The following is a 449,847-nucleotide window of genomic DNA, read 5'->3' as shown; positions in this document are numbered from 1 at the left end:
GAGGAGCGACTGCGTGAGCAGGTCGCCGTCCGTCTCGGGGACGGTCCTGCCGACGGACTCCGCTTCGCCGACGGCCTCGAGGAGGTGGCCGCCCATGCCGACCTGGTGCTCGAGAGCGGACCCGAGCGTCTCGACGTCAAGCGTGAGATCTTCGCGGCGCTCGATGCAGCGGCCCCGCCTGACGTACTTCTGACCAGCAGCTCCTCCGGCCTGATGCCGAGCACCTTCCAGGACGCGTGCACCCGCCATCCCGAGCGGGTGCTCGTGGCGCACCCGTTCAACCCGCCGCACCTGGTGCCGCTGGTCGAGGTCGTCGGCGGGTCGGCGACGTCGCCGGAGGCCGTCGATGCGGCCCTGGAGACCCTGCATCACCTGGGCAAACGTCCCATCCACATCCGCCGCGAGGTGCCCGGGCACGTGGCCAACCGGCTCCAGGCGGCGCTGTGGCGGGAGGCGTACCACCTCGTCGACCAGGGCATCGTCTCCGTCGCCGACATCGACACCGCGATCGCCGACGGGCCGGGGCTGCGCTGGTCGCTGCTCGGGCCGTTCGCGACCCAGCACCTCTCCGGAGGCCCCGGCGGGCTGGGCCACGTGCTCGAGCACCTCGGCCCGCCCATGGTCGACTGGTGGGACGACCTGGGTCACCCCGAGCTCACGGGCGACCTGATCGAGAAGCTGGTCGACGGCGTCGACGAGGAGCTCGACGGGACCTCGGCCGAGGACCTGGTCGCGCGCCGCGACCAGGCGCTGCGGCGACTGCTGGAGATCAAGACCGACCTCGGGCTCGGCTGAGCCCCACGCACCCGAAGACGACGAACGAGGATCGACATGTTGGACAGCGGCATCGGATCGTGGCCCGCCCGCCGGGCCCGGATGACTCCTGGCGCACGGGCGTTCGTGCAGGACGACGCGGTGATGACGTACGCCGAGGTGGACCGTCTCGTCGAGGCGCTCGCCCTCGGGCTGCGCGCCCGCGGTGTCGCGGCCGGCGACCGGGTCGCCTTCCTCGGCCTGAACTCGATCGAGCTCGCGCTGACGCTCTTCGCCACCGCCCGGCTGGGGGCGGTCTTCCTGCCGCTCAACACCCGGCTCGCGCCGCCCGAGCTGGCCTGGATCCTCACCGATGCCGAGCCCGCGCTGCTGATCCACGCCGACGACTTCGACGAGGCGGTCTCCGCGGATCCGGTCGCGGCCCTCGGGCTGCCGAGCCACCGGTTCACCGCCACCGGCGGGCACGGGCTCGACGGCCTCACCGCCCCCGGAGCGGAGCGGATCGACGTCGAGGTCGGCCTCGACGACGTCTTCATGATCCAGTACACCTCCGGCACCAGCGGCCGTCCGAAGGGCGTGATGCTGACCCACGGCAACATCGTCTGGAACGCCTTCAACCTGCTCGTCGACGTCGACGTCCGCTCCGACGAGATCGCCCTGGTCACCGCCCCGCTGTTCCACACCGCCGCGCTCAACCAGGTGCTGCTGCCGACCTTCCTCAAGGGCGGCACCTCGCTGATCGCAGCGCGCTTCGACCCGGCCAAGGCGATCGCCACCATCGAGCGCGAGCGGGTCACGCTCCTCTTCGGGGTCACCTCGATGTACCAGGCCCTCGCCCAGGAGCCGACCTGGGCGACCGCCGACCTCTCCACCCTCCGCTCGGCGCTGAGCGGTGGCGCGCCGATCCCGCGCACCCTCCTCGACGCCTGGCAGTCCCGCGGCCTGCACATCATCCAGGGGTACGGCCTGACCGAGGCCTCGCCCGGGACGACCATGCTGCGCGCCGGCGACGGCCTGGACAAGCTCGGTTCGGCGGGCACGCCGTGCTTCTTCACCGACGTCCGCGTCGTCTCCCCGGGCGGCGTCGACACGGCGCCGGGGGAGGCCGGTGAGGTGCACGTCAGCGGCCCCAACGTGACCCCGGGCTACTGGCACAACGCGGCGGCGACGGAGGCTGCCTTCGACGGTCCGTGGCTGCGTACGGGCGATGTCGCGGTGGTCGACGACGACGGTTTCCTCTACGTGGTCGACCGGGTCAAGGACATGTTCATCAGCGGCGGGGAGAACGTCTATCCCGCCGAGGTTGAGTCGGCGCTCTACACCCATCCCGCGGTCGCCGAGGCCGCGGTCATCGGCGTCCCCGACGAGCGCTGGGGAGAGGTGGGAAGGGCCGTCGTCGTACGCCGCTCCGGATCCGACCTGACCCAGGACGAGCTGCTGGGACACCTCGACGGCCGCCTCGCCCGCTACAAGATCCCCAAGACCGTCGTCTTCGTCGACGACATCCCCCACAACGCCTCCGGGAAGCTGCTGAAGTCCCGGGTGCGCGAGCTGTACGGCGCCCCGGAAGGAGCCACCCGATGACCACCCGCTACGAGCCGCGGATCGACACCGACGCGATCCGTGCCCTCGACATGCACACCCACGTCGAGGCCGACCACCACGGTCACCTCTCGCTCGACCAGGAGCTGATGGACGCCTCGGCGGCCTACTTCCGGGGCAACCACCCGCGCACCCCGACCGTCGACGACCTCGCCGCCTACTACCGCGAGCGGAGCATGGCCGCGGTGATCTTCACCGTCGACGCCTCGACCGGCCTCGACCACCCGCCGCTGTCGAGCGAGGAGATCGCCGAGCGTGCGTCCGAGCACGCCGACGTGCTCATCCCGTTCGGCTCGGTCGACCCCCGCAAGGGCGAGACGGCGGTCAAGCAGGCCCGGAAGCTGGTCGAGGACCACGGCGTACGCGGCTTCAAGTTCCATCCCGGCCTGCAGGCCTTCTCGCCGGCCGACCCCGAGCTCCGTCCGCTCTGGGCGACCCTGGAGGAGCTCGGCGTGATCGCGCTCTTCCACACCGGTCAGACCGGCATCGGGGCCGGCCTCCCCGGCGGACGCGGGATCAAGCTGCGCTACTCCGACCCGCTCCTCCTCGACGACATCGCCGCCGACTTCCCGACGCTGCAGATCGTGATGGCCCACCCGGCCGTCCCTTGGGTCGACGTGCAGATCTCGATCGCCACCCACAAGGCCAACGTGCACATCGACCTGTCCGGCTGGTCGCCGAAGTACTTCCCGCCGCAACTGGTCAAGCAGCTCAACGGCCCGCTGCGCCACAAGGTGCTCTTCGGCTCCGACTTCCCCGTGATCACGCCGGACCGCTGGTTCGCCGACCTCGAGATGCTCGAGATCAAGGACGAGGTCCGCCCGCTGCTCGTCAAGGACAACGCCCTGCGCCTGCTCGGGTTGGCCTGAGCAGGCGCAGGGCTGGGCTCAGGACCAGTCGGGGGAGTAGGGCCGGTTGAACGTGTCGGGCCGGAACGGGATGAACCGAGCCGGTCCGAGATCGTAGGACTCGGCGACCCGGTTCATCCGGGCCGGAGTCTCTCGGCCGTGCCATTCACCCGTGTCGAGCCGGTGCAGCAACAGGTTGGCTGCCGCGACGCGCTCGGCATCGGAGAACCCGCAGTGCTTCGGCGTCTCGACGTAGGTCTGACGCAGCAGGTGCGCGTTGCCCGCCCGCGTGACCTCGTCCTCGTACTCGCTCTGCTGGGCGACCGTCGAGATCTGGTCGCCGATGTTGCTCATCGTCACGACCGGCACGCTGATCCGGCCGTCGAACTCGGTCCCGAGAGCGAAGCGCTTCACCGCTGCCGGGTCAGCGCTGATCCTCTCCGCGTCGTTGACCTTCGAGACGTCGGCCTCGAGCGAGAGCCCGGCCTGCCGGTAGAGCCTGGAGACCACCCGGCGCGTCTCGGGCGAGGCGTTGCCGAGCTGCTCGGCGTAGTCCACGCCGGTGTTCCACGACGGGTTGCCGCCGACCAGGGCCTCGAAGGACCGCCGGCTGCTCATCGCCTGGCCGATGTAGGGAAGCGAGTCGGCGGCCAGGGCGCCGTACCAGCCCCGCTGGTAGGCATCGGTGTCCCGAGGTTCCGGCCGGGACGACGACTCGGACCATGCGGGCAGCTGGCCGATCGTGGCGGCCAGCGCGATCCGGGCGCGCCCGGCGGGTGTCTGCTGAGCCTCGGCGAGGCGCTCCTGCCAGGCCGCGATCGAACCCTGGACGTCCTCGGGGATCCCGACGACCGGCAGCGTCCCGGCGGGATCGAGCAGCGTGGAGAGGACGAAGACGGTGTCGAGCTTCTGGTTCCACTGTGAGACGGTGCCGGACAGCCCGCCGCACATCGACACGACGCCGTCGACCGCGTCCGGGTAGTGCTGGGCGACGCCGGCGGCGACGAAGCCACCCATCGAGCTACCCATCGTGATCCGCCGGTCGGCCTCGCCGGCGGCGTCCTCGAACCGGTCCAGCGCCTCCACCTGGTTGGCCAGGGCTCCGGGGATGTTCCATCCCGTCACCGTCCGGGTCGTGCCCCCGTATGCCGCACCCTGCTCCACGAGACGCTCGGCCGCCGGAGAGGGGGTGGCTGAGCCGGCGAAGTCGAGGTCGACGAAGACGGTGCCGTTCCAGTCGTCCGGGACCAGGAAGCGGTAGGGCGTCGAGTCGGCGAGGTGTCCGCTGATCACGGTGGTCTCCTTCGCTGCCAGGGCGGGGGTGCCGACGGCCAGCAGCGCCGACGCCGCCATCGCCCCGGCGACCGCCCCGGCGATCGTGGTTCTCCGTCTTGCGTTGAGGTCCATCACAGCTCACTTTCATGGTCGGTTCGTGCATCGAGGCGGTTCTCGCCACGTCGAAGGGTGTGGAGGGCGACGGCGAACGCGCAGGTCAGCGCCACGGCAGCGCCCAGCAGCAGGGATGTCCGTCCGGAGGTGCGATCGATGACCCAGCCGCTGATCAGGCCGCCGAACGGAGCCATCCCGACGTTGCCCAGCATCATCAGGGCCATCACGCGGCCGACCGCCTGCGCCGGTGCTGCTGCCTGAGCGACCGCGTTGACGACCGCCATGTAGAAGCCGAAGCCGAGACCGAGCACCGGGGCGACCGCCAGGAAGGCCGCGAGCGTGTCGGGCACAGTGCTCGCGAACAGCGTTGCTCCGAGCAGGGCGCAGCCTGCCGCGAGAGCTCCCGTCGACACCTTGGGCAGTGCGGTCGCGACCAGCCCTCCGGCCACGGCGCCCACCGCGTTGAGGGCGTGGTTGAGCCCGACGCTCGTCGCCGATCCCTCGAAGGTCAGCGCCACCATGGACGTGAGGACGATGTTCAGGTTGAGCGCCAGGAGGGCGATCACCGCGTTGACGACCAGGAGGAGTCGCAACGATCGGTCCTGCAGCAGGCTGCCGAGCTCACCCGACCCCGGATCGACACGCCGCGCCAGGCGCTCCTCGCGCGGATGCACGAAGAGCATCAGGACGAACACGAGCACGAACGAGACGGCGTTGGCGAGCAGGCACACCACCGGGCCGGCCGCCTGGAACAGCAGACCGGCCAGGCCGGGCCCGACAGAGCGGCCGGCCGCGACCGTGATCGTGCTCAGCGACACCGCCCGCCCGAGCCGGTCCACGCTGACCAGCGACCGGATGATCGCCTGGGCGGCGATCCGCTCGAACGCGTTCACCGCTCCGAGGCAGGCGATCAGTCCATAGATCACGAGCAGGCTCGGGGCCTCCGCCGAGACCACGAGCGCGAGCGACGAGACCACCACGGCCGACAGCGCTGCGCCGATCATCAGGACGGTCCGCGGGCTGACCCGGTCCACGACCCGGCCGGCGTGGATGCTGAGCAGCAGGATCGGCAGGAACTGCGCGAACGTCACCCCGCCGAGGGCTTGGGCACTACCGGTCGCATCGAGCACCACCAGTGACAGCGCGAGATTCTGAAACCAGGTGCCGACGTTGGTGATCACCTGCCCGACGAAGTAGCGGCGGAAGCCGGGCTGGGCAAGCGGTGACAGGATCCCGTCGGAGGGCATCAGGTCAGTCCTCGGCCGGCACCCGCGTACGCAGGAAGTCGGCGATCCGCTCGGGAATGCGCGCTGCGCTGCTCGAGCGTGAGTCGGCATTGTTGGCGCGGATCTCCAGGACGGGGATGCCCTCGGCCTCCAGTGCCTCGGAGATGAACCGGCCGCCGGGGGTGTCGTCGGCGACCAGATGCACGACGCCGTCGACGCCGTGGGCCAACGCCTCCTTGACGTACCAGTCCGCCGACCACGGCGGTACGTAGAGAAGGTCGGTCAGGCCGACGAACCGGGCCGCGAGCGCACGGAGCGGATCGGGACCGTAGCGGGCGTAGCCGTCGGCCGCGATCGCCAGGTACATCGACCAGACGAAGACGGCACCGAAGTCCTCCTGGAACCGCTGGTAGAGATCGAGGTCCGACCACAGTCCGCGACCGATCCACATCAGCCGCCGCCGCTCGCCCGGGCAGACGACGACGCCGTCGTCGATGCGCTGAGCCACCTCGTCGTGCAGTCGGCGAGCGGCGTCGACCGCCCACTGGGTGCCGCGGTGCCACTGGGGGACCATCACCGCCGGCATCGTGTCGTTGACCAGGACCGGTGCCGGCCGGGCCGCGGCGAGGAGGTCGCGGGTGCGCCGGTTCCACTCGGCCTGCTCGTTGGCCAGCCGCATGATCTCCGCGAAGCGGTCCTCGTCGAATGCGCGTCCGGTCCGTTCCTCCAGCCACCCGATCAGGTCGCCGATCTCGCCCAGCAGGAGATCGAGTCGATCGGTACCGAACGCCGTCTCCCACTCGTGAGGCACCAGCTCCCACCAGCGAGGCGGCACCGGGTCGGCCGCAGTGCGCGAGAGCAGGTAGGTCTCGGTCCCGGGCCGGCGGCCCCACTGCTCGAAGATCTTGTGGGTCACGTCGCCATGGCTGTCCGCGATCGCGAACGCCGGGTCCGGCAGACCACCCCACGGTCGCTGATCGAGCGGCAGCGCCTGCGCGCCGAGCGGCATCGTGTCGTACTGCTGGCTGTGGTCCGGCAGGCCGGTGTTGGCGAGCATGCGCATGCTCGCCGGCCCGAGGCGCTTGGCGGAGATGATCGAGGCCCACCACTGGTTGACGACGTACGGCACGTCGAACGCGCGCAACACCTCGTGCGGCGCATCAGCGTTGACGAGCGCGATCGGGTCGCCGCCGCGGGCGCGCCGCGCCGTCTCGGCGAACCACTGCTTCTGGTGCTGCGTCGCGGCACGTGCTGCTTCGAGCCGGCTCATGAGATGCCTCCTGCGGTGGATGCGAGCTCGATCCGGATCTCGGCCACGGCCTCCTGAGCCGCGGCAACAGGGTCGTCGGCGGGCCGGATGCGGGTGCGCACCACGAGTGGAACCCCACGGCGGCGAAGCTCCAGCCGCTGGTCAGGCAGGTCCCAGGCCGGGGCGTCGTCGTGCTCGCGCACCAGCGCCAACGCCGCTCGGGCGTGGGTCTGCTCGGCGCACGTGGCGATGTACGCCGCCCGCTCTGCGGCCAGGCCACCCGTGGCCACGGCGGGGCGGGCGAGGTGTGCGGCCGCCAACCCGTCGATCACCTCCTCGAGGGCGGCCGCCTCGACGGCGACCCCGAGCCAGGCCAGATCGCCGGTGTCGTGGTCCTCGCCGACCACGAGGACCTCTCCGGTCCTCTCCAAGGCGTCGTAGACGCCGGGATCGGGGTGGTTGCTCCCGGTCACGACGACGGGCGTCGCGCCCAGTGCGGCCGGAGCCTGGGCCGCTGCGACCGTGGCGACCGCGTCCTCGGGCGGCATCGTCGCGGCGGCATGGTAGGCCCGGAGTGCTGCCGCCCCCGCACACCCATCGGTCCGGCGACGCTCGCGCATCGCCTCGAGGGCACGCCCCAGGGCCAGCTCCCGTTCGGCCGCGAGATGGAGCGATCCGAGGTCGGCGCGCCGGTCCGTGACCTGCTCGCAGAACTCGAGCAGACGGGAGAACTGCCTCCCGACGAATCGGCGGGCGGCCGCGCTGTTCAGGCGTGGGGCGTCGACGAGATGGACGGGGAAGGGCAGGCGTCCGCGTTGGGCGAGGATGCGCAGGACGTAGAAGATGCGGAGGTCGGCCTGCGAGTCGTGGCAGACCACCAGGCCGGCGAGGTCGTCGTGCCGGCCGGACAGCAGTCCGTCCAGGATCCGCGCCGCACCTGCGTCGACGGCACCCAGCAGCTCGGCGGCCTCAGCGGAGACAGGATCGTGCCAGGATCCGAGCAGGCGTTGTGGGACGGCGCCCGTGGCGAGCACGAGCTGGCGGGGGACGTCGTCGCCGACGATGCCGATCCGAGGCGCGGTCTCGGCGCCGGTCACAGGACCCCCGCTTCCCGCAGCTTCTCGACCCGGTCGGCGTCGTACCCGAGCAGCTCCCCGAGCACGCTCTCGGTGTGCTCGCCCAGCGCTGGAGCCGGAGCGGTGATGTCGACCTGGCTGCGTGAGAAGACCATCGGGATCCCGCTGCCGTAGAGGCCGTCGTGGTGCCCGAACTTCGGGTGCACCAGCGGCGTGACCTCGCCGCGCCCCGTCACGAGCTCGTCGCGGACCGCCTGCGCCGTGTCGCGCACCGGAGCCACGGGCACCGAGGCGGCCTCGAGTGCGGCGAGGGCCGACTCCAGGGTCCGCCCGGCCGCCCAGTCGCCGATCAGCCGATGCAGGGTGTCGGCGTTGGCGACGCGGGCGTCCCGGGTGCCGAACAGGTCCGAGTCGACCAGGTCCCCGCGGTCGATCGCAGCCAGGACGCCGCTCGCGAAGGCATCGGTCGGAGCACAGATGGCGAACCAGCCGTCCTGCGCCCGGAAGGTGCCGAAGGGAGCGAGCCGAGGCACCAGCGAACCCGTACGCAACGGGAAGCCGACCGATTCCAGGGCATCGAACGGCTCGCAGGCGACCAGCGAGGTGAGACTGCCCAGCATCGACACGTCGACGTGCTGCCCCTCGCCCGTGCGCTCGGCGTGGAGGACGGCGGAGAGGGTGCCGATGACCGCGAACAGCGGCGCGACCAGGTCACCGATCGGCAGCCCGAACCGCACCGGCGGGTCACCGGGCTCGCCGGCGGTCATCATCACGCCGCTGAGCGCCTGGATGATCGTGTCCATCGCCTTGCCGTCGCCCGCCACGCCCTGAGCGCCGAAGCCGCTGATGGAGGTGTAGACGACGCGGTCGTTGACCGCCTGGACGGCCGCGTAGTCGATGCCGAGCCGTTCGGTGACGCCCGCGCTGTAGTTCTCGACGACGATGTCGGCGTTGCGGACGAGATCGAAGAAGACCTGCCTGCTCTCCGGCTGCTTCAGGTTGAGCGTGATGCTCTCCTTGCCGCGGCCGCGCGACAGCATCGACACCGACATGTCGTCCGGCGAGGAGCGGCGCAACCGCAGCCCGTCGGCGGTCAGGTACGGCGAGTTGTTGCGGGACGAGTCACCTCCCCGCGTCGGGTTCTCCACCTTGATCACCCGCGCGCCGAGGCCCGCGAGCAGCAGCGTGGCGTAGGGGCCGGCGAGTGCTGTCGTCAGATCGATGACGGTCTTTCCGGCCAGGGGTCCCGAACTCATGTCACACCTCGGCTTCTCGTGGGTCAGCTGCATTAGATATCAAGCAACTTGATATCACGAGGTTTCTCAGCTCCACAAGGCTGACGTCGCCGAGAGGCGTTATCGGTGATTGCCGGGCGTCTCCGACAAATTTTCAGCGAAGTATTGACAGGATCCCTGAGTGATGCTGATATCAAGTCACATGAGAAGTGCTGTACGTCACACGACCTGCGGCATGACTGGATCACGACCGAACTGGAGTGCACCATGCAGGTAAGGACGACTGCCTCACTTGTCTCGATCGCCCTCGCCGCAGTCCTTCTCGCGGGCTGCGGCGACGGCGCGGCCGAGGAGTCGGGCGCGGCGTCGGGGAAGGTGGACACCGACGCTCCGCTCTACGAGGCGCTCCCCGAGAACGTCAAGGAAGCTGGAGAGCTGGTGGTCGTGGGCGATGCGCACCCGCCCTATCGCACCGTCGAGAAGGACGGCGAGATCACCGGCATCGACCCCGACATGTGGAAGGTGCTCGGCGAGCAGCTCGGCGTACCCGTTCGGATGGAGGTTGCCCAGTCCATGCCCAGCATCCTCACCGGGATGCAGTCCGGTCGGTGGGAGGCCTGGAACGGGCCGGTGCAGGCGAACCCGGAGCGCGAGCGCGCTTTCGACGCGATCACCTGGCTGCAGACCCGGACGACGTACGTCTTTCCGAAGGCGAACGCCGATGGGCTCGCCGGCGACGACGCCCCGTGCGGCCAGACCATCGCCATCGTGGGCGGCAGCATCACGGAGAGCGAGGTCGAGAAGCTCAACACCTGGTGTGCCGAGCAGGGGGAGCCGGCCAACAAGCGTGCCGACTACGCGGACACCAACGCCACGCTCCTGGCGGTGAAGAGCGGCCGAGCGGACTTCGCCGGGATGACCGAGACCGCCGCGCTCGACGTGACGGCAGCGGACGAGACGTACGACTACGTCACCCAGACCGACGAGCAGGGCTCGGGCGTGAGCCTGCTGGCCCTGCTCACGCCCAAGGACAGCGGTCTGGGAACGACGCTGTACGAGGCGTTCCAGAACATCTTCGAGAACGGCGACTACCAGCAGGTCCTGGACAAGTGGGGTCTCGAGCCTGTCGCCGTCGAGGAGCCGCAGATCAACCCGACCACGAAGCGTGAGCCCTCATGACAGCGACGGACACGCTCCCCACGCGGCCGGACTCGGTACGCCCCGACGCGGCGGCCGCTCGGCCGAGATTCCGCCCGGGGCGGCTCGCGTCCGTGGTCGCCCTGGCGGTCGTTGCCGTGCTGGTCCTGCTCTGGGCGGCGACCAACCCGCGGTTCGAGTGGCCCGTCGTCGCCGATCTGATGTTCGACCCGTCGGTGATGTCCGGGTTGGCGATGACCCTCTTCCTCACCGTCGTCTGCATGGCGCTCGGCACCGCCATCGGCACCGCGGCGGCGGCGGGCCAGCTGAGTGACTTCGGTCCGGTCCGATGGACCTGCCAGCTCTACGTCGGCCTGCTGCGCGGCGTACCGCCGCTCGTGCAGCTGATCTTCTGGTTCAACCTCGCCTACCTCGTGCCGCGTCTCTCGGTCGGGTTCGCGTCCTGGTCCGTCAACGACCTGATCACGCCGCTGACCGCTGCGATCATCGGCCTCAGCCTGCACGAGAGCGCCTACATGGCGGAGATCATCCGGGCGGGGATCATGTCGGTCGACAGCGGACAGCGCGACGCAGCCCGGGCGATGGGCTACTCGGGGCGTCAGACGTTCTGGAAGGTGGTCTTCCCGCAGGCCCTGCGGGTGATCGTGCCGCCGTCGGGCAGCCAGTTCATCGCGCTGCTCAAGGGCACGTCCCTGGTGAGCGTGATCACCCTGACCGACCTCCTCTACTCCGTGCAGATCATCTACGGCCGGACCTACCAGGTCGTGCCGCTGCTCCTCGTGGCCGTGATCTGGTACCTCATCGTCGTCACGCTGCTGACCCTCGTGCAGCGCCGTATCGAGCGGCGGCTCAGCCGCGGCTATGACCGGTCCACGTCGACCCGAGCCCGCTCCCTGGAAGGGGAACCCGCATGACACAGGCCATGACACAGGCCACGGCACAGGCAGCGACCGAACCCGTCATCCGGGTCCACGGCCTCCGCAAGCAGTACGGCGACAAGGTCGCGCTCGACGGTGTCGACCTCGAGGTGAACGAGCAGGAGGTCGTCGCCGTCCTGGGGCCGTCCGGCTCGGGCAAGTCGACGCTGGTGCGATGCATCCACCAGCTCGAGACCATCGACGGCGGCGCCATGTTCCTGGACGGCGAGCTGCTCGGCTACGAGGCACATCGTGGCGGCTTCCGCACCCTGAGCGAGAGCCGGGTGTGCGTGCAGCGCCGACGGATGGGCATGGTCTTCCAGCAGTTCAACCTGTTCCCGCACTGGACCGTGCTCAAGAACATCACCGAGGCGGCGGTCTCTGTCCATGGTCAGACGCGTCGGCAGGCGGATGAGCGCGCCCGGCACCTCCTCGACCGGGTCGGTCTGTCGGACAAGGCCGATGCCCACCCGCGTCATCTCTCCGGTGGCCAGCAGCAACGCGTGGCCATCGCTCGAGCGGTCGCCACCCGGCCTCGGGTCGTGCTGTTCGACGAGCCGACCAGCGCGCTCGACCCGGAGCTGGTCGGGGAGGTCCTCCAGGTCATGAAGGACCTCGCCGAGACCGGGATGACGATGGTCGTGGTCACCCACGAGATGGAGTTCGCCCGCGACGTCGCCGACCGCTGTGTCTTCATGGCCGACGGCAAGGTCGTCGAGGAGGGCCCCTCGGACCGGTTCTTCTCCGATCCCCGGAGCGAGCGGCTCCGCGCGTTCCTGTCCCGCTACTCCGGCGAGCGCCGCTCGCCGGTGGGTCTCCAGGAGGTGTCGTCATGACCGTACGCATCGCCGCGGTCGGCGACATCGTGCTGCAGCAGCCCGAGACCGAGAAGCTCTTCGAGCCCAGCTCGGCGATCCTACGTGCGGCCGACGTCGCCATCGGCCAGATCGAGGTGCCGCACACAACCTCGACCGAGACGACCGGTATCACCGTCCCGTCCCCGCCGGCCGAGCCGGAGGCGCTCCGCGCGATGGCGCAGGCCGGCTTCAACGTCGGCACGACCGCGGGCAACCACGCGTTCGACCTCGGCACGAAGGGGGTCGTCGACACGATCGAGTCGGCCGCCGCCTACGGGATCGCGACGACGGGCACCGGTGCGAACCTCGCCGCCGCGGCCGCCCCGGTGGTGACGTCCGTCCGGGGCCGCACGGTCGGCGTGCTCAGCTACAACTGCGTAGGCCCCCGGGAGTCCTGGGCGACGAGCCTCAAGGCCGGTGCGGCGTACGTCAAGGTGATCACCCACTACGAGCTCGACGACGCCAACCCGGGCAACCCGCCGACCGTCTACACGTTCTGCGACAAGACGTCGCTGCGCGCGATGACCGACCAGATCGCCGCGCTGGCCGAGCGTGCCGACGTCGTGGTCGTGGCACTGCACAAGGGGATCGGCCATACGCCGGCGGTGATCGCCGACTACGAGTTCGAGGTCGCCAGGGCAGCCGTCGATGCCGGCGCCGGCATGGTGGTCGGCCACCACGCGCACATCATGCGCGGCATCGAGGTCTACCGAGGTGCTCCGATCTTCCACGGGCTCGGCAACTTCGTCACGGTCACCGATGCGCTGACCCCGGACGCCGACAACGACTCGGAGGAGCTGCGAGCGTGGGCGAAGCGGCGGCGGGAGCTCTACGGCTTCGAACCCGACCCCACCATGCCGGCCTACCCGTTCCATCCGGAGAGCCGCAACACGGCCATCGCGGTGATCGACGTCGACGAGGAGAACCGCGTACGTCCCGCCTTCATCCCGTGCTGGATCGACGAGCAGGCACGGCCGACGCCACTGACGCGGGGTGAGGGCGACTCCGTGGTCGCCTACATCGAGGGCATCTCCCGGGCGGCGGGGCTGATGACGAGCTTCAGCTGGGCCGAGGACGGGAAGGCGGTGGTCGTGTCCTGACCTCCGCCGTTCGGAAATCGCCTCGTGGGAGACTCGGATCCCGATCGCGCTCCCGTCCTCGCCCTGATGTGAAAGTGGTTCACCCGATGTCTGAAGAGCCAGCGGCCATGCCGCGTCCGGCGGCACCCGTCGGACCGGAGCGGCTCCCCACGGCGGCGTTCTCGAGGATCGAGTACGTCTCCCAGCGGCTCGCGCGCGCACTCCAGCGGGCGACCGAGCTGATCGCGGCCAGACAGTCGATCTCGGTCTCGGAATACCGGATGCTCCTGATCCTCAGCGACCACGTGCCGAGGTCGAACGCCGATCTCGCGCGGCTGATGTTCGTCTCCTCCCAGGCCGCTCATCTCGTCCTGTCCGACCTGGTCTCGCGCGGGCTGGTCGAGCGGACCCCGCACCCCGACAACCGGCGGATCAGGCTGGCGCGCCTCACCGAGGAGGGACTCGCGAAGCTCAACGCCTGCCTGGCCGAGATGATCGCCGTCGAGGACCGCATCTACGCGGGGATGCCGGCTGCCGAGCGGGGGCTGCTGCTCTCCTCGCTCCACCATGCGGCCGAGGTGTTGGCCGGTGGCTACTTCGGAGACGAGGACACCGAGCGGGAAGCGGTTCGGCTGCGCGCCGGGCAGCGCGCGGGGAGCGCTGAGGGCGCCTAGCTCCGCGGGTCCTCCTCGATCTGACTCCGTCGTGGGTTGACGGGCGTGATCCGCGTCACTCACAATTGCCAGGAATCCTGATAAACAGGAATCCTGAATGGAGACCCCACATGACTCTCACCTCCGGCGGTAGCACGACCGGCCCCCAGACGAAGATGGGCCGCATCGTGGCCAGCAGCTTCACGGGCAGCCTGATCGAGTACTACGACTTCCTGCTCTACTCCACCGCCTCGGCCGTGGTCTTCAACGAGGTCTTCTTCTCCAACCTCGACCCCGTGACCGGCACGATCGCCTCCTTCGGCACCTTCGCAGCGGGCTATCTGGCCCGACCGCTGGGCGGGGTCGTCTTCGGCCACTTCGGCGACCGGCTGGGCCGCAAGAAGATGCTGGTCCTGACCATGCTGATCATGGGTGTGGTCAGCTTCCTGATCGGCTGCCTGCCGACGTACGGACAGATCGGTGCGGCCGCGCCCGTCCTCCTCATCGTGCTCCGGGTCATCCAGGGCATCGCGGTCGGCGGCGAGTGGGGAGGCGCGGTGCTGATCACCGCCGAGCACGCCACCTCCCGGCGCGGTCTGTGGGCCTCGTTCACCAACGCGGGCGCCCCGGCCGGCATGGTGCTCTCGACCGCGGTGATGGCGGTGATGGCCTCGGTCACGACCCCTGAGCAGTTCACCGCGTGGGGCTGGCGGGTGCCGTTCCTGCTCAGCATCGTGCTGCTCGCCGTCGGCCTGTGGATCCGCCTCAGCGTGACCGAGTCGCCTGCCTTCGAGGCGATGAAGGACCGCAAGGCCGAGGCGAAGACGCCGCTGCTCGACGTCCTCCGCAACCACCCGCGTACGCTCCTGCTCGCCGTCGGCGTCGGCCTCGGTGCCTTCGTGGTGCAGGGCACCCTGACCACCTTCCTGATCTCGTACGCCCTCGGCGCCGGCTTCGAGCGGCCGACGGTGCTCAACGCGCTGACACTCTCCTCGGCAGGTGCCGTCGCCGGCATCCTCGGCTGGTCCGCACTCTCTGACCGGGTCGGCCGTCGCCCCGTGGTCCTCACCGCCGCGGTCGCGACCGCGGTCTTCGCCTACCTGCTCTTCCCGATGCTCGACAGCGGATCCGTCGCGCTCCTCGTGCTCGCCGTGGTCCTGGGCCAGTCGGTCATCCACGCCGCCTTCTACGGTCCGCTCGCGGCGCTGATGAGCGAGGTCTTCAAGACCTCCTCGCGCTACACCGGCGCCTCCCTGGGCTACCAGCTCGCCGGGATGGGTGCCGGGCTCTCGCCGCTCCTGTTCGCCTCGCTCCAGAAGGCCGGCGCCGGCACGATGTTGCTCTCCACGGTCATCGCGGCGTTCTGCCTGCTGAGCGTGTTCTCCCTGGTCCGCCTGGGGGAGACGAGCGACCGAGAGCTTGTCGACGCGGCCTGACCCACGGCCCGGCCGACCCCCACCACAGTGCCCGCTGCGCGCGTCGCGGCGGGCACTGCTGGGTGCGCAGGGCGGGCGCAGTCGCGGTGCCCACAAGTGTGCATGCGCACTTGTGACCACCGCGAAACCATGGTCAGCGGTCCGTCGAGGGCGTTGCATATGGGGTGCTCGACATCCACTCACATGAGTGCCATCGGAGGGATCCCCCATGCAGAGTTCATCCAGACCCGCTCGGAAGGGCGTGAAGCAGCGCGGCAGCGCCGTCGGCAAGGGCGCCGCCGCACTGGTCGTCGCCACCGGTCTCATCGGCACCGCCGCCGCGACCGCCAACGCGGCGCCGCTCCCCGAGACCTCGGCGCCCGGCGCAGTGGTCGCCGAGTCGGAGACCGACACCCCCGACCTCGTCACCGGGCTGAACGAGCGCGCCTCGGGTGCGAGTGCGGCGGCCGCTGCCCGCGGTCACCTCGCCTCGAAGCCGGGTCGCTACCACATCGACAACCCGGGCACGAACCTCGAGGCGGTCGGCACGGAGTCGGCCGGCTCGAAGGAGACGGTGCGCCTCCAGCAGAAGTACCAGGGCGTCCCGGTCCTCGGTGGGCTCTACCTGGTCCGCATGGAGAAGAAGGGCGGCGAGCGCGTCGTCACCGGCACCTCCGGGAAGTACTTCACCGAGCTGAACCTCGACTCGGTCACCCCGACCGTCTCCGAGAAGGTCGCGATCGAGCGGGCCATCGCCGCGGTGGCGCAGCCCGGCGGGCTGCTCCGCAAGGACTCGGCCGAGGCCCTCAAGTCCTTCACCGGTGAGGCGAACGGTCTGAGCATCCTTCCCGAGGGCAAGGGCCTGCTGACCCGGCACATCACCGTGACCGGCGTCGGCGCCGACGGGATGCCGGTCAAGCAGGAGGTGTACGTCGACGCCAACGCCGGCTTCCCGGTGCTGCAGTACAGCTCGATCAAGACCACCGTCGCCCCCGGCGCCTCGATCGGCACCACCGGTGAGACGGCCGAGACCGGCGAGACCCCGGACATGTCGACCACCGCCACGCCGGGTTCGGTCGTGGGCTCCGGCGTGCGCTACAACGGCGAGACCGTCGAGCTCAACCTCTACAAGACCAGCACCGGTCCGTACCAGATGATCGACTACAGCAAGCGCGCTGAGAACTCGCCGTTCCAGGGCCAGATGATCAAGACGTACGACGCCAACGGGGCGGACGCCTCCTACGCGTCGGGTCGCTGGCCGAGCCAGGCCACGATCGGCTCCTCGCTGACGGCCGAGTTCGGCCAGGCGTTCACCGACAAGGGCATGATCGACGCGCACTGGGCGGCCGGAGAGGTCTACGACTACTTCAAGTCCAACTTCAACCGTGCCGGGCTGGACGGTACCGATGAGTTCATCACCTCCGTCGTGGGCGTCACCGCGAACGGTGGCCCGTTCCCCAACGCCTTCTGGGACGGCCAGAAGATGGTGTACGGCCAGGGCGGCGGCGACTACCGCACGTTCTCGGCCGACGCGGACGTCGTCGGCCATGAGATGAGCCACGGCGTCATCGAGCACACCGCCAACCTGGTCTACGTCGGTCAGTCCGGCGCCATGAACGAGGCCATCGCCGACTACTTCGGGAACGCCATCGACGTCGGGACCAGCGGCATGTCCATGGACGACCCGGACGCCGGGCTGCTGGGTGAGGACCTGTGCGTCACCGCGGCTCCCCGCGACTGTGCCCTGCGTGACCTGAACGACGGTGCCACCACGTACGACGACTTCGTCGGGGTCACCTACCGCGGCGACTACGGCGGCGTCCACCTCAACTCCACGATCTTCTCCGGCGCCCTGTGGGATCTCCGCGAGCAGCTCGGCAGCGAGCTCGCCGACCAGATCGTCTACCGCGCCCTGTCGGCGTACATGACCCCGCTCGACGACTTCATGGCCGGCCGGGCGGCCGTGGTCGCCGCCGCCGCGGAGCTGGGCGCCACCAAGTCGCAGCTGGCGGTCGTCGAAGCCGCCTTCGACGCCCACGGGATCGAGACGGGCTGGGAGAACCAGCTCGGCGTCGACAGCGACACCCTGATCGCCGACAACAACATCGCCGACACCGGCGTCGGTGCCGGTGGTGGCAAGTACGCCGTCTCCCGCACCAACCACGACGGCACCGAGCCCTACTCGGTGTGGCTGGGCAACACCTCCGGCAAGGGCCAGCCCGAGCTGGTGACCGGCAACAACGGCAGCTACAACGTCTACGCCGACACCGACGGCCAGACCGTCGCCTGGGCCGAGTACACCGGCAGCCAGATCCTGATGCGGGCGCGCCCGGTCGCGGGTGGTCTCACGAAGACCGTCAACTTCAGCCACGCCGGCCCGGTCTCGTCCCTGAACGTCGACGGCGACCTGATGGTGCGGACCGTGACCGACTACACCACCGGCGCCAAGCACGTCGCCTGGGCCAACATGAAGACGGGCACGTCCGGGCTGGTCGACGTCGGTACCATCCGCGAGATCACCGCGCTGCCGTCGGTCAAGGACGGCAAGATCGCCTACGCCAAGCTGCTGCAGACCGAGAACGGCGCCCGCCTCGGTGTCGAGGTCTTCGACACGGTCGCCGGCACCAAGACCCAGATGCCGGTGGACGCGAGCGTGGTCGGCATCGGCCAGACCGCGATCACCGACGACGGGGTTGTCTGGATCGAGGACAACGACGCCACCGACAGCGGCCAGGCCGCGGTCCGCAAGGCTGCCTTCGACGGCACCAACCCGGTCACGCTGGTCCCGGAGACGGCCGACAGCTCCATCTTCCCGTTCTCGGTGACCGCCTCCGACGATGCGGTCACGCTCACCTCGGTGCCGTTCGCCACGTCGTGGGCCAACGAGACGCTGCCGAAGCTCTTCCAGGTGCCCGCCACCGGCCGGAGCGGCGCGGTGCGGATGTCCTGCAGCCGCGGCGAGCAGATCTACGCCGCAGCCGACGAGGGCAAGCGGGTGCTGTGGTTCGACGGCACCACCAGCCACACCAACCTGGTGAAGCGGGACCGTCCGGCCGGGCGCTGCTGATCGCCTGTAGCTGACCCCGGTGGCCGGGCTCCTGAGCGGAGCCCGGCCACCGTTGTCATTCCAGTGTCATTCCAACCAGCCGCGTCGCCCCGCCTGCACGCCGGCCTGGAACCGGGTCGATGCGCCGAGCTTGGCGAGCAGAGCGCTGATCCGACGGCGTGCGGTGTGCACGTGGACGTCGAGCTGCCGAGCGATCACCTCGTCCTTGAGCCCGCTGGCGAGCAGGGTCAGCAGGGCACGCTCCTCGGCGCTGGGAGGATCCACCGGGTCGGTGGATCCGTCCGGGTTTCCCCGTACGGCCGCCAGCGGCAGCGCGGTCTCCCAGGTCGCCTCGAACAGCGGGACCAGCGCGTTCGCCAGCAGGCCGTCGTGGATGATGAGCGCCGACTCCAGCGGATCGGCGACCGCCGACGGCGGCAGCATGGCCGTGGCCCGATCGGCGATCATCAGCTTGGTCGGCACGTCGGCCCGGACCCGGACGCCCATCCCGAGATCTGCCAGCTCGCTCACCGACGCCATCCGACCGGGCAGGTCCAGCCCCTCGGGCGCCATCACGTTGCGTACCTGAACTCCGCGCAGGACCGCCAGGCCGGTCTCGGACTCGGCTGCCGGCGGCCCCTTGGGTGTCTCGTCGTAGGGCGGGAGCGCATTCTGTGCGTACGGCGGCGCGTTCAGCACCATCAGCTCGGTCCGCGCCGAGGAGATCAGCGCGCTGGCGCGCCGGCCCACCTCCTCGACCCCGCGGACGAGCTCGATGCCGTGGGCCGCAAGCACCTCCGGCGCGGCGGTCACGAACCCGGAGGCGAGGTCGTCGAGGACGCCCGCCGCCGTCTCGAGCTCGGCCAGCTCCGTCTGGCGCTCGGCGACCCGTCGATGGTGGAGCGCCCGCAGCGCCGTGGAGGGTGCCAGAACCCCGTACGACGTCAGGAACCCCAGCTCGCGGAGCCGCTCGACGGCGGCTCTGGCCGCGTCCTCGGAGACTCCGCCGGCGGATGCCAGGGCAGCGACCTCGAGCGGCCCCCGCACCGTGAGCGCCACCTGGTAGAGCCGCTCGGTCTCCTCGTCGATCCCGATCCACGCCTGCGTCGAGAGCTCACCCGTCATGGCTGCGAGCCGATCGTGCGCCCACAAGTCTGCATGCCCACAACTGTGCACCACCCCGCTCGCGCCCGCCCCACCGCATCCCGCCGAACAGTCAGTTCCTGACGCCGAGGAGTCAGTTCCTGACGCCGAGGAGTCAGTTCCTGACGCCGAGGAGTCGGTTTCTGACGTCGAGGAGTCGGTTTCTGACATCGAGGGGTCAGTTTCTGATTGGACGCCGAGAACTGACGTGTCGCGGTCGAAAATCGACCTTTCGACGCCAAGAACTGACCTCTCGCGGTCAGGAATCGACGCTTCGGCGGGGGCGTCGGGCGGCCAGGTAGTCCGCGGGCATGCCGGGGCCGGGGCGGACCATCACGTCCTCCGGGGGGACTCGGCCGTGCTGCTCGCAGTGCGTCTCGATGTGGACGGGTTCGCCGCAGTCGGCGTGCAGGTAGTCGATCGGGCGGCCGTCGGGGGCGAACCATGCGTCACCCCACTCGGTGAGTGCGATCAGCGTGGGTCGCAGGCCTTGGGCCATGGCGGTCGGCCGGTAGTCGCCGGCGTCGTCGCGCGTCATCAGGCCGGCCTCGACGAGCGAGGCGAGGCGCGTCTTGAGGATGTTCGTCGAGATGCCGAGGTTGTGCTGGAAGTCGCCGTATCGCGTGACGCCGGCGAAGATCGCGTCCCGCAGGATCAGCAGGGTCCAGCGCTCTCCCACGATCTCCAGAGATCGGGCGATGGAGCAGATCTGGCCGTCGTACGTCTTTCCGAGCACGACGACGACCCTAGCAAATCGCTTGCATGATGAAAGTTCGTGCGCCTACGGTGGTGCTTGCATGATGCAAGTCACATCGAGGCCGAGAGGACAGCCATGAGCGACCTGACCGCAACCTTCACCGTCGACGCCACCCCTGCGGAGGCGTTCGAGGCCATCAACGACGTACGTTCCTGGTGGGGGCACCACATCGCCGGGCCCACCGACCAGGTCGGTGCCGAGTGGTACTACCTGGTGCCGGACATCCACTACTCCAAGCAGCTCGTCAAGGAGCTGGTCCCGGGGGAGCGCGTCGTGTGGGAGTTCACCGACGGTTACCTCGACTTCATCGAGGACAAGAAGGAGTGGATCGGCACCACCGGACGGTTCGACATCGCCGTCGAGGGCGATCAGACCCGCGTGACCTTCACCCACGAGGGCCTCGGGCGCGGCGACGAGTGCTTCGACGTCTGCTACGACGCCTGGACCCACTACATCACCGTCAGCCTCAAGGGCCGGATCGAGTCCGGTCAGGGCACCATCCGCACGCAGGACGAGGACAAGGCCGCCGTGGGGCGATAGCGCTCACCTGGCCGAAGGCGCACCGTTGCCCTGGTATTACTGAAACATGCTGAAGACCTGGCCCGGCCGCGGTCGTCTGGCGCTGTACGTCGCCGCGATCGTGCTCGGGATCGTGGAGGCGGCGGTCCTGACCACCGATCCCTACGAGGTCACGGGCGGGGTCGCGCTGCTGCTCGGGTTCACGCATGCCGCCGCGATCCCGTTGGCACTCCGGCGCCCGGTGGAGGCCGCAGGGCTCTCCCTGGTCGCGGTCACGGTGGCCGCGCTGGCGATCGCGAGGGTCGGTGAGGGTGGATGGCCGTGGATGGTGCCGCCGCCGACGTTGACTCAGCTGCTGGTGCTGGTCGTGCTGACCCTGGTCGCCGGGTGGCGGCTGGCCGCGATCACCCTGGGCATCCAGGTCGCCGCCGGTGTGGTGCTGGCGGTGGTCGGGATGGCCTGGAACGACCTCGTCGACTCGCTGGTGGCGGTGGCCAACTTCGCCTCGCTCGCGCTGCTGATCGGTGCGCTGGCCACCGTCGCCCGCCGGCTCTCCGAGAGCCGCAGCGCGCTGCGCGAGGAGCACGAGCGCCGCTCGGTCGTCGAGGAGAAGGCGCGCATCGCCCGTGAGCTGCACGACGTGATCGCCCACAACATGTCGCTGATCACGGTGCAGGCCAGATCGGCGCCGCATCGGGTCGACGACGTCAGTCCGGCGGCGGAGGCGGAGTTCGCCGAGATCGCTGACCTGGCTGCCTCGGCGCTGCGGCAGATGCGTGGGGTGCTCGACGTGCTGCGTACGGAGGAGGGGCAGTCGGGCCGGGTCCCGGTGCCGGGGATCGACGGACTGGCCGAGCTCTTCGAGTCCGCCCGCGGGACCGGGCAGCGGGTCGAGGTGCGCGGTGACCTTCCCGAGCCCACCGACGTGGCGCCCGAGGTCGGCACCGCCGCCTACCGGATCGTGCAGGAGGCGCTCAGCAACGCCCGCCGTCACGCCCCGAGCGAGGCGGTCGGCGTCGACCTGACGATGGGGGATGAGGATCTCGAGATCCGGGTCGCCAACCCGCTCGCCGGCGCCACCTCCGCCACCGAGGCCACCGGCGGTGGTCATGGGCTGATCGGGATGCGCGAGCGCGCGAGTGCCGTGGGCGGCAGCCTCACCGCAGGAGCGGTCGATGGCGAGTTCGTGGTCGAGGCAAGGCTCCCGGCCCGAACCGCCGTGCGCACCCCGGCCAAACGCGGTAGGAAGACCTCGTGAGCGAGCGCCAGCGAGTGAACCATGAGTCCGTGACGGTGAAGATCGTGGTCGTCGACGACCAGGCGATGGTGCGCTCCGGATTCGTGGCGCTGCTGAGCAGCCAGCCTGACATCGAGGTCGTCGGCACCGCCTCCGACGGCTCGGAGGCGCTCGAGACGGTGCGACGTACCCATCCCGACGTGGTGCTGATGGACGTCCGGATGCCGGTGATGGACGGGATCGAGGCGCTTCGCCAGCTCTCCGGCAACCCCGCCACCGCGGGGGTCAAGGTGATCATGCTGACCACGTTCGACGCCGACGAGTACGTCCACGAGTCGCTGCGCCTCGGCGCCAGCGGGTTCCTGCTCAAGGACGCCTCGCCCGACGAGCTCGCCTCCGCGATCCGGGTGGTCCATGCCGGCGAGGCGCTGCTCTCGCCGTCGGTGACCCGGCAGGTGATCGCCCAGTTCGCCCGCGCGCCGCGCCGTCGGAAGGCCGACCCGCGTCTCAAGCAGCTCACCGAGCGTGAGCGCGAGGTGCTCGAGAACATCGCCCGTGGCAGGTCCAACAGCGAGATCGCCGCCGAGCTCTTCCTCGCCGAGCAGACCGTGAAGACCCACGTCAGCCGCATCCTCGGCAAGCTCGGGCTCCGCGATCGCGCCCAGGCCGTCGTCTTCGCCTACGAGAGCGGTCTGGTCGCTCCTCACGTCTAGCCGTTCGAGCCCTCAGGGTCATCCCGCACTACCCCGGTAGGGGGTCGAATGGCTCCCCAGAGTGACGTGCGGCGGGAAACCTGAAACCTACCGTCACGGCCATGACAGTTGTGACGCCGCTCAGGTACGGCCTCAACGAGGCCGATGCAAGCATCGGACCCACCCTCCTCGCCTGCGACCCTCCCGGAGGGGCGCGGGTCGTGGAGGCCTTCGGAGATGTCGCGACCGCCGACCACATCGCGGTCGTGATCCCCGGCAACGGACACCACCTCGGCAACTACTTCACCAGCACCGAAGCGCACAGTCCGCGCTCCCGGGGGCAGCTGCTGCTGCGTACGATGCAGGCGCTTGCGCCCGAGAGCCGGTCGGCCGTCGTGGTCTGGCTGGGCTACCACTCGCCGCCGGAGTGGTACAACGCGATCACCAACGTCCCCGCCTACGCCGGGGCGCAGGACCTGGCGAACCTCACCCACTATCTGCCGCGCGCCGCTCATCTCACGTTGATCGGCCACAGCTACGGCTCGACGGTCGCCGGCCTGGCTCTCGCCAGCGCCCGCGCCGAGGACTACGTGGCGCTGGGCAGCGCAGGGATGGGTGCGGTGCGGCGCTCTGAGCTGGGCACCGGCACCCGGCTCTGGGCCGCGTACGGCGATACCGACCGGATCCGGCTCGTCCCGCGGGTGCGGGTCGGGCGTCTCGGTCTCGGTCGCGGCCCGCTCGAGCTCGGAGCGACCCGTTTCGGGACGGGCGACATCCCCGGCCACTGCGGCTACTACACCGAGGGCAGCGAGTCACTGCTCAACATCGCCCGGATCGCGCTGGGCCGCTACGACGAGGTGACCCCGGCCGGCGCCACCACCGCCCCGTCCCGATCCACCCGATCCACACACCCCATCGCAGCCATGGAGGCAGCAGCATGATCACCGACGAACCCGCCATCTGGACCCAGGGGCTCCGCAAGAGCTACCCCGGCCGCGGCGCCGCCCTGGACGGCATCGACCTCGCCGTCCCCGCCGGCACCGTCCACGGGCTGCTGGGCCCCAACGGCGCCGGCAAGACCACGACCGTACGCATCCTGGCCACGCTCGCGAGCTTCGACTCCGGCCAGGCCTGGGTCGCCGGCCGCAACGTCGCCCGTGACCGGGCCGGCGTCCGAGCACGCATCGGCATCGCCGGCCAGTACGCCGCGGTCGACGGCGTCCTGACCGGCCGTCAGAACCTGGAGATGTTCGCCCGGCTCCACCGGATGCGGGCCCGGGAGGCACGGGCGCGCGCCGACGAGCTGCTCGAGCGCTTCGATCTCGTCGAGGCCGCCGGCCGTCCGGTGCGGGGCTACTCCGGCGGCATGCGGCGGCGGCTCGATCTGGCCGTCAGCCTGATCCGCAGCCCGCGAGTCCTCTTCCTCGACGAGCCCACCACCGGCCTCGACCCGCGCAGCCGGATCGAGGTCTGGGACGCGGTCCGTGAGCTGGCCGACTCCGGCACGACCGTGCTCCTCACGACTCAATACCTGGAGGAGGCCGACCGGCTGTGTTCACGCATCACGATGGTCGACCGCGGCCGGGTCGTCGCCGAGGGCACGCCCGCCGAGCTCAAGTCGAGCGTCGGCGGCCGCGACCTCGACGAGGCGTTCCTGCTGATCACCGAGGGGGCTTGAGATGACTGTGTTCACCGATGTCCCCGATCGACCCATCGAGGCTGGCAACGCTCACGGATCACGCATCACGTGGGCGACGGTCGACACCTGGGTGGTGGCCAAGCGCCACCTCCTCCATCTCGTACGCCGCCCCGACGAGCTCCTCGGCACCCTGATGATCCCGGTGATGGCGGTGGCCATGTTCGGCTTCGTCTTCGGTGAGGCCTTCGGGGTCGCGATGAACGTGCCGGGGGAGGAGTACCGCGAGTTCCTGCTTCCCGGACTCTTCGCGCTCACCATGGCGTTCGGCATCGGCAACACCACGATCTCGGTCGCCGAAGACGTACGCGGCGGGGTGCTGGACCGGATGAGATCTCTCCCGATGTCGCCGGTCGCGGTGCTCGCCGGGCGGGCCCTGGCGGACGTGATCCTGGCGGTCGTCGAGCTCAGCATCCTGCTGGCGCTCGGGACGCTGTTCGGCTGGCAGGCCCACCTCGGGATCGGCGGGGTGATCGCCGCGCTCGGGCTGCTGGTGCTGCTCAGGATGGCCTTCTCCTGGGTCGGCATCCTGCTCGGCCTGCTGGTGAGCGGCCCGGAGGCGGCGATGAAGTACTTCGCGCTCGTCTTCCCGCTCGCCATGGTCGCCGACACGATCGTGCCGACCGACCTGATGCCGGACTGGTTGGCCCTCCCCGCCGCGTGGAACCCGCTCTCCTCCACCGTCATCGCCACCCGCGAGCTCTTCGGCAACACCGCCGTTCCGGCCACCACCTGGGTCGGCGAGCACGCGTTGACCATGGCCGTCCTCTGGCCGGTCGCGATCATCGCGATCTGCCTGCCCCTGGCCATGGCGCGCCTGCGCCGCCTGGGGCGGTGACCGCGATGACCACGCTCCCGAGCCAGGCGCACCGCCAGGTCAACGCCTACACCGAGCTGATGAGCCGCGTCAGAGAGGAGGGTCTGCTGGCTCGGTCGCCGAGGGTTTATGCCAGGCGCGTCGTCCTCCTCGGCACAGGCTTCGCGCTCGCGCTGATCGCCCTGGTCACCCTCGGACAGACCTGGTGGCAGCTGCTGGTCGCGGCCGCCTTCGGGGTCCTGTTCACCCAGACCGCGTTCCTCGCTCATGACGGTGCCCACCGCCAGATCTTCGCCTCGGGCCCGAAGAACGAATGGGCCTCCCGCATCCTCGGCAACCTGGTCGTCGGGCTGAGCTACGGCTGGTGGATGCGCAAGCACACCCGCCACCACGCCAACCCCAACAAGGTCGACGCCGACGAGGACATCCGCCCCTCGGTCCTGCTGTTCACCCCCGAGGACGTGGAGCGGCGTACAGGCTTCAAGCGGTGGCTCACCGCCCGCCAGGGATGGCTGTTCTTCCCGCTGCTGACCCTCGAGGGCCTCAACCTCCACGTCGGTGCGGTCCGCACCGTGGTCAGCGACCGAGACCTCAAGCATCGGCGTACGGAGGCAGCGCTGCTGGCGCTGCGGCTCATCGGTTGGCCGGTGCTGGTCTGCTCGGTCCTGGGCCTCGGTCTCGGCGCCGCGTTCCTGGGCGTGCAGCTGGCCGTCTTCGGTGTCTACATGGGCGCCAGCTTCGCCCCCAACCACAAGGGCATGCCGCTGGTCCCGCGCGACACCCGGATCGACTTCCTCTCCCGCCAGGTCCTGACCTCGCGCAACATCCGCGGCGGGCGCTGGGTCGACTGGCTCATGGGTGGCCTGAACCTGCAGATCGAGCACCACCTCTTCCCCAGCATGCCGAGCAGCAGGCTGCGTCGCGCCCAGCCGCTGGTCCGCGCCTACTGCGCCGAGCAGGGCGTCCCCTACACCGAGGCCGGCCTCCTGGAGTCGTACGCCATCGTCGTCCGCCACCTCAACCGCGTCGGCCTCGGTGACCGCGACCCCTTCGCCTGCCCGTTCGTGGTGGTCAACAGGACGGGTTGACCGGGTTCACGGGGTCGGATCGGCGAGCACCGCCGCCCGGACCCGCCCGTGGTCGGAGTAGTCCGGGTCGATCTCCACGGTGCCCGCGCCGCCGAGCTCGTTCTCCCAGTCCGCGGCGAGGTCCGCGGCCTCGCCCGCCTCCCGGGCGCGGCGGTCGAAGGTCACGCGGGTGACGTACCCGTCGTCGGACCAGACCAGCACCCCGTCGACGTCGGCCTCGAAGCGTTCGCCGTCGGGAAGCACGAGTTCGATGTGATCGCTGTCGTAGTCGCGCATCCCGACGAAGCTCTCACCGTCCTCGGGCAGGCTCGAGATCGCGACGGGCTCGCGCAGGTCGAGCGAGATCGTGTCCGGGTCCCCGGTGAGCTGGGCATACGTCACGAGCACGGCCACGAACAGCACCGGGACGGCGAGCACGCCGACCCCGGACCAGAACAGCGGCTTCGGGTTCCTGCCCGAGAGACGTACGGCCCCGGCGGCGACGAGCAGGATGATTCCGGCCGCGACCACGGCCAGCAGGATCACCCCGACGACGAGAATCAGAACCGCGCCGCCAGCACCCATGGCTCCAGTATCGCGGCCCCGGCAGGAGCGGCACCTAGGAAACGGTGTCGACGATGCAGATCGCCAGCGTGGAGAAGTAGACGACCCCGGCGAAGAGGGCGTGGAACCCGACCCGGAACGGGAGCCGTCGGTCGAAGATGGAGCGGACGGCGAGCTTGTAGGTGTTGGCCGTCGAGAGGTGGCTGCCACCCATGCGCCGAGTACGCCGCAGCAGCATGTTGTCGCCGAAGCCGTTGCCGATCGTGATCATCACGAGGGCGGCCCAGGCGTAGAGGACCTGGTCGGAGAGGACGTACGCGACCCACGACCCGGCCCCGGCGACGGAGAGGACGACGTGGGCGATCACCACGCGCGGGTGAGCGCGGCCGTGCCGGAACCAGCCCGTCAGCAGCAGGACTCCGACTGCTGCCTGGACGAGCCAGGCCACGAGGACGACGTACGTCATGCTGTGACGGTACGAGCCCTCGGGTCGCTCCGGGCGGGCCGAGTCGGCGATCCCCGATAGAGGGGAAGCCGCGACATGTTCCGGCTGATGACCAAAACAACCCTCCGGGGGCAGCGGAGGTTTCGTGGATGTCGCTAGCCTCGTTGCTTGTGAAAGTTGTCGTGCTCACCGGAGCCGGGATCTCCGCCGAGAGCGGTCTTGCGACCTTCCGGGATGCCGATGGTCTCTGGCAAGGGCACCACGTCGACGACGTGGCCACGCCCGAGGCGTTCCGTCGCGATCCTGCGAGGGTCCACCGGTTCTACGACGATCGCCGTCGGGAGCTGCGGGCGGTGGTGCCCAACCCGGCCCATCTGGCACTGGCGAGGCTCGAGCAGGTCCTCGGCGACGACCTGCTGGTGGTCACGCAGAACGTCGACGATCTCCACGAGCGCGCCGGGTCGCGCCGGATCGTGCACATGCACGGGGAGCTGCTCTCGGCCCTCTGCGACTCCTGCCAGGGGCGGTTCGCCTGGGACGACGATCTCGCCGACGAACCCGCCTGCCCGGGCTGCGGCAACGACACCTTGCGGCCCGACGTGGTGTGGTTCGGAGAGATGCCCTACGACCTCGACCTGATCGAGCGGGCGCTCCTCGAGGCAGATCTCTTCGTCGCCGTCGGCACCAGTGGCGCGGTCTACCCGGCCGCCGGTTTCGTACGCATGGCCGCTCTCGCCGGGGCCAAGACCCTCGAGCTCAACCTGGACGCTTCCGAGAACTCGCACCTCTTCGACGACAGCCGCCACGGTCCGGCCGGCAAGCTGGTGCCGGAGTGGGTCGCCGACGTACAGGCGGCTTCGCGTTGACCCCTTCGTAATTTCTGTCACGATAGGCCGCGTGCTTCGCCATGCCGTGCCCACGACCGTCCTCATCGTCGCGCTGACCAGCGCTCTCGCCGGTTGTGGCGGGGAGGAGGAGGGGAGCCTGTCCCAGGCACGTGACTACGCGAAGGAGTCCGGGAACCAGATCGCCGAGGACGCCCGGACCGCGATGCATGCCATCGACACCGTCCACGTGGAAGGCGACGTGCTCGACTCGGAGGGCACCAAGATCACCGTCGACCTCGACGTCTCCGCCGACGACACCTGCGCGGGCAAGGTCGGCATCGGCGATGGTGAGATCTCGCTGCGCTCCATCGACGGAGTGGCCTGGTATCAGGGCGACAAGGAGTTCTGGAGGTCGGTCGCGCCGGCCAAGGGTGCGGGCGACCGCATCGCCAAGCGGGTCGGCGAGAAATGGGTGAAGCTCGAGGGCGAGCTGGCCAGCTTGCGTGCCTTCTGCAGCATCGACAGCCTCACCGCTCAGATGGTCCCGCCCGAGGCGGAGGCCGAGGCGGTCGGGCCGACGATGTCGGCCGACGGCCCCGCGGTCCGCCTCGACGTCACCCACGGCGAGACCGAGAGCCGGACGTTCGTCCTCGCCGCGGAACCCCACCGGATCGTCAAGTGGACCCAGGACGGCTCCGGCGAGCTGGTCTTCTCCGACTTCGACAAGGAGTTCGAGGTCGTGGAGCCGGCCGCCGACGAGGTCTTCGACCTCGCCGAGCTGGAGAAGTGAGAAAAGATCGGTCGCTATTCTCACTTTTCATGGAAATGTGAGAATAGCGCGTACGCTCTTCTCATGATCGACAACGGTGCTGCGTTGATTCCAGCGGCGGAGCGTGTCGTCGTGCCGTGGCGCCAGAGAATCAAGGGCGGCACCATCGATGACCGTCGGCTGGCGGAGGTGACAGTCAGCATCCCGGCGCGCATCTCCGACGTCCGCCTGAGCGTTCCGCCCGGCGTGGCCGCCGAGTGCGATGAGGCGGTTCGAGCGATCGCGTCGCTGGACGCCACCCATGGCCCCCAGCTTCGTCCGCTGGCGACGATGCTCTTGCGTGCTGAGTCGATCGCGTCGTCGAAGATTGAGCACGAGATCGCCTCGGTCGAGGACTATGTCCGCGCCCTGCATGGCGCCAAGTCGAACTCATCTGCGCTCTCGATGGTTCGCGCCACCGGGGCTCTGGATCGGCTCGTCGCCGGTCCACTCGATCTCGCGACGCTTCTGGACGCGCATAGACGACTCATGCGTGAAGACCCCATCGATGGGCCGTACGCCGGGCGCTGGCGTGACATGCAGAACTGGATCGGGGGTAGTGGCCATTCGCCGCGGGGTGCGGTCTACGTGCCTCCTCCGCCGGACCGTGTCCCTGATCTGATGGATGATCTGGTCGACTTCGCGACCCGCGACGACATCGCAGTGATTCCGCAGGCCGCGATCGCGCACGCGCAGATGGAGGCGATTCATCCGTTCACCGACGGCAACGGCCGTATCGGCCGGGCGCTTGCCGCGGCGGTCGTGCGCCGTCGCGGCATCGCGCGTGTGGTGACGGTCCCGATGGCTTCCGCGTTGGCGACCCGTCGAGATGCCTACTTCCAGGCGCTGAACCGCTTTCATGCGGGCGACGCCGAGCCCATCATCAGCATCATCGCGACCGCCTCGACCATCGCGGCTGAGGAGTCGAAGGTGACGGCATCCCGACTCGGTGAACTTCCTGACGACTGGCAGGAGCGGGTGCGGCCGAGCAAGGCCAGTGCGGCTGAATCTCTCCTGGCCAAGTTGGCAATCGAGCCTGTCATCACCACAGCGGACGTCGAGGACGATCTCGGTCTCTCGGTTGCGACGACACATCGGGTCATCGACCGTCTTCGCGACGCCGGCGTCATCCGTCCACTGACCAACAGGACCCGCAATCAGGTCTGGGGTGCGGGCGACATTCTCGATGAGCTCGCCGACCTGGATGTACGCATAGCGGCCCGTGCGCGAGCGGACTGAATCCAGTGGAATGAACAGGCTGTCGTGAGGCTTACTCAGTGATGTGCCCACCTCGACGACCAGACCAACGCGCAGCTCGGTAGGCCTTCGGAGCGAGCGCGGGCCGATCCTGCTCGCCGTGATGGTGTCGCTGAGCCTGGTGGCGATCGACCTGACGATCCTGGCGACGGCGGTGCCGAGCGTGGTCAAGGACCTCGGCGGGTTCGAGCAGTTCCCGTGGCTCTTCTCGATCTATGTGCTGGCCACTGCGGTGACCACGCCGCTCTACGCCAAGGTCGCCGACCGGCTCGGCCGCAAGCCGGTGATGATCGCCGGGATCGTGGCGTTCCTGGTCGGGTCGTTGCTGTGCGGGCTGGCCTGGTCGCTGACCGCGCTGATCGTCTTCCGGGCGATCCAGGGCATCGGCGCCGGGGCGATCCAGCCGATGGCGATGACGATCGTCTCCGACATCTACACGCTGGAGGAGCGGGCGGTCGCGACCTCGTACGTCGCCTCGGTCTGGGCCACCGCCGCCATCGTCGGGCCGACGCTGGGCGGCGTCTTCGCCGACTACCTCGACTGGCGGCTGATCTTCCTGATCAACCTGCCGATCGGCGCGCTCGCGCTGTGGCTGCTGCGCCACTTCCATGAGAACCGCCAGCCTTCACCGACGGCCGCCATCGACTGGGCCGGGGCCGGACTGCTGACCGTCGGCGGCATCGCGCTGCTGCTCGGGCTGCTCGAGGGTGGGCACGCCTGGGCATGGGCCTCCTGGCCCTCCTACCTGATCTTCGCGGTCGGCATCGTCGCCCTGGTCGCGTTCGGCTTCGTCGAACGGCGTGCCGCCGACCCCGTGCTGCCGCCCTGGGTCCTCACGCACCGAGTCCTCGCGCCGGCCAACGCGGCCAGCCTGATCGTCGGTGTGGTGATGCTCGGGCTGACGACGTACGTCCCGCTCTACGCCCAGAGCGTCCTCGGCCACTCGGCGGTCGTCGCCGGGTTCGCGCTCGCCGGGATGAGCATCGGCTGGCCGATCGCGGCGGCGACGGCCGGCCGGATCTATCTCTCGAAGGGGTTCCGGGTCGCGGTCGGGCTCGGCGCGATGCTGGTCATCGCCGGTGGGCTGGTGCTGGTCACGGTCGGCGAGTCCTCCTCGTTCTGGCACCTGGCGATCCCGTGCTTCGTGCTCGGCCTCGGCTTCGGCTGGTCGGTCAACCCGGGTGTCGTCGCCGCGGGGTCGGCAGTCGCCTGGGAGGTGCGCGGAGTGGCGACCGGGTCCAACATGTTCGCCCGCTCGGTCGGCTCGGCGCTGGGGGTCGCGCTCTTCGGCGCGGTCGCGAACGGACTGGTCAGGCGTGAGTACGCCGGGGGAGAGGTGCCTCCGCTCGAGGCGCTGCCCGCCGACGTCCTCGCGCCGGCCCTGCACGTCGTCTTCGTCGTCGGGCTGGTCGTCTCGCTCCCGCTGCTGATCGTGGCGTGGCGTACGCCGGTCCGGATCGACCACTGACCGGGGTTTCGCGCCGGGGGTTACCAACCAGTAACTCGACGTCGTAGACTCCAGGGCATGCTGAAGCGCGACCATTACGAGGAAGACCACGAGGACTTCCGAGCCTCCGTCCAGCAGTGGCTGGAGCGTTCGGTCAAGCCCCACACCGACAAGCACATCGCCGACAAGGCGCTGCCCCGCGAGTTCTGGTTGGAGGCTGGCGAGAACGGCTTCCTCGGTCTCGCGATCCCGGAGGAGTACGGCGGCGCCGGCGCCGAGGACTTCCGCTTCAACGCGGTTCTCGCCGAGGAGCTCGCCAAGATCGGCGCGGCCTACCCGACCTGCGTCGGCATCCACTCCGACATCACCGCTCCCTACCTGGTCCGCCTCGGCACCGAGGAGCAGAAGCAGCGCTGGCTGCCGGGCGTCGCCTCCGGTGAGATCCTGCTCGCCATCGGCATGACCGAGCCGTCGGGCGGGTCGGACCTCGCTGCGCTGAAGACCACCGCGGTCCGCGACGGCGACGAGTGGGTCATCAACGGCTCCAAGACCTTCATCACCAACGGCTACTCCTGCGACCTGGTCATCACCGCGGTCCGCACCGACCCGGAGAAGGGCGCCAAGGGCATCACCCTCTTCGCGATCGAGGCGACCAAGGAGGGCTTCTCGCGCGGCCGCAAGCTCGACAAGGTCGGCATGGAGGAGTCCGACACCGCCGAGCTGTTCTTCGAGAACGTCCGCGTCACCGACGCCGAGATGATCGGCGAGCTCAACCGCGGCTTCATCCACATGATGGAGGAGCTCCCGCAGGAGCGCGTCTCCTGCGCGGTCGCCAACATCGCGCAGGCCAAGCAGATCCTGATGGAGACCGTCCAGTACGCCAAGGACCGCAAAGCCTTCGGCCAGTCCATCGGTGCCTTCCAGCACAACAAGTTCCTGCTCGCCGAGCTGGTCACCCAGATCGAGGTCGCCGAGGCCTACGTCGACAAGTGCGTCGCCGCCCATGCCCGTGGTGAGCTCTCCCCGGTCGAGGCCTCCAAGGCCAAGTGGTGGTCCTCGCAGGCGCAGTCCGAGGTGCTCGACCACTGCGTCCAGATCCACGGCGGCTACGGCTTCATGAACGAATACCGGGTCGCTCGCGCGTGGCGCGACGCCCGCGTCACCAAGATCTGGGCTGGTTCCAACGAGATCATGAAGGAGCTCATCGGCCGCGACCTCGGCTTCTGAGCCTCTCCTCGTACGTCCTCGACGGGCGTCCGCCTTCGGGTGGGCGCCCGTCGGCGCATTTTCCGGTGCGCTTCGGGGCGCTACGACCGCCCGGAAGCGCCGACAGAAATAGGTCTGTAATAGATCGTCTATTGTGAAACTATCTGCTACGGTCTCTTTTGTCTCCCAGACGAATGAGGAGAGTCGCCGGGTCGCTCCGGCTCACCCTGCGCAACCGCCAGCGGCCCGACCGGCCGCCTCACCCCAAGGACTGATCCACATGACCAAGCCCGCCGAGCCCCGCATCCTCGCCGACCAGGAACTCAGCGACCTGCTGGCTGGTCAGCAGTTCGGTGTGCTGGCCACGGTCAAGCGCAGTGGCCACCCCCACCTGTCGACCGTGATGTACGGCTGGGACCCGATCGAGCGAATCATCCGAGTTTCCACCACCGCGGAACGGCTCAAGGCCCGCCAGGTGCGCAACAACCCGCACGTCTCCCTGCATGTGAACGGGCCCGACATCTGGTCTTTCGCCGTGGCCGAAGGGGAGGCGGAGGTGTCGGAGGTGACCACCGAGCCGGGTGACGCCACCGGCAGGGAACTGCTGGCCCTCGTCCCGAGATTCCAGGACCCGGCAGAGGAAGCCGCCTTCCTGCGGCAGCTGGTCGCGGAGGGAAGGGTGGTGATCAGGCTGCATGTCAAGCGCCTGTACGGCACAGCCCTGGACGTCGTGGGGGCATAGGCGTCCGGCTGCTCGGGCGCACGGACCGGAACCCGGCATGATGGGAGGCATGACCCAGCGCTCCTCTGTCGCCATCACCCATGCGTACGTCGTCCCGATCTCGGGAGAGCCGATCGAGAACGGGACGGTCGTGATCGAGGACGGGGTGATCACGGCGGTCGGAGCCGACGTCGCCGTCCCCGACGGCATCGACACCATCGACGCCGAGGGCAGGTGGCTGCTCCCGGGGTTCGTCGAGGGTCACGGCCACATCGGCACCCACGAGCAGGGCGAGGGCTGGGCCGGCGACGACACCAACGAGATGACCGACCCGGACGGCGCGGCGCTGCGGGCGATCGATGCGATCAACATCGAGGACGAGGGCTTCCGTGACGCCCTCGCCGGCGGGGTGACCACCGCGGTGATCAAGCCCGGGTCCGGCAACCCGATCGGCGGCCAGACGGTCGCGATCAAGACCTGGGGCGGCCGGACCATCGACGAGCAGGTCATCTCCGACGCGGTCTCGGTCAAGAGCGCCCTCGGCGAGAACCCCAAGCGCGTCTACGGCGACCAGAAGAAGACCCCGTCGACCCGTCTCGGCGTCGCCCACATCATCCGGAAGGCCTTCGTCGAGGCCCAGAACTACGCCGCGAAGAAGGCGGCCGCCGAGGAGAAGGGCGAGCCGTTCGACCGCGATCTCGGCAAGGAGACCCTCGCCCGGGTCCTCTCCGGCGAGCTCGCCTGGGACCAGCACACTCACCGCGCCGACGACATCGCCACCGCCATCCGCCTCGCCGAGGAGTTCGGCTACCGCCTCGTGGTCAACCACGGGACCGAAGGTCACCTCCTCGCCGACGTGCTCGCCGAGAAGGACATCCCGGTCATCTACGGCCCGATGTTCGTGAGCCGCTCGAAGGTGGAGGTGCGCAACCGGGCGAACCGCAACATCGCCGCCATGGCCGCCGCGGGCGTGCGGGTCGCGATCACCACCGACCACCCGGTCATCCCGATCAACTTCCTGGTCCACCAGGCCTCCTTCGCCGTACGCGACGGCCTCCCGCGCGACACCGCTCTGGCCGCGATCACGACGAACCCGGCGAGCTTCCTCGGTCTCGACGACCGTGTCGGTGCGATCGCGCCCGGTCTCGACGGCGACGTGGTCCTCTGGTCCGGCGACCCGCTCGACACCGATCACCGTGCCGAGCGCGTCTTCATCACCGGGACCGAGGTCTACAGCTGGGACAGCGCGGCCGACGCCGGCCGTGGCGGCGGGATCACGCGCGAGCGTGTGGAGCGGTTCGGGATCTGATCATGCGCAACGAACGCCGGACGGAGGACGTACCCGAGATCATGACCCCCGCAGACATGACCGAGCGCCATCGCCGCCCCGCCGCGCACCTCCTGGCCGTCCTGGCGCTGCCGCTGACGCTGGTGCTGGGCCCGTTGCTCGCCGGATGTGGCTCCGAGGCGGAGGACCCAGGCGCTAACGTGTCAGACGTGCCGACATCGACCAGCCCGACGCCCGCCGAGGATCCGACGGTCGCCGCCGCGATCGCCGACCTGGCCAAGCGTCAGGGAGTGAAGGCCGAGGAGATCACCGTCGTCTCCCACGACAAGGTGACCTGGCGCGACAGCAGCCTGGGCTGCCCCGAGCCCGGGAAGATGTACGCGATGGTCCTGACCGACGGCGTACGCGTCGTGCTCGAGGCCGGCGGGCAGACCTACGAGTACCACGGCGGCGCGAGCGGTCCGGTCACCTTCTGCGAGAACCCGCAGGATCCCGCACCCGACAAGGGGAGCAGTGACGCACCCCAGTGAGAGCGCCCACGCCGGCCACGATGACGCCGAGGAGCGGGCCGACGGCCTGAACAACCGGCTCAACTGGCTGCGCGCCGGCGTCCTCGGGGCCAACGACGGCATCGTCTCCACCGCCGGTGTGGTGATGGGTGTGGCCGGCGCGACCACCGACGACGGCGCGATCCTCATCGCCGGCGTCGCGGCTCTGGTGGCCGGAGCGATCAGCATGGCGGCAGGGGAGTACGTCTCCGTCTCGACCCAGCGCGACACCGAGGAGTCGCTGATCGCCAAGGAGCGCCGCGAGCTGCTGGAGATGCCCGAGGAGGAGCTCCGCGAGCTGGAGGGCTTCCTGCGCGACCGCGGGCTCGAGCCCAGCACGGCCGCCGACGTCGCCCAGCAGCTCACCGAGCGCGACGCGCTGCGGGCTCACGCCGCCCTGGAGCTCGGGATCGACGTCGACGACCTCACCTCGCCCTGGGCTGCGGCCGGCGCCTCGATGGTCTCCTTCACGATCGGGGCCCTGCTGCCGCTCCTGGCGATCACGCTCTTCCCCGACAGCGTCCGGATCTGGGCGACGGTCCTGGCGGTCGCCGCCGCACTCGCGGTCACCGGCTGGACCAGTGCTCGCCTCGGCTACGCACCACCGGTGCGGGCAGCGCTGCGCAACGTCACCGGCGGCCTGCTGGCCATGGTCGTGACCTACGTCGTGGGCGACCTCCTCGGCACACAACTCGGGTGATTCTGCCCGTCCTGCCGGGCACAATGGGCATCGATGAATCGAATGTTCGTGGCGGTGATCCCGCCGGAGTCGGTGATCGAAGACATCGACGAGTTCTTGTCCGTACGCCGCGACGCGGCCGCCTTCCGCTGGTCGGCGCCCGAGCAGCTCCACCTGACGCTCGCCTTCGCGGAGCACGTCCCCGACCGGTCCCTCGACGATGCGATCGAGCGGCTGGAGACGGCGGCTGGGCGGCGTACGCCGTTCGAGCTGACCATCACGGGCGGCGGTGCCTTTCCCAACGTCGCCGAGGGCAAGGTCCTCTACGCCGGGGTCGAGACCGAGGCCTCCGAGGAGCTCGACCGGATGGCTGCCGGTGCCCGGAACGCGCTGGTCAAGGCCGGGGTAGAGGTCGATGGCGGCCGGTTCCGACCCCACCTGACGATCGCCCGGACCGGCACGCCGGTCGAGCTCAGCAACTGGGTGCGGCTGCTCGATGCGTACCGTGGCCCGGCCTGGACCGTCTCGTCCTTCGTGCTGGTCCGCTCGCTGCTCGGCGAAGGGCCGCGGAAGCGTCCGGTCCACGAGGTCGTCGCGGAGTTCCCGCTCGGGTGACGCACACCCACGCACACCCCGGGTGGTAACGGTGGGGAGCCGAGGTCGCTACCGTGTGCGGCTGTTCTGACCTGACCCAGAGGAGAACCGGACATGAGTCGTCGAGTGGGGCGCAACGCCTACACCGGACTGTTCAACGACGTCGTACTACTTGCCGCCCGGGTGGTGATCGGGGGGATCTTCGTCGCGCACGGCTGGCAGAAGTACGACCAGGGCTTCGCCGGAACCGAGCAGTTCCTGGGCGGTCTGGGGGTCCCCGAGCCCGCGATCGCCGCTCAGGTGGCGACGTACGTCGAGCTCGTCGGTGGTGCGCTGCTGATCCTGGGCCTGTTCGCGCCGGTCGTCGGCGTGGTGCTCGCCGCCCAGATGGCCGGAGCGATCTGGTACGCCCACCGCACCACCGAGGTGTTCGTCGACCAGGGCGGCTGGGAGCTCGCAGCCGCGCTCGGCACCGCCGCGCTCGTGCTCGGCCTGGTCGCCCCCGGCCGGTTCACCCTCGACCAGCTCCTGACCTGGCCCTTCAAGGCCCGCGCCGCGAAGCGCAAGGCCAAGAACGCCGAAGCGGCCGAGACCGAGGCCGCCGAGCTCCCGCCGGTCGAGGAAAAGGTCACGATCAAGGCCTGATCCTCCTGGGCTGCTCTCCCGCGAGCTGTAACACGTCGTTCGTAGTACTACTCGCCCTCAATGAACGACCGGATAGTGCTACGAACGACGTGTTACACGTGATCGAGGCCCGCGAACACCGCGCCGCCCGGGCTGCCGGGTCGGCCTGGCTGCCTCAGCCGGCGACGCCGTAGAGACGGTCTCCGGCGTCGCCGAGGCCCGGGACGATGTAGCCCTTCTCGTTGAGCTTCTCGTCGACGGCGGCGGTGACGAGCCGGACCGGGGCGGTGATGCCGTCGAGGGCGTTCTCGAGCGCCTCGATGCCCTCGGGGGCGGCCAGGAGCGTGACCGCGGTGATGTCGTCGGCGCCGCGGGCGACCAGGAAGTCGATCGCAGCGGCCAGCGTGCCGCCGGTGGCCAGCATCGGGTCGACCACGTAGCACTGGCGGCCGGAGAGGTCCGCGGGGAGCCGCTCCGCGTACGTCGTCGCCTCCAGCGTCTCCTCGTTGCGGACCATGCCGAGGAAGCCGACCTCGGCGGTCGGCAGCAGCCGGATCATCCCGTCGAGCATGCCGAGACCGGCCCGCAGGATGGGGACGATCAGCGGCTGTGGGTCGGTGAGGCGTACGCCCTGCGTCGGTGCGACCGGAGTGACGATGTCGACCGGGGCGACCCGCACACCGCGGGTCGCCTCATAGGTGAGCAACGTGACGAGCTCGTCCGCAAGCCGACGGAAAGTCGAGGAATCGGTCTCTTTGTTACGCAGCGTGGTGAGCTTGTGGGCGACGAGCGGGTGGTCCACAACGAGGGTCTCCATGGGTTGAACCCTACGATCGGTTCGTCCCGAGGTCACCAATCCCCCTAGACCCGCGGCGGTTTCGGTGTCACTCTGGTCGTGTGTCTGATCAGCTGGAGCAGATCGAGGGTGTTGACTTCGCCGTCGCGATGTATCGCGAGAACGGCGCCTGGGTTGTGCGCGAGCTCGCTCACGACCTGCTGACCGATGTCGAGACTCTGACGCACGCGCTCCACCGCTTTCCAGGCGATGGCGGCGCGATCGCGATGGCAGCGATCGACGAGGACTTCTTCGTGATCGTCCGCGTCACCGGCGCCGCGACCAGGGTGCTGCTCTCCGACGTGACCGCGGCCGACGAGTGGGAGCTGGCCGCCTCGGCGCTCGACGTGCTCGGGCTCCCGCTGCCCGAGGAGATCGAGGAAGAGGAAGAGGCCGACCCTGCCGGTGACCTCAGCATCCTCGCCGACTTCGGGATGAGCGCGGTCGACATGGGCATGCTCATCGACGACATGTTCGAGGACGACCTCTACCCCGACGAGACGCTCTCCGAGATCGCCCGGGCGATCGGTTGCGGCGAGGCCTTCGACGACGCCGTCGGCCTCCAGCCGGCGTGACCCCTGCCCACCGGTGGGAGGCCCCGATGCGGGCCGCCCTCGACGAGGGTCGTGCTGCGCTGGCGACCGGGGACGTGCCGATCGGTGCGGTGGTGGTGGACGCGGCCGGTGCTGTGATCGGCCGCGGCAGAAACGTACGCGAGGCCGATGCCGACCCCACCGGTCATGCCGAGGTGGTGGCGCTGCGCGAGGCGGCCAAGGCGCGGGGCGAGTGGCGGCTGGAGGGCTGCACGCTCGTGGTGACCCTGGAGCCGTGCACCATGTGCGCCGGTGCCGCGGTCCTGGCCCGCGTGGAGCGGATCGTCTTCGGCGCCTTCGACGACAAGGCCGGTGCGGTGGGTTCGCTGTGGGACGTCGTACGCGACCGCCGGCTCAACCACCGGCCCGAGGTCGTCTCGGGGCTGATGGCGGAGGAGCAGCGCGCCTTGCTGGAGTCCTTCTTCGGCGCGCACCGGGGTGCCCCCGATTTCGGCGAAGGCACCCCGAGGTTGTAACTTATTCGGCGGTGACGTGTCCGAGCGGCCGATGGTGCAACACTCGAAATGTTGTGTAGGGAGACCTACCGTGGGTTCAAATCCCACCGTCACCGCCACACGGAAAACCCCTGGGCAACCAGGGGTTTTCTGCTTGTCAGAGGTAGCGGGCGGCCGCAGCGGCGGCGCGGGAGCCGTAGCTGCCACCGAACATCGCCGCATGCACGAGCAGCGGGAAGAGCTGGTGGAGTGGCTGGCGGTCCTCCCAGCCTTCTGCGAGCGGGGTCGCGTCCTCGTAGGCGGCCATCACCCGCTCCAGGTGCGGGAGGCCGAAGAGCGCGAGCATGGCGAGGTCGACCTCACGGTGACCGGCGTACGCGGCGGGGTCGATGAGCCACGCCTCGCTGCTCCGGTCCCAGAGCACGTTGCCGTTCCAGAGGTCGCCGTGGAGCAGGGCCGGCGACTCCTCGGGGATCAGCGAGGTCAGCTTGCCGACGACCTGCTCGATGCTCTGGGCGCCGACGGCGTCGATGGCGCCACGGTCCCGGGCGGCCTTGAGGTAGGGGAGCAGGCGGCGTACGGCATAGAACTCGGCCCAGGTGTCGGCCGGCTTGTTGGGCATCGGCAGTCGCCCGATGAACCCGTCCTTGTCGGCACCGAACCCCGCGACCGGAGTGCTGTGCAGGCCTGCGAGCGCACGGCCGAGCTCCTCGGCGCTCTCGGCGTTGGGCCGGCCGGGGTCGATCCAGCGCAGCACCAGGCAGTCGGGCTCGGCGGCGAGGACCTCGGGGACCTTCACGGCTCCCGACCCCTCCAGCCAGCGCAGCCCTCGGGCCTCGGCGGCGACGAAGTCGTCACGGACGGGGGAGAGCGCCTTCATCAGCACCAGCGAGCCGTCGCTGAGCCGGATCTTGGTAGCGGTCGAGATGTCACCGCCGGCGACCGGAGACGTGCTCACCACCGCCGCGCCGAGCAGCTGTTCGGCACGACGGGCGACCGCTGGCTGACGGGTCACGATCCGGGCCCCGACGCGGCCGGGTTGACCAGTGGGGACGCGACGATCGCATCACTCGTACGCTCCACCATCGCCAGCACCTCCCGGAATCCCTCAGCACCACCGTAATAGGGATCCGGCACGTCCCCGGGGCCTTCGGGATCGAAATCACGAAACATCCGCAGCCGACTCTCCGGCGCCTGACCAGCCAGATCGGCCAGGTTGTCGGCATCCATGGCGAGCACGAGATCGTACGTCTCGGGGTCGCCGACCGGCCACTGCCGGGCACGGTGTCGCTCGGGGTCGTAGCTCGCCTCGCGCAACGTCGCGGCCGCGCGCCGGTCCATCTTCTCACCGGCGTGCCAACCACCGGTGCCGGCCGAGACCAGCTCCACGTCGTCGAGCCCGGCACTGTCGAGACGGTCGCGTAGCACCACCTCCGCCATCGGGGAACGGCAGATGTTGCCCAGGCAGACGACCGCGATCTTCATGGACCGAGTTTTACATTTCGGCCAAGAATGCGGGCGGGATGCCGCTTGTTCGGGTCAGTCCCGGGCGTCGGGCCAGGCCAGATCGAGGAACCAGTTCATGATCGAGATGACGATGCCGCCGAGCACGGCAGCCCAGAAACCGTCGACGTGGAAGCCGACGTCATCGGGGAGGATCCAGGCGGTCAGGCCGAGCATCGCCGCGTTGATCACCAGCAGAAGCAGGCCCAGGGTGAGCAGGATGAACGGGAGCGTCAGGATCGTCAGGATCGGCTTGACGAAGAACGAGACGATGCCGAGCACGAAGGCGACGAGCAGCAGCGGGAGGATCTTCTCCTTGATCTCGGCCACGCCGCTGGTGGCACCGTCGAAGTAGATCCCGTCGACGAGCCAGGTTGCCACGGCCAGAGCGATGGCGTTGGTGAGGAGCCAGGTCACGATGCGCATGTCGATGAGTGTCGCAGGCTCAGCCCCTCAGCGTAAGGAGGTCGGGTGACCGGTGTGGCGGGGTCACTTCTCCAGACGCAACGCGATGCAGATGGAGTGGGCCGCGTCGGAGAGATGGTTCTGCAGGAACCGCTCGGCATCGTCGATGCGGTCGGCGTCCAGGAGGCGGACCAGGGCGGCATGGTCCTCGGCCTGGTCGTGAGCGTTGCGCCGGATGCGGTCGACCTGGGCGAGGGCGAGCTTGAGCTCGAGGACCAGCTGCTCCTGCATCGCGACCAGGCGTGGTGATCCGGTGAGGGCGACGAGGGAGAGATGGAAGGCGAGGTGGCGCTCGTTGAGCTCTCGGTAGGTCGAGCGCTCCGAGTGCACCGCCGAGATGTAGGCATCGAGGGACTCGTGCACGTCTCGGCGGGCCTCGTCCGAGGCCTCCTGCCAGTTGCGCACCCCGGCGCCCTCGAGCACCCAGCGGGCGGCGCAGACGTCGCGGACCGAGGCGGCCTCGGGGGTGGCGACGGCGACCCCTTTGTTGGGGGCGCGGGTCGCCAGGCCCTCGGCGACCAGGATGGTCAGCGCCTCGCGGACCGTGGAGCGGCCGACGCCCAGCGACTCGGCGAGGCCGTGCTCGCGCAGCGGGGTGCCGGACTCCAGCTCGCCCTCGAACACCGCCCGCCGGAGCTCGTCGGCGACACGGTCGACCGTCGATGCGGGTTCGTCCAGGGTGAGCGACTCGAACATGGACCCATTGTCCTATCTCCGTCGGCTTCCGGTGATGACCGTTCGTGCTCTAACCTAACGGCACAGGATTGTCTGACAATCAGTCAATCAGGCAATCGGACGATCTGAATCGATCAGACTTGAGAGGGGTACGAGTGAGCACTTCGCTGGCCTGGGGCCGTCACTACCTGATGACCGAGCCGACGCACTACCGCATCGACTACGCCATCAACCCGTTCATGGACACCGAGATCCAGCCGGATCCGGTCCGTGCTCGCGCGCAGTGGGACACCCTCAAGGCGACCATCGAGGAGCTCGGCGGCCGCGTCGACGTCATCGCGCCGCGCGAGGACAGCCCCGACATGGTCTACGCGATGAACCTCGGCTTCGCGGCCACGCTGGCCGACGGCCGGCATCACGTGCTCCTCTCCCATATGCGCTTCCCCGAGCGCCGCAACGAGACCCGCTCCGCGGTCGAGTGGTTCGCCGCGAACGGCTGGAGCACGGCGTACGTCGGCAAGGACGGTGTCGGGCCGACCTTCGAGGCGGGCGACGTCTTCCCGTTCGCCGGCTATCTGATCGCCGGCACCGGCCCGCGCACGGACGAGATGGCGCTCAAGACCCTGGCGACGGAGATGGGGGTGCGGGTGATGGGCGTGCGGACAACCCACTCCGGGATGTACCACCTCGACCTCGCCTTCTGCCCGCTCGACGAGCGCCGCGCGATCGTCTGCCCGGACGCGCTCGCGCCGGAGTCGGCGCAGGCCCTTCTCGACCTGGTCCCCGAGCCGCTGGTGATCACCGAGGAGGAGGCGCTCAGCACCTTCGCCGCCAACTCGATCGTGATCGGCCGCACCATCGTGATGCCGTCCTGCCCGGACCGCATCCGGCCGATCCTGGAGGGCTGGGGCTTCACCGTCCGGATCGTCGACATGAGCGAGCTCCACCTCGGCGGCGGGTCCGTCCGGTGCGTCACCAACCCGCTCGACATCGTGGTCGGCCGCGACGTCCCCGTGGTTTACGGCGGCGAGGTCATCCCCACGTAGGGCACGGCCTAGGATCTCACGATATGAGCACCCCACAGCCCCGTCCCAGTGTCGCCGCCATGCCTGCGTACGTCGCGGGCAAGCCGCCGGTAGAGCGGCCCGGCCTGGTCACCTACAAGCTCTCCTCCAACGAGAACCCCTACCCGCCGCTCGACGGGGTCGTGGAGATCGCGGCCGAGGCGGCCGGGCGGGTCAACCGTTACCCCGACGCGGGCAGCACCGAGCTCTACGACGCGCTCGCGAAGGCCTACGGGGTGCCGGCGGAGGAGCTCGCGCTCTCGACGGGTGCTGTGGCGCTCATCTTCCAGCTGGTCTCGGCCTACTGCGGGCCCGAGGACGAGGTCGTCTTCGCCTGGCGCAGCTTCGAGGCCTACCCGATCGCGGTGCTCGCAGCCGGTGCGACCGCGGTCAAGGTGCCCGTCACGGCGGGTGGCGCCCATGACCTCGACGCGATGGCCGCGGCCATCACGGAGCGTACGAAGGTCGTCTTCGTCTGCACCCCCAACAACCCCACCGGCACCTCGGTCACCCAGGCCGAGCTCGACGCCTTCCTCGCGAAGGTGCCCGAGCACGTGCTGGTCGTGGTCGACGAGGCCTACGCCGAGTTCGTACGCATGGACGACGCCGTCGACGGCGTCGCCACCTACCGGGCTCGGCACAACGTGGTCGTGCTGCGCACCTTCTCCAAGGCCTACGGCCTGGCCGGCTTCCGGGTCGGCTACGCCTTCGCGCCCGCGCCGATCGCCGCCACCCTGCGGGCGATGGCGCTGCCGTTCGGCGTCAACGTGGTCGCTCAGGCGGCGGGCGTCGCCTCGCTCGAGCGGCAGGCCGAGCTGCTGGCGCGCGTCGACGACCTGGTGGCCGAGCGCACCCGGGTGGTCGAGGGCATCCGCGCCGCGGGCTGGGACATCCCCGACGCCCAGGGCAACTTCGTCTGGTTCGCCTTCGAGTCGGCGGAGCGCTGTGCCGAGTTCGCGGCGGCGGCCGACGAGGTCGGCCTGATGGTCCGCCCCTACCCGCCCGAGGGCGTACGCGTCTCGATCGGCGAGGCCGAGGCCAACACCCGCCTCATCGAGCTGGCCGGAACCTACGCGGCCGCGCAGGGCCAGAAGGCCTGAGGTCGCCCGGTTTCCGAGCGCACGGGCCCGCGGCCCGCTATGTTTCCGGCTTGACGGTCTCGGCCGATGTGACCCCTGATCAGCAGGAGTGAAGTTACGGTGTTGCTCGTGCCTGTACTTGATCCAGGGGGCCATCCGCAGCGGGCCAGCATCGTGACCCGCGGCAGCCGCTGGCGTCGCGGGGTACGCATCTCCGGAGTGCTGGTGGTGGTCGCGGGTCTCGTCGGGCTGTCGCTGTGGCTGTTGGCGCGCGGCTCGGGACCGGCCGAGGTCAGCCGTGAGTTCATGGAGACCACCTCGGTCGCGACCCTCTACGAGCTCGCCTCGGACGAGGGTGACGAGCTGCTCGACGGCGGTGGCGCCCGCGCGATGAGAGACGCAGCCGAGGGGAAACGGACCTACGCCGACCCCAACCCGCGGGCGGTGAACCGGACCATGATCTTCGGCGAGCCCGAGGTGGACGGTGATGCCGCCCGCGTCACCGTCGCCGTCTCCTACACCGCCGAGGACGGCCCGGTCCCGGACGAGTCGATGGTCGTCGTCCTCGTCCGCGAGGACGGCGAGTGGCGCGTCGGGAGCTGGGGGATGGCCGGAGACGGCTGAGGATCGACCTCGCCCCGTATGGTGGACGCATGGGGGAGAAGGCGACCTACGTCCAGCCCGGCAACGAGTTCAGCCGGGACATGAACTACATCCCGGACCGGATCACCCGGGACGCGCGGACGCCGGAGTTCGGTCCGGTCGACGTGCCCCTGTGGCCGGTCGAGCCGGGCCGCTACCGGCTGGTCGCGGCCGCCGCCTGCCCGTGGGCCAACCGCGCGATCATCGTGCGCAACCTGCTCGGGCTCCAGAACGTCATCTCCCTCGGTCTCGCCGGTCCGACCCATGACGCCCGGTCGTGGACCTTCGACCTCGACCCCGGTGGCGTCGACCCGGTGCTCGGGATCGAGCGCCTGCAGCAGGCCTACTTCAAGCGCTACCCGGACTATCCGCGCGGCATCACGGTGCCGGCGATCGTCGAGGAGTCCTCCGGCAAGGTCGTCACCAACGACTTCCCGTGGATCACCCACGACTTCTTCCACGAGTGGAGCGACTTCTTCGCCGACGATGCCCCCGACCTGTGGCCGCGTGAGCTCCGCGAGGAGATGGACGAGGTCAACAAGCGGGTCTTCACCGAGGTCAACAACGGCGTCTACCGGTGCGGCTTCGCCGGCTCCCAGGAGGCGTACGACGAGGCGTACTCACGTCTTTTCACCGCGCTGGACTGGCTCGAGGAGCGGCTCTCCGGGCAGCGCTATCTGGTCGGCGACCAGCTCACCGAGTCCGACATCCGGCTCTTCACGACACTGGCCCGCTTCGACGCGGTCTACCACGGGCACTTCAAGTGCAACCGGCAGAAGCTCGTCGAGCTGCCCGCGCTGTGGGCCTACGCGCGTGACCTCTACCAGACCCCGGGGATCGGCGAGACGCTCGACTTCGACCAGATCAAGCAGCACTACTACATCGTCCACACCGACCTGAATCCCACGCAGATCGTGCCCGCCGGCCCCGACCTCTCCGGCTGGGACGAGCCGCACGGGCGTGAGTCGCTCGGCTGAAAGAAAATTCTCTTTCAGCCGGCGTAGTAGCTGGTGTGCTGGGCCTGCCGCTGACGCTGTCTCTCGGCGCCGACCGCGCTGAAGTACGCCGACGAAGGCCGCACCCACAGCAGCACCAGGATCGCGATCACCAGCAGCGGGTCCACGATCGCGAGCGCCGTGCTGGCGGCCGACGTCGGCATGCTGGCGCCGCCGAGAGCGGCGTTGCCGGCGATGTTGGTCAGGCTCGACATGCTCCCGGCGAGGGAGAGCCCGCCGAAGACGGTGCCGGTGACGCGCGCCCAGTTGCGACCCTTCCCGTTCATGACCGCCATCCAGATCCACAGCCCGAGGGTGATCAGCCCGAAGAGGGCACCGCCGACCTGGATGATCGGGACGAGCACGTCCGCTACCTCCTGGGCGTCGAGGACGGCCGGGTCGTACGTCGGCTGCTTCTCCATCTCTGACACCATCAGCGCCCGCATCTCGGTCGTGTCCGTGGTGAAGAGGAAGACCGACGAGAGGACCGTGAGCAGCCCTCCGATCCACATCCCGTAGACCGCGTACGTCACCGTCTTCGGCCGTTCGATCGGCGCCGCCGCGGGGGCGGTGGGCGAGGGGTGGGGCTGGTGGTAGCCGTAAGGGTCGGACATCGTTCGCCTCTGCTCGTCGGGGCCGCGACTCTAGCGGTGCCTGGGGAGGCCCCACCACCGAATTGAGGGGCCCGATGTGGCGATCACTCGGCGTTGGGGCTGAAGATGTGACCGGCTGCGGGGTCGGTCGATCCGTCGTGGAAGCCGGCGATGACGGTGGCCGCGTCCTCGAGGCCGGTGTGCTCGATCAGCTCGATGGCCGGCCGCTCCGGGCGTCCGACGTGCTCCAGGAAGTCACGCTCGGCGCGCTGATAGCGCTGCATGAACGTACGTGACTGGCCCTCGGCCTTGTAGGCATCGAGCTGGAGGGCCGCGAAGAAGAAGACCGGAGCCGGCCCGACGAGGCTGGCATCCTCCTCGGGGAACCCGTCGGCCTGGGTCGACCCCACGAGGCAGTCGAAGGCGAGCCGGTCGCCGAAGTGCTCGTGGACCCGGCGGCGTAGAGCGGGGTCTCCGGACAGGTCGACGTAGACCGTCCGCTTGGTCGCGTCGAGGGAGGTCAGATCGGTGTATTCGTGGGCGGTGGCGTAGTGGCCGAGGCCGTTCACGAAGTCGATGTTGCGCGCCGAGGTGAGCGCGATCTTCGGCGCCTGTGAGTCGGCGAGGCAGTAGGCCGTGCCGTACGCCGTCTTGCTCGACGCGCTCGAGATCACGAACTGCTCGGCGTCGAAGAAGTCGCGGTCGCGCAGGTAGTCGGCGGCGGTGTAGGAGGTGATGAACAGGGGACGGTAGATCGCGATGAGGCTGTCGTGCCGGGGGTCGGCTTCCTGCGGTTGGAGCTCGTAGAGGTTGTAGACCTCGGGTGTCCCGGTGCGATGTCCGGCGCCGTCGACGAAGCTGCGGGAGGTGACCTTGGTGGGCCGCATCTTCAGGTGGGTCGCGATGGGGAAGTAGCCGAAGACCCGCGTCCCGACCGGGACGTCGGAGGCCTTCGAGTCGATGATCTCGGCATACCCCCACGCCGGCATGCAGCCGTACCCGGTCCGCGTGGCCGGGAACAGATTCCAGTAGCCCAGGGCGTCGCCGTAGACCGCGTAGGTCATGTTGTTCGTCGTCAGGGCGAAGCGTTCGATCCGGGCCAGCACCTCACCGTCGTCGAGCTGTGGTGTCGGGATGCCGACCAGCTCGGCCACTCCGAGGTCGCTCTTGAGCGACTCCACCAGGAAACATCGGGTCATGGGTTCCTCATCTCCTCGAGCCCGGGCGATCGGCTTCCAGAGAACTTACTAAGCGCTTGCTTAGTTGTCTACCGTTGCGAGCAAAGAGTCTTCGCCTTCGCTCCGGCCCCATCCTTCACACGGGGCGAGTACCGTGTGGCTATGCCGATGTGCCACGGATCACAAGTCTGTGATCGGCGTAGCCAGCGGTGGCAACCCCACCCCGTGTGAAGGAAGTGTGATGACTGAGTTTCTGGATCCGAGTCCCAGCCACACCGACATGGTGCAGCTGCTGAACCCCGAGGGAGAACGGGTCTCGCACCCGGACTTCGAGTTCTCACCCGACCGACCCGAGGACGAGGCCGTGCGCGGCTTCTATCGCGACATGGTGCTGACGAGACGGCTCGACGTCGAGGCGACCGCGCTGCAGCGCCACGGCGAGCTGGGCCTGTGGGCGCAGCTGTTGGGGCAGGAGGCGGCGCAGATCGGCGCGGCCCGCGCGCTGGCGCCCCAGGACTTCGTCTTCCCGACCTACCGCGAGCACGGCGTGGCCTGGTGCCGTGACGTCGACCCGATGCAGCTGCTCGGGCTCTTCCGGGGCACCGACCAGGGTGGCTGGGACCCCGACGAGCACAACTTCGGGCTCTACACGATCGTCATCGGCGCCCAGACGCTGCACGCGACCGGCTACGCGATGGGCGTCCAGATGGACGGCCTCGTCGGCACCGGCGACCCGACCCGCGACACCGCCGTCGTGGCCCACTTCGGCGACGGGGCGTCCTCGCAGGGCGACGTCAACGAGGCGATGGTCTTCGCCGCTTCCTACAACGCTCCGGTCGTCTTCTTCTGCCAGAACAACCAGTGGGCGATCTCTGAGCCGGTCGAGCAGATGGTCAAGGTGCCGCTCTACAAGCGCGCCCAGGGCTTCGGCTTCCCCGGCATCCGCGTGGACGGCAACGACGTGCTGGCGACGTACGAGGTGATGAAGTCGGCGCTCAAACGGGCCCGTGAGGGTGGCGGGCCGACGATGATCGAGGCCTACACCTACCGGATGGGTGCCCACACGACCACCGACGACCCGACTCGCTACCGGCTCTCCGACGAGGTCCAGGCCTGGAAGCTCAAGGACCCGATCGCCCGGGTGGAGGCCTATCTGCGCCGCGGTGGTGGCGCCTCGACCTCCTTCTTCAGCAAGGTCGAGGCGGAGGCCGACGAGCTCGGCGAACGCTTGCGTGCCGGGATCCACGACCTGCCCGAGCCTGATCCCGTACGCCTCTTCGACAACGTCTACACCGAGCTGCCGCCGGAGCTGGCCGAGCAGCGTGACGGCTACGCGGCCTACCTCGCCTCCTTCGACCTCGAGGGGGCCTCGCGATGAAGATGACGCTGGCGAAGGCGCTCAACGCGGGGTTGCGGCGGGCGATGGAGGACGACGACAAGGTCGTCCTGATGGGCGAGGACATCGGCCGGCTCGGTGGTGTCTTCCGGATCACCGACGGGCTGCAGAAGGACTTCGGCGAGGCCCGCGTCGTCGACACGCCCTTGGCGGAGTCGGGCATCGTCGGCACGGCGGTCGGTCTCGCGCTGCGGGGCTATCGGCCGGTGGTGGAGATCCAGTTCGACGGGTTCGTCTATCCGGCCTACGACCAGATCGTGTCGCAGGTGGCCAAGCTCCACTATCGAAGCGGTGGACGGGTGGCGATGCCGATGGTCATCCGGATCCCGTTCGGTGGAGGTATCGGCGCCGTCGAGCACCACAGCGAGTCGCCGGAGGCGCAGTTCGCGCACACGCCCGGGCTCAAGGTGGTGGCCTGCTCGGACCCGGTCGACGCCTACTGGATGATCCAGCAGGCGATCGCCCACCCGGACCCGGTCATCTTCTTGGAACCCAAGCGGCTCTACCACTCGACCAAGGCCGAGATCGACCTCGAGGCGACCCCTGGCCCGCTGTTCGCCTCGCGGGTGACGCGGACGGGTTCCGACGTCACCGTGCTGGCCTACGGGCCGACCGTGAAGACCGCCCTGACCGCCGCGGAGGCGGCTGCGGGGGAGGGCAAGTCGGTCGAGGTGATCGACCTGCGCACGCTCTCGCCGCTGGACATGGCTCCGGTGTTCGAGTCGGTGCGGCGTACGGGCCGTGCCGTCGTCGTCCACGAGGCGCACGTCAACCTCGGCCTCGGCGCCGAGCTGGCCGCTCGCATCACCGAGACCTGCTTCCACTCGCTCGAGGCGCCGGTGCTCCGGGTGGGCGGGTTCGACACGCCCTATCCGCCGGCCCGGGCGGAAGAGTATTTCCTTCCCGACCTCGACCGGATCCTCGATGCCGTCGACAGGAGCCTCGCATGGTGAACGAGTTCAAGCTGCCCGATGTCGGCGAGGGCCTCACCGAGGCCGAGATCGTCGAGTGGCACGTCGCCGTCGGCGACGTCATCAAGGTCAACGACCCCGTCTGCGACATCGAGACCGCCAAGTCCGTCGTCGAGCTCCCCTCGCCCTACGCCGGGGTGGTCCAGGAGCTCCTCGTCGAGGTCGGCACCGAGGTCCAGGTCGGCACCCCCATCATCCGCATCGGTGACCCCGTCGAGGCGTCAGCCCCGTCGCCCGAGGCGTCAGCTCCGCCGGCCGAGACGTCAGCCCCAGAGCAGGAGGCCGAGCAACCGCTCACGCTGGTCGGCTACGGCTCCAAGGAAGACGCAGTCGTACGCCGCAACCGCACCGTCGCCGCGCCAGCCGCCGCCGCGGGCACGGGCGTGCTCGCCAAGCCGACCGCCCGCAAGCTCGCGCGGGACCTGGGCGTCGACCTGGCGACCGTGACCCCGGAGCGCGACGACGGCGTGATCACCACGGCTGACCTGGAGGCCCTGACGAACGCTCCGGCGTCGTCGCCAGCCCCAGCCGCGTCGATCGGCGGCGAGCGGCGCGAGCCGATCAAGGGCCTGCGCAAGCAGATGGGCCAGGCGATGGTCGACTCGGCGTTCACGCTGCCCCACGTGACCATCTGGACGTCGGTCGACGTGACCCGCACGTCCGAGCTGGTCGCCACCCTCAAGGCCGACCGCGACTTCGCCGGGGTCCGGGTCAGCCCGCTGCTGATCGTGGCCAAGGCGACGCTGCTGGCGATGCGGCGTACCCCGATCATCAACTCCTGGTGGGACGAGGCCGCCCAGGAGATCGTGTTCAAGGAGTACGTCAACCTCGGCATCGCCGCGGCCACCCCCAGGGGCCTGCAGGTGCCGAACGTGAAGGGTGCCGACCGGATGTCCCTGGTCGAGCTCGGGTCCGCGATCAGCGAGCTGACCGATGTCGCCCGCACCGGGAAGACCCCGCCGGCCGACCAGACCGGCGGGACGTTCACGATCACCAACATCGGCCCGTTCGGCATCGACGGCGGCGCCCCGATCATCAACCCGGGCGAGTCCGCGATCCTCTCCGTCGGCGCGATCAAGCGTCAGCCGTGGATCGTCGGCACCGATGACGACGAGCGCATCGAGCCCCGCGACGTCGCCACCCTGGCGCTCAGCTTCGACCACCGCCACATCGACGGCGAGGCGGGCTCCCGCTTCCTCGCCGATGTGGCCCGGATCGTCGGTGACCCGAGCACGGCACTGTTGTTCTGACCCGATCGACAATCGCCCCACAGAACGCCAATTCGCTACCGCGACGGGTATCGGATCTGGAACGATCCTCAGGCCCGCGCTGACGCGGGCCTGAGATCTTCTGGAGGCAGGGAATGGTGCTCCTGACGGGGCGCACGCTGCTCGCCGGGATCGTCGCGACGGCCGCCTCGGCGACCGTACTCGTGGCGAGTCCCGCGGGCGCGGCGACAACATCCACCGGCGTACGCTGCACGATCGTCGGTACGTCCGGCGGCGATGTCCTGCGCGGCACGTCGCGCCGCGACGTCATCTGCGGTCGCGGTGGCGGCGACATCATCTACGCCAAGGGCGGCGACGACCTGATCGATGCCGGGTCGGGCGGAGATCACGTCTACGCCAGCTACGGCGCCGACCGGGTGCTCGGCGGGAGCGGCGAGGACTGGATCCACGGTGGCGGCGGCGCGGACAGCCTCAACGGAGGCACCGGCCAGGACAACATCTGGGGCGAGGACGGCAGTGACGTCATCTCCGGTGGCGACCATTTCGACGTGATCTCCGGCGGCGCAGGGGCGGACCGGATCTACGGGGGCGCCGCCGGCGACAGCATCAGCGGTGGAACGAGCGGAGACACCATCTCCGGAGGCACCGGAAGCGACTCCCTCAACGGAGGCGATGGCAACGACTCGATCTCCGGCGGAGACGGCAACGACCGGCTCTCCGGTAGCAATGGCGACGACCAGCTCCATGGCAACAACCACCTGGACACCGTCAACGGTGGTCCCGGCCACGACCGGCTCTGGGGCGAGAGCGGTGCCGACACCCTCAACGGTGGCGACGGCAACGACAAGCTGTCCGGTGGGACCGGGTTGGACGATGTCCACGGCAACGCCGGCACCAACACCTGCTACTACGACGTCTACGACATCCTGAGCGGGTGTGGCTACGACAAGGCCCCGCCGAGCATCATGTCCGTCTCGGCCACCCCGTCGACCGTGGACAGCACCGCCTCGGACGCGAAGGTCAGGGTGCGGGTGCATGCGACGGACGACCTCAGCGGCGTCAAACGTATCCAGGGCCATTTCGTGGCCTCGTCCGTCAACGGCTCCATCTACATGCCGACGATGTCGCTAGTGTCCGGCGGCACCCGAGACGGATGGTGGGAGTACATCCTCACCGTTCCTCGGTGGACGCCGGCCGGGCCCATGGAACTGCAGCTCTGGGTCACCGATCGTCACGGGCGCGAGGTCGGGCTCACTCGCGACATCGTGACCGTCACGAACACCGATCCTGACTCCGATGCACCTACCGTGAGCATCTCAGCGCTCACGCCGACGAGCCTGGATGTCAGGACGGCGTCGAAGACGGTCAAGGTGTCAGCTCGGGTCCGTGATGCGAAGTCAGGAGTTGAGAGTGTCGGCATCTGCCTTACGCGGGCCGGTACGACGCCGTCCGAGCCGTTCTTCGTCGGCGTGGCCTGTGAAGAGTTGGTGACGCGTACGTCAGGGACAATTCGAGATGGAGTCTGGTCCACCTATCTCACGATTCCGAAGGGTTCGGTCGGCGGTGTCTACAACGTCAACGTCTACGTCGAGGACCGCATCGGCAACGTCGCGGATTGGATGGGCCCGGAGGAGTACACACAGTTCATGAACAGCGGAGCGAGCTGGCCCGTCGAGGTGTACGAGCTCGATGCTGCGTTGAGCCGGCTCCAGGTGCTGGGCGCCGCGAGCTAGGTCCGACCTGCCGACACTTCAGCAACGCCGGTCGAGTGGGCACCTCGGTGCCCACTCGACCGGCGTACGTGACTTCTCGGCCGGTTGGGGTCAGGCTGGGATGTTCCGGCGCCGGAAGCCGACGAAGGCGGCCAGCAGGAGCACGAGCGCCACGGCGCTGAGGCCGAGCATGTGCGAGGCCTCGATGGCCTCCTGCGGGTAGCGGCCGACCCACCAGAAGGGTGAGATGCCGGCCACCGCGTCCGGGAGGTCGAAGAGCGGCCCGAACATCCCGGTGATGCACGTGAACGCGAACAGTGCCCAGATGACCGGGGTGAGCTTGGGGAGCCAGGCGTAGAGGGCCGCGGTGAGCGTCATGAAGACGGCGACAGCAGGCAGGAAAGCGGCACCGCCCTTCAGGAACGTCTCCAGCTCGACCTCGCCGTTGACCAGCGCTCCGGCCCAGAGCGCGAGGGCGCCGGAGACCATGGTCAGGACGAACGCCCCTGCTGCCACGACCACGAGGTGCGAGCCGAACCAGCGACTGCGGGAGACCGGCTTGGCCAGCGTGATCTCGAGTCGTCCTTCCGACTCCTCCGACTTGGCGCGCAACGTCGTGGCGATCGCATAGCCTGCGGCGGCCAGCGCGGCGTACAGGATCATGATCGCCAGGAACCCGGTGAGCGGGTCGTCCCCGAACATCGCGGCCGCCTCGGGGTTGGACGCGGTCATGTCGCTGACCATGTCCTCGACTCCCTCGCCGAGGTAGGTTCCGGTCGCCCCGAACATCACGAAGGTGCCGAGGAACCACCAGAAGAGAGCCGTACGCTGCTGGCGCCACGCCATGGCCATGGGCGAGGAGAGCATCCCGGTCGCCTCGGACCTGCCGGAGCGACCCGCGAGCAGCGCCCCGTCGAAGTCGCGCTTCGACGCCAGGAACGCCCCGATGGCGAGCAGGACGAGGACCGCCACGAGGCTCAGGGCCAGCGGCCACCAGCGCAGGTCGACGTACGCTCGCATCTGCTGCGTCCAGGCGATCGGCGAGAGCCACGAGAGCCAGGTCCCGTGCTCGCCCGGATCTGCCCGCAGGTCGCCGATGCCGCGAACCAGCACCGCGACACCCAGGACGGCGAGCGCGAGACCGGTGGCCCCGCGACCGTGCGTGGTGAGCTGTGAGGTGACCAGAGCGACCGCAGCGAAGACCAGGCCGCTGACGGCGATCGCCGTCGACAGCGCGAAGGTGTCCTCGACAGGGAGGTCGCCCGCAGAGATGAGCAGCGCGCTGCCGAGGACGGCGAAGACGACGTTGGCGATCACCACCGTCAGCAGCGAGGCGGCGACCGCTGCGTGCCGCCCGACCACCCGGGACCGGACCAGCTCCGCCCGCCCGCTCTCCTCCTCGGCGCGGGTGTTGCGGACGACCTCGAACATGTTCATGACCCCGAGCAGCCCGATCATCCAGAGCGTCATCTCGTTGGCGAACATGGCGCCGATCGTGTAGTCGTCGAGCCCATAGTTCGGCCCGCCGAGGAAGATCGACGCCGGTTGCTGCATCAGGTCGGCCCGTCCCTGGCGGTCTTCGGCCGTGGGGTAGACGGCGCTCAGCGCGGTGACGAAGTAGGCGTAGAGGGCCAGCAGCGAGACCGTCCACACCGTCAGCCTGACCCGGTCGCGACGCAGCATGAACCGGGTCATCTGCCAGGTGCCGGTGAAGCTCGCCAGCGCGGAACGCCGCGGCATGGCCGGGGCGAGTGCGCTCATCACGCTTCCTCCGTCTCGATGACGTCGCCGTAGTGACGCATGAAGAGCTCCTCGAGGGAGGGCGGGGTGACGGTCAGCCCGCGTACGTCCAGGGTGGTCAGGGTCTTCATGACCTCGCCGACCGCGTGGTTGTCCACGTCGAAAGCGACCCGGGTGCCGGCGCCGTTCTGGCTGGTCACCAAGTCGTTGACCGCCGGCAGACTGCGCAGCGAGGCGGGGTCGCCGCCGACGGTGGCGACGACGGCGGAGCGGGTCAGGTGGCGCAGCTCCTCGAGCGTGCCGGACTCGACGGCGACACCGGCCCGGATGATCGTGACGGTGTCGCAGACCTTCTCGACCTCGCTGAGGATGTGGCTGGAGAGCAGCACCGAGGAGCCGGCCTCCTTGGCCTCCCGGGCGTACTCGGTGAAGACGGCCTCCATCAGCGGGTCGAGCCCGGAGGTGGGCTCGTCGAAGATGTAGAGGTCGGACTCGTCGAGGAAGGCCGCGACCAGAGCGACCTTCTGCCGATTGCCCTTGGAGTAGGTGCGCGCCTTCTTGGTCGGGTCGAGCTGGAACCGCTCGAGCAGTTCGGCCTTCCGTGCCTTGCGGCGCGCCTTGTCGCCGCCAGGCTTGAGACGCGTGAGGTAGTCGATGCACTCGCCGCCGGTGAGGTTGGGCCACAGCGACACGTCGCCGGGGACGTACGAGATCCGCTTGTGCAGCTCGACGGCGTCACGCCAGGCGTCACCGCCGAACAGGCGGGCGGCGCCGGCGTCGGCGCGCAGCAGCCCGAGCAGGACCTTGATGGTGGTGGACTTGCCGGCGCCGTTGGGGCCGAGGAAGCCGGCCACCTGGCCGTGCTGGACGGTCAGGTCGAGGCCGTCGAGGGCCTTGAAGGAGCCGAAGGACTTGTGCAGGCCCGCGATCTCGACCGCGGGGATGTTGTCGGACATGGGAACTCGCTTCCGCGTTGGGAGGACAGGAGGACGTACGCCGACGGGCCAGGCGTCACGCAGACGGGGGCTCGGCGGCGGGGTCCTGCGGCGGGTCGGGGACGTAGAGGAGGTATTCGTCCAGCATCCGGCGGGTGGTGAAGACGCCCTGGGTGTAGAGCTCGATCATCGGCAGGTAGCTCGTGGCCAAGAAGTCGCGCACCATGCCGCCGATGTCGCTGGGGTCCTCGGGAGGGTTGAGGGTGAGCTCGATCATGAGGGTGCCGAGGGCGGAGAGGACGAGGTAGCGGGCCCTGGCCGCCTCGTCGCGGCTCGGCTTGATCAGCCCGGCCTCGATGCCGTGCTTGGTGTAGCCGACGGCGTCCTCGATCATCTGCTCGATGAAGGTGCGGCCGACCGGCCCGCCGTCCTGCACCGAGCGGAGGACATAGCCGAGCATCGGTGCGTACTCGTCCGCGGCGGCGAACCGGTGCAGGATGCCCTGTCCCGAGGCCAGCTCGTCGATCGTCTCGTTCTTCGCTGCCCGGATCTCGGCGAGCACCCGCTCGTCGCACTCGGCGTGGAGCTCGTCCTTGGAGCCGAAGTGGTGGATCACCAGGGCCGGGCTGACCCCGGCGTCGGTCGCGATCGAGCGGACGGAGGCGCCGAAACCGTCACGCGCGAATCGCAGCACGGCCGCGTCGCGGATTCGTTCGCGGGTCGTCGGATCGGCTGAGGCTGAACGCATGTTCAATGCTAAACACGTGTTCAGCCCCAGCGCAAGTGGGTTGGCAGTGTGGAGTCGGTCAGTCGGTCGTCCAGCTGAAGTCGACGGCGATGGGGAAGTGGTCGGAGAGCATCAGGCCGGAGCCGACCTCGCGGAAGTCGGCGTCCAGGTTGCGGTAGGACGTTGCGGTCAGGTCCACCCCGCCGCCGTCCCGGTAGAGCACCTTGTCGACGACCTCGCACGCCACGCCGGGGTTCACCTCCGGGCACCCGAGGGCGGGGCTGCCGCGGTCGGGCTCGTCGCCGCTGCGTACGAGCTCCACCCAGGCATCGGTGAGACCGTTGGCGGCAGCGAACTCGGAGATGCGGTCGCCCTCGCGGGTGTAGCGGGTGTTGGTGTCGCCCATGACGAGGACGGCGCGGTCGGCCGAGTGCGCGGAGATGTAGGCCGTGAGCTGCTCGAGGTTGTTGCGGCGAGCAGCCTCGTCCAGGCTGCCGTCGCCGGCGTCGGCATGCAGGTTGTAGACGTCGATCCAGGTGCCCGGCGCGATCTGGGCGCGGTGGAAGGTGAACCCCTTCGGGGTCAGGCAGTCGGCCGATCCGATCCAGCAGCGGTTCCAGGTGACGCGGTCGAGGGCCTCGTACGGTTGGTGGTGAAGGCTGTTCAGCCCGCTCCCGAACGGCACGCCGCCCGAGGTCGGCGTGCGGTAGGCGTGCACGTCGGTCTCGTAGAGGTAGGCGTGGTAGTTGAAGTCCTCCTGCACGTTGACGATGTCGAACTCGGAGATCCGGCGGCCGATCTCGTTGGTCGCGCTCTTGCGTGGTGTCGGGGCGCTGGAGATGGCCTCGGGCAGGCCGGCGATGTTGTACGTCAGCGCGCTGAAGCTGCCTTCGGCCGCCTGCGCCGGCGCGGCGCCGAGGAGGGGGAGGGCGGCAGCGAGCGAGGCCGTCGTGGCGAGGGTGAGGAGACGCTTGATCTGAGGCACGAGAAACTCCGATCGAGTGTGGGTGGTGGGCTCGCGATGAGCCCACCCATCGTGGCGGAGTTCGTGGTGCGTGTCCGCAGATCTCCTGCGTACGTCCTCAGCCCGCGTAGCGGGCGGCCCGAGCCGTCGGTTCGCCCGGGCCGGAGGCGAGCAGGGCGAGCAGCTCGCCCTCGAGGACGGTGCCGACCCGGCGGCAGAACGCCTCGGGCTCGTCGGCGGCGTCGGGGGACTCGGCGACGATCCGGTCGACCACGCCGATCTGCCGGAGGTCGACGGCGAGCACTCGCTGGGCCTCGGCCATCTCGGCGGCGTGCTCGGAGTCACCGTGCACGATCGCGCTGGCACCTTCCGGTGGGAGCGGGGAGAGCCAGGCGTGCTGGGCCGCGACCACCCGGTCGGCGGGGAGGAACGCGAGTGCGCCACCGCCGTTGCCCTCGCCCAGCATCAGGCTGAGCGTCGGGGTCTCGACGTTGACGAGCGCTCCCAACGTACGCGCGATCTCGCCGGCGATGCCGCCGTTCTCCGCCTCCGGAGACAGGGCGGCACCGGGGGTGTCGATGACCGTCACGACGGGGAGCCCGAGGCCCGCGGCGAGCTTCATCCCGCGCTGCGCCTCGCGCAGACCTTCCGGGCCGAGCGGCTGATGAGCCTGCTCGCGACGGTCCTGGGCCAGCACCAGGCACGGCGCCTTCCCGAACCGCGCCAGCGCGATGATCAGGCCCGGGTCGCGCTCGCCCTGCCCGGTGCCGTTGAGGGGTACGACGTCGGAGGCTGCGATCCGGAGCAGCGCCCGCGCGCCCGGCCGGTCCGCACGGCGGGACCTGGTGATCGCGTCCCAGGTCTCGACCGCCGAGAAGTCGCCCGCGTCGGCCGAGGCGTCGCTCCCGTCGCTCGAGGCGTCATCCGCTGACCTTTCGGCCGGCGTACGTGACGCCTCGGCCTGCGCGCCTGACTTCTCGGGACGCAGGGCCAGGATCCCCAGGACCCGGTCGACGAGACCGGCGAGCTCCTCGGGGGGTGCGACGCCGTCGACGAGGCCGTGCGCGAACAGGTTCTCCGCGACCTGGACCCCGGCCGGGAAGGGGCGGCCGTTCAGCACCTCGTAGACCTTCGGCCCCAGGAACCCCAGGAGCGCTGCGGGCTCGGCGACGGTGACGTGCCCGAGCGATCCCCAGGAGGCCATCACGCCGCCGGTGGTCGGGTGGCGCAGGTAGACGAGGTAGGGGAGCCCGGCGGCCTTGTGGCGGGTGACGGCCTCGGCGATACGCACCATCTGCACGAAGGCGGGCGTGCCCTCCTGCATCCGGGTCCCGCCCGAGGCCGGCCCGGCCAGCAGCGGCAGCCCTTCGCGCGTCGCTCGCTCCACCGCGGCGATCAGCCGGTCGGCGGACGCGCGTCCGATCGACCCGGCCAGGAAGCGGAACTCCGAGAGCACCACGGCCACGCGTCGCCCGGCGATCCGGGCCTCGCCGGTGACCACCGACTCGTCCGTGCCGGCTCGCTCTCGGGCCTTCGCCAGGTCTGCGGCGTACGCCTCGGGGATCTCGGCGTAGGACGGCGGTGTGTCCCACGAGGTCCAGGTCCCGTCGTCGAGGACGAGGTCGATCAGCTCAGCGGAGGTCAGGCCCATGGTGCGAACCATACTCTCAATTGGCTCATTGGCTGAGCCTCTGTCCACCGTGGATACGACCACCTATAGTGCATAAAGACAATTAACATTCATGAGTAAATCTCATGAAGGAGTCCGGAATGACCGTCCCTCACGCCCCCGAGTTCCTCTGGTATCTGCCCAACTTCGTCGAGACCGGCCACCGCGGTGACACCGCCTCGGTCGAGGAGGGCTACGGCACCCTCGACCATCAGGTCGGCCTGGCCGAGGCGGTCGAGGCCGCAGGCTGGACCGGTGCGCTGCTCGGCACCAGCTGGGGGAGACCCGACACCTTCACGGTCGCCACCGCCCTGGCTGCACGCACCACGACCTTCGAGCCGCTCATCGCGATCCGCCCGGGCTACTGGCGCCCCGCGAACTTCGCCACCTCGGCTGCCACCCTCGACCAGCTCAGCCGCGGCCGGGTGCGGGTCAACATCGTCTCCGGACAGGACGGTCTGGCCGCCTACGGTGACCGCGAGGACTCGCGCGCTGCCCGCTATGCACGGACCAAGGAGTTCATGCGGCTGGTGCGGCGGCTGTGGACCGAGGAGCGGGTCACCTTCGGCGGCGACCACTTCCAGGTCGCCGACTCCACCGTCACCCCACGTCCGTACGCCACCGAGACCCGCCCGCACCCCCGGCTCTACTTCGGTGGCGCCTCCCCGGAGGCTGAAGCGGTGGCCGCGACCGAGGCCGACGTACAGCTCTTCTGGGGCGAACCGCTGGACGGCATCGCCGAGCGGATCGAGCGCCTGCGCGGGCTCGAGCACTCGCTGGGCCGCGACCTCGCGCCGCTCGAGTTCGGACTGAGGATCACCACGCTGGTCCGAGACACCCGCGAGGAGGCCTGGCATGACGCCGAGGAGAAGGTGCGCCGGATGGCCGAGAACGTCGGTGACCGCGAGTTCCGCCGCGCGGGCCGGTCGGCGGTCGGGCAGAGCCGACTCCTCGACCTCGCCGACCGCGGTGACGTGCTCGACGACTGCCTCTACACCGCCCCGGGGCGCTACGGCGGCGGTGGCGCCGGCACCACCTGGCTGGTCGGCTCCGCGGACGACGTCGCCGCCGCGCTCGCCCGCTACCAGGAGCTCGGCGTGAGCCATTTCGTCCTCTCGGACACGCCCTACCGGACCGAGGCCGCCCGCGTCGGTGAGGCGTTGATCCCGAGGCTCCGCGGTGCGGGCGCCGTCGCGCTAACGGGCACAAACGGCGTACGTCGGGCGTAGTTAACCGGAAAGACACGCTCCTGACCTGGGAAAACCGTTGGTAGGAGGAGGGTGTTCGCTCTATTCTGGTACTACCCGGTCTTACGGCCGGGTCAAATCGACCTGACCAATTGAAGGGCCCACGCATGAGCACGCAGCACTCGACCACCGCCCCGGCGGCCTGGTCGCTGACCGCTGCGCACGAGCGCGACCCTCATGCCCGCGGGAGCCGACAGTGACCTGGGTGCATAGTTGCACCGGATCACTCCGGGCCGCTCCTGCGAGACATCTCTGTCTCGTCGGGGCGGCCTTTTTGTTTCGGCCCAGCGTTTCCACCCGATCTGCAAGCGATCCCTATCCGACTCTCCTGGGAGGTAACCGAGTATGACCACGACCATGGGCGCCGTGACCCTGTATAACGCCTCCTTCGAGCCGCTCGGGAGGGTCTCTTTCAAGCACGCCGTGCGGATGCTGTTCCGTGAGGTGGCGGTGGTTCACGAGCAACAGGGCGACAAGATGATCGGGCCACATCCATGGCCCAAGGCGGTGCGGCTGGTCCGCTACATCGCCATGCACTGGATGTACCGCCCGGCCGGCTACTCCCGCGAGGGAGTCCTCAAGCGCGACCAGCATCGGTGCGCCTATTGTGGCGGCCATGCCCGCACCATCGACCACCTGCTGCCACAGTCACGCGGTGGCAGATGGACATGGATGAACACGGTGGCGGCGTGCGGGAAGTGCAACGGCCGCAAAGGCAATCGGACTCCGGAGGAGGCCCACATGACCCTCCGGATCACCCCGTACGTCCCGACGCGGGCCCAGCTCGCCGCTATCGTCTGACCGCCCGATGCATGGTGACCCGCGAGAGGTCGATTCTTGGACGCGAGAGGTCAGTTTGTGGAGCGCTCGGTGTCAGAATCTGACGCCTGGGTGCCAGAAACTGACCTCTCGGCGCCAGATTGTGACCTCTCGGCGGGAAAAGGGTGCGCAGACTTGACGTGGCATTAATAAGTACGATGGACTAACAAACATGTCCAAGGCTAGACGGCGCACGTTGCGGCCGATCGGGAAATTGCTGCAGGAGGATGCGCGGCGTCATCACCGCTCTCTGGTGCTCCAGCACCTCTTCGCGGTCGGTCCGGCGAGCCGTGCCGACCTCGCCCGGGCCTCCGGGCTGACCCGGGCGACGGTCTCCGATCTGGTCGGCAGCCTGCTCGAGGACGGGCTCGTCGAGGAGCTCGGAGCGCCGGTCGAGAGCCGGGTCGGGAAACCGCCGATGCTGATCGGGCTCGCCGCCGACGCCACCCACATCGTGGCCGTCGACGTCTCCGGGGACGACCAGGTCGCCGGCGCCGTGCTCAACCTGACCGGCGACGTCGTCCACCGCACCACGAAGTGCCGGGAGGGACGCACCGGGAGCGAGGCCGTACGCCTCGTGACCGGGCTCGTGACCGAGCTGATCGCGACCTCCGACCGGCCGATCCTCGGCATCGGGATCGGCAGCCCCGGTGTCGTCTCCGCCGACGGCACCGTGGTCGACGCGCCCAACCTGGGCTGGGCCGACGTCGCCCTGGCCGAGCACGTGCGCCGCGAGACCGGCCGACCGACGTACGTCGCCAACGACGCCAACACAGCGGTGCTGGGGGAATACACGTTCGGCCAGTCCGGCGACGGCGGCCTCATGCTCGTGCGGGTCGGCACCGGTGTCGGTGCGGGGCTCGTGCTCGAGGGCGCGCTGCTCCACGGTTTCGTGGACGCGGCCGGTGAGGTCGGGCACGTGACCGTCGACCCGGACGGCCCGCGGTGTGCCTGCGGCCGTACGGGTTGTCTGGAGACCTTCCTCGCGGTCCCGCGCCTGCGGGAACGCCTCGAGCAAGCCCACGACGATGCGCTCGTGGAAGCCGGCGAACACCTTGGAAAGGCATTGGCCCCTGTGGTCGGAACCCTCAACCTTCACGAGCTGGTCCTCTCCGGACCGGCCGATCTCCTCGACGGGCCGCTGCGCGAGACCGCCGACCGCATCATCCGCGAGCGGACGATGCCGGTCAGCGGCGAGCCGCTGGAGTTCCGTACGTCCACGCTCGGTGAGGACGTCGTCATCGTCGGTGCCGCGGTGCTCGTCCTCGCCGGTGAGCTGGGAGTGTCGTGATGCCTCCCTCGTCTGCCGTCGAGACCCTGGCGCTGCGCGTCCAGGTGTCCGCCTTCGCCGGCGCCACGCTGCCGGCCGACTACGCCGAGCTCCTGCGCGAGGGACTGGGCGGGATCTGCCTGTTCGGCTCCAACACCGAGCCCGGTGAGGAGTCCGTACGCAGCCTCTCGGCCGAGATCCGGGAGGCCGGCGCCGCGGGTGGTCGGACGCCGGTGATCACGATCGACGAGGAGGGCGGGGACGTCACCCGGCTGGAGGCGCTCTCCGGCTCCTCGGTGCTCGGTGCTGCTGCGCTCGGCGCGGCGGACGACCTGGCGCTGACCGAGGAGACCGGCCGAGCGATCGGGCTGCGCCTGGCACGGGCCGGGATCAACCTCGACCTGGCACCCGTCGCGGACGTGAACTCCAACCCCGACAACCCGGTCATCGCGACCCGATCCTTCTCCCACGACGCCGGCGTCGCCGCGAAGCATGTCACCGCCTGGGTGCGGGGCCTGGAGTCGACCGGTGTCGCCGGCTGCGTCAAGCACTTCCCCGGCCACGGCGACACCGGCCAGGACAGTCACGTCGCTCTCCCCGTCCTCGATGCCGACCTGGCGACGCTGCGCGAGCGTGAGCTGGTCCCGTTCCTGGCAGCCGCGGAGGCCGGAGCCGCTGCGGTGATGACCTCCCACATCGTCGTTCCGGCGCTGGACCCCGAGCTGCCCGGGACGCTCTCGGCGCCGGTGCTGGGGCTGCTGCGCGAGCTGGGCTTCGACGGGCTGATCGTCACCGACGCCCTCGACATGGCCGGTGCCTCGGCCGAGCGCGGCATCCCGGCCGCGGCGGTGCTCTCGCTCGCCGCCGGTGCCGACCTGCTCGTCCTCGGCCCCGACAAGCCCGCCTCGCTGGTCCGCGACACGGCCGCGGCGATCGTGGCTGCGGTCGAGTCCGGTGAGCTCCCGCTGGAGAGGCTCCAGGACGCTGCCGCACGGATCGACCGGCTGCTCGCCGGCACGCAACCGCGACCGGACGCCGCGCTCGACCCGCGGTTCGAGCAACGCTCGCTCGACGGCGCCCGCCGGGCGCTCGCCGCGGCCAGCGATCTCACCGACCTCCCGAGCCTCGCCGGCGCCCTGGTGGTGAGCATCGTGACCGAGGCCAACATCGCCGTCGGCGACGTGCCCTGGGGCCTGCCTGCGGACGTCGTCGTCCGCCCGGGCGAAGCGGTCCCGGATCTCCCCGACGTACCCCTCATCGTGCAGGTGCGTGACGCTCACCGGCGCCCCGACGTCGGCCGGACCGTCGCCGGGCTCGGGCGCGCCGCGGTGCTGGTGGAGTGGGGGTGGCCCGCGACGTACGACGGACCGGGGTTGCCACGACTGTGCCCGCAGGGCTTCTCCCTGCCGGGCGTGACCGCTGTGACCGAGGTGCTGAGAAGATCGGGCTGGGAACGATGAACGGCGCACGGGTCGGCCTCGACATCGGCGGGACCAAGATCCACGGCATCGCGATCGGTCCGGACGGGGCGGTGCTCGCCGAGGAACGGGCTGCCACGACCCTCGGTGCCGAGGGAGTCGTGAAGAGTGCGGCCGCCGTGGTCGCGAGCCTGCGGGACGCGCTCGACGACGGTGCGATCAGCTCGATCGGGGTCGGCATCCCCGGCATCGTCGACACGCGTGCAGGCACCGTGAAGCACGCTGTCAACCTGGGTCTGGACGGCGACGCCTTCCCGCTCGCGGAGCTTCTCGGCGCGCGGGCCGGAGCGGTCGTCACGCTCGAGAACGACACCAACGCGGCGACCCTCGGGGCGCACGCGGTCGAGGACGTCGACGACCTGGTCTACCTCTCGCTCGGCACGGGTCTGGCCGCCGGTCTCTACCTCGGCGGGGCGCTCCGCCGAGGCTTCCACGGCGCCGCCGGTGAGGTCGGGCACCTTCCCGTCGACCCGGAGGGCCCGGTGTGCGGGTGCGGGCAGCGCGGCTGTCTCGAGCTGGTCGCCTCCGGCGCCGCGCTCGCGGCCGCCTGGCCGAGCGCCACCGGCCATCCCGCTGCCGCACTCTTCGAGGCGGCCGCCACGGGCGACCCGGCCGCCGTCGCGGTGCGTGACCGTTTCGCCGACGGTGTCGCCGCCGCCGTACGCGCGCTCGCGCTGGCCGTCGACCCCGAACGCGTCGTCATCGGCGGCGGTGTGGCAGCGCTCGGCGAGCCGCTGCGCGAGGCCATCGCGGCCGCGCTCACCAGGCAGACCCAGGCCTCACCGTTCCTGGCCTCCCTCGAGCTCGCCTCGCGCCTGAGGGTGGTCTCGGCCGCTCCGGTCGCCGCCATCGGCGCTGCCCTGATCACCCCGATCATTCCGACTGCTCCGACTACTCCGACGAAGGACTGACATGGAAGTCGTTGTCCTCGACACCCCAGCCCAGGTGGCATCCCTCGCCGCCGACACCATCGAAGATGTCGTACGCCGCGGAGCGGCCGCCGGCAGCCCCGCGGTGCTCGGGCTGGCCACCGGCTCGACCCCGTTGGCGACGTACGAGGAGCTCATCCGGCGCGCCCGTGACGGCCGCGGGCCGTCCTACGACGGCGTGGAGACGTTCAACCTGGACGAGTACGTCGGCCTGCCGGACGGCCACGAGCAGTCCTATCTGGCGACGATCAGGCGGGAGTTCACCGACGTGATCGGCATCCCGCCCGAGCGGGTCCACGGACCCGACCCGACCGAGGAGACGCTGCCGACCGCCGGGGAACGCTATGAGGCGGCGATCGTCGCGGCAGGCGGGATCGAGGTGCAGATCCTCGGCATCGGCTCCGACGGCCACCTGGCGTTCAACGAGCCCGGCTCGTCGCTGGCCTCGTTGACCCGGATCAAGACGCTCACCGCCAGGACGCGGAAGGACAACGCGCGCTTCTTCGGCTCACCCGAGGCGGTGCCGCGCCACGTGCTCACCCAGGGCCTCGGCACCATCACCCGAGCCGGTCACCTGCTGCTCCTCGCCACCGGCGAGGGCAAGGCCGAGGCGGTCGCCGCCGCCGTCGAGGGCCCGGTCTCGGCCACCTGCCCGGCCTCGGTTCTCCAGCTCCACGGCCATGTCTCGGTCCTCCTCGACGAAGCCGCGGCCTCCCGGCTCGTACGCCGCGACTACTACCGCGAGGTCTTTGCCGGGAAACCGGACTGGCAGGGGTTGTAGATCCGCCGCGGATTGCAACACTACATAGATGTAGGTAGTCTTGCAGATGTGAAGGAGATCCGTGTTCCGATGACAGCGGCATCCCGGATGGGAGTGTCCGCGCTGGCGGCGAAGAGTGCGGAAGGCCGTGTGGTGCTTACGAGCCACGGTCGTGCGGTGGCTGTGATCGGATCGGCGGAACACCTCGACGAGGATCTCCGTGCGCTACGGGAGGCGACAGCTCGTGTGCTCGACGCTGTAGCCGACATCGTGTCCGCACGAGGACGTCTGCTCTCGCTCGAGGAAACCTGCGAGAGGCTGGGAGTCGACGTCGAGCGGGTGCGCTCCAGGGTCGCCGAGAACCGCGACGTGGCCTGAGTCAGGTGCGGGCGGGTGAGCAGTTCCCTGACGACCAGGCGTACATCGAGTTCAACGACGCCTTCGTGGAGTCGCTCGAACGACTGACGATCGCGCAGCGGGAGTCGGTGATCGCCGAGGTCGTCGCGTTGTGCCGCAATCCGGCGGGCACGCATCCGCTCAGCAACCGTGGCGGACAGAAGCTGGCCGGCTGGAACACCCTCGACGTACTCCAGAAGGAATACCGGGTCGTCTTCGCGAGCCGTGTCGATGTCGTCGACGGAGTGCCGGTCGGAATGATCGAGGTGCTCGTCGCAGGTCCACGCAAGGCTGAAGCCGCCTATGACATGGCAACCGCTCTCGTACGCAGCGGCCGCATCGATCCGGACCTGATGACCGAGGTTTGGGAGGTACTCAGCATGGTGGAGTTGGTTGCCGAGAAGGTCGGGCTCGACGGCTGGGACTACCGCCCGGAACCAGCTCCTACAGGGATGGTCCGGGCCGCCGTGGCCGCCGGCGTCCTGGACGAGCGAACCGCTACGGCCCTGTCGAAGGACGAGCTGGAAGCGGCCCTGGCTGCCGGTTGGGACTCAGCTGGAAATCCTGATCCGGTGGCTGCCCTCGGTGCCGCGATGTGGCGCGCCCGCGCGGGTGTCCAACCCCTCGACCTGACGCGGATCATGGCTGGACGTACTGCGCCCCGGTGCGGTGCCATCCTCACGCGCGTTCAGCGGCCGTGCATTCGACGCCAGGGTCATCCCGGACCGCACCGGTCCAGTTGACCGGCCATGCTGTCGAACGAGGTCAGTCCCACCAGAATGCCCAGACGTTGAGTCCGACAAGCGTGGTGGCGTACTCATCGATGCCGTTGTAGCGGCCCTGCCAGATGTTGTCAGGGCAGAAGGCGAGATGCTCGGCGGCGACTGCGCGAGCATGGAGGATGTCGCGCGGAGGATGGGCGACGGAGAGCCAGAGCATCGCGCTGGAGACGCCCGAGGCAGCGCCAACGGCGGGGCGCTGCGGTTGCAACCCGGAGCCGATGTCGTTGACGATCAACCCGCCGGCTGGCAGGTCTGAGGGCAGGTCAAGAAAATTCGGGCGCCTCATGGGTGCGCACCGTAGCGCCGGCGAGAAGACAACCCGTGGCGTGTCTCGCGCTCGCCGACTCCGATGAGATCGGCTTAGAGATCGCGCGATCTCTTACTTGCTGACGCAGGCCTGGGCGGCGCCTTGGGAGACGTTGCCGTTCTCGCCGAGGGAGCGGACCTGGATGCAGACCTTGGTGGCCCCGTCGAGGCGTACGACCGCCTTGGGGCGGTCCACCGTGCCGCTGGTCGAGTTGTCGCCGACCCACTTGTAGCCGGTCGCTCCGGGGACGCCGGACCACGTGAAGACGGCGCGGTTGCCGTTGAGCGTGCCCGTGACCTTGCCCGGGGCGGCTGGGCCGGTGACGCCGGGGAGGTCGGTCTCGACGGGCGGGGGTGGGACCTCGTCGGGCTTGTCGTCCTCGCCGCCACGGGCGAGCATGATGCCGACGACGGCGGCGATGAGGAAGAGGACGACGACGCCGATGATGGCGGGGGTCTTGCTGCGCGTCTCCGGTGGCCGCGGGCCGGTGACGACCGACGGGCCCTCCTCCGTACGCGGATAGCTGAACCGGGTGCGCTCGGCCGAGGCCGATCCCGCGTCGGGGAACGGGGCCGCCTGGACGGGTGGCGGAGGCTGGGCGATGACCTGCGAGGGCGGCTTGACCTCGGTGACGAGCTCGGCTTCCGGGTCTGTCGGCGTCGCGGGGAGGCTCATGCGTCCCGACCCGGTGGCCGGGCCGTCGCCGGGCATCGCCGGCACCGCGGGAACCACGGGGATCGACCCGGTGCCGCCGGCGTCGCGGTCGAGGACCTGCACCTCGGTGCGCCCCAGCCGCAGCTCCTGCTCGATCCGCTGGAAGTGCCGCGCCAGGTCGAGGACCGTCCTCGGCCGGTAGGCAGGGTCCTTCGCCATCGCCTGCTGCAGGACGCGGTCCAACGACGGAGGTACGTCGGGCCGGCCCGTAGCCGGGGGAGGGGTGTGCAGGATGCGGGAGAAGACGGCGCGGTCGGAGTTGTTGCCCCGCTCCGCGAACGGCGAGCGGCCGACGAGCAGGTGCCAGACGGTGGCGGCCAGCGAGTAGACGTCGGAGGCAACCGAGCCGTTGGACGCCGAGGTCAGGACCTCGGGCGGCGACCACGGCAGCGAGACCCCGATGTCGCCCTCGTCGTCGCGGGGGCGGCCGGCGATGCCGAAGTCGGCCAGACCGGGCACGTCGTAGCGCGACAGCAGGATGTTGGACGGCTTGATGTCGCGGTGGATGATCCCGGCGCGGTGGGCGGTCTCGACGGCGGAGGCCATCTGGATCCCGAACCGCAGCGCGTCCTGCACCTTCATCGGGTTGTTGCGGACCCGGGCGCCCAGGTCGGCGTTGGGGTAGTAACCCATCACCAGGTAGGGGCGGCCGTCCGGCGTCTCGCCGGCGCTGTGCACCGGCACGATGAACGGATGCTCGGCCAGCTCGGCCATCACCGCCGCCTCCGCGGCGAACTGCGCCCGCTGCGCCTCGGCGAGGTCGGAGGATCGCATCAGCTTCACCGCGACCCGGACCTTCGGGTGATGACGCTCGTAGAGGTAGACGTCGGCGAAGCCGCCCGAGCCGAGCCGGCCCAGGCAGGTCATCCCCGGCAGCTCGGGACCGAGCTCGGGGTGTGGTGTCGCGTTCACCCGAGAACCTCGTAGGTCAGGTTGATCGAGCCGGCGAGGCTCACCACGGCGCCGGGCTCCAGCGCGTACTCCTCCATCGGCCGCATCTGCTGCGGACGCCCGCCGGGCAGGGTCAGGTAGGACCCGTTGGCGGAGCCGAGGTCGCGGACGAGGACCTGCCACTCCTCCAGGCGCACCTCGGTGTGCAACCGGCTGATGTCGGGCAGCATCACCTTGACCAGATGCGGAGGTACGCCGCCGGCCCCGGTGTTGCCGCTCGCATCCGCGCGCGGCGACCGCCCGAAGACCGCACCGCGATCCAGGATGACGACCCGGCCGTCGCCGAGCTTGAGCTGGCCCAGTGCCGGGCGCGGGACCGAGACCGGCTGCTGGTGCGGCGGCAATGCCATCCGGCAGATGCGACAGGTCGGGGAGTAGGGCGGCGAGGCGTGGCCCTGGGGGCAGTAGACCGCCCATACCGACGGCCCGCCCGCGGGCGGCACCGGGGTCGGTGTCGGGGTGTTGCGGACCCGGGTCGCCATGTCGGTGGGCGGGGTGGGCTGGGGCGCCGGCGGCACCGGTGCGGGCATCGGGGCCGGCATCGGCGCAGGCATCGGGGGCGGCGGCACGGCGGGCGGCGGCCCGGGCGGAGTGGGCGGAGGCGACTGCTGCCGGTCCGGCGGACCCCACGCGTTCGGGTCAGGCTTCTTGGCCGCCTTCTTGCGCCACGGAAGCCCGTCGATCAGGCCCTTCTTCGCCTCCGGCGCGGGTTGCGCCGGAGGCACCGACGGCGGCGGCACCGGAGGAGTCTGGAACGAGGAGACGTTCGGCATCGCCGGTGGAGGCGCGGCCGGCATCCCCGGCGGCGGTGAGGCCGCCAGGTCGGAGCGCCGGATGGTGTGGTCCAGCGGCGGCGCCGAGGACGGGTCGACCTGTTGCCCGACCTGGACGTAGAAGTCGGGGTCGAAGACGACGTCGAGCGAGCGGGCGTGAGCGGTGTCGACCAGAGGCTGGTCCTCCTCCATCCCGCCCCAGGCGCCGTTGGCCAGCTCGGCGCGCTCGGGGACGGCGGCGAAGTGGCCGTCGGCCCATCTGCCGGAGACGTCGATGCCATCGATGAAGACAGGCACCTCGTTGACGACCGCGGTGACCTTGGCGGGCGAGCGCACGGCGTACCTCACCCGGGGTCCTTCACGCCCGACGATCGCGAAGCCCGGGGCGCGTGGGCCGTCCGCGGAGAGCAGACCGGCGATCGCGTCGACCGGGTGGGGATCGGCCAGGGCGGCCTGGACGCCCGCTACCCGCGGATCACCGGGACCGAGCTGAACGAGCGCCCAGCACCGGTCGCCCTTCAACGCGAGCCAGTGCCCCACACAGTAAGTAGCGGTATCACTCATGGGTCGAGGAGACGTCCCGGGTAGATCGGGCAGAGTCCGTCGGAGCGGAGAAGAGCGAGGGCGGAGGAGTCACGAGTACCACAGTGACATTGTCGCGCCCACCCGCGGCAACCGCAGCGTCCACCAGTCTTTGGGCCAGATTGTCGATGCTCCCGCCCACCCCGAGCGTGGCGGTCACGATCTCGTGGATCTCGTGGTCCTCGAGCTCGCCGGTGAGGCCGTCGGAGCAGAGCAGGAAGAGGTCGTCGGGGGAGACGGCCATCAGCCAGGTGTCGGGCTCAGGAGACGGGTAGGTGCCGAGCGACCGGGTGATGACGTTGCGCAGCGGATGGACGCGGGCCTCCGCAGCGGTGATCATCCCGGCCTCGACCATGACGGCGACCTCGGAATGGTCGACGCTCACCTGCGTCACGCCCGACGGCGTGAGCCGATAGACACGCGAGTCGCCGACGTTGAACACCAGCCAGTGCGGGGCACCCTCCGACTCCACGAGAGCGACCCCGGTCAGGGTGGTGCCCATGCCCTGCTTCTCGGAGCTGCGCGCCGCCTCCGCGGTGATCGCGGAGTTGGCGGCGTGGACGGCATCGCGGATGTCCTCGGGGACCGGCCAGATGGTGGCGAAGCGGCTCTGGAAGGTCTCCACCGCGAGCGCGCTGGCGACGTCGCCGCTGGCATGACCGCCCATCCCGTCGGCGACCACGGCCACCGCCGGAAGCATGACGAACGAGTCTTCGTTGACCTCGCGGACCCGGCCGACATCAGTCGCCCCCGCGGCACGCAGGGCTGGGTATCCGGTCATGCTTTTCCTTTGCGGTGCCAATTACCGGGGACATCCCGGTCAGGATGCGAAATGGTGGTGCTGGAAGCGGACACTTTAGAACATCCCGTACGGTGTCGGTGAGCCAGTTCACTGAGCCGTGTGCCACGTTTGGCTCATTCGTGTGGCTTCAACCCCGATGCGTGTTTAGAGTAAGCCCGGTTTTTGCGTCGGCTGGCCGTTTGCATGGAAGGACTTGGGGAGAGTCTTGGTGGCACGTTTCGGGATGGCACCCGGCTGGATTCGGCGTCATCGGACCTCGATCGCTTCCTGGGCAGCGCTCGCCGTGGTCGCGAGCGGTCTGACCGTCTACGCGATCCAGTCGACGGGCTACCCCGTGCACAAGGCCGACCTCGACGACGGTGGCATCTGGGTGACCAACCAGTCCTGGGGCACCCTGGGCCGGCAGAACCGCCCGGTGGCTCAGCTCGACGGTGTCGTCTGGGCGGGCAACGAGACCGGCTCCAGGTCCGAGCGCGCCGGGCTCGACGTGGTGCAGAACGGCATCGCCGTGGCCTCCGTCGACCGCGACGCCCGCACGGTCACGCCGGTCAACACCAAGCTCGCCGAAGGTCTCGACGACGATGCGGTGACGGTCAAGGACAGCCGGGTGGTGATGGGCGGCACCACGATCGGCGTCGCCGAGCAGAAGACCGGGAAGGTCTGGCTGACCTCGGTCGACCCGACCACCGGTGTCGGTGACCTCTCCGACCTCTCCGGCTCGACGAAGCCCACCGAGACGGTCGGCGCGGACGCAGTGCTCACCATCGGCACCGACGGGACCGCGTACGCCGTCTCGGCCGCCAAACGGACGCTGACCGCCTTCGCGCCGGAGGGCGACGGGTTCGCGGACCCGGAGGAGACCAAGCTCCCGAAGGCCCCCGAATACGCGGAGACCCCCACCTCGGCGACCGCCGTCGGCGACGAGGTCATCACCCTCGACGAGACCGGCTGGCTGCTCGGCGCCTCCCGGGGGTCCGATGTGGCCGTGGACTTCGGTGACACCGCGGAGAGTGCCGTCCTCCAGCAGCCCTCCGTCAAGGCGAAAGAGGTGCTCGTCGGCGACGCGACCGGCCTCAAGTCGGTCAGGTTGAGCAACGGCGAGATCCGCCACGTCGCCGAGTCGGCCGGCGACCCGGCGGCCCCGGTCCGGCTCGGCGACTGCATCTTCGGCGCCTGGGCCAACGGCTCGACCGGCTCGGTGGTGACCCAGTGCGGGGAAGGCGAACCCGTCCTGGGCGAGATCCCGACGCTCGGTCCCGCCGCCGAGCTGGAGTTCCGGATCAACCGTGGCCAGCTGGTCCTCAACGACCTGCGCAACGGTGACGTCTGGGAGATCGACGGCGCCGACATCAAGAAGATCTCCAACTGGGAAGCCTTCCAGCCGCAGACCCAGAAGCAGAACCAGAAGAAGGACAAGCAGCAACAGCAGACCAAGGCCGCCCAGGCACCGAAGGCCGAGGACGACCAGCTCGGGGCCCGGGCCGGGCGCACCACGGTGCTGCACGTCCTGGACAACGACTCCTCCGCGAAGGAGTCGATCCTGAGCGTGGTCTCGGTCGGCAAGGCCTCCGTCAAGGGCGTCGAGGCCACCATCGCCCCCGACCGGCAGTCGATCCTGGTCACCACACCGGAGGCGGCCGCGGGCAAGAAGACGAGCTTCAAATACACCGTCGACGACGGGCTGAAGGGCAAGGCCGGCCAGGACGACGCCAGCGTCGAGCTCAAGATCCAGGGTTCGGAGGGCACCGGCAAGCCGACCCTGCGTGAGCACTACACGCCGACCGACTACACCGTCGCGGCCGGCGGCACGGTGGAGATCCCGGTGGTCGGCGACTGGCGCGACGAGCGCTACGGCGACCCGATCACCGCGCAGTCGCCGTCCGCGTCCAAGGGCAAGGCGAGCGTGACCCCGGACGGGCTGCTGCGCTACACCGCCGCCCCGGACGCATCGGGCAACGAGAGCCTCGGCTACCAGGTCAGCACCGGCGGCAAGACGTCGAAGGACAAGGTACGCATCAACATCGTCGCCGGCGCCAACACCGCGTCCCCGGAGCCGAAGGACGACGTCGCCGAAGGCACCCAGGGTTCGTGGGTGACGATCCGTCCGCTCGACAACGACATCCCCGGGGCCGACCCGTCCAACCTCGACGCGGCTCTCACCCTCGCCGGCGACGTACCGCCCAAGGGCGGCCTCGAGGTGAGCACCGACCGCGAGACCGGGGTGGTGCGGGCGAGGGGAAGCTCCCCGGGCACCTACCAGCTCAGCTACAGCGCCGGGTTCGGTGCGGCGAAGCCGGCCTCGGCGAAGATCCGGGTCGACGTCAAACCGGCCTCCCAGGCGGCGGACGAGCCGATCGCGACCCCGGACACGACCGCCGTGCTCGGCACCTCCACCCGCACCCTCGACGTACTCGCCAACGACTACGACTCCCAGGGCCGGCTCCTCGCCGTGACCCATGCCGAGCCGGTCGGCGACAGCGACCTGACGGTCGCGGTGCTCGACGGACGCTGGCTGCGGATCCAGGCGGCCAAACCCGACATCGCCCCGTCCACCCAGGCGATCCGCTACACGATCAGCAACGGTGCCGCCGAGGCCGAGGGGTCGGTGACGGTGAGCCAGCGCCCGGCGCTGCGCGGTGCCGAGAACGCCCCCGAGGCGGTCGACGACGAGGCGACGGTGCGCGCCGCCGACTCCGTCTCCATCCCGGTGCTCGACAACGACTCGACCCCATCGGGTGACCCGGTCGGTCTGGTCGTCGACCAGACCATCGAGACCAAGGGCCAGCTGCAGGTGCTGGGTCAGCCGACCGTCGGCGAGGCCTACATCGACGGCAACCGGGTCCGCTACGTCGCCCCCGACGAGGTGAAGGGGCCGGTCGACGTCGACATCCGCTACGTCGTGCAGAACACCGGTGACCCCTCCGCGGAGCACTCCTCGGGCAACATCCGCGTCCACGTCAAGCCGCTGCCGAAGAAGAAGGCCGACAACTCCGCCCCCGCACCGAAGGCGCTGGAGTCGCGCGTGGTCCAGGGCGACGAGGTCACGCTGCGCCTGCCCACGGTCGGCACCGACCCCGACGGCGACTCGGTCTCGGTGACCCGGATCAACAGTGCGCCCTCCTACGGCCGGGTGCTGGCCCACGGCGCCAACACGATCACCTATCAGGCCTTCCCCAACGCCGCCGGCACCGACGAGTTCACCTACGAGGTCAGCGACCCGTTCGGGGCGGTCGCGACCGGCACCGTACGCATCGCCGTGGTCGCGCCGGGGGCTCCTCAGCGCCCGGTCGCCGTCGACGACCTGGTCACGCTCGACCCCTCCAAGAAGCTGACCTACGACGTGCTCGCCAACGACCTGCGTACGCCGGGCACGGAGCTGCACCTCGCGGCGACCGACGCGACCGAGGGGACCAACGTCAAGCAGCGTTCCGACGGGATCGTCACGGTCCAGGGTGGCTCCGACGAGCCGTTCCAGCACGTGCCCTACCGCGCCACCACCGGTCTGCACGAGGACACCGGTGAGCTCGCGATCCGCTATCAGGAGGGCTACGACAACCCGCCGATGGCCGGCATCGTGGTCGCCAACCCGGAGGGGGACTCGTCGACCACGACGGTCGACGTGATGACCAAGGTGAGCGACATCGACGACTCCCTCGAGGACATCACTGTCGACGCGGTGAAGGGCCCTTCGGTCGGCGAGGACGAGGCGAAGCCGAAGATCGAGGACGGCAAGGTGACCCTGCCGGTCGGCGACACCACCCGGGTGTGGACCTACCGGGTCACCGACCCCGACGGTGCCCAGGCGGTCGGTTCGATCTACGTCCCGGCACGACCGAAGGACGCCCCCTATCTGAAGCCGGGCTCCGAGCTCCAGCTGAACCCGGGCGAGACCAAGAACGTCGACATCACCGACTACGTCGAGGACCCCGAGGGCGACCCGGTCGTGCTGACCACGACCGACAAGATCGTGGCCGCCCCCGAGGGCATGCTCAACACCGGCGACACCACCGCGACGACCGTGCAGGTCACCGCCGGTGAGACCAAGGGCCCCGCGACGCTGACCTTCGAGGTCGCCGACCGCGAGAAGATCACCTCCGCGGACGCGCATCTCTCGGTGATCTCCCTGCCGGTCCAGGTCGGCAAGGAAGAGCCCGAGATCAACTGTCCGAGCACCCCGGTCGAGGTTCCCGAGAGCGGCGACGGCGCGCTGGTCGACATCGCCGCCATCTGCCACGTGTGGACCGCCGACCCGGGCGACGCCGACGACCTCGACTTCACCGCCGAGATCGGCGACGGGCTCGACGGGGTCGAGGCCAAGCCGGAGGCCGGCGGGCTGAGGCTCACCGCGGAGCACGCCGACGCCGGCGCCCAGGGCGCCCTCGAGATCGGCATCAAGGGCACCGACGCGACCGGCCAGCTCCTGGTCAGCGTCATCGCTCTGCCGCCGCCCTCGCTCTCCCCGATCAAGCCGTTGCAGACCGAGGCCGGGAAGACGGTGTCGATCGACATCGCCGACTACCTGCAGACCCCGGTGCCGTCGGGATCGCAGGAGATCGTGGTCACCAAGCTCAACCCGATCGACGGTGACTCGCCCGACATGGGCAAGGTCAGCGGGTCGAAGATCACCTTCAACACCCCCGAAGAGGGCCACGGTCACTACCGCTACCCGATCGAGGTCAGCGACTCCGGCAAGGACTCCAAGCGGGTCAAGGCCACCGGCGTGATCGAGGTGGACGTCATCGACGTCCCCGGCGCGCCGACGGGGCTGCGTACGACCTCCGACTTCCTCTCCAACGTGGTCGCGCTGTCGTGGAACGCACCGAAGGACAACGGTGACGACCCGATCCAGCGCTACGAGGTGGAGGCCAACGGCGATCACGTCCAGGACTGTCCGTCGACCTCGTGCCGGATCACCGGGCTGAAGAACGGCGTCGTCTACGACTTCCGGGTCCGGGCCGTGAACTCTGTCGGACCGAGCCGGGAGTGGAGCAACTCCGCCGAGGGCGAGCCCGACGCCTACACCGGTCCGGTGCAGAACCTGCGGGTCACCCGCCAGCGCGACCACCGCGTCGAGCTGAGCTGGGCGCCGCCGGCCGAGTGCGACTGCTCGGCCGTGCAGAAATACCGGATCAGCTGGCCGGGCGGCGGCATCAAGGACATCTCCGCAGGTCAGACGACCTATCCGGCGGCGGTCAGCTCCAACGGTGACCCGGTGCAGTTCACCGTCGTGCCGCTCAACGACAAGGGTGTCAAGACCAACAAGGGCCCGTCCGCGACGGTTGAGGGGATGGGTGCCGGCAAGCCGGACACCCCGGCGACGCCGACCTTCGAGTTCGCCAACACAGCCAACAACTCAGGCAAGACGGTGAACGTCTCGTGGAGCCCGGTCGCGCCCAACGGTCCCGCCCCGGTCACCTACGAGGTGCGCCGCACGGGTGGCTCCGGCGAGAAGATCGTCTGCTCCTGGGTGCCCGAGACGAGCTGCCGTGACGACGTCCCCAACGACGGCACGATCTACACCTACTCCGTCCGGGCTCGCAACGCGGAGGCGACCTCGCCGCGCGAGACGGGATCGGGCGGCTCGCCGGACACGCACGTCTCCGGCTACTCCGCCGGCGGCAAGGTCGAGGCGGCAGCGACGCCGGACGCGGTCTCCTTCGCCAGCGCGACCCCGACCGGGGCCAACGGCCAGGCGAAGATCGTCTTCACTCCCCGCGCCTCGCACGGCAAGACCAACCGTGTCGAGTGCACGCGCGCCGGATCCTCCTGCGGGTCGTGGACCTACCCGCCCGAGGGCGCCGGTGAGCAGACCAAGACGATCTCGGGATTCACCAACGGCAGCTCGACCCAGGTGCAGCTGCGCGCCTGCAACGACTCCTCCGGTGGCGCCGGTGCCGGGGAATCGTGCGGTCCGTGGTCGTCGAAGAACGTGACCACCTACGGCCCGCTCGGCACGCCGACCATCTCGGCGTCCGCGGTCGATGGCACCAGGAAGGTCAACTGGAGCATCAGCTACGACCCCAACGGCAACGCCGCCCGGGTCGTGGTCAAGCGTGGTGGCTCGGTGCTGGCTGACTTCGACACCAGCACAGGCAAGGGCACCCGCTCGGGCACCGATACCGCGCCCGATTGGAACACGTCGTACACCTACACGGTTGAGATCAGCGACAGCTCCCCGTCGCGGGCGCGCAAGTCGGACAGCGTCAGCGTCCGCACATCCAACCCACCGCCTCCGAAGATCACCGACGTCACCAAGGGCACCTCCTGCTCAGGCGCCAGCTGCCCCGATCCCACTCAGGCCTGCGTCGGCACCTGCTGGCATCCGCGGGTCCACATCACTGACGCTCGGGAGCGCACTTGGGAGTGCAACGGGAGCGGCACCACCTCGCGCTGGAATGTATCCACCAACGGCGGCTCCGGCTCGGGCGAGGGCGGATCGTGGTATGGCACCAACACGGAGTTCACGATCACCTGCACCACAGATGAGGCGCCCCGAGATTCCATCCGATACACCCAAGAGTGGCGCAACTAGAGATGAGAAATCGATGACTGTCACCACTGAGCAGGCCCGTTGGTTCCACGACACCTTCGAGAAGTTGTGCGACAACGTCGAGAAGGCTGTGCTGGGCAAGCGCAACGTGATCCGCCTGGTGCTGACCGCGCTGCTCTCCGAGGGCCACCTGCTGCTCGAGGACTACCCCGGGACCGGCAAGACCCAGCTGGCTCGCGCGCTGGCCAACACGGTCCAGGGCTCGCACGCCCGCATCCAGTTCACGCCCGACCTCCTCCCGAGCGACGTCACCGGTGTCACGGTCTACGACCAGGGCAAGGGCACGTTCGAGTTCCACCCGGGGCCGATCTTCCACTCGATCGTGCTGGCTGACGAGATCAACCGGGCCTCCCCGAAGACGCAGTCGGCGCTCCTCGAGGTCATGGAGGAAGGTCGCGTGACCGTCGACGGCGCCACCCGCGAGGTCGGCCGCCCGTTCATGGTGATCGCGACCCAGAACCCGATCGAGCAGGCCGGCACCTACCGGCTGCCCGAGGCGCAGCTGGACCGCTTCCTGATGAAGACGTCGGTCGGCTACCCGGACCGCAACGCCACCGTCGAGCTGCTGATGAACTCCTCGGTCCGCGACCGGGCCACGCTGGTCACGCCGATCATCACCGCGCCGACGGTCACCCAGATGGCCGAGATGGCCGATCAGGTCTACATCGACCAGGCGATCGTCGCCTACGTCTCCGCGCTGGTCGACGAGTCGCGCCGCCACAAGCACGTACGCCTCGGCGCCTCCATGCGTGGCTGCCTCGCCCTGGTGCGCACCGCCAAGGTGTGGGCGCTCTCGGAGGGTCGCTCGCAGGTGCTTCCCGATGACATCAAGGCGCTCGCCGAGCCGGTGCTCTGCCACCGCCTGATCCTCGACCCGGAGGCGATGTTCAACGGCGTCACCGTCGAGGACGTCATCGGCGACCTGCTCACCTCGGTCCCTGCTCCCACCGAGCGTGTCGCCTGAGATGAGCAGGATCAGTGTCCGCAACCTCGTTGCTGACCTGCGGAATCGGCTCGCCCCGGTAGCCTCCGGGGCGGGCTCGGCCTACTCGTTCGTCGCCGACCGGGTCCGTCCGTGGTTCGGCACCGTGACCTCGATCGGCTGGGGAGTGCTCCTCCTCGGCGCGCTGGCCTGGGTCGCCGCGACGGCGCTCGGCTGGATCGAGGCGGCCGTGGTGGCGATGGCGGCGTTCTTCCTGGTGATCGGCGCCGCCTTCTTCATGATTGGGCGCACCCGGCTCGCGGTGGCGACGGTGGTCGAGCCGCCGCGTGTCGCCGTCGGCCAGGCGCTGACCGGCGAGCTGCGGGCCCGCAACGAGGCGCGCGGTCCGCTGGTCTCGACGAGCCTGGAGTTCCCGATCGGAGCGGGCGGGGTGACGTACGACCTGCCGATGCTGCTTCCCGGCGCCGAGCACACCGAGCTCTTCGTGGTGCCGACGCAGCGCCGCGGCGTGATCGACGTCGGGCCGGTCCGGACCGTACGCGGCGACCCGCTCGGCCTCTTCCGGCGCGTGCAGGAGTGGACGGACCGGACCGAGGTCTTCGTCCATCCGCGCACCACCCATCTGGAGCCGTTCGGGGTCGGCCTGGTCCGTGATCTCGAGGGCTCGACCGCCCAGAACACCTCGATGAGCGACCTGGCCTTTCACGCGCTGCGTGAGTACGTCCCCGGCGACGATCTGCGCCACATCCACTGGCGTTCCTCGGCCCGCCACGGGCAGCTGCTGGTGCGGCAGTTCCTCGACACCCGCCGCTCCCACATCGTCGTCATCGTGGACTCCTCGCCCTCCTCCTACGACTCCGAGGATGAATACGAGACCGCGATGTCGATCGCGGGCTCCCTGCTGCGTCGCGGGATCCTCGACGAGTTCGACGTCTCCTTCGCGACCGGCGACGTGCTGATGGTGCGGGCCACCGCGGCGAACGGCGGCGGCCGGTCCGCCCTTGACGCCTGCTCGCGGGCAACGCCGCAGCAGAGCAACCTGATCGAGATCACCGCCGAGGCCGCTCGGCAGGCGCCGGACGCGTCGCTGGTGATGCTGGTGACGGGGCGCTACCCCGAGTTCGTGACGCTGCAGCGCGCTGCCGGCCAGTTCTCGGTCGACGCGACCACGGTCGCCGTACGAGTCGACTCGTCGCAGCGCGCAGGGTTCAAGGCCATCGCCGACCTGCCGATGCTCACCCTGCCCGATCTGGACCAGCTCCCGATCGTGCTGTCGAAGGGGCTGTCCGGATGAAGATGACGAAGCACCACGCCGTCGACGCCCTCCTGCTCTTCCTGCTCGGCACCATCGCTTTTCTCGGCTTCGACGACACCTACGCCGGCTGGACCTACCTGCTCGCCGGAGTCGCCGGGCTGCTGCTCGGGATCCTCATCGCCTTCGTGGGCCGCGGCCAGCCGGTGGTCGTGCTGGCTGTCGGGCTCCTGGCCGCCTTCTTCGTGCTCGGCGGCGCGGTCGCGCTGCACGGGATCGGTGACCTCTCGTTCCTCCCGGTCCCCGACACCCTCGGCACCCTCGCCGACAACTCCGTGCACGGCTGGAAGCGGCTGCTGACCACGCTGCCGCCGGTCGACGGCGGTGCGCTGCTGACGATCCCCTACATCCTCGGCCTGGTCGCCGGCTGTCTCGGCTTCGCGCTGGCGGTGCGGATGAAGGCGGCGCTGCCGCCGGTGCTCGTCGCGCTCGCGCTGATGGCCGGGGTGATCCTGCTCGGGGTTCAGGACCCGTCCAAGACCGCCCTGCTCGGAGCGCTCTTCGGGGCCGTCGCGATCACCTGGCTCTGCATCCGCGGGCTGCGGGCCCGAGCCCTCGCCGCCGGTGGCCGTCGGCTCTCCCGGACCGCCATCGGGGCCGGGCTGTGCCTCGGCGCGGCCGGTATGGCCTTCCTCCTCGGGCCGCTCCTGCCGGGCCTCGCGCCCGAGCGGACGGTGCTGCGCGGCGAGATCGAGCCACCCTTCAACGTCGGGAAGTACCCCTCCCCGCTCGCCGGTTTCCGGGTCTACACCAAGGGTTACCAGACACCTGAGGACGACCGTCGGCTCTACGAGAAGGCCCTGTTCACGGTCTCGGGCCTGCCCGAGGGGACCCGGGTCCGGGTCGCCGCCATGGATTCGTACGACGGCACCGTCTGGCGTGCGGCCAACGACTCCGGCGAGACCGAAGGTCCCGACGACACGTTCCAGAAGATCAGCTCGACCCTGCGCAACCCGCTGGCCGACGGCAAGCAGGTGCGCGGGACGATCACGATCGGTGAGGACTTCGGCGGCGTCTGGGTGCCGCTGCCGACCGCGCTCACCCACATCACGTTCGACGGTCCCGACGCCGACTCGTTCCGCTACAACCTGGCGACGTCCACGGGTGTCCTCCCGTCGGCGCTGAAGCCCGGCGACTCCTACTCCTTCACCGCCTCGGTCACCGACGACAAGGTGACCGAGAAGAGCGAGGTGTGGTCCGGCGGTTCGCCGATCGGCGACGAGGCCGCGCAGTTCCAGGCGCTCGCCGCCGAGTACGCCGGCGGCGGTGACTCGCCGATCACCAACGCGCTGGCGGTGGCCTCGAAGCTGAAGGAGGAGGGCACCTACACCGACGGGGAGCCGCCCAACCAGCAATACCCGGCCGGCCACTCGCTCCGCCGCCTCGCCGACTTCACCGCCAAGGGTGGCCAGCTCGCCGGCAACGACGAGCAGTACGCCGCTCTGATGGCGATCCTCGCCAACCAGGTCGGCGTCCCGGCCCGGGTGGTTCTGGGGGCTGTCGTCGGCTCCGACGGTGTCGTCCAGGGCAAGGACATGCACGCCTGGGTCGAGCTGCGGATGTCGGACGGCTCCTGGGCGACGTTGGACTGGAACGAGTTCATGAACACCGAGAAGCCGCCCGAGCAGAACGCGCCGCAGCCCGAAGAGCTCGTCACCGGCAAGGTCGTCCCGCCGCCGGCACCGGTCCGCCCGCCCGCGACCTCCGGCGACCCGTTGGACGAGTCGGTGAACCAGAAGGCCAACGCGCGTCCCGACGGGTTCACCCTGCCCGGCTGGCTCGTCGCGGTCCTGACGTACGTCGGCATCCCGCTGCTGCTCATCGCGGCCGTGTGCGGCGCGATCATCGGCGCCAAGGTCTGGCGCCGACGGCGCCGACGGACCCGCGGCACACCCGTCGCCCGGCTGTCCGGTGGCTGGCGCGAGACCCTCGACTCCGCACGCGACTTCGGGGTCGGTGTTCCGGTCGGGGCCACCCGCCGGGAGCAGGCCTCAGTCCTCTCCGCGTCTCCGGGCATGGACGGTGCGCCGGGTCTGGCGCTGCTCACCGACACCACCATGTTCGGCGAGACCGGACCCGACGATGCCGAGGTCGCCGCGTTCTGGGAGCAGGTCGGCACGCTGCGCACCTCGCTCGCCGACTCGCGCACCAGGTGGCAGCGCATCCGGGCCGCCGTCAACCCGCTCTCGCTGGTGCCGCCGCGGCTGTTCCGGAAGCGCTGAGTCAGTCACCGAGTCCGTAGTCTCTGATCGAGTCCGCCGTGATCCGCAGGACCTCCCGCGAGGTCCCCGGCATCGGCGGGTCCACGTCCGTGAGCGCCTCGGCGGTGCCGCGGATCTCGATCATTCGTGGCTTCCACGGGTTGGTGGACTCGAGGTCGTCGACCACGAAGGCCACCTGGGCGTGCTTCTGGGCGTTCCGGAACTTCCGTGACCTGCCCATCTGATGACCGCCGATGACGATCCGGTGCTCGTCGTCGATGGTGAACCCCACGGGGTTGTTCTGCAGGCCGCCGTCAGGGGCGAGGGTCGCAAGCCTGCCCAGCGGTTGGGTGCGGAGATAGCGGAGCTGGGTGTCGGTGAACTTCATGGCACCAGCGTCGATGCTCATGTCGGCTTGAGGTCAAGCCGGATCCGGATCGTCGGCGTGGGGCCGTGTGAGCGGTCGGACGGCGGGCCCGTCCAGGACGGAGCCGTCCGGAGCGAACCGGGAGCCGTGGCAGGTGCAGTCCCAGCTGGTCTCGGCCTGGTTCCAGTGCAACGGACAGCCGAGATGGCTGCATCTGGCGTTGACGGTGTGCAGGGCGCCTGCCGGGTCGCGGTAGCCGCCGACGGTGTCTCCGTCGACGTCGACGAGGCCACCTTCGCCCGGCCGCAGCTCGGAGGCGGGACGGGCGTCGGGGTCGTGGCGGCGGCCCGCGACGAGCTCCTCGCCGACGTGCAGGTTGTCCTTGACGAGGCGGGCGACGGTCCGGGCGCCGCCGATGCGGGTGGCATCGAACAGCGACAACCAGGGGTTGTCGGTCCCGGCGAGAAGATCGGCCAGCATCATCGCGGCCGCCGTCCCGCTGTTCAGGCCCCACTTCTGGAAGCCGGTTGCCACCAGGACCAGCTTGCTCATCGGCGAGTGGCCGACGTAGGGCACCCGGTCGGGCGTGAGGTAGTCCTGGGCCGACCATCGGTAGTCGACCGCCTCGACGTCGAAGGTGGCGCGTACCCAGCTCTCGAGGTCGGCGTACATCGCCTCCGTCTCGGGTTCAGCACCGGTCTCGTGGCCGTTGCCGACCACGATCAGGCCGTTCGGCCCGGGGTCCAGCCACGGCCGGGTCGAGCGGCTGGGCGTGTCGATGCTGATCGCCATGCTGGCCGGCGCCTCGTCGTGCAGGCGGACCGCCAGCCCGTAGGCGCGGGACGGGCGGGCGCGTGCGAAGAACCCGCCGAGCAGGCCGGGCGGAAGCAGCGAGGCGACGACCACCTGGTGGGCGATCACGGTCGCGGTCGGCGTGGTGAGCTCGACGGTCCGGTCGCGCTGCTCGTCGATCGCGGTGACTCGGGACCCCTCGAAGATCCGACCGCCGGCCGCGGTGAACGCCTCGGCGAGACCGGCCACGTATCGGCCCGGGTGGAGGTGGATCTGGTCGTCGAACACGACCGCGGCCTCGATCTCGAAAGGTAGGTCGGTACGTTCGGCGAGCCGTGCCGGGAGCCCGAGCCGAGCAGCGGCCTCGACCTCGTCCTCGATCCGGGACCGTTGCTCGGGCAGCCGGGTGTAGGCCACCGCCGGGGCCCGGGTCAGGCCACACTCGATCCCCAGCTCGGAGGCGAGATCGGCGACCTGCTCGATCCCGGCTCTCATCGCGTCGGCGTAGCGGCGAGCGTCGTCGTCCCCGTGCCGCTTGACCAGGTCGGCGTAGATCAGTCCGTGCTGGGCGGTCACCTTGCCGGTCGTGTACCCGGTGGTGCCTCCGCCCACCGTGCGCGCCTCCAGCACGGCGACCCGCAGTCCACGTCGTTGCGCGAGGAGCGCGGTCGTCAGGCCGACGATGCCACCACCCACCACGGCGACATCGACGACGAGGTCCGTGTCCAAGGTGGCGTACGTCGGCCTCTCGACTGTGGCCAGCCACACGCTGTTTCGCTCCATCGGCCCGCCGGTACCCGTCTGCGGGGATCGCCATGCCGATGACTCGGCCAACCGGAAGGATGACGTCCGGAACCCGGCCTAGTGTCGAGCGCATGACGACCATCGACACCACCCAGCCGATCGAGATGAGCCCGGTCATGGACGAGACCGGGACGCTGCTGAGCACGCTCGACCGCATCCGGCGTACGTTCGCCTGGAAGTGTGGCGGGCTGACCGACGAGCAGCTGCGCCAGCGGCTCGAACCGTCCCGGATCACGCTCGGCTGGCTCCTCAAGCACCTCGCGTTCTGCGAGGACCATTACTTCACCGCGGTCCTCGCCGCGAGCGACTACCCGGACGTCTGGGCAGACTACGGGCCGGGTGAGGAGGGCTGGGACTGGAAGACCGAGCCCGAGGACACGGCCGAGGGTCTGATGGCGCTCTGGGAGGGTGCGGTCGCCCGGTCACGCCGATCGATCGCGGACGCTCTCGCCAAGGACGGGATGGACACGCTCGCGACCAACGCCGAGTGGGGTGTCGAGTCCAACCTGCGCCGCTACGTCGCCGACATGATCGAGGAGTACGCCCGCCACACCGGCCACGCCGACCTCATCCGCGAGTCCATCGACGGTCTGGTCGGCGAGGACCCGCGGGACGGCGAGTGACATGGCGGGGATCCGCGGTGTCACCGGATGGATCGGCGTCAACCTCGCGTGCACCGATCCGCCCGCTCTCGCCAGGTTCTACGCAGACCTGTTCGGCTGGGAGGTCACCAGCTCCGAGCCGACGTACGCCACGGTCCTGATCCGTGACCCCGCCGGCAACGGCACGCACAGCAACCTCGCCTTCGAGCTCGACCGCCGCTACCGGCGACCGGTCTGGCCGAGCGAGCCGGATGCTCAGCAGCAGATGGTCCATCTGGACATCGGTGTGACCGACCTGGCTGCGGCCGTCGAGGACGCCGTCGGTCTCGGTGCGATGCTCGCAGACTTCCAGCCCCAGGACGACGTAAGGGTCATGCTCGACCTCGACGGCCACCCTTTCTGCCTCTATCTCGATACGGCTTGAACGCCAGCGGGTCACAGCCCCCGATCGACCTCATAGAAAAGTTCTACGATCAAGGTTATTCTGAGTGCATGAGTGAAGTTCGCGTAGGTGAGTTGAACCAGCAAACCGGGCGGGTGCTGAGGCGAGTCCAAAATGGCGAGTCTCTGATCGTCACCGACCATGGCCGTCCGGTGGCGATGCTGGTTCCCGCGCCGACCAGCAAGTTCGATCGAATGGTCGCTCTGGGGCAGATTCGGCTGCCGAGGAAGAACGACTGGGGCCTGTTGGATATCGAGCCGGTCACTCGGTCGGAGGACTTGGACGAGGTTCTGGCTGAGCTTCGGGCGGACACGATCTGATGCTCGCGTACCTCGACACGTCGGCGGCGGCGAAGCTTCTTCTCGACGAGCCGGAGCGTTTGTCTCTGCATGACCACCTGCACGAGATGAGGGATCGTGGTGACCGACTGATCTCGTCAGATCTTCTTGATGTGGAGTTGGCGCGCGTCTGCGTTCGGCTGGGCATCGACCAGGCGTTGGCGGACCAGATTGTGGCGAGCGTGTCTCGAGTGGGGATTCTGCCGGAAGTGATCGAGGAAGCGAAGGAGATCAAGCAGGCGGTCACGTCGCTCGATGCCATCCACCTCGGCACCGCCCTGCTCCTCTCCGAGGAGGCCGAGGGAGATGAAGCGGTCGAGCAGGTCATCACGTACGACGACCAGATGGCGCGGGTCGCCGAAGAGCTCGGCTTCGAGGTGGTCAGCCCAGGGCGACCGTGAGGGCGAGCAGCATCGCGGGATCGTCGAGCCGATCGCCATACACGTCGCGCAGCTGCCCCATCCGGTAGCGGACCGTCTGCGGGTGGATGAAGAGCTCGGCGGCAACGTCCTCGCGCCGGCCTTGGTGGAGCAGCCATGAACGGAGCGTCTCGGTGAGCTTCTCGGCGGTGGCGGGGCGCAGGTCGGCCAGCGGAGCGAGGACCTGGGCGCGCAGGTCCTCGCGGGCGTCGGTGTCCGCCGACAGCACCAGCTCGACCAGGTGCTGCTCGGTGTCGGAGCCCAGGCCCGCGAGATGGACTCGTCGGGCGCGCTCGTAGGAGACCCGCGCCTCACGCCAGGGCTTGGCCGGCCCGGCGACGGCCCGGCGACCCTCGAGCGCCTTCATCAGCGCCCGCCGTCGACGACCGTGCGCGTCAGGGACCAGCAGCAGGGTGTGGTCGTCGAGATCGCGCAGGTCGTCGTGCTCGAGCGTGCCCTGGTTGACCTTGGCGAGGATGGTGCCGACCTGGGAGTTGGGCACGAGCACGGCGGTGAGCGTGCTCGGTGGGGTCCACTCGGCCCGCACTGCGGCGTCGTCGAGCTCTTCCGGGGTCGCCTCGGCGAGCAGCTTGCGGGCCAGCCGCTCGCGCAGCTGTCGCTGCACGCGTCCGGTGGTGGCGCGCTCGTCGGCGTGCCCGGCCGCCGAGGCCTCCGAGATCTCGTCGATCCAGGCGAAGACCAGCGCTGAGAACTCCACCAGCATCTCCGGGGCCATGCCGCCCTCGACCGCCTTGCTGGCGAGCTCCCGCCAGGCGACCCGCGCGCCGATGCGATAGGCGGCGAGCAGCGCCTCCATGGTCCGGCCGCTCCTGGCCTCTCCGCGCCCGAGGTCGTACGCGCCCTGGAGCGCCGGCGGTGTCGCGGCCGACACGTCGGCAGGCAGCCCGTCCCCGGAGGCGAGCGACAGGAAGCCGCCCAGCGCGATCCCCACGGCGGTCCGGATCGTCTCGCCCATGTGGCCCGAGAGCGCGTCCTGGTAGGGCGGCACCTCCGCGATGATCGCCGCGACCACGTCGTCGCCGACCTGGGGGAGCACCGCACGGATCGAGTCGACCACCTCGGGCGTCAGGTGGACGTCATAGGAAGAAAGTGAGGGGATCTCTCGGGAACTTTTGTTCGTCACGTATAAATCCGCCTATCAGATTCACGTCGCTGACACAGGAGTTTACCTCGTTTAAGTAGCACTATGGATGCATGGCAGAGATCTCTACGTCCCCCGCCCTGTTCGCCCCGGGCGAGGCCAGGCGACCCGCGCTGCGCGAGCGGTTCTCGCGCAAGGCGTGGGAGATCGCCGAGACGATCGCCACGCCGCTGGCACCGGCTGACTACCTGGACATGTTCATCCCGCTCCGACCCGGCGCTGACCTGCGCGGACGCGTCGTCAAGGTCACCCCGGAGACGGCCGACGCGGCCACCATCGAGATCAAGCCGGGTGCCGACTGGAAGGGCCACACCCCGGGGCAGTACGTCCGCGTGGGCGTCGACGTCGACGGCGTACGCCACTGGCGGGCCTACTCGCTGACCCACGGCCCCCGCAAGGACGGCCTCATCTCGATCACCGTCAAGGCCGTGCCCGACGGCAAGGTCTCCAGCCACCTGGTGCGCCGGCTGCGTCCCGGCAAGATCGTCCACCTCGAGCAGGCGGCCGGCGACTTCGTGCTCCCCAGCGACCTGCGCGGCCACAAGTTCCTGATGGTCACCGCCGGCTCCGGCGTGACCCCGGTCATCGGGATGCTGCGCAACCTCTTCCCGGTCACCGACGAGGGCGTCGTCGAGCACCAGCGCCTCGACGTGACGGTCGTCCACGTCGCCCCGAGCCGCCCCGACTCGATCTTCATCCGCAACCTCGAGACCCTCGCCGAGGCCGGCGCGATCCGCCTCGTCACCCGCTACACCGGGTCCGAGGGCCGCCTCGACGTCGACGCCCTCGCCGAGCTCGTCCCCGACCTGAAGGAGCGCACGGCGTACGCCTGTGGTCCCGCGGGTCTCCTCGACAACCTCCAGGCCTGGTACGACGCCGAGGACCTGCCGCTCCAGACCGAACAGTTCCGCCTGGCGACCGTCGTCACCAGCGAGGGTGGCACCGTCGCCTTCAAGGGCAAGACCGTCGACGCCGCCGGTGACAAGCCGATCCTCGACGTCGCCGAAGAGGCCGGCGTCCTGATGCCGAGCGGGTGCCGCATGGGCATCTGCTTCGGCTGCGTGCTCCCGATGAAGGAGGGCGCCGTCCGCGACCTCCGCAACGGCGAGCTCACCGTCGCCCGGCCGGGTGAGACCGGCCCCGAGGGCGTGCCCATCCAGACCTGCATCTCCGCCGCCGCCGGCGAGTGCGTCATCGACCACTGACCACCCCCCACAGAAGCGAGACAGACATGACCATCGCACCTGAAGCCCCGGCCTACACCGGTCCGATCGCCCACCTCAGTCGCGAGGACGTCGAGCAGCTCGGCCGCGAGCTCGACGCCATCCGCCAGGAGGTCATCGACACTCGCGGCGAGCGTGACGCGGCCTACATCCACAAGGTCATCAAGGTCCAGCGGTCCCTGGAGCTCGGCTCCCGTGCCGTCCTGCTGGCGAGCATCTTCCCGCCGGCGTTCGTCGTCGGCACCGTCGGTCTCTCCATCGCCAAGATCCTGGACAACATGGAGATCGGCCACAACATCATGCACGGCCAGTGGGACTGGATGCGTGACCCGAAGATCCACTCCACGGTGTGGGAGTGGGACAACGCTTCCACCGCGGAGGGGTGGAAGCACTCCCACAACGAGCTGCACCACACCTACACCAACATCGTCGGCAAGGACAACGACCTCGGCTGGGGCATCATGCGCGTCGACGAGGAGCAGCGCTGGACGCCGGCTTCGCTCGCGCAGCCGCTGATGAACTTCCTCAACATGTGCATCTTCGAATACGGGATCGCGGCCTACGACCTCGAGCTCGGCAAGATGCGCCGCCTCAAGAAGAGCGGTCGTGACATGCCCGAGGGCTGGCACGAGATGGCGCAGAACACGGTCAGGAAGATCCGCCGCCAGGCGCTCAAGGACTACGTCGCGCACCCGCTGCTGTCGATGGTCACGCTCTCCGGCCCGACCACGCTGCTGGCGAACCTGACCGCCAACTTCGTCCGCAACGTCTGGACCCACTCGGTGATCATGTGCGGTCACTTCCCCGAGGGCGTGGAGACCTTCGAGCTCAAGGACATCCCCGAGAACGAGACCCGCGGCGAGTGGTACGTCCGTCAGATGCTCGGCTCGGCCAACATCTCCGGCTCGAAGTTCCTGCACATCATGTCGGGCAACCTGTCGCACCAGATCGAGCACCACATCTTCCCGGACCTGCCCTCGAACCGCTACGCCGAGATCGCGCCGAAGGTGCGGGCGCTGTTCGACAAGTACGGCCTGAACTACCACACCGCCCCGATGCCGCAGCAGGTCGCGTCCGCCTGGCACAAGGTCGTGCGCCTCTCGTTCCCCAACGGCTTCCTCGAGTCCACCAACGTTCGCAACGCTCCCAAGCAGTTCGGCAAGCTCGTCAAGGCCGTACGCGGCGACACCCGCACCCGCCGCCGCATCCTGAAGGAGTTCGAGGCCGCCGGCGCAGCCTCGGTCGGCAAGGCCGTCTGACGCACGACGACGCGGTGTTCTGAGCTTTCGAAGCTCAGGACACCGCGTCGTATCTGTCTTTCAGGCGTCGTACGCGCCGGCGGCGATGTCCTCCATCAGGGTGGGGCCGGTCGGCTCCCACCCCAGGGTCTTCCGGGTGATCTCGGACGAGGTCGCGCCGTCCAGGCTGAACATCATCGCCATCCAGCCGAAGTGGGCCGGGGCGTCGTCGGGGCTGATCGATCGCACCGGCAGGTCCAGGCGCTTGCCGAGGGCTTCGGCGATCTGCCGGGTCGGGATGCCCTCCTCGGCGACCGCATGGACACGGAAGCCGGCCGGCGCCTACTCCAGTGCGATGCGTACGGCGCGGGTGGCGTCGCGGCGGTCGACACTGGCCCAGCGGCTGCTGCCGTCGCCGATGTAGCCCGACACGCCGTGCTTCCTGGCCAGCTGGGCCAGGTAGGCGACGAAGCCGGGGTCGCCGTCTCGACCGTGCACGATCGGGAAGCGGAGCGCGACGGGGCGTACGCCCTTGTCGGCATGGCTCAGCGCCAGGTTCTCGCTGCCGCCCCGCATGGAGTCGGGCCCGTGGAAGGGGCTGGGGTCGTCCTCCGTCGCGGCTCGCCCGGTAGCAGCCCCCGCGGCGCCGCTGGCGAAGAGGAACGGCTTGCCGCTGCCCTCGAGGGCTTCGAGCATGGCGCTCACCACGGTGCGCTCGGTCCGGCCGGCGGTGTCGTAGTGGTCGAAGTCGTGGTTGAAGGCCAGGTGGATGACGGCGTCTGCCGCCTCGGCCCCTGCGGCGAGCGAGGCGGGGTCGTCGAGCGATCCGCGGTGAGCGGCCGCACCTCTGGCCTCCAGGGCGGCGGCGCTGGTGTCGGAGCGGGCCAGGCCCGTGACGGCGTAGCCGTTCGCGAGCAGCTCGTCGGTGACCGCTGAGCCGATCCAGCCGGAGGCTCCGGTGACGAAGATGTTCATCGTTCTTCCTCTCTTCATGTCAGTGACTGACATCGACAGTAGCAGGTGATGTCAGAAACTGTCATCACGGTAGGATGGCGTCATGTCGAGATGGGAGCCGGATGCGCGCGGCCGGATGGTGGCCGCTGCCCTCGAGCTCTTCGCCGTGCAGGGCTACGACAGGACGACCGCGGGCGACATCGCGGCCCGAGCGGGCGTCACCGAGCGCACGTTCTTCCGACACTTCGCCGACAAGCGCGAGGTGCTCTTCAGCGGCCCGGGCTCCCTGGACGAGATGGTCACCCAGGGGATCGCCGCAGCCGACGAGGATGCGGGCCCGCTGCAGATGGTCATCGCCGGCGTACGCCAGGCGGCCGTCGAGCTCGTCGAGGTACGCACCCGCGAGCAGGCCGCGGAACGTGCCCGGATCGTCGAGGCGACCCCCGCTCTCCGGGAGCGCGAGCTGCTCAAGATGGCGACGATGACGGCCGCTGCGCAGGCGGCGCTCATGGAGCGGGGAGTGGCGGAGCTGAGCGCCGGGCTGGCTGCCCACAGCGGGGCCGCGGTGTTCCAGACGGCATTCTCCCGGTGGGTATCGGGAGAGACCGACCTCGACCTTCCGGAGAGCGTCGACGAGGCGGCCGCCGCCCTGCGTGATCTCTGCTGAGTCACGGTGACGAATCTCGTATGGACATCGTCGTCGGCGACCGGTAGACAACTAGCCACTATGGAGAACGAGTTGATTCCCGGCACCGGGTCGCAGACCGCAGTACGCAGCTATGTGACCGCCAACCAGCCGAACGCGTCGGCGCTCGCCGACGGTCTGTGGGTGCTGCCACCCGACGTGCTCTCCAGCGGCGACCGCGCGGTGCTCTTCGACCAATACAAGCTCTACGTCGCCGAGGCGGAGCGGCTCAGCGTGCGACGTACGCTGACCAGCGCGTTCCTGCTGATCCTCAACGTCGGGCTGCTGGTCGCCGGAACAGCCCTCCTGGTGAGCGCTCCGGAGAAGCCGTGGCTCTTCTCGATCGCTTTGATCGCCGCCCTCGGCACCTGCCTCGGCTGGTTCTGGATCATCCGCTCCTACCGGCAGATGGCGAGCGGGAAGTACGCCGTCATCTCCCACCTCGAGAAGCAGCTCCCCGCGGCGCCGGGTGTCGCGGAGTGGTCGGCGGTCGGCCTCGGCCGCGACAGCTCGCGCTACCTGCCGATGAGCAACGTCGAGGTGTGGGCGCCCGCGCTCTTCGGCTTCTGTCACCTCGCCACCTACGGCCTGCTCTACCTGCCCTAGTCGAGAACCCGCACCTCGAGCGGGCTCTCCCCGTCCGGCCCGACGGCGTAGGCGACTCCGTCGGGCCGCTCGCTGATCACCTCGACGAGCTCGCCGTCGCGCCACAGCAGCGCGACGCCGTCGTCAGCGGCGTAGCCGGCGGGCAACGCTCCGGAGCCGACGAAGCCGACGTACGTCTCGCGCCGGTCCTCCTCGCCGAGGTAGTGCGGGCAGAACGAGCCGGGGAGGAAGCCGAGGCCGTCGGGAAGCGGCGCGGTGGGGCCGAAGGAGTCGGTGGAGGAGGCCTCGTACCAGCAGTTCGCGCCGGCGGAGATCCCGGCCAGGATCGTCCCGCCGGCGGCTGCCTTCTCCAGGAGAGCCGGCAGTCCGTGCAGACGCCAGACCGCCAGCAGGTTGGCGGTGGAGCCGCCGCCGACGTAGACGATGTCCTGGTCGAGCAGCTGCTCGAGCCTGTTGATCGGGAGCTCGTGTCCTTCCGGCGCCTTGTTGAACAGCGACAGCACCGTCGCCTCGGCACGATCGGCGTACGCAGCGAGGAACTTGTCGTGATAGCTGTCGGCGTCCCCGCTCGCGGTCGCGATGAAGCAGACCTTGGGCTTCGCCTGCCCGCTCAGGCGGGTCAGCTCCGCATCGAGGGGCGAGAAGTCCCGCCCGTGCACCTCGGGCATCGAGAAGCCGCCACCGCCCATGGTCAGGATCGTTCCGCGCATGGGGGTGAGTGTAGGGACACAGAGAGCCCCGCCGAACTGGATTGTCCGGCGGGGCTCTGCGAGGTGTGAGGGTTACTTGACCCTGACGGTCACCGTCTCGGTGATCGCCTCGTTCTTCCGGTCACCCGAGTAGGCCACCTCATAGGTGTGCGTACCCCGGCTCGCCCCGAAGGTCGCCGTCTCGTTCTTCTTCAGACCGAACCGACCGACCCGCTTGCCGTTCTCGGTGACGACGATCTCGCCGCTGGCGCGCTCGCCGTCGACGGTGATCTCGACCTTGCCCTTCTTGGGCGAGGACGCCGAGATCTCCGGGACCGCCTTCTCGGTGCAGTAGCTCACCGAGACGTTGTCGACGGCCCAGCCCTCGACACCGTTGCAGCCGTCTCGACCCAGGTCGAAGCGGAACTTCACGGTGTCACCGGCGTCGGCGATCGCGTCCAGGTCGACGATCGTGGTGCCCCACTGGCCGGTGAACTGGCCACCGTCGGTGCCGGTCCAGGCCGGCTGGCCCTCGAGATACCCGCTGCCGGCGGCCATCGTGCCAGCAGGAGCGTTGAAGAGGTACGCAGCCTTGTCGACCAGCGTGAACTCGCCGCCGTTGACCGACACCTTGACGTTGCCGCCGTCCCAGGTCGACTCGGTGCGCACCGAGTGATCGAATGTCAGGCGAGGCGTCTTTCCGGCGGGCACGGTGATCTCCGGGGAGATCAGCCCGTTGCGGCTGGTGATGTCACCAGGTCCGCCGCACTCGCCCTCGACGGGGTCGGGGCCCCAGGCTGCCGTGGTCTCGTTGCCCTCGACGCCGCTCTTGGTCTCCCAGGGGTAGTCGTTGCCGGGGACCAGGGACTCGGCGTCCTGGGTCCAGCCGGTCAGGCCGTCCTCGAAGTCCTCGGAGTACGTCGTGACCTCGTTGGTGCCCTCGCCACACAGGGCGGGGGTGTTCGGGTCGAGCATCGGGCCGAAGTTGCACTGGACCGGCTCCTTGGTGAGCTCGGTGGCGGTGTTGGCCGCCGCGACCGCTGCGCAGTCAGTCGCCGTGATCGGTTCCAGAGCCGGAGCGGTGGCCTCGCCGCCCGGAGTCTCGCCGCCGCCGGTCTGCGACGTCGAGGTGCCCAGGGTGGGCTTCTTGAGCGTCGTGAGGCCGGTGAGATCAGCGCAGGACGAGACCATCGCCTGGGCGTACTCGGGGAAGCCCGAGGTCGGCGTCAGGTAGTTGGTCTGGGCGTGCCAGATCAGGTTGGCCGCCTTGTCCAGGCCGATGCCGGGCACGGTGGTGCCGTTGTAGTCACCGCCGTCCACGAGCAGGGCGTAGTGGTGGTTGATGACACCGGAGTTGGTGTGCACACCGCCGGAGTCGGTGGTGTCGCAGTGGTATTCCTGGTCGGAGACCTTGCCCGGGTCGCCGTAGCAGGTCGGGTTCCACATGTCGCGGATCGCGCCACCGAAGGCGGAGGAGTCCTCGCCCATCAGCCAGCGAGTGGACTCGTCGGTGTTGGTGGTCTGCGAGATGGTCGCAGTCGCCGATCCAGCCGTACGCACCTTCGCGCCGTGCGCCATGTCGATCATGACGCCGGGGATCGTCGAGGTGCCGCTCATCGTGCTGGGCGCGGCTGCCGAGTTGTTGCCGACCACGAGGCCCGCCGCACCAGCAGCGACGGCGTTGTTCGCCTTGATCTGGAAGGAGCAGGTGCCGCGGTCGACGTAGGCCCACTTGCCGGCCACGTCGGCAGCGTTGGCGAAGGCCGTGCAGCCGTCGGTCTCGGACGGACCCTCGGTGTTGGCGGCGTCGCGAGCGACGACGATGTTCGCGGTCACCGGCGAGGCGAACGCGTCGGCAGCGGTCCACGAGGCCGAGGCCACCTGGCACAGGCCGGCGGCGTCTGCCGGTGCGGTGATCTCGAACTTCACCCGAGCGGGCGACGAGGTCGAGCAGGCACCGTCGGCGGAACGCTTGACCTCTTCGGAGCTGTCGTTCTCACGGGAGTTGATCAGGTCGACGGTGCTGCCCCACATGTCGGAGTAGGCCTCGTTGAGCGCACCCGGCTGCCACTGGTAGATCAGGCCCGAGGTGTATTCGGTGTAGGCGTGGCCCCACTCGTGGGCAACGACGTCGTCGGAGGTGACGCCGGAGCAGTAGTTGGTGGTTGCGCCGTTCCAGTTGGCGTTGGGGCACGAGATCCGCGGGTCGTTGTTGACGGTGACCATCTTCGCGCCGGCGCCGTCGTAGGAGTCGCGGCCGAAGGTGTTCTTGTAGAGCCAGTAGGACTCACCGGTGGTGGCGACCTCGTTCTGCTGGTCCTGGTCGAGCGCACCCGGGAAGGCGTCGTTCTCGGACCAGACCGGGGTGTCCAGGCCGCCGATCGTGTCGTCGCTGGGGTCGTTCGGAGTGCCACCGTCGTCCGCGACGTACGCCTCGTAGAGCTCGCGGTCGTGGGCCGCGTGGATCATCGAGTAGCGGTTGACCGGCTTGCCGGTGGTCGCGTCGATCACGACGGTCTCGCGCACGGTCGACTGGTTGGAGACCTCGATGACCCAGGCGAGCAGGCTCTTGCCGCTCACGCCCTGGGCGGCGCCCATGCGGTAGACGTTGAGGTCGGCCTTGACGACCTCGACACCGGTGGTGTCGACCTTGGCATCTGCCTGGGCGTCGGCGGGCTTGGCCTTGACCAGCTCCAACGCCTTGGCGGCGGCCTTGTCCTTGGACCACTTCGGGGTGGTGCTGAGGTCGAGGTCGGGGGCGGCGAAGCCGTTGACCGAGGTCAGGTCGCCTGCCTTGTCGACGTGGGCTTTCAGGACGCCGGCGAAGACCGGTACGTCTTTGTAGACCTGCTCGAACTCGACCGTCCAACCAGCTGGGGTGGTGCTGACCTTGGCTTGGTCGAGCTGGTCCGCCTCGGCACCGAAGACCGGGGCGTATTTGTCGAGATACTTGCGGGCCTTCTCGGCCGCCTTCGACTTGCTGTCGGCTGCGACCTCGGGCATCAGGTCACCCTTGGTGGACACGAAGCCGATCTGGCCGGTGGCCCCCTCCTTCTTGAGGGTGACCGTCTGGTCGGCATCGGCCTTGAGCTGGTCGAGGCCGGTGGGATCCGGCTCCGCGGCGACAGCTGCGATCGGTGTGATCACCATGCCCGCCGCGACGAGTGCAAGGCTGATTCCTTGCTTTCCGAGCTTCACGGGTTGCTCCTCTCGGGGATTGCGCCGCGTCGAGTCGCGGCGCTTCCGCATCGTAGAGAGATTTGCGTCACAGAGAGGGGCAAACGGGAATCACGACTCCGAAACGATTCGATTCCGGGCTGTTCGTGCTGGCACCGAGGTCCTTCAGGGGCGATCTAAGGTAGTTTCCCGATGCGCCGGCCTACCTCAGGCGCAGATTCTCGGGGTGTGCCCTTGGAGATCATCCCGCCTTTGTACGCCGCCGGCCTGCCGTGCCACGGAGACGACTCTGCGTTGTGGTTCTCAGAGTCCCCTGCCGCCCTCGAGGTGGCCAAAGACCGTTGCCTCGACTGCCCGGTGATGCGTGAGTGCCTCTCGGGGGCGCTGGCCCGATCGGAGCCGTGGGGCGTCTGGGGCGGCGAGATCGTCGAGCGCGGCCGAGTGGTCACCCACAAGCGCGGCCGCGGTCGACCCCGCCGTCAGGCCGCCTAGGCGATACCAGAGAGCCCCGCCGGACTGGGTCCGGCGGGGCTCCCGAGGGTGGGGCGACTGGCGACTAGCCCTTCGGGCCCTTGTTCTTCGCCTTGACGTCGACCGTCACCGTCTCGGTGACCGACTCGTTGTTCCGGTCGCCGGAGTAGGTCACCTCGTAGGTGTGCGCACCCGGAAGCGCGCGGAAGGTCGCGGTCTCGTCCTTCTTCAGCGTGAACCGGCCGACGCGGACACCGTTCTCGGTGACGACGATCTCGCCGGTGGCGCGCTCGCCGTCGACGGTGATCTCGACCTTGCCTTTCTTGGGCGAGGACGCCGAGATCTCGGGGACCGCCTTCTCGGTGCAGTAGCTCACCGAGACGTTGTCGACGGCCCAGCCCCTGGCCCCGCCACAGCCATCACGACCGAAGTCGAAGCGGAACTCGACGGTGTCACCGGCGGCGGCGATCGCGTCGAGCTTCACGATGGTGGTGCCCCACTGACCGGCGAACTCGTTACCGTCCGTGCCGGTCCAGGCAGGCTGCCCGTCCATGTAACCGCTCCCGGCGCTCATGGTGCCGCCGGGCGCGTTGAAGGCGTACGCGGCCTGGTCGACGACCTTGAACTCGCCGCCGTTGACCGAGGCCTTGATGTTGCCGCCGTCGTAGCCCCATTCGGTGAGGACCGAGTGGTCGAAGCTCAGCCGCGGCGACAGGCCGTCCGGCACGGTGAGCTCCGGGCTGATGAGCCCGTTCCGGCTGGTGATGTCACCGGTCGTGGACCCGCAGGCGCCCTCGTTCGGGTCCGGTGCGAACGCCAGGCCGCTGGTGTTGCCCTCGATGCCCGATCCCGCTTCCCAGGGGTAGTCGTTCCCGGGGACAAGTGCTTCGGCGTCCTGGGTCCAGCCGGTCAACCCGTCCTCGAAGTCCTCGGTGTAGGTGGTGACCTCGTTGGTGCCCTCGCCACACAAGGCGGGGGTGTTCGGGTCGAGCATCGGGCCGAAGTTGCACTGGACCGGTTCCTTGGTGAGCTCGGTGGCGGTGTTGGCCGCCGCGACCGCCGCACAGTCGTCAGCGGTGATCGGTTCCAGGGCCGGAGCCGTCGCCTCGCCGCCCGGAGTCTCGCCGCCGCCGGTCTGCGCCGTCGAGGTGCCCAGGGTGAGCTTCTTGAGCGTCGTCGCACCCATCAGGTCGGCGCAGGAGGAGACCATGGCCTGGGCGTACTCCGGGAAGCCCGAGGTCGGTGTCAGGTAGTTGGTCTGGGCGTGCCAGATCAGGTTGGCAGCCTTGTCCAGGCCGATGCTGGCGACGTTGACGTCGTTGTAGGAGCCGCCGTCGACGAGCAGGGCGTAATGGTGGTTGACGATCCCGGAGTTGACGTGGACGCCGCCGGAGTCGGTGGCGCCGTCGCAGTGGTATTCCTCGTCGGAGACCTTGCCGGGGTCGCCGTAGCAGTTCGGGTTCCACATGTCGCGGATCGCGCCGCCGAAGGCGGGCGAGTCCTCACCCATCAGCCAGCGCACGGACTCGTCCTTGGACTCGGTCGAGGCGTCCTTGATGGTGATGTTGACCGTGCCGGTGGCGTTCTTGATCTTCTGGCCGGTGGCGTAGTCGGTGGTCGCACCGTAGATGCCGGAGGTGCTGGAGATGCTGCCGATCGACTGGCCTTCCAAGAAGGCGATCACGACACCGGTCGCACCGGCGTTCTCCGCGTTGGCGACCTTCTGGGTGAACGGGCAGGTGCCGCGGTCGACGAGCACGAACTTCCCGTCGACCGCCGACGCGTTCTCCAGCGGCGAGCAGCCGTCGGTGGTCGACGGCCCGGCGCTGTTGGCTGCGTCGACGCCGACCACGATGTCGCTGGTGACACCCGACTGCGGGTAGACCGGACCGAAGTTGGCGGCCGCCGCCGGACAGTCTCCGGCGACTTCGGCCGGTGTGTTGATGGTCAGGGTGATCGCGCTGCGTGTGGACGTCGAGCACTTCCCGGCCGTGCGGGCCACGTCGTCGGTGGTGTTCTCGCGGGTGTTGATGAAGTCGAGGGTGTTGCCCCACATGTCCGAGTAGGCCTCGTTGAGCGCACCCGGCTGCCACTGGTAGATCAGGCCCGAGGTGTATTCGGTGTAGGCGTGGCCCCACTCGTGCGCGACCACGTCGTCGGAGGTGACCCCCGAGCAGTAGTTGGTGGTCTCGCCGTTCCAGTTGGCGTTGGGGCAGGAGATGGCCGGGTCGTTGTTGACGGTGACCATCTTCGCGCCGGCGCCGTCGTAGGAGTCGCGGCCGAAGGTGTTCTTGTAGAGCCAGTAGGACTCACCGGTGGTGGCGACCTCGTTCTGCTGGTCCTGGTCGAGCGTGCCGGGGAAGGCGTCGTTCTCGCGCCAGACGGTCGCATCGTCCGTGGTCTCGGGGGTGTTGTGCTTCTCGATCAGCTCGCGGTCGTGAGCCGCGTGGATCATCGAGTAGCGGTTGACCGGCTTGCCGCTGGTCGCGTCGATCACGACGGTCTCGCGCACGGTCGACTGGTTGGAGACCTCGATGACCCAGGCGAGCAGGCTCTTGCCGCTCACGCCCTGGGCGGCGCCCATGCGGTAGACGTTGAGGTCGGCCTTGACGACCTCGACACCGGTGGTGTCGACCTTGGCGTCGGGGTGGGCTTCGGCCGGCTTGGCCTTGACCAGCTCCAGGGCCCTGGTGCTGGCCTTCTCCTTCGACCACTTCGGGGTGGTGCTGAGGTCGAGGTCGGGGGCGGCGAAGCCGTTGACCGAGGTCAGGTCACCTTTCTTGTCGACGTGGGCCTTGAGTACGCCACCGAAGACCGGTACGTCCTTGTAGACCTGCTCGAACTCGACCGTCCAACCAGCTGGGGTGGTGCTGACCCTGGTCTGGTCGAGCTGGTCGGCCTCGGCACCGAAGACCGAGGCGTACTTGTCCAGGTATTTGCTGGCCTTCGAAGCCGCTTCCGACTTGCTGTCGGCCGCGACGCTGGGCATCAGATCGCCCGTGGTGGCCGCGAAGCCGATCTGGTCGGTAGCGCCCTCCTTCTTCAGCACGACGGTCTTGTCGGCGTCCGCCTTCAGCTGGTCGATGCCGCTGACATCCGGTTCTGCGGCGATCGCGGCGACCGGAGTGATCACCAGACCCGCCGCGACGAGCGCAAGGCTGACTCCTTGCTTTCCGAGCTTCACGGGATGCTCCTCTCGGGATTGTGCCGCGCCAAGTCACGGCCCGTTCGCATCGTAAGGAGATCTGCGTCACTAAAAGTTCTAAACGCTCGTAACAAGACGTAAACGATCAATCTCGGTGGACCTAGCTGTGGGCTGACTCCATCCCCATGCTCGCGGCGAGCTTCGCGACCTGGGCTGGAGCGGCATACGCCTCGATCTCGGTGATCCGTCCGTCGACCACCGTGAAAGCCATGACGCTGAACAGCCTGTCGTGGAGGGTGACCGCGACGCCCGCTCGCCCGTTGACCAGCGCAGGGTGGGTGACGCGGTCGGCGTGGGCGTACATGACCGCGTTGCCGGCCACCTTCGCCGCGCCACGATAGGTGGTGATCCCGGCGCCCAAGTCGGCCCGCAGCACGACCTCCGGATGGAGGGCGCCGATGAGGCGGTCCAGGTCACCGTCCTGGGCGGCGGCGAAGAAGGCGTCGACGACCTCCCGCTGCGCGGCCACGGTGCGGTCCTGGCTCGCGGATCCAGCACTGCGACCCCGGACTCGTCGTCGCGCTCGGCTGGCGAGCTGTCGGGTCGAGTCCGAGGAGCGGTCGAGCATCGTCGCGATCTCGTCGAAGGGCACAGCGAACAGATCGTGGAGCACGAAGGCGAGCCGCTCGTCGGGGGAGAGCTGGTCGAGCACGACCAGGAGCGCGATGCTGACCGAGTCCGCGAGCATCGCGCGTTCGGCCGGGTCCTGGGTGCTGCCGTCGTCGAGGACGACGGTGGGCTCGGGCAGCCGATCCTCGAGCCCGACCTCACCGCGGGTGTTGCGCGAGCGCAGCATGTTGAGGCAGACCCGTGCGACGACGGTCGTCAGCCAGCCGCCGATGTTGTCGATCTCCTCGGCGTCGCTCCGGCTCAACCGTAGCCAGGTGTCCTGGACGGCGTCCTCGGCCTCGGAGGCCGATCCGAGCATCCGGTACGCCACCCCGAACAGGTGCCGCCGCTCCTCCTCGAAACGCTCCGCCAGCCACTCCTGCTGCATCGTCTGTCCTCTCGGTCGAAGGTCTCCACAGACCCGACCCGTGAAGCAGAGCAGATGTGACCGATCCGGTGAAAGAAGTTTTTCTTTCGCGGAGCTGTCACATCCATCTGCCCCGACGGGTCAGGGATGGCATGAGCAACCGAATGAAGAACCCAGCAGAAGTACTTCCGCAGGCATTCAAGGGCATCGGCAACCTCCTGGCCGCTGTGTCCCAAGGTGGTCTCCCGGAGACCACGACCGAGCTCGTCGCGATGCGGGTGAGCCAGCTCAACGGCTGCGCCGCCTGCCTCCAGGGTCACGCCGAACGTATCGACGACGTCGGTCTGTCGATCGAGAAGGTCGTCGGTCTCGCCGGTTACCGCGAGTCGCCCTTCTTCGACGAGGCCGAGAAGGCGGCGCTGGCACTGGCCGACGCCATGACCCGCCTGGCCGACGCCGAGGACGCCGTGCCGGACGAGCTCTGGCGCGAGGTCACCAAGCACTACGACGAGCAGCAGACCGCCGCCCTGGTCGTCTGCATCGCCACCCACAACCTCTTCAACCGCATCAACGTGACGGTCAGAGAAGACGCAGCGAACCCGTTCTGGGCCCGCTGACCCCCTCCCCGCCGAGACGTCAGCTTTTGACCGCGAGAGGTCGATTCCTGACGCCGAGTGGTCCATTCGGCGCCAGAATCGACTCTTCGGCGCCAGAAACTGACTTCTCGGCGGGTCAGGAGAGGGCGGCTGCTACTACGGCCTTTGCCTCTTCTTGGACCTTTGCCAGGTGGGCCTCGCCTTGGAAGGACTCGGCGTAGATCTTGTAGACGTCTTCCGTCCCGCTCGGTCGGGCGGCGAACCAGGCCGACTCGGTGGTCACCTTCAAGCCACCGATGGCTGCGCCGTTGCCGGGGGCCTCGGTGAGCTTGGCGGTGATCTCCTCGCCGGCCAGCGTCGTCGCGGTCACGGCCTCGGGGGAGAGGGCGGCGAGCTTCGCCTTCTCGTCGCGCGAGGCGGGGGCGTCGATGCGGGCGTACGCGGGCGCTCCGTGCGCCGCGACCAGCTCGGCGTAGCGCTCCGACGGCGACTTCCCGGTGCGAGCCAGGATCTCGGAGGCGAGCAGGGCGAGGATGATGCCGTCCTTGTCGGTGGTCCACACGGTGCCGTCGAAACGCAGGAACGAGGCGCCCGCGGACTCCTCGCCGCCGAAGCCGAACGAGCCGTCGATCAGCCCCGGCACGAACCACTTGAACCCCACCGGGACCTCGACCAGCGGCTTGTCCAGGGACGTGGCGACCCGGTCGATCATCGATGACGAGACCAGCGTCTTGCCGATCCGTGCCGTCGCCGGCCAGTCCGGACGGGCACCGCCGAAGAGGTGGTCGATCGCGACCGCGAGGAAGTGGTTGGGGTTCATCAGCCCGGCGTCGCGGGTGACGATCCCGTGCCGGTCGGAGTCGGCGTCGTTGCCGGTGGCGATGTCGAACTCCGGGGTGCTCTCCAGGAAGCGCACCAGCTCGGCCATCGCGCTGGGGGAGGAGCAGTCCATCCGGATCTTGCCGTCCCAGTCCAGCGGCATGAACCGCCAGGTCGGGTCGACCAGCTCGTTGACCACGTTGAGATCGATCTTGTGGCGCTCGGCGATCGCGCCCCAGTAGGCCACCGACGCGCCACCGAGCGGGTCGGCCGCGATCTTCACCCCGGCATCGCGGATGGCGGCCAGATCGACCACGTGGGGCAGGTCGTCGACGTAGGAGCCCAGGAAGTCGTACGCCTCGGCCTTCCGCCTCGCGGCAGCGAACGGCACCCGCTTGACGCCGGTGAGCCCGGCCCGGATCAGCTCGTTGGCCCGGGCGGCGATGACCTTGGTGGCGTCGGAGTCCGCCGGCCCGCCGTGAGGTGGGTTGTACTTGAAACCGCCGTCGGAGGGCGGGTTGTGGGACGGGGTCACGACGATCCCGTCGGCCAGGCCGGAGCCCGACAGGCGGCCGGCGTTGGCACGGAGGATGGCGTGCGAGACCGCCGGGGTCGGCGTGTAGCCGTCGCGGTCGTCCACCAGGACGCGTACGTCATTGGCGACCAGCACCTCCAGCGCGCTCGCCCACGCGGGCTCGGAGAGGCCGTGGGTGTCACGCCCGATGAACAGCGGCCCGTCGATCCCCTGCGAGGTCCGGTAGTCGACGATGGCCTGGGTCGTGGCCAGGATGTGCGTCTCGTTGAAGGCCGACTTCAGCGAGGACCCGCGGTGCCCGGAGGTGCCGAAGACGACCTGCTGGGCCGGATCCTCCGGGTCGGGCTGCAGGTTGTAGTAGGACGCGACCAGGTGAGGTACGTCGACCAGGTCGGCGGGCGTAGCGAGCGTTCCAGCGCGTGGGTCAGCCATGTGTCCCATCATGCCTACTGCCCCGTAGTGTTCTCCTCATGCCCCTCGTCACCACCGAAATCAACGACGGCATCGCCCAGGTGCGTCTCAACCGCCCTGACAAGCTCAACGCGCTGACGCTCGAGCTGCTCCGGGAGCTGGTGGACACGGCCAGGGCGCTCGGCAAGAACCACGATCTGCGCGCGGTCGTCATCGCCGGCGAGGGGGATGCGTTCACCGCCGGTCTCGACTTCGCCTCGGTGCTGCGCGACCCGAAGAAGATCGTCGGTGCGTTCATCCCCGTGCCCTTCCGTGGCACCAACCTCTTCCAGGAGTCGGTCTGGGCCTGGCGCCGGCTGCCGGTCCCGGTGATCGCGGCGGTGCACGGCCACTGTCTCGGTGGCGGCGTACAGATCGCCCTCGGGGCCGACTTCCGTATCGCCGAGCCCGACTCGCAGTGGTCGGTGCTCGAGGGCAAGTGGGGCATCATCCCCGACATGACCGGCATCCGGTCGCTGTCGGAGGTCGTCGGCATCGACACCGCCAAGAAGCTCACCATGACCGCCGAGCAGTTCTCCGGCGAGCGTGCCTACGAGCTGGGCCTGGTCACCGAGCTCTCCGCCGACCCGATCGCCACCGCCACCGCCTTCGCCCGGCGCCTCTCCGAGCGCTCGCCGGACCAGCTCGCCGCCGCCAAGCGCCTCTTCAACGACACCTGGTACGGCCCCATCAAGCGCACCTTCTCCCGCGAGCGCATCGAGCAGCTCCGCCTCCTCTTCGGCGAGAACACCAAGATCGCCCGCGAGGCCGCCTTCAAGCGCGAGAAGCCGACCTACAAGCCCCGCCGCTGACCCGATTCAGCCGAGGCGTCACCCACGTCGGCCGAGGCGTCACTCGCGTCGCCCGAGTCGTCATCCGCTGCCTTCTCGGCCGACGGGAGCGACCTTTCGGCCGACGTACCTGACGCTTCGGCGTGCTTGCGGCGGCGCTTGATCTCGCCCTGAGCGAGGACGAAGGCGAGGACGACGGGCCAGATGTACTTGAGGTGGTTGGCGATCCACGCGACCCAACCGGGGACCTGTACGTTCGGCAGGTCCGGCCAGGGGATCGACGGCCACGGGATGCTGGGAAGGTCGGGGAGCGGCAGGTCGGGCAGATCCGGAAGATCCGGAAGGTTCGGGAGCGGGAGGTCGATGTCCGGCAGCGAGATCCGGGCGACGATCCACGCGACGACCATCGCGCCGACGATGCCCGCGACGACGCCCGCGGCCCCGCCCAGGGTCTCGATGAGGGCGTAGCGCTTGGGGTGCTCGAGCACCCGACGTTCGTACGCTGCCGCCCGCGACCCCGGTTCCGGCGTGAGGTCGATGCCGCCGATGCCGGCCATCCCGGCAAGATCCTCGCCGGGCGCGAAGTAGGTCGCGCGCCGCGGCGTACCGAGGCCGGAGTGGATCACGAGCAGGCTGCCGTGCTCTTTGGTCTCGAGTCGTGCCCGGTCGTCGGCGGTCTTCCGGGTGAGGACCTCCTCGCCGTCGATGGTCCACACGAACGTACGGATGATCTCCCCGGTCACCTCGAGATGGTGGGTGTGCTCGGAGATCGTCCGCGACCAGATCTGGACCTTCTTGCTCACCCTGCTGAATCTAGGAGCCGGGGCGTCGCCGGGGCATCGGCCGGAGGTAGCAGGCCGGGTCAGACTTTGGTCAGGGGTCGGCCCGTCAGGGGTAGGAGACGCCGGTGGTCTGCTCGGAGAGCTCCCACAGCGCCCGCGCCGCCTCCGGGTCGCGGGCCAGGCGCGAGGCGGAGACCGGTTTCGGTGCGCCACGGCCTTCGAAGGCGTCGCTCGGCCCGACGTACGTCCCGGGCTTCAGCCCCGGGTCGGTCGCCGCCATCAGTGCGGGCCAGGCGCCGGCCTCGGGAGTCTGTGCCATCGCGCGGACGGCTGCCTCACTGATGCTCGCGATCGGCGCGATCATCGTCCGCGATGCTCCGTTCGACATGAGCCGGGTGGAGGCGAGACCCGGATGGGCGGCGTAGGCCGCGACCGGGAGTCCCGCCTTCTCCAGGCGCCGCTGGAGCTCGAAGGTGAAGAGCAGGTTGGCGAGCTTGGACTGGGCGTAGACGCCCCACGGCGAGTAGCGCCCGACCTGCACGGTCGGGAAGCCGAGGGGTGCCTTGCGGGCGACCTTGTGTGCCATGCTCGCCATGGTGACGATCCGCCCCTCACCGCTCTCGGCCAGCGGTTCGAGCAGCAGCCCGGTCAGCAGGAAGGGCCCGAAGTGGTTGGTGGCCATCTGCAGGTCGAGGTCGTCGACCGTGCGCGACTGCGGCGTCGCCATCACGCCGGCGTTGTTGACCAGCAGGTGCAGCGGTCCGCCGCCTTCGAAGGTCGCTGCGGCGATCGCCTCGGCTCCGGCACGCACCGCCTGGAGCGAGGAGAGATCGAGCGCGACCCGATCGAGACGTGCGCCCGGGACCTCCTCGGCGATCCCCGCAGCAGCCGCGTCGAGCTTCTCCCACGAGCGCCCCGCCAGGATCACCCGTGCTCCGGCCGCGGCCAGCCCGCGCGCGACGAAATACCCGATGCCGCCCGGTGTCGGTCCGGTCACCACAGCGTTCTTGCCGGTCAGGTCGGGAATGTCGGAGGTCGTCCACGCCATGCGGCCACACTAGGCGGCAGGTCCACACATCCGACGCATTTGACGTTCTCGCCCGTCTTGTCAGCCCAGACCGCCCAGCGCGAGACCGCCGGCGATCGCGATCATCGTGCACCCGATGAGGGTGTCCAGCACCTGCCACGCCCGCCGGCTGGCGAGGAGGGGGCCGAGGAGCCGGGCACCGTACCCGAGGCCGGCGAACCAGACGATGCTGGCCACGCATCCACCGATCGCGAACCCCCAGCGAGCCGAGCCGTAGGTCGCCGCGATCGACCCGTGGAGCACAAGGGTGTCGATGTAGACATGCGGGTTGAGCCAGGTGAAGGCGGCAGCCTTGGCAGCCACCCGGGGGAGCGTCTCCCGGGGCGCGTCGGCAGCGTCCATGCCCACCGGCCGAAGCGCCCGCCGGAACGACCCGATGCCGTACCACCCGAGGAACGCGACGCCGAACCAGCGCAGCACCTCCAGCGCCCACCCGGCGTGCGACACGACCGCGCCCATCCCACCGACGCCGGCACAGATGAGGATGAGATCGGAGACGGCGCACACGCTCACCACGACGAGCACGTGCGAGCGCAGGATGCCCTGCCGCAGGACGTACGCGTTCTGCGACCCGATGGCGACGATGAGGCTGAGCCCGGTCAGGAGTCCGGCGAGGCTGGCGTTGATCACACCGGCGACGGTAGGCCGCCGCGTATCTGCAGACCAGCGAAAGAATCTTACCGAAGACAAGTCATGCTTAAGGCATGCGCGCACTCGACCCGACCCAGCTCGAGACCCTCGTCGTCATCACCGAAGAAGGTACTTTCGACGCCGCGGCGCGACGCCTCAACATCACTCCGAGCGCTGTCAGCCAACGGATCAGGGCGCTCGAGCGCGCGGCCGGTCGGGTGTTGGTGCGGCGTACCACTCCCTGCACGCCCACCGAAGCCGGTGAGCCCCTGATCAGGCACGGACGCCAGCTCAGGCTGCTGCTCGCCGAGGCCACCGCGAGCCTGAACACCGGCGACACCGACGATGACGGCAGCAGCGACGGCGCCGTCGTCGACCTCTCGGTCGTGGTCAACGCGGACACCCTCGCGACCTGGTTCCGTCCGGTGCTCGAGGAGGTCGCGACCTGGGACCGGACGGCGCTGCGGATCACTGTGGAGGACCAGGGCTACTCGGCCGACGCGCTCAGACGGGGCGAGGTCCTGGCGGCCGTCACCAGCGAGCCCAAGCCGGTCCAGGGGTGCACGGTCGAGCCGCTGGGCAGGCTTCGCTACACCCCCGGCGCGGCCCCGGCGCTCGTCGAGCGCCATCGCAAGGGCCGAGGCGTCGACTGGGGTGCGATGCCGATGATCGTCTTCAACGAGAAGGACCACCTCCAGGACGAGGTCCTCGCGGCCCACGGTGCGACCCGGCCGCCCGTCGTCCACCGGGTCCCGAGCAGCCACGACTTCCACGAGGCCATCCGACGGGGCCTCGGCTGGGGCATGCTCCTCGACGCTCAGGCCGAGGCAGACCTCGCGTCAGGGGCGACGATGCCGCTCCCCGGCGCGAGGCCGATCGACGTCCAGCTCTACTGGCAGCGCTGGCGACTCGACTCGATCACCGTCGACGACCTGAGCGAGGCCGTACGCCGCGCCGCCCGCGCGCAGCTACGCCCGGCGCGTCAGCCCCGGTCGCCCGGGTAGCCGCCGCCGTACTGCTGCGGCGGGACGTTGCCCTGCACGGGGTGGCCGGCCGGCGGATAGTGGCCCTGAGGAGGCGCGGGCGGACCAGGAGGGTAGGGGCCCTGAGGTCCGCCCCCGTAGGGGCCGACGTCGTACTGACGGTGCTCCACCGCGGTGGTGTGCTGGGACCGGTTCACCGACAGGAGTACGCCGATCGCGATCGCCAGACCGCCGGCGATCACCAGGATCCAGCCGAGCGGTTCGCTGGCGATCGCGTTGGCGACGTCGTCGGGCAGGTCTACTGCGCCGGTGAGCAGGATGAGTCCGAGGACCAGGAGGATGATCCCGAGGCCGATGGTCATGGAAGAGCTCCAGAGGTTGGGGGTGGCGCGCCACGCTACCCAGCCGTTTCAGGCCCTCATACCGTCCCCCGCATCACAGCGCCAGCCGTTCAGGTCGTACGCCGCGACCCCGACACCCCGCGCGCCGCGACCCCGAGCAGCACCAGCAGCAGCGCACCGAAGGCGAGCATCGCCGGCTCGGTCGCGACGTACTGCACCAGGATCCCGAGCAGCACGACCGGCACCGTGATCCCGAGATAGGCCATCAGGAACAGCCCGGCCAGGGCCTCGCCACGACTCTCGGCCGGTGCCACCGAGATCACGGTCGCGACCGCCGCCTTGAACGACGTCCCCGACCCGGCCCCGGTGACGACGGCCCCGACGACCAGCGCCCAGAACGTGCCGGACAGCAGGGCCCCCACCACGAGGAGCAGGCCGGCGGTCAGGGCGACCAGCCCGATGACGTACAGCTGGCGGCGCGGACGACGCCCGGCCACCACCTGGGAGAGCGCCGCAGCCCCGAAGATGGAGAACCCGACCAGGCCCGCGACGAGGTGCGAGTGCATGTCCAGGTCACCGGCGAGGAACGAGGGCACCAGCGAGGTGAAGAAGCCGAACATCGCGAACGCCACGAAGCTCGCCATCCCGGCGGCGAAGTAGGCGCCGCGCGCGTCGGCCGGAACCCGCACCCGCTGCGGCCGGTAGGTCCACCCCGGCTGGTCGGTGTCCACGGTCTCCGGCGCCGCGACCACCGCGAGCATCCCGACCACCATGAGGAACGCGAAGACCGCGTACGGCGTGTAGAGCGGTCGCGGCGCCCACTCGGCCAGTGCACCGGCGACCAGCGGGCCTAGCCCCAGACCACCGATGTTGGCCGCGGTCGCGACCACCTCGGCCCGGGTCGCCGGCGCCCCCGGCCGCGCGGTCCGGTGCAGCTCGGCGAGGTGAGCCGTCGCCGTCGCGGTCAGCATCCCGACACCCAGCCCGGACAGCAGCCGCGCCAGCAGCAGCCAGCCCAGCTCGTGGGTCGAGAGGAAGATCAACGCGGAGAGCACGTTGAGCAGCACCGCCGGTGCCACCACCCGCCGTCGCCCGAACCGGTCCGAGAGGTGGCCGGCGAGGAACAGCGAGACCGCCACCCCCGCGCCGTACGTCGCGAACACCAGGGTGATCACGAACGAGCTCCATCCCTGCTCGTCGACGTAGAAGACGTAGAGGGGTGCCGGCGCGGCCGCGAAGGCCATGGTCACCGTGAAGAGGAACGCCACCGACCAGAACCCGCGGACGTGGTGGCGCCGCTCCGTGAGGTGCACCGCCTGGATCGTTGTCATGCGTCCATGCTCGCCGATCCACACGATCATCTCCAACGAATCTTCTCGAAGGTAAGCATCACGATCTGCGATAGTGGTGCGCATGCAGCCGCACCAGCTGGAGTACTTCGTCGCCGTCGCCGAGACCGGCAGCTTCACCGCCGGCGCCGACCGGGTCGGTGTCGTGCAGTCGGCGGTCTCCGCAGCCGTCAAGCAGCTCGAGCGCGGCCTGGGAGCGCCGCTGATCGAGCGCGGCTACCACCGTCTCGCGCTCACCGCCGAGGGTGAGGCGCTCCTCCCGCGTGCCCGTGAGGTGCTCGCCGGCATCGAAGCCGCTCGCGAGGCGGTCGCGGGCGCCCGCGGCCAGGTGGTCGGCACCGTCCTCTTCGGCACGCTCTCCTACACCGGCCGCTGGAACATCGCCGAGGTCCTGCAGGGCTTCGCCGCCCGTCACCCCGGCATCACCGTGCGGATGCGTCAGACCATCTCCGGCAGCGCCACCAGCGAGGCAGACGTACGCTCCGGGGCCCTCGATCTCGCTCTGGTCTCCACGCCCGCGGCCTCGCTGCCCGGGCTGAGCCTGACCCGCATCCACGGCGACGAGCTGGTCTTCATCTGCGCGCCCGATCACCGCCTGGCGCGGGCCGGCTCGGTCACCGCCGCCGACCTCGCCGAGGAGACCTGGGTCGACTTCCCGGCGGGGTGGGGCAACCGTACGGTCGTGGACACCGCGTTCGCCGCCGCCGGCGTCTCGCGCACGGTGCGCACCGAGGTCACCAGCTTCGAGCTGGCGCGCAACCTCGTCTGCCGCGGTCTGGGCGTCTCGGTGGTGCCGCGTTCCTCGGTCGCGGGCGACCCCGGGGTCGTCGCCGTCCCGATCGGCCTGGAGTGGTCCTTCCAGCTCGCCGTCGCCACCAACCGGCGGATCTCCGCCGCTGCCGCCCGGCTCGCCGAAGCGGTGACGGTCTCCGCGATGTGAGCGGCAGACGACGGAGCGGCCCGCCCGGAGAACCGGGCGGGCCGCTGCGTACGTGTCGTCAGAACCTGAGGGTCAGAAAGCCGACTCGGGCAGGTCCATGATCGAGTTGTCGATCGCCTCGGCGATCGCCCGCTCGGCGGTCAGCTTGGGCAGGTTGTAGGACGCGAAGAACTTCGCGGCGGCGACCTTGCCGGTGTAGAAGTCCTTGTCCTTGCCGGGGTCACCCGCCAGGGCGGCGAGGGCGATCTCGGCCTGGCGCAGCAGCAGCCACGAGACCACCACGTCGCCGACGGCGAGCAGCAGGCGCGAGGTGTTCTGGGCGACCTTGTAGATGTTGGTGATCTCCTCCTGGGAGGCCATCAGGTCGTTGAACATGTGGCCGACGATCGCGTTGACGTCCTCGAGCGCGGTCGCGAGCAGGGCGCGCGACTCCTTGAGCTCGGCGGAGCCCTCGTTGTCGAGGAACGCCTGGATCTCGCCGGCGATCTGGCCGAGCGCAGCGCCCTGGTTCTTCACGATCTTGCGGAAGAAGAAGTCCTGGCCCTGGATCGCGGTCGTGCCCTCGTAGATCGAGTCGATCTTGGCGTCGCGGACGTACTGCTCGATCGGGTACTCCTGCAGGAAGCCCGACCCGCCGAAGGTCTGCAGCGACTCGGTGCCGAGCAGCACCCAGGCGCGCTCGGAGCCGTAGCCCTTGACGATCGGCAGCAGCAGGTCGTTGACCGCGGCGGCCAGCTTGTTCTCGTCGGAGCCGTCCTCGGTGAGGACGACCTTCTCCTGCCACGAGGTCGTGTAGTAGACCAGCGCGCGCATGCCCTCGGCGAACGACTTCTGCACCATCAGCGAGCGACGTACGTCGGGGTGGTGGGTGATCGTGACGCGCGGGTCGGTCTTGGCGGCGGCCACCAGGTCGGCGCCCTGGACGCGGGTCTTGGCGTACTCCAGCGCGTTCAGGTAGCCCGTCGACAGGGTCGCGATCGCCTTCGTGCCGACCATCATCCGAGCGTTCTCGATGACGTCGAACATCTGGCGGATGCCGTCGTGCACCTCGCCGAGCAGCCAGCCCTTCGCGGCCTCGCCGCCGCCGACCTGCGGGTCGCCGAAGGTGAGCTCGCAGGTGTTGGAGACCTTGATGCCCATCTTGTGCTCGACGTTGGTGACGTACACGCCGTTCCGCTCGCCGGTGAGCTCACCGCTCTCGTGGTCGAAGTGGTACTTCGGCACGAGGAAGAGGGAGAGGCCCTTGGTGCCCGGGCCGCCGATGCCCTCGACGCCCTTCGGGCGCGCGAGGACGAGGTGCATGATGTTCTCCTGCAGGTCCGACTCGGCGCTGGTGATGAAGCGCTTGACGCCCGTGATGTTCCAGGAGCCGTCCTCGTTGGGGGTGGCGATGCTCTTGCCGGCGCCGACGTCCGAGCCCGCGTCGGGCTCGGTCAGCACCATCGTGGAGCCCCACTGCCGCTCGACCATGATCTCGGCGATGCGCTTGTCGCGGTCGTTGCCGTTCTCGTAGACGACCTTCGAGAAGAACGGGCCGGCGCCGTACATCCAGATCGCCGGGTTCGCACCGAGCAGCATCTCGGCCGTCGCCCAGATCAGCGAGTTCGGCGCCTTCTGGCCACCGATCTCCTCGGGGGTCTGCAGGCTCCAGAAGCCCGACTCCATCCACGCGTCGTACGACTTCTTGAACGCGGCCGGGACCGGCGCGGTGTTGGTCGCGGGGTCGAAGACCGGCGGGTTGCGGTCTGCCTCGACGAACGACTCGGCGAGATCCTCCCGCGAGAGACGCTCGACCTCGGCGAGGATCTCCTTCGCGGTGTCGACGTCCAGGTCCGCGAACGGACCGGTGCCGAGAACCTTGTCGGTGCCGAAGACCTCGAACAGGTTGAACTCGATGTCGCGGAGATTGCTCTTGTAGTGGCTCACTGATCCACCTTCATAACCTTTGTCGGATTTACCAGTTGCGGGAGCGCCGATCGGGCCGGACTACTGGCGGGTAACATTAAGAATAGGCATGCTCTCCAGGGGTGGCAAGCCCGGGCCTACTCACAGGTAGGGTTCTTTGTCACAGTGGGACGCCAGGGAAGCAGCCCAGAGGAGAGCAGGAGTACGCCGCCGGCCACCGCGATCGCTGTCCGCGGGCTCGTCGCGGCTGCCAGCGCTCCGGCCGCCAGGATGCCGACCGGCTGGGCGACCTTCACGGGGTCGGCCATGCTGCCTGCCAACAGGGGGTGGCGGGCCGAATAGGCAGAACAGGTTTCAGTTTCGGCGTACGATCTGCCGCATGATCACCTCCGACGCCATCACCTGGAACGCCCCGAACGACGAGCACCCCGCGCGTACGGCCGGGCAGCGCTCCTACTCCGCCGTCGCCAAGGGCGACCTCGACGAGTGGTTGACGATCTACGCCGAGGACTGCGTGCTCGAGGACCCCGTCGGGCCGTCGATGTTCGACCCCGAGGGCAAGGGCCATCACGGCCACGAGGGCCTCAAGGCGTTCTGGGAGAAGGCGATCGCGTCCGTCCACAAGTTCGAGTTCGAGATCAACGACTCCTTCGCCAACCCCGGCGGCAACACCTGCGCCAACATCGGCAGGATCAAGACCAGCTTTCCCGACGGTAGCTACACCACCACCGACCTGATCATGGTCTACACGGTCAACGACGAGGGCCGCATCGCCTCGATGAAGGCCTTCTGGGAGCCCGAGCGCACGATGGCGAGCTTCACCTCCGCCTGAGAGGGTCCTCGGTCCGCGACGTCACGGTGTCCAGTACGTGGCGCTGCTGTTCGGGAACGGCCGGAGGTCGCCGACCTGGTTGCAGGAGTATGTCGCCCCGGCGCCGGGCTCAGGTGCGCAGGCGTCTCTGCCCGCCTGGCCTTTGACGACATCGGCACTCGCGCCGCCGGCCAGTCGGTCGTTGTCATCGCCGCCGAGGATTCGGTCCTTGTCGTCTCCGCCCCCGATTCCATCGTTGCCGTCGCCTCCCGACAAGTAGTCGGCACCGCTGTGCCCCAGGATCCAATCGGCTCCGGTACCGCCGTAGAGACTGTCGTCGCCGGCCTGTCCGTGGAGGCTGTCGGGACCGGTTCCGCCGCTCGCTTGGTCCGCGCCGCTGCCTCCTGAGATGCCGTCGCCTCCGGTCCCGCCGTAGAGCCGATCGGCGCCGCCGTTCCCGCGGACGTGGTCGTTGCCCGATCCGCCGGAAATGGTGTCGTTCCCGGTCCCGCCGTAGAGGCTGTCGCTGCCGGCATCGCCGTAGGCCCGGTCGTTTCCGCCCTGCCCTTCGACGAGGTCATCCCCGTCGCCGCCGTAGAGGATGTCGCCGCTGTCGGTCCCACTGCTCTCGACACGGTCGCCGGGGTTGTAGTGACCGTAGATGGCGTCGTTGCCGCCCATGCCCCAGATGACGTCGGAGCCGGCGCCACCGCGAAGGCGGTCGCGGCCGGAGGTTCCGTGAATCCGGTCGTTGCCGGAGCCGCCGAAGGCGTACGTCGACCAGATCTCGTCGTTCCCGCCCTGTCCGAAGACGATGTCGGTGGCGTGGATCTTGTCATCGCCGTCGCCGCCGCACACGACGTCGTTCGAGTCGGCATAGATGGTGTCGGCACCGGGCGTGCCGAGGATGAAGTCCTGGTCGGAGGACGTCCTCGGCGTCTGCCCCCGATTCATGTCGACAGTGACCGCTGCTCCTCCGCAGGTAGCGGCCGCGTTCGCGGTGCTGGCGGTCAGCGTGATTCCGGGGATGAGCAGAAGCGAAGCGGCTCCTGAGATGAGGACAGTCATACGCACAGCGGCACACCCTAATGGGTATCGCGCCGCCGCGTCTCGGCGATCACGCCACCGCGTGCTCGGCGATCCACTCGACCAGGGGACGTACGGCCCGCCAGTCCTTCTTCACCTCACCGACGAGGTCGGGGGTGTGGATGATCGGCTCGAAGCCGATGGTGCGGCCGAGGTGGATCGACTTGTAGCGGAGCAGCTCGATCTTGGGGTGGTTCTTGTCGATGCCACGCGGTGCGGTCTTGAGGCGGTCGCCGGTGACCTCGTAGCCCTTCTTCTCCGCGACCGCGAGGCGCTTCTCCAGGTCGGCGCCGTAGTGGTCGTGGACGATGGCATCGCGGAAGGCGGCCAGCCGGGGCGGCTCGAACCAGTAGCAGCCACCGCCGGTGCGGATGCCGCGGGGCGAGACCTCGACGTAGTAGCCGGTCTGCGGCGCCACCGCCACGAAGGCTCCCTGGTGGGTCTTGTAGGGGAGCTTGTCCTTCGAGAAACGTACGTCGCGATAGGGCCGGAAGATCTTGGCGGTGCCGAACTCCTCGGCGAGCTCGTCGGTGAGCGCCTTCATCGGCGCGTGGACCGACTCCTTGTAGATGTGCTTGTGGGCTTCCCAGAACGACTTGGTGTTGTCGACCTCGAGGTCGTCGTAGAAGTCGAGCGCTGCGACGGGGAAACCTTCGAAAGTCACGCGCCCCATCGTACGAGGCGCGCGAGCTCTGGCTAAACGCTCGGGATCTGGATCGTGTCCGCGACCCGGCGGGCGTGCTCGGCCATGGCACGCGCGATGTTGGCGGACTCGCCGAGGTGGCGGCAGGGATCGAGCAGGTCGGAGATCTCGTCGCGGCTGAAGTGGGCCGAGACCTCGGGGGAGGCGGCCAGGAGCGAGGCGAAGTCGAGCTCCTCGACGGCGGAGCGTTGGGCCAGCTCGAAGACGATGTCATGGGCGACCTGGCGGCCGATGCGCTCGCCGAGCTCGAGCATCAGCGACTCGGAGCCGATGAGGCCTCCGGAGAGGGCCAGGTTGGCGCGCATCCGGTCCTCGTCGAAGGTCAGGCCGGTGAAGATGACCACCAGGCGAGCCAGTACGTCGCCCGCCAAGCGAGACGCCTGCGCGACCGCGTCCTCGAGGATGCCGGTCATGGCGCCGTTGGCCTCGTGGTCGTGGAGCATCGACTCCATCGCGGGGGCGACCAGCCCGCGCAGCTGGGTGGCGGCGGTGATCACGTCGAGGGTCAGCTGCGGGTTGCGCTTGTGGGGCATCGTCGAGGAGCCGATGGTGCCCTCGGGGATCGGCTCGAAGGCCTCGCCGAACTCAGGCTGCATCATCGAGTAGACGTCCTTGCCGATCTTGCCGGCGGTGCCGCCGAGGAGGCCGAGGATCGAGACCCACTCGACCATGCCGTCGTTGATCGCGCGCGAAGGGACCGGCATCGAGCCCATGTCGAGCCGGGACGCCGTCTCGGTCTCGATGGCGCGGGCGTGGGAGCCGAAGGAGGCCATGGTGCCGGCCGCGCCACCCATCAGCAGACGGAAGACGCGGTCCTCGACCGAGCGGAGCCGGTCGACGTGGGCGGCGATCTCGTCGATCCAGATGGCGACCTTGAACCCGAAGGTGATCGGGACGGCGTGCTGGGAGTGCGTACGTCCCGGCATCGGCACCTCGGCGCCGGCCTCGGCGACCTTCGACAGCGAGCGGAGCAGGTCGCCGAGGAGGTCGAGGATCTTGTCGTGCGCCTGGCGCATCAGGATCAGGTCGGCGGTCTGGGTGATGTTCTGCGTGGTGGCACCCCAGTGGACCCAGCCGCCGTGCTTCGTGCCGACGACGCGGGAGAGCTCCTCGACCAGCGGCGTCAACGGGTGGCTGTGCTCGGCGGTGGCTTTCTCGATGCGGTCCAGGTCGAGCTTGTCCAGGTCAGCGGCCTCGGCGATCGCCTCGCCGGCCTCCGCGGGGATCACCTGCACGGCCGCCTCGGCCTCGGCCAGGGCTGCCTCGACATCGAGTCGCGCCTGGAGGCGCGCCTCGTAGGTGAAGAGGTCTCCGATGCCGTGGTCGGGGACTCGTCCGTCGGTGAATCGGCTGCTCGAGCCCGCGGGCATGTCGAGTGATCCTTTACGCGTCGTTCACACAGAGATGGGAAAACAGAAACCCAATGTTAATGGACGCAAAGCCCAAACGCCCGTGATCGTGTGCTGCGTCACTTGGATCGTGCAAGTGAACCGAAACAGGCCGTGCCGAACGGCACGACCTGGATCTGTGGAGCGTGCGACGAGATTCGAACTCGCGACATCAACCTCGGGATTCAGATTACCCCACCTCGCACCCGCTTACGGCGGTCTCTGCCCTCATCATCGGCCCGATCTCTGATCCCCAGACGGGCAGCGCTGAAGCGATCGGGGTCACATGCATGGGTCGGCGGGTGAGTGGTTACCGGGTGTGCACCAACGGAGCGTGCCAAGGGGTGCCTTCACCCATGTGGCGAGTGACACCACGCAGTGCGCCGTTGGTGCCGCGGTCTCGGGTAGCGACTCGGGATCGCGGTCTAGTTGGCGGGAGCTGTGGCCCGCTGGCGAAGGACCGGCGACAGGCACGGTGCGACGGCTCCCCCCGACGTTGTGATCGTGCCGAAGAGCTGGCGTGGCTCGTGAGTGAGGATCAGCATCCTCCATGAGACATTGCGGTTCAGCTGCTGGCCCTGGAGAGTGAGCGCTCGGTCTACGGACTGGGCGCTCTTCTTCATGTGCGCCGAGGATGGCGGCTGGTATCTCGGGGGCATCCTGGAGGCATCTGAGGGCAAAAGAGAAACCCGCACTGCCGACGATGACGCCGAAAGTGCGGGCTGACCTGCTGTGTTATGTGGAGCGGACGACGAGATTCGAACTCGCGACATCAACCTTGGGAAGGTTGCGCTCTACCAACTGAGCTACGTCCGCAGGTGCGACCAGGATGTTACCCCACACTCCAGGCCAGGTGTGAACCGGTTCAGGAAAGTCGGGTCAACCGGGGATAGCGGGCCGAGAGTCTGTCGCCCGCGGGGCCGCGGAGCATGCGGCGTACGGCCCAGGGGAGTGCGCGCGTCGCCAGCCGCCGGACCTGGCGGACCGGGCCGGCCAGTCCGGTCGGGCCGGGTTCCTCGATGACGGCCAGCGGCTGCGGGGTGGGCAGATGGTGACGTACGCCGAGCGTGTCGAGGACCTTGATCGCCATCAGCTGGTGGCCGGGGGTGCCGAGGAAGCCGTGGCCGTCCCAGTAGCCCGGGTCGTCGTACTCCGTCATCCGCCAGAAGTCGACCAACGTCGCGCCGCGGCGCTGAGCGATCTCGCGGACGGCCTCGTTGTAGACCGCGAAGCGCCCGCGCATCAGCCGGCCGACGGTCGACGCCCGTGCGCCGTACGCGGTGAAGACCAGCACCTTCGCGCCGGTCCCGACCAGGTCGCCGATCGCCGACTCGTAGGTCGCGAGCAGGTCGTCGATGTTCACATGTGGCCACATCAGGTCGACCGACCCGCCGTAGATCGTCACGACGTCCGGCTCGAGCGCGATCGCAGGCGCCACCTGCTCCTTGACGATCCGGTCGATCCCGCGGCCGCGGACGGCGAGGTTGGCGTAGCCGAACTCCGGGGTCCGCTCGCCCATCACCTCGGCGACCCGATCGGCCCAGCCGCGTACGCCGTTCGGGCGGCGCGGGTCGGTGTCGCCGACGCCCTCGGTGAAGGAGTCGCCCAGCGCGACGTACCGGCGATAGCCGCCGGGGATCAGCGCATCCAGTGCCATGCCACAGATTCAACCGCACGCAGCCGCGCCGGCGTCAGGTCCAGCCTGGGCTAGATTGGGCCCGTGCTGCTGAGCGACAAGGACATCCTGACCGAGATCAACGACGGCCGGATCGTCATCGACCCCTGGGACGAGTCGATGCTGCAGCCGTCGTCCGTCGACGTACGTCTGGACCGGTTCTTCCGCGTCTTCGACAACCACAAGTACGCCACGATCGACCCGGCGGTGGACCAGTCCGAGCTCACTCGGCAGATCGAGACCGAGGGCGACGAGCCGTTCATCCTGCACCCGGGCGAGTTCGTGCTCGGGTCGACCTACGAGACCCTCACGCTGCCCGACGACATCGCGGCGCGTGTGGAGGGCAAGAGCTCGCTCGGGCGCCTCGGGCTGCTCACCCACGCCACCGCCGGGTTCGTCGACCCGGGCTTCTCCGGCCACGTGACGCTCGAGCTGGCCAACGTCGCGACCCTGCCGATCAAGCTCTACCCGGGCATGAAGATCGGGCAATACTGCTTCTTCAAGCTCACCTCGCCCGCGCAGAACCCCTACGGCTCGGAGAAGTACGGCAGCCGCTACCAGGGCCAGCGCGGCCCGACCGCCTCGCGCAGCTTCCAGAGCTTCCACCGCACCAAGATCTGAGCAGGTGCCTGTCGGTGGTCGCCGCTAGGGTCGGCTGGATGAGTGAGACACCGTTCCTGGCCCCGGACGGCCAGACGCGATGCGCGTGGGCCGGAGGGGCGCCCGAGTTCCTGGACTACCACGACACCGAGTGGGGATTTCCGACCGGCGGTGACGTACGGCTCTTCGAGAAGATCTGCCTGGAAGGGTTCCAGAGCGGGCTGTCGTGGCGCACGATCCTCAACAAGCGCCCCGCGTTCCGCGAGGTCTTCGAGGGGTTCGACTTCCACCGGGTCGCCGAGTTCGACGAGAGCGACGTCGAGCGTCTCCTGCAGGACGCGCGGATCATCCGCCACCGTGGAAAGATCGAGGCAGCGATCAACAACGCCCGCCGCGCGGTCGAGCTCGTCGAGGAGCGCGGGTCGCTGGCGGCGTACGTCTGGGGTTTCGAGCCCGAGCCGTTGACGGTCCCGGAGGTGGTGGCGACCTCGCCCGCCTCGGTCAGCATGTCCAAGGACCTCAAGAAACGCGGCTGGAAGTTCGTCGGTCCGACGACGATGTACGCGTTCATGCAGTCGATGGGGATCATCAACGACCACTCGCTGGACTGTGTGATCCGGGAGCGGGTCGAGGCGGAACGGGCGGCCTTCGTCAGGCCCTGACCTGTCCATCGTGCGGGGGCCGATCTCCCCTGGGGGCGCAGATGTGTTTAGGCTGTCCTAACTAAGCATTGCCTAACCCCGAGGTGGTTCCCCCGTGATCCGTCGTTCTGTACTCATCGCAGCGAGTCTCGTGCTCGCTGTCACCGGCCTGGCTGCGTGCAGCACAGGCGCGACCGACTCCGCGGACGGCTCCGCCGACTCCGCCTCGAAGGCCGACTCGGGCGCCTTCCCCGTCACCGTCGAGCACGCCTACGGCAGCACCGAGATCCCCAAGGAGCCGACCAGGGTCGCCACCATCGGCTGGTCCGACCACGACGTCGCCCTCTCGCTCGGTGTCGTCCCGGTCGCTGCCCAGGCGATCACCTGGGGCGGCAACGACCAGCAGTCGACCGACTGGTTCGACGCCGAGCTGAAGGAGGTCGGCGGCAAGCAGCCGGTGCGTTACAACGCCGACACCAGCATCCCCTTCACCGAGATCAGCAAGGCGACCCCCGACCTGATCCTGGCCACCAACTCGGGCATCACCGAGGCCGACTACAAGAAGCTCAGCGAGATCGCCCCGACCGTCGCCTTCCCCGGCGACCCGTGGCTGACCTCCTGGCAGGACTCGCTGGAGATGATCGGCAAGGCCACGGGCCGGGTCACCCTGTCCGAGGACGTCGAGAAGGAGACCGAGGACGCGATCGCGCAGGCCCAGAAGGACCACCCGCAGATCGTCGGCGCCGAATACCTGGTCACCGGTGTCCAGGACAACTCCAAGCTCGGCACCATCGGCCTGTACGGTGCCGGCGACGCCCGCCCGCAGATGCTGACCCAGCTCGGCATGAAGCTCGCGCCGATCGCCGACGAGCTGGTCCCCGCCGGCCAGTTCTACACCGACGTCTCCGCCGAGAAGGCGCCCGAGCTGGAGTCGGAGGTGCTGATCAACCTCGGCTACACCGAGGGCAGCTTCGAGGCCCTGCAGCAGGACAAGCTGCTCAGCCAGATCCCGGCGATCAAGAGCGGCCACTACCTCGACATCACCGACCAGCCGCTGTCGCTGACCTTCTCCGCCGCGAGCACTCTGTCGATCCCGTACTTCATCGACGAGCTCGTTCCCTCGATCGCCGAGGCGGTCGACGGCGGAAAGGTCAACGTCACCGCGACGAAGTGACGAAGTGACGTCTTGACCACCCCCACACCACTGGCCTCGGAGGCCCCGGCAGCACCATCCGCCGGGGTCGTCCGGGGTCGGACCCTTCCCGGGATCGGGCTGATCCTGGTGATGTTGATCGTCGCCGCGGTCGTCTCGATCCTGCTCGGCTCCGAGTGGGTCTCTCCCACCGCGCTGTTCGACCAGGGCAGCTTCGGGCACGCGATCCTGGAGAACCGCATCGCCCGGACGGAGACCGCCTTCGCCGTCGGTGGCGCGCTCGCGCTCGGCGGTGCCTGCCTGCAGGGACTGACCCGCAACCCGCTGGCCGACCCGGGACTGCTCGGCCTCAACGCCGGTGCCGCCTTCGCGGTCGTGGTGGCGCTCGTGTACGTCGGGGCCACCGGCCTCGACTCGCTGCTGTGGGCCGCCTTCATCGGCTCCGGCCTCGCCGCGATCGTCGTGCACGGCATCGCCGCGATCGGGCGTGACGGCGCCACCCCCGCCAAGCTGGTGCTGGCCGGCGCCGCGCTCACTGCCGCACTGACCAGCTGGACCAGCGGCATCCTGCTGGTCGACCACCAGGGTCTCGAGGTCTTCCGACAGTGGCAGGTCGGCACCATCGGCAGCGACTGGGGTGACCTCGCGGTCTGCGCCCCGTTCTTCGTCGTGGGCGCCGTGTTGGCGCTGTCGAGCGCCCGCGTCCTGGACGCGCTCGCGCTCGGCGACGACCTCGCCAAGGGCCTCGGCCGTCGCACCGGCCTGGACCGCGTGGTCGTCGGCATCGCGGTGGTCCTGCTCAGCGGCACCGCCACCGCGCTGGTCGGCCCGGTCGCGTTCGTGGGCCTGGTCGTCCCTCATGCGGTGCGCGCCCTGGTCGGCCCGAGCTACACCCTGGTCCTCCCGCTCTCGATCGCCGGCGGCGCCGCGCTCACCGCCATCGCCGACGCGCTGGGACGAGTGGTGCTGCCGCCCACCGAGGTGCAGGTCGGCATCATGACGGCCGTTGTCGGCGTACCGGTGTTCGTCTGGTTCCTGCGACGCGGACGGATGGCAGGCCTATGAGCAACGTGCTGGATCCGGCGCGCCCCGTCGAGGTCGTACGCCGGGCCCGACGCGGCCCGCGCCGGCATCACGCCTTCGTGATCGCCGGCCTGGCGGCCGTCCTGTTCGGGGCCGTCGTCGCCCGGGTGCTGCTCGGCAACTACATCATCACCGTGCCCGACTTCTTCCGGATCCTCGGTGGCGCCGAGATCCCAGGCGCGACCTTCCTGCTGATGTCGGAGAAGCTGCCGCGCGCCATCCTCGGCGTGCTGGTCGGGGTCGCGTTCGGGATGGCCGGTGCGGTCTTCCAGAGCACCCTGCGCAACCCGCTGGCCAGCCCCGACATCGTCGGCGTCTCGCTCGGCGCGAGCGCGTCGGCGGTCTTCGCGATCGTGGTGCTCGACCTGCAGGGTCTGGCGCTGAGCATCGCCGCGATCGTGGGTGCGATCGCGATCGCGGTGGCGGTCCGGCTCGTCGCCGGTTCCGACGGCAGCTACCGGCTCGTCCTCGTCGGCGTCACCGCCGCGGCGGCGATGACCGCGGTCGTCCACTACCTCTTCACCCGCGCCAACGAGTTCGACGCGCTGCTCGTGCTGCGCTGGCTCACCGGCGCGCTCAACGGAGTCACCTGGCCCACGATCTGGATCCTGCTCGGCTTCCTCGCCGTGCTCGTCCCGGCGCTGATCTGGACCGCCCGGTCCGCCCAGGCGCTCCAGCTCGGCCCCGACGTGGCCACCAGCCTGGGCGTCAGCCGCCGGCGTACGGACCTGCTGCTCCTGCTCGCCGTCCTACTCACCGCTCTCGGGGTCGCCGCGGCCGGGCCAGTCGCCTTCGTCGCGTTCGTGGCCGGACCGATCTCGCGGGCGCTCAACGGCGGGCGTACGACCCTGGTCGGCGCTGCGCTCGTCGGTGCCATCGTGATGGTGGCCGGCGACTACATCGCCGACTATGCGATCCCCGGCGTCTCCTTCCCGGTAGGCGTCGTCACCGGTGCGTTCGGGGCGCCGTTCCTGTTGTGGTTGCTCGCCGCTGGGCGGGCTGGAAGGCGATGACATGAAAGAGGCCCAGACAAGGCTCGCTGCGGAGAGCGTGAGCCTCGGCTACGGCGCGAACCCCGTGGTCGACGGGGTGTCGCTGGAGATCCCCGACGGCCTCACCACCGTGATCGTCGGCGCCAACGGCTGCGGGAAGTCGACCCTGCTGCGTGGGATGGCGCGGCTGCTGACGCCCATCTCCGGGCAGGTCGTGCTCGACGGCAAGGCCGTCCACAAGCAGCCCACGCGGGCGGTGGCCAAGACGCTCGGCCTGATGCCGCAGTCGCCGATCGCCCCCGAGGGGATCACCGTCGTCGACCTGGTCGGCCGCGGCCGGCAACCCCACCGTGGCGCGCTGCAGCGTTGGTCCCACGAGGACGACGCGGCGGTCGCGGAGGCGCTGGAGCTGACCGACACGCTCGATCTCGCCGACCGGGTCGTCGACGAGCTCTCCGGCGGCCAGCGGCAGCGGGTCTGGGTGGCGATGGCGCTGGCCCAGCAGACCGACCTGCTGCTCCTCGACGAGCCGACCACCTTCCTCGACGTCGCCCACCAGATCGACCTGCTCGACCTGCTTCACGGTCTGCGCGAGACCCGAGGGACCACCGTCGTGATGGTGCTCCACGACCTCAACCTGGCCGCGCGCTACGCCGACCACCTGATCGCGATGAGCGGCGGCAAGGTCGCCGCCTCGGGCCGCCCGGCGGACGTGGTGACCGCCGCCCGCGTCGAAGAGGTCTTCGGTCTCGAGGCGCAGATCATCCACGACCCCGTCTCGGGCACACCGCTGGTCGTCCCCATCGGCCGCCACCACCGGCCTGCCGCTCACCCCCACGCACAAGGAGCCTGACATGCCCATCCTCGCCCGCGTCTCGGTGCGCTCCATCGAGCGCCTCTCCCCGTCGTTCGCCCGGATCGAGCTGGTCGGCGACGACCTCGCCGACTTCGGCACAGACGGGCCGACGCTCGACCAGCGCATCAAGCTCCTCTTCCCGGCCGCGTCGGGCGAGCTCCCCGAGCTCTCGGCCGACGACTGGTACACCGAATGGCTCGCCCTCGCCGACGACGAGCGCCCGCGGATGCGCACCTACACGATCCGCTCCATCGAAGGTGAGGGCATCGAGAAGCGGCTGTACGTCGACTTCGTGCTGCACCCGGGCGCGCACGGTCCCGGCTCCGACTGGGCCGGCGCGGCCCGGCCGGGCGACGAGATCATGGTCGTCGGGCCCAAGCTCGGCGAGGAGTACGGCGGGATCGAGTGGTTCCCCGGCGATGCGACCCGGCTGCTCCTGGTCGGCGACGAGACCGCCGTCCCGGCGGTCGTCTCGATCCTCGAGTCCCTGCCGGCGGACGCCACCGGATCGGCCATCTTGGAGGTGCCGGTCGCTGGTGACGTACAGGAGGTGTCGGCCCCGGAGGGGCTGAAGGTCACCTGGCTGCCGCGCGAGGGTGCGCCGGTGGGTGGCCCGGCCCTGGCGGCCGTCGGTGGGCTGCTCGGGTTCGAGGCGAAGCCCGAGGACGTGACCTCGGTCGAGGTCGAGGACCCGGACCTGTGGGAGACCCCGATCTACTCGTCCTCCGGTGAGGAGGTCACAGCCCCCGAGAACGGCTCCGCGAGCGCCGCCGCGAACGGCGACGACGGCCGCTACGCGTGGATCGCGGGGGAGTCCCGGATGGTCACCGCGCTGCGCCGCCACCTGGTCAACGAGCTCGAGATGCCGCGCAAGCAGGTCGCTTTCATGGGCTATTGGCGCGAAGGCGTGTCGATGAAGGGGTGACCCAGCGCGGGTTTCGCCTGTTTGACGTGATTAGGTTGACGTACTCAATCAACCTAGAAGGGTCGTGGAATGCAAGGAAGCATCCTGGCCGCGGACACCCTGATCCAGGCCAACGCAGTTGACTACCTTCTGATCGCGATCTACTTCGCGTTCGTCCTCGGGATCGGCTTCCTGGCCAGCCATGGGATGTCGAACTCGGTGGACTTCTTCCTCTCGGGCAGGTCCCTGCCCGCCTGGGTCACCGGTCTCGCCTTCATCTCGGCGAACCTCGGCGCGGTCGAGATCATGGGTATGTCGGCAACCGGTGCGGAAGTCGGGCTGCCGACCGTCCATTACTTCTGGATCGGCGCCGTTCCGGCGATGCTGTTCCTCGGTGTCGTGATGATGCCGTTCTACTACGGCTCGAAGGTGCGCTCGGTCCCCGAGTTCATGAAGCGCCGTTTCGGCACCGGGGCCCACCTGGTCAACGCGATCTCGTTCGCGGTGGCGCAGCTGCTCATCGCCGGTATCAACCTCTACCTGCTCGGCTCGATCGTGCACGCGCTGCTCGGCTGGCCGCTGTGGGTGGCGCTGATCGTGGCCGCGGTGATCGTCCTCTCCTACATCACCCTCGGTGGGCTGAAGGCCGCGATCTACAACGAGGTGCTGCAGTTCTTCGTGATCGTGGCCGCCCTGCTCCCGCTGACGCTGCTGGGCCTCTACCAGGTCGGCGGCTGGGACGGGCTGACCTCGAAGATCGAGGCGGCGGCCGCCGCCAACCCCGACACCGTCGCTCCTGCCGCCGACCAGCTCAACTCCTGGCCGGGGTCCGCGCTGACCGGGTTCTCCTCCGACTTCCTCTCGGTCATCGGCATCGTCTTCGGTCTCGGGTTCGTGCTCTCCTTCGGCTACTGGACGACCAACTTCGTCGAGGTCCAGCGGGCGATGGCGGCGGACTCGATCAGCGCAGCCCGCAAGACGCCGATCATCGGGTCCTTCCCGAAGATGTTCGTCCCGTTCATCACGATCCTTCCCGGCATGATCGCGGCCGTCCTGGTCTCCGATCTGGCGGCGTTCAAAGCCTCCGGGGGAGAGGCGCAGATCCCGGGCGGTGCGGGCGGCAACGTGACGTACAACGACTCGCTGCTCCTCCTGATGCGGGATCTGCTGCCCAACGGCCTCCTCGGCCTGGCGCTCGCCGGTCTGCTCGCGGCGTTCATGGCCGGGATGGCGGCCAACGTGTCGGCGTTCAACACGGTGGTGTCCTTCGACATCGTCCAGGAATACATCATCAAGGACCGGCCCGACGAGTTCTACGTCAAGCTGGGCCGCTGGGCGACCGTCGCCGCGACCGCCATCGCGATCTTCACCGCGGCCCTGGCGTCCAACTTCGCCAACATCATGGACTACCTGCAGACCCTGTTCGGGTTCTTCAACGCGCCGCTGTTCGCGACGTTCATCCTGGGTATGTTCTGGAAGCGGATGACCGCGACCGCCGGTTGGACCGGTCTGGTCTCCGGCACCCTGGCGGCGATCCTCGTCGGTGTCCTCTCCGAGGGCACGCTCGGCGGGCTGTCCGTCGGTGTCCTGCCGTTGTCCGGCCAAGGTGCGTCGTTCGTGGCTGCCGGCGCGGCCTTCGTCGTCGACATCGTCGTCAGCGTGCTCGTCTCGCTGGTGACCGCACCGAAGCCGGCAGGCTCCCTGAAGGGTCTGGTCTATTCCGAGACCCCGAAGGAGGACCTGGTCGACGCCGAGGACGCCAACCGTCCGTGGTGGCAGCGGCCGGTGCCGCTGGCGGGCCTCTCGCTGGGCCTGGTCGTCATCCTGAACGTGATCTTCTGAGGAGGTTGAGATGCCTAGCGATTCCAACCAGGCCGGATCGACCACGAGCGGCGGGTTCCTCGGCACCCTGCTCTCGCTGTTCGACATCCGCAACGTGATCGGGGCCCTGCTCGCGGTCTACGGCGTGATCCTGCTGCTCATGGGCCTGTTCGGCGACCCGGAGCTCGACAAGACCGGCGGGCCCAACGCCAACCTCTGGGCGGGCGTCGTCCTGCTCGTCGTCGGCGCGATCTTCCTCGCCTGGGGGCTGCTCCGGCCGGTGGTGCCGGACGCTCCCGGCGGCTCCGAGGAGAAGAAGCAGCCCTGAGGCTCAGAGCCCGACGAGAGTGATGTCACCGCTGACCGTGGTGGTGCGCAGCTCGACGTAGGGCTCACCCGCGGCCGGTGCGCCAGCGCTCTCGACAGTGCTGGTCCACCGGCCGGTCACGGTGTTGATGTCGGTCCACACCGGGGTGCCGTTCGGGATCCCGATGCGTACGTCGGACGACGCGCCCTTCACCGAGATGCGGCCGGCGCTGACCGAGTGGATCGCGAAGTCGCCGGCACCGGTCGAGTGGCTCACCTCGCCCTCGACCTCGTCGATCTCCACGCTGCCGGAGCCGGTCTTGGTGCGCAGGTCGTGGGCCGTACCGATCCGGATGTCACCGGAGCCTGACTTGATCGACGCGTGCCCATCGAGGGTGTCGGCCTGGATGTCCCCGGAGCCCGTCTCGACGTCGAACTGCTCGGTGACCCGGTCGACGCGTACGTCGCCCGACCCGGTCTGGATCCACGCGGCCCGGAGGACGCCCTGGGTGGCGATGTCGGCGCTCCCCGTGCGGGTCCGCAGCTGGCTGTGGGACGGGGCCGTGATGGTGATGTCGTAGCGCCGGGAGCGGCTGAACGGGCCCTTGTGAGGGTCGATGACGTTGATCGTGTCGCCGCTCTGCTCGACGACCAGACTCTCGGCGTCATCGCCGTCGATCTCGACGATCGTCTCGTCGGTCTCGGTCGTCTGGACCTCGAGGTTTCCCTTGCCGAACTCGACGAAGAGCTTGGCCGGGGCGGTGGACATGAAGGTGTAGGTGCTCATGGTGCTTCTCCTCAGGGTGTGCTGATCTACCGGACCGGCCGGGCGGCCGTCCGTTGTCGTGCTCTGCTGTGCGTCTAGGTCAGAGCCAGCCGGTCATCCGGCGGTCGGACCGGCCGCGGTTGTTGCCGCGGAACGGGTCGAGACTGCTCATCGCCTCGTTGACGATGTGGGGGATCGCGGACAGGTCGACGTCGACGTTGACCGCGTTGTCCCGGGTCGCCGCGCGCACCGCGCCGACGAGCCAGGTGTTGAGCGACTGGCCGGCGTCGGCCGCAGCCTCCTCGGCCTTCGCCTTGAGCGACTCCGGGATCCGGAGGGTCACCCGGGCGAGGCTGTCGTCGCCCTCCGGCTCGGGTGGGGCCGGTGGAGCCGGGGGAGTGGGTGGTGTCGGCGGCGTCGGGGGAACCGGCGTGGCGACCTCGGGAAGCGTGACCCCGAACTCCAGGTCGCGCCCCCGCAGACGTACGTCCACGTTGCCCGTCGGCAGCTCCGCGGTGATCTCCGCGGCCGCCTGGCTCACCGCCTCCATCACCGCAAGCCGCGCGGCCGGGTCGAGCGCGTAGGTGAGTCGCTCCGCGGTCTCCCGCGCCTCCGGCCCGGAGGCCTCGGCCGCGGCCAGCAGGTCCCGTCGCAGGCTGTCGATATACGGCGTGATGTCCATGTGCACCACTGTGACATCACGATGACGTCATTTCAACCCCAAAGTGATGTCAGCTGACGTCAGGCCCCTGCCGAGGCGTCACCCAGGTCGGCCGAGGCGTCACTCCGGTCGTTCGAGAGGGCAGGCTGATGCCAACTCGGCCGACGGGAGTGACGCCTCGCGCTTCGCTCGGTCTCGGCCTGAAATGACGATGACACCCTGCGCGGAGGCGCAGGGTGTCATCGTCTGGTGCAGCGGACTGCGGCGGGTCAGAGGTCGAAGAGCGACCCCGCCTCGTGGATGTCGACGTCGGTACGCGGCGTGTGAGCCTCTCCGCTCACGGCCGGGGCCGGCTTCGACTCCGGTGCGGGAGCAGCCGTGGCCTCGGGCTCCGGCTCGGCCGGGGCCTCCACCTCGACGGCAGCGTCCTCGGCCGGCTTCTCCTCGGCCGGCTTCTCGTCGACCGGCGCGTCCTCGACGGGCGCGTCCTCGACCACGGTCTCCGCGGACTCGGCCTCAGGTGCGGCCTCGGCGACCGGAGCCGGAGCGGCCGGAGCGGCCGGAGTTGCGGCGGCGACGGTGCCCTCCGGAGCCTCGATGTCGAAGAGCGAGCCGAGGCTGTCGAAGTCGACGTCGGTCTTCGGCTCCGAGGTCACACCCGAACCCGCGACAGGCGCCACCGGCGCGGCCGGGGTTTCCGTCGTGGTCTCGGCCGGAGTCGCGTCCTCGACGGGAGCAGCCTCGACCGGAGCAGCCTCGACCGGAGCAGCCTCGACCGGAGCCGCGGCCTCGGGAGTCTTCGCCGAAGCGGGCTCGGGCTCGCTCGCCGGGATGTCGAAGAGCGAGCCACCCGCGCTGAGGTCGATGCTCGGCTCCTCGGCCGGTGCGGCAGCCGGGGCAGGGGCAGGCGCCTCGGGCTCGGCAGCAGGCGCGGACTTCGCCGCGGGGGCCGGCGCGGCCTCCTCGGCAGGTGCGGCCGGGATGTCGAACAGCGAACCGCCGCCACCGAGGTCGACGGCAGGCTCCTCGGACGCCGGCGCCGGGGCAGCGGGCTCGGCCTTCGCCTCGGGCGCGGCCGGCTCCGTCTCCTGGGCGGGTACGTCGAAGAGCGACCCGCCGGCACCGAGATCGGTAGCAGGCTCCTCGGCCGGCTCCTCGGCCAGCTTGTCGGCGGGCTTGTCGGCGGGCACGTCGAACAGCGACCCGCCCGACGTCGCGGGCTTCTCCTCGGCAGGCGCAGGAGTGTCGAAGAGCGACGAGCTGTCGTCGAACAGCGAGCCACCGGAGGCGGGCTTCTCCGGCTCGGCGGCCGGAGCGGGGGTGTCGAAGAGCGACCCGCCACCCGACGCACCGCCCGAGGCGGGCTCGGCCGGCGCAGGGGTGTCGAAGAGCGAGGACGCGTCGGCCGGAGCCTTCGGGCTCTCGGTGGTCTCGGCAGGAGAGTCGAAGAGCGACGAGCCGGCGGCAGCAGCACCTGCGGCAGCACCGGCAGCCGGAGCGGCCTCCTCGACCGCCGGCGCGGCCTTGGCGGTGGCACCGACCTTCGCGCCCTCGCCCGGCGCCAGCTTGGTCGCCTGCTCGCCCTTCACGGACGCGAGCAGCATCTGCGCGACGTCGAGAACCTCGACCTCTTCACGGGCGGCCCCGTTGGCCTGGGCCTTCGTGAGGCCGTCGGAGAGCATGACGCGGCAGAACGGGCAGCCGACCGCGATCTGGTCGGCGCCGGTGGCGACGGCCTCGTTGGTGCGGTTCTCGTTGATCCGCGACCCGATCTTCTCCTCCATCCACATCCGGGCGCCGCCTGCGCCACAGCAGAAGGAGCGCTCGGAGTTGCGGGGCATCTCCTTGTATTCGGCACCCGGCATGATCTGCAGCAGCTCGCGCGGCGGCTCGTAGACGCCGTTGTGGCGACCGATGTAGCACGGGTCGTGGTAGGTGATCGAGCGCTTGTGGGCGCCGGCGCCGTCCGCGACCGGCGTCAGCTTGCCCTCGCGTACGAGACGGTTGAGCAGCTGGGTGTGGTGGACGACCTCGAGCTCGATGCCGAATTCCTTGTACTCGTTCTTCAGCGTGTTGAAGCAGTGGGCACAGGTGGTGACGGCCTTCTTGACCTTGAACTCCTTGAACGTCTCGACGTTCTGCTGGGCCAGGCCCTGGAAGACGAACTCGTTGCCCGCGCGACGGGCGGAGTCGCCGGTGCAGGTCTCGCCGTTGCCGAGCACGCCGAAGGAGACCCCGGCCATGTCGAGCAGCTCGGCCACGGCGCGGGTGGTCTTCTTGGCGCGGTCCTCGTAGGCGCCGGCGCAGCCGACCCAGAACAGCCAGTCGACCTCCTCCAGCGACTCGATGTCCTTGCCGACCTCCTTGACGTCGAAGGGCAGGTCCTTGGCCCAGTCCATGCGCGCGTTGGCGTTCATGTTCCAGGGGTTGCCCTTGCCCTCGAGGCCCTTGAAGAGACCGTTGAGCTCGGAGGGGAAGTTGGACTCGACGAGCACCTGGTAGCGGCGCATGTCCATGATGTGGTCGACGTGCTCGATGTCGACGGGGCACTGCTGGACGCAGGCACCACAGGAGGTGCAGGACCAGAGCACGTCCTCGTCGATGACGAAGCCGCCGTCCTCGGGGTTGTAGAACCAGTCCAGGACCTCCGCGTTGCCCTCGGCACCTTCCGGCGCGCCGTCAGCCTTGCCGATGAGCGGCTTCTCCTTGAGGTCGCCGTCGGCGGCCGCGGCGTACGCGTGCTCGCGCAGGCCCATCATCAGCAGCTTGGGCGAGAGCGGCTTCTCGGTGTTCCAGGCAGGGCACTGCGACTGGCAGCGGCCGCACTCGGTGCATGTGGTGAAGTCGAGGATGCCCTTCCAGGAGAAGTCCTGGATCGAGCCGACGCCGAGGATCGCGTCCTCGGGGATGCGGTCCTCCTCGACGTCCTCGAGGGTGACCGGCTTGCCGTCGATGAGCATGGGCTTGATCGCGCCGAGCGCGGTGCCGAGCGGACGGGCGCCGTCGGTGTCGGACGTACGCGAACCCGGCTCACGCTTGAACCAGATGTTGAACCAGGCGGTGAAGCGGTGCCAGGCGACACCCATCGTCAGGTGGGTGGAGACGACGGCGAGCCAGATCAGCGCGGTGATGATCTTGAACGCGGCGATCGCGTAGATGATGTTCTCGAGGGTGGGGATCGCGTCGGCGCCGGTGGGGTAGAGGGCGCCGAAGAACTGCGAGATCGGGAAGTGGAACGCAGTGGCGTGCTCGGCGACCTCGCCGCCGTGAGCCTTGGCCAGGTTGTATTCCGCGCCGCGGATGAACAGGATCGCCGCGCTCTCCACGAGCACCATCGCCTCGACGAAGAACGCCTGCCACTGGGTGGAGCCGTAGAACCGGGTCTTGCGCCCCATCGTCGCGGGCTGGTGGGTCAGCCGGTAGATGATCAGCGGGATGATGCCCAGGGCGCCCAGCAGGCCGAGGACCTCGGCGATCCACTCGTACGCGAAGAGCTTGCCGACCACCGGCAGCGTCCACTCCGGGTCGAAGAGCTGGAAGTAGGCCGCGCCGACCGCGGTGGACAGGACGATGAACGCCGCGAAGGCGAACCAGTGCAGGATCCCGACCCAGGTCCACTGCAGCATGCGCGTGTGGAGGACGGTCTCCTTCAACATCGTCAGGGTGCGGGCCAGCGGCTGGTCGACGCGGCTGATCGGCGTACCGATCTTGATGACCGCGAGCATCGACCGGACCGCCTTGATCACCAGATAGGCGGTGGCCACCGTGGCCGCGAGACACACGACGATGGCGATGATCTGCAACATGCCTAGGCGCTCCTCATCAGGGGGCAGGACGAACCGGTTTACCCCGAGCCTAGTGCTTGTGCTCGGTTCGGCTCGGTCAGGGTGCGTTGATACTACCCGTCGGTAACTTACATGTGAAGAAACGGCCCACGACCTGGTCGGGTCGCGGGCCGTTTCTCAGGACAGCCTCAGTGGGTCAAGGCTTCACTTGTTGGCGTTCACCTTGAACTTCGCGTGACCGATGTTGACGATCGACTTGGTGCCGTCGGTCGCGTCGAGGAGCGTCAGCCGCAGGGCGACGACCTCGATCAGGTTCTTGCTCCGCTCGACGATGACGTTGGTCTCGATCTTGGCCAGGCCGGGGATGTTGACGCGGGAGAGCGCCGACCCGAGCTGGGCGAGGGAGACCTTCTCCTTGCCGATGTAGATGTCACCGAACTTGGTGCCCGCGGAGGACGACGTCGAGCCCTTGCCCTTGACGTACTTCACGTTCGCCTGGGCGCGGATGGCCTCGATGCGGATCGCGCCGTCGCCGATGTTGACGCTGGCGACCTCACCGAAGGTGTAGCCCTCGGCGGTGGTCTTGGTCTGGTTCGAGCGCTGACCGCTGGTCAGGCCCTTGACGTCCAGGACCTTGCCCGCCTCGCCCAACGGCACGCCGGCAATGGACTTGGTCTTCAGCTTGCCCTTGGTGCCGGCGCAGCCGGCGTTGGTCAGCGGGTTCTTGCCGACCTTGACGACACCGCCGAGCGCGGTGGCGTCGACCGAGTTGGAGAAGCCGTTGAACACCGCGGTGAAGGCCTGGCCGTTGATCTCGGCGCGCGAGCGACCGACGATGACCTCGGAGTCGGTGCCGTGGAGCTTGATCCAGATGCCGTTGGCGTAGGACAGCGCGCCGTCGGCGTTGGCCTGCTCGACGACGTTGCCGATGCCGATCGTGGCGATGCCGGGAATGACCAGCGGCTTGTCACGGCCGGGGATCGGAAGGTCGAGCTTGCGGCCCGGGCCGGCCGGGTCGAGAACGATGTGGGCGATCTTGGCGTTCGAGTCGGCCTTGTAGCCCTTGCCGTCCCACCATGCCTGGGAGACCGAGCTGAGACCCTCGATGGTGACCTTGCCCAGCGGGCTCTTGTCGAGCACCACGTCGGCGATCTTGTGCTCCGAGATGGACTTGACCGTCGAGCCGGACTTGACGGTCCGCTGCTTGGTCGTGGTCGCGCCGATCGTGCCGACACCGGGCACCTTGGCGCCGGCGGTGTTGTTGTTGACGTCGTAGCCAGCCTTACGGGTGCACCCGATGGTCTGGTATCCGAGGTCTCCAGAGTTGGCCGGGATGCTTCCACCGGTCACGCGGGTGCCGAAGCCGCTGGCGAACATCCCGAAGGACGTCTCCGTGAGTGCGGCCTGTGATGGCGCCGGCACAACCAGGACTGCGCCGACGACGGCGGCAGCGGCTGCGGACAGCGCGAGCGTACGAATGCTTCGCATTGTTGGTTGGACTCCGATTCTGCGGTGGGGATCCCCCAAGATCCCCGCTACGGGGCCGTGCCACCTGCCAGATCCGGGGGAACCTGGCGCACTCCCGAGTTATGGGGTGGCACAACGCTCAAACGAGAGAAAACCACGGAAGTTATCGGGACCGAGGTCCTTTTTCGGAATGGCCCGTCCTGACTAGGGCCACACCATCCAGGCGTACGCAAACGGGCCGCGACCTCGGCTGAGGTCGCGGCCCGTCACGGGAACCCGGGTCTACGGGGTCAGATCGATCTTGATGCCGGTGAGGGTGCCGACGACGCCGGTCGCGGTGTCGAGCAAGGGACCGATCACAGTGTCGGAAAGTGCCGGCGGTGCTGGTGCTGGTGCTGGTGCGGGGGCGGGCGCCGGCTCGGGGGCGGGTTCCGGCTCGGGTTCGGGCTGCGGCGCCGGTTCAGGGGCTGGAGCGGGCTTCGGCGCCGGACCCTTGTCCGCCAGGGTGTTACCGGTCTGCGGGGTGGAGAAGTCCCTGGTGGCGGAGTGGGCGCCGCCGTAGGTGTCGGCGGCCGACGGTGCGTCGTAGTTGCCGTTGGAGTGCTTGGCGACATTCGTGGGGCGCGCGGGCCCGGAGAAGGGCGAGATCTGCTCCGGGGCGATCACCCCAGGAGCGTCGATCACCTGCTGCTCGCTGCTCCTGTCCGCCACGGGCACCGCGGCGTACGTGTCCGCGCCCGCCGTGAACTGCTGCGCCTCGGCACCGGGGTCGACGTTGGCCTGGGCGTAGGCGCCGATCCCGGCCGAGGCGATCGCCATCGCGGCGAGCGGCAGCAGCACCGCCTTCCGGTTGCGCCGGGCCCTCGGCATCGGCCGCGGGGCGGCCGAGGAGCCGTCCCGGGTTGGCACCTGCATCGCGGCGTACGGCGGCATCGCGGGGTTGGCGAAGATCATCGGCCCTGCGGGGTGCAGCTGCTGGGCCGCATAGGGGCTGGGGTGGTAGGCGTACTGCGGCAGCCGGGAGGGCGGCGGCAGCGGCCGCTGGTAGTCGAGCCGTGTCGGCCGGAAGGGCGCGGCATCGGGGCGTCGGCGGACGACGCTGGTCGGGTTCGTCCGGGGATTGGTGAACCATGACTCGTCCGACGGTGTCATCCCCTGAAGAGCCCGGTGGGCGATCTCGAGGGGGTCGGGCGCGGTCCCGTTCGTGGGGAGCATCGGTGGTGCGGGGTGTCGAGCCGGCGTGGGCGGGACGTTCGAGCGGTCCCCCGTCGCGGGCCGACGGTTCGCTTCAGTCATCTGACGCTGTCTCCTGAGCGCGTAGCGAGTGTCGGTTGTGTCGCGCAGCACGTAACGGAACCAGAATCGCGACTGTTTGTCACCTTCTTCTCGGAAAAAAGTTACCGATCCGCCCAAATGGGGGAGCGGGTAACTAACCAGATACATCCTGGGGTATGTGGGACTCGTGGGGCAACAACCCTGAGTCGGATTGGGAATCGGTCAGCGCCGAGTCGGCTGCCTGGCCACACTGTGTGCCCATGTCTCCCACGATCACCCGTTCCCGCATCGCTCTTCCCGAGATCAGCTCCCGTGCATGGGAGCATCCGGCGGACAGAGGTGCACTGGTCGCTCTGCGTAAGCTGCGAGGCTTCGACACCGTGCTCAAGGCTGTCAACGGCCTGATCAGCGAACGGGTGACCCGGTTGTCACTGCTGGGCGATGCTGTCCGGGTCGACGAGCGGCAGTTCCCGCGTATCCACTATCTGCTGATGGATGCCGGACGAGTTCTCGATGCCAAGGAGCTGCCCGAGCTGTACGTCACCACCGATCCGACGGTGAACGCGATGACCATCGGTATGGACCGGCCGATGATCCTGCTCAACTCGGCCCTCGTGGAGCTGCTCGACGACGACGAGCTGCGGTTCGCGATCGCACACGAGCTGGGACATGCGCTGTCCGGACACGCCGTCTACCGCACGCTGCTGTTGCGACTGATGCAGTTCAGCGGACTGTGGAGTGCGGTTCCGCTGGGCGCGCTGGGCATCCGGGTGATCATCGCGGCACTCATGGAGTGGTCGCGCAAGGCCGAGCTGTCGGCCGACCGTGCCGGCCTGCTGGTGTGTCAGGATCCTGCCGCAGTGCTGCGCACCCACATGAAGCTGGCAGGTGGTGTCCAGCTCGACGAGCTCGACCCGGCGTCGTTCCTGGCCCAGGGCTCGGAGTACTCCGAGGCGGGCGACGTACGTGACTCGATCCTCAAGCTCCTGCTGCTCGAGCAGCGGAGCCATCCGATGGGGGTCGTTCGTGCGACCGAGGCGCGTCGCTGGATCGACTCCGGGGCGTACGCGAAGATCCTCACCGGCGACTATCCGCGGCGGTCCGGAGACGCGGACGCGAAGATCTCCGACGCGGCGCGCGAAGCCGCGGACCACTACTCGCAGAGCTTCGCCCGTGCCGGAGACGCGTTGTCGAAGCTCGTGAAAGACATCGGTGGCACCGTCGGCGGCGCGCTGAACTGGCTCGGTGACAAGCTGCAGGGCAACGCGAGGGACGGGGCCTGAGGTGGGTCCGGCCTGGCGGCGAACGGCCGCCAGGCCGGCGCTGTCACAGCGCGGCGATGGCCTCTGCGATGCTCAGCGTGCGCCGTGCGGACTCGACGTGGAGGTTCTCCACCATCTTGCCGTTGTAGGTCACGACGCCGCCGTCGCTGGCCTCCCAGGTCTCGATGAGGCCCTGGGCGTCGGCCACGGCCTGCTCGCTCGGGGCGAAGCCGGCGTTGGCGGCCTCGACCTGGGAGGGGTGGACCAGGGTCTTGCCGTCGAACCCGTAGATCCGGCCCTGCTCGACCTCCGCCGCGTAGCCCTCGGCGTCCTTCACGTTGTTGTAGACACCGTCGAGGATGACCTTGCCGCTCGCGCGCGCGGCGAGCACCGCGAGCTGGAGCGAGGTCACCAGGTTCGTGCGGCCCGGGACGTGGTCGACGTACAGCTCCTTGACCAGGTCGTTCGTGCCCAGGACGAGCACGGTCAGCCGCTCGGAGGCCGAGGCGATCTCCTCGGTGTGGAGGATGGCGTACGGGCTCTCGATCATCGCCCAGAGCTTGGTCTCCTCCGGGACGCCGGCCTTCTCGAAGGCCGCGACGAGGTCCTTGACCTGCTGGGCGGAGTTGACCTTGGGGACCACGATCGCGTCGGGTCCGGCCTTGGCGGCGGCGGCCAGGTCGTCGGCGTGCCACTCGGTGTCGGCGCCGTTGATCCGGATGGTGAGGTACTTGTTGCCGTAGTCACCCGAGCTCACGGCCGCGGCCGCGTTCTCGCGCGCCTCCGCCTTCGCGTCGGGGGCGACGGCGTCCTCGAGGTCGAGGATCAGCGCGTCGGCGGCGATCGTCTTGGCCTTCTCGAGGGCACGGGTGTTGGAGCTCGGCATGTAGAGGACCGAGCGGAGGGGACGGAAGGTCTCGGTCATGATCAGTCCTCGATCTCGATGGTGTCGTAGAGCTCCTTGAGCTTCGGGTCGATGGCGGCCAGCTCCTCGGCGAGGTCGACGAGGACGAGGCACTGCTTGAGCGAGGCGTCGTCCTCCATCTTGCCGTCGAGCATGACCGCACCGGTGCCGTCGCCCATCGCCTTGACGACGCGGCGGGCGTGCTTGATGTCCTCGACGCTGGGGGAGAAGACGCGGTTGGCGATCTCGATCTGCTTCGGGTGGAGGCTCCAGGTGCCGACGCAGCCGAGCAGGAACGCGTTGCGGAACTGGTCCTCGGCCGCGACCACGTCGGTGATGTCGCCGAAGGGGCCGTAGTAGGGGTAGATCCCGGCCTCGGCGCAGGCGTCGACCATCTTCGCGATGGTGTAGTGCCACAGGTCCTGCTGGAAGACCGTGCGGTTGCCGTGGATGTCGCCGTCGACCGGGTCCTGCCGGACCAGGTAGCCCGGGTGGCCGCCGCCGACGCGGGTGGTCTTCATCTTGCGGTCGGCTGCTAGGTCCGCGGGGCCCAGGGAGATGCCCTGCATCCGCGGCGAGGCGAGCGCGATCTCCTCGACGTTGGCCACGCCGCGCGCGGTCTCGAGGATGGCGTGGATGAGGATCGGCCGCTGTACGCCGCCCTTGGCCTCGAGCTGGGCGAGGATCCGGTCCACGTAGTGGATGTCCTCGGGGCCCTGCACCTTCGGCACCATCACGACGTCGAGCTTGTCGCCGATCTCGGTGACCAGGGTGATGAGGTCGTCGAGCACCCACGGGGAGTCGAGGCTGTTGATCCGGGTCCAGAGCTGGGTCTTGCCGAAGTCGGTCGCCTTGGCGATCTCGACCAGGCCCTCGCGCGCGGCGACCTTGTTGTCCGCCTTGACGGCGTCCTCCAGGTTGCCGAGGAGGACGTCGACGGTGCCGACCATGGCCGGCACCTTGGCCGCCATCTTCGGGTTCGACGGGTCGAAGAAGTGGATCGCGCGGCTCGGCCGTGCCGGGATCTCCCGCAGCGGTGCGGGGGCGCCCACCGCCAACGGCGCGAAGAAGTCCTTAGGGCTCTTGTGACTCATGCCGGTCACCCTAACGGCCGGGGGTTACCGGCCGGTAGGCGTCTCGGCTTGTAACGATCACGGTCGACGTCGGGCGGGGTGGTCCTTCGGTACGCGGGCGCCGTGCCGGATCCGGGCGCCGGCGTCGAGGCCGGCGAGGACGGAGCGCACCGTGGTGCGGAGCTTGCTGGGGTTCTTCCGGTAGCTGGTCATGACTCCATCGTGCTCGCGTTGGGCCGGTTCGAGGAGTGGCAGAATTGACTATGAATGATAGATTCTTGCCATGTCAGTGAAGCCGTCTGTCGCCATCCCGATCGTCGACGGGATGACCCTGTTCGAGATCGGGATGCCGCTCGAGGCGCTCGGCTACGACTGGGACCACGACGCCAGCCCGCTCTACGACGTGGTGCTGTGCGGCGACCTGCGTGGCGTACGTGTCCATGGTGGGCCGCGGCTGACCCCGCACCGGCCGATGACCGCACTGACCGCGGCCGACACGGTGCTCGTCCCCGCGATCCGGCCGGGCGATCCGGTCAGCCCGACCCTGGTCCGGGAGCTCCGCCGGGCCGCCGAGGCCGGAGCCCGGATGGTCTCGCTGTGCACCGGCGCCTTCGCCCTCGCCGAGGCCGGGCTGCTCGACGGTCGCCGGGCCACGACCCACTGGCGCTGGGCGGACCTGTTCCGGCGTACGTATCCAGGGGTCGAGCTCGACCCGCGGGCGATCTACGTCGACGACGGCGTGCTGACCAGCGCGGGCTCGGCCGCGGGCCTGGACCTGTGCCTCCACCTGATCCGAACCGACCACGGCCAGCACGCCGCCAACACCATCGCCCGCAACCTGGTCATCGCCTCGCACCGCGACGGCGACCAGGCCCAGTACGTCGCGGCCGACCCGCTCACCGAGCAGGCCCGTTGGCTCGACGAGCTGCGCACCTGGCTCCGTGCCCACCTGCACGAGGACGTCGCCCTCGAGCGCCTGGCGGCCGCCGCCGCGGTCTCGCCGCGCACCCTCGCCCGGCGCTTCGAGCGCGATCTGGCCACCACCCCGATGCGCTGGGTGACCGCCGAGCGGATCGCGGTCGCCAAGACCCTCCTGGAGACCACAGACCTCCCGATCGACCGGGTCAGCCACGAGGCGGGCTACTACTCGCCGGTGACTTTCAGGGCCGGGTTCATCTCGGAGGTCGGGGTGACTCCTGGGCGCTATCGGACGCGGTTCTCGCGGCGTGAGGTCGGGTAGCGTCCGGGTGATGCGTTGAACGCCCACCGAGGTAACTCGGTCCGGTCTCGCCTGCTTCGCGGAGTTCCATGAAGACAGTGGCGTTCCACCGAGCTACCTCGGTGAACATTCACCGCCGCCGCTGCCACCAGCGACGCTTCCGTGCGTCCTCCTGGCGGCGTACGTTCTTGGCGGCCTCGACCCGCGCGGCGCGGCGCTCGCGCCACTCGTCGAGGGTGGCCTCGACGTCGCGGGGCATGGTGATGAGAGGCGGGCCCTCGGGGGCGCCGTAGCGAGCGGCGATGACACGCTCGTTGAACTCCTCGATGATCCTGCGGGCGCCGTCCTCGGTGGTCTCGCGATCGAGGAGGCCGTCGAGCTCGGCGTCGTCCTTGCGGAGCTGGACGGACCGGGGGAGCACGACGATCTGCTCGCGCTCGATGAGCTGCTTGACCCACCAGTCGGGGTCGTGGTCGCGGTCGAGGTTCTTGATCGGCTTGCCGGCGCCGGGCAGGTTGTCGAACTCGCCGCGCTGGATCGACTGCTGCACCTGGAGATCTACCCACTTGACCTGGTCCTGCATGCGGGCGGCGGCCGCTGACCTGCTCGCAGCATCGTCGAGGCGGGGCGTCGGCGTCTCCGGGCGCTCGTCGGGACGGTCTTCGCTCGTGGTCATGTGGTCACCTCCAGCGTCGGAAAGTTTACCCAGTGCTGGAAGCGCGGCGGGGCAGCAGAAGCAGCAGCCCGGCCACGAGAGCGGTGACGCCGCAGACCGCCCACACCGTCAGGTAGCCCGACAGCGGCGCGTGCGCCTCACCGCTGATCGAGCCGTCCGCGGCGAGCGCGATCGCGAAGACCGCGGAGGCGATCGCGCCGCCAACGGTCTTGGTGGCGTTGGTCATGCCGGTCGCGAACGCGGTGCGGGACGACGGTGCGGCGGCGGCGGCCGCCGCCGGGAGCGAGGCCACCAGTGCGCCCGAGCCGAGCCCGACGACGGCCATGTTGAGGAGTCCTTGAGCGGTGGTGTCGTGGAACGGGAGCCACATCAGATAGCCCGCGGCCACCAGGAAGCAGGCGACCGCCTGCGCCCGCACCGGTCCGAGGAACCGTGCCCACAGCGGCAGGGTGAAGGCGGAGACGGCCATCGCGATGACGTACTCGGCGATCAGCAACGACACGAACGACGCGCCCGCTCCCAGCCCGAAGCCGGCCTCTGCGGGGTCGGTGCGTGCGAACGTCGACAGCGGGATCTGCGCTCCCAGCACCGACATCCCGAAGAGGAACGCGGTCAGCTGGATCGGCCACTGCCCGCGCGAGACGAGCAGACGTACGTCGATGAGAGGCTCGCGCTGCCCCGCGTCGTCCAGCGCGGTCTCGATGTGCCAGAACGGGATCAGTGCGAGCAGACCCAGGAGCACGAGCGCCCAGGCGAGCATCGACCCCGCTCCGAGGACACGTACGCCGACCAGGCCCGCCATGACCAGGCCGAGCACGACGGTCAGCACCGCCAGCCCGAGCCAGTCGAAGGCGCCGCCGCTGGTGCCGGAGTCCGGCTCGATGCCGACGGCGATCACGACGAAGACCGCGGTCACGGCCACGGCCGGGAAGGACAGGATGACCCACATCGGGAGCACGCCGACGAGAGCGCCGGCGGCGACCGCGCCGATGATCACCGAAAGCTGCAGCGCACCGACCAGGACCCCCGCGGCCCGCCGGGTGAGCGCGGTGTCACCCCCGGTGCGCTTGTGGACGATGGCGACCTCGAGCGGCAGCCAGATGACGTAGGCGCCCTGGATCGACCAGGCGACCAGGAACGAGCCGAAGTCGGGAGCGACCACGGTCCACCAGGTGGCGGCCGCGGTGACGCCCGTCGCCAGCAGGAGCACCTTCTTGTGGCCGATCAGGTCGCCGAGCCGGGCGAGCGGCGGCACGCACAGCGCGGAGACGATCAGCTGTCCGGCCTCGAGCCAGTTGAGGTCGGCGTCGGAGACGCCGAGATGGTCGGCGAGGTCGGAGAAGATCGGGGTGTAGTAACCCTGCAGGATGCCGCTGGCGAACTCGACGGCCACCAGGAAGCCGACGATCACCCAGATTCCGTGGGCGGCCTTCTGGACGCCGGTGCGCTGACTTTCGGTGGTCACAGCGACTCGATCAACCTTCGGTAGAAACGGATTCCGTCGAGGTAGTCATCGACCCTGATGTTCTCGTCGGCGGCGTGGATGGTGGCCCGCTGGGCAGCGGTCATCCGGAACGGCGCGAACCGGTAGACCCGGTCGCTGATCTCGTAGAAGAAGCGTGAGTCGGTCGCGGCCATGACCGTGTAGGGCGCCGGGACCGCCTCCGGGAAGACCTCCGCGATGGCGTCGGTGATCGTCGTGAAGGCCTCGTCACGAGGGGAGACTGGCGACGGCTCGCCCGCGCGGACGACCTCGATCTGGACCTGCTTGTCGCCGATCGCTGCGCGCAGCCGCTCGACGACCTCGGCGACCGTCTCGCCGATCATGATCCGCAGGTTGACCCCGGCCGAGGCCGCTGAGGCGATGACGTTGGCCGCGGGGCTGCCCTCGAGCGTCGTGATCGCGACGGTGGTGCGGACCAGTGCGGCGGGTTCCGGGCCGAGCCGGGGCAGCAGCCGGGCCAGTGCCGGCGCGAGCCGGCCGGCGTTGGCCAGCACCGGGCGCAGGGGCTTGGCGGCGTACGGCGCGATCTGCTCGAACATCTCGACCGTCGGCGCCGGCAGCTGCACCGGCATCGACATCCGGTCGAGCCGGGTGATCGCCCGGGCCAGCCGGGCGGTCGGCCCGTTCTGCCGCGGGGTGGAGGAGTGGCCGCCGTCGCCGGTCACCAGGAGGCGTACGTCGGTGGTGCCCTTCTCAGCGACGCCGACGACCCCGATCGGCGCGGCGACACCCGGGAAGGCGTCGAACGCGACCGCGCCGCCCTCGTCGAGCACGAACCACGGCTCGACCCCTCGGGAGCGCAGCTCCTCGACGGCCGCCCGCGCCGCCTCGCCGGTCGTCTCCTCGTCGGAGCCGAACGACAGCCAGACGTCGTACGCAGGCACGAACCCCGTCGCGAGGAGCTCCTCGACCGCGGCGCAGATCGCCACGAGCTGGCCCTTGTCGTCGAGCGTGCCGCGCCCGTGGATCACGCCGTCGACGATCTCACCGCCGAACGGATCGTGCGTCCATTCCCCGGCGATCGGTACGACGTCCTGATGGGCCATCAGGACGACCGGCTTCTCGGTCGAGGCGCCGGGCCAGCGGAAGAGGAGCCCGTGGCTGCCGACCGGGGTGAGGTCGAGCGTCGAGTGCAGCAGCGGGAAGTGGTGGCGCAGCGCCTCGTGGAGCTGCTCGAACGCCGCCGCCTCCGCCCCCGAGCCGTCGTTGACGGTCGGGGCTCGAAGGGCGGCCTGAAGAGCGGCGACGGCGTCGAGTGTCATGGCCGAAACCTAGCTCCACCACCGTGGTGCGGGTCACCCCGGTGGTGGGTCCGTCACCAGTTTGTGGCGTTCCCGGGCAGCTTCACCTGATGCGGGTGGATGACGTAGGTGATCCCGTCGGTCGAGGTCTGCCAGACCCGTTCGAAGTTCTCCCGGGTGTAGACGTTGCGGACCTGGTCGTTGGAGGGGTAGTTGGGGTCGTAGATGATCGGGTCGCCCTCGGCGGTGAAGCCGCCGATGACCAGCAGGTGGCCGTCGGTGCCGTAGCCGGACTCGGGCATCTCCTCGAGGTCCCAGTTGGCCGAGACGACCAGCGGGATGCCGGCCTTCACGAACCGCTCCGCCTCGGCGAGGGAACGCAGCCGGGTCACGAACCCGTCGAGTCCCCAGCGGGTGGCGTAGGCGGTGTTGAACGGCCAGTTGCCGGCGCCCTCGTAGGCGTAGTCCCAGGTGTTGATCGCGGCGTAGTCGACCTGCGGGTCGCCGTTGGGCGCCACGATCCCCTCGAGCTCGCTCGCGGGCACCTCCCGGCCCCAGTGGTACTGGACCATCGTCGTCGAGGTCGGCGAGCACCAGACCTGTCCGCCGCCGCCGAACTCCGGGTATTCGCCGCGGTGCTTGTTCTGGCTGAACGGCGGCACCCCGAGGTCGATCTCCCGGTCGAGGGTCGGCGTGCTCGTGCCGGGGTAGGCCGAGCTGGGGATGTATTCGTTCGTCAGCGTCGAGAGCGACCGCAGGCTCGGGGACGCCGTCGAGCCCTCCGGGCGCAGCAGGGTGACGCTGGTCTGGAACGCCTCGGGCTCCTTGCCGGTCCGAGCGACGTACGTGTCGGTGTAGAGCGCCGCGTCGGTGTCGTTCTGTCCGTTGACCGAGGTGCGGTGGATGTCGCCGGCTGCGAAGTCGTCGCCGGCGGTCCATCGACCCATCACGAACCACTTCGTCCAGGTGCCGTCCGCCTTGCGGCCGCGGAACCGGATCTCGGCCCAGGTGCCGGTCGGGGTGGCGACGTCCCAGGAGGTGACCGACTCGTCGATCGCGTAGCCGGTCTCGACCACCGGTGAGGTCCAGGTGCCGGTCTCGTAGGTCTTCGCCGTGCCGTCCCCGAACGGGTCGGTGTAGGTGGTCGTGCCGGTGCTGCCCGCGATCCGCAGGGCGCCGTGCTTCCCCGGCAGCAGGCCGCTCGAGCTGCCCTTCGCGAAGTCTCCGGCGTTGTCCCAGCGGGTGAGAGTGATATCGGTGGTGGGGGTCTCAGGCTCGGCCGCGTGGACCGGAGTCGTGGGTGCTACCAGAACGGTTGCGGCGGCGAGTGCAGCAACGTACGCAAGGCGGGACCGTGGGCTCATGCCCGGCAGGCTATTCCTCCTCCGAGGCGCGGGCAGGGCAATTCGCCAACTCGGCTCCCTCGCTCTGCAGTTTCCGAGAAACGTCGGCACCGGGTGGCATCCTTGGTCACCGTGAACAACTTCGCTTCCGACGGCTGGTTCAAGGACGAGTTCCACAAGAGGTATGCCGAGTCGGCCAAGGAGATCGGCCGGTTCAATCTGGCGGTGTTCGGTAAGACCGGAGTCGGGAAGTCCACGCTGGTCAACGCCGTCTTCGGGGCGGAGGTGGCGAAAACCGGGATCGGTGAGCCGGTGACGAAGGAGTCGACGCTCTACCTGCACACCAGCGGGTTCTTCGGGCTGCTCGACACCCAGGGCCTGGAGATCGGTGTCGAGGGCGACCGGGTGATCAAGGACCTCGCCAAGCTGATCCAGGATCGGCGCCGCAAGCCGCAGTCGGAGCAGATCCACGTGGCCTGGTATGCCGTACGTTTCGCCGACCGCCGCTTCGAGGAGACCGAGGCGGCGTTCATCCGCAAGCTCGCTGACCTGGGGCTGCCGGTCGTGCTGGTGATGACCCAGGTGCCGACCTCGCCGACCGGCGCCTACCACCCGGACGCGGTGGAGTTCGCCCAGCAGATCGACGCCCGGGGCCTGCCCGTGCACGGTGCCCGGGTCTATCTGACGAACGCCAAGGCCGATGACTTCTCGGGCCAGCAGGTCCACGGACTGCAGGAACTTGTTGATGCCACCTTTCGATGCGCGCCTGCAGGCGTCGAGGACGCCCTCATCGCCGCGCAGAAGGTGGATCTCAAGCGCAAGCAGGAGCAGGCGAAAACCGTGATCGCGGGCGCCGCGACCGCCGCCGGGGCGGCCGGGGCGACCCCGATCCCGTTCTCCGACGCGGTCGTCCTGGTGCCGATCCAGCTCGGGATGATGGCGCGCATCTCGGCGATCTACGGCATCGAGGTCGACAAGGCCGCGATGGCCTCGATCGCGGCCACCGCGGCCGCCACCCAGGCCGGCCGCACCGTGGCCGGCAACCTGCTCAAGATGATCCCCGGGTTCGGCACCGTCGGCGGCGGCGCGATCAACGCCACCGTCGCGGCGGGTTTCACCGGTGCCATCGGCGCCGCCTGGTCGACCGTGTGCGTCAAGCTCGCCGAGGGCAAGCTGCGCGGGGTCAACGGCGCACTCGACACCGAGAGCGTCCGGTCGCTCTTCCTCGACGAGCTGAAGACCCAGGTCGCGCGGCTGAAGATCAACGCCAAGGAGAAGTGAGGTCTGCCGGGGGGATGTGGGTCTAGGTATGTAGCCGAGCATTCGCTTCCCCGGTGGAGTTCCACGTGGGAAGCGACAGCTCGGCTGCATACCTAGACCAACATGCGCCCCCGGGATCAGCCGCCCATCGCCGCCTCGTACGCAGCGGCGAGCTGCTCGCTCGCACGCGGTGCGTCCGGGTCGGGCCGGGGTGTGCCCAGGTGGAGCTCGCGCAGCTCGTCCATGAACGACTCGACCATCTCGGGCCCGGCATCGCGCAGCAGCTCGGCGCGTACGCGGAGCTGCCGGGTGCCGTCACGATGGGCGAGCCCCCAGTTGCCGAGCGCGACCATGATCGGGAGGGTCTGGATGCCTGCCTCGGTCAGCGCGTAGGCCGCCTTCTGGCCACGGCCGGCCTGCTCCTTGGTCAGCAGGCCGCCCTCGACGAGCTTCTTCAGTCGGCTGCTGAGGATGTTGGAGGCGATGCCTTCCTCGGAGCTGGTGAGCAGCTCGCGGAAGTGTCGCCGGTTTCCGAACATCACGTCGCGCAGCACGATCACCGACCAGGGGTCGCCGAAGACCTCCACGGCTGCGTTGATCGGGCATCCCGACCTGGGTTCGCTCACCCGTCTGCTCCTGCATCAAATAGTGGTTGCACTCTGCAATCGGAAAGTCTACTCTCGGAGCCAGTGATTGCAAAGTGCAATCACTCTGGATCGAGGGAGATCGCAATGTCACGCGTACGTGCTCACACCATCGGCATCTCGCTGGACGGCTTCGCCACCGGCGAAGGCCAGAGCCTGGAGGCGCCGTTCGGTCACGCCGGCCATCGGCTGATGGACTGGTTCTTCCCGACCAGGAACGATGCCGACGACGTCTTCGTGGACCGTGCCTGGGACGGCATCGGCGCGGAGATCATGGGAGCCGGCAAGTTCGGGCCTCCGGGATGGCAGGACGACCCCGACTGGAAGGGGTGGTGGGGCGAGGAGCCGCCGTTCCACACGCCCACGTTCGTGCTGACCCACCAGCCCCGGGAGTCGATCGAGATGAAGGGCGGCACCACCTTCCACTTCCGCAACGCCCCGATCGAGGACGTGCTGGCCGAAGCCAGGGAGGCGGCCGCCGGCCAGGACGTACGCATCGGCGGCGGCCCCTCCTCGCTCCGGGAGTTCCTCGCGGCCGGGCTCGTCGACCACCTGCAGGTCACCGTGACGCCGATCATCCTGGGCCGCGGCGTACGGCTCTGGGACGGGTTGGAGGCCTTCGAGGACGGTTACGACGTCCAGTCGGTCACGACCCCGAGCGGCGTCACTCACATCACCTTCGACCGGAAGCAGGTGGCCTGATGAGCACGGTGCTCTGGCACTTCTCGATGTCGCTCGACGGCTTCGTCGACGGTCTCGAGCCGGGGATGGCGTGGTTGGGCGATGTCACCGGCCAGCCCGGGGTCGAGGAGGCGTACTCCTCTCAGCTCGGCGCTGTCCTGGGTGGGCGCAAGGGCCACGATGCCTACCCGGACATGATGCCCTACGGCGACTGGGAGGGCCCGGTCTTCATCCTCACCCACCATCCCGAGGGCGCCCGGCCGCAGGAGCACGTCACCTTCCTCAGCTGTGACGTCGAGGAGGCGCTGCAGATCGCGATCGACGCGGCCGGCGGGAAGAACGTCGAGGTGCACTCGGCCGACATCGGCCGCCAGCTCCTCGAGCGCGGCCTCATCGACCGGATCGATCTCCACATCGCACCGGTCCTGCTGGGCGACGGCGTCCGCCTCTACGACAACCCGGGCGGCGCGCCGATCAGGTTGAACAACCTGATCGGCGACGACCCGCACCGGGAGGTCGACCTCCGCTACGCGCCTGTCCGTCCGTGAGGAACCGGGGCCTCAGACCCGGCAACCGGCCGCGCGGGCGACGGTGAAGGGGTAGGACTGCGCCGGGCCGGTGCCGTAGTAGTAGGGCGAGCACAGGTAGGCCCAGGTCCGCGGGCCGACGATGCCGTCCACCACGACCGAGGAGTCCCAGTAGCGCCACGACGTCTGACGGTTGATCACGGCCTGCCGCGTGAGGTTGCCGTACTGGCCGTCCACGACCAGGTCGATGCCCGGCTGCCAGTTGAGCAGCGTCTGGATGTAGCGGACGCACGTGCCGTTGCCGCCGTAGGAGTAGTTGTACGAGGTGCAGGTCGCGGCCTGCGCCGGGCTCGGGGCGGCCAGGCCGGTGACGGCCGCACCGGTGATCGCGATGAGGGTCGCGGAGACGATCCCGGCGATCCGCCGCTTCCACGTGCGCGGGACGGTGGTGGTGGCTGACATGTTCTCTCCTGAGGGTCGTGCGACGGTTGCGACGTCGAGCCCGAGTCTCGACGCGTCACGCTAGATGTCGCCCACCCGTGTCGGCACCCAACGAATCCGCGGAAACGATCCGAGCCAGGATCGAGGCGATGACCACTAGGGTGCGAACCGTGGTCAGCCTCATCTCGCTCCCGCTCCTGCAGACGCCGCGCGCCCGGGTGGCGCGCATGATCCGGGCCGTGACCGGTGGTCCCAGCCCGCTGGCCGGGCGCACCGTGCTGATCACCGGAGCCAGCTCGGGGATCGGGGAGGCGACGTCGTACGCCGCGGCCCGACGTGGCGCGCACGTCCTCCTCGCCGCCCGTCGCGCGGAAGAGCTCGAGCGGGTGCGGACGACCATCGCGGAGGGCGGTGGCCGAGCCTCGACGTACGTCGTCGACATGACCGACGGCGACTCGATCGACGCACTGGTGGAGCGGCTGCTGGCCGAGTACGGCGCGGTCGACTACCTGGTCAACAACGCGGGCCGGTCGATCCGGCGGTCGCTGGAGCTGACCCACGACCGCTTCCACGACTTCGAGCGGATGATGGCCGTCAACTACTTCGGCGCGGTCCGGCTCACGATGGGCCTGCTGCCGGCGATGCGGGCCCAGCGGTTCGGGCACGTGGTCAACATCGTCACCTGGGGCAACCAGATCAAGGCGCCCAAGTTCGCCGCCTACATCGCCGCGAAGTCGGCGCTCGACGTGTTCGGGCGGATCCTGAGCCGTGAGGCCTACTTCGACAACGTGACCTGCACCAACATGCGGGTGGCGATCGTCCGCACGGCGATGATCGCGCCGACCGCGGAGTATGCAGGCCGCGGCGAGAGCCCCGAGGAGTGTGCCGACCGCGTCGTCCGCGCCCTCGAGGACCGGCCGGTGACGGTCGACGGCGCCTTCGGATCGGCCTTCGAGGTCCTCAACATCGCGGCGCCCCGGCTGGCCGATCTCGCGATGGCGATCTCCCACGTGCGTACGCCGGACTCTGCTGCGGCCCGTGGAGGGGATGTTCATCAAGGTATGCAGCGGAGCATTCGCTTCCCCAGCGGAGTTCCACGAGGGGAGTGAGGGTTCGGCTGCATACCTCGACGAACATCCACCCACGGTCACCCTGCCCGACGCATCGCCCGAAAGAGCCGCTCGATCGACTCGGCGGGGCGGTCGTAGTCGGACCAGATGAATCGGATCATCATCGACCTGGTCAGCTCACGCAGCTCGTCCTCGCGGCGCTTCTCCTCGAACACCACATCCCCGGGTTCCTGGCCCGGTTTGAGCAGCCTGCCGTACTTGACCCTCCCGTCGAACTCGCCGAGCAGCCCGAACTGAGGCCATGCCCAGTCGGTGATCCCCGCGAGCGTGCCGTCGGGACGCCGCACCTCGTACTGCAGGATGGGCCGGGGGACGCCGTAGCGTTTGAACATCGCGGCGCCTCGCGACTCGCCGATCGATCCTGACCGCCCGTCGGCGAAGGGCAGCACCGTCCCCACGCGGCGCATGAAGGGCCAGTGCTCCATGATCGAGTACGCCGCGTCGAGCTGCTCCCGGTCGAACCTCGTGCTCCGCAGGCCTGAGTCGAGCAGGCACCAGGCCGCCTCGGTGTCGATGCGTGATGCGGTCTCGAGTACGCACCGTTCCGGGCGCACCACCCGTTGACCGTTCACCTCGACGATGTCGTCGTGGCCGACGAACCCTTCATGGTGCACCACGTCACCCTCGATCCGGCCCGGACCTCCGTCGAGCCGGGTGACGTGCACGCGGTCGAGCGGAACCCGCCAGAGGTCGATGTCGTGGCGTACGACTCCTGACGCATGACTCAATGCCACCCTCGGCCCGAGCGCGTGGAGCACGGCACTGGAGCGCACCCGGTGACGGCCGACGTCGTCGAGCTCCGCCCACATGGCCGCCGGGGCGTAGGCGCCCCTTCTCACCCGATGCCACTCCTTGCGTCGAACCATCGTGGTGATCTCGCGGTCGGCGTAGCCCGCCGCCTTGGCGTGTTGTCGCGTGAAGAAGCCGTCTCGTACGACGGCAAGATCCAGCTCATCCATGGCACGACCGTCGCCTGGAAGCGCAGGCGATTCCAGCCCGATGTGGGCGCATGTGGATAACCCGTGCGCGAGACACCCCTGTGGATGGCTGTCGGCCCGGCGGATGTTGGTCTAGGTACGCAGCCGAACCGTCACTCCCCACGTGGAACTCCGCGAGGGAAGTGGATGCTCGTCTGCATACCTAGACGAACATCCACCCCCTCACCACCGCCCGCGGTGGACGACCTCCTCGAGCGGGGTGCGCTTGCGGCGGGTGGGCGAGCCCTTGGCGCCGCCGGTGGCGGGATGGCCGATGGTGACGGCGCCGATGGGGTCGAAGGTGTCGGGGATGTCGAAGGCCTTGCGGACCGCGGCGTCGGACTCCGGCGGGATGCCGAAGTAGAGCGCCCCGAGGCCCTCGTCGACCACCGTTTGCAGGATCAGCATGGTCGCCATCGCGGTGTCCATGTGCCAGAACGGCATCGGCCAGTGGGCCTCGTCGCGGTCGGTCCACCCCTTGTCCGGCTGCGCGTAACGGTCGAGGTAGGCCGCCTTGGAGGAGCACGGGATCACGATCACCGGCGCCTGCATCATCCCGGCCAGCCACTCGTCGGGGTGGTCGACATCGGCGGTCGCCTCCCAGTAGCGGCGTACGTCCTCGGGGGTGTCGAGCACGAGGAAGGCCCATCCCTGGGAGAAACCAGCCGACGGCGCCCTGGTGGCGTTGTGCAGGATCTTGTCGATCACCGCCGGATCCACGGGATCGCTGGTGTAGTTGCGGACCATCTTGCGGCGGCGTACGACCTCGGAGAACTCCATAGGTGAAGTGTCCCGTCTAAGGCATCGAGCCCGTGACCTAGGTCGGCACGTAAGGCACCGAGACCGGAAAGTAGGGCGGGCGACCGATCCGGCTCCCTACCTCAGCGGAGGAATCTTCTCGGTGTCAGCAGGACACACCGAACCAGGAGAACCGAGATGTTCAGCACCGCAGGTTACGAAGCCGAGGTCAAGTACCGCCGCCAGCAGATCCAGAAGGACCTGGTCAAGCGCCAGCGGGCCAACCTGGCCCGTCAGGCACGGCGCGACCGCACCCGCTGAGATGCGGCCGCACGACGGCAGTCACGAACGGGAACGACGCCGAGCAGGAGAGATCCGGCTCGGCGTCGTTCCACGTCCGGAGCACGGTGGTGTCGACCGTTTGACCAACCCGCTGGAGGCGTAGGCGCGATGATGGCCCCTATGGCGCAAAGCACCGAGAGGCTCGTCGGACGTGACGCCGACCTGGAGACCCTGGCAGGAATGGCCGGTATCGCCGGGGCGAACCCCGCGAGCAGGCACGTGCTCCTCGCCGGTGACGCCGGCGTCGGGAAGACCCGGATCCTGCGCGAGCTGCGTGGCCGAGCCGTGGCGGACGGCCGACAGGCGTTCGTCGGGCACTGCCTCGACTTCGGCGACAGCGCCGAGGCGTACCTTCCCTTCACCGAGATCCTCGACAACATCACGACCGCGCTGCCCGAGGCGGTGGCGCAGGTCGCCGACGTGCATCCGGCGCTCCTGCGGATGGCGCCGGTGGCGCGTGTGCTCGGCGGGGCTGACACCGCCGACCAGGAGGCACTCGACCGAGGCAACCTCTTCGCCGCTATCCATGCGTTGCTGGAACGCGCGGCCGAGAAGGCGCCGGTGCTGGTCGTCGTGGAGGACACCCACTGGGCCGACCAGTCGACCCGTGACCTGCTCACCTTCCTCTTCACCAGGCCGTTCACCGGCCCGGTCACCCTCGTCGCCTCCTACCGTGCCGACGATCTCCACCGCCGCCACCCGTTGCGCCGCCAGCTGGCCGAGTGGGCCCGGCTGCCGTCGGTCGAGCGGTTCCACCTCGGGCGGCTCTCGGACGATGACGTACGTCTCCTGGTCGCTGAGCTGGCCGATGCGCCGGCCGGCGATCCGGGGATCGACGTGGAGAGCGTCGTACGTCGTGCCGAGGGCAACGCCTTCTTCGTCGAAGAGCTGGTGCAGGCATCGGGTGCCGACGAGCTGCCCTGGGATCTCGCGGACCTGCTGCTGATCAGGCTGGATCAGCTCGACGCGACCGCGCGCGAGGTGGTCGACACCGCCAGCGCGGCCGGCCGCGACGTCAGCGACGAGCTCCTCGAAGCCGTCGCCGGCCTCGACCGCGCCACCCTCGACGCCGGACTGAGGCAGGCGATCGAGCGCGCGATCCTGGTGCCGCGCGAGGACGGCTACTACGTCTTCCGGCACGCTCTGCTCGGGGAGGCGGTCTACGACGACCTGCTCCCGGGCGAGCGGGTCCGGCTCCATCAGCGGTACGTCGAGGCGCTGAGCGGCGACCTGTCGACCGGCAGCTCGGCCGTCCTGGCGCGCCATGCTCGCCTCGCCGGGGATCACGAGACCGCGCTCAGCGCCGGGATCGCGGCCGGCGACGAGGCCGCAGCCACCGGTGGTCCCGACGAGGCCTCCCAGCACTATCAGCAGGCGATCGCCCTGCTGGCCGGCCGCGCCGGCTCCGATCACGACATCCAGCGGCTCGTCGACCTGGTGGTCAAGGCCAGCGACGCGATGGTGGCCGCCGGCCATGCCGACCGGGCCGGGAAGCTGGCTCGTGAGCAGCGGGAGTCGCTCCCGGCTGATGCGCCCGGACTGTGGCGGGCGCAGCTGATGACGGTCGAGATCGAGACCAGCTTCGCCTACGTCAACGAGGTCGCGGTGGAGGCGCTCGCCGAGGAGGCGATGGCCGAGCTCCCCGAGGATGCCCCGCCGATGGTGCGCGCGCGGCTGCTCGCTGCGTACGCCCGGGTGCTGATGATCTACCGCCGTCACGACGACGCCGAGCGGGCCGGTCAGGAGGCGCTGGCGCTGGCCGACGAGCTCGGCCGGACCGGTCTCGCCGCGGACGTGGCAGCGACGCTGGCCGGGACCTGGGGGCGCCCGCCCCGGACCCGGATCGAGCCTCTCCGAGCGGCCGTGGACAGAGCGGCCAAGGCCGGTGCGCTGCACCCGGAGCTGAGAGCGCGGATCCAGCTCGCTTTCGCCCTGGATGCCGCCGACCGTCTCGACGAGGCCGGGGAGAGCTACCGCAACGCCTATCTGCTCGGCATCGAGCGTGGTGTGCCCTGGGCGCCGTACGCGTTCGATGCCCGGGTCGCCTGGCTCGGCCACCTCTACAAGGCCGGCCGGTGGGATGAGGCGCTCGCGCTCACCGAGGTGTACGGGATCCCGCCGGCGCTCTCGCCGTGGCTGGAGGCCAACCGGTTGATGATCGAGCAGGACCGGGGCGTCGACCGGGGCGAGCAGGCCCGCCGCCTGCGACCGACGTGGAAGCAGGAGATCGCGACCGCTAGCGAGTCGGTGTCGGTGGAGATCAAGGCGGCCGGGGCGCGTGGGGACATCGATGCGGTCATCGAGGCCTACGACGCGGGCGTCGAGGCCCTCGGCCGCACCTGGGGCAAGATGTTCGGCGGCAACGCGCGGCTCGCCGCCGTCGCTGTCAGCGCACTCGGTGCGGCCGTTCCGGGCCTGCCGGCTGGTGATCGCCGGCCGGTCGTGGAGCAGGTGGACCGGATCGTCGCGAAGGGCATCCGGCCCGCCACGGCGAAGCCGACGTGGGGGCTGGAAGGACAGGCGTGGACGGCACGGCTGCAGGCGGAGGCGCTCCGCGTCCACTGGCTCGCCGGCATCGACCCGCCAGCTCAGGAGAGCCTCGTCGACGCCTGGCGGAAGACGGTGGCGGCCTTCGAGGCCTTCACGCAGGTCCACGAGCTCGCCTGGTCGCGAGCCCGCCTGGCCGAGGTGCTCCGTGCGGGTGGTGACACCGCCGGTGCCCGGCAGCTCGCCGACCAGGCCCGGGAGACCGCGAAGCAGCTCGGTGCCGAGCCGCTGCTCGAGCACCTGCGTACGCTCGGCACGACGCCGCAGCGGTCGGCGACCGTTCCCTCCGGACAGCTCACCGGCCGAGAGAGCGAGATCCTGGCCCTCGTCGCAGCCGGGCGGAGCAACGGTGAGATCGGCAACCAGCTGTTCATCTCCACCAAGACCGTCTCGGTCCACGTCTCCAACATCCTGGCCAAGCTCGGCGCCTCCGGGCGCACCGAGGCCGCCGCCATCGGTCGGCGTCGGGGACTGGTGGAGTGATCCGGATCACGGCCGAATGAGGCACCCGTGACGTACGCCTAAGGCAGCCGCCTCATGCGTGGGACTACCTCAGGAGACGAACCTGGATACATGACCTACACCAACCAGATCAGCTACGACGCCGAGCTGACGTACCGCCGCCAGAGCATCCGCAGCGCGACCGCGGCCGACCGGCTCGCCCGCCAGGTGAAGCGGCGCCGTCCGCGCCGGATGGACTCGATACACAACTGAGTCCTCGGAGGACGGTAATGCGGGAGAATCCCGGGCCCGGAGGCGCGATGATAGAGCCCATGGCGCAAAGTGCTCGGTCATTCGTAGGTCGCGACGTGGAGTTGCAGACCCTTACCGGGTTGCTCGGGGTCGGCTCGACCGGCCCGGCAGACGCCACCGCCGCGGCAACCGATGGCAGGCGCCAGCACGTCCTCCTCGCCGGTGACGCCGGTGTCGGCAAGACCCGGCTGCTCACCGCGCTGCGCGACCGCGCGGTGACCGACGGCTGGCAGGTGCACGCGGGACACTGCGTCGACTTCGGTGAGAGCGCGGTGGCCTACATGCCGTTCTCGGAGATCCTCGACCGGATCGTCGCCGACCTGCCCGAGGTGGTCGAGCGGGTGGCGGCGGACTATCCGGCGCTGGCCAGGCTGAGGCCCGTACGCCGGGTGATGGGCGCCAACCAGGGATCCGCGGCGACCGGCACCGACCGGGGACAGCTCTTCGACGCCGTCCACACCCTCTTCGAGGCCGCCGCGGAGAAGGCGCCGCTGCTGGTCGTGGTCGAGGACACCCACTGGGCCGACCAGTCCACCCGGGACCTGCTGACCTACCTCTTCACCCGGCCCTACGTCGGTCCGGTCGCGATGGTCGCGTCCTATCGTGCCGACGACATCCACCGCCGCCACCCGCTGCGCCGCCAGGTGGGGGAGTGGGGTCGGCTGCCGGACGTCGAGCGCATCGTGCTCGAGCCGCTCTCCGACGACTCGGTCCGCGAGCTGGTCCGCGAGCTGGCTCCGCCCCACGGGTCCAAGATCGACACCGAGAGAGTCGTACGTCGCGCCGAGGGCAACGCGTTCTTCGTCGAGGAGCTGGTGCAGGCCTGCTGCGACGACGACCTCCCGGTCGACCTCGCCGACCTGCTGCTGGTGCGCCTGGACCGTCTCGACGGGGCGGCCCGCAGCGTCGTGCGCACCGCCTCGATCGCCGGGCGCCGCGTCACCCACGAGCTGCTCGCCGCGGTGACCGAGATGAAGACCGACGAGCTCGACGACGCGTTGCGCACCGCGGTCGAGCAGAAGGTGCTGGAGCCGACGGGATCGCGCTACACGTTCCGCCACGCGCTGCTCGCCGAGGCGGTCTACGACGACCTGCTCCCGGGTGAGCGGGTGCGCCTGCACGCCCGGTTCGCCGAGGTGCTGAAGGAGACGCCAGGGCTGGGCGCGGCCGCCGAGCTCGCGCTGCACGCCAAGCACGCCGGTGACCTCGCGACCGCGCTGCGGGCCCGCATCGCCGCGGCAGAGGAGGCCCGCAACGTCAGTGGTGTCGGCGAGGCGGCCCACCACTACGAGAAGGCGCTCGGTCTGGCCGCCGACCCGAAGGTCGCCGAAGCGGCCGGAGTCGACCTGGACCGGGTCTACGAGCGGGCGGCCGACACGCTCATCATGGCCGGGCTGCCCTCGCGCGCCGACGCGATCCTGGGGGAGCGGCTCGACGCCATCCCGGCGACGCCGTCGGTGGGGCGGGCCCTGCTGCTGGCCACCCGGGCCGAGGCCGCGCTCGGTATGGAGAACGGCGATCCGCTGCGCTACTCCAGCGAGGCCATGACCGCCCTGCCCGACGATGCCGAGCCCAAGGCGCGGTGTGCCGTGCTCGCGGTGCGCACCCGGATGCTGGTGGCGTTCCGCCGCAGCGACGAAGCCGAGGCGGTGGGCCTGGAGGGCATCGAGATCGCCGAGCGGCACAGCCTCTCCAAGCTGGCCTCCGACATGGCCACCAGCCTGTCGATGCTGAAGGTACGCACCGGCCGCGGTGGCGGCGACAAGGTCGAAGGCTTCCGCCAGGTGCTGCGCGAGACCATCGACCAGGCGCGCCGGGTCGGGTCGACGTACGCCGTGAGCCGGGGGCTGTTCACGCTCGGGCGCTCCTACGACGAGGCCGGGGACCACCGGGAGGCGCTGAGGTGGTTCCGGGCGGTGATCGACGAGGTGGGCGGAGAGTCGCTGCAGTGGTCGCTCTACGCCGCCGGGGCCCGTGCCGACATCGTCCGGATCCAGATGGTCCTGGGGGAGTGGGACGAGGCGCTGGCGCTGACCGGCGGCAACCTCCCCGACGCGCCGCCGATCCCGGTCGCGGTCCTCGACGTCCTCCGGATGATGATGGAGCAGGCGCAGGGGGCATCGGTCGGCGCCGCCGCAGCCGCGCTGCGCCCCTTCTGGACCGAGGAGGGTCTGGTGGCGCTCTACGGTTCCACCGTGGAGATGATCGCGGCGGGCCGCGCCGGAGACCACGCGGCCGTCCTCTCGGTCTACGCCGACACGGTCGAGACGCTCTCCCAGTTCTGGACCGAGTGGTTCGGTGGCCGGGTGCGGCTGGCGGTCGTGGCGGCGTCCGCGATCGCGCAGATGCTGCCCTCTCTGCCGGCCGCGCAGTGGCCAGCTCTGGTGGAGGCCGTCGACGGGCTGCGCAACGACGGCGAGCAGGTGGTTGCTCAGTACGAGCCGGGTGAATGGGGGCCGGAGGGCCGCGCCTGGGCCGCGAGGCTGGAGGCGGAAGTGCTCCGCGTCCACTGGCTGGCCGGCATCGATGCCCCGCCGCAGGAGTCGCTGCTCGCGGCCTGGGCGCGCGCTGAGCAGCAGGTCGAGGCCTACGGCGACGTCCCTGGGCTGGCCGCCGTCCGGACCACGTACGCAGCCATCCAGCGCGCCACGGGCGACGTCGCCGGCTCGCGGGTGACCGCCGGCAAGGCGCGGGAGACCGCGAAGCGGCTCGGGCTGCAGCCGCTGCTCGACGAGCTGAAGGCGCTCGGCGCGACGGCCGTCAGACAGCCGCAGGCGACGCCGACGGCGCTGACCCCGCGGGAGAGCGAGATCCTGACGCTGGTCGCGGCGGGACGCAGCAACGGCGAGATCGGCAAGCAGCTGTTCATCTCCACGAAGACGGTCTCGGTGCACGTCTCCAACATCCTCGGGAAGCTGGGGGCGGGGAGCCGTACGGAGGCGGCGGCCATCGCGCGCCGCCAGGAGCTGATCAGCTGATTTCCTGGTGCTCGCTGGCAACGTGTGGCTGAATTGTCACCAGCACCAGGCGTCGGTGGGGACGGTTGTGGCGGCACGCTGAGGAGCAGATGTGAAGCAGGGAGCGAAGCATCCGATCGCGGCGGGGGTCACGGCGCTCGCGGCGGTCGCGGTCGGAGTGGGGCTGATCGTAGGGCTTGCGATGTTTGTCGGTGTCAACATCATGGGTCTCGGCGGTGGCTCCAGCGACCAGGCCACCGATCCGGACGCAGGTGCCTCGCTCTACGCCCCGTCGCCGAAGCGGACCGAGGCGGCCGGCGCTCCGGCAGTCACGCTCCACGCCTCGCCCACGAGCGCTCCCGAGAAGAAGACCGGATCGGCCTCCGCGAGCCCGTCCCCGTCGAAGACGGTGGAGGAGAAACCGGCGAAGAAGGAGATCACCCTCCAGGCCGGCATCGTCGTGGCCAAGCCGATGGAGCGGATCGACCTCACCGGGATCTACCCCGGTGGCGAGGGCGCCATCCTCCGGCTGGAGCGGGACGAGGGGCAGGGCTGGGAGGAGTTCGGGATCCCCGACGTGTCGGTCACCGGCGAGCAGTTCTCCACCGCGATCCAGACCGGCCGGGTCGGGAAGCACCGGTTCCGGATGAAGGACGTCGACGCCGGCACCTACTCCAACGTGGTGAGCGTGACGATCGGCTGAGGCTGGAACCGAGGCTGGCGCCGAGGCTGGAATAGGTCTGGATCCGCTTGGTTGTATGTGGACATGACGGTTCCCACGATCAAGCTCAACGACGGCACTTCGATCCCGCAGTTCGGTCTCGGCGTCTGGCAGGTTCCCCAGGACGAGACGGAGCAGGTGGTGAGCCAGGCCCTCGAGGTCGGCTACCGCCACATCGACACCGCGCAGATGTATCAGAACGAGGCCGGCGTCGGCGCCGCGCTGAAGAGCGCCGGCCTCGCCCGCGAGGACGTCTACGTCACCACCAAGCTCAACAACTCCCAGCACGACCCGGCCAAGGCGAAGGCATCGCTCGAGAGGTCCCTGGAGCTCCTCGGCCTGGACCGTGTCGACCTGTTCCTGATCCACTGGCCGCTGCCGACGCAGTACGACGGGACGTACGCGAAGACGTGGGAGGCCCTCGTCGGCCTCCGCGAGGCCGGCCTCACCACCTCCATCGGCGTCTCCAACTTCCAGCCCGACCACCTCGACACGATCGTCGCCGAGACCGGCGTGGTCCCGGCGGTCAACCAGATCGAGGTCCACCCCTACTTCGCCAACGAGGCCGCCCGCGAGGCCACCCTGCGCCACGGCGCGAAGGTCGAGTCGTGGTCGCCGCTCGGTCAGGGCGGCGGTGAGCTCACCGACCCGGTGGTCGCCGAGATCGCCTCGGCGCACGGCAGGTCGCCGGCCCAGGTCCTGCTCCGCTGGCAGATCGACCGCGGCGACATCGTCTTCCCCAAGTCCGTACGCCGCGAGCGGCTCGAGGAGAACCTGGCGATCTTCGACTTCGAGCTGAGCGCCGAGCAGGTCGCCGCCCTCGCGGCCCTCGACAAGGGCGAGTCCGGCCGCTCCGGCCCCAACCCCGACACCTTCGACTGGATCCCGTCCTTCTGATCCCCGCCTTCCGCCGAGTCGGCCCGTCATGACGGGCCGACTCGACTTGGTTTTCGGTCAAGACGGGCCGACTCGGCATGAATCTGGGCGGGGCTGGAATAGGGGGCGTAGGGTCTTCGTTGTGGACAGTGAACGAAGTTGAGTTGAATCGGCTCAACTTGTTTGCGAGACTCAGCGTCAGCCGCTGGGCGGCGCCCACATACACACAGCTTCAACAAGCGGAGGTAGCAAAGATGGCACGTGCCGTCGGTATCGACCTCGGGACCACCAACTCGGTCGTCTCGGTTCTGGAGGGTGGCGAGGCCACCGTCATCGCGAATGCCGAAGGCGCCCGTACGACGCCTTCCGTGGTCGCGTTCAGCAAGTCCGGTGAGGTGCTCGTCGGTGAGGTGGCCAAGCGTCAGGCCGTCACCAACGTGGACCGCACCATCAAGTCCGTCAAGCGTCACATGGGCACCGACTGGAAGGTGAACATCGACGACAAGGACTTCACGCCGCAGCAGATCAGCGCGTTCGTCCTGCAGAAGCTCAAGCGCGACGCCGAGGCCTACCTCGGCGAGACGGTGACCGACGCGGTCATCACCGTCCCGGCCTACTTCTCCGACGCGCAGCGCCAGGCCACCAAGGAGGCCGGTGAGATCGCGGGCCTCAACGTCTCCCGCATCGTCAACGAGCCGACCGCCGCGGCGCTGGCCTACGGCCTCGACAAGGGCGACGACCAGACCATCCTCGTCTTCGACCTCGGTGGCGGCACGTTCGACGTCTCCCTGCTCGAGATCGGTGAGGGCGTCGTCGAGGTGAAGGCGACCTCCGGTGACAACCACCTCGGTGGTGACGACTGGGACAACGCGATCGTCAAGTGGATGGTCGAGAAGTTCAAGGCGGCCAACGGCGTCGACCTGGCCGCCGACAAGATCGCCGCGCAGCGCCTCCAGGAGGCCGCCGAGAAGGCGAAGATCGAGCTCTCCTCGAGCCAGAACGCCTCGATCCACCTGCCCTACATCACCCACGGTGAGTCCGGCCCCCTCCACTTCGAGGAGACCCTGACCCGGGCGGAGTTCCAGAAGATCACCGCTGACCTGCTCGACCGCACCAAGAAGCCGTTCGAGTCGGTCCTCAAGGACGCCGGTGTCGCCCTCAAGGACATCGACCACGTCGTCCTGGTCGGTGGTTCGACCCGGATGCCCGCCGTCACCGACCTGGTCAAGAGCCTGCTCGGTGGCAAGGAGCCCAACAAGGGCGTCAACCCCGACGAGGTCGTCGCCGTGGGTGCCGCGCTGCAGGCCGGCGTGCTGAAGGGCGAGGTCAAGGACGTCCTGCTCCTCGACGTCACCCCGCTGAGCCTCGGCATCGAGACCAAGGGCGGTGTCTTCACCACCCTGATCGAGCGCAACACCACGATCCCGACCAAGCGCTCCGAGATCTTCACGACGGCTGACGACAACCAGCCCAGCGTCGAGATCAAGGTGGCTCAGGGCGAGCGCCCGATGTGGTCGGAGAACCAGCCGCTGGGCAACTTCGAGCTCACCGGTCTCCCGCCGGCGCCGCGTGGCGTACCGAAGATCGAGGTCGCCTTCGACATCGACGCCAACGGCATCGTGCACGTCTCCGCCAAGGACCAGGCCTCGGGCCGCGAGCAGTCCATGACGATCTCCGGCGGCTCCGCGCTGTCGAAGGACGACATCGACCGCATGGTCAAGGAGGCGGAGCAGTACGCCGAGGAGGACGCCAAGCGTCGCGAGTCCATCGAGATCCGCAACCAGGGTGACAGCCTCGTCTACACCACCGAGAAGTTCATCACCGACTCCGGCGACAAGGTCCCGGACGACGTGAAGACCGAGGTGCAGGCCGACCTGGACGCGCTCAAGAAGGTCCTCGAGGACACCGAGGCCGACAAGGACGCCATCCAGACCGCGATCACCAAGCTCGGTGAGTCCTCGCAGAAGATGGGTGCGGCCATGTACGCCGCGGCCGAGGCCGAGCAGTCCGCTGCCGGCGGCGCCACCGGTGCGACCGGCGAGGCGGACGACGACGTCGTCGACGCCGAGATCGTCGACGAGCCCGTCGAGGGCGAAGAGGGCGACAAGAAGTGACGAAGCGCCGCCCCGGCGGGGCGGAGGAGGCCGTCGAGGAGACGACCGCCGAGGCCCCGCCCGAGACCGATCCTGAGACGAAGGCTGGCGAGGAGTCGGACGAGAAGTCGGCCGAGGTGGACGCCCCTGAGGGCGACGCCTCGGACTCCGACGACGCTGCCGAGGCCACATCCGACGAGGATGGCTCCGCCGAGGCGGCCGAGGACGAGGCCGACGTGGTTGCCGAGGACAGCGAGGTGGACTTCATGGGCGACGCCGCCGACGAGGTCGACAAGCGGGTCGCGGAGCTGACCACCGACCTGCAGCGTCTCCAGGCCGAATACGTCAACTACAAGAAGCGGGTCGACCGTGACCGCGAGCTGGTCTCGCAGAACGCGACCTACAAGGTCCTGGCTCCGATCGTGGAGGTGCTGGACACCATCGACCGTGCCCGCGAGCACGGCGAGGTCGAAGGCGGCTTCAAGGCGGTGGCCGACCAGCTCGAGAAGATCGTGACCAACCTGGGCCTGAAGAAGTTCGGTGAGCCGGGCGACGTCTTCGATCCGAACCTTCACGAGGCGCTCAGCCACATGGGCACCGACCCGGAGGTCGAGGAGACGTCGGTCAAGCTGGTCGCCAAGGCCGGCTACACGATCGGCGACCGGGTGGTCAGGGCCGCGCAGGTCCTGGTCGTCGACCCGGAGTGACAACCATGGGTGGTCGAGCCTGCCGAGCCTGTCCGGGCATCGGCGGGCTCGGCCACCGAGAAGAAGGGAGGAGGGGCTAGGTGGCTGATAACGACGGGATCCGGCCGGACTGGATCAACAAGGACTATTACGCCGAGCTGGGTGTCAAGAAGGACGCCTCCAGCGACGAGATCAAGAAGGCCTATCGCAAGCTCGCGCGGGCCAACCACCCCGACTCCAACCCCGGCGACGACGCCAAGCACGAGAAGTTCAAGAAGGTCGCGGAGGCCTACGACGTCATCGGTGACGCCGAGAAGCGCAAGAAGTACGACGAGGTGCGCACCCTGGGTGCCTCCGGCGGCTTCCCCGGCGGCTTCGGCACGGGTGGCGGCCGCGGCTACAACTTCGACGACCTCTTCGGCGCCGGTGGTGCCCAGGGCGGTGGTCTCGGTGACATGTTCGGCGACCTCTTCGGTGGCGCCGGCGGTGCCGGTGGCTTCGGCGGGCGGCGTACGGCCCCGAGGGCTCGTCCGATCAAGGGCGCCGACGTCGAGACGAGCGCCACGATCGGGTTCACCGACGCGCTCGAGGGCGTCACCATCTCGCTGCGGCTGACCTCGGACGCCGCCTGTCCTGACTGCAACGGCACCGGCGGCAAGCCCGGCACCAAGCCGCGGGTCTGCCCGGAGTGCGAGGGCGCCGGCTATGTCGTCAACTCGGTCGGTGGTGCGTTCTCGATGAACGAGACCTGCCCGCGCTGCGGTGGCCGTCAGCTGATCTACGACGAGGCCTGCCCGACCTGCCGCGGCTCCGGCCGTGGCACCTCCGCGCGCACCATCCAGGCGCGCATCCCGGCGGGCGTCAAGGACCGGCAGCGGATCCGGCTCAAGGGCAAGGGCGCTGCGGGCGAGAACGGCGGCCCGGCCGGTGACCTCTACGTCACCGTCCACGTCACGCCCCACCGGGTCTTCGGCCGCAAGGACGACAACCTCACCATCGACGTACCGGTCGGCTTCGACGAGCTGGCGCTCGGCGCCGAGGCGAAGCTGCCGACGCTGTCCGGTTCGCCGGTGACGCTGCGGATCCCTGCCGGCACCCCCAACGGGCGCACCTTCCGGGTCCGCGGCAAGGGTTTCCGGCGTGCCGACGGCACCGTGGGCGACCTGCTCGCGACCGTCGAGGTGCAGATCCCGGCGGTGCTCGACGCCGACGCCAAGGCCGCTGTCGAGGCCTATCGCGCTGCCATGGCGGGTAAGCCACTGCGTACGTCTCTTCTCGAGGAGTCATGATGAGCGACGGATTCGGCAGCCCGGCTCCGGATGCCGCGGTCTACGTGATCAGCGTGGCCGCGGAGCTGACCGGGCTGCACCCGCAGACGCTGCGCACCTATGAGCGGCTCGGCCTGATCACCCCCGGGCGCACCGGGGGCGGCGGGCGACGCTACTCCTTCCACGACATCGAGCGGCTGCGCTCGATCGCGGACCTGACCTCGGCCGGCATCGGCATCGAGGGGGTGCGCCGCATCCTGGCGCTCGAGCAGCACGTCGACGCCCTGCGTCACCGCAACGAGGAGCTGCTGCACGAGCTCGCCGCGACCCGCGAGGCGCTCGCCCAGGCGCAAGCTGCCGCGCCGAAACCGGAGGGCTCGACCAGCAGGCTTCCTGCGGTTCGCCAGGACCCGCCCGCGGCGGCCGTCGTGGTCTGGAGACGCCAGCGTCACTAGCACAAATCCAACTGATCGCTTGACAGATTTGTTGGCGAGTTGTGGATTTTGGGTGCCACCGATGTTGGTGCTGTGCCCGCATACTGATGAACGAGCCGCGAGTGTCGGACCAACCCCCATATGGTCGGGGCACGCGCGGCGGACCCGGTGGAGCCGACCCGAGACGGACCCGCCGGGTCCTTCCACTTTTATCGCCTGTCAGGCAGGATCGGACCAGCGCCTGACGTCGCAAGCGCTCTCTCGGAAATATGGGGTTTCTTCAGCATGCTCTCTGCATGGGAGATCGACTGGTTCGCGTTCTGGTCGATACCTGTCTTCACCGCCGTGATCGGCTGGCTCATCAACTGGTCGGGGCTGTGGATGCTGTTCTCCCCGATCCGTTTCCACGGGGTCACCGTGCCGGGGCTCCGGCAGATCGCCGGGTCGCTGCCACGCAAGATCCAGGAGATCCCGGGCATCCTGAGCGGTGGCATCGGCTGGCAGGGGATCGTGCCCGCGCGGGCCGCGAAGATGGGCTCGATCGCCGTCGATCGGGCGCTGTCGCAGATGGCGACCGCCCGCGACTTCTACGAGCGGCTCGAGCCGGACAAGATCGCCGCCCACATCGTCGACGTCTTCCGGCCCGAGATCCCGTTCCTGGTCGACGAGATCATGTGGCGTGAGCACCCGCGATTCTGGCGCGACCTGCCGCGGCCGTTGCGGGCGACGGTGATCGAGCGGGTCCAGGACCGGCTCCCCGAGGTCGTCGGTGGCGTGACCGTCGAGATCGGCAACCACATCGACCAGCTCTTCGACCCGAAGATCATGGTGATCGAGAACTTCGAGAAGGACCCGTCGATCATCGTGCGCATCTTCAAGGACTTCGGCGCCCGCGAGCTGCGGATGATGGTCGTCTTCGGAGCGGTGTTCGGGTTCCTGCTCGGCATCCCGGTCGCCGTCGTCGACCAGGCCTTCCACATCTGGTGGCTGCTGCCGATCCTCGGCGTGCTGGTCGGCTGGACGACCAACGTGCTCGGCATGCTGCTCATCTTCGAGCCCGCCGACCCGATCCGGATCGGCCCGTTCAAGATCCAGGCGCTCTTCGCCCGGCGGCAGTGGCAGGCCTCCGACGTCTACGGCAAGCACATCGCCCAGGACGTCATCACGCTCGAGCGCATCGGCGACCACCTCCTCAACGGGCCCTCCGGCGACCGCACCCGGCAGATGCTGGCCGCGGCGCTCGAACCAGCGGTGAACGCCGCGATCGGGCCGGCCCATGCCGCGGTCCGGGTCGCCGTGGGGGCCAGGAGGTTCGACGCGATCCGGTCCTCGGTCGCCGAGCACGCGGTCGACTACACCCTCACTCCGATGCGCGACGCCGCCTTCAGTCAGCAGCAGTCGTGCAACATCCGCCGCCTGATCGCCGAGCGGTGCAGGTCCCTCCCGCCGAGGACCTTCGTTGAGATGATGAGGGCAGCGATCAAGGAGGACGAGTGGCTGCTCTACGCCCACGGGGCGATCATGGGTCTGGCGGGCGGGTTCCTGCACGTCGCCGTCTTCGAATGGTGGAACGTGCTGTGAGCGCGCTCCACATCAACACCGAGCCCACCGCCCGGCGGCCGGAGACCTACGCCGCCCCCTCGATCGAGCCGCAGGAGCAGCTCGTGGAGGGCCGAGAGGGGATGCACCGCCTGCCCACCCCGGCTCCGAGCGGCGGTCTCATCGACGAGACGCTGGACGTGCTGCCGGGCCTGCTCAGGATCTCAGCGGTCACGGTGGCCCATACCGCGGGCTGGGGCCTGAAGACGTACGTCCGGGGGGTCGGTCGCGTGGCGAAGGCGGTCGTCGACCCCAACGAGGCGGTGCGGCTCACCGAGGACGTGGCGGCCAGTGCGCGCGAGGTGACCGGTGTGGCGAAGCGGGTCGCGAGGGGCAACCCGATCACCGGCCTGCTGGAGCGCTATGCCCTGCCGGCGACCGAGAACGCGAAGGCGGCGATGGAGGGACGTGCCGCGCGGGTCAACGGAGTGGCGCCCGGCGCCGGTCCGGACCGGCTGCGGCGGAGCGGCGAAGAGCTGCTGCGCCGCTCGCGCGACGTCTGGGACGAGAACGAGCGCCACCCGGCTTTCGTCAGCATCCTCGACGAGCTCGCCCCCGACGAGGCCCGCATCCTGGTGCTGATGCTCAAGGACGGCCCGCAGCCGGCCGTCGACGTGGTCGAGGGAGGTCTGATCGGCCATCTGCGCGGGTCGCGGATGATCGCCCGGGGGCTGACGATGATCGGCGCGCAGGCCAGCGTTCGCTACCCGTCGCTGGTTCCGCAATACCTCAACAACCTGACCCGGCTCGGCCTGGTCTGGCAGTCCGAGGAGCCGGTCACCGACCTGATCCGCTATCAGGTGGTCGAGGCGCAGCCCGACGTACTCGAGGCTCGTCATGCCAAGAGCGGCGCCCGGATCAAGCGGCGCTCGATCCACCTGACCCCGTTCGGACAGGACTTCGCCCGCGCCTGCTTCGCCGATGCGGAGGACCTCCCCCGGCTGCCGAGCCATGAGATCCCGCCCAGCGCGGCGACGGAATCACCCACCGAATAGCAGACGCTTCGGGGTGAGTGCGTTCGCCTGTGGGTAGGGTACGCATACTGACGGTTTGGAACTCTGGCGGAAGGAGCTCGGATGTCGCCGGAGTGGCAGGACTCGCTGGTCGGCTGGTTCGACGACTGGGCTGCCCACGTCCACTGGCTCTCGCTGATCACCATCCCGATCTTCACCGGAGTGATCGGCTGGCTGATCAACTGGTCCGGCCTCTACATGCTCTTCGCCCCGCTCACCTTCAAGGGGTTCCAGGTGCCCGGGCTGCGGGAGCTGACCAGGGTGCTGCCGCACAAGCTGCAGGAGGTCCCGGGCTTCGCCCAGGGCGGCCTCGGCTGGCAGGGCATCATCCCCGCGCGCGCCGCGAAGATGGGCTCGATCGCCGTCGACAAGGCGATCGCCAAGCTCGGCACCCCCAGCGACTTCTACCAGCAGCTCGGCCCCTCGGAGATCGCCACGCACATCGTCGAGACGTTCCGTCCCGAGGTGCCCGAGCTGGTCGACCAGATCATGATGCGTGAGCATCCGCGGCTCTGGCGCGACCTGCCACAAGCGGTCAAGGACGCGATCGTGACCAGGGTCCAGGCGCAGCTCCCGACCATCGTGCACAAGGTCACCGACGACATCGGGGTGCACATCGACCAGCTGCTCGACCCGAAGCTGATGGTCATCGACCACTTCCGCAAGAACCCCGCCCTGGTGGTCCGGATCTTCCGTGACTTCGGCCAGCGCGAGCTCAATCTGATGGTTGCCTTCGGGTTCATCTTCGGGTTCCTGCTGGGCATCCCGGTGGCGCTGATCGACCAGACCTTCCACGTGTGGTGGCTGCTTCCCGTGCTCGGCGTGGTCGTCGGCTGGGTGACCAACCTGCTCGGCATGTGGCTGATCTTCGAGCCCGCCGAGCCGCGTCGGGTCCTCGGGATCAAGGTGCAGGGCCTCTTCCCGCGCCGCCAGGAGCAGGCGGCCGAGGTCTACGCCGACATCATCGCCACCGACGTGATCACGCTCGAGCGGATCGGTGACTTCCTGCTCGACGGTCCGCGCGGCGATGCCACCCGCAAGCTGCTGATCAACGCCCTGATGCCCGCGGTCGACCGCGCGGCCGGGCCCTACCGGGGCGCCGTACGGATAGCGCTCGGGTCGGAGCGGTTCGACCGGATCAGCACCTCGGTCGCCAACGAGGCGGCGGACCGTACGCTGGTGCCGTTCCGTGACCCCGGGTTCAGTCGCCACCAGGCGGACAAGATCCGCGACCTGGTCGCGCGGCGCACCAAGGAGCTTCCACCGGGCGATTTCGTGGACATGATGAGGTCAGCGATCAAGGAGGACGAATGGATGCTCTACGCCCATGGCGCGATCATGGGGCTCGCGGGCGGCTTCCTGCACCTTCTCATCTTTCCGACATGAGCGAGGCGTCATGAGTCTTCTGCGAAAGGTCGTCCCGACCGCCTCCGCCGTGGCCGACACCGCTCCCGGCCTGGCGAGGGTGGCGGCAGGCGCTGCCTGGCACACCGCCGGGTGGGGGCTGCGCACCTCCAGCCGGGCCGGCCTCAGGGTCGCCCGGGCGATGGTCGACCAGGACGTACGCCAGGGGTTGGTGCGGGAGGCCGCCGAGGCCGTGGGGATCGTCGCCGGCACCGCCGCCCAGATCATCATGCCCGGCCCGAAGCCGGCGTTGGAGCTCTCCTCGTCCGACTACGAGGACGCCGGCCACGACGTCGTGCTCGCCCGTACGCGCGAGACCGAGGCGTCCCCGGACTCCCTGCCGGTCCTGCGCCGTCGCGGCGCGGAGCTGCTCGACCGGTCCCGTGACGTCTGGGCCGATGAGCAGGGGCACCCTGCGTACGGACGGATCCTCGACGAGCTCGCGCCCGACGAGGCGCGGATGCTGCTCTACCTGCTCCAGGCGGGACCTCAACCGTCGGTCGACGTGCGCACCGGGGGACCGGCCGGTCTCGTCGGCAGCACCATGATCGCGCCCGGTCTCACCATGATCGCCGGGCGCAGCGGCGTGCGCTATCCGGAGCGGGTGCCGGCCTACCTCAACAACCTGTTCCGGCTGGGGCTGGTGTGGTTCTCCAAGGAGCCGCTGCCCGACCCGCTGGAGTATCAGGTCCTCGAGGCGCAGCCCGACGTGCTGGAGGCGCTGCACTCGGTGAAGTTCGCCAAGATCGTACGCCGCTCGGTGCACCTGACGCCGTTCGGTGAGGCCTTCGGGCGCACCACCCTGGTGGACGAGGGTTCGGCCGAGTCCGCCTACCCGGAGCACCAGGCGCCGGTGACCGGCGGGGCGGACCTGCCCAAGGCCTGACCGAGTGCGGGGAAGGTCGGGGATGTGGGCCCGTCCGGTATTCTGGGCCTGTTCCCCGATCGTTCAGCAACCCTCGCCGGACCTGGCTCGAGGCCTGGGTAGGAGCCCCCTCACTTGGCGCGCAAAGTCGTTCGTCCCATGCCCTTCCACCGTGTCGTGACCCGGTTCGCGGCCCTCATCGGGGTGGCCGCGGTGACAGGGCTGGTCGCCTCCGGACTGGCGATCCCGTTCATCCATCTGACGGGGGTCGCGGCCAAGTCAGGGGCCGAGGCGATGGACGAGCTGCCGCTCGACATCGACATGGGTGAGCTGTCGCAGACCACGCGCATCCTGGACGCGCACGGCAAGGTGATCACCACCCTGTTCGACCAGAACCGCTCCTACAAGTCGCTCGACGAGATCTCGCCGCACATGCCGACGGCACTGCTCGCGATCGAGGACAGCCGCTTCTACGAGCACGGCGCGATGGATCTCAAGGGCACGCTGCGGGCGCTGCTGCGCAACTCGGCTTCCGAGTCCGGCTCGGTGCAGGGTGGCTCCTCGATCACTCAGCAGCTGGTCAAGACCACGCTCGTCTACGGCGCCGACACCGACGAGGAGCGGGCCGCGGCGATCGAGAAGTCCACGGCGCGCAAGATTCGCGAGCTCCGCTACGCGATCTGGCTCGAGGAGCATCACGACAAGGACTGGATCCTCGAGCGCTACCTCAACGCGGCCTACTTCGGTGACTCCGCCTACGGGGTGCAGGCGGCCGCGAAGCACTACTTCGGCGTCGACGCCGCCGACCTGACCTGGGGCCAGGCCTCGATGCTCGCGGGGATGGTGAAGAACCCGACCGGCTACGACCCGACCGACTACCCCGACGCCACGCTGGCCCGGCGCAACTTGGTCCTCGAGCGGCTGGCCCAGGTCGGCGAGCTGCCGCGGGCCGAGGCCGAGTCGCTCAAGGAGAGCGAGCTCGGGCTCAACGTCCAGGACAGCCGCAACGGGTGCTTCGGGTCGTCGGCGGAGTTCTTCTGCGACTACGCGCTGCAGTGGCTGCTCGCCGACGAGTCGCTGGGTGCGACCGAGGCCGAGCGCTGGCGGCTGCTGCAGACCGGCGGCCTGACCATCAAGACGACCCTCGACGCGAGCTTCCAGAAGGCCGCGCAGCGGTCGGTGAGCAACCGCGTCTCGCCGACCGACAACGCCGTCGGCGCGCTGGCGATGGTCGAGCCCGGCACCGGCCAGGTCAAGGCGCTCGCGCAGTCGAGGCCGATGGGCGAGAACCGTCGCAAGGGCGAGTCCTACCTCAACTACCTGGTGCCGAAGGAATACGGCGACGCCAACGGATTCCAGGCGGGGTCGACGTTCAAGGTGTTCGTCGGCGCTGCGGCGATCGAGAAGGGCTTCCCGCTCAAGCAGTCGATCCCCTCGCCGCCTCGCAAGACGTTCAACCAGGCCTCCTTCGCCAACTGCCCCGGCGAGGGCAACTTCAGTCCCAACCCCTACCCGGTCGGCAACTCGACCACCTCGGGCAACAAGAACCTCTACACCGGCACCCGCGAGTCGGTGAACACCTTCTATGTCCGGCTCGAGCAGTTCACCGGCGTCTGCGCCCCCTACACGCTCGCCAAGAAGATGGGTGTCAGCCTGACCGACCCCGCCCACGAGCGGGTGCCGTCCTTCACCCTCGGCCCGGTCGACGTGTCCCCGTTGGAGATGGCCGAGGCGTACGCCACGTTCGGCGCCCGCGGCAAGCACTGCGACTCGCGGCCGGTGACCGCGATCATCGGCCCCGACGGGAGCACGATGAAGGAGTACGCGGCCTCGTGCGAGCAGGTGATGCGCGCCGGCACGGCCGACGCCATGAACGACATCCTCCGCGGCGTACTGCAGCCCGGTGGCTTCGGGCAGCGCCTCGCGCTGAGCGTGCCGTCGGCCGGCAAGACCGGCACCACGAACAGCAACCGCGCGGTCTGGTTCAACGGCTACACCCCGAAGCTCGCGACCGCCTCGATGATCGCCGGCGCCGACTACGAGGGCAACTGGGTCACCCTCAACGGGCAGCGCCTGCGCGGCGGCTACGTCGCCTCGGCGTCAGGATCCACCGTTGCCGGTCCGATGTGGTCCGACGCGATGCGGGCGATCGACGGCAAGCTCGGCTCCGCGAACTTCGTACGCCCCGGCGCCGCGGTCGTCAACGGCAAGGGCGTCAAGATCCCGAAGGTCGAGGGGCTCTCGGTCGCCAAGGCCACCGCCCGGCTCAAGGCGGCCGGGTTCAAGCCGGTCGTCGGCAAGCGGGTCCGGTCGCACTGGAAGAAGGGCACCGTGGTCGGCACCGCTCCCGCCAGCCGGGCGCTCAAGGGCGCGACCGTCGAGATGCTCGTGTCGAAGTGGCGCGGGTAGGCGCGCGGTGGCGGTTCGTCTAGGTATGCAGGGCAACCGCCACTTCCCTGGTGGAGTTCCGCGTGGGATGTGACCGTTCGGCTGCATACCTAGATGAGCGTACGCTGCGCTGCGCCGCGCCCGCCGGGGCCGTACGTTTCGACGAGCGGCCCCGGTGAGCAAGCAGGCGCCGCGGCGGCCGTTCGTCTAGGTATGCAGGTCAGCCGTCACTTCCCTGGTGGAGTTCCGCGTGGGGAGTGCGGGTTCGGCTGCATACCTAGATGAACGTACGCTCCGCTGCGCCGCGCCCGCCGGGGCCGTACGTTTCGACGAGCGGCCCCGGTGAGCACGCAGGCGGGGCGGCGGCCGTTCGTCTAGGTATGCAGGTCAACCGCCACTTCCCTGGCGGAGTTCCGCGTGGGATGTGACAGTTCGGCTGCATACCTAGACGAACATACCCCCCGCGCGCCGCGCCGCAGCCGCCTCGACGGCCTCCCGGAAGGCGCGGGTGACGTAGTCGGGGACTGGGAGGCCGCGGTCGCGGGCCCAGAGGAGCTCCTGCTCGACCCGGGCCACGTCGGCGGCGAGGTCGCGGCCTTCGTGATCGACCCCCAGGGTCTCCATGACGTTGCCGAAGTCGGCCAACTGGGTGACGTTGTTGACCCCGACGGGCGCGAAGGAGATCCGGCGCATGCGCCTGACCAGCCATTTCTGCCAGGCGGCGAGGGTCGCCCAGTGGGCGCGGGCGGAGAGCTGGTAGAAGGCGTAGTGGCCGGGCTCCTGGCGTTTGATCGGCGCGATGACGGTCTCGGCGACGGCGTGCTCGCCGGTCTCGATGACTCCGTCGTGGAGCAGGTTGTAGGCGATCACGGCGGACCGCTCGGTGGCCATCCCGGTCAGGTAGTAGAGCATCCGGCAGACGTCCTGGAACGGCTCCAGGTGGGCCAGCAGGCCGAGCACCCTCAGCTTGAACCCGACGTGCTCGAGGTCGGTCGTGGCCGGCGGGCGGCCGAGGATCTGCTGGAGCCGGTCGAGGATCAACCCGTGCTGGATCTCCTGAGGCTGCCACACCTCGGCGTAGAACCGCTTGTCCACCTCGGGCGGGTTGGGAAGCATGGTCGAGATCTCGAGTACGTTGCGGTCGACCTCGAGCTCGACGCGCGCCATGTAGTCGAGCACATGGCCGAATCGGGCGCCGAACCCGGCCGGGTCGTTCACGGTGAAGTCGACCGAGTCCATCGGGATCGGCGGGTGCTCCTCGCCGAGGCGCGCGACATGAGCGACGAGACGGTCGTTTTCGGTCTGCATGGAGGCGGCTCCTGGTGGTGGGTCAGGCAGCGCCTCCAGTGTGCCCGTCGCACCCGGGGTTGTAATGCGATTTAGGAGTGTTGGCCTCGACACACACCGTGAGGGAGGCTCCCGAGGCCCGACCATAGGAGAGGGATGGTCAGGCGGAGCGCGAGCGGGCGTGCCGAGGCCAACACGTTCAGAGGCCGAGTCTCAGGGCGTCCCGGCGGCGCCGTCCGCCCCGCCCGACTCGCCCGCCCCCTCGGTGGCGGACTCGGTGGCGGACGGCGTCTCGGTCGGGGTCTCGGAAGGAGTCTCGGAAGGAGTCTCCGTGGGTGTCGGATCCACGGTGGGTGTCTCGGTGGGGGTCTCTGTGGGAGTGGGATCGTCGGTCGGAGCGGGGGAGCCGGTCGGGTCCGGGTCGGAGGTCGGCGAGGGGACGACGGACCCGCCACCACCGGGGGAGGGTGAGGCCGATGGTGACGGGACCGAAGGCGTGGTGGACCCACCACTGGGCGTACCGGTGGCTCCGCCCGCGGTGGACCCGCCGGGGGAGCGCCGGGGAGGCTGCGCGCTGGGCGTGGCTCCCGAGAGCGGCTCGAGGTCGGAGGAGGACGTGACCGGGATCTGCGCAGCGGGCAGGACGACGCCGGTGGGTGCCTCGAACGTGCCCAGGCGATAGCCGGACGCGATCTGCAGGACGGCGGAGACGTACGCCTGGCTGTGGTTGTAGCGCAGCACCGCCGAGCGCTGCCCGGCCTCGGTGGACAGGTCGGCGGAGCCGGAGCAGAGGTAGACGGCCGCGGCGAGCGCGGCATCGTCGACGTCCTGCGGGTCTCGGCGACCGTCACCGTCGGCGTCGACACCGACCTCGGACCACGTCGAGGGGATGAACTGCATCGGGCCGACGGCACGGTCGTAGGTGAGGTCACGGTCGTAGGACCCGCCGTCGGTGTCCGTGATCCGCGCGGTCGCGCCGGCCCCGGTGAGGGGTACGCCGTAGATGCCCGGGGTGGCGACGCCGGTGGCGGACAGCGTGTTGCCGCCGGCGCGCCCGTGGTCGGACTCGACCCGGCCGATGGCCGCGATCAGCGACCAGTCGAGCCCGCAGCGCGGGTCGGCGTCGGCGAGCACGGAGGCCGCCCGCTGGTAGGCCGCGAGCGCTACCTCGGGGATCATGCCCGAAGCTGCGTTCGCAGCGAATCCGGCCGGCTTGGCCGCGAGCGTGGGGGTCGCCTTCGGGAGGGGCTTGACCGCCGAGACGCTCACCGGCGGCCGCAGCTCCTGCTCCGGTACGTCGATCGGCACCCGGCTCACCTCGGCCGAGGCGTCGAGCGGCCGGGCTTCCTGGATCGCGTGGATCGTCCAGGCGGCGGTGGCAGCGGCGACGGGGATCGCGGCTGCCTTGATCAGCAGACCGGGTCGTGGGGTCATCCTCGGTCACATCCTCAGGTGGGCGACGGCGGTCGGTGACCCGATCAAGCCATCCAGTGAGCCCCGTCACAACCGCCAGCGGAAGATTCGCGCGAAGAAAGCCCGAAATTACTCACGTACGTGACAAGTTTTCGGATCTCAGCACCGGGACGGCTCCCACCACCGCCGCCGTCGCCACACAGATCAGCGCGACGCCGGCCGCGATCGCGACCGACCCGACGCCCAGTGCCGTCGCCACCGCGCCGGCCACGGCCGGGACCAGCGAGACGGGCCCGGCCCATCGGGATCCGGAGACGACCCCGCGCGCGGTCGACAGCAGGTTGGCGACGTGCCGGGCGTCGAGGTCCTCCAGGTGTACGTCGCGACCTCCGCCCACGGCCAGGTCAGCCGCGGCCAGCGCCTCGGCGTCGTCGGGGCGCGAGCTGACGAAGGCCACCACCCGGCCCTGCTCCTGCAGCTCGGCGACGACCCGCGTCCGCTTCTCCGCGGCGATCTCGGGCTGCCACCGCTCGATGCCGCAGGCCGCGGCCAGGTGCTCGGTCTCCCGGGCGGCGTCGTCGGAGACCAGGACGGGGGTCACGCCCGCGGCGACCAGCCGCGCCACCGACGCGTCGGCGTCGGCTCGCAGCTCGTCGCCGACGACGAGATAGCCCAGCGGCCGGTCGTCGAGCTCGACGCCGAGCACCGTGCCCAGGTCGGGGCGGTCGGCCATGCCGACCCACGACGGCCGCCCGACGCGTACGGGATGCTTGTCCACCGATCCCTGCACCCCGCAGCCGGGGACGGCTGCGAAACGGGTCACCTTGCCGCGCGGCGCGAGCCGGGCGACGGCGCGGGCGAGCGGGCCCTCGGCCTCGTGCTCGAGCGCTCCCGCGAACCAGCGCAGGCTGCGTACGTCGTCGGGGTCCAGGGGGTCGACGGTGGTCACCTTGAGGCGCCCGGTGGTCACCGTGCCCCAGCGGTCGAGCACGACCGCATCGACCCGGGCCGCCACCGCCCACGCCGGCCCGGGCACCGACTCGATCCCGTGTCGTGGCCCGGACCAGCCGGCGACGACGCGGGGGAACAACAGCCCCAGGACGTACGCCATCGCCGCACCAGCCACGAGAACGACCATCTCCGTCACCATGTTCACGCCCGGGTCAGCCGGTCTGCTGCTGATAGCGGTCGAAGTCGCTCTGGTCGCCGGCGACCCACAGTGGCACGCTCGCCTTGAGCAGCAGCAGGAGCTGGGTGACGAAGTCGGGGTCGCGCAGCGACTCCCCGAAGAGCTCGTTGATCTTCTTCCAGCGGTAGCGGATCGTCTGCGGGTGCACCCCGAGCACGGCCGCGATCGCGGGCGCGCTCTCCCGGGTCTCGAGCCAGACGAGCAGGGTCTCGGTGAGGATCTCGCGGGAGTTCTCCGACTCCGCGAGGAGCGGTTCGAGCAGCTCCTGGGCGAGCTGGCGGCGCATCACCGGCTCGGCGTGCAGCCAGATCTCGGTGCGGTAGGCGAGGCAGTCGATGACCGGCTTGGCCGGGATGACGCGCGCGTTGACCAGCGCCAGGGCGCGGTTCGCCCAGCGCCAGGCGGCGGGTACGTCCTCGGGTGGCACCGGCCAGCAGACGGCGACCCGGGACTTCGGCCCGGCCGCTGCCCGGACCTCCTTGGTCACCACCGCGGCGTCCGGAGAAGGGCAGATCACCACCTGGGTGGGCTCGCGCCGGCGGGTGAGGGCGGTGGACGACAGGGCGTCGGCGGTGATCCGGCTGCCGTCGCGCAGCTCGACCGCCATCACGGTCACCTTCTCGGGCAGCTCCCAGTCGCCCAGCGCCGCCTGCACCTCCATCTCGGCGGCGGAGGCGCCCGACAGCATCCGGTCGATCAGCCGCGCCCGGGCGACGTCGTTGTCCTGGTCACGCGCCTCCGTGCCGGCCTCGAACCCCGCGGTGACCTGCCCGGACAGGTGCTCGACGTAGGTCGTCATCATCTCGTTGAGCGCGTTCAGCGCGGCTGCGGAGAGCTCGTTCTCGACCGCCCTGCGGCGCAGCTCGTCCCAGAGCTCGGTGGTGGCCATGTCGATGGCCCGGTCGACGATGGCCCGTTCCTGGCCCAGCGCGGCGACCTTGAAACCGACCTTGCGGAAGTGGTCGTCGATGGCGACGTAGGGGGCTGACCGACCGAGGCCGAGGTCGATGAAGTGGGACATCGCGCCGTGCACGGCGGTGAAGATGAGCTCGTCGAAGCCGTCGGTCTCGGCGGGCAGGACCTCGCGCAGGTGACGGGTGATCTGGAGAGCGATCGGCCGCACTTCGCTCTCCAGGCTCTTCAACATCCATACGGCGGACCCGGGCAGGCCGGAGGACCGCTGCATCTGCGTCATCTCGTGCTCCGTTGCACGTCAGGCTCCTTCGTCCGACAAGCCCGAGAAGGTATCGACCACCATGGCACGGCTTTACCGAATCCGCCCCCTAAATCTGGTACCTCCGTGCCGCTGCGCGGGCTGGCGACTCGAGACCTGGAGACGCCCGGGCGTCGTCGACCGGGGGCAAATTTGTCATGCGCATGACAAATCCCGGCCCTGATTTGCCGAGGGAATAGATTTCCTCTCCCCTGTGACTGGCGCCACACGTACTGTCCCGGTCCAAGACGAACCCCACTTCGGCAGATCAGGGAGGTCCGCGATGGGCGGCACCGTGGAGGTCACCGGGCTCACCAAGAGCTTCGGGTCCCAGAACATCTGGAGCGACGTGACCCTCACGCTGCCCCCAGGCGAGATCACCGCGCTGCTGGGCCCCTCGGGCACCGGCAAGTCGGTGTTCCTCAAGTCGCTGATGGGGCTGTTGCGGCCCGAGGCCGGGAGATGCCTGGTCGACGGCGTCGACATGGTCAAGGCCCGGGAGTCGCAGCGGCAGGAGCTGCGCAAGCGGTTCGGGGTGCTCTTCCAGGACGGCGCGCTCTTCGGCTCGATGAGCGTCTTCGACAACGTCGCCTTCCCGCTGCGTGCCCACACTCGGAAGCGCGAGTCGGAGATCAAGCAGATCACCAACGAGAAGCTCGAGCTCGTCGGGTTGATGGGTCAGGAGCACAAGCTGCCCGGCGAGATCTCCGGTGGGATGCGCAAGCGCGCCGGCCTGGCCCGCTCGCTGGTCACCGAGCCCTCGATCATCCTGTGCGACGAGCCCGACTCGGGGCTCGACCCGGTGCGCACCGCCAACCTCGCCCAGCTCCTCGTCGACGTCAACGCGGCCACCGACGCCACGATGCTGGTGGTCACCCACAACATCGAGCTGGCCCGTACGCTCCCGGACAACCTCGGGATGCTCTACCGCCGGCGGCTGGTGATGTACGGCCCGCGCGAGGAGTTCCTGCTCACCGACCACCCGGTCGTCTCCCAGTTCATGAGCGGCGACCCGATCGGGCCGATCGGGATGAGCGAGGAGACCGACCACGGCGTCAACGACGACTACGTCGAGGGTGAGGCCTACTACCCTTCGGGGGGACTCGCGACCGTACGCGCCGGCGCTCGCGCCATCGAGGTGCTGCCGCGACAGCTCGCTCCCGCCAGCGGTGCGCCCCGCGAGGGTGCCGCGCGGCACGCGGAACGGGTCGCCAGCGGCGCCGCAGCGCTCTACACCGCCGACGACGACGAGGTTGACCGAGCCCCGGTAGCGGTACGCACCAAGGACCCGTTCAGCCGAGGGTTCGACCAGGTCGGGGCGCTCTTCGCCCTCGGCCTGGACACCTTCCGAGCCGCCTTCCGACGGCCGTTCGCGGCCCGCGAGCTGCTCGACCAGTTCTGGTTCGTCACCTCCGTCTCCTGGATCCCGGCGATGCTGGTCGCGATCCCGTTCGGCGCGGTGATCGCGCTGCAGCTCGGCACGCTCACCGTGCAGATCGGGGCGCAGTCCTTCACCGGCGCCGCCTCCGTCCTCGCCGTCGTACAGCAGGCCGCGCCGATCGTGACCTCGCTGGTCATCGCGGGAGCCGGAGGAGCGGCGATCTGCGCCGACCTGGGATCACGGACGATCCGCGACGAGATCGACGCGATGCGGGTGATCGCGGTCGATCCGATCCAGGCGCTCGTGGTGCCACGTGTGCTGGCGTGTGTGCTCGCCGCGGTGCTGCTCAACGGCCTGGTCAGCGTCGTCGGCGTCCTCGGCGGCTACTTCTTCAACGTCATCATCCAGGGCGGGACGCCCGGGGCGTACCTCTCTTCCTTCACCGCCCTCGCCCAGCTCTCCGACCTGTGGGTGGGCGAGATCAAGGCAGTCCTCTTCGGGCTCATCGCCGGCCTCGTCGCCGCCTTCCGCGGCCTCAACACCAAGCCCGGGCCCAAGGGAGTGGGGGAGGCGGTCAACCAGTCGGTCGTCATCACCTTCATGTTGCTCTTCTTCGTCAACTTCGTGATCACGACGCTCTATCTCGAGCTCGTTCCTGGGAAGGGTGCCTGATGGCGACCGTAGACGTGGTGAAGAAGCGGTCGCGGCTCGACCGCTCGTTGGACGGGCTGGTGCAGACCGGGAAGGACATCCGGTTCTACGGCAAGGTGCTGGCGGGCATCCCCTCAGCGATCAAGAACTATCCGCGGGAGATCCTCCGGATCCTCTCCGAGGTCTCCTTCGGCACCGGCGCGCTCGCGGTCATCGGCGGCACGATCGGGGTGATGACGGGGATGAGCATCTTCGTCGGCACGGTCGTCGGCATGCAGGGGTACGCCGCGCTCGACCAGATCGGCACCTCGACGCTCAACGGGTTCATCTCCGCCTACTTCAACACCCGCGAGATCGCCCCGCTGGTCGCCGCGCTCGCCATGAGCGCGACCGTCGGCGCCGGGTTCACCGCGCAGCTCGGCGCGATGCGGATCAACGAGGAGATCGACGCGGTCAAGGTGATGGGGCTGGGCACGATCCCCTACCTGGTCTCGACCCGCGTGGTCGCCGGCTTCGTGGCGATCATCCCGCTCTACGTGGTCGGGCTCCTGACGTCCTATTGGGGCTCGCGGATCGTGACCGTCCAGTTCCACGGGCAGTCGGCCGGGACGTACGACCACTACTTCCAGCTCTTCCTGCCGCCCATCGACATCCTGCTGAGCTTCGGGAAGGTGCTGATCTTCTCGATCCTGATCATCCTGATCCACTGCCGGCTGGGCTTCTACGCCAGCGGCGGGCCGTCCGGGGTGGGGATCGCGGTCGGACGCTCGGTGCGGCGGACCATCGTGGTCGTCGCGCTGCTCGACCTCGCGCTCTCGATGGCGATGTGGGGCGCGACGACGACAGTGAGGATCGCGGGATGAGTCTCTCGAGAGCTCGTGATGCCTTCCTCGGCCTCTGCTACCTGGCCGTGGTCGCCGCGGTGGCGCTCGGCGCCTGGCTCGCCTACGACCAGACCTTCGTCGACCGCTCCGAGGTCACGCTGACCACGGGCACCCTGGGCAACGCCCTCCAGGAGGGCTCCGACGTCAAGCTGCGCGGGGTGCCGGTCGGCACCGTCCGCACCGTCTCGGCCCGCGAGGGTGGCGCCGAGCTGACCCTGGCGTTGGAACCGGACGTACTCTCCGACCTCTCGTCCGACACCACCGCGCGGCTGCTGCCCAAGACCCTGTTCGGCGAGCGCTACGTGGCCCTGCAGCCGACGGCCGGCGGGCCGGAGCTCGAGGCCGGCGACGTCATCGAGCAGGACCGCTCCGACGAGGCGGTCGAGCTGGAGCAGGTGCTCGACGAGCTGCTTCCGGTGCTCAAGGCGATCCAGCCGCACAAGCTCAACGCGACGTTGAGCGAGCTGGCCACGATGCTGCGCGACAACGGCAACGACATCGGCGAGGTGTTCACGGCGTGGGCCGCCTATCTGGAGAAGCTCAACCCGCTGGTGCCGCAGATGACCGACGACCTCGCCGCGCTGGGACGGGTCGCGGGCCACTTCGAGGAGGCCGCGCCGGACCTGCTGGACGCGCTGGACACCATGACGCTGACCGCTGACACCCTCGTCGACCAGCAGAAACAGCTCGCCGAGACGTTCCGGTCGGTGACCACGACGGCTCGGGACAGCGACCGGTGGCTTGAGCGCAACCGGGAGACGATCGTGGTGCTCTCCGACACCTCGCGCGACGCGCTGCGCGCGGTCAGCCCGTACGCCTCGTCCTTCCCGTGCCTGTTCAGCGCGCTGCGCGACTACGCGCCGAAGATGGCCGAGAACCTCGGCAAGGACACCGACGAACCCGGGATCCATGCTCTGGTCAGCGTCACCGACATCCGCCAGCCCTACCGGCCCGGCTATGTGCCAGAGCTGCGCACCGGCGGTCCGCGATGTCCGTACGTCACCGGCCAGACCGGCAGCCAGCCGGCGGTCACCGGGACGGCCGACACCGTCGAGCAGATCGAGGCACCGCCGACGGACCGGGTGCGCACCTTCGGTGCGACGAGGGGCCTGGGCGAGCAGAACTCGAAGGGCGAGAACCAGCTGATCGCCGAGGTGATGGCACCTGCGGAAGGCATGACACCTGATGAGTACCCGACCTGGTCGAGCCTGCTGCTCGGCCCCACTCTGCGAGGCACGGAGGTGATCGTGCGATGAGCGAGCGTCAGCGAGCGACCAATCGACGTCACATCGGGCCGCGTCCGTATCCTTGCGCCTGCGCCACGGAGGTGGCCCGATGAAGATGAACAGTGGCGCTTCGGCCGCGGTGACGCTCACCAAGTCGGTGGTCTTCGCGCTGGTCACGGTCCTGGCGATGGCCGCGCTGGCGACGACGATCTCCAACGGGTCGAGCTCGTCGGGGCGTACGTTCACGGCGCTGTTCACCGACGTGACCAGCCTGAACAAGGGCGACGACGTGCGGATGGCCGGGGTGAAGATCGGCACCGTCCAGTCCATCGGGCTGCGCCACAACGACACCGCCGAGGTCGTCTTCACCGCCGCCGAGTCGGCGCCGATGGTCGAAGGCACCCGGGCCGAGCTGCGCTTCCGCAACCTGATCGGGCAGCGGTACATCGCCCTCGAACCAGGCGCTCCGGGTGGCGACCCGCTCAGGTCCGGTTACACGTTCTCGCTCGACGAGACCCGGCCGGCGCTGGACCTGACGATGCTCTTCAACGGCTTCCAGCCGCTGTTCAAGTTCCTGAACCCCGAGGACGTCAACAACCTCAGCGCGCAGATCATCGCGGTCTTCCAGGGGGAGGGGGCGACGGTGGAGTCGCTGCTCTCCTCGACCGCTTCGCTGACCTCGACGCTCGCCGACAGGGACCAGGTGATCGGCGACCTGATCACCAACCTCAACTCGGTGCTCGAGGTGGTCAGCGAGCGCACCGGGATGCTCGACACCACGCTGGTGACGCTGCAGCGCCTGGTCACCGGCCTGGCCGCCGACCGCAAGACCCTCGGCTCGACCATCAAGGGGATGGGATCGCTCTCGCAGAGCATCACCGGTCTCCTGGAGGAGGGCCGCCAGCCGCTGCGCGACTCCATCGACTCCCTCGGCGACGTGTCGGAGAACCTCGCCGAGAACGACGAGGCGCTGACGAAGTTCCTCACCACCATGCCGCAGAAGACCGACGCGATCGGCCGGATGGCCTCCTACGGCGGCTGGCTCAACTTCTACATCTGCTCCATCGACGGGCGGATCCCGAAACCCGAGGGCTACTACGGCGACCTCGGTGTGGACTCGCCGGCAGGAAGGTGCCAATGATGGCCCGCTATCCGAAGTCGTTCGCCGAACGCAACAAGATCGTCATCGCGGTGGTCGGGATCCTCGCCATGGCCGGCGTCTTCATCGCCACGTTCAACGCCGAGGACCTTCCCGTCATCGGGGGTGGGAAGACCTACGAGGCCTACTTCGCCGAGGCCGCCGGGATCCGGCCCGGCGACGAGGCCCGGGTCGCCGGGGTCAAGGTCGGCGAGGTCTCCTCGCTCGAGCTCGAAGGTGACAAGGTGCTGATCAGGTTCCGCGCCGAGGACGTCACGCTCGGCTCGCAGACGACCGCGTCGATCAAGGTGAAGACACTGCTCGGGCGCAAGTTCCTCGCCCTGGACCCGGGCGGCTCGGGAGAGCTGCGCGACCCGATCCCCGTGTCTCGGACCACGACGCCCTACGACGTCAACGCCGCCTTCTCCGACCTCTCCACCACCGTCGAGAAGATCGATATGGCCCAGGTCGAGGAGTCGATGGACGCATTGTCGGAGGTCTTCGAGGACACTCCCGAGGACGTACGCGGCATGGTCTCCGGCCTCACCCGGCTCTCCCGCACGATCTCCTCACGGGACCAGGAGCTGGCCGAGCTGATGAGGACCACGACCACCGTCACCGGTGCCCTCACCGAGCGGAACCAGGAGATCGGGCTCCTGATCGAGGACGGCGACAAGCTCCTCGAGGAGCTCGCAGCGCGCCGGCAGGCGATCCACCAGATGCTCACCTACACCGACGACCTCGCCACGCAGGTCACCGGACTGGTCAAGGACAACCAGAAGCGGCTGCAGCCGGCGCTCGACAAGCTCGACCAGGTCGCCGTCATCCTGCAGCGCAACCAGGACCACCTCGACAAGGCGCTCTCCCAGATCGGCGCTTACTACCGCGTCGTCGGTGCCTCGATGAGCAACGGTCCCTGGATCGACGTCTACGGCTGCGGTCTCTTCGACGAGAACAACGCGCCGGTGCTCGACAACGACGTCACCCGCGACTGCAAGCCGGGAGGGACGAGATGAGACGGGTCATCGCTGGGTTGCTCGTGATCGCGGTCGTCGGTGCGATCGGGTGGGGTGCTGCGTACGGGATCCGAAAGGGAGATCGTGGGACCACCTTCTCCGCGCTCTTCGAAGCCTCCGTCGGCCTCTACCCCGGCTCTGACGTGCAGATTCTCGGTGTGCCTGTCGGGAAGGTGGACTCGGTGACCCCTGCAGGGGAACACGTGAAGGTCACCATGACCCTCGACCCCGGCCAGACCGCGGCCGCGGACACCGAAGCCGTGATCGTGGCCCCGACACTGGTCTCGGACCGCTTCGTGCAGCTCACCGAGCCGTACGTCGACGGGCCCGAGCTCCGCGACGGCACCGTCATCGAGGAGACGGCCGTGCCGGTCGAGATCGACGATCTCTACGCCTCGCTGACCGAGACCGGCAAGCAGCTTGGTCCCGACGGTGCCAACCGGAACGGTGCGCTGTCGCGGTTCCTCGAGGTGATCGCGGCCAACCTCGACGGGCAGGGCTCCGACATCAACCAGGTGATCCGGGAAGGTGCCGACGCGTCGGCGACCCTGGCCGACGTCGACCAGGACTTCTTCGCGACCGTCGAGAACCTCGACTCCTTCAACAAGACGCTGCTGGAGCACGACGACGGTGTCCGTGATGCCAACCGCCGGTTCGCGAAGGTCACCGACTATCTGGCCGAGGACCGCGACGATCTCGCCTCCGCGGTCAGCAACCTCGGCGAGGCGCTGGCGCTGCTGGAGACGTTCATCGAGGACAACCGCAGCCAGATGCGCACCAGCGTCGAGGACCTGCAGGGGCCGACCCAGGTCCTCGTCGACCAGAACGAGTCGCTCGAGGAGGCGGTCGCCACGATCCCGTTGGTGCTGCAGAAGTTCGTCAACGCCTACGACCCGGGCTCCAACACCCTGGTCGGTCGCACCAACCTGAACGAGCTGAGCGTCTGGTCCGGCGACGGCCTGACCGGGCAGACCTCGGAGGACGCACCGCCGGTCCTGCTGCCCGGTGTCGGCTCCGGAACGGGAGAGGAGCAGTGATGACCATGATCCGGTGGCCGAGCCTGTCGAGAGCCGCGGTCGTCCTTGCCGCTGCCGCACTGACTCTTTCCGGCTGCGGTCTCGGTGCCGTCAGCGGAGGTGTCTACGAGGCGCCGCTGCCCGGCGGTGCCGACGTCGGGGAGGACCCGATCACGCTGAGCGCGGAGTTCGGCGACGTCCTCGACCTCGTCCCTCAGTCCAGCGTCAAGGTCGACAACGTCGCGGTCGGCCGGGTCTCCAAGATCCGCCTCGCCGAGGACGGCCGCAGCGCGCGGGTGTCGCTGGTGGTCAGGGAGGACGTCGAGCTCCCTGCCGGCACCACGGCGCGGCTGCAGCAGACCTCGCTGCTCGGAGAGAAGTACGTCGCGCTGATCCGCCCCGCCACGCCGGTGGCCGGCTCGCCCCTGGGCGACGGTGCGGTCCTCGGGCGCGGCGACACCGACGCGGCCGCTCAGGTCGAGGAGGTGCTCGGGGCGCTGTCGATGGTGCTGAACAGCGGCGGGATCGCGCAGTTCCAGGAGATCTCCCGCGAGATGCAGAAGATCTCCGACGGTCGGCCCGAGGAGATCAAGGCCTTCCTGGCCGAGATGGACCGGTTCGTCTCCGTCCTCGACTCTCGATCGGCCTCGATCACCTCCGCCATCGAGTCGCTCAACCAGCTCGCGGTCACGCTGGAGAAGGACAAGACGAAGATCGCCAGCGCCCTGGAAGGCCTCTCGCCCGGCATGCAGGTGCTCGTCGACCAGCGGCCGCAGCTGGTCGCGATGCTGAAGGCTCTCGACAAGCTGTCCAAGGTCACGATCAGCACCCTCGACCAGGCGCAGGACGACATCGTCGCCGACCTGAAGCTGCTCGACCCGATCCTCGACCAGCTCGCCAAGGCCGGCTCCGACCTGCCCTATGCGCTGGAGATCCTCTTCACCTACCCGTTCCCCGACGAGGTGCTCAACGCGATCCGCGGTGACTACATGAACCTGTTCATGATCACGAACTTCCGCACTCCTGAAGGCTGCCAGGCCAAGGGCTGCGAATGGTTGCAGCCGGTGGACGACGGCGAGTTCGGCGGAGCAGGCGCCTCGCGGTCCGGGACCTCGGGTGCGCCGCCTGGACTGCTGCCGTCGACCAGCTCGCCGGTGCCGGGGTCGTCCTCGCCCGCGATCCCGGGGGAGTCGATCCTGCCTTCTGACGGGGGCTCGTCGTCCTCGTCCTCGGACCCCTCGCAGTCCGGGTCGTCCTCACCGTCGTCCTCGTCCGACCCGTCGGAGTCCCCCTCCGATACCCCCGGGTCGCCGTCCGGCTCGCCGGCCGGGTCGGAGCCGGCGACCTCCGATTCCTCGCCGGAAGGCGCTGCCCCTGACGCCGGCTCCGTGGAAGGGAGCGAGTGATGCAACGACTCACCCGACGCGTACACGTCAAGCTCAGCGCCTTCGTCGCCCTGGCCCTCCTGGGCACGAGCTACGTCGGCGCCCGCTACGTCGGCCTCGACCTGTTCGAGGAGCCCTATCGCGTCGACGTCTCGCTGCCCGAGGGCGGCGGACTCTTCGTCAACTCGGAAGTGACCTACCGCGGAGTGCCCGTGGGCGAGGTGACGTCCCTGGAGGCAGGTTCGGACGGCGTCCGGGCGGTCCTGGAGATCGAGGGCGACGCCCCGGCCATCCCGTCCGACGTGACCGTGAAGGTCGCCAACCGGTCGGCCATCGGCGAGCAGTATCTGGACCTCCGTGGCGGCGCGGTCGGGACGTCGCGGCTCTCGGACGGCGACCGGCTCTCGGCGGGGGAGGAGGCGTTGCCGTACGACGCCTCCCAGGTCATCGAGACCGGCCGCGACTTCGTCGCCTCGGTGCCTGAGGAGGCGCTGGTGACGACGATCGACGAGTCCTACCTGCTGTCCCAGGGCGCCGGCTTCGACCTGCGGAAGCTGATCGACACGTCGCTGTCGTTCCAGCAGGAGGCCGACCGCAACTTTCTGGTCTCGGCGAGCCTGATCCGCAACTCCGACCAGGTGCTCGCGACCCAGGAGGAGTCGGCGACCAGCATCAAGGCGTGGAGCAACGACCTCGCGCTCTTCTCCTCGACGCTGGCCGATTCCGACAAGGACCTGCGCGAGCTGATCGGCGCCGCCCCTGGCGCGGCTGCCGAGATCTCGCTGCTCGTCAAGGAGGTCGGGCAGCCGCTCGGCATCCTGATGAGCAACCTGGTCACGCCCGCCACCCTCTTCGGGACCAACGCCGCCGCGCTCGAGTCGACGTTCGTGACGGTGCCGGAGGCGGTCAGCATCGGCTGGGCGATCAACACCTCGCAAGGACCACGGCTGAGCCTGATGCCGTCGTTCTTCAACCCACCGCCGTGCGTCTCCGGGTATGAGGGGACCGAGCTGCGGGCCGGCACGGATGTCAGCAAGGGCAAACCGTTCAACGAGGCGGCGGGCTGCCAGGACGTACCGAAAACCACGAAGACCGAGACAGCCGAGCCGGGGACCGTTAGCGTCCCCACCACGCTCGCCGGACTGATGGGGGAGCGATGAGCACATCAACGCAGAGTCGAACGGAGACCTCGGTGGCCGAGCAGAAGTCACCAGGGTCTGAACGACGTGGCCCCACGCTTGTCGAGACCACCGAAGAGCCGAGGTCGACCCGCGAGCGGGTGCTCACCTGGGCGCTCCCGGTGGTCGCCGTGTGCGTGCTGGCCGCCGGCCTGTTCTCCTGGTGGCGGGCGAGCGGTCACGACCAGGAGATGGTCGACGAGGCCGCGCGGCGTGACCGGGTGCTGATCGTCGCCACCAGCCACATCGAGACCCTCAACTCGCTCGATCACCGCAAGATCGACGAGGGTCTGAAGGGCTGGGCCGCGGTCACCACCGGCACCCTGCACGACCAGCTCACCAGCGTCTCCGAGGAGGACCGCAAGGTCCTCGCCGAGCAGAAGAAGATCTCGACCGGGTCGGTGATGGACGCCGCCGTCACCGAGCTCGACGACGACAGCGCGACCGTGATCGCCGCGGTCGAGATCACGGTCCGTGACGGCTCTGCTTCCGGTGAGGACGCCGAGCCGACCGTCAAACGGAACCGGTTTGCGGCCGACCTGGTCAAGGTCGGTGACGACTGGCTCCTGGAGAGCCTCGAGCAGGTAGCGGTGAATATGTCATGACCCTTCTCCCCACCTCCGTACGCCGCTGGGCGCCGTTCCTCGCCGCGCTCGCCCTGATCCTCGGGCTGGGTGCGTTCTGGCAGGCCGACCGCGAACGCAAGACCGACCACGTCGGCAACCGCGCCGTCGTCGACACCGAGGCCACCACCGAGGTGCAGTCGGCCATCTCCACCGGTCTGCTCCAGGTCTTCTCCTACGACTTCTCCGACCCCGCTCCGACCGCTGCCGCGGCGGACGAGTTCCTCGCCGGCGACGCCCGCAAGGAGTACGACCTGCTCTTCAAGCAGCTCCAGGACAAGGCTCCCGGCCAGAAGCTCGTGCTCAGCGCCCAGGTGCAGGTCGCCGCGGTCAAGTCCCTCGACGCCGACTCCGCCGAGCTGCTCGTCTTCCTCGACCAGGCCTCCCAGCGCTCCACCGACAAGGAGTCCTCCATCTCCGCCGCCCAGATCGCCGTCGAAGCCGCCAAGGTGGACGGTGCCTGGAAGGTGACCGCCCTGGACCTCTTCTGACCCGACGTCGAGTCGGCCCGTCTTGACCGAAACCGACGCCGAGTCGGCCCGTCTTGACGGGCCGACTCGGCGTCTTGTGGTGTCAAGACGGGCCGACTTGGTGAAAGTTGAGTGGAATAGACTCAACTTTGATGTGTTGAGATAGATGCGGGTGGTCGGCATCCGCGGCAGACTCAGGTGCATCCCCAGGAGGAGAGCAGACACAGATGAGCCAGTTTTCGGCAGACAAGTTCACCACCAAGGCTCGCGAGGCGATCGAGGCCGCGCAGCTTTCCGCCACGACGGCGGGCAACACCACGACCGAGCCCATCCATCTGCTCGTCGCGCTGCTGCAGCAGGACGAGGGCACCGCGACGTCGATGGTCACCAAGTCCGGTGTGGACGCCGAGGAGCTGTCCCGGGCTGCGGCCACCGAGCTCGCCGCGCTCCCGCGCGCCAGCGGGTCCACGGTGCAGCAGCCCGCCGCCTCGGGTTCGCTGACCCGTGTCCTCGCCGGGGCGATCACGCTGGCCACCTCGTTGAAGGACGACTACGCGGCCACCGAGCACCTGCTGATCTCGCTGGCCACCGTCGAGTCGTCGGCGCAGAAGGTGCTCAAGAGTGCCGGGCTCACCGAGAAGGGTCTGCGCGAGTCGCTGAAGGCGGTGCGTGGCAACCGTCGGGTCACCAGCCAGGACGCCGAGGACTCCTACGAGGCGCTGGAGAAGTACTCCCAGGACCTCACCGAGGCCGCCGAGAAGGGCAAGCTCGACCCGGTCATCGGCCGTGACGCCGAGATCCGCCGGGTGATCCAGGTGCTCTCGCGGCGTACGAAGAACAACCCGGTCCTCATCGGCGAGCCGGGCGTCGGCAAGACGGCCGTCGTCGAGGGGCTCGCCCAGCGGATCATCGCCGGTGACGTACCCGACTCTCTCAAGGGTCGCCGCGTGCTGAGCCTCGACCTGGCGGCGATGGTCGCCGGTGCGCAGTACCGCGGCCAGTTCGAGGAGCGGCTCAAGGCCGTCCTGGAGGAGATCAAGGCCGCCGAGGGCCAGGTGATCACCTTCATCGACGAGCTCCACACCGTCGTCGGCGCGGGCGCCGGGGGCGACTCCGCGATGGACGCCGGCAACATGCTCAAGCCGATGCTCGCGCGCGGCGAGCTGCACATGATCGGTGCGACCACGCTCGACGAATACCGCGAGCGGATCGAGAAGGACCCGGCCCTGGAGCGCCGCTTCCAGCAGGTCTTCGTCGGCGAGCCGTCGGTCGAGGACACCGTGCAGATCCTGCGCGGCATCCAGGAGAAGTACGAGGCCCACCACGGTGTCCGCATCACCGACGCCGCGCTGGTGGCCGCCGCGTCCCTCTCCGACCGCTACATCACCGGCCGTCAGCTGCCCGACAAGGCGATCGACCTCATCGACGAGGCCGCCTCCCGGCTGCGGATGGAGATCGAGTCGTCCCCTGAGGAGATCGACCAGCTCCGCCGCTCCGTCGACCGGCTGAAGATGGAGGAGTTCGCGCTCTCCAAGGAGTCCGACGACGCCTCGCTGGAGCGCCATGCGGCGCTGCGCAAGGAGCTCGCAGACAAGGAGGAGGAGCTGCGCGGCCTGGAGGCTCGCTGGGAGCGCGAGAAGGCTTCGCTCGAAGGCGAAGGCGCCCTGCGCAAGCAGCTCGACGCCATGCGCAGCGAGGCCGAGCGGCTTCAGCGTGAGGGTTCGCTGGGGGAGGCCTCGGAGATCCTCTACGGCAAGATCCCTGCGCTGGAGCGGCAGATCGCCGAGGCCGCCGAGGCCGAGGACGAGGTCACCGACCGACTGGTCGGTGAGGAGGTCGCCGCCCAGCAGATCGCCGAGGTCGTCGAGGCCTGGACCGGCATCCCGACCGGCAAGATGCTCCAGGGAGAGCAGGCCAAGCTGCTCGAGATGGAGTCCGTCGTCGGGCAGCGGCTGATCGGGCAGAAGTCCGCGGTCACGGCGGTCGCCGATGCCGTACGCCGCTCGCGCGCCGGGATCGCCGACCCGAACCGTCCGACCGGTTCGTTCCTGTTCCTCGGCCCGACCGGCACCGGTAAGACCGAGCTCGCCAAGTCGCTGGCCGACTTTCTCTTCGACGACGAGCGCGCGATCGTACGCATCGACATGTCCGAGTACTCCGAGAAGCACTCGGTCGCCCGGCTGGTCGGAGCGCCTCCGGGCTACGTCGGCTACGACGAGGGCGGTCAGCTGACCGAGGCGGTGCGCCGTCGGCCCTACTCGGTGGTGCTGCTCGACGAGGTCGAGAAGGCTCACCCCGAGGTCTTCGACATCCTGCTGCAGGTGCTCGACGACGGTCGCCTGACCGACGGTCAGGGCCGCACGGTCGACTTCCGCAACACGCTCCTCATCCTCACCTCCAACCTCGGCTCGAACTTCCTGGTCGACCCGGTGCTGGAAGAGCACGAGAAGCGCGAGTCGGTCATGGCGGTGGTCCGCGGTGCGTTCAAGCCCGAGTTCCTCAACCGTCTCGACGAGGTCGTCATGTTCGACGCCCTCTCCCTCGCCGACCTCACCAAGATCGTCGACATCCAGCTCGGACAGCTGGAGAAGCGCCTGGCCGTACGCCGCATCTCGATCTCCGTCACCCCCGAGGCTCGGGAGTGGCTCGCCGAGACCGGCTACGACCCGGCGTACGGCGCCCGTCCCCTCCGCCGCCTCATCCAGTCCGCCATCGGCGACCCGCTGGCCCGGATGCTCATCGGCGGCGAGGTCTCCGACGGTGGCCAGGTCACCGTCGACCGCGACGGGGATGGTCTGACCCTGAAGGTCTGACCGGCCACCGCCGAGGCGTCACCCCGGTCGGGGGGGGGGGGGGGGCGGCCCCCCCCCCCCCCCCCCCCCGCCCCCCACGCGCCCGCGGGGGGTTGGGGCTCCCCGTGCTGGTCTCCCGCCCCCCCGCCGCGGCCCCCCCCGGGGCGGCGGTGGGGCCCCACAGCGCCCCACGCGCCCGACGTACGTGACGCCTCGGGCGCGTGGGCGGTGACTGCGGAGGAATCGGATCCGCATGGTGGGCTAAGGTCTCGCGCCATGTCACATCCGTACGGCTCCCTCGATGACGCCCCGGGCGTAGCGGCTCCTATCGCGGGATGGTCCCTGTCCGATGGTCAGCGATCCTCTCGGTCTCAGGGGCGACCGAACGGGGTGACTGTTGCGGGCTGGACGACGATCATCATGTCGGGACTGACGCTGGCGTTGACGGGGTTGGCGGCGGTGGGCTTCGCCCTCGCCTACGTTGACCCGGCCGCCCTCGGGGACGCTGGCGTGCCCACGGACGATCGAGGAATGATGCTTGCGCTGGGCATCTACTCGGCCATATGCGCAGTCCTGAGCTCGATCGCGATCCCGCTTGGTGTCTTGGTCCTCGGCGGGGCGAAGGTGGCGAGGGCGCTGCTGACGGTGGTCGCCGTCCTCGCGTTCTTGGCATCGGTTCCAGCGGCCGCGGGGATCCTCGGGGTCGTACCGTTGGCACTCATCGTCGGTTCTCTGATCATGCTGCACCGACGCGACGCGAACCAGTGGTTCGGAAGTCGGGTTGCGCTGTAGCCTCCGCGCATGCGCAACGGTCGGATCATCCTGCTCAACGGAGCGTCGAGCTCGGGGAAGAGCAGCATCGGGCGGGAGTTGCTGCCGTTGCTCGAGGACCCGTGGTTTCTGGTACCTGTCGACGGGATCAGCGGGATGCGGTCGACGGTGCACACCCGCGAGCTCGACGAGGCGGAGATCGGGGAGATGCTGTGGCGCACCCGGCTCGGCTACCACCGCACCGTCGCAGCGCTGGCCTCGGTCGGTAACGACGTGATCATGGACTACCCGCTCAGCGAGACTTGGCGGCTCGACGACCTGCTCGAGGTGCTCGACGGCTACGACGTCACCCTCGTCGAGGTCTGGTGCTCGCCCGAGGAGCTCGAGCGCCGTGAGGCCGCTCGCGGTGACCGCCCCGCCGGCCTCGCCCGATCGCAGACCCTGGTCTACTCACATCCGTACGACATCCGCGTCGACTCCACCACCGCCACCCCCGCCGCGTGCGCCAAGGAGATCGCCGAAGCCCTCCCCGCTCTCACCGCGCCCAAGGTCTTCACCCGCCTCCGCGCCGAGTAGTCACGTACGTCGGCCGAGACGTCACTCCGGTCGGCCGAGGCGTCAGGCAGGTCGGCCGAGGCGTCACGTACGTCGGCCGAGACGTCGCTTGCGTCGAGCGAGGCGTCACCCCCTGCCCACTCGGCCAGCGGGAGCGACGCTTCGGCCGACGCGGGCGACCTTTCGGCCGACGCGGGCGACGTCTCGGCGGGATCTCGACGGGCGGGGTGGATGGAGGTTGGCGGGGATGAGAAAATGGTTCCCAACATGTCTGAAACGAAGCTTCCCCGCCCCGGTCAGGCCACCCTCGCCGGGTGGCTCATCGTGCTCGGCTCGCTGCTCACCGTGGTGACTGCCTGGGACCAGATCGCCGGGCTGAACAGCCTGGACACCCGGGAGCGGGTGGAGAAGGTGCTGGCGGAGCCGCCGCTGGCGGGCTCGGGGATCGGGCTCGACAACATCCTCGACCTCATGCACGTGATGGCGCTGGTCACCGGCGCGATGGCGGCGGCTGCGGTGATCCTCGGCTGGCACGTGCTGCAGCGCAACAAGCAGGCGCGGCTGGCCCTCACGGTCATGGCGGCGCCGCTCTTCTTCGCCGGGATGTTCGGGGGAGGGTTCTGGTCGACGCTGGCGGCTGTCGCCGTCGTACTCCTGTGGATGTCGCCCACACGCGACTGGTTCGACGGCGTCTCGCCGACCAAGCGAGAGGCGCTCGGCAGCGGTGACCCCGATCAGGAGTCGTACGTGGCACCGGCTCCTCCGGAGACCACGACCGGCGCCACCGGCGCAACGCCACCGTCGGGCCAGCCGGACCAGGCGTCCGGCGCGGTGCGGCTCTCCGCGCAGCAGCCGCCGCCGTGGACCGGAACGGTCGCACAGGCCACCAAGCCGGCACCCACGCGCCGCCCGGGAGCCATGACCGCGGCGGCGGTGCTCACCTGGATCGGGTCCGGGTTCACCGCGCTGATGATGCTCGCCTCGGCGGTGACGGCGACGGCCAACCCCGAGCTGATCCTCGAGCAGCTGCGCAAGCAGGCGGAGAGCGATCCGGCGATGCGGGAGATGGCGAGTCTCTACACGACCGACGTCATCGTCGCCTCGGCCTGGTTCGGGGCGGTCCTGGTCGCGCTCGTCTGCGTCGCCGCGGCCGTGTTCGCCGCCTTCGCGTTCCGTCGCCAGCCCTGGGCTCGGGTCGCGCTGATGATCTCCGCAGGCGTCTCCGCGCTCTCGCTGCTGGTCTTCGCCCTCGCGTTCCCGCCGGCCGTGGTCCTATTCGGTGCTGCGGTCGCGACCTTCTCGTTCCTGCTGCGCCCCGAGGTCGCCGCCTGGTTCCGCAGCCGAGGCGAGAGCCCGAGGCGATAAAGCAGGGCAGGTGAGATGGTCGGCCGGATAGGCTCCGGGCATGTCCGATCAGTACGGCTCCTTCGACAACCCCTACGGCGGCAAGCCGCCGTTCGAGGGCCAGGGGCCGCCGCCGACGCCGTACGCCACCCCGCAACCGCAGGGATGGGGGCAGCCGCCTCCGGCCTATGGGCAGTACGCCATGGGGCAGCAGCCCCCGGCCTACCTGCGTCCGCAGTACCCGCCGCCCGACCCCGACAGTCGGCCCGGAACGGTGGTCGGGGCGTCGGTCATGACGATCGTCGGGTCGGTGATCGCGCTGCTGATCTCGGTGTTCATGGTGCCGGCGGGGATCGCGGACTACAACGATCCGACGTCTTCCGACAAGGGGCTCACGCTGGCGATGATCATCTGGTTCGCCGCTTGCGGTCTCCTGAGCCTGGCCGCGATCCCGCTCGGGATCATGATCCTGTTCCGTTCCAACCTGGCCAGGATCCTGCTCACCGTCATCGGCTCGATCGCGGCGGTGCTCTCCGTCTTCGTGGTGCTCTACCCGGCGCTGATCATCGCCGCGCTGGTGATGCTGTACGCAGGCAGAGCAGGCAACTGGTTCGCCCGCCGCTCACCCCGCGACCCCTGGCAGCCGCCGGTGGTTCCAGGGCCGACCCCGCCGGGACCGACCCCGCCGACCCACCAGCAGTTCTAGGTGTGATGCCCAGGCACGTTGGTCGAGATCGTGTGACGACACGGTCTGATCTGTAGATGAACGAAGGCCTCCCGGGTGTGGAGTGGAGCTGTCTAAGGAACCAGTTCCGCCACCAAGGAGGCCTTCGTGTCCCACGCTACCCATGCCAACGCTGCTTTGGCCCCTCGCGCCCGACTTCGGTTGGCGCGATTGATCGTTGATCAGGGTTGGTCTCCTGCTCGCGCTGCTGAGCGTTATGACGTCTCGTGGCGCACCGCGAAGAAGTGGGTCGAGCGTTACCGGGAGGAGGGGCCGGCGGGGATGGTGGATCGTTCCTCGGCGCCCCACCGTCAGCCGAGCCGGACGCCGGCGCCGGTGGTGCGCTAGATCGTGCATCTGCGTTGGAAGCAGCGCCTGGGGCCGGTCGAGATCGGCGACCGGCTCGGTATGCCTGCCTCGACCGTCCATGCCGTGCTGGTGCGGTGCCGGCTCAACAGGCTCTCCTTCATCGATCGAGCCACTGGTGAGCCGATCCGGCGCTACGAGCACGAGAAACCGGGTGATCTCCTGCATGTCGATGTGAAGAAGCTCGGCCGTGTTCCCGATGGGGGCGGATGGCGGTATCTGGGGCGTCAGCAGGGAAAACGAAACCGGCAGGTCACCGCGGTCAAGACCGGTGGACCGCGCAGCAAGTGGGGTCAGCCCCTGATGGGCACCTGCTACCTGCACACCGTGCTCGACGACCACTCGCGCGTGGCGTATGTCGAGGCCCGTGAGGACGAAACCAAGCAGACAGCGGTCGAGGTCTTGCGCAACGCAGTCGCCTGGTTCGCCGAACGCGGGGTCGTAGTGAGCCGGGTCCTGAGCGACAACGGCGGTGCCTATCGGTCCTACCTGTGGCGTGACACCTGTGCCGAGCTCGGCATCACTCCCAAGCGAACCCGGCCCTACCGGCCACAGACCAACGGGAAGATCGAGCGTTTCCACCGCACCCTGGCAGAGGGCTGGGCATTCAAGAAGTTCTACAACTCCGAATCCGCCCGACTGGCCGCCCTGCCAGGATGGGTCCACGAGTACAACCACCACCGACCCCACTCAGCAATCGGGAAAGCCGCACCCATCACCAGGTTGAACAACCTGGCTGGACATCACATCTAGGAGCGCAAGAACCTACGGGACGAGCGAGTCGTCCTTGGCGCCGTTCTCGGAGCCACGGACCATCTTGTAGAGGCGCAGGCCGACCCAGGCGACGACGGCGACCGCCACCACCAGGATGACGATGTTCTGGAAGCGCCCGACGATCGGCTCGACCTTCTCCCAGTTGTCACCGAGCTGGTAGCCAGCGACGACGAAGATCGTGTTCCAGATCGCGGAGCCGACGGTGGTGAGGAGCAGGAACTTCCAGATCGGCATCCGGGTGACCCCGGCGGGCACCGAGATCAGCGACCGGAAGATCGGGATGAAGCGGCCGAAGAAGACGGTCAGCGCGCCGTACTTCTCGAAGAACGCTTCGGTCTTCTCCAGGTCGGAGGTCTTCACGAGCGGCAGCTTCTCGCCGACCCAGTAGACCCGCTCGCGGCCGATCAGCGCACCCACCAGGTAGAGCGCGAGCGCCCCGACGACCGAACCGAGCGTGGTCCAGATCAGCGCCTCGGCGATCGTGAAGCGGCCCTGCGCGGCGGTGAACCCGGCCAGCGGCAGGATGATCTCGGAGGGCAGCGGCGGGAAGAGGTTCTCCAGCGCGATGCCGATCCCCGCGCCCACCGGGCCGAGCTTGTCCATCAGGTCGACCGCCCAGCCGGCGACGCCGGTGAGCTCCTCGGGCTGGCTGGAGGTCAGGATCATGAGGCTCTCTTCGAAGTATGTGGGTGGGCCGGCGCGGCCGAAGCCTAGGACCCCGAGTTGACCGCGTCCAGATCTGCCCGGGTCAGCACCGAGCGGATCTCCAGCGAGACATCGCGCAGGGACTCGCCGGGCTCGGGCGACCGGTCGATCGCACACACCACAGTGTCCACGACCGCACCAAGCGGACGGAGCGCGTTGACGGCGTCGCGCACAGCACCGCCCGAGGTGATCACGTCCTCGATCAGCGTGACCCGCTTGCCGGAGAACGAAGGGCCTTCGGCGAGCTTGGCGGTGCCGTATTCCTTCGCCTTCTTCCGGATGAAGATCGCCGGGATGCCGGTCTTGGCCGACACCATGGTCACGATCGGGATGCCGCCGAGCTCGAGACCGCCGAGCAGCTCGGTGCCCTCCGGCAGCAGCTCGACCATCCGCGCCGCGACCCGGTCCAGAAGCTCCGGCGACGCCTCGAAGAGGTACTTGTCGAAGTAGGTGTCACTGACCTGCCCCGAGCGGAGCGTGAACTCCCCGTGCAGGCGGCAGGTGGCGTCGATGTCGGCAGCGAGGGCAGCGTCGGTTGTCACGGCCCCTAGCCTAAGTCGTATGAGTGAGCGCCAGCGAACGACCATGACTGCGCGACGACTTCACGGCATCCCGCCGACGATCTTCTCCGAGATGTCGGCGCTGGCCGCGTCCACCGGCGCGGTCAACCTCGGCCAGGGATTCCCCGACGTGGACGGCCCCGAAGAGATCATCAAGGAGGCCGTCTCCGCGCTGGAGAGCGGGCGGAACCAGTACGCCCCCGGCCCCGGCATCCCCGCGCTGCGAGAGGCCGTCGCGGCTCACCAGCAGCGTCACTACGGCCTGACCTTCGACCCGGCCCGCGAGGTCGCGGTCACCACCGGCGCCACCGAGGGGATCGCGGCCTCCATCCTCGCCCTGGTCGACCCGGGCGACGAGGTGATCCTCGTGGAGCCCTACTACGACAGCTACCCGGCCATGGTGCAGATCGCAGGCGGCGTACGTCGTCCGGTCACGCTCAGCCTGGACGCCTCGGCGCCGGGTGGGAGGCTGCCCCGCGAGGCCCTGGAGGCAGCCGCGTCCGGCACGACCAAGGTCCTTCTGCTCAACTCCCCGCACAACCCGACCGGCACCGTGCTCACCCGCGAGGAGCTGGAAACGGTCGCGGCCTTCGCGCGGGACCACGACCTGACGGTGATCTCCGACGAGGTCTACGAGCACCTCACCTTCGACGGCGTCGAGCACGTCCCGATCGCCACGCTCCCCGGGATGCGCGAGCGCACCCTGACCCTGTCGAGCATCGGCAAGTCCTTCTCGTTCACCGGCTGGAAGGTCGGCTGGGCGACGGGCCCCGAGCACCTGGTCCAGGCGCTGTTGGGAGCCAAGCAGTGGCTGACGTTCACCTCCGGCGCCCCGCTGCAGCCGGCCGCCGCCTACGCGCTCGAGCACCTCGACCGCTGGCCCCACGAGCTCGCCCTCGACCTGCAGGGCAGGCGCGACCTGCTCTGCGACGGGCTGAAGCAGATCGGCCTGGACGTGACGGTTCCGGAAGGCACTTACTTCGCCGTCTCCGACATCGAGGACCTCGGCTGGCGCGACGGCCTCGAGTTCTGCCGGGCCCTGCCCGAGCGGGCCGGGGTCGTGGCGATCCCGTTGCAGGGGTTTTACGACACCGATGCCGGCAAGCACCTGGTCAGGTGGACCTTCACCAAGCAGCGGGATGTGATCGAGGAGGCCCTGGCACGTCTCGGCAAGGGGCGCCTGGCGAAGTAGCCGAGACCGGCCGTCAGTGGTCGGCCCGCTTGTCGGCGTCGGCCGGGGTGCGTGGCCGGACGGTCATCCCGAGGATGTCGCGGTCGGGGTGACCGTCGTGGCGGTGTCCTGAGCTTGTCGAAGGGTCGAGGTCCGAAGCCAACCGGGAGGCCGTACGTCGCCGACGCCACCACTCCACCATCGCGGGTGCCAGCGCGAGCGCGAAGAGCAGCAGGATCAGGTAGTCGATGTTGTCGGCGAGCCAGGGCCAGCGGGCTCCGACGAAGTAGCCGAACAGCGTCACCGCGAGCACCCACAGCACGCCACCGACGAGGCTCCAGAAGTAGAACCGCCGCCGGTCCATGTGGGTGACCCCGGCGATGACGGTGACGTAGGTGCGCACGAACGCGATGAACCGCCCGATCACCAGCGCCTTGTTGCCGTGCTTGTCGAAGAACTCCCGGGTCTGGTCGATGTGCCGTCGCTTGATGAAGCGGTTGTTGCTCTCGTAGAGCCGTGGCCCGATCCGGCGACCGATCTCGTAGCCGGTGACGTTGCCGGCGAACGCCGCCCCGACGAAGAAGAGCATGGCGATCACGATCTCGACGCCGGGAGGTCCCGGAAAGATGTCGATCTTGCCGGTCGCGATGAAGATCCCGAGCGCGATCAGCAGGCTGTCGCCGGGCAGGAACGGGAAGAAGAGACCGCACTCGATGAAGATGATGATGAGGCTGATCCAGAAGAGCGGCTCGCCGAAAGTGGCCAGCAGGAAGTCCGGGCTCATCCACTCCAGACCGGCCATCAGCGGCGCAAAAGATCCCGCACCCGTCACGGGCCCTACGGTACCCATAGGTAACAACTATTGTTGTCGAATACTCTTATCAGCCGATGAACGAGACACGACCGTCCGAGGATGATTCCCGAGCGCCGTACGACCCGATGCCCCACGGGCAGCCGGAGGTAGGTCTGGGGCCGTGGCAGGGGGAGTGGCCCATCGGAGACCACTGGGACCCGGAGCTGCTCGCCAACGGCGACCGCCGCAACGTGGTCGACCGCTACCGCTACTGGACCCTCGAGGCGATCGTCGCCGACCTCGACCGGCGTCGCCACGGCTTCCATGTCGCGATCGAGAACTGGCAGCACGACTTCAACATCGGCACCATCGTCCGCACCGCCAACGCCTTCCTCGCCGCCGAGGTCCACATCGTCGGCAACCGCCGCTGGAACCGTCGCGGTGCGATGGTCACCGACCGCTACCAGCACGTCCATCACCACCCCGACGTGCCGGCCCTCGCGGCGTACCTCCATGACCGAGACGTACGCCTCCTCGGCATCGACAACCTTCCCGGGTCGCTCCACCTGGAGACGATGGCACTCCCCGAGAAGGTCTGCTTCCTGTTCGGACAGGAGGGGCCGGGTCTCTCCGAGCAGGCCCGCGACAGCGTCGACGGCACCTTCTCGATCGCCCAGTTCGGCTCGACGCGTTCGATCAACGCCTCCGCCGCTGCGGCGATCGCGATGCACTCCTGGATCGTCCAGCACGCCGATCTGACCTCCGAAGAAGCCTGGCGCGGCTGACGCACCCGAGCGCCGGAGCCGGGGCGGTGGTCGTTCTCGGTTGTTGAAATTCGGTTACGCCCCCGGTGACCTCACCGAAAACCTGATCCGCTAAAGTTAACTCCTGGGTCGCCCGGATTGTGCCCCTGCAAAGGGTGCGTGGCCTCGGGGCCGGGCGGCAGCGGGGACCCTAGGATCGTTCGATCCGATAGCGGATCTTCACCTGTTCGCCGCTCTGCACGACGTCGATGACGCTCATCCGCTTGCTGGTGATGCGGCGGGGGAACAGCGGTGCCCCGGCACCGAGGGTGACCGGGCAGATCCCGGCCACGACCTCGTCGAGCAGACCGGCGTCGTCGAACTGGCCGACCAGATCGCCACCGCCCACCAGCCAGATCCCGCCGTCGACGGTGGCCGCGATCTCGTCGTAGACGGGCTTCACATCACCCTGCACGAAGTGGACCTGGGTGCCCTGGACAGCCGGCAGATCGGTCGCGTGGGTGAACACCCACACCGGCCGGTCGTCGTAGTACTCCCGCCACTTCTCCGGCCCGGTCAGCATCTTTGGGTCGTGGTCGATCATCCAGCGGTACGTCGTGCCCCCCCATCACCAGCGCCGCCGACTCCGCCATCAGCCGGTCCCAGGAGGTCTCCTCGTCGCCGTGCGGCGTCTCGAAGAGCCAGTCCAGCGAGTTGTTCTCGTCGGCGATGTAGCCGTCCAGCGATGTCGCGGTGAAGTAGGTGACCTTGGGCATGCCTCGGACGCTACGCCCGTCGGAGGCATGCCGGCCCGACCGTTCTTGCTCGGAACGTGCCCGCTCGCCTATGCCCGTGAGACGTTCCCCGACTCCAGACGGGTGCGCAGCGCGGTCAGCCCGCGCGAGGAGTGGCTCTTGACCGTCCCCTCGCTGATCCGCAGCTCCCGCGCGGTCTCGGCGACCGACAACTGCAGCCAGTGACGCAGCACGACCACCTTGCGCTGCATCTCCGGCAGCGTCTGCAACGCTCCGAAGAGGTCGGACCGCTCATCGAACTGAGCGGCCGGGACGGGCCGGTCGGGCAGGTCGCCCGAGCGCTCCCGCTTCCACCACGAGCGCCGCGTCTGGTCGATGTGAGCACGGACGAGGATCGTCCGGACGTACGCCTCCTCCGACCCGCGCTCGACCCGGCGCCATGCGGCGTACAGCTTCAGCAGTGCGGTCTGGACGAGATCGTCTGCCCGGTGCCAGTCACCGCACAACGCGTAGGCGACCCGCAGCAGGTGGGATCGCCGGGCGGCGACGTAGGCGGTGAAGGCGTCGTCGTGATCGTTCACTGCCACATCCCGTCGGACGGCACGCTGTCGATGATGTCCAGATACTCGTCGATGGAGATCGGGACGCGGTCCTCGGCCCACGGTGACTGACCCACCTCGTAGCTGTAGGCCTGGGTGTCGCCGTCCACCTCGCGGACGAGCACGAACCGCTCCGCGCCGTCGACGGTGATCTTCGCGGCGGCGGACCGCGAGGCGCCGGCCGAGAAGCCGTCCACGTCGGGCTCGGTGCGCTGCTCGACGACCTCGACCCCGTCCTTCGCGGGAACGATCTCGGACCCGGACCCGAACGTGACCACCCGCGTGGTGCCCATGCCGACGCCGAAGTCGCCGACGCCCTTGCCCTCGAACTCCTTGCGGAACTCCTTGCTGCGGCCTGCCAGCCACTCGTCGATGGTCTGCCCGGGGATGGCATAGGTGCCGTCCCGTCCCGTCGACTCGCGGCCGCTGTCGCTGCGGTCTCCGTTGTACAGGACCCACCGCTCCAGGCCCTCGCGTTCCACGACCGCGGCCATCGAGTCCCACGGGGCGGCGACGCCGAGGGGGTTGGGGATCTCACGCACGATCTTCCAGCCGCCCCTAGCGCGCAGCTCTCCGCGTGGCCTCCAGTTGATCGCCAGGTCGTGGGACTTCACGTCGTCGAGCCAGGCCTCGAGGCTGGTGGCGCTCGTACGGGACGCGTCGACGTAGGAGATCTCGGTGGGGTTCATGAAGTGCACGTAGAGGGTCTTCGCGCCGTCGGTCGCCTCGACTGCGACGGAGTCGGCGACGCCGTTCGGTCCGATCCGGTCGACCACCTTCCACCCCGGGTAGAGCCCGACCTCGTCGGTGCGGTGGTCGTAGGTGACCGGGGCGTCCTCGGTCGGCGGCGACGGGTCCGGGGCCGGCGGTTCGTCACTCTCCGCGGACTGCGTCGCGACCGGTGGGGTCGCACGGTCGGCACCGGAGGGCACGACGATCGAGCCGATCCCGAGCACGGCCCCCACCGCGAGGGCGGTGCCGGCGACAGCGGCGACCCGTCGGCGGCGTACGAGCTTCTTGCCGTCCGCCACCAGCGCAGCCGGGTTGTGGTGGGTGGGTGGTGCTTGTGGGATCGCCCGTTCGAGGGCGTCGTGCCAGTCCATGTCGGCCTCCAGGATCAGTGTCACCCGTGGATACGGATCGCGTGGCGGATCGGTTGTCCTGGTTGATCGATCCAACTGCGAGCGTTGGGCGGGGTGGCCAGGGGTCCCATTACGCTGGCCACCAGCGCACCGGTCGACAACGGATCTTCAAGGAGACCCCCAGATGCCCATCGCCACCCCCGAGAAGTACGCCGAGATGCTCGCGACCGCGAAGGAGAAGGGGTTCGCCTTCCCCGCGATCAACGTCTCCTCGTCGCAGACGCTCAACGCGGCACTGGCCGGCTTCGCCGAGGCCGGCTCGGACGGCATCATCCAGATCTCCACCGGCGGCGCGGAATACCTCTCGGGCCCCACGGTCAAGAACATGGTGACCGGCTCGGTGGCCTTCGCCGCGTACGCGACCGAGGTCGCCAAGTCCTACGACGTCAACATCGCGCTGCACACCGACCACTGCCCGAAGGACAAGCTCGACGGCTTCGTACGTCCGCTGCTGGAGCTCTCCGCCGAGCGCGTCCAGCGTGGCGAGGCGCCGCTGTTCCAGTCACACATGTGGGACGGCTCCGCGGTGCCGCTCGAGGAGAACCTGCAGATCGCCTCGGAGCTGCTCGCGGTGGCCAAGGCCGCTCACATCGTGCTCGAGATCGAGGTCGGCGTGGTCGGTGGCGAGGAGGACGGCATCGTCGGCGCGATCGACGACAAGCTCTACTCGACCCCCGAGGACGCGATCGCGACCGCCGACGCGCTGGGTGTCGAGGGCTACCTGACCGCGCTCACCTTCGGCAACGTGCACGGCGTCTACAAGCCCGGCAACGTCAAGCTCCGTCCCTCGATCCTGCGCGACGCCCAGGACGCGGTCGTGGCCAAGCTCGGCCTGCCCGCCGGTTCGAAGCCGTTCGACCTCGTCTTCCACGGTGGCTCGGGCTCTTCGGCCGAGGAGATCGCGGAAGCGGTGTCCTACGGCGTGGTCAAGATGAACATCGACACCGACACCCAGTACGCCTACACCCGCGCCGTCGCCGGCCACATGCTCGCCAACTACGACGGCGTTCTGAAGGTCGACGGCGAGGTCGGGAACAAGAAGCAGTACGATCCTCGCGCGTGGGGCAAGCTCGCGGAGGCCAGCATGGCTACTCGGGTCGTCGAGGGTGCCCAGCACCTCGGTTCTGCGGGCAACTCCATCGGCTGATCGACACGCCGAGGAAGGCCAATGGTCCCGATTCGGAAAACGTTGTGGCACACGGCATAGCAAACTCGGGCTTATGTCGTTGTGCCGGTCATTGGTAAAGCGATTCAATGCCCTAGCTGGACGGCGACCCTCGGGTAATCAGGTCGAACCGTCCCTTCGGCGTTGATCTTGGGAGGGACATCCTCGGTATGGAAACCACTGCGCGAAACCGCACAATCGGCGGGATCGTCATAGGCGCGATCATCTTGATCCTGCTGCTCGTCTTGTTCTCTTGCACCGTCAACGGCGACCCGGAGAGCTCGCCGACGAAGGAGCCGACCACCGGGGAGTCCTCGACTCTCCCTGACGACGAGGACACGCTCGAACCCGACGAGGACCCGTCGGAGTCGGAGTCGGAGGAGCCGGAGGAGATCGATGACGACGACATCGTCCCCGCCGCCAACACCGGCGTGACCTTCATCCCCGCGGGCAACATCCCCTCGGGCAGCACCCCGACCTGTGATCTCGACCCGAGCGCCTGTGAGCCCGTACGCCCGCCGGGTGCGGGTGTCGACATCTGCGAGATCCGTCCGGATCTGACCCAGTGCCAGCCCGAGCCGACGCCGACCCTTCCGCCGGACGACGGCGAGACGACGCCGCCCGACGACGGTGAGGACGACTGCTTCCTCGGCATTGGCATTCTCTGCCCGCCTGGCGACGGAGACGGCGACGGCGACGGCGACGGCGACGGCGGCAACACAACTCCGCGACCCGTCATGGGCGACGTGAAGTGCGAGGTCGTAAGCACCACTGAGCTGAGCCTGTCTTGGCCCAAGGCCAAGGACGATAAGGACCAGGTCTCCTACTACACGATCGATGGCCGGCCGGGCATCGATCGACAGGAGACCATGACGCTCGGGGGCACGTTCAAGGGGCTGCGGCCTGGCACGGACTATCAGTTCGAGGTAAGGGCGACCGACGCCGACGGAAACAACTCTCAGTGGTCCGAGGTGCAGTGCTCCACGAAGCCTGACACCGAGGATCCGACTCCGCCGAAGGACCTGAAGGTCGTCCACATCACAAGCACCACGGCTGACTTGGCGTGGGAGGCGTCGACCGATGACTCTCGCGTCGACCACTACGAGGTCAGCTGGACTCCTGCGAGCGGCGAGCCGACTCGAACGGCCGAGACCGATGGCACCAGCTTCTACATCACCGATCTTGACCCCGAGACGAACTACACCTTCACCGTGATCGCGGTTGACATCGTGGAGAGGTCGTCGGATCCCGCCTCGGTAGACGGGACCACTCTGGTCGAGGACACCGAGGCACCCGACGTGCCGTCAAACGTCGAGATCGTGAAGGTCGGCGATAACACGCTTCGTGTCACGTGGAAGGCCAGCGGCGACAATCAGTCGCGGGGATCTGCCATCGAGTACGACATCAGGATCACTGGGGTGGCCTTTGCAAGCGGTTCGGTGACCGGAGAAACGAGCTACACGACCGACTACCTCGACCTAATCCCGGGAACGATCACGGCTGAGGTGACTGCAACCGACGAGGCAGGCAACACGTCGGAGGCAGGGTCCGGCGAACTGACGGTGGAAGAGCAGCGAGAGATGCAGCGCCAACTGCAGCGTCAGGCTCCGGAGGTCCGCTCGCAGACTCAGGACCCGTCGAAGTCCGGCGCCCCGTCTGGTGATGTCCCCGCTGACGCGCCGACCGAGAAGTCGCCGCAGTTGCCGGGCCTGAACGACATCCTCCCGGGTGGTGACGACACCGAGGCGCCAGCGGAGGAGCCTGCGGCCCCCGAGGCGACGCCGGAGGCCCCGGCTGAGCGGCCGACGACCGAGGAGCCGGTCGAGGAGCCGACTGAGAAGGCTGCCGAGGAGGCGCCCGCTGAGGAAGCCCCCGCCGAGGAGGAGAAGGACGGTCTGCTGGAGAACATCGGTGACGCGCTGACCAGCGCCGTAGCCGCGGTGTTCTAGCCGACACACGCCGAGAAACAGGGCGGGGAGAGCGGAGAGGCTCTCCCCGCCCTGTCGCATGTGGTGCCGACACGTAGGCGGTGTCGCCGTCCACCGGGGTACCTCCGTCGGCCTCTGCGGCGGTGGCGGCGGGCGACGCGAGCTCCGCCCGCCCGCTCGCCGAGTTACCTCGGTGGGCGCGTACTCACTTCGTGGAGTTCGCCGAAGACAGTGACAGCCGAGTGAGGTAACTCGGTCAGCATCCGAGCCGCAGCGCCCCCGCCGAACGACCCGAGCGACGCGAGCCCAGCCCGGCCACTCTCACCGAGGTACCGCGGTGCGCACACACTCACGTCGTGGAGTTCGCCGAGGCCAGTGACCGCTCACCGAGGTACCTCGGTGAGCATCCGCACCAGCACCCCGACCCAGACGCCGAGACTCCCCAAAACCAAGGAGTCGGATGCCCAGCGCCCCCCACAAGCCCTGGACATCCGACGATCTTGGGTGACCGACACCAGTCTGCGTCAGCCGTGCGCACAGGTTAGGCATAGAAACGCCCATTGATCCAGATGGTTAAGGCGAATTTCATGAAGTTTCCGTGCGGATTCGAACAGATTCGAACAGATCTGAGGCTCAAATCATCTGGATCCATACATTAGGATTTCGCTGTGCGTGTGATGACCTCCCGAGCTCGCGCCGCCATCTTCGCCCCGATCGGCGACGAGGGCCGAGCTGCGCGCGTCGAGAACCGGCTCGCGGAGGCGATCCGATCCGGCGTGCTCGCCCATGGGGAGCGGCTGCCGAGCGAGCCCGAGCTCGCCCAGATGCTGGGGGTCGCGACGGTCACCGCACGAGAGGCACTGGTCGCACTGCGCGCCAAGGGTCTGGTGGTGACGACCAGGGGGCGCGGCGGCGGTTCGTTCGTGCGCGCACCGGAGAGCGTCGATCTCGTCGAGCACCGGCTGGCCGCGATGTCGCGGATCGAGCTGCGCGACCGGGCCACCGTCTACCTGGTGGTGCTCACCGGGTGTGCGGAGATCGCGGCGGAGCGTACGGACCCGGACGAGGTCGAGGACCTGCGCGACCTGCTGATCCCGCTCAACGTCAGTGACGTGGCTCGCTGGCGCAGCGCGGACAGCGAGCTCTACCTGTCGGTGGCGGCGCTGACCCAGTCGGCGCGGATGACCCGCGAGGTGGTGCGCCAAGAGGCCGACTTCGGTGCGCTGCTCCGGATCCCGCTCAGCGAGCCGGGCTTCCGGGAGGCGACCGCGACCCGCCATCAGGAGCTTGTCGAAGCCCTCGCGTCGGGAGATGCTGTCAGGGCCCGGGAGAGCGTACGCGAGCATGTGACCCACTCCCTTGAACGCTTGGCCGAGATCCATGAGGCGGTGCGGCGATGACGAAGACCATGACTCCTCTCGACTGTGTGACTCAGGTCGAAGAGCATTTCGGGCCGATCGTGTCCGAGCTGGAACGCGTACGCAGTGAGGTGACCGCTCTCGTCGAGGCCGGCCCGGTCACCTCCGGGGCCTTACGGGAGCGCCTCGAGCCCGGGGCCCTGGAGTTCCTGCGCAACCCGAACCTCATCGGCGGAGGCTTCGTCGTCGCGCCCGACGTGCTCAGCGACCGCCGGCTCTACCTCGTCTGGTGGCAGGGCGAGGAGCGGGACTTCCTGGGCGACGCCGATGCGCCGGCCACGGGCGAGGCGATCGACTACACCCGCCAGCCCTGGTACCGCACCCCGGAGCGCACCGGGGAGCTGACGCTCGTCGGGCCGTACGTCGACTTCGTCTGCACCGACGAATACGTCATGACCACGACGATGCCGGTCTACGCCGGCGGCCGGATGGTCGGCGTCGCGGGAGCGGACACCCTGGTCGAGACGCTGGAGACGATGCTCCTGCCCGGGCTACGCGAGGCCGGCGCCACGCTGGTCAACGGTCATGGCAAGTCGATCGTCTCGGCCGACCCGCAGCTGGCCACCGGCGACCCGCTCACCACCGCCCGCGACATGATCCCGTGCCGGGGTCTGCCGCTCTCCGTCGCGCTCTCCTAGAGCGTGTCCTGAGCGGACGACTTCACCAGGTGCCTCGGCGTGGTGAAGAAGAGGACCGCCACGAACCCGATCGCCAGCACGGCCGCCGGCAGCAGCATGACCTCGGACATCGCATCGGCGAACTGTGACGCGACGGCGGGCGGGACCGAGGAGCCGGCGGCGGTCTCGTGGTTGCCCGACAGCGATCCGCCGAGCCCATGGGCGTTGAGGCGAAGGTCGATGAGCACGGCGACCGCGGCGGAGCCGACCACCGACCCGACCAGCCGGGTGGCGTTGTAGACCCCGGCGCCGGCCCCGGCCAGTCGCATCGACACGTTGCGGGTGGCGGTCGCGGCCAGGGGTGACCAGACGGCGGCCGAACCGAGGCCGAAGACGGCCATCGGCACGAGCAGCTGCCACAGCGGGGAGTCGACGGTCATCGGCACCGAGACCCAGAAGAGCGAGACCGCACAGAGCAGGAACGCCACCCCGGTCAGCAGCCGGGGGTGCATCCGGTCGGTCAGCCGGCCGACCAGCGGTGCGGCGACGAACGACACCAGCGCCATCGGCACCAGCAGCATCGAGGCCTCGAGCGCGGTGTAGCCGCGGACGAGCTGGGCGTACAGCATCAGCGGGAAGCCCATGGCCACCGCCGCGAACCCCATGCACGAGATCGCCAGCGCGGACACGGAGAAGTTGCGGTCGGTGAAGATGCTCAGCGGCACCAGTGGCTCCTTGCGGTTGACCGCCTGCCACCAGACGAAGAGCCCCATGATGGCGATCCCGCCGATCACCAGCGCCCAGGTGAGGGCGTCCCAGCCGCGCTGCTCGCCGTTCTGCAGGCCGAAGACGACGCAGAACATCGCGACCCCGCTCAGCGCGACACCGAGCCAGTCGAAGGCGTGCGAGTGGGTCTCCAGGGTCGGCACCAGCCACCAGTTGAGCACGATCGCGACGATGCCGATCGGTACGTTGACGAAGAAGATCCACTCCCAACCGCCGATCGCGACCAGCGCTCCGCCGGCCAGCGGGCCGACGAGCGTCGCCATCCCCGCGGTCGCGCCCCACAGCGCCATCGCCGCGCCCCGCCGTTCGGAGGGGAAGATCCGGGTGATCGTCGCCATCGTCTGCGGCGTCATCATCGCCGCACCGAGGCCCTGCACCGCCCGCGCGGCCACCAGCGACTCGATGCTCCCGGCGAGCCCGCACCACAGCGATGACGCGGTGAAGACGGCCAGCCCCGCGAGGTAGACCCACTTGGGACCGAAGCGGTCGCCGAGCCGACCCATGATCAGGACGGGCACGGCGTACGTCAGCAGATAGGCGCTGGTCACCCACAGCACCGCGTTGGCGCTGGCGTCGAGCTCGATCATGATGTCCGGCGTCGCGACGGTCACGATCGTCATGTCGACCAGCAACATGAAGAAGCCGATGCACAGTGCGAACAGCGCCCGCCAGGGATGCTCCGTCGTCGGTGCGGCGGTCGTCTGCGTCATCGGCTCGGTCATGGCCCCAGTCAACACCAGCGCCGGAGGAAGACGAGGGTCAAGCGGAGGCGCTCGCGAATTGCGGAGCAATCGCAAATAGGATGGTGTCTATGACGCACCAGGATCTGATGGCCGGACCCCCGCCGACCCACCTTCCCGCCGACCCTGCGGCCGACGAGCTGGCCGCCGGCACCGAGCCCGCCGAGGTCGTACGCCGCCACCCCGCCTCGCCTGCTGCCTGGGCCGCGCTCGCCACGGCCGCCAAGGAGTCCGGCGCCGAGGACGTGACCATCTACGCCTACGCCCGCGTCGGCTACCACCGCTCGCTCGACATGCTGCGCCGCAACGGCTGGAAGGGCCACGGCCCGGTGCCGTGGGAGCACGAGCCCAACCGTGGCTTCCTGACCTCGCTCGCGCTCCTGGCCGAGCAGGCCAAGGCGATCGGTGAGACCGAGGAGTGGGAGCGCTGCTCGGAGTTCCTGCGCGACAGCAGCCCGACGGCGTACGACACCCTTCTCGGCTGAATTACCGAATCGCGTCGGACCAGCGATTTCGCCTAGCCTTGCCCTGTGACTGAGCAGCCCTCCAACGCACCCGACGCCCCCGAGGTTCAGCAGAGCCTCAACGAGCAGATGCTGGTCCGGCGCGAGAAGCGCGAGCGACTGCTGGCCGAGGGGAAGAAGGCGTACGCCATCGGTGTCGGCCGCACGCACACGCTCGCCGAGGTGCGCGAGGCCTACGAGGACAAGCTCGAGGCCGGCGAGGAGACCCAGGACGTGGTCACCGTCGCCGGTCGGGTCATGTTCGTCCGCAACACCGGCAAGCTGGCCTTCGCGACCCTGCAGGAGGGCGTCGGCACCCGGCTCCAGGTGATGCTCTCGCTCGCCGAGGTGGGCGAGGAGTCGCTGGCTGAGTGGAAGGCGCTCGTCGACCTCGGTGACCACGTCGCCGTCACCGGCCGGGTGATCTCCTCGCGCCGCGGTGAGCTCTCCGTGATGGCCTCGAGCTGGGAGATGGCGTCCAAGGCGCTGCGGCCGCTGCCGGTGCTCCACAAGGACCTCTCCGAGGAGGCGCGCGTCCGGCAGCGCTACGCCGACCTGATCGTGCGTCAGGAGGCGCGCGACATGGTGCGTACGCGCGCGAAGATCACCCAGGCGATCCGCCGCTGCCTGGAGGACGACGGCTACCTCGAGGTCGAGACGCCGGTCCTGCAGCTCATCCACGGTGGCGCGCACGCGCGGCCGTTCAACACTCACATGAACGCCTTCGACCAGCCGATGACGCTGCGGATCGCGCTCGAGCTGAACCTCAAGAAGGCCATCGTCGGCGGCGTCGACAAGGTCTACGAGATCGGCCGGATCTTCCGCAACGAGGGCGTCGACTCCACGCACAGCCCCGAGTTCACGATGATCGAGGCCTACCAGGCCTACGGCGACCAGTTCACCATCGCCGAGCAGATCCGGAAGATGTACCTCGCCGCCGCCGACGCGGTCGGCTCCCGCCAGATCGCGGTGTCCAACTCCGAGGGCGAGGCCGACGTCATCGACCTCGACGGCGAGTGGAAGTGGCTGCCGGTCTACGAGGGCGTCTCCGAGGCCGTCGGTGTCGAGGTCACCCCCGACACCGACATCGACACGCTCAAGGCGCTCGCCGACAAGCACGACGTCGACCTCGACCCGGCCTGGGGCGCGGACAAGATCGTCATGGAGCTGTGCGGCGAGCTGGTGGAGCCCCACCTGATCCAGCCCACCTTCCTGTGCGACTTCCCGGCGATCGCCCAGCCGCTGGCCCGGATCAACGACGAGGAGCCCAGCAAGGTCCTCGCCTGGGACCTGATCATCGGCGGTGTGGAGCGCGGCACCGGTTTCACCGAGCTGATCGACCCGGTGGTGCAGCGCGACGTGCTCACCCAGCAGTCGCTCCTGGCCGCCGGCGGCGACCCCGAGGCGATGCAGCTCGACGAGGACTTCCTGCGTGCGCTGGAGTACGGCGCCCCGCCGATGGGTGGCCTCGGTCTCGGTCTCGACCGGGCGATCATGCTCTTCACCGGTGCCGGGATCCGCGAGACGATCCTCTTCCCGCTGCTCAAGCCGGAGGCCTGAGCGCCGGTCCGTTCGTCTAGGTATGCAGCCGAACCGTCACATCCCTCGCGGAGCTCCGCACGGGATGTGACGGTTTCCCTGCATACCTAGACGAACAGACACGCGACTAAGGTGCCACTATGGAGATCGGCCGGTCGCAGACGCTGATGACCGCGCTCGGGTTCGAGCCGGGCGCGGCGCAGCTCTACAGCCGTCTCCTCCCGCTCAACGGCTGGCCGCTGGTGGTCGTGGCGGCGACGCTGTCGACCTCCGAGGATGAGCTGAAGCAGGAGGCCGCGCCGCTGATCGAGAGCGGTGTCATCTGCGTCAGCGAGACCCTGACCGTGCTCAGCCCGACCGCCGTGGTCGCGCACATGCTGGAGCGGGCCGCGACCAGGGCGCAGGACGCCCACGACCACCTCCTCAAGATCTCCCAGTCGGTCCCGTACGTCGCAGGCACCGCCGCGCGGCTGCCGGCGACGATCGGCGAGGAGCACCCCATCGACGGCGAGGTGGTCGCGACCGAGTTCACGCCGGAGACGTTCGAGCGGCTCATCTCGGCCACCTCGGGCGAGATGATGTGGCTGCGCCCCGTGGTGACCGTGCATCCCTCGGAGATGCGGTTCATCTCGGCCATCGAGGCCGCGGTCAGGTCGGGTCGCCGGTGCCGTGGCATCTACCCGGTAGCGGCCCTGAAGCACTCGCCCGATGTGCTGCGGATGCGGATCGAGACCGGTGAGGAGATCCGGATCCTGCCGCGCATCGCCACCCACCTGATGGTGGTGGGCAGCACCCACGCGATGTTCCCGGACCCGCTCGGTCCGGTCGAGCAGCCGATGGTCAACGTCCGTCAGCGGGGCATCGTCGAGGTGGTCACCAGCTACTTCGAGGAGCTGTGGCGCCGCGCCCTGCCCGCGGCCGAGCTCGAGGACCTGCCGAGCGCCGAGCGCCGGCTGCTGCTTGCCGAGCTCGCCAGCGGCGCCCAGGACGAGCAGATCGCCCGGAGGCTGGGGGTCTCGCTGCGTACGGTCCGGCGACGGGTCGCCGAGCTGCTCGAGGAGCTCGGTGCGACCTCACGTTTCGAGGCGGGTGTCGAGGCGGCGCGGCGCGGCTGGCTGTGACGTACGGCCTCGAATTTGCTAGCGTGTGGTCGCAAGAGCCCTGGTCTTGCCAGGGTTTTTCGCATTCTCAGACGGGTCCAGCGATGGATCGTCACCCACTAGATATTGATGCGTTGAGCAGCCGCCGTAGGGCGGAGGGACTCCGTCCGGAGCGAAGGAGCAACACATGCCCGCGATCACGATCATCGGCGCCCAGTGGGGCGACGAAGGCAAGGGCAAAGCGACCGACCTGCTCGGTGAGCACGTCGACTACGTCGTGAAGTTCAACGGCGGCAACAACGCCGGCCACACCGTGGTGATCGGCAAGGAGAAGTACGCACTTCACCTGCTGCCCAGCGGCATCCTGACCGGAGGCGTGACGCCGGTGATCGGCAACGGCGTCGTCGTCGACCTCGCCGTCCTCTTCGAGGAGCTGACCGGTCTGGAGGAGCGCGGTGTCGACATCTCGAAGCTGAAGCTGTCGGCCAGCGCCCACGTCATCGCCGACTACAACCGCCAGCTCGACAAGGTCACCGAGCGCTTCCTCGGCTCGCGCAAGATCGGTACCACCGGCCGCGGGATCGGGCCGACCTACGCCGACAAGGTCAACCGGATCGGCATCCGCGTCCAGGACCTCTTCGACGAGTCGATCCTGCGCGGCAAGGTCGAGGGTGCGCTGGAGCTGAAGAACCAGCTGCTCTCGAAGGTCTACAACCGTCGCGGCTTCACCGTCGACGCGGTCGTCGAGGACCTGCTCTCCTACGCGGACCGGATCGCGCCGATGGTCTGCGACACCGGCCTGCTGCTCAACCAGGCGCTCGACCGCGGCGAGACCGTGCTGCTCGAGGGCGGCCAGGCGACTCTGCTCGACGTCGACCACGGCACCTACCCGTTCGTGACCTCCTCCAACGCCACCTCGGGCGGCGCCTGCACCGGTTCCGGGATCCCGCCGACGCGGATCGACCGGGTCGTGGCCATCGTGAAGGCTTACACCACCCGCGTGGGGGAGGGGCCGTTCCCGACCGAGCTCTTCGACGAGTCGGGCGACTACCTGCGCGACAACGGCCACGAGTTCGGCACCACCACCGGGCGGCCGCGCCGCTGCGGCTGGTATGACGCGGTCATCGCCCGCTACGCCGCCCGGGTCAACGGCGTCACCGACTTCGTCCTCACCAAGCTCGACGTGCTCAGTGGTCTCGACGAGATCCCGGTGTGCGTGGCCTACGACGTCGACGGTGTCCGTCACGACGAGATGCCCGTCAACCAGTCCGACTTCCACCACGCCAAGCCCATCTTCGAGATGCTGCCCGGCTGGAAGGAAGACATCTCGGGCGCGAGGTCCTTCGCCGACCTGCCCGCCAACGCGCAGTCCTACGTGAAGTACGTCGAAGAGATCTCCGGCGCTCCGATGTCCGTCATCGGCGTCGGCCCGGCACGGGACGAGACGGTCATCATCAACCCGCTCGCCTGAGGTTGTGAAGCTGAGAGTGGCCCATGGGTCACTCTCAGCTTCACAACTCGCCGTTATCCACAACCTCCAGCTATTGCCGTTGCTGTCCTCAATGGCGTGGGGTGCCATGGACGGCATGAGGAGCGGAGCTGGGGACTGGCGAGGGATCGCCGCTGCGCAGGGTGGCCTGATCACGCGGGCGCAGCTGGCCGAGGCCGGGATGGCGCGGTGGGGTGTTGCCCATCGGATCGCCTCGGAGCGGTGGCAGCTGCTGTCGCCGACCGTGATCGCGACGACCACGGGCGAGCTCAGCGATGTCCAGCGGATCTGGCATGCGGTCCTGCATGCCGGCGAGGGCGCGATGGCCGGTGGCCTGACCGCGGCGGAGCTCGCCGGGCTGAAGAACTGGCGCCGCGAGGAGACCACCGTCCTGGTGCCTTATCGACGTGGCCGGCCCCGGGCGCTTCCGGGCGTTCGCTTCGTCCGCGTCCGGCGGTCACTGACCGCGGTGGGCTCTCCGCCGCGATGCCGCATCGAGCCGGCGGTCCTTCTCTTCGCGGCCGCGGACAGGTCGGAGCGAACGGCACAGGGTGTGCTGGCGGCCGTTGTCCAGCAGCAGCTGACCAGTCCCGAGAGTCTCCTCGAGTGGCTCGATCGGCTGGCCCCGCTCCGACGGGCAGCCGTGCTCCGACGGGCGATCGAGGACATCGAAGGAGGTGCCCAGTCCTTGGCGGAGATGGACGTCAGGCGGATGTGCCGCACCTTCGGTCTGGCGGAGCCCCTCCGTCAGGTGAAGCGCCGCGATGCCGACGGCCGCATCCGATTCACCGACTGCGAGTGGCGACTTGCAGACGGACGCACCCTGGTCCTGGAGGTCGACGGTGGCTTCCACATGGAGGTCGAGCACTGGGAGAACGATCTGGCGAGGCAACGCGCCTTGGCGGGGACCGATCGCGTGATCGTCCGACGCACCGCTCGCGAGCTTCGCGACGAGCCGGAGCGGGTGGCCCGAGACTTGCTGATGCTGGGAGCTCCCGTCGCGGCGTGAGGCGTCAGGTCGCCGAACGACGGATGGTGACCCGTCCGGTCGTCAGGTCCACCCCGTAGGGCGGTTCGTCGCCGTCGGGCGACGGGACGACGTGGCCGACGTTGTCCTGCTCCTTGAGGTCGCGCGCTGCGCGCGCGTTGCCCGGGTCGAAGACGTCGATGAAGTTGCCGAGTCCGTCGCCGAGGCCGGTGGAGACCCCGCCGCGCGAGGAGCGCAGCGCCTTGTTGCAGGCCGCGATCAGCAGGCCGAGCACGACAACGACGGCGACGCCGAACACGACCCAGGTCATGCCTGGCAGGGTACGCCGATGCTCAAAGCAGCGAGGCGCCCTCGACGACTCCGAGCGGCTCGGCCGCGATGTCGGAGCGCCGCTGGAGGCCGTCGAAGGTGATCAGGTCGGCGGCGGCGTAGGCCCGTGACCGGGCGTCGTCGATGTCGTAGCCCTTTGCGCGGACCGCCAGGACGCGGCCGCCGGCGGTGACGAGGTGGCGGTGGTCGGGTTCCTCGGGAGTGGAGGCGTCCACGATCGCCGTGCCGGCGTGGATCACGTCCACGTCGTTGATCGAGTTGGCGTTGCCGGCGCCGGTGATGACGTCGCCCTTCGAGGACGTCTCGGGGTAGCCCGCCGAAGCCAGCACCACCGTCACCGAGGCGCCGTCGGAGAAGGTCGGCGCCTCGACCGTGTCCAGAGCGCCCGTGGCCGCCGCGAGGAGCAGGTCGCCGAGGGAGGACTCCAGCAGGGCCAGGACCGGCTGGACGTCGGGGTCACCGAAGCGGCAGTTGAACTCGATCACCTTCGGACCCTTGGCGGTCAGCGAGAGCCCGACGTAGAGGCAGCCGACGAACGGCGCTCCGCGCTTCTCCATCTCGGCGAGCGTCGGCTCGACGACGGTCTCCAGCACGACCTCGGCCAGGTCCGGCTGTGCCCACGGCAGCGGCGAGTAGGCGCCCATCCCGCCGGTGTTGCCGCCCTTGCCGCCGTCGAAGATCCGCTTGAAGTCCTGTGCCGGCTGCAGCGCGTAGGCGCGCGTGCCGTCGCAGATCGCGAACAGCGAGACCTCGGGGCCGTCGAGGAACTCCTCGATGACGACCCGCTCGCAGGCTGCGGCGTGCGCCAGCGCCGCCTCGCGGTCACGGGTCACGACCACCCCCTTGCCGGCGGCAAGAGCGTCGTCCTTGACCACGTAGGGAGCGCCGAACTCGTCCAGCGCGGCGGCCGCCTCCTCGGGCGTGGTCGCCACCCGGGATCCTGCGGTCGGCACGCCGGCCGCCGACATCACGTCCTTGGAGAACGCCTTCGACCCCTCCAGCTGCGCAGCCGCACCCGATGGCCCGAAGACCGCGATCCCGCTCTCACGCACGGCGTCGGCGACCCCTGCCACCAGCGGGGCCTCGGGCCCGACGACGACCAGGTCGACGCCGAGCTCGCTCGCCAGCGCGGCGACCGCCGGACCGGACATGATGTCCACATCCCGAAGCGCGGCGAACTCCGCGATCCCGGGGTTTCCGGGCGCGGCGTACACCTCGTTCCCTTCCTGGGAGAGCTTCAGAGCGAGCGCGTGCTCACGACCACCGGTGCCGACGACGAGGATCTTCACGGGCCCACCTTATGCCGCGACCGGGTTGTGAACCTGAGCGTGGTCCATAGGTCACTCTCGGCTTCACAACCTCGCTCAGTCCGGCGTCGGCGGCGTGACTGCCTCGTCGGGACGGTGTTGGAGGACGTCGGTGTAGTAGGACTCGGCGGCGTCGATGAGCTTGACCCACTCGCCGGCGAACTGGGAGAGCACCCAGCGGTGCTCGAGGATCTCGTGGAACATCTGCGCCGGGGTGAGCTTGGCGGCGGCTCCGGGCGGACGCATCGCGACGATGGGCTCATAGATCTCGCGCAGCCAGCGGCCGGCGGCCACCTCGATCGGCAGGTGGCCGAGGTCGCGGGTGGCGCGGAACGCGGAGATGTCGTTGAGGATCCGTCGTGCCTGGGCGTCCTGGACGTCCAGCCCGGTCAGCGTACGCAGCTCGCGACGGTGGTGACCGAGCTCGACCACCCGCGGGCGCAACGCGACCGTGTCGCCGTCCTCGCTCGTGGTGATGTCGAGCTCCTCGACGTCGAAGCCGAGGTCGTGGAGGCGCTCGATGCGCTGCTCGATGTGCCACATCTCCTCGGCCGAGAAGACCTGCTCCTCGGTGAGCTCGCGCCACAGCGCGTCGTATCGGCTCTGCAGCCGCTCGACGATCGCGTCGATCGGGAAGGCCTCCGGGAGCGACTCGCTCGCCTGCAGGTCGAGCAGCTCGCCGAAGATGTTCTGGCAGGCGACCTCGAGGTCGTATTCGCGCAGCCGGTCGGAGAGCTCGGCCTTCAGCTCCCCGGTCTCGGCGTCGACGAGGTAGGCGGCGAACCCGGCTGCGTCGCGGACGAAGAGCACGTTCGACAAGGACACGTCGCCCCAGTAGAAGCCGGCCAGGTGGAGGCGGACCAGCAGGACCACCAGGGCGTCGATCAGGCTGGGCAGCCGGTCCGCGGCCAGGCCCCGCTCGAACAGCGCCCGGTAGGGGAGCGAGTAGGTGAGGTGATCGGTCATCAGTGCGGCGTTCAGGTCGTTGCCGTCGTGGTCCTTGCGGCCGGTGACGACACACTTGGCGACCACCGTCGGCAGGCCGAGACGCTGCAGCTCGCGCAGCATGTCGTATTCGCGCCGGGCGATGTCGGCCTGGGTCTCCTTGACCGCGTAGACGTTGCCACGCACCCGCACGATGCGGACGACGTGCCTGCTGAGGCCGCGGGTCAGTGGCACCACGACGTCGTCCGGCCACTCCTCCAGGGGGAGGGACCAGGGCAGGGTGTAGATCGCCGGATCGGGCCGGCTGGCGAGGATCCGCAAGGCCATGGCTCCACGTTAGTGGCGTACGCGTCGAGCATGGGAGAATGTCGACCGTGACTGTGGTGCCCAACGTTCTCGCCAACCGCTATGCGGCCGCCGACCTCGCCGGGATCTGGAGCCCCGAGCACAAGATCGTGCTGGAGCGCCAGCTCTGGATCGCGGTGCTCAAGGCCCAGAAGGATCTCGGCATCGACGTCCCCGACGGGGTGATCGAGGCGTACGAGAAGGTCGTCGAGGAGGTCGACCTCGACTCGATCGCGGCCCGTGAGCGGGTGACCCGCCACGACGTGAAGGCGCGGATCGAGGAGTTCGCCGCGCTGGCCGGTCACGAGCACATCCACAAGGGCATGACCTCGCGCGACCTCACCGAGAACGTCGAGCAGCTCCAGGTGCTGTCCTCCCTGAAGCTGATCCGCGACCGTGCCGTCGCCACGCTGGCCCGCTTGGTGCGACTGGCCACCGAGCACGAGACCACCGTCATGGCCGGCCGCAGCCACAACGTCGCTGCGCAGGCGACCACCCTCGGCAAGCGGTTCGCGACCGTCGCCGACGAGATGCTGGTCGGCCTCCAGCGGGTCGAGGAGCTCATCGCCCGCTACCCGCTGCGCGGGATCAAGGGCCCGATGGGCACCGCGCAGGACATGCTCGACCTGCTCGACGGCGACGCGAGCAAGCTCGCCGCGCTCGAGGAGCGGGTCGCGGCCCACCTCGGCTTCGAGAACGTCTTCACCAGCGTCGGCCAGGTCTACCCGCGCTCGCTCGACTTCGACGCCGTCTCGGCGCTGGTCCAGCTGGTCTCCGGTCCGTCCAACCTGTCGACCACGATCCGGCTGATGGCCGGCAACGAGCTGGTCACCGAGGGCTTCAAGGAGGGCCAGGTCGGCTCGAGCGCGATGCCGCACAAGATGAACTCGCGCTCCACCGAGCGGGTCAACGGTCTCGCCGTGGTGCTGCGCGGCTACCTCTCGATGATCTCGGAGCTGGCCGGTGACCAGTGGAACGAGGGTGACGTCTCCGACTCGGTCGTCCGCCGCGTCGCGCTCCCCGACGCCTTCTTCGCCGCCGACGGGCTCTTCCAGACCTTCCTCACCGTGCTCGACGAGTTCGGCGCCTTCCCTGCGGTGATCCAGCGCGAGCTCGACCGCTACCTGCCGTTCCTGGCCACCACCAAGGTCCTGATGGCGGCCGTCCGCAACGGTGTCGGTCGCGAGGAGGCGCACGAGGCGATCAAGGAGGCCGCCGTCGGCACCGCGCTGTCGATGCGCAAGGGCCAGGCCGAGAACGACGTGTTCGCCAAGCTCGGCGCCGACTCCCGTCTCGGCCTGACCGAGGAGCAGATCCAGTCGCTCGTCGCCGAGCCGATCGAGTTCACCGGTGCCGCCGTCGCCCAGGTCCAGGAGGTCGTACGCCGCGTGGAGGCCGTCACCGCCGCGCACCCGGAGGCCGCTGCCTACGCGCCGGGGGAGATCCTCTGAACTCGGTGACAGGCCCCGTGATCACCGTCGCGGCGGTCGTCTTCCGTGACGGCGAGGGGCGGATGCTGGCGGTCCGCAAGAACGGCACCACGAGCTTCATGCTCCCCGGCGGCAAGCTGGAGCCTGGGGAGTCGGCCGCGCAGGCGGCCGTGCGCGAGGTGGCCGAGGAGCTCGGCGTACGTCTTCAGGTCGAGGACCTCACCCTGCTCGGCGAGTTCGAGGCGGACGCCGCCAACGAGCCGGGGCACCTGGTGCGCTCGACGGTGTTCACCTGGGCAGGCGAGGTGACGCCGGACGCGGCCGCCGAGATCGCGGAGCTGCGCTGGGCGACGCTCGCCGAGATCATCGACGGTGCCGAGTTCGCTCCGCTGACCAGGGAGCACGTCGTCCCGGCTCTCCAGCCTGCCTGAACCCCGAGCACGCCGTCGCGCGCGGTGGCAGACTGGTGGTATGTCCGGGTACTTCGCTGCTGACTCGATGGTCGTCCGCGCGATGCGCCAGCGCGTCGTCGGGCTGACCTGGGGCCAGCGGGCGCTGGTGATCGGCGGGCTGCACCCGCGGCTGTTCGTCGGCACCGCCCAGCACACGGTGCACCGGGCGACGCCCTACACGCGGCTCGCGCTGACCGCCCGGCTGATGGAGACGGTCTTCCTCGGCTCCCGGGAGGAGGCCGACCGGGCGCTCGCGTTCACCGCGCGCCGCCATGTGCCCGTCGACGGGACGATGGAGGTCTCCGGCGGCCCCGCGCATCCCGCCGGCGCACACTACTCGGCCACCGATCCCGGGCTGATGTGGTGGACGGCGGCATTCGCGCTGGACTCGGTCGAGTTCATGTACGACGCCCTGGTCCGCCCGCTGCGCCCGCACGAGCGCGAGGAGCTCTTCGACGGGTTCGTGACCTGGGCGGGTCTGTTCGGCATGCCGGCTGAAGCCGCGCCGGACTCCTATCCCGACTTCCGCCGCCGCTTCGACGCCTGGCTCGCCTCGGACGAGCCCTACCTCGTCGACGAGGCGCGGCTGGTCGGCCGCCACATCGCCGGCACCGCCGGCTACCACCTCCCGGGTGGGCCGCCGACCTCCGAGACGCTCCGCACCGTCGTCCAGGGCAGCCTCCCGCCGCTCGTCCGTGAGCACTACGGCATCCCGTGGTCGGCCGCCGCCGAGACGAGGTGGCGGGCCGTACGCACCGCCAGCCGTCTCGCCCACGGCCGGCTCTCCCTCCTCGGGACGACGCCGCTGCTGCGCGGGAAGAGCGAGCGCTTCTACCAGGTCGTCCAGCGGGGCGAGCAGGCCCTGGTGCGCCGAGGTGGCGTCAGCATCCCGGGCGTCTCCGACGTCCCGGCCTGACCCTGCCGGAGTTTGATCTTCGCCACAGACAGGCCGTAAACCCAAGCGACGGATCGGAAAGTGGTGTATCTGCCTGCGACGATGGGCCACATGTCCGATCCGGTAACCGTCACCATCGCCCGTCGAGTCTCCGTGGAGCGCCGCGACGAGATGGTCGCCTGGATGCAGGCAGGGATCCGGCTGGCCAGCGAGTTCCCCGGATTCCTCGGGGCGGGCTGGGTGCGGCCGGCGCCCGACTCCGACCAGTGGCACCTCCTCTACCGCTTCGACTCCCACGAGACCCTCGGCAGCTGGGACAACAGCCGCCAGCGGGGCTGGTGGCTCGGCGCGGGCGAGCCGTTCGTGGAGGAGACCCGGATCGAGCGGCGTACGGGCATCGAGGGCTGGTTCGACCCGCCGAGCACCTACGACGTCGAGCAGGTCTCCGGGGTCGCCACGGCTCCGCCGCGATGGAAGCAGACGATCACGATCTTCATGATCTTCTACCCGGTCAGCCTGCTCGCCAACTGGCTCGTCGGGCCGCACGTGGCCGGCTGGGACCTGCCGTGGAAGGTGCTCAGCGTGATGGTCGTGACGCTGCCGTTCATGACCTACTTCGGGCTGCCGTGGATCACCCGCAACATGGAGTGGTTCCTGCACGGCCGCCCGGCTCCCTGGCGTCGTCGCTAGGGCTTCGGCTGGCCGTCCTCGGCGGAGAGCACCGCGTCGAGGAGGCCCGGGAACCGCGCGTCGAGATCCTCGCGCCGCAGCGAGAGCCGCCGGGCGCGGCCATTGGCCTCGTTGCGGACCACGCCGGCCGTACGCAGCACCTTCATCAGGTGCGACTTGGTCGACTTCGGCACGTTCGGGTTGCTGAGGTGGCACTCCGCCATGTCGAGGGGCCCGTCGACCAGCTGGCGGGCGATCGCCAGGCGCTCGGGGTCGCTGAGCGCGAAGAGCACCGTCGTCAACGAGAGCTCCGACCGCTCAGGATGCGGGAGGTCCGGGGAAGAACTCATGGTTCGATAATAGTTGCACAGTTGCGTGAAGGCACGTACGCTCCCAGAAGGTTCGAAATAATTCGAACCATGAAGGAGCGGTGATGTCGACAGAAGCAGTGAGCGGTGCGGCGACGAACGTTCTCGCCGGGCGGCGGATCGGTGCCGGAATGGCCCTCGGGGCGGTCGTGCTGATGATGGCCGGGGCCAGTGCCCCGTCGCCTTTCTATCCCGATCTCCAGACGAGCCTCGGGCTCCAGCCCTGGGTGATGACGGCGGTCTTCGCGGTCTACGCGGTCGCGCTGCTGGCCACCCTGCTCGTGCTCGGCGCGGTCTCCGACCACGTCGGCCGACGGCCCGTGGTGACGGCCGGCTTCCTCCTCCTGGCCGCCAGCTTCGCGCTCTTCCAAGGTGCCGACACCGCAGCCGCCCTCTTCGAGGCGAGGATCCTGCAAGGAGTCGCGAGCGGACTGCTCCTCTCGACCCTGTCGGCCGCCCTGGCCGACTTCGAGCGGCCATCGCGGCCGGGGTCCGCGGCGGTGGTCAACGCCGTCGCGCCGATGGTCGGTCTGGCGGTGGGAGCCGTCGCCGCCGGCGTGGCCATGCAGGTGACCGTCGACGCCCGGCTCGTCGTCTTCGATGCCCTCGTCGTGCTGTCCCTGCTGCTCGCGGCGGGCGTCTGGCTCGCCCCGGAGACCGCGCCCCGTCACGAGGGACTGATCGCCTCGCTACGTCCGCGGGTAGCGGTGCCGCCGGCGGTCCGGGGCATGCTCGCCCGCAGTGCCCCGGCGATCTTTGCGGGCTGGGCCACCGGTGGCCTGTTTCTCTCCCTCGGCGCCGCGATCGTCCGCACCGAGCTGGGCGCCACCAGCCACGTCCTCCAGGGGCTGGCGATCGGTGCTCTCGCCGGATCCGGTGCGGTCGCCTCGTACGCGTTCCGGAACCGCTCGGCCCGAGCGACGACGCTCTACGGGACGGCCGCGCTGGCCGTCGGCACCGTCCTCAGCCTGCTCGCTCTCGCGACCGGGTCAGTGGCTGCGTACCTGGTTGCGGTGGTCGTCGCGGGCACCGGCTTCGGCACCGCCTTCTTCGGCATCCTGCGCTCGATCATGCCGATCCTCCCGGCCCACGAGCGGGCGGAGGTGTTCGCGGTGATCTTCATCGTGTCCTACCTGGCCTTCGGCATCCCCGCCGTCGTCGCCGGGTTGCTGACGCCGGAGATCGGTCTCACGGCCACGACCTACGCCTACGGGGTCGTCGTGACGGTGCTCTCGGCGACCGCCGGGCTGCTGCGTTGGCGAAGCAGCCACTGACCCCTGCTGCGTCGGCTGTCAGGGGTGGGCGATCGCCCCGCCGCCCTTCCGGTCCTGGTACGCCGCCGAGAGCTCGTCGTAGGTCCGGCTGATCCGGACGAGCTGCTCGGGGTCGGCGAGCGGGGCGAGGGCGGTGCTGGTGAAGTAGGCGTTGGTGCGGTTGTAGAGGTCGCGCCCGGGATCGACCTCGTCGCGGTCAGGATCCGGGACGGCGTAGACGCCACGCAGGATCGCCAGGTCGTAGGGGATCGCGAAGGAGTCGGCCGAGTCCTGGTGGCTGAAGAGGTAGGCGAACTCGGGGATCCCGGACCACGCCACCCCCGACAGGCACAGCGAGCACGGTTCGTGGGTCGCCAGCAGCAACGAGTCGGCGGGGGTTGGCCGGGCGTCGGTCGGCAGCTCGAAGAAGCGCTTGATGGCATGGATCTCCCCGTGCCACAGCGGGTTCTCGATCTCGTTGTTGGTCTCGGCGACCACCACGGACAGATCCGCGCGTCGCAGGATCGCAGCGCCGAAGATCTTGTTGCCCGCGGCGACGCCGGCACCGGTCAGCGGGACGATCTCCTGCTCGATGACGTCCAGCAGGCGGCGTACGTCCTCCGCGTCGAACCGCACCTCCGGTGCCATCAGATCAGGGCCTCGCCGCCGTGGGTGGCGAGCTTGCGGGCGACCTCGGCGAGGTCGGTTCGCCAGGCGTCCTCGGGGCCGGGCGGGAGGATGTCGTCCCAGTCGGGCGAGAAGCTGCCGCGTATCGAAAGCAGGTCCTTCGGGCGGGCCAGGAACCACATGTGGAGATGCTCGGCGCCGTCACCGATCCGCATCGCGTGGCAGCGCGCGATGTTGGGCAGGCTCTCGACGATCCGGACGAGCCGCACGGTGAGAACTCCGAACTCGGCTGCCTGGTGCTCGTCGAGGTCGGGCAGGTCGTAGTGCTCGAGCGGCTCGAGGACCAGCACCAGCGGCAGGCCGGACTGCTTCAGGTGCTTCACCCGCCAGTTCTCGTCTTGCCAGATCATGCCGGGCAGGTCGGGGCCGCACAGGGTGCAGTCCTCGCCGCCCTCGCCGCTCCGGGGCTCCTCGGGGGCCGGGGGAGCAAGCGGCTTGGGCGCGATCTCTCCGTCGCGTACGACCCACGGGAAGACATCCCACTCCGTCACGCTCGGCGCAGGCAGGTCACCGCCGGCCTGGACGCGGGCGTAGATCTGTTCAGCTGTCTCGGCCATGGCTGGAACGATGCCACAGCGGGCGGGCGTGTAACACGCTGTTCGTCGTACTACTCGCCCTATTCAAACGACCGGATAGTGCTACGAACGACGTGTTACACGGTCTCGCGGCGCGGATTCATAGTCGATTGAGTAACTTGACTAAGGTGTATCCATGACCACCGGTTTGCTTGCGTCCCTCCCGTCGTACGACGGTGCCGAGCTTGTCATCCCGGCCCCCGGGGAGGGTCCGGGGAACTGGGCGGGCGCGGCCAGCGCGGTCTTGGTCGACGGGGTGTTCTGGCTGACCTGGCGCAACCGCCGGCCGCTGTCCGACGGGCGCGGGGTGACGGTCAGCGTGGCCCGCTCGGTCGACGGGGTGCGGTTCGAGACGGTGACCGAGGTCCACCGCGACCAGTTCGGCTGCGAGTCGCTGGAGCGGCCGGTGCTGGTGCCGCTGCCCGAGGGCGGCTGGCGGCTCTACCTCTCGTGCGCCACCTGGGACTCCAAGCACTGGTGGGTCGACAGTCTCACCGCCGACACCGTCGAGGGCCTCCCCGGCGGCGACCGCCGGGTCGTGCACCCTGGCAGCGACACGGTCGCGGTCAAGGACCCGGTGATCGCGATCGACCCGCTGACCCGGGCCTGGCAGATGTGGCTGTGCTGCCACCCGCTCACCGAACCGGGCCACGAGGACCGGATGACGACCCGCTATCTGACCAGCACCGACGGCCTGGAGTGGCACGACGGCGGCGAGGTCCTCGCCGGCCGGCCGGGCCGGTGGGATGCCCGCGGCGCCCGGGTCACCACGGTCGTCTCCCGGGATCCGCTCGTCGTCCTCTACGACGGGCGTGCCGACGCCGAGTCCAACTGGTACGAGACGACCGGCGTCGCCCGGTGGGACGGCACCCGTCTGGTCGCCGACCCCCAGGCGGCCCCCATCACCAGCCCGCACTCCGACGGTGCGTTCCGCTACGCCAGCGCCGTGCCGCTGCCCGACGGCCGGATCCGCTACTACGTGGAGGCCGCCCGCGAGGACGGCGCCCACGACCTGATCACGCTGATCTGCTGAGGTTCTCGGCGGCCCTCGCGGCGCGCTCCTGGAACGATCCCCGGCTCGTGGTGGAGAGCCAGTCGGAGAAATCCTGACCGCTCACCTCGCTGAGCAGCTCGATGTCCTCGGCGAAGGCGGGCAGGAGCTGCTCGCGCTGATCCGAGGTCAGTCGGGGCCGGTGATGCTCGCCCGGCCCGGCGAGCCGGCGCAGCAGCGGCGGGTAGGTCCGGCGCCACACCTCCGGAGGCGCGAACTGGGCGAGCCAGGCACCGCCCCTGACCACCGGACCGAGCACCTTGGGGCGCCAGCCGGGTTCGACGTACGTCCTGCTGTTGTCCTTCGGGATGTGGTCGACGTGGCCCTGCTCGATGCCGAGGAAGCGGCAGGCGCGATCGACGGTCGCGGCGGGTTCGTCGACGATGTCGCGGTAGCGGACCACCAGCACCCGGTCCTGGCCGACCAGTCCGTAGAGGTGGTCGAGCTGCCGGCCGTACAACCCGAGCTCGCGGTAGCGCCAGAACGGGGCCCAGCCCTCGTGGGCACGCCGGTCCTGGAGTCGAAACGCTGTGGGGAAGTCGGCGACGGGCTCGAGACCGTCGCACCACAGGTGCATCCAGTTGGAGTACGCGCGGTCGATCGGGTCGCGGACGACCGCGATCAGCTTCACCTCGGGGAGGTGCTCGGCGATCCGTCGCTGGGCGCTGGTCGACCAGAAGTAGAACGGCGTGCTCTCGCCCCGCACCGCATGCCCGGGTGCGGCGGCGAAGAGGCGGTCGTAGTCGTGGCGCCGCCAGACCCACTCCTGCTGGGAGTGCTTGTCGCCCGGACCGCGCCAGTGGGGCGGGGGAGCGTCGTCGCAGAGCCAGTACTTCGGCTCCTTCGGTGTCGTGGCGAACACCTGCGGGTGCGTCGCGAGCGCCGAGTGCAGTGCCGTGGTCCCGGCCTTCGGCGCTCCGATGATCAAGAAGTCCGGCTGAGGTCGTCGATCCATGAGGGGCCCTCTCGCTTAAGTCACTTGAAACAGTCTACTTAAGCGAGAAACGGAATCGGACCCTCATCTCTTAGGCTGAGTACGTGGCTGAACTCAACATCCCGCCGGCGCCGGCGATCCCGGGCGCGAAGCACCTCCACTCCGGCAAGGTGCGTGACCTCTACGAGCTGGAGGAAGGGCCGTACGCCGGCCAGCTCCTGATGGTCGCCAGCGACCGCATCTCGGCCTTCGACCACGTCTTCGACACGGTCATCCCGGACAAAGGGGAGATCCTCACCAAGCTGTCGCTGTGGTGGTTCGAGCAGTTCGAGGACCTGGTGCCGACCCATGTCCTCTCGACCGACGTCCCCGCGGAGGTCGAAGGCCGTGCGGTGGTCGCCCAGAAGCTCCACATGCTGCCCGTCGAGTGCGTCGCGCGCGGCTACCTGACCGGCTCCGGCCTGCGTGAGTACGACGAGACCGGCGAGGTCTGCGGCATCCGCCTCCCGTCGGGCCTGGTCGACGGGTCGAGGCTGACCCCGCCGATCTTCACCCCGGCCACGAAGGCCGAGCTCGGCGACCACGACGAGAACGTCACCTACGAGCACGTCTCGAAGCTGATCGGCGAGGACGACGCCGCCGCGGTGCGCCGGCTGACCCTGGCGATCTACCAGCGCGCCGACGAGATCGCCCGCGGCAGCGGCCTGATCCTCGCTGACACGAAGTTCGAGTTCGGCGTACGCCAGGACGACCTGGGCATCCGCACGATCGTCCTCGCCGACGAGGTGCTCACCCCCGACTCCTCCCGCTACTGGGACGCGGCGCAGTGGCATCCCGGGAGCGCGATCCCCAGCTTCGACAAGGACGTGATCCGGCGCTGGCTGCTCTCGCCCGAGGCCGGCTGGGACCGCGCCGCCGGCGACCCGCCGCCCGACCTTCCCGAGGAGATCGTCGAGCGCACGCGGGCGAAGTACGTCGAGGCGTACGAGAAGCTCACCGGCCACCGATTCTGAGCAATGTTCTCCAGCACATGACGTATTGGGCGGAGACCCATTCACGTCCATACCTACGCGCGGGTAAGTTGTGACGCGTAACACGCATACCACTGGAGGCCAAGTGTCCACGTACAACCTTGCTTCGCTGCTGGAAGACTCCACGGCGAACTATCCCGAGCGCACCGCGATCGTCATGGGTGACGTCCGTCTGAGCTACGCCCAGGTCAACGGTGCCGCCAACCAGGTCGCGAACCTGCTGGCGAGCAAGGGCATCGGCGCAGGCGACCGGGTTGCCCTGATGAGCCCGAACCTGCCCTACTTCACGATGGTCTACTTCGGCATCCTCAAGGCCGGTGCCACCGTCGTTCCGCTCAACGTGCTCCTCAAGGGTCGCGAGGTGGCCTACCACCTCCAGGACTCCGACGCGAAGGCCCTCTTCGCGTTCCAGGGCACGCCGGAGCTCCCCATCGGGGCCGAGGCGCACGCCGGCGCGCAGGAGGCCGGTGTCGAGGACTTCTTCCTGATCACCGCCGATCCGGCCGCCCCGTCGCCGATCGAGGGCGTCACCACGCTGGGCCAGGGCATCGCGACCCAGCCGCCCACCTTCGACACGGTCGCCACCGACGAGGACGACACCGCGGTCATCCTCTACACCTCCGGCACCACCGGGCGTCCCAAGGGTGCCGAGCTGCGCCACCGCAACATGCGTGACAACGCTCTGGCCGGGGCGGATCTCTTCGACGCCTCCGCCGAGCGCCCCGACACCTTCCTCGCCGTGCTGCCGCTGTTCCACGCGTTCGGCCAGTCCGTCGTGCAGAACGGCGCGTTCGCCTTCGCTGGCACCGTCGTGCTGCTGCCGCGCTTCGACGCCGCGGCCGCGCTGGCGACGATGCTCAAGGAGAAGGTCACCTTCTTCGCGGGCGTCCCGACGATGTACTGGGGGCTTCTCGGTGCCCTCTCCGACGACATCGACGTCGCCACCCTGGCGAAGAACCTGCGCATCGCCGTCGCCGGCGGTTCTGCGCTTCCGGTCGAGATCCACAAGGAGTTCGAGAAGCGCTTCGGCGTCACCATCCTCGAGGGCTACGGCCTCTCCGAGACCTCGCCGGTCGCGTCCTTCTCCCTCTACGGCAAGCCGGTGCGCCCTGGCTCGATCGGTGTCCCGATCCCGGGTGTCGAGATGAAGCTCATCGAGGCCGGTTCCTGGGACGAGATCGACTGGACCCCCGACACCATCGGGGAGATCGCGATCAAGGGTCACGCCATCTTCAAGGGCTACTACAACCGCCCCGAGGCGACCGCCGAGGTGCTCACCGAGGACGGCTGGTTCCGCTCCGGTGACCTCGCCAAGCGCGACGAGGACGGCTGGTACTACATCGTCGACCGGGCCAAGGAGATGATCATCCGCGGCGGCTTCAACGTCTACCCGCGCGAGATCGAAGAGGTCCTGCTCACCCACCCGGCGGTCTCGCTGGCCGCCGTCATCGGTGTCCCGCACGACTCCCACGGTGAGGAGATCAAGGCCGTCCTCGTGCTCAAGCCCGGCGCCTCCGCGACCCCCGAGGAGATCATCGCCTGGGCCAAGGAGCAGATGGCGGCCTACAAGTACCCGCGCATCGTCGAGATCGTCGACGCCCTCCCCATGACCGCCACCGGCAAGATCCTCAAGCGCGAGCTCAAGTAGGAACTCCCGTACGCCGGCAGCAGCCGTAGCTCGAAGGTCGCAGTCACTCGGTGGCTGCGACCTTCGGCATGGATCACCGATGAGCCTCGGGGAGATCGTCGGCCGCCCCGACGGCACGCTGCGGGCCACGGGCAAGAACGAAGACGAACAGGATGGCCATCACCGCGGCACCGGCCCACATCGCGTCCTGCCACCCTGCGACGAACGACTCCTGTGCTGCGCGGACCACGGCAGGGGCCTGGTCGCCGGCGCCACCGGCGGCGGCGATGGCGTTCGCAACGCCCTCGCGGGCGGTGTCCGCGACGTCGTTCGGGACGTCATCAAGGTGATCGTCGATCGCGCCCCGGTAACCGGCGGACAGGACGGCTCCGAGGAGAGCGATGCCCAGTGCGGTGCCGAGCTCGCGCGTGACGTCGTTGAGGGCGGACGCGACGCCTTGACGTTCGCGAGGCAGTGAACCGGTGATCGCCTCGGTGGATGGCGTCATGGACAGGCCCATCCCGAGGCCCATGGCGAGCATGCCGGGCAGGACCGCGAGGTAGCCGTCCTCGACGGAGACCAGGCCGGCCATGAGGGCGAGCCCGGTGCCGACCAGGAGGACGCCGGTGGCCATGGTGGCCCGCGCTCCGATGCGGGCTGCGACCCGCGGGGCGAGGCCGGAGGCGAGCATCATCAGCAGCGCCATCGGCATCATCGCCAACGTGGCGCGCAGTGCTGACCACCCGAGCACTGCCTGGAGGAACGGGAAGAGCACGACGAAGATCCCGGCCTGCACGCCGAAGACCACCAGCAGCGCGACCGATCCGCTGGCCAGACTCCGCTCGCCGAAGAGCCGGACGTCGAGCAGGGGTGTCGTCTGGCGCAGCTCCCACACGACGAACGCGACGGCGGCGATGATGCCACCGACCAGCCCGATCATGGTCGCCGGTTCCGTCCAGCCGTGGACCGGGCCCTCGTGAAGGGCGAAGATCAGCCCGAGCATGGCGAGGACGGAGGTGGCCGACCCGACGGTGTCGAACCCGTGCTCGGTGTGCTCGCGCGTGTTGGGCACCGAGCGCACGATCATGACGACAGCAACCAGAACGAGCGCGATCGGCAGGGCGAAGAGCCAGCGCCAGGTGGCGACGTCGACCAGCAGCGCGGACAGATACATGCCCAGGATTCCGCCACCGCCGGCGACGCCGGTCCAGACGCCGATTCCCTTCGCGCGTTCCTCCTCGGGGAAGGTCGAGGTGATCACCGCGAGGGTGACCGGCATGATCATGGCCGCGCCCACGCCGGAGAGGAATCGCGAAGCGAGCATCACCTCCGAGGAGGTGGCCAGCCCGGCTGCCAGGTTTGCGGTGCCGAAGACGATGAGGCCGACGAGCAGCACCGGTTTGCGGCCGATCCGGTCGCCGAGGGCGCCCAGCGGCAGCAGCAGCGCCGCGAGGCTGATCGTGTAGAGGTTGATGAACCACAGCACCGTGCTCTGTGAAGCGTCGAACTCGACGGCCAGATCAGGCTGTGCCACGTTGAGGCCGGTGACCGAGGCGATGACTGCCATCAGCGCGATGCAGACCGCGATCAGGATCGCGCGGCGCTGACGTGCGTCATGAACGGTCGGATCACCTTCTTCGACCGGGTCGTCCGGACCGGTGCTGATGATCGATGGGTTGGTGCTCAATGGACTTCCTTTCAGACCTGCTTGCCAGTTGGTTCGATGGTCCGGAGTCCTGTGCCGATTCGCAAAGGTTGTTGCTGAATGGCAATCTTTGAGCATGGACGACTCGACCGATCGCACTCTCGACGCGGTGGGGCCGCGACTGAAGCAGCTGCGCCAACGTCGCGACATCACGCTCAGCCGCCTGGCTGAAGAGACCGGAATCTCGACCAGCACGCTGTCCCGGCTCGAGGCCGGCCTACGCCGCCCCACCCTGGAACAGCTGCTGCCTCTGGCGCGGGCCCACGGCGTCACCCTCGACGACCTCGTCGATGCGCCTCCGACCGGCAACCCCCGCATCAATCTGCGGCCCATCCCCTGCGCGGACGGCTCCATGATCCTGCCCCTGACCCGGAGGCCGGGAGGCATCCAGGCCTACAAGTTCGTCCTGCCCACCGGCCGCGACGATGCCCACCCCGACCTACGCACCCACGAGGGATACGACTGGGTGTACGTCCTCAACGGCAGGCTCCGCCTTGTCCTGGGCGAGCACGACCTGATCCTCGAGCCCGGTGAGGCAGCGGAGTTCGACACCCGCACGCCACACTGGTTCGCAGCCACCAGCTCGGGGCCGGTGGAATACCTCAGCTTGATCGGCAAACAAGGGGAACGCGCTCACGTCCGAGCCGCCCCCAAAGCCCGGAGCGCGCGTCGAGACTCGGCGGGATGAACAACCGACAACGACGGCATGTCTTGGGTCGAAGATCGCAGTCACTGGGTGGCTGCGATCTTCGAGTTTATAGGGGTCTGATCTGGGGTAGAACGATTCCGTGGAGCACTCGGGGGACGCGAAACAGCTGTTCGACCATGTCGGCATGGTGCGACTGCGGGATGAGATCCAGGGCGGCGTGATCTCGCGGCGACAGCTGCGCGACCTGCACGCCCAGGACCACGACATCCGTCGCCTCGTACGCAACCGCGAGCTCGCGGTGCTCCACCCGGGGGTCTACGTCAACCACACCGGCAACCCGACCTGGGGCCAGCGTGCCTGGGCGGCGGTGCTGGCGTGCTGGCCGGCGGCTCTCGCGGGACGCTCGGCCCTGCCGAAGCCGCCCGAGCGCGCGCCGATCGAGGTGATGATCCCGATGGGTCGCACCGTGATCGCCCCTGCCGGCGTGATCGTCCGGCGCCGTGCTCGTTTCGACGGCTTCGTCGACTGGGCCGCCTATCCACCTCGCCAGCTCATCGCGGAGGCGGCGATCGACGCCGTGGTCGAGGCCGGCGGTGCCGCAGGGGCGTTCACCACGCTCGCCGATCTGGTCCAGACGAAGGTGGTCAGGCCGGGAGCGCTCATCGAGGCCGTGGGCCACCGGCGACGGGTGCCCGATCGACAGCTGATCCTCGGGCTGCTCGAGGACCTGAAGGCAGGCGCGTGCTCGGTCCTCGAACGCGAGTACCTCCGCCGCGTCGAGCGAGGCCATGGCCTGCCGGCGGGGGAGCGGCAGGTCGGCGACTCGATCGCAGGCGTCTCGGTGGAGCGTGATGTCGTCTACTCGGCTTACGGCTTGGTCGTCGAGCTCGACGGCCGCGCCTTCCACGGCAGCGCTGCCGCGCGGGATGCCGACCACGCCCGTGATCTGGATGCGGCCGTCGCTCGCAACCTTCGCACTGTTCGGCTCACCTACGGTCAGGTGCTCGGCGACCCCTGCCGGACAGCCGCCCGGGTCGGTGAGCTGCTCGGTCGCGGTGGTTGGCCGGGCGAGGTGACGCCATGCGCGGACTGCTCGCTTGCCGCTGGTTAGTGGCCGTGTAGCGCCGCTGCTCAGGTGCTTTCAGCCAGCCGTGCGTCGCGTGGTTTGAGTCCATCGAAGAGAAGGTCGAAGATCGCAGTCACCGGATGGCTGCGAACTTCGAGCTAAGCGGTTTTGTTCGTACGAAACTCGAGCATCGGCCGGGAGGTGGCGCCGACGGCGGCCAGCGCGAGCAGGCAGGTGATGCCCCCGCTGACCAGGGCGAACGGGCCCGAGGTGAGCTCGGCGACGGCGCCGCCGCGGAGGTTGCCGACCTCGGGGCCGCCGGCGCCGACGATCATCTCGACCGCGGCGGTGCGGCCGCGCAGGTCGTCGGGCACGGCGAGCTGGATCAGCGTCCCGCGGGTGACGACGCTGACCGAGTCGGCGGCACCGGCCACGGCGAGCAGAGCGAGACAGAGCCAGGGGGAGGTGGCCAGCCCGACGGCGGCGAGGCTGAGCCCCCACACGGCGGCGGCGCCGATCGTGATCACGCCCGGCCGCGTGCGTCGCGTGAAGGATCCCGAGAACAGCGAGGCCGCGACACCGCCGACCGCGATCGCGGTGAGGAACAGCCCGAGCGTACGCGGGTCGCCACCGAACCGTTCCTCGTTGATCAGCGGGAACAGGCTCACCGGCATGGCCAGGACGGTGGCCGCGAGATCGACGAGGAGCACGCCGCGTACGACGGGTTGGGTGGCGGCGAAGCGCAGCCCTTCGAGGATGCCGCCGCCGTTCGTCTTGGTCACGGGCGCGAGGCGCGGCAGGCCGGCGACGCCGAGGAACCCGGCGACGAAGGTGAGTGCGTCGACGGCGTACGCGATCTCGAGCCCGGCGAAGCCGATGATCAGTCCGCCGAGCGCCGGGCCGATGAGCATCGACCCCTGGAAGCTCAGCCGGTTGAGCGCGAGTCCCGCGGCGACCTGATCGGTGGGGAGCAGGCGCGGGATCACACCCATGCCTGCAGGTGCGGCGACCGAACCGGCGGCGGCCATGAGGGCTACCAGAACGAGGACGGGGACGAGTGATGACGCCGACGTTCCCAACCAGAGCGCCTGCGCCATCAGCAGCAGCGCCAGCACGAGCTGTGCGAGGTTGGTGACCATCAGGATCGAGCGGCGGTCCATGCGGTCCGCCACCGCCCCGCCCCAGAGCCCGGCGACGAGCAACGGGACGAGCCGGGCGAAGGCGACGCTGCCGGACCAGAACGGGCTGTGGGTCGACTCCCAGACCTGGAACATCACCGCGACGATCGTGATCTGTCCACCGAGTCCCGAGACCGCCCGTCCGAGGAAGAACCGGCGGAAAGCTCGAGACGTACGCAGCGGAGCGATGTCGATCAGCAGATGGCGCACGAGGACCGACGGTAAAGCCCGAGGTGATCGATAGCCAACGGTTTAGGTGAGCGGCCCATGGCCCACCTAGACTGCAGCCATGCCTCGCGTTGTCGTCGACGTCATGCCCAAGCCCGAGATTCTCGACCCGCAGGGGAAGGCCGTTCTCGGCGCCCTGCCGCGGCTCGGGTTCACCGGGGTCACCGAGGTCCGTCAGGGCAAGCGGTTCGAGCTGGAGATCCCCGAGGTCACCGACGACGCGCTCGCCCAGATCGAGAAGCTGGCCGAGACCTTCCTGGCCAACACGGTGATCGAGAACTACGTCGTCCGCGTGGAAGAGACCGCCAAGTGAAGATCGGCGTCATCACCTTCCCGGGCACCCTCGACGACGTCGACGCGCAGCGCGCCGTCCGGGTCGGGGGCAACGAGGCGGTCGCGCTGTGGCACGGCGACCATGACCTGCAGGGCGTCGACGCGGTGATCCTGCCGGGCGGCTTCTCCTACGGTGACTACCTGCGCTGCGGCGCCATCTCGCGCTTCGCCCCGATCATGACCGAGGTCATCGAGGGCGCGCAGAAGGGCCTGCCGGTCCTCGGCATCTGCAACGGCTTCCAGATGCTGGTCGAGTCCCACCTGCTCCCCGGCGGCCTGCTGCGCAACGACCACCTCAAGTTCATCTGCCGCGACCAGAAGCTGCGCATCGAGAACAACTCGACCGCCTGGACCTCTGCCTTCGCCAAGGACCAGGAGATCGTGGTCCCGCTGAAGAACGGCGAGGGACAGTACGTCGCCGACGCCGACACCATCAAGCGCCTCGAGGACGAGGGCCGCGTCGTCGCGCGCTACCTCGACGTGAACCCCAACGGCTCGGTCAACGACATCGCGGGCATCACCAACGAGGCCGGCAACGTCGTCGGCCTGATGCCGCACCCGGAGCACGCGGTGGAGACCCTCACCGGGTCCGGCACCGACGGCCTCGGGTTCTTCACTCTGCCGTTGGCGATTGCTTCGCAATTCGCGAGCGCTTCCGCTTGACCCTCGTCTTCCTCCGCTGCGCTCGTCGCTCCGCTCCTCGCTCCGCTGCGTCCAGACGAGGGGCGCTCCAGCGCTAGGCTGGCCGAGAAGGTCCTGGCCCGCTGACCGACCACGGGTGACCGGGCTGGACCGAGGCGATCAGCTCGTCCCAGGCTCTGCTCGCAGCGAGAGTGAGCGCGCCGGTCAGGACGGCACGGTCGGCCGGGACCAGCAGCGCGAGCTCCGGCGGGACCAGCGTGAACCGCGGCAGGTGCAGGCGTAGCTGGTCGACCAAGAACTCGCCGGCATTGGCGATGCCACCGGTGAGGACCACGACGTCCGGGTCGATCGCCAGGAAGACCGGGGCCAGCCGCTCCACCATCTTCGTGGCCACCGCCGACACCGCTGCGACGGCTGCCGGGTCACCCTCTGCGGCTGCGGCGAAGACCTGCTGGGCCGTGAGGGAACGGTCGGCAGGCAGCGCCCCGCCAGGGTGCTTGGCGGCCTCCACCCTGGCCAGCTCGGCGATCCCCGCGCCGCCCAGGGCGTGCTCCAGCGGACCTCGCCCGTGCTCGTCGAACTGCACGCCATCGGCCGAGACCGGGATCAGACCGACCTCGCCGGCCGCTCGGTGCGCCCCGCGATGGAGGGAGCCGTCGATCACCACTCCGGCCCCCAGCCGCTCACCCCAGTGGATGACGACCAACGTACGGCCCGGATGCTCGGCGCTGGCCGCGATGGCGGCCAGGTTGGCGTCGTTCTCCACCAGCAGCCGTGACGGGAACCGACGGGCGAGGTCGGCGAACAGGCCGGCCTCGGTGTTGCCGGGGGCGGACGGAGCCATCGTCACCCGGCTCAGCTCCGGCCCGACGACACCGGGCGAGCCGGCGACCACCGCCCCGATCCGATCGGGTGGCAGGCTGGCGGTCCGGAGGGCGCCGTCGACCAGCGAGCTGACCTGACGTCGGACGGCGGCCGGGTCGGAGCCGGATGGCACCTCGATCGCCTCGTCCGCGAGCGTCTCGCCCTGGACGTTGGCGATGGATGCCGCGACCCGGTGGGGTCCGATGTCCAGTCCGAGCACCGGCAGCAGGCCTTTGCGCAGAACGTACCGGGTGGCGGGACGGCCGGCCCCGGACGGCTCCGCGGGTGCCAGCGGCTCGACGACGGCGGCGGAGGCCAGCTCGTCGATCGCCTGGGAGACGGTCGGTCGGGTCAACCGGGTGTCGGTCGCCAGCTCGGTGATGCGTGCGCCTGCCGCCCCGGCAGCGCGGACGCCTTCCAGGACCGCGGTGGTGTTGAGCCGCCGCAGCACGCGGTTTCCGCTCGACTCTCCCGTCACAGCCTGCCCCGGATCCCGTCCATGGCGACCAAGTTACCGGCTCGCCCGTCCCTGCCTGCATCTCCCAAAACCCTTGACCGGCGCGGCGTCCGGGAGGACCATGAGGCCACATTACGAAAATGTTCTTCATAACTGGGGAGGCGCGATGCCGAAACGCCAGCGACACAGTCAACTGGCTCACCTGATCGTGGCGATGCTGCTCGGGCTGATCGCCGCCACCATGCCGACCATCGCCGCGTCGGCCGACCCGACGGAGCCTGTGTCCGAGGAGCCGTCGGAGGCCTCGTCGGGCCCGGCTGCCACGCGCCCGGCCCGCGAGGCTCTCGTCAGGATGCTCGGCCACCGGCACGCGGCCCGATTCGATCTGTCGGTGAACCCGGGTGGCAGCGACCGCTATCGGGTCAGCGCCCGCGGGAGCCGGATCGTGGTGGAGGGGACGAACGTCCCGGCAGTCCTGATGGGCGTCAACGCCTACCTGAAGAAGGTCGCCAAGGCGGACGTCTCCTGGACCGGGACCCAGGTGCAGGTCAAAGGCTCCCTGCCGGTGCCTTCGGAGCCGATCGAAGCCACCTCCCTGGTGGCGCACCGGTTCTCCGGCAACGACACCGAGGACGGCTACTCCGGCCCGTTCCGCACCTTCGAGGACTGGCGTGACCTCGTCGACATCAACGCCATGCACGGCGTCAACGAGATGTTCCTCCCGGTCGGCTCCGAGATGGTCTACTACCGGCTGCTGCAGGACTACGGCTACTCCGAGGCCGAGGCGCGTGCCTGGATCCCGTCGCCGGTCTATCAGCAGTGGTGGCTGATGCAGAACATGTGGAACTTCACCGAGCCGGTCACCCCCGAGCTCCTCCAGAAGCGTGCCGACCTCGGCCGGCGTATCGCCGACTACATGCGTTCGATGGGCATCACGCCGGTGCTCCCAGGCTACTTCGGCACCGTCCCGACCGACTTCGAGGTCCGCAACCCCGGAGCCGTCACCGTCCCGCAGGGCACCTGGTCCGGCCTGCGACGGCCGGACTGGCTGGCCCCCACCCACGAGCTCTTCGGCCAGGTCGCCGACCGTTTCTACGAGATCCAGGACGACGTCCTCGGAGCGTCGACGATGTACAAGATGGACCTGCTGCACGAGGGTGGGACCCCCGGGTCCATCCCGGTCGGCAAGGCCTCCGCGGCCGTCCAGGACGCCCTGGACGCGGCGCACCCGGGCGCCACCTGGGTCGCGCTCGGCTGGCAGAGCAACCCGCGGCCGGAGACCCTCGACGCGATCGACCGCGGCCGGATGCTCATCGTGGACGGGCTGGCGGACCGCAACCTCGACCCACAGCGTGAGACCCAGTGGAAGGGCACGCCGTATGCCTTCGGCTCGATCTGGAACTTCGGTGGCAACTCGACCGTCGGCGCCCCGATCAAGGCGTGGAACGAACGGTTCTGGGACTTCCGGTCCCGACCGAACAGCGCGCTGAACGGCATCGCCATCCTCCCGGAGGCCAGCTACAACAATGCCGTCGCGATGGAGTTTCTCGCCGAGCTGCCCTGGCAGACCGGCCCGGTCGACCTGGACGCCTGGTTCGCCGAGTACGCCGACGCTCGCTACGGTGCGACCGACCCGGCGGCTCGCGCGGCCTGGAAGACCCTGCAGAACACGGCCTACTCGATCCCGCCGAACAACAACCGTTCGGCAGGCACCAGCGGCCTCTTCGCGGCCGTACCGGCGCTGACGGCCACCAGGGCCAGCAACTACACCGCCCCCGGGAATCGCTACGACCCGACGGACTTCGCGGCAGCGCTCCCGTCGCTCCTGAAGGTGAGGTCGTCGCTGCGCGCCAGCGACACCTATCGCCACGACCTCGCCGAGATCGCCCGGCAGGTGGTCACCGAATACACCCACCCCTTGCTGGTCCAGATCCGACAGGCGTACGCCGAGCGTGACATCGCCGAGTTCGACCGGCTCACCGACGCGTGGATCGAGGCGATCGACACCGCCGACCGGATCAGTGCCACCCGTGCCGATCAGATGGTCGGCCCCTGGCTGGCGAAGGCTCGCGCCTTCGCCTCCTCACCTGAGGAGGCCACCGCACTCGAGCACGATGCCCGCCGCGTCCTCACCTCGTGGACCCTGACGCTCTCGCTGACCGACTACGCCTACCGCGACTGGTCCGGCCTGCTCGACAGCTATTACGCACCCCGCTGGGAGCGCTACTTCGACTCGCTGCGCGACTCCCTGCGCACGGGCGAGGAGCCGGCGGCGATCGACTGGCTGAAGGTCGCCGACGAATGGTCACGGGCGACGGATTCCTACCCGACCGAGCCGGAGGGCGACACGTACGCCGAAGCCGCTCGGGCCCTGGAGCAGCTGTCGGCCGCGGACTTCGGCGCGGCGGTGTCGCTCCGTCCGACCGGGACGATCGGCGAGGACCCCGGCACGGTCGCCCTGACCGTGGTCAACAACAACCCGTTCGCCGCGCTGGAGAACCTGTCCGCCCAGGTCACCGCGCCAGACGGCATCACAGCCTCTGCCGCCGGTGAGCTGCCGTCCCGGATCGAGCCCGGTGGCTCGGCGACGGTGAGCTGGACGGTGGCGGCCGACGCCGACCTGCCGTCGGAGGCCACCGAGGCCGCGATCGGTGTCGAGGTGACGTACGACCAGCAGGCCGGGACGAAGCAGAAGACGGCCCGTGCGGTGCTGCCGGTCGACAGACCCGGCCGGATCCAGCTCAGCGACGTACCGTTCTCCTCCTCACGCAACCACGACGGGGAGCACCCGGTCGCCCGCGACACGGTGACCCCGGCGACCCCGTCGGGCAACGGCGCGCCGATCATGCTGGACGGCACCGCTTATTCGAAGGGTCTCGGCACCAACGCCGCGGGCGAGGTCCGGTTCGAGCTGGGGCAGGGGTGTCAGCGGTTCACCACCCTCGTCGGCATCGACGACGCGATGAACCATGCCGCCGACGGTGACGTGGTCGTCGAGGTGTGGGGCGACGGCCGCCGGATCCGCACCACGCCGGTGCTGCGCAGCGGGCTGGCCACCACCGGCACCGAGGCGATCCGCCTCGACGTCGACATCACCGGGGTACGTCAGCTGCGGATCGTGATCGATCGGGCCGACGGCAACCGGTCCTTCGACGCGGCCTCGTTCGGGCTACCGACCCTGACCTGCTCCGGCACGATCCCGACGCCGCTCAGCGAGGGCAAGCTGGCCACCGCATCCAGCAGCGAAGGTGCTGCGGCGCCGGCCCGGGCGGTCGACGCCAAGCTGCACACCAACTGGCTGTGCAACCCGGCACAGTGCGCCGGCAAGCCGGCGTGGTTGCAGGTCGATCTCGGTGCCGAACGTGAGATCTCCGGGATCAGGGTGACGCCCTACTACGCGGACCGGCGGTCCTACCGCTACACCGTGGAAGGCAGCGTCGACGGCATCACCTTCACGCCGATCGCCGCCAAGAACGTCGACTCTCCGCAGACGGACGTGGGGGACTGGTATCCGGTGAGCGGCAGCTTCCGCTACGTCCGGGTGACCGGCACCGGTAACACCAGCAACGCCTACACCCTGCACCTGCAGGAGCTGGCGGTCTACGGCAGCTGACCCGCACACGGAACGGCCCCGGCTCGCGACCGCGAGCCGGGGCAGTTCCGTTGCGACACGCTCGAAATCGTTGATCCCGACCACCCGATCGAATACACCGGAAACGGCCTGCGAGAGGAGCTGGGATGGGACGAGCGCGAGCACTGTCGCGGGTGCTGGGCGCGGCGGTCCTGGTCGCGGCCGGAGCGGCCCTGGCGGGGTGCTCCGACCTGGCGTCCGACGAACGGCCCACCGGTGAGGCACCTGCCCCTGACGCCGAGTTCGAGGTCTCGGTCGAACCGACCGCATCCCAGGTGACGGTGCACTACACGCTGACCAACAGGACCGACGGGCCCCTGCGGGTGATCGACAAGCCCGCGGTGGCCGCCGGAGCCGGGGTGCGCTATCGAAACGACGTCGCCTACGCACCGGCGACGGTGAGGGCGGTGTGATGCTCTCTCAGGCGCTGTTCGGCATGCCCGACGTCGGACGAGGCCGGGGTCACGACGGTCACCCACGCAAGCGCGGACCAGCACCTGTTCTGCTCCGACCCGGCCACGCTGTGAGGGCTGTGAGGCCGTGTCGGAGCAGAATCGGCTGCGTGGTCAGTCGATCTCGACCGCTGCCCGGCCGGTGACGTACGCGCGGCCTCGGGAGGGGCGTCGGAGCACCACGCTCAGCGAGGCGATGATCCCGATCGCGCCGAGGGCGGCCGCGGCGTAGAACGCCTCGCGCATCCCGGGGACGACCTCTCCGGGCGCCCCGTTGGCGACGTAGACCGAGGCGATCACGGCCAGGCCGATGGCGCCGCCGAGCTGCTGCATCGTCTGCACTAGGCCGGAGGCCGAGCCGGCATGGGCGGCGTCGACCCCCTCCAGCCCGAGGGCGGTGGTGGAGGTGAAGACGAGCGAGGCGAAGGCGCCGTTGAGGAGGAACGGGGCCAGGACGGCACCGGCGTACGTGCTCGTCTCGGACAGCGTGCTCAGCCAGAGGAACGACACGGTGAGACCGGTGGCGCCCAGGACCAGCACCCGGGGCATCCCGATCCGCGCCGCGATGCGCGGAGCCACTCGGGACATCGCGAAGATCATCAGGGTGAGCGGCAGGAACGCCAGCCCGGAGGCGAGCGGACCCATGCCGAGCACGCCCTGCAGGTAGATGACGGTCAGGTAGAAGGTCGCGAACTGGGCGCCGACCAGCCCGACCGCGGCGATGAACGCGGCGACGCGGCGGTGGCTGTCGAAGAGCTGGAGCTGCAGCAGCGGGTGGGCGACCCGGCGCTCGGTGAGCACCAGGGCGACCAGCAGGAGCAGGCCGACGGCGATGCCGCCGAGCGTGCGCGCCGAGGTCCAACCGTGCTCCGGGGCGCCGATCAGCGACCAGACGATCGCGGCCGCGCCGCCCGTGGCGGTCACCGCACCGACGACGTCGAAGCGTCCCGGCCGTGGGGCGGTCTCGGCGACGAGACGGCCGACGAGGGCGAGCACGACGAGCCCGATCGGTACGTTGATGAACAGCGTCCAGCGCCAGGATGCGATGTCGGTCAGGATGCCGCCGAGGATCAGCCCGATCGAGGCGCCGCTGGAGGAGACCGCGGAGAAGAGCGCGATCGCCCGGGCCCGGCCGCCCTCGTCCTTTGCGGACGTGGTCAGCAGGGCGAGCACCTGGGGCGCGGCGATCGCGGCGCCGAAGCCCTGCAGTGCGCGGGCGATCACCAGCAGGTCGTCGGTCGGCGCGAGTCCGCCGGCCAGTGAGAAGAGGGTGAAGACGGAGAGGCCAGCCACGAACATGCGCCGCCTGCCGAAGACGTCGCCGAGGCGGCCGCCGAGCAGCAGCAGGCCGCCGAAGGCGAGGGTGTAGCCGTTGAGCACCCAGGTGAGTGCCGCAGGCGTGAACTTCAGGTCGTCGGCGATCTGGGGGAGTGCGACGTTCACGACCGCCGAGTCGAGGACGATCATCAGCTGAGCGACCAGGACGAGCGCGATCCCGGCGCCGGCGGCCTTGGTGGCTGCGGGTGGCTGGGGTGGTGCCACGGTGGATGTCATGCGAGAGCTCCTGGTGGAGACGGAAGAGGAGTACAGTGAAGCGGAGGAAGCCTCCGCTTGATCACGACACTACCGGAGAGTGTCTCCGGTTAGCAACGCGTTTAAGAGCCCGGGCGGTGGCTGCTGTTAACGTGAGGCGCCCGCACCGCCGCGGGAGCCACCGAGGAGGTCCTGATGAGAGCCGACGCGCAGCGCAACCGCGAACGGCTGATCGAGGTCGCCCATGCCGTCTTCAAGGAGCGTGGCCTCGACGCGCCGCTCGACGAGGTCGCCCGGCGCGCAGGTGTCGGTCCCGGCACCCTCTACCGCCACTTCCCGACCCGCGAGGCGCTCCACGAGGCGATCATGGCGACCTGGATCGAGGAGGTCGCCGGCCATGTCGAGAAGGCCATGGCCACCGAGGGCGGATGCCGGGACAAGCTGCTCGCCTGGTTCGAGGAGTACGTCTCCCTGCTGACCCGCCACCAGGGCGCCGCTGCCAAGATCACGGCCTCGCTGGGCTGCCAGGACTCACCGCTGCGCACCAAGTGCCAGACCTACGCCGACGCCAACGCGAGCGTCCTGGCGGAGATGTCCGACCACGGCGCACTGCGCGAGGGTGTCGACAATCTCGACGTCTGCCGCCTCCTCGGCGGTGTCGCGACCATGGCCGACCAGTCCTCGCTCTCCGCTGAGGACGTTCGTCCCATGCTCGACGTCATCGCGAACGGCATCCTCAAGAACTGACGGAGTCTGGGGCACACTGGGGCGTATGTCCTTCACCTCGCCGGTCGGCGGCCCGCAGAGCCCGCTGAAGCTGGAGTTTCCCCAGTCCCTCGCGACCTATGACGACTACGCGGCCGCGCAGAAGACGGTCGACTTCCTTGCCGACAAGGAGTTCCCGGTCGAGAACTGCATGATCGTCGGCACCGAGCTGAAGCAGATCGAGCGCATCACCGGGCGGCTCACCTGGAGCAAGGTCGCCCTCGCCGGTGTCCTCTCCGGCGCCTGGCTCGGTGTCTTCGTCGGCCTGATCATGTCGCTCTTCGGCGACGACAACTTCCTGTTCATCCTGCTCTCGACGATGCTCCTCGGCGTCGTCTTCGGCCTCGTCTGGTCGCTGATCGGCTACGCCGCCACCCGCGGCGCCCGCGACTTCTCGAGCGTCAAGGTCATCGTGCCGACGAAATACGAGGTCCTGGTCGAGCACAAGGTCGCCGCCCGCGCCCGCGAGCTCCTCGCCGACCTCCCGGGTGCGCTCCCCAACCCCTTCTCCTGAGCGCTCACCGCCGCGCCTCATCTCGGATGATGAGATAGGCGCGGCGTTCGTGTGTAGCCACGCGTGTTCCGGGGAAGAACTCCGTTGGAGAGGGAGGCCCCGATGCCATCTCAGATCAACGTACGTCCCGACGATCTCGTCAGGCTCGCCGACGGCTGCATCGACTGGGCGATGGACCTGACCGCTGCGACCACGGACAACGCCGGGGCCCTCGAGGTCGCCGCCCGGGACGCCGGAAACACCCAGGGTGGCTACGACACCATGGCTGCTCACGGCCCGCTCGTCGAGGCCGCTTCCAGCGCGCTCGAGTCGTTCGCGGCGGTCTTCGAGGCGGACGCCGATGCCCTCATGCTGTGTGCCTTCGACATCTCCGCAACCGACGAGGAGATCGCCCGGGCCGCCCAGTCCAGCAACTCGCTGCCCCCGGGACCGACGCCGCGGCCTCCGGAGCCGACGCCGGGTCCGCCGCCGCCCTCGCCCACGCCGAGCCCGTCCCCGGGTCCCACACCGACCCCGCGTTGAGGAGCACGAGATGTCCGAAGGCACCTGGAAACTGTGGGACGACGCGGCCTCGATCGACGATGCGTCGCGAGGCTGGACATCGATCGCGAAGGCGCTCGACCGCGTCACCGAGTCGTTCATCAGCGGATCCAAGAACGTGGTCGCCGACTGGGAGGGCCAGACCGCCGAGTCCTATGAGGGGCACCGCAAGACGCTCCTGGCCGACCTCGACAAGGCGCGCGAGCTCGCCGACAAGGCCTCCTCGGCGACGGCTCGGATCGCCGGCACGGTGCGCATCGCCCAAGGCCACCTCGACCAGTCCTGGGCCACCGTGGCCCACATCCCGCACCAGGGCAGCCCCTCGGGCGACATCCGGTTCGAGCCCGAGACCCCCGAGGACGGCAAGCTCGTCACCGACGCCATCACCCGCGCCTCCGAGATCCGATCAGGCCTCGACCGCGACCTCGACGCCGACCGGCAGGTGCTGGTCGACACCACCGCGGCCTGGCAGGGGCTGTCGACGAGCATGGCTGCGATCGCCGAGTCGGGGCAGGACCCGTTCCACGTCCCCGCCGACGTCGACTCGGTCGGCATGATCAACGTCGACGGAAAGACCTACATCAACACGGGCAGCGGCGACGACGTGGTCACGGTCGGGATCAACCCGCTGACCGGGAAGCAGGTCGTCACCGTCAACGGCCAGATGTACGACGTGCCACCCGGCAACGAGATCGTCATTCGCGCCGGCGAGGGCAACGACCAGGTCAACGTCCCGCAGGGCACCAACGTCAATCTCTCCCTGCTCGGCGGCAGAGGCCAGGACAAGCTCCACGGTGGGGCAGGGGAAGACCGCATCCTGGGTGGTCAGGATGGGGACAAGATCTTTGCGGGCGAAGGCAACGATCGTGTCTCCGGTGGTGTCGGCCGGGATTACATCGACGGTCAAGGCGGTCATGACCTGGCCACGGGTGCGGGCGGGGACGACACGGTCTACGGCCTGGCCGGCAACGATCGACTAGCAGGTGGCAGCGGACGCGACTATCTGGAGGGTGCTGACGGCGATGACGTCCTTGTTGGCGGTGACGACGCCGACATCCTCTCGGGTGGTGACGACAACGACCGGATTCACGGGGGCGCAGGTGGGGACGTGACGTACGCCGGCCGTGGCAGCGACACCACCTACGGTGGTTCTGGCGACGACACGTCCAACGACGAGTCCGGTGACACGAACGATTCGGAGCACCACGTCACGGTCGAGATCAAAGACGTCCCGGACTGGATCAAGATCGAGGGCTCGCCCGAGTTCGTCGCTCGCACGCGTGCAGATCTCGAGATGCTGGCCGCGTCGCCGACCGGGCAGCAGATGCTCGCCAACTTCCAGAAGAACCACGACGACTCCGGATTCCTCGGCATGGGCAAGGAAGGCCTCACCATCACAGAGTTTGTCGGCGACAACAACAAGGCCTTCGACGGTCCATTAGGCGGGAACAGGATCGAGTACAACCCCAGCCGCGATGTCTCCACCGGCGACCGGCCTCCGGTTGTCGGGCTGTACCACGAGATGGCGCATGTCTACGACTACATGAACGGCACCTTCGAGGACGATGTCTACGACGGTGATGACGGGGTCGACCGGAACAACACCGGTGATCCTGAGAACGACATCAAGGTGGGCGAGCGCCAGGCGGTCGGACTGCCGATCGATCACGACGACGACCCGAGCACTCCCGAGATAGTCGATCCTGATCACCCAAGTGCCTACACAGAGAACGGCTTACGCGAGGAGTTCCACTGGGATCCGCGCGAGCACTACAGGGGTTGAGGATGACTCGTTTCGGCGTTTTGACTCTGACATCGTTGTTATTGCTCGCTGGGTGTGCTGACGCGGGAGCGGATTCGCCCTACGGCGAGTTCGGTCCTTCTGGCTCCGCGCCGGCCCCGGAGGCGACGTTCGGCGCCGAGGTGTCGGTCGGCGACACCGAGGTCCGGGTGAGCTACCGGTTCGCCAATGACGGTGACGAGCCGGTGCTGCTCATCAACCGCCCGGCGGTGGCAGCTGGGGCCGGCGTCCGCTATCGGGAGGACGCGGCGTACGTCACCGAGGATGCCGGCGGCGGTGCGCTGTTGTCACAGGCGCTGTTCGGGATCCCCGACACCGACCAGACCTGGGAGTCGATCCCGCGGGTCGGGGTCACCGAGGTTGCGCCGGGGGAGACTGTCGAGGTCGATGTGAGCTCGGCCGTGCCACTGACCTGGTTCCATCCGTTCGGAAGCGACTTCGGATCCGGGGCGATGTCTATCCCGGACGATGTTGACAAGATCCGGTTCTGCCTCGGCGTGGTCTCCTCGCCCTTCCCCGAATCGATGACGCCGCAGACCGAGGAGGACGGGACGCGAACCGTTGGGCACGCGAGCGCCGAGCAGCACCTGTTCTGCTCCGAGCCGGTAGCGATCAGTTAGGCGGGCTGCGTGACATCGGCGCACGTACTCCTCCGCGATTGGTCCAGGACGATGGCAGCAACGGTAGGGCTCGTCGCTCTGATGAGTGGCTGCGCGACGGTCCCCGAGGGGGATCAGGAGATCATTGGAGTCTGGTTCGATTCCGAGATCACCGTGGCCGGAGACGAGCTCGAGGTCAGCTATCGGGTGGTCAATGACGCGGACGCCGACGTCTACGTGATCGACTCGGTGCCGACGTACGCCAACGGGGCGCTGCAGCCGGCATCGGCCGACACCGTCTACGTCCTGGGCAGCGGCGGGAGCCGGGCCGAGGTCGGCAAGCGGGTCTTCGCGCTGCCGGAGGACAAGTCGTTCGCGCAGATGCCGGCGGTCGGTTGGGTCAAGCTGGCGGCGGGCGACGAGATGAAGCGGGACGTGCGCGTGCCGTTGCCGCTCGAGGAATACCGACCATTCGACGACGACTCCGTCCCGGAGCTTCCGGACCCGGTCGAGGAGGTCATCTTCTGCGTCGGTGTCCTCGACCTCCGCGACCTCTACCCCCAGGGCGTCCCGGCCGACGTGACCGGTCTCGCCCACTCAGACTCGGCTGCCGAGGCGCAGCAGATCTTCTGCTCCGATGCTGCATTGCTGGACTGACGGCTCCTCGAACCGGAGCCCGGTGAGTTGTGAAGCTGAGCGCGGTCCATAGGCCGCGCTCAGCTTCACAACTCGGGCTCAGCGGCCGTGGGCCAGGTCGTACCAGGTCACCTCGGTGGCCATCCCGGTCTGGGTGCGGCCGAGGCGCTTCTGGTAGGCGACGAGGGCGACATGGGTGTTCCAGTCGAGGACCCCGGTGATCTTCGGGCGCTCGGGGGCGGAGGTGGCGCTGAGCGCGCGCTGCAGGTCGCGGACGGACTCTCCGGCCGACCCACGCTTGAGCAGCGGGCGGCTGTTGGCGGCCCACAGCGTCTTCCAGGCGCCCTGGGTCCAGGTCTTGCGCACCGCCAGACCATGCGAGCGCTGCCAGGCGTTGACAGCCCTGACCAGGCCCGCGTCGTACGTCCCGTCGATCGCGCCGGTGAAGCCACCGCGCTCGCGGAGCATGCACTCCAGCGCCTTCGTGTAGATCGGCGACGGGGTGTAGGAGCTGCTGCGCGGCTTCAGGGCGGGGTAGTAGGTGAAGCTGACCGGCACGCCGCCACAGTGGGTCGTCGGCCGGGCGAAGGAGCCGCGGCCGAGGTCGACGTAGTTGGAGTCGATCTCGATGGTGGTGCCGCCGTGAGTCTCCTTGTGGGGTCCGCGGTACTGCTTGACGCGGCGGTGCGGGTTCCAGGGAGTGTCGGGGATGTAGCGCGTCGAGGTGCCGGCGCGGCCGTCCCAGTCGGCGATCCACAGGTCCGCGGGGTAGACGAAGCCGCGCGGCTGGGCGCGCCAGACGGCGTGCATCGCCTTGATCCCGGAGGCCGCGCTCGAATACATCCCCGGTCGGTAGCCGAGCTTCTTGATCCGGTGGCTCCAGGCCGAGACGAACCACATCGCCGACTCGCGGCAGCGCTTGTTGCCGATGTCGAAGCCCTCGAGGTCGTAGAACATCGTGCTTCCGGCACGGATGCCGTAGCGCTTGGCGGCGTCGACGGTCGCATTGGCCTGGCTGACACCTTGGCGCTTGGCTGCGGCGTACTGATTGGTCGAGCTGGCGCTGATCCGCGGATCGTCGCGGTAGCGCGGGAAGTGCGGGTTGCAGGACGCCTGCGGCCCGAGCGTGATCGGCAGCAGGCGCCATCCGCGGGCCTGCTGGTTGCGCACCCAGGTGGCGCTGAGGTTGGCCTGCTTGCGGCAGCCGCGCGAGTTGCCGGCGATGTAGATGCCGACCGCGCCGAAGTTGGAGTGCTTCCACCAGCGGTCCATCGCGGTCTGCGACGGTGCCGCGCACTGGTCGAAGCCGAAACCGGTGAAGTTGCCCGGCGTGACGGGATTCGCGGCGGCCGCGGGACTGGGCGCTGCCAGCCCCGCGACCCCGACGACGCCGCAGAGCAAGCCGGCGCCGAGTGCCCGTCTGACGTTCGTGAACCTGGTGTTTGCCCCCATAGTTTCGTCACGGTAGTCACAACGGTCACTCTGTTACCAGTGGACTCGCGCAGAGGGCGGTGTTTGGTTGACCTGACATCCGAGCTTCGCTCGGTTACTCCCTCGCTCGGCTCCGGTCGCCTCGGGACGGCGGACGGTGCGTCAGGAGTACGCCAGCAGGGTCTTGTCGACTTTCTCCCAGGCCGCACGCAGCTCCGCCAGCTCCTCGGGTCGCCTCCGTGCCAGGTCGGCCTGTTCGCGTACGTCCTCGCTCAGGTCGTAGAGATGGTCGGTGCCGTCGAGCCGCAGATACTTGAGCGGGCCACGACGCAGCGCCCGCTGGCCCCGCATACGCCAGAAGAGGTCCTGGGTCTCGCGCGGCCGACCGCCGAAGAGGAACGGGACCAGGCTGGTGCCGTCGAGCGGGTGGTCCGCCGCCGGCGTCGCACCGGCGAGCTCCAGGAAGGTCGCGGTCCAGTCGGTCGTGACCACCGGCTCGTCGCTGACCTGGCGACCGGGGAGCGTGCCGGGCCAGCTCAGGATCGTGGGCACCCGGATGCCGCCCTCGTTGAGGCTCGACTTCGCGCCGGTGAACGGCCAGACGTTGGAGAACCGCTCGCCGCCGTTGTCGCTGGCGAAGAAGACGACCGTGTCGCGGAGCTGACCGGTGCGCTCGAGGGCCTTGATGACCTGGCCGATCGACTGGTCCAGGTCCTCGACCATCGTCTTGTACGTTGCCAGCGAGCCGCCGTCGTTGTGGAAGAGCACGCCCTTCTCGCCGCCCTCGATCCGGGCGGTCAGCTCGTCGCTCACGGCCTTGTCGTCGGGTCCCTCCCAGGGCCAGTGCGGGGTGGTGAAGTTGAGGTTCAGGAGCCACGGGGCGTCGTGGTCGCGCTCGATGAAGCCGACGGCCTTCTCGGTGACGATCTCGGTGTAGTAGCGCAGGTCCTCGACCTCCACCTCGTCCTCGTAGAGGTCGTGGTCGCCGTTGTGGTTGATCTTCGAGAAGTAGTCGAGACCGCCGGAGAAGTTGCCGAAGAACTCGTCCCAGCCGACCCTGGTCGGGCTGTACCAGGGCAGAAAGCCGCAGTGCCACTTGCCGAACAGGGCCGTCGCGTAGCCCTGCTCCTTGAGCAGCGAGGCCAGCGTCGGGTGGTCCAGCGGGATGCCGTGCAGCTCGTTGGGCGAGCTGATCGGCTCCGGCAGCCCGCCCGGCAGGCGACCGGGGTAGCGGCCGGTGTAGAGGCCGAACCGAGTGGGGGAGCAGACCGAAGAGGCGGAGTAGGCATCGGTGAACCGCACGCCGGAGGCCGCGAGCCGGTCCAGGTGCGGGGTCTTGATGTCCGGGGCGCCGTAGGCGGACAGGTCGGCCCAGCCGAGGTCGTCGCCCAGGATGACCAGAAGGTTGGGCCTGCGCTGGGGCCGGGTGACCTTGCGCGCCGTGAACGGCTTCTCGACGGCCGCGTTGGCGGGGGTGGCGAGGCCGGTGGCGGCGATCGCGCCGGCACCGGTGGCCAAGAGGCTGCGTCGGCTGAGCGTGCTGGGGGAGGGCACCGTATTGCCTTTCTTTAGTGAATAACTACAGATTGAAGACTAGACGGGAGTCCGGGACCCCGGCGGGGGTCTCGGTCGGCGGACATGCTGGGACGTTGGTCCCGTGGTTGATGGGCCCTAACCAAAGCCGCGCTGCGGCGTTACCTTGGTAAAGGAAGGGAACGCTGAGGGGGGTGGGGGCCTGTGCAGAAGCGCCGCGACCGGGTCACGCCGGCCCTCTTCGTGATCACCGTGCTGCTCGCGCTGGCGGTCGCCGGGATCATCCATCTCGCCCACGGCGGCGAGGTGATCGGGCCGTTCGCGGTCGCCGACCAGGTCAGCTCGACCACGAAGCGCGCCAACACGCCCTACGTCTGCTGGGACGGGAACGGTTCCGGCTCTCTGACCCGCTGCCCGGACCCCCGCGGCGAGGACGGCATGAGGTGGGTCCTTCCCGGATACGACGAGGCCGCTCGGCGCGGTGAGTGCGCCCGCGACGACACCGGCGCCGGCGACCAGTTCGTGGAGTGCTCGATGTCCTGGCGCGGCTCTCGGGTCTACCTCCACTACGCCTACTGGAGCGAGTGGCAGACCGGTCAGAAGAAGTATGCTGCCATCGGCTCGACCCCCAGTGTCGCGCAGCGCCCTGACGGGGGGATGTCGCTCTCCTGGCGCCCGCGCCGGCTGCCCACGCCGCACGGCGAGGCGACCTGGGTCACCGCGGAGATGGTCGAGGGCCACGGCTGGAGCGTCGCGGCGTACGCCGGCGATGGTGAGGTCGCCCGAGAGGCTCTCGAGGAGTTCGGCGAGATCCGCGACCTGCGGGAGTGGCGCGGGCTGCCCAGATGATCGATGCCTGGCGACGACTCGGGGGATTGGGCACCTCTGACGTAGATTTCTGCCCGTGACCGAGACTTCGTCCGCTGCCGTTGCGTCCGATCTTCCGCTCCTGGACACCGTGCACCACGCTGCCGGTGACCCTGACCGCGAGCAGCCCTGGGCCGAGCTCGGCCTCAAGGAGGACGAGTACGCCGAGATCCGCCGCATCCTCGGCCGCCGGCCGACCGGCGCGGAGCTGGCGATGTACTCGGTGATGTGGTCCGAGCACTGCTCCTACAAGTCCTCCAAGGTCCACCTCAAGCAGTTCGGCGAGATCCCGCAGGAGACCCCGGCCGGCAAGATGCTCGCCGGCATCGGCGAGAACGCGGGCGTGCTCGACGTCGGGCAGGGCTATGCGGTGACCTTCAAGGTCGAGTCGCACAACCACCCGTCCTACGTGGAGCCCCACCAGGGCGCCGCGACCGGCGTCGGTGGCATCGTCCGCGACATCCTCGCGATGGGCGCGCGCCCGGTCGCCGTCATGGACCCGCTCCGGTTCGGCCCGCTGGCCGAGGAGGACACCCACCGGGTGCTGCCCGGAATCGTGTCCGGCATCGGTCACTACGGCAACTGCCTGGGTCTGCCCAACATCGGCGGTGAGGCGGTCTTCGACGCCTCCTACCTCGGCAACCCGCTGGTCAACGCCCTCTGCGTCGGCGTGCTGCGCCACGAGGACCTCCACCTCGCCAAGGCGTCCGGCGCCGGCAACCTGGTGATCATGTACGGCGCGCGCACCGGCGGCGACGGCATCGGCGGCGCCTCCATCCTGGCGTCGGTCGAGTTCGACGAGGACGGCCCGGCGAAGCGGCCGAGCGTCCAGGTCGGCGACCCGTTCATGGAGAAGCTGCTGATCGAGTGCACCCTGGAGCTCTTCGCCGCCGGCATCGTCCGCGGCATCCAGGACTTCGGTGCGGCAGGCATCTCGTGTGCCACCTCCGAGCTCGCGGCCGCCGGTGACGGCGGCATGCACGTTCACCTCGAGCGGGTGCCGCTGCGTGACTCGACGCTCGCTCCGGAGGAGATCCTGATGAGCGAGTCCCAGGAGCGGATGATGGCGGTCATCGCGCCCGAGGACGAGGCGACCTTCATGGACATCTGCGCCAAGTGGGACGTCGAGGCGGCTGTCATCGGCACCGTGACCGGCGAGGGCCGGCTGCGCGTCGACTGGCACGGCGAGACCATCGTCGACGTCGACCCGACGACCGTCGCCCACGACGGCCCGGTCTACGAGCGCCCCTACGCCCGCCCGTCGTGGCAGGACGCGCTGCAGGCCGACGTGGCCGAGAAGCTCCCGCGCGCGGCCTCCGCCGACGAGCTCCGCGAGACCATCCTGAAGCTGGTCGCCTCGGAGAACCTGTGCGACAAGTCCTGGATCACCGAGCAGTACGACCGCTACGTGCGCGGCAACACCGTCCTCTCCCAGCCCGCCGACGGCGGCATGATCCGCGTCGACGAGTCGACCAACCTCGGGGTCGCGCTCGCGACCGACGCCAACGGTCGCTTCGCCAAGCTGGACCCCTATGCGGGCGCCCAGCTCGCGCTGTCCGAGTCCTACCGCAACGTGGCCTCCGTCGGTGCCAAGCCGCTGGCCATCTCCGACTGCCTCAACTTCGGGTCGCCGGAGGACCCCGACGTGATGTGGCAGTTCGCCGAGGCGACCCGCGGCCTGAAGGACGCCTGCCTCGAGCTCGGCATCCCGGTCACCGGCGGCAACGTCTCCCTCTACAACCAGACCGGCGAGACCGCCATCCACCCCACGCCGGTGGTCGCGACGCTCGGTGTGATCGACGACGTCACCACGCGTACGCCTTCGGACTTCCAGGCCGCCGACGAGGTCGTCGTGCTGCTGGGGGAGACCCACGAGGAGCTCTCCGGCTCGGAGTGGGCCCACGTCGTGCACGGTCACCTCGGCGGGCTGCCGCCCAAGGTGAACCTGGCGGCCGAGAAGGCGCTGGCCGAGCTGCTGCTCGAGGCGCGCTTCGTGACCTCCGCCCACGACCTCTCCGACGGTGGCCTGATGCAGGCGCTGGCCGAGCCGGCGATGTCCTCGGGCATCGGTGTCTCCGTCACGCTCGCCGGCGACCCGTTCGTGGCGCTCTTCTCGGAGTCGGTCGCCCGCGCGGTCGTCACCGTCAAGGCCGACGACGTCGAGCGGCTCACCTCGCTGGCCGAGCGACACGGAGTCGCGGCGACCAAGCTCGGGGTGACCGGCGGGTCGACCTACGAGGTCGCCTTCGACGGCGGCACCGTCGAGATCCCGCTCGAGGAGCTCACCGGCGTCTGGCGCTCGACCCTGCGGGACGCGCTGGCCTGATCGGTCCGTCGTCGCCGCGGCGTGCGGTGGATGATCCACTCGGCGATCAGCAGGTTCACGACCCAGCTGACCCAGGCCGATGCCGCGGCGGCGCTGGCGAGGGTGGGGTCCTCGGTGCCGATGTCGGCTCCGGTGAGGACCTCGGGCACGAAGAGGATGATCATCACCGCGCCCCAGAATCGGTTGGCGATGATCGAGAACGCCAGCGCGTAGCTGCGGTACATCCACTCGCGGTGGTCCGCGAAGCGCCGCTGCCGGACGGCGCGGAAGCCGAGCAGGGTGAACACCAGGAACAGCCCGGCGAGGAAGGTGTTGCCGACCTGCTGGGACGGTCCGGCGGCGGGGAACTGGCTGGTGACCAGGGCCGCCACGCCTGTCGGGATCGCGGTGGCGACATAGGTGCGCCCGGTCCAGCGGTGCATCCTCGGATGGTTGGCGCGCAGCCAGGGCCACAGCTGGAGCACGCCGCAGCTGAGCATCACCGACCCGAAGAAGATGTGCGTCACCAATGCCGGGTAGAAGGCCGGCCCGCGGTCGGCGGGGGAGAGTGACTGCGACGGGTCCAGGCCGACATACCGCGGCAGCGCTGTCACCAGGAAGATCACCGTCGCGGCGGCCAGCGGGAAGACCCACCATTGGCGCGCCAGAGGACTGTTCGTGGGGCTCATGATCTGTCCGATCTAATAGCGTATGGCATTAACTGTTTAGAGAATACGCAGATTAATGGCGCGGTCAACCGGTTTCGAGGAGAAGCAGGGCATGATGGACGCGATGAGTTCCGATCTGATCCCTCGGCTGTGGGGCAAGCCCCCGGCCGGCCGTCGCGGCCCCAAGCCGGCGCTGAGCGTCGCCAAGATCGTCGAGGCCGCCTACGTCCTTGCTGATGAGCATGGACTTGCCGCCGTCTCGATGGCCCGCGTGGCCGACGAGGTCGGGTGCTCCCCGATGGCGCTCTACCGGCACGTGAAGAACAAGGAGGAGCTGCTCGTCCTCCTCTCCGACCGGCTCTGCGCGGAGCTGCCGACGCTGGCGCCCGAGCTGGGGTGGCGCGAAGGGCTGGCGGCATGGATGCGCGCGCAGGTCGATCTCGCGCGCAGGAAGCCGTGGTTCCTCGAGCTGCCGATCGCTGCTGCGCTGCCGGGGCCGAACCGGCTGGCCTGGATCGACCTGGCGTTCTACTACCTGCGCGATGTGGCGCTGCCGGCCGAGGAGAAGCTGGCGATCGTCGGCATCCTCTCGCAATACACGCTGGGCGAGGCGAAGATCGAGATCGAGGCCGCGCTCTCCGAGGAGAACAACCCGTTCGCGTCCTTCGAGCAGATGCTCGTGACGTACGCGGATCCGGAGCGGTTCCCCAGTCTGATGGCGTCGATGGCGACCTGGCGTCCGGCGGTGCCCGGAGAACGGTCGGAGTCGGATGATCCCTCGGCCTTCGGGCAGAGCCTGCTGCTCGCCGGGATCGAGGCCCACATCGAGCGCCATCTCGAGCACGGCGGCCCCGAGTAAAGGTCGATACCCTGGCGGGGATGTTCCCCCACCTGCATCGCCTCGTGCCCTGTCTCCTCGCTCTGCTGCTCGCGGCAGCTGCGCTGCTCGTCGGCGCCGGCCCGGCCTCCGCGGGGGAGGGCGGCTCGATCAAGAGACTGGCGAACGCTGCGCGGTCCGAAGCCGGTCTCGACCCGCTCACGCGCGACTCCGCTCTCGACGGGCTGGCGCGGAGGTGGGCGTACAAGATCGCTGCCGACGGATCGCTCTCGCACAACCCGGATCTGGCCGAGCAGGTACCGCAGGGGTGGCAGGGCGTCGGCGAGAACGTGGCCATGGGCTATCCGACCGGCGCGGAGATGCACCGGGGCTGGATGAACTCCGAGGGGCATCGGGCCAACATCCTCGGCGACTACACCCATATCGGGATCGCGTTCGTCGTGGTCGACGGCACCAGCTGGGGCGTCCAGGTCTTCGCCAAGTACCCGCCGGGCGCGCGACCGACCGAGAAGCCGAAGGCGACACCGGCGCCGGCCCCGCCGGCCTCGACCAAGGCACCGACTCCTCGGCAGACCGCGAAGCCCACGAAGCCCGCGACAACCGAGACCGCATCGCCAACCCCGTCGCGTACGTCATCGGCACTACCGTCGGTGTCGCCCTCGGGGTCCGCATCCGCATCCGAGTCGACCTCGTCCTTGGCTGGGGGCGACTCGGAGACGGCGGGCCCGGTGACGTTCACCGATGCGTCGGATGGTCCGACTCCGGCTTCGAGCGGGCTGTTCGGCATCGGTGTCGCAGAGGTAGCCGTCGGGATGCTCGGGCTGTCGGCGCTCGGGTTGCTCGCCGGGCTGTTCCTGGGGCGACACCGCCGTGACCGGCGGCGCCGGGAAACGGTGACCGAGCAGGCTCGGCCCGGAGGAACCCATCCCGCACGAACTCACCCCGCGCCAAATAGTCCACTGTCAAACTATCCCGCCCGGACCTATCCCGCCCGGACCTTTCCGGCTCAGGCCTATCCCGCCCAGAGCCGCCCCGTCCGCCCAAGTCCTCCACCTCGCCGCGAGTGGTGACAGTCCCGACGCCGAGTCGGCCCGTCTTGACGGGCCGACTCGACCGGGGATCTCGTCAACATGCGCCGACTCGACCGGGGATCTCGTCAGGATGCGCCGACTCGACCGGAGATCTCGTCAAGATGCGCCGACTCGGCGGGAGTGGGGGCCGGCCGAGCCGAGGGCGTACGCCGGAAGGCGATGAACGCGACCACGGCCGAGATGGCCATCATCGTCACCGGGAGCCAGAACGCGACCTGCAGGGCGTCGGCGGCCAGCGGTGCGACCGCGTCGAGCTCGGCGGGTGACAGTGCGCTGAGCGCTCCGACGCCGTCGCTGCCCAGCCCGGGCAGGCGGGCGGCGAGGGCGGTGGCCAGGAGCACCGAGACACCGGCGGTGCACAGCGCGGTGGCGACCTGGTTCATCACGTTGATCAGCGTCGAGCCGGCCGGGATGGCGCTGTCCTCGAGGTAGCGGGTGGCGATCGTCATCGTCGGCAGGAGGACGAACCCGGCACCCGCCGTCGCGATCGAGTGGGTCGTGACCAGAGCCGCCACCGGGGCGTCGGCGCTCAGCTGGAGCGCCAGGGCGGCGAAACCCAGGGTGGAGACCACGATGCCCGAGCCGATCACCGGTAGCGGCGGGAACCGGTCGATGAGGCGGCCGGAGATCTGGATCATGACCCCGGCGGCGATGCCGGCCGGCGCCATCAGCAGTCCCGCGGTGGTGGCGGACTCGCCGCGTACGACCTGCCAGTAGAGCGGCACCAGGATCATCGAGCCGAAGTAGCCGCCGGCGAAGCAGACCAGCAGTGCGGCACTGCCGCCGGTCAGGCGCCGGCTGAGGAGCCGGACGTCCAGGAGCGGCGCCGCCGTCCGGAGAGCGTGCCGGACGAAGAGCGCCACCAGGACCACTCCGGCGCCGATCGGGACGAGCACGTCAGCTGCGAGCAGGGTGCCTTCGGCGAACGAGGTGCCCAGCACGAGGAGCGCCATCGCGGGCGGAAGGAGCAGCAGGCCGCGTACGTCCAGGCGGGCGCTCGGACCACGCTCCAGCCGCGGCAGGTTGCGCATCCCGAGGATGAGGCCGAGCAGGCCGATCGGCAGGTTGATGAGGAACATCCACCGCCACGACATCGTGTCGAGCAGCCAGCCGCCGAGCACCGGCCCGAAGACCGGACCGACCAGCACCGGCAGGCCCATCAGGGCCATCAGTCGGCCTCGCTCCTCCGGTGGCGCCGAGCGCAGGGTCAGGGTCATCGCCGCCGGCATCACGAAGCCGCCGCCGAGACCCTGCAGCACCCGGAACGCGATCAGCGACTCCACGTTCCAGGATGCCGCGACCAGGCCGGAGCCGACGGTGAAGACGGCGATGGCGGTCAGGAAGACCTGGCGTGCGCCGAACCGGCTGATCGCCCACGCGGCGGCCGGGATGACCGTCGCCAGGGCGAGCGTGTAACCGGTGGCGACCCATTGGATCACGGGTAGCGAAGCGCCCGTCTCCTGGGAGAGACGGGCGATCGCTACCGCGACGATCGTGATGTCGATCGGGATCATCACCGTGCCGGCGATGACGGTGAGCACGATCGTTGTCGGGCTCGGGGCTGTGCGTGGTCGGGGCGTCATGCCTTCAGTCTGGAAGTTGAAGTGAGCTTGAGGTCAAGGGATTTCTACTCCGAGATGTTCAGCTCGACCTCTCCATGGTCCGTACGCCGACCAGGACGCCGAGCACGGCGACGGCCGTCGCTGCGACGAAGCCGCTGATGACGACATCGGCCGGGAACTCGCCGGCGAAGAGTGCGCGCTCCGCCTCCACGACGTACGTCATCGGGTTGATGTCGCTGAGGAACCGCAGCCAGCCAGGGGCGCCGTCGAGGGGGAGGAGCACGCCGGAGAGAAGGAGCAGTGGGAAGATCAGCATCTGCTGGACGGTCCAGAAGACCCAGTCCTGCTCTTTCGCGGCGGTCGCCAGCGCGAAGCTGAGCGCGCCCAGCCCGATCGCGAAGAGCGAGACGATGACGGCTCCGACCAGCACCCCGCCGAGGTGGAGGTCGAAGCTGAACGGGGTCACCACGGCGAGGATGACGGCCGTCTGGAACAGCACCGGCACGACTTCCTTCAGGGCGCGTCCGACGAGCAGCGACGGCCGGGACAGGGGCGAGACCAGCAGCCGCTCGTGGGAGCCGGAGCGGATCTCCGCGGTCAGGTCCGCGCCGGTCATCGAGGCGCCCATCAGTGCGGTCATGACGACGATCCCGGGCACGAACCACTGCAGCGCGCTGCCGCTCTCGACGGCGGGCAGCAGCGGTGCGAAGAGGCCCAGGAAGACCAGCGGCTGCACCATCGCGAAGAGCATGGAGGCGGGCTGGCGCAGCTTGGGGGTGAGCTCGCGGACCAGGACGGTCCAGGTGTCGGTGAGGAAGCCGGTCGGCCGGCTCAGCGGCCGGGTCGTGCGCCGGACCTGGGTGGCCGGGATGGTGAGGGTGGTCATGCTGCTGCTCCTTCGGTCTGGGTGGTGGAGTCGGCCGACTCGCGCAGGCTGCGGCCGGTGAGGTCGAGGAAGACGTCGTCGAGGGTGGGGGCGTGGACCTCCATCCGGATCGCGGGCGTGCCGTGCGCGGCCAGGTCGATGGCCAGTGCCGGGGCGCTGTCGGCGCCGCGCGGGGTGCGGATCGAGACCTGGGTGCCGGCTCTCTCGATGAGGGTGGACCCGGACAGCGCCGACTCGGCGCGGGAGGCCGCGGTCGCGGCGTCCGACTCGGTGCCGAAGCCGAGGAGCACCAGGTCACCGAGCCTCTCCTTGAGGCGGGAGGCGGTGTCGTCGGCGATCACCACGCCGTGGTCGATGACGATCACTCGCCCGGCGAGCGCGTCCGCCTCCTCCAGGTAGTGGGTGGTGAGCACGATCGTGGTGCCGTCCTCGTGGAGTCGACGGATCTGCTCCTGGAGGTTGGCGCGGTTCTGCGGGTCGAGGCCGGTCGACGGCTCGTCGAGGAACAGCACCTCGGGGTGGTTGAACAGCCCGATCGCGATGTCGAGACGTCGCCGCTGGCCGCCGCTGAGCGTCTGGACCGGGCGGTCCGCGTACTCCTGCAGGTCGAAGGCGGCGAGCAGCTCCTCGATCCGCGCCTTCGCGGCAGCACGCGGGATGCCGTGGGCGCGGGCCTGGGACATCAGCTCGTCGCGACCGCGCTGGACGTACGCGGCGGCGTTGCCCTGACCGACGTAGCCGATCGAGCGTCGAACGGCCGAACGTGCGCGGACGACGTCGTGGCCGGCGACCTCGGCGGTGCCGGAGGTGGGCGGGATGAGGGTGGTCAGCATCCGCAGGGTGGTCGACTTGCCGGCTCCGTTCGGGCCGAGGAAGGCGACGAGCTCACCTCGGTTGATCTCGAGGTCGAGCCCGCGTACGGCCTCGACGGTCTTCTTGCTTCGGGTGAAATGCCTGGTCAGTGCCTGAGTGCGGATCACCGACCGCTGGTTGGTGTGGTTCGTCATGTCTCCAGCCTCGGAGGTAATCCGGTCAGTTCCTGGCCGCTTTCGAATTTCTGCAGCAATCTGGTTTAGAAATCCGACCCGCGGGTAAGAGACAGGTGGCGCCGCGGCGGGCGGCTCGAGGAGGGGGCGAGCCGCCCGTCGCGCGGGCTGACCCGAACTCCGGGCAATCAGGTCACAAGATGACCGCAATGATGCTTAGAGTCGACAGCATGAGCGAGCACCAGCGAGCGACGCAATGAGTACGAGCGCCCGGATGCTGCAGCTGCTGTCGCTGCTGCAGACCCACCGTTTCTGGCCCGGCACGGAGCTGTCCGAGCGCCTCGAGGTCAGCGAACGTACGCTGCGCCGAGACATCGAGCGGCTCCGAGATCTCGGCTACGACGTGGACGCCAGCCGCGGCGTGGCGGGCGGCTACCAGCTCCGCGCCGGCAACGCGCTGCCGCCGCTGCTGCTCGACGACGAGGAGGCGGTCGCGATCGCGGTCGGGCTGCGCACCGCCGCCGCCGGACTGGTGGCCGGGATGGGGGACACCTCCGCCCAGGCGCTGGGAAAGGTCATCGCGCTGATGCCGCCGCGGCTACGGCGTCGGATGGACGCGGTCACGTCTCAGACCGACTCGCTCCCCTGGGGCGGCCGGGTGCCGCTGGACGCCGGCGTGCTCGGGATCCTGGCGCAGGCCTGCCGCGACGACGAGGCGCTGACCTTCACCTACCAGGCGCCCGAGGCCGAGCCGACCCTGCGTCGCGTCGAGCCGCACCGGCTGGTGACGCTCGGCAACCGCTGGTACCTCCTCGCCTATGACCGGCTCCGTCAGGACTGGCGCTCCTTCCGGGTCGACCGGATCAGCGACCCGGCGACCACCGGCCAGCGGTTCCGTCCGCGGGAGATCCCCGGCGGAGACGCCGCGACGTACGTCCAGGCGGGGATCCGCTCCCGGCCGGCTGCCCACGACGTCTGTGTCCTGATCCGAGCCGAGGCCGACGTGGTCGCGCGGCGGGTGGGACGTTGGGGCCAGGTCGAGGCGGCCGAGGGTGGCTGCCGACTGCGGATGCAGGTCGACGACCTGGGCTGGCCGATGATGATCCTCGCCGGCGTCGAGGCCGACTTCACCGTCGAGCAGCCCGCCGAGCTGGCCGAGCTGGTCACGCAGGTGGGGGAGCGGTTCGTCCGTTCAGGCTCCTGAACCGGCCGAGCGAGCCTGCCACTCCTCGCGCAGGAGCCCGTAGACCACCAGGTCCCGGCGCCCGCCCGGATAGGCCTGTGCGCCGCGCAGGGTGCCCTCGTGGGTGAACCCGAGGCGTTCGGCGACAGCACGGCTGCGCTTGTTCATGACAGAGGTGTCGATGATCGCCCGGGCGATGTCGTACTCCCCGAAGAGCATGTCCAGCAGCGCCGAGACGGCCCGGGTGATCAGGCCGCGGCCCTCGTAGGCCTCGCCCAGCCAGTAGCCGATCGTGGCCGACTTCTCATAGAGGTTGATCCTCGCGGTCGTGGCGCCGGCGACCTCGCCGTCCTGGCGGATGATGCACGGGATCGCCTCGCCCTTGACCCACTGGTTCAGCAGGTAGGTGCCGAACCCGGAGACGCTCAGCATGGTCTGCTGCCCGTGCGCCCACGGCTCCCACTCGCGAAGGTGGTCGAGGTTGGCGTTGATGAGCTTGTGGACGGCGAAATCCGTCGATCGGTCGCGCAGGACGATCTCCGCGCCGTGCCCGAGGTCGATGTTGAACAACTGGTCTCCTACCGTGCCGGACCGGGACCTGGATCGTACGCTTCCAGCCCTGATCCGCCGTCGCGCAACGCGTCGAGGAGCAGCGTGCCGTACTCTCGCATCCGCCTCAGCACCGGGACCACCTCACCCTCGAAACGACAGATGACCGCGTACGCAGCCCGCCGGCCATCGACCTCGAGCAGCCCGACCTCGGCGCGGACGCCGTCGTCGGTGCCGGTCTTGCTCCACACCTGCAGGGCATCCGCCGGACCGGCAGGGACCGGCTCGGCGTGTGCCAGCGGGTCCAGGCCGAAAGCGGAAGAGACCATCGACAGGTCCGTGGACGGGGCCAGCCAGGACAGGACGGTCGGGTGCGGCGTACGGAAGTAGTGGACCCAGTCGGCGGCACAGCCGATGGAGAGCATCGGCGGGTCCTCGGGCGCTCGTACGTCCCGGACGACGTCGTTCAGCATCGACCCGCCCGGCGCCGACCGTGCCGCAACCGCCTGGACCGGAGCGAGACCGACGTGGTCGAGGAGCACGTTGGTGGCCAGGTTGTCCGAGACCGCACCGACCAGCCGGGCGCAGTCGGCCACGGTCAGCGCGGGAGCGTCGAGGTGCTGCCACAGCCCGCTGTCGGCCACCGGGGCAACGCTGTCCTTGCGCAGCATCCGCCGCGCCAGCGACGGATCGTCGTCGAGCAGCTCAGCGAGATGGTGCAGCAGGAACAGCTTCCCGACGCTGGCCGTCGGCAGCAGCAGGTCCGGCGCGGTCTCGAGGAGCACCTCGCCGGAGCCGATCTCGACCGCGAGGACGGACCATTCCGTCGACGAGCTCATCGCGGCCGGCCTAGACCGGGGCCGAGGACTGGTCCTCGCGCAGCTCGCCGACGACCTGGATCTTCTGCCAGATCTTGCGCGAGAGGTCGACGGTGAGACTCTCGACGGTGCTGACCGTGGCGAGCACGACGTTGTCCTGGGACTCCTCGGCGCAGAGCGCGGCAGTCTTCCCGACCAGGCTGAGCAGCTCGGAGCAGTAGTCCAGGTAGTGGATCAGCTGGTCGGCGTCGAGGGTGAGCCGGACGCTGGCCGAGGTCGGCGTGAACCCCGTGCGCAACCGCTCGGGATCCTTGGTCAGCTGGTGCATGTCGATGATGTGGGCGAGCGAGCGCAGCCGGTGCAGCAGCCTCAGTGCCCGCGACCGCAGCAGCCGCTCCGGGATCGTGTAGAGGAAGAAGATCGCGACCGCGGCGAAGATGAGGTCGTTGACCGTGCTCTCCATCAGCGGCAGCCACTGGACGCCGGTGAGCGTCTTGTCGCCGAAGGCCGTCGCGAGGGCCCAGATGATGGCGCCCAGCGCGAGCGCGAGGACGACCAGGATCAGCACGCGTGAGACCGCGCGCGTCCACAGCAGCCGCTTGCGGAGCCGGTCACCGGCGCCGGAGGACTCCCTGATCAGGTCGATCAGCTCCTCGGCGACCTTCACCAGGCCGCGGTCGGGGAAGCGCGCCGCGATCCGTCCGTGCAGCGTCTCGGCGGTGTCCAGCACCATCGCCGACTCGAGTCTCTCCAGTCTCACGTCACCGGAGCGTAGTGGTCGCGCGCGGTCACCGTGGCCGACTGCCGCAGATAGGCTGACGACGTGCCAGCCCGACTCAAGCCCGCGGCCGCCGCCGACGTGGCCGCCGCCCTGGATCGCGTACGTTCCGAACCCCCGGCCAAGGCCGACCTGCGGCTTCTCACGAAGCACTTCCTCGCCGTGCTCGAGGAGCGTGCGCCGGGCAAGAGCGTCGAGGTGCGTGTCCCCCCGTACGCCGCGGTGCAGTGCATCGAAGGCGTCCGGCACACCCGGGGCACCCCGCCGGCGGTGATCGAGACCGACGCGGCCACCTGGATCGCTCTCGCCACCGGGGCGATGACCTGGGCCGATGCCGTCGACGGGGCCCGAGTCAGGGCCTCGGGAGAACGCACCGACCTGTCGGCGTACCTGCCCCTGGACGGGTAGTGCCGGGGTAGTCCGGGAGCGAACTGCCTATATACCGGCCAGTAATAGGCAGTTCGCTCCCGGACTACCCCGGTGACCGGTGGGTTATCCACAGGTCACCGGAATCGGAATGCGGTCGGTCCCGGTGTGGGCGCACGCTGGTGGCATGGCGAAACGTAGACCGCACTTCGAGCCGAATCCGTGGTCGGAGGACCGGCCGCAGGTGGTGATGCCGGTGGCCCTCGACCCCACGGGGAGGACTGGGCCCACGACCAGGCAGAGCCGCGGCCGCAGATGGAGGCGGGTGTGGCGTGGACTGTACGTCCCCACGACCGTCAACTCGTCCGACGCACAGCAGCGGGTGATAGAAGCTGCGGTCCTTCTGCCCAACACGGGCGCTGTGACCGGATGGGCGGCATACGCCTGGGCCGGTGCCACGTGGTTCGCGGAGATGGGCGAGTCCAGGCCGGTGACCTTGGCGACGTACGGTCACAAGATTCTCGCCCAACCTGGTCTGGCGATCTCCGCAGAGCGGATGCCGCCGCAGGAGCGTTGCTGGATCGACGGGATCCCGGTCACGAGTCCCGCCAGATCGATCGTGTTCGAGATGCGGCACTCGCCGGACGTGCGTGAGTCGGTGCGGTGGCTCGACCTGGCGATGGCTAGCGATCAGGTCAGTCTGATCGAAGCGGCGGCGTACATCTCGACGCTGAACGGCTGGACCGGGGTCGGGATGGCTCGGGAAGCGCTCGTTCTTGCCGACGAGAACGTCTGGTCGCCGCGGGAGGTCGACCTACGACTCCTGTGGCGGATCGACCTCGGGCTCACCGAACTGGTGTGCAACCGCCCGGTCTTCGACCTAGACGGTCGGCACATCGGGACTCCCGACGTACTCGATCTCGAAGCCGGCGTCGTGGGCGAGTACGACGGAAAGCTCCATCTGGAAGGCAAGCGCCGGGCTGCCGACATCAGTCGCGAGGGCCTGTTCCGGGCGGCTGGCCTCGAGTACGTCACGATGGTGTCGCGCGACATCGGCGACCCGAGCGGTTTCCTCCGCCGCACCCTGGAGGCCAGATCTCGTGCCCGCCGGATCCCCGCACCCGACCGCCGCTGGACGATCGAGCCTCCTCGCTGGTGGACCCCCACCCACACCGTCGAACAGCGTCGTGCCCTGAACGACGTACAGCGGGACCGCTTCCTGGGGAAGCGGGCGGGATGATGGGCGCCGTCGGGGTAGTCCGGGAGCGAACTGCCTAGATACCGGCCAGTAATAGGCAGTTCGCTCCCGGACTACCCCGGCGCTGAGGCCCCCGGATAATCTCACCCTATGAGCCACTCCACCGAAGACATCAAGACCCGGGTAGACGACCTCTTCCCCCAGATCCGCAAGGACCTGGAGGACCTGGTGCGGATCGAGTCCGTGAGCGCGGACCCGGAGCGCCTGAGCGAGGTCGAGAAGAGCGCGGAGAAGACCCGCGACCTCTTCGCCGCCGAGGGGTTCGACGTGGAGATCGTGCGGGCCTTCGACGGCGCCCCGCCGGCAGTCGTCGGCGAGCGGAAGGGCCCCGAGGGTGCCCCGACGGTGCTGCTCTACGCCCACCACGACGTCCAGCCGGAGAACGACCACGCCGACTGGGACACCCCGCCGTTCGAGCCGACCGAGGTCGGCGACCGTCTCTACGGACGCGGCGCGGCCGACGACAAGGCCGGGATCGCGGCCCACCTCGGCGCGGTCCGCGCGCTGGCCGGCCTCGACGAGAACGGCGAGCTCCCGGTCACGGTGCGCCTCTTCATCGAGGGCGAGGAGGAGGTGGCCTCCGCGACCCTGCCCGAGCTGCTCGGTAAATACCAGGACAAGCTGCGGGCCGACGTCATCGTCATCGCCGACTCCGGCAACTGGGACATCGGCGTCCCGGCACTGACCACGTCGCTGCGCGGTCTCATCCGGGTCGACGTCGAGCTCCGCACCCTCGGCCACGCGGTCCACTCCGGCATGTGGGGCGGCCTCGCCCCCGACGCGATCATGGCGCTCGTTCGCCTCCTCAACACCCTCTGGGACGAGGACGGCGCTCCGGCCGTCGAGGGCCTCGTCTCCGGCCCGGCGGCCGACGTCGACTACCCCGAGGAGCGGCTCCGTGCCGAGTCCGGGGCGATCGCCGGCCTCGAGTGGGTCGGCAAGGGCAGCGCCGTCGAGCGGATGTGGACCCAGCCGGCGATCACGATCACCGGTCTCGACGCCCCCAAGGTCGATGGTGCCTCGAACACGCTGGCACCGAGCGCGCGCGCCAAGGTCACCATCCGGATCGCGCCCGGCGACTCCGGTGAGAACGCCGTCGCCGCCCTGCAGAAGCACCTGGAGAAGAACGTCCCGTGGGGAGCCGAGCTGACCACCAAGGTCGTCGACACCGGTGAGCCGATCGCCCTGGACGCGACCGGCCCCGCCTACGACGCCGCCCGCGCGGCGTTCACCGAGGCCTGGGACGGCACCGCCCCGATCGACATGGGCGTGGGCGGCTCGATCCCGTTCATCGCGGAGTTCCTCGACGCCTTCCCGCACGCCAGTGTCCTGGTCACGGGCGTCGAGGACCCCGACACCCGCGCCCACGGCGCCAACGAGGGTCTCCACCTGGCTGAGTTCCGCCGGGTCGTCGTCGCTGAGGCTCTGCTGCTGCAGAAGCTGGGCAACCGCTGACCGTTCACCGAGTTACCCTTCGACAAGCTCAGGACATCGCCTCGGTCGAGTAGCACTGCCTTCGTGGAGCTCCGCGAAGGCAGTGCGCGCTCACCGAGTTACCTCGGTGAACATCCACCCCCTAGACCCCAGGCAGCGTCAGCGCCACCCGGGTGCCCTCGCCGGGGCGGGAGTCGAGCTCGACCAGCCCATGGTGGCGCGTGGTGATGATCTGGTCGACCAGCGTCAGGCCGAGCCCGGCTCCGCGTGAACCACCGAGCGCGGAGTTGGAGCCTCGGAAGAACGGCGCGTAGATCTGCTGCTGCTCCTCGTAGTCGATGCCGACACCGGCGTCGGCGACGATGATCGTGACCTCGCTGCCGGCGCTGTAGAGCATCACCTGCACCCGGGAGCCCCGGTAGCTGTAGGTCAACGCGTTCTTCACCACGTGCAGGAAGGCAGCGCGCAGCTCGCGGGGGTCACCGACGACGTACGCAGGTCCGGTCGGTGTCGTCAGGACGCACTCGATGTCCTTGTGGGTGGCGTCGGGATCGAGCTCGTCGAGCACGTCGTCGAGCATCTCGGAGACCTCGATCGTGGTCTCTCCCGGGGCGTTGGCTGGGTCGCGGATCCGGGAGAGGAGCAGCAGGTCGCTGACGATCCCCTCGATCTGGGCGCTGCGTACGGTGAGCGTCTCGACCTGGACGATCCACGGCAGGGTGTTGGGCTGCTCGGCGCTCAACGCGTTCAGCGAGGTGCCGAGGGCGTTCACCGGGATCCTGAGCTCCCGGGCGACGGCCTCGATCAGCCGGTTGCGTTCGCGATCGGCCTCGGCGAGCTGCCGGGCGAGGTCGCGCTCCTGCGTGTAGGCGTCGGCGGTGAGCACGATGCGGCCGAAGTCGCGGCCCAGCTCCATCGCCAGCCGGCCCTCGGCATCGGTCCAGGCGGGCCGCCCGGGCGACCGGAGCAGCACGATGTGGCCCAGCCACTCGTGGTCGGCACCGACCGGCACCACCAGGGCGCTCTCCGCTCCCAGGGTCGTGAAGAACTCGTCGACGACGACGGCCTGGGTGTTCCAGTCGGGGGAGCTGGAGATCCGGTCGCGGGACAGGATGGAGTAGGTGCCCTCGGCCCAGTAGTGGGACGTGTTCTTGGCCGTGAGCGCAGCCAGGGCCGGGTCGGGATCCCAGCTGAGACCCGGGGTGGCGTGCACGACCATCCGCCTGCCGGGGCCCTTGGTCGCCATCCAGATCCCATCGGCTCCGAGACCGCGGATCAGTGCGTCATGACTGGCGTCGAGCACGTCGGAGAGGCTGAGCTTGGAGCTGGCATCGCGCAGGAACTCCTTCGCGGTCTCGAGGTTCGCGGCGCGCTCGTAGAGCCGCTCGCGCTCGAGGTAGCCGAGCACCACCCGCTGTGCACGTTTCGCGAACCGGTTGAGCACGCGGCGCTGGGTGAAGTCGGGTCGGCGGCCGCTGATCGGCATGTCCACCGAGAGACAGCCCTGGATGGTGCCGTCGTCGCCGAAGATCGGTGCGATCAGCATGTCGTGGGGATGCCACGCGTCGGCCGCGTCGATCATGTTGCTGGTGGAGACCCAGCTGCCCTCGTGAAGGTGCGCCCGCTCGTGGGGGATGAACCGCCACGAGCCCCAGTTCTCGCCGCGGGACAGGTTGTCGCGCAGGTCGTGGAGAGCCCACCGGGTGCCGAGGATCTCCTCGGCCGTCTCCCGCTGCCCGTGGGCGTTCAGGCCGCTGGTGAACCCGTGGACGGCGACCACCTCGAGCTCGTCACCGCGGGTGACGTTGATCGCGGCGATGCCGAAGCCGAGCAGCTCGCAGATGCCCTCGGCGATCATCTGGAGAGCAGGATCGACGGCCAACGGTGCCACAGGTGACGACTGCCTGCCCGGCGTGCTCGTGTGCACGTCGAGGGCGCCGACTGACTGTGGTGGGGGCATTTCTTGCTCTCGGGTAGGTCGTTCATGCCGGGTGTTGCTACGGCGTGGCAGTCCTGAGGACCGGGGCACCACGGAGTGTTGCATGAATCACCGAACCTGTGCAGACATAGGCCGCGGTCTCGACCAGATTGTGACGTACCGTTAATCAACCGAGATGAGGTCGTTGGCCAGCGGCAGCACCAACGAGACGCGGGTGCCGGTGCCGGTCTCCGAGCGCAGCGTGACCCGGCCGTCGTGGCGGTGGGCCACCCGGTCGACGATGCTGAGCCCGAGCCCGACACCCTTCCGGCCGCCGATCGCCTGGCTGCTGCCGCGGTAGAACTCGGTGAGGACCTGGGACTGCTCGGCGGCCGGGATGCCGACCCCGTTGTCGGTCACCGAGATCGCCGCCTCGCTCGCGCTCTCCACGATGTAGAGGCGTACGTGGCCGCCACGGTGGGTGTAGACGAGCGCGTTGTCGACGAGCCGGAGGACGGCCGCCTTGATCTCGCTGCGGTCACCGAGCACCTGGACGCTGTGATCGGGGACGTCGAGGCTCACCTCGATGCCGCGCTTGTCGGACTCGTAGGTCCTCTGCTCGTGGATCTCGCGCAGCAGCGGCACCAGATCGACGTAGGTCAGGGTGGGCCGCGACGACGGGTCGGAGAAGCGGGAGAACAGGAGCAGGTCGTCGACCATCGCGACCAGCTGGTCGGAGCGGCTGATCAGATTGCCGACCTGCTGGAACCAGGTCGGTGACCCGCGATCCTCGTGACGTATCGCGTCGATGCCGGTGGTGAGCGCGGTCAGCGGGTTGTGCAGCTCCTGCGCGACGGACTCGATCAGCCGGCTGTGGACCTTGTCCGCGGTCGCGAGCCGCTGGGCGAGGTCGCGCTCCTGGGTGTAGGCGTTGGAGGTGAGCACGATGCGCCCGAAGTCGCGGCCGAACTCCATGGCGAGACGACCCTCGGCATCGGTCCAGCGTGGCCGGCCGGCGCCACGCACCAGCACGAGGTGGCCCAGCGCCGTCGTCTCGACGCCGATCGGCACGACCAGGAGCGAGTCGGCGTTGACGGCGTCGAGGAACTCGATGCCGATCTTCGCGAGCTTCCTCCTCAAGGTGGTGTCGCCGTTCAGCAGCATCTGGTCGAGCACCTCGCGGTTGACGATCGCGTGCTGCCCCTCGTTCCACCGCCGACTGCTCTGGTAGGCCTGCCCGATCGCGATGTTGGCCTCGGTGACCTTCCAGCCGAGGCCGGGAGAGACGTACGCCACCGACCCGCCCTCGCCGTCGTCCGCCTGCACGTAGAGACCGTCGGCGTCGAGACCTCGGCTCATCGCCTCGTGGGTCGCCTCGAGAACGCCGGTGAGACCGAGCTGGGAGTTGGCCTCGCGCAGGAAGTTCTGTGCCTCGAGCAGGTTGTTGGCCCGCTCCTCGAGATATTCGCGCTGCAGGGTCAGCAGCACCGCTCGCCTGGCCTGGCGAGCGAACCGGTTGAGGATCCGCTGCTGCCGCCGGCCGGGGCGGCGGCCGTTGGTCGGGCGGTCGATCGAGAGTACGCCGACGAGCTCGCCGTGCTCGTCGTAGAACGGCGCCAGCAGCTCGTCGAGCTGATGCCAGTCCTGCGGGTCCTTCATGATGTCTTCGTCGGTGTCGGGGACCCAGTAACCCTCCGCGGCCCCGATGGTGTTCTTCTCGTGCGGGACGAACTTGATATCGCCCCAGTCGACGGACATGTCCAGCAGGTCGGTGACGACCGAGACCGGGAACCGGGTGCCGAGCATCTGGGCGACGGTCATCTCACCGTCGACGGTGTGGCCGGTCTCGTCGCCGTAGGCGGCGACGATCTCGAACTCGTCGCCCCGGCGGATGTTGATCACGGCAGCGCCGAATCCGACCAGCTCGGTGACCCCCTCGGCGATCAGCTGGAGACCGGGATCCGGGGTCGGGTACGCCTCGGAGGCGCCGTCTGGCACGTCCGGACCCTCTGAGGGCGTACTGGTCATGAGTTCTCCGCCGAGATGAAAAATGCAGCCCCGTCAGCGGGGCGTAAGGTTAAACAATGGGCAGCGTCACACGGAATGTGCTTCCTGCGCCAGGGGTGGAGTCGACCGATATCAGTCCGCCGCGTCGGCTGACGATCCGCGACACGATGGTCAGACCGAGCCCGGTGCCCGGCTGCTTGAGCGCCGTGGGGTTGGTCGAACGGAAGAACTCGGTGAAGAGCCGGTCCTGGTCCTCCGGCGAGATCCCGAGGCCGTGGTCGGTGACCCGCAGCTCGAACCAGCCCGGGCTGGTGCGCGTGCTCACGATGACCTGACCGCCCTCGGGGCTGTATTTGATCGCGTTGGTGACCAGGTTGATCACCACCCGGTCCAGATCGCCCGGCGCCAGGGTCACGTAGACGTCCTCGGACGGCATCTCGAAGACGAGCTCGTGGGCGTCGCTGGTGGGCATCTCGGCGCTGAGCTGGCTGTAGACCTCCTCGAGCACGCCGACGACCTGGATCGGCACCGTTGCCGGCAGGTGGTCGGGATCGGAGACCTTCGACAGCATCGCCAGGTCGGCCACGATCTTCTCGGTGCGGTCCCGGTTGCGGGTGAGCGCGGTCAGCACCTCGGCGTACTCCTCCTCGGACTCCGCGTAGGGCAGCGACTCGATGTTCCACCGGAACGCGGAGAGCGGGTTCTTCAGCTCGTGGGCGACCGTCGCGATCAGCCGGCTCTTGTGGGCCTCGAGCTCGCGCAGCGAGTCGACCGCTGCCTTCTGGCGCAGGTAGGCCCGGGAGTTGTGCACCACCCGGCCGAAGTCGCGGCCGAGGTCGGCGGCGGTGATCAGCTCGAGCTCGCTCCAGTGGGGCTTGTCCGGACCTCGGCCGAGAAGCATCGCGCCGTACCACGTCTGGCCGGAGCCGATCGGGACGCCGACGATGGAGCCGACCTTGTAGTGGCGGATCCACTCGGTGATCAGCCGCTGCGCCTCCGGGTCGGGGTGGGGCAGCCGCTCGGCCCCGTCGGGGGTCTGCACGGTGATGCTGCGCTGGTCCCACAGATATTGCCCGTATTCGACCATGTAGGGACTGGTCAGGTCGCCGATCGGGAGCTTGAAGTCCTCGCGGTAGACCTTGGTGCGGATGCCGCGGCCGCCCGGCTTGGACATGTGCAACCAGAAGTCGGTCAGGTCGAGCACGTCGACCAGCCCCGTGCTCAGCGAGTTGAGGATCTCGTCGGGATCCAGCTCGCGTCCGGCACGGCGGATGACGTCGCGGGCGGCCTCGGCGAGGCGTACCTGCTCGGAGAGCTCCTCACGCTCCAGGGCGAGCAGGATCGCGCGCTGCGCCTGCACCGCGTGGCGGCTGAGCACGGCGCGTTTCTCCGGGTTGGGGCGCAGCCCGTCGGTCGGGATGTCGACGATCAAGGTGCCGCGGAGCCTGCCGGCGTCGTCGCGCAGCGGCGCGACCAGCAGGTCGAGCGGGTTCCAGGCGCCGGCCGCGTCGATCGGCTTCATCGTCGGGATCCAGCCGTAGACGTCGGCGGACGGGTCCAACCGCTCAGCGGGCACGAACTTGAAGATGCCCCAGTCGTCGGCCCGGGCGAGCTCGGCCTCGAGCTGCTCGATCGGGGTGACGATGCCGAGCAGGTCGGCGCGGGCGGACTCCTGGCCCGAGACCACCACCATGTGGAGATGTCCGTCGGCACGCGCAACGCTGATCGTGGCCATCTCGAAGCCCGCCAGCGCGGTCAGGCTGTCGGCGATCAGCTGGAGGTCGGAGAGGTCCTCACCGGGGGTGAGCAGGCCGCCGATCTCGGCCAGATCGGTCGTGATCGTCGTCATCGTCGTGGTGAGGTCGCTTCTGGCGCGGTTCCCGCCCAACGGTGGGGGCGCGAATCCCGGTGGCACCGTGAGTCGGTGACCGCCGGCGGGCTTGGGCGCTGGAGAAGTCATCGGATCGATTATCCGGGATGTCGGTCCCGGGCGGTAGGGCAGACGTGGATCGTTCTTTACAATCATGATTCCGAGACGTTCATGTGACCAGTCATATCGTCTCGGGCTCTGCTTCGACCAGCCTGACAGGACTGTCAAGGGTTCGGTGATCGTCGGAGTCGGCCCTTACACTCGATGCCGTGGTCAACCTCACCAGCTCAGGTAGGCACGTGTCCCGACGCAAGGGTGGCGACGGCCGGCTCACCGCCGCTCTCGACCCCCACGACCAGGGTCCCCAGGACCACTGCGGGGTCTTCGGTGTGTGGGCGCCGGGCGAGGACGTCGCGAAGCTGACGTACTTCGGCCTGTACGCGCTGCAGCACCGTGGCCAGGAGTCGGCAGGCATCGCGGTCAGCAACGGGCGCCAGATCCTGGTCTACAAGGACATGGGCCTGGTCAGCCAGGTCTTCGACGAGCCGACCCTCGAGTCGCTCAAGGGGCACGTGGCCATCGGCCACGCCCGCTACTCCACCACCGGTGCCTCGGTGTGGGAGAACGCCCAGCCGATCTTCAAGCCGACGCCGGACGGTTCCGTCGCGCTCGGCCACAACGGCAACCTGATCAACAGCCACGAGCTGCGCGAGCAGGTCGCGGCGCTGCCGGAGCACGCCGAGGGCAAGCACACGCCGGTGTCGACCAACGACACCTCGCTGCTGACCGAGCTGCTCGCCTACCACCCGGACTCCTCGCTCGAGGCCCGTGCGCTCGAGGTCCTCCCGAACGTACGCGGCGCCTTCTCGCTGGTGTGGATGAACGAGGACACCCTGTTCGCCGCACGTGACCCGCAGGGGATCCGACCGCTGGTCCTCGGCCGCCTCGACCGCGGCTGGGTGATCGCCTCCGAGGACGCCGCGCTGGCCACCGTCGGCGCGAGCGTGGTCCGCGAGGTCGAGCCGGGCGAGATGATCATCATCGACGAGTCGGGGTTGCGCTCGGTGCGGTTCGCCGAGGCCGACCGCAAGGGCTGCGTCTTCGAATACGTCTACCTGGCCCGCCCCGACGCCAACATCGCCGGGCGCAACGTCCACGAGTCCCGCGTCGAGATGGGTCGAGAGCTGGCTCGCGAGTTCCCGGTCGACGCCGACCTGGTCATCCCGGTGCCCGAGTCCGGGATCCCGGCGGCCACCGGCTACGCCCTGGAGAGCGGTCTGCCGTTCGGGCAGGCCTTCGTGAAGAACGGCTACGTCGGGCGCACGTTCATCCAGCCCTCGCAGACCCTGCGCCAGCTCGGTATCAGGCTGAAGCTCAACGTGCTCGAGCACATGGTCCGCGGCAAGAAGGTCGTCGTGGTCGACGACTCGATCGTGCGTGGCAACACCCAGCGCGCCCAGGTGCGGATGCTCCGCGAGGCGGGCGCCCTGGAGGTCCACGTACGGATCTCGTCGCCGCCGGTCAAGTGGCCGTGCTTCTACGGCATCGACTTCGCCACCCGTGCCGAGCTGATCGCCAACGGTCTCTCCGTCGAGGAGATCGCCGCCTCCGTCGGCGCCGACTCGCTGGGCTACATCTCGCTCGACGGGATGATCTCGGCGACCGACCAGGACCCCTCGACGCTGTGCACCGCCTGCTTCACCGGTGAATACCCCGTGGAGCTGCCCGACCAGAGCATGCTCGGCAAGCACCTCCTCGAGGTCTCGCTGCAGTCCCCGACCGAGGGCAAAGCCCTTCCGGTCCTGAACAACCCGTGATCGGAGATCAACCCGTGAGCCAGACCCCGACCAACGCGTACGCCGCTGCAGGTGTCGACATCCACGCCGGCGACCGCGCCGTGGATCTGATGAAGGTCTGGATCGAGAAGTCCCGGCGCCCCGAGGTGCTCGGCGGGGTCGGCGGCTTCGCCGGACTCTTCGACGCCACGGCTCTGAAGGCCTACGAGCGGCCGCTGCTGGCCACCTCCACCGACGGCGTCGGCACCAAGGTCGCGATCGCGCAGGCGCTCGACAAGCACGACACGATCGGCTTCGACCTGGTCGGCATGGTCGTCGACGACCTGGTCGTCTGCGGCGCCGAGCCGTTGTTCATGACCGACTACATCGCGACCGGCAAGGTCGTCCCGGAGCGGGTCGCGGCGATCGTCAAGGGCATCGCGGAGGCCTGCGTCGAGGCCGGTTGCGCGCTGGTCGGCGGCGAGACGGCCGAGCACCCGGGTCTGCTGGCGGCAGACGAGTACGACGTGGCCGGTGCGGCCACCGGTGTCGTCGAGGCCGACGGTCTCCTCGGTGCCGACCGGGTGAAGGCGGGCGACGTCGTCCTCGCCATGGAGGCCTCCGGCCTGCACTCCAACGGCTACTCCCTGGTCCGTCACGTGCTGCTCAACTCAGGTGCCTACACGCTCGACCAGCAGGTCGACGAGCTCGGCAGCACCCTCGGCGAGGCCCTGCTGACCCCGACCCGTGTCTACGCCAAGGCCTGCCTCGAGCTGGCCCGCGGGACCCGCACGCACGCCATGTCCCACGTCACCGGCGGCGGCCTCGCCGCCAACCTGGAGCGGGTCATGCCCGCGGAGCTCTCCGCGCGCATCGACCGCACCACCTGGACCCCGGCGCCGATCTTCGACCTCGTCCGCCGCACCGGCTCGGTGGCCCTGCAGGACCTGGAGATGACCCTCAACTGCGGGGTCGGCATGGTCGCTCTCATCGACCCCGAGGACGTCGACGAGGCCGTACGCATCCTCGCTGGCTACGACATCCGCGCCTGGGCCGCCGGCGAGGTCACCGCGACCCCTGGCGGCACGGTCGAGCTCACCGGGGCGTACGCGGGCTGGAACGTCTGAGCCTTCGCCAGGACACGAACGCCGAAGGGCGCCGGAGCGGAAGCTCCGGCGCCCTCGTTGTTTCGCTCAGGCCTTGAAGACCTGCACCACAGACGGGCGCGGGCCCTTGAACTCGCCCGTGCCGGCAGTGCCCTCGACGTAGTCGGGGAAGAAGGAGTTCTGCGCCTCCCAGGTGCCCTCCTCGCCCGGGTGCTGGACGGCGACGAAGACCGAGCCGTCGCGGTCGTGGATGACCGGACCACAGGTCTCACCGTCGCGCGGCACCGCGAGGAACTGCTGGACGTGACCGCGCTCGCGACCCTCGAGCGGGACCTTGAAGAGGCCGTCGAGCTTCTGGATCGAGCTCGGCTGGCCGTCGGTGGAGATCCACAGGTTGCCCTCGGAGTCGAAGGCCAGGTTGTCCGGGCACGAGACCGGCGAGACCTTGTCCTTCGGGTAGCCCGCGAAGTAGGTGGACTCGTTCACCGACGGGTCGCCGGCGACGATCACCAGGTTCCAGCGGAAGACGCGCGAGGTGTGGTCGCCGTCGTCCTCGGTGATCTCGACGATGTGCCCGTCCCGGTTGGAGGTGCGCGGGTTGGCCTCGTCCACGCCGGCCTTGCCGGTGGTGCCGCGCTGGGAGTTGTTGGTGCAGGCGACGTACACCTTGCCGGTCTTCGGCGACGGCTGGACGTCCTCGCAGCGGTCCATCTTGGTGGCGCCGGCCTTGTCGGCGGCCAGGCGCGTGTAGACCAGCACCTCCTCGACGCTCATCCCGGCGACCTTGCTGCGGCCGTCGACCACGAGCGGGACCCACTGGCCGTAGCCGTCGAACCTGCCGTCGCGGGGCAGCGTGCCCGTGCCGTCGATCTCGGCGGCGGGGGAGTCACCGTGGAAGCGGGCGACGTAGAGGTTGCCCTCGGTCAGCAGGTCGAGGTTCTTCGCCCGGTTGTGCGGGTTGTACTTCTTCTTGGAGACGAACTTGTAGAGGTAGTCGAACCGCTCGTCGTCGCCGGTGTAGGCCACGACCTTGCCGTTCTTGGCGATGACGACGTTCGCGCCCTCGTGCTTGAGGCGGCCGAGCATGGTGTGCTTGCGCGGGGTCGAGGTCGGGTCGGTCGGGTCGATCTCGACGATGTAGCCGAACCGGTTCGGCTCGTTGGCGTAGTCGGCCGAGCGGGCGTCGAAGCGCGGCTCGATGGCCTCCCAGCCGTACGTCGAGGCCGCGCTGGTCAGGCCATAGCGCTTCTCCTCCGCCGAGGTGCCGTTGGCACGGAAGTAGCCGTTGAAGTTCTCCTCGCCCGACAGGATCGTGCCCCAGGGAGTGGTGCCGCCGGCGCAGTTGCCGATCGTGCCCAGGGCCACGGTGCCGGTCGGGTCGGCGGCGGTCTTGAGCAGGTCGCTGCCGGCCGCGGGACCCGTGAACTCGAACGGGGTGGAGGCGGTGATGCGGCGGTTCTTCGGTGCCGACGGGACGTACGTCCACTTCTCACCCGGCGCCGAGCGCTCGAGCTCGACGATCCCGAAGCCGTGGGCGGCCATCGCGATCTTGAGCTGCTCGGTGGCGTCGAGGTCCGGCGGGAACATGATGTCGGGGTTGACGTACTCGTTGTTGCAGCACAGCAGGGCCTTGGTTCCGGCCTTGTTGGTCACGATGACGTCGGTGTAGTCGTTGTTGTAGCCCCAGGCGAGCGCCTGCTTCGCGGCGGTCTGGTTGTTGACGTCGAACGGGACGCCGCCGGGCAGGATCGGGTCACCCCAGCGGATCACCGGCTCCCAGGTGTAGCCCTGCGGCACCACGAAGGTGTCCTCGGTGGCCGCGACCGGGGTGATCGGCTTGAACGGCAGGTTCGTACGTCCGCCGTGGCCGCGCCCCGCCGCGAGACCGGCCTCGTGGGGGCTGGCGGCGGCCGCCAGACCGCTGCCGCCGACCGCGAGCGCGACCGCCCCGGCACCGGCGAGGCCCAGGGCGTGGCGGCGACTGAGCGCCTTCCCGGCGATGTCGCGGAAGTAGCCGTTGTCGGAGGTGTTGGGGGCGGGCTTGGCGCACGCGCTGTCGCACTTGAGGGCGCAGGTCACGGCGCTGCGCTTGCCGCGGGTGTGGCCCGCCATGGGCAGCAGGGACAGCATGGTGCGGCGGCCGTCCGTGACGGCAGGGGCAGCCGGGTCGCTGCACGAGGGACAGGCGGTGTCGGTCTGGATGTCGCTCAGTTCGGTCACTGCTTTTCCGTTCAAACGCGTTGTTGTCAGGTCTCCCAAGAATCGGAAGGGAGGCTATGCGCGGCGAGACAACCGGCTGGCCCCTCAATCTGTCGGTGAGGTGAACGGCGGATGACGACTCATCAGGCTGGTCGCGGGCTGGTCGTCGGGATGGTCCTCCAGCTGGTCATCAGGCGCGGAAACGTGTGACCTCAGTAACATTCGCTCCTAGCGAACGGATTTTCGACACCCCGGCGTGCGGATTCTTGGCATGAACCGGTAGCGTTGTCCTTACGAGAAACCTGTGAACAGCCCGGGACAATCCCGGCCAAGTGCGACGAGGGGGCTGGACCCTATGGGGCGCGGCCGAGCGAAAGCCAAGCAGACGAAGGTCGCACGCGACCTGAAGTACCGGACCTATGAGACGGACTTCGGGGCCCTTGCGCGCGAACTTCACGGTGATGAAGACACCAGTCAGAGGTCCGATCCGACGCCGGACGACTATGACGACTGGTCGGACTACGACGCGGGATCCTCGCGCGACTAGGGATTGTCGGCCAATGACAGCAACGTCTTGGTCGACACACCCTCACTCCGATCGCCCCCGGGTCGATCGGCTCAGGACAACCTCCCCGTGAGTGCCGTAGCCGGGTAGCCGGCCGCCGTGAGGCGTGCCGTCGAAGGCGATGTGCAACCACTCGGTCCCGACTGGGATCAGCGTGGGCCACGGAAGGTTCGAGACGTACTCCGACCGGAGCTCTGCGACCTCGTTGAGGTCCAGGTCGAAGATCGGGTAGCGGGCGCGGACGCGACGCGGGTTGTCGCGTCCGTCGCTGGCACCGACCACGATCGTGCCGCCCAGCGGGACGATCGTGGTGCCCTCGGTGGCTGTCCGGTCGGTGCGGGCTGCCCTGAGCTCGAGTGCGTCCAGACCAGGGCCGGCAGCGATGACGGGATGGAAGTCGAAGTACTTCCTCGCGCTGACGTAGCCGACGAGCCACTGGCCGTCTTGGCGCAGGAGGTGCGGGTCCCAGACCCCGACCGACGACAGCCCGTCCGTCGGCAGCACCAGGGGAGTCGCGTCCAGGACATGCTCACCCCGGGTCAGGTCCGCGCGCGAGCGGGCGATCGTCACGCCGACCGGAGTCCACGGCTCGTCCGGGTTCTTCGCGTCCGGGGCCTTGAAGCCGGCCCACGTGCTCGTCGCGACCAGCCATTCGTCGCCGTCGCGCACGAGATGTGTCGCGTGGTCGCCGTAGACCAGCCCGTCCCTGCGGAAGTAGAGCGCACCTCGATGGACGAGGTCGTACGTCACCGGGTCCAACGCCCACACCGAGGTGTGCGCGGTCGGGAAGAACCCCGGCCCCGCGCTGGTCGCGGTGAGCAGGAGGCCGCCGTCCTCGTCCTGGAACGGCGAGCCATCGGCGTACGTCACCGCGCGGATGTCGCGCAGGCCGAGCTGTCCGAAGGAGCCGAAGCGCACGTCCTCGTCCGTGCCGTCGTGGTCGGCGGTCAGATCGGCGAGCCATGCCTCCGCACGTGGCTCGATCCCGACCTCGGTGAGGTCGACCCGGGCTCGGGCCACCCACGCGCCGTGCTCGCTGCGCTCGCTTACTCCCTCGCTCGGCGCGGGCGGACGAGCAAGCTCGCCGCTCGACCTCGCTCCAGTCGTCTCCGCGCAGGTCAGCGCGGTCAGCATCGTCCCGGTCAGCGTCAGCGCGAACCGGTCGACCCCGCGGCCGACCCTGCCGTGGCGCCGACTGGCGTGCGAGGTGTGCCGTGACCCGGTCGTCACGGTGAGCCACACCCGCTGTCCGTCGTACGTCCCGGTGAGCACGTCCTCGCCCGACGCGAGGCTCAGCGAGACCGGCCCGGTACAGGCCACCTCGATCGCGGCGTTGGCTGCTGGTCGGGCGGGGCTGGTGGACTCGACTGCGATCGTGACGGGGCGCTGGCGACGTACGATCTCGAACTCGGGAAACATCGGCTCCAGTCTTCCGGGCGCGTCGGCCCCGCCCAAGGGCGGGGCCTCCCATCCGGAGGCGCCGGCCTAGCGCAGCCCCCGGACATAGGCGGTCGCCCGGCGTAGGTCGTGGAGACGTGCCTCCCAGGTGATGCCGAGGAAGAGCAGCAGGAGACCGGCTGCGCCCAGCGCCCACCACTGCTGCAGCATCGCCGCCGACGGCATCTGCGCCAGGGCCAGGACCGAGGCGACCAGGGCGCCCCCGACCAGGGGTGCGGCCCAGCGCAGCCAGGCACCGCCGATGATGAAGGCCAGACAGGCGATGCCGAGGACGACGGTCCGCATCGAGATCGGGTCCTGAAGCGCGGCCGGGACGGAGGGGACGAGGGCGAGGAAGACGCCCGGCCCGAGCACCGGCAGGGAGGCGACGTCGCTGTTGAGCCGGAGCTTGACCACGCCGAAGACGACCAGTGCGATCGCGGGCGGCAGGGTGTAGTACTCCCAGGTCGAGACCGAGGTGTCGGCCAGCCGAATCCACAGGGCGACGGTGGCCAGCGAGGCACCGACCCAGCCGAGCCAGCGGCGCTCGTGGTGGGCGATCGCGTGGGCGGAGACGGCGGCGCCGGCCAGGATCAGCAGGGTGCTCAGCCAGGGGAGATCGACTCCGCTCGACCCGACCGCAGCCGGTCCGTCCGGGGTCAGGACGATCGAGGGACCGAAGCTGATGGTGCCGACGGCGATGGTGACGACCGCGGCGACGGCGGCGGTGATCTCGGCCGAGGGCAGCAGCCGGACGATGGTGACGACGGCCAGGATGACGATGATCCCGGCCGCAGCATGCGGCTTGGCGATGTCGTTGAGGTTGGCGAACATCCAGCAGAACGCCGTCAGCGTGATGATCCAGTAGGGCGCGGTGACGGCCTTGGTCTGCTGCTCCCGGGTGAGCCGGTCGACGGCGACCGCTGCAGCGGTGAGCATCCCGGCCACCACGAGGGCCAGCAGCTCGTTGGAGAACGCCGAGGCGAGCGACCCGAGGCCGAGCAGGCCGGCGATCGTGAGTCGCGCTCCGGACTGCTGCGGATCGTGGCGCAGGGTCGACGCGATGCACATGACCCCGGCGATCAGCAGCAGGATCGCCAGCCAGTCGGTGTCCACCCCGTCCACGCTGATGGCACCCAGGCCGATCGAGACGGCAGCGCCGGTGGCGGCCGCGGCCTCAGTGGCGGGGCTGCGGCGTACGAGCACGATGACGCCCATCGCGATGACGACGGCCACCGCGGTGTAGGGCCGCTCGATGTCGGCCAGCCGGGCTGCCTGCCAGACGGCGGCGGTCAGGGCGAGGATCCAGTAGGAGGTCGCGACCTCCTTGGTCGCGCCGGACTGGACACGGTCGACGATGACCGCGAGGGCGGTGAGGATGATGGTCACGACCAGCGCCAGGACGTCGCTCGAGAGGACCGCCGCCGTGGCCGCGCCGATCCCGACGGTCCCGGCCACCGCGAGCGCGGGAGGCTGCCGGTGGTGCAGGCCGATCGCCGCAGCGAGGACGGTGGCGATGATCAGCATGACCGCCGCCCAGTTGACGTCGACCGCGCCGATCCCGATCGAGATGGCGGCGCACGCCGCGGCGGCCCACCAGCCCGACGCCCGGAAGCGGAAGAGCGTGATCAGCCCGAGGACGGTGACGATCACGCACGCCGCCCACTGCCGCTCCACGTCGATGAGCGGAGCGAGCGACCACAGGCCGAGGGTGAGCGTCACCACCGAGTAGCTGGCGGTGACCTCGCGCTCGGCGCCGGCCAGGCCCTGACCCGCGTAGGCCGCCACCCCCGCCAGGGCAAGCGCGACGACCACGGTGAGCAGGTCGCTGGGCAGCGCCGCCGCGAGCGCGACCACCCCGAAGATGCCGGCGGCGAGCAGTCGCGGCCACTGCTCGGCCCACCACGCCAGCGCGACGGCGACACCGAGCAGCAGCAGCGCGGGGAGCAGGAGCGGCGCGCCGTAGCAGGCGGCCGTGATCGCGAAGCCGGAGACACCGCCGGCGAAGACGATCCAGCGGATCGTGGGTCGGTAGGTGCGGAACGCGGGCGGGTTGAGCCGGTAGAACCAGGCGGTGCCGAGGGCGAGGATCGCAAGCTGTGCCGGCAGCGTCAGCCAGCCCGGCATCAGCGGCTCCGGACCGGTGACCGGCGAGAACGCGGACTCGGTCCAGGGTACGGCCGCGAGCCGGACGGCGGCCGAGGCTGCCAGGACGAGGACCGTGATGCCCAGGCCGATCGCGTACGGCGTCAGCGCGGCGGCAGCCCAGCGCCAGGGCCGGGGAAGCGTCATGAGCGCGCCGGCCGCGAGCAGGGTGACCACCACGGCGACGACCGTCAGGGTGACCGCGCCGTCGTCGAGAGCGGGCTGGGTGAACGTGTAGGCGGCGATCAGCAGAGAGCCCCCGAGCATCGCGACCTTGGCGTCCTTGGGCAACGGGAACAGGTAGGCCACGACCGCCAGCACCGCGGCGGCGCCGAGCAGCAGCGGCAGGGTGCCGTCACGCACCAGCTCGGAACCGGTCAGCGCGGGGTCGCGCAGACCGCGGACGAGCAGCAACAGCCAGAAGCCCGCCATCACGACCATCGCCCCGAGGGTCAGTGCTCGCAGATCGGTCTTGCTCGCCACGATCACCACGACGAGAGCGATGACCGCGGCGATCAGCGGGAACCAGATGAGGTCGGAGATGATCTCGAGACCGATCAGCGCGGTGAGCACACCGGCGGCGGCCGCCACCTGCGGCCCGATCACCTCGGTGAGCTTCTCGCTGCGGGCGCCGACCAGCGACATCGCGGTGCCGGCCAGGAAGACGGCGACGCCGACGATCACCAGGAAGCCACCGTCCCAGTCGGATCCACCGAGCCAACCGGCGTACTTCATCCCGGCTATGTCCAAGGCCAGCAGTCCGAGTGCCAAGGTCCAGACGCCCTCGGTGCCCGCGCGTAGCTCGAGATGCATCAGCAGCGCGCCGCCGATGGTGAAGAGCGCGGTGAAGACCAGCAGCATCGTCGTGCGGCCGCCGACACCCATCGCCGCCCAGGCGACCGCGAGGAAGATGACGCCGGCGACCAGCAGGAAGAGCACGCCGACGCCGACCAGGATCAGCGGCACCGTGATCGGCGCGCGCCGGGGCGCGACCGGGGCGCCGGGGAACGCCGCCGGTCCGGCGACGGCCGGCGCCGGTGCTGCCGGCGCGGCCGGAGGGGATGGCGCCTTGAGCGGTGCGACGACCGGTTCAGGCTGGATCTGCGGCGGCGCAGCGGGTGCGGCGACCGGTGCGGGAGCGGGCGGCGGGGTCGGCCGCGCCGCCCGGCTCGCTTCGTCCCGGATCGAGCGCAACCGGGTCATCAGTACGTCGGCTCGCAGCAGCGTCCCGTAGAGCTCTTGGGCGACCGCGTTCTCGAGCGGCAGCCCGCAGTGCGGGCAGGGGCTGGTGCCGGGCTCGAAGGCCTCCCGGCAGTCGGGGCAGCGACCAGGATCGGCGTACTTCACAGCCCACCATCCTTGCGCAGTTCCGCCGATGCATGTGCGGGAAACGCAGAGGGTCCGTTCCGAGTCCTGAAATGCCGACCGGCTCCGACCGCTGGTGGGCGATCGAAGCCGGTGGGTGCTTGTGGGCAGGGGCGGGGTCGAACCGCCGACCTATCACTTTTCAGGCGATCGCTCGTACCAACTGAGCTACCTGCCCAAGCGAGGTGAAACATTACCGGAAGCGACCGCGACGTTCCGAATCGGGACCCGCACACGCACGTACGCCCTCGCTTTGGCGGGCCCGGACGCAGCCCTCTAGGATGTGCCGGCAGGCCCCCTTCGTCTAGCGGCCCAGGACCCCGCCCTTTCACGGCGGTAGCGCCGGTTCGAATCCGGTAGGGGGTACACAGTTCATATGGGATTGGTTCGCAATCCACCGACTTCATGGGCATGAAGCCACTCTGGCCCCCATGACACCGGTCCGGCATCCGCACGGATACTCATATCCATGACATCCGCCGCCTGAGGTGGTGCCACACTTCCGACTGTGAGTGCGTGGACGTCGCCGGCGGCGATCGAGGTCGAGAACCGGCTCTTCCGGGCTCTCGCGGTGCTGCGCGTGGTGGTGCTCGTGAACGCGGTCGGGCTGACGATCTACCGGGCGGCCAACTTCGACCCGCCCGCGGCGGCGCTGGCCAGCGCGCTCGTGATGGTGGCCTGGACCGGTTTCGCCGTCTGGGCGTATGCAGCACCCGAGCGCCGCACGGCACTGCTCGTCGGCGCCGACCTGGCGATCGCGCTCGGGCTTCTGCTCGTGACGCCGCTGGTGAAGGGGCCCGGTTTCCAGGCGAGCGTGCCCGGTTTCTGGGTGAGCGGCGCGCTGCTCGCGTGCGCGATCCACTATCGCTGGATCGGTGGGCTGCTGGCCGGGGTGGCGCTGGCGGCCGTCGATCTCGGCCTGCGTCAGGAGATCGACCAGTCGATCTACGGCAACGCCTTTCTGCTGGTCATCGCGGGGCCCGTGGTGGGCTACCTGTGTGAGTCGATGCAGCGGATGGCGCTCGAACGGGACGAGGCCGAGCGTGCTGCGGCGCGAGCGGAGGAGCGGGCACGGCTCGCCCGGGCGGTCCATGACGGAGTGCTCCAGGTCCTCGCTCTCGTCCAGCGTCGCGGCGGCGAGCTCGGTGGTGACGCCGCCGAGCTGGGCAGGCTGGCGGGGGAGCAGGAGCGGGAGCTGCGGTCGCTGATCCGCGGCGAGCAGCCCGGGCGCCGCCCTGCTGCCGGACCAGCCCGTGGGATGCTCGACCTGGCCGCAGCGCTGGACGAGCTGGAGACCGGCACCGTGACCGTGTCCGGCCCGGCGACGGCCGTCGAGCTGCCCGTGCACCGGGCCGAGGAGATCGTCGCCGCGACCCGCGCGGCGCTGGACAACGTACGTCGTCATGTCGGTGAGGACGCCCGAGCCTGGGTGCTCCTGCAGGCGTTCCCCGACCACGTCGAGGTCTCGGTGCGCGACGAGGGCCCGGGCATCCCGGCCGGTCGCGTCGCCGAGGCGGAGGGCGACGGCAGGCTCGGCATCGCCGGCTCGATCCGGGGCCGCATCCATGATCTCGGCGGCACGGCCGAGCTCATCACAGGAAGGACGGGGACAGAATGGGAACTGACGGTTCCACGAGGGTGATGGTCGTCGACGACCACCCGATGTGGCGCGACGCGGTCGAGCGCGACCTCGCCACCGCGGGTTTCGAGGTCGTCGCCACCGCCAGCACCGGTCGCGAGGCGATCACCAGGTTCGCGGCGACCCGGCCGGAGGTCGTGGTCCTCGACCTGCAGATCCCCGAGCCTGACGGTGTCCGGGTCACCACCGAGATCACCTCGCTGCGCCCGTCGACGAAGGTCCTCATCCTCTCCGCCTCCGGCGAGCAGAACGACGTCCTCGCCGCGGTCAAGGCAGGCGCGACCGGCTACCTGGTCAAGTCGGCCTCCCGCGACGAGCTCCTGGAGGCCGTACGCCGCGTCGCCGCCGGCGACCCCGTCTTCACCCCCGGTCTCGCCGGCCTGGTCCTGGGCGAGTTCCAGCACAGCGCCGCCACCGAAGTACGCGGCGACAAGCCCACCCTCACCGACCGGGAGACCGAGATCCTCAAGCTCGTCGCCAAGGGTCTGAGCTACCGCCAGATCGCCGACCGCCTCGTCCTCTCCCACCGCACGGTCCAGAACCACGTCCAGAACATCCTGCGCAAGCTCCAGATGCACAACCGCGTCGAGCTCACCCGCTATGCCATCGAGCAGGGGCTCGACGGCGAGTGACTCGGCTCGGGTGAACGAACGTTCGTTCGTCGCTCTGCGCTGAACGAACGTTCGTTCGGCGCAGAGCGACCACCTCCCGGGCAGCGCCCCGCAGCCCCCACCACCCCGAGAAACACTCAGCTGGCCGAACAGCGACAGACACAGCCATGAGAGAGAATCCAGGAGTGGTCTCGCTCCTCTACCTTCATGGCGTCGGCAACGGCGACCCCCGCGACGCCTGGCGCCGCGCGCTGGACAGGTCGCTGCAGGACCTCGGCTACCCGGGGCTCGACAAGGTCGAGGTGATCGCACCGAAGTACCCCGACGTGCTCCGCGCCGACAGCGGCGACCGGACCCAGAAGATTCCGCCGGTCACGGTGCCGAGGCTGAGCGCCGAGGAGCAGCGAGCTGTACGCCGCCGGGTAGAGCGCGCGACGGCCGAACTCGAGACGATCCTCGGCGAGCCCGTTCCGGCATCGCCGGTCGGGGTGACCGACTCGCTGGCCCCGATCGTCCTGCGGGTGCTCCGCCAGGCTCACAACTATGTGACCAAACCCGGGATCCGCGCACGTACGCTCCGCATGGTCCTCGACGTGCTCCCCGAGGAGGGCGAGATCGTCATCGTCGGGCACAGTCTCGGCTCGATCATCGCGATCGACCTGCTGCGCCGGCTCCCGCCGAAGCTCACCGTCACCGGCTTGGTCACCATCGGCAGCCCGGCCGCCCACCCCAACCTCCACGAGGACTCCGACCGTCTGGAGATGAAGGCGCCGGTCGACCATGTCGGCTGGTGGGTCAATGTCTGGAGCAACGGCGACGCAGTGACCGGCCTGCGCGGCATCTGGCGCCACTTCCCGTGGGCTCTCGACCTCCAGGTCGGGCTCGGCCTCGACCACCGCACCACCACCTACTTGCGTTCCAAGCCGGTCGCCACGGCGATCGGTCGCGGCCTGTTCGGTTCGCTCACCAAGGAGATGGCGGTCGTCGAGGGCACCCCCGACGTCGCCCTGAACTCCCTCGAGGTACGCCTCGCGCTCTGGCTCGCCTATGCCCAGTTCCTCCGCGACCACCTCAAGGGCGCCACCCAGGAGCGTTTCGGCGCCGCCCTGCGGGTCGTCCAGCACGAGGTCCTGGAGCGCCTCATCGAGAACTACCAGGCCGATGGCGTACGCATCCCGCAGCAGCTCCTCGACCTGCGCGTCTCGCCCACGGTGCACCTTTCCGAAGGTCCTGGCGACCTGCCTCGGCCCAAGCCGTTGACCCAGCTCTCCAAGGAGGAGGCCGTCCTCGCCCTGGTGGCGCTGGCGACCACGAACCCCGTGCGTCCCTACGAGATCGAGGTCCCCGACGACGTACGCCGCCAGGCATTCCACGACCTGACCGTCTGGATGGGCCTCGGCGGCGGGCTCGGCGAGAACCTGCATCTCGCGATGCAGTCCGCGTCGAAGGCGGTCTACCCGGTCGACCAGTGGAAGCTGTGGGTCGGCATCGGCATCGGCGCCGCGGTGCTCGTCGCCGGGCCGATCGGGCTCGCGCTGGCAGCCCCCGCCGGGCTCGCCGGGGGAGCGGCGATCATCGGCGCGCTCTCCGCGTTCGGGCCCGGCGGGATGGTCGGCGGCCTCGTCACCGCCGGTGCGATCACCACCACCGGTGCCGGGACCATCGCCGCGACCCTCGTGTCCAGCTCCTCCAGCGCCGAGGACGTCGAGGTCACCGTCATCCAGCTCCTCACCGCCGCGATCCTGCGCTCCCGTGAAGGACTCGAGCAGGACCTGGGGGTCTGGCTCGCGATGTCCGAGATCCAGCGTCAGACCGGGCGCGAGGTTGCTCGGCTTTCGGCGTACAGCGACGAGAAGGCCCCCGGCGTCGAGGCCCTCCGACGCAAGGCTCGAGCCGCTGATCGGGCCATGACGTACATGGTCAAGAACCGTCTCGTGGAGGGGCTCACCGACGAGGAACCGAAGGGTGAGGAACCCTTCGAGGAGTAGGACGCGTCCCCGATTGTGTATCCCTCGCACCCATGGGATATGTTTTTCCCGTTGCCGCACACAGCGGAAACAAACAAGGCCCTGTAGCGCAGTTGGTTAGCGCGCCGCCCTGTCACGGCGGAGGTCGCGAGTTCAAGTCTCGTCAGGGTCGCGGACAAATCAGAGAGGACGTGTGTCGCTTATTGCGACCACGTCCTCTTTGTCATTACATGGCGGCCTCCGGCCGCGGCGGGGGAGATCCCCCGCACCCCCTTGGTCGTACGTGGCTGGACGATCTTCTTGGTGCTCGCGGGTGCCTCGGGGTGGGGGAGGATGGGGCGGGATCCTGTCGGTGGGGTGTGGCTGGAGATGCTTGTTTCGGTTGGTGTGGCCTGTGGGTCTGGTGATGTTCTGGGACGGCGGGACACGCCGGGGCGGGGCGAGCGCGGTCGCCCTCGGGCGTGGGAGGGTGGTCACCCTGCTTCGGCAGGAGTCTCGGGCCGGAGATCCCCCCGATCTCACCCCTGGTTCGGGCCGTTCGACCCTGTGGGATATAAGCCGAGTAGGCGGTAACGTGCGGGCTGCTGTCCTCTCGTGAGAGGATTCTGCCGCTTGTGTCGACGTCGCCAGCTCGGCAGGGCAGGGGGGAACGACTAAGACGTTCGGTATTCAGGAGGCAACACCACCATGTCGTCGTACTACCCGCATCGGCCGCCCCATGCGGCGAGTGCGGACGAGCTTGCGTCACGGATGCAGACGAACGGTGCCTACCGCACCCCGGCCGCGCCCGCGCAGCAGCAGCCCCCCGCCCTTGGTTGGGACCAGCGTCCGCAGCAGTCGCAGGCACAGCCGCAGTACCAGGAGCCGGCGATCCAGCAGCCGGCCGTGATGGCGCAGACCACCGGCACGCACTGGCCGCAGTTCGTCAACAACAATCGTCTCATCGGTGCCCTCGTCGCCGGCTTCGGCGCCACCCAGCTCGCCACGATGTTCGGCTACTGGATCTACGGCCTCGGCATCATGGAAGGCCCGCTGGACTTCGCGTTCTTCAACGGGGTCATCCTGACCCCGAACGCCACCGCCAACGAGGCCGGCTTCGCCGTCTCCCAGTGGTTCGCCGGGATGGGCTTCCACTACTTCAACGGCATGGTCTTCGCGCTCGCCTACGCCCTGGTGATCTTCCCGTGGCTCGGCAAGACCCACACCACCGGCAGCAACCTCGCGCGCTCGCTCGGTATGGGCATGTTCCTCGCCACCGCCTCCTGCGGTTGGTGGATCCCGGCCCTCCACCCGGAGGACGTCATCGGCATCGACCCGGGCTTCTTCTCGATCAACCTCGGCTGGGGCACCGTCCTGGGTGTCTACCTGTGGCACGTGGTCTGGGCCGTCGCCCTCGGTCTGTTCTTCAACCCGCAGGACTGACCCACAGAACACATACGAGAGCCCCAGCCGAACGGCTGGGGCTCTCGTGCGTGCTGGCGCTGCTCGAGTTCGGGCGGAAGCCCAGTTCGGCGCGCCCCTCGTCTGGACGTAGCGGAGCGAGGAGCGCCAGCGACGAGCGCAGCGGAGGAAGACGAGGGGCGCGCCGAACTCGCGACGCGTCAGCGGCGCAGATTGGAGAGCAATCGCAGACTATTCAGGCCAGGCGTCGAAGACCTGGCCGCCGTTGGTGGTCAGGTGGTTGTGCAGCTGCTCGCCGGCAGCGACGTCGCGCAACGTACGGAGCACGAGGCGGCGCCGGTCGGACGGGTTGGCCGTCGGGGGTCCGGGGGTCAGCGCCATGGTCTCGGTGACCCGCTCGGCCAGCAGGCGCAGATGGCTGCGCTCGCCTCCGGCGTAGATGACATGGGTCTGCTCCAGCGGGGAGGCCCACAGGATGTTGCCCTCGACGACGATCAGGCGCGACTCGGTGGCCATCACCTTCATCTCGACGTCGGTCATGTTCTGGATCATGTCGGCACCGGCGACGATCGACTCGCCCTCGTGCAGGAAGGCCGGCAGTGCGTGGGCGAGGTTGGCCTCGACGAGCGCGGCCTCCTCGCGGGCACGCTGCTGAGCGCTCTGCGGCGCGCCGTAACCGCTACCGACGGCACGCTGGGTGCCCGTGTTCGGGGCCTGGCCGTAGGACCCGGTGTTGGTGCCGTACGGACCCTGGTTGGGGTAGTAGGACCCGGTGTTCGGGTAGTAGGAGCCCGGGTTCGGGTAGGACCCCGGAGCCGGCGCGACGCCGTAGCTGTTGGGGGCGGGCGTGGCGACGTTCCCGGCGCCGTACTCACCACCCCAGCTGGCGTCGACGTTCAGCTGCGCGCCGGCCGCTCGGGCGGCGTAGTCGAGGGTCGGGAAGAAGTCGTGGAAGGCGTCCTTGTCCCGGATCTTCATCGTCGTGGAGTAGGATGACCCGGGAACGAGAGCCTCGATGATGAAGTCGCCGAGGCTCGGCGGCGGGGGGACACCGATGAAGGTGACCACGGCCAGGTTGACCGAGAAGACGCGCTCGTGGAACTCGAACATCACCCGGCGGTCGGTCAGGAACGCGTGCCCGGAGGCACCTCCCTCGTGGGGGAACTTGACCGCGACCCGCACCCACTGGACCTCACCGGGCTGGAGCAGGGACTTCACCAGGAGCCAGTCGCGAGACTCCGAGGCGATCGCTCGGCTGTGGGGGTCATGCGCCATCCGTCGGTGGAAATCCTCCACCGGTCGGTGGCCCACGGTGATGGACGCCGAGGCCCTTCTCATTGAGCGCATGTTCGCAAACCCTAGCCCTTCCTCCCTCTAGTGTGGACAGTTTGTACCAGCAGGGTCGCGATGTTGTGGAATCCCCTGATGTAGATGACACCTCAACTCTGCGTGACCGGTCCAAGCACCTGCCTATTGACAGAAAACTGACAGGGCATCCGGGCACCCTCTCTGGTGGGTATCCCTGACGACGGGGATCAGCGAGGGGATGGGACTGTGATGACTGGTTCGCCTGTGGCGACGGCGAGGGAGACGACCGGCGTGCACTGGAGCGAGCTGCCGTGTGCGATCGAGGACGGAGATCTCTGGTTCGCCGCGACGAGCGCCGACGCGGACAGGGCCAAGGAGCTGTGCCGGACGTGTCCGCTGCAGCGCTCCTGTCTGCAGGGCGCGATCGCGCGGCAGGAGCCGCACGGCGTGTGGGGTGGTGAGGTCTTCTACGAGGGCATCGTGGTGGCCCGCAAGCGCACCCGCGGCCGCCCGCGCAACGGAGAGCTCCACCAGCGGGACCTGGAGCGCCAGGCTCGTGCAAACCTGCGGAAAAATACGCCCGAAGCGGTTGCGTAGGCGTATCTGTCACCCGGCAGAATAGCGCCTGTGGGGATTGAGATAAGCCCGGAGCGCTTCGATGCACTCGTGGACCAGGCGCTCGACGCGATCCCGGACGAGCTCGCGGCCCAGGTGCACAACCTCGTCGTGCTCGTCGAGGAGTGGCCGCCCGAGGGCGAGCCCCAGGACACCCTCGGTCTCTACGACGGCGTCGCGCTGACCGACCGCAACGACCTCTACGGCGTGACGTTGCCGGACCGGGTCTTCATCTTCCGTCAGCCCCTCCAGCAGATGTGTGTGGACGAGGAGGATCTGGCCGCCGAGATCCGCATCACCGTGGTCCACGAGATCGCCCACCACTTCGGCATCGACGACGACAAGCTCCATCAATTGGGTTGGGCTTGACTATTTGCGATTGCTCTTCCATTTGCGACGCTGACGCGTCGCGAGTCCAGCGCTATAACCCTCGTCTTCCTCCGCTGCGCTCGTCGCTGGCGCTCCTCGCTCCGCTGCGTCCAGACGAGGGGCGCGCTGGACTGGGCTTGACTGTTTGCGATTGCTTCGCAATTCGCGCAGCGCTGGTGGCTCAGTGGTGCATCAGGAGATAGCCGAGGCTGACCGCGGCGGTGCCGATCGCGAGCGAGCCGAGGACGTTCAGGGTGGCTGAGCGCCACCGGCCGTCCTCGGCCAGACGTACGGTCTCGTAAGAGAAGGTCGAGAAGGTCGTCAGCGCCCCGCAGAACCCGGTGCCGGCCACGGTGAGCACCCACCCAGGAAGTACGCCGCTCGCGGCTGCCCCGGCCAGCAGGCCGAGGACGAGCGAGCCGACGGCGTTGACTGCCATCGTTCCCCAGGGGAAGTCGGCGCCGAGCCGCTCACGCACGTAGAGGTCGCTCAGGTAGCGGGCCGGCGCGCCGAGCGCCCCGCCGAGCAGGACCAGGAGGGCGGTCATCGGTCCTCCTCGCTGTCCGGGACGAAGATCCGGCCGAGCGTCAGCCCGAACCAGGTCGCGGCGATCCCGGCGACCACCGAGCCGAGCAGGTAGAGCATCGCGAGCGCGGGTGAGTGCCCGCCCAGGACGTACGTCTCCAGCTCGTAGGTCGAGAAGGTGGTGTAGCCGCCGAGGACGCCGACGCCGAGGAACGGGCGCAGGTAGCGGCCCCAGAACGGGACGGAGAACCACGGGCCCAGCACGAAGGCCATCAGCAGTCCCAGCAGCAGGCAGCCGGAGACGTTGGTCAGGAAGGTCGCCCACGGCCAGGAGTGGCCGTCGTGGGGGAGCGCGGCCGTGAGGCCCCAGCGGGCCAGCGAGCCGAGCGCTCCGCCGGCGGCGATGGGGGCGAGCAGATCGCCATGCTCACGCAGCACGCCGACAGCGTACGTGCCCTAGAACCCGGGGCTCGTCATCTGGGAGGCACTCCAGCGGGTGGGGCGGCCGCCGGCGGCCTGGGTGAGGTATTCCCCGAGGAACCAGCGCTGGAAGGCGACCTGCTCGGGCGAGCGGGCCAGGACGAGCAGTCGCTCCTGGCGGCAGAACTCGTCGATGAGGTCGAGCATGTCGAGGAAGCGGCGCATCGTCTCGGCCGCGGCGCGCGGCATGCGTACGTGCAGGTCCGCGGTCTCTCGGTGGCGGCCCGAGCCGATCACCCCGGAGAGCTGGCCGTGGCCGAGGCCGTCGAGGAGCTGGCGCTCCAGCGAGCCGAACAGCGCCGAGAGACTGGCGGCGAGCGGGTAGTCGTCGGCGTGGGCGAGCGAGAGGAGGCGTACCTCCCGACGCAGCTCGCGGAAGTGGTGCTCGAAACCGCGGTAGAGGGCGAGAGGTACGCCGAGGATGCTGACCTCGACGGCCTCGGGACCGAGGCGCTCCGGCTTCGGTGGCGCGCCCGCGGGTCCGGTGATCACGCCCTCGACCCCGTCACCTTCGTCGATGTGGGTCGCGGGGGTGAACCAGACGGTCTTGCCGGAGGCGTCGATGTCGGCGCCCCAGGCGTCGGAGACGCTGGCCACGATCGAGAGCCCACGGCCGACCGTCAGCAGCACCTCGTCCTCGTCGTGGAGAGCGAGCGGGACCGGAAGCAGCGGCGGGTCGGTCGAGGCGTCGCGGATCTCGACGCGCGGATGGTCCACGGTGCCGCGCATCCGGATCGTGACCGGGGCGGTGCCGTGGAAGAGTGCGTTGGAGACCAGCTCGGAGACACCGAACTCGGCACACTCGGCGAGATCGGAACGGTCGATCTCCACGCATGCCGCGCGGACCCAGGCGCGAGCGTCCTGGACGGCGCGAGAACCGGTGCGGAGCAGGAGCGCTGGCCGGCTCAACGGCATGGTCCGCCTCCGATCTCCTGGGTCGGCAGGCACACGGTCGTGTTGTGTGCTGTTCGTTGCAAGGATTTTCCGCACTTGAAGGTGTCTGATGCGGGCCACGGACCACTAGGGCACAAGGTCCCGGCCGCCCTCACAGATTAAAGTCGCCGGGTTTCGACTCGGTAACGGACACGCGGCAGATACGCATGCTCAGCGGAGGACTGGCAACTGTGACGAAGTAGTCGTGCCCTGGAATGAACAGATCCGGCTGGATGGTTCAGAATAGAAGGTGGAACGTTCAAACGGTCTCTTGTGTTGAGGTAGCGGAGGGTATAAAGCAATGTCAGCGGACCAGGCAAAGCACCGGGTCGTCATCATCGGTTCCGGCTTCGGGGGGCTCTTCTCCGCGAAGGCGTTCAAGGGCCGGGACGACGTCGAGGTCACCTTGATCGCGAAGACGACCCACCACCTCTTCCAGCCGCTGCTCTACCAGGTGGCGACCGGAATCCTCTCGCAGGGCGAGATCGCCCCGCCGACCCGTGACATCCTGCACCGGCAGAAGAACGCCACCGTGCTGCTCGGCGAGGTCACCGAGATCGACACCGAGGCCAAGTCGGTCAAGGCGCACACGCTCAACCAGCAGATCGACGTTCCCTACGACTCCTTGATCGTGGCCGCCGGCGCCGGCCAGTCCTACTTCGGCAACGACCACTTCGCCGAGTTCGCGCCCGGCATGAAGTCGATCGACGACGCGCTCGAGCTGCGCGGCCGCATCTTCGGTGCGTTCGAGATCGCTGAGCTGACCGCCTCGCGCGGCGAGCCGGTCGGCGACCTGCTCACCTTCGTGGTCGTCGGCGCCGGGCCGACCGGTGTGGAGATGGCCGGCCAGATCGCCGAGCTGTCCCGCCGGGTGCTGAAGAAGGACTTCACCCACATCCAGTCCGAGAAGGCTCGGGTGGTCCTGGTCGACGCCGCGCCGCAGGTGCTGCCGCCGTTCGGTGAGAAGCTCGGCGCCAAGGCAGAGGCGGCGTTGGAGAAGGCCGGTGTCGAGGTCGTCCTCGGCGCGATGGTCACCCACGTCGACGAGTTCGGCATCGAGATGAAGTTCAAGGACGGCCGGACCGAGCGGATCGGGTCGATCGCCAAGATCTGGGCCGCCGGTGTGCAGGCCTCCGAGCTGGGCAAGACCCTCTCCGAGCAGACCGGCGCCGAGCTCGACCGTGCCGGCCGGATCGCGGTCAACCCCGACCTGACGCTGCCGGGTCACCCGGAGATCTTCGTGGTCGGCGACATGATCAGCCTCAACCACCTGCCCGGTGTCGCCCAGGTCGCGATCCAGGGCGGCAAGCACTCGGCCAAGACCATCAAGGCCCGCCTGAACGACAAGCCGGCGCCCGGCGACTTCAAATACTTCGACAAGGGCTCGATGGCCACCATCTCCCGCTTCAACGCGGTCCTGATGATGGGCAGCTTCAAGCTCACCGGCATCCTCGCCTGGTTCGGCTGGCTGGTGGTCCACCTGGCCTACATGACCGGGTTCCGCAACCGGCTCACCGCGACCCTGCACTGGATGATGTCCTTCATCGGCAAGGACCGATCGGAGCGCACCACCACCATGCAGCAGATCTTCGCCCGTGAGGCGCTCGAACGCGTCCCGGGCGGCATGGCCGCGCTCATCGACGACCCGGCGGAGGTCGCTCTGCAGGTCGAACGTCGCCGCAAGGAGCTCGAGGAGCAGGCCGCCGAGGAGGCGCGCTACGCCGACTCCCACAGCGCCTCGTAGCTGATCCCGTCAGAACCGGCCCGCCGCAGACCCGTGTCCGCGGCGGGCCGTTCTTTCGTCACTGGTGCTTGCTATTGTTTGCGGACATGGTGTCTCATTAATCTTGTGCTGAGACATCCACCGACGGAGGAGGGCACGTGACCGAGGTGACCACACGCATGGTCGAGACCACCGACGGGCTGACGCTCGCGGTCTACGAGCAAGGCCCCGCCGAGGCGCCGACGATCGTGCTCGTGCACGGCTATCCCGACAATCACTCCGTCTGGGACGGCGTCGCACAGATGCTCGCCGAGCGGTTCCGCGTCGTCACCTATGACGTACGTGGCACGGGAGAGTCCGGGGTCCCCGACTCGACCGCCGGCTACCGCCTGGCGCAGCTCTCCGCCGACTTCGCGGCGGTCCTCGACGCCGTCTCGCCCGATGCGCCGGTGCATGTCGCGGCGCACGACTGGGGCTCGATCCAGACCTGGGAGTCGGTGACCGATCCGGCTCTGAGCAGCCGGATCGCGTCGTACGTCTCGATCTCGGGGCCGGATCTCGGGATGGCGACCGCCTGGCTGCGGGAGCGGGCACACCTGGGAAGCTCGCTGCGGCAGCTGGCCCACTCCTGGTACGTCTTCGCGTTCCAGGTGCCGCTTCTGCCTGAGGCGATGGTGCGCTCGGGGCTGCTCGCCCGCTTCGTCGGCGGCGGGCCGCGGCCCACGAAGGACCAGGTGAACGGGGTCGAGCTCTACCGGGCCAACTTCCTCGGCAAGCTGCTCCGTCCGGAGCCGCGAACGACCGACGTGCCGGTGCTGGTGATCGCACCGCGCGGCGACGACTACGTGACGGTGCCGCTGCAGACCGAGGCACCCCGGGCGTACGTGACGTCGCTGACCACCCGAGTCATCGAGGGCGGCCATTGGGTGGTCGCCACCGAGCCGGAGCTGATCGCGGCCGAGATCGAGGGCTTCATCGAGAAGGAGGGTGTGCGATGAGCGAGCGTCAGCGAGCGAACATCGGAGCTTTCATCGGGCCGCGTCCGTATTCTGGCGCTTGCGCTACGGAGGTGGCCCGATGAGCGAGCGTCAGCGAGCGAACATCGGAGCTTTCATCGGGCCGCGTCCGTATTCTGGCGCTTGCGCTACGGAGGTGGCCCGATGAGCAAGCGCGGGCACGAGCCGGCCAAGGTGGCGCTGCATCCACGGAACGTGAAGTTCGACTGGAGCAGGCTGCCGCTGGTCTGGATCCCGGGCGAGGTCTTCGCCTCCCACTACATCAACGTGCTGCACCTGCTGCTCCCCGAGGGCGAGCGATGGTTCGTCAAGGTGTTCTCCGAGATCCTCCCGCTGATCGAGGACGACCAGCTGCGTGAGGACGTGATCGGCTTCATCGGCCAGGAGGGCGTGCATGCCGCCGCCCACCAGGAGGTGCAGGACTACTTCACCGACAACGGCCTCGACGTACGTCCGTTCGCGGCCGAGATCGAGGCGCTGTTCCGCAAGATCCTGGGTGACCGCGACCTGACCGGCCGGGCCAAGGAGGAGTGGCTGATCGAGCGCGCCGCGATCATCGCGGGCCTCGAGCACCTCACCGCCGTGCTCGGCAACTGGGTCCTCAACTCGCCCGCGCTCGACGAGGCCGGGGCCGACGAGACGATGCTCGATCTGCTCCGCTGGCACGGCGCCGAGGAGGTCGAGCACCGCAACGTGGCGTACGACGTCTTCCAGCATGTCGACGGTCGCTATCTGCGGCGGGTCCGCTCCTACCTGCTGGGTGGCACCGCGCTGCTGGTGCTGTGGTGGCGCGGGGTCGGCTACCTGATGGACAACGACCCGACTCCGCTCGATCCAGCAGCGCCCGACGCCGAACAGTCCTCTCCGGCGAAGCGGCCGAAGGCGAGCCTGCTCAGGCTGATCGACGCCGAGCGTCGCGGGCTGGCGCCCGGCATCGTACGTATCGGCTGGGCCACTTGGAAGTTCTTCCTGCCCGGCTACGACCCGTCCTCGGAGGGCTCGACCGCCCAGGCGGTGAGCTACCTGGCCAAGTCTCCGGCGGCGCTGCGCGCCGACGCCCTCGCGGAGGCACAGTGAGTCCTGCCCACTACGCGGCCCCGGACATCCCCGACTCGAAGCTCTATCGGGGCTTCGAGGCGATCGTCGGCGGCTACTGGACCAAGGCCGCCTACCGGTCCTGGCGCCGCCGCAGGCCGCTCGGCCGGATCGACCGAGACCTGCACGTACGCATCAGCCGCATCGATCAGGAGTGCGCCGACGTCAAGGCGATCTGGGTCGAGCGCGAGGGCGGCGGCGACCTGCCCGCCTGGGATCCAGGCGCGCACGTCGACGTGGTGCTGCCCAGCGGCAGGCTGCGGCAGTACTCGCTCAGCTCGGACCCCGACGACCTGTCCGCCTACCGGATCAGCGTGCGGCTGATCGAGCCGACCGCCGGGGGCGGTGGCGGGTCGGTCGAGGCGCACTACCTCGGCGTCGGTGACCGGCTGGTGCTGAAGGGGCCGCGCAACGCCTTCCCGTTCGTCGACTCACCGGCGGGCTACCTCTTCGTCGCCGGCGGTATCGGGATCACCCCGATCCTGCCGATGCTGCGCGACGTGGTGCGCCGCGGCGTGCCGTACGAGTTCGTCTACACCGGTCGCTCGCGCGAGAGCATGCCGTTCCTCGCGGAGATCCGGGAGATCGTCGGTGACCACGAGATCCAGGTGTGGCCGGACGACGAGCGGGACCCCGGGGAGAGGCAGCGGCCGGATGCTGCCGAGATCATCAGGCTGGCACCCGAGGGAGCCGCGCTCTACTGCTGTGGCCCGATGCCGATGATCGACGCGATCCGCGCGCAGATCCCGGACCCGCAGATCGACACCCTGCACTACGAGCGGTTCTCGCCGCCGCCGGTCCTGGGCGGCCGTCCGTTCCGGGTACGCCTCGCCGACTCGGACACCGAGGTCGAGGTCGGCGCGGAGGAGTCGGCGCTGACGGCGGTCCGCCGGGTGCGGCCGGCCCAGGCGTACTCCTGCCAGCAGGGCTTCTGCGGCACCTGCCGGGTGCGGGTCCTGGAGGGTGAGGTCGAGCACCGCGACCACGCCCTGGCCGACTACGAGCGCGACGGGCACATGATCCTGTGCGTCTCGCGGGCGCGGGGGACCGTGGTGATCGACGGCTGAGACCCGTCGGCTCCGTCGATATCGGTTTGTCCCGTGGGCCGTCGGCTGGTCTGCTTGCCACATGACTGCACTTGCTCTGCCCTCCCTCGACCTCTACGACTCCTGGGCGGCCACCGTCCGCGAGTTCGACGGGGCGCACCTCGATGGCGCCTCGATCCCCGACGAGGAGGCCGCCGACGCGAGTCGGGAGGCGTGCGAGCGACTGGTCGAGAAGACGACGCGGAGCCGCGACCTCTCCCAGCCGCCCGCTCCGGGTCGGGTGCACGACTCCAGCTTCTGGATCACCGACGACGGGGAGGTCGTCGGGTTCATCCAGCTGCGGCACGACCTCAACGAGTTCCTGGAGAACGTCGGCGGGCACATCGGCTACTCGGTCCGGCCCTCGGCGCGTCGCCAGGGGCACGCCCGGCGGGCCCTGGGCTTGGTGCTCGAGGAGGCCCGTCGGCTCGGGCTCCAGCGCGTTCTGATCACCTGCGACGACGACAACGCGGCCTCGGCTCGCACCATCGAGTCGCAGGGCGGCGAGCTGCAGGACGTCTTCGACGGTGCGGCGTACGGGACCGGGCCCAAGCGGCGCTACTGGATCACCCTGTGAGCGAGCGTCAGCGCGCGAACAACGGCCGCGCGAACGAGGACGGAGTCGCCACCGAGGGCGAGCTGGAGTGGGCGCTCGCCGGTGGCTCCGAGGCGCCCGACGAGCCGGTCGAGGAGGTGCTGACCGCGCTGCGCACCACGGGACGTACGCCCGAGGCGGGCGTCGAGGTGCTGCGCGCGGCCGCCTTCCGGCTCGTCTCCGAGGACAGGCTCGACGAGGTCGGACGCGGCTGGCTGGAGCTCCTCGACGCCGTCCGGGCGCACCCCGACGCTCGGTTGGCCGACCTGCCGCCGGCACGCACGGACTGACCCTCAGCCGTCGGTGCGTGCCGTCATCACGCCGAACCCGGCGATGTACTCCTTGATCGGGCGGTAGTACTCGTAGCCGACCCGGTAGGGGCCGGCGGTGCCGAGGGCGGCGAACGCGGCCACCCAGGTCCGGACCTCGTGGGCGGAGTTGCCAGCCTCCGCGGCCATCTCGGCCGGAGTCATCGCGTCGATCGGCGTCAGGTCGCCGGAGGCGAGCACCTTCATCAGGGCCTGGTCCCACTCCGGTGCCAGGTCCTGGATCGGGGCGATGCCGGCGGCGAAGTCGCGGCCGGTCTGGATGACCCGCTCCTGGCGGGCGTCACGGGCGGCGGCGGTGGGGTGGCGGCCGTCGAGGAGCATCGCGCGCTGCTCCTCGGTGGCGGTGGCCCACTGCGGCACCGGCGGGTCGTGAGAGAGCCCGCCGGAGCCGACCACCAGGACCCGCTCGTCGGTCAGGGTGCCGAGGAAGGATCCGATCACCTCGCCGAGCCTGCGCACCCGCGCCATCCGGGTGAACGGCTTGGCGACACCGTTGACGAAGACCGGGATCGTCGGCACCGTGTCGATGCCGCCGAAGAGGATCTCGAGGGGCTGGACGGCACCGTGGTCGATCTCCATCCTGCGGGAGATGGCGATGTCGAGGTCGCGCTCGGCCACCCACTCGGCCAGCAGCTCGGCGGTCTCCGCGGGTACGTCGAGGGGGCCCTCGGTGGTGCCGTAGTCACCGACCCCGACGGCCGCGAAGCCGATGCAGAACGGGGGCATCAGGTCGTGGAAGAAGCCGTTGTAGTGGTCGGGGGCGAAGGAGACGACCAACGTCGGGTCGTACTCCTCCACGAAGCCGCGGGCTGCGGTGAAGGCCGCCTCGACCTCGGCCTTCACCTCGGGCGCGGGGTCGTTGTGCTCCAGCAGCGGGGAGTGGGACATGGTGACGAGGGCGATGCTCATGCGTCGGCTCCTTCGGTGGTGACGTACGAGGCGGCCCGAAGAGTCGCGACGAACGCGACCGAGGCCTGCTGGGCGAGGGATGCTGCGGCGACGAAACGGTCCGGGCGGAGCACGACGAAGCCGCACGCGCGAACGTCGAACCAGTCCTTCAGCGCGCCGGTCGTGTCGCCGACGACGATCGTCCGCGAGCCGGCGTAGCGCTTCTCGGCCCAGGGTCGCTGGGTCTCGGGGAAGAACGCCACCAGCCGCATGCCGAGCTGCTCGGCGGTGGCCAGCTCGTCCGCGGAGAGCAAGCGGGCAGGATCGTTCCCCCAGGCGGCAATGGTCCACCAGTCGCCGGTGACCTCGTCCAGCAGCAGGTCCTTCGCGGAGGCGGTAGCGACCCGGGGCTGGATGAACTGCAACCCGACCGGCGAGGTCTCGCCGGCCGAGTCGACGAACGGCGCCAGCGCGGAGCCCTTGAACGAGACGTCGGAGCGGCCCGGCTCGAGGCTCGCCTGGTCGACGACCACACCTGCCGCGTACCTCGGCATCGGCTTGAACCGAAGCTCGGAGAAGTAGGCCTTCATGGCAGGGCGTACGTTGAGCAGGCTCGCCGCGCGGTCACGCAGCCAGCCCTTGACCGGTCCGCACTTCATGATCGCGCCGGCGGCCATGTTGACATCGATCATGTCCGAGGCGTGCTGGTGACGCTCGTCGGTGTAGGTGTCGAGCAGCGCGTCGCTCGCCTGGCCGCGGAGGATCGCGGTCAGCTTCCAGGCGAGGTTGGTGGCGTCACGGATACCGGAGTTCCAGCCCTGGCCCAGCCACACCGGCATCAGGTGCGCGGCGTCTCCGGCCAGCATGACCCGGCCCTTGCGGAACGAGGTCGCGATCCGGCCGTGGTGGGTGAAGACCCGCTGGTTGACGATCTCGAGGGCGTCCGGGTCGGGCACGTGCCGGCCGAGCAGCGTTCGCCGGAAGGCCGCCGTGTCGACCAGCTCGGTCGGCTCGTCGTCGAAGAGCATGAACTCCCAACGGCGGATGCCGAGCGGAAGGCCGATGGAGACGTAGGGGCGTCGCGGGTCCGCACCCAGGTAGACCGACGGCGTACCGATCGGGTCGTCCTCGACGTCCACCACCAGCCAACGCGTCGAGGGGGACTTCCCCTCGAACTCGACGCCGTGCTTCGTGCCCAGCCAGGAGCGGGTGAAGCTCCGGCCGCCCTCGGCGCCCACGACGTACGCGGCGGTGAGCTCGACCCGCTCGCCGGACCCGGTCACCGCGGTGACGCGGACGTGGTCGGTCTCCTCGACCAGGTCGACGACCTCGTGGCCGAAGCGCAGCTGCGTCCCGGCGAACCGGTCCAGGCCGGCGGCGAGCTCCCGGTCGACCAGCGGCTGGATGAAGCCGTGCTTGCGGACGTAGCCGAACTCCTGGGTCTGGGGATCGTTCGTGGCGAGCACCTGGCCCTTGCCGTTGACGAACCGGACGACGTGGTGGGGAACGGTGTAGGGCTCGATCTGCTCCCACAGACCGGCGGTGGCGAGGGAACGGATCGACTCGTCGTCGAGACCGACCCCGCGGGGGTAGTCGATCAGCTCCGAACGGGCCTCGAGCACGATCGCCGAGGTGCCGCGCAGGCCGAGGAGGTTGGCCAGCGTCAGTCCGACCGGGCCGGCGCCGATGATCAGGACCTCGGTGTCGAGTGTCGTCATCGTCGTCGCCTCAGTTGCTCAGGAAGTCGATGACGAGGCGGTTGAACTCGTCGGCGTGCTCGATCATCGCCCAGTGGCCGCAGCGGTTGATCAGCACGAGCCGCGAGTTGGGGATGTTGGCGGTCAGCCAGAGGCTGGTCTCGTAGTGCAGCACCCGGTCGTCGCGGCCGTGGATGAGCATGGTCGGCGCCTCGATGCTCGGGATCAGGCTGCGATCGACCGTGATCGGGATCGGGGCTCCGTGCGCCAGGCCCTCGACGTAGTTCGCCAGATGGTCGGGGCGTGCCAGTGCGGCCTCGGAGCGCGCCCTGGTCAGCTCGGGGGTCGCGAAACGAGCCTTGTCGTAGGTCATGATCTCGACCAGTGCCCGCATGTTCTCCGGCGAGGCATCCTGGTAGGCCTTGATCAGCACCTTCAGGCCCTCCGAGGGGCCGTCGCCGGGGCCGAAGAGACTACGGGGGAGGCCCTTGCCCAGCGAGGCGCCCATCGTGACCAGGTGGGTGACCCGCTCGGGGTGGAGTGTCGTGAAGCGGATCGCGGTGTGCGCGCCCATCGAGTTGCCGACCAGAGCGGCCTTCTCGATCCCGAGCGCATCGAGGATCGCGACCAGGTCCACGTCGTGGTCCATGTCCTTGGTGGCGACGGCGTCCGAGTCGCCCCAGCCGGGCATGTCGGGAGCGATGACCCGGAAGCCGGCGGCGGCGATGGGCTCGATGTTCCCGGAGAAGTTCGACCATCCCGTGGCGCCGGGGCCGGAGCCATGGAGCATCACGGCCGTCGTTCCGTCGGAAGGGCCGGCCTCGTAGTAGCGGACGTACGTGCCCGAGGGCAGCGTCAGGTCGCGGGCAGCGGACTCCTTGGTGATGGCCATCGTTAGCTCCTAGTGCGTTATTTACACGTTCTAGGTCGATAATTGCACAACCTAGCCCAAGCAATATGACGCCGGTCACCGCACGTTGTCAAGGTCGTGCGGTGACCGGCGCCGTTGGTTGCTAGTTCACTGCAGTGCTGCGGCGATCTGTGCCGCGGCGGCCACCAGCTTGGGGGCCGAGCCGGCCGCGACCTCGCTGCGGTGGGTGATCAGGTTGAGGCAGGTCGGCGGCACGCCCTCGGCGGGCGGGAGCGGCACGGCGACCCCGTAGGCGCCCTGCTCGACCTCGCCGAACGTCTCCGCGTAGCCGAGCTCTCGCGCCGCGGTGACGCTCGCGCGCTCACCGGGCAGCGGCGGCTGCGCTGCCAGCAGCGCGATCCCGGCCGAGCCGCGGCCGATCGGGTGTCGGCTACCGGTCCGGAAGGAGAGGACGTACGCAGCGCCGGGCGGTTCCATGACGGCGAGGGCCACGGCCTCGCTGCCCTCGGCGACCAGGAGCGAGACGGTCGCGCCGAGCTCTTCGGCGAGCTGCCGCATGGCTGGTTCGGCGGCGGCGCGCAGGGTGGTGTGGATGCCGTCAGCGAGAGCGGTGAGCCCGGTGCCGGTGCGGTAGCGGCCGTCGGGACTGCGGGTGACCAGCCGGAACTCGGCCAGGGTCGCCAGCATCCGGGACGCGATCGATCGGTGCACGTCGAGCCTGGTGGCGACCTCCTGGATGCTCAGCCCGTCGCGCGCGGTGGCGACCATCTCGAGCGTGCGTAGGCCGCGGGCCAGTGTCTGGGATCCGGCGGCTGGGCGGGCGGTCTCATCCATGGGGGTCAGCGTAGACGTGGCGGTGGTGGGTGCGGTGGAGCCGCCTGCGCTGGGCTTCAGCGTGACAGCGAGCGGCGGCGCGACACCAGGCTGGAGAGACCTTGGGCGGCCGCCCGGACCTGGGTCACGTGAGCCTCGGGGCGGAAGCGGCCCACCGGACCGGTGATGCTGATCGCGGCCAGTGCTCTGTCGCCGTCGGTGAGGATGGGGGCAGCGACGCACTGGAGACCGGGTGCCGACTCCTCGCGCTCGAAGGCGACGCCGTTCTCGAGGGCCGTGGCGAGCTGACGCTCCAGCAGGCCGGGAGCGACGATCGTGTGCGGCGTACGCCGTTCCAAGGGGCTGCTCAGGACCTCCTGCTGCACCTCCGGATCGGAGAACGCGAGCAGGACCTTGCCGATCGCGGTGCAGTGGACGGGCATCCGACCGCCCGGCCGGGAGGGTGACTTGGCCTGACGGTGGCCGCCGATCTTGGCGACGTAGACGACGTCGTGCCCTTCGCGTACGCCCAGGTGAACCGTCTCGTGGGTGCGCTCGTAGAGGTCCTGGAGGAACGGCATCGCCAGCTCCAGGAGGGAGCGCTCCACCGAGGCACGCATGCCCAGCTCGAAGAGTCCGCCGGAGAGGCGGTAGCCCAGCGGCGTACGGTCCAGCAGCCGGTTGGTCACCAGGTCCCCGGCCACCCGGTGGACGGTGGCCTTCGGGAGGTCGGTGCGGCGGACGAGCTCGGCCAGCGGGAGCACCTGGTCGTCGACCGTGAAGGCCCGCAGGATGGTCACCGCCTTGCCGAGCACGGTGTCGAGATCGGCAGACGGCTGAGGCATGGGATCACCGTACCGGTCAGCGGGACGCGGGCGCTCCTGATCAGGTGGGATGCTGAGACCGTGGGGACATGAACCACGTGATCTCCCCGCCCGAGACTTCGGGCGACGCTGCCGTCGCGGCGGCCGCCGACCGGCTGCTGACCGCCGCCGCCACGGGCACCCCGGTGCCGCCGATGCGGGACCTGCTGGGTGCGACCGATCTGGCGACCGCGTACGCGATCCAGGAGCGGCTCACCGCCGCCCGCGTCGCCGGTGGCGCCACGATCGTGGGCCGCAAGATCGGGCTGACCTCGAAGGCGGTCCAGGAGCAGATCGGTGTGGACACCCCCGACTTCGGTGTGCTCTTCGACGACATGGCGTACGCGGACGGGGATGTTCTCCCCGCCGACGCGATCCTGCAGCCGCGGGCCGAGGCCGAGATCGCCTTCGTGCTCGCCTCCGACCTGGCCGACGGCGACCTCTCCTACGACCAGGTGCGCGAGGCCATCGACTACGCCGTCGCGGCCATCGAGATCTGCGGCAGCCGGATCGCCGACTGGAAGATCGCCTTCGGCGACACCGTCGCCGACAACGCCTCGGCAGGGGCGTACGTCCTCGGGACCGAGCGCCGCAGGCTCGACGAGTTCGAGCCTCGCGAGGTCACCATGTCGATGTCGATCGACGACGAGGAGGTCTCGACCGGCACCGGCGCAGCCTGCCTGGGCGACCCGGTCAACGCCGTCCAGTGGCTGGCCCGCTACGCGCGCGACTTCGGTGAGCCGCTGCGCGCCGGCCAGCTCATCCTCTCCGGCGCGCTCGGCCCGATGCGGCCGATCGCCGCCGGCAACACCGTTCGTTCCACCGTGTCGGGCCTCGGCTCGGTGACCTTCACCGTAGGGAAGTGACGTCCATGAGTAAGACGAAAGTGGCGATCATCGGGTCCGGCAACATCGGCACCGACCTGATGATCAAGGTGATGCGTACGTCGCAGCACCTGGAGATGGGCGCGATGGTCGGCATCGACCCCGACTCCGACGGCCTGGCGCGGGCGGCGAAGTTCGGCTTCGCGACGACGTCCGACGGCGTCGAGGGGCTGATCGGGCTGCCGGAGTTCGACGACATCGAGATCGTCTTCGACGCGACCTCCGCCAAGGCGCACGTCGCCAACGCGGCCGCTCTGGAGCCCTACGGCAAGCGCCTGATCGACCTGACCCCGGCGGCCATCGGTCCGTACGTCATCCCGGCCGTCAACATCGACGAGCACATCGACGCGCCCAACGTGAACATGGTGACCTGCGGTGGGCAGGCGACGATCCCGATCGTGGCCGCGGTCGCGCGGGTCGTCCCGGTGGCCTACGGCGAGATCGTCGCCTCGATCTCCTCGCGCTCCGCCGGTCCCGGCACCCGAGCCAACATCGACGAGTTCACCGAGACCACCTCGGGCGCGATCGTGCAGGTCGGTGGCGCCAAGCGCGGCAAGGCGATCATCATCCTCAACCCCGCCGAGCCGCCGTTGATCATGCGAGACACGGTCTATGCGCTGGTCGAGGGCGGTTCCCGCTCCCTGGAGGAGCTGACCGCGGAGATCACCGAGTCGGTCGAGAAGATGGTCGGTGACGTCGCTGCGTACGTCCCGGGCTACCGGCTCAAGCAGAAGGTCCAGGTCCATCCGATCCCTGACGACCAGCCCGTGGAGACGCTCCTGGCGGACGGCGAGACGACCCGGCCCACGCATCAGGTGTCGGTGTTCCTCGAGGTCGAGGGCGCCGCACACTACCTCCCTGCCTACGCGGGGAACCTCGACATCATGACCTCGGCCGCCTTGCAGATGGCTGACAGGATCGCCGCTTCCAAGGAGGCCGCCAAGTGAGCACGCCCATCTACGTCCAGGAAGTCTCGCTGCGCGACGGCATGCACGCCGTACGCCACCGGATCACGCCCGAGGACGTCAAGCGGATCGTGATCGCCGCCGACGAGGCCGGCGTCGACGCCATCGAGGTCGCCCACGGCGACGGCCTGACCGGCGGCTCGGTCAACTACGGTCCCGGTTCCAACTCCGACTGGGAGTGGATCGAGGCGGCCGCCTCGGTCATCAAGAACGCCCGGCTGACCACCCTGCTGCTCCCCGGCGTCGGCACGATCGAGGACCTGCGTCGCGCCTATGACCTCGGCGTACGTTCGGTGCGCGTCGCGACCCACTGCACCGAGGCCGACGTCTCGGCCCAGCACATCGCCGCCGCCCGCGAGATGGGGATGGACGTCTCCGGCTTCCTGATGCTCTCGCACATGGCGCCGCCCGAGCAGCTCGCCGAGCAGGCGAAGCTGATGGAGTCCTACGGCGCCCACTGCGTCTACATCACCGACTCCGGCGGCCGGCTGACGATGAACGACGTCCGCGACCGCGCCCGGGCCTACCGCGACGTACTGAACGACGAGACCGAGATCGGCATCCACGCCCACGAGAACCTCTCGCTGTCCGTGGCCAACTCGGTCGTCGCGGTCGAGAACGGCGTCTACCGCGTCGACGCCTCCCTGGCCGGCCACGGTGCCGGCGCCGGCAACTGCCCGATCGAGGCGTTCATCGCCGTCGCCAACCTGTCGGACTTCAAGCACAACTGCGACCTGTTCAAGCTCCAGGACGCCGCCGACGACATCGTCCGCCCCCTCCAGGACCGCCCCGTGCGTGTCGACCGGGAGACGCTGACGATGGGCTACGCCGGCGTCTACTCGTCCTTCCTCCGCCACGCCGAGAACGCCTCCGCCCGCTACGGCGTCGACACCCGCGACATCCTCATGGAGTGCGGCCGCCGCGGCCTGGTCGGTGGCCAAGAAGACATGATCGTCGACATCTGCCTGACCAAGCTCGCCGAGCGCGAGGAAGCCGCGAGCTGAGTTTGTCCCAGACCCTGGGAGCGCCAGGCGTACGTGGTGCGCCTGGCGCTCCCAGGGTTACCGTCGGTCTGTGGTCGAGACCCCGGAAGAGCAGAGGGAGCGGGAGCGGCGCGAGGACGCTGCTCGACTGCTGCGCGCTCACCTGCTCATGCAGGACGGTGTCGCGAGCCACGCGCAGCTGACTGCCGGCGGGATGACGAAGGCCGACATCGAGCGGCGGTTGCGACGCAAGGAGCTCCGCCGTGTGCACCCGCGGGTCTACGTCGACCACGCCGGCCCGATGACCTGGCGCCAGCGTGCCTGGGCCGCCGTCCTCTACGCCGAGCCCGCCTACCTGTGCTGGACCAGCGTCGAGGAACCACGCAGGCGCGACGACGGTGCACCGATCCACGTCGCCGTCGATCACAGCCGCCGGATCCGGCCGCAGGACGGCATCGTCATCCATCGGATGAAGGGCCTGGAACAGCGCGCCTATGGGGGCTCGCCGCCCCGTCTCACGGCCGAGGACAACGCACTGGCGATGGCGCACGAGGCTGTCACGGACATCGACGCGATCGCCCGGCTCGCGGAGGCGGCCGGGAGGAGCTACGTCACCGCTGACTCCCTCCGCGCCGCCCTCGACCGCTATCCATCCGTACGCCGCCGCGCGCTCCTCGCCGGCCTGATCGACGACCTCGAGGCCGGCACCCATTCCGTGCTCGAGCACGGCTACCTGACCAGAGTCGAGAGAGCGCACGGCCTGCCCGTCGGGGCACGCCAGGCACCACGATCCGGCCCGGCCGGGAACCAGTTCCGGGACGTCGAATACGTGGCGTACCGCCTCGTCGTCGAGCTCGACGGCGCTGTCGGTCACGAGTCCTGGCGCGACCAGTCCCGCGACGCCGACCGCGCGCTCGACGATCTCGCGTCGGCCGGCGTGCTCACTGCCCGGCTCCGCTTCCATCAGGTCTTCGACACTCCCTGTCACACCGCCACCAGGATCGCCAGGATCCTGAGACGCAACGGTTGGAACGGCACGATGAAGGCCTGCGGCGAGGCGTGCCGCATGAAGGAGGCTTGACCGAACCCGGGGAGCGCGAGGCGTACCAGGTGCGCCTGGCGCTCCCCGGGTTGGGCTATCGCCTCGGCGGCACGGCCACTCGGTCGAGGTCTCGGGCGATCGTCAGCGGTCCGTCGTACGCCACGCGCGCCTCGGCCTCGAAGGCCCGTTCGAACTCGCCGTTCTCGGAGTCCGGGTAGCGCTGCGAGAAGTGGGTGAGGACGAGGTGACGTACGCCGGCAGCAGCCGCGATCTCGGCCGCCTGTAGAGCAGTGAGATGGCCGTATTCGGCCGCCAGGTGCCGATCGGGATCGAGAAAGGTGGACTCGATGACCAGTAGGTCGACGCCGTCCGCGAGGTCAGCGGCGGCGTCGCACAACCGGGTGTCCATCACAAACGCCATCGACTGCCCTCGGCGTGGAACGGTCACGTCTGCGAGGTGAACGACGCGGCCGCCCGACTCGATCACGCCGTCCCGTTGCAGTCGACCGACGGCAGGTCCGCTGAGACCCGCTTCGGCGAGCTTCGCGGTGTCGAAGGAACGGCCGTCGGGCTCGTCGAGCCGGTAGCCGAAGGCCTCGATCGTGTGGTCGAGACGCCGCGCGGTGAGCCACGTGCTCGACTCGGCGGGGAGCCGATCGACCGGGCCGTCCGCGACGAGGCCCTGCAGCACCAGCTGTTCGCGGTGATGGAAAGCAGTGGAGTCACACAGGTTCCGCACCCACTTCTCGCCGGACGCCGGGAACGAGATGGGCACCTCGCGTGGCGAGCCGTCGAGGCTGATCCGTTGCACCATGCCGGCCAAGCCGAGGCTGTGGTCACCGTGGAGATGGGTGATCGCGATCCGGGTCAGGTCGGACGCGGCGACGCCGGCCCGTGTCATCTGACGCTGAGTACCTTCGCCGGGGTCGAACAGGATCGTCTCGTCGTCCCAGTGGAGCACGTAGCCGTTGTGGTTTCGGCGCTTGGTCGGCACCTGGCTCGCAGTGCCGAGCACGACGAGCTCGCGGGCAGAGGTGCGGGGCACGGAAGGATCCTTTGACGAGTCGTGGCCGGCCATCGTTGGCGACGGCCGTTGGACGAACAGTAGGGCGCTGCCCGTGTCATGGCGACTGGTTTCACAGCGTGCCCTGAGCAGTTTCCACTCGCAGATCGATACGGTTACAGGCATGTTCGGCATCGAGGGATTCGATCCGGAGTGGAAGAGCGGGGCGCGCTCTCTCTGGCACCTCCATGGAGCGGACCTGAGTGGGCTCGTCGGCCGGCGTCTCCGTGCATGCTGGCTGGTGTGGGACTCGAGTGACGACTCATGGTTCGCCGACGCGCCGGTCGTCCTCGACTTCGAAGGTCGCCATCTGGAGATCTGTCATAACAAGTTCGACGAGCTCGACATTGCGTGGAACCGGATCGACCTCCTGCGCCCGATCCTTTGGCGCTATGACGATGACGGACCGATGCCGTTGTCCTGGTGCGATGACCGTGCCCCCGAACTCGATCGGTTCCGTGGCCGGGTTCTGCGTCGATGCACGCTTGAAGAGTGGGTCGACGACGATGTGGCCAACGGAATGGTCGCGGTCGGATTCACCTTCGACAACGGCGGCTTCCTGGTGAGTAACGGGCTGGATGAGAACCAGATCGATGTGCGACCAGTGGGCTCGCACTTTCGGCGGGTTGGCTGATCCTGGCTACGCGGACTCTCGGGGTTCGTCGTGCGCTTCTGCTTCGGGAGCCTCATCGGAACACGTTCTTGCGTATCGCGAAATCGCGATACGCAGGCGCTATCGTGTTTTCGCGATATCCTGTTTCTATCGGAAAATAACGATAATGGGAGCAAGTGAGATGAGTAGAGCGCGAATGCGGGCGCCCGCCGACTTCGGGCTGGCGATTCAGCAGGCAAGGTTGGCCGGCGGCATGACGCAGACGGATCTGGCGGCTGCGGTCGGGGTGCCACAGAGCACGGTCAGCGACGTCGAATCAGGCAAGTCGACGATCTACATGCGCCGCCTCCTCGACATGATGCGTGCAACCGGGGTCGAGCTCACTGCCACCTGGGAGGACGAGCGGGATGCGGCTCGCGGTTGAGCTCTACGGCACGATCGTCGGCGAGCTGATCGGCCAGCCTACGACGTACGACTTCGTCCCGAGCGATGACGGAGTCGAGCGCTTCGGTGCGAACAGCACGGTGCTCTCGGTCGCTGTTCCGCTGGTCGCCGTATCGCGCAAGCATCAGGCCTCGCGGCGCCGCAACTGGTTCGCCGAGCTGCTGCCCGAGGGGGATCAGTACGACTACATGCTGCGTCAGGCGGGACTACGGCGCGGGGACACCTTGGGGTTCCTCGCTCGCTACGGTCGTGATGTCGCAGGAGCCCTCCAGATCTGGGATCTCGACGACCCGACGGAGCCGAAGACGCCGTCGCTACGACCTGTCGACGATGCCGGAGTCCGGCAACTGCTGGAGGACCCGGTCGGTGCGCCGCTGGCCAACGAGTCGTTGCTCGGGAAGTCGTCTCTCGCGGGCGTTCAGCCGAAGGTCGTCCTCGTTCGTCACGACGGCGGGTGGGCACGGGCCCTGGGTGGCCATCCGACGAGCCACATTCTCAAACCGCGGTTGGAACGGCGTCCGAGCGTGATCTTCGACGAGGAGTACGGCGCCAGGATCTCGCGAGCGCTCGGGCTGGCCGGTCACAACACCTGGATCGAGGACTTCGATGGTCTGCCGACACTGGTCATCGAGCGCTTCGACCGCTCGGCGACCGGACGGATTCACCAGGAGGATTTCAGCCAGGCGCTGGGGGCGTCCGGAGATCAGAAGTATCAGGAGTTCGGCGGTCTGGTGAGCCTGCGCCGTATCGCCGACACACTCCAGCGGGCCACACAGACGGCTGACTTGGTGACCCTTGCGCGGATGGTCGTGCTCGCGGTCGCCGTCGGCAACCTCGACATGCACGCGAAGAACCTTGGCATCCTCCATCCGCTCGACGACGACCCCCGCCTCGCACCTGCCTATGACGTCGTTCCTCAGACCCATATCCCCGGCATCGACGGGAAGATGGCTCTCGCGGTCAACGGGACCTACCGCCACGCCGGTCTCACCACGGCTGATCTGGTCACCGAGATCACGAAGTGGGGCCTGCGTCGTGCCGACTCGATCGTGGCCGACTGCCTTGCGGACATCGCGGAGGTGGTGAGGAAAGAGGATCCGCTGGGGGGCGCACATCCGAGCCTCCAGAACGACATCTCGACCTTCGTGCGAAATCTCCGCAACGACGACCCCGTTGGGTGAGCGTGACAGAGTCGTCCCGTGCGAACTGACTCTACTCTCGACCTTCCGCTCGTCGGCCTGGCCGCGCTGTTCCTCGGATCCGGGACGCTGCATCTGGTGAGGCCGCAGGTCTTCGAGCCGATCGTCCCGCCGCAGCTGCCGGAGCCGCGCAAGATCGTCGAGGTCTCCGGGGTGGCGGAGATCGTCTGCGGGCTGGGGCTGCTGCACCCGAAGACGCGCCGGATCGCGGGGCTCGCGAGTGCCGCTCTGCTGGTGGGGGTGCTCCCGGGCAACGTGCAGATGAGCGTGGACGCGGGGAAGCGGGCCCACCGGAAGAGGACCCCGAAGTCGGCCGCTTTCTTCGCCGGTACGCTTGCCCGGCTGCCGTTGCAGTGGCCGATGATCAAGGTGGCGCTGCGCGCCGGAAAGGGGACCGACGCATGACGTACGTTCCTTCGGAGTCTCGTTACGACACGATGCAGTACCGGCGGACCGGCCAGAGCGGCCTGGACCTGCCGGCGGTCAGCCTCGGGCTGTGGCACAACTTCGGTGACGACCTGGCGTTCGAGCGGCAGCGCGCGATCCTGCGTACGGCCTTCGACGCGGGCATCACCCACTTCGACCTCGCCAACAACTACGGCCCGCCCGCCGGGTCGGCGGAGGAGAACTTCGGCCGCCACCTGCGTGGCGACTTCGCCGGGCTGCGTGACGAGCTGGTGATCTCGACCAAGGCGGGCTGGGACATGTGGCCGGGGCCGTACGGAAAGATCGGCGGCTCGCGGAAATACCTGATCTCCAGCCTCGACCAGTCGTTGAAGCGGATGGGTCTCGACTACGTCGACATCTACTACCACCACCGCCCCGACCCCAGCACTCCGCTGGAGGAGACGATGGGCGCGCTCGACCAGATCGTGCGCTCCGGGAAGGCGCTCTACGTCGGGCTCAGCTCCTACTCCTCGGCACTGACCCGCGAGGCGGCGGCGATCCTGCGTGACCTCGGCACGCCGCTGCTGATCCACCAGCCGTCCTACTCGATGCTCAACCGCTGGCTCGAGACCGACGGGCTGCTGGACACGCTCGACGAAGTCGGTGCCGGCGCGATCTCGTTCTCGCCGCTGGCGCAGGGGATGCTGACGAACAAGTATCTCGGCGGCACCGTGCCCGAGGACTCCCGCGCCGCGAAGGCGCGGTTCCTGACCCCGGAGGCGCTCACGCCCGAGACGCTGGCCGGGATCGAGTCGCTCAACGCCCTCGCCGCCGACCGTGGCCAGACGCTCGCCCAGATGGCGCTCGCCTGGGCGCTGCGCGACCCGCGGATGACGTCGGTCGTCATCGGCGCTTCCCGGCCCGAGCAGGTGACCGACTGCGTCGGCGCGCTCTCCGGCCCGGCGTTCACCGACGAGGAGCTGGCCAAGATCGACGAGTACGCCGAAGCCACCGGCATCGACGTGTGGAAGCGCGCCCGGGTCGAGGGTGACTACCGCGAGATCTTCAACTGACGCTCGTCCCAGGCTGCTGAGCTGATCCGCCAGCCGTCGTCGGTGCGTACGAACGACATCGTCTTCATCCCCCTGCCGGTGTGGACCTCGCCTCCGGCCAGCCAGCGCTTGCCGTAGGCGCCCCACCAGTGGGCGATGTCGCCGAACACGTCGATCCGGCCGGGTTCCGGCCACTCCTCGAACTCCTCGATCTCGCCGCTGGTGAGGAGCGCGAGACGCGGGGCGATGAAGGACTCGACGTCGTAGACCTCGACCGGAAGCCCGCAGGTGCGCACCACGGTCGCGCCGGGAATCATGATCCGGCGCAGGTCGTCCAGGCGGGCTGCCGTGTCCGGTCCGGTGGTGAACGCGGAGAAGAAGGCGTGCACCAGGGCCTCGACCGCGGCCTCGTCCGACGTCGCTGCGGCCTCGCCGCTGGTGATGGTCATGGCCGGAACATAGCCACGCACCCCGGATATGGCACGCCATTTGGGGGCGGGGAGGTCGGCCCGGCCGCTAGCCTGCGCACATGCGGGTCGATGAGTATCTGACGTACGACGCCACCGGGCTGGCGCAGCTGATCGCTGACCAGGAGGTGACCGCGGCCGAGGTGCTGACTGCTGCGCGAGAGCGGGCCGAGGCGGTGAACCCGCGGATCAACGCGATCGTCGCCGACATCCCGGAGGCCGACGCCCAGGTCGCGGGTGACGGTCCCAGCGGGCCGTTTGCGGGGGTGCCGTTCCTGGTGAAGGACCTCGCCCAGGAGTATCAAGGGCACCCGACGACCTACGGCTCACGGTCGCTCGTCGACGACGTCGCCGAGGAGCACTCCTACTTCACCCGGAGCGCCCTGGACGCCGGCCTGGTCATCTTCGGGAAGACCAACACCCCGGAGTTCGGGTCGAAGGGGATCACCGAGCCGGAGCTGTTCGGCGCGGCCCGCAACCCGTGGAACACCGACCACACTCCCGGCGGCTCCTCGGGCGGGTCCGGGGCCGCGGTGGCGGCCGGGATCGTCCCGGCCGCCGGCGCCAACGACGGCGGCGGGTCGATCCGGATCCCGGCGGCCTGCAACGGTCTGGTCGGGCTGAAGACCACCCGCGGGCTGCTGCCCTTGGGGCCGCAGAGCCTGGACGCCTCCAACGGCTTCGTCGTCCAGGGCGTGGTGACCCGGACGGTGCGCGACGCGGCCGGGCTCTACGACGCGCTCATCGGCGACCGGCCGATGGCGATGATCCACACGCCTCGTCCCGGTGCGGCGTTCTCCGAGTCCATTGCGACCACGCCGCGCACGCTCCGGATCGGGTTCACCTCGACGTCCTCCATCACCACGCCCGACCCGGAGGCGGTGGCCGCCGTCGAAGACGCCGCCAAGACCCTGGAGTCGCTCGGTCATCAGGTCGAGGAGGTCGAGGCGCCCTACGACGCCGCCGAGCTCGGCCGCGACTTCCTCACCATCTGGTTCGCCTCCGCGGCCGCTGAGGTCGCCGAGGCCAAGCTCCGGGTGGGAGCCACCGACAGGGACTTCGAGGCCGACACCCTGGCCGTGGCCGAGCTCGGCCGGGCCGGGGGAGTGGTCGCCGTCGAGCTCGCGCACATCAACCGCCGCAACCACGTACGCCGGCTGAGCGAGTTCCACGAGACGTACGACCTGCTGCTGACGCCGACGCTGGCCAAGCCGCCGCTGAAGGTCGGGCAGCTGACCACGCCCAAGGTGCTCCAGACGGCCGCGCGGGTGCTGCACAAGGTGCACGGCGGCCGGGTGATGCGGGCGACCGGGATGATCGACCAGCTCGTCGACGAGAACCTCGGCTGGGTGCCCTACACCCAGCTCGCCAACCTCACCGGTCGTCCGGCGATCTCGGTGCCGACCTATCGGACCGCTGCCGGGCTGCCGCTGGGCATCCAGCTCTCCGGGCAGCTCGGCGACGACGGGTTGCTGCTTCAGGTCGCCGCACAGCTGGAGCAGGCGAAGCCGTGGGCGGACCGCTGGCCGACCCTCTGAGAGGAAGTTTCTTTTTCAGGAGCGCAGACGCCGTCGGCGCGGCATCATCGAGGTATGACGCCCCCACGGTCAGACCTGCTCATGTCCTCCCGGCTCATGTCCTCCCGACGCAGCTTCCTCGGCGGCGCGCTCGGCGGAATCACGATGGCGCTGGTCGGCGGCACCGCCGTCGCCTCGTCACCCGAGGCGCCGACGAAGGCCGGCGCGAAGGCGCTCGCCTCGTTGGCCGGCCGGCCGCCGACGATCACGCCGGACGAGCTCACCTTCACCCCGCGCACCGTCCTGCGCCCCGGCCACCCCCGCCAGGTCGGCCTGGACCCGACGCAGATCGCGAAGATCCGCACCGAGCTGACCCGCTTCCTCGAGCCGACCCCGGAGAACCCCGCCCACCCGTTGTACGCAGGGGCCACCGCGATCGCGGTCAAGGACGGCGTCATCGTCGCCCACGAGAGCGTGGGCAAGGCGCTCCGATACGGCATGGACGGCACCACCGTCGTCGAGCTGCCGGCCGACCAGCAGGTCGACGCCGGTCTGGACACGATGTGGGACGTCGCCTCGATGTCGAAGCTCTTCACCACGACCGCCATCCTCCAGCTGATGGAGCAGGGCCGGGTCGACCTCGAGGCCCCGGTGGTGACCTACCTGCCCGAGTTCGCGCCGAACGGTAAGAGCACGATCCTCGTACGCCACCTGCTCACCCACGTCTCCGGGCTGCTCGCCGGCCCGTCACCGTCGCTGTGGGCCGGCTACGACACCTACGAGAAGCGGGTCGCGGCGATCATGGCCACCAAGCCGACCCACGCTCCCGAGCAGATCTACCGCTACTCCGACATCAACCTGATCACCCTCGGGCTGCTCGTCGAGCGGCTCTCCGGGAAGAAGCTCGACATCTACGTGCGCGACCACGTCACCGAGCCGCTGGGCATGCGGGACACCATGTACAACCCGCCCGCCGACCGCCTCGACCGCGTCGCCGCCACCGAGTACGAACCGTGGGCCGGCCGCCCGATGATCCGCGGCGAGGTGCACGACGAGAACGCCTGGGCGCTCGGCGGCGTCGCCGGCCATGCGGGGATCTTCTCGACCGCGGCCGACATGGCGAAGTTCGGCCAGATGTTCCTCAACGGTGGTGTCTACAACGGCACCAGAATCCTGAGGGAGGACACGGTCAGGCTCTCCTTGCGCGACTACACCGGCGCCAGCTTCACCACCTCGCGCGGGCTCGGCTGGGAGCTCGCCACGACCTGGTACCACGGCCCGATCTGGTCGCCGGTCTCCTTCGGTCACACCGGCTACACCGGCACCAGCATCGTGATGGACCCGATCGGCCATCAGCTCGTCGTGCTCATGACCAACCGGGTCCACCCCAGCCGCGACTGGGGCAGCAACAACCCGTCCCGCCGTGCCGTCTCCGACGCGCTCGGGATGGCCTCGGCGGTCAAGCCGGCGCGGGGACGGGCGTCGTGGTTCTCGGGGCGCACCAATGCGAAGAAGGCGAAGCTCGACGTGCCGCTCGCTGCCACCGAGGAGGCGAAGCTCGCCTTCGACTACTACTTCGACACCGAGCCGCGGTTCGACTTCGGCCGGCTGCAGTACTCCACCGACGGCACCACGTTCAGCCCCTTGCCGTGGCGGCTCGACGGTGATGGCTGGTCCTGGGAGACCAGCGAGGCGGTCAACGGCTACGGTGGTCGCCGCTGGCTCCAGGGAAGCGCCGACCTTCCCGCCGGGACGACCACGGTCAGGTGGACCTACGAGACCGACTCGTCCTCCCAGGGACGCGGGATCTACGTCGACGGCATCGTGGTCAGCCAGGGGCGGCGTACGGTGTTCGACTCCACGCGTCCTGCCGACGAGGCTCGCATCGTCGCCGACGGCTGGGCTCTGAGCACCAGGTGACCGCACCCCGATAACCTCTGGCGGCATGACGCAGCCGCAGCAGCCGAACCCGTTCCTGGTGAACCAGCTCCGCGACGAGGCGGAGGCCAAGGCGCTCGTCACCAAGGCTGCCGAGTCGAGCTCGGCGGGTGCGCCGCGGGGGATCCTGGACGCGATCCGCGACCGGCTCACGGACCTCGGTCCGGAGCTGGTCGCGGTCTCCCACGACCTCGCCGAGCACCCGGAGACCGGTTTCGAGGAGCACCGGAGCTCGGCAGGGCTCGCGGAGTTCGTCGAGGCCCACGGCATCGAGGTGGCCCGCGGTGCGTATGGACTTCCGACCGCCCTCTACGCCTCGGCGGGTGGCTCCAAGGACGGCCCGACGATCGCGGTTCTCTCCGAGTACGACGCGCTTCCCGGCATCGGCCACGGCTGCGGCCACAACCTGATCGCCACGGTCGGCGTCGGCGCGTTCCTGGCCATCGCGAGCGTGATCGACCGCATCGGCGGACGCGTGATCTGGCTCGGCACCCCGGCCGAGGAGGGTGGCGGCGGCAAGGAGCTGATGGCCCAGAAGGGCGCCTTCGACGGTGTCGACGCGGCGATCATGGTCCACCCGTTCACCTACGACTGCTCCGAGCCGGTCTTCCTCGGCCGCCGGCAGCTGAAGGTGACGTACGTCGGGGTGCCGGCGCACGCCTCGATCCAGCCGTTCATGGGGCGCAACGCCCTGGACGCCGCCAACCTGCTCTACACCGGTGTCGCGCTCAACCGGCAGCAGATGCCGCCGACCGACCGCGTGCACGCGATCATCACCGACGGCGGTCTGCGGCCCAACGTGATCCCGGAGCACGCGACGGTCGAGTTCTACGTACGTTCCGCCTATCCCGAGACCCTCAAGATCCTCTCCCAGCGGCTGGAGGAGATGGCCATGGGAGCAGCGCTGATGACCGGCTGCGGGGTCGAGTTCAGCTGGGACGAGTCGCCGGTCTACCTGCCGATCCGCAACAACTCCGGCCTCGCGCAGGCGTGGAACCGTCGCTACCAGGAGCGCAACCACACGGTCCTCGCGCCCGGCGTGGTCCCGGACCTGCTCGCGGGCTCCACCGACTTCGGCAACGTCTCCTTCCGCGTCCCCGGTCTGCACGCGATGGTCAAGATCGCCGAGCCCGACGTGTCCCTGCACAGCCGCGAGTTCGCCGCTGCCGCGGTCACGCCGTACGCCGACGAGGTGCTCGTCGACGCCGCCTACGGCCTCGCCGCGGTGGCCGCCGACTACCTCTCCGACGCGAGCCTGCGGGAGACGGTCCGCGCGGAGTTCGAGGAGGCCGGGGGAGCGGTCGACGTTACCGAATTTTTCGGGTCATGAACGGTTGATGACGATTCGGCAGCGGTAACGCGATTACCTCTTCACAATCGGAACCCGAAGGGGCATCGTTCCCTTCGTTCGATCACTGAGATGGGGAGCCCCGCAATGCCTCGTAACACCCGAAAGCTTCGCCCCGTGGTGGCCGTTGCCGCCGTCGCCCTCGCGGCCGCCGCAGTCGCCACTCCGCTCGCGAACTCTGCGACGGCGCAGTCCAGCTCGGCAAAGGCTGGGAAGCACCTGGTCGATGTCCAGCTGCTCTCGTTCAACGACTTCCACGGCAATCTCGAGGCGCCGTCGGGTTCGAGCGGCCGTCTGGTCACCGGCCACCACATCGACCCGGCCACCGGCAAGCCGGTCGACGACACCGTCAACGTGGGCGGCGTCGAATATCTCGCCTCCCACCTCGCCGAGGCGCGCAAGGGTCACGACCGCTCCCTGACCGTCGCCGCGGGCGACCTGATCGGCGCCTCGCCGCTGCTCTCGGCCGCCTTCCACGACGAGCCGTCCATCGAGGCGCTCAACAAGCTCGGACTGGATGTCACCGCGGTCGGCAACCACGAGTTCGACGAGGGCTACCAGGAGCTGCAGCGCATCGCCGACGGTGGTTGCATCGACGACGGTGACGGCAAGGACAACCAGAACTCCTGCGCCGCCCACGACTACCAGGGCGCCGACTTCGACATCCTCGCCTCCAACGTGGTCGAGGACGCGACCGGCAAGACCATCCTGCCGTCCTACGCGATCAAGGAGGTCGACGGCGCCAAGATCGGCTTCATCGGCATGACCCTCGAGGCCACCCCCGACATCGTCACCGCCGAGGGCGTCAAGGGCCTCACCTTCAAGGACGAGGTCGAGACCGCGAACGCGCTCGTGCCCGTGCTGAAGAAGAAGGGCGTCAAGGCCATCGTGACCCTCATCCACGAGGGCGCCAACCTGCCGAAGGAGAAGTGGACCGACCCGGCCACCGGCACGGTCTACGACGTCAACGCCCGCTACGACTACACCTGCGAGGGCGGCGGCGAGCTGGTCGCCGGCTCGCCGATCGTGCCGATCGCGCAGAACCTCGACCCCGAGATCGACATGGTGGTCACCGGTCACACCCACAACCCGTACGTCTGCGACGTCCCCGACCCCGAGGGCAAGTCCCGCTTGATCACCTCGGCGTCGTCCTTCGGCCGGCTCTACACGGAGACGAACCTGAAGTACAACCTCAAGTCGCGCGACATCGTCCGCTCCTCGGTCAAGGGCTCGAACCTGCTCGTCACCCGTGACGTCGCCAAGGCTCCGGAGCAGACCACGCTGATCAACACCTACAAGGAGCTGGTCAAGCCGATCGCCTCCCGCGTGCTCGGGTCGATCTCGACCGACGTCAAGCGTGACCAGAGCCCTGCCGGCGAGTCCGCGCTCGGTGACCTGATCGCCGACGCCCAGCTCGCCGACCAGTCGACGGTGGTCGACGGGAAGGTGCCGGTGATCGCGTTCATGAACCCGGGCGGCATCCGCACCGACCTGACCGCGGCCAGCTCGCCCTACGGCGAGGCCGTCGGTGACGTCACCTACGACGAGGCGTTCAACGTGCAGCCGTTCAACAACTACCTGGTCTCGCTGACCATGACCGGCCAGGACATCTACGACCTGCTCACCCAGCAGGTCACCGGCGCCAACGCCGGCTCCCACAAGATCCTGCAGGTCTCGAAGGGCTTCTCCTACCAGATCAGCCCCTCGGGTCCCGTCGACGGCTCGGTCAAGCTCAACGGTGAGCCGATCGACAAGGCCGCGTCCTACCGGGTCGTGACCAACAACTTCCTGCAGGGCGGCGGCGACGCCTTCGCGGCCTTCACCAAGGGCACCGACCCCTACTACGGCGGTCTCGACATCGACGCCTTCGCGGACTACCTGGAGGCCAACTCGCCCTACACCCCGGGTCCGCTCGACCGCATCACCGGCACCCACTGACGTCCTTTCGTACGCAGCGGCCCGATCAGCTCTCCGAGCCGGTCGGGCCGCTGTCTCGTGCGCACAGCTCGTCCACGACGGTCGCTGCGGCCAGCGCTGTCGTCGTGATGCGGCTCTCGGGGATCCCGGATGCACGAAGGCAGGTCGCCGCGATGACGGCGGCGGTCGTGTCATCGATCGGGACCCCGCTCCCGCGGAGGCTGGTGGTGACCTCGACCAGGTGCATCAGCATCTCACCGAGGTGGCGTGGGTCGGCCACCGGAGCGACGCCGGGCTCGGCGGCGCGGGTGGCGAGCCGACCATAGGCGTCGGCGAGCTCGGCGCGAGTGCTCCGGAAGGCGTCGAACGCCTCGCTGCTGGTCACGTCGGGATGCGTCGCCAGCATGCCGATGTTGTCCGGCGCCTCCGCGAGCGTCTGCACGTCGACGAGAGCCAGCGCGTAGAGAGCGGTCTCGGGGCTCTCCGAGGCCGTCAGCTGCTCGATCCTGGCGACCCGATCGACGGTCGGCCGGACGGATCGCTCCAAGAGCTCGGCGAGGATCTCGTCCTTGCCGGTGAAGTGGTAGTAGAGCGACGCCTGGCGGATCCCGACCTGCTCGGCGATCTCGCGGGTGGAGGTGGCGGCGAAGCCCTTGGTCACGAACAGCTGCGCCGCCGCGTGGAGCACCTGCTCGCGCGGTGGGGCTGCGGTGCGCGAGGGGACGAGGCGCGGTCGTCCGGGGTGGGTTCGTCTGATGCTCATCGAGGCCCTGCCTTCCTGTCGACGTCGACCCCGGAACCGATTAGAGCATGATATGAGGATCAAGACAATCATGATGTGCATCTGGACGCGCGGTATGCACATCGTGCAAGATGGTCGTGTCCGACCCGAGCACCCTGTCGAAGGAGGCCGCCATCGTGCCCCGCCCTGACCGTCGAGCCCGCGAAGCGCTGACCGAGGCGCTCCGGGACGCCCGCCGTGCCGCCGGCCTGACCGGGATCGATCTGGCGGCCGCCCTGGGGGCAGGCTGGTCCCAGCCGAAGGTGTCCAAGATCGAGTCGGGTCGACAGTCGATCTCCGCCGCCGAGGTCCGAGCCTGGGCGGCCGCTGTGGGCGCCAGCAAGCGGATGCTGCTCGCGCTGCACACCCGTGCCGAGCTCGAGGAGGCTGCGTTCCGCGACGCTCAGCCGACCGGGGGTGCCGAGCAGCACCAGGAGGCGTACGCAGCGACCGAGGCGGCCACGAAGGTCCTGACCAGCTTCCAGCCGCACAGCGTCCCGGAGCTGCTGCAGACGCCCGACTACGCGCGCGCCCTGCTCGCGCTGGCGGGTGGCTCGAGCGACCGCGACGCCGATCCCGGCGAGGTCTCCAACGTGATCGCGGCGAGGCTCCGCCGCTCGGCGATCCTCTACGAGCCCGGCAGGTCGATCACCCTCCTGGTCGGGGAGGCGGCCCTGCATCACCTGGTGGGCTCGCCCGACATCATGCGCGCCCAGATCGATCACATCGCCAAGCTGGCGACCACCACCCAGGCGACCATCGGCATCGTTCCCTTCACTCACTTCCCCGTCCTGGTCCAGCACGGCTGGGACCAGCGCGGCCGGATCGTCACCGTCGAGACCAGTGCCGGCGACCTCGAGATCGCCGACCCGGTCGAGGTCGCCCGCTATGAGAGCTGGGCGAAGCTGCTGCTCGAGCAAGCGCTGACCGGTGAGGCCGCCGCCGAGCGCTGCGCCACGATCAACAGCGAGCGCGGCCGAGCGTCGACGCAGGGCGTCCGCGAATAGGAGTAGACCGCTGCTCCGGTAGACTCCCGGCGGGCCGTTAGCTCAGTTGGTAGAGCAGTGGACTTTTAATCCATGGGTCGTCGGTTCGAGACCGACACGGCCTACCAGACCAGACCCCTGCCCGGGCCTCGGGCGGGGGTCTTCGGCCGTCCGCGAGCCGGCGTTTCACGGCCGAGTTGCGCAACCTTCACCCCTTCGCACGTAAAACGATCGGCCAAGGGGGGTTCGCACGGGCCCGCGAGTTGCTAATGTCACTCCCGCATCAGGTGCAAGTTCCAGAAGGTCTGACGCCTGCGGAGTTTGTGATCCAACGGCGTTTCTGCTCTGTGCCCGCTCGGACCCCGGTCCGGGACCACAGGTCGGAGCGACGTGTCACCCGCCCCTGATGCGGGGCTACCGAACCTGGTGGCCTCTCGCCCCGACTAAGGAGTAACGAGCAGATGGCTCAGGGCACCGTTAAGTGGTTCAACGCCGAGAAGGGTTTCGGCTTCATTGCGCAGGAGGACGGCGGCGACGACGTCTTCGTGCACTACTCTGCGATCCAGACCAACGGCTACAAGTCGCTGGACGAGAACCAGAAGGTCGAGTTCGACGTCACGCAGGGCCCGAAGGGTCCGCAGGCGGAGAACGTTCGTCCTCTCTGAGAGACTCGCGGATATTCAAGACGATCTCGGGTTCGGCGTGAGCCGACACTGATCATCTGCAACGAGGCCCCAGCCGTCCGGCTGGGGCCTCGTGGTCTCAGCCCACATCCGCCGCTCTCCGCCTGCTACGCGCCACCATACGGGCGCGCTGGCGGCGTTGCCGCCGCTCGACAGACACCCGGTATGCCATCGCGGCGAGGTCTGAACGTAGTGGCCTTTGCCATCACACCCGTCTGATGGCGCTCGCGACGGCGGCCATCGGCGGATCTGGTCTGATTGGAGCCCTCTCAGGCTTCTGTGTCACGCTTGATGTGACAACTTTTGATGGTTCTTGCTGGATCAGCGCGCAGATCCACCGAGACTGGGCGATGATGTGAAGACGAGCTCTAGGGTGAGGAGGCGGGCGTGGCTGACCAGTTCGATGTGACGCTGGAAGATCCCGAGCTGCTCCTCGAGGTCGAGCTCACCACCAACCTCATCGTGGCCGCCAGCGAGTCCGAGGATCACCTCTCCCAGGAGGAGATCGACCGCATCCTGGGGATCATCCCCTAACGGACCTACGGTCCTCAGCAGGTCGCGAAGAGCAGCGGCCCGTTCGCGAGGTCGGAGAGCACGGCGGTGCCGTCCTTCGGCTCCAGCTCCATGGTGACGACTGCGCCATCGGCGGCGACCTTGCCGAGCTCGAACCGTTCGTCGAAGGTGCCGCCCTGGCCGGGCGCCGGTCCGACGGCGAGCTTGGCCCGGGTGTCGGCGTTGGTGCGTGCCTGGTCGTCGTTCTCGAACGACATCGCGACGCGTACGTCGCCGGACGGCTCGGCCGCCATCGCGAAGCCGGCGATCGGGTTGATGTCGCCGGCGGCGTCCACGAGGCCGTCGGCCTGGTCCTGGTCCGCGGCCGAGGCGCCACCGAGCCCGATCTCGCTGCACGTGAAGTCGCCGTCGTAGACGAACGCCGAGAGCGGGTCCCCGAGGTGGTCGGCCGCCTCTGTCATCGGCTCGTGCAGGTCGCCTTCGCCGAGGTTCTCGACCTGGTCGCTGAGGTAGCGCCGGCCGTCCGAGGCCAGGATGAGGTTCCGCTCGGGGACGAAGGCGATGTAGGTGAGCTGCGGGGTGATCGTCGAGTCGATCCCGGAGTCGGTGAAGCTGGAGAACGGGACCAGGGTGCCGTCCCAGACGCCACCGTCGGCCGGGTCCTTCTCCGGAGCGGTGAACCCCATCGAGGTGAGCTGGTCGACGAGATGGTCGGCGTCCATCCCCTCGAGGTGCGCGGTCATCAGCGCGCCCTCGGTGGACTGGGTGTAGAGCTCCCAGTCGAGGGTCGCCGGCGACCAGCCGAAGTGCTGCTGCAGCAGCCCTGAGGCGTCGGGTAGCACCGAGGTCGAGGTGAGGTCCTTCGTATAGGCCTCGTCGATCATCTCGTGGACCTCCGCCGGCGTGGAGTCGGCATCGAGGTCGGCACCCACGTTCTCGCGGATCGCCGCCCAGTCGGTGAACGAGACCCGCGTCGCCTCGGCAGGGGCCAGCCGCAGGGCCTCGTCGAGGTCGCCTCCGCGGGTCGCCCAGGCACGGGCCAGGAAGATCACGAGCGCGACGACGACGACGCCCACCGCGATGGTGACCAGGGGGTGGGCGCGTACGACTCGGGACGAGCGACCGGCCCACATCCGGGGACGGTCGAGAAGCTGGGGGGTGCGGAGCATCCCGACGAACCTTAGACGAACTCGTCGTCCATCCGACATACCCTGTGCGCATGCCCGAGATCCCGGCCGCCGGCGTAGTGGTTTTTCGCGAGCACCACGACCAGCCCGAGGTGGTGCTGGTCCACAGACCCAAGTACGACGACTGGTCCTTCCCCAAGGGCAAGGTCGACCCCGGTGAGTCGGTGCCGGTGGCCGCGATCCGTGAGGTGCGGGAGGAGACCGGCCTGCGGGTCGCGCTCGGCCGCCCGCTCCAGCGGCAGCGCTATCCCGTGGAAGCGGGGCAGAAGGTGGTCCACTACTGGGTCGGCCGCACCGCGGCCGGAGCCGACGACGACGTCGACGGCTACCAGATCAACGACGAGATCGACGATGTCGCCTGGCTGCCTGTGGAGGAGGCGCGTCGCCGGCTCACCTACCCGCACGACCGGGCCACGCTGCAGCAGGCCGAGGACGTACGCCCTCCCACCGTCCCCGTCGTCGTCCTCCGCCACGCCACCGCCGTCAGTCGTTCAGCCTGGTCGGGAGCGGACCCGGAGCGGCCGATCGACGACACCGGCCGTGCCCAGGCGGTCACCCTGGCCGGTCTGCTGATGGCCTACGACGTCGGCCGGGTGATCACCTCGACCAGTGCCCGCTGCGTGCAGTCGGTCGCGCCGTACGCCGGGCTCGCAGGCGTCGCGCTCGAGCAGATGAGACTGCTGAGCGAGGAGGGCGCGGAAGCGGGTAGCGTGTCGGCCCTGGCCGTGGACCTCCTGCGTGATCTGGCGGTTCCGACGGTGATCTGCACGCACCGACCGGTGCTGCCGTGGGTCTTCGACGGGCTGGGTGTGCGTGATCCGAAGCTGGCGAAGGGCGAGCTGATGGTGCTCCACGCACGCGCCGGTGACGTGCTGGCGATGGAGACCTTTCAGGCCTGAAAGCCGCCCGAGGCCGGGCTGTTCATCTCCTGTGCCCGGAACCGACGTCGATTTGCCATCGACTCTGAATCCCGCGTTCAGCCTGTGTTCACCTTCACCGAGTTTCCCGTCCACCTCGGCTCCCTACGGTCGTCGCGACAACTCCGAATCGACTGCATCATCATCAGGAGACTTGCGTGAACACCACCTCGCTGCGCCGGGCACTCGTCCCGGGCATCACGGCCGCGGCCCTCGCTCTTTCGATCAGCGCCTGCGGCGCTGCCAACGAGCAGAACAGCGGCAGCGAAGGGGAAGGCACCCTCTCGGGCACCATCAAAGGTGGCGGAGCCTCCTCGCAGGAGAAGGGCCAGGCGGCATGGGTCGCCGGCATCCAGGACGCGAACCCCGACCTCAGCGTCGTCTACGAGCCGGTGGGCTCGGGTTCGGGCCGTGAGGGCTTCGCGACCGGCGGCTACCTCTTCGCCGGCACCGACTCGGCGCTCAACGACGACGAGGGCGAGCTGACCAAGGCCAAGGAGCAGTGCGGCGCCGACCCGATCCAGGTCCCGGCGTACGTCTCGCCGATCGCCGTGGTCTTCAACGTCGAGGGCGTCGACGAGCTCAACCTCGACCCCAAGACCCTTGCCGGCATCTTCTCGGGCAAGATCACCAAGTGGAACGACCCGGCGATCGCCGCGACCAACCCGGACGCCACGCTTCCGGACAGCGCGATCACCCCGGTCCACCGCTCCGACGACTCCGGCACCCAGGAGAACTTCACCGAGTACCTCGCGGCCGCCGGTGGCTGGGCCGAGGAGCCCTCCGGTGAGTGGCCCGCCTCCATCAAGGGCGGCGAGGGCGGCGACGGCACCTCCGGTGTCGTGACCGCCATGCAGGGCGCCGGCTACATCGGCTTCATGGACGAGTCCGCGGCGCGCGAGAACGACCTCGCCACCGTCAAGGTCAAGGTCGGCGAGGAGTTCGTCGCGCCGAGCGCCGAGGCCGCCTCGAAGATCCTGGCCGCCTCGAAGTCGGTCGGCACCAGCGACAACGACATGGCCGTCGAGGTCGCGCGTACGACCACCGAGGCCGGCGTCTACCCGGTCGTGCTGGTCTCCTACCTGCTGGCCTGCCCGACCTACGAGAACGCCGAGGACGCGGCCAACGTGAAGGGCTACCTGGAGTACATCCTCTCCGAGGAGGGCCAGGAGGCAGCCGCCGAGGACGCCGGCTCCGCGCCGCTCGACCGCGAGATCGCCGACAAGGCGCTCGAGCTCGTCGGCGGCATCAAGTAAGTGCCGATACGTCTGATCTGATCGCCGTTCGGGCGGTGGCTGCGGCCGCCGCCCGTACGGCTGTCTTGAGAACCGAAACAAGAAAGTCGAGGAATGCCTTGTGACTGTCGCCGCTGACCCCGGCGCCGACCCTGGCGTTGACACGAAGTCGGAGCTGTCCGGCCGTGGCTCGATGGGGGATGTCGTCTTCCGGGGCCTCGCCGTCATCGCCGCCACTCTCATCATGGTGGCGCTGGCAGCCGTCTTCATCTTCCTGGGCATCGAAGGCATCCCGGGCTTCAGTGTGGACGAGCAGAACTACACCGGCCAGGGCTCGTTCCTGGGCCTGGTCGTGCCGCTGCTGTTCGCCACCATCTACGCAGCCGTCCTGGCATTGATCGTCGCGGTCCCCTTCAGTGTCGCGATCGCGCTCTTCATCAGCCACTACGCCCCGCGGCGGATCGCCACCCCCGTGGCGTACGTCATCGACCTGCTCGCCGCGGTCCCGTCGGTCGTCTTCGGCCTGTGGGGTGCGGTGGTGCTCGGTCGATACCTGGTGCCGACCCACGCCTGGCTCGCCGAGAACATGGCCTGGCTGCCGTTCTTCGACGGCCAGCCCTCCGGCAACGGCCGTACGCTGTTCACCGCCGCGATCGTGCTGGCCGTGATGATCCTGCCGATCATCACCTCGATCTGCCGCGAGGTCTTCGCACAGACGCCGCGTCTGCACGAGGAGGCGGCGCTGGCGCTCGGCGCGACCCGCTGGGAGATGATCCGCTACGCGGTCTTCCCCTACGCCCGCTCCGGCATGGTCTCCGCGGTCATGCTCGGCCTCGGCCGCGCACTCGGCGAGACCATGGCGCTCGCGATGATCGTCTCGCCGAAGGTCCTCATCTCGCTGTTCATCATCGGCACGAACAACCCGCAGACCATCGCGGCGTACATCGCCCAGGGCTACAAGGAGAGCACGCCCGACCGGCTCTCCGTGCTGATCGCGACCGGCCTCGTGCTCTTCGCGTTCACCTTCCTGGTCAACGCAGCCGCCCGCTGGATCGTCGCCCGAGGGAGGGCCAAGTGAGCAATACAGAGCTCTCCAACGAGGACACGAAGCTGTCCCACGCCACGCTCCCACGGGGTGCCCAGTGGCTGGTCGGCGTCGCGGCACTCGCTCTCGGCGGTCTCTCCCTGGTGCTCGGCATGGGCATCGTGGGCGCCGTCGTCATCGGCGTGCTCGGGTTCCTCATCGGCTACCCGCTGTGGGCGCTGCTGGTCGAGAACCGGCGCTCGGCGACCGACAAGCTCATCACCGGGCTGGTGTGGACGGCCTTCGCGGTCGCGGTCATCCCGCTGATCTGGCTGGTCTACACGGTCGTCTCCAAGGGTGCCGCGACCCTCAGTCCGGAGTTCCTCACCTACTCGATGCGTTCGGTCACCGGCGACGAGCAGGGCGGTCTCTACCACGCACTGATCGGCACCCTGATCGTCACCGGCATCGCCGCGGTGATCTCGATCCCGATCGGCATCATGACCGCGATCTACCTGATCGAGTACGGCAAGGGCAACCGCCTCGCCAAGACGATCACCTTCCTGGTCGACGTCATGACCGGCATCCCGTCGATCGTCGCCGGCCTGTTCGCGTTCGCGCTGTTCACCCTCCTCGTCGGACCGGGCACGCGGTTCGGGTTCGGCGGCGGTATCGCGCTCTCGCTGCTGATGATCCCGACCGTCGTCCGCTCGACCGAGGAGATGCTGAAGCTGGTCCCCGACGACCTGCGCGAGGCTGCGTACGCCCTCGGGGTGCCGAAGTGGCGCACCATCACCAAGATGGTGCTCCCGACCGCCATCGGCGGCATCGTCACCGGTGTCGTGCTCTCGATCTCGCGAGTGATCGGGGAGACCGCACCGCTGCTGGTCGCCTCCGGGTTCAACCCGAACCTGAACACCAACGCCTTCGAGGACAGCCCGATGATGACCGTGCCGGTCTTCATCTACACCCAGCTGTCCGAGGCCACGGAGAAGGGCGTCGAGTACGCCTGGGGTGGAGCACTGGTGCTCTTCATCCTCGTCATGGTCCTCAACCTCATCGCCCGTATCGTCGGCACGATCTTCGCCCCCAAGACCGGGCGCTAGGAGTAACACATGTCCATCCACGTCAAGGACGCCAGCATCTTCTACGGCGACTTCAAGGCCGTCGAGGACGTCACCATGTCCATCAAGCCGAAGTCGGTGACGGCCTTCATCGGGCCTTCCGGCTGCGGCAAGTCGACCTTCCTGCGCACCCTCAACCGGATGCACGAGGTCATCCCCGGCGCCTACGTCGAGGGGAAGATCTCGATCCACGGCCAGGACATCTACGGCCCGAACGTCGACCCGGTGGCCGTGCGCCGCAAGGTCGGCATGGTCTTCCAGCGGCCGAACCCGTTCCCGACGATGTCGATCTACGACAACGTGCTCGCCGGCAACAAGCTCAACTCCAAGCGGATCAAGAAGTCCGAATCGGACGCGATCGTGGAGAAGGCGCTGCGCGGCGCCAACCTGTGGAACGAGGTCAAGGACCGTCTGAGCAAGCCCGGCATGGGCCTCTCCGGTGGTCAGCAGCAGCGGCTCTGCATCGCCCGCGCGATCGCGGTCCAGCCCGAGGTGCTGCTCATGGACGAGCCGTGCTCGGCGCTCGACCCGATCTCGACCGCCGCGATCGAGGACCTCATCCACGAGCTGAAGTCCGACTACACGATCGTGATCGTCACTCACAACATGCAGCAGGCCGCCCGCGTCTCCGACGACACCGGCTTCTTCAACCTGAAGGCTGCCGGCCAGCCGGGCCACCTGGTCGAGTTCAACCCGACCAAGCAGATGTTCACCAAGCCGGACAACCCCGACACCGAGGCCTACATCTCGGGTCGCTTCGGCTAAAGCTTCTGACAATGCAGCCGAGTCGGCGCATCTGACCCCGTGTCTCGCGAAGCGAAGCGAGCGAGAGGGGTCGGATGCGCCGACTCGGCGTGTTGTCGTCTACGGCAGCTGGAAGACGAAGTGGCAGATCAGATAGACGAGCGCCGCAACACTGCCCGCGGCGGGGAAGGTGAAGACCCAGGCCATTACGATGGACTTCGCGACGCCCCAGCGGACCGCGGAGAACCGCTTGGTCGCGCCGACGCCCATGATCGACGAGGTGATCGTGTGGGTGGTCGAGATCGGGGCCTCCCAGACGTACGCCGTGGTGTAGAGCACCGAAGCGGCGACCGACTCGGCGGCGAAGCCGCGCGAGGGGTCCAGGTGGATGATGCGACGGCCGAGGGTGCGCATGATGCGCCAGCCGCCGGACATGGTGCCGAGCGAGATCGCGGTGGCGGCCGCGGCGATCACCCAGAACGGGAGGTTGTCATCCTCGGAGAGGAAGCCGCCGGTGACCAGGGCGAGGAAGATGACGCCCATGGTCTTCTGAGCGTCCTGGAGGCCGTGGCCGAGGGCCATCGCGGCGGCCGAGATCGTCTGAGCGATCCGGAAGCCCTTCTGGGCCTTGTGCGGGTTCGCGCGGCGGAAGATCCACATGATCGCGAGCATCACGCCGAAGCCGAGGCCGAACGCGACCACGGGGGAGACGAACATCGGGATGACGACCTTCTCCAGCACCGTCATCCAGTTGACGAACGCACCGGCGGCGATCGCCGAGCCGGCCAGGCCGCCGATGAGGGCGTGGGAGGAGGACGAGGGAAGGCCGAAGTACCAGGTGATCAAGTTCCACGCGATCGCGCCGAGCAGGCCGGCCATCACGACGGTCAGGCCGTGCGCCCCTGATGGTGGCGTGATCGTGTCGGAGACGGTGTGGGCGACCTTCTGCCCGAGGAAGGCGCCGACGAAGTTCATCACCGCCGCGAGCAGCAGGGCGATGCGCGGGGTGAGCGCACGCGTGGAGACGGAGGTCGCGATGGCGTTGGCGGCGTCGTGGAAGCCGTTGGTGTAGTCGAAGACCAGGGCGACGACGACCACCGCGATGACGATGGCAAGTTCCACGGTGTCAGGATTCCTTGACGGCGATCTGCTCGACGGTGTTCGCAACCTTCTCGAACCCGTCGATCGCGTCCTCGAGGGACTCGACGATGTCCTTCAGCTTGAGGACCTCCATCGCGTCGTACTCACCGGAGAACAGCTTGGCGAGGATGCGGCGGTGGTTCTTGTCGCCCTGGTTCTCGAGACGGTTGATCTCGATCCAGTATTCCGAGAGCTCCTTCATCGACCGCAGCTTCGGCATCGCCGCCGCGGTCAGCTCGGCACAGCGCTGGAGCACGGTGACCTGGTCGGAGAGCTCGGGAGGAAGGATGTTGACGCCGTAGACGAAGATCTGGTCGACGACCTCGTCCATCGAGTCCATCACGTCGTCGAGACCGGAGCCGAGGGCGTAGATGTCCTCGCGGTCGAACGGGGTGACGAAGGTCGAGTTGACCTTCTTGACGATCTCGTGGGTGGTCTCGTCAGCGGCATGCTCCGCGTCGCGCATCCGTCGCGCGACGTCCTCACGATCGGCTGCGTCGCTGAGCATCTCGGCGAGCAGCGAGACACCGCCGACGAGGTGGTTGGCGGACTCGGTGAACAGGTCGTAGAACGACGTGTCGACCGGGCGGATACGGAAACGCACGAGGGGCTCCTGGCTGGATGAGGCAGACCTGCGGGCTCATGTTAGGCGAGTCCGCTTGACACGGCGAAAGTCAGGGCGTGTTCAGCCTGTCGAGGCGCGCCTGCGCTGGCGCTGCCGTGTGATCAACATCGCCTGGAGGTGGTCGGGCGCATGGTTGCGGGTCCACGTTCCGTCGGGGCCGAGGACCCAGGCGTCCGTGGTCGGTTCGAATGCCATGTCGAACAGGGTGCCGACCTCGGCCACGAGCTCGGGCGTGGGAAGACGTACGAGAGCCTCGACCCGCCGGTCGAGGTTGCGGTGCATCATGTCGGCCGAGCCGATCCAGGCGCTCGGGCCGTCCCCGTCGTCGGCGGTGCCGTTCTCGAACCAGAAGATCCGCGAGTGCTCGAGGAACCGGCCCAGGATCGAGCGCACCTCGATGGTCTCGCTCAGCCCCTCCACGCCGGGGCGCAGGGCGCAGATGCCGCGCACCAGCAGCTGCACGGGCACGCCCGCCTGCGAGGCCAGGTAGAGGGCGTCGATGATGGCCTCGTCCACCACTGAGTTGGCCTTGAGCCGGATCCGGGCCGGCCGGCCGGCCAGATGGTGGGCGATCTCGCCGTGGATCTGCTCGATCAGGCCGCTGCGTACGTTGTCGGGAGCGACCAGCAGCTGACCGTACGTCGCCTCCCGGCTCCAGCCCGAGAGGTTGTTGAACAGATGGGCGACGTCCTCGCCGATCTCCTCGTTGGTGGTGATCAGCCCCATGTCCTCGTAGAGCCTGGAGGTCTTCGGGTTGTAGTTGCCGGTGCCGATGTGGGTGTAGCGGCGGATCGAGCCGTCGGGCTCTTCGCGCACCACCATCGCCAGCTTGCAGTGGGTCTTCAGCCCGACCAGGCCGTAGACCACGTGACAGCCGGCCTGCTCGAGCTTGCGCGCCCATCGGATGTTGGCCACCTCGTCGAAGCGCGCCTTGATCTCGACCAGCACCAGCACCTGCTTGCCGGCCTCGGCGGCGTCGATCAGGGCGTCGATGATGGGGGAGTCGCCCGAGGTGCGGTAGAGGGTCTGCTTGATCGCCAGCACCCGCGGGTCGGCCGCCGCCTGCTCGATGAAGCGCTGCACGCTCGTCGCGAACGAGTCGTAGGGATGCTGGAGGAGTACGTCGCCCCGCCGAGCTGCCTTGAAGACGTCGACCGGCGCGGCGCTCTCGACCGGTGCCAGGGCAGGGTGGGTGCTCGGCACGAAGGCCGGATACTTCAGCTGACCGCGGTCGATGTCGGCGATGCCGTGCAGCCCGCGCAGGTCGAGCGGGCCCGGGAGCCTGAAGACCTCTTTGTCGGAGATGCCGAGCTCGGAGACCAGCAGGTCGAGCGTCGAGGCGGTCATCGACTCCTGGACCTCGAGACGTACGGGCGGGCCGAATCGCCGCCGCAGCAGCTCCTTCTCCAGCGCGGTGAGGAGGTTCTCGGTGTCGTCCTCCTCGACCTCGAGGTCCTCGTTGCGGGTGACCCGGAAGGTGTGCACCTCGATGATCTCCATGCCCGGGAAGAGCTTGGAGAGACGCTCGGCCATGACCTCTTCCAGCGGCACGAAGCGGTCGTTGCCCAGCGGCACGAAACGCGTGAAGATCGGCGGGACCTTCACCCGGGCGAAGTGCTTCTTCTTGGTCTTCGGGTCCCTCAGCCGGACGGCGAGGTTGAGCGAGAGCCCGGAGATGTAGGGGAACGGGTGGGCGGGGTCGACGGCGAGCGGCGTCAGCACCGGGTAGACCCGCTCCTTGAACAGCTTCTTGCAGGCCTTGACCTCCTCGGGGGTGAGGTCCTCCCAGTGGAGCAGCTGGATGCCCTCCTCGAGCAGCGCCGGCTTCACCTGGTCGCGGAACACCTGGGCGTGCCGCTCGGAGAGCTCCCGGGTCTTCTGCCAGATCAGCTCGAGGACCTCGCGCGGCATCAGGCCGGACGCGGCCTTCACCGCCACCCCGGCCGCGATCCGCCTCTTCAGCCCGGCGACGCGGACCATGAAGAACTCGTCGAGGTTGGAGGTGAAGATCGCCAGGAAACGTACGCGTTCCAGCAGCGGGAGGGTCTCGTCCTCGGCGAGCTCCAGGACCCGCTCGTTGAACCGCAGCCACGACAGCTCGCGGTCGAGGAACCGGTCCTCGTATTTCTCGACCTCCGCCAGCGCCTCGTGATCCGGGATGTATTCGGGTTCGACGTCGAAGGGCTGGTCAGGGACCGCCGTCAGGCTCACGGTGTCCTCGGCCGAGCGGGTGGGGGCCTGCGGGTCGAGACTCATGGTTTCAGTCTTTCATCCGAGCGCGTGTTTGAGACCGACGATTCCACGGTACGTCCCACTCTCTGGCGAACTACCTGTTACGCCTGTCCCTACTAGCGGGTAGTTTTGGGCGCATGTCGTTTCTCGAGCGTGCGTCGTCCCTGATCGATCCGTTGCTGATGCCGGTGCTGACCCCGATCAAGGGGCTGGCGTTCGCGACGGCGATGAACCTGCCGGCCGCGGTGCAGCGGCGGATCGTGGGGGAGCCCGTGACGTACGACGGGCAGACGCTCGCGGTGGACACGCAGACGATGCTGGCGCTGATGAAGGTGTCGGGGGAGCCGGACCCGTCGACCCTGCCGATCCCGAAGGGACGGGTGGCGCTGCTGCGTCAGTCGCAGATGGGTGGCGGTCGTCAGGAGATCGGGTCGGTGCGGGAGCTGTGGGCCGCGGGGCTCAAGGCGCGGCTCTACGTGCCCGAGGGTGCCTCGGGCAATGCTCCGCTGCTGGTCTTCCTGCACGGTGGCGGGTTCATCTTCGGGGACCTCGACAGCCACGACGCTCCCTGCAGGCTGCTCGCCAGCGAGTCGGGGGTCAAGATCCTCTCGATCGACTACCGGCTGGCGCCGGAGGCGCCGTTCCCGGCGGCGTACGACGACTCGGTCGCGGCGTTCCGGTGGGCGGTCGAGCATGCGGCCGAGCTCGGTGCGGACCCGGCCCGGATCGGGGTGGGCGGCGACTCCGCCGGCGGCAACCTGGCCGCCGGGGTCGCGCTCGCGGTCGGGGAGGCCTGCGCGTTCCAGCTGCTGATCTACCCGGTGACGCAGTCGGAGGCGAACACCCGCAGCCGTGAGGACCTCAGCGAGGGCTTCTACCTGACCGCCGACTTCATCGCGGCGGCCACGAACAACTACCTGCCCGCGGGCACCGACCGCCGCGACCCGCGCCACGCCCCGCTGCACGCGGAGATCCCGACGAGCGGGGTCGCCCCGGCCTACGTCGCGACCGCCGGGTTCGACCCGCTGCGCGACGAAGGGGAGGCGTACGCCGCCAAGCTCGAGGAGGCCGGGGTCAAGGTCGCGCACAAGCGCTTCGCCGACCAGATCCACGGGTTCCTGAACGTGGTCGGCGCCGGACGTACGTCACGTGCCGCTGTGCTCGAGATCGCGCAGGTCCTGCGCGACAACCTCTGAGGCTGACTCAGCCGGCCATGTCGGGGCGCCAGCGGAGCACTTCCCGCTGGAACGCCTCGGGGTCGACCATCGACTTGTCGATCTGGACCGCACCGGCCTCGTCGGTGTTGAACTCGACGACCCACTCGTCGGTGGCCGGCTCACCCTTGATGGTGATGTCGGTGTGGGTGTCGTAGAGGTCGTAGGTGTGGGTCTGCTCGTCCTTGCGTACGTCGAGCACGCCCTCCTCGGTGACCGTGACGGTGCTCTCGGTCATGAGCGAGCCGTCCTCGGGCTTGAAGGTGCGGACGGTGAGCTTCTTGGAGGCGGTGTCGTCGGCGGGCTTGGCGGGCTCGGGCACGGAGCTGTCGGCGCCGGGGATCTTGGCGCCGGGGAACTTGCCGGACTCGGCCAGCTTGACGGCCGCCAGCCAACCGCTCGAGCGGTGGGGGAGCGCATCGCTCGGGGTGTCGGGCAGGTCCACCGGGTCCGCGAGCGGGTCACCGGACGAAGACTTCTTGTCGCCCTGCTTCTTCGCGGTCGGCCGCTCGGGCAGGGTCACGGGTGCGGTAGGCGGACCGGCCGTGGGTGCTGCCGGGGAGTCGACCGGAGCGGGCGCCGTGGTCTCGACCGGCTCGAGGGGCTCGACGACGAGGCGCTCGGCCGGGGCGTCCGGGATGGGGAGGCTGGCCTCGGGCGGCGTGGGTGTCGCGGCCAGGGTGAGCTCGAGGGCCTGCATCGCCCGCTTGTTGGTGCTTCCGCCCTTGACGGCGAGCATGACGGCCTCGCGCAGGTCGGCGAGCTGCTTGGCGAGCTGGGCGCTGCGGCGCTCGGCGATCTGCCGGTCGACGATGGCCTGCTCGACCAGCTGGGTGTTGTGCAGGATCGAGGCTTCGACGGCCTGACGGTCGATCGCCTTCTGGCCGGCGATCTCCTCGGCCTCGGTGCGTAGCCGCACGGCCTCGGCCGCCAGCTCCTGGGCGTCGGCGAGACGGTTCATCATCTCGGTCATCCGGCGCTCGGCCTCTTCGCGCTCCTTGGCCTGGCCGGTGACGAGCTCGGTCATCGACTCGTGGGCGGTGCGCAGCGCGGTCTCCGCCGCGCGACGGCCCTCGTTGGCCTCGGTGGCAGCGCGCTCGGCCGCGCGCCGGCCCTCCAGCGCCTGCACGGCGAGGTCGGCGTGCTCGGAGGCGCGCTGGTCGGCGGCCATCCGGGCGAGGTTGGCGGCCTCGGCGGCCTGCTCGGCCTGCGAGGCGAGCTCGGTGAGCTGGCGGTAGCGCTCCTCGTTCTCGTTGGCCTCGTGAGCGGCCGCAGCAGCGAACTCGGCGTACTGCTTCGCGCTCTTCTCGGCCTCGAGCCGGGCGTCGTTGGCGGCGTCGGCGGCCTTGAAGGCGCGCAGCGCGGCCTCCTCGGCCTCGGTGCGCGCGGCGAGCGCCTCGGCCGCGGCGGCGTACTGGTCCGCCGCCGCGGCCTCCGCCGCGGCCCGGGTCATCGCGTGGTCCTCGGCGTTGGCGTCGGCGGCCTTGCGCTCCTCGAACGCCTCCTTCGCCGCCTCTTCGGCCTCGGCGCGCGCGGTCGCAGCAGCCTCGGCCGCGGCATAGGCGGCCTCGGCAGCAGCCTCGGCCTCCTTGCGAGCCTGCTCGGCCTGCTCGGCCTGCGTCGCCATCGTGACCGCCGCCTCCTCGGCGGCGATGCGCGCTGCGGACGCCTTCTCGGCCTCGGTCGCGCGATCGTTGGCGGCCTGCTCGGCGGCCTGGCGCGCGGTGAACGCGGCCAGCGCCTCGTCAGCACGGGCGGCGGCGGCCGTGTCGGCCTCCTCGCGCATCCGCGCGAGCTCCTCGGAACGGGTGTCGGCCTCGGTGCGGGCGGTGTAGGCGGCCTCGGCCGCGGCCTCCGCCTCGCTGCGTGCCTCATAGGCGGAGCGCGCTTCGTCGGCGGCCTTGCGAGCTGCCTTCTCAGCCGCGGCCAGCGCGTCGCGGAGCTCGTCCATCTCCTCGAGGCGGTCCTCGGCGGCCGCCTCGGCGACGCTGCGGGCGGCGTAGGCGGCCTTGGCCAGCTCGGCGTGCTCGGCGGCCTTCGCGTGTGCTTCGGCGGCGGACGTGGCCGCGGCCGTGGCCTCCTCGGCCTTGGCGCGGGCGGCCTCCTCGGCCTCGGTGCGGGCGCGGGCCTGCTCCTCGGCGGCTCGGGCCGCCTCGAGCAGACGGCGCTCGGCGTCCTCCAGCTCCTTGCCCCGCGCGACCGCGGCCTCTTCGGCCTCGGCGCGCTCCTTCGCGCGGGTGTCGGCGAGCTTCTCGGCCTCGACCCGGGCGCGGGCGTACTCCTCGGCGGCCTTCTCGGCGGCCTCGCGCGCCTGGTGGGCGTCGGCGGCCAGCTCGGCGTGGAGCTTGGCGGTCTCGTCGGCCTTCGCGCGGGCCGTGGCGTGCTGGGCGGCGGCCTCCTCGGCCACCAGTCGCTCGGCCGCCTGCTCGGCAGCCGCCTGCTCGGCGGAGATGCGAAGCGACTCGGCTGCGGCAGCGGCGCGGGCCAGCTCTGCCGCGCGCGCCGTCAGGTCCTCGTCGTCACCCGGCTGGGCGGCCGAATCACGGCTCCACCACTTGCCACTGGGGGTCTGCGTACTCACGAGGGTGAATGCTAACGGCGAAGTAGGGGGCGTGTGGAGTCTCCGAGAGGATTAACCCGCCTACTACCTGGAACTACATCAATGTAGTTCGGGACCCGGTGCTGACGTCAGTAGACGAGCGCCTGAACGCCGTCGCGCAGGATCTCCTCGGTGAAGACCACCGCACCCTTGATGGTGACGCCCTTGATCAGGTCGTCCTCGGTCAGATCGCGTCGAGACGCGCACTGGCTGCACACGGTGACCTGACCGGCCTCGATGACCAGCCCGATCAGCTCCTGCAGCGGCGCGGCGTTGTCCAGGGTGAACTCCTCCGCGCGCCCGGGCACGGCAAACCACGTCGCCTCACCGGTGAGCCACAGCGACACCTTCGCGCCGGCGGTCGCGGCCGCGGAGGCGACCGTGAAGGCCTGGTTCGTACGCTCGGGCGCCTCGGCGCCGACGGTCACCTTCACCACGAGTTCCTGCATGCCGAGCACATTAGCGCCTACGTTTCGGGTCGGTGGCGACGTACGGCCTAAACTCGGTGTGTGGCTTTCGAACTTCCGGAGAACCTTCACCCCGATGCCGGTCCCTGCGCGTGGATGCTCGGCACCTGGCAGGGCAACGGGCACGGTGACTATCCGACGATCGACAAGTTCGAGTTCGGGCAGGAGCTGATCTTCACCCACGACGGGCGACCGTTCTTCCACTACTTCGCACGCTCGTGGATCATCGACCCCGAGACCGGCGAGAAGGTGCGCGACGCCGCTCTGGAGACCGGCTTCCTCCGCTTCCGCCCCGAGGGCGAGGTCGAGTGGGTGATGACGCACAGCAGCGGCATCGTCGAGATCTGGTACGGCAAGGCCGAGGGCGGCAAGCTCGACGTCGTCACCGACGCGGTCGCTCGCACGGAGACGGCCAAGGAATACACCGCCGGCAAGCGCCTCTACGGCAACGTCGAGGGCGACCTGCTCTATGCGTACGACATGGCCGCGATGGGTCAGGCCCTGCAGCCGCACCTGTGGGCTCGGCTCAAGCGCGTCACCAAGTAGCCGTCGCGATGACCGAGGCGGCTGAGGACTGGCGCGAGGCCCTTCGGGCGAAGGGCTATCGCCTCACGCCCCAGCGCGAGCTGGTCCTCGGCGCCGTCGAGCGACTGCGGCACGCCACCCCCGAGGAGGTGCTCGCGGTCGTACGTGAGTCGTCCTCGGCGATCAACCTCTCCACCGTCTACCGCAACCTCGAGGTGCTCGAAGAGCTCGGGCTGGTGCGGCACGCCCACCTGGGCGAGCGGGCCTCGACCTACCACGCGGTCTCCGGTCGGCCACATTTTCATGCCGTGTGCAGGAAGTGTCAGAAGGTCACCAGTGTTGACCCTGCTGTGGCCGACGGAATTCGCGAGCGGCTGCGTGAGGAGTACGCCTTCGAAGCAGATGTCGCTCATCTGACCGTCTTCGGGGCGTGCGTCGACTGTTCTGCCAAGCCCACCTAGGAGCCCAGCACGATGACTGCCAGCCCCCTTCTGTCCCTGCCCGGTGCCGTCGCCGGCGATGGTGCGGACGCACCTGTCGCCGCCCACTACGGCTCGTTCAACCTGGAGCAGCGGACCTTGGCGTCCGGCGAGGGCTTCGTCGACCTCTCCCACCGCGACGTGGTGCGTGTGGCCGGACCCGACCGGCTGACCTGGCTGCACTCGCTGACCTCGCAGGCGTTCGAGGGGCTGGCCCCGGGGACCTGGACCTCCGCCCTGGTCCTGTCGCCGCAGGGACATGTCGAGCACTTCTTCTCCGGCGTCGACGACGGCTCCAGCTTTCTGGCGTGGACCGAGCCGGGCGCGGGGTCGGCGCTGGTCGACTACCTGGAGCGGATGAAGTTCTGGTCCGACGTGACGGTGACGCTCGAGCCGTCGCAGGCATCTGTCTGGCGTCCCGCGCAGGGCTACTCGTTCGTCCCGCGCGAGTCCTTGGAGACGTACGCCGCTGCCGCGGGTCCCGCCTGCGGCCTCTGGGCCTTCGAGGCCCTCCGGATCGAGCGCGGCGAGCCGCGCTTCGGCGTGGACACCGATGCGCGCACGATCCCCAACGAGGTCGGCTGGGTGCCCGGTGCCGCGGATGTGGTCGGACCGGAGTACGCCGTTCATCTCGACAAGGGCTGCTACCGCGGCCAGGAGACGGTCGCCCGCGTGCACACCCTGGGCCGCCCGCCCCGCCGCCTCGTCCTGCTCCATCTCGACGGCTCGGAGAACCGACTGCCGGTTCCTGGCTCGGAGCTGGTCTTCGGGGAGAAGACTGTGGGCTTCGTGGGTTCGTCGGCTCGTCACCACGAGCTCGGGCCGATCGCGTTGGGGCTGGTCAAGCGCAACGTACCTGTTGACGCGCAGCTCGTCGTGGACGGCATGCCGGTCGCGCAGGAGGTCCTCGTCGACCCCGAGATCGGCCTCCACGTCCGCCCGCTGAAGTCCTGATCTGCTGGTCAACTCGCGCCTGCTCGGGCAGGCTGTGGGCACAGGGTTCGTGATCGGGACCCGTGATCTCGGGGGTTGGCATGGGTGAGATTCGGATCGTCGTCGGGCAACAGACCCAGGCGGCGAAGCTGGTCGAGGGACGCATCAAGGAGCTGCAGGAGCTGCTGACCGGGCTCGGCGGGAAGCTCGACGAGGCCACGGAGTCCTTCAAGGGAAGCGCGGCGCAGGGTTTCGGCGAGGCCATCACCGAATGGTTCGAGAACACCGCGAAGCTCGGCGAGCAGATGGCCGAGTACGCCGGTGGTCTCTACGCCATCGACCTCATTCACCAGCGCAACGACGAAGGCGCCGCCGCCGCTGGTCGTTCACTGGAGGGCATGCTGTCGACGCAGGTCATGGCCAAGCTGGACGGACGGTCCTGATGGGAGCCGACGTCACCCTGGAAGCCGACGAGCAGGCTCTCCAGCAGCTCGCCTCGCTGCTGGAGGGCACCGCTGCGGAGCTGCGTACGTTCTTCGACCGGGTCGCCGCTGACGTCGACGCCCTCATCGGTGGCTGGCAGACGACCGGCGAGGACCACTCCCGCCAAGCACACGACCAGACCCAGTCGGCCCTCGTCGCCGCCGGCGGCCGCTCCGCGGACGCCCTGGACAAGATCGCCCAGGCGGTCGCGTCCTACGCCGAGAAGGTCCACGACACCGAGGTGCGCAACGTCGCCGCCATCGGCTGAGCCCGCGGTGGTGTGGACGCCGGCGGTGAAAGAAGTTTTTCTTTCACCGCCCGGGACATGTCAGTCGATGTCGCCGACGTACTTGCCGGGCGACGTGATCGGGACCTGTGCTCCTGCTCGTCCGCTGGCGACGGCGTTGCGTGCACGGGTCTCGAAGTCGGTCATGTCGATGTCGGGGTTCTCGGCGGAGAGTTTGGTTTGGCGCACCAGGATCACGGGGTAGCCGTCGACGTCGATGGTTCCGACGACTCCGAAGGCGGTGCCAGGGAGGAACAGGACCTCGAACTCCTTGGGGCGTCGGGAGACGGATTCGATCCCACGTCCTTCGGTTCCCATGACGGCGTAGACGCCGGGTGTGGTGAAGTTCTGGGTGGCTACGCGGGAGTCGCGTGACGTTGCGACGAGACCGCGGGCCACAGCAGTGCGGGCGGCCTTGCCGAACTCGGCGGTGGTGCTCATGCCGCGGAAGCTGATCCCCGACCAGCCTGGAAACGACTGGAGCTCCTTGAGGAGGGCGTTTGCCTGGTCTGTTTCCGGAGCCGCGTTCGGAGAGGTAGCTTTCCGGTTTGCTGTTTCCCACCGCTCTTGACGGTTCTGGCGCCAGCGCTCGGCCTCCTGCGCCGTGGTGCTGTAGAGCCTTTCCTCGCCGCGTCCCGTTCGGTACGGCTCTAGACGACGCGACGGTTTCCAGCACCGGTCTTGCGGATCCCAGTACGTGGCGTCGGCGAGACCGCATTTGACCTCGACCTTGTAGACCATCGGCCCGAGCTCGAACGGAGGAGTCCTCTCCTCAATGTAATAGTGGAGCCCGTCGTCCAAATCCAAGGGCATCGCGCCAGCGATCATCACCGGCTTGGGCTCGCTCAGGCCCGGAGGATTCGGGTCGCAGTCGAGTCGTGCATATGCCTCTTCGTCCGATTCACTGGTCGGCGCGTACGAGACGACGGTGAGGTCGCGGACGAGATAGAGACGGTTTGTACGCCCGGCGACCGGGCCGAATCCCCACGCATCGTGGACTCTCCAGGTGTTCCAGACCTCCGGAGTCGAACCCGACACGTCCGAGCCATGGCTGGCGAACCATGCATTCAGGGTCGCCAACGCCTCGGTTTCGGAGATCACGGAGCAGTCCTCCCTGGTGTCGGCCGCCTCGAGCGTCATGCGCGCGTACGCCGCTTCGGTCGATTCCGTCGACGGTGAGTAGGCGACGACGAGACCGTCCCGCACCATGTGGAGGCGGTTCGTGCGCCGCCCGCCCCTGGGGCTGAAGACCCGTGCGTCCTTGTGCTTGCTGATGCTCCACGCATCGAGGGTCGATGCCGACGTGTCGCGCCCACGCGCTTCGAACCAGCTGTTCAGAAATGCGAGTGCGTCAGCACCGTCGGACGTCATGAGTACGGCTCCTTCTCGGTATGCAGCTGGTCCTGTATGCGAAGCGGCGAGCTGACGTCAGTCGATGTCGCCGATGAATTTTCCGGGGGTATAGATGCGGTAGGTGCCCTTGACCTTCTTGGTCTCGTGTTCGTGGAGGGCGGCGACGCGGTTACGGATGTTGTCCCAGTCGACCTCGGCTCGGTCGGCGGGGTTGATGGTTGTCTGATTGACCAGGCGGATCGGAAAGCCGTCGACCTCGTAGTCGCCGATGAACTGGAAGAACGTTCCGGGCAGGAAGACGATCTCTTGCTCCTGTTTGATCGCGATGCTCTCGATCGCCCGCCCGTCCGGGCCCACGATCGCGTACGCCCCGGCACAGGTGTAGTTCTCGGTCGCCATCCGCAGGTTGCGTGAGGCGGGCACCAGGCCGCGGCAGACTGTGCTTCGGGTTCCCGTCCCGAACTGCGCCTCCCGGGTGAATCCGCGGAAGCTCACCCCCCACCAGGACGGCACACGGCGAAGCTCCGCGATGAGTTTTCGCGCTCGTTCGGCCATCGGATCGACCGGAGCCGGTGAAGGTGGCGCTGGGGGAGGTGGGAGCGGAGGAACGGGAGGAGTCGGGGGCGGAGATCCTTCCGGACGCGATGCGACAGTCGAGGAGGACGTTGTACGCCGCGGCGGAGGCGCAGGCAGGGGCGGCGGTCCAGGATCCTGCTGTATCGGGACAGGTGGTGGAACGAACTGCATGAAGTCGGCGGACGGAGGTAACTTGAGGTCTACATCCTTCGACGTCGAGATTGGCCTCATGGCGTTGATCTTCTCGAGAGCCGCTATGTGTAGGTCACGCGTGATCTCACCGGTCCTCTTGTCGATGAAGAGGACTTGCCCGTCCATCCTGGCGCCACCTTCGAGCCCGTCGAGAAAGAATTCTCGAGACCCATAGACCGGCATGAAATGTGTGTCGTCTTCGAAACCATCAGGCGAGACGTACAACGTGCCTGACATTGCTGGCGGATAATTCTCGAGGTAGCGGCGGGCGATCCAGCGAGCCTCTTCGAAAGTGACCATCGTCAGGTCGCTCCATTCTGGGTCTGTGTATGGGCAGTGCGCGCTTCATGGATGCGCATCTCTACGTTGTATCGACCCCAGTCGAGCCGGTGATTCTGTTCGCGAAGGGCTTGGAGCATGCCTGCCGCTTGAGATTTCTCGCTCGTGCTGGCGTTGGGGTCGTTCTGGATGTCCTCGAACTTCGTGAAGAGGCTCTCGTTCCTCTCGCGCCAGTGTTGATTGGCGTCGAGCTCGCGCTGCACCATCGACTCCGGGAGTTGGAGGGGATCGCCGCTACGAAGGCCGTGGCCCCAGGAAACGGTTTCGGCCTTGGTCTCGGCAGTGTCGGGACGCGCGGCCTGCAGGATCTCTTCGGTCGGCTTCAGGTCGTCAACCCGCATCACACGAATGTCGTTCCAGGGGTTCTGTTCCCGTTGATTGAAATGCATGTTGTCGAGATGAGAGCTTGCATCAGGTGTATTCGTCTGTCCATCGAACAGTCTGATGCTCCCGTCTGCTTCTTTGGTGAAGGAGAATATATGCGCGGCGCCGCCGTTACTCCATGATCCTGTGATGAAGCCGCGGGCTCCCGCGGGCAGGTCTTTCCCGTAAGCTTCGAGCGACTTGGCTGGGCTTTCCGTACCGTGGTCGCTCAGGTAGTCGAATTCACGGATCGAGCCGTCCTTCTGGCGCCATCCTGATTCGATGTTGGGTAAGTACCTGCCTTCGAAGGTCGGTGGCATTCTGTGGGTTCCATCTCCGGCACCATTCAACTCCCCACCTTCGACCGTCGGGCTCGCGGTGACATCGTATCCACGGGCACGTAGTTCCAGCGCTTCCACTACATTGTGGCAATTGTTTCCGAACCTGCCCTTGTCTGCCCAGTAACCGAGCTCGTTGACCTTCTTGACCGACTCTTCGATGGACTCGGGGACATCTAGGTGCGGTAGCTCTGCGTCCAGTAAGGCGTCGTGTTGGCCGGCGCTCCATTCCGTGGGGGTATCGGCGTCGGCGTCTTCGGCTGGGTCGGCCTCGTGGCTTGGGGTGTCACTCGTATCGGGCTCGTTCCGTAGGTTCTCCTCAGAACTGCTCTCTGGGTGGTCGTCCCCGTGCGTTCCGCCCGGGCCGTCATCATGGGATCCGCCGGGATGGGGGTGGCCGACCTCGCGTAGGTCGATCTCCCAGCGGCCGTCCGTGTCGTTCCAGTGCCGTCCGACGACATCGAACTCCGTGCCGGGCTTGAAGAGGATCTCTTTTTCGCCAGAGTTCAGCGAGATGTCGCTGATGTCCCGACCGGAGTGACCCTCGACCCGCACCAAGATTTTTTCCTTGGGAGCAGCTTCAGGATCGCGGCTGTCGTGGAGCTCATCGATCCAGTTGTTGGCGACATCCGGGGACTTGCTGGTGCTCAGGAACGCCGGATCGGAGAATCTTTCCCCTCCGAAGAGTTGGTCGATCGTCGAGCGCTCCATGTACATGCCGCGGTGGCTGACCTCTTGGGTCGGCGGCAGCGAGTCTAGTTCTCGCTTGACGCCGTCGATCATGTCGTCGGCGCCTATGAAGGGCGGTGCGTCGTACTCGCCGCGCAGGTACGGATTGATCCTGTTGTACGCCTCCCCGGCGTAATCCTGCGTGTTGGGATAGTCGTCGCCGTTGAGCCCTTCTTCGGGCTTGACGTGATCCTCGACGTGGACCGGGTCCTCGGTGGGCTGTGGTCCGTCCCGGTCGCTCAGCTCGAGTGAGTCGACATCCGGCTCGGCGTTCGTGCTGTCATCAGTGTGAGAGGGGTCGGGACGTAAGGGGTCCTCGGGCCCGGCGTGGTCGTCGACCTCGGGTTCGCGAATCGATGGCGCGGAGTCGTCCCCGGGTTGTGAGAGTGGGCTCTCGTCGGGTGTGGGCCCCGGGGTCGTCTCCCCGTGCCCGCCGAGCCTGCTCTCGAGGAAGCTCTGACCTGTGTCCGAGATCGAGCCCATCCTGGACTCGAGCCGGCTCATCGGATCACTGGACGATTCCGAGCCGGGCGCGCCGTGGCCGGGAGGGGCGGCGGTGGCCGAATCTGGCGTCGGCGCAGATCCATGGGGCGGGGGTCCTGCGGTAGGGGCAGGGGGAGTCTCGGGAACACCTCGCGCTGACGGGACATCGGGGGCGGGTACGTCAGGCGTGGGAACGCCGCCGCTGAAGAGGTTCTTGGTGATGTTCATCGAGTCGCCGAGGTTGTCCATGGCGTCGGCGGCGCGGTTGAGCCCGCTCGTGGTGCGGCCCATGTCGCTGATCGCGTCGATGGCGTCGGCGCCCATCCGTAGGCCACGGCTGGCGGCGCCGGCGGTGCCGCCGGTGAGGATTCCGGCGATGATGTCGGGGAGCAGGTGGCCGACGGCACGGGCGGGGTTGTCGGCCCAGGTGTCCCAGTCGAGCATCCCTTTGCCGAGCTGTTTGCCGAACTCGAGCGGGTCCTTCTTCGCAGCCTGCCACGCCTGCTCGAGCGTCTCGCCGTCGAGCTGGAACTGCATCTTCAGCTCTTCGGTCGTCAGCTCGCTCTCGTCCATGAGCCCGAGGCCGCGGAGCATCGACTGGGTCATCTGCCACTGGGGGTTGTACTTGCTGAAACCCATCTCGACGAGTTCCCACGTCGCCTCGGCGGCACCCTTGAGCATCTCGATGTTCGAGTGGATCCGGTTCTCCAGCCAGTTGCGCTTCTCGGGCGCGTTGCGGCAGGCGGAGCGTACGTCGGCAGCGCAGGCGCGGGCGGCGGCCTCGCGGCCGCGCTTCGCGGCTGCGTAGATCTCCAGTGCGTTCTTGCGGAGCTCCTCGCCGGGGTCGGTGAAGGGCTCCTTGGCCCAGGGATACTCGAGGCCGTCGGAGATCGCCTGTGACTTCAGCTTGTTGTAGCGGCCCTCGTATTCGGCGTACGCCGCTTTGGCCTCGCGGGTGGCGTCCTCGCCGCGCTGATACTCCTCCTTCGCCCGAGCAGCCTCGTTCTGGGCGTGCTCGAGAGCATCGGCGTAGGTGTTGAGTGCTGTGCCGCCAGACCGGAAGGCGCCACCAGCCTCCCACCAGCGATTCGGCTCCTGGTCGTTCTTGTCGCCGAAACGCTCGGCCGATCGGCCGTACCAACCCTTCTTGGTGTCCAGGTCGCGCAGGGCCGAGCCGGTGCCGCTGAAGAGGTCGGCCTTCTTGACCATGGTGCTGGCGCGGGAACGGATCCCGGCCGGGTCGCCCTTGATCTCGAAGTCAGGCACCCTGCCCGCCGATCTCGCGGGCGGCGGCGATCGCACCCTTCATCAGGTCGGCGCCCTCGTTGTCGAGCTCGACGTAGTTACCGGCTACCTTCCCGAGCGTCCCGGCCATGTTCGTGACGTCCTCGGTGAGGTTGTTGAGACCCTCTTCCCAGCGGTCCTTGAACTCCTCGACCGCCGACCAGACCTCGTCGCTGCCGAGCATGTCCGAGGTAGGGACGAAGTCCTCGACGTCCTTCTTCTTCAGCGCCTCGATCGTGTCGTTCAGGCCGGAAGCAGCAGTGATCAGCGACTCGAAGTCGACCCCGAACTCGTACGCCACGATGCCCCCGAAAGCACGTTGACGCTGCGCCGTGCAGCGATCTCACTTTAACTGAAGAGAACGACGGCAACCCGTCGGAACACGAGGTCAGCGACCGTGCAGACCAGCTCGGACGGCGTCGTGGGTGAGGGTGATGAGGAAGTCGCCCGGGATGCCGGGGTAGCCGTGGCTGAGCTTGCGCCATTCTGCCGGGATGGCGGAGGCACCCCAGCGGGCGCCGAGGAGGCCGCCGGCGATGGCGGCGACGGTGTCGGTGTCGTTGCCGATCCGGATGGCGGTGTTGAGCGCCTCGACGTAGTGGCTCCCCGGATCGACCTCGGGCACCGGGGTCTGGGCGATCGACGACCACGCCGCCTGGAGGGCGGTGACGACCCAGCCGTTGGGGTTGAACGTCGACGGCGGCTCGGTCTCGGCCTCGTCGAGCTTCTCGGTCCAGAAGGACGCCTCGGCGGGGGAGAGGAGGGAGAGGCCGGAGCGTACGTCGAGCTCGCCGTGCATCACCGCATGCTCGATCGCCAACGACCACAGTGCGCAGCCGGACTGCGCGTGCTCGTCCCAGTGGGTCAGCGCGCTCACAGCGGCAGCCGCCTCGGCGACGGCCGGCCGGTCCCCGAGATAACGCAACGGGACCGGAGCCGTACGCATCAGCGAGCCGTTGCCGCCGGTGTGCCGGGTCATCTCGTGGAGCTTCTCCGAGACGTAGCGCAGCCGCTCGGCGGTGGGGGACTCGCCGGCGGTGTTGAGCACCCGCGCGGTCTGGTTCCCGATGTCCTTCGGCCCGGTCTCCGACCACTCCCGGAAGTTGCGGCCGACCGCGGTCAGACCCTCCTCGGTGCGCAGGTCGTGGCCGCCCGCGGCGGCGTCGAGGATGCACCACGCCATCGTGGTGTCGTCGGTCCACTCGCCGGGCGCGAACGGCCCGAGCCCGCCGCCCAGCATCTGGGCCTTCTCGTCCGGTCCGAGCGTGGGCCGGTCGAACTCGTAGTGAGCCCCGAGCGCATCCGCGACTGCGGTCCCGACGATGGCCCCGACGGCCCGGTCACTCTGAGATTCGGTGAGCTTCACGCGACCCGACACTAGTGGCGGGTGTACTGGATGTGCGTGTCCGCCGCGGCGCGGGTGAAGCCGAGCCCTTCGTAGAGACGTACGGCCGGGGTGTTGTCGCCCTCGACATAGAGGTGGATCGCATCCACCCCGGTGTCTGCCAGGTGACGCAGCCCGAGGAGGGTGACCAGCTTGCCGAGGCCGCGACCCTGGGCGGAGGGGTCGACGCCGACGACGTAGACCTCGCCCTCGGTCTCGCTGTGGCGCTTGGTCCAGTGGAACGCGAGGAGCTTCTCGCTCTCCCACGCGGTGATCAGCCCCGACGCGTCGAACCAGGGCTCCGACATCCGCTCCCGCAGACCGGCCTCGTCCAGCGAGCCCTGCTCGGGGTGGTGGGCGAAGGCGGCGGCGTTGACCCGGAGCAGCTCGGCCTCGTCGCCGGGCTCGAAGCCGCGTACGAGGATCCCTTCCGGGGTCTCGGGAGCCGGTGGCAGACCGGCGGCAGGACGCCGCATCACCCACAGCTCACGGGTGCGCTCCCAGCCCTGCCTCGCGGCCAGCGCAGCCGCGGCCGGGTTGTCTCCGTGCGACCACGCCGTCGTCCCGGCCGGAAGCGAAGGCGCGCGCAGCAGCAGCTGGCGCCCCAGACCGACGCCGCGGTGCTGGGTCAGCACGACCAGGGAGAGCTCGGTGCCGATCAAGAGCCCGAAGCCGCGTACGTCACCCCAGATCGTGACGTCCTCCGGCCGGTTGCGCAGCGTCAAGAGGGTCGCCTCGTCGAGCGGGGCCACCCCGTCGTACGCCTCGGTCGCCTTGGCGATGTCCAGGACCTGGTCGACGCTGAGTGCCATGCGCCCAGCCTAGGCGTCGGCCCCCAGGCGAGGAGACGGGGCCAGACGGGCGTTGTCGGCGGCGGCGTCGTTGTTCTTCGACGGGAGCACGAAGCGGTAGCCGACGTTGCGGACGGTGCCGATGAGCGTCTCGTTCTCGGGACCGAGCTTGGCGCGCAGGCGACGTACGTGGACGTCGACGGTGCGGGTGCCGCCGAAGTAGTCGTAGCCCCAGACCTCCTGCAGCAGCTGCTGGCGGGAGAAGACGCGGCCCGGGTGCTGGGCGAGGAACTTCAGGAGCTCGAACTCCTTGAAGGTCAGGTCGAGCGCGCGGCCGCCGATCTTGGCGGTGTAGGTGGCGTCGTCGACGACGACCTCACCGGAGCGGATGACGTGGGCCTCGGGGTCGGAGGCGTCGCGAGCCGCCGAGCTGCGGCCGATCGCGAGCTTGATCCGGGCCTCGAGCTCGGCCGGACCACAGGTGTGCAGCACGACGTCGTCCATGCCCCAGTCGTGGGAGACGACCGCGAGGCCGCCCTCGGTGGCGATCAGCAGGACGGGGATGTCGGTGCCGGTGGTGCGGATCAGCCGGCACAGGTCGCGAGCCTGGGCGAGGTCCTGCCGTCCGTCCACCAGCAGCAGGTCGGAGTCGGGCGCCTCGAGAAGCGCGCTACCTTCGGCAGGGAGGATCTTCACCTGATGGCCGAGGAGCGAGAGCCCTGGAAGGACGTCTGTCGACGGCTGGAGCGAACTGGTCAGCAACAGAAGCGAGCTCATGGGGGTGCCTCTCGGTCAGAGAAAGAGCACCGAAACGCAACATTGAGCCTCGGTGAGGTGATCGTAGGACCATGTTAACGAAACATCGCGGTGACACAGGAAGGTTGTCCACGAGAAAGTGACGAACGTAATAGAGGTCCGCTACTGGGCGGCGGCCAAGTCCGCGGCCGGGACTCCCTCGGACGAGATCGAGGTCGACGGCCCGTTGACGCTGGCAGAAGTCGTACGCCGCGCCGCGGAGCTCCACGCCGACACGCGCCTTCCCGAGGTGCTGAAGGTCTGCTCGGCGCTCATCGGGGATCGCCCGGCAGGTACGGGCGACCCCGGTGGGATCGAGGTCCCACCGGGGTCGACGGTCGAGTTCCTGCCGCCGTTCGCGGGCGGCTAGATCACAGCTGGTGGGGAGCCCGCGCCCGGTGACTCACCTGCGTAAGGGCCTGCCGGGGCGGGCAGGTCCTAGCTCCTCAGCTCTCGATCGCGGCCGGCTCCGACGTGGGGCTCGTCGCGATCTGGATCTTGCGCGGCTTGGCCTTCTCCGCGACGGGGACGACCAGGCGCAGCACGCCGGCGTCGTAGGCGGCCTCGATGTGGTCGAGGTCGAGGTTGTCACCGAGCACGAGCTGACGGCTGAAGGTGCCGCGCATGCGCTCGTTGGCCAACATCTGCCAGTCGCCGTTCTTGGCGACCCGTTCGGCCTTGACGGTCAGTACGTTGCGCTCGACGTCGAGGTCGATGGTGTCCGGGCTGACGCCGGGAAGGTCGAACTCGATGACGAACCGGTCGCCCTCGCGCCAGGCATCCATCGGCATCACGGCCGGGCGGTTGGTGGTGCCGCCGCCGAGGAGCTGCTGGGTGATGCGATCGAACTCGCGGAACGGATCGGTGCTTCGGATCAGCATGATTCCCTCCTCACGGGATCTATATCGGTCGATACACCTTTTATATATTCCAACCGCTAGAGGATTTCAAGCCCACATGTCAGAATCGATCCTGTGAAGGAGCGAACCAGGGCCGTCTACGCGATCTCCGTGGCCGCCGACATGGCCGAGATGCAGATCCAGAACCTGCGCGTCTACGAGCGCCGGGGGCTGGTCGACCCTGCGCGCACCGCAGGCGGCACCCGGCTCTACTCCATCGCCGACATCGAGCGCCTCATCCGCATCCGGGACCTGCTCGCCGACGGGCTCAACCTCGCCGGCATCGCCCGCGTGCTGGCTCTGGAGGAGGACGTACGCCGGCTGAAAGCGGCCAACGAGAAGCTTCGGCGCGCCTCGGGGGAATGAGCGGGGCGGGTTACCGGTTCAATAGTCACATGAGCACCGGAGCCTGGATCGCCGTCATCGCGATAGCCGTCGCGCTCGCCTTCGGCGTGTTCCGACTGCTCACCGACGGCCGCTTCCGAGGCACGAAGGAGCTCCACGTGGCCCACGAGGATCACGCCCCAGAGCCGCGCGCGTGGGATGCGGTCACCGACGCGCTGGGTGAGACCGAGCTCGGTGAACGCGCGACGCTCGTGCAGTTCTCCAGCGCTTTCTGCGCGCCCTGCCGGGCGACCCGGCGGATCCTGGGCGAGGTCGCCGAGATCGTCCCGGGTGTGGTGCACCTCGAGATCGATGCCGAGCACCACCTCGACCTGGTCCGGCGGCTCGACATCCTGCGGACTCCCACGACGCTGGTGCTGGACGGCGTCGGCAAGGAGGTGGCGCGGGCTTCCGGCGCCCCGCGCAAGGAGCAGGTCCTGAGCGCGATCCCGACCTACGATCTCGAATCCTGATACTTCGGTCCGCATTCCGAGACATTCGTTTCGTGCTCGTCGAGCATCACGCTACTGTCGTCGCATGTTCTCGACCATGCTGACCAAGCGCCGCGCAGTGGATCACTGCCGCGTGCGCTCGGCGCTGTGTCGTTCCTGCCGCTGATTCCCTGAGATTTGTCGACTCAGTCGACACCGGGGACCGCTTTCGCCTGTCAGGCTCTTCCTGACGATCTCCCCTCTCTCGCAGGAGCACACCTATGTCCGAGACCTCGCACCAGACGGCGACACAGACCGGAATCGACCCGCGCGGCCCGCAGTTCGCTGCGGCGCTGACCGTCGTCGTACTCATCCTGGCTCTGCTGCTCCCGCAGCCATGGGCGCTCGTGGTGACGGCCATTCAGACCGTGCTCTTTGCGATCGGGGCTGGTCTCGGCGTTCAGCGGACCCCTCACGCCTGGCTCTTCAAGAAGCTCGTACGTCCGCGCCTCGGTGCGCCGGACGAGCTCGAGGACCCGGCACCGCCCCGGTTCGCCCAGGGCGTCGGCCTCGCCTTCGTCGTGGTCGCGCTCGTGGCTTACCTCCTCGACGCCACGCTCGTGGCGCAGATCGCCCTCGGCCTCGCGCTGGTGGCGGCCGTGCTCAATGCCGTCTTCCGGTTCTGCCTCGGCTGCGAGATGTACCTCTTGATCAAGCGCTTCGCCTGATCCCCTGAACGCAAGAAACACAACGAAAGGTACCTAGATGACCCGCGAGAACTCCCTCGTCTCCGCCCAGTGGGTGGAGGAGCACCTCGATGACCCGAAGGTGGTGCTGATCGAGGTCGACGAAGACACCACCGCCTACGACAAGGGCCACATCAAGGGTGCCATCAAGCTCGACTGGACCACCGACCTGCAGGACCAGGTCCGTCGCGACTTCGTCAACAAGGACCAGTTCTCCGCTCTGCTCTCCGAGCGCGGTGTCGCCAACGACGACACCGTGGTGCTCTACGGCGGCAACAACAACTGGTTCGCCGCGTACGCCTTCTGGTACTTCAAGCTCTACGGCCACCAGGACGTCAAGCTGCTCGACGGCGGCCGCAAGAAGTGGGAGCTCGACTCCCGTGAGCTGACCGACGAGGCCGTCACCCGCGAGGCGACCAGCTACACCGCGCAGGAGCAGGACCACTCGATCCGCGCCTTCCGTGACGAGGTCGTCGAGGCCATCGGCACCCAGAACCTCGTCGACGTACGTTCGCCCGACGAGTTCGCCGGCCGCCTCCTCGCCCCCGCCCACCTCCCGCAGGAGCAGGCCCAGCGCGCCGGTCACATCCCGACCGCGGCCAACGTCCCGTGGTCCAAGGCGGCCAACGACGACGGCACCTTCCGCTCCGACGAGGAGCTCAAGGAGATCTACACCGAGGCCGGTGTCGACTGGAGCAAGGACACCATCGCCTACTGCCGCATCGGCGAGCGCTCCTCGCACACCTGGTTCGTGCTCAAGGAGCTCCTCGGCCAGGAGAACGTGAAGAACTACGACGGCTCGTGGACCGAGTACGGCTCGCTCGTCGGCGTCCCGGTCGTCACCGGCGACGAGCCCGGGGAGGCCTGAGCATGTGCGGAGCAACTGAGGGCGGGCTCTCGCTCGCCGGCGTCGACGTCGCCAAGGAAGCAGTCATCCAGGGTCAGGTGACCCGCGGTGGCGAGCCGGTCCACGGTGCCTACGTCCGGCTGCTCGACCGTACCGGCGAGTTCACCGCCGAGGTCCCGACCTCGGCCACCGGGCACTTCCGGTTCTTCGCCGGCGACGGCGAGTGGACCCTGCGTACGCTCGCGCCGAAGGCGGAGCCCGTGGACAAGAAGGTCCACGCCGCGGTCGGCAACGTCGCCGAGGTGACGATCCCGATCGGCTGACGATCTCTGACGTGGGAGCCCCGGTGTCACTGGCTGACACCGGGGCTCCCACGTCGTTTTGCCATCCTGCGGTGGAGATATTGCGGCGAATCGTATGAATGGCGCTAGATTGTCCGGGTGACTGGACTGCTTGTGACCGTGGCGCCGACCGGGGCGGAGACCGCGAAGGAAGACTGCCCGCAGCTGCCGACGACGCTCGAGGAGCTGGTGGCGACGGCCGTCGAGTGCGAGGAGGCGGGGGCGCGGATGATCCACGTCCACATCCGCGACGACGACCACGCGCCGACGCTCGACCTCGGCCGGCTGACCGACACGGTCGAGGCCCTTCACGAGAAGACCGAGCTGATCGTGCAGCTCTCCACGGGCGGGTCCGTCCATGACCCGCTCGACAAGCGGCTGAAGGTGCTCGACGCCGGCCCGGACTCGTGCTCGCTGACCATGGGCACCACCAACTTCGGCGACGACGTCTTCTCCAACCCGTGGCCGTTCATCACCGAGCTCTACCAGCTCACCCAGGAGCGTGGCGTGGTGCCGGAGTTCGAGCTCTTCGACCTGGGCCATGTCGCCGCGCTGCAGCGGTTGTTGGGGAAGTACGGGCTGCCCGCCGGCGGCAAGGTCCACGTCGACTTCGTCATGGGCGTCCCCGGTGGCATGCCCGGGACCTCTGCGGCCCTGGTCGCGGCCGTCGCTGCGTTGCCGGCTGAGGTGACCTCGTGGTCGGCGACCGGAATCGGCCGCTCGACCCTCCCGGTCATGCTCACCTCGCTCGCCATGGGTGGTCACCTGCGCGTCGGGATGGAGGACGTCCTCACCCTCGCCAAGGGTGTGCCGGTCGACGCCAACCGTCAGCTCGTCGAGCGTGCCGTCGAGGCCGCTGCCGTCGCCCAGCGCGCCCCGATGAGCACCGACGAAGCCTGGGCCCTCCTCGGCCTCTCGCGGTAAAGAATCCGCCGAGTCGGCGCGTCTGTCTCGTTTCGGGCAGCCGAGTCGGCGCATCTGTCCCGGTCTCGCTGGGACAGATGCGCCGACTCGACGTGCATTTGCGGGACATCCGCGCCGACTCGGCGGGGATATTGGTCAGGTCACGCCGACTCGGCGGTGAGGTAGCGCTGGATGGTCGGGCCTACCCACTCCACGATCTCCTCGGCGTCCATCTCGACGATGGGCGGGAGGTGGAGTACGTAGCGCCCGAGTGCGATACCGAGGAGCTGGGTGGCCGCGAGGGCTGCCCGGCGTCTGGCCTGGGCGGGGTCGGGGCACAGGGGAGTGATGGCGGCGGCGACCTGGGTGGCGAAGATGCCTCGCATCTGTTCCGCGGCCTGGGGGTCCGAGGCGGCGCGGCGCAGGAGCGCCATCAGGGTGCCCTCGGAGTCCCAGGTGCGTACGAAGTGGGCGGTCATCACGCGGCCGGCCTCGCCCGCCGCGACCGTGGTGAGGTCCGGGAGTGCCAGGTCGATCGACGCCGCGGCGGTGAAGAGCTCCTCCTTGCTGCCGAAGTAGCGCATCACCATCGAGGGATCGATCTGCGCCTCTGAGGCGATCGCGCGGATGGTGGTGCGGTCGTATCCCTGTCGCGCGAAGTGCTCGCGCGCGACGGCGAGGATGCGCTCACGGGTCTCGGCTCCGGATCGGCGGGTCTCGGTCATGTCAACAAGTGTAGGCCAACAACTGTTGACGTCAATCCCGGCAGCGGGCTACCTTGGTCAACACCGGTTGGCCAACACATGTTGACCATCTAACGACCCAAGGAGAGCATCATGTCCACCATCACCACTGATGTCCTCGTCGCCGGCGCCGGCCCCACCGGGCTCGCCGTGGCGGCCACGCTGGCCGCGGCCGGCATCGACGTCACTGTCATCGACAACCAGGCCTCCGGCGACAACACCTCGCGCGCCGCGGTCGTCCACGCTCGCACCCTGGAGGTCCTCGCCGACCTCGAGGTCTCCGCGCGCCTGGTGGAGAAGGGCATCAAGGCGCCGCGCTTCACCATCCGCGACCGCGACAAGGTGCTGGTGCCGATCCGCTTCGACGACCTGCCGACGACGTTCCCTTATGCGCTGATGGTCTCCCAGGCGGTCACCGAGCAGGTCCTCCTCGAGCGTCTCATCGAGCTCGGCGGCCACGTACGCCGGCCACTCACCCTCGTCGACCTCGTCCAGGACGACACCGGCGTCACCGCCACCACCGAGGACGGCACCGAGATCCGTGCCCGCTACCTCGTCGGCGCCGACGGCATGCACTCCACCGTGCGTGACAAGGCCGGGATCGGCTTCCCCGGGGGCAAGTACGCCGAGTCGTTCAGCCTCGCCGACGTACGCATCGAGGGCGACCTGCCGCACGACGAGGTCATCCTCTACTTCTCGCCCGAGGGCACCCTGGTCTCCGCACCGCTGCCCGACGGCTCGTTCCGGTTCGTGGCCCCGGTCTCCGAGGCACCGGAGGAGCCCGACGTCGACTATGTCCAGGGCCTCCTCGACCGGCGCGGCAGCCTCGAGAGCCCGGTCGCGGTCACCGAGGTCGTGTGGGGCTCCCGCTTCCGGGTCCACCACCGCGTCGCCGACGCCTACCGCGCCGGGCGGGTGCTGATCGCCGGCGACGCCGCTCACGTGCACAGCCCCGCCGGCGGCCAGGGCATGAACACCGGCCTCCAGGACGCGATCGTGCTCGCCGACGCGCTCGTCACCACGATCACCGGCGGCGACGAGGCCGCGCTCGACGACTACGCCTCCCGCCGTCGCCCGGTCGCCCAGGAGGTCATCGAGCTCTCAGACCGCCTGACGCGGTTCGGCATCGCGCACGGGGTCCGGCGCAGCGTACGCAACCTGGTGCTGTCCACGCTCGCGCGGCACCCGCGCTTCCGCACGATGCTCGCTTGGCGCCTGTCCGGGCTGGTCTACCGCGACCGCTGATCCGTGGATGTTCGTCTAGGTATGCAGACCAACAGGCACTTCCCTGGCGGAGGTCCGCACGGGAGGTGATGGGTCACCTGCATACCTAGGCGAACCGACGGCGCGCTCCTCCGTCGAATCAGAGCGAGAGATAGCCAGCCGTGCGGAGACCTTCGACCACGTCGGACAGGGCCTCGTCGATCGAGCGGCCGGTGGTGTCGACACGTACGTCGGCATCGGCCGGCTCCTCGTACGGCGAGGAGATCCCGGTGAACTCCGGGATCTCGCCGCGTCGGGCCTTGGCGTAGAGGCCCTTGCGGTCGCGCCGCTCGCACTCCTCCAGCGGCGTGGCCACGTGCACCAGGAAGAAGGCGCCACCGGCGTTGTCGACGAAGCCGCGGACGTCCTGGCGGGTCGAGTCGAAGGGTGCGATGGGGGAGCAGACGGCGAGGCCGCCGTGGCGGGAGATCTCGGCGGCCACCCAGCCGATCCGGCGGATGTTGGTTTCCCGGTCCTCCTTGGAGAAGGTCAGCCCGGCCGACAGGTTGCGGCGCACGACGTCGCCGTCGAGGGAGGTGACCGTGCGGGCGCCCTGCTCGAGGATCCGGTCCATCAGGGCGCGGGCGAGGGTGGACTTGCCGGAGCCGGACAGGCCGGTGAAGAAGATGACCAGGCCCTGGTTCTCGGGAGCGGGCTGGTCGGCGTCGATGACCGCCGCGATGGCGTCGGGATAGTCGTCCGACGAAGCGGAGGCCAGCGCGTGAACCGGATCCCCACCCGCGTACGCCTCGACGACCGCCACCCCGAGCGCATGGTCGGCCTCGGGGTCGTCGTGAGCAGCCAGCGGCACGGCCACGACGGCAGCGTCGGGCAGGGAGTCCGCAGCCAGCAACGAGGCGCGCAACAGCGCGACGGGGGAGAGCGCCGGGGTGCCGTGCCCGACGAGCGCGAGCAGCAGCACCGGCCCGAGCTCCGCGATCTCGGCGATCTCGGCGGTGGTGAGCGCGTCGGTGACCGGGACGACCGTCCGCCCGGCGTACGTCTTCCGGGTCTGCTCCGGGGTGAGGTAGAGCCGCCGGAACGGTCCGTAGGCGGGGGAGGAGAGGCCGGTGACCTCACCTGCCGGCCAGGTGACGCGTGCCAGCGGGAGGCCTTCGGGGTCGACGATCTCGACGGCTCCCGCTGCGAGCGCGGACTCGCCGACCGCGGCCGGCAGCTGCAGGGTCAAGGCCGAACCGTCTGCGTTGAGCGGCCCGGGAAGGGCTGCGGAGACGATCAGCTCGACGTCGTCGAGCTCACGGGGAGAGGGAGAGTACTGCGGCACAGGCACGCCCCGAACTCTAACGTCGCGCTCGGCGGCAGCCAGCACCACGCTCGTGCGTGGACTCGTCCGCTGAATGCCCACCGAGGTAACTCGGCGAGCGACCACTGCCTTCGTGGAACTCCGCGAGGGGAGTGACCGCCGACCGAGTTACCCTTCGACAGGCTCAGGACACCGCCTCGGTCAGCATTGGGCCCGCTTGCCCGCCGGACGCGAAGCGGCGGCCCCGAGTTGGGGCCGCCGCTTCGTACGAAACCGATGATCAGTCGTTGATCATGCCCGCGCCGACGGTGACGCCGGTCGCCTCGTCGATGAGGATGAAGGAGCCGGTGGTGCGGTTCTTCGAGTAGGGGTCGCACAGCAGCGGCTTGGTGGTGCGCAGCTGGACGCGGCCGATCTCGTTGAGGCCGAGCTCCTTGGTCTCCAGGTCGCGGTGGAGCGAGTTGACGTCCAGGCGGTACTGGATGTCCTTGACGAGCGCCCGCGCCGAGTTGGAGGTGTGCTTGATGGCCAGCTTCTGCCGCGGACGCAGCGGAGCGGTGGTCATCCAGCAGATCATCGCGTCGATGTCCTGGCTCGGCTCGGGGGCGTTCTTGACCCGCGAGATCATGTCGCCGCGGCTCACGTCGACGTCGTCCTCGAGGCGGACGGTCACCGACATCGGCGGGAATGCCTCGGGGATCTCCTGGTCGAAGAGGTCGATCCCGGCGATCTTCGACGTCATGCCGGAGGGAAGCACCATGACCTCGTCGCCCGGCTTGAGCACGCCACCGGCGACCTGACCCGCATAGCCGCGGTAGTCGTGGTGGTCGTCGGACTTCGGCCGGATGACGTACTGCACCGGGAGGCGCACGTCGACCAGGTCGCGGTCGGAGGCGACGTGGACGTGCTCGAGGTGGTGGATCAGCGTCGGGCCGGAGTACCAGTCCATGCTGGTCGAGCGGGTCACCACGTTGTCGCCCTGGAGCGCCGAGATCGGGATGACCTCGAGGTCCGGGATGTTGAGCTTGGTCGCGAACGCGGTGAACTCGGCGGAGATCTTCTGGTAGACCTCCTGGGAGTAGTCCACCAGGTCCATCTTGTTGATGCACAGCACCAGGTGGGGCACGCGCAGCAGCGACAGGAGCACCGCGTGCCGGCGCGACTGCTCGGTCAGGCCGTGACGCGCGTCGACCAGGACGAGTCCGAGGTCGGCCGTCGACGCACCGGTGACCATGTTGCGCGTGTACTGAACGTGGCCCGGGGTGTCGGCGATGATGAACTTGCGGTTGGGCGTCGCGAAGTAGCGGTAGGCCACGTCGATGGTGATGCCCTGCTCGCGCTCGGAGCGCAGACCGTCAGTCAGCAGCGAGAGGTCCACGTAGCCGTGGCCCTTGTCCTGCGAGGTCTTCTCGACCGACTCGAGCTGGTCGGTGAAGATCGACTTCGAGTCGAACAGCAGCCGCCCGATGAGGGTGGACTTGCCGTCGTCGACCGAGCCGGCGGTGGCGAACCGCAGCAGATCCATGGCCATCAGAAGTAGCCTTCCTTCTTGCGGTCCTCCATGGCAGCCTCGGAGAACCGATCGTCACCGCGGGTCGCGCCGCGCTCGGTGACCCGGGCGGCGGCGACCTCCTCGATGATCTCGTCAATGGTCGACGCGGTGCTCTCCACGCAACCGGTCAGGGTCATGTCGCCGCAGGTGCGGTAGCGAACCGTACGCTCGGTGACGACCTCGCCCTCGCGCAGCGGGTTGAGCGGGGTCTCGGTGAGCAGCATGCCGTCGCGCTCGAAGACGCGGCGCTGGTGGGCGAAGTAGACCGAGGGGATCTCGATGCCCTCGCGGCCGATGTAGTCCCAGATGTCCAGCTCGGTCCAGTTGGAGATCGGGAAGACCCGCATGTGCTCGCCCTCGTGGAGGCGGCCGTTGTAGAGCGACCAGAGCTCGGGGCGCTGGTTCTTCGGGTCCCACTGGCCGAACTCGTCGCGGTGGGAGTAGACGCGCTCCTTGGCGCGGGCCTTCTCCTCGTCGCGGCGGCCGCCACCGAAGGCGGCGGTGAAGCCGTTCTCCTCGATCGCGTTCAGCAGGGTGGGCGTCTGGAGCCGGTTGCGCGAGGTCTTGCCGTCGTCGACGACGATGCCGCGCTCGATGGCGTCATCGATGCTCGCGATCACCAGGCGTACGCCCAGGCGCTGCACCCAGCGGTCACGGGTCTCGGCGACCTCGGGGAAGTCGAGGCCGTTGTCGATCTGGAGGACCGGGAACGGGATCTTGGCAGGGAAGAAAGCCTTCTCCGCAAGTCGCAGCATCACGATGCTGTCCTTGCCGCCCGAGAACATCAGGACAGGCTTCTCGAACTCGGCCGCGGCCTCGCGGAAGATGTGGATCGACTCGGCTTCCAGCTGGTCGAGCTGGCTGAGCCGGTAGTCGGCATGTGTTGCAGTCATTACGGAACCAGAGGACCTCTCCGTCAGGTTGAGGCGCCCATGCTAGTGGCGGCTTCCACGGCACGGCGAAATGTCCCATCCCCGCGTGGGCGGACTCCGAGTGTACGCACGCACGGACCTGCCCTCGGAAGCACCACTCGCACGGTGAGATTCCACCGTGGAGATCCGTCAGCGTCGCGGCGCCACCGCGACCCGGTCGCCGGCGAGCAAGAAGGCGAGCCTGTCGTTCTCGCCCGAAGGTGGCGTGAGCCCGAGGCGCAGGAACAGATCGCGTACGCCGCCGGGGTCGATGTCCTCGTGCGGCCGTAGCCCGAGTGCCTGCCGGATCGTCTCGGCATGGATGCGCCGGCCCCCGAGCCGGTCCCAGCGCTCCGCGACGAGGGCGGGTTGCGCGCCGAAGGTGACCAGCTCGGTGCGGGTGGCAGGGATCCCGTCGGACCGGGCCCGGTCGAGGTCGGTGAGCAGCGCGGCAGCTTCCTCGGGGGTCGTCGGTCGCAGGATGTGCGTCGAGGGATGTTCGTACGTCGGCCAGAACCACTTGCCCGAGGCCCGCCGCAGCGCGAACTTCCCCCGGTGACCACCGAGGGAGAACCGTGGCCGGGCCCGCTGGTCGAGCCACGAGGTGGGCTGGTTGCGCAGCGCCGCCAGCCGGGTCGCGATCTCGGGCAGCGGTGCCTCGACGGGATGGGGTGCCCGGCGCCACGGCAGGTCGGGGTCGGTCGAGAGCGACACCGCGCCCGGGAGATCGTCGCCGTAGGAGGCGAGCAGCGTCATCGGCTCGGTGTCCGGCAGGCCGCGCTCGCGCGCCCACCGGCGACGTACGTCCTCGCGTGCCGGGAGCAGGTTGTCGAGCCATGCGCGGGCGGCTCCCGGGAGACAAGCCGGTCCGGTGCGCGGGAGGGAGAGCGAGAGGGGGGTCGGGCCCGCGGTATCGGCGTAGACGAAGTCGATCCGGTCGCCGAGCTGGTGGAAGGTGCCCAGGTGGCGGCGGCCGGCGAAGGCGTACAGCTCCGGCATCAGGATGGACCGGTCAGGCAGCGGCTCAGGACGGCGTCGAGGTCGACGTCCTCCAGGGGCGGGGCGATCGGGGAGAGCTGTGTGGGGGCGAGATAGACGTCGAGGACCTCCAGCAGAGCGAGAGCCTTGCCGAGCTCGGCGCGCGGGTGTCCGGCCTCGACGTCGACCACGAACCGTCGGCCCACCCCGGCCCGGTGCGCGAGGTCGCCCTGGGTGAGGCCCGCACGCCGACGGGCCGCGCGTACGGCCGACCCGAAGGCGGACGGCGAGGTCAGATACGGCGACGGCACGGTGAATAATCTACCCAATGTTCCCGTACGGGAACAGCGCCAAGCCAACTCGCTGCGACGCTCGCCGAATCGCTGCTTACAGTTCCGGCATGAAGATCACCGTTGTCGGCGTGGGCTACGTCGGGATGTCTCTCGCGGTCCTGCTGGCGCAGAAGCACGAGGTCGTCGTCCTGGACGTCTCCCAGGAGCGGGTGGACCTGGTCAACGCGAGGAAGACGCCGATCGAGGACACCGAGATCACCAGCTTCCTGGCCACCAAGGAGCTCGACCTGCGCGCGACCCTCGACAAGGAGGACGCCTACGCGGATGCCGCGTACGTCATCGTCGCGACCCCGACCAACTACGACGAGGCCTCGAACTACTTCGACACCTCCAGCGTCGACGGCGTGATCGTGGACGCGGTGAGCCACGCCCCGGACGCGGCGATCGTGGTGAAGTCGACGATCCCGGTGGGCTACATCGCCGCCAAGCGGGAGCAGCACCCCGAGACGACGCTCTTCTTCAGCCCCGAGTTCCTGCGCGAGGGCCAGGCGCTCCACGACAACCTGCACCCCTCCCGCATCGTCGTCGGCGACGACTCCCCGGCCGCGAAGGGGTTCGCCGAGCTCCTGCTCGAAGGCTCCCTGGAGCACGAGGTGCCCGTCCTGATGACCGGTACGACGGAGGCCGAGGCGATCAAGCTCTTCGCCAACACCTACCTCGCGCTGCGGGTCGCCTACTTCAACGAGCTCGACACGTACGCCGCGACCCACGGTCTCAGCACGACCCAGATCATCGAGGGCGTCGGCCTGGACCCGCGGATCGGGTCGCACTACAACAACCCGAGCTTCGGCTACGGCGGCTACTGCCTGCCCAAGGACACCAAGCAGCTGCAGGCGAACTACCAGGACGTCCCGCAGAACCTCATCTCGGCGATCGTCGAGGCCAACACCACGCGCAAGGACTTCGTCGCCACCGACATCCTGCGCCGCGAGCCGAAGGTGGTCGGCGTCTACCGGCTGATCATGAAGTCGGGCTCGGACAACTTCCGCGAGTCGTCGATCCAAGGCGTGATGAAGCGGATCAAGGCCAAGGGCGTCGAGGTGATCATCTACGAGCCCGAGCTCGACGAGCCGGAGTTCTTCCACTCCGAGGTGATCGAGGACCTCGCCGAGTTCAAGAGGCGCGCGGACGTGATCATCGCCAACCGGCGCACCGAGGTGCTCGCCGATGTCGCCGACAAGGTCTACACGCGCGACATCTACGGACGAGACTGACCGCTTCCGGAGCCGAGAACTGCCTCCCGTGGGCGACCTGCGGGTAACGGACCGGTGACCATCGGCTCGCAATGAACCGCGCGCGGATGCGTACAGTTAAGGTCGCGTCTTCTGCTCCGTGTCTAGGAATGAGGCAACATCATGGCTGGTGACTCCGAGACCCGCCCCTGGGGTTCGTGGCATGTCATCGACGTCGGTCCGGGTTACAAGGTGAAGCGGATCGAGGTGCTGCCCCACAGCCGCCTCTCCTACCAGACCCACACCCACCGCTCCGAGCACTGGGTCGTCATCTACGGCAAGGCGACCTGCGTCATCGACGGCGTGACCACCATCGCCGGCCCGGGTGAGTCCGTCGACGTCGCCGTCGGCCAGGCCCACCGGATCTGCAACGAGACCGACGAGCCGCTCTCGATCATCGAGGTCCAGCGCGGCGGCTACACCGGCGAGGACGACATCGTGCGACTCGAGGACGACTTCGGCCGGGCCGAGGCCGAGACGCAGGTGGCGGCGGAGGCCTGAGCCGGCTGTAACACGCGGTTACACCCACTATCCGGTCGTTGAAAACGACCGGATAGTGCTACGAACAGCGTGTTACACCCCGACCTCAGGCCAGCAGCCCGAGCAAGTACTTCCCGTAGCCGCTCTTCAGCAGCGGCTGGGCGAGCTCGGAGAGCTGCTCGTCGGAGAGCCATCCCTGGCGCCACGCGACCTCTTCGGGAGCGCCGATCTTGGTGCCCTGGCGGTGCTCGATGGCCCGGATGAAGTTGGCGGCCTCGTTGAGGTCCTCGAGGGTGCCGGTGTCGAGCCAGGCGGTGCCGCGGGGGAGCACCTCGACGGAGAGGGTGCCGGCCTCGAGGTAGATCCGGTTGAGGTCGGTGATCTCGAGCTCGCCGCGGGCGGACGGCTTGAGGTTGCGGGCATGCCCGATGACCGAGCTGTCGTAGAAGTAGAGGCCGGGGACGGCGTACGGGCTCTTGGGCTTCTCGGGCTTCTCCTCGAGCGAGATCGCTGTGAAGGATTCGTCGAACTCGACGACGCCGTAGGCGCGCGGGTCGGCGACGCGGTAGCCGAACACGGCACCACCGGTGATCGTCTTGAAGCGGGCCAGCTGGGTGCCGAGGCCGGGACCGTAGAAGATGTTGTCCCCCAGGACGAGGCCGACGCCGTCCTCGGACTCGTCGAGGAAGCCGACGTCGGCGCCGATCGTGAACGCCTGGGCGAGGCCGTCGGGGGAGGGCTGCTCGGCATAGCTGATGTTGACGCCGAGGTGGCTCCCGTCACCGAGGAGCCGGTGGAAGCCCGAGGCCTCATGGGGCGTCGTGATCACCAGGATGTCCCGGATCCCGGCCAGCATCAGCGTGGTCAGCGGGTAGTAGATCATCGGCTTGTCGTAGATCGGCATCAGCTGCTTGCTGATCGCAAGAGTGATCGGGTGCAGACGTGAGCCGGTGCCTCCGGCGAGGATGATCCCCTTCATGGTCAGTTGATCCTACGGATGTTCACCCTACGTTCTAGGGAACCCACCGGGGCGAGGCGACCACCGGGCGGTTAATTCTGCCTACGATGAACCGGTGAGACGGATTCTTGTGACAGGTGGCGCCGGGTTCATCGGCTCCAACTTCGTGCACCACCTCGTGGCCAACACTGATGCGTACGTGACGGTGCTCGACAAGCTGACCTACGCCTCCTCGGAGGCGTCGCTCGCCGGGCTCCCGGAGGACCGGGTGAGGCTCGTGGTCGGGGACATCGCGGACGCCGCGGTGGTCGAGCCGCTGGTGGCGGAGTCGGACGCGGTGGTGCACTACGCGGCCGAGTCGCACAACGACAACTCGCTCTCCGACCCGGCGCCGTTCGTCCAGACCAACATCGTCGGCACCTTCGTGCTGCTCGAGGCCGTCCGTCGTCACGACGTGCGGTTCCACCACGTCTCCACCGATGAGGTCTACGGCGACCTCGACCTCGACGACCCGAAGCGGTTCACTGAAGACACCCCCTACCAGCCGTCCTCGCCCTACTCGGCCACCAAGGCGGGCTCCGACCACCTCGTCCGTGCCTGGGTGCGCTCCTTCGGCGTGCGCGCGACGATCTCCAACTGCTCCAACAACTACGGCCCCTGGCAGCACGTCGAGAAGTTCATCCCGCGCCAGATCACCGAGGTGATCGAGGGCCGCCGGCCGCGTGTCTACGGCGACGGGCTCAACGTGCGCGACTGGATCCACACCGACGACCACTCCTCGGCGGTCTGGACGATCCTGGAGAAGGGCCGGATCGGGGAGACCTACCTGATCGGCGCCGACGGCGAGAAGTCCAACGTCGAGGTGGTCCGGGCGATCCTGCGCCACTTCGGACGTCCTGAGGACGACATCGAGTGGGTGACCGACCGTGCCGGTCACGACCGTCGCTACGCCATCGAGTCCGGCAAGCTGCGCAGCGAGCTCGGTTGGGAGCCGAAATACCAGGACTTCGACAAGGGTCTGGCCGCGACGATCGCCTGGTACCAGGAGAACGAGGCCTGGTGGTCGCCGCTGAAGCACGAGACCGAAGCCAAGTACGCCGCGAAGGGGCAGTGATTCTCGGTGGCTGAGCTGCGCGTCGAGGAGACGCCCATCCCGGGTCTGCTGGTCGTCCACCTGCCGGTGCACGGTGACGCCCGCGGCTGGTTCAAGGAGAACTGGCAGCGGGAGAAGATGACCGCGCTGGGACTGCCCGACTTCGGACCGGTGCAGAACAACATGTCCTTCAACGCCGCTCGAGGCGCGACCCGGGGGATCCACACCGAGCCGTGGGACAAGTTCGTCTCGGTGGCCTGCGGACGGGTCTTCGCCGCCTGGGTCGACATGCGTGAGGGGGAGTCCTTCGGGACGACCTTCTCCATCGAGATCGACCCCGAGACCGCGGTCTTCGTGCCGCGTGGGGTCGGCAACTCCTACCAGGCGCTGGAGGACCGCACCGTCTACTCCTACCTGGTCAACGACCACTGGCGCCCCGGCTTCGCCTACCCGGCGCTCAACCTCGCCGACGAGACGGCCGCGATCGCCTGGCCGATCCCGCTGGACTCGGCGGAGGTCTCCGAGAAGGACAGGGTCAACCCGCGCCTGGCCGAGATCACCCCGATGAAGCCGAAGAAGACCCTGATCATCGGCGCCGACGGCCAGCTCGGCCGTGCCCTCGCCTCGGTCTTCCCGGAGGCCGATGCGGTCGGCCGTGGTGAGCTGGACATCTCCGACGAGAAGGCGGTAGCGGCCTGGCCGTGGGCCGACTACCAGGTCGTCCTCAACGCCGCTGCCTACACCGCCGTCGACACCGCCGAGACACCTGAGGGCCGGCGCACCGCCTGGGCGGCCAACGCGACGGCTCCCGCGCTGCTCGCCCGGGTCGCGACCGAGCACCGGCTGACCCTGGTGCACTACTCGACCGAGTACGTCTTCGACGGCACCGCCACCGAGCACACCGAGGACGAACCGGTCTCGCCCCTCGGTGTCTACGCCCAGTCCAAGGCCGCCGGCGACATCGCCGTCGCCGGCACCCCCCGCCACTACGTCCTGCGCACCTCGTGGGTCGTGGGCGACGGCAAGAACTTCGTACGCACCATGGCGGCTCTCGCCGAGAAGGGCGTCTCGCCCACCGTGGTCGACGACCAGATCGGCCGACTCACCTTCACCGACACGCTCGCCGCGGCCACTGCTCACCTGCTGCGGTCCGGGGCTGCGTACGGGATCTACAACTGCACCAACGCCGGGGAGCCGTGCTCGTGGCGCGACATCGCCGCCGAGGTGTTCTCGCTGTCCGGGCGGGACGGGTCCGACGTGGGTGCGACCTCGACCGAGGCCTACTTCGCCGGCAAGGAGGGTGTCGCGCCGCGACCGCTCAACTCGGTGATGTCCCTCGACAAGCTCACCGCCACCGGCTTCGAGCCCGAGGACCACCTCGACGCGCTGCGCCGCTACCTGAAAGCCTGACCGTCGAGTCGGCCTGGAGTTACTTGTCCGAGCGTTCCGGGAGCCGCCAGGCGGCGGCGTTGTTGTCGAAGGCGGCCAGGCCGCGGGTCTGGCGGATGAAGCCCCACAGCAGCGGGCCGAGGAGCAGCATGCCGCCGCCCAGGAACAGCAGGAAGGTGGCGTCGGCACCGAGCATCTTGGCCCCGGAGAGCGTCAGCATGATGACGATGCCGCGCCGGATGACCGACTGGGAGACCCAGCGCGCCATCCGGGAGCCGAGGAAGGTGCCGGGGGTGCCGCCGAGGATGAGCGGGATCAGCACGGCCCACTCGACGCCGTGGTTGATCACCTGGCCGATCGCGGCGGCGAGCACCAGAGGCACCGCCTGGACCAGGTCGGTGCCGACCAGCTTGACCGCCGAGAGCGTCGGGTAGACCAGCAGCAGCGCGATCATGATGACCGAGCCGGAGCCGACGGAGGTGATGCCGACCAGGAGGCCGCCGAGGGCGCCGATGACGATGGTGAGCAGCGGCTTCAGGTGGGGGTCTTCCTCGGGTGCCTCGTTGCCGCCGGTGACCAGGCGAAGCTGTAGATACATCCGGAACATGTAGGAGGCGGCCGCGAACAGCAGCGCGCCACCGAGGATGAGCTTGAGGAAGTGGTCGGTGTCGCCCGGCGCCAGCTTGTGCACGAAGGTGCCCAGGAAGGCGAACGGCACCGAGCCGATGACGAGGTAGGTCGCCAGCCGGAGGTTGGGCGAGCCGTGGCGCCAGTGCACTGCAGCGCCGACCGACTTGTTGACCGAGGCGGCGACGAGGTCGTTGGCGACGGCCGTCGTCGGGGGCACGCCGAGGAAGATCAGCGCCGGGGTCATCAGGGCGCCACCGCCCATGCCGGTCAGCCCGACCACGATGCCGATCCCGAAGCTGACCACGAGCACGCTGAGTGCGTCTTGGGTGAGGAGGTCGGCGAGCACGGGGCAACTCTCACATAGTCTCGGCCCCATGCCAGCACCAGTGCCGATCGCCGAGATCATCCGCTCCGACTTCGTCGAAGGACACCACTACGGATCCGCCCTAGCCCTGGCCGCCGACGGGACCGTCGGTTGGTCGCTGGGTGATGTCGACTCGCCGGTGCTCCCGCGTTCCTCGACCAAGCCGGTCCAGGCCCTGGCGATGACGATCCTCGGCCTCGATCTGCCGCCCGACCTGCTTGCCCTCGCCTGCGCCTCCCACTCGGGTGAGGCGTTCCACCAGGAAGGCGTACGCCGCATCCTGGCCACCGTCGACCTGGACGAGTCCGCGCTCGGCAACATCGAGGACTACCCGTTCGGGGTGGAGGCGCGGGAGGAGGCGATCCGTCGCGGCGAGGTGAAGACGCGGCTGGCGATGAACTGCTCCGGCAAGCACGCGGCCATGCTCGCCACCTGCGTCACCGCGGGCTGGCCGCTCGAGGGCTATCTGGACCCCGAGCACCCGCTCCAGGTCGGGATCAAGGAGGTGTTCGAGGCGTGCACCGGCGAGGCTGCGTACGTCACCGTCGACGGCTGTGGCGCGCCGGCCCTGTCGACGTCGCTGACCGGGCTCGCCCGGGCGTTCTCGACCATCGCCTCGGCGGTCGACGGGCCGGGCGCGCGGGTCGCCGAGGCGATGCGCACCCATCCCGAGTACGTCTCGGGCACGACCCGCGACGAGGTCGCGCTGCACCGGGCCGTACCCGGGCTGATCGGCAAGCTGGGTGCCGAAGCGGTCTACGCCGTGGCGCTGCCCGACGGCCGCGCCTGGGCGCTCAAGGTCGACGACGGCGGTGACCGGGCGCGGCCGGTCGTGATGGCCGCAGCGCTGCTGCGCGACGAAGTCGGTGACCTGGACGGGGCCGACGCCGACGCCGTGCGGGCAACGGGGGAGGCGCCGATCCTCGGTGGTGGTCGCCGGGTGGGGGAGATCCGCGCGCTGCTGTGAGCTGCTAACGGCTGCTAGCGACCTTCGGACTCGTGCTTCACACATGTTTCCGCCGGTTGATGAAGCAACTAGTGGGTGATGTGTGTCACTTCGGTTGCCGAGGACTTGTGATTGCTAGCAATTGTTAGCACACTGGAGTCATGGTCAAGAGCAAGGTCACGAGTGCGGTCGGCACGCTCGGCGAGTATCTGAAGGAACAGCGGATCTCGGCCGAGATGTCCCTGCGTCAGCTCGCCGACCAAGCAGGTGTGTCCAACCCCTACCTCAGCCAGATCGAGCGCGGACTGCGCAAGCCATCGGCTGAGGTCCTCCAGCAGATCGCCAAGGCGCTGCGTATCTCGGCGGAGCAGGTCTATGTCCGTGCCGGGATCCTCAGCCCTGACTCCAACGTCGGAGGGTCCGTGGAGCTCGCGGTGCTCGCCGATCCGAGTCTGACCGAGCGGCAGAAGCACTCGCTGCTCGACGTCTACCACTCGTTCCTTGCTCTTAACAGTCGTGTCACCGACGATGCGCCGGCCGCCGATGAAACCGACGAAGAACCCCATCATGAGGAGAACCCAGATGCCCACGCTGCCCAAGATTGAGACCACCAAGCCCCTCAACGCCGTCGCCGGGGTCGCCGACCTCGCCTACGAGACGGTCAAGGACCTCGCCAGCGACCTGCAGAAGCGCGTCGACAGCTACCGCTCCGAGGCGACCACCAAGCTGACCGACGCCCGCACCAAGGCGACCGAGAAGGCGACCGCCGCCAAGTCCACCGTGGCCGGCTTCGACCCGAAGTCCCTCCCGGCCCTGGCCAAGGAGCAGTACGCCGTCCTTCCCGAGAAGCTGAAGGTCACCGTCAAGGCCAAGCTCGACGAGACCACCGGTTCCGCCACCGGCACCTACGACAAGCTCGCCACCCGCGGTGAGACCGTTGTCGCGAAGTTCAAGAAGTCCGAGGCCGTCGAGGCGCCGAAGACCGAGGCCCCGAAGTCCGAGGCCCCCAAGGCCGAGGCGCCGAAGACCGAGGCTCCGAAGGCGGAGGCCCCCAAGGCCGCGGCCCCGAAGGCTCCCGCCAAGAAGGCTCCTGCCAAGAAGGCTGCGCCGAAGAAGGCCTGACCCTGGCCCTGCACGCGCGACGGCTCACCGAGGTGGCTCGGTGAGCCGTCGCTTATTTCGTGGAGTTCCACGAGGAGAGTGGGTGCTGACCGAGTTACCTCGGTGAGCATCCGCCGCGAGGATCAGCTCGGGTAGTCGGCCCCCGCGGCCTGGCGGGCCTCCCAGGCGGTGGCGACCATGGAGCGCAGGTCGTGGCGCATCTCCCACTCGAGGTCGCGACGCGCGAGCTCACCGGTGGCGACGATGCGGGCGGGGTCGCCAGGGCGGCGCGGGTTGATGACGGGCTCGAACTCGATGCCGGTCACCTCGCGGATGGTGTCCATGATCTGCCGCACCGAGGATCCCTCGCCGGAGCCCAGGTTGTAGACCGGCTCGAGGTCCTTGCCCTCTGCGAGCCGCTTGGCCGCGACGACGTGGGAGTGGGCGAGGTCGGCGACGTGCACGTAGTCGCGTACGCAGGTGCCGTCGGGGGTCGGGTAGTCGTCGCCGTTGATCTGCGGCGTCTTGCCCTTGGCCAGCGCGTCGAAGACCAGCGGGAAGAGGTTGTGGGGGCTGGTGTCGTAGAGATCCTTGCTCCCGGAGCCCACCACGTTGAAGTAGCGCAGCGAGGTGTGCGCGAGACCCTCGGCGCGAGCCACGTCGGCGATCAGCCACTCGCCGATCAGCTTGGACTCGCCGTAGGGGCTCTCCGGGTTGGTCGGCGTGGTCTCGGTGACCAGATCGACGTCGGGGGTGCCGAACGTCGCGGCCGAGGAGGAGAAGACCAGCATGTCGACACCGGTGGCCGCCATCGCCTCGAGGAGGTTGGCGGTGCCGGTGACGTTCTGTGCGTACGTGTGCAGCGGCCGCTGCACCGAGACGCCCGCGTACTTGAAGCCGGCGAGGTGGATGACGCCCTCGACCCCGTGGTCGTTGATCGCCTGCTCGATCGCGGCCTTGTCCAGCAGCGTCGCCTCGACGAACGTGACGTTGTCCGGCACGAACTTCGCGAACCCCGAAGACAGGTCGTCGAGGACGACCGGCTCCATACCTGCGTCGAGCAGCGCCTGCACGACGTGCGATCCGATGTAGCCCGCGCCTCCGGTAACCAACCAACTCATGTCATGAAGATAGCGGCAGGGTCCACCGCCTAACGTGGGCAGGGTGATCCTCCTGCACGGTGACGGCGACCCGACCACCCCCGAAGGTCTGCGAGCCATCTACGCACCACCCCGCCTGCCGTGGTTGCGGGCCAACATGGTCAGCTCCCTCGACGGCGCGGCGACCGGCTCCGACGGCCGCTCCGGCACGGTCAACAACGCCGTCGACGTCGATGTCTTCCACATCCTGCGCGAGCTCGCCGACGTCGTCCTGGTCGGTGCGGGGACCGCCATCGCCGAGACGTACGAGGCCAAGGGGACGCCGATCGTCGTCGTCTCCCGCCGCGGCCGGATCCCCGACGACCTCCGTGGCTGCGAGCCCGGCTCCGTCCGGCTCGCCACGGTGGCCGATGCGCCCGGCCTGGCGGCGGCGCACGACGAGATCGGTGCGGAGAACGTCTATGTCACCGGCGCATCCGAGGTCGACCTTCCGGCGCTCCTCGACAGGCTCCACGAGCAGGGCATGCGGCACGTTCTCTGCGAGGGCGGCCCCGCTCTCCTCGGTACGCTGCTCGAGGCAGGCGTGGTCGACGAGCTCTGCCACACGATCACGCCGAAGCTCCTCGCCGGCACCGGTCGGCGGATCGTGACCGGGCCGCCTCGGGACGTACCGGTCTCCTTGGGTTCCCTCATCGAGCACGACGGCACGTTGCTCGGACGATGGCTTGTAAATTCCTGACGTTCACGGTCAGTTTCCGGTAACGAAATCTTGAGACCGAGAGTTTTACTCTTGACGGCGTCGTAACCACCCGCTTGACTCACCGATCGTGCCAGGTATGACGGCAGTCACAACCAAGCGACCACGTCAGGCACTCTCGGGACGACGTGTGCGGGAGTGGCTGATCTTTCTGGCGTTCGTCGCGCCCAACGTCGCGCTCATCGCGGTCTTCACCTACCGGCCGCTCTTCCAGAACATCTACTACTCGACCCTCAACTGGACGCTGGGCTCGAAGTTCGCGACGCCGGTGGGTCTGGGCAACTACCGCGACTTCTTCACCTCCGGCGAGGCGGGCAAGGTGCTGACCACGACGGCGATCTTCACCGTCGCGACCGTCGGCCTCACCCTGGCCCTGGGCCTCGGTGTCGCGCTGGCGCTCAACCGCAGGCTCCCGGGCGCCGGGTTCGCGCAGGCGACGGTCTTCGCGCCCTACATCCTCTCCGGGTACGGCGTCGGGCTCGCCTGGCTCTACATCTTCGACCCCAACATCGGCGCGCTCTCCGCGATCCTGCGTGATGTCGGCCTGAACAGCCCGGAGTGGATCAACTCGCCCCCGTGGACGCTGACGATGGTGATCATCGTCTACGTCTGGAAGAACCTCGGCTACGCGGCGGTCATCTACCTCGCCGGTCTGCAGGCGGTGCCGGGTGACGTGCTGGAGGCGGCCGATCTCGACGGCGCAGGTCCGGTGCGGCGTTTCTTCACGGTGACCCTGCCGCTGCTGTCGCCGACAACGTTCTTCCTGATGGTCACCACGATCCTCAACAGCCTGCAGGCCTTCGACCTGCTGATCGCGATGGACAAGCTCGGCCGCGGCGCCCGCACCCTGATCTTCGATGCCTACCTGACCGGCTTCAAGGAGCAGAGCCAGGCGGGCTACTCCGCGATGCTCTCGACGGTGCTCTTCGCGATCCTCGTGGTGCTCACGCTGGTCCAGCTGGTCGTCCTGGAGAGGCGGGTCCACTACCGATGAGCGCCACCACTGCTCCGTCGCGCCGGGTGCGGCTGACGCCGCTGACCGTACGTGACTACCTGATCCTGCTGCTCGCGGTCCTCGTGGTCGTGCTGCCGCTCGGCTACATGATCCTGGCGTCCTTCAAGGGCCCCAGCGACCTGGCCACGACCGACCTGGTGGTGTTCCCCGAGGTCTGGCGGCCGGAGAACTACTCCGAGGCGGCTCAGAAGGTCCCCTTCGGACGGCTCTTCCTCAACTCCACCATCGTCACGGTCGTCGGCGCCGGGCTGAAGGTGCTGCTGGCGATCCTGACGGCGTACGGCTTGGTCTTCTGCGAGTTCCCCGGGAAGAAATACATCTTCTGGGGCATCCTCGCCACGATGATGGTGCCGCCGCAGGTGACCGCCCTGCCTAACTACGTCTTCATCAGCAGCCTGGGCGGCGAAAACACCTACTGGGGTCTCATCCTGCCGGGCCTCGGCACCGGATTCGGTACGTTCCTGCTGCGCCAGGCGTTCATGCAGCTGCCCTACGAGGTGATCGAGGCGGCTCACCTGGACGGCGCCGGCCACTGGCGGCGGCTGTGGCACTGCGTGGTGCCGATGTCGTTGCCGTCGATCGCGACCGTGGCGCTGGTCAACGTGGTCTACGAGTGGAACGACTATCTGTGGCCGCTGATCATCATCACCGACCCCGAGATGATGACGCTGCCGCGCGGCCTGACGCTGCTGCAGAACAGCGAGTCCGCGGCCAGCTCGTTCGGGGTGCTGATGGCCGGCACCGTGATGGTGCTGCTGCCGATCCTCGTCGTCTTCGCGTTCCTCCAGCGCCACATCGTCAACGGCTTCACCCAAGGCGGCGTCAAAGGCTGACGTGCTCGCCCACAACAGGGAAGGGATGCACCATGAACACATCGTCCAACCTGCATCGCTCGGGTCTGATCCTGGACCGGCGGCGGTTCCTCGGCCTCAGCGCCCTCGGCATCTCCGCGGCGGCGCTCTCCGCCTGCGGTGGTGGTCCGTCGACCAGCGGCGGCGGAGGCGCCAGCACGGTCGAGCAGATCGACTTCAGCGGCGTGAAGCCGGCCAAGGAGATCACCTTCTGGACCTCCAACCCGGGTGACTCGATCAAGGTCAGCACCGAGATCGTGAACGCCTTCAACTCCTCGCAGTCCGACATCACGGTCAAGCTGGTCACCGCCGGCGCCGACTACGAGGAGATCGCGCAGAAGTTCCAGACCGCCCAGACCGGCGGCGACCTCCCCGACATCATCAACCTGTCGGACGTGTGGTGGTTCCGCTACAAGATGAACGACCAGATCATCCCGCTCGACTCCCTCTTCGAGGCGCTCGAGTTCGACACCGACGACTACGTCGACTCGCTGTTGGCCGACTACCTCTACGACGACGCCCACTGGGCCGTGCCGTGGGCCCGCTCGACGCCGCTCTTCTACTACAACAAGGACCACTGGAAGAAGGCCGGCCTCTCCGACCAGGGCCCGGAGTCCTGGGAGGAGTTCGGCGAGTGGACGGCCAAGCTGGCCGAGTCGAGCGGCGCGAAGTTCGCCTTCCAGTTCCCCGCCCTGGCGGGCTACGCCGGCTGGACCCTGCAGAACAACCTGTGGGGCTGGGGTGGCGGCTGGTCGAAGGAGGAGTCCTTCGACATCACCTGCAACTCGGCGGAGTCGGTCGAGGCGCTCTCGTTCCTCAAGGACTGGGTCTACCAGGACAAGGTCGCCGGGGTCGCCGGGGTCGACCAGATCCAGGACTTCGCCGCAGGCGTCGCCAGCGCCACCGTGGGGTCGACCGGTGACCTGATCACCGCGATCACCTCGGCCAAGTTCGACGTCGGCGTCGCCCCGCTGCCCGCCGGCCCGGTGGAGACCGAGAAGATCTGCCCGACCGGCGGTTCGGGCGTCGGCATCCCGAAGGACATCAGCCCCGAACGGCAGCTCGCGGCCGGCACGTTCATCAAGTTCCTCACCGAGCCCGAGCAGGCGATCAAGTTCTCCGAGGCGACCGGCTACGTCCCGATCCGCAAGTCCGCCGACGCCAGCGCGATCGTGGAGAAGACCCCGCAGGCGCAGGTCGCCATCGACCAGCTCCCCAACACCCGTTCGCAGGACTACGCCCGGGTCTTCCTCCCCGGTGGTGACCTGGAGATGGCCAACCACATGGCTGCGATCCTCACCGAGAACAAGGACGTCCAGGCGGAGATGGACAGCCTGAAGACGGCGCTGGAGAAGATCTACACCGACCAGGTCAAGCCGCACATCTGATGAACACCGTCGTAGGGCACCCCACGGGGTGCCCTACGCTCGGTTCCCGTGAGCGAGGACTTGGTAGTGGAGCGGCGCCCCGGCGTCGTACAGGTGACCTTCAACCGACCCCAGAAGCACAACGCCTTCACGCACGCGATGTACGCCGCGCTGCACGATCTGTGCGACGAGCTCGCGACGGACGAGTCGGTGAAGGTGCTGGTGCTGACCGGCACCGGTGGGCGGGCGTTCGCCGCAGGCAACGAGATCTCCGACTTCCTCTCTCGTGACGCGGTCGACTACGAGGACTGGATCCGCTCGCTGCTCGAGAAGCTCTTCGCGCTCCCGCAGGTCACCATCGCCGCGGTCGACGGGGTCTGCGTCGGAGGCGGGCTCGCGGTCGCCACCCACTGCGACCTGCGGGTCGCGACGCCACACTCCCGGTTCGGCTACCCGATCGCGAAGACGCTCGGCAACGCGCTCGCGGCCTCCATCGTCTACCGCGCGGCTGCCGTCTTCGGTGAGCCGGTCGTGCGCGAGATGCTCCTCGCCGCCCGGCTGATCAGCGCCGACCGCGCCTACGCCACCGGTGCCCTGACCGCCGTCACCGACTCGCTGGCCGACGAGGTCGACGCGCTGGTAGCGGGCATCCTGCCGCTCTCCGGCGTCACCGTGCGCGCCACCAAGAGCCAGCTCGCTGCGTACGCTGCCCGCGCCGAGGCCTCGCCCGAGGGTGACGAGGACCTGCTCCGTGAGGTCTACACCGGTGCCGACTTCAAGGAGGGCGTGCGCGCCTTCCTGGCCAAGGAGAAGCCCGCCTTCCGCTAGGCCCGAAAGTCCGTTGACGGGCGCGTGGCCTCGGCCGAGGATGGCCTATGGCCACCGAGCAGAAGACCTACGTCGACAGCGACCGGTTCCGGGGCGCGCTGATCCGGCAGAGTGACGTCAGCGGTCTGGAGATCCGCGACTGCTGGTTCGAGGAGCGGCTGAAGATCGTCGACTGCTGGGGTCGCGACGTCTATCTCGGCGGCGACTTCGGGCGGGTCGTGGTCAACGACGTCGACGTGACGGCGCACGTCGAGGCCGAGCTCGATCGCCTCGAGCCCAACCGGGTGCTGGCCCGGGAAGCGCAGACTGCGGACGAGATCCGGGCGGCCTGGGCGGCGGTCGAGGCGACGTGGACGGAGACGGTGGAGCAGGCCCGGGCGCTGCCGGAGGAGCTGCTCCACGAGCGGGTCGACGACGAATGGTCGTTCATCGAGACCCTGCGGCATCTGCTCCACGCCAGCGACAAGTGGGTCGGCAACCCGGTCCTCGAAGAGGACGACCCCTACCACCCGCTCGGCTACGGGCCCGGGGGTGAGGACGAGACCGGCACGGGGCTCACCGTCGGCGCCGACCCCTCGCTGCAGGAGGTCCTCGAGCCCCGGCTCGCCCGGATGGCCACGGTGCGCGAGCTGGTCTCCACGATCACCGACGCAGGCCTTGACCGGCTCTGCGCCCGCACGCCGGTCGGCAACGACCCCGAAGCCGACTACTCCGTACGCCGCTGCCTGAAGGTCGTGCTCGCCGAAGAGGCCGAGCACCACCGCTATGCCGTACGCGACCTGGCGGCTCTCACCACCGGCTGAGACGGCACGATATTCACGAGCCGTCGGTGTCCTCCGGCCCTACGATGACGGCCGTGGCGGTCTTCGGTTGGTTCGTGCTGATCCTGGTGTTCGTCGACGAGCTCGTGGCGATCGCCGCCTTCGGGGTGTGGGGCTGGCAGCACGACCCTCGGTGGTTGCTGGTGTGGCTGCTGCCGGTCGTAGCGGCGGTCGTCTGGGGGATGTTCGCCTCGCCCAAGGCCACTCGAGGCGGGCCGGTGGTTCGGCCGCTGGTGAAGGTGATCGTCTTCGGGCTGGCTTCGCTGGCGCTCCTGGACGCCGGTCAACCGGGATGGGCGATCGCCCTGCTGGTCTTCTCGGTCGTCGTCAACGGCCTGGCGCAGCTGCCGGCGATCAGCCGGCTGCCCACCGATGGGCCTCGAGGAGACTTGGCCCGTACCAGGTGATCAACCGGCCGCTGACCAGCTCCGTCGGCGTCCGCGCGAACGCCTCCGGGCCGTCCTCGGCGGTGAAGACGTACGGCTCGTCGGGGAGCAGCACGACGTCGGCGCCGGCCTCGTCGATGTCGACCAGCTCGACGTGCGGATAGCGCTCCCCGTGAGCGCCGAAGACGTTCTCCCAGCCCAGGCGGCGCAGCAGGTCGCCGGTGAAGGTCCGTGAGCCGACCACCATCCACGGGTCGCGCCAGATCGGCACCGCGATCCGGCGGGTGACCTCGGGAAGCGGGCCGCACCACAGCTCCCGAGTCTGTGCGAGCCAGTCCGGGCGGTCCCAGCCGAGCCCGTCGAGCAGGCGTTCCATGGACGTGACCGCCTGGGGCACCGTCTCGATGTCCGTCACCCAGACCCGGACGCCCCGCTCCCGCAGGCGACGTACGTCCAGCTCCCGGTTCTCCTCTTTGTTGGCCACGACCACGTCCGGCGCCAGCGCCACGATCGCGGCCAGATCCGGGTTCTTGGTGCCGCGTACGCGGGGAACGTCCAGGTCCGCCGGGTGTGTGCACCAGTCCGTCGCGCCCACCACCCGGTCCGCCGCGACCGAGACGAGTGCCTCGGTCAGCGACGGGACCAACGAGACCACCCGCGTCGCCGGGTGCGGGCCTTCGTACGGGGTGCCTAAGTCGTCGTGCATGTTCATCAAGGTACGCAGGTCGGTCGTCACTCCCCGTGCGGAACTCCGCCAGGGGAGTGACGATTCGGCTGCATACCCTTCGACAAGCTCAGGACACCGCCTAGACGAGCATCCATCACACGTTGCGCCGGTACTGCCCGCCGACCTCGAAGAACGCCTCGGTCACCTGGCCGAGCGAGCAGACCCGGGCGGCGTCCATGAGCGCTGCGAAGATGTTCTCGTCCGACATCGCGACCTGCTTGAGCCGCGCGATGGCCTCGTCGGCCTCGGTCGCGTGGGCGGCCTGGAAGGCGTGGACGCGGTCGAGCTGGGACTTCTTCTCGGCCTCGGTCGCCCGGGCGAGCTCGACGGGGCCTGCGGGGGCGCCGTTGGTGTCACGTACGAACGTGTTGACGCCGACGATCGGCAGGGTGCCGTCGTGCTTGCGGTGCTCGTAGAGCATCGACTCGTCCTGGATCTTGCCGCGCTGGTAGCCGGTCTCCATCGCGCCGAGCACGCCGCCTCGCTCGGAGATCCGGTCGAACTCCTTGAGCACTGCCTCTTCGACCAGGTCGGTCAGCTCGTCGATGATGAACGAACCCTGGAGTGGGTTCTCGTTGAACGCCATGCCCCACTCGCGGTTGATGATCAGCTGGATGGCCAGGGCGCGGCGTACGGACTCCTCCGACGGGGTCGTGACGGCCTCGTCGAAGGCGTTGGTGTGCAGCGACTGGGCGTTGTCGTAGATCGCGATGAGCGCCTGCAGCGTGGTGCGGATGTCGTTGAAGTCCATCTCCTGCGCGTGCAGGGACCGACCGCTCGTCTGGATGTGGTACTTCAGCTTCTGCGAGCGCTCCGAGGCGCCGTAGCGCTCGCGCATGGCGACCGCCCAGATCCGTCGGGCGACGCGGCCGATGACGGAGTACTCCGGGTCCATGCCGTTGGAGAAGAAGAAGGACAGGTTGGGCGCGAAGTCGTCGATGTCCATGCCGCGGGCCAGGTAGGACTCGACGTAGGTGAAGCCGTTGGCCAGCGTGAAGGCGAGCTGGGAGATGGGGTTCGCCCCGGCCTCGGCGATGTGATAGCCGGAGATGCTCACCGAGTAGAAGTTGCGGACCCCGTTCTGGATGAACCACTCCTGGATGTCGGCCATGCAGCGCAGCGAGAACTCGGTGGAGAACAGGCAGGTGTTCTGGCCCTGGTCCTCCTTGAGGATGTCGGCCTGCACGGTGCCGCGCACCGTCTGCAGCGCCTTCGCCGGGTCGACGCCGCGCTCGCGCGCCTGGTCGATGACGGTGTTGAGGAAGAACGCCAGGATCGTCGGCGCCGGCCCGTTGATCGTCATCGAGACCGAGGTCGTCGGAGCGAGCAGGTCGAAGCCGTCGTAGAGCGCCTTCATGTCGTCCAGGGTCGCCACCGAGACGCCGGACGTGCCGACCTTGCCGTAGATGTCAGGGCGTACGTCGGGGTCGCGGCCGTAGAGGGTGACCGAGTCGAACGCGGTCGAGAGCCGGGTCGCGGGCTGGCCCTCGGAGAGCAGCTTGAAGCGGCGGTTGGTGCGGAACGGGTCGCCCTCGCCGGCGAACATCCGAGCCGGGTCCTCGCCCTGACGCTTGTAGGGGAAGACACCCGCGGTGAACGGGAAGAAGCCGGGCAGGTTCTCGTTGCGCAGGAACCGGGTCAGCTCGCCGCGGTCGGTGTAGCCGGGGGTCGCCACGCGTGGGATGTAGTTGCCCGACAGCGATGTCCGGCCGCTGTCGTCGGCGGCGTACGTCTCCTTGGTCTCCTGCCACGAGTCCAGCTGCTGGCGGAGGTCCTCGGGGAGCTCGGAGGCGGGGACCTCGAGCTCGGGGTGGTCGGCGGCGACGATCTCGTAGGCCTGCTCCTTGCGCACCGCGGCGACGAGCTCGCCGGTGCGCGCGTGGTAGTCGCGTACGTCGCCGGCGATCTCGGCCAGGTAGCGCACGCGCTTCTCGGGGATGATCGGGTGCAGCCCGGTGGAGTGACGGGTCGAGACGCGAGGGAGAACGCCCTCGCTCAGCGCCAGGCCGGCCTCGCCGAGGAGGCCCTTGATGTGCTGGTAGAGCGCGGTGACGCCGTCGTCGTCGAAGGCCGCGGCCGAGGTGCCGAAGACCGGCATGTCGTCGGGGGAGGAGGTGAACGCCTCCCGGTTGCGGACGAGCTGGCGGGAGACGTCGCGGAGCGCGTCCTCGGCCCCGCGGCGCTCGAACTTGTTGATCGCCACGACGTCGGCGAAGTCGAGCATGTCGATCTTCTCCAGCTGGCTGGCGGCACCGAACTCAGGCGTCATGACGTAGAGCGAGACGTCGACGAAGTCGCTGATCCCGGTGTCGCCCTGGCCGATGCCGGGCGTCTCGACGATGACGAGGTCGACGGCTGCCTTCATCACGGCGAGCACGTCGGCGAAGTGCTCGGGCACCTCGTGACCGCCGCGGGTGGCGAGGGAGCGGTAGTAGGTCGTCGAGCCGCCGTCGGTGATCGCGGCCAGCGAGTTCATCCGGATCCGGTCGCCCAGCAGCGCGCCGCCGCCGCGGCGCCGGGTCGGGTCGATGGCGAGCACGCCGATGCGGAGCTTGTCCTCCTGGTCGGTGCGCAGCCGGCGTACCAGCTCGTCGGTGAGCGAGGACTTGCCGGAGCCGCCGGTGCCGGTGATGCCGAGGACGATCGCCCGTCCGGACTCACGCAGCGGGTCCGCGATCTCGGCGGGAAGCCGTCCCTGCTCGGCGGCGGTGATGGACCGCGAGACCGCGAGCGGGCAGCCCGCGAGGACGTCCTCGGCGGCGAAGTTGAAGGTCGGCCACAGGTCGCGGTCGACGTCGCGCACGACCGAGTTGATCATCCCGGGGAGCCCCAGCCGCTGACCGTCCTCGGGGGAGAAGATCTTGACGCCGGAGTTGGCCAGGCGCTCGATCTCGTAGGGCACGATGACGCCGCCGCCACCGCCCACGACCTTGATGTGGCCGGCGCCGCGCTCCTTGAGCGCGGTGACCAGGTACTCGAAGAACTCCACGTGCCCGCCCTGGTAGGAGGAGACCGCGACGCAGTGCGCGTCCTCCTGAACCGCGGCGTCGGCGATCTCGGTCACCGAACGGTTGTGACCGAGGTGGATCACCTCGCACCCCTGCGCCTGGAAGATCCGGCGCATGATGTTGATCGCTGCGTCGTGCCCGTCGAACAGGCTGCTCGCGGTCACGATCCGTACGTGGTGCTGGGGGATGTGGAGGTCGGACATGGGCGGTGCTCCCAGGGAATAGTTGGACGTCCAAGTATTTCTAGGATAGGTCGTAGGTCACATACTCGCCAGTACGCGACTCCGCCCTCGCCGCGCGGGCTCAGCCGACCGAGTCCCCGGAGGCCGCGCGGACCTGCGTGAGCAGCGCGGTCAGGCCGGGTACGTCCTCGATCCCGGGCTTCTCGAAGACCTCGGTGTTGAGCGAGGTCGTGGCCGCCTCGACGGCGTCTCGGCCGGCGTCGGTGATGGCGGCGAGGACCACGCGGCCGTCGGCGGCGGAGCGGCTGCGGCGTACGAAGCCCTGCTTCTCCAGCCGGGCGACGGCGCTGGTCACCGAGGCGGGGTGGACCTGGAGGCGGGAGCCCAGCTTGGCCATCGGGAGCTGGCCGTCCTGGGTGAAGGAGAGCAGCCGGAGCACCTCGTAGCGGGCGAAGGAGAGGTCATGGGGTCGCAACGCGGCGTCGACGCGCTCCATGAAGAGCTGGTGCACGCGTACGAGCGAGGTCACCAGCGCCATCCCGTCAGCGGCGTCAGCCCAGCCGTGCGCGATCCACTGCCGTTGCGCCTCGCGGATCGGATCCATGCGGGTCAGCATCACACAGCTGCCATGACGACGGGGTTACGAGGGCGCGCCGAAGGTGCCGAGCAGGTTGAGGATCACCGCGACCCCGATGAGGGTCGCGATCACCGAGAGCGTCACGACCAGACCCACCGCGACGGAGAATCCCGCGCCCTCGTGCCGCGTGCCGCGCTGCTGCAGGGCGTAGAGCCGGGCGACGCTGGTGATCAGCGTGCGCCCCTCCTCGGCGTCGAAACGGTATTGGTCCAGATCGGGGACCGACTCGGGGTCGTGCACGTGCCACACGCCCTGGTCGGTCTGCTCGTCATCGGCCTCGATGCGGCGTACGCCGGTCTTCTGGGTGTGCGGCTCGTCGCCGAACCAGACGAGGCTGCGGGTGTCCTCGATGATCGCGTAGGAGTTCCGCGTCGGCATCGAGACGTGGTAGGTGAAGATCCAGCTCAGCTTGGCTTTCCGGAGCGTGTCGTGCCACTGCGGATCGCCGAGGTCGAGCTCCACGTCGAACCCGCGCGCCGTCTCGGTCGCCTTGTAGGGCGTGCCGTCGCACACGCGCGCGACATGGTCGAAGAAAGGCCTCGCATGAGGGGACACGACTCAGCAGTTTATCTGTTCCGGGGGCTCCGTGGGCTCACTCCGTGGCGTTGGGCGGGACGTCGATCTTGAAGCGGACCCCGCCCTCGTCGACGCTGTCGACGGTGATGATCGCGTCGTACGTCTCGCCCTCGGAGGTGAGCACGCAGGTCATCTCGGTGCCGACCTTGCCCTCGAGGTCGCCGGGGCAGTCGAGGTCCTCGGGAGTGACGCCGATGGCGTTGGTGAGCTGCTCGGTGGCGATCCGCTCGACCGTCTTCTCCTGCACGTAGTCCTTGCTCGAACCGCAGGCCGTCAGGGCGAGCGATACGGCGAGGAGCGCCGCGCCGGTCAGGGCGCCCGAGAAGGCGCGGGTGCGTGTCATGGGCACAGACTAGAGGTAGGCGAAGATCAAGCAGACGTACGCCGCACCAGCTCGGGCGCGAAGACGACTCGCCGGGGGATGGTGGTGCCGCCGTCGAGCTGGGCGAGGAGCAGCCGGACGGCTTCCCTCGCCATGTCTCCTATCGGGTTCTTGACCGTGGTGAGCGGGGGAGTGGTGCGCTCGGCGATGCCGAGGTCGTCGTAGCCGACGACCGCGATGTCGTCGGGCACACGGCGGCCGGCTCGTTCGAGCACGCGGAGTGCGCCCGCGGCCATCAGGTCGGAGGCGACCATCAGGCCGTCGATGTCCGGATGGTCGCGCAGCAGGATCTCGCAGGCGGCCTCGCCGCCGTCCTCGGTGAAGTCGCCCTCGACGACTGCGTCGCTGGCGAGGCCGGCGGCGTCGAGGGCGGACCGCCAGCCGGCCGCCCGGTCCATGCCGGCGCTCATGTCGACGGGGCCGGTGATGGTGCCGATGCGGCGGCAACCGCGCTCGATGAGGATGTTGGTGACCTCGCGAGCGCCGGCGATGTTGTCGGGGTCCGTGTAGAAGACCTTCTCCGCGCCGGTCAGCGGACGACCGATGAACGCGGCCGGCAGTCCGATGGCTGCCAGGTGGTCGGCGAGGGCATCGTTGCGGTGGTGGGAGACGACGATCGCACCGTCGACGTGACCGCCACGCAGGTAGCGCAGCGTCCGCTGCATCTCGTCGCCCGGCTGGGCGATCAGCAGCACGACCTGCAGGTCGCGCTGAGCGAGGACCTGGGTCACCACGTGCAGGGTGCGCGCGAAGAACGGGTCGGCGAAGACGCGCTCGTCCGACTCCGGCACGACCATCGCGATGGTCTCGGTTCGCCGCGTCACCAGGGAGCGGGCGGCCGGGTTGGGGAGATAGCCCAGGGCCTGCACGGCCTCGGCGACGGCCTCCGCGGCCTTCGCCGAGACACGCGAGCCGCCGTTGATCGCGCGCGACGCGGTCGCCCGGCTGACACCAGCCAGTCGGGCGACCTCGTCGAGCGTGGGCATGTTCATCCGCGGGCCGGCACCCGGTTGTTGGCGGCGACGTCGGCGAACCAGAGAGCGCTGTCCTTCAACGTACGCTTCTGGGTCTCGAAGTCCACGTGCACGATCCCGAACCGGTGCGCGTAGCCGTAGCTCCACTCGAAGTTGTCGAGCAGCGACCAGGCGAAGTAGCCGCGTACGTCCGCGCCCTGCTCGATCGCGTCGAGCGTCCCGCGCAGGTGCTGGTCGATGTAGTCGAGACGAGCAGCGTCGTGCACCGCACCGTCCTCGACCACGTCGTCATAGTAGGCGCCGTTCTCGGTGATGTAGATCGGCGGGGCGCCGTATTCGTCGCTGAGCCGGGTCAGCAGGCGGGTCAGCCAGACCGGGTCGATCTCCCAGTCACGGTCGGTCGTGGGGCGGCCCGTACGCGGGGTGACGAACTCGGCTCCCGGGTAGGGGTTCCCGCGCGGCAGGTCGGAGTTGACGAGCCGGCTGCCCAGCACCTGGTCGGGATCGATCTCGAACGGCTCCGCCGCGATGGAGTTGCCGAAGTAGAAGTTGATCCCGAGCACGTCGAGCGGCGCCGAGATGACCTCGAGGTCGCCCTCGAGCACCCAGTCCTGCCACGGCCGTCCCTGGAAGGTCAGGCCCTCGGTGTCCGCGGCCAGGTCGTCGGCGTACTTGCCTCGGAACAGTGGCTCGAAGAACACCCGGTTGTGCAGCCCGTCGATCCGCCGGGTCATGTCGACGTCCTCGGGGCGGTCGGCGTCGTAGGGGTCGACGACGGTCGGGTTGAGGGTGATGCCGAGGGACTTCCCGTTCTCCGGGGTCGCGCCGCGGCGGCGCAGCTCGTTGACCACGAGACCGTGCCCGAGCATGAGGTGGTGGGCCGCGACGATGCCGGCCACCCCCTCCTGGCGACCCGGCGCGTGCTGGCCACCGGAGTAGCCGAGGAACGCCGAGCACCACGGCTCGTTCAGCGTCGTCCAGTGGTCGACGCGGTCGGAGAGCTCGTCGTAGACGGTGGTCGCGTACTCCACGAACCGATAGGCGGTGTCCCGGCTGGTCCAGCCGCCCTGGTCCTCCAGCGCCTGCGGCAGGTCCCAGTGGTAGAGCGTGATCCACGGCGCGATCTCGGCCTCGAGCAGCTCGTCGACGAGCCGGTTGTAGAAGTCGAGCCCTGCCTGGTTGACCTTGCCGCCATCGGGACGGATCCGCGGCCACGCCGTCGAGAAGCGGTACGAGGCGAGGTTGAGGCGCTTCATCAACGCGACGTCCTCGGGCATCCGGTGGTAGTGGTCGCAGGCCACGTCGCCGGTGTCGCCGTTGAGGATCGCCCCGGGAACCCGGGAGAAGGTGTCCCAGTTGCTCGGCGTACGTCCGTCCTCGTCGACCGCTCCCTCGATCTGGTAGGAGGCGGTGGCTGCACCCCAGAGGAAGTTCTCGGGGAAGGTGCGCCCCTGGTGAGTCGGGCTGGTCATCCTTTGACGGCTCCTTGCATGATGCCGGACACCAGGTGGCGGCCGGTGGCGATGAACAACAGAAGTAGCGGGATGGTCGCGAGGATCGTCCCGGCCTGGACCAGGGCCATGTCGGCGTGCCCCTGACCGGGCGCGACCTTGAGCGCGTCGAGCGCGGTCTGCAGGGTCTGCACGTCGGAGCCCTGCAGCACGATCAGCGGCCACATGAAGTCGGTCCACACCTGCATGAAGGTGAACAGGCCGAGGATCGCCATCGCCGGTCTCGCTGCAGGGATGGCGACGGTCCAGAACGTACGGATCATGGAGGCCCCGTCGACGCGGGCCGCGTCGATGAGCTCGTCGGGGATCGCGTCGACGAGGTACTGCCGCATGAAGAAGACACCGAAAGCGGTCACCAGCCACGGCAGGATCACGGCGGCGAGCGTGCCGGTCAGGCCGAGGCTGGAGAACTGCTTGAGCATCGGCACCAGGGCCAGCTGGGTCGGCACCGCCAAGGTGGCGACGACGAAGACCATCCCGGCCTGGGAACCGCGGAAGCGGAGCTTGGCGAAGGAGTAGCCGGCCAGGGTCGAGAAGAGCACGACCGAGAGCGCTGAGATCCCCGAGACGATGATCGAGTTGAGCAGGGCCTGCCAGAAGTCGATCCGGTCGAACACCCGGGCGGCGTTGTCGAAGAAGTGTCCGCCCGGGACCAGCGGCGGCGGCGACTGGATCGCCCGATGCCGGGTGACCGAGCCGATCACGAACGACCAGTAGAGCGGGAAGGCCGAGCCCAGCAGGAATGCCGTGAGCAGGCCGTACACAAGGAATCCAGGTCTCTTGCTCATCGCAGGCTCCTTCGCTGGACGGCCCGGGTGACCAGGAAGTTGACCAGCGCGATCCCCACGATGATGAGGAACAGCACCCAGGCGGCGGCGGCCGCACGCGGATACGGGTTGGTCGTGGTCTGGGCGGTGTTGAAGACGTACATCGTCAGGGTCGTGTACTGGAAGTCGGAGCCACCCTGGAAACGGAGGTTGGTGTCGAAGATCCGGGGCTCGGTGAAGATCTGCAGGCCGCCGATGGTCGAGGTGACGATGACGAAGATCATCGTGGGCCGGATGGAGGGCAGGGTGACGTGGAAGAACTGGCTCACCTTGGAGGCGCCGTCGATGTCGGCCGCCTCGTAGAGGTCGCGCGGGATCGCCTGCATGGCGGCGAGGATGATCAGCGCGTTGTAGCCCGTCCAGCGCCAGTTGACCATGGTCGCGATCGCGGTCCAGCTGGCGAACCGGTCGGCGTGCCACGGCACCTTCGGGAACCCGAGAACGTCGAGCGTCTGGTTGATCAGGCCCGTGCCGTCGGCGAAGATCGCGCCGAAGATCATCGCGGACGCCGCCGGGGCGACCACGAACGGCAGCAGGACGCTCATCCGCCACAGGGTGCGCCCCCGGAGCTGGGTGTCGAGCAGCGCGGCGAGGATCGTCGCCACGATGATCTGCGGCACCGAGGAGAGCAGGAAGATCCCGATGGTGTTCCAGAAGGCTTTGCGGAAGACCGAGTCACCGAGGACGTGGGCGTAGTTGTCCCAGCCGACCCACGGACCGACCTCGGACCCGTAGGCGGGCCAGGAGAAGAAGGACAGGTAGCCGGTGTAGAGCATCGGGTAGAGCCCGATGAGGATGAACACCAGGAAGAACGGCGCGACGTAGAGGTAGGGCGAGAACTTGAAGTCCCACCGGGAGAGCCGGTTACGCCACGCCTGGCGGCGGGGTGCTGCCCCGGTCGAGGGCGCCGGAGTGGCGTTCTCGACCGGGGCAGAGGTGGTGGTCGGCATGGATCAGGACATTCCTTCGACGCCCTCGAGGAAGGTCGCCCACGACTTCTCGGGGTCGGTGCCCTCGTCGACACGTCGGATCGCCTGCTGGAAGAGGCCCAGGATGTCGGAGTACTTGTCACCCTTGAACGGGACGCCCGCCGGCACGGCCTCGGCGCGGCTCGCGAGGATCTGCGAGGTGGGCGCGTTGTTGAAGTAGGGGTCCGTGGCGTTCTCCTCGGCCAGGACGGACTGCGCCTCCAGGTTGGCCGGGAAGTTGCCGGCCACCTTCGATGCGGCCACCTGGGACTCGGCCGTGGTCAGGTAGTTGGCGAACTCCTTGGCCTCCTCCTGGTGCTCCGACTGCGCCGGGACGGCGAGGTAGGAGCCGCCCCAGTTGCCGCCGCCGCCCGGGAAGGCGTCGACGATGTCCCAGCCCTTCACGTCAGGCGCGGAGTCCTTGATGTTGGCGAACATCCAGCCCGGGCACGGGATGGTGGCGAACCCGTCGTTGGTGAAGTTGGCGGTCCAGTCCTCACCCCACTGCTCGACCTTCGTCGACTGGGTGGCAGCGTGCTCCGCGACCGTGTCGTAGACGTTCCGGAGCTCCGGGTTGTCCACGTCGACCTTCTGGTCCTTGGTCTGGAAGGGGAACTCGACCTGGTTGAGCATCGCCTGGGCGATCGCGCCGCTGGAGTCGTACCAGGCGGTCTTCGGCATCTTCGCCTTGAACTTGTCACCGGTGGCGAAGTAGGTGTCCCAGTCCTTGAAGAGCTCCTTCACGGCCTCGCGGTCGCTCGGCAGGCCGGCCTTCTCGAAGAGGTCGGCGCGGTAGCAGAACGCCTCCGGGCCGGCGTCGGTCGGGTAGCCGATCTGCTTGCCGTCGGCGGTCTGGCCCTCGAGGTACTTCGACTCCATCCAACGGCCGTCGAGCTCCTTGTCGGTGAGGTCGACGAACTGGTCGGAGGCGCCCTCGGCGACGAGCGCGGGCATCATGTCGCCCTCGATGCCGACGATGTCGGTGAGACCCTCGCCGGACTGCAGGCCGGTGGTGAGGCTCTGCTTCCAGGTGTCCCACTCGGCGACGACGGTCTGCTTGACCTTGAAGGGGCGCTCAGGGTCGGCGTTCCACTTGTCGATGAGGTCGCCGTAGCCGAATTCGCTGAACGTCGTGATGGTCAGGGTGTCATCTTTGCCGAGCTTGGCCTGCTCGCCGGTGTCGTCGCTGCCGCCGCAGGCCCCGACGAGGCCAGCGACGAGAGTGGCGACCGCGCCTGCGGCTAGACCGCGGCGCCAGGACTTGGAGATCTTGGACACGGGGTGCTCCTGCACGTCTGTGTGGGGAGTGAGAGCGCTTCCACTCTCGGGACTAGGGAGAGTGTGATTGCGCTCACAAGTCTCTGTCAAGAGCCTGTTGGGTAACGATTTTGTGATCGTGAGAGCGCTTCCACCAAAATGGGGAAAGGAGCGGTCGGTCAGCCCGAGATGACGGCAAGCAGCCGGGCGGTCTCGGTGGCCATCGCGTCACGGCCCGCGCCGAGGTATCGGCGCTGGTCGACCAGATCGGCGTCCGTCTCGAGCTGCTCCCGGACCGCCGCGGTGAATGCCTTGTTGAGCTGGGTGGCGACGTTGATCTTCGTCATCCCGGCGGCGATCGCGGCTCGGAGGCCGTCGTCGCTCACTCCCGAGGAGCCGTGCAGCACCAGCGGGACGTCGACGGTGCGCCGGATCTCCGCGATCAGGTTCTCGTCCAGGTGCGCGTCGCGCGTGGTCATCTTGTGGCTCGAGCCGACCGCGACGGCGAGCGCGTCGACGCCGGTGTCAGCGACGAACGCAGCCGCCTCCGCGGGGTCCGTGCGTACGCCGGGGGCGTGGACTCCGTCTTTTCCCCCGACCTCGCCCAGCTCGGCCTCGACGTGGGCGCCTCGGTCATGGCAGCGGCGGACGACGGCGGCCGTGCGAGCGAGGTTCTCGGCGTACGGAAGCTGCGAGGCGTCGTACATCACCGACGAGAAGCCGAGGTCGACCGCGATCCCGACCAGACGCTCGTCGGTGGCGTGGTCCAGGTGCAGCGAGATCGGCATCGTCGAGCCCGACGCGACCGCGATCGCGGCGTCGGCCAGCGGTGCCAGGGCGCCGTGGTAGCGGACCGCGTTCTCGCTGATCTGCACGATGACCGGTCGGTTGGCCGTCTCGGCCCCGGCTGCGATCGCCTCGACGGTCTCCAGGTTGATCGCGTTGAAGGCGGCGACCCCGCGGCCTTCCCGGTAGGCGGCTTCGACGAGCGCGGCGGTGGTCGTGAGCGTCATGGTCGAAGTGTCGCAGGCGGCGGACGACGATCCGTGCGGTGGCGACGGTTCAGCAAGGTATATGACGGTTCAGCAAGGTATATGACGGTTCAGCAAGGTATATAGAGAAACCGTCGCTTCCCAGGTGGAGTTCCACATGGGAAGCGACGGTTCGGCTGCATACCTAGACGGGCAGACCGGCGTCCGCGCTCCGCCTACTTGTTGGCCTTGCGCGCCCGGCTCGCGATCTTCGCCCGCTCGTTCTGGTCGAGGATGACCTTGCGGATGCGGATCTGCTCGGGAGTGATCTCGACGCACTCGTCCTCGCGGCAGAACTCCAGGCACTGCTCGAGGGAGAGCTTCTTCGGCGGGATGAGCTTCTCGAAGTTGTCGGAGGTGGCGGACCGGATGTTGGTCTGCTGCTTCTCCTTGGTGATGTTGACGTCCATGTCGTCCTGGCGCGAGTTCTCGCCGACGATCATGCCCTCGTAGACCTCGGTGGTGGGCTCGACGAAGAGGACGCCGCGCTCCTGGAGCGAGGTCATCGCGTAGGCCGAGGCAGCACCGGCGCGGTCGGCGACCAGGGAGCCGTTGTTGCGCGAACGGATCTCGCCGGCCCACGGGAAGTAGCCCTCGGAGATGTGGTGGGCGATGCCGGTGCCGCGGGTCTCGGTGAGGAAGTCGGTGCGGAAGCCGATCAGGCCACGGGAGGGGACGATGAACTCCATCCGGACCCAGCCGGTGCCATGGTTGGTCATGCCCTCCATGCGGCCCTTGCGGTTGGCGAGCAGCTCCGTGATCGTGCCGAGGAACTCCTCCGGCGCGTCGATGGTGAGGCGCTCGAACGGCTCGTGGAGCTTGCCGTCGATCTCGCGGGTGACCACCTGCGGCTTGCCGACGGTCAGCTCGTAGCCCTCGCGACGCATCTGCTCGACCAGGATCGCCAGCGCCAGCTCACCGCGGCCCTGGACCTCCCAGGCGTCGGGACGGTCGGTCGGCAGCACGCGCAGCGAGACGTTGCCGATGAGCTCCTGGTCGAGGCGGTCCTTGACCATACGGGCCGTGACCTTGGCGCCCTTGACCTTGCCGACCAGCGGGGAGGTGTTGGTGCCGATGGTCATCGAGATGGCCGGGTCGTCGACGTGGATCAGGGGCAGTGCGACCGGGTTCTCCGGGTCGGCGAGCGTCTCGCCGATCATGATCTCCGGGATGCCCGCGATGGCGACGATGTCACCGGGGCCGGCGACCTCGCCCGGCTTGCGCTCGAGGCCGTCGGTGATGAGCAGCTCGGTGATGCGTACGTTCTTGACCTCACCGTCACGCCGCATCCAGGCCACGTTCTGGCCCTTCTTCAGCGTGCCCTGGTGGATGCGGACCAGCGCGAGGCGGCCCAGGAACGGGGACGCGTCGAGGTTGGTGACGTGGGCCTGCAGCGGCGCGCCCTCGACGTACGTCGGAGCCGGGATGGTGTCCATGATCGTCTGGAACAGCGGCTCGAGGTCCTTGGAGTCGGGCAGCTCGCCGTTGGCCGGCTGCTCCAACGAGGCGACGCCGGCCTTGCCGGAGGCGTAGATCACCGGGAAGTCGAGCGCGTCCTGGCTGTGGGAGTCGTCGAGCAGGTCCATGAAGAGCTCGTAGGTCTCGTCGACGACCTCCTCGATGCGGGCGTCGGGGCGGTCGACCTTGTTGACCACCAGCACGACCGGCATGTCCGCGTTGAGCGCCTTGCGCAGCACGAACCGGGTCTGCGGGAGCGGGCCCTCGGAGGCGTCCACCAGCAGCACGATCCCGTCGACCATCGACAGACCGCGCTCGACCTCGCCACCGAAGTCAGCGTGGCCGGGGGTGTCGATGATGTTGATCGTCATCCCCTCGGGCGCGCTCGGCCCGGAGTAGCGGATGGCGGTGTTCTTCGCGAGGATGGTGATGCCCTTCTCGCGCTCGAGCTCGCCGGAGTCCATGACCCGCTCGGCCACCGACTCGGCCTCGTGCTCGGTGAAGGTGCCTGCCTGACGCAGCATGGCGTCGACCAGCGTGGTCTTGCCGTGGTCGACGTGCGCAACGATGGCGACGTTGCGGAGATTGGCCTTGAGGGTCTCGGACATGTGCGAAGCGGCTCGATTTCTGGCGCGGGACGGGACGACTGATCTTATCCGCCGTGACCTCCTTGACCCGCATCCGGAGATGACGGTTGGCTGAACCCATGACTTCTCGGAAACACGTCTGCCACATCGTTCCCCCCTACCTCATGCAGCGGCTCGACCCCGGCCGCCTCGACCAGGACAACGGTTTCCGTGCCGCCCGGGCGGAGCACCTGACCCGGGTCCTCGCCCGGGTTCCAGCCCCTGAGGCCGGCAGCACGGCCGCCGAGGCAGGCGACTGGACCGTCTACACCGCGAACAACGGCACCGACCTCCCCGGCGAGAAGGTCCGCGCCGCCGGAGAGCCGGAGTCGGGTGACGAGAGCGTCGACGAGGCCGCGACCGGCATCACCGGCTCGCTGGCCCTTTTCGAGGAGGTCTACGGCCGCGACTCCTACGACGGCCAGGGCATCGAGGTCGTGATGACCGTCCACTACGACCAGAACTACGCCAACGCGTTCTGGGACGGCACCCAGCTGGTCTTCGGCGACGGTGACGGCAAGATCTTCCAGCGCTTCACCAAGGCCGTCGACGTGATCGGGCACGAGCTCTCCCACGCGGTCACCGAGCACACCGCCGGCCTCGTCTACCAGGGCCAGCCCGGCGCGCTGAACGAGCACATCTCCGACGTCTACGGCTCCTGCCTCAAGCAGCGCCTCCTCGGTCAGAGCGCGGAGGAGGCCGACTGGATCATCGGTGAGGGCCTCTTCACCGAGTCGGTCCAGGGCGTCGGGCTGCGGCACATGCTCGAGCCGGGGACCGCCTACGACGACCCCGACCTGGGCAAGGACCCGCAGCCGGCCCACATGGACGACATCTACGACGGCCCCGACGACAACGGCGGCGTCCACATCAACTCCGGCATCCCCAACCGCGCCTTCGCCCTGGCCGCCAAGGCGATCGGCGGCAACGCGTGGGAGGGCGCCGGCAAGATCTGGTACGCCGCGCTGACCAACGGTGCGGTCACCACCGACACCGACTTCGCGGGGTTCGCCGCGGCGACCGTCGCCGAGGCCGGCGACCACGCCGACGCGGTCACCACCGCGTGGTCCGAGGTCGGGGTCACCCCGGCGTCCGGTACGCCCGCGCCCGACGGCGAGACGCCGACCCTGGTGAAGGTACGCCGCAGCGGCGGTTTCCTGGGACGTACGAAGGAGGGGAGCGCCGAGCTCGCGCCCTCAGCCGCGCAGGTGGCAGCCCTGCGCAACCTGGCCGCCGGGGCCGCCGGGCCGTCGAAGCCGAAGGGTGCCGACCGGTTCGTCTACGAGTTCGAGGTCGACGGCCAGACCGTCGTCGTGCACGAGGGCGACCTGAGCCCCGAGCTGCACGCCCTGGCCAACGACCTGCTCGAGAGGTAGGGGTCGGCTACCGGGGGAGGGCGTGGTTGAGCGCGGCCTCGACGTGCACGGTGATGGCGTCGAGGATCGGTACGTCGACGTCGCTGGGCCGCACCAGGAGGCTGAGCTCGGAGGCACCGAGGATGACCCCGTCAGAACCGGCGTCCCACAGCTCGTGGACGACCTCGAGGACCCGCTTGCGTGAGCCGGACACGACGTTCCGGTGCACGAGCTCCTCGTAGATGATCGAGTCGAGCATCTCCACGTGGAGGGTGTCGGGCAGGTTCACGTCGACGCCGTGGTCGGAGATGCGCTGCGCGAAGAAGTCGTTCTCGACGGTGTAGCGGGTGGCGAGGAAGCCGGCCTTGGTGATGCCGAGCTCCTTGGACTTCGCCGCGAGCACGTCGGCCAGGTGCAGCACCGGTACGTCGACGGCGGTCGCGACCTCGTCATAGACCTTGTGGAAGGTGGTGGTGCACAGCAGGATCAGGTCGGCGCCGCCGGCCACCACGCTGCGGGCAGCAGCGACCAGGATCTCGGCGACCTGGTCCCAGGCCTCCTTCTCCTGCAGCGCCGTCAGCTCGGCCAGGTCGACGGAGGCCAGCACGATCTTGGCGGAGTGAAGTCCGCCGAGCCGCTCCTGGACACCCTTGTTGAGTCCCTCGTAGTAAGCGGCTGTGCTTTCCCAGCTCATGCCGCCGATGAGTCCGATCGTATGCACGTCATCGAGTGTGACACCGTACGAGGCTGCGTACGGAATCCTCGGCGCCTCTGACCAGGGCAGTTGTCGGCTCAGCCCTCGCGGTGCACCTTGTGCGGAGCGGCCTGGGCGCGCGGCTTGATGACCAGCTCGTCGATGTTGACGTGAGCCGGGCGGGTGGCCATCCAGACGATCGCGTCGGCGACGTCATCGGCCACGAGCGGTTCCGCGACGCCCTGGTAGACCTTGTCGGCCGCCGCCTGGTCGCCGCCGAGGCGGACCAGCGAGAACTCCTCGGTGTGCACCATGCCGGGAGCGACCTCCATGATCCGCACCGGCTGGTCGACGATCTCCAGGCGCAGTGCCTCGGTGACCGCGCGGGTGCCGAACTTGGCCGCGTTGTAGCCGGCGCCGCCCTCGTAGGCGCGGCGGCCGGCGATCGAGCCGACGTTGACGACGGCGCCCGCCCCGGATGCGATCAGGGCCGGGAGCAGCGCCTTGGTCACGCGGGTCAGGCCGATCACGTTGACCTCGAACATCGCCTGCCACTTGGCCAGGTCGGCCTCGGCGACCTTGTCCACACCGAACGCGCCGCCCGCGTTGTTGACCAGCAGGTCGAGACGGTCGCCGACGGCCTCGACGAGCGCGGCGACGGAGTCGTCGGAGGTGACGTCGGTCGCGATCGCGGTGCCACCGATCTCGGCTGCGAGGGTCTCGATCCGGTCGGCCCGGCGAGCGGCGAGGAAGACGTGGTAGCCCTCCTTGGCGAGCTGGCGGGCGGTGGCGGCGCCGATCCCGCTCGAGGCGCCGGTGACGACAGCGTTCTTGGAGACAGTGTTCTTGAGAGCCACGGAACCATTCTCTCGTGGGCCGCTCGACATTCGGCACCGGGTCCACGATCGAAGATGTTCGCGCCGGCGGGAATGACGAGCGGCGTCAGCGTGTTGAGAACCTGGATTGGACTCGACGAGCAAAGGGGCAGGCATGATCCACCGCGTGGCGATGGTGAGTCTGCACACCTCTCCGCTCGACCAGCCCGGCACCGGCGACGCCGGCGGCATGAACGTCTACGTCCTCGAGCTCTCCCGGCGGCTGGCGACCCAGGGCATCGCGGTCGACATCTTCACGCGCGCGACCTCCTCGCGCCTGCCGCAGGTCGTCGAGGCGTACGACGGGGTGGCGGTCCACCACGTCCACGCAGGTCCTTTCGAGGGGCTGGCCAAGGGTGACCTTCCCGGGCAGCTGTGCACCTTCGCGCGCGAGGTGCTCCGCGCCGAGGCCTCCAACCCGCCGGGCTACTTCGACGCCGTGCACTCCCACTACTGGCTCTCCGGTCAGGTCGGCGCGCTCTCCCGCGACCGCTGGGGCGTACCGCTGGTCCACTCCATGCACACCATGGCCAAGGTCAAGAACGAGGCGCTCGCCGAGGGCGACAGTCCCGAGCCCGAGGCCCGCGTGATCGGCGAGGAGCAGGTCGTCGAGGCGGCCGACATGCTGATCGCCAACACCGACCTCGAGGCCAAGCAGCTGATCAACATGTACGACGCGGAGCCAGGTCGTGTCGCCGTCGTGCATCCCGGTGTCGACCTGCGCGTCTTCCGTCCGCGCGGGCGGGCCGAGGCGCGAGCGGCGCTCGGGCTCCCGGCCCGGGCTCACGTGCTGCTCTTCGCCGGCCGCATCCAGCCGCTCAAGGCGCCCGACGTGCTGCTGCGGGCCGCTGCGGTCATGCTCGCTCGCGACCCGTCGCTGCGCCGCTCCCTGGTGGTGCCCATCGTCGGCGGTCCTTCCGGCTCCGGTCTGGAGCACCCGACCGGACTGGCCGATCTGGCCGTCGAGCTGGGGATCTCCGACGTGGTCCGGTTCGTCCCGCCGGTGCGCCAGGACGAGCTCGCGCTCTGGTACTCCGCCGCCTCCGTCGTCGCCGTCCCCTCCTACAACGAGTCCTTCGGCCTGGTCGCCGTTGAGGCCCAGGCCTGCGGCACCCCGGTCGTCGCCGCCGCGGTCGGCGGCCTGACCACCGCGGTGAACCACGGCCGCAGCGGGCTCCTGGTCGACGGCCACGATCCGGCGCAGTGGGCCGACGCGCTCACCAACGCCGTCGCGTCCCACTCGCGCTGGTCGGCGCTGGCCGACGGCGCCCGCGAACACGCCCAGGACTTCTCCTGGGATCTCACCGCACGCAATACGCTCGAGGTCTATGAAGAGGCCAAGATGCTGATGCGTGAGGAGCTGACGGCATGAACGATGGTGCGCGGAGCGATCTGGAAGAGGTCGTACGCGGCTGGCTGAGGTCCAACGACCTGGACTGGGACGAGACCTCCCAGCCCGGTGGCGAGCTCGTCTTCTCGTTCTCGCTCCCGGGCGAGCGCAAGCTGCAGACGCCGGTCCGTCTCGATCTGGGGCAGCACGCGCTGGGCGTCCACGCCTTCGTCTGTCGCCGTCCCGACGAGAACCACGAGACCGTCTACCGCTGGCTGCTCGAGCGCAACCTGCGGCTCTACGGGGTCGCCTTCGGCATCGACCGGCTCGGCGACATCTACCTCGACGGCCGCCTGCCGCTGGCGATGGTCGCGCCCGACGAGCTCGACCGGTTGCTCGGCTCGGTCCTGACGTACGCGGACGAGTCCTTCAACACCATCCTGGAGCTGGGATTCGCCACCTCGATCCGCAAGGAATGGGAGTGGCGCAAGCTGCGCGGCGAGTCGACGGCCAACCTGGAAGCCTTCCGAGGCTGGCTCGAATCCGCCGAGTAGTCAGATTTCGACTACTCGGCGGGGCGGCGGCGGGTGATGAGTACGCCTGCGATGCACATCGCGCCACCGACGAAGGCGAGCGCCGGCGGCACCTCGTCGAGCACCAGCCACGCCATCAGGGCGGTGATGAACGGCACCAGGAACGTCGACTGCGCGAACTTCCCCGCGTCGGAGTGGGACAGGGCATAAGCCCAGGTCACGAATGCCAAGGCGCTCGGGAAGAGGCCGAGGTAGACGATCCAGCCGATGTTGCTGACGCTGATGTCGGGGATCGTGGTGATCAGCTCTGCCGACCAGGGCAGGCAGATGACCAGGCCGGCGACGGCGTACCAGAACGTCAGCAGCAGCGCACTCATCGTCGGCAGCAGCTTCTTCTGGGTGAGGACACCGATCGCGAAGGTGAGCGCCGCGACGACCGAGAGAGCGACGCCGATCCAGTCGCCGGTGTCACCGTTGGCCGATGCCCGGCCGATCACGACGACGCCCGCGAAGCCGACACCGGTGCCGATGAGGATCCACCGGTGGATGGTCTCCTTGAGCACGAGACCGGCCAGCAGCGCCACCACGATCGGGCCGATCTGCACGATCAGCGCCGCGGTCGCTGCGTCGATCCGGCGCTCGGACTCGTTGAGCGCCAGGTTGTAGATCCCCAGCCAGGACGCGCCGCCGATCGCGATCAGCGGCCACTCCTTCCGGGTCGGCAGCCGGAACCCGCCCTTCAGTGCGAGGTATGCGCCGAGCGCCGCGACCATCACCACCAGCCGGCCCAGTGACAGGCTCCCCGGCGGGACCGTGTCGCCCAGATGCCGGATCCCGACGAACGCCGACGCCCACAGCACCAGCGTGACCCCACACGCCACCAGCGGCTTCCAGAGCGGGGTGGTCTCCGTGGGGGTGGGGCTGATCGTCGTCGTCACGATAAAAGCGTAAAGATCCGTACGCCGCCGGGCGAGCGGATATCGGCCAAGCATGTGCGACATCCCGCCATCCCGCCCCAGCCGAGGCGGGTGGGTCCTTCGGCGTGGGTCAGCCCTTCGACAGGCTCAGGAACCACCGCGGAAGGTGCGGCGGTAGGCGGTGGGGGTGATGCCGAGGGCGGCGTGGAAGTGGAGGCGGAGGGACTGGGCGGTGTTGAGACCGCAGCGTGCGGCGACCTGCTCGACGGTGAGGTCGGTGGTCTCGAGGAGGTTGCGGGCGAGCTCGATCCGCTGGCGTTGCAGCCAGCGGCCGGGGGAGTCGCCGATCTCGTCGCGGAAGCGCCGGGTGAAGGTGCGTACCGACATCGAGACCTGGGCGGCCATCGTCTCCAACGAGACCGGTTGGTCGAGATGGCCGAGCGCCCAGGCGATCGCGGCCGAGATGCCGGGGTCACCCGGGGCAGGTTCGTGGTGCCGGATGAACTGCGCCTGCCCGCCGTCGCGGTGGGGCGGGACGACCGTCACCCGGGCGACGCGGTTGGCGACCGCGGCGCCGTGGTCGCTGCGTACGGCATGCAGGCAGAGGTCGACGCCGGCGGCCACGCCGGCCGAGGTCAGGATGTCGCCGTCGTCGACGAAGAGTACGTCGGGGTCCAGTCTGACCTGCGGGAACAGCTCCCGGAACTGTTCGGTGTAGTACCAGTGGGTGGTCGCCGGACGGCCGTCGAGCAGCCCCGCCGCGGCGAGCGCGAAGGCACCGGTGCAGATCGACATGATCCGGGTTCCCGGACGGATCATGTCGAGGGCCTCCTTCAACGGTGCCGACAGCACGCCGTCGGTGACCATCGGCGACATCTCGTCGAACTTCGGGATCACCACGGTGTCCGCCTCGGCGAGCACATCGGGTCCGTGGGGTGCGAGCACGACGACGTCGGAGTCCGACGGCACGGGTCCGGGGCCGCCGGTGGTGCAGGTGACGACCTCGTAGAGAAGCCGATCCTGGCTGTCGCGAGCCTTGCCGAAGATCCGGTGCGGGATGCCGATCTCGAACGGGATGAATCCGTCCTGGATCAGCACCGCGACGCGGTGCGGCGACGGAACCCGTTCGTCACTCATGGCTGGATCTTATCGTTAGTTGTCAATCAGGCCACTGTTCGATGCGGTGCGCCCCCGGGAAGATCATCCCCATGACCCAGACGACGTCCCCGCCGCCTGCCGGCCGCACCGCCACGCGCCGCCCCCGTATCCACCCGGCCTGGCGGGTAGCCGCCGTCGCCTTCGTGACCATCGTCGGAGCCGCCGCCTTCACCGCGGCACCAGGCCTCCTGGTCGGTCCGCTGCACGACGAGTTCGGCTGGTCGCGCGGCACGATCGGGGCCGGGATCACGCTGCAGCTCGCTCTCTACGGCCTGACCGCACCGTTCGCCGCGGCGCTGATGGACCGCTTCGGCATCCGGCCCGTGGTCGCCGTCGCGCTCACGATGATCACCCTCGGCTCGCTCGGCACCGTCTGGATGAGCCAGTCGTGGCAGTTCGTCCTCGGCTGGGGCGTCCTCGTCGGCGGTGGCAGCGGCTGCATGGCGCTCGCCTTCGGTGCCACGATCACCACCCGCTGGTTCGACAAGCGCCAGGGGCTCGTCAGCGGTCTGCTCACCGCCGGCGGAGCGTCGGGCCAGCTGATCTTCCTGCCGGTGCTGGCGATCCTGATCGGGGAGTACGGCTGGCGGGCCGCCTCTGTCACGATCGCCCTGGTCGCTGCCGCGGTGATCCCGTTCGTGCTGCTCCTGCTGCGCGACTACCCGGCGGACGTCGGCCTGCCTCCTTACGGCGCCGAGCGGATCGTGCCGCGACCCGCGCCCGCGACCGGCGCCGCGCTGCGGACCGTACGTGTGCTCGGGATGGCGCTGCGTACCAAGGCCTTCTGGCTCCTCGCCGGCGCCTTCGCCATCTGCGGGATCACCACGAACGGGCTGATCAGGACCCACTTCGTCCCTGCCGCGCACGACCACGGCATGGCCACGGTCGCGGCCGCCTCGCTCCTCGCCGTGATCGGCATCTTCGACGTCGCCGGGACGATCTTCTCCGGCTGGCTCACCGACCGCTTCAACCCGGTGGTGCTGCTCGGCGTCTACTACTCGCTGCGCGGGATCTCACTGATCTTCCTGCCGATGCTGCTGGCGCCCGAGGTGCACATCCCGATGGTCTTCTTCATCGTCTTCTACGGCCTCGACTGGGTCGCCACCGTCCCACCCACGCTCGCGCTGTGTCGCGAGATCTGGCCCGAGGACGCCCCGATCGTCTTCGGCTGGGTCCTCGCCTCCCACCAGGTCGGTGCCGGCCTGGTCGCGTGGATGGGTGGGGTCGTACGCGATGTCACCGGCTCCTACGACCTGGTCTGGTACGCAGCCGGCGCGCTGTGCGCTGCCGCCGCGCTGATGTCGCTGGTGACACCGCGCGCGCCGGTCTCGGACAAGCAGCCGGCTTCGGCCTGATTCAGGGCCGCCCCGTCTACGGGGCGGGTGTGATCACCATCCGGTTGGAGACATAGAGCCGACCAAGGTCGGCGGTGAGCTGCACGGCGCTTTCGCGGCTACCGGGCAGACGCGCGACACCTTGAAAGGTCGCGCTGGTCTCCCCCGCGGGAACGACCACGGTGTCAGGAACCTGCACCATGCTGGTGCCTGAGAAGAGGTCGACCGGGGTGTCCCGGGTGGAGACACCGGTCAGTCTGACCGTGCCGGTGAACGGTACGCCGCTGGTCGCCTGTTCCGGCAGCGTGATCGCACCCAGGCCGGGCTGCAGCACGACCGGAAAGTCGTACGTGCGGGCCCCGATCGTCACCCCGAGGATCGCTGGCGTGGTCGTCGTCACCTCCGCGACGACGATCGGGAGAGCGACGGAGGTACGTCCCGCCGGGATCGTGACTGGGGCGAAGGTCAGAAGCGGTGAGTCAGAGGTCAGGGTCACTGGCACTCCACCGGGACCTGCGGGACGTTCGAGGCGGATCATGGTGTCCGCGCGGCCACCTCCGTAGAAGGTCTGCTCGCCCAGCGACACGGGGTCCCCGGGCCGGAAATCCCGCTGGACCAGCACGTTCATGGTTCGTTGCTGGCTTCCGAAGGTGGCAGTGATGCGCACCTCGGTGTCCTCGGAGGGTGCTGCGATGGTCTGGCTCGTCTCGGCGCGGGTGGCACCCTTCGCTACGGTCAGGGTCGAGGGGAGCGTGATCAGCGGATCGCTCGTCTCAAGGCGGACGACGGTCTCCGTGACCGCCGGGAACCCCAGATCGACGTGGGCGCTCACGGTTCGGTTGCCGTTCGCGTCTGCCCATGTGTCCAGCTCGACCGATTCGAGCCCTGGGTGCGCCTCGAGGTCGAAGTGGTGTGCCCACTCTCCGGTGGCGGAACCAACGCTGAGAAGTGAGTAGATGAGGTTGCTCTGGGAGTCGGCGCGGGTGCCGTCGGTCACGGTGACCGGAACGCCGACGCTCGTCCTGCCGGCAGAGACAAGAACCCGGCTCGGGACCTTGATGTTCGGGTTGTTGCTGCGCAGGTAGACGTAGCGCGAGATATCGAGTGCGCACGGCTGCCTGAGAGCGACCGTTGTCGGCTTGGTGCCGGCGTAGATCACGTTGGTTGTTTCCCGTGAGGAGGGCATGCACATCTCAGGGTTCGCGGTTGCGACGAAGGAGTCGGACACCCAGCGGGTCGAACCGGCCTTGCGAGCCTTGACGGTCACGTTGAGCCGGTTGGTGCGAGCGGTCGCGGTCACCGGGAAGGTGACGCTCGGTCGGTCCCTGGGGATCCAGATGTCGTCGGAGGCGTGTGCCGTCGCGCCCGCGGTCGTCGATACGACCAGGCGGGTCCACTTGGTCGTGCGGCAAGCGAGTCGGACGACGGCTTTGGCGGGGTTCCCACTGACGATCGTCGAGGGGCTGACGGTCAGGCTGCTCAGCGGAGGGCTCGCACAGTACGCGTACCTGCGGGTGAGTGTGGTGGACACCGTACGGCGGTTGTACGTCGCGCTGACCGAACCACGGGTCGTGATCGCCGTGAGCCTGGTCCTCACCGTGAAGGACCGGGTGCGATGGCCGCTCCTGACATAGACGGAGGACGGAACGACGATCCCCGAGGTCGCTCTGACCGCGATCCGCTTTCGCGTGCGGGGCGCACACGAGAGAGTCACCGTCGCGGTGGTGGACTGCCCTGCCGTGACGGCGGCTCGCTTGACGGTGATCTTCGAGAGCGTCGGGGTGCTGCAGGCTGCAACCGCGGGTGAAGCGGCGGTGCCGACCGGTAGGAGGACGGCGACCATGAGGGCGAATAAGAGCGGCAGGCGACGCAACACGACGTACTTTCCGTTCGGTGCCGCGGGTCGCGGACAGGCAGACGAATCCTAGACGGAGGTCAGGGTCTCGGGCATGGCCTGAACGGACTACGTTTCGACGGCCACGATGGCCTCGAAAACGACCGTGACACGCCGACGGGTCGGCGTGTCACGGTCGTTTCGGCGCGGCTGGTGGCCCCTACAGGTCGAGCTTGTAGCCCAGGCCCCGGACCGTGACCAGGAACTTCGGCTCGCTCGGGTCCGGCTCGAGCTTGGCGCGCAGGCGCTTGACGTGGACGTCGAGGGTCTTGGTGTCGCCGACGTAGTCGGAGCCCCAGACGCGATCGATGAGCTGGCCGCGGGTCAGGACCCGGCCGGGGTTGCGCAGGAACATCTCCAGGAGCTCGAACTCCTTGAGCGGCAGGCGCTGCTCGTTGCCGTCGACGGTGACGACGTGGCGCTCGACATCCATCCGCACGGGGCCGGCCTCGAGGGTTGCCGGGGCCGCGTCGGGCTCGGTGCCGCGCCGCAGGACCGCGCGGATGCGGGCGACGAGCTCGCGGGGGGAGTAGGGCTTGGTGACGTAGTCGTCGGCACCGAGCTCGAGGCCGACGACCTTGTCGACCTCGTCGTCCTTGGCGGTCACCATGATGACCGGGACCGACGAGGTGGCCCGGATCTGGCGGCACACCTCGGTGCCGGAGAGACCGGGAAGCATCAGGTCGAGCAGCACGATGTCCGCGCCGTTGCGGTCGAACTCCTTCAGGGCGTCGGTGCCGTCCTCGGCGACGGCGACCTCGAAGCCTTCCTTGCGGAGCATGTAGGACAGTGCCTCGCTGTAGCTGGCTTCATCTTCGACGACGAGTACCCGGGTCACGGGCGTTCCTCCTTGCTTGTGCCGGACTGCCCGGCAGTTGGAAGGTGCTGGGGCAGGGTGAGGGTGAAGGTGGATCCTTGACCCTCCTGCGACCAGACCTTGACCTCGCCACCGTGTGTGGCGGCGACGTGCTTGACGATCGAGAGGCCGAGCCCGGTGCCACCGGTGGAGCGGTGGCGCGCCGGGTCGACGCGGTAGAAACGTTCGAAGATCCGGTCGATCTCCGTGGACGGGATGCCGATGCCCTGGTCCACGACCGAGATCTCGACCGAGCCGTCGGTCGCACGGGTCGAGACGGTCACGGTCGATCCGGGGTCGGAGTAGGCGACCGCGTTGGAGACCAGGTTGGTGACCGCGGTCGAGACCTGCTCGTCGTTGCCGAAGACGTGCAGGCCGGCGGTGCCGGCGCTGACCACGTTGATGCCCTTGGCGTCCGCGTCGACCGTCGAGCTGTCGACGGCGGCAGAGATGACCTTGTCGACGTCGACCGCGACCGGCGCCTCCAACGGCTCGTCGCCCTGCAGCCGGGAGAGCTCGATGATCTGCTGGACGAGCGCGGTCAGCCGCTCGGACTCGGTGATCATCCGGTTGGAGAAGCGGCGTACGGCCTCGGGGTCGTCGGAGGCCTCGGTGACGGCGTCGGCGAGCACCCGGATCGCGCCGACCGGCGTCTTGAGCTCGTGACTGACGTTGGCGACGAAGTCGCGGCGTACGGCCTCCACGCGACGCTCCCGGGTGCGGTCCTCCACCAGGACGAGGGCCAGACGGGTGCCCAGCGGGGCGACGCGGGCGGTGACATGCCGCGACGCGCCGTTCGCGCGCGAGATCACCAGCTCGGTCTCGCGGATCTGGCCGTCACGACGCACGCTGTGGACGAGCTCGGACAGCTCGGGAGAGACGAGCGAGGTGCCGCGCACCAGCCCGAGGGCGTACGCCGGGGCGCTGGCCTTGAGCACGGTGTCGTCCTCGTCGACGACCACCGCGCTGCTCCGCAGGACCGAGAGGACCGCAGCGACCTCGGAGGGAACCTTCGGGGGTTCGACCTCGGGGATCTTGCGGCGGGAACGCTCGCTCATCGCCCACGCAAGCACCGCCGCTCCGGCGACGACAGCGCCGAGGAGCGCAGCAAGAAAGGCCTGCGTCGTCGAGTCCACACGATCAGGGTAATCCCATCAAACACCCATCTCTGACCACTGGACGCCTCCGCGCCGAACGTTCACCATCGGTTCACTCGGGAGGCAGATCCGTACATGTGGGGTGTCTAGGATCGGCCCATGCGTGCTGCTTTCCATGACGACCTCGATGCCATCTTCACCGATCTGACCAGTGTCTGTGAGCTGGTGTCGGTGGCCGTCCGCGATGCCACCACCGCTCTCCTCGAGGCCCGCAACGACCTCGCCGAGCAGGTGATCGACAAGGATGTCGAGATCGACGACGCCCGCGAGCGCATCGAGGAGAACGCCCTCGAGCTGCTCGGCCTCCAGTCCCCGGTCGCCGGCGACCTCCGCGTCGTCGTCGCCGCCCTGCGGATGATCTCCGACCTCGAGCGGATGGGTGACCTCTCCGTGCACGTCGCCAAGATCGCCAGGCTGCGTACGCCGAACAAGGCCGTCCCCGAGCTTGCGCAGCCGACCATCGCCAAGATGGCCGAGATCGCCCAGCAGATGGTCGCGCGCACCTGCGAGATCCTCCGCACCCGCGACGTGTCCGCCGCCCAGGACCTGGTCGCCGACGACGACGAGATGGACCAGCTGCGGCGCAAGTCGTTCGCCGAGCTGCTCGGCCAGGACTGGACCCACGGTGTCGAGCCCGCCGTCGACGTGGCCCTCCTGGGTCGCTACTACGAGCGCATCGCCGACCACGCGGTCACGGTCGCCAACCGGGTCGTCTTCGTGGTGACCGGCGAGGTCCCGGCCGACTCCTGACCCGCCGGGTCGGCGCATCCTGACAGAAGATCCCGCCGGGCCGGCTCGTGGAGACGAGCCGGCCCGGCGGGATCGTTCTTGTTACTGCTTGCCTTGGTTGGCGACAGCCTCGGCAGCGGCCGCAGCCGCCTCTGGGTCGAGGTAGGTGCCGCCGGCGACGACCGGCTTCAGCGACTCGTCGAGCTCGTAGACCAGCGGCTGGCCCGTGGGGATGTTGAGCTTGGCGATGTCGGTCTCGGAGATGTTGTCGAGGTGCTTGACCAGCGCGCGCAGGCTGTTGCCGTGAGCGGTGACCAAGACCGTCTGACCGGTCTTCAGGTCGGGCACGATGGCGGAGTCCCAGTAGGGGAGCATCCGCGCGACGACGTCCTTGAGGCACTCGGTGGCGGGAACCTCGATGTCGGCGTAGCGGGCGTCACCGACCTGGGAGAACTCGGAGTCGGCCTCGATCGGCGGCGGCGGGACGTCGTAGGAACGACGCCACAGCTGGAACTGCTCCTCGCCGAACTTCTTCAGCGTCTCGGACTTGTTCTTGCCCTGCAGCGCGCCGTAGTGACGCTCGTTGAGACGCCAGTCGCGCCGCACCGGGATCCAGTGACGGTCGGCGGTGTCGAGAGCGATGTTGGCGGTGTTGATCGCGCGGCGCAGCAGGCTCGTGTGGACCAGGTCGGGAAGGATCCCGGCCTCGGCCAGCAGCCGGCCGCCGTTGACGGCCTCGGCCCGACCCTTGTCGGTGAGGTCGACGTCGACCCAGCCGGTGGACAGGTTGAGCGCGTTCCACTCGCTCTCGCCATGGCGCAGCAGGACGAGCTTGTAGGTCATCAGTGGGCTTCCTCGGCGCCGGGGAGGGCGGCCGGGGGGAACTCGCACGAGTAGGGGTCCTCGGAGAGGGTGCCCGTGGACTCACCGTGAGCCTCGGTCTCGCCCTCGGTCGAGTGCTCGTCCTCCGCGGGAGCGTCGGCCGGCAGGGTCGAGGCCTCGTCGGTGCCCTCGGTAGCGCCCTCGGACGCCTCGGCGTTCTTGCCCTTCTTCGCAGGCTTCTCGGCCTCGTCGGCGGCCGCGACGACCTCGGCGTACGGACCGCACTGGGTGACGACCGGGACCGAGACGACCTTCTCCTCGCCGTCGGAGAGGGTGAAGGTCATCGGGACGATGTCGCCCGGCTTGAAGTCGCCGGTGACCGCGATGCCACCCACGGTCGGGTCGGCGAGGTTGATGATCCCGGCGGTCGGCAGTTCGATCGGCTGGAACGACTCGGGCGTGACCGTCTGGGTGGCGTCGGCCGCGGTCGCGATCGAGGTGACCGACGGCAGCGCCTCGCCGGCGACGGCCGGGTTGATCGCCGGGTCGAGCGAGAAGGTGCCGACCAGGACGCCGGAGCCTTCCTGTGCGGTCACGATGCGAGCTGCGTTGATCCGGATGGCACCATCGAGCGTCGAGCCACCGTGGGTGATCTCGTTGGGCCGGTCGGTCGCGTAGTCGAAGCTGCTGCAGGCGGTGAGCGCCGGAAGGGCGAGCGCCACGAGGGCACCCGTCACTGCGAGCCGCTTCCGCATAACCTTGGTCGTCACGCGCGACACTCTATCCGCCCGATCGGGTGATATCGGAAAAGGGTCAGGCTCGCAGGTCAGACACCGGTCGTACGCAGGTCACGCACGCAGCCCGACGGAGCTCGCGACGTACAGCATCCCGCCCACCACTGCGGCGATGTAGACCAGCGTCACGCCGAGCAGCTTGCCTGCTCCCAGCTTCAGCCCCGCCTTGAGCGGCAGGTACGTCCAGCCGTCCTCGTTGTCGGCGACCAGGCCCCACAGCGCGGTGAGGAAGTGCACGCCGACCCCCAGTGCCGCGGCGAGCACGATCATCGCCCAGTGCGGCGGTCCGCCGGCGGACTCACCGGCCCAGCCGGCGTACGAGATGTAACCGGGATAGCAGGCGAACGCCGCCGCCCACAGGACCCAGGAGAAGAGGCCCTTGCGCAGCAGCACGTTGGAGAGCATCCCGATCACCAGGGAGCCCAGGTAGAACAGCCCCGCGACGGTGCCGGAGGTGACCGAGAGGGGAATGACGAGGAGTACGCCGCAGCACAGCGCGAACCAGACCCCGCCGGGTTCGAGGCGGCCGTCGGAGATCGGCTTGCCCGCGCGCTCGTGACGACGGTCGACGACCTGGTCGACGAGGTCGTTGTGCCAGCCGAGGACCGCCTGGCCGACGAGGACGGTGACCGCGATCAGCGCGACCTCGCGGGTGGTCAGCCCGGCCAGGACCGCGGCTATCGACATGCCGATGGCGGTCAGCACCGCCTGTCGGGGGTGGGCGGAGCGGATGAGGAGGAACGGGGCCCAGTTGCCGATCTTGTCCATGACGCTCTCTCGGCCCGCCGAGGCATCAGGAACGGCCGACGCACTGGGCTGCGTCTCTTCCGGGTCCTGGTCCTGGGCGTGCTGCGACACGGTGAAGATGGTCGTGGGGGCGCTCTGCGATGCATTCGCCATGGCGGCAGTATCGGGCACCGGGCCAAGCCGCGCAGGACAACAGGCTGGCGACGACGAGATTTCGGCTTCGTTTCGAAATCAGCCATGCTGCCACTCTTCACCGACCTGCGCGCGCGGAACCACACAACTTGTCGATCTGTCAACCCCTGATTAATGCCCTGACCTGCAGAAACGCGGAATCCGAATTCTAAGATCCGTGGTAGACTTAGGTTCCTAGGAAGGGGTACCTAAAAATATGACTTTCACCGTCGGCGAGACCGTCGTATACCCGAACCATGGCGCGGCCGTCATCGAAGACATCGAGATGCGCACCATCAAGGGCGAGGAGCGGCAGTATCTGGTCCTCCGCATCATCGCTCAGCAGGACCTCGTAGTGCGCGTTCCGGCCAACAACCTCGAGCTCGTCGGAGTTCGAGACGTCGTAGACAAGGACGGGCTTGATCGGGTCTTCGAGGTGCTTCGTGCGGAGCACGTCGAAGAGCCGACCAACTGGTCGCGTCGTTACAAGGCAAACCTGGAGAAGCTGCACAGCGGCGATGTCATGAAGGTCGCCGAGGTCGTGCGTGACCTGTGGCGTCGTGAGCGTGACCGTGGCCTCTCCGCCGGGGAGAAGCGCATGCTCGCCAAGGCACGCCAGATCCTCGTCTCGGAGCTCGCGCTGTGCGAGCACACCAACGAAGACAAGGCTGAAGTCCTCCTCGACGAGGTGCTGGCCAGCTGACGCTGGTCTCGGTCTGCGCGACAGGCTCCGGGTGATCCCGGGGCCTGTTTCGCGTTTTCGCGGAGCCGATAGCGTGGCATCCATGGAGGATCCCTACGCCGACTACGACGAGCTCGACGAGACCGCCGAGCGCCCGCCCGCCCTCGGGACGGTCGCCGAGGAGGACCGCGGATCGCTGCCGTTCGCGCTGATCCAGGGTGAGGCGCTGGTCGCCGCGGCGACCTGGTCGCTGGGTGAGTCCGGGGTGACGCCGGTCGACTTCACCGCCTCCTGGGAAGGGATCGTGGCGGCCGAGGAGCCGCTGGTCCTGCACGACTCGCTGTGCCCGATGACCCCGCCGGCCTTCATCGCTCACTGCGTCACGACCGCGCTGGCGCGCGAGGCGGTCGTGATCGGCGTACGCCCGGTCACCGACACGGTGAAGAAGCTCGCCATCGAGGACGGGGTCCCGGTGCTCGGTGAGACGGTGGACCGGTCCGCGCTGGTCTCGGTCACCTCGCCGATCGTGCTGCCCCCGGCCGTCGTCGCCGCCCTGGACGGGTGGCCGACCGGCGACTTCGCCGAGATCGCGGCGGTGCTGGCCCGCCGGTTCCCGGTCGTCTCGATCGAGGCGCCGCCGATCGGTCGCCGGGTGGCCTCGGAGGAGGACGTACGTCTGCTGGAAGGGCTCGCGCTCAGCTGATCAGTGCTGCGGCCGCGCGGAGATCGTCGGCGAAGGTCACCTTGAGGTTCAGCTGAGAGCTGGGGACCGCGACGATGCGTACGTCGGGGGAGTAGTGCTCCAGGGTGGCGCCGGTGTCCGTGCCGTCGAACCCGTCGGCCGCCGCCTGGGCATAGGCGGCGAGGAGCTCGCCGGCCCGGAAGGCCTGAGGTGTCTGTACGCCGACCAGCGCGCCACCCACAGGCTGCAGGTCGCGGGTCGAGAGGTGGGTGAGCGGGGCGGCAGGGATGGCCCCGCCGTGCTCACGGGCGACGTCGATGACCGTGCGGTAGAGCTCGACGGTGGCCAACGGTCGGGCGGTGTCGTGGATCGCCACCACATCGATGCCGTCCTCGATGTCGGCACGCAGCACACCCAGCGCCGCCTGCTCGGAGGCATGGCGGGTCTCGCCGCCGGTGACCATCGCGACCTCGCGCTCGCCGAGGAGCGGTTGGGCGACGGCGGCGACCGCCTCCTCGTCACCGCTGCGTACGACCAGGACGATCCGGCGTACGTCGGGCACCTCGAGGGCGGTCCGGAGCGAGAGACCGAGAGCCGAGGAGGCCGGGTCGTCGGACCCGTCGAGCGGGAGCAGCACCTTGTTGGTGGCGGCTCCGACGCGGGTGCCGGATCCGGCGGCCAGGAGTACGAGAGCGGCGGGCACACCCGGAGGTTATCCGGTCGTCGGTGGGGCGGGCCGGGTGGATGTTCGTCAAGGTATGCAGACGAACGGTCACATCCCGTGTGGAACTCCGCCCGGGGAGTGACTGTTCGGCTGCGTACCTTGACGAACATCCACCGCCGCCTCGCCCCGCCATGTTTACCGACCCGTAACACAGCGAAACAGGAGGCAGCGCCCGCGCGTCCTAGCGTTTCAGGTCCACCGAAGGGAGGACCCGACGTATGTCGACGAAACGGCTCGGGCCGGCGGCATGAGAGTGCGACGGGAGGACCAGGGCGACTGGCACCCCGTCTGCCCGGTCGGCGCGCTCGACGTGGAGCGCGGCGCCACCGCGCTGGTCCACGGCCAGGCCATCGCGATCTTCCGGCTGCCGGACGACACGGTCTACGCCCTGGGCAACCACGACCCGTTCGCCAAGACCTCGGCGATCGCCAAGGGCATCGTCGGGATCCGCGACGGGGTGCCGTTCGTCGCCTCGCCCGCTCACCGGCACGGGTTCGACCTGCGTACCGGACGGTGTCTGGAGGACCCGCACGTGAGCGTCCCCGTCTACGAGGTCCGGGTCGTCGACGGTCTCGTCCAGGTCGGGCACCGGAAGGTGGTCTGACTGCGTCTCGCGCGTGGGGGATCTGGGAGACTACGCAGCGTGCAGCTTCCACTGATCGGCATCGGGACCGACGTACACAGCCTTGCCGACGGTGTCCCGATGCACGTCGCCGGTCTCGCCTTTCCCGACGAGAAGCAGGGTCTCGCCGGGCACTCCGACGGCGACGTCGCCGCCCACGCCTGCTGCGACGCGCTCTTCTCCGCGGCCGGACTCGGCGACCTGGGGTCGAACTTCGGCATCTCCGAGCCCGAGTGGGCCGGGGCGGCGGGAGTCGTCCTGCTGGCGGAAGCCGCACGGCGGGTCCGGGAGGCCGGGTTCGAGATCGGCAACGTCGCGGTCCAGGTGATCGGCAACCGGCCCAAGATCGGTCCGCGCCGCGACGAGGCCAACCAGGCGCTCTCCGCGGCGGCCGGCGCGCCGGTCACGGTGACGGCGACGACCTCCGACGGTCTCGGGCTCACCGGACGAGGTGAAGGTGTCGCCGCGATCGCAACCGCGCTCATCGTGCGTCGCGATAGGTAGGGAACACGCGTACGTCCCTAGACTTGGGGCATGGCACTCAGGCTCTACGACTCGGCGACCCGTGAAGTACGTGACTTCACTCCCTTGCAGCCCGGCAAGGCGTCGCTCTATGTCTGTGGTCTGACCGTGCAGAGCGAGCCGCATGTCGGGCATGTGCGCAGCGGGGTGAACTTCGACGTGCTGCAGCGCTGGCTGCGGGTCTCCGGCTATGAGACCACGTTCATCCGCAACGTCACCGACATCGACGACAAGATCCTGGCGAAGTCGGCCGACCAGGGACGCCCCTGGTACAACCTCGGCTACGAGATGCACCGCGAGCTCGACGCCGCCTATGCCTCGCTCAACGTCGCCCGGCCCACCTACGAGCCGCTGGCCACCGGTCACATCCCCGAGATCATCGAGCTGATCGAGGAGCTGATCGCGAAGGGCCACGCCTACGCCGCCGAGGACGGCTCGGCCGACGTCTACTTCGACGTCCGCTCCTGGCCCGCCTACGGCGAGCTGTCGGGGCAGAAGGTCGAGGACATGGAGGCCGCCGCCGACGCGGACCCGCGGGGCAAGCGCGACCCGCGCGACTTCGCGCTGTGGAAGGGCCGGAAGGTCTCTGAGCCGGAGACCGCCTCATGGCCCTCGCCGTGGGGTCTGGGACGCCCCGGCTGGCACATCGAGTGCTCGGCGATGGCCGGCAAATACCTCGGCCCCGCCTTCGACTTCCACGGTGGCGGCCTCGACCTGCGCTTCCCGCACCACGAGAACGAGCAGGCACAGTCACGCGCTGCCGGCCGGCCGTTCGCCAGCTACTGGCTCCACAACGCCTGGATCACCACCTCCGGCGAGAAGATGTCGAAGTCGCTGGGCAACTCGCTGGTCATCCCCGAGGTCCTGAAGAAGGTACGCGGCATCGAGCTGCGCTACTACCTGGTCGCTGCGCACTACCGGTCCCACGTCGAGTTCTCCTTCTCCGCGCTGGATGAGGCGGCGTCGGCGTTCCAGCGGATCGAGTCGTTCCTCGAGCGCGCGGACTCGTCGGAGACCGGCGCGGTCCCGGACGCGTTCCGCGAGGCGATGGACGACGACCTCGGCACCCCCGGGGCCGTCGCGGTTCTGCACGACACCGTGCGCGAGGGCAACCGTCGGCTCTCCGCCGGGGATTCCGCGGCCGCCGAGGCTGCGGCCGTGCGCGGGATGCTGGACGTGCTCGGTCTGGACCCGGACGATCCTGCGTGGGGTCCGGCGAGCGGGGACGACGAGAAGCTGACCGGTGCGCTCGACGTACTGGTCCGCGGGGTCCTGGACGAGCGCGCGCAGGCGCGCGCCGCCAAGGACTGGGCCCGCGCAGATGCACTGCGAGACCGGCTCAAGGAAGCCGGGATCGAGATCGAGGACACCCCTGAGGGTCCGAAATGGAGCGTTAACTGATGGCAGGCAACTCCCAGCGTCGCGGTGCGATCGCGAAGGGCCGTAAGAAGGGTGCCCAGGTCGGCACCGGTGGCAACCGCCGCAAGGGCCTGGAGGGCAAGGGACCGACGCCGAAGGCGAAGGACCGGCCCTACCACAAGGCCCACAAGGCGGCCCAGGCTGCCGAGCAGCGCAACAAGGGTCCGCGCAAGCGGGCGGCGGGCGACGCCGAGTGGATCATCGGGCGCAACTCGGTGGTGGAGGCGCTGCGCGAGGACGTACCGGTCAACGGTGTCTACGTCGCCGAGGGCGCCGAGCGCGACGGACGGCTGCGCGAGGCGTTCCTGCTCGCCTCCGAGAAGGGCATCTCGCTGCTCGAGGTGACCAAGGTCGAGCTCGACCGGATGACCGGGTTCAACGGCCACCAGGGGCTGGCCGCGCGGATCCCGGCCTACGAGTACGCCCACGCGGACGACCTGATCGACCGAGCCGCCGAGGTCGGTGAGAAGGCGCTGATCGTGGCGCTCGACCAGGTCACCGACCCGCGCAACCTGGGTGCGATCGTACGTTCCGCCGCGGCCTTCGGGGCCCACGGCGTGGTGATCCCGGAGCGACGCGCGGCCGGGATGACCGCCGCAGCCTGGAAGACGAGCGCCGGCGCCGCGGCCCGGATCCCGGTCGCCCAGACGGTCAACCTGACCCGACAGCTGAAGGCCTACCAGGACGCCGGCTGCATGGTCGTCGGGCTCGACATGGACGGCGACATCACGCTGCCCGAGCTGGGCGCTCCCGACGGCCTCGCCGACGGTCCGCTGGTGGTCGTCGTCGGTGCCGAGGGTGGCGGGCTCTCGCGCCTGGTCCAGGAGACCTGCGACCAGATAGTGTCGATCCCGATGGTCAACTCGGTCGAGTCTCTCAACGCCGGCGTCGCTGCGTCGGTGGTGCTCTACGCCGTCGCGGAGGCGCGTCGCTGATCCCGACCAACAGTCTGCTCCGTGGCCTCGCCGTCTGGGCGGGGCTAGGAGTGCTGTGGCTCGCGCTCACCGTGGGGTCGAGCGCGTGGCTCTTCCTGTCCAGCGAGCGCCAGGTGGTCCTGGCCGGCCACGACTCGGTCCTGCGCCCGACATTGTCGGGCACGGCGATCATCCACACCGGACCGGTCCTTCCCGACGTACGTCTGGACGTGGCCGGGCCGGTCGGGGTCGATGTCACGCTCGGGAAGACCGAGCTGCGGTCGATGGACGAGCTCTTCGAGCGCTACGCGGTGCTCGGCTCGGCGCCCGACGGGCAGCGTGCCGTGGTGGTGGAGCAGGTCGAGTCGATGCTCGTCGCGGCCGTGATCCGCGGTGCCGCCATCTCCCTGGCGATCGTCGCCGGGGGAGTCCTGCTGTGGTGGATGCCCGGCGCCGAACGCCGTGCTGACCTGCGCAGACGTACGAGAGAGGCGGTCCGTACGCGGCGCGGGCTGACGACCGCCGGGGTCGGCCTGGTCACGGTGGCAGTGCTCGCGGTCGCCGTCTGGCAACCCTGGGGCGAGGCCGGTGCGCCCACGACGGACAAGGAGGCCGGGCCGGTCGCCGGTGGCTGGTCCCCGCTGGCCCGCTTCCTCGGCCCGGAGATCCCTGTGCCCGCCGAGTTGGACGGGGTGGAGGTCCGCGGCGACGCCTACGCCAACCAGACCCGCAGGCTCGTGGCCAGTGCCGTCGACACCTACAACTCCAGCCGGACCTTCTACGAGAAGGTGGTGGCGAAGGTGCCGGACCTGGCGCTGCACGAGCCGGCCGAGGGCGAGACCGTGGCCGCCCTCGTCTCCGACCGCCACGACAACGTGGGCATGGACGCGGTCGTGCGCGCGATCGCCGACGAGGGTGGTGCGACCGGCATCCTCGACGCCGGCGACGACACCTCGACAGGGTCTGACTGGGAGACCTTCTCCCTCGACTCCCTCACCGACGCCAGCGACGGCCTCGACAAGTGGGCGGTCACCGGCAACCACGACCACGGTCCGACGGTCGGCACCTACCTGGCCAAGAAGGGCTGGACCGTCCTCGACGGCGAGGTCGTCGACGGCCCGGGCGGCTCCACGCTCCTCGGCGTTCCCGACCCGCGCACCAGCGGCCTCGGCAACTGGGTCGACGAGAAGGATGTCAGCTTCGCCGAGGCCGGTGCGAAGCTGGCCGACATCGCCTGCGACTCGATGGACGAGGGGAAGCCGGTCGCCACCCTTCTCGTCCACGACCCGTCCCTCGGCCGCGAGACCCTGCGCCGCGGTTGCGCGACGCTCGTCGTCGGCGGCCACCGCCACGTGCACCAGGGCCCGACCGAGGTGGCCGGCGAGAACGGTGAGATCGGCTGGACCTACACCAACGGCACCACCGGTGGCGCTGCGTACGCCTTCGCGATGGGGAAGATCCGTCGCACCGCCGAGATCACCCTGATCACCTACGCCGACGGCCTCCCCGTCGGAGTCCAGTCGGTCGAGCTGGAGACCAACGGCGTCCTCACCGCCCACGACTACGTCCCGCTGGAACGCACCGGGACCGAATGAGGCTAGGGCGACATGCCCTAGACCCGCTGCTTCTCGGGCTCGTAGGTCTCCCAGTAGGTGGCCCCGGTGATGCCCAGCGCCAGCGGGTCGAAGACCGGGTCGAGGCCCTGCTTCTTCTGCTTCTCGTAGTCACGCAGCGCCGCGAACGCGGGCTGCTGGAGGACGAGGATGCCCAAGATGTTGAGCCATGCCATCAGGCCGACGCCGATGTCGCCGAGCGTCCAGGCGTCGCTGGCGGTGGAGACGCAGCCGTACGCGGAGGCGACGAGGATCACCGCCTGGAGCGCCAGCGTGACCACGCGGCCGAGCGAGACGCCGCGGCGGCCGCCCAGCCGAACGGTCGCGTACCGGCCGACGATGAACCGGAGGTTCGTCTCGGCCATGTAGTAGTAGGCGACCATCGTCGTGAAGCAGAAGAACGCCAGGGAGATGGCGATGAAGGAGGCGCCGATGCCCGGGAACACTGTGTCGAATGCCGACTGCGTGTAGGCCGGGCCGACCTCCGCGCCGGCGGCGAGAACGCCACCGTCCGCGATCACGTCGCCGCTCTCGCTGCCGCCCTCGAAGACGCGGTAGGCGCCGGTGGACAGCATGAGGAAACCCGTCGCCGAGCAGACGAACAGCGTGTCGACGTACACGGCGAAGGCCTGCACGAGCCCCTGCTTGGCCGGGTGGGAGACCTCGGCCGCTGCCGCCGCGTGCGGACCGGTCCCCTGCCCGGCCTCGTTGGAGTAGATGCCGCGCTTGACGCCCCACATCACGGCCAGGCCGAGCACGGCGCCGAACGCGGAGTGGAGGCCGAAGGCGCTCGAGAAGATGTCGCTGAGGACGCTCGGGATCCGGTCGGCGTTGACGACCACGACCACCATGGCGGCAGCGACGTAGGCGACCGCCATGAACGGCACCACGAGCGTCGCGAAGGACGCGATCCGCTTGACGCCGCCGACCACGACGAACGCGAACACGATGACCGTCGCGACCGCGACGACCCAGGCCGGGACGCCCCAGGCGTTGGTCATGCCAGCGGTCATCGAGTTGGCCTGGACGCCGGGAAGGAGCACACCGCAGGCGAGCACGGTCACGGCCGCGAAGACGAACCCGTAGACGGTGAAGCCGCGGCTGAAGCGGGTGTGCGCGAACGCCCGGCTGAAGTAGTAGGCGGGACCGCCGCGATACTCACCGGTCAGCGGGTCACGGGTCTTGTAGACCTGACCGAGCGTGCTCTCCACGAACGAGGTCGAGGCCCCGAGGAACGCGACCGTCCACATCCAGAACATCGCCCCCGGCCCGCCGAACGCGATCGCGGTCGCGACACCGGCGATGTTGCCCGTCCCGACCCGACCGGCCAGCGACATCGCCAGCGCCTGGAACGAGGAGACCCCGGCGGCAGACTTCTCGCCGCGTACGAGGAGCCGGATCATCTCCGGGAAGTGCCGGACCTGCAGGAACCGCGACCGCAGCGAGAAGTACACCCCCGCCGCCAGACAGAGATACACCAGCCAGTTGCTCCACACGATCCCGTTGATCGCGCCCAAGATGTCCGTCATCCGTCTCCCCATCTCCTCGACGTCCTCGGATGAGGCCACACCCTCTCAGACGTACGCCGCGGGGCAGCCCATGAGGGTTGCGGTCAGGCGTGTCGTCGCCCGAACGACGTCCCGGATATCCCACTCGGAGCCGCGACTGGCTACGATTGTCGCGCCGTCGCGGAGACGTACGGCATGCCGGTGTAGCTCAGTTGGTAGAGCGTTCGCCTTGTAAGCGAAATGTCGCGGGTTCGACTCCTGTCACCGGCTCCACTCACCTCTCAGCGGAGCTGCGTGACCTCGTACGTCGTCGGCGGGTTGGCGATGTCGTCCTGGGAGGCGACGAGCTCGAGCTCGCGGCGACCCGACCTCAAGGTGCGCTCGAGGATGGCGAAGAGGGTGTTCGCGGTGTGGCCGAGGGCGGCCGGGGTCGAGCCGGTCGAGAGCAGGTGGGAGAGGTAGACCGCGGCGGTGACGTCGCCGCCTCCGTTGGGGGAGATCGGGAGCAGGGGAGTGGTGACCGACCAGGCGCCCTCGTCGGAGACCGCGACCAGGTCGAGGTGGTTGGGGTCCTGGGTGATCACCGAGGTCACCAGCACGTTCGAGGGACCGGACTCGCGGACGACGTCGACGGCGGCGAGCACCTCCTGCAGGGTGTTGGTCGACTCGACGCCCGCCAGGAAGTTGAGCTCGAAGTGGTTGGGCGTGATCACGTCGGCGGCGGGCACGACCTCGTCGCGCATGAACTCCGGGATGCCCTCACGGACGAACATCCCGCGCCCGACGTCGCCCATCACCGGGTCGCAGCAGTAGAGGGCCCGCGGGTTGAGCGCCTTCACGCGGCGTACGGAGTCCAGGATGATCGCGCCGACGGCCGGGTCGCCCTGATAGCCGGACAGGACCGCGGAGACGGTGGAGAGACCGTCGCGCTCGGAGATCCCCTCGATGACCTCGGCGACCTGGTCCGCGGCCACGACCGGCCCGCGCCAAGCGCCGTAGCCGGTGTGGTTGGAGAAGTTGACCGTCAGCACCGGCCAGACCTCGTGACCGAGACGCTGGATCGGGAAGACGGCCGCCGAGTTGCCGACGTAGCCGAACGCCACGTGCGACTGGATGGAGAGGATCTGCATGGGCAGCATTCTGCTCCAGCGAGCTCAGGCGGCCTTCTTCTGGGGCGATTTCGACGGCGGGTCGTTGAGCAGCCACGCGGCCAGCGCGCCACCGATGGCGCCGAAGAGGTGGCCCTGCCAGGAGACGCCGGTCTGGCCGGGGAGCACGCCGAGGAGGAGGCTGCCGTAGGCCAGGAAGATGAGTACGCCGATGACGATCTGGCTGATGCGGTGGCTGAACAGGCCACGCATGATCAGGTAGACCAACCAGCCGAAGATCAGCATCGAGGTGCCGGCGGTGATGCTGCCCGGAGGCGACATCAGCCAGACGCCGACCCCGCCGACCACCCAGATGATGAGCGTCGCCACGATCCCGCGGCCGACGCCCGAGGCGAGCACCAGGAAGCCGAGGATGAGTGCGGGCAGGGTGTTGCCGTAGAGATGGGCCCAGCCGAAGTGGAGGACCGGGGCGAAGACGATGCCGAGCAGGCCGGCGTCGGTGCGTGGCTGGATGCCGAGCGTGTCGAGCTGATGACCGCTGATGTAGTCGGTGGCCTCGAGCACCCACAGCAGAGCAACGAAGCCGAGCGCCCAGATGCCGGCCCGAAGCCAGCTGGCGCGCTGGGGCCGTGTGGGGGAATCCTGGCTCACGCCAGAAATCTTACCTACCGCTCCACAGCGGCGAGGCGTTGCTCGAGACTCTCGTAGAGGTAGGGGACGGCTGCCGGGTGGGGCCCGGTCTCGTAGAGCTCGGTGGCGAGGGTCCGAGGTGACTCCCCGGCGTGCTCGGCCGCCCAGGTCGCACCGCCGCCGGCCGCGGCATCGGGGTCCAGGCGCCCGCCCTCGAGGGGGATCACGGCATCGGCGGCGAGTGCCACCCAGCGCCCGTCGCTGCTGCCGTCGTCGAGCCAGGCCACCGGCACCGCGTACGCCTCGCCTGTGGTCATCTCGCTCTCGACGGCGATCCGGCGACCGATCGGGTGGGCTCCCTGCCGGCTCCACAGGACGGTGGTGACGTCGAACCGGTCGGTGTCGGCGGGGCCGGCGGTGCCGAGGACGAGGTGGTCGGCGAAGGTCGCCCAGTCGCGTACGTCGCTCGCGGGATACTCCGGCGGACCGGTCCGGTCGAGCAGGATCCGGCCGCCGAGCGCGGCGGCCCAGACGGCGAGCAGGATGACGACGATGGTGCCGACGACCTTGAGCCGGCCCGACACCGAGAGTGGCGCTCCGGTCGCGTTCTCGCCCACCTGGCCCCCGTTCACCGCGTCGTTGACCTCGATCCTAGTCCGGCAGGGACCAGTCGATCGGCGCACCGCCCTGCTCGACCAGGAGCGCGTTGGCGCGGGAGAACGGCCGCGAGCCGAAGAAGCCGCGACGCGCGGAGAGCGGCGAGGGGTGGACGGACTTGATCGCGGGCACCCCGTTGAGACGCGGCTCGAGATTCTGCGCATGCCGGCCCCACAGGATCGCGACCAGCGGTCCGCCGCGGCGGCCGAGGACGTCGATCGCCCGCCCGGTGACCTCTTCCCAGCCCTTCTTCGAGTGCGACGCCGGGGCACCGGGCCGGACGGTCAGCGAGGTGTTGAGCAGCATCACCCCGCGGTCGGCCCAGGTCGACAGGTCGCCGTGCTCGGGCATCTTCAGGTCGAGGTCGGTCGCCAGCTCGGCGTAGATGTTGCGCAGCGACGCCGGCAGCGGACGTACGTCCTTCTCGACCGCGAAGCTCAGGCCGATCGGATGCCCGATGGTCGGGTAGGGGTCCTGGCCGACGATCAGGACGCGTACGTCGCGCAGCGGGCGCCTGAAGGCGTTGAAGATGCGGTCGCCGTCGGGGAGGTAGGGGCGCCTGGCCGCCAGCTCGTCGCGCAGGAACCGGCCCATCTGCTCGATCTGCGGCTCGACCGGCGCCATCGCCTCGGCCCAGTCGGCGGCCATCAGGCCCTTGTCCACCAGTCCTGCCAGAGCACTCATGGTCGCTCGCTGTCGCTCGCTCATAAATGAGGAGCGTATCGGCTGGCGCCGACGGTTAGGTTGTCTGTGGCAGCTCAGGTGGACTCATCAAGGAGTAGACATGAAGTTCGGTTTGTTCGTCCCGCAGGGATGGCGCTTCGACCTCGTCGGGATCGACCCCGCGGACCAGTGGACGACGATGAAGGACCTGGCGACGTACGCAGACTCCGGTTCCGCCTTCGAGAGCATCTGGGTCTACGACCATTTTCACACGACCCCGGAGCCTTCGGACCAGGCGACGCACGAGGCCTGGACCCTGATGGCCGGGCTGGGCGCGGTGACGTCGCGGGTGCGCCTCGGCCAGATGTGCTCCTGCATGTCCTATCGCAACCCGGCCTACCTGGCGAAGGTCGCCGCCACGGCCGACCACATCAGCGGCGGCCGGATCGAGATGGGCATCGGCGCCGGCTGGTACGAGCACGAGTGGCGGGCCTACGGCTACGGCTTCCCGGAGGCGCGCGACCGGCTCGGGATGCTCCGCGAAGGCGTCCAGATCTTCCAGCAGGCCTGGACCACAGGCGTCTCGTCGTTGGACGGGAAGTACTACCAGGTCGACGGCGCCATCTGTCAGCCGCTGCCGCTTCAGCAGGGGCGTTCCGGCATCCCGCTGTGGATCGCGGGCGGCGGCGAGAAGGTCACCCTGAAGATCGCTGCGCAGTACGCCGACTACACCAACTTCCTCGGTGACCCGGAGACCTTCCAGGCGAAGTCCGACATCCTGCGCGGCCACTGCGAGACCCTCGGGCGCGACTTCGCGGAGATCACCCGCTCGTCGAACTACAACGTGCTGCTCGGCGAGAACGAGGCCGAGGTCGCCGAGAAGGTCAAGGCCTGGGAGGCTCGGCTGGTGCCGCACCTGGGCGCGGCGAAGGCGGCCGAGGTCGTCAACGGTGCGGTCGACGGCCCGACCTCGCTCGTCGGCACGCCGGAGCAGGCTGCGGAGAAGCTCGCGGCCGTGGAGAAGCTGGGCATGACGTACGCCATCGGCTACTTCGCCGACGCGGCCTACGACCGCTCCTCCATCGAGCTCTTCGAGTCGAAGGTCGTGCCCCAGCTCGCCTGAACGACGCCGCGACACGTCGCGGACGTTTACAACGAGATGGTCGGCAGGTAGGAAGACGTACATGAAGATGACGACCCTCATCGGGGGAGCGGCGGTCGCCGCCGGTGTGGTCGCCGCGCGCGACCTGACCCAGCGCAAGCACGCGATCCTGCGGAACTTCCCGGTGATCGGGCACGCGCGCTACCTGATGGAGAAGATCGGGCCGGAGCTGCGGCAGTACATCGTCACCGGCAACGACGAGGAGCGGCCGTTCAGCCGCGACCAGCGGCGTTGGGTGTACGCCTCGGCCAAGGGGCAGAACAACTACTTCGGCTTCGGCACCGACAACGACATCGAGCACACGCAGGGCCACATCCACATCAAGCACCGTACGTTCGCAGACAGCCTCCCGGACGACCACGACCAGTCCGCCAGGCTGCCCTCGGCGAAGGTGCTCGGGGGTCCGCGCGGGCGGGCGAAGGCGTTCCGTCCGGAGTCGGTCGTCAACATCTCGGCGATGTCGTTCGGGTCGCTGTCCGGGCCGGCGATCACGGCGCTCAACCGGGGCGCGTTCAAGGCCGGTGCGATGCACAACACGGGCGAGGGCGGTCTCTCGCCCTACCACCTCGAGGGTGGTGCGGATCTGGTGTGGCAGATCGGCACCGCCTACTTCGGCTGCCGGAACGCCGACGGCAGCTTCTCCCTCGATCGGCTGAAGGAGAAGATCGCCACGGCGCCGGTCAAGGCGATCGAGATCAAGCTCTCGCAGGGAGCGAAACCGGGGCTCGGTGGGCTGCTGCCCGCGGCCAAGGTGAGCCCGGAGATCGCCGAGATCCGTGGCATCGAGGTCGGCAAGGACTGCGCCTCGCCGTCTCGGCACTCCGCCTTCACCGACGTGGACTCGATGCTCGACTTCGTCGAGATGATCGCCGCCGAGACCGGGCTGCCGGTCGGGATCAAGTCGGCCGTCGGGGAGATGGAGTTCTGGCAGGAGCTCGCTGGCCAGATGCGGTCAGGGGAGCGCGGCGTCGACTTCATCACCGTCGACGGCAGCGAGGGCGGCACCGGTGCCGCGCCGCTGATCTTCTCCGACGCCGTCGCGATGCCCTACCGGATCGGCTTCTCGCGGGTCTACGGCACCTTCGCCGAGCTCGGCCTCACCGACTCGGTCACGTTCATCGGGTCGGCCAAGCTGGGTCTTCCGGAGAACGCCGCCGTCGCCTTCGCACTCGGTGCCGACATGCTCAACGTCGGCCGCGAGGCGATGATGTCGATCGGCTGCATCCAGGCCCAGAAGTGCCACGAGGACACCTGTCCGACCGGCGTCGCGACGCAGAGCAAGTGGCTCTCCGGTGGCCTGGACCCGCTGGACAAGGGTGACCGCTGTGCCAGTTACCTCCGGACGCTGCGCCGGGAGTTGACCAAGGTCTCCGCCGCCGTCGGGGTCGCTCACCCCGGTCTGATCACGCCCCACGACATCGAGGTCATGAACGGCGACTACGAGTCACGCACCCTCGCCGGCGTCTACGGCTACAAGGACCACTGGGGTGCCCTCGGCGCCGACGTGGTCGACGACCTCCTCGACATCGTGCACCCGCACCGTACGTTCAACGAGAAGCCGAACACCGCCTGATCGCCGAGGCGTCAGGTACGTCGGCCGAGGTGGCACCAGGTGACGTCTCGGCCGACGGGGTTGACGTCTCGATCGACGGGGTTGACGCCTCGGCCGGCGGGGGTGACGTCTCGGGTGCGTCGGCCACTGTCGGTGACTCAGGCGCGGTCTACGCTGCGTCTGGCTTCGCGGGGAGCTGCGTCGCGCTGATGGTGCGGATGATCTGGATCCAGAGAAGCAGCCCGGCACCGGTGAGAATCACCAACCCGATGTGGCCGAAGATCAGGGTCTTGTCTGCGCGCTCGACCCCTGCTGAGCCATAGACGAGGTCGACATCGATCTGGATGTGAGTGCTCAACAGGAAGCGCGCGATCCAGACCGTCCACCAAGCCGGGAGGATCCAGCTCCGACGGCCCGTCGACGCGGTGAAGAGCCCACGAACAAGCTGGAACGGCCGCCAGAAGTTGACGATGGGCATGACCCACGCCGCCCAGGACAGGCCCGAGACGTACGGCGGCTCGATGACCTGACTGCTCCGCTCGATCCACCGGGACACGACCACGAGCGTCGCAACCATCAGGATGAACCGCGCCGGATCGACCCAGTAGTAGTTGTCCCAGGCAGTCATCGGCTGGTCGAGCAGCGCGTGTGCCGCCCTCTCGTCCGGCATGGATGCGTACGTCCGATACCACTCCGCCAGAGGGAACGCGAGCGTCAGCGACACGACGTCCAGGACCAGCCATCCGCACGCCAGCAGGATCGCGGCGTTGGCGAGACGTCTCGTTGACCCCGGCGTCCGCACCGACCTTGGCGGGGCGTCATCGAGGCTGGTCATGGCAGGGCTCCTCCGTCGTGGGGCGGACGGATCGTAACCGTGCCGGGCCCACAACGGTGAGGAATGCTCCGAAACTGTCCCTTACTCGTTGGCGTACTTGGCGCCGACCGACTGGCGGATCATGTCCATCTGGCGCATCAGGCTGAGCGTCTGGCTGTGCGGGACCAGCGGGGACTCCAGGAGCCCCTCGCGCAGGCAGCGCTGCACCTCGACGATCTCGTTGCCGTAGGCAGCGCCGATGACGGGCTCGTCGCCGACGATCTCGACGGGCTCGCTGCCGTCGGCGGGCTTGAAGACGGCCGAGGACGGGTGGTGGAAGTCGGTCAGCTCGATCCGGCCCTGGTCGGTGGCGATGGCGGCCGCGCGGGAGGAGTAGGAGGTGACCGAGGCGACCATGGTGGAGAGCTCGTTGCCGGCGTACTTCCCGGTCATCACCAGGTCGAGGTCGAAGGTGCCGCCGTCGGGACCGGTGCCGATGTTGGCCTGAGCGGTCAGGGCCCGGGCCTCGCCGAAGAGCAGGTGAGCGAAGGTCAGCGGGTAGATGCCCATGTCGAGCAGCGCGCTCGCCCCGAGGGCCGGGTCGAGAAGGCGCTGGTGCTTGTCGGGGTCGGCGACGAAGCCGAGCTCGGCGTGCACGTGACGGGGGACTCCGAAGCGACCCGACCGCACATCGGCGACGAGGCGCCGGATGATCGGGTTGGTCGCCATCCACATGGCCTCCATGAGGAACAGCTTCTTCTCGGCGGCCAGGTCGAGCATCGTCTGCGAGTCGGCGGCGTTGAGCGTCAGCGCCTTCTCGCACAGCACGTGCTTGCCCGCGTTGAGCACGAGGGTCGCGTGCTCGAGGTGGTGGGAGTGGGGAGTGGCGACGTAGACGACGTCGACCTCCTCGTCAGCGGCCAGATCCTCGTAGGAGCCGTGGGCGCGGACCGGACCGTCGGCGGCGGAGTACTCCTTCGCGAACGTCTCCGCGGACTCCTTGCTCCGCGAGCCGACGGCCACGAGCCGGCCGTCGGGGACGAGCATCAGATCGGTGGCGAGGGAGTGGGCGATCCGGCCGGTGCCGAGGATTCCCCACCTGATCGGGTCAGAGTTCGTGGTCACGGCTCGACTCTAGCCACCCGGGAGGTGTCGGTGCGTCAGTGGCTGTTGGGCGGAAGGACGTTCTTGGTGTGGCTGCTCTGCACGGCGGCGAGCTCCTCCAGGAAGGAGTCGGCCCAGTAGCGGACGTCCTTGGAGGCGACCTGCTTGCGCATCGCCCGCATCCGGCGGGTGAGCTCCTTCGGCTCGGCCTTGTAGGCCTCGAGCAGCGCGGCCTTCATCCCGTTGATGTCATACGGGTTCACCAACCAGGCCTGGCGCAGCTCCTCGGCCGCGCCGGCGAACTCGGAGAGGACGAGGGCGCCGTCGTCCTCGTAGCGGCAGGCGACGTACTCCTTCGCGACCAGGTTCATGCCGTCGCGGTAGGGGGTGACGACCATGATGTCGGCGGCGCGGTAGAGCGCGGCCATCTCCGCCCGGGGGAGACTCGTGTGGAGATAGGAGATCGCGGGCCGTCCGATGCGGCCCAGGTCGCCGTTGAGGCGGCCGACGAGGCGGTCGATGTCGTCGCGGAGCTTGCGGTATTGCTCGACGCGTTCACGCGAGGGCACCGCGACCTGGACGAAGATCGCGTCCTCGACGTCGAGCTCGGTGTCGCGGAGCATCTCGCCGTAGGCGCGCAGGCGAGCGTAGATGCCCTTGGTGTAGTCGAGGCGGTCGACGCCGAGCAGGATCTTCTTCGGGTCGCCGAGCTGCTGGCGGATCTCCTTGGCGCGCTGGTTGATGGCCTCGTCGTGGGCCATCTCGTCGAAGCCGACGAAGTCGATCGAGATCGGGAAGGCCGCCGCGTGCACCGTACGCCCGTCGGGCAGGTAGACGAGGTCGCGATGGGTCTTGTGGCCGACCCGCTGACGCACCAGGCGTACGAAGTTCTGGGCCGCCTGCGGGAGCTGGAAGCCGACCAGGTCGGCGCCGAGGAGGCCCTCGAGGAGCTGGCGGCGCCAGGGGACCTGCTGGAAGAGCTCGGCGGGCGGGAACGGGATGTGCAGGTAGAAGCCGATGCGCAGGTCGGGGCGGAGCTCGCGCAGCATCTGCGGGACCAGCTGGAGCTGGTAGTCCTGCACCCACACGGTCGCCCCCTTGGCGGCGACCTCGGCGCACTTGTCGGCGAACCTCTTGTTGACACGCTGGTAGCCGTCCCACCACTCGCGGTGGAACTCCGGCTTGGCCACGACGTCGTGGTAGAGCGGCCACAGGGTGCCGTTGGAGAAGCCCTCGTAGTGCTCCTCGATGTCCTGGGCGGTCATCGTCATCGGCAGCAGGTGGAGGCCGTCGTCCTCGAACGGTTCGAGGTCCTCGTCGGTGCCGCCGGGCCACCCGATCCAGACGCCGTCGTTGGCCCGGAGGACGGGTTCGAGCGCGCTGACCAGGCCTCCTGGGGAGCGTCGCCAGTCCTTGGTGCCGTCCGGCATCTCCACTCGATCAACGGGAAGTCGATTGGCCACGATTACCAGATCAGCCTGCACATCCCCGACTGTACGGGACGGGAGACGCATTCGGTGGTGCCCTGTTCCACTGGGGAACCGAGGCCCCGATCCGAATACCTGTCGAGTAACACGCCGGAGGGTGAACCACACCCGTGTAGTTCGGCGCGTTAGTCTGTCGGCAGATGCAGACGACACCGGGGGACGAGGAATGAGCGCTGTCAACGTGCAGGTCACAGGCCCAGGCGAGGACCCCGCGAGCCTCAGCGAGCGCGACAAGCAGATCCTTGACTTCGAGCGCCAGTGGTGGAAGTACGCAGGGGCCAAGGAGGCCGCCGTGCGCGAGGCGTTCAACATGTCCGCCACCCGCTACTACCAGGTGCTCAACGCGCTGATCGACAAGCCGGAGGCACTCGAGGCCGACCCGCTGCTCGTACGCCGCCTCCGACGGCTCCGTGCGGCCCGGCAGCGTCAGCGCTCCGCGAGACGGCTCGGCTTCGAGGTCTGAATGACCCGCAGCGTACGTCCTTCGAAGGGGGAGCGTGGCGTCGCGCTTCCCACACCTGTCATCGCCTCGAGCGTGGTGGCTGTCGTCGCCGCTGTGATCGTCTTCTGGATCACCGGTGGCGAGGACGACAAGGGTGAGGAGATCGCTCAGGCCGGCAGCAGCCCGTCGGCCTCGGCGTCCGCGAAACCGAAGCCGGCCGCGACCGAGAAGAAGAAGCCGGCCAAGGCCGAGCCCTCGCCCGTCGACCGGGCCAAGGTCAGCGTCGAGGTCTACAACCAGTCCAACGTGCCCGGTCTCGCCGGCGATGTCGCGGCCAAGGCGACCACGGTCGGCTGGAACGTCGTCGGTGAGGACAACTGGGTCGGCTCGGTCCCGGAGAACACCGTCTACTTCCCGCAGGAGATGAAGCGCGAGGGTCAGCAGCTGGCCGACGACCTCGGCATCAAACGTACCCATCTGGCGGTCGGCGGCTCGATGAAGGGCGACCGGCTGACGGTCGTGCTGACCGGGGCTCTCTGAGGGTTTCCGGGCGTTCGCGACCGGGTGTGATCTGTCGCACGGCCGCACGCACCTGGTCGGCTCGTAGGTCGTTGCCGTGTCACAGTTGAGGCATGGCCGACCTCCAGCCGGATGGCAACGCAGGAGAGCAGAAGTACGCCGCGGTCGCGGCCTCTGCCGCCGAGACCCTCGTGGGGCTCGACTTCGACGGGACGCTCTCCCCGATCGTCGAGGACCCCGCTTCCGCGCGGATCCATCAGGACGCGGCCTCGGTCCTGGTCGCGCTCGCCTCCCGGGTGAAGGCGCTGGCCATCGTCACCGGCCGGCCCGCGGGGCAGGTCGTCGAGCTCGGCGGGCTGGCCGCGATAGCCGACTCGCTCGCGGAGATCGGCAAGGAGCTCTACGTCTTCGGTCAGTACGGCAACGAGCGCTGGAGCGGCTCGGACCGCGTCGTCGTCGGTCCGCCGCCGCCCGAGGGCCTGGGTGCCTTCGAGGCGGCGCTGCCCGGTGTGCTCGCCGAGCACGGGGCGCAGGACGCCTACATCGAGGAGAAGGGCCTCGCCGTCGGGGTGCACACCCGTCGGTTCCCCGATCCCGACGACGTCGCTGCGCGCCTGCTCGCGCCGCTGACGTCGCTGGCGGCCGAGCACGGGCTGATGATCGAACCCGGCAAGCAGGTCATCGAGGTGCGTGCCCCGGGCATGCACAAGGGCCACGCGATCTCTGCGCTGGTCGAGCAGGTCTCGCCGGGCGCGATCCTGTTCGGCGGTGACGATCTGGGTGACATCGAGGCGTTCGAGGCAGTCAAGGCGTGGGGCAAGACCACCGGGTCGCCGACGCTGCTGGTCTACTCCCACGCCGGCCCCGACCGCGGCCCGCTCGCGGATCTCGCGGATGTCGAGGTCGCCGGCCCGGAGGGTGTGCTGGGGCTGCTGCGTGACCTGACGCGCGACGCGGCGGGGGTGTAACACGCTGTTACAGCCACTATCGGGTCGTTCTGAGCGACCGGATAGAAGGTGTAACAGCGTGTTACAGCGGCCGTTGTCCGCTCACAGCGAACAACAATAACCGGAGGGAACATCCGGTTGCGCTCGGAAGTTGAGTCGTTATCACTCAACTTTCTAGGAGGGTCCGCATGGACAAGCTTCCTGTGCTGTTCGTCTCGGATGCCGTGGTGCTGCCGGGGATGGTGGTGCCGATCGAGCTCGACGAGGCCGCGCAGGCCGCGATCGACGCAGCCCGGGCCGGCTCGGAGAGCCGGCTGCTGGTCGCGCCGCGGCTGGGGGACCGGTATGCGACGTACGGTGCTGTGGTCACGATCGAGCGGGTCGGCCGGTTCCGGGGCGGTGAGCCGGCGGCGGTGCTGAGGGCTGTCGGCCGAGCCAAGATCGGTTCCGGCGTGACCGGGCCGGGTGCCGCGCTGTGGGTCGAGGTCGAGGCTGCCGACGAGACGACGACGGAGCACGCGAAGGAGCTGGCCGAGGAGTACAAGCGGCTGGTCGTCGCGGTGTTGCAGCGCCGCGAGGCCTGGCCGGTCATCGACCAGGTCAACCGGCTCACCGAGCCATCGGAGATCGCCGACACCGCCGGCTACGCGCCCTACCTCGACGACGAGGCCAAGCGCGAGCTGCTCGAGACGCCGGACGTCGAGGAGCGGCTCGAGAAGGTGATCGCCTGGGCCAAGGACCACATCGCCGAGTCCGAGGTCAGCGACAAGATCGCCGAGGACGTCCGCGAGGGCATGGAGAAGACGCAGCGCGAGTTCCTGCTGCGCCAGCAGCTGGCCGCGATCCGCAAGGAGCTCGGCGAGGGCGAGCCCGAGGGGTCCGACGACTACCGGGCGCGGGTCGAGGCGGCCGACCTCCCCGAGGCCGTACGCGAGGCTGCGCTGCGCGAGGTCGACAAGCTCGAGCGTGGTTCGGAGCAGAACCCCGAGACCGCCTGGATCCGCACCTGGCTGGACACGGTGCTGGAGCTGCCCTGGGGCGTGACCACGGAGGACTCGACCGACGTGACCGCCGCTCGTGAGGTGCTCGACGCCGACCACCACGGCCTCGAGGAGGTCAAGGACCGGATCGTCGAGTACCTGGCCGTCCGGGCCCGCCGCGCCGAGCGCGGCCTGCAGGTCATCGGCGGCCGCGGCTCGGGTGCCGTGGTGCTGCTGGCCGGTCCTCCGGGAGTCGGCAAGACCTCGCTCGGTGAGTCGGTGGCGCGCTCGCTCGGACGGAAGTTCGTCCGGGTCGCGCTGGGTGGTGTCCGCGACGAGGCCGAGATCCGCGGTCACCGGCGCACCTACGTCGGTGCGCTCCCGGGCCGGATCGTGCGGGCCATCAAGGAGGCCGGTTCGATGAACCCGGTGGTGCTCCTCGACGAGGTCGACAAGGTCGGCTCCGACTACCGGGGCGACCCGGCCGCGGCCCTGCTCGAGGTGCTCGACCCGGCGCAGAACCACACCTTCCGCGACCACTACCTCGAGCTCGACCTGGACCTCTCCGACGTGCTCTTCATCGCCACGGCCAACGTCGTGGAGCAGATCCCGAGCGCGCTGCTGGACCGGATGGAGCTGGTCACGATCGACGGCTACACCGAGGACGACAAGGTCGCCATCGCCCGCGACTTCCTGCTGCCCCGGCAGCTCGAGCGCGCCGCGGTGACGCCTGCGGAGGTCACGGTCTCCGACGATGCCCTGCGTGAGCTGGCGGCGAACTACACCCGCGAGGCGGGCGTACGCCAGCTCGAGCGGCTCCTCGCCAAGGCGCTGCGCAAGGCGGCGACGAAGCTGGCCACCGGCACGGAGCACGTCGAGGTCGACCTGGACAACCTCAAGGACCTCGTCGGACGGCCCCGGTTCACGCCGGAGTCGGCGGAGCGTACGTCGGTCCCGGGGGTCGCCACCGGACTGGCCGTCACCGGGCTCGGTGGGGACGTGCTCTTCATCGAGGCGTCCGCGGCCGACGGGCAGACCGGGCTGAACATCACCGGTCAGCTCGGCGAGGTGATGAAGGAGTCTGCGCAGATCGCGCTCTCCTTCGTCCGCTCGCACGCGGCCGAGCTGGGGGTCGACCCGGCCGTGCTCGACCGCTCGCTGCATGTCCACGTGCCGGCGGGAGCGGTTCCCAAGGACGGTCCGTCGGCCGGGATCACCATGGTCACCGCGCTCACCTCGCTCGCGACCGGTCGCCCGGTGCGCAGCGAGGTCGGCATGACCGGCGAGGTCTCCCTCTCCGGCCGGGTCCTGCCCATCGGTGGCCTCAAGCAGAAGCTGCTCGCCGCCCAGCGGGCCGGCCTGACCGAGGTCTTCGTGCCACAGCGCAACGAGCCCGACCTGGACGAGGTGCCGGACGACGTGAAGCAGGCGCTGACGATCAACCTGGTCAGCGACGTACGCGATGTCGTACGTGGTGCTCTCGCCGGAACCGCGGGGGACAACGCTGAGAGGGGGGCCGCGCACGCCGCCTGAGGGGTAACACGTCGTTCATGGCACTATCCGGTCGTTTCTGACGACCGGATAGTGCCATGTAACAGCGTGTTACAGCTGTTTGTGGCACGCGGGGGAGCCCGTCTGTCCGGATCGTGGACCTCTGGTCCGCGGAGTGGGACCCGGGTGTGTGGGCTGGGCAATACCTGCCGTACGATCGCTACTGCTCATCGAGAGGGACTGAGGGAACGGCCCAGTGAAGTCCCGGCAACCGACCGCGAGCCTCCTCCCAAGCCTGGGCGGGTAGCGGAGCAGGTGCTAATTCCGGCCCGGCGCGAGAGACGTGATCGGGGAAGATGAGGAGGAGGTTTCTCATGAGCGCTGTGACATCGGAGCCCAACGGCACCACCACGGAGAAGAAGGGTCTGCGCGAGGGAGCGTTCGGGAACGCCTCGGCTCTGTCCTGCCGTGAGTGCGGACATCAGATCGAGCTCGGACCGCATTACGCCTGTCCGGAGTGTTTCGGGCCACTGGAGGTGGCCTATGACTTCCCGGCCGTGACCCGCGAGGAGATCGAGGCCGGACCCCGCAACATCTGGCGCTACAAGGCGCTGCTGCCGGTGCCGGACGACATCGAGCAGAGCCCCAACACCGAGCCCGGCTTCACCCGTCTGCTGGACGCCAAGAACCTCGCCAAGGAGCTCGGCATCGAGAAGCTCTGGGTGAAGGACGACTCGACCAACCCGACCAACTCCTTCAAGGACCGCGTCGTCGCCTGCGCGTTGAGCGCCGCCCGCGAGCTCGACGCCAAGGTCTTCGCCTGCCCCTCGACCGGCAACCTGGCCAACGCGGTGGCCGCCGCCGGCGCCCGCGCCGGGATCCCCACCGCGGTCTTCATCCCGAGCAACCTCGAGCAGCCCAAGCAGGTCAACTCGGCTGTCTTCACCGACAACCTGATCGCCGTCGACGGCAACTACGACGATGTCAACAAGCTCGCTCAGGAGATCGCCGCGGAGGAGGACGGCTGGGCGTTCGTGAATGTCAACGTACGTCCCTTCTACGCCGAGGGCTCCAAGACGCTCGGCTTCGAGATCGCCGAGCAGCTCGGCTGGCGCCTGCCCGACCAGATCGTCATCCCGGTGGCCAGCGGCTCCCAGCTGACCAAGGTCGACAAGGCCTTCAAGGAGCTGATCAAGCTCGGTCTGGTCGAGGAGAAGCCCTACCGGATCTTCGGTGCCCAGGCCACCGGCTGCAATCCGGTCGCGACCGCGTTCAAGGCCGGTGTCGACGCCATCCGCCCGGTCAAGCCCGACACCATCGCCAAGTCGCTGGCCATCGGCAACCCGGCCGACGGCATCTACGTGCTCGACGCCACCCGCTCCTCCGGCGGCGCCGTCGAGGAGGTCACCGACGACGAGATCCGTTCGGCGATCGTGCTCCTGGCGCGCACCGAGGGCATCTTCACCGAGACCGCCGGTGGCACCACGCTCGCGGTCACCAAGAAGCTTGTCGAGACCGGCGCGCTCGACCCGAGCCTGGAGACGGTGATCATCAACACCGGCCACGGCCTCAAGACCCTCGACGCGATCAGCGGCATCGTCGGACCCCGCGCGACCATCGCTCCCAACTACGACGCCTTCGAGGAGGCCGGGCTCTCGCAGGCCTGACGCCCATGACAGAGGGTCCGACCTTGTGACTGGTTCACAAGGTCGGACCCTCTGTCGTAGCCGCCCTCACTCGGTCATCCGGCGGCACTCGCCGACGACGCATGCCAACCCGTCGGCGTCGTACGCGTAGGCGAGAGGCCTGTCGTACGCATCCTCGATCCTGACCGCCCGTGAGGATCCGGTGAATCAGACGGCCTGGTCGCCTGAGGCGCCGATGAAGATTCGTGTTCACGTCCGTGCGCTACAGATAGGAAACGTGAGCAGCGCGAAGACGAGTGAAGAGGCCAGATGGCTCGGGATGGTCGCCGCCACCGCCGGGGTTGCCGGCGCGGTCGGTGTGGTGGGAGCGGCGGCGGGTGCCGGGTTCGTGACGTTGCTGAAGAGGCAGGCCGCGCACGCGCGCGACGTGATCGGCAAGCCGCTCGGCGAGGAGGCGCTCGACGCCGACAAGGTCTACAAGAAGGCCTTCGGTGGCAGGCCGGTGGAACTCCTCGTCCTCGGCGACTCGATCGCCGCCGGGCTGGGAGCGGAGACCAAGGCCGGCACCCTGGGGGCACGCCTGGCCAAGGGTACGGCGAAGGCGCTGCAGCGGCCGGTGCGGCTGCGTACGGCTGCGGTGGTCGGGGCCGAGACCTCGATGGTCCCGGCGCAGCTGGAGTCGTTGCCCGACGGCTACCGGCCCGACGTCGCGGTCGTGATCGTGGGCGGCAACGACGTCACCCACCGGGTGCCGCAGAAGGACTCCACCCGGGTGCTGGGGGAGGTCATCGACGCGCTGCGCGAGCGTGGGGCCGAGGTGGTGGTGGGGACCTGCCCGGACGTCGGCGCCGTGCGTCCTCTGCCGCAGCCGCTGCGTTCCCTCGGGCGCAGGATCGCCAAGCAGCTGGCCGACGGGCAGCGGGAGACCGCGCTCGCCCGGGGCGCGTACGTCGTCTCGCTCTCCGAGGTCGTCGGTCCGTTCTTCATCACCAACCCCGACGAGATGTTCGCCATCGACCACTTCCATCCGAGCGCGATGGGCTACAAGCGCACCGCCAAGGCGATGCTGCCCTCGATCCTGGCCGCGCTCGGCCACGTCGAGCGGGTCCCCTTCGGGCACCACCTGCCCATCGCCGCCGAGCCAGCGCATCACGGCACGGATCACGGCACGGATCACGACACGGATCACGGCCGAGCCGGCCCGTCATGACGCGCCGGCTCGCTGCTAGTCCGCGCCCGAGGCCTTTCCGTCATTGCTGAGCCCGCCGGTGCTGAGCAGGTCGGCGGTGAGGCCGGTGGCGGCGCGGTAGTCGACGGTCCCGGCAGGCGTACGCGGCACGGACTCGACCAGCAGGACGAGCTTGGGCTCGTGCGACTCCCCGAGTACGTCACGGGCGTGCTTGCGCAGGTCGGCCGCCCCGGTCTCGGCGCTGGGGGTCAGCTGCACCAGGGCCGCGACCTGCTGGCCCCAGCGCGGGTGCGGCATGCCGAAGACGGCGGCGTCGACGACGTCGTCGTGGGCGAGGAGCACACCCTCGATGGTCTCGGGGTGGATCTCGAGGTCGCCGGTCCGCACCAAGGTCGCGGCCCGGCCGAGCAGCGTGATCGAGCCGTCCTCCTCGCGACGGGCGAGGTCGCCGGGGAACGTCCAGCGCCGGTTGTCGATCAGCTTGATCGCGGTCGCGGAGCGGGCGTTGTCCTTGTAGTAGCCGAGGGCGGCCGGGCCGGAGCGCGCCAGCAGGCCCTCGATGCCGGGGGCTGCCGGGGTGAGGTCGGGGTTGAAGACCTCCACCTCCGGGCCCACCAGGAATCGTGCCTCGCCGGGCGCGAGCGCTGAGCCGTCGTCGGCACGGGACCCGGTGACACCGGTCTCCAGGGTGCCGTAGGAGTCGACGATGACCCGGCGGGCGAACGCGTTGCGGAGCACGGAGAGGACGCCGTCGGACAGGGGCGCCGCGGTGTTGGAGACGCCGGCCAGCGAGCGCAGCGGCCAGCGCTTCTTCCCGACCAGCCGCGCCGCGGCCACCGGCCGGGCCTGGGCGTCGCCGAGGAGAGTGATCGCGGTCGCGCCGGACTTCTCGGCCAGGTCGAGGAACGCCTCCGCGGAGAAGGACTCCGAGGTGTCGAGCACCGCGGTCCCGCCGGCGACCAACGCCCGCAGGAGCAGCAACTGGCTCTGTCCGTGCAGCAGCGGACCGCCGGCGAGCAGCACGACGCCCGAGTCGCGAGCGGCCGCCTCGGCGGCGAGCCCTTCGACCGACGGGATCGGTGCGTTGCGGCGTACGGTGTTCAGCGCGGCCCAGATCAGGTCCTCCTGGCGCCAGACGGCGCCCTTCGGGGTGCCCGTGGTGCCGGTCGTGAAGATGATGTGCCAGTCACCGGGTGTGCGCCCGACCTTCGGCCGCTCCTTCGACGCCGCGGCGACCTTGGCGTCGTAGTCGGGGCCGAGGACGACCCGGTGGTCCAGCGACAGCGCGAGCCCGTCGAGGTCGTCGACGAACTCGGGGGAGACGATGGCCGCGACACAGTCCGCGGCGGCGTACGTCCGGGCGAGCTCGTCGGTGCGGTAGGCATGGTTGATGTTGACCGGGATCGTGCGAGCCTTCAGGCACCCGTAGAGCGCGTCGACCCACTCGATCCGGTTGGTCGCGTGGACCGCGACCTGGGCGCCAGGCTCGAGTCCGATGCTCAGCAGATGGTTGGCCAGGCGCGTGGCACGCTCGTCGATCTCGGCGTACGTGTAGGCGCGCTCAGAGGTGATGACTGCTGCGCGGTCGGGGACCGCGTCGGCCATCGCTTCCAGGATGTCGGGCAGTGTGAGGGGGATCACGGCGGACACAGTGACGTCTGCGCCTTCCTTGGTAGGGCCAGGGGTAGGGCCGTACGGCACCGAACCGTACGTCGGATCAGCCGGTCGTCACCTACGTGCCTCGAGCAGCTCGGCAGCGACCGTAGCGCTGGCACGATAGTCCACCTTGCTCACCGGCGTGCGAGGGACTCGCTCCACGAGCAGGATGTCCTTGGGCACCTTGTAGGCGGAGATCAGGCTGCGACAGTGCTCCCGAAGCGCATCGGTCGAGGTCGTAGCTCCTTCTCGGAGCTGGACGAGCGCGGTGACCTGCTGACCCCAGCGCTCGTGCGGGGTGCCGACGACCGCGGTGTCGAAGACGTCCGGGTGCCGCAGCAGGACCGCCTCGACCTCCTCGGGGAAGACCTTCTCGCCGCCGGAGTTGATGCAGCCGGAGCCGCGCCCCAGGACGGTGATCGAGCCGTCCTCCTCACGCCGCGCGAAGTCGCCCGGGATCGACCAGCGCTGTCCGTCGATCTCTTTGAACGTGGCCGCGGTCTTGACCGGGTCGTTGTAGTAGCCGAGCGGAATCGACCCGGTGCGCGCGAGCATCCCGGTCTCGCCCGGTGCACACGGCTTCAGGTCGGTGTCGAAGACCTGCACGTCGATCCCGACCTGGAACCTCGGCGCTGCCTGCGGCCCGTCGTTGCCCTCGTCGACCTGCATGCCCGTCGCCCCCGACTCCGAGGCACCGTAGCTGTCGAGGATGTAGCGGCCCGGCAGCGCCTCCCTGAGCTGGGTGCGCACTCCCGCGGAGAGCGGTGCCGCGCCGTTCGAGACGGCGAACAGTGCGCTCAGGTCCCAGCGCTCGGGCTCGCGCAGGATCGCCTCGGCGACCGGTCGGCCCATCGCGTCACCGAGGAAGGTGAGCGAGTTGACCCCGGCGGCCTGGACGAGGTCGAGGATCGTCTCCGGCGTCCAGGTCGGCTCGGTGTAGAGGGCGACCGTGCAGCCGCCGACGTGGCCGTTGCCCATGATCCACTGGCTGCCCCCGTGCATCATCGGGCCGCAGGCCAGCAACACCATCGGCGTCTCCTGTGCCGCCGCCTCCTGGGCGAGCTGCTCCACCGTGTCGAAGGGCGCGCCGAACCGGCTCGCGTTCATCGCGGCGCGGATGATGTCCTCCTGGCGCCACTCGACGCCCTTCGGCATCCCGGTGGTCCCGCCGGTGAAGATCACGTAGCGGTCGTCGGGGCTGCGCTCGATGTCGGGACGGTCCTTGGAGGCCGCGGCCACCGCGGCGTCGTACTCCTCGCCCAGCACCAGCGTCGGGATCCCGAGCCCGAGCGCGGCGACTGCCTCGACGTGCTCCGGCCCGATGATCGCCGCGACCGCGTCGGAGGTGCGGTAGAGGTGGTCGAGCTCGTCGTGGAGATACTTGTGGTTGATGTTGATCGGCACCGCTCGTGCCTTCATGCACCCGTAGAAGGCGTCGACCCACTCGATCCGGTTGCGCGAGTGGACGGCGACGTGGTCGCCCGGCTTGATGCCCTGGCCGATGAGATGGTTCGCCAGCCTGCTGGCACGCTCGTCGAGCTCGGCGAAGCTGTAGGCGTGCTCCATGGTGAACACGGCGGTGCGGTCAGGGATGGCGTCGGCCATCGCCTCGAGGACGTCAGGGAGAGTGATCGGGGTCACAGGCTGAGTGTGGCAATTAGAACGTGTTCTCGTCTAGGGAATGCCGTTCAAAACCTTCCAGACGTACGCCGAGGGCAGCCCGCCGACGACCGAGATCGATCCGCTCCGGGCCGTGCGCGCACAGCGCGACGGCTTCGTCGTAGGCCTCGGCCGCGGCACGGTGCCGGCCCAGCCGCTCCAGCAGCTGGGCGCGAACCGCGGGCAGCCGGTGCCCCGGGAGAGCCACCGACTCCAGGGCCGCGAGCCCGGCCGCGGCCCCGTCGGCCTCGGCGACCGCGACGGCCCGGTTGAGGCGTACGACCGGGGTGTCCCGCAGGGCGAGCAGCTCGTCATAGCGCGCCACGATGCGATCCCAGGCGGTCGCCTCGGTGCTGGGCGCGACCGCGTGCTCGGCGGCGATCAGGGCCTGGAGCAGGTAGGGCGCGGGTGGTGCGTGGGTGAGCGGGGTGAGGATTGCGAGCGCCTCGGCGATCTCATCGCGGTGCCAGTCGGAGCGATCCTGGTCGGGGAGCAGCACGAGGCCGCCGTCCGACCCGATGCGGGCGTCCCGGCGGGAGTGCTGCAGCAGCATCAGGGCGAGCAGGGCCTCGACCTCCGGGTCCGGTGCCGGCAGCACGGTCCGCAGCACGCGGACCAGCCGGATGGCCTCGCCGGCGAGGTCGCTGCGTACGACGTCGGGGCCGGTGCCGGGGGCATAGCCCGCCGTGAACGCGAGATAGGCGACCTCGGCGACGATCCCGACCCGTTCATGCAGGTCAGCGAGGCCCGCCGGCACCTCGAACGAGGCTCCGGCGAGCCGCTTCCGCGCCCGGGTCAGCCGCGCCGCCATCGTCGTCTTCGACTGCAGGAAGAGTCGCCCGATGTCCTCGGTGGGGACTCCGAGGACCAGGCGGAGGGTGAGAGCGGCGGCGGCCTCACGAGACAGCCTCGGGTGGGCGCAGAGCAGCACCAGGCGCAGCCGCTCGTCGGTGATCGACTGACCGCCGGCCTCCGTCGCCACCGTGGCCACCACCTGCTGCGCCTCCTGGGTCAGTGCTGCATCGACCACCAGCAGCGGCATCTTGCGGGCCAGCACCTCCTCCGAGCGCATCCGGTCCACGATCCGCCGACGAGCCGTCGTGAGCAACCAGGCCGGCCCGTTGTCCGGCTCACCGTCGACGGGCCAGTGCCGAGCTGCCGCTTCGAAGGCGTCGGCCAGCCCTTCCTCGGCCAGGTCGAGACGCCGGAACTGCGCGACGAGCAGCGCCAGCAACCGGCCCCACTCCTCGCGCAGCAGCGTCTCGACGTACGTCATCCGTCGACGGTGGCCCGGACCTCGACCATGTCGGTCGGTGCCGCCTTCGCGAGCTCCAGCGCCGTCTCCAGGTCGGGCAGGTCGACCAGGACGAGTCCGCTGATCTGCTCGACGCTCTCGGCGTACGGCCCCTCGGTGACCGTCTCGTCGCGGACGGTGAACGCCTCTGTCGTCGGCGCCAGGCCTTCGTGGGCGATGATCGTGCCTCGCTCGCGCACGGCCGCGACCCAGCGCTGGTAGGTCTCGAACCACTCGTCCTTCTGAGCCTGCGGCAACTCCGACCAGTCCGCGCCGGTGCTCGCCTCACCGAAGAAGAGGACGAACCTCATCACATCTCCTCGGGTTCGACGACCTCGCGGACCTCGATCGCCGTGTCGCGGTCGGCGAGCACCTTGCAGCACTCGAGCATGTCGTCGAGGTCGTCGGTCTCGACCATGTAGAAGCCGGTGACCTGCTCGACGGTCTCGGCGAACGGACCGTCGGTGACGGACACCTCCTCGCCCACCCGGCGCAGCGTCGTGGCCCTGCTGGAGTGGTGCAGCTCGGCACCCCCGGTGATCTCGTGGCCGCGCTCGGCGAGCAGCGCGGCGAACTTGCCGTGCACCTCGTAACCGACCGCTCGCTCCTCCGGTGTCGCCTCCGCCCAGGAGGCCTCGTCGGCAGGCAGCAGCACCATGTATCTGGTCATCGTCGTCCCCTTCGTCCGCTCGGAATGAGTCTGTCACCGGGGATGACGCGTGGGACAGGCACACATCGACACCGCAGAGGACGGAAGATGTATGGCATCCGTTCAACTGACCCCGGAAGGCTCCGCGTGTGAGCGAGCGTCAGCGAGTGAATCATCCAGGCTTCACGCGATCACGTCCGTACCATGGCGCTTGCGCAACGGAGGTGGTCGCGTGACCGATCCATTGCTGCGTGGCGATCTTGCGCCTGAGCCCCGGACGCTCGTCGACATCTTCCGGGCCACCGCCGCCCAGGTGCCCGACGAGCCGGCCGTCGACGCGGGCAACGGCCTGCTGACGTACGCCGAGCTCGAGGAGGCCGCCGAGGGGCTGGCCGCAGAGCTCAACGCCGCCGGGGTCGGACCGGGGGACAAGGTCGGGCTGAGGATCGCGAGCGGGACGACCGACCTGTACGTCGCGATCCTCGGCATCCTCTGCGCCGGCGCCGCCTATGTGCCGGTCGACGCCGACGACCCCGAGGAGCGGGCCCGGCTGGTCTTCGGGGAGGCGCAGGTCGCCGCGGTCGTGACCGACGACCTACGGATCACGCTGATGGTCGAGGTGGATCCGGTGGTCGATCCTGTCGAGACCCGCGAGCCGGAGGATCCGTCGACCGACGACGACGCCTGGGTGATCTTCACGTCGGGTTCGACGGGTACGCCCAAGGGGGTCGCCGTCACCCACCGCAACGCCGCGGCTTTCGTCGATGCCGAGTCGCGCCTCTTCCTCCAGGACGCCCCGATCGGCGTCGGTGACCGGGTGATGGCGGGGCTCTCGGTCGCCTTCGACGCGAGCTGCGAGGAGATCTGGCTGGCGTGGCGCTACGGTGCCTGCCTGGTCCCGGCGCCGCGGGCGCTGGTGCGCTCCGGGGTCGACGTCGGGCCGTGGCTGGTCGCCAACCAGATCACCATCGTCTCGACGGTGCCCACGCTGGTCGCCCTCTGGCCGCCGTCGTCGCTCGACCGCGTCCGGCTGCTGATCACCGGCGGGGAGGCGATCCCGCCGGAGCTCGCGGCCCGCCTGGTCACGCCCGACCGGGAGGTGTGGAACACCTACGGCCCGACCGAGGCCACGGTCGTGGCGTGCGGCGCACAGCTGACCGCCGAAGGGCCCGTACGCATCGGCCTCCCGCTCGACGGCTGGGACCTGGCTGTCGTCGATCCGGCCACCGGCATCCCGGTCCCCGAGGGTGAGACCGGCGAGCTGATCATCGGCGGCGTCGGCCTGGCGCGCTACCTGGACGCGGCCAAGGACGCCGAGAAGTACGCCCCGATGCCCACCCTCGGCTGGTCGCGGGCCTACCGCTCCGGCGATCTGGTCGTGAACGACCCGGCCGGGCTGCTCTTCGGCGGCCGTGCGGACGACCAGATCAAGCTCGGCGGCCGGCGGATCGAGCTCGGCGAGATCGACAGCGCCCTGCTGCAGCTCGACGGTGTCGTCGGGGCTGCGGCCGCGGTGCGGAAGAGCGCGGCCGGCAACAGCCTGCTGGTCGGCTATGTCACCGTCGACGAGACCTTCGACCAAGCCAGGTCCGTCGCCCGGCTGCGCGCCGACATGCCCGCGGCCCTGGTGCCGCGGCTGGCGGTGGTCGACAGCCTCCCGACCCGCACCAGCGGGAAGGTGGACCGCGACGCGCTGCCGTGGCCGCTGGCCTCCGCCGGGACGGGGGAGGGGCTCAGCGACACCGAGGCCTGGCTGGCCGGGCTGTGGAACGACGTCCTGGGTGCCGAGATCACCGGCCCGAGCGCCGACTTCTTCGACCTCGGCGGCGGCAGCCTCACCGCTGCCCAGATCGTGAGCCTGATCCGGGAGCGTTTCCCGGACGTCGCGCTCGGCGACGTCTACGACCGGCCGAAGCTCGGTGCGTTGGCCGCGTACGTCGACGAGCTCGGCAGCTCGGCCGCGGTCTCCGAGCGGGAGGTGCCGGCGGTTCGTCTCAAGACCCAGGTCGCGCAGGTGATCGCGACGATCCTGCTGCGCTGCCTGGCGGCGCCCCGCTGGCTGACCTGGATCGCGCTGGGGACGACCCTCGCCCAGCCCTGGGCGCCCTGGCTGCCAACGCTTCGCTGGTGGGTCCTCGTGCCCGCAGTCCTCGCCTTCCTGACCCCGCCGGGCCGGATGCTGCTCGCGGCCGGGGTCGCCCGGCTTATCCTGCACGGGATCTCTCCGGGGGAGCACCCGCGCGGTGGCAAGGTCCACCTCCGGCTCTGGCTGGCGACGCATGCCGTCGACGAGCTCGGCGCGCACGGGCTCGCGGGGGCGCCGTGGATGCTCTGGTACGCCCGGCTGCTCGGCGTGCGGATGGGCAAGAACGTCGACCTGCACAGCCTGCCGCCGGTCACCGGCATGCTCACCCTCGGCAAGGGTTGCTCGATCGAGCAGGAGGTCGACCTCTCCGGCCACTGGATCGAGGGCGACGTGCTCCATCTGGGCGAGGTGTCGGTGGGCGATCGCGCCCGGGTCGGGGCACGGTCGACGCTGCTGCCGGGTGCCCGGGTCGGCGACGACGCCGAGGTCGGACCCGGGTCCGCGGTCTTCGGCACGGTGCCGGCGGGCGAGTTCTGGTCGGGCTCGCCGGCGGTCCGGGCCGCCCGGGAGGCGCGCGGGCCGTGGCAGCCGCCGCAGGCACGGGCCCAGGTCTGGATGGTGCTCTACGGCATCGCGTCGGCCGTGCTCGCGCTGCTCCCCGCGGTCGCCATCGGTGTCGGGATGCTCGTCGGGGTCGCCCTCGCCGGCGTGCCCGCCTCCTCTGCCGATGTCGGGCTGCTGCTCGCCTGGAGCCCGGTCGCGGTCGCGGCCGGCTTCGTGGCGCTGGCCGCACTGATCTGGGTGGTGGTGCGGCTCGCCGGACTGGCGATCCGCCCCGGCGTACATCCCGTACGCAGCCTGGCCGGCGTCGCGGTCTGGTCGACGATGCAGGTGCTCGACGAGGCGCGCACCTGGCTCTTCCCGCTCTACTCCTCGACGCTGACGCCGTGGTGGCTGCGGGCGCTGGGGGCGAAGATCGGGCGTCATGTCGAGGCGTCGACCGTGCTGATGATCCCCGGCCTGACCCAGGTCAACGACCAGAGCTTCCTGGCCGACGACACCCTGATCGGCGGCTACGAGCTCGGCGGCGGCTGGCTGCGGGTCGAGCGGGTCAAGATCGGCAAACGGGCCTTCGTCGGCAACTCCGGGATGGCTGCCCCCGGCCGCAAGGTGCCGAAGGCGTCGCTGGTCGCGGTGCTCAGCGCGGCCCCTCGCCGCAAGCGTGCCCGGAAGGGGAAGAGCTGGCTCGGTTCGCCGCCGGCGCCGCTGCGGCGCGCCGCCGGTGAGGCCGACTCGGGGCGTACCTATGATCCGCCGGTCCGGCTCAGGGTCTTCCGGGCGCTCGTCGAGCTGGCCCGGCTGGTGCCGCAGACGCTCGCGGTGCTGCTGTATGCGGGCGCTGCCTATGCGCTCGTCAGGATCTGGGCGGCCACCGATCTGCTCGTCGCGGGTCTCGCGGCTGGGCCGGTGCTGGCGGCGGCCGGGGCGGTCGCGGCCGGCCTCACCGTGGCGGCGAAGTGGCTGCTGGTGGGCAGGATCCGGGCGGGGTCGCACCCGCTGTGGAGCTGGTTCGTGTGGGCCAACGAGCTGGCCGACACCTTCGTCGAGGTGCTCGCGGCGCCGTGGTTCACGGGTGCGGTGTCCGGCACTCCGGTGCTCAACCTCTGGTTCCGTGCGCTCGGCGCCAGGATCGGTCGCGGCGTGTGGATCGAGACCCACTGGCTCCCCGAGACCGACCTGGTCGATCTGGGCGACGGTGCCACGGTCAACGCCGGGACGGTCGTCCAGACCCATCTCTTCCACGACCGTGTCCTGGCTCTCGACGAGGTGGTCCTGCGGCGCGGAGCCACCCTGGGGCCCAACTCGGTGATCCTGCCCGCGGCGACGATCGGCCGGCATGCGGTCGTCGGGCCGGCCTCGCTGGTGATGCGCGGAGAGAGCCTTCCGGACAAGACGCTGTGGATCGGCAATCCGATCGGTCCCTGGGACCAGGACGGCCTAGCATGACCGCCGTGCCGAAACCCCCCACCGCCGATCCCTATCTCTCGGGTCACGGGGATCCGTCGTGGAGTGCGACCCACTACGACCTCGACCTCACCTACGACCTGGTCGGCAACCGGCTTGCGGGGACGGCGACGATCCGCGCGGTCGCCGACGCCGACATCGACCGGGTCGTCCTCGACCTCGCCCACCTGCGGGTGCAGAAGGTGACGATCGACGGACGTCCACCGGCCAGATGGGGTCACCGTGACCACCGGCTGGTGCTGAACCTCCGCTCGCGGATCGCGGTCGGCGAGGAGTTCGTGATCTCGGTCCGCTACGCGGGCAAGCCGCGGCCGCTGGTGGCGCCGCACCACGGCGACGCCGGCTGGGAGGAGCTGGAGGACGGTGTCATCGTCGCAGGTCAGCCCCATGGTGCGCCGACCTGGTTCCCCTGCAACGACCGCCCCTCGGACAAGGCCCGCTATACGATCGGCGTGACCACCGCGCCCGGCTACACGGTCGTCGCCAACGGCGAGCTGACCTCCCACGTACGCCGCGGCAGTGCGGAGACCTGGCGCTACTTGCAGGGCGAGCCGATGGCGACCTACTTGGCCACGGTGCAGATCGGCCGCTACCGGGTCGCCGACATCCCGGTGAGCGAAGGACCGGGTGGGCGGGTGCCGATCCGGGCTGCGTACCCGGTCGACGCCACCGCCGGGTTCGAGGCCTCCTTCGGTCGGCAGCGGGAGATGATGGCCTACTTCACCTCGGTCTTCGGGCCCTACCCCTTCGCCTCCTACTCCGTCGTGGTCACCGACGACGAGCTCGAGATCCCGCTCGAGTCGCAGTCGCTGTCGACCTTCGGGCGCAACCACCTCACCGGGGAGTGGGCGGAGGTACGCCTCGTGGCCCACGAGCTCGCCCACCAGTGGTTCGGCAACGCGGTGACCCTGCGCGAGTGGCGCGACATCTGGCTGCACGAGGGTTTCGCCTGCTACAGCGAGTGGCTCTGGTCGGAGGCCTCCGGAGGTCGTGCGTGCGGAGAGCACGCCCGTCATCACCACCGCCGGCTGGCCGGGCTGCCGCAGGACCTGGTGCTGGCCGACCCGGGTCCCGAGGACATGTTCGACGACCGCGTCTACAAGCGCGGAGCGCTCACCCTGCACGCGCTGCGGCGTACGGTCGGGGACGAGGCGTTCTTCCGGATCCTGCGTACCTGGGTGTCCCGGCACAGCGGCGGCTCGGCCACCACCGCCGACTTCGAGGCGCTCGTGGCCGAGGTCTGCGGCCGCGACCTGACCTCGCCCTTCGACGCGTGGCTGCGGCGGACGGCGCTGCCGGAGTTGCCTGCCTGAACAGCCGGTTATCCTCGACGACGTGCTCGAGCTGACCTTCCGTGATGCGACCCTGTCCGACGTCGATGTCCTGGTCCCGCTGATCGAGTCGGCCTACCGCGGCGACGCCTCCCGGGCAGGCTGGACCACCGAGGCCGACCTGCTCGCCGGCCAGCGCACCGACCCCGAGGGCGTGGGAGAGGTGATCACCGCTCCGGGCTCCCGGCTCCTGGTCGCCGAGTCCGCCGAACGGCCGGGCGAGATCGTCGCCTGCTGCCAGCTGCAGAAGCGCGAGACGTACGTCTACTTCGGGATGTTCTCGGTCTCGCCGGTGCTGCAGGGCGGCGGGGTCGGCAAGGCCGTGATGGCTGAGGCCGAGCGGATCGCACGGGCGTGGGGAGCGGACGAGATCCGGATGACGGTGATCCGCCAGCGCGAGGACCTGATCGCGTTCTACGAGAGGCGAGGGTTCCGGCGCACCGGACGCTTCGAGCCGTTCCCCTACGGCGACGAGCGCTTCGGTCTGCCGCTGCGCGACGACCTCGAGTTCGCCGAGCTCGCGAAATCTCTCTGACCCTGGCCCCTGCGACCAAGCCCTGGGGAGCTGCGGCTTTCATGTCCTCTCAGGATCCCGAGCGATCCTGAATCGCGTGACCACGACCTCAGCCGATCCTGTCCGGGTGCTGCTCGTCGACGACGAGCCGGACGTGCGCACGAGCCTGAAGGGCGGGCTCGCCTTCGAGGGGTACGCCGTGACCACCGCCGCGGACGGGGGCGAGGCGCTCGGGCGTCTCTCCGAGGACGTACCCGACCTGATGATCCTCGACATCGGGCTGCCTCACATCGACGGCCTGGAGGTGTGCCGGCGGGTGCGCTCGCGGCACCTCGACGTACCGATCCTCCTGCTCACCGCCCGCGACGGCACCGAGGAGCGGGTCACCGGGCTCGACGCGGGCGCCGACGACTACCTGGTCAAGCCGTTCGCCCTCGAGGAGCTGCTCGCCAGGATGCGAGCGCTGCTGCGCCGTCGGGCCGGGGTCGGGAGCGGGCGGCTCCGCTTCGCCGGCATCGTCGCCGAACCCGCCCTGCGTGAGGTGACCGTGGACGAGCGCCGCGTGGACCTGACCCGCACCGAGTACGACCTGCTCGAGCTCTTCCTGCAGAACCCGCGTCGCGTGCTCTCCCGCGACACCATCCTCCGCGAGGTCTGGGGGCTGGACTTCGACTCCGGCTCCAACACGCTCGACGTCTTCGTCGGGTGCCTGCGCCGCAAGACCGAGTCGGGCGGCGGGCCGCGCCTGATCCACAACGTACGCGGTGTCGGCTACGTCTTGAAGGAGCCGTCGTGAGGCGTTGGCCGATCCGGGCCCGGATCGCGCTGCTGTCGGCCGTGGTGGTGGCCCTGGCGATCGTGCTGGCCAGCGTCTTCGCGTGGACTGCGACTCGGGCCACCCTGCTGCGCCAGATCGACAGCTCGCTCGGGGACCGGCTGGTGATCCGTGGCGCGATCGACGAGGACGGGAAGCGGGTCACGGCGTTCAGCGAGGGCCTGACCGAGCGGATGTGCGAGGACCCACCGGTGCTGCCGCCGGAGCTGGCCGCGCAGGACGCGCCGGTGCCGAAGGTGCAGCTGCTCAGGGCTGACGGATCGGTCTGCCTGCTGGGGGAGCAGGAGCGGCTGGTCGAGCCCGACGCCGAGGAGCGGGCGGTCGCGGAGTCCGGTCACGGCGAGGTCGTCCGCGACACCACCACCGACGAGGGCACCCGGGTCAGGGTGCTGACCAAGGCGGTCGAGCCGGGGCTGGCCGCCCAGTCGGTGCGCTCGCTGGAGGAGGTCGATGCGACCCTGCGCAGCCTGGCCGGGCTGCTCGGTCTGGCCAGCCTGCTCGGGGTGCTGTTGGCGGCGTTCGCCGGCATGCTGCTGGCCCGCTTTCTGGTGGGCCCGATCGAGCGGCTGACGGCGGCCGCCGAGTACGTCGCCGCGACCGACGACCTCGACGTACCGCTCGACGTCGAGCACGCCGAGGGTTCCCGCGACGAGGTGTCCAGGCTGAGCGTCGCGTTCCACGCGATGATGACCCGGCTGGCCGGGTCCCGGCGGCGCCAGCAGCAGCTGGTGGCCGACGCCGGTCACGAGCTGCGTACGCCGGTGACGAGCCTGCGCACCAACGTGGAGTGGCTGATGCGGCTCGACGACAGCGGTCGGCCGCTGCCTCCCGAGCAGAGACGCAGGGTGGCGCAGGCGGTGCTGGGCCAGGTCGAGGAGCTGGCCGACCTGGTCACCGAGCTGAGCCACATGGCCCGGGGCAACGGCGACACCGACGTCGCGCCCGGTCCGGTCCAGGTCGACGAGGTCGTGCTGCGAGCCGTCGAGCGTGCCCAGCGCCGTGACCCGGCGCGCCGTTTCGACCTCGACCTCGAGCCGCACCGGATCACCGGCGACCCGGCGGCCCTGGAGCGGGCGGTGGTCAACCTTCTCGACAACGCGCTGAAGTTCTCCGACGGGCCGGTCTCGGTCGTGGTTCGCGACGAGGAGCTGTACGCCGCCGATCGCGGCCCCGGCCTCTCCGACGCCGAGGCAGCGCTGGCCTTCGAACGCTTCTGGCGCGCCGAGACGGACCGCGAGCTGCCCGGTTCGGGCCTGGGGCTGGCGATCGTCGCCGAGGTCTCCGCGCGCCACGGCGGCACGCCGTTCTTCCGTGCCCGCGAGGGCGGCGGGAGCGAGGTCGGCATCCGGTTCTCCGAGCGTCGCTGACCTCTCCGAGTCTCTTCACGGACCTCTCAGGTTGCCCAGCGAAGACTCACAAAGCGGGCTCCTAGCGTCGGCGTCACCCGAAGGACGGACGAGACGACCAGGAGGACCAGATGCGACGGACGACCGTGGCGATCGGTGCCGCGTTGTTGGCGATCACGCTGGCTGCGTGCGGCGGCGGCGCCGACGACGGTGGCGTGGCCACCCTCAGCGACCAGGAGGCCGACAGCTCGGCGAGCCCCTCGGCCGACGCCGAGGACGTCGAGCAGCAGTGGCTCGACTTCGCGGCCTGTATGCGCGAGAACGGCGTGGACATGCCCGACCCGGAGTTCACCGAGGACGGCGGCGTGCGGATCCAGGGGCAGGGCGGCAAAGGCGGGATGCCCGACCCCGAGGTCCGTGACAAGGCGATGAAGGCATGTGAGGACAAGCGCCCCGAGGGCGGTATCGGAGGTCAGCGCGACCCCGAGCAGGTCCAGGAGATGCAGGACCGGGTGCTCGAGTTCGCGGCCTGCATGCGGGAGAACGGCGTGGACGTGCCCGACCCGGACTTCAGCGGTGGCGGCGTGATGATGCGGATGCCCGAGGGCATCGATCCCGAGGACCCGAAGGTGCAGGCTGCCCAGAAGAAGTGTGCCGAGGAGTCGGGCATGGACGAGATGCGGAAGGGCGGTCCCCAGTGAGCGCCGTCGCACCCCGTCGCCGGGGCCGGACCGTGCTGGCCGGCACCGCCGTGCTGCTGCTGGTCGCCGGGCTCGGCGTGGCCGGCTTCGCGGGCTACACCCGCTTCCTCAGCCCGGCCGAAGGCGCCGCGGAGGAGGCGCCGTCGGGGAGCACCGCGACCGTCGAGCGGCGCACCCTCGCCGACACCGAGCAGGTCAGCGGCACCCTGGAGTACGACGACTCCTTCGACGTCGTCAGCTCCGCCCAGGGCACGCTCACCGAGCTGCCCGAGGAGGGCAGCGTGCTGAAACAGGGCGACGTGGCGTACCGGGTGGACGACGTGCCGGTCATCCTGCTCACCGGCTCCACCCCGATGTGGCGCCCGCTCGACCTGGGCTCCGAGGACGCCAAGGACGTACGCCTCCTGGAGCGCAACCTGAAGGAGATGGGCTACGACCCCGGCACCGTCGACCAGGACTTCACCGAGTCGACGCAGTCGGCCCTCTACGACTTCCAGTCCGACCACGGCCTGGAGGAGACCGGTACGGCCGACCCGGCCGACTTCGTGATCACCCCGGGGAAGATCCGGATCGGGGCGCACCAGGCGACGCTCGGCCAGCAGGTCGGGCCGGGTGGCGGCGCCGGGCTCTACCAGGCCGCCAGCACCGACCAGGTCGTCGCGGTCGGTCTCGACCCCGACTCCGAGGCACTCGCCAAGGTCGGCGCCACGGCGACGGTGACCCTGCCCAGCGGCAAGGAGGCGAAGGCGAAGATCACCTCGGTCGGCGCCCTGGAGCAGTCGACGGGCAACGAGGGCGAGACGACCTCGGTCATCCCGATCACCCTCACCCTCGATGATCCGAAGCTCGCCGAGGGGATGAGCCTGGCCACCGTGTCGGTCGACCTGACCAGCGAGACGAAGAAGAACGTCCTCACGGTGCCGGTGACGGCCCTGGTCGCTCTGGCCGAGGGCGGGTTCGGTGTCCAGCTGGTCACCGGCGACACCGAGACGCTCACCGGCGTCGAGGTCGGGCTCTACGCCGACGGCTACGTCGAGATCACCGCGGGACTGGCCGAGGGCGACACCGTGGCGGTGCCCGATGAGTGAGCGCACCAGCGTCCTGGAGATGCGGGACGTACGCAAGAGCTACGGTGACCTGGAGGTCCTCCATGGTGTGAACCTGCAGGTCGCCGCCGGGGAGCAGGTCGCCATCGTCGGCCCCTCGGGCTCGGGGAAGTCGACCCTGCTGCACATCGTCGGCACCCTGGAGCGACCCACGAGCGGAGCGGTGGTGATCGACGGGTACGACACCACCGAGCTGTCCGAGGACGAGCTGGCCGGGCTGCGCTCGCACCGTGTCGGCTTCGTCTTCCAGAGCTTCCACCTCATCGACGGTCTGTCCGCGACCGAGAACGTCGCCCAGGGCCTCCTCTACAGCGGCGTACGCCGCCCCGAGCGCATCCGCCGGGCCCGCGAGGTCCTGGAGCGGGTGGGCCTCGGCCATCGGCTCGACCACGACCCGCGGATCCTCTCCGGTGGTGAGCGACAGCGGGTGGCGGTCGCGCGGGCGCTGCTCAACCGGCCGGCCATCGTCTTCGCCGACGAGCCCACCGGCAACCTGGACAGCCACTCCGGCGAGGAGGTGCTCAACCTCTTCGACGAGCTGCACCGCGACGGCACCACGATCGTGGTGATCACCCACGAGCACGAGGTCGCCGCCCGGATGGCCCGTCAGGTCGAGATCCGGGACGGCCTGATCACGCACGACTCCCAGGTGGTGGCGGCATGAGCCGCTGGCGTACGCGGGTGGAACCGTCCCGGGTCTCGATCGCCGACCAGGCCCGCGCCGGAGGAAGGGCGCTGCGAGCGCGCAAGCTGCGCAGCCTGCTCTCCGCCTTCGGCATCGCGATCGGCGTGGCGACCGTCGTGGCCGTGCTCGGCATCTCCCGCTCCTCCCAGGCAGACCTGCTGGAGCAGCTGGACTCGCTGGGGACCAACCTGCTGGAGGCCAAGGCAGGGGAGGGGTTCGGGATGGGCGGTGACACCGCGATGCCCCGGACCGCGGCCACCCAGGCGCGCAACATCGAGCCCGTGGAGGACGTCGCCCAGGTCACCGACCTGTCGGCCGTTCCGCTGCGCAGCTCGTTGGCCGACCCCTACCGCACCAACGGACTCTCGGCGAAGGCCGCCACCCCGGGCACTCTCGACACCCTGGCGGGCGAGATGGCCACAGGCCGGTTCCTCGATGCGGCGGTCGACGACTTCCCGGTCGTGGTGCTGGGATCGGTCGCCGCGGAGCGTCTCGGGATCACCTCGGTCGGCAGCGGCGTCTCGGTCTGGATGGATGGGCGGGCCTGGCAGGTCGTCGGCATCATGGAGCCGCTGCCGCTCTCCCCGGACCTGGACCGGGCGGCCCTCGTCGGCTACGACGCCGCGGAGGCCTATCTCGACGACGAGCTGGACCCTTCGCTGCTCTACGTGCGCACGGTCCCGGACGCGGTGGACGCGGTCAGCGGCGTACTCGCTGCCCAGGTCAATCCCGAGGCGCCCGAGAACGTCGACGTCTCGCGTCCCTCCGACGTGATCGCCGCCAAGGCGGCGGCCGAGGACGCCTTCACCTCGCTCTTCCTGGGCCTGGGCGCGGTCGCGCTGCTGGTCGGCGCGGTCGGCACCGCCAACGTGATGGTGATGTCGGTGCTCGAACGGCGCCGCGAGATAGGTCTGCGCCGGGCACTGGGGGCCACCGGACGCCACATCCGTACGCAGTTCCTGGTCGAGGCGGTGCTGCTCTCGCTGGCCGGCGGGGTGCTGGGGGTGATGGCCGGGGCCGTGGTCACCTTCGGATACGCCCGGTGGAAGGCGATCACCTTCGCGATGCCACCGGAGTCGGTGGGGTACGGCCTGGTCGCGGCGCTCCTCATCGGCATCCTGGCGGGCGTCTACCCGGCCGCGAGAGCCGCGCGGCTCTCGCCGACCGAGGCGTTGCGAGCGGCATGACCGACACCCGTCGTCGCTTGCACTCGCAGGGGTCGAGTGCTAAACATGAGGCTGGCACTCTTACCATGAGAGTGACAACAACCGGACCGGTGACGTTGAGGCGTCGCGAGCGGCAGGGAAGGGTTCTGCCGGGAGTGGCGTCGTCCGTCGCGGGCAACCCATCGGACCGGATCCAACGAACTTCCCAAGTGAAGGATCGCAGGAGCAATGCCGAAGCTCATCGCTTTCAACGAGGAGGCCCGTCGGGGTCTGGAGAAGGGTCTCAACACCCTCGCCGACGCCGTCAAGGTCACCCTCGGTCCCAAGGGCCGCAACGTCGTTCTCGAGAAGAAGTGGGGTGCCCCCACGATCACCAACGATGGTGTTTCCATCGCCAAGGAGATCGAGCTCGAGGACCCCTACGAGAAGATCGGTGCCGAGCTGGTCAAGGAGGTCGCGAAGAAGACCGACGACGTCGCCGGTGACGGCACGACGACCGCGACCGTTCTCGCCCAGGCGCTGGTCCGCGAGGGCCTGCGCAACGTCGCCGCGGGTGCCAACCCGGCCGGCCTGAAGCGCGGCATCGAGGCGGCCGTCGACGCCGTCTCCGAGCAGCTGCTCGCGCAGGCCAAGGACATCGAGACCAAGGAGCAGATCGCTGCTACCGCCTCGATCTCCGCTGCTGACACCACCGTCGGCGAGATCATCGCCGAGGCGATGGACAAGGTCGGCAAGGAAGGCGTCATCACCGTCGAGGAGTCGAACACCTTCGGGCTCGACCTCGAGCTGACCGAGGGTATGCGCTTCGACAAGGGCTACATCTCGGCCTACTTCGTGACCGACCCGGAGCGTATGGAGACCGTCCTCGACGACCCGTACATCCTGATCGTCAACTCGAAGATCTCCAGCGTCAAGGACCTGATCCCGGTCCTGGAGAAGGTCATGCAGACCGGCAAGCCGCTGGTCATCCTGGCCGAGGACGTCGACGGCGAGGCTCTGTCCACGCTGGTCGTCAACAAGATCAAGGGCACCTTCAAGTCCGTCGCCGTCAAGGCTCCGGGCTTCGGTGACCGCCGCAAGGCCATGCTGCAGGACATCGCCATCCTCACCGGTGGCCAGGTCATCTCCGAGGAGGTCGGCCTCTCCCTGGAGACCGCCGGCATCGAGCTGCTCGGCCAGGCCCGCAAGGTCGTCATCACCAAGGACGAGACCACCATCGTCGAGGGTTCGGGCGACCAGGGTCAGATCGAGGGCCGGGTCAACCAGATCCGCGCCGAGATCGAGAAGTCGGACTCCGACTACGACCGCGAGAAGCTGCAGGAGCGCCTCGCCAAGCTGGCCGGCGGCGTGGCCGTCATCAAGGTCGGCGCGGCCACCGAGGTCGAGCTCAAGGAGCGCAAGCACCGCATCGAGGACGCCGTCCGCAACGCGAAGGCTGCGGTCGAGGAGGGCATCCTCGCCGGCGGTGGCGTCGCGCTGATCCAGGCCGCCACCACCGCGTTCGAGAAGCTCGAGCTCGAGGGCGACGAGGCCACCGGTGCCTCGATCGTCAAGGCCGCCATCTCGGCGCCGCTGAAGCAGATCGCCGTCAACGCCGGCCTCGAGGGCGGCGTCGTGGCGGAGAAGGTCGCCGGCCTCCCGCAGGGCCACGGCCTCAACGCCGCCACGGGCGAGTACGTCGACCTGCTCCAGGCCGGCATCATCGACCCGGCCAAGGTGACCCGCTCGGCGCTGCAGAACGCCGCGTCGATCGCCGCGCTGTTCCTCACCACCGAGGCCGTCGTGGCCGACAAGCCGGAGAAGGCCGCCGCTGGTGGCGACCCGACCGGTGGCATGGGTGACATGGGCGGCATGGGCTTCTGAGTCCGTCTCGCTAGCTCCACCAAGCAGCAGGGCCCCTCCGTCGGGAGGGGCCCTGCTTGCGTTTTCGGCGGGGGATCTTCGTCAAGGTATGCAGGGAAAGTACCGCTTCCCTGGCGGAGTTCCTCAGGGGAGGCGACCCTTCGGCTGCATACCTTGATGAACGAACACCCCCCCGGCCCCAGGGCCACCCGGCTACGCTCGACGGCATGGGCCCGAAGGCGGCGTCGGCGCTGGTGATATCGGCCGTGCTTCTCGCCGGATGCGGCGGTGAGCCGGCCGCCGCGCCGCCGTCGCGGACAGCGGAGCCCTCGGCTTCGGCCTCGTCGGCCGCACCCTCCCCGAGTCCGTCGGAGACGCTGCCGGCGGTGACCGACAAAGGCTCCCTGCCGCAGCTGATGCGCGAGGAGTTCCCGGGCGGCGAGGTGAAGGTGCTGCGGGAGTCGGGGAGCACGGATGCCTACCGGCGCTTCGAGGTCAGCTACCCGAGCGGGCGGCTGACGATCACCGGCGTGCTCTTCCGGCCGCGGGGCGCCGGGCCGTTCCCGGGTGTCGTCTTCGCGCACGGGCACATCGACACCGACATCTACGTCACCGGACAAGGCCTCAGACGGGAGCAGGACCGGCTGGCGCGGGAGGGCTATGTCGTCCTGCACACCGACTACCGGGGGCATGCCGGTTCGTCTCCCATCCCCGAGGGCACCGAGGAGGACGAGAGCCGCCTCGGCTACACCCGCGACACGATCAATGCCGTCCAGGCGATGAAGCGACTTCCGTACGTCGACCCCGACCGCACCGCGCTGCTGGGCCGGTCCATGGGCGGTGCGGTGGTGATGAACGCGCTCGTGGCCCGGCCGGACCTGGTGCGGGCCGGGGTGACGTACGCGTCGGTCTCCTCGGACATCGTCGACAACATCAACCGGTGGGCGGTGCCGTCGCGGCCGGAGGAGGTGGCCCGGCTCTATCGGCAGCACGGTGATCCCGAGACGGAGCCCGAGTTCTGGGAGGGGCTGTCGGCGAGGACGTACTTCGACCGCATCGAGGTCCCGCTCCAGATGCACCATGGGACGAACGACGAGTCCTGCCCGATCAGATGGGCCTACACGACGCGGGACCTGCTCGAGACCGCCGGCGTACGACAACGGTTGTGGGTCTACCAGGGAGAGCAGCACGCCTTCGGGCCGCAGTGGGACCTCTCGATCCGGCGGGTGGTCGACTTCCTGGACCGTCATCTGGGATGACCTGACCGGCGTCGAGAAAGATGGGACAAGAGGTCCATCCAGGTGGGGACTTTCGACACTGTCTCGACAACAGCTCGGTAACGCAGCATGGGTGCTCCACACAGTGGCCGACTGCGGGGAAGCGTCTGGATCTGGGGGGCTTGAAGCCCAAGGAAGTGTCCGGGTGAAGTTCTGCAGCGGCGGGCGGGGTCAGGGCTCTACGAGGCCAGGCCCCGCCTGCGTGTGTCTGTCCGGCTGAGTCACCAGGGTCCCCGGACGGCACCCAGCGATGAGGCATGATGTTGGCATGAGCGAGCGCAAGCGAGCGGCCACAAGCCTCGGGACGCCGCGTCCGTACTCTCGGCCTTGTCCCACGGAGGCGGCGGCATGAGCTTGGACGCCGGAACTAACGCCGGGACGCAGCGGCCACGGTCACCGTGGCGCTGGGTGGCGGCTGTCGGTGCCGCCGCGGTCGTGCTCGTGGCCGTCGTCGCCTCCTTCGGGCTTCTCGGCTCCGACGACTCCGCCGAGGACCCCGAGGCCGCGCCGCCGTCGCCGACCGCCACGGTCACCGAGACGGCGTCCCCGCCGGCCTCCACACCGGCCGGGGGCGGGGCCGGTGCGACCGAGCTGACCGTCGTCGCCGATGCTGCTCGCTGCATCCCGCCGACCTCCAAGTGGCTCTCCCAGAACGCCGCGCTGGCTTTCGAGGGCACCGCGGAGAGTGTGGACGAGGGCGAGGCCGTGCTGCGGGTGAAGACCTGGATGTACGCCGACGGATTCGGCGGCACCGACACCGTCCGGGTGGTCCTGCCGGCGCCGAGCACGATCCCGATGCCCGAGTTCGAGAAGGGCAAGACCTATCTGGTCGCGGCCAAGGGCGATGCCAAGGTGATCGGCTGCGGCTACAGCGACGCCAAGACCCCGAAGCTGCAGAAGCTCTACACCGACGCGTTCAAGTGACCGTGATCGCCGGCCTGCTCCTGGCCGCAGGCGCCGGGCGGCGGATGGGCATGCCCAAGGCTCTCGTCGACGACTGGCTGGTCCGGTCGATCGGCGTGCTGGCTGACGGCGGCTGCGACGAGGTGCTGGTCGTGCTCGGGGCAGCGGCCGACGAGGCTCGGGACCGGCTGCCGGCCGGGCAGCAGGTCGTCGTCGCCGAGGACTGGGACGCCGGGATGGGAGCCTCGCTGCGGGCCGGCCTGCAGGCGCTCGGCACCGACGTCGATGCCGCCGTGGTCCATCTGGTCGATCTCCCGGATGTCGGGGCCGATGTGGTGCGCCGCGTGGTCATCTCGACACGCTCGACACACCGCTCGACGGGCCCGACCACCGGTCAGAGCTGGCTGGCCCGTGCTGCGTACGACGGGGTGCCAGGGCACCCGGTGCTGATCGGCCGCGACCACTGGGAGGGGGTCGTCGAGGCGGCCGTCGGCGACCACGGTGCTCGGGGCTATCTGAAGACCCATGACGTCCACGTGGTCGAGTGCGGTGACCTCGCCGGCGGCCGTGACGTCGACAGCCGCTGAAGCGAGCCCTCGTTCATACCCTCGTTGGAGGTTGTCCAACCCTCTGCCAACGCTTCGCGTTCTACGCTCAGGTCATGGACCTGACGCCCCGGGAGATCGCCGACCGTCTGGCGGCGACCGGATACCTGGCCGATCCGGAGCTGGCGACAGTCACCTTCCTCGGGCTGCGGATGCAGCGGCCGCTGCTGCTCGAGGGCGAGCCGGGGACCGGGAAGACCGCGCTCGCGGAGGCGGTCGCCGAGGCGCTCGACCTGCCGCTCGTACGACTGCAGTGCTACGAGGGCATCGACGCCACCCAGGCGCTCTACGACTGGGACTTCGCCCGCCAGATCCTGCACCTGCGAGCCCTGGAGGCGGCCGGTGGTGCGGGCGAGGTGGAGGAGGCCGAGAAGTCCCTCTACGACGAGCGGTTCCTGCTCGCCCGCCCGGTGCTGGCCGCGCTGCGCCAGGCTCCGTCGGTGCTGCTCGTCGACGAGATCGACCGGGCCGACGACGAGTTCGAGGCGTTCCTGCTGGAGGTGCTGTCGACCTACCGGGTGACGATCCCGGAGTTCGGGACGGTCGCTGCCACGGTCCCGCCGATCGTCGTGCTCACCTCCAACCGCACCCGCGAGCTCCACGACGCCCTCAAGCGCCGCTGCCTCTACCACTGGATCGACCACCCGGGGCTGGACCGCGAGATCGAGATCGTACGCAGCCGAGCCCCCGAGGTGGCCGACGAGCTCGCCCGCCAGGTGGTCACGGTGGTCCAGCAGCTGCGCTCGGCCGAGGGCGGCGCGACCGCGCTGCTCAAGCCCCCGGGTGTCGCCGAGACCCTCGACTGGGCACGCGCCCTGCACCACCTCGGCACGACCGAGATGAACCTGGAGAGTGCCGCCGCCACGCTCGGCGCGCTCGTCAAGCACCGCGAGGACGCCGACCGCGTCCGGGCGGCCCTGGATCGGCTGCTGGCGTGACGGAGACCTTCCTCGCCTTCACCCGAGCCCTCCGGGCGGCCGGGGTGCCGGTGACCCAGGATCGCGCCCACGGCTTCCTGCAAGCAACCGCGATCGTCGGCGCCGGTGACCCGGTCGGGACCTATGCCGCCGGGCGGGCGACGCTGTGCGCCGGCCCCGACGATCTGCGCCGCTACGACCAGGTCTTCGAGGCCTGGTTCGGGACGGCGGCGACGCTGCCGATGCCGCAGGGGCCGCCGCCCACGGCCTCGGTCACCTCGACGCTCCCGGAGACCGAGCCGCAGGACGGCGACGGCACGGGGGAGGGGGAAGGCGACGTCATCAGGGCGCAGGCCAGCGAGCTGGAGACCCTGCGGCACCGCGACGTCGCCGACCTCGACCCGGCCGAGCAGGAGCGCGTGGCGGCCCTGATCGCCCGGCTCCGTCCGCGGGCACCGCGACGGAGGACGCCACGGCAGGACCCCTGGCGGCGAGGACGGGTGGACGCCCACCGCACTCTGCGGGCCAGCCTGCGACACCTCGGCGAGCCCGCCGGGATCCACTACCGCAGACGGGGCGAGCGGCCGCGCCGCGTCGTGTGGCTGATCGACGTGTCCGGGTCGATGAGCTCCTACGCCGACGTGCTGCTACGGGTCGCCCATCGGGTGGGCTCGACGGGGCGGGCGAACGGGGTGTTCACGATGGGCACCCGGCTCACCGACATCACCCGTGCGATGCGCCACCGCGACCCCGACCGTGCGCTCGTCGCGGCCGGGGAGACGGTGCCCGACTGGTCGGGCGGGACTCGCCTCGGCGACGACCTGCAGGCGTTCCTGCGACGACACCTCGGTCTCGCCCGGGGAGCAGTGGTGGTCATTGCGAGCGACGGCTGGGAGCGCGGCGACACCGCGCTCCTCGAGGAGCAGACGGCGAGGCTGCACCGCCTCGCCCATCGGGTGGTGTGGGTCAACCCACACCGTGGCAAGGTTGGATATGAGCCGCTGCAGCGAGGCATCGTCGCGGTGCTGCCGCACGTGGACGACTTCGTCGCCGGGCATTCGCTGGCGACGTACGAGGATCTGGTGGAGGTGATCGCGCGTGCGTGACGTACTCGACGATCTGATGAAGTGGTGGGACGCCGGCGAGACCGTGGCGGTGGCCACGGTGGTGGCGACGTTCCAGTCGGCGCCCCGGCCGCCGGGGGCCTCGATGCTCGTCGGCCCCGACGAGACCGCGGTCGGCTCGGTCTCCGGCGGCTGCGTCGAGGGTGCCGTCTACGAGGTCGCTCGCGAGGTCGCTCAGACCGGCACCCCCGAGCTCCACCGCTACGGCGTCTCCGACGACGACGCCTTCTCGGTCGGGCTGACCTGCGGAGGCATCCTCGACGTCTTCGTGGAGAAGGTGTCGAAAGAGACCTTCCCGGAGCTCGGCGAGCTCGCCGAGGACGTACGCAGCGGGAGTCCGGTCGCTCTCGCGACCGTCATCGAGCACCCCGATCCCGAGGTGCTCGGGCGCCGCGTCCTGATCCGTCCCGAAGGGGTCAAGGGCTCCCTGGGGAGCGCACGGATGGACGACGCCGTCCACGACGACGCGCTCGGGCTCCTGGCCCACGGCACCAACCAGACGCTCTCCTACGGCATCGACGGCGAGCGCCGTGGCGAGGGGATGCGGGTCTTCGTCTGGTCCTTCGCCCCCAAGCCGCGGATGCTCGTCTTCGGCGCGATCGACTTCGCCGCCGCGGTGGCCAGGGTCGGCGCATTCCTCGGCTATCACGTCACCGTCTGCGACGCCCGCCCGGTCTTCGCCACCAACTCGCGCTTCCCCGAGGCCGACGAGGTCGTCGTCGACTGGCCCCACCGCTTCCTGACCCAGGAGGTGGAGGCGGGCCGCATCGACCAGCGCACCGTCATCGCCGTGCTCACCCACGACCCGAAGTTCGACGTACCTCTCCTCGAGGTCGCCCTTCGCCTCCCCGACATCGCCTACGTCGGCGCGATGGGCTCCCGTCGCACCCACGACGACCGCCTCGCCCGGCTCCGCGAAGCGGGCCTCAGCGACGAGGAGATCGCCCGCCTGAGCAGCCCGATCGGCCTCGACCTCGGCGCCCGTACGCCGGAGGAGACCGCCATCTCGATCGCCGCCGAGATCGTCGCCGGCCGCTGGGGCGGCTCCGGCGAGCGCCTCGCCACCACCACCGGACGGATCCACGAAGAGCGCTGAAGGACACAGCAGACACTCAGTTCGTCAACGGTCGAGAAACGACCGCCTTTGCTACGGTCGAGAGCGTGAAGAGAACATGGCAGCTCGGCAATGTCATCGCCCTCCTCTTTGCTCTGGTGGCCAACGTCCTCACCGGTGCTCAGATTCTCGATCTGCCGGCGATCGGCGACATCTCGGACGCGTACGCCACCTATCTGACGCCGGCCGGCTATGCGTTCTCCATCTGGACGCTCATCTACCTGCTGCTGATCGTCTTCGCGGTCTACCAGGCACGGGATCTTCGTGATCCGCGCGACGACAACGACGTCCCGCAGCGGCTCGGGCCGCTCTTCATCGTCGCCAGCATCTGCAACGGGCTGTGGACCTATGTCTTCGTGAAGGAATGGATCGGCTTCTCCGTCGTCGTCCTGCTGACGCTCACCGCATCCCTCTACGCCGCGCTGTGGCGCCTCGGGGTCGGCACGACCCGGCCATCGACCAAGGACTTCCTCATGGTCTGGCTGCCGCTGATGCTCTACACCGGGTGGGTGACCGCGGCGAGCATCGTCAACATCGCGACCTACCTCGACTCGCAGAGTGTGACCGTCGGCCCGCTGGCCACGATCATCGTGATCGCGGCGCTCACCGTCGCGCTGCTGGCCCTTCTGCTCAGGCGCAACCTGCGAGAGCTGCTGATCTCCTGCGCCTGGGCGCTGGTCGCGATCGGCCTGCGCCAGCTCCAGCTGTCGCAGAGCACTCCGGTGGCGATCGTGGCGCTGGTCTGCGCCGGGGTCCTGATCCTCGCGATCCTCGTCCACGTGATCGCTCGCGGACTGTCCTACGACACCCCGCATCGAAGCGCTTCGTCCTGATCCTCAGCCCTCCCAGACCAGGTAAGAGCT

Annotated in this window: 419 protein-coding genes, 7 tRNA genes, 2 pseudogenes and 1 riboswitch (1 of these 429 only partly in view); of the genes and pseudogenes, 255 read left to right on the top strand and 173 right to left on the bottom strand. The window is 69.3% G+C overall.

Going from position 1 to position 449,847, the window contains the following annotated elements:
- The 3 genes in view from WBG06_RS04450 to couO are tightly spaced (at most 36 nt apart) and all read left to right on the top strand, a layout consistent with a single transcriptional unit that may run on beyond the window.
- A protein-coding gene (locus WBG06_RS04450; protein WP_336735309.1) for a 3-hydroxyacyl-CoA dehydrogenase NAD-binding domain-containing protein crosses the window boundary here: on the top strand, nucleotides 1-795 show its 3' portion. 126 nt of this gene lie to the left of the window's left edge; only the last 795 of its 921 coding nucleotides appear in the window; its start codon lies off the left edge, out of view; it ends in the stop codon at nucleotides 793-795.
- Between the two features lie 36 nt (nucleotides 796-831).
- On the top strand, nucleotides 832-2,358 hold the full coding sequence (locus WBG06_RS04445; RefSeq protein WP_336735308.1) for an acyl-CoA synthetase: 1,527 nt from the start codon (nucleotides 832-834) through the stop codon (nucleotides 2,356-2,358).
- On the top strand, nucleotides 2,355-3,245 hold the full coding sequence (gene couO / locus WBG06_RS04440) for a 4-hydroxyphenyl-beta-ketoacyl-CoA hydrolase (protein ID WP_336735307.1): 891 nt from the start codon (nucleotides 2,355-2,357) through the stop codon (nucleotides 3,243-3,245). Before WBG06_RS04445 ends, couO begins: the two co-directional genes overlap by 4 nt.
- 18 nt (nucleotides 3,246-3,263) lie before the next feature.
- Here the strand turns inward: couO and WBG06_RS04435 are convergent, their stop codons facing one another.
- From WBG06_RS04435 to WBG06_RS04415, 5 genes are read right to left on the bottom strand one after another with little or no spacing between them, the layout of a single operon-like run.
- A complete protein-coding gene (locus WBG06_RS04435; RefSeq protein WP_336735306.1) occupies nucleotides 3,264-4,631 on the bottom strand; it encodes an alpha/beta fold hydrolase in 1,368 nt (455 codons plus the stop codon).
- Nucleotides 4,631-5,860 (bottom strand): MFS transporter, encoded by a 1,230-nt coding sequence (locus tag WBG06_RS04430; RefSeq protein ID WP_336735305.1) that lies wholly within the window; start codon nucleotides 5,858-5,860, stop codon nucleotides 4,631-4,633. The genes WBG06_RS04435 and WBG06_RS04430 overlap by 1 nt, the downstream gene beginning before the upstream one ends.
- A gap of 4 nt (nucleotides 5,861-5,864) precedes the next feature.
- Complete coding sequence (locus WBG06_RS04425; protein ID WP_336735304.1) at nucleotides 5,865-7,109, bottom strand: 2-hydroxyacyl-CoA dehydratase family protein; 1,245 nt, start codon at nucleotides 7,107-7,109, stop codon at nucleotides 5,865-5,867.
- Nucleotides 7,106-8,185, bottom strand: a complete 1,080-nt coding sequence (locus tag WBG06_RS04420) for a 2-hydroxyacyl-CoA dehydratase family protein (protein WP_336735303.1) — start codon at nucleotides 8,183-8,185, stop codon at nucleotides 7,106-7,108. The genes WBG06_RS04425 and WBG06_RS04420 overlap by 4 nt, the downstream gene beginning before the upstream one ends.
- Nucleotides 8,182-9,420, bottom strand: coding sequence for a CaiB/BaiF CoA transferase family protein (locus WBG06_RS04415; protein WP_336735302.1), 1,239 nt, complete (start codon nucleotides 9,418-9,420; stop codon nucleotides 8,182-8,184). Before WBG06_RS04415 ends, WBG06_RS04420 begins: the two co-directional genes overlap by 4 nt.
- A gap of 246 nt (nucleotides 9,421-9,666) precedes the next feature.
- Here WBG06_RS04415 and WBG06_RS04410 point away from each other — a divergent pair, with 246 nt between their 5' ends.
- The 7 genes from WBG06_RS04410 to WBG06_RS04380 all read left to right on the top strand — a co-directional run bounded on the left by WBG06_RS04410 (nucleotide 9,667) and on the right by WBG06_RS04380 (nucleotide 18,545).
- The gene (locus WBG06_RS04410) at nucleotides 9,667-10,578 is read left to right on the top strand and encodes a transporter substrate-binding domain-containing protein (protein WP_336735301.1); all 912 of its coding nucleotides are present in this window, start codon (nucleotides 9,667-9,669) and stop codon (nucleotides 10,576-10,578) included.
- The gene (locus WBG06_RS04405) at nucleotides 10,575-11,471 is read left to right on the top strand and encodes an amino acid ABC transporter permease (protein ID WP_336735300.1); all 897 of its coding nucleotides are present in this window, start codon (nucleotides 10,575-10,577) and stop codon (nucleotides 11,469-11,471) included. Before WBG06_RS04410 ends, WBG06_RS04405 begins: the two co-directional genes overlap by 4 nt.
- Nucleotides 11,468-12,310 carry an amino acid ABC transporter ATP-binding protein gene (locus WBG06_RS04400; protein ID WP_336735299.1) on the top strand — a complete coding sequence of 281 codons (843 nt, stop codon included), beginning with the start codon at nucleotides 11,468-11,470 and terminating at the stop codon, nucleotides 12,308-12,310. Before WBG06_RS04405 ends, WBG06_RS04400 begins: the two co-directional genes overlap by 4 nt.
- Complete coding sequence (locus WBG06_RS04395) at nucleotides 12,307-13,431, top strand: CapA family protein (RefSeq protein ID WP_336735298.1); 1,125 nt, start codon at nucleotides 12,307-12,309, stop codon at nucleotides 13,429-13,431. The genes WBG06_RS04400 and WBG06_RS04395 overlap by 4 nt, the downstream gene beginning before the upstream one ends.
- An 86-nt stretch (nucleotides 13,432-13,517) precedes the next feature.
- Nucleotides 13,518-14,084, top strand: coding sequence for a MarR family winged helix-turn-helix transcriptional regulator (locus tag WBG06_RS04390; protein WP_336735297.1), 567 nt, complete (start codon nucleotides 13,518-13,520; stop codon nucleotides 14,082-14,084).
- A 110-nt stretch (nucleotides 14,085-14,194) separates the two neighbouring features.
- Nucleotides 14,195-15,499, top strand: a complete 1,305-nt coding sequence (locus tag WBG06_RS04385) for an MFS transporter (RefSeq protein ID WP_336735296.1) — start codon at nucleotides 14,195-14,197, stop codon at nucleotides 15,497-15,499.
- A 208-nt stretch (nucleotides 15,500-15,707) separates the two neighbouring features.
- Nucleotides 15,708-18,545, top strand: a complete 2,838-nt coding sequence (locus tag WBG06_RS04380) for a M4 family metallopeptidase (RefSeq protein ID WP_336735295.1) — start codon at nucleotides 15,708-15,710, stop codon at nucleotides 18,543-18,545.
- 66 nt (nucleotides 18,546-18,611) lie between these two features.
- On the opposite strand, the gene WBG06_RS04375 is transcribed toward WBG06_RS04380, so the two are convergent.
- Nucleotides 18,612-19,649, bottom strand: coding sequence for a hypothetical protein (locus WBG06_RS04375; RefSeq protein ID WP_336735294.1), 1,038 nt, complete (start codon nucleotides 19,647-19,649; stop codon nucleotides 18,612-18,614).
- A gap of 277 nt (nucleotides 19,650-19,926) precedes the next feature.
- Complete coding sequence (locus WBG06_RS04370; RefSeq protein WP_336735293.1) at nucleotides 19,927-20,403, bottom strand: winged helix-turn-helix transcriptional regulator; 477 nt, start codon at nucleotides 20,401-20,403, stop codon at nucleotides 19,927-19,929.
- A gap of 96 nt (nucleotides 20,404-20,499) precedes the next feature.
- Between WBG06_RS04370 and WBG06_RS04365 the strand changes: the two genes are divergently transcribed.
- The 7 genes from WBG06_RS04365 (at nucleotide 20,500) to WBG06_RS04335 (ending at nucleotide 26,473) form a co-directional block, all read left to right on the top strand.
- Nucleotides 20,500-20,964 (top strand): SRPBCC family protein, encoded by a 465-nt coding sequence (locus tag WBG06_RS04365; RefSeq protein ID WP_336735292.1) that lies wholly within the window; start codon nucleotides 20,500-20,502, stop codon nucleotides 20,962-20,964.
- A 46-nt stretch (nucleotides 20,965-21,010) separates the two neighbouring features.
- The gene (locus WBG06_RS04360) at nucleotides 21,011-22,201 is read left to right on the top strand and encodes a sensor histidine kinase (RefSeq protein WP_336735290.1); all 1,191 of its coding nucleotides are present in this window, start codon (nucleotides 21,011-21,013) and stop codon (nucleotides 22,199-22,201) included.
- Between the two features lie 29 nt (nucleotides 22,202-22,230).
- Nucleotides 22,231-22,893: a response regulator transcription factor gene (locus tag WBG06_RS04355; protein WP_336735645.1), complete on the top strand. Its 663-nt coding sequence runs from the start codon at nucleotides 22,231-22,233 to the stop codon at nucleotides 22,891-22,893.
- A gap of 101 nt (nucleotides 22,894-22,994) precedes the next feature.
- Complete coding sequence (locus WBG06_RS04350; protein ID WP_336735289.1) at nucleotides 22,995-23,813, top strand: alpha/beta hydrolase; 819 nt, start codon at nucleotides 22,995-22,997, stop codon at nucleotides 23,811-23,813.
- Nucleotides 23,810-24,550: an ABC transporter ATP-binding protein gene (locus tag WBG06_RS04345; protein ID WP_336735288.1), complete on the top strand. Its 741-nt coding sequence runs from the start codon at nucleotides 23,810-23,812 to the stop codon at nucleotides 24,548-24,550. The genes WBG06_RS04350 and WBG06_RS04345 overlap by 4 nt, the downstream gene beginning before the upstream one ends.
- A gap of 1 nt (nucleotide 24,551) precedes the next feature.
- Nucleotides 24,552-25,406 (top strand): ABC transporter permease, encoded by an 855-nt coding sequence (locus tag WBG06_RS04340; protein ID WP_336735286.1) that lies wholly within the window; start codon nucleotides 24,552-24,554, stop codon nucleotides 25,404-25,406.
- Nucleotides 25,407-25,411: 5 nt separating this feature from the next.
- Entirely contained in the window at nucleotides 25,412-26,473 is a 1,062-nt protein-coding gene (locus tag WBG06_RS04335) for a fatty acid desaturase family protein (RefSeq protein ID WP_336735285.1), read from the top strand.
- Nucleotides 26,474-26,479: 6 nt separating this feature from the next.
- On the opposite strand, the gene WBG06_RS04330 is transcribed toward WBG06_RS04335, so the two are convergent.
- On the bottom strand, nucleotides 26,480-27,037 hold the full coding sequence (locus WBG06_RS04330) for a hypothetical protein (RefSeq protein WP_336735284.1): 558 nt from the start codon (nucleotides 27,035-27,037) through the stop codon (nucleotides 26,480-26,482).
- 34 nt (nucleotides 27,038-27,071) lie between these two features.
- Nucleotides 27,072-27,482: a hypothetical protein gene (locus WBG06_RS04325; protein WP_336735283.1), complete on the bottom strand. Its 411-nt coding sequence runs from the start codon at nucleotides 27,480-27,482 to the stop codon at nucleotides 27,072-27,074.
- 149 nt (nucleotides 27,483-27,631) lie between these two features.
- Here WBG06_RS04325 and WBG06_RS04320 point away from each other — a divergent pair, with 149 nt between their 5' ends.
- The 11 genes from WBG06_RS04320 (at nucleotide 27,632) to WBG06_RS04270 (ending at nucleotide 37,481) form a co-directional block, all read left to right on the top strand.
- Nucleotides 27,632-28,327, top strand: coding sequence for an NAD-dependent deacylase (locus tag WBG06_RS04320; protein ID WP_336735281.1), 696 nt, complete (start codon nucleotides 27,632-27,634; stop codon nucleotides 28,325-28,327).
- A 31-nt stretch (nucleotides 28,328-28,358) separates the two neighbouring features.
- On the top strand, nucleotides 28,359-29,078 hold the full coding sequence (locus WBG06_RS04315) for a hypothetical protein (protein WP_336735280.1): 720 nt from the start codon (nucleotides 28,359-28,361) through the stop codon (nucleotides 29,076-29,078).
- Nucleotides 29,079-29,141: 63 nt separating this feature from the next.
- Complete coding sequence (locus tag WBG06_RS04310) at nucleotides 29,142-30,335, top strand: Fic family protein (RefSeq protein ID WP_336735279.1); 1,194 nt, start codon at nucleotides 29,142-29,144, stop codon at nucleotides 30,333-30,335.
- Nucleotides 30,336-30,456: 121 nt separating this feature from the next.
- Nucleotides 30,457-31,821 (top strand): MDR family MFS transporter, encoded by a 1,365-nt coding sequence (locus WBG06_RS04305; protein WP_336735644.1) that lies wholly within the window; start codon nucleotides 30,457-30,459, stop codon nucleotides 31,819-31,821.
- Between the two features lie 57 nt (nucleotides 31,822-31,878).
- Nucleotides 31,879-33,027 (top strand): acyl-CoA dehydrogenase family protein, encoded by a 1,149-nt coding sequence (locus WBG06_RS04300; RefSeq protein ID WP_442945406.1) that lies wholly within the window; start codon nucleotides 31,879-31,881, stop codon nucleotides 33,025-33,027.
- Nucleotides 33,028-33,286: 259 nt separating this feature from the next.
- Entirely contained in the window at nucleotides 33,287-33,748 is a 462-nt protein-coding gene (locus WBG06_RS04295) for a PPOX class F420-dependent oxidoreductase (RefSeq protein WP_336735278.1), read from the top strand.
- 49 nt (nucleotides 33,749-33,797) lie between these two features.
- A complete protein-coding gene (locus tag WBG06_RS04290; RefSeq protein ID WP_336735277.1) occupies nucleotides 33,798-35,036 on the top strand; it encodes an amidohydrolase in 1,239 nt (412 codons plus the stop codon).
- A 2-nt stretch (nucleotides 35,037-35,038) separates the two neighbouring features.
- Nucleotides 35,039-35,545, top strand: coding sequence for a hypothetical protein (locus WBG06_RS04285; protein ID WP_336735276.1), 507 nt, complete (start codon nucleotides 35,039-35,041; stop codon nucleotides 35,543-35,545).
- The gene (locus WBG06_RS04280) at nucleotides 35,529-36,263 is read left to right on the top strand and encodes a VIT1/CCC1 transporter family protein (RefSeq protein WP_336735275.1); all 735 of its coding nucleotides are present in this window, start codon (nucleotides 35,529-35,531) and stop codon (nucleotides 36,261-36,263) included. Before WBG06_RS04285 ends, WBG06_RS04280 begins: the two co-directional genes overlap by 17 nt.
- A 33-nt stretch (nucleotides 36,264-36,296) precedes the next feature.
- Entirely contained in the window at nucleotides 36,297-36,857 is a 561-nt protein-coding gene (thpR, locus tag WBG06_RS04275) for an RNA 2',3'-cyclic phosphodiesterase (RefSeq protein ID WP_336735274.1), read from the top strand.
- Between the two features lie 93 nt (nucleotides 36,858-36,950).
- A complete protein-coding gene (locus WBG06_RS04270) occupies nucleotides 36,951-37,481 on the top strand; it encodes a DoxX family protein (RefSeq protein ID WP_336735273.1) in 531 nt (176 codons plus the stop codon).
- Between the two features lie 154 nt (nucleotides 37,482-37,635).
- Here WBG06_RS04270 and upp read toward each other — a convergent pair whose 3' ends face one another.
- Nucleotides 37,636-38,277 carry a uracil phosphoribosyltransferase gene (gene upp / locus WBG06_RS04265; RefSeq protein ID WP_336735272.1) on the bottom strand — a complete coding sequence of 214 codons (642 nt, stop codon included), beginning with the start codon at nucleotides 38,275-38,277 and terminating at the stop codon, nucleotides 37,636-37,638.
- A gap of 80 nt (nucleotides 38,278-38,357) precedes the next feature.
- Here upp and WBG06_RS04260 point away from each other — a divergent pair, with 80 nt between their 5' ends.
- The 3 genes from WBG06_RS04260 to WBG06_RS04250 all read left to right on the top strand — a co-directional run bounded on the left by WBG06_RS04260 (nucleotide 38,358) and on the right by WBG06_RS04250 (nucleotide 39,462).
- Nucleotides 38,358-38,870: a tRNA adenosine deaminase-associated protein gene (locus WBG06_RS04260; RefSeq protein ID WP_336735271.1), complete on the top strand. Its 513-nt coding sequence runs from the start codon at nucleotides 38,358-38,360 to the stop codon at nucleotides 38,868-38,870.
- 26 nt (nucleotides 38,871-38,896) lie between these two features.
- Nucleotides 38,897-39,364, top strand: a complete 468-nt coding sequence (locus tag WBG06_RS04255; protein ID WP_336735270.1) for a nucleoside deaminase — start codon at nucleotides 38,897-38,899, stop codon at nucleotides 39,362-39,364.
- A 10-nt stretch (nucleotides 39,365-39,374) separates the two neighbouring features.
- A tRNA-Ser gene (locus WBG06_RS04250) sits at nucleotides 39,375-39,462 on the top strand.
- 38 nt (nucleotides 39,463-39,500) lie between these two features.
- Here WBG06_RS04250 and WBG06_RS04245 read toward each other — a convergent pair.
- From WBG06_RS04245 to WBG06_RS04230, 4 genes are all read right to left on the bottom strand, one after another.
- Nucleotides 39,501-40,358, bottom strand: coding sequence for a fructosamine kinase family protein (locus WBG06_RS04245; RefSeq protein WP_336735269.1), 858 nt, complete (start codon nucleotides 40,356-40,358; stop codon nucleotides 39,501-39,503).
- On the bottom strand, nucleotides 40,355-40,828 hold the full coding sequence (locus WBG06_RS04240) for a low molecular weight protein-tyrosine-phosphatase (RefSeq protein ID WP_336735268.1): 474 nt from the start codon (nucleotides 40,826-40,828) through the stop codon (nucleotides 40,355-40,357). The genes WBG06_RS04245 and WBG06_RS04240 overlap by 4 nt, the downstream gene beginning before the upstream one ends.
- 54 nt (nucleotides 40,829-40,882) lie before the next feature.
- The gene (locus tag WBG06_RS04235) at nucleotides 40,883-41,272 is read right to left on the bottom strand and encodes a phage holin family protein (protein WP_336735267.1); all 390 of its coding nucleotides are present in this window, start codon (nucleotides 41,270-41,272) and stop codon (nucleotides 40,883-40,885) included.
- A 63-nt stretch (nucleotides 41,273-41,335) separates the two neighbouring features.
- Nucleotides 41,336-42,007, bottom strand: coding sequence for a GntR family transcriptional regulator (locus WBG06_RS04230; RefSeq protein ID WP_336735266.1), 672 nt, complete (start codon nucleotides 42,005-42,007; stop codon nucleotides 41,336-41,338).
- Between the two features lie 134 nt (nucleotides 42,008-42,141).
- On the opposite strand from WBG06_RS04230, the gene WBG06_RS04225 reads away from it, so the two are divergent.
- The 4 genes from WBG06_RS04225 (at nucleotide 42,142) to WBG06_RS04210 (ending at nucleotide 45,748) form a co-directional block, all read left to right on the top strand.
- Entirely contained in the window at nucleotides 42,142-43,032 is an 891-nt protein-coding gene (locus WBG06_RS04225; RefSeq protein WP_336735265.1) for a dimethylarginine dimethylaminohydrolase family protein, read from the top strand.
- Between the two features lie 23 nt (nucleotides 43,033-43,055).
- Nucleotides 43,056-44,150: a histidinol-phosphate transaminase gene (gene hisC, locus WBG06_RS04220; RefSeq protein WP_336735264.1), complete on the top strand. Its 1,095-nt coding sequence runs from the start codon at nucleotides 43,056-43,058 to the stop codon at nucleotides 44,148-44,150.
- A gap of 108 nt (nucleotides 44,151-44,258) precedes the next feature.
- Entirely contained in the window at nucleotides 44,259-44,753 is a 495-nt protein-coding gene (locus WBG06_RS04215; RefSeq protein WP_336735263.1) for a hypothetical protein, read from the top strand.
- A 29-nt stretch (nucleotides 44,754-44,782) separates the two neighbouring features.
- Complete coding sequence (locus WBG06_RS04210) at nucleotides 44,783-45,748, top strand: glutathione S-transferase family protein (protein ID WP_336735262.1); 966 nt, start codon at nucleotides 44,783-44,785, stop codon at nucleotides 45,746-45,748.
- Nucleotides 45,749-45,762: 14 nt separating this feature from the next.
- Here WBG06_RS04210 and WBG06_RS04205 read toward each other — a convergent pair whose 3' ends face one another.
- Both WBG06_RS04205 and WBG06_RS04200 read right to left on the bottom strand, forming a co-directional pair.
- On the bottom strand, nucleotides 45,763-46,380 hold the full coding sequence (locus WBG06_RS04205; protein ID WP_336735261.1) for a hypothetical protein: 618 nt from the start codon (nucleotides 46,378-46,380) through the stop codon (nucleotides 45,763-45,765).
- 83 nt (nucleotides 46,381-46,463) lie between these two features.
- The gene (locus WBG06_RS04200) at nucleotides 46,464-47,558 is read right to left on the bottom strand and encodes a DUF2855 family protein (RefSeq protein WP_336735260.1); all 1,095 of its coding nucleotides are present in this window, start codon (nucleotides 47,556-47,558) and stop codon (nucleotides 46,464-46,466) included.
- 220 nt (nucleotides 47,559-47,778) lie between these two features.
- Between WBG06_RS04200 and pdhA the strand changes: the two genes are divergently transcribed.
- The 4 genes from pdhA (at nucleotide 47,779) to WBG06_RS04180 (ending at nucleotide 52,866) form a co-directional block, all read left to right on the top strand.
- On the top strand, nucleotides 47,779-48,915 hold the full coding sequence (pdhA, locus tag WBG06_RS04195) for a pyruvate dehydrogenase (acetyl-transferring) E1 component subunit alpha (protein ID WP_336735259.1): 1,137 nt from the start codon (nucleotides 47,779-47,781) through the stop codon (nucleotides 48,913-48,915).
- Nucleotides 48,912-49,886 carry an alpha-ketoacid dehydrogenase subunit beta gene (locus WBG06_RS04190; RefSeq protein ID WP_336735258.1) on the top strand — a complete coding sequence of 325 codons (975 nt, stop codon included), beginning with the start codon at nucleotides 48,912-48,914 and terminating at the stop codon, nucleotides 49,884-49,886. Before pdhA ends, WBG06_RS04190 begins: the two co-directional genes overlap by 4 nt.
- A complete protein-coding gene (locus WBG06_RS04185) occupies nucleotides 49,880-51,154 on the top strand; it encodes a dihydrolipoamide acetyltransferase family protein (protein WP_336735257.1) in 1,275 nt (424 codons plus the stop codon). Before WBG06_RS04190 ends, WBG06_RS04185 begins: the two co-directional genes overlap by 7 nt.
- A 113-nt stretch (nucleotides 51,155-51,267) precedes the next feature.
- On the top strand, nucleotides 51,268-52,866 hold the full coding sequence (locus WBG06_RS04180) for a calcium-binding protein (protein ID WP_336735256.1): 1,599 nt from the start codon (nucleotides 51,268-51,270) through the stop codon (nucleotides 52,864-52,866).
- 90 nt (nucleotides 52,867-52,956) lie between these two features.
- Here WBG06_RS04180 and WBG06_RS04175 read toward each other — a convergent pair whose 3' ends face one another.
- The 5 genes from WBG06_RS04175 to WBG06_RS04155 form a co-directional block, all read right to left on the bottom strand.
- Nucleotides 52,957-54,606 carry an ABC transporter permease gene (locus tag WBG06_RS04175; protein WP_336735255.1) on the bottom strand — a complete coding sequence of 550 codons (1,650 nt, stop codon included), beginning with the start codon at nucleotides 54,604-54,606 and terminating at the stop codon, nucleotides 52,957-52,959.
- Entirely contained in the window at nucleotides 54,606-55,541 is a 936-nt protein-coding gene (locus WBG06_RS04170; protein WP_336735254.1) for an ABC transporter ATP-binding protein, read from the bottom strand. Before WBG06_RS04170 ends, WBG06_RS04175 begins: the two co-directional genes overlap by 1 nt.
- A gap of 55 nt (nucleotides 55,542-55,596) precedes the next feature.
- Nucleotides 55,597-56,268: a TetR/AcrR family transcriptional regulator gene (locus WBG06_RS04165; RefSeq protein ID WP_336735253.1), complete on the bottom strand. Its 672-nt coding sequence runs from the start codon at nucleotides 56,266-56,268 to the stop codon at nucleotides 55,597-55,599.
- A 58-nt stretch (nucleotides 56,269-56,326) separates the two neighbouring features.
- Nucleotides 56,327-57,232 carry a hypothetical protein gene (locus tag WBG06_RS04160; protein WP_336735251.1) on the bottom strand — a complete coding sequence of 302 codons (906 nt, stop codon included), beginning with the start codon at nucleotides 57,230-57,232 and terminating at the stop codon, nucleotides 56,327-56,329.
- A 97-nt stretch (nucleotides 57,233-57,329) separates the two neighbouring features.
- Nucleotides 57,330-58,862 carry a carboxyl transferase domain-containing protein gene (locus WBG06_RS04155; protein ID WP_336735249.1) on the bottom strand — a complete coding sequence of 511 codons (1,533 nt, stop codon included), beginning with the start codon at nucleotides 58,860-58,862 and terminating at the stop codon, nucleotides 57,330-57,332.
- Between the two features lie 119 nt (nucleotides 58,863-58,981).
- On the opposite strand from WBG06_RS04155, the gene WBG06_RS04150 reads away from it, so the two are divergent.
- The 8 genes from WBG06_RS04150 (at nucleotide 58,982) to WBG06_RS04115 (ending at nucleotide 66,522) form a co-directional block, all read left to right on the top strand.
- On the top strand, nucleotides 58,982-60,109 hold the full coding sequence (locus WBG06_RS04150; RefSeq protein ID WP_336735248.1) for an LLM class flavin-dependent oxidoreductase: 1,128 nt from the start codon (nucleotides 58,982-58,984) through the stop codon (nucleotides 60,107-60,109).
- 363 nt (nucleotides 60,110-60,472) lie between these two features.
- On the top strand, nucleotides 60,473-60,928 hold the full coding sequence (locus WBG06_RS04145; protein WP_336735247.1) for an HNH endonuclease: 456 nt from the start codon (nucleotides 60,473-60,475) through the stop codon (nucleotides 60,926-60,928).
- Between the two features lie 190 nt (nucleotides 60,929-61,118).
- Nucleotides 61,119-62,237, top strand: coding sequence for an ROK family transcriptional regulator (locus WBG06_RS04140; RefSeq protein WP_336735246.1), 1,119 nt, complete (start codon nucleotides 61,119-61,121; stop codon nucleotides 62,235-62,237).
- On the top strand, nucleotides 62,237-63,676 hold the full coding sequence (locus tag WBG06_RS04135; protein WP_336735245.1) for a glycoside hydrolase family 3 N-terminal domain-containing protein: 1,440 nt from the start codon (nucleotides 62,237-62,239) through the stop codon (nucleotides 63,674-63,676). The genes WBG06_RS04140 and WBG06_RS04135 overlap by 1 nt, the downstream gene beginning before the upstream one ends.
- A complete protein-coding gene (locus WBG06_RS04130) occupies nucleotides 63,673-64,605 on the top strand; it encodes an ROK family protein (protein ID WP_336735244.1) in 933 nt (310 codons plus the stop codon). The genes WBG06_RS04135 and WBG06_RS04130 overlap by 4 nt, the downstream gene beginning before the upstream one ends.
- 1 nt (nucleotide 64,606) lies before the next feature.
- Nucleotides 64,607-65,404 carry a glucosamine-6-phosphate deaminase gene (gene nagB / locus WBG06_RS04125; protein ID WP_336735243.1) on the top strand — a complete coding sequence of 266 codons (798 nt, stop codon included), beginning with the start codon at nucleotides 64,607-64,609 and terminating at the stop codon, nucleotides 65,402-65,404.
- A gap of 48 nt (nucleotides 65,405-65,452) precedes the next feature.
- Nucleotides 65,453-65,761, top strand: a complete 309-nt coding sequence (locus WBG06_RS04120; protein WP_336735242.1) for a hypothetical protein — start codon at nucleotides 65,453-65,455, stop codon at nucleotides 65,759-65,761.
- 5 nt (nucleotides 65,762-65,766) lie between these two features.
- Nucleotides 65,767-66,522 carry a hypothetical protein gene (locus WBG06_RS04115; RefSeq protein WP_336735240.1) on the top strand — a complete coding sequence of 252 codons (756 nt, stop codon included), beginning with the start codon at nucleotides 65,767-65,769 and terminating at the stop codon, nucleotides 66,520-66,522.
- A 22-nt stretch (nucleotides 66,523-66,544) separates the two neighbouring features.
- Here the strand turns inward: WBG06_RS04115 and WBG06_RS04110 are convergent, their stop codons facing one another.
- The 4 genes from WBG06_RS04110 to WBG06_RS04095 all read right to left on the bottom strand — a co-directional run bounded on the left by WBG06_RS04110 (nucleotide 66,545) and on the right by WBG06_RS04095 (nucleotide 70,669).
- Entirely contained in the window at nucleotides 66,545-66,847 is a 303-nt protein-coding gene (locus WBG06_RS04110) for a DUF4253 domain-containing protein (RefSeq protein WP_336735239.1), read from the bottom strand.
- 93 nt (nucleotides 66,848-66,940) lie between these two features.
- Entirely contained in the window at nucleotides 66,941-68,494 is a 1,554-nt protein-coding gene (locus WBG06_RS04105) for a serine/threonine-protein kinase (protein WP_336735238.1), read from the bottom strand.
- Entirely contained in the window at nucleotides 68,491-69,870 is a 1,380-nt protein-coding gene (locus WBG06_RS04100) for an FHA domain-containing protein (protein ID WP_336735237.1), read from the bottom strand. The genes WBG06_RS04105 and WBG06_RS04100 overlap by 4 nt, the downstream gene beginning before the upstream one ends.
- Nucleotides 69,863-70,669: a PP2C family protein-serine/threonine phosphatase gene (locus tag WBG06_RS04095; RefSeq protein WP_336735236.1), complete on the bottom strand. Its 807-nt coding sequence runs from the start codon at nucleotides 70,667-70,669 to the stop codon at nucleotides 69,863-69,865. The genes WBG06_RS04100 and WBG06_RS04095 overlap by 8 nt, the downstream gene beginning before the upstream one ends.
- Nucleotides 70,670-70,898: 229 nt before the next feature.
- Between WBG06_RS04095 and WBG06_RS04090 the strand changes: the two genes are divergently transcribed.
- From WBG06_RS04090 to WBG06_RS04075, 4 genes are read left to right on the top strand one after another with little or no spacing between them, the layout of a single operon-like run.
- Nucleotides 70,899-77,222, top strand: coding sequence for an Ig-like domain-containing protein (locus WBG06_RS04090; RefSeq protein ID WP_336735235.1), 6,324 nt, complete (start codon nucleotides 70,899-70,901; stop codon nucleotides 77,220-77,222).
- A 13-nt stretch (nucleotides 77,223-77,235) separates the two neighbouring features.
- Nucleotides 77,236-78,204: an AAA family ATPase gene (locus WBG06_RS04085; protein ID WP_336735234.1), complete on the top strand. Its 969-nt coding sequence runs from the start codon at nucleotides 77,236-77,238 to the stop codon at nucleotides 78,202-78,204.
- A gap of 1 nt (nucleotide 78,205) precedes the next feature.
- Nucleotides 78,206-79,477, top strand: a complete 1,272-nt coding sequence (locus WBG06_RS04080; protein ID WP_336735233.1) for a DUF58 domain-containing protein — start codon at nucleotides 78,206-78,208, stop codon at nucleotides 79,475-79,477.
- Nucleotides 79,474-81,717: a DUF3488 and transglutaminase-like domain-containing protein gene (locus WBG06_RS04075; protein WP_336735231.1), complete on the top strand. Its 2,244-nt coding sequence runs from the start codon at nucleotides 79,474-79,476 to the stop codon at nucleotides 81,715-81,717. The genes WBG06_RS04080 and WBG06_RS04075 overlap by 4 nt, the downstream gene beginning before the upstream one ends.
- 1 nt (nucleotide 81,718) lies before the next feature.
- Here WBG06_RS04075 and WBG06_RS04070 read toward each other — a convergent pair whose 3' ends face one another.
- Nucleotides 81,719-82,084, bottom strand: coding sequence for a PPOX class F420-dependent oxidoreductase (locus WBG06_RS04070; protein WP_336735230.1), 366 nt, complete (start codon nucleotides 82,082-82,084; stop codon nucleotides 81,719-81,721).
- Nucleotides 82,085-82,117: 33 nt separating this feature from the next.
- The gene (locus tag WBG06_RS04065) at nucleotides 82,118-83,623 is read right to left on the bottom strand and encodes an FAD-dependent oxidoreductase (RefSeq protein ID WP_336735229.1); all 1,506 of its coding nucleotides are present in this window, start codon (nucleotides 83,621-83,623) and stop codon (nucleotides 82,118-82,120) included.
- A 107-nt stretch (nucleotides 83,624-83,730) separates the two neighbouring features.
- On the opposite strand from WBG06_RS04065, the gene WBG06_RS04060 reads away from it, so the two are divergent.
- From WBG06_RS04060 to WBG06_RS04045, 4 genes are all read left to right on the top strand, one after another.
- Nucleotides 83,731-84,282, top strand: a complete 552-nt coding sequence (locus WBG06_RS04060; protein WP_336735228.1) for a DinB family protein — start codon at nucleotides 83,731-83,733, stop codon at nucleotides 84,280-84,282.
- A 1-nt stretch (nucleotide 84,283) separates the two neighbouring features.
- Nucleotides 84,284-84,685, top strand: coding sequence for a VOC family protein (locus WBG06_RS04055; RefSeq protein WP_336735227.1), 402 nt, complete (start codon nucleotides 84,284-84,286; stop codon nucleotides 84,683-84,685).
- 68 nt (nucleotides 84,686-84,753) lie between these two features.
- On the top strand, nucleotides 84,754-85,023 hold the full coding sequence (locus WBG06_RS04050; protein WP_336735226.1) for a type II toxin-antitoxin system Phd/YefM family antitoxin: 270 nt from the start codon (nucleotides 84,754-84,756) through the stop codon (nucleotides 85,021-85,023).
- Entirely contained in the window at nucleotides 85,023-85,442 is a 420-nt protein-coding gene (locus WBG06_RS04045) for a type II toxin-antitoxin system VapC family toxin (protein ID WP_336735225.1), read from the top strand. Before WBG06_RS04050 ends, WBG06_RS04045 begins: the two co-directional genes overlap by 1 nt.
- On the opposite strand, the gene WBG06_RS04040 is transcribed toward WBG06_RS04045, so the two are convergent.
- Nucleotides 85,423-86,604: a PucR family transcriptional regulator gene (locus WBG06_RS04040; RefSeq protein ID WP_336735224.1), complete on the bottom strand. Its 1,182-nt coding sequence runs from the start codon at nucleotides 86,602-86,604 to the stop codon at nucleotides 85,423-85,425. The genes WBG06_RS04045 and WBG06_RS04040 overlap by 20 nt on opposite strands.
- A 71-nt stretch (nucleotides 86,605-86,675) precedes the next feature.
- On the opposite strand from WBG06_RS04040, the gene WBG06_RS04035 reads away from it, so the two are divergent.
- Both WBG06_RS04035 and WBG06_RS04030 read left to right on the top strand, forming a co-directional pair.
- A complete protein-coding gene (locus WBG06_RS04035; RefSeq protein ID WP_336735223.1) occupies nucleotides 86,676-87,827 on the top strand; it encodes a ferredoxin reductase in 1,152 nt (383 codons plus the stop codon).
- A gap of 26 nt (nucleotides 87,828-87,853) precedes the next feature.
- A complete protein-coding gene (locus tag WBG06_RS04030) occupies nucleotides 87,854-89,104 on the top strand; it encodes a fatty acid desaturase family protein (protein ID WP_336735222.1) in 1,251 nt (416 codons plus the stop codon).
- A 60-nt stretch (nucleotides 89,105-89,164) separates the two neighbouring features.
- Here WBG06_RS04030 and WBG06_RS04025 read toward each other — a convergent pair whose 3' ends face one another.
- Both WBG06_RS04025 and WBG06_RS04020 read right to left on the bottom strand, forming a co-directional pair.
- Nucleotides 89,165-89,332, bottom strand: a complete 168-nt coding sequence (locus tag WBG06_RS04025) for a hypothetical protein (protein ID WP_336735221.1) — start codon at nucleotides 89,330-89,332, stop codon at nucleotides 89,165-89,167.
- A 93-nt stretch (nucleotides 89,333-89,425) separates the two neighbouring features.
- Nucleotides 89,426-90,058 carry an NAD-dependent epimerase/dehydratase family protein gene (locus tag WBG06_RS04020; RefSeq protein WP_336735220.1) on the bottom strand — a complete coding sequence of 211 codons (633 nt, stop codon included), beginning with the start codon at nucleotides 90,056-90,058 and terminating at the stop codon, nucleotides 89,426-89,428.
- A gap of 82 nt (nucleotides 90,059-90,140) precedes the next feature.
- Between WBG06_RS04020 and WBG06_RS04015 the strand changes: the two genes are divergently transcribed.
- Both WBG06_RS04015 and WBG06_RS04010 read left to right on the top strand, forming a co-directional pair.
- On the top strand, nucleotides 90,141-90,704 hold the full coding sequence (locus tag WBG06_RS04015) for a TetR/AcrR family transcriptional regulator (RefSeq protein WP_336735219.1): 564 nt from the start codon (nucleotides 90,141-90,143) through the stop codon (nucleotides 90,702-90,704).
- Between the two features lie 60 nt (nucleotides 90,705-90,764).
- The gene (locus WBG06_RS04010) at nucleotides 90,765-91,328 is read left to right on the top strand and encodes a RipA family octameric membrane protein (protein WP_336735218.1); all 564 of its coding nucleotides are present in this window, start codon (nucleotides 90,765-90,767) and stop codon (nucleotides 91,326-91,328) included.
- Here WBG06_RS04010 and WBG06_RS04005 read toward each other — a convergent pair.
- Nucleotides 91,325-92,038, bottom strand: a complete 714-nt coding sequence (locus tag WBG06_RS04005; RefSeq protein ID WP_336735217.1) for a peptidase E — start codon at nucleotides 92,036-92,038, stop codon at nucleotides 91,325-91,327. The two genes, WBG06_RS04010 and WBG06_RS04005, sit on opposite strands and share 4 nt — an antisense overlap.
- Nucleotides 92,039-92,110: 72 nt before the next feature.
- Nucleotides 92,111-95,215 (bottom strand): M4 family metallopeptidase, encoded by a 3,105-nt coding sequence (locus WBG06_RS04000; protein WP_336735216.1) that lies wholly within the window; start codon nucleotides 95,213-95,215, stop codon nucleotides 92,111-92,113.
- 171 nt (nucleotides 95,216-95,386) lie between these two features.
- On the opposite strand from WBG06_RS04000, the gene WBG06_RS03995 reads away from it, so the two are divergent.
- Nucleotides 95,387-95,686 carry a WhiB family transcriptional regulator gene (locus WBG06_RS03995; RefSeq protein ID WP_336735215.1) on the top strand — a complete coding sequence of 100 codons (300 nt, stop codon included), beginning with the start codon at nucleotides 95,387-95,389 and terminating at the stop codon, nucleotides 95,684-95,686.
- A 64-nt stretch (nucleotides 95,687-95,750) separates the two neighbouring features.
- Here WBG06_RS03995 and WBG06_RS03990 read toward each other — a convergent pair whose 3' ends face one another.
- Together WBG06_RS03990 and WBG06_RS03985 are read right to left on the bottom strand one after the other, a co-directional pair.
- Complete coding sequence (locus WBG06_RS03990) at nucleotides 95,751-98,849, bottom strand: M4 family metallopeptidase (protein WP_336735214.1); 3,099 nt, start codon at nucleotides 98,847-98,849, stop codon at nucleotides 95,751-95,753.
- Between the two features lie 121 nt (nucleotides 98,850-98,970).
- The gene (locus WBG06_RS03985; RefSeq protein WP_336735213.1) at nucleotides 98,971-99,867 is read right to left on the bottom strand and encodes a sigma-70 family RNA polymerase sigma factor; all 897 of its coding nucleotides are present in this window, start codon (nucleotides 99,865-99,867) and stop codon (nucleotides 98,971-98,973) included.
- A 143-nt stretch (nucleotides 99,868-100,010) separates the two neighbouring features.
- Between WBG06_RS03985 and WBG06_RS03980 the strand changes: the two genes are divergently transcribed.
- A complete protein-coding gene (locus WBG06_RS03980) occupies nucleotides 100,011-100,463 on the top strand; it encodes a carboxymuconolactone decarboxylase family protein (RefSeq protein WP_336735212.1) in 453 nt (150 codons plus the stop codon).
- Nucleotides 100,464-100,578: 115 nt separating this feature from the next.
- Here the strand turns inward: WBG06_RS03980 and pgm are convergent, their stop codons facing one another.
- Nucleotides 100,579-102,228, bottom strand: a complete 1,650-nt coding sequence (gene pgm / locus WBG06_RS03975; protein ID WP_336735211.1) for a phosphoglucomutase (alpha-D-glucose-1,6-bisphosphate-dependent) — start codon at nucleotides 102,226-102,228, stop codon at nucleotides 100,579-100,581.
- 38 nt (nucleotides 102,229-102,266) lie between these two features.
- On the opposite strand from pgm, the gene WBG06_RS03970 reads away from it, so the two are divergent.
- Nucleotides 102,267-103,058, top strand: coding sequence for a crotonase/enoyl-CoA hydratase family protein (locus tag WBG06_RS03970; RefSeq protein ID WP_336735210.1), 792 nt, complete (start codon nucleotides 102,267-102,269; stop codon nucleotides 103,056-103,058).
- Here WBG06_RS03970 and WBG06_RS03965 read toward each other — a convergent pair.
- From WBG06_RS03965 to WBG06_RS03955, 3 genes are all read right to left on the bottom strand, one after another.
- Nucleotides 103,040-103,840, bottom strand: coding sequence for a hypothetical protein (locus WBG06_RS03965; RefSeq protein ID WP_336735209.1), 801 nt, complete (start codon nucleotides 103,838-103,840; stop codon nucleotides 103,040-103,042). The genes WBG06_RS03970 and WBG06_RS03965 overlap by 19 nt on opposite strands.
- Before the next feature lie 85 nt (nucleotides 103,841-103,925).
- Entirely contained in the window at nucleotides 103,926-104,867 is a 942-nt protein-coding gene (locus tag WBG06_RS03960) for an oxidoreductase (protein ID WP_336735208.1), read from the bottom strand.
- 60 nt (nucleotides 104,868-104,927) lie between these two features.
- Complete coding sequence (locus tag WBG06_RS03955) at nucleotides 104,928-105,536, bottom strand: LysE/ArgO family amino acid transporter (protein ID WP_336735207.1); 609 nt, start codon at nucleotides 105,534-105,536, stop codon at nucleotides 104,928-104,930.
- Nucleotides 105,537-105,610: 74 nt separating this feature from the next.
- Between WBG06_RS03955 and WBG06_RS03950 the strand changes: the two genes are divergently transcribed.
- Nucleotides 105,611-106,540: a LysR family transcriptional regulator ArgP gene (locus WBG06_RS03950; protein WP_336735206.1), complete on the top strand. Its 930-nt coding sequence runs from the start codon at nucleotides 105,611-105,613 to the stop codon at nucleotides 106,538-106,540.
- Here WBG06_RS03950 and WBG06_RS03945 read toward each other — a convergent pair.
- Both WBG06_RS03945 and WBG06_RS03940 read right to left on the bottom strand, forming a co-directional pair.
- Nucleotides 106,519-106,881, bottom strand: a complete 363-nt coding sequence (locus WBG06_RS03945) for a hypothetical protein (protein ID WP_336735205.1) — start codon at nucleotides 106,879-106,881, stop codon at nucleotides 106,519-106,521. The genes WBG06_RS03950 and WBG06_RS03945 overlap by 22 nt on opposite strands.
- An 89-nt stretch (nucleotides 106,882-106,970) precedes the next feature.
- Entirely contained in the window at nucleotides 106,971-108,191 is a 1,221-nt protein-coding gene (locus tag WBG06_RS03940) for an MFS transporter (RefSeq protein WP_336735203.1), read from the bottom strand.
- 82 nt (nucleotides 108,192-108,273) lie between these two features.
- Between WBG06_RS03940 and WBG06_RS03935 the strand changes: the two genes are divergently transcribed.
- Nucleotides 108,274-109,149 (top strand): LysR family transcriptional regulator, encoded by an 876-nt coding sequence (locus tag WBG06_RS03935; protein WP_336735202.1) that lies wholly within the window; start codon nucleotides 108,274-108,276, stop codon nucleotides 109,147-109,149.
- A 72-nt stretch (nucleotides 109,150-109,221) separates the two neighbouring features.
- Here the strand turns inward: WBG06_RS03935 and WBG06_RS03930 are convergent, their stop codons facing one another.
- Entirely contained in the window at nucleotides 109,222-111,075 is a 1,854-nt protein-coding gene (locus tag WBG06_RS03930; RefSeq protein ID WP_336735201.1) for an acyl-CoA dehydrogenase, read from the bottom strand.
- 116 nt (nucleotides 111,076-111,191) lie between these two features.
- A complete protein-coding gene (locus tag WBG06_RS03925; protein WP_336735200.1) occupies nucleotides 111,192-111,362 on the bottom strand; it encodes a hypothetical protein in 171 nt (56 codons plus the stop codon).
- A gap of 71 nt (nucleotides 111,363-111,433) precedes the next feature.
- Here WBG06_RS03925 and WBG06_RS03920 point away from each other — a divergent pair, with 71 nt between their 5' ends.
- A complete protein-coding gene (locus tag WBG06_RS03920; protein WP_336735199.1) occupies nucleotides 111,434-111,886 on the top strand; it encodes a nuclear transport factor 2 family protein in 453 nt (150 codons plus the stop codon).
- Nucleotides 111,887-111,907: 21 nt separating this feature from the next.
- Here the strand turns inward: WBG06_RS03920 and WBG06_RS03915 are convergent, their stop codons facing one another.
- The 5 genes from WBG06_RS03915 to WBG06_RS03895 all read right to left on the bottom strand — a co-directional run bounded on the left by WBG06_RS03915 (nucleotide 111,908) and on the right by WBG06_RS03895 (nucleotide 116,699).
- Nucleotides 111,908-112,819: a calcium-binding protein gene (locus WBG06_RS03915; protein WP_336735197.1), complete on the bottom strand. Its 912-nt coding sequence runs from the start codon at nucleotides 112,817-112,819 to the stop codon at nucleotides 111,908-111,910.
- A gap of 163 nt (nucleotides 112,820-112,982) precedes the next feature.
- Nucleotides 112,983-113,624, bottom strand: coding sequence for a DUF2461 domain-containing protein (locus WBG06_RS03910; protein WP_336735196.1), 642 nt, complete (start codon nucleotides 113,622-113,624; stop codon nucleotides 112,983-112,985).
- A gap of 23 nt (nucleotides 113,625-113,647) precedes the next feature.
- The gene (locus WBG06_RS03905; protein ID WP_336735195.1) at nucleotides 113,648-115,024 is read right to left on the bottom strand and encodes a class-II fumarase/aspartase family protein; all 1,377 of its coding nucleotides are present in this window, start codon (nucleotides 115,022-115,024) and stop codon (nucleotides 113,648-113,650) included.
- Between the two features lie 758 nt (nucleotides 115,025-115,782).
- Nucleotides 115,783-115,858, bottom strand: a tRNA-Gly gene (locus WBG06_RS03900).
- 49 nt (nucleotides 115,859-115,907) lie between these two features.
- Nucleotides 115,908-116,699, bottom strand: a complete 792-nt coding sequence (locus WBG06_RS03895; RefSeq protein WP_336735194.1) for an SGNH/GDSL hydrolase family protein — start codon at nucleotides 116,697-116,699, stop codon at nucleotides 115,908-115,910.
- A 63-nt stretch (nucleotides 116,700-116,762) separates the two neighbouring features.
- On the opposite strand from WBG06_RS03895, the gene dcd reads away from it, so the two are divergent.
- From dcd to WBG06_RS03850, 9 genes are all read left to right on the top strand, one after another.
- Entirely contained in the window at nucleotides 116,763-117,338 is a 576-nt protein-coding gene (dcd, locus tag WBG06_RS03890) for a dCTP deaminase (protein ID WP_336735193.1), read from the top strand.
- Nucleotides 117,339-117,376: 38 nt separating this feature from the next.
- Nucleotides 117,377-117,979, top strand: coding sequence for a DNA-3-methyladenine glycosylase I (locus tag WBG06_RS03885; protein ID WP_336735192.1), 603 nt, complete (start codon nucleotides 117,377-117,379; stop codon nucleotides 117,977-117,979).
- Nucleotides 117,980-118,073: 94 nt separating this feature from the next.
- On the top strand, nucleotides 118,074-119,132 hold the full coding sequence (locus WBG06_RS03880; RefSeq protein WP_336735191.1) for an iron-siderophore ABC transporter substrate-binding protein: 1,059 nt from the start codon (nucleotides 118,074-118,076) through the stop codon (nucleotides 119,130-119,132).
- A 12-nt stretch (nucleotides 119,133-119,144) separates the two neighbouring features.
- Nucleotides 119,145-120,176 carry a FecCD family ABC transporter permease gene (locus WBG06_RS03875; RefSeq protein ID WP_336735190.1) on the top strand — a complete coding sequence of 344 codons (1,032 nt, stop codon included), beginning with the start codon at nucleotides 119,145-119,147 and terminating at the stop codon, nucleotides 120,174-120,176.
- Nucleotides 120,173-121,207 carry a FecCD family ABC transporter permease gene (locus WBG06_RS03870; protein WP_336735189.1) on the top strand — a complete coding sequence of 345 codons (1,035 nt, stop codon included), beginning with the start codon at nucleotides 120,173-120,175 and terminating at the stop codon, nucleotides 121,205-121,207. Before WBG06_RS03875 ends, WBG06_RS03870 begins: the two co-directional genes overlap by 4 nt.
- A 1-nt stretch (nucleotide 121,208) precedes the next feature.
- Entirely contained in the window at nucleotides 121,209-122,039 is an 831-nt protein-coding gene (locus WBG06_RS03865; RefSeq protein ID WP_336735188.1) for an ABC transporter ATP-binding protein, read from the top strand.
- Nucleotide 122,040: 1 nt separating this feature from the next.
- Nucleotides 122,041-122,967 (top strand): siderophore-interacting protein, encoded by a 927-nt coding sequence (locus tag WBG06_RS03860; protein WP_336735187.1) that lies wholly within the window; start codon nucleotides 122,041-122,043, stop codon nucleotides 122,965-122,967.
- A gap of 84 nt (nucleotides 122,968-123,051) precedes the next feature.
- On the top strand, nucleotides 123,052-124,788 hold the full coding sequence (locus tag WBG06_RS03855; protein ID WP_336735642.1) for a sodium:solute symporter family protein: 1,737 nt from the start codon (nucleotides 123,052-123,054) through the stop codon (nucleotides 124,786-124,788).
- Between the two features lie 10 nt (nucleotides 124,789-124,798).
- On the top strand, nucleotides 124,799-125,095 hold the full coding sequence (locus WBG06_RS03850; RefSeq protein WP_336735648.1) for a hypothetical protein: 297 nt from the start codon (nucleotides 124,799-124,801) through the stop codon (nucleotides 125,093-125,095).
- Between the two features lie 3 nt (nucleotides 125,096-125,098).
- Here WBG06_RS03850 and WBG06_RS03845 read toward each other — a convergent pair whose 3' ends face one another.
- The 5 genes from WBG06_RS03845 to WBG06_RS03825 all read right to left on the bottom strand — a co-directional run bounded on the left by WBG06_RS03845 (nucleotide 125,099) and on the right by WBG06_RS03825 (nucleotide 133,048).
- Nucleotides 125,099-125,860 carry a DUF4097 family beta strand repeat-containing protein gene (locus WBG06_RS03845; protein ID WP_336735186.1) on the bottom strand — a complete coding sequence of 254 codons (762 nt, stop codon included), beginning with the start codon at nucleotides 125,858-125,860 and terminating at the stop codon, nucleotides 125,099-125,101.
- A 79-nt stretch (nucleotides 125,861-125,939) separates the two neighbouring features.
- Entirely contained in the window at nucleotides 125,940-126,521 is a 582-nt protein-coding gene (locus WBG06_RS03840; protein ID WP_336735185.1) for a toxin-antitoxin system HicB family antitoxin, read from the bottom strand.
- 248 nt (nucleotides 126,522-126,769) lie between these two features.
- Nucleotides 126,770-130,306 (bottom strand): (Fe-S)-binding protein, encoded by a 3,537-nt coding sequence (locus tag WBG06_RS03835; protein WP_336735184.1) that lies wholly within the window; start codon nucleotides 130,304-130,306, stop codon nucleotides 126,770-126,772.
- Nucleotides 130,307-130,489: 183 nt separating this feature from the next.
- Nucleotides 130,490-131,773, bottom strand: coding sequence for a choice-of-anchor P family protein (locus WBG06_RS03830; protein ID WP_336735183.1), 1,284 nt, complete (start codon nucleotides 131,771-131,773; stop codon nucleotides 130,490-130,492).
- A 261-nt stretch (nucleotides 131,774-132,034) separates the two neighbouring features.
- The gene (locus WBG06_RS03825) at nucleotides 132,035-133,048 is read right to left on the bottom strand and encodes a hypothetical protein (RefSeq protein ID WP_336735182.1); all 1,014 of its coding nucleotides are present in this window, start codon (nucleotides 133,046-133,048) and stop codon (nucleotides 132,035-132,037) included.
- 239 nt (nucleotides 133,049-133,287) lie between these two features.
- Here WBG06_RS03825 and WBG06_RS03820 point away from each other — a divergent pair, with 239 nt between their 5' ends.
- On the top strand, nucleotides 133,288-134,310 hold the full coding sequence (locus WBG06_RS03820; RefSeq protein ID WP_336735181.1) for a M48 family metallopeptidase: 1,023 nt from the start codon (nucleotides 133,288-133,290) through the stop codon (nucleotides 134,308-134,310).
- 43 nt (nucleotides 134,311-134,353) lie between these two features.
- Here WBG06_RS03820 and WBG06_RS03815 read toward each other — a convergent pair whose 3' ends face one another.
- The 3 genes from WBG06_RS03815 to WBG06_RS03805 are packed head-to-tail and all read right to left on the bottom strand — an operon-like array spanning nucleotide 134,354 to nucleotide 136,479.
- Nucleotides 134,354-135,214: an HpcH/HpaI aldolase/citrate lyase family protein gene (locus WBG06_RS03815; protein ID WP_336735180.1), complete on the bottom strand. Its 861-nt coding sequence runs from the start codon at nucleotides 135,212-135,214 to the stop codon at nucleotides 134,354-134,356.
- Between the two features lie 2 nt (nucleotides 135,215-135,216).
- The gene (locus tag WBG06_RS03810) at nucleotides 135,217-136,287 is read right to left on the bottom strand and encodes an HpcH/HpaI aldolase/citrate lyase family protein (RefSeq protein ID WP_336735179.1); all 1,071 of its coding nucleotides are present in this window, start codon (nucleotides 136,285-136,287) and stop codon (nucleotides 135,217-135,219) included.
- A gap of 57 nt (nucleotides 136,288-136,344) precedes the next feature.
- On the bottom strand, nucleotides 136,345-136,479 hold the full coding sequence (locus WBG06_RS03805) for a hypothetical protein (RefSeq protein WP_260173804.1): 135 nt from the start codon (nucleotides 136,477-136,479) through the stop codon (nucleotides 136,345-136,347).
- A gap of 70 nt (nucleotides 136,480-136,549) precedes the next feature.
- Here WBG06_RS03805 and WBG06_RS03800 point away from each other — a divergent pair, with 70 nt between their 5' ends.
- Nucleotides 136,550-137,506: a GlxA family transcriptional regulator gene (locus tag WBG06_RS03800; protein ID WP_336735178.1), complete on the top strand. Its 957-nt coding sequence runs from the start codon at nucleotides 136,550-136,552 to the stop codon at nucleotides 137,504-137,506.
- A gap of 109 nt (nucleotides 137,507-137,615) precedes the next feature.
- Here the strand turns inward: WBG06_RS03800 and WBG06_RS03795 are convergent, their stop codons facing one another.
- The 4 genes from WBG06_RS03795 to WBG06_RS03780 are packed head-to-tail and all read right to left on the bottom strand — an operon-like array spanning nucleotide 137,616 to nucleotide 142,270.
- Nucleotides 137,616-138,161, bottom strand: a complete 546-nt coding sequence (locus WBG06_RS03795) for a J-domain-containing protein (protein ID WP_336735177.1) — start codon at nucleotides 138,159-138,161, stop codon at nucleotides 137,616-137,618.
- Between the two features lie 25 nt (nucleotides 138,162-138,186).
- Nucleotides 138,187-139,626: an MFS transporter gene (locus tag WBG06_RS03790; protein ID WP_336735176.1), complete on the bottom strand. Its 1,440-nt coding sequence runs from the start codon at nucleotides 139,624-139,626 to the stop codon at nucleotides 138,187-138,189.
- Entirely contained in the window at nucleotides 139,623-140,927 is a 1,305-nt protein-coding gene (locus WBG06_RS03785) for a M20/M25/M40 family metallo-hydrolase (RefSeq protein ID WP_336735175.1), read from the bottom strand. Before WBG06_RS03785 ends, WBG06_RS03790 begins: the two co-directional genes overlap by 4 nt.
- 53 nt (nucleotides 140,928-140,980) lie before the next feature.
- On the bottom strand, nucleotides 140,981-142,270 hold the full coding sequence (locus tag WBG06_RS03780) for a C39 family peptidase (protein WP_336735174.1): 1,290 nt from the start codon (nucleotides 142,268-142,270) through the stop codon (nucleotides 140,981-140,983).
- Between the two features lie 111 nt (nucleotides 142,271-142,381).
- On the opposite strand from WBG06_RS03780, the gene WBG06_RS03775 reads away from it, so the two are divergent.
- Nucleotides 142,382-143,530 carry a GTPase family protein gene (locus WBG06_RS03775; protein ID WP_336735173.1) on the top strand — a complete coding sequence of 383 codons (1,149 nt, stop codon included), beginning with the start codon at nucleotides 142,382-142,384 and terminating at the stop codon, nucleotides 143,528-143,530.
- A gap of 116 nt (nucleotides 143,531-143,646) precedes the next feature.
- On the opposite strand, the gene WBG06_RS03770 is transcribed toward WBG06_RS03775, so the two are convergent.
- Complete coding sequence (locus WBG06_RS03770) at nucleotides 143,647-144,135, bottom strand: winged helix-turn-helix transcriptional regulator (RefSeq protein WP_336735172.1); 489 nt, start codon at nucleotides 144,133-144,135, stop codon at nucleotides 143,647-143,649.
- 105 nt (nucleotides 144,136-144,240) lie between these two features.
- Here WBG06_RS03770 and WBG06_RS03765 point away from each other — a divergent pair, with 105 nt between their 5' ends.
- Together WBG06_RS03765 and WBG06_RS03760 are read left to right on the top strand one after the other, a co-directional pair.
- A complete protein-coding gene (locus WBG06_RS03765) occupies nucleotides 144,241-144,855 on the top strand; it encodes a dihydrofolate reductase family protein (protein ID WP_336735171.1) in 615 nt (204 codons plus the stop codon).
- Nucleotides 144,855-145,382 carry a dihydrofolate reductase family protein gene (locus tag WBG06_RS03760; protein ID WP_336735170.1) on the top strand — a complete coding sequence of 176 codons (528 nt, stop codon included), beginning with the start codon at nucleotides 144,855-144,857 and terminating at the stop codon, nucleotides 145,380-145,382. The genes WBG06_RS03765 and WBG06_RS03760 overlap by 1 nt, the downstream gene beginning before the upstream one ends.
- A gap of 12 nt (nucleotides 145,383-145,394) precedes the next feature.
- Here the strand turns inward: WBG06_RS03760 and WBG06_RS03755 are convergent, their stop codons facing one another.
- On the bottom strand, nucleotides 145,395-145,823 hold the full coding sequence (locus WBG06_RS03755) for a peptidoglycan-binding domain-containing protein (protein ID WP_336735169.1): 429 nt from the start codon (nucleotides 145,821-145,823) through the stop codon (nucleotides 145,395-145,397).
- A 149-nt stretch (nucleotides 145,824-145,972) separates the two neighbouring features.
- On the opposite strand from WBG06_RS03755, the gene WBG06_RS03750 reads away from it, so the two are divergent.
- Nucleotides 145,973-146,911: an SDR family NAD(P)-dependent oxidoreductase gene (locus tag WBG06_RS03750; RefSeq protein ID WP_336735168.1), complete on the top strand. Its 939-nt coding sequence runs from the start codon at nucleotides 145,973-145,975 to the stop codon at nucleotides 146,909-146,911.
- 38 nt (nucleotides 146,912-146,949) lie between these two features.
- Here WBG06_RS03750 and WBG06_RS03745 read toward each other — a convergent pair whose 3' ends face one another.
- A complete protein-coding gene (locus WBG06_RS03745; RefSeq protein WP_336735167.1) occupies nucleotides 146,950-147,891 on the bottom strand; it encodes a type IV toxin-antitoxin system AbiEi family antitoxin domain-containing protein in 942 nt (313 codons plus the stop codon).
- A 201-nt stretch (nucleotides 147,892-148,092) separates the two neighbouring features.
- Nucleotides 148,093-148,689 carry a nitroreductase family protein gene (locus WBG06_RS03740; RefSeq protein WP_336735166.1) on the bottom strand — a complete coding sequence of 199 codons (597 nt, stop codon included), beginning with the start codon at nucleotides 148,687-148,689 and terminating at the stop codon, nucleotides 148,093-148,095.
- Between the two features lie 156 nt (nucleotides 148,690-148,845).
- Between WBG06_RS03740 and WBG06_RS03735 the strand changes: the two genes are divergently transcribed.
- The 15 genes from WBG06_RS03735 (at nucleotide 148,846) to WBG06_RS03665 (ending at nucleotide 168,614) form a co-directional block, all read left to right on the top strand.
- Nucleotides 148,846-148,968, top strand: coding sequence for a hypothetical protein (locus tag WBG06_RS03735; protein WP_336735165.1), 123 nt, complete (start codon nucleotides 148,846-148,848; stop codon nucleotides 148,966-148,968).
- Between the two features lie 141 nt (nucleotides 148,969-149,109).
- A complete protein-coding gene (locus WBG06_RS03730) occupies nucleotides 149,110-152,019 on the top strand; it encodes a helix-turn-helix transcriptional regulator (protein ID WP_336735164.1) in 2,910 nt (969 codons plus the stop codon).
- Nucleotides 152,020-152,109: 90 nt separating this feature from the next.
- The gene (locus WBG06_RS03725) at nucleotides 152,110-152,250 is read left to right on the top strand and encodes a hypothetical protein (RefSeq protein ID WP_336735163.1); all 141 of its coding nucleotides are present in this window, start codon (nucleotides 152,110-152,112) and stop codon (nucleotides 152,248-152,250) included.
- A gap of 95 nt (nucleotides 152,251-152,345) precedes the next feature.
- Entirely contained in the window at nucleotides 152,346-155,267 is a 2,922-nt protein-coding gene (locus WBG06_RS03720; protein ID WP_336735162.1) for a helix-turn-helix transcriptional regulator, read from the top strand.
- Between the two features lie 91 nt (nucleotides 155,268-155,358).
- On the top strand, nucleotides 155,359-155,949 hold the full coding sequence (locus WBG06_RS03715) for a hypothetical protein (RefSeq protein WP_336735161.1): 591 nt from the start codon (nucleotides 155,359-155,361) through the stop codon (nucleotides 155,947-155,949).
- A 63-nt stretch (nucleotides 155,950-156,012) separates the two neighbouring features.
- Nucleotides 156,013-156,864, top strand: coding sequence for an aldo/keto reductase (locus WBG06_RS03710; protein WP_336735160.1), 852 nt, complete (start codon nucleotides 156,013-156,015; stop codon nucleotides 156,862-156,864).
- 233 nt (nucleotides 156,865-157,097) lie between these two features.
- On the top strand, nucleotides 157,098-158,957 hold the full coding sequence (gene dnaK, locus WBG06_RS03705; protein WP_336735159.1) for a molecular chaperone DnaK: 1,860 nt from the start codon (nucleotides 157,098-157,100) through the stop codon (nucleotides 158,955-158,957).
- Entirely contained in the window at nucleotides 158,954-159,643 is a 690-nt protein-coding gene (gene grpE, locus WBG06_RS03700) for a nucleotide exchange factor GrpE (protein WP_336735158.1), read from the top strand. Before dnaK ends, grpE begins: the two co-directional genes overlap by 4 nt.
- A gap of 80 nt (nucleotides 159,644-159,723) precedes the next feature.
- Entirely contained in the window at nucleotides 159,724-160,911 is a 1,188-nt protein-coding gene (locus WBG06_RS03695; protein WP_336735157.1) for a DnaJ C-terminal domain-containing protein, read from the top strand.
- On the top strand, nucleotides 160,911-161,345 hold the full coding sequence (locus WBG06_RS03690; RefSeq protein WP_336735156.1) for a heat shock protein transcriptional repressor HspR: 435 nt from the start codon (nucleotides 160,911-160,913) through the stop codon (nucleotides 161,343-161,345). Before WBG06_RS03695 ends, WBG06_RS03690 begins: the two co-directional genes overlap by 1 nt.
- A 264-nt stretch (nucleotides 161,346-161,609) precedes the next feature.
- Nucleotides 161,610-162,905, top strand: a complete 1,296-nt coding sequence (locus tag WBG06_RS03685; protein ID WP_336735155.1) for a hypothetical protein — start codon at nucleotides 161,610-161,612, stop codon at nucleotides 162,903-162,905.
- Nucleotides 162,902-163,918, top strand: coding sequence for an Abi-alpha family protein (locus tag WBG06_RS03680; protein ID WP_336735154.1), 1,017 nt, complete (start codon nucleotides 162,902-162,904; stop codon nucleotides 163,916-163,918). The genes WBG06_RS03685 and WBG06_RS03680 overlap by 4 nt, the downstream gene beginning before the upstream one ends.
- An 81-nt stretch (nucleotides 163,919-163,999) precedes the next feature.
- Nucleotides 164,000-165,322, top strand: a complete 1,323-nt coding sequence (locus tag WBG06_RS03675; RefSeq protein WP_336735153.1) for a hypothetical protein — start codon at nucleotides 164,000-164,002, stop codon at nucleotides 165,320-165,322.
- A gap of 10 nt (nucleotides 165,323-165,332) precedes the next feature.
- Nucleotides 165,333-166,226, top strand: a complete 894-nt coding sequence (locus WBG06_RS03670) for an Abi-alpha family protein (protein ID WP_336735152.1) — start codon at nucleotides 165,333-165,335, stop codon at nucleotides 166,224-166,226.
- Nucleotides 166,227-166,364: 138 nt separating this feature from the next.
- A complete protein-coding gene (locus tag WBG06_RS03665) occupies nucleotides 166,365-168,614 on the top strand; it encodes a transglycosylase domain-containing protein (protein ID WP_336735151.1) in 2,250 nt (749 codons plus the stop codon).
- 423 nt (nucleotides 168,615-169,037) lie between these two features.
- Here WBG06_RS03665 and WBG06_RS03660 read toward each other — a convergent pair whose 3' ends face one another.
- From WBG06_RS03660 to WBG06_RS03645, 4 genes are all read right to left on the bottom strand, one after another.
- Nucleotides 169,038-169,901, bottom strand: a complete 864-nt coding sequence (locus WBG06_RS03660) for a GTP-binding protein LepA (RefSeq protein WP_336735150.1) — start codon at nucleotides 169,899-169,901, stop codon at nucleotides 169,038-169,040.
- 192 nt (nucleotides 169,902-170,093) lie between these two features.
- The gene (locus tag WBG06_RS03655) at nucleotides 170,094-171,314 is read right to left on the bottom strand and encodes a lytic transglycosylase domain-containing protein (RefSeq protein WP_336735149.1); all 1,221 of its coding nucleotides are present in this window, start codon (nucleotides 171,312-171,314) and stop codon (nucleotides 170,094-170,096) included.
- Nucleotides 171,315-171,426: 112 nt separating this feature from the next.
- Nucleotides 171,427-172,431: an HAD family hydrolase gene (locus WBG06_RS03650; protein WP_336735148.1), complete on the bottom strand. Its 1,005-nt coding sequence runs from the start codon at nucleotides 172,429-172,431 to the stop codon at nucleotides 171,427-171,429.
- A gap of 25 nt (nucleotides 172,432-172,456) precedes the next feature.
- A complete protein-coding gene (locus WBG06_RS03645; RefSeq protein ID WP_336735147.1) occupies nucleotides 172,457-173,677 on the bottom strand; it encodes a PucR family transcriptional regulator in 1,221 nt (406 codons plus the stop codon).
- A gap of 301 nt (nucleotides 173,678-173,978) precedes the next feature.
- Between WBG06_RS03645 and WBG06_RS26505 the strand changes: the two genes are divergently transcribed.
- From WBG06_RS26505 to WBG06_RS03560, 16 genes and pseudogenes are all read left to right on the top strand, one after another.
- A complete protein-coding gene (locus WBG06_RS26505) occupies nucleotides 173,979-175,748 on the top strand; it encodes an ABC transporter permease (protein WP_442945405.1) in 1,770 nt (589 codons plus the stop codon).
- On the top strand, nucleotides 175,748-176,590 hold the full coding sequence (locus WBG06_RS03630) for an MlaE family ABC transporter permease (RefSeq protein WP_336735146.1): 843 nt from the start codon (nucleotides 175,748-175,750) through the stop codon (nucleotides 176,588-176,590). The genes WBG06_RS26505 and WBG06_RS03630 overlap by 1 nt, the downstream gene beginning before the upstream one ends.
- Nucleotides 176,587-177,867, top strand: a complete 1,281-nt coding sequence (locus WBG06_RS03625) for an MCE family protein (RefSeq protein WP_336735145.1) — start codon at nucleotides 176,587-176,589, stop codon at nucleotides 177,865-177,867. The genes WBG06_RS03630 and WBG06_RS03625 overlap by 4 nt, the downstream gene beginning before the upstream one ends.
- Nucleotides 177,868-177,946: 79 nt before the next feature.
- Nucleotides 177,947-178,978: an MlaD family protein gene (locus tag WBG06_RS03620; protein ID WP_336735144.1), complete on the top strand. Its 1,032-nt coding sequence runs from the start codon at nucleotides 177,947-177,949 to the stop codon at nucleotides 178,976-178,978.
- The gene (locus WBG06_RS03615; RefSeq protein ID WP_336735143.1) at nucleotides 178,978-179,991 is read left to right on the top strand and encodes an MCE family protein; all 1,014 of its coding nucleotides are present in this window, start codon (nucleotides 178,978-178,980) and stop codon (nucleotides 179,989-179,991) included. The genes WBG06_RS03620 and WBG06_RS03615 overlap by 1 nt, the downstream gene beginning before the upstream one ends.
- Nucleotides 179,988-181,028, top strand: coding sequence for an MCE family protein (locus tag WBG06_RS03610; RefSeq protein ID WP_336735142.1), 1,041 nt, complete (start codon nucleotides 179,988-179,990; stop codon nucleotides 181,026-181,028). Before WBG06_RS03615 ends, WBG06_RS03610 begins: the two co-directional genes overlap by 4 nt.
- On the top strand, nucleotides 181,028-182,413 hold the full coding sequence (locus WBG06_RS03605) for an MCE family protein (RefSeq protein WP_336735141.1): 1,386 nt from the start codon (nucleotides 181,028-181,030) through the stop codon (nucleotides 182,411-182,413). The genes WBG06_RS03610 and WBG06_RS03605 overlap by 1 nt, the downstream gene beginning before the upstream one ends.
- Nucleotides 182,413-183,552, top strand: coding sequence for an MlaD family protein (locus tag WBG06_RS03600; RefSeq protein ID WP_336735140.1), 1,140 nt, complete (start codon nucleotides 182,413-182,415; stop codon nucleotides 183,550-183,552). Before WBG06_RS03605 ends, WBG06_RS03600 begins: the two co-directional genes overlap by 1 nt.
- 32 nt (nucleotides 183,553-183,584) lie before the next feature.
- Nucleotides 183,585-184,175, top strand: coding sequence for a hypothetical protein (locus WBG06_RS03595; protein ID WP_336735139.1), 591 nt, complete (start codon nucleotides 183,585-183,587; stop codon nucleotides 184,173-184,175).
- A complete protein-coding gene (locus WBG06_RS03590) occupies nucleotides 184,172-184,684 on the top strand; it encodes a hypothetical protein (protein ID WP_336735138.1) in 513 nt (170 codons plus the stop codon). Before WBG06_RS03595 ends, WBG06_RS03590 begins: the two co-directional genes overlap by 4 nt.
- A 206-nt stretch (nucleotides 184,685-184,890) precedes the next feature.
- On the top strand, nucleotides 184,891-187,476 hold the full coding sequence (gene clpB, locus WBG06_RS03585; RefSeq protein ID WP_336735137.1) for an ATP-dependent chaperone ClpB: 2,586 nt from the start codon (nucleotides 184,891-184,893) through the stop codon (nucleotides 187,474-187,476).
- Between the two features lie 399 nt (nucleotides 187,477-187,875).
- On the top strand, nucleotides 187,876-188,247 hold the full coding sequence (locus WBG06_RS03580) for a hypothetical protein (protein WP_336735136.1): 372 nt from the start codon (nucleotides 187,876-187,878) through the stop codon (nucleotides 188,245-188,247).
- A gap of 9 nt (nucleotides 188,248-188,256) precedes the next feature.
- Entirely contained in the window at nucleotides 188,257-188,802 is a 546-nt protein-coding gene (locus tag WBG06_RS03575) for a chloramphenicol phosphotransferase CPT family protein (RefSeq protein WP_336735135.1), read from the top strand.
- A gap of 246 nt (nucleotides 188,803-189,048) precedes the next feature.
- Nucleotides 189,049-190,146 carry a hypothetical protein gene (locus WBG06_RS03570; protein ID WP_336735134.1) on the top strand — a complete coding sequence of 366 codons (1,098 nt, stop codon included), beginning with the start codon at nucleotides 189,049-189,051 and terminating at the stop codon, nucleotides 190,144-190,146.
- A 40-nt stretch (nucleotides 190,147-190,186) separates the two neighbouring features.
- Nucleotides 190,187-190,831 (top strand): hypothetical protein, encoded by a 645-nt coding sequence (locus WBG06_RS03565; protein ID WP_336735133.1) that lies wholly within the window; start codon nucleotides 190,187-190,189, stop codon nucleotides 190,829-190,831.
- Between the two features lie 126 nt (nucleotides 190,832-190,957).
- Nucleotides 190,958-191,968 (top strand): annotated as a pseudogene (locus WBG06_RS03560) (IS481 family transposase).
- Nucleotides 191,969-191,980: 12 nt separating this feature from the next.
- On the opposite strand, the gene WBG06_RS03555 reads toward WBG06_RS03560, so the two are convergent.
- Nucleotides 191,981-192,655, bottom strand: coding sequence for a DedA family protein (locus tag WBG06_RS03555; protein WP_336735132.1), 675 nt, complete (start codon nucleotides 192,653-192,655; stop codon nucleotides 191,981-191,983).
- A gap of 44 nt (nucleotides 192,656-192,699) precedes the next feature.
- Nucleotides 192,700-193,236, bottom strand: coding sequence for an orotate phosphoribosyltransferase (pyrE, locus tag WBG06_RS03550; RefSeq protein ID WP_336735131.1), 537 nt, complete (start codon nucleotides 193,234-193,236; stop codon nucleotides 192,700-192,702).
- 43 nt (nucleotides 193,237-193,279) lie between these two features.
- Between pyrE and WBG06_RS03545 the strand changes: the two genes are divergently transcribed.
- Complete coding sequence (locus WBG06_RS03545) at nucleotides 193,280-194,446, top strand: aminotransferase class I/II-fold pyridoxal phosphate-dependent enzyme (RefSeq protein WP_336735640.1); 1,167 nt, start codon at nucleotides 193,280-193,282, stop codon at nucleotides 194,444-194,446.
- A 13-nt stretch (nucleotides 194,447-194,459) separates the two neighbouring features.
- Here the strand turns inward: WBG06_RS03545 and WBG06_RS03540 are convergent, their stop codons facing one another.
- Complete coding sequence (locus WBG06_RS03540; protein WP_336735130.1) at nucleotides 194,460-195,257, bottom strand: DedA family protein; 798 nt, start codon at nucleotides 195,255-195,257, stop codon at nucleotides 194,460-194,462.
- Nucleotides 195,258-195,313: 56 nt separating this feature from the next.
- Between WBG06_RS03540 and WBG06_RS03535 the strand changes: the two genes are divergently transcribed.
- The gene (locus WBG06_RS03535; protein WP_336735129.1) at nucleotides 195,314-196,003 is read left to right on the top strand and encodes a TrmH family RNA methyltransferase; all 690 of its coding nucleotides are present in this window, start codon (nucleotides 195,314-195,316) and stop codon (nucleotides 196,001-196,003) included.
- A gap of 169 nt (nucleotides 196,004-196,172) precedes the next feature.
- Here the strand turns inward: WBG06_RS03535 and WBG06_RS03530 are convergent, their stop codons facing one another.
- The 4 genes and pseudogenes from WBG06_RS03530 to WBG06_RS03520 all read right to left on the bottom strand — a co-directional run bounded on the left by WBG06_RS03530 (nucleotide 196,173) and on the right by WBG06_RS03520 (nucleotide 198,442).
- Entirely contained in the window at nucleotides 196,173-196,565 is a 393-nt protein-coding gene (locus WBG06_RS03530; protein WP_336735128.1) for a dihydrofolate reductase family protein, read from the bottom strand.
- A gap of 52 nt (nucleotides 196,566-196,617) precedes the next feature.
- Nucleotides 196,618-196,737: pseudogene (locus WBG06_RS26500) on the bottom strand (hypothetical protein); the annotation flags it as partial.
- 68 nt (nucleotides 196,738-196,805) lie between these two features.
- On the bottom strand, nucleotides 196,806-197,297 hold the full coding sequence (locus WBG06_RS03525) for a SigE family RNA polymerase sigma factor (RefSeq protein ID WP_336735127.1): 492 nt from the start codon (nucleotides 197,295-197,297) through the stop codon (nucleotides 196,806-196,808).
- A complete protein-coding gene (locus WBG06_RS03520) occupies nucleotides 197,294-198,442 on the bottom strand; it encodes a hypothetical protein (RefSeq protein ID WP_336735126.1) in 1,149 nt (382 codons plus the stop codon). Before WBG06_RS03520 ends, WBG06_RS03525 begins: the two co-directional genes overlap by 4 nt.
- Nucleotides 198,443-198,581: 139 nt before the next feature.
- Here WBG06_RS03520 and fbaA point away from each other — a divergent pair, with 139 nt between their 5' ends.
- The 4 genes from fbaA (at nucleotide 198,582) to WBG06_RS03500 (ending at nucleotide 203,606) form a co-directional block, all read left to right on the top strand.
- Entirely contained in the window at nucleotides 198,582-199,604 is a 1,023-nt protein-coding gene (fbaA, locus tag WBG06_RS03515; RefSeq protein WP_336735125.1) for a class II fructose-bisphosphate aldolase, read from the top strand.
- Nucleotides 199,605-199,792: 188 nt separating this feature from the next.
- Nucleotides 199,793-201,571 (top strand): fibronectin type III domain-containing protein, encoded by a 1,779-nt coding sequence (locus WBG06_RS03510; RefSeq protein WP_336735123.1) that lies wholly within the window; start codon nucleotides 199,793-199,795, stop codon nucleotides 201,569-201,571.
- A gap of 656 nt (nucleotides 201,572-202,227) precedes the next feature.
- On the top strand, nucleotides 202,228-202,950 hold the full coding sequence (locus tag WBG06_RS03505; protein ID WP_336735639.1) for a FadR/GntR family transcriptional regulator: 723 nt from the start codon (nucleotides 202,228-202,230) through the stop codon (nucleotides 202,948-202,950).
- Nucleotides 202,947-203,606 carry a cache domain-containing protein gene (locus WBG06_RS03500; RefSeq protein ID WP_336735122.1) on the top strand — a complete coding sequence of 220 codons (660 nt, stop codon included), beginning with the start codon at nucleotides 202,947-202,949 and terminating at the stop codon, nucleotides 203,604-203,606. The genes WBG06_RS03505 and WBG06_RS03500 overlap by 4 nt, the downstream gene beginning before the upstream one ends.
- Here WBG06_RS03500 and WBG06_RS03495 read toward each other — a convergent pair.
- On the bottom strand, nucleotides 203,603-205,093 hold the full coding sequence (locus WBG06_RS03495) for a DHA2 family efflux MFS transporter permease subunit (RefSeq protein WP_336735121.1): 1,491 nt from the start codon (nucleotides 205,091-205,093) through the stop codon (nucleotides 203,603-203,605). The genes WBG06_RS03500 and WBG06_RS03495 overlap by 4 nt on opposite strands.
- 89 nt (nucleotides 205,094-205,182) lie before the next feature.
- On the opposite strand from WBG06_RS03495, the gene WBG06_RS03490 reads away from it, so the two are divergent.
- The 5 genes from WBG06_RS03490 to WBG06_RS03470 all read left to right on the top strand — a co-directional run bounded on the left by WBG06_RS03490 (nucleotide 205,183) and on the right by WBG06_RS03470 (nucleotide 210,751).
- Nucleotides 205,183-205,596: a DUF3151 domain-containing protein gene (locus WBG06_RS03490; protein WP_336735120.1), complete on the top strand. Its 414-nt coding sequence runs from the start codon at nucleotides 205,183-205,185 to the stop codon at nucleotides 205,594-205,596.
- A 108-nt stretch (nucleotides 205,597-205,704) separates the two neighbouring features.
- Nucleotides 205,705-207,174 carry a lysine--tRNA ligase gene (lysS, locus tag WBG06_RS03485; protein ID WP_336735638.1) on the top strand — a complete coding sequence of 490 codons (1,470 nt, stop codon included), beginning with the start codon at nucleotides 205,705-205,707 and terminating at the stop codon, nucleotides 207,172-207,174.
- 119 nt (nucleotides 207,175-207,293) lie between these two features.
- Entirely contained in the window at nucleotides 207,294-208,274 is a 981-nt protein-coding gene (locus tag WBG06_RS03480; protein ID WP_336735119.1) for a helix-turn-helix transcriptional regulator, read from the top strand.
- A gap of 166 nt (nucleotides 208,275-208,440) precedes the next feature.
- Nucleotides 208,441-209,724 (top strand): adenylosuccinate synthase, encoded by a 1,284-nt coding sequence (locus tag WBG06_RS03475; protein WP_336735118.1) that lies wholly within the window; start codon nucleotides 208,441-208,443, stop codon nucleotides 209,722-209,724.
- A gap of 115 nt (nucleotides 209,725-209,839) precedes the next feature.
- A complete protein-coding gene (locus WBG06_RS03470; protein WP_336735117.1) occupies nucleotides 209,840-210,751 on the top strand; it encodes a hypothetical protein in 912 nt (303 codons plus the stop codon).
- 4 nt (nucleotides 210,752-210,755) lie between these two features.
- Here the strand turns inward: WBG06_RS03470 and WBG06_RS03465 are convergent, their stop codons facing one another.
- From WBG06_RS03465 to WBG06_RS03455, 3 genes are all read right to left on the bottom strand, one after another.
- Nucleotides 210,756-211,040 carry a hypothetical protein gene (locus tag WBG06_RS03465; RefSeq protein WP_336735116.1) on the bottom strand — a complete coding sequence of 95 codons (285 nt, stop codon included), beginning with the start codon at nucleotides 211,038-211,040 and terminating at the stop codon, nucleotides 210,756-210,758.
- A gap of 22 nt (nucleotides 211,041-211,062) precedes the next feature.
- Entirely contained in the window at nucleotides 211,063-212,349 is a 1,287-nt protein-coding gene (purD, locus tag WBG06_RS03460; RefSeq protein ID WP_336735115.1) for a phosphoribosylamine--glycine ligase, read from the bottom strand.
- A gap of 75 nt (nucleotides 212,350-212,424) precedes the next feature.
- Nucleotides 212,425-213,639, bottom strand: a complete 1,215-nt coding sequence (locus WBG06_RS03455) for a DUF4032 domain-containing protein (RefSeq protein ID WP_336735114.1) — start codon at nucleotides 213,637-213,639, stop codon at nucleotides 212,425-212,427.
- A gap of 38 nt (nucleotides 213,640-213,677) precedes the next feature.
- Here WBG06_RS03455 and purB point away from each other — a divergent pair, with 38 nt between their 5' ends.
- The 4 genes from purB (at nucleotide 213,678) to WBG06_RS03435 (ending at nucleotide 217,124) form a co-directional block, all read left to right on the top strand.
- The gene (purB, locus tag WBG06_RS03450) at nucleotides 213,678-215,108 is read left to right on the top strand and encodes an adenylosuccinate lyase (RefSeq protein WP_336735113.1); all 1,431 of its coding nucleotides are present in this window, start codon (nucleotides 213,678-213,680) and stop codon (nucleotides 215,106-215,108) included.
- A 5-nt stretch (nucleotides 215,109-215,113) separates the two neighbouring features.
- The gene (locus WBG06_RS03445) at nucleotides 215,114-215,518 is read left to right on the top strand and encodes an NUDIX hydrolase (protein ID WP_336735112.1); all 405 of its coding nucleotides are present in this window, start codon (nucleotides 215,114-215,116) and stop codon (nucleotides 215,516-215,518) included.
- 40 nt (nucleotides 215,519-215,558) lie between these two features.
- A complete protein-coding gene (locus tag WBG06_RS03440; RefSeq protein ID WP_336735111.1) occupies nucleotides 215,559-216,455 on the top strand; it encodes an oxygenase MpaB family protein in 897 nt (298 codons plus the stop codon).
- A gap of 90 nt (nucleotides 216,456-216,545) precedes the next feature.
- Entirely contained in the window at nucleotides 216,546-217,124 is a 579-nt protein-coding gene (locus WBG06_RS03435) for an antibiotic biosynthesis monooxygenase (RefSeq protein ID WP_336735110.1), read from the top strand.
- Here WBG06_RS03435 and WBG06_RS03430 read toward each other — a convergent pair.
- Nucleotides 217,121-217,453, bottom strand: a complete 333-nt coding sequence (locus WBG06_RS03430; protein WP_336735109.1) for an ArsR/SmtB family transcription factor — start codon at nucleotides 217,451-217,453, stop codon at nucleotides 217,121-217,123. The two genes, WBG06_RS03435 and WBG06_RS03430, sit on opposite strands and share 4 nt — an antisense overlap.
- Before the next feature lie 83 nt (nucleotides 217,454-217,536).
- On the opposite strand from WBG06_RS03430, the gene WBG06_RS03425 reads away from it, so the two are divergent.
- Entirely contained in the window at nucleotides 217,537-218,745 is a 1,209-nt protein-coding gene (locus tag WBG06_RS03425) for an MFS transporter (protein WP_336735108.1), read from the top strand.
- A gap of 18 nt (nucleotides 218,746-218,763) precedes the next feature.
- Here WBG06_RS03425 and WBG06_RS03420 read toward each other — a convergent pair whose 3' ends face one another.
- Nucleotides 218,764-219,372, bottom strand: a complete 609-nt coding sequence (locus WBG06_RS03420) for a nucleoside deaminase (protein WP_336735107.1) — start codon at nucleotides 219,370-219,372, stop codon at nucleotides 218,764-218,766.
- Entirely contained in the window at nucleotides 219,372-219,968 is a 597-nt protein-coding gene (locus WBG06_RS03415) for a hypothetical protein (protein WP_336735106.1), read from the bottom strand. Before WBG06_RS03415 ends, WBG06_RS03420 begins: the two co-directional genes overlap by 1 nt.
- 154 nt (nucleotides 219,969-220,122) lie before the next feature.
- On the opposite strand from WBG06_RS03415, the gene WBG06_RS03410 reads away from it, so the two are divergent.
- Nucleotides 220,123-221,019 (top strand): hypothetical protein, encoded by an 897-nt coding sequence (locus WBG06_RS03410; protein WP_336735105.1) that lies wholly within the window; start codon nucleotides 220,123-220,125, stop codon nucleotides 221,017-221,019.
- On the opposite strand, the gene WBG06_RS03405 is transcribed toward WBG06_RS03410, so the two are convergent.
- On the bottom strand, nucleotides 221,003-221,992 hold the full coding sequence (locus WBG06_RS03405; RefSeq protein WP_336735104.1) for a sulfotransferase family protein: 990 nt from the start codon (nucleotides 221,990-221,992) through the stop codon (nucleotides 221,003-221,005). The two genes, WBG06_RS03410 and WBG06_RS03405, sit on opposite strands and share 17 nt — an antisense overlap.
- Nucleotides 221,993-222,075: 83 nt before the next feature.
- Between WBG06_RS03405 and WBG06_RS03400 the strand changes: the two genes are divergently transcribed.
- Together WBG06_RS03400 and WBG06_RS03395 are read left to right on the top strand one after the other, a co-directional pair.
- Nucleotides 222,076-222,984 carry a phosphoribosylaminoimidazolesuccinocarboxamide synthase gene (locus tag WBG06_RS03400; protein WP_336735103.1) on the top strand — a complete coding sequence of 303 codons (909 nt, stop codon included), beginning with the start codon at nucleotides 222,076-222,078 and terminating at the stop codon, nucleotides 222,982-222,984.
- Between the two features lie 103 nt (nucleotides 222,985-223,087).
- The gene (locus WBG06_RS03395; protein WP_336735102.1) at nucleotides 223,088-224,650 is read left to right on the top strand and encodes a long-chain-fatty-acid--CoA ligase; all 1,563 of its coding nucleotides are present in this window, start codon (nucleotides 223,088-223,090) and stop codon (nucleotides 224,648-224,650) included.
- 73 nt (nucleotides 224,651-224,723) lie between these two features.
- On the opposite strand, the gene WBG06_RS03390 is transcribed toward WBG06_RS03395, so the two are convergent.
- Entirely contained in the window at nucleotides 224,724-226,316 is a 1,593-nt protein-coding gene (locus WBG06_RS03390; protein WP_336735101.1) for an MFS transporter, read from the bottom strand.
- Between the two features lie 94 nt (nucleotides 226,317-226,410).
- On the opposite strand from WBG06_RS03390, the gene WBG06_RS03385 reads away from it, so the two are divergent.
- Together WBG06_RS03385 and WBG06_RS03380 are read left to right on the top strand one after the other, a co-directional pair.
- Nucleotides 226,411-227,022 carry a helix-turn-helix domain-containing protein gene (locus WBG06_RS03385; RefSeq protein ID WP_336735100.1) on the top strand — a complete coding sequence of 204 codons (612 nt, stop codon included), beginning with the start codon at nucleotides 226,411-226,413 and terminating at the stop codon, nucleotides 227,020-227,022.
- A gap of 100 nt (nucleotides 227,023-227,122) precedes the next feature.
- Nucleotides 227,123-228,094, top strand: a complete 972-nt coding sequence (locus WBG06_RS03380; protein WP_336735099.1) for a hypothetical protein — start codon at nucleotides 227,123-227,125, stop codon at nucleotides 228,092-228,094.
- A 113-nt stretch (nucleotides 228,095-228,207) separates the two neighbouring features.
- Here WBG06_RS03380 and WBG06_RS03375 read toward each other — a convergent pair whose 3' ends face one another.
- Entirely contained in the window at nucleotides 228,208-229,437 is a 1,230-nt protein-coding gene (locus WBG06_RS03375; RefSeq protein ID WP_336735098.1) for an MFS transporter, read from the bottom strand.
- 79 nt (nucleotides 229,438-229,516) lie between these two features.
- On the opposite strand from WBG06_RS03375, the gene purS reads away from it, so the two are divergent.
- Together purS and purQ are read left to right on the top strand one after the other, a co-directional pair.
- Entirely contained in the window at nucleotides 229,517-229,768 is a 252-nt protein-coding gene (gene purS, locus WBG06_RS03370; protein ID WP_160026681.1) for a phosphoribosylformylglycinamidine synthase subunit PurS, read from the top strand.
- On the top strand, nucleotides 229,765-230,451 hold the full coding sequence (purQ, locus tag WBG06_RS03365) for a phosphoribosylformylglycinamidine synthase subunit PurQ (RefSeq protein WP_336735097.1): 687 nt from the start codon (nucleotides 229,765-229,767) through the stop codon (nucleotides 230,449-230,451). Before purS ends, purQ begins: the two co-directional genes overlap by 4 nt.
- A 73-nt stretch (nucleotides 230,452-230,524) precedes the next feature.
- Here the strand turns inward: purQ and WBG06_RS03360 are convergent, their stop codons facing one another.
- Entirely contained in the window at nucleotides 230,525-231,745 is a 1,221-nt protein-coding gene (locus WBG06_RS03360) for an ROK family protein (protein ID WP_336735096.1), read from the bottom strand.
- Nucleotides 231,746-231,917: 172 nt separating this feature from the next.
- Between WBG06_RS03360 and WBG06_RS03355 the strand changes: the two genes are divergently transcribed.
- Entirely contained in the window at nucleotides 231,918-235,364 is a 3,447-nt protein-coding gene (locus WBG06_RS03355) for an alpha-N-acetylglucosaminidase TIM-barrel domain-containing protein (protein ID WP_336735095.1), read from the top strand.
- 125 nt (nucleotides 235,365-235,489) lie between these two features.
- Nucleotides 235,490-235,795 carry a hypothetical protein gene (locus WBG06_RS03350; RefSeq protein WP_336735094.1) on the top strand — a complete coding sequence of 102 codons (306 nt, stop codon included), beginning with the start codon at nucleotides 235,490-235,492 and terminating at the stop codon, nucleotides 235,793-235,795.
- Nucleotides 235,796-235,948: 153 nt separating this feature from the next.
- Here the strand turns inward: WBG06_RS03350 and WBG06_RS03345 are convergent, their stop codons facing one another.
- On the bottom strand, nucleotides 235,949-237,388 hold the full coding sequence (locus tag WBG06_RS03345; protein WP_336735093.1) for an MFS transporter: 1,440 nt from the start codon (nucleotides 237,386-237,388) through the stop codon (nucleotides 235,949-235,951).
- A 174-nt stretch (nucleotides 237,389-237,562) separates the two neighbouring features.
- On the opposite strand from WBG06_RS03345, the gene WBG06_RS03340 reads away from it, so the two are divergent.
- From WBG06_RS03340 to WBG06_RS03315, 6 genes are all read left to right on the top strand, one after another.
- Nucleotides 237,563-238,114 (top strand): TetR/AcrR family transcriptional regulator, encoded by a 552-nt coding sequence (locus tag WBG06_RS03340; RefSeq protein ID WP_336735092.1) that lies wholly within the window; start codon nucleotides 237,563-237,565, stop codon nucleotides 238,112-238,114.
- Nucleotides 238,115-238,139: 25 nt separating this feature from the next.
- Nucleotides 238,140-238,646, top strand: a complete 507-nt coding sequence (locus tag WBG06_RS03335; protein ID WP_336735091.1) for a general stress protein — start codon at nucleotides 238,140-238,142, stop codon at nucleotides 238,644-238,646.
- A 102-nt stretch (nucleotides 238,647-238,748) separates the two neighbouring features.
- Entirely contained in the window at nucleotides 238,749-239,168 is a 420-nt protein-coding gene (locus WBG06_RS03330) for a hypothetical protein (RefSeq protein ID WP_336735090.1), read from the top strand.
- A 10-nt stretch (nucleotides 239,169-239,178) separates the two neighbouring features.
- Nucleotides 239,179-240,969, top strand: a complete 1,791-nt coding sequence (locus WBG06_RS03325; protein WP_336735089.1) for a M91 family zinc metallopeptidase — start codon at nucleotides 239,179-239,181, stop codon at nucleotides 240,967-240,969.
- Between the two features lie 35 nt (nucleotides 240,970-241,004).
- Nucleotides 241,005-241,607 carry a hypothetical protein gene (locus tag WBG06_RS03320; protein WP_336735088.1) on the top strand — a complete coding sequence of 201 codons (603 nt, stop codon included), beginning with the start codon at nucleotides 241,005-241,007 and terminating at the stop codon, nucleotides 241,605-241,607.
- A 51-nt stretch (nucleotides 241,608-241,658) separates the two neighbouring features.
- Nucleotides 241,659-242,243, top strand: coding sequence for a hypothetical protein (locus tag WBG06_RS03315; protein ID WP_336735087.1), 585 nt, complete (start codon nucleotides 241,659-241,661; stop codon nucleotides 242,241-242,243).
- A 78-nt stretch (nucleotides 242,244-242,321) separates the two neighbouring features.
- Here WBG06_RS03315 and WBG06_RS03310 read toward each other — a convergent pair whose 3' ends face one another.
- Together WBG06_RS03310 and WBG06_RS03305 are read right to left on the bottom strand one after the other, a co-directional pair.
- Nucleotides 242,322-243,674 (bottom strand): glycoside hydrolase domain-containing protein, encoded by a 1,353-nt coding sequence (locus tag WBG06_RS03310; RefSeq protein WP_336735086.1) that lies wholly within the window; start codon nucleotides 243,672-243,674, stop codon nucleotides 242,322-242,324.
- Nucleotides 243,675-243,815: 141 nt separating this feature from the next.
- Nucleotides 243,816-245,207 carry a sulfatase-like hydrolase/transferase gene (locus tag WBG06_RS03305; RefSeq protein WP_336735085.1) on the bottom strand — a complete coding sequence of 464 codons (1,392 nt, stop codon included), beginning with the start codon at nucleotides 245,205-245,207 and terminating at the stop codon, nucleotides 243,816-243,818.
- Nucleotides 245,208-245,390: 183 nt separating this feature from the next.
- Between WBG06_RS03305 and WBG06_RS03300 the strand changes: the two genes are divergently transcribed.
- Nucleotides 245,391-246,035 (top strand): hypothetical protein, encoded by a 645-nt coding sequence (locus WBG06_RS03300; RefSeq protein ID WP_336735084.1) that lies wholly within the window; start codon nucleotides 245,391-245,393, stop codon nucleotides 246,033-246,035.
- Nucleotides 246,036-246,090: 55 nt separating this feature from the next.
- Complete coding sequence (gene purL / locus WBG06_RS03295) at nucleotides 246,091-248,379, top strand: phosphoribosylformylglycinamidine synthase subunit PurL (RefSeq protein WP_336735083.1); 2,289 nt, start codon at nucleotides 246,091-246,093, stop codon at nucleotides 248,377-248,379.
- Here the strand turns inward: purL and WBG06_RS03290 are convergent.
- Complete coding sequence (locus tag WBG06_RS03290; RefSeq protein ID WP_336735082.1) at nucleotides 248,286-249,047, bottom strand: DUF2306 domain-containing protein; 762 nt, start codon at nucleotides 249,045-249,047, stop codon at nucleotides 248,286-248,288. The genes purL and WBG06_RS03290 overlap by 94 nt on opposite strands.
- Nucleotides 249,048-249,150: 103 nt before the next feature.
- Here WBG06_RS03290 and WBG06_RS03285 point away from each other — a divergent pair, with 103 nt between their 5' ends.
- Together WBG06_RS03285 and WBG06_RS03280 are read left to right on the top strand one after the other, a co-directional pair.
- Complete coding sequence (locus WBG06_RS03285) at nucleotides 249,151-249,885, top strand: TetR/AcrR family transcriptional regulator (protein WP_336735081.1); 735 nt, start codon at nucleotides 249,151-249,153, stop codon at nucleotides 249,883-249,885.
- 20 nt (nucleotides 249,886-249,905) lie between these two features.
- The gene (locus tag WBG06_RS03280; protein ID WP_336735080.1) at nucleotides 249,906-250,934 is read left to right on the top strand and encodes a CAP domain-containing protein; all 1,029 of its coding nucleotides are present in this window, start codon (nucleotides 249,906-249,908) and stop codon (nucleotides 250,932-250,934) included.
- Between the two features lie 86 nt (nucleotides 250,935-251,020).
- Here WBG06_RS03280 and WBG06_RS03275 read toward each other — a convergent pair whose 3' ends face one another.
- From WBG06_RS03275 to WBG06_RS03265, 3 genes are read right to left on the bottom strand one after another with little or no spacing between them, the layout of a single operon-like run.
- Nucleotides 251,021-252,538 (bottom strand): DHA2 family efflux MFS transporter permease subunit, encoded by a 1,518-nt coding sequence (locus WBG06_RS03275; protein WP_336735079.1) that lies wholly within the window; start codon nucleotides 252,536-252,538, stop codon nucleotides 251,021-251,023.
- Nucleotides 252,539-252,596: 58 nt separating this feature from the next.
- Nucleotides 252,597-253,403, bottom strand: coding sequence for an ABC transporter permease (locus tag WBG06_RS03270; RefSeq protein ID WP_336735078.1), 807 nt, complete (start codon nucleotides 253,401-253,403; stop codon nucleotides 252,597-252,599).
- A complete protein-coding gene (locus WBG06_RS03265; protein ID WP_336735077.1) occupies nucleotides 253,400-254,410 on the bottom strand; it encodes an ATP-binding cassette domain-containing protein in 1,011 nt (336 codons plus the stop codon). Before WBG06_RS03265 ends, WBG06_RS03270 begins: the two co-directional genes overlap by 4 nt.
- Nucleotides 254,411-254,645: 235 nt before the next feature.
- On the opposite strand from WBG06_RS03265, the gene WBG06_RS03260 reads away from it, so the two are divergent.
- Nucleotides 254,646-255,593 carry a helix-turn-helix transcriptional regulator gene (locus WBG06_RS03260; protein WP_336735076.1) on the top strand — a complete coding sequence of 316 codons (948 nt, stop codon included), beginning with the start codon at nucleotides 254,646-254,648 and terminating at the stop codon, nucleotides 255,591-255,593.
- Here WBG06_RS03260 and WBG06_RS03255 read toward each other — a convergent pair.
- The 3 genes from WBG06_RS03255 to WBG06_RS03245 are packed head-to-tail and all read right to left on the bottom strand — an operon-like array spanning nucleotide 255,582 to nucleotide 257,699.
- The gene (locus WBG06_RS03255) at nucleotides 255,582-256,142 is read right to left on the bottom strand and encodes a GNAT family N-acetyltransferase (protein ID WP_336735075.1); all 561 of its coding nucleotides are present in this window, start codon (nucleotides 256,140-256,142) and stop codon (nucleotides 255,582-255,584) included. The two genes, WBG06_RS03260 and WBG06_RS03255, sit on opposite strands and share 12 nt — an antisense overlap.
- Nucleotides 256,143-256,150: 8 nt before the next feature.
- Complete coding sequence (locus WBG06_RS03250; protein WP_336735074.1) at nucleotides 256,151-256,960, bottom strand: serine hydrolase; 810 nt, start codon at nucleotides 256,958-256,960, stop codon at nucleotides 256,151-256,153.
- Between the two features lie 10 nt (nucleotides 256,961-256,970).
- Nucleotides 256,971-257,699 (bottom strand): hypothetical protein, encoded by a 729-nt coding sequence (locus WBG06_RS03245; protein ID WP_336735073.1) that lies wholly within the window; start codon nucleotides 257,697-257,699, stop codon nucleotides 256,971-256,973.
- Between the two features lie 63 nt (nucleotides 257,700-257,762).
- Here WBG06_RS03245 and WBG06_RS03240 point away from each other — a divergent pair, with 63 nt between their 5' ends.
- The 3 genes from WBG06_RS03240 to WBG06_RS03230 all read left to right on the top strand — a co-directional run bounded on the left by WBG06_RS03240 (nucleotide 257,763) and on the right by WBG06_RS03230 (nucleotide 260,796).
- Nucleotides 257,763-258,125: a sterol carrier family protein gene (locus WBG06_RS03240; protein WP_336735072.1), complete on the top strand. Its 363-nt coding sequence runs from the start codon at nucleotides 257,763-257,765 to the stop codon at nucleotides 258,123-258,125.
- A 430-nt stretch (nucleotides 258,126-258,555) separates the two neighbouring features.
- Complete coding sequence (locus tag WBG06_RS03235; RefSeq protein WP_336735071.1) at nucleotides 258,556-259,323, top strand: hypothetical protein; 768 nt, start codon at nucleotides 258,556-258,558, stop codon at nucleotides 259,321-259,323.
- A 108-nt stretch (nucleotides 259,324-259,431) separates the two neighbouring features.
- Nucleotides 259,432-260,796 carry a dipeptidase gene (locus tag WBG06_RS03230; RefSeq protein ID WP_336735070.1) on the top strand — a complete coding sequence of 455 codons (1,365 nt, stop codon included), beginning with the start codon at nucleotides 259,432-259,434 and terminating at the stop codon, nucleotides 260,794-260,796.
- 121 nt (nucleotides 260,797-260,917) lie between these two features.
- On the opposite strand, the gene WBG06_RS03225 is transcribed toward WBG06_RS03230, so the two are convergent.
- From WBG06_RS03225 to WBG06_RS03215, 3 genes are all read right to left on the bottom strand, one after another.
- Nucleotides 260,918-262,666 (bottom strand): sensor histidine kinase, encoded by a 1,749-nt coding sequence (locus tag WBG06_RS03225; RefSeq protein WP_336735069.1) that lies wholly within the window; start codon nucleotides 262,664-262,666, stop codon nucleotides 260,918-260,920.
- A gap of 210 nt (nucleotides 262,667-262,876) precedes the next feature.
- A complete protein-coding gene (locus WBG06_RS03220; RefSeq protein WP_336735068.1) occupies nucleotides 262,877-264,721 on the bottom strand; it encodes a sensor histidine kinase in 1,845 nt (614 codons plus the stop codon).
- A 49-nt stretch (nucleotides 264,722-264,770) separates the two neighbouring features.
- A complete protein-coding gene (locus WBG06_RS03215) occupies nucleotides 264,771-266,660 on the bottom strand; it encodes a sensor histidine kinase (RefSeq protein WP_336735067.1) in 1,890 nt (629 codons plus the stop codon).
- A 209-nt stretch (nucleotides 266,661-266,869) separates the two neighbouring features.
- Here WBG06_RS03215 and purF point away from each other — a divergent pair, with 209 nt between their 5' ends.
- Both purF and purM read left to right on the top strand, forming a co-directional pair.
- Nucleotides 266,870-268,387: an amidophosphoribosyltransferase gene (gene purF / locus WBG06_RS03210; RefSeq protein WP_336735066.1), complete on the top strand. Its 1,518-nt coding sequence runs from the start codon at nucleotides 266,870-266,872 to the stop codon at nucleotides 268,385-268,387.
- A 14-nt stretch (nucleotides 268,388-268,401) separates the two neighbouring features.
- Nucleotides 268,402-269,472, top strand: coding sequence for a phosphoribosylformylglycinamidine cyclo-ligase (purM, locus tag WBG06_RS03205; RefSeq protein WP_336735065.1), 1,071 nt, complete (start codon nucleotides 268,402-268,404; stop codon nucleotides 269,470-269,472).
- Nucleotides 269,473-269,538: 66 nt separating this feature from the next.
- Here purM and WBG06_RS03200 read toward each other — a convergent pair whose 3' ends face one another.
- Nucleotides 269,539-271,671, bottom strand: coding sequence for a PhoX family protein (locus WBG06_RS03200; RefSeq protein WP_336735064.1), 2,133 nt, complete (start codon nucleotides 271,669-271,671; stop codon nucleotides 269,539-269,541).
- Nucleotides 271,672-272,005: 334 nt separating this feature from the next.
- Here WBG06_RS03200 and WBG06_RS03195 point away from each other — a divergent pair, with 334 nt between their 5' ends.
- Complete coding sequence (locus WBG06_RS03195; RefSeq protein WP_336735063.1) at nucleotides 272,006-272,197, top strand: DUF3073 domain-containing protein; 192 nt, start codon at nucleotides 272,006-272,008, stop codon at nucleotides 272,195-272,197.
- Between the two features lie 42 nt (nucleotides 272,198-272,239).
- Here the strand turns inward: WBG06_RS03195 and WBG06_RS03190 are convergent, their stop codons facing one another.
- From WBG06_RS03190 to WBG06_RS03180, 3 genes are all read right to left on the bottom strand, one after another.
- Nucleotides 272,240-273,634, bottom strand: coding sequence for a hypothetical protein (locus WBG06_RS03190; protein ID WP_336735062.1), 1,395 nt, complete (start codon nucleotides 273,632-273,634; stop codon nucleotides 272,240-272,242).
- A 66-nt stretch (nucleotides 273,635-273,700) separates the two neighbouring features.
- The gene (locus WBG06_RS03185) at nucleotides 273,701-277,144 is read right to left on the bottom strand and encodes an SCO7613 C-terminal domain-containing membrane protein (RefSeq protein WP_336735061.1); all 3,444 of its coding nucleotides are present in this window, start codon (nucleotides 277,142-277,144) and stop codon (nucleotides 273,701-273,703) included.
- Between the two features lie 122 nt (nucleotides 277,145-277,266).
- Nucleotides 277,267-277,340, bottom strand: a tRNA-Phe gene (locus WBG06_RS03180).
- Between the two features lie 115 nt (nucleotides 277,341-277,455).
- Between WBG06_RS03180 and WBG06_RS03175 the strand changes: the two genes are divergently transcribed.
- The 6 genes from WBG06_RS03175 (at nucleotide 277,456) to WBG06_RS03150 (ending at nucleotide 282,801) form a co-directional block, all read left to right on the top strand.
- Nucleotides 277,456-277,528, top strand: a tRNA-Glu gene (locus WBG06_RS03175).
- Nucleotides 277,529-277,670: 142 nt separating this feature from the next.
- Nucleotides 277,671-278,804, top strand: a complete 1,134-nt coding sequence (gene macS, locus WBG06_RS03170; RefSeq protein ID WP_336735060.1) for a MacS family sensor histidine kinase — start codon at nucleotides 277,671-277,673, stop codon at nucleotides 278,802-278,804.
- Nucleotides 278,777-279,433: a response regulator transcription factor gene (locus WBG06_RS03165; protein WP_336735059.1), complete on the top strand. Its 657-nt coding sequence runs from the start codon at nucleotides 278,777-278,779 to the stop codon at nucleotides 279,431-279,433. The genes macS and WBG06_RS03165 overlap by 28 nt, the downstream gene beginning before the upstream one ends.
- Before the next feature lie 146 nt (nucleotides 279,434-279,579).
- Nucleotides 279,580-281,400: a hypothetical protein gene (locus WBG06_RS03160; protein WP_336735058.1), complete on the top strand. Its 1,821-nt coding sequence runs from the start codon at nucleotides 279,580-279,582 to the stop codon at nucleotides 281,398-281,400.
- 77 nt (nucleotides 281,401-281,477) lie between these two features.
- Nucleotides 281,478-281,551, top strand: a tRNA-Asp gene (locus WBG06_RS03155).
- Nucleotides 281,552-282,066: 515 nt separating this feature from the next.
- Nucleotides 282,067-282,801: a hypothetical protein gene (locus tag WBG06_RS03150; RefSeq protein ID WP_336735057.1), complete on the top strand. Its 735-nt coding sequence runs from the start codon at nucleotides 282,067-282,069 to the stop codon at nucleotides 282,799-282,801.
- A 210-nt stretch (nucleotides 282,802-283,011) separates the two neighbouring features.
- Here the strand turns inward: WBG06_RS03150 and WBG06_RS03145 are convergent, their stop codons facing one another.
- Complete coding sequence (locus tag WBG06_RS03145) at nucleotides 283,012-284,055, bottom strand: hypothetical protein (protein ID WP_336735056.1); 1,044 nt, start codon at nucleotides 284,053-284,055, stop codon at nucleotides 283,012-283,014.
- A gap of 282 nt (nucleotides 284,056-284,337) precedes the next feature.
- Here WBG06_RS03145 and WBG06_RS03140 point away from each other — a divergent pair, with 282 nt between their 5' ends.
- Both WBG06_RS03140 and WBG06_RS03135 read left to right on the top strand, forming a co-directional pair.
- Nucleotides 284,338-284,685, top strand: a complete 348-nt coding sequence (locus WBG06_RS03140) for a WhiB family transcriptional regulator (RefSeq protein ID WP_336735055.1) — start codon at nucleotides 284,338-284,340, stop codon at nucleotides 284,683-284,685.
- Between the two features lie 30 nt (nucleotides 284,686-284,715).
- Entirely contained in the window at nucleotides 284,716-285,072 is a 357-nt protein-coding gene (locus WBG06_RS03135; RefSeq protein ID WP_336735054.1) for a metallopeptidase family protein, read from the top strand.
- A gap of 181 nt (nucleotides 285,073-285,253) precedes the next feature.
- Here WBG06_RS03135 and crcB read toward each other — a convergent pair whose 3' ends face one another.
- From crcB to WBG06_RS03120, 3 genes are read right to left on the bottom strand one after another with little or no spacing between them, the layout of a single operon-like run.
- Nucleotides 285,254-285,619, bottom strand: coding sequence for a fluoride efflux transporter CrcB (gene crcB / locus WBG06_RS03130; protein WP_336735053.1), 366 nt, complete (start codon nucleotides 285,617-285,619; stop codon nucleotides 285,254-285,256).
- Nucleotides 285,616-286,035, bottom strand: a complete 420-nt coding sequence (locus WBG06_RS03125) for a fluoride efflux transporter FluC (RefSeq protein ID WP_336735052.1) — start codon at nucleotides 286,033-286,035, stop codon at nucleotides 285,616-285,618. The genes crcB and WBG06_RS03125 overlap by 4 nt, the downstream gene beginning before the upstream one ends.
- 18 nt (nucleotides 286,036-286,053) lie before the next feature.
- Nucleotides 286,054-286,992, bottom strand: coding sequence for an ATP-binding protein (locus WBG06_RS03120; protein WP_336735051.1), 939 nt, complete (start codon nucleotides 286,990-286,992; stop codon nucleotides 286,054-286,056).
- Between the two features lie 319 nt (nucleotides 286,993-287,311).
- Here WBG06_RS03120 and WBG06_RS03115 point away from each other — a divergent pair, with 319 nt between their 5' ends.
- The 6 genes from WBG06_RS03115 to WBG06_RS03090 all read left to right on the top strand — a co-directional run bounded on the left by WBG06_RS03115 (nucleotide 287,312) and on the right by WBG06_RS03090 (nucleotide 292,814).
- On the top strand, nucleotides 287,312-288,754 hold the full coding sequence (locus tag WBG06_RS03115; RefSeq protein ID WP_336735050.1) for an NAD(P)/FAD-dependent oxidoreductase: 1,443 nt from the start codon (nucleotides 287,312-287,314) through the stop codon (nucleotides 288,752-288,754).
- 137 nt (nucleotides 288,755-288,891) lie between these two features.
- The gene (locus tag WBG06_RS03110; protein WP_336735049.1) at nucleotides 288,892-289,731 is read left to right on the top strand and encodes an alpha/beta fold hydrolase; all 840 of its coding nucleotides are present in this window, start codon (nucleotides 288,892-288,894) and stop codon (nucleotides 289,729-289,731) included.
- 162 nt (nucleotides 289,732-289,893) lie between these two features.
- Nucleotides 289,894-290,826 carry a metal-dependent hydrolase gene (locus tag WBG06_RS03105; protein ID WP_336735048.1) on the top strand — a complete coding sequence of 311 codons (933 nt, stop codon included), beginning with the start codon at nucleotides 289,894-289,896 and terminating at the stop codon, nucleotides 290,824-290,826.
- On the top strand, nucleotides 290,823-291,911 hold the full coding sequence (locus tag WBG06_RS03100; protein WP_336735047.1) for a PDR/VanB family oxidoreductase: 1,089 nt from the start codon (nucleotides 290,823-290,825) through the stop codon (nucleotides 291,909-291,911). The genes WBG06_RS03105 and WBG06_RS03100 overlap by 4 nt, the downstream gene beginning before the upstream one ends.
- Nucleotides 291,912-291,972: 61 nt before the next feature.
- Complete coding sequence (locus tag WBG06_RS03095; protein WP_336735046.1) at nucleotides 291,973-292,506, top strand: GNAT family N-acetyltransferase; 534 nt, start codon at nucleotides 291,973-291,975, stop codon at nucleotides 292,504-292,506.
- On the top strand, nucleotides 292,503-292,814 hold the full coding sequence (locus WBG06_RS03090; RefSeq protein WP_336735045.1) for a hypothetical protein: 312 nt from the start codon (nucleotides 292,503-292,505) through the stop codon (nucleotides 292,812-292,814). The genes WBG06_RS03095 and WBG06_RS03090 overlap by 4 nt, the downstream gene beginning before the upstream one ends.
- Before the next feature lie 3 nt (nucleotides 292,815-292,817).
- On the opposite strand, the gene WBG06_RS03085 is transcribed toward WBG06_RS03090, so the two are convergent.
- The 5 genes from WBG06_RS03085 to WBG06_RS03065 all read right to left on the bottom strand — a co-directional run bounded on the left by WBG06_RS03085 (nucleotide 292,818) and on the right by WBG06_RS03065 (nucleotide 297,967).
- Nucleotides 292,818-293,762 (bottom strand): 3-carboxyethylcatechol 2,3-dioxygenase, encoded by a 945-nt coding sequence (locus WBG06_RS03085; protein ID WP_336735044.1) that lies wholly within the window; start codon nucleotides 293,760-293,762, stop codon nucleotides 292,818-292,820.
- Entirely contained in the window at nucleotides 293,759-295,459 is a 1,701-nt protein-coding gene (gene mhpA, locus WBG06_RS03080) for a bifunctional 3-(3-hydroxy-phenyl)propionate/3-hydroxycinnamic acid hydroxylase MhpA (RefSeq protein WP_336735043.1), read from the bottom strand. The genes WBG06_RS03085 and mhpA overlap by 4 nt, the downstream gene beginning before the upstream one ends.
- 10 nt (nucleotides 295,460-295,469) lie before the next feature.
- The gene (locus tag WBG06_RS03075) at nucleotides 295,470-296,330 is read right to left on the bottom strand and encodes an alpha/beta fold hydrolase (RefSeq protein WP_336735042.1); all 861 of its coding nucleotides are present in this window, start codon (nucleotides 296,328-296,330) and stop codon (nucleotides 295,470-295,472) included.
- 126 nt (nucleotides 296,331-296,456) lie between these two features.
- A complete protein-coding gene (locus WBG06_RS03070; RefSeq protein ID WP_336735041.1) occupies nucleotides 296,457-297,143 on the bottom strand; it encodes an IclR family transcriptional regulator in 687 nt (228 codons plus the stop codon).
- 56 nt (nucleotides 297,144-297,199) lie between these two features.
- The gene (locus tag WBG06_RS03065; protein ID WP_336735040.1) at nucleotides 297,200-297,967 is read right to left on the bottom strand and encodes an IclR family transcriptional regulator; all 768 of its coding nucleotides are present in this window, start codon (nucleotides 297,965-297,967) and stop codon (nucleotides 297,200-297,202) included.
- Nucleotides 297,968-298,035: 68 nt separating this feature from the next.
- Here WBG06_RS03065 and WBG06_RS03060 point away from each other — a divergent pair, with 68 nt between their 5' ends.
- From WBG06_RS03060 to WBG06_RS03045, 4 genes are all read left to right on the top strand, one after another.
- Nucleotides 298,036-298,851: a 2-keto-4-pentenoate hydratase gene (locus tag WBG06_RS03060; protein ID WP_336735039.1), complete on the top strand. Its 816-nt coding sequence runs from the start codon at nucleotides 298,036-298,038 to the stop codon at nucleotides 298,849-298,851.
- A 5-nt stretch (nucleotides 298,852-298,856) separates the two neighbouring features.
- Nucleotides 298,857-299,816, top strand: a complete 960-nt coding sequence (locus tag WBG06_RS03055) for an acetaldehyde dehydrogenase (acetylating) (protein ID WP_336735038.1) — start codon at nucleotides 298,857-298,859, stop codon at nucleotides 299,814-299,816.
- Nucleotides 299,813-300,838, top strand: a complete 1,026-nt coding sequence (dmpG, locus tag WBG06_RS03050) for a 4-hydroxy-2-oxovalerate aldolase (RefSeq protein ID WP_336735037.1) — start codon at nucleotides 299,813-299,815, stop codon at nucleotides 300,836-300,838. Before WBG06_RS03055 ends, dmpG begins: the two co-directional genes overlap by 4 nt.
- 70 nt (nucleotides 300,839-300,908) lie before the next feature.
- Entirely contained in the window at nucleotides 300,909-301,898 is a 990-nt protein-coding gene (locus WBG06_RS03045) for a hypothetical protein (RefSeq protein ID WP_336735036.1), read from the top strand.
- A gap of 55 nt (nucleotides 301,899-301,953) precedes the next feature.
- Here the strand turns inward: WBG06_RS03045 and WBG06_RS03040 are convergent, their stop codons facing one another.
- Nucleotides 301,954-302,904, bottom strand: a complete 951-nt coding sequence (locus WBG06_RS03040; RefSeq protein ID WP_336735035.1) for a ribonuclease Z — start codon at nucleotides 302,902-302,904, stop codon at nucleotides 301,954-301,956.
- A gap of 142 nt (nucleotides 302,905-303,046) precedes the next feature.
- Here WBG06_RS03040 and WBG06_RS03035 point away from each other — a divergent pair, with 142 nt between their 5' ends.
- From WBG06_RS03035 to mgrA, 5 genes are read left to right on the top strand one after another with little or no spacing between them, the layout of a single operon-like run.
- On the top strand, nucleotides 303,047-303,556 hold the full coding sequence (locus WBG06_RS03035) for a hypothetical protein (RefSeq protein ID WP_336735034.1): 510 nt from the start codon (nucleotides 303,047-303,049) through the stop codon (nucleotides 303,554-303,556).
- Nucleotides 303,501-303,959: a helix-turn-helix domain-containing protein gene (locus WBG06_RS03030; RefSeq protein WP_336735033.1), complete on the top strand. Its 459-nt coding sequence runs from the start codon at nucleotides 303,501-303,503 to the stop codon at nucleotides 303,957-303,959. Before WBG06_RS03035 ends, WBG06_RS03030 begins: the two co-directional genes overlap by 56 nt.
- Complete coding sequence (locus WBG06_RS03025; protein WP_336735032.1) at nucleotides 303,943-305,160, top strand: type II toxin-antitoxin system HipA family toxin; 1,218 nt, start codon at nucleotides 303,943-303,945, stop codon at nucleotides 305,158-305,160. Before WBG06_RS03030 ends, WBG06_RS03025 begins: the two co-directional genes overlap by 17 nt.
- 18 nt (nucleotides 305,161-305,178) lie before the next feature.
- Complete coding sequence (locus tag WBG06_RS03020) at nucleotides 305,179-305,583, top strand: DoxX family protein (RefSeq protein ID WP_336735031.1); 405 nt, start codon at nucleotides 305,179-305,181, stop codon at nucleotides 305,581-305,583.
- Nucleotides 305,580-306,638, top strand: coding sequence for an L-glyceraldehyde 3-phosphate reductase (gene mgrA, locus WBG06_RS03015; protein WP_336735030.1), 1,059 nt, complete (start codon nucleotides 305,580-305,582; stop codon nucleotides 306,636-306,638). The genes WBG06_RS03020 and mgrA overlap by 4 nt, the downstream gene beginning before the upstream one ends.
- Here the strand turns inward: mgrA and WBG06_RS03010 are convergent.
- A complete protein-coding gene (locus WBG06_RS03010; protein WP_336735029.1) occupies nucleotides 306,617-307,066 on the bottom strand; it encodes a DUF4440 domain-containing protein in 450 nt (149 codons plus the stop codon). The genes mgrA and WBG06_RS03010 overlap by 22 nt on opposite strands.
- A gap of 80 nt (nucleotides 307,067-307,146) precedes the next feature.
- On the opposite strand from WBG06_RS03010, the gene WBG06_RS03005 reads away from it, so the two are divergent.
- The 4 genes from WBG06_RS03005 (at nucleotide 307,147) to WBG06_RS02990 (ending at nucleotide 313,825) form a co-directional block, all read left to right on the top strand.
- On the top strand, nucleotides 307,147-308,622 hold the full coding sequence (locus WBG06_RS03005) for an amidase (RefSeq protein ID WP_336735028.1): 1,476 nt from the start codon (nucleotides 307,147-307,149) through the stop codon (nucleotides 308,620-308,622).
- A gap of 54 nt (nucleotides 308,623-308,676) precedes the next feature.
- Entirely contained in the window at nucleotides 308,677-310,521 is a 1,845-nt protein-coding gene (locus tag WBG06_RS03000) for a serine hydrolase (RefSeq protein WP_336735026.1), read from the top strand.
- A gap of 25 nt (nucleotides 310,522-310,546) precedes the next feature.
- Complete coding sequence (locus WBG06_RS02995) at nucleotides 310,547-311,869, top strand: M20 family metallopeptidase (protein ID WP_336735024.1); 1,323 nt, start codon at nucleotides 310,547-310,549, stop codon at nucleotides 311,867-311,869.
- A 105-nt stretch (nucleotides 311,870-311,974) separates the two neighbouring features.
- Nucleotides 311,975-313,825: a bifunctional metallophosphatase/5'-nucleotidase gene (locus WBG06_RS02990; protein WP_336735022.1), complete on the top strand. Its 1,851-nt coding sequence runs from the start codon at nucleotides 311,975-311,977 to the stop codon at nucleotides 313,823-313,825.
- 25 nt (nucleotides 313,826-313,850) lie between these two features.
- On the opposite strand, the gene WBG06_RS02985 is transcribed toward WBG06_RS02990, so the two are convergent.
- Nucleotides 313,851-314,567: a TetR/AcrR family transcriptional regulator gene (locus WBG06_RS02985; protein ID WP_336735020.1), complete on the bottom strand. Its 717-nt coding sequence runs from the start codon at nucleotides 314,565-314,567 to the stop codon at nucleotides 313,851-313,853.
- Between the two features lie 116 nt (nucleotides 314,568-314,683).
- Between WBG06_RS02985 and WBG06_RS02980 the strand changes: the two genes are divergently transcribed.
- From WBG06_RS02980 to WBG06_RS02965, 4 genes are all read left to right on the top strand, one after another.
- The gene (locus WBG06_RS02980) at nucleotides 314,684-315,592 is read left to right on the top strand and encodes a helix-turn-helix domain-containing protein (RefSeq protein WP_336735018.1); all 909 of its coding nucleotides are present in this window, start codon (nucleotides 314,684-314,686) and stop codon (nucleotides 315,590-315,592) included.
- A 31-nt stretch (nucleotides 315,593-315,623) separates the two neighbouring features.
- Nucleotides 315,624-315,699: transfer RNA gene (locus WBG06_RS02975), tRNA-Lys, on the top strand.
- Between the two features lie 333 nt (nucleotides 315,700-316,032).
- Complete coding sequence (locus WBG06_RS02970) at nucleotides 316,033-316,236, top strand: cold-shock protein (RefSeq protein ID WP_045548871.1); 204 nt, start codon at nucleotides 316,033-316,035, stop codon at nucleotides 316,234-316,236.
- A 405-nt stretch (nucleotides 316,237-316,641) separates the two neighbouring features.
- On the top strand, nucleotides 316,642-316,788 hold the full coding sequence (locus WBG06_RS02965; protein ID WP_165111317.1) for a hypothetical protein: 147 nt from the start codon (nucleotides 316,642-316,644) through the stop codon (nucleotides 316,786-316,788).
- A 14-nt stretch (nucleotides 316,789-316,802) separates the two neighbouring features.
- Here the strand turns inward: WBG06_RS02965 and WBG06_RS02960 are convergent, their stop codons facing one another.
- On the bottom strand, nucleotides 316,803-317,936 hold the full coding sequence (locus tag WBG06_RS02960) for a hypothetical protein (RefSeq protein WP_336735003.1): 1,134 nt from the start codon (nucleotides 317,934-317,936) through the stop codon (nucleotides 316,803-316,805).
- 50 nt (nucleotides 317,937-317,986) lie between these two features.
- On the opposite strand from WBG06_RS02960, the gene WBG06_RS02955 reads away from it, so the two are divergent.
- The 5 genes from WBG06_RS02955 to pstB all read left to right on the top strand — a co-directional run bounded on the left by WBG06_RS02955 (nucleotide 317,987) and on the right by pstB (nucleotide 323,019).
- Nucleotides 317,987-318,853, top strand: coding sequence for an NUDIX hydrolase (locus tag WBG06_RS02955; RefSeq protein ID WP_336735001.1), 867 nt, complete (start codon nucleotides 317,987-317,989; stop codon nucleotides 318,851-318,853).
- A 176-nt stretch (nucleotides 318,854-319,029) separates the two neighbouring features.
- A complete protein-coding gene (gene pstS / locus WBG06_RS02950) occupies nucleotides 319,030-320,127 on the top strand; it encodes a phosphate ABC transporter substrate-binding protein PstS (RefSeq protein ID WP_336734999.1) in 1,098 nt (365 codons plus the stop codon).
- A gap of 100 nt (nucleotides 320,128-320,227) precedes the next feature.
- Nucleotides 320,228-321,184 (top strand): phosphate ABC transporter permease subunit PstC, encoded by a 957-nt coding sequence (gene pstC / locus WBG06_RS02945; RefSeq protein WP_336734997.1) that lies wholly within the window; start codon nucleotides 320,228-320,230, stop codon nucleotides 321,182-321,184.
- Nucleotides 321,181-322,236, top strand: a complete 1,056-nt coding sequence (gene pstA, locus WBG06_RS02940) for a phosphate ABC transporter permease PstA (protein ID WP_336734995.1) — start codon at nucleotides 321,181-321,183, stop codon at nucleotides 322,234-322,236. Before pstC ends, pstA begins: the two co-directional genes overlap by 4 nt.
- A gap of 9 nt (nucleotides 322,237-322,245) precedes the next feature.
- Nucleotides 322,246-323,019 (top strand): phosphate ABC transporter ATP-binding protein PstB, encoded by a 774-nt coding sequence (gene pstB, locus WBG06_RS02935; protein ID WP_336734993.1) that lies wholly within the window; start codon nucleotides 322,246-322,248, stop codon nucleotides 323,017-323,019.
- A 99-nt stretch (nucleotides 323,020-323,118) separates the two neighbouring features.
- On the opposite strand, the gene WBG06_RS02930 is transcribed toward pstB, so the two are convergent.
- The 3 genes from WBG06_RS02930 to WBG06_RS02920 form a co-directional block, all read right to left on the bottom strand.
- Complete coding sequence (locus WBG06_RS02930) at nucleotides 323,119-324,120, bottom strand: inorganic phosphate transporter (RefSeq protein WP_336734991.1); 1,002 nt, start codon at nucleotides 324,118-324,120, stop codon at nucleotides 323,119-323,121.
- Nucleotides 324,121-324,124: 4 nt separating this feature from the next.
- Nucleotides 324,125-324,742, bottom strand: a complete 618-nt coding sequence (locus tag WBG06_RS02925; protein WP_336734989.1) for a DUF47 domain-containing protein — start codon at nucleotides 324,740-324,742, stop codon at nucleotides 324,125-324,127.
- An 81-nt stretch (nucleotides 324,743-324,823) separates the two neighbouring features.
- On the bottom strand, nucleotides 324,824-327,019 hold the full coding sequence (locus WBG06_RS02920; protein WP_336734987.1) for an RNA degradosome polyphosphate kinase: 2,196 nt from the start codon (nucleotides 327,017-327,019) through the stop codon (nucleotides 324,824-324,826).
- 113 nt (nucleotides 327,020-327,132) lie between these two features.
- On the opposite strand from WBG06_RS02920, the gene WBG06_RS02915 reads away from it, so the two are divergent.
- A complete protein-coding gene (locus tag WBG06_RS02915) occupies nucleotides 327,133-328,191 on the top strand; it encodes an alpha/beta hydrolase (protein WP_336734985.1) in 1,059 nt (352 codons plus the stop codon).
- 7 nt (nucleotides 328,192-328,198) lie between these two features.
- Here WBG06_RS02915 and WBG06_RS02910 read toward each other — a convergent pair whose 3' ends face one another.
- Nucleotides 328,199-330,790 (bottom strand): hypothetical protein, encoded by a 2,592-nt coding sequence (locus tag WBG06_RS02910; RefSeq protein ID WP_336734982.1) that lies wholly within the window; start codon nucleotides 330,788-330,790, stop codon nucleotides 328,199-328,201.
- A gap of 107 nt (nucleotides 330,791-330,897) precedes the next feature.
- Nucleotides 330,898-331,257 (bottom strand): DsrE family protein, encoded by a 360-nt coding sequence (locus WBG06_RS02905; RefSeq protein ID WP_336734980.1) that lies wholly within the window; start codon nucleotides 331,255-331,257, stop codon nucleotides 330,898-330,900.
- Between the two features lie 60 nt (nucleotides 331,258-331,317).
- Here WBG06_RS02905 and WBG06_RS02900 point away from each other — a divergent pair, with 60 nt between their 5' ends.
- The 5 genes from WBG06_RS02900 (at nucleotide 331,318) to WBG06_RS02880 (ending at nucleotide 333,963) form a co-directional block, all read left to right on the top strand.
- Nucleotides 331,318-331,821, top strand: a complete 504-nt coding sequence (locus tag WBG06_RS02900; RefSeq protein WP_336734978.1) for an FABP family protein — start codon at nucleotides 331,318-331,320, stop codon at nucleotides 331,819-331,821.
- An 8-nt stretch (nucleotides 331,822-331,829) separates the two neighbouring features.
- Nucleotides 331,830-332,261, top strand: coding sequence for a Fur family transcriptional regulator (locus WBG06_RS02895; RefSeq protein WP_336734976.1), 432 nt, complete (start codon nucleotides 331,830-331,832; stop codon nucleotides 332,259-332,261).
- A gap of 12 nt (nucleotides 332,262-332,273) precedes the next feature.
- Nucleotides 332,274-333,233 carry a CAF17-like 4Fe-4S cluster assembly/insertion protein YgfZ gene (gene ygfZ / locus WBG06_RS02890; RefSeq protein WP_336734974.1) on the top strand — a complete coding sequence of 320 codons (960 nt, stop codon included), beginning with the start codon at nucleotides 332,274-332,276 and terminating at the stop codon, nucleotides 333,231-333,233.
- An 80-nt stretch (nucleotides 333,234-333,313) separates the two neighbouring features.
- Nucleotides 333,314-333,655, top strand: a complete 342-nt coding sequence (locus WBG06_RS02885; RefSeq protein WP_336734972.1) for a WXG100 family type VII secretion target — start codon at nucleotides 333,314-333,316, stop codon at nucleotides 333,653-333,655.
- Nucleotides 333,655-333,963, top strand: a complete 309-nt coding sequence (locus tag WBG06_RS02880) for a WXG100 family type VII secretion target (RefSeq protein ID WP_336734970.1) — start codon at nucleotides 333,655-333,657, stop codon at nucleotides 333,961-333,963. Before WBG06_RS02885 ends, WBG06_RS02880 begins: the two co-directional genes overlap by 1 nt.
- A gap of 60 nt (nucleotides 333,964-334,023) precedes the next feature.
- On the opposite strand, the gene WBG06_RS02875 is transcribed toward WBG06_RS02880, so the two are convergent.
- The 7 genes from WBG06_RS02875 to WBG06_RS02845 form a co-directional block, all read right to left on the bottom strand.
- Entirely contained in the window at nucleotides 334,024-335,352 is a 1,329-nt protein-coding gene (locus tag WBG06_RS02875) for a hypothetical protein (protein WP_336734968.1), read from the bottom strand.
- 57 nt (nucleotides 335,353-335,409) lie between these two features.
- Nucleotides 335,410-335,733, bottom strand: a complete 324-nt coding sequence (locus tag WBG06_RS02870; RefSeq protein ID WP_336734966.1) for a hypothetical protein — start codon at nucleotides 335,731-335,733, stop codon at nucleotides 335,410-335,412.
- A gap of 671 nt (nucleotides 335,734-336,404) precedes the next feature.
- On the bottom strand, nucleotides 336,405-339,620 hold the full coding sequence (locus tag WBG06_RS02865; protein WP_336734964.1) for a putative T7SS-secreted protein: 3,216 nt from the start codon (nucleotides 339,618-339,620) through the stop codon (nucleotides 336,405-336,407).
- On the bottom strand, nucleotides 339,613-339,939 hold the full coding sequence (locus tag WBG06_RS02860) for a hypothetical protein (protein ID WP_336734962.1): 327 nt from the start codon (nucleotides 339,937-339,939) through the stop codon (nucleotides 339,613-339,615). Before WBG06_RS02860 ends, WBG06_RS02865 begins: the two co-directional genes overlap by 8 nt.
- An 87-nt stretch (nucleotides 339,940-340,026) precedes the next feature.
- Complete coding sequence (locus WBG06_RS02855) at nucleotides 340,027-341,004, bottom strand: ADP-ribosylglycohydrolase family protein (protein ID WP_336734960.1); 978 nt, start codon at nucleotides 341,002-341,004, stop codon at nucleotides 340,027-340,029.
- Between the two features lie 11 nt (nucleotides 341,005-341,015).
- Nucleotides 341,016-341,834 (bottom strand): mycothiol synthase, encoded by an 819-nt coding sequence (gene mshD, locus WBG06_RS02850; protein WP_336734958.1) that lies wholly within the window; start codon nucleotides 341,832-341,834, stop codon nucleotides 341,016-341,018.
- A 9-nt stretch (nucleotides 341,835-341,843) separates the two neighbouring features.
- The gene (locus tag WBG06_RS02845) at nucleotides 341,844-342,590 is read right to left on the bottom strand and encodes a response regulator transcription factor (RefSeq protein WP_336734956.1); all 747 of its coding nucleotides are present in this window, start codon (nucleotides 342,588-342,590) and stop codon (nucleotides 341,844-341,846) included.
- Nucleotides 342,591-342,708: 118 nt separating this feature from the next.
- Here WBG06_RS02845 and WBG06_RS02840 point away from each other — a divergent pair, with 118 nt between their 5' ends.
- Nucleotides 342,709-342,978, top strand: a complete 270-nt coding sequence (locus WBG06_RS02840; RefSeq protein WP_336734954.1) for a MoaD/ThiS family protein — start codon at nucleotides 342,709-342,711, stop codon at nucleotides 342,976-342,978.
- A 76-nt stretch (nucleotides 342,979-343,054) separates the two neighbouring features.
- On the opposite strand, the gene WBG06_RS02835 is transcribed toward WBG06_RS02840, so the two are convergent.
- Nucleotides 343,055-343,489 carry an Hsp20/alpha crystallin family protein gene (locus tag WBG06_RS02835; RefSeq protein ID WP_336734952.1) on the bottom strand — a complete coding sequence of 145 codons (435 nt, stop codon included), beginning with the start codon at nucleotides 343,487-343,489 and terminating at the stop codon, nucleotides 343,055-343,057.
- A gap of 93 nt (nucleotides 343,490-343,582) precedes the next feature.
- Between WBG06_RS02835 and WBG06_RS02830 the strand changes: the two genes are divergently transcribed.
- The 6 genes from WBG06_RS02830 to WBG06_RS02805 all read left to right on the top strand — a co-directional run bounded on the left by WBG06_RS02830 (nucleotide 343,583) and on the right by WBG06_RS02805 (nucleotide 347,180).
- Nucleotides 343,583-343,873, top strand: a complete 291-nt coding sequence (locus WBG06_RS02830; RefSeq protein ID WP_336734950.1) for a MerR family transcriptional regulator — start codon at nucleotides 343,583-343,585, stop codon at nucleotides 343,871-343,873.
- Nucleotides 343,874-343,902: 29 nt separating this feature from the next.
- Complete coding sequence (locus tag WBG06_RS02825) at nucleotides 343,903-344,364, top strand: thioredoxin family protein (RefSeq protein WP_336734948.1); 462 nt, start codon at nucleotides 343,903-343,905, stop codon at nucleotides 344,362-344,364.
- A gap of 239 nt (nucleotides 344,365-344,603) precedes the next feature.
- A complete protein-coding gene (locus tag WBG06_RS02820; RefSeq protein WP_336734946.1) occupies nucleotides 344,604-345,050 on the top strand; it encodes a DUF4395 domain-containing protein in 447 nt (148 codons plus the stop codon).
- Nucleotides 345,051-345,087: 37 nt separating this feature from the next.
- Nucleotides 345,088-345,936 carry a sulfurtransferase gene (locus WBG06_RS02815; RefSeq protein WP_336734944.1) on the top strand — a complete coding sequence of 283 codons (849 nt, stop codon included), beginning with the start codon at nucleotides 345,088-345,090 and terminating at the stop codon, nucleotides 345,934-345,936.
- Between the two features lie 2 nt (nucleotides 345,937-345,938).
- A complete protein-coding gene (locus WBG06_RS02810; protein WP_045549621.1) occupies nucleotides 345,939-346,238 on the top strand; it encodes a DUF1416 domain-containing protein in 300 nt (99 codons plus the stop codon).
- 117 nt (nucleotides 346,239-346,355) lie between these two features.
- Nucleotides 346,356-347,180 (top strand): 3-keto-5-aminohexanoate cleavage protein, encoded by an 825-nt coding sequence (locus WBG06_RS02805; protein WP_336734938.1) that lies wholly within the window; start codon nucleotides 346,356-346,358, stop codon nucleotides 347,178-347,180.
- Nucleotides 347,181-347,320: 140 nt separating this feature from the next.
- Here WBG06_RS02805 and WBG06_RS02800 read toward each other — a convergent pair whose 3' ends face one another.
- Nucleotides 347,321-347,884, bottom strand: a complete 564-nt coding sequence (locus tag WBG06_RS02800; RefSeq protein ID WP_336734936.1) for a TetR/AcrR family transcriptional regulator — start codon at nucleotides 347,882-347,884, stop codon at nucleotides 347,321-347,323.
- Between the two features lie 111 nt (nucleotides 347,885-347,995).
- Here WBG06_RS02800 and WBG06_RS02795 point away from each other — a divergent pair, with 111 nt between their 5' ends.
- A complete protein-coding gene (locus WBG06_RS02795; protein ID WP_336734934.1) occupies nucleotides 347,996-349,147 on the top strand; it encodes an FAD-dependent oxidoreductase in 1,152 nt (383 codons plus the stop codon).
- A gap of 118 nt (nucleotides 349,148-349,265) precedes the next feature.
- Here the strand turns inward: WBG06_RS02795 and cysC are convergent, their stop codons facing one another.
- From cysC to WBG06_RS02770, 5 genes are all read right to left on the bottom strand, one after another.
- Nucleotides 349,266-350,456 carry an adenylyl-sulfate kinase gene (gene cysC, locus WBG06_RS02790; RefSeq protein ID WP_336734932.1) on the bottom strand — a complete coding sequence of 397 codons (1,191 nt, stop codon included), beginning with the start codon at nucleotides 350,454-350,456 and terminating at the stop codon, nucleotides 349,266-349,268.
- A gap of 253 nt (nucleotides 350,457-350,709) precedes the next feature.
- Nucleotides 350,710-351,960 carry a sulfate adenylyltransferase subunit 1 gene (locus WBG06_RS02785; protein WP_336734930.1) on the bottom strand — a complete coding sequence of 417 codons (1,251 nt, stop codon included), beginning with the start codon at nucleotides 351,958-351,960 and terminating at the stop codon, nucleotides 350,710-350,712.
- Nucleotides 351,960-352,874: a sulfate adenylyltransferase subunit CysD gene (gene cysD / locus WBG06_RS02780; RefSeq protein WP_336734928.1), complete on the bottom strand. Its 915-nt coding sequence runs from the start codon at nucleotides 352,872-352,874 to the stop codon at nucleotides 351,960-351,962. The genes WBG06_RS02785 and cysD overlap by 1 nt, the downstream gene beginning before the upstream one ends.
- A gap of 168 nt (nucleotides 352,875-353,042) precedes the next feature.
- Nucleotides 353,043-353,891: a HipA N-terminal domain-containing protein gene (locus tag WBG06_RS02775; RefSeq protein WP_336734926.1), complete on the bottom strand. Its 849-nt coding sequence runs from the start codon at nucleotides 353,889-353,891 to the stop codon at nucleotides 353,043-353,045.
- Nucleotides 353,891-354,181 carry a type II toxin-antitoxin system Y4mF family antitoxin gene (locus WBG06_RS02770; RefSeq protein WP_336734924.1) on the bottom strand — a complete coding sequence of 97 codons (291 nt, stop codon included), beginning with the start codon at nucleotides 354,179-354,181 and terminating at the stop codon, nucleotides 353,891-353,893. Before WBG06_RS02770 ends, WBG06_RS02775 begins: the two co-directional genes overlap by 1 nt.
- Nucleotides 354,182-354,270: 89 nt before the next feature.
- Here WBG06_RS02770 and WBG06_RS02765 point away from each other — a divergent pair, with 89 nt between their 5' ends.
- Nucleotides 354,271-355,437: a nucleotide sugar dehydrogenase gene (locus WBG06_RS02765; RefSeq protein ID WP_336734922.1), complete on the top strand. Its 1,167-nt coding sequence runs from the start codon at nucleotides 354,271-354,273 to the stop codon at nucleotides 355,435-355,437.
- 141 nt (nucleotides 355,438-355,578) lie between these two features.
- Complete coding sequence (locus WBG06_RS02760; RefSeq protein WP_336734920.1) at nucleotides 355,579-355,956, top strand: phosphomannose isomerase type II C-terminal cupin domain; 378 nt, start codon at nucleotides 355,579-355,581, stop codon at nucleotides 355,954-355,956.
- An 85-nt stretch (nucleotides 355,957-356,041) separates the two neighbouring features.
- Here the strand turns inward: WBG06_RS02760 and rfbA are convergent, their stop codons facing one another.
- Nucleotides 356,042-356,914, bottom strand: coding sequence for a glucose-1-phosphate thymidylyltransferase RfbA (gene rfbA / locus WBG06_RS02755; RefSeq protein ID WP_336734918.1), 873 nt, complete (start codon nucleotides 356,912-356,914; stop codon nucleotides 356,042-356,044).
- 94 nt (nucleotides 356,915-357,008) lie between these two features.
- Here rfbA and rfbB point away from each other — a divergent pair, with 94 nt between their 5' ends.
- Together rfbB and WBG06_RS02745 are read left to right on the top strand one after the other, a co-directional pair.
- Nucleotides 357,009-358,007, top strand: coding sequence for a dTDP-glucose 4,6-dehydratase (rfbB, locus tag WBG06_RS02750; RefSeq protein ID WP_336734916.1), 999 nt, complete (start codon nucleotides 357,009-357,011; stop codon nucleotides 358,005-358,007).
- 6 nt (nucleotides 358,008-358,013) lie between these two features.
- Nucleotides 358,014-359,396 (top strand): bifunctional dTDP-4-dehydrorhamnose 3,5-epimerase family protein/NAD(P)-dependent oxidoreductase, encoded by a 1,383-nt coding sequence (locus WBG06_RS02745; RefSeq protein ID WP_336734914.1) that lies wholly within the window; start codon nucleotides 358,014-358,016, stop codon nucleotides 359,394-359,396.
- A gap of 19 nt (nucleotides 359,397-359,415) precedes the next feature.
- Here the strand turns inward: WBG06_RS02745 and WBG06_RS02740 are convergent, their stop codons facing one another.
- Entirely contained in the window at nucleotides 359,416-360,351 is a 936-nt protein-coding gene (locus tag WBG06_RS02740) for a sulfite exporter TauE/SafE family protein (protein WP_336734912.1), read from the bottom strand.
- 28 nt (nucleotides 360,352-360,379) lie between these two features.
- Here WBG06_RS02740 and WBG06_RS02735 point away from each other — a divergent pair, with 28 nt between their 5' ends.
- The 3 genes from WBG06_RS02735 (at nucleotide 360,380) to WBG06_RS02725 (ending at nucleotide 362,437) form a co-directional block, all read left to right on the top strand.
- Nucleotides 360,380-361,336, top strand: coding sequence for an asparaginase (locus WBG06_RS02735; RefSeq protein WP_336734910.1), 957 nt, complete (start codon nucleotides 360,380-360,382; stop codon nucleotides 361,334-361,336).
- Nucleotides 361,337-361,476: 140 nt separating this feature from the next.
- Nucleotides 361,477-361,920 carry a helix-turn-helix domain-containing protein gene (locus WBG06_RS02730; protein ID WP_336734908.1) on the top strand — a complete coding sequence of 148 codons (444 nt, stop codon included), beginning with the start codon at nucleotides 361,477-361,479 and terminating at the stop codon, nucleotides 361,918-361,920.
- A complete protein-coding gene (locus WBG06_RS02725; protein ID WP_336734906.1) occupies nucleotides 361,898-362,437 on the top strand; it encodes a hypothetical protein in 540 nt (179 codons plus the stop codon). Before WBG06_RS02730 ends, WBG06_RS02725 begins: the two co-directional genes overlap by 23 nt.
- Before the next feature lie 122 nt (nucleotides 362,438-362,559).
- Here the strand turns inward: WBG06_RS02725 and galE are convergent, their stop codons facing one another.
- The gene (gene galE, locus WBG06_RS02720) at nucleotides 362,560-363,537 is read right to left on the bottom strand and encodes a UDP-glucose 4-epimerase GalE (protein ID WP_336734904.1); all 978 of its coding nucleotides are present in this window, start codon (nucleotides 363,535-363,537) and stop codon (nucleotides 362,560-362,562) included.
- Nucleotides 363,538-363,580: 43 nt separating this feature from the next.
- Between galE and WBG06_RS02715 the strand changes: the two genes are divergently transcribed.
- The 7 genes from WBG06_RS02715 (at nucleotide 363,581) to WBG06_RS02685 (ending at nucleotide 369,562) form a co-directional block, all read left to right on the top strand.
- Nucleotides 363,581-364,255 carry a dihydrofolate reductase family protein gene (locus WBG06_RS02715; RefSeq protein ID WP_336734902.1) on the top strand — a complete coding sequence of 225 codons (675 nt, stop codon included), beginning with the start codon at nucleotides 363,581-363,583 and terminating at the stop codon, nucleotides 364,253-364,255.
- A gap of 97 nt (nucleotides 364,256-364,352) precedes the next feature.
- A complete protein-coding gene (locus tag WBG06_RS02710; protein WP_336734900.1) occupies nucleotides 364,353-365,267 on the top strand; it encodes a carbohydrate ABC transporter permease in 915 nt (304 codons plus the stop codon).
- A complete protein-coding gene (locus tag WBG06_RS02705; RefSeq protein ID WP_336734899.1) occupies nucleotides 365,264-366,121 on the top strand; it encodes a carbohydrate ABC transporter permease in 858 nt (285 codons plus the stop codon). Before WBG06_RS02710 ends, WBG06_RS02705 begins: the two co-directional genes overlap by 4 nt.
- A gap of 32 nt (nucleotides 366,122-366,153) precedes the next feature.
- Nucleotides 366,154-367,527, top strand: coding sequence for an ABC transporter substrate-binding protein (locus WBG06_RS02700; RefSeq protein ID WP_336734897.1), 1,374 nt, complete (start codon nucleotides 366,154-366,156; stop codon nucleotides 367,525-367,527).
- A 48-nt stretch (nucleotides 367,528-367,575) separates the two neighbouring features.
- Nucleotides 367,576-368,334: an enoyl-CoA hydratase-related protein gene (locus tag WBG06_RS02695; RefSeq protein ID WP_336734895.1), complete on the top strand. Its 759-nt coding sequence runs from the start codon at nucleotides 367,576-367,578 to the stop codon at nucleotides 368,332-368,334.
- 47 nt (nucleotides 368,335-368,381) lie between these two features.
- Nucleotides 368,382-369,137 (top strand): DinB family protein, encoded by a 756-nt coding sequence (locus WBG06_RS02690; protein WP_336734893.1) that lies wholly within the window; start codon nucleotides 368,382-368,384, stop codon nucleotides 369,135-369,137.
- A 53-nt stretch (nucleotides 369,138-369,190) separates the two neighbouring features.
- On the top strand, nucleotides 369,191-369,562 hold the full coding sequence (locus tag WBG06_RS02685) for a YrdB family protein (RefSeq protein WP_336734890.1): 372 nt from the start codon (nucleotides 369,191-369,193) through the stop codon (nucleotides 369,560-369,562).
- Here the strand turns inward: WBG06_RS02685 and WBG06_RS02680 are convergent.
- The 12 genes from WBG06_RS02680 to typA form a co-directional block, all read right to left on the bottom strand.
- Nucleotides 369,510-370,247, bottom strand: coding sequence for a helical backbone metal receptor (locus WBG06_RS02680; RefSeq protein WP_336734888.1), 738 nt, complete (start codon nucleotides 370,245-370,247; stop codon nucleotides 369,510-369,512). The genes WBG06_RS02685 and WBG06_RS02680 overlap by 53 nt on opposite strands.
- Nucleotides 370,248-370,362: 115 nt before the next feature.
- A complete protein-coding gene (gene icmF, locus WBG06_RS02675; protein ID WP_336734886.1) occupies nucleotides 370,363-373,479 on the bottom strand; it encodes a fused isobutyryl-CoA mutase/GTPase IcmF in 3,117 nt (1,038 codons plus the stop codon).
- Nucleotides 373,480-373,579: 100 nt separating this feature from the next.
- Entirely contained in the window at nucleotides 373,580-374,062 is a 483-nt protein-coding gene (locus WBG06_RS02670; RefSeq protein WP_336734884.1) for a MarR family winged helix-turn-helix transcriptional regulator, read from the bottom strand.
- Nucleotides 374,063-374,098: 36 nt separating this feature from the next.
- Nucleotides 374,099-374,650 carry a hypothetical protein gene (locus tag WBG06_RS02665; RefSeq protein WP_336734882.1) on the bottom strand — a complete coding sequence of 184 codons (552 nt, stop codon included), beginning with the start codon at nucleotides 374,648-374,650 and terminating at the stop codon, nucleotides 374,099-374,101.
- Between the two features lie 37 nt (nucleotides 374,651-374,687).
- Nucleotides 374,688-375,014, bottom strand: coding sequence for a DUF4333 domain-containing protein (locus WBG06_RS02660; protein ID WP_336734880.1), 327 nt, complete (start codon nucleotides 375,012-375,014; stop codon nucleotides 374,688-374,690).
- Between the two features lie 26 nt (nucleotides 375,015-375,040).
- Nucleotides 375,041-376,039 carry a LacI family DNA-binding transcriptional regulator gene (locus WBG06_RS02655; protein WP_336734878.1) on the bottom strand — a complete coding sequence of 333 codons (999 nt, stop codon included), beginning with the start codon at nucleotides 376,037-376,039 and terminating at the stop codon, nucleotides 375,041-375,043.
- A gap of 2 nt (nucleotides 376,040-376,041) precedes the next feature.
- Nucleotides 376,042-377,499 (bottom strand): GH1 family beta-glucosidase, encoded by a 1,458-nt coding sequence (locus WBG06_RS02650; RefSeq protein ID WP_336734876.1) that lies wholly within the window; start codon nucleotides 377,497-377,499, stop codon nucleotides 376,042-376,044.
- Complete coding sequence (locus WBG06_RS02645; protein ID WP_336734874.1) at nucleotides 377,496-378,326, bottom strand: carbohydrate ABC transporter permease; 831 nt, start codon at nucleotides 378,324-378,326, stop codon at nucleotides 377,496-377,498. The genes WBG06_RS02650 and WBG06_RS02645 overlap by 4 nt, the downstream gene beginning before the upstream one ends.
- Nucleotides 378,323-379,315 (bottom strand): carbohydrate ABC transporter permease, encoded by a 993-nt coding sequence (locus tag WBG06_RS02640; RefSeq protein WP_336734872.1) that lies wholly within the window; start codon nucleotides 379,313-379,315, stop codon nucleotides 378,323-378,325. The genes WBG06_RS02645 and WBG06_RS02640 overlap by 4 nt, the downstream gene beginning before the upstream one ends.
- 3 nt (nucleotides 379,316-379,318) lie before the next feature.
- Nucleotides 379,319-380,611 (bottom strand): ABC transporter substrate-binding protein, encoded by a 1,293-nt coding sequence (locus tag WBG06_RS02635; protein ID WP_336734870.1) that lies wholly within the window; start codon nucleotides 380,609-380,611, stop codon nucleotides 379,319-379,321.
- A 158-nt stretch (nucleotides 380,612-380,769) separates the two neighbouring features.
- On the bottom strand, nucleotides 380,770-381,603 hold the full coding sequence (locus tag WBG06_RS02630) for a class II fructose-bisphosphate aldolase (protein ID WP_336734867.1): 834 nt from the start codon (nucleotides 381,601-381,603) through the stop codon (nucleotides 380,770-380,772).
- A 194-nt stretch (nucleotides 381,604-381,797) separates the two neighbouring features.
- Nucleotides 381,798-383,687: a translational GTPase TypA gene (gene typA, locus WBG06_RS02625; protein WP_336734865.1), complete on the bottom strand. Its 1,890-nt coding sequence runs from the start codon at nucleotides 383,685-383,687 to the stop codon at nucleotides 381,798-381,800.
- A 98-nt stretch (nucleotides 383,688-383,785) separates the two neighbouring features.
- On the opposite strand from typA, the gene WBG06_RS02620 reads away from it, so the two are divergent.
- Nucleotides 383,786-385,081: a protealysin inhibitor emfourin gene (locus WBG06_RS02620; RefSeq protein WP_336734863.1), complete on the top strand. Its 1,296-nt coding sequence runs from the start codon at nucleotides 383,786-383,788 to the stop codon at nucleotides 385,079-385,081.
- Between the two features lie 7 nt (nucleotides 385,082-385,088).
- On the opposite strand, the gene WBG06_RS02615 is transcribed toward WBG06_RS02620, so the two are convergent.
- Complete coding sequence (locus WBG06_RS02615) at nucleotides 385,089-385,781, bottom strand: aspartate/glutamate racemase family protein (protein ID WP_336734861.1); 693 nt, start codon at nucleotides 385,779-385,781, stop codon at nucleotides 385,089-385,091.
- A 71-nt stretch (nucleotides 385,782-385,852) separates the two neighbouring features.
- Nucleotides 385,853-386,641 carry an SDR family NAD(P)-dependent oxidoreductase gene (locus tag WBG06_RS02610; RefSeq protein ID WP_442945402.1) on the bottom strand — a complete coding sequence of 263 codons (789 nt, stop codon included), beginning with the start codon at nucleotides 386,639-386,641 and terminating at the stop codon, nucleotides 385,853-385,855.
- A gap of 103 nt (nucleotides 386,642-386,744) precedes the next feature.
- Here WBG06_RS02610 and mshA point away from each other — a divergent pair, with 103 nt between their 5' ends.
- Nucleotides 386,745-388,001, top strand: a complete 1,257-nt coding sequence (gene mshA / locus WBG06_RS02605) for a D-inositol-3-phosphate glycosyltransferase (protein WP_336734857.1) — start codon at nucleotides 386,745-386,747, stop codon at nucleotides 387,999-388,001.
- Entirely contained in the window at nucleotides 387,998-388,513 is a 516-nt protein-coding gene (locus WBG06_RS02600; RefSeq protein WP_336734855.1) for a YbjN domain-containing protein, read from the top strand. Before mshA ends, WBG06_RS02600 begins: the two co-directional genes overlap by 4 nt.
- A gap of 11 nt (nucleotides 388,514-388,524) precedes the next feature.
- Here WBG06_RS02600 and WBG06_RS02595 read toward each other — a convergent pair whose 3' ends face one another.
- Both WBG06_RS02595 and WBG06_RS02590 read right to left on the bottom strand, forming a co-directional pair.
- Nucleotides 388,525-389,430, bottom strand: coding sequence for a DMT family transporter (locus WBG06_RS02595; protein ID WP_336734854.1), 906 nt, complete (start codon nucleotides 389,428-389,430; stop codon nucleotides 388,525-388,527).
- Nucleotides 389,431-389,556: 126 nt separating this feature from the next.
- Nucleotides 389,557-390,546 carry a GlxA family transcriptional regulator gene (locus WBG06_RS02590; protein ID WP_336734852.1) on the bottom strand — a complete coding sequence of 330 codons (990 nt, stop codon included), beginning with the start codon at nucleotides 390,544-390,546 and terminating at the stop codon, nucleotides 389,557-389,559.
- A gap of 71 nt (nucleotides 390,547-390,617) precedes the next feature.
- Between WBG06_RS02590 and WBG06_RS02585 the strand changes: the two genes are divergently transcribed.
- On the top strand, nucleotides 390,618-391,922 hold the full coding sequence (locus WBG06_RS02585) for an MFS transporter (protein WP_336734850.1): 1,305 nt from the start codon (nucleotides 390,618-390,620) through the stop codon (nucleotides 391,920-391,922).
- Nucleotides 391,923-391,938: 16 nt separating this feature from the next.
- On the opposite strand, the gene WBG06_RS02580 is transcribed toward WBG06_RS02585, so the two are convergent.
- The 3 genes from WBG06_RS02580 to WBG06_RS02570 form a co-directional block, all read right to left on the bottom strand.
- Nucleotides 391,939-393,744: a hypothetical protein gene (locus WBG06_RS02580; protein ID WP_336734847.1), complete on the bottom strand. Its 1,806-nt coding sequence runs from the start codon at nucleotides 393,742-393,744 to the stop codon at nucleotides 391,939-391,941.
- A 211-nt stretch (nucleotides 393,745-393,955) separates the two neighbouring features.
- Nucleotides 393,956-394,633: a response regulator transcription factor gene (locus tag WBG06_RS02575; protein WP_008360778.1), complete on the bottom strand. Its 678-nt coding sequence runs from the start codon at nucleotides 394,631-394,633 to the stop codon at nucleotides 393,956-393,958.
- The gene (locus WBG06_RS02570) at nucleotides 394,630-395,787 is read right to left on the bottom strand and encodes a sensor histidine kinase (protein ID WP_336734845.1); all 1,158 of its coding nucleotides are present in this window, start codon (nucleotides 395,785-395,787) and stop codon (nucleotides 394,630-394,632) included. The genes WBG06_RS02575 and WBG06_RS02570 overlap by 4 nt, the downstream gene beginning before the upstream one ends.
- Nucleotides 395,788-395,907: 120 nt before the next feature.
- Between WBG06_RS02570 and phoU the strand changes: the two genes are divergently transcribed.
- Complete coding sequence (phoU, locus tag WBG06_RS02565; protein WP_336734843.1) at nucleotides 395,908-396,558, top strand: phosphate signaling complex protein PhoU; 651 nt, start codon at nucleotides 395,908-395,910, stop codon at nucleotides 396,556-396,558.
- An 81-nt stretch (nucleotides 396,559-396,639) separates the two neighbouring features.
- Here phoU and WBG06_RS02560 read toward each other — a convergent pair whose 3' ends face one another.
- The 3 genes from WBG06_RS02560 to WBG06_RS02550 form a co-directional block, all read right to left on the bottom strand.
- Nucleotides 396,640-397,380: a phosphoglyceromutase gene (locus WBG06_RS02560; protein WP_336734840.1), complete on the bottom strand. Its 741-nt coding sequence runs from the start codon at nucleotides 397,378-397,380 to the stop codon at nucleotides 396,640-396,642.
- Nucleotides 397,380-398,129, bottom strand: coding sequence for a hypothetical protein (locus WBG06_RS02555; protein ID WP_336734838.1), 750 nt, complete (start codon nucleotides 398,127-398,129; stop codon nucleotides 397,380-397,382). The genes WBG06_RS02560 and WBG06_RS02555 overlap by 1 nt, the downstream gene beginning before the upstream one ends.
- A 78-nt stretch (nucleotides 398,130-398,207) precedes the next feature.
- The gene (locus WBG06_RS02550; RefSeq protein WP_336734836.1) at nucleotides 398,208-399,053 is read right to left on the bottom strand and encodes a UbiA family prenyltransferase; all 846 of its coding nucleotides are present in this window, start codon (nucleotides 399,051-399,053) and stop codon (nucleotides 398,208-398,210) included.
- A gap of 235 nt (nucleotides 399,054-399,288) precedes the next feature.
- Here WBG06_RS02550 and WBG06_RS02545 point away from each other — a divergent pair, with 235 nt between their 5' ends.
- Both WBG06_RS02545 and WBG06_RS02540 read left to right on the top strand, forming a co-directional pair.
- Nucleotides 399,289-399,774: a CarD family transcriptional regulator gene (locus WBG06_RS02545; protein ID WP_008360791.1), complete on the top strand. Its 486-nt coding sequence runs from the start codon at nucleotides 399,289-399,291 to the stop codon at nucleotides 399,772-399,774.
- 82 nt (nucleotides 399,775-399,856) lie between these two features.
- The gene (locus WBG06_RS02540) at nucleotides 399,857-400,456 is read left to right on the top strand and encodes a hypothetical protein (protein ID WP_336734832.1); all 600 of its coding nucleotides are present in this window, start codon (nucleotides 399,857-399,859) and stop codon (nucleotides 400,454-400,456) included.
- Here WBG06_RS02540 and WBG06_RS02535 read toward each other — a convergent pair.
- Nucleotides 400,449-401,138 carry an IspD/TarI family cytidylyltransferase gene (locus WBG06_RS02535; RefSeq protein ID WP_336734830.1) on the bottom strand — a complete coding sequence of 230 codons (690 nt, stop codon included), beginning with the start codon at nucleotides 401,136-401,138 and terminating at the stop codon, nucleotides 400,449-400,451. The two genes, WBG06_RS02540 and WBG06_RS02535, sit on opposite strands and share 8 nt — an antisense overlap.
- A 268-nt stretch (nucleotides 401,139-401,406) precedes the next feature.
- Between WBG06_RS02535 and nirD the strand changes: the two genes are divergently transcribed.
- Genes nirD through WBG06_RS02510 form a run of 5 tightly spaced genes read left to right on the top strand, consistent with a single transcriptional unit; the run spans nucleotide 401,407 to nucleotide 406,231 of the window.
- Nucleotides 401,407-401,763, top strand: a complete 357-nt coding sequence (gene nirD / locus WBG06_RS02530) for a nitrite reductase small subunit NirD (protein WP_336734828.1) — start codon at nucleotides 401,407-401,409, stop codon at nucleotides 401,761-401,763.
- 39 nt (nucleotides 401,764-401,802) lie between these two features.
- Nucleotides 401,803-402,285 carry a 2-C-methyl-D-erythritol 2,4-cyclodiphosphate synthase gene (ispF, locus tag WBG06_RS02525; protein ID WP_336734826.1) on the top strand — a complete coding sequence of 161 codons (483 nt, stop codon included), beginning with the start codon at nucleotides 401,803-401,805 and terminating at the stop codon, nucleotides 402,283-402,285.
- 30 nt (nucleotides 402,286-402,315) lie between these two features.
- Nucleotides 402,316-403,704, top strand: a complete 1,389-nt coding sequence (gene cysS, locus WBG06_RS02520; protein WP_336734824.1) for a cysteine--tRNA ligase — start codon at nucleotides 402,316-402,318, stop codon at nucleotides 403,702-403,704.
- Entirely contained in the window at nucleotides 403,704-404,657 is a 954-nt protein-coding gene (rlmB, locus tag WBG06_RS02515; RefSeq protein WP_336734821.1) for a 23S rRNA (guanosine(2251)-2'-O)-methyltransferase RlmB, read from the top strand. The genes cysS and rlmB overlap by 1 nt, the downstream gene beginning before the upstream one ends.
- Nucleotides 404,658-404,707: 50 nt before the next feature.
- On the top strand, nucleotides 404,708-406,231 hold the full coding sequence (locus WBG06_RS02510; RefSeq protein WP_336734819.1) for a metallophosphoesterase: 1,524 nt from the start codon (nucleotides 404,708-404,710) through the stop codon (nucleotides 406,229-406,231).
- A gap of 17 nt (nucleotides 406,232-406,248) precedes the next feature.
- Here the strand turns inward: WBG06_RS02510 and WBG06_RS02505 are convergent, their stop codons facing one another.
- Nucleotides 406,249-407,778 (bottom strand): alanine/glycine:cation symporter family protein, encoded by a 1,530-nt coding sequence (locus WBG06_RS02505; RefSeq protein ID WP_336734817.1) that lies wholly within the window; start codon nucleotides 407,776-407,778, stop codon nucleotides 406,249-406,251.
- A gap of 176 nt (nucleotides 407,779-407,954) precedes the next feature.
- On the opposite strand from WBG06_RS02505, the gene WBG06_RS02500 reads away from it, so the two are divergent.
- Nucleotides 407,955-408,030: transfer RNA gene (locus tag WBG06_RS02500), tRNA-Thr, on the top strand.
- 8 nt (nucleotides 408,031-408,038) lie between these two features.
- Here the strand turns inward: WBG06_RS02500 and pdxY are convergent.
- Genes pdxY through WBG06_RS02480 form a run of 4 tightly spaced genes read right to left on the bottom strand, consistent with a single transcriptional unit; the run spans nucleotide 408,039 to nucleotide 410,837 of the window.
- Nucleotides 408,039-408,887: a pyridoxal kinase PdxY gene (gene pdxY / locus WBG06_RS02495; protein WP_336734815.1), complete on the bottom strand. Its 849-nt coding sequence runs from the start codon at nucleotides 408,885-408,887 to the stop codon at nucleotides 408,039-408,041.
- Nucleotides 408,888-408,911: 24 nt separating this feature from the next.
- Complete coding sequence (locus WBG06_RS02490) at nucleotides 408,912-409,517, bottom strand: rhomboid family intramembrane serine protease (protein WP_336734813.1); 606 nt, start codon at nucleotides 409,515-409,517, stop codon at nucleotides 408,912-408,914.
- Nucleotides 409,518-409,531: 14 nt separating this feature from the next.
- Nucleotides 409,532-410,113 carry a hypothetical protein gene (locus WBG06_RS02485; protein WP_336734811.1) on the bottom strand — a complete coding sequence of 194 codons (582 nt, stop codon included), beginning with the start codon at nucleotides 410,111-410,113 and terminating at the stop codon, nucleotides 409,532-409,534.
- Between the two features lie 34 nt (nucleotides 410,114-410,147).
- Nucleotides 410,148-410,837 (bottom strand): uracil-DNA glycosylase, encoded by a 690-nt coding sequence (locus WBG06_RS02480; RefSeq protein ID WP_336734809.1) that lies wholly within the window; start codon nucleotides 410,835-410,837, stop codon nucleotides 410,148-410,150.
- Nucleotides 410,838-410,937: 100 nt separating this feature from the next.
- Between WBG06_RS02480 and WBG06_RS02475 the strand changes: the two genes are divergently transcribed.
- Nucleotides 410,938-411,939 (top strand): LLM class F420-dependent oxidoreductase, encoded by a 1,002-nt coding sequence (locus WBG06_RS02475; RefSeq protein WP_336734807.1) that lies wholly within the window; start codon nucleotides 410,938-410,940, stop codon nucleotides 411,937-411,939.
- 61 nt (nucleotides 411,940-412,000) lie between these two features.
- Entirely contained in the window at nucleotides 412,001-413,551 is a 1,551-nt protein-coding gene (locus WBG06_RS02470; protein ID WP_336734805.1) for an FMN-binding glutamate synthase family protein, read from the top strand.
- A gap of 148 nt (nucleotides 413,552-413,699) precedes the next feature.
- On the opposite strand, the gene WBG06_RS02465 is transcribed toward WBG06_RS02470, so the two are convergent.
- The 3 genes from WBG06_RS02465 to WBG06_RS02455 form a co-directional block, all read right to left on the bottom strand.
- A complete protein-coding gene (locus WBG06_RS02465; RefSeq protein WP_336734803.1) occupies nucleotides 413,700-414,365 on the bottom strand; it encodes a DUF4328 domain-containing protein in 666 nt (221 codons plus the stop codon).
- 81 nt (nucleotides 414,366-414,446) lie between these two features.
- Nucleotides 414,447-415,469 carry a Gfo/Idh/MocA family protein gene (locus WBG06_RS02460; protein WP_336734801.1) on the bottom strand — a complete coding sequence of 341 codons (1,023 nt, stop codon included), beginning with the start codon at nucleotides 415,467-415,469 and terminating at the stop codon, nucleotides 414,447-414,449.
- Between the two features lie 35 nt (nucleotides 415,470-415,504).
- Nucleotides 415,505-416,962 (bottom strand): alpha,alpha-trehalose-phosphate synthase (UDP-forming), encoded by a 1,458-nt coding sequence (locus WBG06_RS02455; RefSeq protein ID WP_336734799.1) that lies wholly within the window; start codon nucleotides 416,960-416,962, stop codon nucleotides 415,505-415,507.
- 139 nt (nucleotides 416,963-417,101) lie between these two features.
- Here WBG06_RS02455 and WBG06_RS02450 point away from each other — a divergent pair, with 139 nt between their 5' ends.
- The 6 genes from WBG06_RS02450 (at nucleotide 417,102) to WBG06_RS02425 (ending at nucleotide 424,170) form a co-directional block, all read left to right on the top strand.
- Nucleotides 417,102-417,398, top strand: a complete 297-nt coding sequence (locus WBG06_RS02450; protein WP_091046051.1) for a DUF3263 domain-containing protein — start codon at nucleotides 417,102-417,104, stop codon at nucleotides 417,396-417,398.
- The gene (locus tag WBG06_RS02445; protein ID WP_336734791.1) at nucleotides 417,399-417,917 is read left to right on the top strand and encodes a LytR C-terminal domain-containing protein; all 519 of its coding nucleotides are present in this window, start codon (nucleotides 417,399-417,401) and stop codon (nucleotides 417,915-417,917) included.
- 92 nt (nucleotides 417,918-418,009) lie between these two features.
- Nucleotides 418,010-418,864, top strand: coding sequence for a trehalose-phosphatase (gene otsB, locus WBG06_RS02440; protein ID WP_336734789.1), 855 nt, complete (start codon nucleotides 418,010-418,012; stop codon nucleotides 418,862-418,864).
- A 167-nt stretch (nucleotides 418,865-419,031) separates the two neighbouring features.
- Nucleotides 419,032-421,356 (top strand): endopeptidase La, encoded by a 2,325-nt coding sequence (gene lon / locus WBG06_RS02435; protein WP_336734787.1) that lies wholly within the window; start codon nucleotides 419,032-419,034, stop codon nucleotides 421,354-421,356.
- 182 nt (nucleotides 421,357-421,538) lie between these two features.
- Nucleotides 421,539-421,677, top strand: a riboswitch (SAM riboswitch).
- 11 nt (nucleotides 421,678-421,688) lie between these two features.
- On the top strand, nucleotides 421,689-422,981 hold the full coding sequence (thrC, locus tag WBG06_RS02430) for a threonine synthase (protein ID WP_336734785.1): 1,293 nt from the start codon (nucleotides 421,689-421,691) through the stop codon (nucleotides 422,979-422,981).
- Between the two features lie 256 nt (nucleotides 422,982-423,237).
- Nucleotides 423,238-424,170 (top strand): SGNH/GDSL hydrolase family protein, encoded by a 933-nt coding sequence (locus WBG06_RS02425; protein WP_336734783.1) that lies wholly within the window; start codon nucleotides 423,238-423,240, stop codon nucleotides 424,168-424,170.
- Nucleotides 424,171-424,185: 15 nt separating this feature from the next.
- Here WBG06_RS02425 and WBG06_RS02420 read toward each other — a convergent pair whose 3' ends face one another.
- The 5 genes from WBG06_RS02420 to WBG06_RS02400 all read right to left on the bottom strand — a co-directional run bounded on the left by WBG06_RS02420 (nucleotide 424,186) and on the right by WBG06_RS02400 (nucleotide 429,428).
- A complete protein-coding gene (locus WBG06_RS02420; RefSeq protein WP_336734782.1) occupies nucleotides 424,186-425,790 on the bottom strand; it encodes an AMP-binding protein in 1,605 nt (534 codons plus the stop codon).
- 87 nt (nucleotides 425,791-425,877) lie between these two features.
- Nucleotides 425,878-427,446, bottom strand: coding sequence for an AMP-binding protein (locus tag WBG06_RS02415; RefSeq protein WP_336734781.1), 1,569 nt, complete (start codon nucleotides 427,444-427,446; stop codon nucleotides 425,878-425,880).
- Between the two features lie 16 nt (nucleotides 427,447-427,462).
- Entirely contained in the window at nucleotides 427,463-428,740 is a 1,278-nt protein-coding gene (locus WBG06_RS02410; protein ID WP_336734780.1) for an RNA polymerase sigma factor, read from the bottom strand.
- Nucleotides 428,737-429,069, bottom strand: a complete 333-nt coding sequence (locus WBG06_RS02405; protein ID WP_336734778.1) for a YciI family protein — start codon at nucleotides 429,067-429,069, stop codon at nucleotides 428,737-428,739. The genes WBG06_RS02410 and WBG06_RS02405 overlap by 4 nt, the downstream gene beginning before the upstream one ends.
- Nucleotides 429,069-429,428, bottom strand: a complete 360-nt coding sequence (locus WBG06_RS02400) for a YciI family protein (protein WP_336734776.1) — start codon at nucleotides 429,426-429,428, stop codon at nucleotides 429,069-429,071. Before WBG06_RS02400 ends, WBG06_RS02405 begins: the two co-directional genes overlap by 1 nt.
- A gap of 211 nt (nucleotides 429,429-429,639) precedes the next feature.
- Between WBG06_RS02400 and WBG06_RS02395 the strand changes: the two genes are divergently transcribed.
- From WBG06_RS02395 to WBG06_RS02315, 17 genes are all read left to right on the top strand, one after another.
- Nucleotides 429,640-433,500: a Pls/PosA family non-ribosomal peptide synthetase gene (locus WBG06_RS02395; protein WP_336734774.1), complete on the top strand. Its 3,861-nt coding sequence runs from the start codon at nucleotides 429,640-429,642 to the stop codon at nucleotides 433,498-433,500.
- Nucleotides 433,497-434,831 (top strand): M1 family metallopeptidase, encoded by a 1,335-nt coding sequence (locus WBG06_RS02390; protein ID WP_336734772.1) that lies wholly within the window; start codon nucleotides 433,497-433,499, stop codon nucleotides 434,829-434,831. Before WBG06_RS02395 ends, WBG06_RS02390 begins: the two co-directional genes overlap by 4 nt.
- 22 nt (nucleotides 434,832-434,853) lie before the next feature.
- Nucleotides 434,854-435,384 carry a GNAT family N-acetyltransferase gene (locus tag WBG06_RS02385; RefSeq protein ID WP_336734770.1) on the top strand — a complete coding sequence of 177 codons (531 nt, stop codon included), beginning with the start codon at nucleotides 434,854-434,856 and terminating at the stop codon, nucleotides 435,382-435,384.
- A gap of 76 nt (nucleotides 435,385-435,460) precedes the next feature.
- The gene (locus WBG06_RS02380) at nucleotides 435,461-436,159 is read left to right on the top strand and encodes a response regulator transcription factor (protein WP_336734767.1); all 699 of its coding nucleotides are present in this window, start codon (nucleotides 435,461-435,463) and stop codon (nucleotides 436,157-436,159) included.
- Nucleotides 436,156-437,565, top strand: coding sequence for a sensor histidine kinase (locus tag WBG06_RS02375; RefSeq protein ID WP_336734765.1), 1,410 nt, complete (start codon nucleotides 436,156-436,158; stop codon nucleotides 437,563-437,565). Before WBG06_RS02380 ends, WBG06_RS02375 begins: the two co-directional genes overlap by 4 nt.
- A 110-nt stretch (nucleotides 437,566-437,675) precedes the next feature.
- The gene (locus WBG06_RS02370) at nucleotides 437,676-438,245 is read left to right on the top strand and encodes a hypothetical protein (protein ID WP_336734763.1); all 570 of its coding nucleotides are present in this window, start codon (nucleotides 437,676-437,678) and stop codon (nucleotides 438,243-438,245) included.
- The gene (locus WBG06_RS02365; RefSeq protein ID WP_336734760.1) at nucleotides 438,242-439,333 is read left to right on the top strand and encodes an efflux RND transporter periplasmic adaptor subunit; all 1,092 of its coding nucleotides are present in this window, start codon (nucleotides 438,242-438,244) and stop codon (nucleotides 439,331-439,333) included. The genes WBG06_RS02370 and WBG06_RS02365 overlap by 4 nt, the downstream gene beginning before the upstream one ends.
- Complete coding sequence (locus WBG06_RS02360) at nucleotides 439,326-440,015, top strand: ABC transporter ATP-binding protein (protein ID WP_336734758.1); 690 nt, start codon at nucleotides 439,326-439,328, stop codon at nucleotides 440,013-440,015. Before WBG06_RS02365 ends, WBG06_RS02360 begins: the two co-directional genes overlap by 8 nt.
- Nucleotides 440,012-441,223 carry an ABC transporter permease gene (locus WBG06_RS02355; protein WP_336734756.1) on the top strand — a complete coding sequence of 404 codons (1,212 nt, stop codon included), beginning with the start codon at nucleotides 440,012-440,014 and terminating at the stop codon, nucleotides 441,221-441,223. Before WBG06_RS02360 ends, WBG06_RS02355 begins: the two co-directional genes overlap by 4 nt.
- A gap of 207 nt (nucleotides 441,224-441,430) precedes the next feature.
- Nucleotides 441,431-443,065: a chaperonin GroEL gene (groL, locus tag WBG06_RS02350; RefSeq protein WP_336734754.1), complete on the top strand. Its 1,635-nt coding sequence runs from the start codon at nucleotides 441,431-441,433 to the stop codon at nucleotides 443,063-443,065.
- A 206-nt stretch (nucleotides 443,066-443,271) separates the two neighbouring features.
- Complete coding sequence (locus WBG06_RS02345; protein WP_336734752.1) at nucleotides 443,272-444,303, top strand: alpha/beta hydrolase family protein; 1,032 nt, start codon at nucleotides 443,272-443,274, stop codon at nucleotides 444,301-444,303.
- Between the two features lie 366 nt (nucleotides 444,304-444,669).
- Nucleotides 444,670-445,245: a hypothetical protein gene (locus WBG06_RS02340; RefSeq protein WP_336734750.1), complete on the top strand. Its 576-nt coding sequence runs from the start codon at nucleotides 444,670-444,672 to the stop codon at nucleotides 445,243-445,245.
- Nucleotides 445,242-445,811: a nucleotidyltransferase family protein gene (locus WBG06_RS02335; RefSeq protein WP_336734748.1), complete on the top strand. Its 570-nt coding sequence runs from the start codon at nucleotides 445,242-445,244 to the stop codon at nucleotides 445,809-445,811. Before WBG06_RS02340 ends, WBG06_RS02335 begins: the two co-directional genes overlap by 4 nt.
- A gap of 74 nt (nucleotides 445,812-445,885) precedes the next feature.
- On the top strand, nucleotides 445,886-446,767 hold the full coding sequence (locus tag WBG06_RS02330) for an AAA family ATPase (RefSeq protein ID WP_336734747.1): 882 nt from the start codon (nucleotides 445,886-445,888) through the stop codon (nucleotides 446,765-446,767).
- On the top strand, nucleotides 446,764-447,852 hold the full coding sequence (locus WBG06_RS02325; protein WP_336734745.1) for a vWA domain-containing protein: 1,089 nt from the start codon (nucleotides 446,764-446,766) through the stop codon (nucleotides 447,850-447,852). The genes WBG06_RS02330 and WBG06_RS02325 overlap by 4 nt, the downstream gene beginning before the upstream one ends.
- The gene (locus tag WBG06_RS02320) at nucleotides 447,845-448,966 is read left to right on the top strand and encodes an XdhC/CoxI family protein (RefSeq protein ID WP_336734743.1); all 1,122 of its coding nucleotides are present in this window, start codon (nucleotides 447,845-447,847) and stop codon (nucleotides 448,964-448,966) included. Before WBG06_RS02325 ends, WBG06_RS02320 begins: the two co-directional genes overlap by 8 nt.
- Before the next feature lie 65 nt (nucleotides 448,967-449,031).
- A complete protein-coding gene (locus WBG06_RS02315) occupies nucleotides 449,032-449,817 on the top strand; it encodes a hypothetical protein (protein ID WP_336734741.1) in 786 nt (261 codons plus the stop codon).
- Nucleotides 449,818-449,847: the final 30 nt, after the last annotated feature.

Origin of the sequence: Nocardioides sp. CCNWLW239, from assembly GCF_037137035.1 — a bacterium.
GTDB lineage: Bacteria > Actinomycetota > Actinomycetes > Propionibacteriales > Nocardioidaceae > Nocardioides.
The sequence above is the reverse complement of the archived record's forward strand: the minus strand, read 5'-3'. Positions and strand labels throughout refer to the sequence as shown.

What these genes read in the sequence shown, in the direction of transcription:
- WBG06_RS04445 (WP_336735308.1), top strand. Translation starts at nt 832, where the DNA reads ATGTTGGACAGCGGCATCGGATCGTGGCCCGCCCGCCGGGCCCGGATG.
- couO (WP_336735307.1), top strand. Translation starts at nt 2,355, where the DNA reads ATGACCACCCGCTACGAGCCGCGGATCGACACCGACGCGATCCGTGCC.
- WBG06_RS04435 (WP_336735306.1), bottom strand. Translation starts at nt 4,631, where the DNA reads ATGGACCTCAACGCAAGACGGAGAACCACGATCGCCGGGGCGGTCGCC.
- WBG06_RS04430 (WP_336735305.1), bottom strand. Translation starts at nt 5,860, where the DNA reads ATGCCCTCCGACGGGATCCTGTCACCGCTTGCCCAGCCCGGCTTCCGC.
- WBG06_RS04425 (WP_336735304.1), bottom strand. Translation starts at nt 7,109, where the DNA reads ATGAGCCGGCTCGAAGCAGCACGTGCCGCGACGCAGCACCAGAAGCAG.
- WBG06_RS04415 (WP_336735302.1), bottom strand. Translation starts at nt 9,420, where the DNA reads ATGAGTTCGGGACCCCTGGCCGGAAAGACCGTCATCGATCTGACGACA.
- WBG06_RS04410 (WP_336735301.1), top strand. Translation starts at nt 9,667, where the DNA reads ATGCAGGTAAGGACGACTGCCTCACTTGTCTCGATCGCCCTCGCCGCA.
- WBG06_RS04405 (WP_336735300.1), top strand. Translation starts at nt 10,575, where the DNA reads ATGACAGCGACGGACACGCTCCCCACGCGGCCGGACTCGGTACGCCCC.
- WBG06_RS04400 (WP_336735299.1), top strand. Translation starts at nt 11,468, where the DNA reads ATGACACAGGCCATGACACAGGCCACGGCACAGGCAGCGACCGAACCC.
- WBG06_RS04395 (WP_336735298.1), top strand. Translation starts at nt 12,307, where the DNA reads ATGACCGTACGCATCGCCGCGGTCGGCGACATCGTGCTGCAGCAGCCC.
- WBG06_RS04390 (WP_336735297.1), top strand. Translation starts at nt 13,518, where the DNA reads ATGTCTGAAGAGCCAGCGGCCATGCCGCGTCCGGCGGCACCCGTCGGA.
- WBG06_RS04385 (WP_336735296.1), top strand. Translation starts at nt 14,195, where the DNA reads ATGACTCTCACCTCCGGCGGTAGCACGACCGGCCCCCAGACGAAGATG.
- WBG06_RS04380 (WP_336735295.1), top strand. Translation starts at nt 15,708, where the DNA reads ATGCAGAGTTCATCCAGACCCGCTCGGAAGGGCGTGAAGCAGCGCGGC.
- WBG06_RS04375 (WP_336735294.1), bottom strand. Translation starts at nt 19,649, where the DNA reads ATGACGGGTGAGCTCTCGACGCAGGCGTGGATCGGGATCGACGAGGAG.
- WBG06_RS04365 (WP_336735292.1), top strand. Translation starts at nt 20,500, where the DNA reads ATGAGCGACCTGACCGCAACCTTCACCGTCGACGCCACCCCTGCGGAG.
- WBG06_RS04360 (WP_336735290.1), top strand. Translation starts at nt 21,011, where the DNA reads ATGCTGAAGACCTGGCCCGGCCGCGGTCGTCTGGCGCTGTACGTCGCC.
- WBG06_RS04350 (WP_336735289.1), top strand. Translation starts at nt 22,995, where the DNA reads ATGACAGTTGTGACGCCGCTCAGGTACGGCCTCAACGAGGCCGATGCA.
- WBG06_RS04345 (WP_336735288.1), top strand. Translation starts at nt 23,810, where the DNA reads ATGATCACCGACGAACCCGCCATCTGGACCCAGGGGCTCCGCAAGAGC.
- WBG06_RS04340 (WP_336735286.1), top strand. Translation starts at nt 24,552, where the DNA reads ATGACTGTGTTCACCGATGTCCCCGATCGACCCATCGAGGCTGGCAAC.
- WBG06_RS04335 (WP_336735285.1), top strand. Translation starts at nt 25,412, where the DNA reads ATGACCACGCTCCCGAGCCAGGCGCACCGCCAGGTCAACGCCTACACC.
- WBG06_RS04330 (WP_336735284.1), bottom strand. Translation starts at nt 27,037, where the DNA reads ATGGGTGCTGGCGGCGCGGTTCTGATTCTCGTCGTCGGGGTGATCCTG.
- WBG06_RS04325 (WP_336735283.1), bottom strand. Translation starts at nt 27,482, where the DNA reads ATGACGTACGTCGTCCTCGTGGCCTGGCTCGTCCAGGCAGCAGTCGGA.
- WBG06_RS04310 (WP_336735279.1), top strand. Translation starts at nt 29,142, where the DNA reads ATGATCGACAACGGTGCTGCGTTGATTCCAGCGGCGGAGCGTGTCGTC.
- WBG06_RS04305 (WP_336735644.1), top strand. Translation starts at nt 30,457, where the DNA reads ATGGTGTCGCTGAGCCTGGTGGCGATCGACCTGACGATCCTGGCGACG.
- WBG06_RS04300 (WP_442945406.1), top strand. Translation starts at nt 31,879, where the DNA reads ATGCTGAAGCGCGACCATTACGAGGAAGACCACGAGGACTTCCGAGCC.
- WBG06_RS04295 (WP_336735278.1), top strand. Translation starts at nt 33,287, where the DNA reads ATGACCAAGCCCGCCGAGCCCCGCATCCTCGCCGACCAGGAACTCAGC.
- WBG06_RS04290 (WP_336735277.1), top strand. Translation starts at nt 33,798, where the DNA reads ATGACCCAGCGCTCCTCTGTCGCCATCACCCATGCGTACGTCGTCCCG.
- WBG06_RS04285 (WP_336735276.1), top strand. Translation starts at nt 35,039, where the DNA reads ATGCGCAACGAACGCCGGACGGAGGACGTACCCGAGATCATGACCCCC.
- thpR (WP_336735274.1), top strand. Translation starts at nt 36,297, where the DNA reads ATGAATCGAATGTTCGTGGCGGTGATCCCGCCGGAGTCGGTGATCGAA.
- WBG06_RS04270 (WP_336735273.1), top strand. Translation starts at nt 36,951, where the DNA reads ATGAGTCGTCGAGTGGGGCGCAACGCCTACACCGGACTGTTCAACGAC.
- upp (WP_336735272.1), bottom strand. Translation starts at nt 38,277, where the DNA reads ATGGAGACCCTCGTTGTGGACCACCCGCTCGTCGCCCACAAGCTCACC.
- WBG06_RS04255 (WP_336735270.1), top strand. Translation starts at nt 38,897, where the DNA reads ATGCGGGCCGCCCTCGACGAGGGTCGTGCTGCGCTGGCGACCGGGGAC.
- WBG06_RS04240 (WP_336735268.1), bottom strand. Translation starts at nt 40,828, where the DNA reads ATGAAGATCGCGGTCGTCTGCCTGGGCAACATCTGCCGTTCCCCGATG.
- WBG06_RS04235 (WP_336735267.1), bottom strand. Translation starts at nt 41,272, where the DNA reads ATGCGCATCGTGACCTGGCTCCTCACCAACGCCATCGCTCTGGCCGTG.
- WBG06_RS04230 (WP_336735266.1), bottom strand. Translation starts at nt 42,007, where the DNA reads ATGTTCGAGTCGCTCACCCTGGACGAACCCGCATCGACGGTCGACCGT.
- hisC (WP_336735264.1), top strand. Translation starts at nt 43,056, where the DNA reads ATGAGCACCCCACAGCCCCGTCCCAGTGTCGCCGCCATGCCTGCGTAC.
- WBG06_RS04210 (WP_336735262.1), top strand. Translation starts at nt 44,783, where the DNA reads ATGGGGGAGAAGGCGACCTACGTCCAGCCCGGCAACGAGTTCAGCCGG.
- WBG06_RS04205 (WP_336735261.1), bottom strand. Translation starts at nt 46,380, where the DNA reads ATGTCCGACCCTTACGGCTACCACCAGCCCCACCCCTCGCCCACCGCC.
- WBG06_RS04200 (WP_336735260.1), bottom strand. Translation starts at nt 47,558, where the DNA reads ATGACCCGATGTTTCCTGGTGGAGTCGCTCAAGAGCGACCTCGGAGTG.
- pdhA (WP_336735259.1), top strand. Translation starts at nt 47,779, where the DNA reads ATGACTGAGTTTCTGGATCCGAGTCCCAGCCACACCGACATGGTGCAG.
- WBG06_RS04190 (WP_336735258.1), top strand. Translation starts at nt 48,912, where the DNA reads ATGAAGATGACGCTGGCGAAGGCGCTCAACGCGGGGTTGCGGCGGGCG.
- WBG06_RS04185 (WP_336735257.1), top strand. Translation starts at nt 49,880, where the DNA reads ATGGTGAACGAGTTCAAGCTGCCCGATGTCGGCGAGGGCCTCACCGAG.
- WBG06_RS04180 (WP_336735256.1), top strand. Translation starts at nt 51,268, where the DNA reads ATGGTGCTCCTGACGGGGCGCACGCTGCTCGCCGGGATCGTCGCGACG.
- WBG06_RS04175 (WP_336735255.1), bottom strand. Translation starts at nt 54,606, where the DNA reads ATGAGCGCACTCGCCCCGGCCATGCCGCGGCGTTCCGCGCTGGCGAGC.
- WBG06_RS04170 (WP_336735254.1), bottom strand. Translation starts at nt 55,541, where the DNA reads ATGTCCGACAACATCCCCGCGGTCGAGATCGCGGGCCTGCACAAGTCC.
- WBG06_RS04165 (WP_336735253.1), bottom strand. Translation starts at nt 56,268, where the DNA reads ATGCGTTCAGCCTCAGCCGATCCGACGACCCGCGAACGAATCCGCGAC.
- WBG06_RS04155 (WP_336735249.1), bottom strand. Translation starts at nt 58,862, where the DNA reads ATGGGCCTGACCTCCGCTGAGCTGATCGACCTCGTCCTCGACGACGGG.
- WBG06_RS04150 (WP_336735248.1), top strand. Translation starts at nt 58,982, where the DNA reads ATGACCGTCCCTCACGCCCCCGAGTTCCTCTGGTATCTGCCCAACTTC.
- WBG06_RS04145 (WP_336735247.1), top strand. Translation starts at nt 60,473, where the DNA reads ATGACCACGACCATGGGCGCCGTGACCCTGTATAACGCCTCCTTCGAG.
- WBG06_RS04140 (WP_336735246.1), top strand. Translation starts at nt 61,119, where the DNA reads ATGTCCAAGGCTAGACGGCGCACGTTGCGGCCGATCGGGAAATTGCTG.
- WBG06_RS04135 (WP_336735245.1), top strand. Translation starts at nt 62,237, where the DNA reads ATGCCTCCCTCGTCTGCCGTCGAGACCCTGGCGCTGCGCGTCCAGGTG.
- WBG06_RS04130 (WP_336735244.1), top strand. Translation starts at nt 63,673, where the DNA reads ATGAACGGCGCACGGGTCGGCCTCGACATCGGCGGGACCAAGATCCAC.
- nagB (WP_336735243.1), top strand. Translation starts at nt 64,607, where the DNA reads ATGGAAGTCGTTGTCCTCGACACCCCAGCCCAGGTGGCATCCCTCGCC.
- WBG06_RS04110 (WP_336735239.1), bottom strand. Translation starts at nt 66,847, where the DNA reads ATGAGGCGCCCGAATTTTCTTGACCTGCCCTCAGACCTGCCAGCCGGC.
- WBG06_RS04100 (WP_336735237.1), bottom strand. Translation starts at nt 69,870, where the DNA reads ATGAGTGATACCGCTACTTACTGTGTGGGGCACTGGCTCGCGTTGAAG.
- WBG06_RS04095 (WP_336735236.1), bottom strand. Translation starts at nt 70,669, where the DNA reads ATGACCGGATACCCAGCCCTGCGTGCCGCGGGGGCGACTGATGTCGGC.
- WBG06_RS04085 (WP_336735234.1), top strand. Translation starts at nt 77,236, where the DNA reads ATGACTGTCACCACTGAGCAGGCCCGTTGGTTCCACGACACCTTCGAG.
- WBG06_RS04080 (WP_336735233.1), top strand. Translation starts at nt 78,206, where the DNA reads ATGAGCAGGATCAGTGTCCGCAACCTCGTTGCTGACCTGCGGAATCGG.
- WBG06_RS04075 (WP_336735231.1), top strand. Translation starts at nt 79,474, where the DNA reads ATGAAGATGACGAAGCACCACGCCGTCGACGCCCTCCTGCTCTTCCTG.
- WBG06_RS04070 (WP_336735230.1), bottom strand. Translation starts at nt 82,084, where the DNA reads ATGAAGTTCACCGACACCCAGCTCCGCTATCTCCGCACCCAACCGCTG.
- WBG06_RS04060 (WP_336735228.1), top strand. Translation starts at nt 83,731, where the DNA reads ATGACGACCATCGACACCACCCAGCCGATCGAGATGAGCCCGGTCATG.
- WBG06_RS04055 (WP_336735227.1), top strand. Translation starts at nt 84,284, where the DNA reads ATGGCGGGGATCCGCGGTGTCACCGGATGGATCGGCGTCAACCTCGCG.
- WBG06_RS04050 (WP_336735226.1), top strand. Translation starts at nt 84,754, where the DNA reads ATGAGTGAAGTTCGCGTAGGTGAGTTGAACCAGCAAACCGGGCGGGTG.
- WBG06_RS04045 (WP_336735225.1), top strand. Translation starts at nt 85,023, where the DNA reads ATGCTCGCGTACCTCGACACGTCGGCGGCGGCGAAGCTTCTTCTCGAC.
- WBG06_RS04035 (WP_336735223.1), top strand. Translation starts at nt 86,676, where the DNA reads ATGGCAGAGATCTCTACGTCCCCCGCCCTGTTCGCCCCGGGCGAGGCC.
- WBG06_RS04030 (WP_336735222.1), top strand. Translation starts at nt 87,854, where the DNA reads ATGACCATCGCACCTGAAGCCCCGGCCTACACCGGTCCGATCGCCCAC.
- WBG06_RS04020 (WP_336735220.1), bottom strand. Translation starts at nt 90,058, where the DNA reads ATGAACATCTTCGTCACCGGAGCCTCCGGCTGGATCGGCTCAGCGGTC.
- WBG06_RS04015 (WP_336735219.1), top strand. Translation starts at nt 90,141, where the DNA reads ATGTCGAGATGGGAGCCGGATGCGCGCGGCCGGATGGTGGCCGCTGCC.
- WBG06_RS04010 (WP_336735218.1), top strand. Translation starts at nt 90,765, where the DNA reads ATGGAGAACGAGTTGATTCCCGGCACCGGGTCGCAGACCGCAGTACGC.
- WBG06_RS04005 (WP_336735217.1), bottom strand. Translation starts at nt 92,038, where the DNA reads ATGCGCGGAACGATCCTGACCATGGGCGGTGGCGGCTTCTCGATGCCC.
- WBG06_RS03995 (WP_336735215.1), top strand. Translation starts at nt 95,387, where the DNA reads ATGCGCCGGCCTACCTCAGGCGCAGATTCTCGGGGTGTGCCCTTGGAG.
- WBG06_RS03985 (WP_336735213.1), bottom strand. Translation starts at nt 99,867, where the DNA reads ATGCAGCAGGAGTGGCTGGCGGAGCGTTTCGAGGAGGAGCGGCGGCAC.
- WBG06_RS03980 (WP_336735212.1), top strand. Translation starts at nt 100,011, where the DNA reads ATGAAGAACCCAGCAGAAGTACTTCCGCAGGCATTCAAGGGCATCGGC.
- pgm (WP_336735211.1), bottom strand. Translation starts at nt 102,228, where the DNA reads ATGGCTGACCCACGCGCTGGAACGCTCGCTACGCCCGCCGACCTGGTC.
- WBG06_RS03970 (WP_336735210.1), top strand. Translation starts at nt 102,267, where the DNA reads ATGCCCCTCGTCACCACCGAAATCAACGACGGCATCGCCCAGGTGCGT.
- WBG06_RS03960 (WP_336735208.1), bottom strand. Translation starts at nt 104,867, where the DNA reads ATGGCGTGGACGACCTCCGACATTCCCGACCTGACCGGCAAGAACGCT.
- WBG06_RS03950 (WP_336735206.1), top strand. Translation starts at nt 105,611, where the DNA reads ATGCGCGCACTCGACCCGACCCAGCTCGAGACCCTCGTCGTCATCACC.
- WBG06_RS03945 (WP_336735205.1), bottom strand. Translation starts at nt 106,881, where the DNA reads ATGACCATCGGCCTCGGGATCATCCTCCTGGTCCTCGGACTCATCCTG.
- WBG06_RS03940 (WP_336735203.1), bottom strand. Translation starts at nt 108,191, where the DNA reads ATGACAACGATCCAGGCGGTGCACCTCACGGAGCGGCGCCACCACGTC.
- WBG06_RS03935 (WP_336735202.1), top strand. Translation starts at nt 108,274, where the DNA reads ATGCAGCCGCACCAGCTGGAGTACTTCGTCGCCGTCGCCGAGACCGGC.
- WBG06_RS03925 (WP_336735200.1), bottom strand. Translation starts at nt 111,362, where the DNA reads ATGGCCGACCCCGTGAAGGTCGCCCAGCCGGTCGGCATCCTGGCGGCC.
- WBG06_RS03920 (WP_336735199.1), top strand. Translation starts at nt 111,434, where the DNA reads ATGATCACCTCCGACGCCATCACCTGGAACGCCCCGAACGACGAGCAC.
- WBG06_RS03915 (WP_336735197.1), bottom strand. Translation starts at nt 112,819, where the DNA reads ATGAATCGGGGGCAGACGCCGAGGACGTCCTCCGACCAGGACTTCATC.
- WBG06_RS03910 (WP_336735196.1), bottom strand. Translation starts at nt 113,624, where the DNA reads ATGGGGCGCGTGACTTTCGAAGGTTTCCCCGTCGCAGCGCTCGACTTC.
- WBG06_RS03905 (WP_336735195.1), bottom strand. Translation starts at nt 115,024, where the DNA reads ATGCCCGCGGGCTCGAGCAGCCGATTCACCGACGGACGAGTCCCCGAC.
- WBG06_RS03895 (WP_336735194.1), bottom strand. Translation starts at nt 116,699, where the DNA reads ATGGCACTGGATGCGCTGATCCCCGGCGGCTATCGCCGGTACGTCGCG.
- WBG06_RS03885 (WP_336735192.1), top strand. Translation starts at nt 117,377, where the DNA reads ATGAGTGAGACACCGTTCCTGGCCCCGGACGGCCAGACGCGATGCGCG.
- WBG06_RS03870 (WP_336735189.1), top strand. Translation starts at nt 120,173, where the DNA reads ATGAGCAACGTGCTGGATCCGGCGCGCCCCGTCGAGGTCGTACGCCGG.
- WBG06_RS03865 (WP_336735188.1), top strand. Translation starts at nt 121,209, where the DNA reads ATGAAAGAGGCCCAGACAAGGCTCGCTGCGGAGAGCGTGAGCCTCGGC.
- WBG06_RS03860 (WP_336735187.1), top strand. Translation starts at nt 122,041, where the DNA reads ATGCCCATCCTCGCCCGCGTCTCGGTGCGCTCCATCGAGCGCCTCTCC.
- WBG06_RS03850 (WP_336735648.1), top strand. Translation starts at nt 124,799, where the DNA reads ATGCCTAGCGATTCCAACCAGGCCGGATCGACCACGAGCGGCGGGTTC.
- WBG06_RS03845 (WP_336735186.1), bottom strand. Translation starts at nt 125,860, where the DNA reads ATGAGCACCTACACCTTCATGTCCACCGCCCCGGCCAAGCTCTTCGTC.
- WBG06_RS03840 (WP_336735185.1), bottom strand. Translation starts at nt 126,521, where the DNA reads ATGGACATCACGCCGTATATCGACAGCCTGCGACGGGACCTGCTGGCC.
- WBG06_RS03835 (WP_336735184.1), bottom strand. Translation starts at nt 130,306, where the DNA reads ATGTTGCAGATCATCGCCATCGTCGTGTGTCTCGCGGCCACGGTGGCC.
- WBG06_RS03830 (WP_336735183.1), bottom strand. Translation starts at nt 131,773, where the DNA reads ATGCGAAGCATTCGTACGCTCGCGCTGTCCGCAGCCGCTGCCGCCGTC.
- WBG06_RS03825 (WP_336735182.1), bottom strand. Translation starts at nt 133,048, where the DNA reads ATGACTGAAGCGAACCGTCGGCCCGCGACGGGGGACCGCTCGAACGTC.
- WBG06_RS03820 (WP_336735181.1), top strand. Translation starts at nt 133,288, where the DNA reads ATGTCTCCCACGATCACCCGTTCCCGCATCGCTCTTCCCGAGATCAGC.
- WBG06_RS03815 (WP_336735180.1), bottom strand. Translation starts at nt 135,214, where the DNA reads ATGACCGAGACCTTCCGTCCCCTCCGCTCGGTCCTCTACATGCCGAGC.
- WBG06_RS03810 (WP_336735179.1), bottom strand. Translation starts at nt 136,287, where the DNA reads ATGAGTCACAAGAGCCCTAAGGACTTCTTCGCGCCGTTGGCGGTGGGC.
- WBG06_RS03805 (WP_260173804.1), bottom strand. Translation starts at nt 136,479, where the DNA reads ATGACCAGCTACCGGAAGAACCCCAGCAAGCTCCGCACCACGGTGCGC.
- WBG06_RS03800 (WP_336735178.1), top strand. Translation starts at nt 136,550, where the DNA reads ATGTCAGTGAAGCCGTCTGTCGCCATCCCGATCGTCGACGGGATGACC.
- WBG06_RS03795 (WP_336735177.1), bottom strand. Translation starts at nt 138,161, where the DNA reads ATGACCACGAGCGAAGACCGTCCCGACGAGCGCCCGGAGACGCCGACG.
- WBG06_RS03785 (WP_336735175.1), bottom strand. Translation starts at nt 140,927, where the DNA reads ATGACACTCGACGCCGTCGCCGCTCTTCAGGCCGCCCTTCGAGCCCCG.
- WBG06_RS03780 (WP_336735174.1), bottom strand. Translation starts at nt 142,270, where the DNA reads ATGAGCCCACGGTCCCGCCTTGCGTACGTTGCTGCACTCGCCGCCGCA.
- WBG06_RS03765 (WP_336735171.1), top strand. Translation starts at nt 144,241, where the DNA reads ATGTCACGCGTACGTGCTCACACCATCGGCATCTCGCTGGACGGCTTC.
- WBG06_RS03760 (WP_336735170.1), top strand. Translation starts at nt 144,855, where the DNA reads ATGAGCACGGTGCTCTGGCACTTCTCGATGTCGCTCGACGGCTTCGTC.
- WBG06_RS03755 (WP_336735169.1), bottom strand. Translation starts at nt 145,823, where the DNA reads ATGTCAGCCACCACCACCGTCCCGCGCACGTGGAAGCGGCGGATCGCC.
- WBG06_RS03745 (WP_336735167.1), bottom strand. Translation starts at nt 147,891, where the DNA reads ATGGATGAGCTGGATCTTGCCGTCGTACGAGACGGCTTCTTCACGCGA.
- WBG06_RS03740 (WP_336735166.1), bottom strand. Translation starts at nt 148,689, where the DNA reads ATGGAGTTCTCCGAGGTCGTACGCCGCCGCAAGATGGTCCGCAACTAC.
- WBG06_RS03735 (WP_336735165.1), top strand. Translation starts at nt 148,846, where the DNA reads ATGTTCAGCACCGCAGGTTACGAAGCCGAGGTCAAGTACCGCCGCCAG.
- WBG06_RS03730 (WP_336735164.1), top strand. Translation starts at nt 149,110, where the DNA reads ATGGCGCAAAGCACCGAGAGGCTCGTCGGACGTGACGCCGACCTGGAG.
- WBG06_RS03725 (WP_336735163.1), top strand. Translation starts at nt 152,110, where the DNA reads ATGACCTACACCAACCAGATCAGCTACGACGCCGAGCTGACGTACCGC.
- WBG06_RS03710 (WP_336735160.1), top strand. Translation starts at nt 156,013, where the DNA reads ATGACGGTTCCCACGATCAAGCTCAACGACGGCACTTCGATCCCGCAG.
- dnaK (WP_336735159.1), top strand. Translation starts at nt 157,098, where the DNA reads ATGGCACGTGCCGTCGGTATCGACCTCGGGACCACCAACTCGGTCGTC.
- WBG06_RS03690 (WP_336735156.1), top strand. Translation starts at nt 160,911, where the DNA reads ATGAGCGACGGATTCGGCAGCCCGGCTCCGGATGCCGCGGTCTACGTG.
- WBG06_RS03685 (WP_336735155.1), top strand. Translation starts at nt 161,610, where the DNA reads ATGCTCTCTGCATGGGAGATCGACTGGTTCGCGTTCTGGTCGATACCT.
- WBG06_RS03675 (WP_336735153.1), top strand. Translation starts at nt 164,000, where the DNA reads ATGTCGCCGGAGTGGCAGGACTCGCTGGTCGGCTGGTTCGACGACTGG.
- WBG06_RS03670 (WP_336735152.1), top strand. Translation starts at nt 165,333, where the DNA reads ATGAGTCTTCTGCGAAAGGTCGTCCCGACCGCCTCCGCCGTGGCCGAC.
- WBG06_RS03665 (WP_336735151.1), top strand. Translation starts at nt 166,365, where the DNA reads ATGCCCTTCCACCGTGTCGTGACCCGGTTCGCGGCCCTCATCGGGGTG.
- WBG06_RS03660 (WP_336735150.1), bottom strand. Translation starts at nt 169,901, where the DNA reads ATGCAGACCGAAAACGACCGTCTCGTCGCTCATGTCGCGCGCCTCGGC.
- WBG06_RS03655 (WP_336735149.1), bottom strand. Translation starts at nt 171,314, where the DNA reads ATGACCCCACGACCCGGTCTGCTGATCAAGGCAGCCGCGATCCCCGTC.
- WBG06_RS03650 (WP_336735148.1), bottom strand. Translation starts at nt 172,431, where the DNA reads ATGGTCGTTCTCGTGGCTGGTGCGGCGATGGCGTACGTCCTGGGGCTG.
- WBG06_RS03645 (WP_336735147.1), bottom strand. Translation starts at nt 173,677, where the DNA reads ATGACGCAGATGCAGCGGTCCTCCGGCCTGCCCGGGTCCGCCGTATGG.
- WBG06_RS26505 (WP_442945405.1), top strand. Translation starts at nt 173,979, where the DNA reads ATGGGCGGCACCGTGGAGGTCACCGGGCTCACCAAGAGCTTCGGGTCC.
- WBG06_RS03630 (WP_336735146.1), top strand. Translation starts at nt 175,748, where the DNA reads ATGGCGACCGTAGACGTGGTGAAGAAGCGGTCGCGGCTCGACCGCTCG.
- WBG06_RS03625 (WP_336735145.1), top strand. Translation starts at nt 176,587, where the DNA reads ATGAGTCTCTCGAGAGCTCGTGATGCCTTCCTCGGCCTCTGCTACCTG.
- WBG06_RS03620 (WP_336735144.1), top strand. Translation starts at nt 177,947, where the DNA reads ATGAAGATGAACAGTGGCGCTTCGGCCGCGGTGACGCTCACCAAGTCG.
- WBG06_RS03615 (WP_336735143.1), top strand. Translation starts at nt 178,978, where the DNA reads ATGGCCCGCTATCCGAAGTCGTTCGCCGAACGCAACAAGATCGTCATC.
- WBG06_RS03610 (WP_336735142.1), top strand. Translation starts at nt 179,988, where the DNA reads ATGAGACGGGTCATCGCTGGGTTGCTCGTGATCGCGGTCGTCGGTGCG.
- WBG06_RS03605 (WP_336735141.1), top strand. Translation starts at nt 181,028, where the DNA reads ATGACCATGATCCGGTGGCCGAGCCTGTCGAGAGCCGCGGTCGTCCTT.
- WBG06_RS03600 (WP_336735140.1), top strand. Translation starts at nt 182,413, where the DNA reads ATGCAACGACTCACCCGACGCGTACACGTCAAGCTCAGCGCCTTCGTC.
- WBG06_RS03590 (WP_336735138.1), top strand. Translation starts at nt 184,172, where the DNA reads ATGACCCTTCTCCCCACCTCCGTACGCCGCTGGGCGCCGTTCCTCGCC.
- clpB (WP_336735137.1), top strand. Translation starts at nt 184,891, where the DNA reads ATGAGCCAGTTTTCGGCAGACAAGTTCACCACCAAGGCTCGCGAGGCG.
- WBG06_RS03580 (WP_336735136.1), top strand. Translation starts at nt 187,876, where the DNA reads ATGTCGGGACTGACGCTGGCGTTGACGGGGTTGGCGGCGGTGGGCTTC.
- WBG06_RS03575 (WP_336735135.1), top strand. Translation starts at nt 188,257, where the DNA reads ATGCGCAACGGTCGGATCATCCTGCTCAACGGAGCGTCGAGCTCGGGG.
- WBG06_RS03570 (WP_336735134.1), top strand. Translation starts at nt 189,049, where the DNA reads ATGTCTGAAACGAAGCTTCCCCGCCCCGGTCAGGCCACCCTCGCCGGG.
- WBG06_RS03565 (WP_336735133.1), top strand. Translation starts at nt 190,187, where the DNA reads ATGTCCGATCAGTACGGCTCCTTCGACAACCCCTACGGCGGCAAGCCG.
- WBG06_RS03555 (WP_336735132.1), bottom strand. Translation starts at nt 192,655, where the DNA reads ATGATCCTGACCTCCAGCCAGCCCGAGGAGCTCACCGGCGTCGCCGGC.
- WBG06_RS03545 (WP_336735640.1), top strand. Translation starts at nt 193,280, where the DNA reads ATGACTGCGCGACGACTTCACGGCATCCCGCCGACGATCTTCTCCGAG.
- WBG06_RS03535 (WP_336735129.1), top strand. Translation starts at nt 195,314, where the DNA reads ATGAACGAGACACGACCGTCCGAGGATGATTCCCGAGCGCCGTACGAC.
- WBG06_RS03530 (WP_336735128.1), bottom strand. Translation starts at nt 196,565, where the DNA reads ATGATCGACCACGACCCAAAGATGCTGACCGGGCCGGAGAAGTGGCGG.
- fbaA (WP_336735125.1), top strand. Translation starts at nt 198,582, where the DNA reads ATGCCCATCGCCACCCCCGAGAAGTACGCCGAGATGCTCGCGACCGCG.
- WBG06_RS03510 (WP_336735123.1), top strand. Translation starts at nt 199,793, where the DNA reads ATGGAAACCACTGCGCGAAACCGCACAATCGGCGGGATCGTCATAGGC.
- WBG06_RS03505 (WP_336735639.1), top strand. Translation starts at nt 202,228, where the DNA reads ATGACCTCCCGAGCTCGCGCCGCCATCTTCGCCCCGATCGGCGACGAG.
- WBG06_RS03500 (WP_336735122.1), top strand. Translation starts at nt 202,947, where the DNA reads ATGACGAAGACCATGACTCCTCTCGACTGTGTGACTCAGGTCGAAGAG.
- WBG06_RS03495 (WP_336735121.1), bottom strand. Translation starts at nt 205,093, where the DNA reads ATGACCGAGCCGATGACGCAGACGACCGCCGCACCGACGACGGAGCAT.
- WBG06_RS03490 (WP_336735120.1), top strand. Translation starts at nt 205,183, where the DNA reads ATGACGCACCAGGATCTGATGGCCGGACCCCCGCCGACCCACCTTCCC.
- lysS (WP_336735638.1), top strand. Translation starts at nt 205,705, where the DNA reads ATGCTGGTCCGGCGCGAGAAGCGCGAGCGACTGCTGGCCGAGGGGAAG.
- WBG06_RS03480 (WP_336735119.1), top strand. Translation starts at nt 207,294, where the DNA reads ATGGAGATCGGCCGGTCGCAGACGCTGATGACCGCGCTCGGGTTCGAG.
- WBG06_RS03475 (WP_336735118.1), top strand. Translation starts at nt 208,441, where the DNA reads ATGCCCGCGATCACGATCATCGGCGCCCAGTGGGGCGACGAAGGCAAG.
- WBG06_RS03470 (WP_336735117.1), top strand. Translation starts at nt 209,840, where the DNA reads ATGAGGAGCGGAGCTGGGGACTGGCGAGGGATCGCCGCTGCGCAGGGT.
- WBG06_RS03465 (WP_336735116.1), bottom strand. Translation starts at nt 211,040, where the DNA reads ATGACCTGGGTCGTGTTCGGCGTCGCCGTCGTTGTCGTGCTCGGCCTG.
- WBG06_RS03455 (WP_336735114.1), bottom strand. Translation starts at nt 213,639, where the DNA reads ATGGCCTTGCGGATCCTCGCCAGCCGGCCCGATCCGGCGATCTACACC.
- purB (WP_336735113.1), top strand. Translation starts at nt 213,678, where the DNA reads ATGTCGACCGTGACTGTGGTGCCCAACGTTCTCGCCAACCGCTATGCG.
- WBG06_RS03440 (WP_336735111.1), top strand. Translation starts at nt 215,559, where the DNA reads ATGTCCGGGTACTTCGCTGCTGACTCGATGGTCGTCCGCGCGATGCGC.
- WBG06_RS03435 (WP_336735110.1), top strand. Translation starts at nt 216,546, where the DNA reads ATGTCCGATCCGGTAACCGTCACCATCGCCCGTCGAGTCTCCGTGGAG.
- WBG06_RS03430 (WP_336735109.1), bottom strand. Translation starts at nt 217,453, where the DNA reads ATGAGTTCTTCCCCGGACCTCCCGCATCCTGAGCGGTCGGAGCTCTCG.
- WBG06_RS03425 (WP_336735108.1), top strand. Translation starts at nt 217,537, where the DNA reads ATGTCGACAGAAGCAGTGAGCGGTGCGGCGACGAACGTTCTCGCCGGG.
- WBG06_RS03420 (WP_336735107.1), bottom strand. Translation starts at nt 219,372, where the DNA reads ATGGCACCGGAGGTGCGGTTCGACGCGGAGGACGTACGCCGCCTGCTG.
- WBG06_RS03415 (WP_336735106.1), bottom strand. Translation starts at nt 219,968, where the DNA reads ATGGCCGAGACAGCTGAACAGATCTACGCCCGCGTCCAGGCCGGCGGT.
- WBG06_RS03410 (WP_336735105.1), top strand. Translation starts at nt 220,123, where the DNA reads ATGACCACCGGTTTGCTTGCGTCCCTCCCGTCGTACGACGGTGCCGAG.
- WBG06_RS03405 (WP_336735104.1), bottom strand. Translation starts at nt 221,992, where the DNA reads ATGGATCGACGACCTCAGCCGGACTTCTTGATCATCGGAGCGCCGAAG.
- WBG06_RS03385 (WP_336735100.1), top strand. Translation starts at nt 226,411, where the DNA reads ATGGACGACTCGACCGATCGCACTCTCGACGCGGTGGGGCCGCGACTG.
- purS (WP_160026681.1), top strand. Translation starts at nt 229,517, where the DNA reads ATGCCTCGCGTTGTCGTCGACGTCATGCCCAAGCCCGAGATTCTCGAC.
- WBG06_RS03355 (WP_336735095.1), top strand. Translation starts at nt 231,918, where the DNA reads ATGCCGAAACGCCAGCGACACAGTCAACTGGCTCACCTGATCGTGGCG.
- WBG06_RS03350 (WP_336735094.1), top strand. Translation starts at nt 235,490, where the DNA reads ATGGGACGAGCGCGAGCACTGTCGCGGGTGCTGGGCGCGGCGGTCCTG.
- WBG06_RS03345 (WP_336735093.1), bottom strand. Translation starts at nt 237,388, where the DNA reads ATGACATCCACCGTGGCACCACCCCAGCCACCCGCAGCCACCAAGGCC.
- WBG06_RS03340 (WP_336735092.1), top strand. Translation starts at nt 237,563, where the DNA reads ATGAGAGCCGACGCGCAGCGCAACCGCGAACGGCTGATCGAGGTCGCC.
- WBG06_RS03335 (WP_336735091.1), top strand. Translation starts at nt 238,140, where the DNA reads ATGTCCTTCACCTCGCCGGTCGGCGGCCCGCAGAGCCCGCTGAAGCTG.
- WBG06_RS03330 (WP_336735090.1), top strand. Translation starts at nt 238,749, where the DNA reads ATGCCATCTCAGATCAACGTACGTCCCGACGATCTCGTCAGGCTCGCC.
- WBG06_RS03325 (WP_336735089.1), top strand. Translation starts at nt 239,179, where the DNA reads ATGTCCGAAGGCACCTGGAAACTGTGGGACGACGCGGCCTCGATCGAC.
- WBG06_RS03315 (WP_336735087.1), top strand. Translation starts at nt 241,659, where the DNA reads ATGGCAGCAACGGTAGGGCTCGTCGCTCTGATGAGTGGCTGCGCGACG.
- WBG06_RS03310 (WP_336735086.1), bottom strand. Translation starts at nt 243,674, where the DNA reads ATGGGGGCAAACACCAGGTTCACGAACGTCAGACGGGCACTCGGCGCC.
- WBG06_RS03290 (WP_336735082.1), bottom strand. Translation starts at nt 249,047, where the DNA reads ATGAGCCCCACGAACAGTCCTCTGGCGCGCCAATGGTGGGTCTTCCCG.
- WBG06_RS03285 (WP_336735081.1), top strand. Translation starts at nt 249,151, where the DNA reads ATGAGTTCCGATCTGATCCCTCGGCTGTGGGGCAAGCCCCCGGCCGGC.
- WBG06_RS03280 (WP_336735080.1), top strand. Translation starts at nt 249,906, where the DNA reads ATGTTCCCCCACCTGCATCGCCTCGTGCCCTGTCTCCTCGCTCTGCTG.
- WBG06_RS03275 (WP_336735079.1), bottom strand. Translation starts at nt 252,538, where the DNA reads ATGACGCCCCGACCACGCACAGCCCCGAGCCCGACAACGATCGTGCTC.
- WBG06_RS03270 (WP_336735078.1), bottom strand. Translation starts at nt 253,403, where the DNA reads ATGACCACCCTCACCATCCCGGCCACCCAGGTCCGGCGCACGACCCGG.
- WBG06_RS03265 (WP_336735077.1), bottom strand. Translation starts at nt 254,410, where the DNA reads ATGACGAACCACACCAACCAGCGGTCGGTGATCCGCACTCAGGCACTG.
- WBG06_RS03260 (WP_336735076.1), top strand. Translation starts at nt 254,646, where the DNA reads ATGAGTACGAGCGCCCGGATGCTGCAGCTGCTGTCGCTGCTGCAGACC.
- WBG06_RS03250 (WP_336735074.1), bottom strand. Translation starts at nt 256,960, where the DNA reads ATGAGCTCGTCGACGGAATGGTCCGTCCTCGCGGTCGAGATCGGCTCC.
- WBG06_RS03235 (WP_336735071.1), top strand. Translation starts at nt 258,556, where the DNA reads ATGGGCGAGTCCAGGCCGGTGACCTTGGCGACGTACGGTCACAAGATT.
- WBG06_RS03230 (WP_336735070.1), top strand. Translation starts at nt 259,432, where the DNA reads ATGAGCCACTCCACCGAAGACATCAAGACCCGGGTAGACGACCTCTTC.
- WBG06_RS03220 (WP_336735068.1), bottom strand. Translation starts at nt 264,721, where the DNA reads ATGACCAGTACGCCCTCAGAGGGTCCGGACGTGCCAGACGGCGCCTCC.
- WBG06_RS03215 (WP_336735067.1), bottom strand. Translation starts at nt 266,660, where the DNA reads ATGACTTCTCCAGCGCCCAAGCCCGCCGGCGGTCACCGACTCACGGTG.
- WBG06_RS03195 (WP_336735063.1), top strand. Translation starts at nt 272,006, where the DNA reads ATGGGGCGCGGCCGAGCGAAAGCCAAGCAGACGAAGGTCGCACGCGAC.
- WBG06_RS03190 (WP_336735062.1), bottom strand. Translation starts at nt 273,634, where the DNA reads ATGTTTCCCGAGTTCGAGATCGTACGTCGCCAGCGCCCCGTCACGATC.
- WBG06_RS03165 (WP_336735059.1), top strand. Translation starts at nt 278,777, where the DNA reads ATGGGAACTGACGGTTCCACGAGGGTGATGGTCGTCGACGACCACCCG.
- WBG06_RS03160 (WP_336735058.1), top strand. Translation starts at nt 279,580, where the DNA reads ATGAGAGAGAATCCAGGAGTGGTCTCGCTCCTCTACCTTCATGGCGTC.
- WBG06_RS03150 (WP_336735057.1), top strand. Translation starts at nt 282,067, where the DNA reads ATGTCGTCGTACTACCCGCATCGGCCGCCCCATGCGGCGAGTGCGGAC.
- WBG06_RS03145 (WP_336735056.1), bottom strand. Translation starts at nt 284,055, where the DNA reads ATGGCGCATGACCCCCACAGCCGAGCGATCGCCTCGGAGTCTCGCGAC.
- WBG06_RS03140 (WP_336735055.1), top strand. Translation starts at nt 284,338, where the DNA reads ATGACTGGTTCGCCTGTGGCGACGGCGAGGGAGACGACCGGCGTGCAC.
- crcB (WP_336735053.1), bottom strand. Translation starts at nt 285,619, where the DNA reads ATGACCGCCCTCCTGGTCCTGCTCGGCGGGGCGCTCGGCGCGCCGGCC.
- WBG06_RS03120 (WP_336735051.1), bottom strand. Translation starts at nt 286,992, where the DNA reads ATGCCGTTGAGCCGGCCAGCGCTCCTGCTCCGCACCGGTTCTCGCGCC.
- WBG06_RS03115 (WP_336735050.1), top strand. Translation starts at nt 287,312, where the DNA reads ATGTCAGCGGACCAGGCAAAGCACCGGGTCGTCATCATCGGTTCCGGC.
- WBG06_RS03105 (WP_336735048.1), top strand. Translation starts at nt 289,894, where the DNA reads ATGAGCAAGCGCGGGCACGAGCCGGCCAAGGTGGCGCTGCATCCACGG.
- WBG06_RS03095 (WP_336735046.1), top strand. Translation starts at nt 291,973, where the DNA reads ATGACTGCACTTGCTCTGCCCTCCCTCGACCTCTACGACTCCTGGGCG.
- WBG06_RS03085 (WP_336735044.1), bottom strand. Translation starts at nt 293,762, where the DNA reads ATGAGCATCGCCCTCGTCACCATGTCCCACTCCCCGCTGCTGGAGCAC.
- mhpA (WP_336735043.1), bottom strand. Translation starts at nt 295,459, where the DNA reads ATGACGACACTCGACACCGAGGTCCTGATCATCGGCGCCGGCCCGGTC.
- WBG06_RS03075 (WP_336735042.1), bottom strand. Translation starts at nt 296,330, where the DNA reads ATGGCCATCACCAAGGAGTCCGCTGCCCGCGACCTGACGCTGCCCTCG.
- WBG06_RS03070 (WP_336735041.1), bottom strand. Translation starts at nt 297,143, where the DNA reads ATGGATGAGACCGCCCGCCCAGCCGCCGGATCCCAGACACTGGCCCGC.
- WBG06_RS03065 (WP_336735040.1), bottom strand. Translation starts at nt 297,967, where the DNA reads ATGCCTCAGCCGTCTGCCGATCTCGACACCGTGCTCGGCAAGGCGGTG.
- WBG06_RS03060 (WP_336735039.1), top strand. Translation starts at nt 298,036, where the DNA reads ATGAACCACGTGATCTCCCCGCCCGAGACTTCGGGCGACGCTGCCGTC.
- WBG06_RS03055 (WP_336735038.1), top strand. Translation starts at nt 298,857, where the DNA reads ATGAGTAAGACGAAAGTGGCGATCATCGGGTCCGGCAACATCGGCACC.
- WBG06_RS03035 (WP_336735034.1), top strand. Translation starts at nt 303,047, where the DNA reads ATGTTCGGCATCGAGGGATTCGATCCGGAGTGGAAGAGCGGGGCGCGC.
- WBG06_RS03030 (WP_336735033.1), top strand. Translation starts at nt 303,501, where the DNA reads ATGAGAACCAGATCGATGTGCGACCAGTGGGCTCGCACTTTCGGCGGG.
- WBG06_RS03025 (WP_336735032.1), top strand. Translation starts at nt 303,943, where the DNA reads ATGCGGCTCGCGGTTGAGCTCTACGGCACGATCGTCGGCGAGCTGATC.
- mgrA (WP_336735030.1), top strand. Translation starts at nt 305,580, where the DNA reads ATGACGTACGTTCCTTCGGAGTCTCGTTACGACACGATGCAGTACCGG.
- WBG06_RS03010 (WP_336735029.1), bottom strand. Translation starts at nt 307,066, where the DNA reads ATGACCATCACCAGCGGCGAGGCCGCAGCGACGTCGGACGAGGCCGCG.
- WBG06_RS03005 (WP_336735028.1), top strand. Translation starts at nt 307,147, where the DNA reads ATGCGGGTCGATGAGTATCTGACGTACGACGCCACCGGGCTGGCGCAG.
- WBG06_RS03000 (WP_336735026.1), top strand. Translation starts at nt 308,677, where the DNA reads ATGACGCCCCCACGGTCAGACCTGCTCATGTCCTCCCGGCTCATGTCC.
- WBG06_RS02995 (WP_336735024.1), top strand. Translation starts at nt 310,547, where the DNA reads ATGACGCAGCCGCAGCAGCCGAACCCGTTCCTGGTGAACCAGCTCCGC.
- WBG06_RS02990 (WP_336735022.1), top strand. Translation starts at nt 311,975, where the DNA reads ATGCCTCGTAACACCCGAAAGCTTCGCCCCGTGGTGGCCGTTGCCGCC.
- WBG06_RS02985 (WP_336735020.1), bottom strand. Translation starts at nt 314,567, where the DNA reads ATGAGCATCAGACGAACCCACCCCGGACGACCGCGCCTCGTCCCCTCG.
- WBG06_RS02970 (WP_045548871.1), top strand. Translation starts at nt 316,033, where the DNA reads ATGGCTCAGGGCACCGTTAAGTGGTTCAACGCCGAGAAGGGTTTCGGC.
- WBG06_RS02960 (WP_336735003.1), bottom strand. Translation starts at nt 317,936, where the DNA reads ATGCTCCGCACCCCCCAGCTTCTCGACCGTCCCCGGATGTGGGCCGGT.
- WBG06_RS02955 (WP_336735001.1), top strand. Translation starts at nt 317,987, where the DNA reads ATGCCCGAGATCCCGGCCGCCGGCGTAGTGGTTTTTCGCGAGCACCAC.
- pstB (WP_336734993.1), top strand. Translation starts at nt 322,246, where the DNA reads ATGTCCATCCACGTCAAGGACGCCAGCATCTTCTACGGCGACTTCAAG.
- WBG06_RS02920 (WP_336734987.1), bottom strand. Translation starts at nt 327,019, where the DNA reads ATGAGTCTCGACCCGCAGGCCCCCACCCGCTCGGCCGAGGACACCGTG.
- WBG06_RS02915 (WP_336734985.1), top strand. Translation starts at nt 327,133, where the DNA reads ATGTCGTTTCTCGAGCGTGCGTCGTCCCTGATCGATCCGTTGCTGATG.
- WBG06_RS02905 (WP_336734980.1), bottom strand. Translation starts at nt 331,257, where the DNA reads ATGCAGGAACTCGTGGTGAAGGTGACCGTCGGCGCCGAGGCGCCCGAG.
- WBG06_RS02895 (WP_336734976.1), top strand. Translation starts at nt 331,830, where the DNA reads ATGACCGAGGCGGCTGAGGACTGGCGCGAGGCCCTTCGGGCGAAGGGC.
- ygfZ (WP_336734974.1), top strand. Translation starts at nt 332,274, where the DNA reads ATGACTGCCAGCCCCCTTCTGTCCCTGCCCGGTGCCGTCGCCGGCGAT.
- WBG06_RS02885 (WP_336734972.1), top strand. Translation starts at nt 333,314, where the DNA reads ATGGGTGAGATTCGGATCGTCGTCGGGCAACAGACCCAGGCGGCGAAG.
- WBG06_RS02880 (WP_336734970.1), top strand. Translation starts at nt 333,655, where the DNA reads ATGGGAGCCGACGTCACCCTGGAAGCCGACGAGCAGGCTCTCCAGCAG.
- WBG06_RS02875 (WP_336734968.1), bottom strand. Translation starts at nt 335,352, where the DNA reads ATGACGTCCGACGGTGCTGACGCACTCGCATTTCTGAACAGCTGGTTC.
- WBG06_RS02870 (WP_336734966.1), bottom strand. Translation starts at nt 335,733, where the DNA reads ATGGCGACCGAGAACTACACCTGTGCCGGGGCGTACGCGATCGTGGGC.
- mshD (WP_336734958.1), bottom strand. Translation starts at nt 341,834, where the DNA reads ATGGCACTCAGCGTCGACCAGGTCCTGGACATCGCCAAGGCGACCGAG.
- WBG06_RS02845 (WP_336734956.1), bottom strand. Translation starts at nt 342,590, where the DNA reads ATGAGCTCGCTTCTGTTGCTGACCAGTTCGCTCCAGCCGTCGACAGAC.
- WBG06_RS02835 (WP_336734952.1), bottom strand. Translation starts at nt 343,489, where the DNA reads ATGCTGATCCGAAGCACCGATCCGTTCCGCGAGTTCGATCGCATCACC.
- WBG06_RS02825 (WP_336734948.1), top strand. Translation starts at nt 343,903, where the DNA reads ATGAGCACCGGAGCCTGGATCGCCGTCATCGCGATAGCCGTCGCGCTC.
- WBG06_RS02820 (WP_336734946.1), top strand. Translation starts at nt 344,604, where the DNA reads ATGTCCGAGACCTCGCACCAGACGGCGACACAGACCGGAATCGACCCG.
- WBG06_RS02815 (WP_336734944.1), top strand. Translation starts at nt 345,088, where the DNA reads ATGACCCGCGAGAACTCCCTCGTCTCCGCCCAGTGGGTGGAGGAGCAC.
- WBG06_RS02810 (WP_045549621.1), top strand. Translation starts at nt 345,939, where the DNA reads ATGTGCGGAGCAACTGAGGGCGGGCTCTCGCTCGCCGGCGTCGACGTC.
- WBG06_RS02800 (WP_336734936.1), bottom strand. Translation starts at nt 347,884, where the DNA reads ATGACCGAGACCCGCCGATCCGGAGCCGAGACCCGTGAGCGCATCCTC.
- WBG06_RS02795 (WP_336734934.1), top strand. Translation starts at nt 347,996, where the DNA reads ATGTCCACCATCACCACTGATGTCCTCGTCGCCGGCGCCGGCCCCACC.
- WBG06_RS02785 (WP_336734930.1), bottom strand. Translation starts at nt 351,960, where the DNA reads ATGGCCATGGATCTGCTGCGGTTCGCCACCGCCGGCTCGGTCGACGAC.
- cysD (WP_336734928.1), bottom strand. Translation starts at nt 352,874, where the DNA reads ATGACTGCAACACATGCCGACTACCGGCTCAGCCAGCTCGACCAGCTG.
- WBG06_RS02775 (WP_336734926.1), bottom strand. Translation starts at nt 353,891, where the DNA reads ATGCCGGAGCTGTACGCCTTCGCCGGCCGCCGCCACCTGGGCACCTTC.
- WBG06_RS02765 (WP_336734922.1), top strand. Translation starts at nt 354,271, where the DNA reads ATGAAGATCACCGTTGTCGGCGTGGGCTACGTCGGGATGTCTCTCGCG.
- WBG06_RS02760 (WP_336734920.1), top strand. Translation starts at nt 355,579, where the DNA reads ATGGCTGGTGACTCCGAGACCCGCCCCTGGGGTTCGTGGCATGTCATC.
- rfbA (WP_336734918.1), bottom strand. Translation starts at nt 356,914, where the DNA reads ATGAAGGGGATCATCCTCGCCGGAGGCACCGGCTCACGTCTGCACCCG.
- WBG06_RS02735 (WP_336734910.1), top strand. Translation starts at nt 360,380, where the DNA reads ATGCCAGCACCAGTGCCGATCGCCGAGATCATCCGCTCCGACTTCGTC.
- WBG06_RS02730 (WP_336734908.1), top strand. Translation starts at nt 361,477, where the DNA reads ATGGTCAAGAGCAAGGTCACGAGTGCGGTCGGCACGCTCGGCGAGTAT.
- WBG06_RS02725 (WP_336734906.1), top strand. Translation starts at nt 361,898, where the DNA reads ATGCCCACGCTGCCCAAGATTGAGACCACCAAGCCCCTCAACGCCGTC.
- galE (WP_336734904.1), bottom strand. Translation starts at nt 363,537, where the DNA reads ATGAGTTGGTTGGTTACCGGAGGCGCGGGCTACATCGGATCGCACGTC.
- WBG06_RS02710 (WP_336734900.1), top strand. Translation starts at nt 364,353, where the DNA reads ATGACGGCAGTCACAACCAAGCGACCACGTCAGGCACTCTCGGGACGA.
- WBG06_RS02705 (WP_336734899.1), top strand. Translation starts at nt 365,264, where the DNA reads ATGAGCGCCACCACTGCTCCGTCGCGCCGGGTGCGGCTGACGCCGCTG.
- WBG06_RS02700 (WP_336734897.1), top strand. Translation starts at nt 366,154, where the DNA reads ATGAACACATCGTCCAACCTGCATCGCTCGGGTCTGATCCTGGACCGG.
- WBG06_RS02690 (WP_336734893.1), top strand. Translation starts at nt 368,382, where the DNA reads ATGGCCACCGAGCAGAAGACCTACGTCGACAGCGACCGGTTCCGGGGC.
- WBG06_RS02680 (WP_336734888.1), bottom strand. Translation starts at nt 370,247, where the DNA reads ATGCACGACGACTTAGGCACCCCGTACGAAGGCCCGCACCCGGCGACG.
- icmF (WP_336734886.1), bottom strand. Translation starts at nt 373,479, where the DNA reads ATGTCCGACCTCCACATCCCCCAGCACCACGTACGGATCGTGACCGCG.
- WBG06_RS02670 (WP_336734884.1), bottom strand. Translation starts at nt 374,062, where the DNA reads ATGGATCCGATCCGCGAGGCGCAACGGCAGTGGATCGCGCACGGCTGG.
- WBG06_RS02660 (WP_336734880.1), bottom strand. Translation starts at nt 375,014, where the DNA reads ATGACACGCACCCGCGCCTTCTCGGGCGCCCTGACCGGCGCGGCGCTC.
- WBG06_RS02655 (WP_336734878.1), bottom strand. Translation starts at nt 376,039, where the DNA reads ATGCCCACGCTCGACGAGGTCGCCCGACTGGCTGGTGTCAGCCGGGCG.
- WBG06_RS02650 (WP_336734876.1), bottom strand. Translation starts at nt 377,499, where the DNA reads ATGACCAGCCCGACTCACCAGGGGCGCACCTTCCCCGAGAACTTCCTC.
- WBG06_RS02645 (WP_336734874.1), bottom strand. Translation starts at nt 378,326, where the DNA reads ATGAGCAAGAGACCTGGATTCCTTGTGTACGGCCTGCTCACGGCATTC.
- WBG06_RS02640 (WP_336734872.1), bottom strand. Translation starts at nt 379,315, where the DNA reads ATGCCGACCACCACCTCTGCCCCGGTCGAGAACGCCACTCCGGCGCCC.
- WBG06_RS02630 (WP_336734867.1), bottom strand. Translation starts at nt 381,603, where the DNA reads ATGACGCTCACGACCACCGCCGCGCTCGTCGAAGCCGCCTACCGGGAA.
- typA (WP_336734865.1), bottom strand. Translation starts at nt 383,687, where the DNA reads ATGTCCGAGACCCTCAAGGCCAATCTCCGCAACGTCGCCATCGTTGCG.
- WBG06_RS02620 (WP_336734863.1), top strand. Translation starts at nt 383,786, where the DNA reads ATGACTTCTCGGAAACACGTCTGCCACATCGTTCCCCCCTACCTCATG.
- WBG06_RS02610 (WP_442945402.1), bottom strand. Translation starts at nt 386,641, where the DNA reads ATGTCGAGCGGCCCACGAGAGAATGGTTCCGTGGCTCTCAAGAACACT.
- mshA (WP_336734857.1), top strand. Translation starts at nt 386,745, where the DNA reads ATGATCCACCGCGTGGCGATGGTGAGTCTGCACACCTCTCCGCTCGAC.
- WBG06_RS02600 (WP_336734855.1), top strand. Translation starts at nt 387,998, where the DNA reads ATGAACGATGGTGCGCGGAGCGATCTGGAAGAGGTCGTACGCGGCTGG.
- WBG06_RS02590 (WP_336734852.1), bottom strand. Translation starts at nt 390,546, where the DNA reads ATGAGTGACGAACGGGTTCCGTCGCCGCACCGCGTCGCGGTGCTGATC.
- WBG06_RS02585 (WP_336734850.1), top strand. Translation starts at nt 390,618, where the DNA reads ATGACCCAGACGACGTCCCCGCCGCCTGCCGGCCGCACCGCCACGCGC.
- WBG06_RS02580 (WP_336734847.1), bottom strand. Translation starts at nt 393,744, where the DNA reads ATGGTCGCCGTCCTCCTACCGGTCGGCACCGCCGCTTCACCCGCGGTT.
- phoU (WP_336734843.1), top strand. Translation starts at nt 395,908, where the DNA reads ATGCGTGCTGCTTTCCATGACGACCTCGATGCCATCTTCACCGATCTG.
- WBG06_RS02560 (WP_336734840.1), bottom strand. Translation starts at nt 397,380, where the DNA reads ATGACCTACAAGCTCGTCCTGCTGCGCCATGGCGAGAGCGAGTGGAAC.
- WBG06_RS02550 (WP_336734836.1), bottom strand. Translation starts at nt 399,053, where the DNA reads ATGGCGAATGCATCGCAGAGCGCCCCCACGACCATCTTCACCGTGTCG.
- WBG06_RS02545 (WP_008360791.1), top strand. Translation starts at nt 399,289, where the DNA reads ATGACTTTCACCGTCGGCGAGACCGTCGTATACCCGAACCATGGCGCG.
- WBG06_RS02540 (WP_336734832.1), top strand. Translation starts at nt 399,857, where the DNA reads ATGGAGGATCCCTACGCCGACTACGACGAGCTCGACGAGACCGCCGAG.
- nirD (WP_336734828.1), top strand. Translation starts at nt 401,407, where the DNA reads ATGAGAGTGCGACGGGAGGACCAGGGCGACTGGCACCCCGTCTGCCCG.
- cysS (WP_336734824.1), top strand. Translation starts at nt 402,316, where the DNA reads ATGGCACTCAGGCTCTACGACTCGGCGACCCGTGAAGTACGTGACTTC.
- rlmB (WP_336734821.1), top strand. Translation starts at nt 403,704, where the DNA reads ATGGCAGGCAACTCCCAGCGTCGCGGTGCGATCGCGAAGGGCCGTAAG.
- WBG06_RS02505 (WP_336734817.1), bottom strand. Translation starts at nt 407,778, where the DNA reads ATGACGGACATCTTGGGCGCGATCAACGGGATCGTGTGGAGCAACTGG.
- pdxY (WP_336734815.1), bottom strand. Translation starts at nt 408,887, where the DNA reads ATGCAGATCCTCTCCATCCAGTCGCACGTGGCGTTCGGCTACGTCGGC.
- WBG06_RS02480 (WP_336734809.1), bottom strand. Translation starts at nt 410,837, where the DNA reads ATGAGTGCTCTGGCAGGACTGGTGGACAAGGGCCTGATGGCCGCCGAC.
- WBG06_RS02475 (WP_336734807.1), top strand. Translation starts at nt 410,938, where the DNA reads ATGAAGTTCGGTTTGTTCGTCCCGCAGGGATGGCGCTTCGACCTCGTC.
- WBG06_RS02470 (WP_336734805.1), top strand. Translation starts at nt 412,001, where the DNA reads ATGAAGATGACGACCCTCATCGGGGGAGCGGCGGTCGCCGCCGGTGTG.
- WBG06_RS02465 (WP_336734803.1), bottom strand. Translation starts at nt 414,365, where the DNA reads ATGACCAGCCTCGATGACGCCCCGCCAAGGTCGGTGCGGACGCCGGGG.
- WBG06_RS02455 (WP_336734799.1), bottom strand. Translation starts at nt 416,962, where the DNA reads ATGCGTCTCCCGTCCCGTACAGTCGGGGATGTGCAGGCTGATCTGGTA.
- WBG06_RS02450 (WP_091046051.1), top strand. Translation starts at nt 417,102, where the DNA reads ATGAGCGCTGTCAACGTGCAGGTCACAGGCCCAGGCGAGGACCCCGCG.
- WBG06_RS02445 (WP_336734791.1), top strand. Translation starts at nt 417,399, where the DNA reads ATGACCCGCAGCGTACGTCCTTCGAAGGGGGAGCGTGGCGTCGCGCTT.
- otsB (WP_336734789.1), top strand. Translation starts at nt 418,010, where the DNA reads ATGGCCGACCTCCAGCCGGATGGCAACGCAGGAGAGCAGAAGTACGCC.
- lon (WP_336734787.1), top strand. Translation starts at nt 419,032, where the DNA reads ATGGACAAGCTTCCTGTGCTGTTCGTCTCGGATGCCGTGGTGCTGCCG.
- thrC (WP_336734785.1), top strand. Translation starts at nt 421,689, where the DNA reads ATGAGCGCTGTGACATCGGAGCCCAACGGCACCACCACGGAGAAGAAG.
- WBG06_RS02410 (WP_336734780.1), bottom strand. Translation starts at nt 428,740, where the DNA reads ATGACGTACGTCGAGACGCTGCTGCGCGAGGAGTGGGGCCGGTTGCTG.
- WBG06_RS02405 (WP_336734778.1), bottom strand. Translation starts at nt 429,069, where the DNA reads ATGAGGTTCGTCCTCTTCTTCGGTGAGGCGAGCACCGGCGCGGACTGG.
- WBG06_RS02400 (WP_336734776.1), bottom strand. Translation starts at nt 429,428, where the DNA reads ATGACCAGATACATGGTGCTGCTGCCTGCCGACGAGGCCTCCTGGGCG.
- WBG06_RS02390 (WP_336734772.1), top strand. Translation starts at nt 433,497, where the DNA reads ATGACCGCCGTGCCGAAACCCCCCACCGCCGATCCCTATCTCTCGGGT.
- WBG06_RS02370 (WP_336734763.1), top strand. Translation starts at nt 437,676, where the DNA reads ATGCGACGGACGACCGTGGCGATCGGTGCCGCGTTGTTGGCGATCACG.
- WBG06_RS02360 (WP_336734758.1), top strand. Translation starts at nt 439,326, where the DNA reads ATGAGTGAGCGCACCAGCGTCCTGGAGATGCGGGACGTACGCAAGAGC.
- WBG06_RS02355 (WP_336734756.1), top strand. Translation starts at nt 440,012, where the DNA reads ATGAGCCGCTGGCGTACGCGGGTGGAACCGTCCCGGGTCTCGATCGCC.
- groL (WP_336734754.1), top strand. Translation starts at nt 441,431, where the DNA reads ATGCCGAAGCTCATCGCTTTCAACGAGGAGGCCCGTCGGGGTCTGGAG.
- WBG06_RS02345 (WP_336734752.1), top strand. Translation starts at nt 443,272, where the DNA reads ATGGGCCCGAAGGCGGCGTCGGCGCTGGTGATATCGGCCGTGCTTCTC.
- WBG06_RS02340 (WP_336734750.1), top strand. Translation starts at nt 444,670, where the DNA reads ATGAGCTTGGACGCCGGAACTAACGCCGGGACGCAGCGGCCACGGTCA.
- WBG06_RS02330 (WP_336734747.1), top strand. Translation starts at nt 445,886, where the DNA reads ATGGACCTGACGCCCCGGGAGATCGCCGACCGTCTGGCGGCGACCGGA.